Origin of the sequence: Flectobacillus major DSM 103, from assembly GCF_000427405.1 — a bacterium.
Lineage (GTDB): Bacteria > Bacteroidota > Bacteroidia > Cytophagales > Spirosomataceae > Flectobacillus > Flectobacillus major.
Window position 1 is genome coordinate 3,845,155 of sequence record NZ_KE386491.1, and the last position, 461,373, is coordinate 4,306,527.

The 461,373-nt window shown below is 37.9% G+C and carries 376 protein-coding genes, 8 tRNA genes, 2 pseudogenes and 1 riboswitch (2 of these 387 cut by a window edge); of the genes and pseudogenes, 232 read left to right on the plus strand and 154 right to left on the minus strand.

What is annotated here, in order from left to right; all coding sequences use genetic code 11:
- The 4 genes from FLEMA_RS0138215 to FLEMA_RS0138240 all read right to left on the minus strand — a co-directional run.
- Positions 1-54, minus strand: partial view of a superoxide dismutase gene (locus FLEMA_RS0138215; protein WP_026997913.1) — the beginning only. It extends 558 nt beyond the left edge of the window; the window shows 54 of its 612 coding nt (coding positions 1-54); its start codon is at positions 52-54; the stop codon falls past the left edge of the window.
- Between the two features lie 213 nt (positions 55-267).
- Positions 268-723 carry a nucleoside deaminase gene (locus FLEMA_RS0138225; RefSeq protein ID WP_026996634.1) on the minus strand — a complete coding sequence of 152 codons (456 nt, stop codon included), beginning with the start codon at positions 721-723 and terminating at the stop codon, positions 268-270.
- Positions 723-1,832 (minus strand): chorismate synthase, encoded by a 1,110-nt coding sequence (gene aroC, locus FLEMA_RS71695; RefSeq protein WP_044172592.1) that lies wholly within the window; start codon positions 1,830-1,832, stop codon positions 723-725. The genes FLEMA_RS0138225 and aroC overlap by 1 nt, the downstream gene beginning before the upstream one ends.
- Before the next feature lie 68 nt (positions 1,833-1,900).
- Positions 1,901-3,358 (minus strand): BatD family protein, encoded by a 1,458-nt coding sequence (locus tag FLEMA_RS0138240; RefSeq protein ID WP_026996635.1) that lies wholly within the window; start codon positions 3,356-3,358, stop codon positions 1,901-1,903.
- A gap of 243 nt (positions 3,359-3,601) precedes the next feature.
- On the opposite strand from FLEMA_RS0138240, the gene FLEMA_RS0138245 reads away from it, so the two are divergent.
- Together FLEMA_RS0138245 and FLEMA_RS0138255 are read left to right on the plus strand one after the other, a co-directional pair.
- Positions 3,602-3,820 (plus strand): hypothetical protein, encoded by a 219-nt coding sequence (locus tag FLEMA_RS0138245; protein ID WP_026996636.1) that lies wholly within the window; start codon positions 3,602-3,604, stop codon positions 3,818-3,820.
- 400 nt (positions 3,821-4,220) lie between these two features.
- A complete protein-coding gene (locus FLEMA_RS0138255; RefSeq protein WP_026997914.1) occupies positions 4,221-4,742 on the plus strand; it encodes an HNH endonuclease in 522 nt (173 codons plus the stop codon).
- Between the two features lie 114 nt (positions 4,743-4,856).
- On the opposite strand, the gene FLEMA_RS0138265 is transcribed toward FLEMA_RS0138255, so the two are convergent.
- The 5 genes from FLEMA_RS0138265 to rpmH all read right to left on the minus strand — a co-directional run bounded on the left by FLEMA_RS0138265 (position 4,857) and on the right by rpmH (position 8,612).
- A complete protein-coding gene (locus FLEMA_RS0138265; protein ID WP_026996637.1) occupies positions 4,857-5,369 on the minus strand; it encodes a DUF2480 family protein in 513 nt (170 codons plus the stop codon).
- 3 nt (positions 5,370-5,372) lie between these two features.
- Positions 5,373-6,056: a tRNA (adenosine(37)-N6)-threonylcarbamoyltransferase complex dimerization subunit type 1 TsaB gene (gene tsaB, locus FLEMA_RS0138270; protein WP_026996638.1), complete on the minus strand. Its 684-nt coding sequence runs from the start codon at positions 6,054-6,056 to the stop codon at positions 5,373-5,375.
- A 152-nt stretch (positions 6,057-6,208) separates the two neighbouring features.
- Positions 6,209-7,876 (minus strand): S41 family peptidase, encoded by a 1,668-nt coding sequence (locus tag FLEMA_RS0138275; protein ID WP_026996639.1) that lies wholly within the window; start codon positions 7,874-7,876, stop codon positions 6,209-6,211.
- 108 nt (positions 7,877-7,984) lie between these two features.
- Positions 7,985-8,368: a ribonuclease P protein component gene (gene rnpA / locus FLEMA_RS71700; protein WP_044172595.1), complete on the minus strand. Its 384-nt coding sequence runs from the start codon at positions 8,366-8,368 to the stop codon at positions 7,985-7,987.
- Between the two features lie 88 nt (positions 8,369-8,456).
- Positions 8,457-8,612 (minus strand): 50S ribosomal protein L34, encoded by a 156-nt coding sequence (rpmH, locus tag FLEMA_RS76620; RefSeq protein WP_026997915.1) that lies wholly within the window; start codon positions 8,610-8,612, stop codon positions 8,457-8,459.
- A gap of 272 nt (positions 8,613-8,884) precedes the next feature.
- Here rpmH and FLEMA_RS71705 point away from each other — a divergent pair, with 272 nt between their 5' ends.
- From FLEMA_RS71705 to FLEMA_RS71730, 6 genes are all read left to right on the plus strand, one after another.
- Positions 8,885-10,336: a M61 family metallopeptidase gene (locus tag FLEMA_RS71705; RefSeq protein ID WP_044172598.1), complete on the plus strand. Its 1,452-nt coding sequence runs from the start codon at positions 8,885-8,887 to the stop codon at positions 10,334-10,336.
- An 85-nt stretch (positions 10,337-10,421) separates the two neighbouring features.
- A complete protein-coding gene (locus FLEMA_RS71710) occupies positions 10,422-11,603 on the plus strand; it encodes a M20 metallopeptidase family protein (protein WP_044172600.1) in 1,182 nt (393 codons plus the stop codon).
- Positions 11,604-11,869: 266 nt separating this feature from the next.
- Positions 11,870-12,274: a hypothetical protein gene (locus FLEMA_RS71715; protein WP_044172603.1), complete on the plus strand. Its 405-nt coding sequence runs from the start codon at positions 11,870-11,872 to the stop codon at positions 12,272-12,274.
- A 5-nt stretch (positions 12,275-12,279) separates the two neighbouring features.
- Entirely contained in the window at positions 12,280-13,029 is a 750-nt protein-coding gene (locus FLEMA_RS71720) for a class I SAM-dependent methyltransferase (RefSeq protein ID WP_044172606.1), read from the plus strand.
- 28 nt (positions 13,030-13,057) lie between these two features.
- Positions 13,058-16,660, plus strand: coding sequence for a M4 family metallopeptidase (locus FLEMA_RS71725; protein WP_052354175.1), 3,603 nt, complete (start codon positions 13,058-13,060; stop codon positions 16,658-16,660).
- A gap of 155 nt (positions 16,661-16,815) precedes the next feature.
- Positions 16,816-20,016 carry a S41 family peptidase gene (locus FLEMA_RS71730; protein ID WP_044172609.1) on the plus strand — a complete coding sequence of 1,067 codons (3,201 nt, stop codon included), beginning with the start codon at positions 16,816-16,818 and terminating at the stop codon, positions 20,014-20,016.
- Between the two features lie 313 nt (positions 20,017-20,329).
- Here FLEMA_RS71730 and FLEMA_RS0138615 read toward each other — a convergent pair whose 3' ends face one another.
- Positions 20,330-21,661 (minus strand): amidohydrolase, encoded by a 1,332-nt coding sequence (locus FLEMA_RS0138615; RefSeq protein ID WP_026996648.1) that lies wholly within the window; start codon positions 21,659-21,661, stop codon positions 20,330-20,332.
- A 240-nt stretch (positions 21,662-21,901) separates the two neighbouring features.
- On the opposite strand from FLEMA_RS0138615, the gene FLEMA_RS71735 reads away from it, so the two are divergent.
- Positions 21,902-22,891: an FAD:protein FMN transferase gene (locus FLEMA_RS71735; RefSeq protein WP_044172612.1), complete on the plus strand. Its 990-nt coding sequence runs from the start codon at positions 21,902-21,904 to the stop codon at positions 22,889-22,891.
- Between the two features lie 301 nt (positions 22,892-23,192).
- Here FLEMA_RS71735 and FLEMA_RS0138655 read toward each other — a convergent pair whose 3' ends face one another.
- Entirely contained in the window at positions 23,193-23,981 is a 789-nt protein-coding gene (locus tag FLEMA_RS0138655; protein WP_026997916.1) for a TspO-related membrane protein, read from the minus strand.
- Between the two features lie 736 nt (positions 23,982-24,717).
- Here FLEMA_RS0138655 and FLEMA_RS71740 point away from each other — a divergent pair.
- The 3 genes from FLEMA_RS71740 to FLEMA_RS71750 all read left to right on the plus strand — a co-directional run bounded on the left by FLEMA_RS71740 (position 24,718) and on the right by FLEMA_RS71750 (position 29,256).
- Positions 24,718-26,208: a Gfo/Idh/MocA family protein gene (locus FLEMA_RS71740; protein WP_044172615.1), complete on the plus strand. Its 1,491-nt coding sequence runs from the start codon at positions 24,718-24,720 to the stop codon at positions 26,206-26,208.
- Between the two features lie 322 nt (positions 26,209-26,530).
- On the plus strand, positions 26,531-27,067 hold the full coding sequence (locus FLEMA_RS71745) for a hypothetical protein (protein ID WP_144080135.1): 537 nt from the start codon (positions 26,531-26,533) through the stop codon (positions 27,065-27,067).
- A 407-nt stretch (positions 27,068-27,474) separates the two neighbouring features.
- A complete protein-coding gene (locus FLEMA_RS71750) occupies positions 27,475-29,256 on the plus strand; it encodes a MutS-related protein (RefSeq protein ID WP_044172621.1) in 1,782 nt (593 codons plus the stop codon).
- Between the two features lie 264 nt (positions 29,257-29,520).
- Here the strand turns inward: FLEMA_RS71750 and FLEMA_RS0138800 are convergent, their stop codons facing one another.
- The 5 genes from FLEMA_RS0138800 to FLEMA_RS0138850 form a co-directional block, all read right to left on the minus strand.
- On the minus strand, positions 29,521-30,186 hold the full coding sequence (locus tag FLEMA_RS0138800; protein WP_026996654.1) for a hypothetical protein: 666 nt from the start codon (positions 30,184-30,186) through the stop codon (positions 29,521-29,523).
- Between the two features lie 410 nt (positions 30,187-30,596).
- Complete coding sequence (locus FLEMA_RS0138815) at positions 30,597-32,099, minus strand: SusD/RagB family nutrient-binding outer membrane lipoprotein (protein ID WP_026996655.1); 1,503 nt, start codon at positions 32,097-32,099, stop codon at positions 30,597-30,599.
- Between the two features lie 11 nt (positions 32,100-32,110).
- The gene (locus FLEMA_RS0138820; RefSeq protein ID WP_026997917.1) at positions 32,111-35,152 is read right to left on the minus strand and encodes a SusC/RagA family TonB-linked outer membrane protein; all 3,042 of its coding nucleotides are present in this window, start codon (positions 35,150-35,152) and stop codon (positions 32,111-32,113) included.
- Positions 35,153-35,582: 430 nt separating this feature from the next.
- Positions 35,583-37,046: a cellulose synthase family protein gene (locus FLEMA_RS0138845; protein WP_026996656.1), complete on the minus strand. Its 1,464-nt coding sequence runs from the start codon at positions 37,044-37,046 to the stop codon at positions 35,583-35,585.
- Positions 37,047-37,057: 11 nt separating this feature from the next.
- The gene (locus FLEMA_RS0138850; protein WP_026996657.1) at positions 37,058-37,759 is read right to left on the minus strand and encodes a glycosyltransferase family 2 protein; all 702 of its coding nucleotides are present in this window, start codon (positions 37,757-37,759) and stop codon (positions 37,058-37,060) included.
- Positions 37,760-37,881: 122 nt separating this feature from the next.
- Here FLEMA_RS0138850 and FLEMA_RS71755 point away from each other — a divergent pair, with 122 nt between their 5' ends.
- Both FLEMA_RS71755 and FLEMA_RS71760 read left to right on the plus strand, forming a co-directional pair.
- Entirely contained in the window at positions 37,882-38,679 is a 798-nt protein-coding gene (locus FLEMA_RS71755) for a Rossmann-like and DUF2520 domain-containing protein (protein ID WP_044172625.1), read from the plus strand.
- Positions 38,676-39,188 carry a KdsC family phosphatase gene (locus FLEMA_RS71760; RefSeq protein ID WP_044172628.1) on the plus strand — a complete coding sequence of 171 codons (513 nt, stop codon included), beginning with the start codon at positions 38,676-38,678 and terminating at the stop codon, positions 39,186-39,188. The genes FLEMA_RS71755 and FLEMA_RS71760 overlap by 4 nt, the downstream gene beginning before the upstream one ends.
- A 71-nt stretch (positions 39,189-39,259) precedes the next feature.
- Here the strand turns inward: FLEMA_RS71760 and FLEMA_RS0138895 are convergent, their stop codons facing one another.
- The 3 genes from FLEMA_RS0138895 to FLEMA_RS71765 all read right to left on the minus strand — a co-directional run bounded on the left by FLEMA_RS0138895 (position 39,260) and on the right by FLEMA_RS71765 (position 41,543).
- Positions 39,260-40,015, minus strand: coding sequence for a pirin family protein (locus FLEMA_RS0138895; RefSeq protein WP_229359484.1), 756 nt, complete (start codon positions 40,013-40,015; stop codon positions 39,260-39,262).
- 7 nt (positions 40,016-40,022) lie between these two features.
- Positions 40,023-40,550: a YceI family protein gene (locus tag FLEMA_RS0138900; RefSeq protein WP_026996659.1), complete on the minus strand. Its 528-nt coding sequence runs from the start codon at positions 40,548-40,550 to the stop codon at positions 40,023-40,025.
- Positions 40,551-40,658: 108 nt separating this feature from the next.
- Positions 40,659-41,543, minus strand: coding sequence for a helix-turn-helix domain-containing protein (locus tag FLEMA_RS71765; RefSeq protein WP_044172631.1), 885 nt, complete (start codon positions 41,541-41,543; stop codon positions 40,659-40,661).
- A gap of 146 nt (positions 41,544-41,689) precedes the next feature.
- Between FLEMA_RS71765 and FLEMA_RS71770 the strand changes: the two genes are divergently transcribed.
- From FLEMA_RS71770 to serS, 10 genes are all read left to right on the plus strand, one after another.
- Complete coding sequence (locus FLEMA_RS71770) at positions 41,690-42,991, plus strand: voltage-gated chloride channel family protein (RefSeq protein ID WP_044172634.1); 1,302 nt, start codon at positions 41,690-41,692, stop codon at positions 42,989-42,991.
- A 151-nt stretch (positions 42,992-43,142) separates the two neighbouring features.
- A complete protein-coding gene (locus FLEMA_RS71775; protein ID WP_159102712.1) occupies positions 43,143-44,372 on the plus strand; it encodes a M14 family zinc carboxypeptidase in 1,230 nt (409 codons plus the stop codon).
- A gap of 98 nt (positions 44,373-44,470) precedes the next feature.
- Positions 44,471-45,103, plus strand: coding sequence for a NeuD/PglB/VioB family sugar acetyltransferase (locus FLEMA_RS71780; RefSeq protein ID WP_044172641.1), 633 nt, complete (start codon positions 44,471-44,473; stop codon positions 45,101-45,103).
- Between the two features lie 344 nt (positions 45,104-45,447).
- On the plus strand, positions 45,448-47,184 hold the full coding sequence (locus tag FLEMA_RS71785) for a tetratricopeptide repeat protein (protein WP_052354176.1): 1,737 nt from the start codon (positions 45,448-45,450) through the stop codon (positions 47,182-47,184).
- A gap of 84 nt (positions 47,185-47,268) precedes the next feature.
- Positions 47,269-48,138, plus strand: coding sequence for a lipoprotein insertase outer membrane protein LolB1 (lolB1, locus tag FLEMA_RS71790; RefSeq protein WP_052354177.1), 870 nt, complete (start codon positions 47,269-47,271; stop codon positions 48,136-48,138).
- Positions 48,139-48,172: 34 nt separating this feature from the next.
- Positions 48,173-49,471, plus strand: a complete 1,299-nt coding sequence (locus FLEMA_RS71795; RefSeq protein ID WP_044172645.1) for a murein hydrolase activator EnvC family protein — start codon at positions 48,173-48,175, stop codon at positions 49,469-49,471.
- A 357-nt stretch (positions 49,472-49,828) separates the two neighbouring features.
- Positions 49,829-50,518, plus strand: a complete 690-nt coding sequence (locus tag FLEMA_RS71800) for a tetratricopeptide repeat protein (protein ID WP_044172648.1) — start codon at positions 49,829-49,831, stop codon at positions 50,516-50,518.
- 119 nt (positions 50,519-50,637) lie between these two features.
- On the plus strand, positions 50,638-51,117 hold the full coding sequence (gene ribH / locus FLEMA_RS71805; RefSeq protein ID WP_044172651.1) for a 6,7-dimethyl-8-ribityllumazine synthase: 480 nt from the start codon (positions 50,638-50,640) through the stop codon (positions 51,115-51,117).
- A 78-nt stretch (positions 51,118-51,195) separates the two neighbouring features.
- Entirely contained in the window at positions 51,196-52,554 is a 1,359-nt protein-coding gene (locus FLEMA_RS71810; RefSeq protein ID WP_044172653.1) for an aspartate kinase, read from the plus strand.
- Positions 52,555-52,788: 234 nt separating this feature from the next.
- Positions 52,789-54,060: a serine--tRNA ligase gene (serS, locus tag FLEMA_RS71815; RefSeq protein WP_044172656.1), complete on the plus strand. Its 1,272-nt coding sequence runs from the start codon at positions 52,789-52,791 to the stop codon at positions 54,058-54,060.
- 66 nt (positions 54,061-54,126) lie between these two features.
- Here serS and hpt read toward each other — a convergent pair whose 3' ends face one another.
- A complete protein-coding gene (gene hpt / locus FLEMA_RS0139225) occupies positions 54,127-54,660 on the minus strand; it encodes a hypoxanthine phosphoribosyltransferase (protein WP_026997918.1) in 534 nt (177 codons plus the stop codon).
- Between the two features lie 285 nt (positions 54,661-54,945).
- Between hpt and FLEMA_RS71820 the strand changes: the two genes are divergently transcribed.
- Both FLEMA_RS71820 and FLEMA_RS71825 read left to right on the plus strand, forming a co-directional pair.
- On the plus strand, positions 54,946-56,190 hold the full coding sequence (locus FLEMA_RS71820) for a tetratricopeptide repeat protein (RefSeq protein ID WP_052354179.1): 1,245 nt from the start codon (positions 54,946-54,948) through the stop codon (positions 56,188-56,190).
- Between the two features lie 384 nt (positions 56,191-56,574).
- Complete coding sequence (locus FLEMA_RS71825) at positions 56,575-59,523, plus strand: DEAD/DEAH box helicase (protein WP_044172659.1); 2,949 nt, start codon at positions 56,575-56,577, stop codon at positions 59,521-59,523.
- A gap of 1 nt (position 59,524) precedes the next feature.
- Here the strand turns inward: FLEMA_RS71825 and FLEMA_RS0139355 are convergent, their stop codons facing one another.
- The 3 genes from FLEMA_RS0139355 to FLEMA_RS0139365 are packed head-to-tail and all read right to left on the minus strand — an operon-like array spanning position 59,525 to position 62,387.
- Positions 59,525-60,517 (minus strand): vWA domain-containing protein, encoded by a 993-nt coding sequence (locus FLEMA_RS0139355; RefSeq protein ID WP_026996676.1) that lies wholly within the window; start codon positions 60,515-60,517, stop codon positions 59,525-59,527.
- A gap of 32 nt (positions 60,518-60,549) precedes the next feature.
- Positions 60,550-61,521 carry a hypothetical protein gene (locus FLEMA_RS0139360; RefSeq protein WP_052354180.1) on the minus strand — a complete coding sequence of 324 codons (972 nt, stop codon included), beginning with the start codon at positions 61,519-61,521 and terminating at the stop codon, positions 60,550-60,552.
- Complete coding sequence (locus FLEMA_RS0139365) at positions 61,518-62,387, minus strand: DUF58 domain-containing protein (RefSeq protein ID WP_026997919.1); 870 nt, start codon at positions 62,385-62,387, stop codon at positions 61,518-61,520. Before FLEMA_RS0139365 ends, FLEMA_RS0139360 begins: the two co-directional genes overlap by 4 nt.
- A 206-nt stretch (positions 62,388-62,593) precedes the next feature.
- Here FLEMA_RS0139365 and FLEMA_RS71830 point away from each other — a divergent pair, with 206 nt between their 5' ends.
- The 4 genes from FLEMA_RS71830 to FLEMA_RS71845 all read left to right on the plus strand — a co-directional run bounded on the left by FLEMA_RS71830 (position 62,594) and on the right by FLEMA_RS71845 (position 65,036).
- The gene (locus tag FLEMA_RS71830) at positions 62,594-62,983 is read left to right on the plus strand and encodes a DUF4296 domain-containing protein (RefSeq protein WP_044172663.1); all 390 of its coding nucleotides are present in this window, start codon (positions 62,594-62,596) and stop codon (positions 62,981-62,983) included.
- A gap of 18 nt (positions 62,984-63,001) precedes the next feature.
- On the plus strand, positions 63,002-63,562 hold the full coding sequence (locus FLEMA_RS71835) for a DNA-3-methyladenine glycosylase I (RefSeq protein ID WP_044172666.1): 561 nt from the start codon (positions 63,002-63,004) through the stop codon (positions 63,560-63,562).
- A gap of 138 nt (positions 63,563-63,700) precedes the next feature.
- On the plus strand, positions 63,701-64,474 hold the full coding sequence (locus FLEMA_RS71840; RefSeq protein WP_044172669.1) for a polyprenol monophosphomannose synthase: 774 nt from the start codon (positions 63,701-63,703) through the stop codon (positions 64,472-64,474).
- Between the two features lie 13 nt (positions 64,475-64,487).
- Positions 64,488-65,036, plus strand: coding sequence for a CopD family protein (locus FLEMA_RS71845; RefSeq protein ID WP_044172673.1), 549 nt, complete (start codon positions 64,488-64,490; stop codon positions 65,034-65,036).
- Positions 65,037-65,090: 54 nt separating this feature from the next.
- On the opposite strand, the gene FLEMA_RS0139440 is transcribed toward FLEMA_RS71845, so the two are convergent.
- From FLEMA_RS0139440 to pbpC, 11 genes are all read right to left on the minus strand, one after another.
- On the minus strand, positions 65,091-68,447 hold the full coding sequence (locus tag FLEMA_RS0139440) for a VCBS repeat-containing protein (RefSeq protein ID WP_044172677.1): 3,357 nt from the start codon (positions 68,445-68,447) through the stop codon (positions 65,091-65,093).
- Positions 68,448-68,653: 206 nt separating this feature from the next.
- A complete protein-coding gene (locus tag FLEMA_RS71850; protein WP_081681355.1) occupies positions 68,654-70,288 on the minus strand; it encodes a RagB/SusD family nutrient uptake outer membrane protein in 1,635 nt (544 codons plus the stop codon).
- 11 nt (positions 70,289-70,299) lie between these two features.
- The gene (locus tag FLEMA_RS71855; RefSeq protein ID WP_052354183.1) at positions 70,300-73,656 is read right to left on the minus strand and encodes a TonB-dependent receptor; all 3,357 of its coding nucleotides are present in this window, start codon (positions 73,654-73,656) and stop codon (positions 70,300-70,302) included.
- A gap of 152 nt (positions 73,657-73,808) precedes the next feature.
- Positions 73,809-74,933, minus strand: coding sequence for a FecR family protein (locus FLEMA_RS0139455; RefSeq protein ID WP_026996683.1), 1,125 nt, complete (start codon positions 74,931-74,933; stop codon positions 73,809-73,811).
- A 143-nt stretch (positions 74,934-75,076) separates the two neighbouring features.
- Positions 75,077-75,670, minus strand: a complete 594-nt coding sequence (locus FLEMA_RS71860) for an RNA polymerase sigma factor (protein WP_044172680.1) — start codon at positions 75,668-75,670, stop codon at positions 75,077-75,079.
- Positions 75,671-75,806: 136 nt separating this feature from the next.
- Positions 75,807-76,253 carry a DoxX family protein gene (locus FLEMA_RS0139485; RefSeq protein ID WP_026996685.1) on the minus strand — a complete coding sequence of 149 codons (447 nt, stop codon included), beginning with the start codon at positions 76,251-76,253 and terminating at the stop codon, positions 75,807-75,809.
- A 177-nt stretch (positions 76,254-76,430) separates the two neighbouring features.
- On the minus strand, positions 76,431-76,811 hold the full coding sequence (gene rplL, locus FLEMA_RS0139495; RefSeq protein WP_026997920.1) for a 50S ribosomal protein L7/L12: 381 nt from the start codon (positions 76,809-76,811) through the stop codon (positions 76,431-76,433).
- Positions 76,812-76,923: 112 nt separating this feature from the next.
- Positions 76,924-77,457: a 50S ribosomal protein L10 gene (gene rplJ / locus FLEMA_RS0139500; protein WP_026996686.1), complete on the minus strand. Its 534-nt coding sequence runs from the start codon at positions 77,455-77,457 to the stop codon at positions 76,924-76,926.
- A 2-nt stretch (positions 77,458-77,459) separates the two neighbouring features.
- Positions 77,460-78,158, minus strand: a complete 699-nt coding sequence (rplA, locus tag FLEMA_RS0139505; protein WP_026996687.1) for a 50S ribosomal protein L1 — start codon at positions 78,156-78,158, stop codon at positions 77,460-77,462.
- A 20-nt stretch (positions 78,159-78,178) separates the two neighbouring features.
- Complete coding sequence (rplK, locus tag FLEMA_RS0139510) at positions 78,179-78,616, minus strand: 50S ribosomal protein L11 (protein ID WP_026996688.1); 438 nt, start codon at positions 78,614-78,616, stop codon at positions 78,179-78,181.
- Positions 78,617-79,001: 385 nt separating this feature from the next.
- Positions 79,002-81,335 (minus strand): penicillin-binding protein 1C, encoded by a 2,334-nt coding sequence (gene pbpC / locus FLEMA_RS0139520; RefSeq protein WP_044172683.1) that lies wholly within the window; start codon positions 81,333-81,335, stop codon positions 79,002-79,004.
- A gap of 163 nt (positions 81,336-81,498) precedes the next feature.
- On the opposite strand from pbpC, the gene FLEMA_RS71865 reads away from it, so the two are divergent.
- The 6 genes from FLEMA_RS71865 (at position 81,499) to FLEMA_RS71890 (ending at position 92,436) form a co-directional block, all read left to right on the plus strand.
- On the plus strand, positions 81,499-82,899 hold the full coding sequence (locus FLEMA_RS71865) for an MBL fold metallo-hydrolase RNA specificity domain-containing protein (RefSeq protein WP_044172687.1): 1,401 nt from the start codon (positions 81,499-81,501) through the stop codon (positions 82,897-82,899).
- A 366-nt stretch (positions 82,900-83,265) separates the two neighbouring features.
- Positions 83,266-83,898, plus strand: coding sequence for a sigma-70 family RNA polymerase sigma factor (locus tag FLEMA_RS71870; RefSeq protein ID WP_044172690.1), 633 nt, complete (start codon positions 83,266-83,268; stop codon positions 83,896-83,898).
- 81 nt (positions 83,899-83,979) lie between these two features.
- Positions 83,980-84,996, plus strand: coding sequence for a FecR family protein (locus tag FLEMA_RS71875; RefSeq protein WP_044172694.1), 1,017 nt, complete (start codon positions 83,980-83,982; stop codon positions 84,994-84,996).
- A 193-nt stretch (positions 84,997-85,189) separates the two neighbouring features.
- Positions 85,190-88,606, plus strand: coding sequence for a SusC/RagA family TonB-linked outer membrane protein (locus tag FLEMA_RS71880; RefSeq protein WP_229359486.1), 3,417 nt, complete (start codon positions 85,190-85,192; stop codon positions 88,604-88,606).
- Entirely contained in the window at positions 88,606-90,201 is a 1,596-nt protein-coding gene (locus FLEMA_RS71885) for a RagB/SusD family nutrient uptake outer membrane protein (protein WP_044172697.1), read from the plus strand. Before FLEMA_RS71880 ends, FLEMA_RS71885 begins: the two co-directional genes overlap by 1 nt.
- 393 nt (positions 90,202-90,594) lie before the next feature.
- Positions 90,595-92,436, plus strand: coding sequence for an alkaline phosphatase (locus FLEMA_RS71890; RefSeq protein WP_044175003.1), 1,842 nt, complete (start codon positions 90,595-90,597; stop codon positions 92,434-92,436).
- A 132-nt stretch (positions 92,437-92,568) separates the two neighbouring features.
- Here the strand turns inward: FLEMA_RS71890 and FLEMA_RS0139835 are convergent, their stop codons facing one another.
- From FLEMA_RS0139835 to FLEMA_RS77135, 8 genes are all read right to left on the minus strand, one after another.
- A complete protein-coding gene (locus FLEMA_RS0139835) occupies positions 92,569-93,690 on the minus strand; it encodes a trans-sulfuration enzyme family protein (RefSeq protein ID WP_026996702.1) in 1,122 nt (373 codons plus the stop codon).
- 308 nt (positions 93,691-93,998) lie between these two features.
- Positions 93,999-96,188: a PepSY domain-containing protein gene (locus tag FLEMA_RS0139845; protein WP_026997921.1), complete on the minus strand. Its 2,190-nt coding sequence runs from the start codon at positions 96,186-96,188 to the stop codon at positions 93,999-94,001.
- A gap of 14 nt (positions 96,189-96,202) precedes the next feature.
- Entirely contained in the window at positions 96,203-96,688 is a 486-nt protein-coding gene (locus FLEMA_RS0139850) for a DUF2271 domain-containing protein (RefSeq protein ID WP_026997922.1), read from the minus strand.
- A 182-nt stretch (positions 96,689-96,870) separates the two neighbouring features.
- Positions 96,871-98,358, minus strand: a complete 1,488-nt coding sequence (locus tag FLEMA_RS0139860) for an ankyrin repeat domain-containing protein (RefSeq protein WP_026997923.1) — start codon at positions 98,356-98,358, stop codon at positions 96,871-96,873.
- 1,143 nt (positions 98,359-99,501) lie between these two features.
- Positions 99,502-102,615 carry an Eco57I restriction-modification methylase domain-containing protein gene (locus tag FLEMA_RS71895; RefSeq protein WP_052354186.1) on the minus strand — a complete coding sequence of 1,038 codons (3,114 nt, stop codon included), beginning with the start codon at positions 102,613-102,615 and terminating at the stop codon, positions 99,502-99,504.
- Between the two features lie 94 nt (positions 102,616-102,709).
- Positions 102,710-104,365, minus strand: a complete 1,656-nt coding sequence (locus FLEMA_RS0139900) for an ATP-binding protein (protein ID WP_218918539.1) — start codon at positions 104,363-104,365, stop codon at positions 102,710-102,712.
- Entirely contained in the window at positions 104,362-106,980 is a 2,619-nt protein-coding gene (locus tag FLEMA_RS71900) for a helicase-related protein (RefSeq protein ID WP_218918540.1), read from the minus strand. Before FLEMA_RS71900 ends, FLEMA_RS0139900 begins: the two co-directional genes overlap by 4 nt.
- 84 nt (positions 106,981-107,064) lie before the next feature.
- Complete coding sequence (locus tag FLEMA_RS77135; RefSeq protein ID WP_218918541.1) at positions 107,065-107,703, minus strand: phospholipase D-like domain-containing protein; 639 nt, start codon at positions 107,701-107,703, stop codon at positions 107,065-107,067.
- A 367-nt stretch (positions 107,704-108,070) separates the two neighbouring features.
- On the opposite strand from FLEMA_RS77135, the gene FLEMA_RS71905 reads away from it, so the two are divergent.
- Together FLEMA_RS71905 and FLEMA_RS71910 are read left to right on the plus strand one after the other, a co-directional pair.
- Positions 108,071-108,634: a hypothetical protein gene (locus FLEMA_RS71905; protein WP_044172700.1), complete on the plus strand. Its 564-nt coding sequence runs from the start codon at positions 108,071-108,073 to the stop codon at positions 108,632-108,634.
- Entirely contained in the window at positions 108,624-109,022 is a 399-nt protein-coding gene (locus tag FLEMA_RS71910; RefSeq protein WP_144080136.1) for a hypothetical protein, read from the plus strand. The genes FLEMA_RS71905 and FLEMA_RS71910 overlap by 11 nt, the downstream gene beginning before the upstream one ends.
- Before the next feature lie 46 nt (positions 109,023-109,068).
- Here the strand turns inward: FLEMA_RS71910 and FLEMA_RS71915 are convergent, their stop codons facing one another.
- Complete coding sequence (locus tag FLEMA_RS71915; protein WP_159102713.1) at positions 109,069-109,905, minus strand: helix-turn-helix domain-containing protein; 837 nt, start codon at positions 109,903-109,905, stop codon at positions 109,069-109,071.
- Positions 109,906-110,044: 139 nt separating this feature from the next.
- On the opposite strand from FLEMA_RS71915, the gene FLEMA_RS0139965 reads away from it, so the two are divergent.
- The 6 genes from FLEMA_RS0139965 (at position 110,045) to FLEMA_RS76830 (ending at position 113,806) form a co-directional block, all read left to right on the plus strand.
- Positions 110,045-110,272: a hypothetical protein gene (locus FLEMA_RS0139965; protein WP_026996706.1), complete on the plus strand. Its 228-nt coding sequence runs from the start codon at positions 110,045-110,047 to the stop codon at positions 110,270-110,272.
- 4 nt (positions 110,273-110,276) lie between these two features.
- A complete protein-coding gene (locus tag FLEMA_RS71920) occupies positions 110,277-110,870 on the plus strand; it encodes a hypothetical protein (RefSeq protein ID WP_044172709.1) in 594 nt (197 codons plus the stop codon).
- A gap of 65 nt (positions 110,871-110,935) precedes the next feature.
- Positions 110,936-111,526, plus strand: a complete 591-nt coding sequence (locus tag FLEMA_RS71925; protein WP_262486537.1) for a site-specific integrase — start codon at positions 110,936-110,938, stop codon at positions 111,524-111,526.
- A gap of 271 nt (positions 111,527-111,797) precedes the next feature.
- Complete coding sequence (locus FLEMA_RS71930) at positions 111,798-112,190, plus strand: hypothetical protein (RefSeq protein WP_044172714.1); 393 nt, start codon at positions 111,798-111,800, stop codon at positions 112,188-112,190.
- Positions 112,191-112,196: 6 nt separating this feature from the next.
- A complete protein-coding gene (locus FLEMA_RS71935) occupies positions 112,197-113,465 on the plus strand; it encodes a VapE domain-containing protein (protein ID WP_052354187.1) in 1,269 nt (422 codons plus the stop codon).
- Between the two features lie 146 nt (positions 113,466-113,611).
- A complete protein-coding gene (locus tag FLEMA_RS76830; RefSeq protein ID WP_144080137.1) occupies positions 113,612-113,806 on the plus strand; it encodes a hypothetical protein in 195 nt (64 codons plus the stop codon).
- Between the two features lie 172 nt (positions 113,807-113,978).
- Here FLEMA_RS76830 and FLEMA_RS0140040 read toward each other — a convergent pair.
- The 3 genes from FLEMA_RS0140040 to FLEMA_RS0140060 all read right to left on the minus strand — a co-directional run bounded on the left by FLEMA_RS0140040 (position 113,979) and on the right by FLEMA_RS0140060 (position 116,018).
- A tRNA-Asn gene (locus FLEMA_RS0140040) sits at positions 113,979-114,052 on the minus strand.
- Positions 114,053-114,218: 166 nt separating this feature from the next.
- Positions 114,219-114,854, minus strand: a complete 636-nt coding sequence (gene rsmG, locus FLEMA_RS0140050; protein WP_026996708.1) for a 16S rRNA (guanine(527)-N(7))-methyltransferase RsmG — start codon at positions 114,852-114,854, stop codon at positions 114,219-114,221.
- A 39-nt stretch (positions 114,855-114,893) separates the two neighbouring features.
- Positions 114,894-116,018, minus strand: coding sequence for a glycosyltransferase (locus tag FLEMA_RS0140060; protein WP_026997924.1), 1,125 nt, complete (start codon positions 116,016-116,018; stop codon positions 114,894-114,896).
- Between the two features lie 153 nt (positions 116,019-116,171).
- Between FLEMA_RS0140060 and tgt the strand changes: the two genes are divergently transcribed.
- The 14 genes from tgt to FLEMA_RS72010 all read left to right on the plus strand — a co-directional run bounded on the left by tgt (position 116,172) and on the right by FLEMA_RS72010 (position 134,732).
- Positions 116,172-117,305, plus strand: a complete 1,134-nt coding sequence (tgt, locus tag FLEMA_RS71945) for a tRNA guanosine(34) transglycosylase Tgt (protein ID WP_044172720.1) — start codon at positions 116,172-116,174, stop codon at positions 117,303-117,305.
- A gap of 129 nt (positions 117,306-117,434) precedes the next feature.
- Positions 117,435-119,849: an SLBB domain-containing protein gene (locus FLEMA_RS71950; RefSeq protein WP_081681358.1), complete on the plus strand. Its 2,415-nt coding sequence runs from the start codon at positions 117,435-117,437 to the stop codon at positions 119,847-119,849.
- Positions 119,850-119,865: 16 nt separating this feature from the next.
- A complete protein-coding gene (locus FLEMA_RS71955; RefSeq protein ID WP_044172724.1) occupies positions 119,866-120,942 on the plus strand; it encodes a Wzz/FepE/Etk N-terminal domain-containing protein in 1,077 nt (358 codons plus the stop codon).
- Between the two features lie 132 nt (positions 120,943-121,074).
- Complete coding sequence (locus FLEMA_RS71960; RefSeq protein ID WP_159102715.1) at positions 121,075-122,028, plus strand: glycosyltransferase family 2 protein; 954 nt, start codon at positions 121,075-121,077, stop codon at positions 122,026-122,028.
- Positions 122,029-122,030: 2 nt separating this feature from the next.
- Positions 122,031-123,056, plus strand: a complete 1,026-nt coding sequence (locus FLEMA_RS71965; protein WP_044172742.1) for an NAD-dependent epimerase/dehydratase family protein — start codon at positions 122,031-122,033, stop codon at positions 123,054-123,056.
- An 11-nt stretch (positions 123,057-123,067) separates the two neighbouring features.
- Positions 123,068-124,372 carry an oligosaccharide flippase family protein gene (locus tag FLEMA_RS71970; protein ID WP_044172743.1) on the plus strand — a complete coding sequence of 435 codons (1,305 nt, stop codon included), beginning with the start codon at positions 123,068-123,070 and terminating at the stop codon, positions 124,370-124,372.
- A 31-nt stretch (positions 124,373-124,403) separates the two neighbouring features.
- Positions 124,404-125,699: a hypothetical protein gene (locus FLEMA_RS71975; RefSeq protein ID WP_044172745.1), complete on the plus strand. Its 1,296-nt coding sequence runs from the start codon at positions 124,404-124,406 to the stop codon at positions 125,697-125,699.
- A gap of 4 nt (positions 125,700-125,703) precedes the next feature.
- Entirely contained in the window at positions 125,704-127,569 is a 1,866-nt protein-coding gene (gene asnB / locus FLEMA_RS71980; RefSeq protein WP_044172746.1) for an asparagine synthase (glutamine-hydrolyzing), read from the plus strand.
- The gene (locus tag FLEMA_RS71985; protein WP_044172748.1) at positions 127,521-128,642 is read left to right on the plus strand and encodes a glycosyltransferase; all 1,122 of its coding nucleotides are present in this window, start codon (positions 127,521-127,523) and stop codon (positions 128,640-128,642) included. The genes asnB (FLEMA_RS71980) and FLEMA_RS71985 overlap by 49 nt, the downstream gene beginning before the upstream one ends.
- Before the next feature lie 11 nt (positions 128,643-128,653).
- Positions 128,654-129,754, plus strand: a complete 1,101-nt coding sequence (locus FLEMA_RS71990; protein ID WP_044172751.1) for a glycosyltransferase — start codon at positions 128,654-128,656, stop codon at positions 129,752-129,754.
- 18 nt (positions 129,755-129,772) lie between these two features.
- On the plus strand, positions 129,773-131,644 hold the full coding sequence (gene asnB / locus FLEMA_RS71995; RefSeq protein WP_044172753.1) for an asparagine synthase (glutamine-hydrolyzing): 1,872 nt from the start codon (positions 129,773-129,775) through the stop codon (positions 131,642-131,644).
- 1 nt (position 131,645) lies between these two features.
- A complete protein-coding gene (locus tag FLEMA_RS72000) occupies positions 131,646-132,782 on the plus strand; it encodes a glycosyltransferase family 4 protein (protein ID WP_044172756.1) in 1,137 nt (378 codons plus the stop codon).
- 183 nt (positions 132,783-132,965) lie between these two features.
- Positions 132,966-134,066 carry a non-hydrolyzing UDP-N-acetylglucosamine 2-epimerase gene (wecB, locus tag FLEMA_RS72005; protein ID WP_310587229.1) on the plus strand — a complete coding sequence of 367 codons (1,101 nt, stop codon included), beginning with the start codon at positions 132,966-132,968 and terminating at the stop codon, positions 134,064-134,066.
- A 114-nt stretch (positions 134,067-134,180) separates the two neighbouring features.
- Positions 134,181-134,732, plus strand: a complete 552-nt coding sequence (locus tag FLEMA_RS72010) for a YceI family protein (RefSeq protein WP_044175014.1) — start codon at positions 134,181-134,183, stop codon at positions 134,730-134,732.
- A gap of 199 nt (positions 134,733-134,931) precedes the next feature.
- Here the strand turns inward: FLEMA_RS72010 and FLEMA_RS0140535 are convergent, their stop codons facing one another.
- The 7 genes from FLEMA_RS0140535 to FLEMA_RS0140580 all read right to left on the minus strand — a co-directional run bounded on the left by FLEMA_RS0140535 (position 134,932) and on the right by FLEMA_RS0140580 (position 140,911).
- Positions 134,932-135,297 (minus strand): DUF2200 domain-containing protein, encoded by a 366-nt coding sequence (locus FLEMA_RS0140535; RefSeq protein ID WP_026996724.1) that lies wholly within the window; start codon positions 135,295-135,297, stop codon positions 134,932-134,934.
- A 6-nt stretch (positions 135,298-135,303) separates the two neighbouring features.
- Positions 135,304-135,636, minus strand: coding sequence for an iron chaperone (locus FLEMA_RS0140540; RefSeq protein WP_026996725.1), 333 nt, complete (start codon positions 135,634-135,636; stop codon positions 135,304-135,306).
- A 788-nt stretch (positions 135,637-136,424) separates the two neighbouring features.
- Positions 136,425-136,913 (minus strand): free L-methionine (R)-S-oxide reductase MsrC, encoded by a 489-nt coding sequence (gene msrC / locus FLEMA_RS0140560; protein ID WP_026996726.1) that lies wholly within the window; start codon positions 136,911-136,913, stop codon positions 136,425-136,427.
- Between the two features lie 62 nt (positions 136,914-136,975).
- Entirely contained in the window at positions 136,976-137,470 is a 495-nt protein-coding gene (locus tag FLEMA_RS0140565; protein ID WP_026996727.1) for a hypothetical protein, read from the minus strand.
- A gap of 114 nt (positions 137,471-137,584) precedes the next feature.
- Positions 137,585-138,379: a (Fe-S)-binding protein gene (locus tag FLEMA_RS0140570; RefSeq protein WP_026996728.1), complete on the minus strand. Its 795-nt coding sequence runs from the start codon at positions 138,377-138,379 to the stop codon at positions 137,585-137,587.
- Between the two features lie 78 nt (positions 138,380-138,457).
- Positions 138,458-139,465 carry an alpha/beta hydrolase gene (locus tag FLEMA_RS0140575; RefSeq protein ID WP_026996729.1) on the minus strand — a complete coding sequence of 336 codons (1,008 nt, stop codon included), beginning with the start codon at positions 139,463-139,465 and terminating at the stop codon, positions 138,458-138,460.
- Between the two features lie 114 nt (positions 139,466-139,579).
- On the minus strand, positions 139,580-140,911 hold the full coding sequence (locus FLEMA_RS0140580; RefSeq protein WP_026997925.1) for a 4Fe-4S dicluster domain-containing protein: 1,332 nt from the start codon (positions 140,909-140,911) through the stop codon (positions 139,580-139,582).
- A 377-nt stretch (positions 140,912-141,288) separates the two neighbouring features.
- Here FLEMA_RS0140580 and FLEMA_RS0140600 point away from each other — a divergent pair.
- Positions 141,289-141,361: transfer RNA gene (locus FLEMA_RS0140600), tRNA-Phe, on the plus strand.
- A 411-nt stretch (positions 141,362-141,772) separates the two neighbouring features.
- On the opposite strand, the gene FLEMA_RS76240 is transcribed toward FLEMA_RS0140600, so the two are convergent.
- From FLEMA_RS76240 to FLEMA_RS72030, 4 genes are all read right to left on the minus strand, one after another.
- Positions 141,773-142,291: a helix-turn-helix domain-containing protein gene (locus FLEMA_RS76240; RefSeq protein WP_052354188.1), complete on the minus strand. Its 519-nt coding sequence runs from the start codon at positions 142,289-142,291 to the stop codon at positions 141,773-141,775.
- On the minus strand, positions 142,288-142,530 hold the full coding sequence (locus FLEMA_RS0140625; protein WP_026996731.1) for a DUF4160 domain-containing protein: 243 nt from the start codon (positions 142,528-142,530) through the stop codon (positions 142,288-142,290). Before FLEMA_RS0140625 ends, FLEMA_RS76240 begins: the two co-directional genes overlap by 4 nt.
- 40 nt (positions 142,531-142,570) lie before the next feature.
- Positions 142,571-142,927, minus strand: a complete 357-nt coding sequence (locus FLEMA_RS0140630) for a site-specific integrase (protein WP_026996732.1) — start codon at positions 142,925-142,927, stop codon at positions 142,571-142,573.
- A 796-nt stretch (positions 142,928-143,723) separates the two neighbouring features.
- Complete coding sequence (locus tag FLEMA_RS72030) at positions 143,724-144,134, minus strand: RrF2 family transcriptional regulator (RefSeq protein WP_044172762.1); 411 nt, start codon at positions 144,132-144,134, stop codon at positions 143,724-143,726.
- A gap of 425 nt (positions 144,135-144,559) precedes the next feature.
- On the opposite strand from FLEMA_RS72030, the gene FLEMA_RS72035 reads away from it, so the two are divergent.
- The 6 genes from FLEMA_RS72035 to FLEMA_RS76245 all read left to right on the plus strand — a co-directional run bounded on the left by FLEMA_RS72035 (position 144,560) and on the right by FLEMA_RS76245 (position 151,693).
- Complete coding sequence (locus FLEMA_RS72035) at positions 144,560-145,282, plus strand: SIMPL domain-containing protein (protein WP_044172765.1); 723 nt, start codon at positions 144,560-144,562, stop codon at positions 145,280-145,282.
- A gap of 82 nt (positions 145,283-145,364) precedes the next feature.
- On the plus strand, positions 145,365-146,615 hold the full coding sequence (locus tag FLEMA_RS72040; RefSeq protein WP_044172767.1) for a metal-dependent hydrolase family protein: 1,251 nt from the start codon (positions 145,365-145,367) through the stop codon (positions 146,613-146,615).
- Between the two features lie 419 nt (positions 146,616-147,034).
- Complete coding sequence (locus FLEMA_RS72045; RefSeq protein WP_044172769.1) at positions 147,035-148,507, plus strand: DUF4301 family protein; 1,473 nt, start codon at positions 147,035-147,037, stop codon at positions 148,505-148,507.
- A 312-nt stretch (positions 148,508-148,819) separates the two neighbouring features.
- Positions 148,820-149,653 (plus strand): hydroxymethylglutaryl-CoA lyase, encoded by an 834-nt coding sequence (locus tag FLEMA_RS72050; protein WP_044172771.1) that lies wholly within the window; start codon positions 148,820-148,822, stop codon positions 149,651-149,653.
- Positions 149,654-149,756: 103 nt separating this feature from the next.
- Positions 149,757-150,953, plus strand: a complete 1,197-nt coding sequence (locus tag FLEMA_RS72055) for an acyl-CoA dehydrogenase family protein (RefSeq protein ID WP_044172773.1) — start codon at positions 149,757-149,759, stop codon at positions 150,951-150,953.
- A 128-nt stretch (positions 150,954-151,081) separates the two neighbouring features.
- The gene (locus FLEMA_RS76245) at positions 151,082-151,693 is read left to right on the plus strand and encodes a porin family protein (protein WP_052354189.1); all 612 of its coding nucleotides are present in this window, start codon (positions 151,082-151,084) and stop codon (positions 151,691-151,693) included.
- A 143-nt stretch (positions 151,694-151,836) separates the two neighbouring features.
- On the opposite strand, the gene FLEMA_RS0140860 is transcribed toward FLEMA_RS76245, so the two are convergent.
- From FLEMA_RS0140860 to FLEMA_RS0140930, 7 genes are all read right to left on the minus strand, one after another.
- A complete protein-coding gene (locus FLEMA_RS0140860) occupies positions 151,837-154,254 on the minus strand; it encodes a TonB-dependent receptor (RefSeq protein WP_081681360.1) in 2,418 nt (805 codons plus the stop codon).
- A gap of 111 nt (positions 154,255-154,365) precedes the next feature.
- A riboswitch (TPP riboswitch) is annotated at positions 154,366-154,462 on the minus strand.
- 84 nt (positions 154,463-154,546) lie between these two features.
- Complete coding sequence (locus tag FLEMA_RS0140875; protein WP_026996741.1) at positions 154,547-155,527, minus strand: AAA family ATPase; 981 nt, start codon at positions 155,525-155,527, stop codon at positions 154,547-154,549.
- 27 nt (positions 155,528-155,554) lie between these two features.
- Entirely contained in the window at positions 155,555-156,796 is a 1,242-nt protein-coding gene (locus tag FLEMA_RS72065; protein WP_044172779.1) for a DUF4350 domain-containing protein, read from the minus strand.
- A gap of 86 nt (positions 156,797-156,882) precedes the next feature.
- The gene (locus FLEMA_RS0140900) at positions 156,883-157,437 is read right to left on the minus strand and encodes a hypothetical protein (protein ID WP_026996744.1); all 555 of its coding nucleotides are present in this window, start codon (positions 157,435-157,437) and stop codon (positions 156,883-156,885) included.
- A gap of 7 nt (positions 157,438-157,444) precedes the next feature.
- Positions 157,445-158,236, minus strand: coding sequence for a DUF4129 domain-containing protein (locus tag FLEMA_RS76250; protein ID WP_052354190.1), 792 nt, complete (start codon positions 158,234-158,236; stop codon positions 157,445-157,447).
- Entirely contained in the window at positions 158,220-159,203 is a 984-nt protein-coding gene (locus FLEMA_RS72075; protein WP_044172782.1) for a hypothetical protein, read from the minus strand. Before FLEMA_RS72075 ends, FLEMA_RS76250 begins: the two co-directional genes overlap by 17 nt.
- A gap of 50 nt (positions 159,204-159,253) precedes the next feature.
- Positions 159,254-160,204 (minus strand): stage II sporulation protein M, encoded by a 951-nt coding sequence (locus FLEMA_RS0140930; protein WP_026996746.1) that lies wholly within the window; start codon positions 160,202-160,204, stop codon positions 159,254-159,256.
- 80 nt (positions 160,205-160,284) lie between these two features.
- Here FLEMA_RS0140930 and FLEMA_RS72080 point away from each other — a divergent pair, with 80 nt between their 5' ends.
- Positions 160,285-161,025, plus strand: a complete 741-nt coding sequence (locus FLEMA_RS72080; protein WP_044172784.1) for an RDD family protein — start codon at positions 160,285-160,287, stop codon at positions 161,023-161,025.
- Between the two features lie 3 nt (positions 161,026-161,028).
- Here FLEMA_RS72080 and FLEMA_RS0140955 read toward each other — a convergent pair whose 3' ends face one another.
- Positions 161,029-161,886 (minus strand): AraC family transcriptional regulator, encoded by an 858-nt coding sequence (locus FLEMA_RS0140955; protein WP_026996748.1) that lies wholly within the window; start codon positions 161,884-161,886, stop codon positions 161,029-161,031.
- Between the two features lie 211 nt (positions 161,887-162,097).
- On the opposite strand from FLEMA_RS0140955, the gene FLEMA_RS72085 reads away from it, so the two are divergent.
- Entirely contained in the window at positions 162,098-162,913 is an 816-nt protein-coding gene (locus tag FLEMA_RS72085; protein WP_044172787.1) for a phytanoyl-CoA dioxygenase family protein, read from the plus strand.
- On the opposite strand, the gene FLEMA_RS0140985 is transcribed toward FLEMA_RS72085, so the two are convergent.
- Positions 162,910-163,104 (minus strand): hypothetical protein, encoded by a 195-nt coding sequence (locus tag FLEMA_RS0140985; RefSeq protein WP_026996749.1) that lies wholly within the window; start codon positions 163,102-163,104, stop codon positions 162,910-162,912. The genes FLEMA_RS72085 and FLEMA_RS0140985 overlap by 4 nt on opposite strands.
- Positions 163,105-163,221: 117 nt before the next feature.
- Positions 163,222-166,317 carry a TonB-dependent receptor domain-containing protein gene (locus tag FLEMA_RS0140990; protein WP_026997927.1) on the minus strand — a complete coding sequence of 1,032 codons (3,096 nt, stop codon included), beginning with the start codon at positions 166,315-166,317 and terminating at the stop codon, positions 163,222-163,224.
- Positions 166,318-166,557: 240 nt separating this feature from the next.
- Between FLEMA_RS0140990 and FLEMA_RS72090 the strand changes: the two genes are divergently transcribed.
- From FLEMA_RS72090 to FLEMA_RS72100, 3 genes are all read left to right on the plus strand, one after another.
- Positions 166,558-167,589: a DUF3089 domain-containing protein gene (locus tag FLEMA_RS72090; RefSeq protein ID WP_052354191.1), complete on the plus strand. Its 1,032-nt coding sequence runs from the start codon at positions 166,558-166,560 to the stop codon at positions 167,587-167,589.
- A gap of 4 nt (positions 167,590-167,593) precedes the next feature.
- Entirely contained in the window at positions 167,594-168,661 is a 1,068-nt protein-coding gene (locus tag FLEMA_RS72095) for a mannose-1-phosphate guanylyltransferase (protein WP_044172789.1), read from the plus strand.
- A gap of 247 nt (positions 168,662-168,908) precedes the next feature.
- A complete protein-coding gene (locus FLEMA_RS72100; protein ID WP_044172791.1) occupies positions 168,909-169,199 on the plus strand; it encodes a hypothetical protein in 291 nt (96 codons plus the stop codon).
- Between the two features lie 187 nt (positions 169,200-169,386).
- Here the strand turns inward: FLEMA_RS72100 and FLEMA_RS72105 are convergent, their stop codons facing one another.
- Positions 169,387-169,587, minus strand: coding sequence for a helix-turn-helix transcriptional regulator (locus FLEMA_RS72105; RefSeq protein ID WP_052354192.1), 201 nt, complete (start codon positions 169,585-169,587; stop codon positions 169,387-169,389).
- A gap of 179 nt (positions 169,588-169,766) precedes the next feature.
- Between FLEMA_RS72105 and FLEMA_RS72110 the strand changes: the two genes are divergently transcribed.
- From FLEMA_RS72110 to FLEMA_RS72130, 5 genes and pseudogenes are all read left to right on the plus strand, one after another.
- The gene (locus tag FLEMA_RS72110) at positions 169,767-170,111 is read left to right on the plus strand and encodes a cysteine peptidase family C39 domain-containing protein (RefSeq protein ID WP_044172793.1); all 345 of its coding nucleotides are present in this window, start codon (positions 169,767-169,769) and stop codon (positions 170,109-170,111) included.
- 83 nt (positions 170,112-170,194) lie between these two features.
- Positions 170,195-170,902: a hypothetical protein gene (locus FLEMA_RS72115; RefSeq protein ID WP_044172795.1), complete on the plus strand. Its 708-nt coding sequence runs from the start codon at positions 170,195-170,197 to the stop codon at positions 170,900-170,902.
- Positions 170,871-171,650, plus strand: coding sequence for a TlpA family protein disulfide reductase (locus FLEMA_RS72120; RefSeq protein WP_044172796.1), 780 nt, complete (start codon positions 170,871-170,873; stop codon positions 171,648-171,650). The genes FLEMA_RS72115 and FLEMA_RS72120 overlap by 32 nt, the downstream gene beginning before the upstream one ends.
- A 31-nt stretch (positions 171,651-171,681) precedes the next feature.
- Positions 171,682-173,880, plus strand: a pseudogene (locus FLEMA_RS72125) (peptidase domain-containing ABC transporter).
- A 44-nt stretch (positions 173,881-173,924) separates the two neighbouring features.
- The gene (locus FLEMA_RS72130) at positions 173,925-175,283 is read left to right on the plus strand and encodes an HlyD family secretion protein (protein WP_044172798.1); all 1,359 of its coding nucleotides are present in this window, start codon (positions 173,925-173,927) and stop codon (positions 175,281-175,283) included.
- A gap of 92 nt (positions 175,284-175,375) precedes the next feature.
- Here the strand turns inward: FLEMA_RS72130 and FLEMA_RS0141190 are convergent, their stop codons facing one another.
- From FLEMA_RS0141190 to FLEMA_RS0141215, 4 genes are all read right to left on the minus strand, one after another.
- The gene (locus FLEMA_RS0141190) at positions 175,376-176,254 is read right to left on the minus strand and encodes a MerR family transcriptional regulator (protein ID WP_026996759.1); all 879 of its coding nucleotides are present in this window, start codon (positions 176,252-176,254) and stop codon (positions 175,376-175,378) included.
- Positions 176,255-176,482: 228 nt separating this feature from the next.
- Positions 176,483-177,175 carry a carotenoid biosynthesis protein gene (locus FLEMA_RS0141200; RefSeq protein WP_044172801.1) on the minus strand — a complete coding sequence of 231 codons (693 nt, stop codon included), beginning with the start codon at positions 177,173-177,175 and terminating at the stop codon, positions 176,483-176,485.
- Positions 177,176-177,308: 133 nt separating this feature from the next.
- Positions 177,309-179,456: a 3-hydroxyacyl-CoA dehydrogenase NAD-binding domain-containing protein gene (locus FLEMA_RS0141210; protein WP_026996762.1), complete on the minus strand. Its 2,148-nt coding sequence runs from the start codon at positions 179,454-179,456 to the stop codon at positions 177,309-177,311.
- An 87-nt stretch (positions 179,457-179,543) separates the two neighbouring features.
- The gene (locus FLEMA_RS0141215) at positions 179,544-180,749 is read right to left on the minus strand and encodes an acetyl-CoA C-acetyltransferase (protein WP_026996763.1); all 1,206 of its coding nucleotides are present in this window, start codon (positions 180,747-180,749) and stop codon (positions 179,544-179,546) included.
- 395 nt (positions 180,750-181,144) lie between these two features.
- Between FLEMA_RS0141215 and FLEMA_RS72135 the strand changes: the two genes are divergently transcribed.
- Entirely contained in the window at positions 181,145-181,522 is a 378-nt protein-coding gene (locus FLEMA_RS72135; protein WP_044172804.1) for a hypothetical protein, read from the plus strand.
- A 358-nt stretch (positions 181,523-181,880) separates the two neighbouring features.
- On the opposite strand, the gene FLEMA_RS0141250 is transcribed toward FLEMA_RS72135, so the two are convergent.
- Positions 181,881-182,606, minus strand: a complete 726-nt coding sequence (locus tag FLEMA_RS0141250; protein ID WP_026997928.1) for a pyridoxine 5'-phosphate synthase — start codon at positions 182,604-182,606, stop codon at positions 181,881-181,883.
- Positions 182,607-182,807: 201 nt separating this feature from the next.
- On the opposite strand from FLEMA_RS0141250, the gene FLEMA_RS72140 reads away from it, so the two are divergent.
- The 4 genes from FLEMA_RS72140 (at position 182,808) to FLEMA_RS72155 (ending at position 186,167) form a co-directional block, all read left to right on the plus strand.
- Positions 182,808-183,257: a GatB/YqeY domain-containing protein gene (locus FLEMA_RS72140; RefSeq protein WP_044172807.1), complete on the plus strand. Its 450-nt coding sequence runs from the start codon at positions 182,808-182,810 to the stop codon at positions 183,255-183,257.
- Positions 183,258-183,306: 49 nt separating this feature from the next.
- Positions 183,307-183,828: a CvpA family protein gene (locus tag FLEMA_RS72145; RefSeq protein WP_044172809.1), complete on the plus strand. Its 522-nt coding sequence runs from the start codon at positions 183,307-183,309 to the stop codon at positions 183,826-183,828.
- A 153-nt stretch (positions 183,829-183,981) separates the two neighbouring features.
- Positions 183,982-185,076, plus strand: a complete 1,095-nt coding sequence (gene rlmN, locus FLEMA_RS72150) for a dual-specificity RNA methyltransferase RlmN (protein ID WP_044172811.1) — start codon at positions 183,982-183,984, stop codon at positions 185,074-185,076.
- A 23-nt stretch (positions 185,077-185,099) separates the two neighbouring features.
- On the plus strand, positions 185,100-186,167 hold the full coding sequence (locus tag FLEMA_RS72155) for a fatty acid desaturase family protein (RefSeq protein WP_044172813.1): 1,068 nt from the start codon (positions 185,100-185,102) through the stop codon (positions 186,165-186,167).
- A gap of 126 nt (positions 186,168-186,293) precedes the next feature.
- On the opposite strand, the gene FLEMA_RS0141350 is transcribed toward FLEMA_RS72155, so the two are convergent.
- Positions 186,294-187,193: a glycerophosphodiester phosphodiesterase family protein gene (locus tag FLEMA_RS0141350; RefSeq protein WP_229359488.1), complete on the minus strand. Its 900-nt coding sequence runs from the start codon at positions 187,191-187,193 to the stop codon at positions 186,294-186,296.
- A 444-nt stretch (positions 187,194-187,637) separates the two neighbouring features.
- Between FLEMA_RS0141350 and FLEMA_RS72160 the strand changes: the two genes are divergently transcribed.
- Positions 187,638-188,147 (plus strand): HPP family protein, encoded by a 510-nt coding sequence (locus FLEMA_RS72160; protein ID WP_044172816.1) that lies wholly within the window; start codon positions 187,638-187,640, stop codon positions 188,145-188,147.
- Positions 188,148-188,541: 394 nt separating this feature from the next.
- Here the strand turns inward: FLEMA_RS72160 and FLEMA_RS72165 are convergent, their stop codons facing one another.
- The 6 genes from FLEMA_RS72165 to FLEMA_RS72175 all read right to left on the minus strand — a co-directional run bounded on the left by FLEMA_RS72165 (position 188,542) and on the right by FLEMA_RS72175 (position 194,866).
- Positions 188,542-189,627 (minus strand): CobW family GTP-binding protein, encoded by a 1,086-nt coding sequence (locus FLEMA_RS72165; protein WP_044172821.1) that lies wholly within the window; start codon positions 189,625-189,627, stop codon positions 188,542-188,544.
- Positions 189,628-189,654: 27 nt separating this feature from the next.
- Positions 189,655-189,909, minus strand: coding sequence for a membrane protein insertion efficiency factor YidD (gene yidD, locus FLEMA_RS0141395; protein WP_044172824.1), 255 nt, complete (start codon positions 189,907-189,909; stop codon positions 189,655-189,657).
- 2 nt (positions 189,910-189,911) lie between these two features.
- Positions 189,912-190,940 (minus strand): CobW family GTP-binding protein, encoded by a 1,029-nt coding sequence (locus FLEMA_RS72170; RefSeq protein ID WP_044172826.1) that lies wholly within the window; start codon positions 190,938-190,940, stop codon positions 189,912-189,914.
- A 169-nt stretch (positions 190,941-191,109) separates the two neighbouring features.
- On the minus strand, positions 191,110-191,988 hold the full coding sequence (locus tag FLEMA_RS0141435) for a 3-keto-disaccharide hydrolase (RefSeq protein ID WP_026996773.1): 879 nt from the start codon (positions 191,986-191,988) through the stop codon (positions 191,110-191,112).
- Positions 191,989-192,231: 243 nt separating this feature from the next.
- Positions 192,232-193,704 (minus strand): aldehyde dehydrogenase (NADP(+)), encoded by a 1,473-nt coding sequence (locus tag FLEMA_RS0141445; protein ID WP_026997930.1) that lies wholly within the window; start codon positions 193,702-193,704, stop codon positions 192,232-192,234.
- 160 nt (positions 193,705-193,864) lie between these two features.
- Complete coding sequence (locus FLEMA_RS72175) at positions 193,865-194,866, minus strand: toxin-antitoxin system YwqK family antitoxin (protein ID WP_052354194.1); 1,002 nt, start codon at positions 194,864-194,866, stop codon at positions 193,865-193,867.
- Positions 194,867-195,057: 191 nt separating this feature from the next.
- Here FLEMA_RS72175 and fcl point away from each other — a divergent pair, with 191 nt between their 5' ends.
- Together fcl and FLEMA_RS0141495 are read left to right on the plus strand one after the other, a co-directional pair.
- Positions 195,058-195,999, plus strand: a complete 942-nt coding sequence (gene fcl / locus FLEMA_RS72180; protein WP_044172829.1) for a GDP-L-fucose synthase — start codon at positions 195,058-195,060, stop codon at positions 195,997-195,999.
- Positions 196,000-196,058: 59 nt separating this feature from the next.
- A complete protein-coding gene (locus FLEMA_RS0141495) occupies positions 196,059-196,787 on the plus strand; it encodes an SAM-dependent methyltransferase (RefSeq protein ID WP_026996775.1) in 729 nt (242 codons plus the stop codon).
- Positions 196,788-196,793: 6 nt separating this feature from the next.
- Here FLEMA_RS0141495 and FLEMA_RS0141500 read toward each other — a convergent pair whose 3' ends face one another.
- Positions 196,794-197,147 carry a YraN family protein gene (locus FLEMA_RS0141500; protein WP_026997931.1) on the minus strand — a complete coding sequence of 118 codons (354 nt, stop codon included), beginning with the start codon at positions 197,145-197,147 and terminating at the stop codon, positions 196,794-196,796.
- Positions 197,148-197,299: 152 nt separating this feature from the next.
- Here FLEMA_RS0141500 and lipB point away from each other — a divergent pair, with 152 nt between their 5' ends.
- From lipB to FLEMA_RS72195, 4 genes are all read left to right on the plus strand, one after another.
- Positions 197,300-198,010, plus strand: coding sequence for a lipoyl(octanoyl) transferase LipB (lipB, locus tag FLEMA_RS72185; RefSeq protein WP_044172832.1), 711 nt, complete (start codon positions 197,300-197,302; stop codon positions 198,008-198,010).
- An 11-nt stretch (positions 198,011-198,021) separates the two neighbouring features.
- Positions 198,022-198,429, plus strand: a complete 408-nt coding sequence (locus FLEMA_RS0141535; RefSeq protein WP_026996777.1) for a hypothetical protein — start codon at positions 198,022-198,024, stop codon at positions 198,427-198,429.
- 124 nt (positions 198,430-198,553) lie between these two features.
- Positions 198,554-199,285 (plus strand): 3'-5' exonuclease, encoded by a 732-nt coding sequence (locus FLEMA_RS72190; protein WP_044172838.1) that lies wholly within the window; start codon positions 198,554-198,556, stop codon positions 199,283-199,285.
- A 116-nt stretch (positions 199,286-199,401) separates the two neighbouring features.
- Entirely contained in the window at positions 199,402-200,580 is a 1,179-nt protein-coding gene (locus FLEMA_RS72195) for an EF-hand domain-containing protein (RefSeq protein ID WP_044172840.1), read from the plus strand.
- A 98-nt stretch (positions 200,581-200,678) separates the two neighbouring features.
- On the opposite strand, the gene FLEMA_RS0141590 is transcribed toward FLEMA_RS72195, so the two are convergent.
- Positions 200,679-201,131 carry a sterol desaturase family protein gene (locus FLEMA_RS0141590; protein ID WP_026996780.1) on the minus strand — a complete coding sequence of 151 codons (453 nt, stop codon included), beginning with the start codon at positions 201,129-201,131 and terminating at the stop codon, positions 200,679-200,681.
- A 286-nt stretch (positions 201,132-201,417) separates the two neighbouring features.
- Here FLEMA_RS0141590 and FLEMA_RS72200 point away from each other — a divergent pair, with 286 nt between their 5' ends.
- The 4 genes from FLEMA_RS72200 to FLEMA_RS72215 all read left to right on the plus strand — a co-directional run bounded on the left by FLEMA_RS72200 (position 201,418) and on the right by FLEMA_RS72215 (position 210,542).
- Positions 201,418-204,051, plus strand: a complete 2,634-nt coding sequence (locus tag FLEMA_RS72200) for a valine--tRNA ligase (protein WP_044172841.1) — start codon at positions 201,418-201,420, stop codon at positions 204,049-204,051.
- A gap of 405 nt (positions 204,052-204,456) precedes the next feature.
- On the plus strand, positions 204,457-204,846 hold the full coding sequence (locus FLEMA_RS76255) for a hypothetical protein (protein ID WP_144080138.1): 390 nt from the start codon (positions 204,457-204,459) through the stop codon (positions 204,844-204,846).
- A 202-nt stretch (positions 204,847-205,048) separates the two neighbouring features.
- Complete coding sequence (locus FLEMA_RS72210) at positions 205,049-209,392, plus strand: CusA/CzcA family heavy metal efflux RND transporter (RefSeq protein WP_044172846.1); 4,344 nt, start codon at positions 205,049-205,051, stop codon at positions 209,390-209,392.
- Positions 209,385-210,542 carry an efflux RND transporter periplasmic adaptor subunit gene (locus tag FLEMA_RS72215; RefSeq protein WP_052354196.1) on the plus strand — a complete coding sequence of 386 codons (1,158 nt, stop codon included), beginning with the start codon at positions 209,385-209,387 and terminating at the stop codon, positions 210,540-210,542. The genes FLEMA_RS72210 and FLEMA_RS72215 overlap by 8 nt, the downstream gene beginning before the upstream one ends.
- A 51-nt stretch (positions 210,543-210,593) precedes the next feature.
- Here FLEMA_RS72215 and FLEMA_RS0141835 read toward each other — a convergent pair whose 3' ends face one another.
- The 3 genes from FLEMA_RS0141835 to FLEMA_RS0141845 all read right to left on the minus strand — a co-directional run bounded on the left by FLEMA_RS0141835 (position 210,594) and on the right by FLEMA_RS0141845 (position 212,992).
- Positions 210,594-211,169, minus strand: a complete 576-nt coding sequence (locus FLEMA_RS0141835; protein ID WP_044172848.1) for a cytochrome c oxidase subunit 3 — start codon at positions 211,167-211,169, stop codon at positions 210,594-210,596.
- 51 nt (positions 211,170-211,220) lie between these two features.
- Complete coding sequence (gene ispE / locus FLEMA_RS0141840; protein WP_026996791.1) at positions 211,221-212,030, minus strand: 4-(cytidine 5'-diphospho)-2-C-methyl-D-erythritol kinase; 810 nt, start codon at positions 212,028-212,030, stop codon at positions 211,221-211,223.
- 107 nt (positions 212,031-212,137) lie between these two features.
- Complete coding sequence (locus tag FLEMA_RS0141845) at positions 212,138-212,992, minus strand: glycerophosphodiester phosphodiesterase family protein (RefSeq protein WP_026996792.1); 855 nt, start codon at positions 212,990-212,992, stop codon at positions 212,138-212,140.
- Between the two features lie 380 nt (positions 212,993-213,372).
- Here FLEMA_RS0141845 and FLEMA_RS72220 point away from each other — a divergent pair, with 380 nt between their 5' ends.
- From FLEMA_RS72220 to FLEMA_RS72260, 9 genes are all read left to right on the plus strand, one after another.
- On the plus strand, positions 213,373-215,814 hold the full coding sequence (locus tag FLEMA_RS72220; RefSeq protein ID WP_044172851.1) for a penicillin acylase family protein: 2,442 nt from the start codon (positions 213,373-213,375) through the stop codon (positions 215,812-215,814).
- A 28-nt stretch (positions 215,815-215,842) separates the two neighbouring features.
- On the plus strand, positions 215,843-216,223 hold the full coding sequence (locus tag FLEMA_RS72225) for a hypothetical protein (RefSeq protein ID WP_052354197.1): 381 nt from the start codon (positions 215,843-215,845) through the stop codon (positions 216,221-216,223).
- 269 nt (positions 216,224-216,492) lie between these two features.
- The gene (locus tag FLEMA_RS72230) at positions 216,493-217,098 is read left to right on the plus strand and encodes an OmpH/Skp family outer membrane protein (RefSeq protein ID WP_044172854.1); all 606 of its coding nucleotides are present in this window, start codon (positions 216,493-216,495) and stop codon (positions 217,096-217,098) included.
- Between the two features lie 169 nt (positions 217,099-217,267).
- On the plus strand, positions 217,268-217,723 hold the full coding sequence (gene smpB / locus FLEMA_RS72235; protein ID WP_044172857.1) for an SsrA-binding protein SmpB: 456 nt from the start codon (positions 217,268-217,270) through the stop codon (positions 217,721-217,723).
- A gap of 696 nt (positions 217,724-218,419) precedes the next feature.
- Positions 218,420-222,280 carry a DNA-directed RNA polymerase subunit beta gene (gene rpoB / locus FLEMA_RS72240; RefSeq protein ID WP_044172860.1) on the plus strand — a complete coding sequence of 1,287 codons (3,861 nt, stop codon included), beginning with the start codon at positions 218,420-218,422 and terminating at the stop codon, positions 222,278-222,280.
- A gap of 111 nt (positions 222,281-222,391) precedes the next feature.
- A complete protein-coding gene (rpoC, locus tag FLEMA_RS72245; RefSeq protein WP_044172863.1) occupies positions 222,392-226,720 on the plus strand; it encodes a DNA-directed RNA polymerase subunit beta' in 4,329 nt (1,442 codons plus the stop codon).
- A 427-nt stretch (positions 226,721-227,147) separates the two neighbouring features.
- Positions 227,148-227,468, plus strand: a complete 321-nt coding sequence (locus FLEMA_RS72250; protein ID WP_044175042.1) for a DUF3467 domain-containing protein — start codon at positions 227,148-227,150, stop codon at positions 227,466-227,468.
- Positions 227,469-227,736: 268 nt separating this feature from the next.
- Entirely contained in the window at positions 227,737-229,188 is a 1,452-nt protein-coding gene (locus FLEMA_RS72255; protein ID WP_044172865.1) for a tagaturonate reductase, read from the plus strand.
- Between the two features lie 146 nt (positions 229,189-229,334).
- Positions 229,335-230,342, plus strand: coding sequence for a sugar kinase (locus tag FLEMA_RS72260; RefSeq protein ID WP_044172869.1), 1,008 nt, complete (start codon positions 229,335-229,337; stop codon positions 230,340-230,342).
- Positions 230,343-230,344: 2 nt separating this feature from the next.
- Here FLEMA_RS72260 and FLEMA_RS0142250 read toward each other — a convergent pair whose 3' ends face one another.
- Positions 230,345-231,793 (minus strand): aminotransferase-like domain-containing protein, encoded by a 1,449-nt coding sequence (locus FLEMA_RS0142250; RefSeq protein ID WP_026997932.1) that lies wholly within the window; start codon positions 231,791-231,793, stop codon positions 230,345-230,347.
- Between the two features lie 97 nt (positions 231,794-231,890).
- On the opposite strand from FLEMA_RS0142250, the gene FLEMA_RS72265 reads away from it, so the two are divergent.
- From FLEMA_RS72265 to FLEMA_RS72360, 23 genes are all read left to right on the plus strand, one after another.
- The gene (locus FLEMA_RS72265; RefSeq protein ID WP_044172873.1) at positions 231,891-232,547 is read left to right on the plus strand and encodes a pyridoxamine 5'-phosphate oxidase family protein; all 657 of its coding nucleotides are present in this window, start codon (positions 231,891-231,893) and stop codon (positions 232,545-232,547) included.
- 123 nt (positions 232,548-232,670) lie between these two features.
- Positions 232,671-232,961 carry a DUF1272 domain-containing protein gene (locus FLEMA_RS72270; RefSeq protein WP_044172876.1) on the plus strand — a complete coding sequence of 97 codons (291 nt, stop codon included), beginning with the start codon at positions 232,671-232,673 and terminating at the stop codon, positions 232,959-232,961.
- 265 nt (positions 232,962-233,226) lie between these two features.
- Positions 233,227-234,414 (plus strand): mannonate dehydratase, encoded by a 1,188-nt coding sequence (gene uxuA, locus FLEMA_RS72275; RefSeq protein WP_044172879.1) that lies wholly within the window; start codon positions 233,227-233,229, stop codon positions 234,412-234,414.
- 174 nt (positions 234,415-234,588) lie between these two features.
- Entirely contained in the window at positions 234,589-235,533 is a 945-nt protein-coding gene (locus FLEMA_RS72280; RefSeq protein WP_044172882.1) for a purple acid phosphatase family protein, read from the plus strand.
- A 240-nt stretch (positions 235,534-235,773) separates the two neighbouring features.
- Entirely contained in the window at positions 235,774-236,187 is a 414-nt protein-coding gene (gene rpsL / locus FLEMA_RS0142365) for a 30S ribosomal protein S12 (RefSeq protein WP_026997933.1), read from the plus strand.
- Between the two features lie 152 nt (positions 236,188-236,339).
- Positions 236,340-236,807, plus strand: coding sequence for a 30S ribosomal protein S7 (gene rpsG / locus FLEMA_RS0142370; protein WP_026997934.1), 468 nt, complete (start codon positions 236,340-236,342; stop codon positions 236,805-236,807).
- 248 nt (positions 236,808-237,055) lie between these two features.
- Positions 237,056-237,126, plus strand: a tRNA-Cys gene (locus FLEMA_RS0142385).
- 725 nt (positions 237,127-237,851) lie between these two features.
- Positions 237,852-239,057 carry a cytochrome c3 family protein gene (locus FLEMA_RS72285; RefSeq protein WP_229359490.1) on the plus strand — a complete coding sequence of 402 codons (1,206 nt, stop codon included), beginning with the start codon at positions 237,852-237,854 and terminating at the stop codon, positions 239,055-239,057.
- A gap of 102 nt (positions 239,058-239,159) precedes the next feature.
- Complete coding sequence (locus tag FLEMA_RS72290) at positions 239,160-242,225, plus strand: TAT-variant-translocated molybdopterin oxidoreductase (RefSeq protein ID WP_044172888.1); 3,066 nt, start codon at positions 239,160-239,162, stop codon at positions 242,223-242,225.
- Between the two features lie 73 nt (positions 242,226-242,298).
- Positions 242,299-243,705: an NrfD/PsrC family molybdoenzyme membrane anchor subunit gene (nrfD, locus tag FLEMA_RS72295; RefSeq protein ID WP_044172890.1), complete on the plus strand. Its 1,407-nt coding sequence runs from the start codon at positions 242,299-242,301 to the stop codon at positions 243,703-243,705.
- Positions 243,706-243,797: 92 nt separating this feature from the next.
- On the plus strand, positions 243,798-244,322 hold the full coding sequence (locus tag FLEMA_RS72300; RefSeq protein ID WP_044172893.1) for a DUF3341 domain-containing protein: 525 nt from the start codon (positions 243,798-243,800) through the stop codon (positions 244,320-244,322).
- A 61-nt stretch (positions 244,323-244,383) separates the two neighbouring features.
- Positions 244,384-245,001: a c-type cytochrome gene (locus FLEMA_RS72305; RefSeq protein ID WP_044172895.1), complete on the plus strand. Its 618-nt coding sequence runs from the start codon at positions 244,384-244,386 to the stop codon at positions 244,999-245,001.
- Positions 245,002-245,108: 107 nt separating this feature from the next.
- Positions 245,109-246,443, plus strand: coding sequence for a hypothetical protein (locus tag FLEMA_RS72310; protein WP_044172898.1), 1,335 nt, complete (start codon positions 245,109-245,111; stop codon positions 246,441-246,443).
- Between the two features lie 122 nt (positions 246,444-246,565).
- Entirely contained in the window at positions 246,566-247,681 is a 1,116-nt protein-coding gene (locus FLEMA_RS72315; RefSeq protein ID WP_044172901.1) for a cytochrome c oxidase subunit II, read from the plus strand.
- A gap of 60 nt (positions 247,682-247,741) precedes the next feature.
- Entirely contained in the window at positions 247,742-249,631 is a 1,890-nt protein-coding gene (locus FLEMA_RS72320; protein WP_044172906.1) for a cytochrome c oxidase subunit I, read from the plus strand.
- A gap of 142 nt (positions 249,632-249,773) precedes the next feature.
- Entirely contained in the window at positions 249,774-250,736 is a 963-nt protein-coding gene (locus FLEMA_RS72325) for a COX15/CtaA family protein (RefSeq protein WP_044172909.1), read from the plus strand.
- Positions 250,737-250,754: 18 nt separating this feature from the next.
- Positions 250,755-251,642 carry a heme o synthase gene (gene cyoE / locus FLEMA_RS72330; protein ID WP_044172912.1) on the plus strand — a complete coding sequence of 296 codons (888 nt, stop codon included), beginning with the start codon at positions 250,755-250,757 and terminating at the stop codon, positions 251,640-251,642.
- Between the two features lie 45 nt (positions 251,643-251,687).
- Entirely contained in the window at positions 251,688-252,284 is a 597-nt protein-coding gene (locus tag FLEMA_RS72335; protein ID WP_044172916.1) for a cytochrome c oxidase subunit 3, read from the plus strand.
- Positions 252,285-252,340: 56 nt separating this feature from the next.
- On the plus strand, positions 252,341-253,096 hold the full coding sequence (locus FLEMA_RS72340; RefSeq protein WP_044172919.1) for a cytochrome c oxidase subunit 3: 756 nt from the start codon (positions 252,341-252,343) through the stop codon (positions 253,094-253,096).
- Between the two features lie 74 nt (positions 253,097-253,170).
- On the plus strand, positions 253,171-253,491 hold the full coding sequence (locus FLEMA_RS72345; RefSeq protein WP_044175044.1) for a cytochrome C oxidase subunit IV family protein: 321 nt from the start codon (positions 253,171-253,173) through the stop codon (positions 253,489-253,491).
- A 66-nt stretch (positions 253,492-253,557) separates the two neighbouring features.
- The gene (locus FLEMA_RS72350) at positions 253,558-254,283 is read left to right on the plus strand and encodes an SCO family protein (RefSeq protein WP_044172922.1); all 726 of its coding nucleotides are present in this window, start codon (positions 253,558-253,560) and stop codon (positions 254,281-254,283) included.
- Positions 254,284-254,337: 54 nt separating this feature from the next.
- A complete protein-coding gene (locus FLEMA_RS72355) occupies positions 254,338-254,877 on the plus strand; it encodes a DUF420 domain-containing protein (RefSeq protein WP_044172925.1) in 540 nt (179 codons plus the stop codon).
- Positions 254,878-254,903: 26 nt separating this feature from the next.
- Entirely contained in the window at positions 254,904-255,173 is a 270-nt protein-coding gene (locus FLEMA_RS72360; protein ID WP_044172928.1) for a CAMCR motif-containing small membrane protein, read from the plus strand.
- Positions 255,174-255,215: 42 nt separating this feature from the next.
- Here FLEMA_RS72360 and murI read toward each other — a convergent pair whose 3' ends face one another.
- Positions 255,216-256,022, minus strand: coding sequence for a glutamate racemase (murI, locus tag FLEMA_RS0142870; protein WP_044172931.1), 807 nt, complete (start codon positions 256,020-256,022; stop codon positions 255,216-255,218).
- A 144-nt stretch (positions 256,023-256,166) separates the two neighbouring features.
- Here murI and FLEMA_RS72365 point away from each other — a divergent pair, with 144 nt between their 5' ends.
- The 11 genes from FLEMA_RS72365 to FLEMA_RS72385 all read left to right on the plus strand — a co-directional run bounded on the left by FLEMA_RS72365 (position 256,167) and on the right by FLEMA_RS72385 (position 263,314).
- Positions 256,167-256,742 (plus strand): RNA polymerase sigma factor, encoded by a 576-nt coding sequence (locus FLEMA_RS72365; protein ID WP_081681361.1) that lies wholly within the window; start codon positions 256,167-256,169, stop codon positions 256,740-256,742.
- Positions 256,743-256,750: 8 nt separating this feature from the next.
- Positions 256,751-257,575 carry a hypothetical protein gene (locus FLEMA_RS72370; protein ID WP_044172935.1) on the plus strand — a complete coding sequence of 275 codons (825 nt, stop codon included), beginning with the start codon at positions 256,751-256,753 and terminating at the stop codon, positions 257,573-257,575.
- Between the two features lie 93 nt (positions 257,576-257,668).
- Positions 257,669-258,871, plus strand: coding sequence for an outer membrane beta-barrel protein (locus tag FLEMA_RS72375; protein WP_052354198.1), 1,203 nt, complete (start codon positions 257,669-257,671; stop codon positions 258,869-258,871).
- 230 nt (positions 258,872-259,101) lie between these two features.
- A tRNA-Tyr gene (locus FLEMA_RS0142930) sits at positions 259,102-259,184 on the plus strand.
- 70 nt (positions 259,185-259,254) lie between these two features.
- Positions 259,255-259,327: transfer RNA gene (locus FLEMA_RS0142935), tRNA-Gly, on the plus strand.
- Positions 259,328-259,477: 150 nt separating this feature from the next.
- A tRNA-Thr gene (locus tag FLEMA_RS0142940) sits at positions 259,478-259,552 on the plus strand.
- A gap of 126 nt (positions 259,553-259,678) precedes the next feature.
- Positions 259,679-260,866: an elongation factor Tu gene (gene tuf, locus FLEMA_RS0142945; RefSeq protein ID WP_026996821.1), complete on the plus strand. Its 1,188-nt coding sequence runs from the start codon at positions 259,679-259,681 to the stop codon at positions 260,864-260,866.
- A 476-nt stretch (positions 260,867-261,342) separates the two neighbouring features.
- Positions 261,343-261,413: transfer RNA gene (locus FLEMA_RS0142960), tRNA-Trp, on the plus strand.
- A gap of 174 nt (positions 261,414-261,587) precedes the next feature.
- Positions 261,588-261,779 (plus strand): preprotein translocase subunit SecE, encoded by a 192-nt coding sequence (secE, locus tag FLEMA_RS76630; RefSeq protein WP_026996822.1) that lies wholly within the window; start codon positions 261,588-261,590, stop codon positions 261,777-261,779.
- Positions 261,780-261,874: 95 nt separating this feature from the next.
- Positions 261,875-262,426 carry a transcription termination/antitermination protein NusG gene (nusG, locus tag FLEMA_RS72380; protein WP_044172938.1) on the plus strand — a complete coding sequence of 184 codons (552 nt, stop codon included), beginning with the start codon at positions 261,875-261,877 and terminating at the stop codon, positions 262,424-262,426.
- Positions 262,427-262,483: 57 nt separating this feature from the next.
- Positions 262,484-263,314, plus strand: coding sequence for a mechanosensitive ion channel family protein (locus FLEMA_RS72385; protein ID WP_044172941.1), 831 nt, complete (start codon positions 262,484-262,486; stop codon positions 263,312-263,314).
- 40 nt (positions 263,315-263,354) lie between these two features.
- On the opposite strand, the gene FLEMA_RS0143010 is transcribed toward FLEMA_RS72385, so the two are convergent.
- On the minus strand, positions 263,355-268,880 hold the full coding sequence (locus FLEMA_RS0143010; protein WP_081681362.1) for an alpha-2-macroglobulin family protein: 5,526 nt from the start codon (positions 268,878-268,880) through the stop codon (positions 263,355-263,357).
- A 376-nt stretch (positions 268,881-269,256) separates the two neighbouring features.
- Between FLEMA_RS0143010 and FLEMA_RS72390 the strand changes: the two genes are divergently transcribed.
- Positions 269,257-270,519 (plus strand): metallophosphoesterase, encoded by a 1,263-nt coding sequence (locus FLEMA_RS72390; RefSeq protein ID WP_044172944.1) that lies wholly within the window; start codon positions 269,257-269,259, stop codon positions 270,517-270,519.
- A 218-nt stretch (positions 270,520-270,737) separates the two neighbouring features.
- Here the strand turns inward: FLEMA_RS72390 and FLEMA_RS0143060 are convergent, their stop codons facing one another.
- The 3 genes from FLEMA_RS0143060 to FLEMA_RS0143080 all read right to left on the minus strand — a co-directional run bounded on the left by FLEMA_RS0143060 (position 270,738) and on the right by FLEMA_RS0143080 (position 274,545).
- Entirely contained in the window at positions 270,738-271,946 is a 1,209-nt protein-coding gene (locus FLEMA_RS0143060; RefSeq protein WP_144080139.1) for a porin, read from the minus strand.
- A gap of 218 nt (positions 271,947-272,164) precedes the next feature.
- Positions 272,165-273,001 carry a DUF2490 domain-containing protein gene (locus FLEMA_RS0143075; RefSeq protein WP_026996827.1) on the minus strand — a complete coding sequence of 279 codons (837 nt, stop codon included), beginning with the start codon at positions 272,999-273,001 and terminating at the stop codon, positions 272,165-272,167.
- A 92-nt stretch (positions 273,002-273,093) separates the two neighbouring features.
- Entirely contained in the window at positions 273,094-274,545 is a 1,452-nt protein-coding gene (locus FLEMA_RS0143080; RefSeq protein WP_026997936.1) for an inorganic phosphate transporter, read from the minus strand.
- Positions 274,546-274,863: 318 nt separating this feature from the next.
- Between FLEMA_RS0143080 and FLEMA_RS72395 the strand changes: the two genes are divergently transcribed.
- From FLEMA_RS72395 to FLEMA_RS72430, 8 genes are all read left to right on the plus strand, one after another.
- Positions 274,864-277,284: a TonB-dependent receptor gene (locus tag FLEMA_RS72395; protein ID WP_081681363.1), complete on the plus strand. Its 2,421-nt coding sequence runs from the start codon at positions 274,864-274,866 to the stop codon at positions 277,282-277,284.
- Between the two features lie 43 nt (positions 277,285-277,327).
- Positions 277,328-278,263, plus strand: a complete 936-nt coding sequence (locus FLEMA_RS72400) for a DUF4249 domain-containing protein (RefSeq protein WP_159102716.1) — start codon at positions 277,328-277,330, stop codon at positions 278,261-278,263.
- 113 nt (positions 278,264-278,376) lie between these two features.
- Positions 278,377-279,339: a porphobilinogen synthase gene (gene hemB / locus FLEMA_RS72405; protein WP_044172952.1), complete on the plus strand. Its 963-nt coding sequence runs from the start codon at positions 278,377-278,379 to the stop codon at positions 279,337-279,339.
- Between the two features lie 131 nt (positions 279,340-279,470).
- Entirely contained in the window at positions 279,471-280,337 is an 867-nt protein-coding gene (locus tag FLEMA_RS76260) for an OmpA family protein (protein WP_052354199.1), read from the plus strand.
- A 19-nt stretch (positions 280,338-280,356) separates the two neighbouring features.
- Positions 280,357-280,875 (plus strand): helix-hairpin-helix domain-containing protein, encoded by a 519-nt coding sequence (locus tag FLEMA_RS76265; protein WP_052354200.1) that lies wholly within the window; start codon positions 280,357-280,359, stop codon positions 280,873-280,875.
- Positions 280,876-280,950: 75 nt separating this feature from the next.
- A complete protein-coding gene (locus tag FLEMA_RS77140; protein WP_044172955.1) occupies positions 280,951-281,160 on the plus strand; it encodes a hypothetical protein in 210 nt (69 codons plus the stop codon).
- 432 nt (positions 281,161-281,592) lie between these two features.
- Positions 281,593-282,759, plus strand: coding sequence for an AIR synthase related protein (locus tag FLEMA_RS72425; protein WP_044175056.1), 1,167 nt, complete (start codon positions 281,593-281,595; stop codon positions 282,757-282,759).
- Between the two features lie 67 nt (positions 282,760-282,826).
- Entirely contained in the window at positions 282,827-283,516 is a 690-nt protein-coding gene (locus tag FLEMA_RS72430; RefSeq protein WP_044172958.1) for a YjjG family noncanonical pyrimidine nucleotidase, read from the plus strand.
- On the opposite strand, the gene FLEMA_RS0143310 is transcribed toward FLEMA_RS72430, so the two are convergent.
- Positions 283,517-284,134 carry a hypothetical protein gene (locus FLEMA_RS0143310; RefSeq protein ID WP_044172961.1) on the minus strand — a complete coding sequence of 206 codons (618 nt, stop codon included), beginning with the start codon at positions 284,132-284,134 and terminating at the stop codon, positions 283,517-283,519.
- An 81-nt stretch (positions 284,135-284,215) separates the two neighbouring features.
- Complete coding sequence (locus FLEMA_RS0143315; protein ID WP_026996831.1) at positions 284,216-284,518, minus strand: (2Fe-2S) ferredoxin domain-containing protein; 303 nt, start codon at positions 284,516-284,518, stop codon at positions 284,216-284,218.
- Positions 284,519-284,854: 336 nt separating this feature from the next.
- Between FLEMA_RS0143315 and FLEMA_RS72435 the strand changes: the two genes are divergently transcribed.
- A complete protein-coding gene (locus FLEMA_RS72435; protein ID WP_229359494.1) occupies positions 284,855-285,751 on the plus strand; it encodes a fructosamine kinase family protein in 897 nt (298 codons plus the stop codon).
- 163 nt (positions 285,752-285,914) lie between these two features.
- On the opposite strand, the gene FLEMA_RS0143360 is transcribed toward FLEMA_RS72435, so the two are convergent.
- The gene (locus tag FLEMA_RS0143360; RefSeq protein WP_026996833.1) at positions 285,915-287,138 is read right to left on the minus strand and encodes a 4-hydroxy-3-methylbut-2-enyl diphosphate reductase; all 1,224 of its coding nucleotides are present in this window, start codon (positions 287,136-287,138) and stop codon (positions 285,915-285,917) included.
- Positions 287,139-288,230: 1,092 nt separating this feature from the next.
- Between FLEMA_RS0143360 and FLEMA_RS72440 the strand changes: the two genes are divergently transcribed.
- From FLEMA_RS72440 to rpsJ, 4 genes are all read left to right on the plus strand, one after another.
- On the plus strand, positions 288,231-288,788 hold the full coding sequence (locus tag FLEMA_RS72440; RefSeq protein WP_044172965.1) for a hypothetical protein: 558 nt from the start codon (positions 288,231-288,233) through the stop codon (positions 288,786-288,788).
- 357 nt (positions 288,789-289,145) lie between these two features.
- Positions 289,146-291,239, plus strand: a complete 2,094-nt coding sequence (gene fusA, locus FLEMA_RS72445; RefSeq protein WP_044172967.1) for an elongation factor G — start codon at positions 289,146-289,148, stop codon at positions 291,237-291,239.
- 82 nt (positions 291,240-291,321) lie between these two features.
- The gene (locus FLEMA_RS72450) at positions 291,322-292,017 is read left to right on the plus strand and encodes a pseudouridine synthase (protein ID WP_218918542.1); all 696 of its coding nucleotides are present in this window, start codon (positions 291,322-291,324) and stop codon (positions 292,015-292,017) included.
- A gap of 110 nt (positions 292,018-292,127) precedes the next feature.
- Positions 292,128-292,433: a 30S ribosomal protein S10 gene (gene rpsJ, locus FLEMA_RS72455; protein WP_044172971.1), complete on the plus strand. Its 306-nt coding sequence runs from the start codon at positions 292,128-292,130 to the stop codon at positions 292,431-292,433.
- An 87-nt stretch (positions 292,434-292,520) separates the two neighbouring features.
- On the opposite strand, the gene FLEMA_RS0143485 is transcribed toward rpsJ, so the two are convergent.
- Together FLEMA_RS0143485 and FLEMA_RS0143495 are read right to left on the minus strand one after the other, a co-directional pair.
- The gene (locus FLEMA_RS0143485) at positions 292,521-294,260 is read right to left on the minus strand and encodes a M3 family oligoendopeptidase (RefSeq protein ID WP_026996841.1); all 1,740 of its coding nucleotides are present in this window, start codon (positions 294,258-294,260) and stop codon (positions 292,521-292,523) included.
- A 245-nt stretch (positions 294,261-294,505) separates the two neighbouring features.
- Positions 294,506-296,005: an NADH-quinone oxidoreductase subunit N gene (locus FLEMA_RS0143495; protein ID WP_044172973.1), complete on the minus strand. Its 1,500-nt coding sequence runs from the start codon at positions 296,003-296,005 to the stop codon at positions 294,506-294,508.
- Between the two features lie 82 nt (positions 296,006-296,087).
- On the opposite strand from FLEMA_RS0143495, the gene FLEMA_RS76270 reads away from it, so the two are divergent.
- Positions 296,088-297,113: a sensor histidine kinase gene (locus tag FLEMA_RS76270; protein ID WP_052354201.1), complete on the plus strand. Its 1,026-nt coding sequence runs from the start codon at positions 296,088-296,090 to the stop codon at positions 297,111-297,113.
- Here FLEMA_RS76270 and FLEMA_RS0143525 read toward each other — a convergent pair.
- Positions 297,110-298,768: a complex I subunit 4 family protein gene (locus FLEMA_RS0143525; protein ID WP_081681433.1), complete on the minus strand. Its 1,659-nt coding sequence runs from the start codon at positions 298,766-298,768 to the stop codon at positions 297,110-297,112. The two genes, FLEMA_RS76270 and FLEMA_RS0143525, sit on opposite strands and share 4 nt — an antisense overlap.
- Before the next feature lie 60 nt (positions 298,769-298,828).
- Entirely contained in the window at positions 298,829-300,727 is a 1,899-nt protein-coding gene (gene nuoL / locus FLEMA_RS0143530) for an NADH-quinone oxidoreductase subunit L (RefSeq protein WP_026996844.1), read from the minus strand.
- 331 nt (positions 300,728-301,058) lie between these two features.
- Here nuoL and FLEMA_RS72465 point away from each other — a divergent pair, with 331 nt between their 5' ends.
- The 3 genes from FLEMA_RS72465 to FLEMA_RS72475 all read left to right on the plus strand — a co-directional run bounded on the left by FLEMA_RS72465 (position 301,059) and on the right by FLEMA_RS72475 (position 304,528).
- Positions 301,059-301,631, plus strand: a complete 573-nt coding sequence (locus FLEMA_RS72465) for an acyl-CoA thioesterase (protein ID WP_044172976.1) — start codon at positions 301,059-301,061, stop codon at positions 301,629-301,631.
- Positions 301,632-301,691: 60 nt separating this feature from the next.
- Positions 301,692-302,234, plus strand: coding sequence for a DUF2911 domain-containing protein (locus tag FLEMA_RS72470; protein WP_044172977.1), 543 nt, complete (start codon positions 301,692-301,694; stop codon positions 302,232-302,234).
- Positions 302,235-302,434: 200 nt separating this feature from the next.
- A complete protein-coding gene (locus tag FLEMA_RS72475; RefSeq protein WP_044172979.1) occupies positions 302,435-304,528 on the plus strand; it encodes a protein-disulfide reductase DsbD family protein in 2,094 nt (697 codons plus the stop codon).
- 303 nt (positions 304,529-304,831) lie between these two features.
- Here FLEMA_RS72475 and FLEMA_RS0143640 read toward each other — a convergent pair whose 3' ends face one another.
- Positions 304,832-305,059: a DUF2905 domain-containing protein gene (locus tag FLEMA_RS0143640; protein WP_026996849.1), complete on the minus strand. Its 228-nt coding sequence runs from the start codon at positions 305,057-305,059 to the stop codon at positions 304,832-304,834.
- A gap of 258 nt (positions 305,060-305,317) precedes the next feature.
- On the opposite strand from FLEMA_RS0143640, the gene FLEMA_RS72480 reads away from it, so the two are divergent.
- On the plus strand, positions 305,318-305,923 hold the full coding sequence (locus FLEMA_RS72480) for a DUF1016 N-terminal domain-containing protein (protein WP_044172982.1): 606 nt from the start codon (positions 305,318-305,320) through the stop codon (positions 305,921-305,923).
- Here the strand turns inward: FLEMA_RS72480 and FLEMA_RS0143670 are convergent.
- Complete coding sequence (locus FLEMA_RS0143670; RefSeq protein WP_044172984.1) at positions 305,920-306,405, minus strand: YdcF family protein; 486 nt, start codon at positions 306,403-306,405, stop codon at positions 305,920-305,922. The genes FLEMA_RS72480 and FLEMA_RS0143670 overlap by 4 nt on opposite strands.
- Positions 306,406-306,722: 317 nt before the next feature.
- On the opposite strand from FLEMA_RS0143670, the gene FLEMA_RS72485 reads away from it, so the two are divergent.
- The gene (locus FLEMA_RS72485; RefSeq protein WP_044172986.1) at positions 306,723-307,787 is read left to right on the plus strand and encodes a ferredoxin--NADP reductase; all 1,065 of its coding nucleotides are present in this window, start codon (positions 306,723-306,725) and stop codon (positions 307,785-307,787) included.
- 786 nt (positions 307,788-308,573) lie between these two features.
- Positions 308,574-310,466, plus strand: a complete 1,893-nt coding sequence (locus tag FLEMA_RS72490) for an amidophosphoribosyltransferase (RefSeq protein ID WP_044172988.1) — start codon at positions 308,574-308,576, stop codon at positions 310,464-310,466.
- A gap of 50 nt (positions 310,467-310,516) precedes the next feature.
- Here the strand turns inward: FLEMA_RS72490 and prmC are convergent, their stop codons facing one another.
- Entirely contained in the window at positions 310,517-311,365 is an 849-nt protein-coding gene (gene prmC / locus FLEMA_RS0143785; RefSeq protein WP_026997939.1) for a peptide chain release factor N(5)-glutamine methyltransferase, read from the minus strand.
- Positions 311,366-311,394: 29 nt separating this feature from the next.
- Here prmC and ribD point away from each other — a divergent pair, with 29 nt between their 5' ends.
- Positions 311,395-312,456: a bifunctional diaminohydroxyphosphoribosylaminopyrimidine deaminase/5-amino-6-(5-phosphoribosylamino)uracil reductase RibD gene (gene ribD, locus FLEMA_RS72495; protein WP_044172991.1), complete on the plus strand. Its 1,062-nt coding sequence runs from the start codon at positions 311,395-311,397 to the stop codon at positions 312,454-312,456.
- Positions 312,457-312,616: 160 nt separating this feature from the next.
- Here ribD and FLEMA_RS0143830 read toward each other — a convergent pair whose 3' ends face one another.
- The 3 genes from FLEMA_RS0143830 to FLEMA_RS0143840 form a co-directional block, all read right to left on the minus strand.
- Complete coding sequence (locus tag FLEMA_RS0143830) at positions 312,617-313,375, minus strand: shikimate dehydrogenase family protein (RefSeq protein ID WP_026996855.1); 759 nt, start codon at positions 313,373-313,375, stop codon at positions 312,617-312,619.
- Positions 313,376-313,501: 126 nt separating this feature from the next.
- Positions 313,502-314,149 carry a VTT domain-containing protein gene (locus FLEMA_RS0143835; RefSeq protein ID WP_026996856.1) on the minus strand — a complete coding sequence of 216 codons (648 nt, stop codon included), beginning with the start codon at positions 314,147-314,149 and terminating at the stop codon, positions 313,502-313,504.
- A 58-nt stretch (positions 314,150-314,207) separates the two neighbouring features.
- Positions 314,208-314,969: a phosphosulfolactate synthase gene (locus tag FLEMA_RS0143840; RefSeq protein ID WP_026997940.1), complete on the minus strand. Its 762-nt coding sequence runs from the start codon at positions 314,967-314,969 to the stop codon at positions 314,208-314,210.
- Positions 314,970-315,450: 481 nt separating this feature from the next.
- Between FLEMA_RS0143840 and FLEMA_RS72500 the strand changes: the two genes are divergently transcribed.
- From FLEMA_RS72500 to FLEMA_RS72540, 9 genes are all read left to right on the plus strand, one after another.
- A complete protein-coding gene (locus FLEMA_RS72500; RefSeq protein ID WP_044172993.1) occupies positions 315,451-315,873 on the plus strand; it encodes a DUF2147 domain-containing protein in 423 nt (140 codons plus the stop codon).
- A gap of 202 nt (positions 315,874-316,075) precedes the next feature.
- Complete coding sequence (locus tag FLEMA_RS72505) at positions 316,076-316,714, plus strand: TetR/AcrR family transcriptional regulator (RefSeq protein WP_044172995.1); 639 nt, start codon at positions 316,076-316,078, stop codon at positions 316,712-316,714.
- Entirely contained in the window at positions 316,707-317,147 is a 441-nt protein-coding gene (locus FLEMA_RS72510) for a PaaI family thioesterase (protein WP_044172999.1), read from the plus strand. The genes FLEMA_RS72505 and FLEMA_RS72510 overlap by 8 nt, the downstream gene beginning before the upstream one ends.
- Before the next feature lie 274 nt (positions 317,148-317,421).
- Positions 317,422-318,777: a TolC family protein gene (locus tag FLEMA_RS72515; RefSeq protein ID WP_044173000.1), complete on the plus strand. Its 1,356-nt coding sequence runs from the start codon at positions 317,422-317,424 to the stop codon at positions 318,775-318,777.
- Between the two features lie 59 nt (positions 318,778-318,836).
- Positions 318,837-319,886 (plus strand): efflux RND transporter periplasmic adaptor subunit, encoded by a 1,050-nt coding sequence (locus FLEMA_RS72520; protein WP_044173002.1) that lies wholly within the window; start codon positions 318,837-318,839, stop codon positions 319,884-319,886.
- A 74-nt stretch (positions 319,887-319,960) separates the two neighbouring features.
- A complete protein-coding gene (locus FLEMA_RS72525) occupies positions 319,961-323,014 on the plus strand; it encodes an efflux RND transporter permease subunit (protein WP_044173004.1) in 3,054 nt (1,017 codons plus the stop codon).
- Between the two features lie 198 nt (positions 323,015-323,212).
- Entirely contained in the window at positions 323,213-323,461 is a 249-nt protein-coding gene (locus FLEMA_RS72530) for an acyl carrier protein (protein WP_044173006.1), read from the plus strand.
- Between the two features lie 137 nt (positions 323,462-323,598).
- Complete coding sequence (locus FLEMA_RS72535) at positions 323,599-323,982, plus strand: RidA family protein (RefSeq protein WP_044173009.1); 384 nt, start codon at positions 323,599-323,601, stop codon at positions 323,980-323,982.
- A gap of 257 nt (positions 323,983-324,239) precedes the next feature.
- Positions 324,240-324,548 (plus strand): hypothetical protein, encoded by a 309-nt coding sequence (locus FLEMA_RS72540; protein ID WP_044173010.1) that lies wholly within the window; start codon positions 324,240-324,242, stop codon positions 324,546-324,548.
- 7 nt (positions 324,549-324,555) lie between these two features.
- Here the strand turns inward: FLEMA_RS72540 and FLEMA_RS0144065 are convergent, their stop codons facing one another.
- From FLEMA_RS0144065 to moaA, 3 genes are read right to left on the minus strand one after another with little or no spacing between them, the layout of a single operon-like run.
- A complete protein-coding gene (locus tag FLEMA_RS0144065) occupies positions 324,556-324,999 on the minus strand; it encodes a GNAT family N-acetyltransferase (RefSeq protein ID WP_026996869.1) in 444 nt (147 codons plus the stop codon).
- Entirely contained in the window at positions 324,986-326,029 is a 1,044-nt protein-coding gene (locus FLEMA_RS0144070) for a bifunctional heptose 7-phosphate kinase/heptose 1-phosphate adenyltransferase (RefSeq protein WP_374755628.1), read from the minus strand. Before FLEMA_RS0144070 ends, FLEMA_RS0144065 begins: the two co-directional genes overlap by 14 nt.
- A 47-nt stretch (positions 326,030-326,076) precedes the next feature.
- A complete protein-coding gene (gene moaA, locus FLEMA_RS0144080) occupies positions 326,077-327,105 on the minus strand; it encodes a GTP 3',8-cyclase MoaA (protein WP_229359497.1) in 1,029 nt (342 codons plus the stop codon).
- 170 nt (positions 327,106-327,275) lie between these two features.
- On the opposite strand from moaA, the gene FLEMA_RS72545 reads away from it, so the two are divergent.
- Positions 327,276-327,518, plus strand: a complete 243-nt coding sequence (locus tag FLEMA_RS72545; protein WP_044173013.1) for a MoaD/ThiS family protein — start codon at positions 327,276-327,278, stop codon at positions 327,516-327,518.
- 45 nt (positions 327,519-327,563) lie between these two features.
- Here FLEMA_RS72545 and FLEMA_RS72550 read toward each other — a convergent pair whose 3' ends face one another.
- The 3 genes from FLEMA_RS72550 to FLEMA_RS0144150 all read right to left on the minus strand — a co-directional run bounded on the left by FLEMA_RS72550 (position 327,564) and on the right by FLEMA_RS0144150 (position 331,483).
- On the minus strand, positions 327,564-328,331 hold the full coding sequence (locus FLEMA_RS72550; RefSeq protein ID WP_044173015.1) for an NUDIX hydrolase: 768 nt from the start codon (positions 328,329-328,331) through the stop codon (positions 327,564-327,566).
- 495 nt (positions 328,332-328,826) lie between these two features.
- The gene (locus FLEMA_RS0144130; RefSeq protein WP_026996871.1) at positions 328,827-329,810 is read right to left on the minus strand and encodes a ribonucleoside-diphosphate reductase small subunit; all 984 of its coding nucleotides are present in this window, start codon (positions 329,808-329,810) and stop codon (positions 328,827-328,829) included.
- A 431-nt stretch (positions 329,811-330,241) separates the two neighbouring features.
- Positions 330,242-331,483 carry an MFS transporter gene (locus FLEMA_RS0144150; protein ID WP_026997942.1) on the minus strand — a complete coding sequence of 414 codons (1,242 nt, stop codon included), beginning with the start codon at positions 331,481-331,483 and terminating at the stop codon, positions 330,242-330,244.
- A gap of 359 nt (positions 331,484-331,842) precedes the next feature.
- On the opposite strand from FLEMA_RS0144150, the gene FLEMA_RS72555 reads away from it, so the two are divergent.
- From FLEMA_RS72555 to FLEMA_RS72575, 5 genes are all read left to right on the plus strand, one after another.
- The gene (locus FLEMA_RS72555; protein WP_144080141.1) at positions 331,843-332,445 is read left to right on the plus strand and encodes an RNA polymerase sigma factor; all 603 of its coding nucleotides are present in this window, start codon (positions 331,843-331,845) and stop codon (positions 332,443-332,445) included.
- Positions 332,446-332,642: 197 nt separating this feature from the next.
- A complete protein-coding gene (locus FLEMA_RS72560) occupies positions 332,643-333,779 on the plus strand; it encodes a FecR family protein (RefSeq protein ID WP_052354205.1) in 1,137 nt (378 codons plus the stop codon).
- A 188-nt stretch (positions 333,780-333,967) separates the two neighbouring features.
- On the plus strand, positions 333,968-337,387 hold the full coding sequence (locus FLEMA_RS72565) for a TonB-dependent receptor (protein ID WP_229359499.1): 3,420 nt from the start codon (positions 333,968-333,970) through the stop codon (positions 337,385-337,387).
- Positions 337,388-337,526: 139 nt separating this feature from the next.
- Complete coding sequence (locus FLEMA_RS72570) at positions 337,527-339,047, plus strand: RagB/SusD family nutrient uptake outer membrane protein (RefSeq protein WP_159102717.1); 1,521 nt, start codon at positions 337,527-337,529, stop codon at positions 339,045-339,047.
- Between the two features lie 101 nt (positions 339,048-339,148).
- Entirely contained in the window at positions 339,149-342,421 is a 3,273-nt protein-coding gene (locus tag FLEMA_RS72575; RefSeq protein WP_052354207.1) for a VCBS repeat-containing protein, read from the plus strand.
- 3 nt (positions 342,422-342,424) lie between these two features.
- On the opposite strand, the gene FLEMA_RS76980 is transcribed toward FLEMA_RS72575, so the two are convergent.
- On the minus strand, positions 342,425-342,586 hold the full coding sequence (locus FLEMA_RS76980; RefSeq protein ID WP_159102718.1) for a hypothetical protein: 162 nt from the start codon (positions 342,584-342,586) through the stop codon (positions 342,425-342,427).
- A gap of 140 nt (positions 342,587-342,726) precedes the next feature.
- Between FLEMA_RS76980 and FLEMA_RS72580 the strand changes: the two genes are divergently transcribed.
- The 5 genes from FLEMA_RS72580 (at position 342,727) to FLEMA_RS72600 (ending at position 349,826) form a co-directional block, all read left to right on the plus strand.
- Positions 342,727-343,989 carry an efflux RND transporter periplasmic adaptor subunit gene (locus tag FLEMA_RS72580; RefSeq protein ID WP_044173017.1) on the plus strand — a complete coding sequence of 421 codons (1,263 nt, stop codon included), beginning with the start codon at positions 342,727-342,729 and terminating at the stop codon, positions 343,987-343,989.
- A gap of 134 nt (positions 343,990-344,123) precedes the next feature.
- Positions 344,124-344,801 carry an ABC transporter ATP-binding protein gene (locus FLEMA_RS72585; protein WP_044173019.1) on the plus strand — a complete coding sequence of 226 codons (678 nt, stop codon included), beginning with the start codon at positions 344,124-344,126 and terminating at the stop codon, positions 344,799-344,801.
- Positions 344,802-344,863: 62 nt separating this feature from the next.
- Positions 344,864-347,272 carry an ABC transporter permease gene (locus FLEMA_RS72590; RefSeq protein ID WP_044173022.1) on the plus strand — a complete coding sequence of 803 codons (2,409 nt, stop codon included), beginning with the start codon at positions 344,864-344,866 and terminating at the stop codon, positions 347,270-347,272.
- A 178-nt stretch (positions 347,273-347,450) separates the two neighbouring features.
- Positions 347,451-348,113 carry an ABC transporter ATP-binding protein gene (locus FLEMA_RS72595; protein WP_044173025.1) on the plus strand — a complete coding sequence of 221 codons (663 nt, stop codon included), beginning with the start codon at positions 347,451-347,453 and terminating at the stop codon, positions 348,111-348,113.
- Between the two features lie 216 nt (positions 348,114-348,329).
- Positions 348,330-349,826, plus strand: coding sequence for a S41 family peptidase (locus FLEMA_RS72600; protein ID WP_044173027.1), 1,497 nt, complete (start codon positions 348,330-348,332; stop codon positions 349,824-349,826).
- A gap of 137 nt (positions 349,827-349,963) precedes the next feature.
- Here FLEMA_RS72600 and FLEMA_RS0144635 read toward each other — a convergent pair whose 3' ends face one another.
- Positions 349,964-351,304 carry an aspartyl protease family protein gene (locus FLEMA_RS0144635; protein WP_026996886.1) on the minus strand — a complete coding sequence of 447 codons (1,341 nt, stop codon included), beginning with the start codon at positions 351,302-351,304 and terminating at the stop codon, positions 349,964-349,966.
- A gap of 353 nt (positions 351,305-351,657) precedes the next feature.
- Here FLEMA_RS0144635 and FLEMA_RS72605 point away from each other — a divergent pair, with 353 nt between their 5' ends.
- From FLEMA_RS72605 to rpsA, 5 genes are all read left to right on the plus strand, one after another.
- Positions 351,658-352,083, plus strand: coding sequence for a hypothetical protein (locus FLEMA_RS72605; RefSeq protein WP_144080142.1), 426 nt, complete (start codon positions 351,658-351,660; stop codon positions 352,081-352,083).
- Positions 352,084-352,362: 279 nt separating this feature from the next.
- Positions 352,363-353,124, plus strand: a complete 762-nt coding sequence (tpiA, locus tag FLEMA_RS72610; protein ID WP_044173031.1) for a triose-phosphate isomerase — start codon at positions 352,363-352,365, stop codon at positions 353,122-353,124.
- Positions 353,125-353,371: 247 nt separating this feature from the next.
- The gene (locus tag FLEMA_RS72615) at positions 353,372-353,848 is read left to right on the plus strand and encodes a cytidine deaminase (RefSeq protein WP_044173033.1); all 477 of its coding nucleotides are present in this window, start codon (positions 353,372-353,374) and stop codon (positions 353,846-353,848) included.
- A 38-nt stretch (positions 353,849-353,886) separates the two neighbouring features.
- The gene (locus tag FLEMA_RS72620) at positions 353,887-354,570 is read left to right on the plus strand and encodes a TVP38/TMEM64 family protein (RefSeq protein WP_144080143.1); all 684 of its coding nucleotides are present in this window, start codon (positions 353,887-353,889) and stop codon (positions 354,568-354,570) included.
- A gap of 132 nt (positions 354,571-354,702) precedes the next feature.
- Positions 354,703-356,517 carry a 30S ribosomal protein S1 gene (gene rpsA, locus FLEMA_RS72625; RefSeq protein ID WP_044173035.1) on the plus strand — a complete coding sequence of 605 codons (1,815 nt, stop codon included), beginning with the start codon at positions 354,703-354,705 and terminating at the stop codon, positions 356,515-356,517.
- Between the two features lie 68 nt (positions 356,518-356,585).
- Here the strand turns inward: rpsA and FLEMA_RS0144775 are convergent, their stop codons facing one another.
- The 3 genes from FLEMA_RS0144775 to FLEMA_RS0144795 form a co-directional block, all read right to left on the minus strand.
- Positions 356,586-357,086 carry a DUF456 domain-containing protein gene (locus tag FLEMA_RS0144775; protein WP_044173037.1) on the minus strand — a complete coding sequence of 167 codons (501 nt, stop codon included), beginning with the start codon at positions 357,084-357,086 and terminating at the stop codon, positions 356,586-356,588.
- Positions 357,087-357,411: 325 nt separating this feature from the next.
- Entirely contained in the window at positions 357,412-358,098 is a 687-nt protein-coding gene (locus tag FLEMA_RS0144785) for a response regulator transcription factor (protein WP_026996893.1), read from the minus strand.
- Between the two features lie 54 nt (positions 358,099-358,152).
- The gene (locus FLEMA_RS0144795; RefSeq protein ID WP_026997943.1) at positions 358,153-359,913 is read right to left on the minus strand and encodes a sensor histidine kinase; all 1,761 of its coding nucleotides are present in this window, start codon (positions 359,911-359,913) and stop codon (positions 358,153-358,155) included.
- 387 nt (positions 359,914-360,300) lie between these two features.
- Here FLEMA_RS0144795 and FLEMA_RS72630 point away from each other — a divergent pair, with 387 nt between their 5' ends.
- Both FLEMA_RS72630 and FLEMA_RS72635 read left to right on the plus strand, forming a co-directional pair.
- Entirely contained in the window at positions 360,301-361,140 is an 840-nt protein-coding gene (locus FLEMA_RS72630; protein WP_044173039.1) for a T9SS type A sorting domain-containing protein, read from the plus strand.
- Positions 361,141-361,197: 57 nt separating this feature from the next.
- Positions 361,198-362,139, plus strand: a complete 942-nt coding sequence (locus FLEMA_RS72635) for an alpha/beta fold hydrolase (RefSeq protein ID WP_159102719.1) — start codon at positions 361,198-361,200, stop codon at positions 362,137-362,139.
- On the opposite strand, the gene FLEMA_RS0144860 is transcribed toward FLEMA_RS72635, so the two are convergent.
- The 5 genes from FLEMA_RS0144860 to FLEMA_RS0144885 form a co-directional block, all read right to left on the minus strand.
- A complete protein-coding gene (locus tag FLEMA_RS0144860; protein WP_026996897.1) occupies positions 362,133-362,627 on the minus strand; it encodes a rhodanese-like domain-containing protein in 495 nt (164 codons plus the stop codon). The genes FLEMA_RS72635 and FLEMA_RS0144860 overlap by 7 nt on opposite strands.
- 251 nt (positions 362,628-362,878) lie before the next feature.
- A complete protein-coding gene (locus FLEMA_RS0144870; protein WP_026996898.1) occupies positions 362,879-363,274 on the minus strand; it encodes a DUF983 domain-containing protein in 396 nt (131 codons plus the stop codon).
- Positions 363,275-363,395: 121 nt separating this feature from the next.
- A complete protein-coding gene (locus FLEMA_RS72640; RefSeq protein ID WP_310587232.1) occupies positions 363,396-363,617 on the minus strand; it encodes a thioredoxin family protein in 222 nt (73 codons plus the stop codon).
- Between the two features lie 148 nt (positions 363,618-363,765).
- The gene (locus FLEMA_RS0144880; protein ID WP_026996899.1) at positions 363,766-364,362 is read right to left on the minus strand and encodes a methyltransferase domain-containing protein; all 597 of its coding nucleotides are present in this window, start codon (positions 364,360-364,362) and stop codon (positions 363,766-363,768) included.
- Between the two features lie 89 nt (positions 364,363-364,451).
- Entirely contained in the window at positions 364,452-364,760 is a 309-nt protein-coding gene (locus FLEMA_RS0144885; protein WP_026996900.1) for an ArsR/SmtB family transcription factor, read from the minus strand.
- A 154-nt stretch (positions 364,761-364,914) separates the two neighbouring features.
- Between FLEMA_RS0144885 and FLEMA_RS72645 the strand changes: the two genes are divergently transcribed.
- A complete protein-coding gene (locus FLEMA_RS72645; protein ID WP_044173043.1) occupies positions 364,915-366,291 on the plus strand; it encodes an L-serine ammonia-lyase in 1,377 nt (458 codons plus the stop codon).
- Positions 366,292-366,326: 35 nt separating this feature from the next.
- On the opposite strand, the gene FLEMA_RS0144925 is transcribed toward FLEMA_RS72645, so the two are convergent.
- Positions 366,327-367,490: a PAS domain-containing sensor histidine kinase gene (locus tag FLEMA_RS0144925; RefSeq protein WP_026996902.1), complete on the minus strand. Its 1,164-nt coding sequence runs from the start codon at positions 367,488-367,490 to the stop codon at positions 366,327-366,329.
- 538 nt (positions 367,491-368,028) lie between these two features.
- Here FLEMA_RS0144925 and FLEMA_RS76275 point away from each other — a divergent pair.
- From FLEMA_RS76275 to FLEMA_RS72660, 3 genes are all read left to right on the plus strand, one after another.
- Positions 368,029-368,838, plus strand: a complete 810-nt coding sequence (locus FLEMA_RS76275) for a sensor histidine kinase (RefSeq protein WP_052354209.1) — start codon at positions 368,029-368,031, stop codon at positions 368,836-368,838.
- Positions 368,839-368,858: 20 nt separating this feature from the next.
- The gene (locus FLEMA_RS72655; RefSeq protein ID WP_044173046.1) at positions 368,859-369,923 is read left to right on the plus strand and encodes a response regulator; all 1,065 of its coding nucleotides are present in this window, start codon (positions 368,859-368,861) and stop codon (positions 369,921-369,923) included.
- A gap of 497 nt (positions 369,924-370,420) precedes the next feature.
- Positions 370,421-371,314, plus strand: coding sequence for a DUF4349 domain-containing protein (locus FLEMA_RS72660; RefSeq protein ID WP_044173048.1), 894 nt, complete (start codon positions 370,421-370,423; stop codon positions 371,312-371,314).
- Here FLEMA_RS72660 and FLEMA_RS0145035 read toward each other — a convergent pair.
- Both FLEMA_RS0145035 and FLEMA_RS0145045 read right to left on the minus strand, forming a co-directional pair.
- Positions 371,311-371,868, minus strand: coding sequence for a Riean_0653 family protein (locus FLEMA_RS0145035; RefSeq protein WP_044173051.1), 558 nt, complete (start codon positions 371,866-371,868; stop codon positions 371,311-371,313). The two genes, FLEMA_RS72660 and FLEMA_RS0145035, sit on opposite strands and share 4 nt — an antisense overlap.
- A gap of 212 nt (positions 371,869-372,080) precedes the next feature.
- Positions 372,081-376,766 carry a hypothetical protein gene (locus FLEMA_RS0145045; RefSeq protein WP_026996906.1) on the minus strand — a complete coding sequence of 1,562 codons (4,686 nt, stop codon included), beginning with the start codon at positions 376,764-376,766 and terminating at the stop codon, positions 372,081-372,083.
- Between the two features lie 306 nt (positions 376,767-377,072).
- Between FLEMA_RS0145045 and FLEMA_RS72665 the strand changes: the two genes are divergently transcribed.
- On the plus strand, positions 377,073-378,308 hold the full coding sequence (locus tag FLEMA_RS72665; protein WP_044173053.1) for an alkaline phosphatase family protein: 1,236 nt from the start codon (positions 377,073-377,075) through the stop codon (positions 378,306-378,308).
- 305 nt (positions 378,309-378,613) lie between these two features.
- On the opposite strand, the gene prmA is transcribed toward FLEMA_RS72665, so the two are convergent.
- Positions 378,614-379,450: a 50S ribosomal protein L11 methyltransferase gene (gene prmA / locus FLEMA_RS0145095; protein ID WP_026996908.1), complete on the minus strand. Its 837-nt coding sequence runs from the start codon at positions 379,448-379,450 to the stop codon at positions 378,614-378,616.
- 296 nt (positions 379,451-379,746) lie between these two features.
- Positions 379,747-380,307, minus strand: coding sequence for an RNA polymerase sigma factor (locus FLEMA_RS0145105; RefSeq protein ID WP_026996909.1), 561 nt, complete (start codon positions 380,305-380,307; stop codon positions 379,747-379,749).
- A gap of 167 nt (positions 380,308-380,474) precedes the next feature.
- Between FLEMA_RS0145105 and FLEMA_RS72670 the strand changes: the two genes are divergently transcribed.
- Positions 380,475-381,350, plus strand: a complete 876-nt coding sequence (locus FLEMA_RS72670; protein WP_044173055.1) for an AraC family transcriptional regulator — start codon at positions 380,475-380,477, stop codon at positions 381,348-381,350.
- Positions 381,351-381,360: 10 nt separating this feature from the next.
- On the opposite strand, the gene FLEMA_RS0145135 is transcribed toward FLEMA_RS72670, so the two are convergent.
- From FLEMA_RS0145135 to FLEMA_RS72675, 3 genes are read right to left on the minus strand one after another with little or no spacing between them, the layout of a single operon-like run.
- Entirely contained in the window at positions 381,361-382,899 is a 1,539-nt protein-coding gene (locus FLEMA_RS0145135; RefSeq protein ID WP_026996911.1) for a YifB family Mg chelatase-like AAA ATPase, read from the minus strand.
- Between the two features lie 46 nt (positions 382,900-382,945).
- Positions 382,946-383,854, minus strand: a complete 909-nt coding sequence (locus FLEMA_RS0145145) for a S66 peptidase family protein (protein WP_026997944.1) — start codon at positions 383,852-383,854, stop codon at positions 382,946-382,948.
- Positions 383,855-383,906: 52 nt separating this feature from the next.
- Positions 383,907-384,929, minus strand: a complete 1,023-nt coding sequence (locus FLEMA_RS72675) for an ion channel (RefSeq protein ID WP_044173057.1) — start codon at positions 384,927-384,929, stop codon at positions 383,907-383,909.
- A gap of 187 nt (positions 384,930-385,116) precedes the next feature.
- On the opposite strand from FLEMA_RS72675, the gene FLEMA_RS72680 reads away from it, so the two are divergent.
- The 7 genes from FLEMA_RS72680 (at position 385,117) to FLEMA_RS72710 (ending at position 394,042) form a co-directional block, all read left to right on the plus strand.
- Positions 385,117-386,073: a sugar phosphate isomerase/epimerase family protein gene (locus FLEMA_RS72680; protein WP_044173059.1), complete on the plus strand. Its 957-nt coding sequence runs from the start codon at positions 385,117-385,119 to the stop codon at positions 386,071-386,073.
- Between the two features lie 71 nt (positions 386,074-386,144).
- Positions 386,145-386,684 (plus strand): thioredoxin family protein, encoded by a 540-nt coding sequence (locus FLEMA_RS72685; RefSeq protein WP_044173061.1) that lies wholly within the window; start codon positions 386,145-386,147, stop codon positions 386,682-386,684.
- Positions 386,685-386,943: 259 nt separating this feature from the next.
- Positions 386,944-388,437 carry a M20/M25/M40 family metallo-hydrolase gene (locus FLEMA_RS72690; RefSeq protein ID WP_044173062.1) on the plus strand — a complete coding sequence of 498 codons (1,494 nt, stop codon included), beginning with the start codon at positions 386,944-386,946 and terminating at the stop codon, positions 388,435-388,437.
- Between the two features lie 165 nt (positions 388,438-388,602).
- Entirely contained in the window at positions 388,603-389,973 is a 1,371-nt protein-coding gene (gene ftsZ, locus FLEMA_RS72695; protein ID WP_044173064.1) for a cell division protein FtsZ, read from the plus strand.
- Between the two features lie 366 nt (positions 389,974-390,339).
- Entirely contained in the window at positions 390,340-392,478 is a 2,139-nt protein-coding gene (gene recQ / locus FLEMA_RS72700) for a DNA helicase RecQ (RefSeq protein WP_044173066.1), read from the plus strand.
- A 22-nt stretch (positions 392,479-392,500) separates the two neighbouring features.
- Complete coding sequence (locus FLEMA_RS72705) at positions 392,501-392,944, plus strand: GreA/GreB family elongation factor (protein WP_229359503.1); 444 nt, start codon at positions 392,501-392,503, stop codon at positions 392,942-392,944.
- A 150-nt stretch (positions 392,945-393,094) separates the two neighbouring features.
- Positions 393,095-394,042 (plus strand): sugar phosphate isomerase/epimerase family protein, encoded by a 948-nt coding sequence (locus tag FLEMA_RS72710; RefSeq protein ID WP_044173070.1) that lies wholly within the window; start codon positions 393,095-393,097, stop codon positions 394,040-394,042.
- 43 nt (positions 394,043-394,085) lie between these two features.
- Here the strand turns inward: FLEMA_RS72710 and FLEMA_RS0145410 are convergent, their stop codons facing one another.
- Positions 394,086-394,412: a DciA family protein gene (locus FLEMA_RS0145410; RefSeq protein WP_026996921.1), complete on the minus strand. Its 327-nt coding sequence runs from the start codon at positions 394,410-394,412 to the stop codon at positions 394,086-394,088.
- A gap of 88 nt (positions 394,413-394,500) precedes the next feature.
- Between FLEMA_RS0145410 and FLEMA_RS72715 the strand changes: the two genes are divergently transcribed.
- The 13 genes and pseudogenes from FLEMA_RS72715 to FLEMA_RS0145640 all read left to right on the plus strand — a co-directional run bounded on the left by FLEMA_RS72715 (position 394,501) and on the right by FLEMA_RS0145640 (position 404,639).
- Complete coding sequence (locus tag FLEMA_RS72715; RefSeq protein WP_044173072.1) at positions 394,501-394,902, plus strand: hypothetical protein; 402 nt, start codon at positions 394,501-394,503, stop codon at positions 394,900-394,902.
- 304 nt (positions 394,903-395,206) lie between these two features.
- Positions 395,207-396,049: a MotA/TolQ/ExbB proton channel family protein gene (locus tag FLEMA_RS72720; RefSeq protein ID WP_044173074.1), complete on the plus strand. Its 843-nt coding sequence runs from the start codon at positions 395,207-395,209 to the stop codon at positions 396,047-396,049.
- Between the two features lie 106 nt (positions 396,050-396,155).
- The gene (locus FLEMA_RS72725) at positions 396,156-396,764 is read left to right on the plus strand and encodes an ExbD/TolR family protein (protein WP_044173076.1); all 609 of its coding nucleotides are present in this window, start codon (positions 396,156-396,158) and stop codon (positions 396,762-396,764) included.
- Between the two features lie 120 nt (positions 396,765-396,884).
- Entirely contained in the window at positions 396,885-397,397 is a 513-nt protein-coding gene (locus tag FLEMA_RS72730; RefSeq protein WP_044173078.1) for an ExbD/TolR family protein, read from the plus strand.
- A gap of 117 nt (positions 397,398-397,514) precedes the next feature.
- Positions 397,515-397,673: pseudogene (locus tag FLEMA_RS77425) on the plus strand (energy transducer TonB); the annotation flags it as partial.
- A 9-nt stretch (positions 397,674-397,682) separates the two neighbouring features.
- Positions 397,683-398,345 carry an energy transducer TonB gene (locus FLEMA_RS72735; protein WP_510186135.1) on the plus strand — a complete coding sequence of 221 codons (663 nt, stop codon included), beginning with the start codon at positions 397,683-397,685 and terminating at the stop codon, positions 398,343-398,345.
- An 88-nt stretch (positions 398,346-398,433) separates the two neighbouring features.
- A complete protein-coding gene (locus tag FLEMA_RS72740; RefSeq protein WP_044173082.1) occupies positions 398,434-398,721 on the plus strand; it encodes a hypothetical protein in 288 nt (95 codons plus the stop codon).
- Between the two features lie 108 nt (positions 398,722-398,829).
- Positions 398,830-399,792, plus strand: a complete 963-nt coding sequence (locus tag FLEMA_RS72745; protein WP_052354211.1) for a PstS family phosphate ABC transporter substrate-binding protein — start codon at positions 398,830-398,832, stop codon at positions 399,790-399,792.
- A gap of 276 nt (positions 399,793-400,068) precedes the next feature.
- Positions 400,069-401,793 carry a tetratricopeptide repeat protein gene (locus FLEMA_RS72750; protein WP_044173084.1) on the plus strand — a complete coding sequence of 575 codons (1,725 nt, stop codon included), beginning with the start codon at positions 400,069-400,071 and terminating at the stop codon, positions 401,791-401,793.
- A gap of 186 nt (positions 401,794-401,979) precedes the next feature.
- Positions 401,980-402,756, plus strand: a complete 777-nt coding sequence (locus tag FLEMA_RS72755; protein ID WP_044173085.1) for an SDR family NAD(P)-dependent oxidoreductase — start codon at positions 401,980-401,982, stop codon at positions 402,754-402,756.
- A 27-nt stretch (positions 402,757-402,783) separates the two neighbouring features.
- Positions 402,784-403,674, plus strand: coding sequence for a PPK2 family polyphosphate kinase (locus FLEMA_RS72760; protein WP_044173087.1), 891 nt, complete (start codon positions 402,784-402,786; stop codon positions 403,672-403,674).
- A 151-nt stretch (positions 403,675-403,825) separates the two neighbouring features.
- Positions 403,826-404,545 carry an RluA family pseudouridine synthase gene (locus tag FLEMA_RS72765; RefSeq protein ID WP_044173089.1) on the plus strand — a complete coding sequence of 240 codons (720 nt, stop codon included), beginning with the start codon at positions 403,826-403,828 and terminating at the stop codon, positions 404,543-404,545.
- A gap of 22 nt (positions 404,546-404,567) precedes the next feature.
- Positions 404,568-404,639 (plus strand) — tRNA-Arg (locus FLEMA_RS0145640).
- A gap of 503 nt (positions 404,640-405,142) precedes the next feature.
- Here FLEMA_RS0145640 and FLEMA_RS0145655 read toward each other — a convergent pair.
- Positions 405,143-405,385, minus strand: coding sequence for a hypothetical protein (locus FLEMA_RS0145655; protein WP_026996932.1), 243 nt, complete (start codon positions 405,383-405,385; stop codon positions 405,143-405,145).
- A 197-nt stretch (positions 405,386-405,582) separates the two neighbouring features.
- Here FLEMA_RS0145655 and FLEMA_RS72770 point away from each other — a divergent pair, with 197 nt between their 5' ends.
- Positions 405,583-405,762, plus strand: a complete 180-nt coding sequence (locus FLEMA_RS72770) for a hypothetical protein (protein WP_044173091.1) — start codon at positions 405,583-405,585, stop codon at positions 405,760-405,762.
- A gap of 78 nt (positions 405,763-405,840) precedes the next feature.
- Here the strand turns inward: FLEMA_RS72770 and FLEMA_RS0145665 are convergent, their stop codons facing one another.
- The 6 genes from FLEMA_RS0145665 to FLEMA_RS72780 all read right to left on the minus strand — a co-directional run bounded on the left by FLEMA_RS0145665 (position 405,841) and on the right by FLEMA_RS72780 (position 410,668).
- Entirely contained in the window at positions 405,841-406,083 is a 243-nt protein-coding gene (locus FLEMA_RS0145665; protein WP_026996933.1) for a hypothetical protein, read from the minus strand.
- Positions 406,084-406,112: 29 nt separating this feature from the next.
- The gene (locus tag FLEMA_RS0145670; RefSeq protein ID WP_026996934.1) at positions 406,113-407,582 is read right to left on the minus strand and encodes a hypothetical protein; all 1,470 of its coding nucleotides are present in this window, start codon (positions 407,580-407,582) and stop codon (positions 406,113-406,115) included.
- Between the two features lie 41 nt (positions 407,583-407,623).
- Positions 407,624-408,073: a hypothetical protein gene (locus tag FLEMA_RS0145675; RefSeq protein WP_044173093.1), complete on the minus strand. Its 450-nt coding sequence runs from the start codon at positions 408,071-408,073 to the stop codon at positions 407,624-407,626.
- Entirely contained in the window at positions 408,066-408,374 is a 309-nt protein-coding gene (locus FLEMA_RS72775; protein ID WP_052354212.1) for a helix-turn-helix domain-containing protein, read from the minus strand. Before FLEMA_RS72775 ends, FLEMA_RS0145675 begins: the two co-directional genes overlap by 8 nt.
- A gap of 104 nt (positions 408,375-408,478) precedes the next feature.
- Complete coding sequence (locus FLEMA_RS0145690) at positions 408,479-409,360, minus strand: hypothetical protein (RefSeq protein ID WP_044173095.1); 882 nt, start codon at positions 409,358-409,360, stop codon at positions 408,479-408,481.
- A gap of 36 nt (positions 409,361-409,396) precedes the next feature.
- Positions 409,397-410,668 carry a site-specific integrase gene (locus FLEMA_RS72780; RefSeq protein WP_052354213.1) on the minus strand — a complete coding sequence of 424 codons (1,272 nt, stop codon included), beginning with the start codon at positions 410,666-410,668 and terminating at the stop codon, positions 409,397-409,399.
- A gap of 565 nt (positions 410,669-411,233) precedes the next feature.
- Between FLEMA_RS72780 and FLEMA_RS77145 the strand changes: the two genes are divergently transcribed.
- On the plus strand, positions 411,234-413,579 hold the full coding sequence (locus FLEMA_RS77145; RefSeq protein WP_218918543.1) for a ChbG/HpnK family deacetylase: 2,346 nt from the start codon (positions 411,234-411,236) through the stop codon (positions 413,577-413,579).
- 110 nt (positions 413,580-413,689) lie between these two features.
- On the plus strand, positions 413,690-414,454 hold the full coding sequence (gene map / locus FLEMA_RS72790; RefSeq protein WP_044173097.1) for a type I methionyl aminopeptidase: 765 nt from the start codon (positions 413,690-413,692) through the stop codon (positions 414,452-414,454).
- A 37-nt stretch (positions 414,455-414,491) separates the two neighbouring features.
- Here the strand turns inward: map and FLEMA_RS0145795 are convergent, their stop codons facing one another.
- A complete protein-coding gene (locus FLEMA_RS0145795) occupies positions 414,492-415,001 on the minus strand; it encodes a phosphoribosyltransferase family protein (RefSeq protein ID WP_044173099.1) in 510 nt (169 codons plus the stop codon).
- Positions 415,002-415,212: 211 nt separating this feature from the next.
- On the opposite strand from FLEMA_RS0145795, the gene FLEMA_RS72795 reads away from it, so the two are divergent.
- Entirely contained in the window at positions 415,213-415,617 is a 405-nt protein-coding gene (locus FLEMA_RS72795) for a DUF4783 domain-containing protein (protein WP_052354215.1), read from the plus strand.
- A 147-nt stretch (positions 415,618-415,764) separates the two neighbouring features.
- On the plus strand, positions 415,765-416,322 hold the full coding sequence (locus FLEMA_RS72800) for a YcxB family protein (protein WP_229359505.1): 558 nt from the start codon (positions 415,765-415,767) through the stop codon (positions 416,320-416,322).
- Between the two features lie 59 nt (positions 416,323-416,381).
- Here the strand turns inward: FLEMA_RS72800 and FLEMA_RS0145835 are convergent, their stop codons facing one another.
- Positions 416,382-418,076 carry a S41 family peptidase gene (locus FLEMA_RS0145835; RefSeq protein WP_026997946.1) on the minus strand — a complete coding sequence of 565 codons (1,695 nt, stop codon included), beginning with the start codon at positions 418,074-418,076 and terminating at the stop codon, positions 416,382-416,384.
- A gap of 123 nt (positions 418,077-418,199) precedes the next feature.
- Between FLEMA_RS0145835 and ruvX the strand changes: the two genes are divergently transcribed.
- Positions 418,200-418,628, plus strand: coding sequence for a Holliday junction resolvase RuvX (ruvX, locus tag FLEMA_RS72805; protein ID WP_044173101.1), 429 nt, complete (start codon positions 418,200-418,202; stop codon positions 418,626-418,628).
- Between the two features lie 90 nt (positions 418,629-418,718).
- On the opposite strand, the gene FLEMA_RS0145855 is transcribed toward ruvX, so the two are convergent.
- Both FLEMA_RS0145855 and FLEMA_RS72810 read right to left on the minus strand, forming a co-directional pair.
- Entirely contained in the window at positions 418,719-419,534 is an 816-nt protein-coding gene (locus tag FLEMA_RS0145855; protein WP_026997947.1) for a phytanoyl-CoA dioxygenase family protein, read from the minus strand.
- 386 nt (positions 419,535-419,920) lie between these two features.
- Positions 419,921-420,694, minus strand: a complete 774-nt coding sequence (locus FLEMA_RS72810) for a phosphatase PAP2-related protein (RefSeq protein ID WP_052354216.1) — start codon at positions 420,692-420,694, stop codon at positions 419,921-419,923.
- Between the two features lie 106 nt (positions 420,695-420,800).
- Here FLEMA_RS72810 and msrA point away from each other — a divergent pair, with 106 nt between their 5' ends.
- The gene (gene msrA / locus FLEMA_RS72815; RefSeq protein ID WP_044173103.1) at positions 420,801-421,481 is read left to right on the plus strand and encodes a peptide-methionine (S)-S-oxide reductase MsrA; all 681 of its coding nucleotides are present in this window, start codon (positions 420,801-420,803) and stop codon (positions 421,479-421,481) included.
- Between the two features lie 73 nt (positions 421,482-421,554).
- Here msrA and FLEMA_RS0145890 read toward each other — a convergent pair whose 3' ends face one another.
- The gene (locus tag FLEMA_RS0145890) at positions 421,555-424,416 is read right to left on the minus strand and encodes a putative LPS assembly protein LptD (protein WP_144080144.1); all 2,862 of its coding nucleotides are present in this window, start codon (positions 424,414-424,416) and stop codon (positions 421,555-421,557) included.
- A 131-nt stretch (positions 424,417-424,547) separates the two neighbouring features.
- Here FLEMA_RS0145890 and FLEMA_RS72820 point away from each other — a divergent pair, with 131 nt between their 5' ends.
- Together FLEMA_RS72820 and FLEMA_RS72825 are read left to right on the plus strand one after the other, a co-directional pair.
- On the plus strand, positions 424,548-425,363 hold the full coding sequence (locus FLEMA_RS72820) for an N-acetylmuramoyl-L-alanine amidase family protein (protein WP_044173105.1): 816 nt from the start codon (positions 424,548-424,550) through the stop codon (positions 425,361-425,363).
- 75 nt (positions 425,364-425,438) lie between these two features.
- A complete protein-coding gene (locus FLEMA_RS72825) occupies positions 425,439-426,389 on the plus strand; it encodes an MlaD family protein (protein WP_044173107.1) in 951 nt (316 codons plus the stop codon).
- Positions 426,390-426,446: 57 nt separating this feature from the next.
- On the opposite strand, the gene FLEMA_RS0145930 is transcribed toward FLEMA_RS72825, so the two are convergent.
- Entirely contained in the window at positions 426,447-426,914 is a 468-nt protein-coding gene (locus tag FLEMA_RS0145930; protein ID WP_026997948.1) for an Lrp/AsnC family transcriptional regulator, read from the minus strand.
- 160 nt (positions 426,915-427,074) lie between these two features.
- Here FLEMA_RS0145930 and FLEMA_RS72830 point away from each other — a divergent pair, with 160 nt between their 5' ends.
- The gene (locus FLEMA_RS72830) at positions 427,075-427,404 is read left to right on the plus strand and encodes a hypothetical protein (RefSeq protein WP_044173109.1); all 330 of its coding nucleotides are present in this window, start codon (positions 427,075-427,077) and stop codon (positions 427,402-427,404) included.
- Between the two features lie 48 nt (positions 427,405-427,452).
- Here FLEMA_RS72830 and FLEMA_RS72835 read toward each other — a convergent pair whose 3' ends face one another.
- Positions 427,453-428,361 (minus strand): LysR family transcriptional regulator, encoded by a 909-nt coding sequence (locus tag FLEMA_RS72835; protein WP_044173110.1) that lies wholly within the window; start codon positions 428,359-428,361, stop codon positions 427,453-427,455.
- Positions 428,362-428,482: 121 nt separating this feature from the next.
- Between FLEMA_RS72835 and FLEMA_RS72840 the strand changes: the two genes are divergently transcribed.
- The 3 genes from FLEMA_RS72840 (at position 428,483) to FLEMA_RS72850 (ending at position 432,901) form a co-directional block, all read left to right on the plus strand.
- Positions 428,483-428,986, plus strand: coding sequence for a GNAT family N-acetyltransferase (locus FLEMA_RS72840; protein ID WP_044173112.1), 504 nt, complete (start codon positions 428,483-428,485; stop codon positions 428,984-428,986).
- A gap of 231 nt (positions 428,987-429,217) precedes the next feature.
- Positions 429,218-431,617 carry a 3-hydroxyacyl-CoA dehydrogenase/enoyl-CoA hydratase family protein gene (locus FLEMA_RS72845; RefSeq protein ID WP_044173114.1) on the plus strand — a complete coding sequence of 800 codons (2,400 nt, stop codon included), beginning with the start codon at positions 429,218-429,220 and terminating at the stop codon, positions 431,615-431,617.
- A 105-nt stretch (positions 431,618-431,722) separates the two neighbouring features.
- Positions 431,723-432,901, plus strand: coding sequence for an acetyl-CoA C-acyltransferase (locus tag FLEMA_RS72850; RefSeq protein WP_044173116.1), 1,179 nt, complete (start codon positions 431,723-431,725; stop codon positions 432,899-432,901).
- Between the two features lie 55 nt (positions 432,902-432,956).
- Here FLEMA_RS72850 and FLEMA_RS0146080 read toward each other — a convergent pair whose 3' ends face one another.
- Together FLEMA_RS0146080 and FLEMA_RS72855 are read right to left on the minus strand one after the other, a co-directional pair.
- Entirely contained in the window at positions 432,957-433,958 is a 1,002-nt protein-coding gene (locus FLEMA_RS0146080) for an NADP-dependent oxidoreductase (protein ID WP_026997949.1), read from the minus strand.
- Positions 433,959-433,970: 12 nt separating this feature from the next.
- Positions 433,971-434,252 carry a C1orf53 family protein gene (locus tag FLEMA_RS72855; protein ID WP_044173118.1) on the minus strand — a complete coding sequence of 94 codons (282 nt, stop codon included), beginning with the start codon at positions 434,250-434,252 and terminating at the stop codon, positions 433,971-433,973.
- Positions 434,253-434,509: 257 nt separating this feature from the next.
- Between FLEMA_RS72855 and rocD the strand changes: the two genes are divergently transcribed.
- From rocD to FLEMA_RS72870, 3 genes are all read left to right on the plus strand, one after another.
- The gene (rocD, locus tag FLEMA_RS72860; protein WP_044173120.1) at positions 434,510-435,766 is read left to right on the plus strand and encodes an ornithine--oxo-acid transaminase; all 1,257 of its coding nucleotides are present in this window, start codon (positions 434,510-434,512) and stop codon (positions 435,764-435,766) included.
- A gap of 207 nt (positions 435,767-435,973) precedes the next feature.
- Complete coding sequence (locus tag FLEMA_RS72865) at positions 435,974-437,434, plus strand: TolC family protein (RefSeq protein ID WP_081681367.1); 1,461 nt, start codon at positions 435,974-435,976, stop codon at positions 437,432-437,434.
- Between the two features lie 97 nt (positions 437,435-437,531).
- Positions 437,532-438,920: an efflux RND transporter periplasmic adaptor subunit gene (locus FLEMA_RS72870; RefSeq protein WP_044175100.1), complete on the plus strand. Its 1,389-nt coding sequence runs from the start codon at positions 437,532-437,534 to the stop codon at positions 438,918-438,920.
- 360 nt (positions 438,921-439,280) lie between these two features.
- Here the strand turns inward: FLEMA_RS72870 and FLEMA_RS72875 are convergent, their stop codons facing one another.
- On the minus strand, positions 439,281-440,420 hold the full coding sequence (locus FLEMA_RS72875) for a 2-isopropylmalate synthase (RefSeq protein ID WP_044175101.1): 1,140 nt from the start codon (positions 440,418-440,420) through the stop codon (positions 439,281-439,283).
- Positions 440,421-440,928: 508 nt separating this feature from the next.
- On the opposite strand from FLEMA_RS72875, the gene FLEMA_RS72880 reads away from it, so the two are divergent.
- Positions 440,929-442,716: an ABC transporter ATP-binding protein gene (locus tag FLEMA_RS72880; protein WP_044173122.1), complete on the plus strand. Its 1,788-nt coding sequence runs from the start codon at positions 440,929-440,931 to the stop codon at positions 442,714-442,716.
- Positions 442,717-442,746: 30 nt separating this feature from the next.
- On the opposite strand, the gene FLEMA_RS0146290 is transcribed toward FLEMA_RS72880, so the two are convergent.
- The 3 genes from FLEMA_RS0146290 to FLEMA_RS0146305 form a co-directional block, all read right to left on the minus strand.
- The gene (locus tag FLEMA_RS0146290; protein WP_026996959.1) at positions 442,747-443,601 is read right to left on the minus strand and encodes an AraC family transcriptional regulator; all 855 of its coding nucleotides are present in this window, start codon (positions 443,599-443,601) and stop codon (positions 442,747-442,749) included.
- A 55-nt stretch (positions 443,602-443,656) separates the two neighbouring features.
- Entirely contained in the window at positions 443,657-444,919 is a 1,263-nt protein-coding gene (gene ilvA, locus FLEMA_RS0146295) for a threonine ammonia-lyase (RefSeq protein ID WP_026996960.1), read from the minus strand.
- A gap of 132 nt (positions 444,920-445,051) precedes the next feature.
- Positions 445,052-445,942, minus strand: a complete 891-nt coding sequence (locus FLEMA_RS0146305) for a helix-turn-helix domain-containing protein (protein WP_026997950.1) — start codon at positions 445,940-445,942, stop codon at positions 445,052-445,054.
- A gap of 219 nt (positions 445,943-446,161) precedes the next feature.
- Here FLEMA_RS0146305 and ilvC point away from each other — a divergent pair, with 219 nt between their 5' ends.
- Positions 446,162-447,646 (plus strand): ketol-acid reductoisomerase, encoded by a 1,485-nt coding sequence (gene ilvC, locus FLEMA_RS72885; RefSeq protein ID WP_044173124.1) that lies wholly within the window; start codon positions 446,162-446,164, stop codon positions 447,644-447,646.
- Between the two features lie 71 nt (positions 447,647-447,717).
- Here ilvC and ilvN read toward each other — a convergent pair whose 3' ends face one another.
- The 4 genes from ilvN to FLEMA_RS0146390 form a co-directional block, all read right to left on the minus strand.
- A complete protein-coding gene (gene ilvN, locus FLEMA_RS72890) occupies positions 447,718-448,248 on the minus strand; it encodes an acetolactate synthase small subunit (protein WP_044173126.1) in 531 nt (176 codons plus the stop codon).
- Between the two features lie 330 nt (positions 448,249-448,578).
- On the minus strand, positions 448,579-450,324 hold the full coding sequence (gene ilvB / locus FLEMA_RS0146370) for a biosynthetic-type acetolactate synthase large subunit (protein ID WP_026997951.1): 1,746 nt from the start codon (positions 450,322-450,324) through the stop codon (positions 448,579-448,581).
- A 148-nt stretch (positions 450,325-450,472) separates the two neighbouring features.
- Positions 450,473-452,149 carry a dihydroxy-acid dehydratase gene (gene ilvD, locus FLEMA_RS0146380; RefSeq protein WP_026996963.1) on the minus strand — a complete coding sequence of 559 codons (1,677 nt, stop codon included), beginning with the start codon at positions 452,147-452,149 and terminating at the stop codon, positions 450,473-450,475.
- Positions 452,150-452,688: 539 nt separating this feature from the next.
- Positions 452,689-454,197 carry a serine hydrolase gene (locus FLEMA_RS0146390; protein ID WP_081681368.1) on the minus strand — a complete coding sequence of 503 codons (1,509 nt, stop codon included), beginning with the start codon at positions 454,195-454,197 and terminating at the stop codon, positions 452,689-452,691.
- Between the two features lie 511 nt (positions 454,198-454,708).
- Between FLEMA_RS0146390 and FLEMA_RS72895 the strand changes: the two genes are divergently transcribed.
- From FLEMA_RS72895 to FLEMA_RS72915, 5 genes are all read left to right on the plus strand, one after another.
- Positions 454,709-455,239 (plus strand): gluconate 2-dehydrogenase subunit 3 family protein, encoded by a 531-nt coding sequence (locus FLEMA_RS72895; protein WP_044173130.1) that lies wholly within the window; start codon positions 454,709-454,711, stop codon positions 455,237-455,239.
- Positions 455,240-455,299: 60 nt separating this feature from the next.
- On the plus strand, positions 455,300-457,015 hold the full coding sequence (locus tag FLEMA_RS72900) for a GMC oxidoreductase (RefSeq protein WP_044173132.1): 1,716 nt from the start codon (positions 455,300-455,302) through the stop codon (positions 457,013-457,015).
- A gap of 722 nt (positions 457,016-457,737) precedes the next feature.
- Positions 457,738-458,343, plus strand: coding sequence for a gluconate 2-dehydrogenase subunit 3 family protein (locus tag FLEMA_RS72905; RefSeq protein WP_044173134.1), 606 nt, complete (start codon positions 457,738-457,740; stop codon positions 458,341-458,343).
- Between the two features lie 104 nt (positions 458,344-458,447).
- Entirely contained in the window at positions 458,448-460,163 is a 1,716-nt protein-coding gene (locus FLEMA_RS72910; protein ID WP_044173136.1) for an FAD-dependent oxidoreductase, read from the plus strand.
- 131 nt (positions 460,164-460,294) lie between these two features.
- Complete coding sequence (locus FLEMA_RS72915; protein WP_044173138.1) at positions 460,295-460,651, plus strand: cupin domain-containing protein; 357 nt, start codon at positions 460,295-460,297, stop codon at positions 460,649-460,651.
- Positions 460,652-460,697: 46 nt separating this feature from the next.
- On the opposite strand, the gene FLEMA_RS0146560 is transcribed toward FLEMA_RS72915, so the two are convergent.
- Positions 460,698-461,373: the 3' portion of a hydroxypyruvate isomerase family protein gene (locus tag FLEMA_RS0146560; protein ID WP_026997952.1), read on the minus strand. The gene runs 224 nt beyond the window's last position; 676 of the gene's 900 nt are visible here — the last part of the coding sequence; the start codon falls outside the window, past its right edge; the stop codon is at positions 460,698-460,700.

The window sequence follows — 461,373 nt, forward strand, 5'->3', positions numbered from 1 at the left end:
ATGAGGTTCCAACGCATTATTTGCGTATGGTAGAGGGTCTAATACGAATGCCATTTTTTGAGTTAATTAAGTTAATTGAGTTTAATATGATTTTGACCTTCTGTTACAAACAAATAACATAAGGTTCGCAATTGAAAATTTTTAAAAAGGTTAAAATATACTCATCGAAAGCTATTTTTTACCTTAATTTCAAAATAGTGTTGAATACTACACATTTAAAAAAACGAACAAAATCGTGGATAAGTTCCTATAAAGCCTATTTAGTAACTAGTTACGTAGCTTTTTAAAAAACTGCTTCAACATAACTTCACAGGGTTCTTGTAAAACGCCTGTAATAATTTTGGTTTTAGGATGGTAAATACTGGGATGTATTTTAGAACACCCTCGTTTGTCGTCTAATGCCCCAATCACTACTTTACCAATTTGCGACCAAAATAAAGCACCACCACACATCACACAGGGTTCGAGGGTAACATAAAGGGTACATTCTTTTAGGTATTTGGCTCCCAAAAAATTAGCTGCTGCTGTAAGTGCCAGCATTTCGGCATGAGCTGTTACATCTTGCAGTAGCTCGGTTTGATTATAGGCTTTTGCAATAATTTGTTCTTGACAAACCACAATAGCCCCTACGGGTATTTCGCCTTTTTCCAATGCTATTTCAGCTTGTTGTAAAGCCAATTGCATAAAATATTCATCGGAAAATGTTGAGCGACCTTTACGCATTAAAATTCAAGTTTTTCTTCTTGTTCAAAAGCCAAGCCTTGGGAGGCTCTGTTTCTCAAGTAAAAATCTACCAAAACCAAGGCTGCCATTGCTTCTACAATAGGCACAGCACGAGGCACAACACAAGGGTCGTGGCGGCCTTTACCCGACACAATAACGGTATCGCCATTGGCATCTATACTTTCTTGGTCTTGCATAATAGTAGCTACAGGCTTGAATGCTGTTCGGAAGTAAATATCAGCTCCATTAGCAATTCCTCCCTGAATACCACCTGAATGGTTAGTTTTGGTTTTTATGTGGCCGTTTTCAATATAAAACTCATCGTTGTGTTCCGAGCCAAACATTTCTACACCCGCAAAACCACTGCCATATTCAAAACCTTTTACAGCATTGATGCTCAACATGGCTTTTCCTAATTCGGCATGGAGTTTGTCAAATACAGGCTCGCCCAATCCTACAGGAGTACCAGTAATAACACAGTCAACAACCCCACCAATGGAATCACCTTTTTTGCGAGTTTCGTCGATATAATCAAACATCTGCTGAGCCAATACTGGTTCAGGACAACGTACTGCATTTTCCTCGGCAAGTGCCAAATTGAGGTGTTGATAAGGTTGCTCTAATTTGATTTTACCTACCTGCGATACATACGCTTTTATATCTACACCAATATTTTTCAGAATCAATTTGGCTAAAGCACCAGCTGCAACACGTGCCACCGTTTCACGGGCAGAGCTACGCCCACCGCCACGATAATCACGTACACCATATTTGGCTTGGTAAGTATAATCAGCATGAGAGGGTCTAAACTGCTGAGCAATATGCGAGTAATCCTTTGAACGCTGGTCGCCGTTCCATACTAACATAGCAATAGGTGTACCTGTAGTTTTACCTTCAAATACGCCCGACATTACCTGAAACTCGTCGGCTTCTCGTCGTTGTGTAGTAATTCTTGACTGACCAGGCTTTCTGCGGTCCAACTCACTTTGAATAAATTCAGCATCAAAAGGAATTCCTGCTGGGCAGCCATCTACTACAACCCCAACTGCCAACCCGTGGGACTCACCAAACGTACTGATTTTGAATAATTTGCCGTATGTACTGCTCATTTTTTGGATGATTGGGTATCATTTTGTCTATACAATAGGCAAGAATATACCCCTGTTTACGCATTATATTATAATCTTTTTTTCTTATTCGGTAAAAAAATATAGACCATTCCTATCAGCATAATAATGATAAAAATGTTAGCCTCATTTTTTAGTAATTTAATAATATTACTGGCTTCTTCATTGGTATTGAGCTGATCGAGGCCATCGTAAATAGAGGCACTTTCGCCTGTTGGAGTATCTACGGTATTGATAGTTTTACCACTCGAATGAATCTCTACTTTGGGTCGAAGGGTATCGTATCGGCCTTTTTGAGGATTAAAATAAATCCAACTAAAGTACTTTGACATTGCAAAGTTACCAGCCTGTTTGGGAATTATATGAAAAGTAAATGATTTTGTACCAATTATTTTGTTGCCTTGAGGCGAAATAGTTGAATTAATATCGGGCTGAAAGAAGTCGAATGTACTGTCATTTTTTACTGTAGGCAACTTTACTTCTGAAATATTGCCATCGCCCGAAATCTGGATTTGGTAGTCGATTGACTTTCCTGTTGCGATATTGGTGGTATTAACGGTTTCTTTTAGGGTAAATACACCTACCGATATTTGTTGTTTGAGTGGGTGTGGCGGTAAGTCTTTAGGTTTTATCACAAAAGGCTTGGTACTAAACGACACGTATGATTGCTTTTTGCCCTCTTCTTTGCTATTGGCATCTTTGAGAAGGCGTAAGTTTACCGATGGGATTACGATTTCTTTGTTGTTGAGTGGATAAAAAGTAGCTTGATAAAACTTGTACTGCATATAATTTTTGCCATTAATCTTAATAGATTCTCCTTGGGTTTCGGTCAGGCCAAAGCTTTCTTCCCAGCAGCTTTCAGGTTTGATTTTTTTGATAATAGCAGGAATTTGAGTAGTATTTTGGTCAAACTGAATATCGGCAGTATTACTTTCTGCTACATAAAATGCCAAAGTCAGTGTAAAACCTTCCCCCACAAAAGGATTAAGCTTGTTGGTATTGAGCGAAAGGAAAGCATTCTCTTTTACATTGACCAAATCTTTTTGATTGCCTTCTATAAAATCAGTAAAATCTTCGCTGGTAGTTTCGGTTTCTTCGGCCAAAGGGTTATCGAGAGGTTTGGTTACAATCACCAAACAACCTTCACTTTTAACCTCAGTATTATTGACGAGCAGCTTGAAGGGTTTTATTTTTAGTGTGCCTTCTTTTTTGGGCAAATAATTTTGTGAAATACTGTAAGTAACAATAGGCTGCCCAGCCACCAACGACCTAGCTATGGCTTTGGTAAACCCACGCTTACTAAAATCTGGAAATTCGGGGAATCTACACTCGGGAATAGGCTGTTCGGGCGTTGTTTTGATTACCACAGTCACTACAAAAGGCATATCGCTCGTAATATTTTTTTCGCCAAGCGTAACTACAGGCGTGTTGTCTTGGGCTATCCCGATATAGCTAATTAAAAAACAAAATAATATTGAAATAGTAATATAATTTTTCGTAAATTTCACCGTTTTTCGTCAAAGGGTACTATTTCCCTAGTTTATGAAACCATTATTTAATTGAAAATTCAACAGTGCTATTACCATGTATAGCCACTTGTTTTTGATAATGAAGAAAGAACTAGTCTAAAATATATGGCAATTTTTTAGCAAGATACAACCTTTTTATGTCAGGATATTTAGTTTAACCCAAATTACACTTTTACAATTCAACTTTTTCATTAAACCAAATTTTCAAATCTCTAAAAAACTATGACAACGTTAGATTACGTCAAAATGATTCTTGATAAAGTTAGTTTTGATGCCAAGTTATTTGAAAAAGAGCTTAGAAAAGCTATCAAAAACATCGCTATTGAAGAAGTAAAATCTCTTAAAGATTGGTGTTTTGAACAGTATGGGAAAACTTATGAGCGATTAATAACACGATGTTTTAACCGATTCCGAAAGAAAACCCAATTGATTACAGCCTAAATTTTTGTTACAAAATCCCTTACCTTGTTTTATAGCGTACATTTTCACCAAGATATTCTTACAATACTTGGTGAAAATGTATTTTTGTCTTCTTCTTCGGCTACATTAGTCATTAGCTCACCAAAATCCTGAATACTTCTGTAAAATACTCATTAACAAAAAGTTATGTGAAAACTATTTTTACAGTTCAGTCGTTGTATTATTAGGATTTATCATTAATTTGCAAATACGTAAAAAGCACCTTTAACACAATCTAATCACAACCATTGGCCTATAATCACGGCTAATTTTATAATCTAGTACAATGAATCAATTACATATATCAGGTCGTTTAGTAAGGTAACTTGGCAAAAACCTCCGACTGATGACCGATTATTTCACCAACAAAATTTTTATAATTATGGGTCGGAAAGTCTTAGTATTGAATCAAGATTATAGTGCATTGGCAGTTTGTTCTATTCCAAAAGCATTTTTACTCGTATATCTCAAAAAGGCAGACCTTGTTGCCGAATCCGAAACTGAGCAGCTTCGTACTGTGTCTCAGTCGTTCCCTATGCCATCTGTTATTCGTCTCCATAGGTATGTTTATATGCCATTTAAGGGCGTAATTCTTTCTCGCCAGAATATCTTTAGACGCGACCACGGTGAATGCCAATATTGTGGTTCTAAAGAAGACCTAACCCTCGACCACGTACAGCCTAAGTCACGAGGAGGACGTACTTCGTGGGACAATCTTATCACAGCCTGTAAGCGTTGTAATTCAAAGAAAGGAGACCTAACACCTGAAGAAGCAGGTATGATACTAAGAAGCAAACCTTACAAACCCTCTTTTGTGATGTTTTTACGGGATTTTGGTGGTGCTATGGAAGCCAGTTGGATACCCTTTTTGGGCAAAAAAGAAAAAAGAGCTTGGGCAGATTAAGTATCTAATCTATTAGAACTTATTGCTTGAGATAGATTACTAGGGTTCAAACAAAAAAATCGTCATACTAAACAACCTCTTGTTTAGTATGACGATTTTGACATATAACACGTTTTATTTTTTCTTATACAAAGGTACAGTACTACAAGGTTCACCAAACATCAATGACTTGACATAGGGCTGTAACAAACGAGTAATTTCGACATAGGCTACTGTAGGTACAGGAACTTTTGAGCAGCCTTTAATCACTACACGTGCATCTAAATAATCATGAGGATTGATCTTGGCAATGGCATCGTAATATAGTTTTTCTTCGAGCTGTTGCAGGTTACCAAATACCACCAAATTAGCCACAGGTTGTAATTTTAGGGTCAAAAGCATATAAGCCCAAGTGGGTACAATAGCATCTTCCGAGCAGACAATCGCTACATTTTTGCCTGCATATACCGACCAGTCATGACTTTTAAGGAACTCGCGAAAGTCTTTTTCCTTCAAAATCATTCCCATAAAGAGGTTATCTTTAATATCATAAACCACCCTTTCTCCCTGATGGTAGTAATCTTCTAAATTGAGAGTTACAAGCCCACTATTGGCTACTTTATTGATAATTATATCCTCGGTTTCCATATTCTATTTGCTTTTGGGTGTTGTTCCAACAAAATCTTTGAGGTAGAAAGGCTCAAAACTTACAACATTTTCAAAAGCTTGCCGTTGATACGCCTGATATGCCAATATTCCTACCGTTTTGGCCGATGGGTAAATCTCAACCGTAGGAAAAATAGCATGCTCATGCGTTATTTTGGCTTTGCATTTTTGAGCACCATCACCAAAAAATACAACATTCTGAGTAGCTAAAAGTTCCTCAAATGATGTTTCATCAATTATTTTGGCTTCTGTAGTGGTAACTTGCAGCAAACTATTGTCCCAAAGCCCACAATAAACTTCCATGCGTCGAGCATCAATCATTGGGCAAAGCAGGTAGTTTGCTGGATAAAAATCCTTCATCTGACTTGCCATAGCTTCGAGGGTATTGACCGAAATAAGCGGTTTATCTAATGAAAAAGACAAGCCCTTGGCTGTAGATACACCAATCCGAAGCCCAGTATAAGAGCCTGGCCCTTTGGCTACAGCAATGGCGTCTAACTGTTGGAGCGAAAAACCTGCATATTTTACCACATTTTCAACCAATGTCGTGAGCATTCCCGAGTGCGATTTTTCGGTAAATAACTCATTCAAGGCTAAAAGTTTACCATCTTGATGCAATGCCACTGAACATACCTTGGTGGATGTATCGATACTAACAATTAAAGACATAAAATAATAATTTAAGAATAGCAACAACAACTCAGTGCCTCATTACTAGCTTACTTACAACAAATAAATAATTAAATAAAAAAAGCAAAAGATAAAGCAAGAGCCAATGCTATAACTTTATCTTTTGCTTTAGGATATAGCCCAGTACAAAATTACTTGCTTCCTTTCAAAATAGCATTGTAACGGTTCATATCTGTAAACAATTTTAGAGCTGCCTGAATCTCAGGGTCTTTGGCAAATGACTGTTCACGAGTTCCTTTTTGCAGATAATAATGCACTACAATTTCTTGTTCCAAAGCCATTTTGATTTCATCCTTAAACTTCAACATATCGGCCTCTTTATTGTGTGAAAGTTTGGCACGAAGGGATTTCAATTGGTCAGATACGGCATCGTAATAACGTTCTTTTTTGGCCGATGCTTCAAGTACATTCAGGTCTTTTTCAGCTTGTGTTGTATAGTCAAAAGACTGATTAACAGCCCATTTTATAAAATCTTGATATTCGGCATCGCTCAAAGCAAACTCTTTGGCAGGCTTGATACTTGGGTGTTCGTGGTGGTATTTAATAGCATAATCAAACAAAATCAAACGATTAGATAAAGCCTGAGTAACCATTGCTGGAGTTGGTTTTTCAACTTCTATATCGGGCAGAATTCCCCCTCCGTCAAATACTGTTCGTCCGCTACGAACCGTTTTGAAAGCCGTAATCAAAGAATCTGGCACTTTGCCGACACTTCCATCAGGATTGCGGTGTCCGTAGTCAATAGCCTGAATACAGCGTCCACTTGGAATATAGTATTTGGCCGTTGTTACTTTTAGTTTGGTATTGAACGACAAGTCACGCGTGATTTGTACAAGTCCTTTGCCATAGCTACGTTGGCCAACCAGTACACCACGATCGTAATCCTGAATAACACCTGCTACAATTTCGGCAGCCGAAGCACTTCTCGAATTGGTAAGTACAGTAATCGGAATATCAATATCGACAGCAGGTTTTAGCCCTGTATAGGTTTTGTTCCATTCTTCAACTTTTCCTTTCGTCGACACTATTTCGGCATCTTTTGGCAAGAAAATATTACAAATATCCACTGCCATATTTAGCAACCCCCCAGGATTGTCACGCAAATCAATCACCAGTTTTTTCATACCATTCGCTTTCAAATCGGTAAAAGCTTGGCGTACTTCCTTAGAAGCCGTGCTATTAAAATCTTTGAGGTCGATATAGCCTACTTCGTCGTTAATCATACCAAAGTAAGTTACATTTTTCATTTTTACGACATCCCTGGCTATGCTAATCTCTTCGAGTTTATTGCTACCATATCGTTTTACTGTAAGCTTTACAATAGTACCTGTTTGTCCTTTAATAAGCTTGCCAGGGTCTATTCCTTTTTTATTATTAAGTTCAATTCCATCTACTTTAACGATTTCGTCGCCTATACGCAAGCCCGATTTTTCGGCAGGTGTACCTTCGTCAATTCCCATAACAGTAATACGCCCCGAGCGGTTACCTGTAACAATTCCAATGCCATTGTATTTGCCAGTGGTCATGGTCATGTAATCCTCGATATCGTCTTCGGCATAGTACACGGTATAGGGGTCAAATGACTTTAACATGGCATCAATCGACGTTTTAATGGTTCGATTGGGGTTGATTTCATCGACATAATAGCGGTTGAGTTCTTTGAAAAGCGTAGCGTAAATGTCTAAATTTTTGGCAATTTCAAAAAACCTTTCACCGGGGTCAGTAAAAGAAGCGAGCGATAACCCCGTTATTACCACAGTGGTAGCCAATAGGGTTCTGTAAGGTCTTTTCAATTTCATAGGATGATATAATTCAGCTTTTCAAAACAAGAATATAACGAAGTAGTTGTGATTATGTTATGTCGAAATAGTAGCCATCGAATAAGCTTTATTTTACACAAAATTTCTTTAATTCATTTTGTATAAAATACCTTTCATAGCCTTTTCAATTTTGGCATAATCCTCTATTTTCTTAGCAATATACACAAAAGCAATGTATGCAGGTAATGGCTGAGTATTTTTTTGGAGCAATAGCTGTTTGTTGAGGCGATAAGCCTCACGAGTACGGCGTTTTATGAGGTTGCGGTCAACGGCGTGTTTGAAGTATCGTTTAGAAACCGAAATCAGAATTTGGGGTAATTCGGTACTAGGTGTATCTGTATTTTTTTCAAGGAAAGAAACACGAAAAGGGTAGAGAAAAACCGATTTGGTTTGTTCACTACCCTTGTCAAAGAGGGATTCAATAATTTTCTTGCTAGAAAGTCGCTCAGATTTCTTGAAAGTTTTTTTCATTCAAAGTTTCTTTAATTACTTGTTTCTGGAATCGAGTTGAGTAATTGTTAACACGAGACATGAAACACGAAACGCAGAAACTCACAAATTACTTACCTCTCTTCTCGTCTGAAACTGTCAATTTGTGTCTTCCTCTTGCACGGCGAGCAGCCAATACACGGCGACCATTTGCAGTTGACATTCTATCACGGAATCCGTGCTTGTTTTTTCTTTTTCTTACCGATGGTTGAAATGTTCTTTTCATTGCTATTGAAAATTGAAATGTCTTTTACAATATAAACTGACTGATTTTCAGAGATATTTTGAAAAATTATCAAAGTTGGTCTGAAGTATCAGTGAAAATTTTCAAAATATAAAAATCTTTTGTCCCAAAAATAGGAGTGCAAAGGTACTTATTTTTTTTAAAATTGCAAACTACTTTACCAAAAGATTCTAATTGCTTGCACCTTGATTATGAGTAACTTTGGATTCTTTACGAATAATAGTACCTTGCATCTTTAGCATTCCCGATAAAAAATGAGATACAAAATTTATGCAGAAAATCCTCAGAGCCATTTCCTAACGATAGAAATGGAGGTTGAAAATATTACATCTGACCGTATAAAAATTCAGTTACCTGCTTGGCGGCCTGGGCGTTATGAGCTTCAGAATTTTGCCAAAAATATTCAAACTTTTGAGATTACAGACGAACTCAACAGAAAGGTAGACTTCCATAAGGTATCTAAAGACCGCTGGAAAGTGTACACCAAAGGTGCTAGCAAACTAACGGTAAAATTAAGGTATTATGCCTTTATTCAGCATCCAAGTGGTGTTTTTGCCAATGCTGGAAGTTCATATATCGACGAAAATACTTTATATGTAAATTTTGTCAATTGCTTGCCATACGTAAATGGCCGAATGCACGAACCTTGCTCGGTTGAGTTGAATTTGCCCGATACTTATAAAGTAGCTTGTGGCTTACAATATAAAAATAACACTTTATGGGCCGATGATTACTATCATTTGGTTGATTCTCCTGTGTTGGCAAGTCCTTATTTACAAAGCCAACAATTTGCCATTAGGGATGTTGATTTTTATGTTTGGTTCTTAGGAAATTACCAGCCCAACTGGGAAAAAATAGTATTAGATTTTACCAAATTTTCTCAAAAACAAATTGATGTTATGGGCGATTTTCCTGAAAAGGAATACCATTTCATCAATTGGATTCTACCTGTGTCTTTTTATCATGGAGTAGAACATCGTAGCTCTACAATGGTTGTTTTGGGGCCTGATACTGAGGGCGATGGCCTATATTCCGACCTTTTGGGCGTAAGCTCGCACGAGCTATATCATGCTTGGAATATCTGTAAAATCAGACCTGTAGAAATGTTGCCATACGACTTGACCCGAGAAAACTATTTTCAGACAGGCTTTGTAGCCGAAGGGGTAACAACCTATCTTGGCGATGTTTTTCTCAAACAATCGGGTGTTTTTTCGTTAGAAGAGTACCTCAAAGAGTTTGAAACAACCCTCAAACGTCATTTTGAGCAGGATGGCAAATCGTCGATGTCGTTGGTAGAAGCTTCTTTTGATTTATGGTTAGATGGTTACGTTGCCTCAATTCCACATCGACGGGTATCCATTTATAATAAAGGGGCAGTAGTCGCTTTTTTATTAGATGGTTACATTCGTCAGGCAACCCAACACCAAAAGTCGATTCACGATGTGATGCGTTTGATGTGGGAGCGTTTTGGTAAAACAGCTATTGGCTATTCTTTGGCCGATTATCGGACGATAGCCGAAGAGGTAGCGGGTGGTTCGTTATCAACATATTTTGAAGAATGTATTTTGGGTAATACGCCTCTCGAAACACAGGTACAAGCCCTTTTAAGTTGGTATGGGATAGAGGTTACTTTTGACGAAGCGTTGAAGGTACAATTGCAGTTGCTCGATGCTCAAAATGAGAATTTGAAAGAATGGTTGGGCTAAAGCCCTGTTGTCGTGTAACTTTGCAATAACATTGGCTTAGTCATTAGCTTATCTTACGATTCTTATATCATTAGAATATTATCAAATGAAAGATAAAATCAAACAATTAGCCGCCCAACATGCGGGAGAATTTGTGGCAAATCGTCGTTATTTGCATACCAATCCTGAGCTTTCTTTTCATGAATTTAATACGCAAAAATATGTTGCTCAAAAGCTCAAAGAAATTGGTATTACACCTGTAGAGATTGCCAATACTGGATTGGTAGCAACGATTGAAGGCCGTAATCCTGAAAAAAAAGTGGTAGCTCTTAGGGCCGATATGGATGCCCTTCCTATTGTAGAAGCCAACGATGTACCTTACAAATCTCTGAACCCTGGTGTGATGCACGCTTGTGGACATGATGTTCACACGTCGTCGTTATTAGGAACTGCCAAAATTTTGCAAAATCTTAAAGAAGAGTTTGAGGGTACGGTAAAATTGGTATTTCAGCCTGCCGAAGAAAAAGCCCCAGGTGGAGCAAGCATTATGATTGAACAGGGTGTTTTGCAAAACCCTACTCCTCATAAAATGCTTGGGCAACACGTGGCTCCTAATATTCCTGTCGGCAAAATTGGTTTTAGAGAAGGTATGTATATGGCCTCGGCCGATGAGCTATACTTGACCGTAAAAGGAAAAGGTGGACATGGTGCAATGCCCGAAAGCTGTATCGACCCTGTGTTGATAGCCTCGCATATTATTGTATCAATGCAACAAATCATTTCTCGTAACCGCAACCCTCGTTATCCTTCTGTGCTTACTTTTGGCAAAGTAATAGCCAATGGAGCTACCAATGTTATCCCTAACGAGGTATACATAGAGGGTACATTCCGTGCTATGGACGAAGAATGGCGTGCTGAAGGCTTACAACGGATTCGTAAAATTGCCGAACTAACAGCCGAGGCAATGGGCGGTACTTGCGAAGTGTTTATTCAGAAAGGATATCCTTTCTTGAAAAATGAACCCGAACTTACTCGTCGTATGAAAGGTGCTGCGGTTGATTTTATGGGTCAAGAAAATGTAATAGACCTAGATATTTGGCTTGCTGCCGAAGACTTTGCTTTTTATACCCACCATGTAGATGCCTGCTTTTATCGTTTAGGTACTCGCAACGAAGAGCGTGGTATTATTTCGGGGGTACATACTCCAACCTTTGATATTGATGAAAATGCCCTCGAAATTGGTGCAGGCCTGATGAGCTGGTTAACCGTAAGCGAATTAGCCCTATAAGGCTGTTACCATTTTTTATTTTCCCGTAATAACTATTGACACCGCTATGTCGAGTACAGTATATAATAGGTATATGCTTTGCTCGACATTTTGGTGTTGTAGGTATTGAAGTTTTGCCAAAACAAACCATTAAGTAAATAGGCGAGCAAAGTTATTTAAGCTCAAAATTTAGTACCCATACTTAATTTTGTACCTAATTAGTTGGGGTAGTAGAGTACATCCAAATAGGCTCTATTACTTATTTAATTCATTATTTTAATGAGACTATGATGAAAAAATTACTTTTTATGACATCGCTATTAGGCGTTTTATCTTGTAAGTCTATTCCCAATGACCAACTTATTACGGTTGGTTCTGGAGGAGGATTTACGGGTATTTGGCATCAATATTCGCTAAAACCGTCGGGCGAAATTGTTCACAAATCTAGTAAAACAGATTCTACCGAACATATAACTCAGTTGTCAAAGACAAAAGCGAAGCAATTTTTTGCTGAAATAACTACTCTACGCTTAGATAGCCTGGCACTCAACGAAACAGGCAATATGAATTATTTTATCGAGTTTTCGGAAGGTAAAAAAGGAACTCGTAAAGTACAGTGGTCGAATTCACAAATGGCACCTGATTCGCTCAAAAAATTTTATCGTAAGTTTATGGACACGCTACCCAAATAACAACCATGCAACCCAAAGACAATTTCTCAAAACAGGCTCATTTATATGCCAAATTTCGTCCAAGGTATCCACAAGCCCTTTATGATTTTATACTGGCCCAACTCAAGGGTCGCCAAAAGGCATGGGATTGTGCTACTGGCAACGGGCAGGTAGCCAGCCATTTAGCCCAATATTTTGATCAGGTAGTAGCTACCGATATAAGTCAAAAACAACTAGAAAATGCTACCCTAGCACCTAATATTGAATACCTGATTTCGCCAGCCGAACATACTCCTTTTGAGCAAAACACCTTTGATTTAGTAACCGTTGGGCAGGCTATTCATTGGTTTGAGTTTACGCAGTTTTATCAAGAAGTTCAGCGGGTTTGTAAACCCAATGCCCTTTTGGCGGTTTGGGGATATGGTACATTACTGATTGATAATAAAGAGCTTAACGATAAATTTCAGCATTTTTACCAAGAACAAATTGGCGACTATTGGGACGGCGAAAGGCGGTATATCGACGAAGAATACCAAACAATTCCATTCACCTTTGAAGAAATCAAAACTCCTAGCTTTTCGATGAATTACCACTGGGATTTTGACCAGCTAGAAGGCTATTTGAATACGTGGTCGAGTGTCCAAAAATACATAAATCAACACCAAACCAATCCAGTTACTCAATTTATTGAAGCTTGTAATGATATTTCTACAAAAAATGCTCAATTTGAGGTTTTCTTTCCCGTTTTCTTGAAAATAGGCCGAGTAGCTAAATAGCTTTCTTCCATAAAAATTCTGTATTCACATGAAAAAATTTTTACTTCTCATCTTTGTGCTTTTGAGCAGCTATGGACTAATAGCTCAGAAAAACTTTAAAAATAGGACAAAAACAGGCTTAGGAAATAGCCTTAATTTACCGACAGTCGATAATTCTACCAATAAAGAACCCTCTCGTACACGATACACTTTTGACTATACTAATAATGTGTTGCGAGAAAACCTAATTGCCAAACGAGAAGGTATCACGATTTACCGCGACGAAAATGGCATGCCTGCTTTTATTGTAGGCAAGCCCAAATCGCAAAGTACTATTGTCCGTAGTGGGCGTTCTACAATGGAATCTATGGCTTATAATTATATGGAAGCCATGAAAACATACTTACGTTTTGAAAATGTAGAGGAAGAGTTTGATGTAAGAAATATTGAATCTGACGAGCTAAAACAAACGCATATCAAAATGCAACAAATGCACAAGGGTATTCCTGTGTATGGTGCTGAAGTAGTGTTACATGCCGACAGAAATTCTATTGGGGTATTGAATGGGCATTTGTTTCCAACACCAACGTTACAAGACACAAATCCTTCCATATCGGCACAACAAATTGGCAGTTTGGCAATGCAAGATGTACAAAAAAGCACCAAAGTACGTACTTTGACTTTTGCAGAAAAAGCCTTGCTAAAATATCAACAGCCCAAGGCTCAACTATTTGTTTTTCATAAAAACGATGCCTTAGATGGCGAACGATTAGCTTATGAGGTATTGGTACGCCCTAATTTTGTAGAAAGATGGATTTATATGATTGATGCTAATACAGGTGAAATTCTGGAAAAAAATAATTATACCTGTACTATTGATGGCCCTAACAAAGCCAATGCTACCGACCTAAACGGTAAAACTCGCTCAATTAATACCTATTTGTCGGGCAATACATATTATATGATAGACGCTACCAAAGGAATGTTTAAGGGTGGGGCAATTAATCTGGACGATCCTCAAGGTGTAATCTGGACACTTAATGCAGGTGGCTCAACGGTCGATAACATTACCGTTCGTCAGGTAGCGTCGTCAAACAATACTTGGTCAAATACCGAAGCCGTTTCGGCACATTATAATGCTAGTCTATCGTACGATTATTACAAAAAAACCTTTAATAGAGAGTCGCTAAATGGCAAAGCAGGAAGTATTATTTCGTTGATAAACCTAACCGACGAGGATGGTAGCGGTATGGATAATGCTTTTTGGAACGGAGAGTTTATGGGCTACGGTCGAGGCAAAACCTATTTCAAACCATTGGCTGGAGGCTTGGATGTAGCAGGACACGAAATGACACATGGTGTAGTAGAAAATACCGCCAACTTGGTGTACAAAGGACAATCAGGTGCAATCAATGAATCGATGGCTGATATTTTTGGAGCAATGATTGACCGTGACGACTGGACGATGGGCGAGGATGTTGTAAAAGGCTCAAAACCTTTACGTGATTTATCAAACCCCAATCAGGGAGGAAGTAGCTTGCGTGACGATGGTTTTCAACCAGCTACTATGAGCCAATATTATACAGGTTCGGAAGATAACTATGGCGTACATATCAACTCTGGTATTCCCAATTATGCTTATTATCGTTTTGCTACAGCCATTAATTCAAAAGAAAAAGCCGAAGCCGTTTATTACAGAACACTTTCTAAATATTTAACAAGTAGTTCTAAATTTATTGATTTACGCCGTGCTGTTATTCAGTCTGCTACCGACCTATATGGTACCAATAGTGCCGAAGTAACAGCCGCCCGAAATGCCTTTGATGCCGTAGGTATTACTGATGCTAATGCTCCAACACCTAACCCTCCTAGTACTAACCCTAGCACGCCAGTACCAACGCCATCTAAAGACGTTCCAAGCAAGGTTGGTACAGCCTTTATTTTGAGCTACGACCCCGTAGACAAGCAGTTGTATTTGTTAGATACATTGAAGGATACCAAAAACTATGTGTTGATTGCCAAAAATATTGAGCTAAAAAACAAACCAAGTGTAACCGACGATGGGAAATATGCTTATTTTGTGAAACAAGACAATGGTATTTATCGCATAGATTTATCAACGATAAAAGCCTTTTCTCCAAACGACCAAAGTGGGGCTATCAAACAAGAATTGATTTCGGCAACAGGCTGGGATAACGTAGCGGTGTCGAAAGATGGAAAACGCCTTGCCGCTATTTCAACCAAGGTCGATACCAGTATTTATGTCTTTAACCTAGCCGCTACGGGTACTATTACTGGCAAAAAGTTTAGATTATACAACCCAACGTATTCTTCAGGAGTAAAAACAGGACAAACACTATATGCCGATGCCCTAGAATGGGACTACGATGGCGAAAACTTAGTATATGATTCTTTCAACGAACTCAAAAGTGCTACTAATACTAAAATAGAGTTTTGGGATGTAGGCTTTATTAATGTATGGAATAACCAAACCAATACTTTTGGTAGTGGTACTGTCAACAAGCTCATAACTGGCTTAGAGAAAGGCGAAAATATTGGAAACCCAACATTTTCTAAAAACTCTACCAATATGCTGGCTTTTGATTACTTTTATAATAGTTCGGTTGATGAACTATATGCCATTATTGGGGTCAATCTAAGTCGTCCATCCGACTGGGAAATTACAGTGATTAACAATACTGTAGGGTATCCAGAATACTCAAGAACCGACGATTATGTTATTTTTAATGCCATAGACGAAGCCACAGGTACTAACAATACCGATATAATCAAGCTCGACAAAACCGATAAACGCAAAGGAATTGATGCTACCCAAACCTCACTTATTGGCGAGTCGGAATATGCTGTATGGTACACCAATCAGGCACGTACTTTGCCTCAGAAAAAAACACAGGCTCTTAGTATTACCAAAATTCCAGATAAACTGGTCTCTGACCCTTCATTTACTATATCGGCTACTAGCAATGCGGGGCTAAGTGTTATTACCTCTATATTGAGTGGGCCTGCAACAATTGCCAGCAATCGTATTACTCTAAAAGGTACAGCAGGACGAGTACGCTATGGTGCATACCAAGATGGCAATACCCAATATTATGCGGTTTCGGCACTTGATTCATTTTGTGTCAATCCTCTGAAACCTACAATATCGGTAGTAAAAAAGACTGATGCCGATGGTGATTACTGGGAATATACGTCCAGTGCCACAACAGGTAATATTTGGTACAGAAATGGCGTGATTGTCGATGCCTTACGTGGTCAACGAAGTATTCAAGTTACGTCGGGTTCTACATTTGCCGTACAAGTAGTTACAACGGACGGTTGCAAAAGTGAGTTGTCAAACCCTCGTCAGGATGCTATTTTGGAAAAAATCCTTGGCAACGAGCCTATTACAGAAGGCAAAGCCTTGGTAACGCCTAATCCGATGGCAGAGGAGATAAAAGTAACCGTAGCCAATAGCAACAAAATTGAAGCTATCAATATAATTACATTGTCGGGTACATATTTGCTTGAAATACAAGGAAATAAACAATACGAGCAAACTGTTAATGTGGGGGTGCTTCCTAAAGGTAATTATATCGTAGAGGTAAAAACCAAAGATGGCTTAGTGCATAAAAAAGCCTCAAAGTTATAATAAGCCATAATTGAGCATACACAAAGTGCTTGATTAGGTTATTGTCTAAAAAAAGGTATTTGTAGGAATCTCTACAGATACCTTTTTTTGTTTTTTAAACTATCCCGATTAGCTTTACCAGATTTTCATCTTCACGTCAATAAACCTAAATTTTTATGCGAAAAATAAATATGCTGTGGGCTGCTTTTTTAAGCCTATGTACTATCTCTTTACACGCTCAATCTCAAGAAGTCTATTTTACTTCTTTTCCAACACTTAGTCCCGATGCACAAACGCTAGTATATTGTTTTGAAGGTGACCTCTGGAAAGCCGATTTATCAACCAATACTTCTACTCGGCTTACGGCCATGCGAGGAATAGAAACTCGCCCCAAAATTTCGCCTGATGGCAAATGGGTCGCTTTTTCGAGTACACAATACGGCAACCCCGATGTATACATTATGCCTCTGGCTGGAGGTGCTATTCGACAATTAACATTTCATGATAGCTTTGACTACGTAGAATCGTGGTCGTGGAACTCACAAACGGTTTATTTTGCTTCTGGAGCTCAGAACGACGGAACAGCCTACACCATTGGTATTAATGGCGGAACTCCCAAAAGAACTTTCCAACACTTTTTTAACCGTATCCACAATGTTGTTGAACACCCCAACACAGGCGAATTGTTTTTTAATAATACTTGGGAAAGCGATAACCAAGCCTATCGAAAAGGATATAAAGGAGCTTTTAATCCAGACATTCAGTCATATAACCTCAAAACTCAAACTTACAAACGCTACACCGATTATTTGGGGAAAGACCTTTGGCCTACTATCGACCGCTCTGGGAAATTATATTTCTCGTCGGACGAAGGTAATGGCAATTATAACTTATACACTTTAGATAACGGCAAAAAGGTAGCATTGACCCAATTCGGCGAGGCTATCAAACGCCCACAAGTAAGTGCCAATGGCCAAAAGGTGGTTTTTGAAAAAGACTATCAATTATTCTTGTACGATGTAGCGTCAAAAACTAGCCAAAAGCTGACCCTAAATGCTATTCGTAATTATGTTTTGCCTAAAGATCAAGACTATAAAGTAGCAGGAAATATCAATGCTTTTGATGTAGCAGGCGATGGTAAAAAAATCGCATTTTCTTCGCGTGGAGCTTTATTTGTGTCAGATATAGAAGGGAAATATATAGCCCAGTTGCCTACCGATAGCAAAGGACGAGCCATAGAAGTAAAATGGCTTTCAGATAACAAAACGTTGCTATTTAGCCAAACTAACGAAAATGGGTATTTAAACCTATTTACAGTAGCCGCCGATGGCAAGACAACTCCCAAACAAATTACAACCGACCAGCAAAATAACCGCAATATTTCATTCAACAAAGACAAATCACAGGCGGTTTATTTGAGTGGAAAAAATGAAGTGAGGCTACTCGACCTCAAATCGCTGGTATCTACAACCGTTGTCAAAGAAGAGCTTTGGGCTTTGTATAATCCTATGCCGTATTTTTCGCCCAATAGCGAATATATCATGTTTACAGCCTATCGTAATTTTGAACAAGATATTTTTCTATTTCATTTGGCCGATAAAAAACTCATCAATCTAACCAATACTGGTATTACCGAAACTAACCCCTATTGGTCGCCCGATGGCAAATATATTTACTTTGAGTCGGACAGAACTAAGCCTAATTATCCTTTTGGCTCAAACAATAGCCGTATTTATCGTGTGCCTTTAGTAAAAATAGACGCTCCGTACAAGTCCGATAAGTTTAGTGATTTGTTTAAGCCCGAAGAGAAAAAAGAGGAAAAGAAAGACGATAAAAAAGTAGTGGCAAAAACAGATAATAAGAAAAAAGAGGAGGCGAAACCTGTTGTACCTCCAGTTAAAAAAATAGAACCTATCGTGATTGACTTTGAAGGTTTGATGCAACGATTTGAGCAAATTAGTCCTAATATAGGTGCGGCCGAACAGCCTCTTGTGTATCAAAAAGACGATAAAACATATATTCTGTTTTTGTCGAATCACGAAAGTGGAAAAAGCAAGCTATGGAAAACTACTATAGAGCCTTTTGCCAAAAATAAAACCGATAAAATAGAAGGAATTGACGTAAATAATATCGACATAGTGGTAGCCGACAACAAATATTATGGCTTGGTAGATGGCAATATTTACAAACTCAATCTTGATGGCAATAAGCTTGATAAAATAGATATCAATTTTACCTTCAGAAAAAATTTAGCGAGCGAATTCAAACAAATGTTTTATGAAGCATGGGCTGGTGTTGAAGAAAACTTTTATAACGAAACCTTTAATGGGGTAGATTGGGTAAAAATGCGTCAAAAATATCAGCAGTTTCTACCACAAGTAAATACCCGTGCCGATTTACGCATTTTATTGACCGATATGCTCGGCGAGCTAAATGCCTCTCATACTGGCTTTTCGACCAATGGCGATGAAGACGATGCTTATTTCAAAACCGTTACATTGAATACTGGTATTATGTTTGACAACGACAACCCTTATCAAGTGAAATATGTGGTTAAAAACTCGGTAGCAGACAAAGCAGGAAAGGATATTCAGCCAGGCGACAAGCTGATTAAAGTTAACGACGATACTATTTCTACAAGTCAAAACCGTGATTTCTATTTCCAAAAACCATCTTTAGACGATGAAATAGCCTTGACCTTCGATAGAAATGGTAAGGTTTTTACTACCAAAATTCACCCACAAGGTTCGTGGGCTTTTGTACGAAATTTATACAACGAATGGATAGACCAAAACCAACAATATGTAGATACCAAAGCCAATAAACGCATTGCATACGTACACATGAGCGATATGGGGCGTGAAGAACTAGAAAAATTCTTGATAGATATGACTTCGGAAGCCTATAATCGAGAAGGCTTGATTTTTGATATTCGTAATAACCGAGGGGGCAATGTACATGACTTAGTATTAAATTTTTTAGCTCAAAAGCCATACCTAAAGTGGAAATATCGTGAAGGCCAATATACCATACAACCCAATTTTAGTCCAGCAGCAAAGCCTATTGTATTATTAATCAACGAGCAGTCGCTGAGCGATGCCGAAATGACTGCACAAGGCTTTAAAGAACTTAAATTAGGTAAGATTATCGGAACAGAAACCTACCGTTGGATTATCTTTACTTCTGGAAAAGGATTGGTAGACGGTTCTTTTTATCGTTTGCCTTCGTGGGGATGTTATACCCTAGACGGCAAAGATTTGGAAAAAGAAGGCGTAAGTCCAGATATTAATATTCAGCAAACTTTTGTGGATAAACTCAACAACAAAGACCCTCAACTGGATAAAGCAATAGAAGAGATTTTGAAGGATTTGAAGTAATAGCAGTTGATATGCTATTATTACCTAAATGGCCTTGCCTTATGGGCAGTAAATCGAAACAAGGGGCATCCCAAATTTAGGGGATGATGATTATTTTTAAGTATGATTTTCACCAGCTTTAGCCGCAATACTTTGCGGCTAAAGCTGTGTCATTTAACATACCAAAGGCGTTCGGAAAACTAATTCCGAACGCCTTTGGTATGAATAGCCCCTAATTTTCTATCATTTGAGCAATTGATCAGCCTCATCAAAATTCACTTGATGACCGTATAAAGCTCAACAAACACAAAGAGATGCTCTCTTTTAATATTACCTAAAATACAATTTTTCCTTCATGGCATAACGAAGTAACTGGCGAAACTCTGGCTACAGCTTCGGCAGAACAAGTAGCATCTAAAAACACGACATTGGCTTTATCGCCTATTTTGGGCCATTGTTGATTGCCTTTGTCGTCGAGAGGCAGGATGTCGCCTGTAGCAATTTTAAGACTTCTTGACAATAAAAATTCCGTATTATAGGCATATAATTGAGCCATCAGATTGGCTTTCTGCAAAACACTACCCGTACCATAAGTATTCCAGTGGTCTATAATACTATCGTTGCCTGTAACTACCTTTACATTGTATTTGTACAAAGTAGGAATTGGCATGATTAACGAACCTATAGGAATCGTCGAAGCAATGCCCATCTGTGCTGCACCCAGCTTTTCTGCTATTTCTTCTTGTTTTGGTTTCTCTAATTTTCCCAACACAAAACAATGGCTTACAAAAGTTTTTCCTTTCAGTACAGGGTTTTCATTAACCTTTTCGATTAAATATTCCACCGTTTTCAAACCCGATTCTCCAGCTTCATGCAAGTGAATATCAATCCCTTTGTTGTTGTCTAAAGCAAGTTGTACCGTAAAATCAATCGTTTTTTCGATAGCCCCATCAATCGTGAAGGGGTCAACACCACCAATAAAATCAATATCCATTTGTGCCGCATCTTTCAAGTACGGAACCGAATCGGTATAAAATACGCCATGTTGTGGAAAAGCAACTAACTCGGCACCAAAGCTATTTTTCTTGTTTTCAAGTGCCTTTTGTAAGTTTTTGAGCGATTGTACTTTTGAAGTAGGCTCAATATTGACATGACTCCGAGCAAAACCTGTTCCTTTTGATTGTAGCAATTCTATAAGCTTTTCGGCTTTATAAGTAGAGGTTTTTAAAAGCTCAGGCAGGATTTTTTGTTCTAAAGCAATCATTCCTTTTACGCCATTGGTTCTTTTGCGAGTAGCCTGCCATTTTTCTCCATAAAAAGTTTTATCTAAATGGATGTGCATATCCCGAAACGAAGGAAGCATCAGATACCCTTTGGCATCAATCGCTTTGGCATTGGGTTGGTTAGGAGCAATATTCGTGATTTTGCCATTGTCAATTTCAATCAAAAATAAGGCTGTTTTGGTAGCAATTACTTCGCCTTCTTCGTATTCAAAACCTGTTTCCAAACGAACATTTTTAAAACTCAGTTTCTCTTTTAACAATGATATATCATTTTCTTCTTGAAAATTTTGTGAAGATAAACCTTGTGAAACCACTAAACCTGCCATAGCAAAGGTAGAGTTTTTGAGGAAGTCTTTACGAGAGATATTATCCTGAATATTCATAGAATCGTCTGTTGTTTGAGTTTGTACAAAAGTACCAATCAAACAACAACAATTGTAATGATTAATAGGCAAAAGCAATTAGAGTTATGGTATTTTACAAAATTCTAAATCTCAAAAAGTGCAGATATGTACTTTTATTGAATATTGATGAGTAAATTTGACCATTAATTTAAAATCAGTCTAAATAACTAAGTCTTTATATTAGTATTATTCAACATAAGGCTTATTTTCTTCTTAGTAATGAAAAAAATATTCTTCTTTTTAGTCCTTATTATTAGCTTCAATACTTCCGCTCAGGTACTTCGTAAAAGAGCGGTCAAACTAATGGGCAGTCGCTTTGATATTAGTATTGTTGCCAACGACGCATTATCGGCCGAGAATAATATTGATAGTGTAATTGCCGAAATCACCAGAATCGAAAACCTAATTTCCGACTGGAAAAGTGATACACAAGTATCCGAAGTAAATAGAAATGCAGGCATAAAACCCGTAAAAGTTGATGCAGAAGTATTTGCCTTAACGGAACGAGCGATTCATTTCTCAAAAATTACTGGCGGAGCTTTTGATATTAGTTTTGCAGCAATGGACAGAATCTGGAAATTCGACGGTTCAATGAAAGAAATGCCAAGCCCCGAAGCTATCAAAAAATCGGTAGAAAAAGTGGGTTATGAAAACATTGAATTGAACAAAGAAAACGCTACGATTTTCTTGAAACGCAAAGGTATGAAAATTGGCTTTGGAGCATTGGGCGAAGGCTATGCCGCCGACAGATGCCGAGATATGATGTTGGCTAAAGGTATCAAAGCGGGTATCGTAAACGGTTCGGGCGATATGAGTACTTGGGGGAAACGCCCAGATGGAAAAGCGTGGTCGGTGGGTATTACCAATCCGATGAAAAAAGATACCATTTTTGCCATTATTCCATTGGTAAAAAGTGCCGTTGTGACTTCGGGAAGTTATGAGAAATTTGTGGTTTTCAATGGCAAGCGATATGCACATATTATTAACCCCGTAACGGGCTATCCTGCCACAGGACTTTGTAGCGTAACCGTATTAGGCCCAAGTGCCGAAACCGCCAATGGATTTAGTACTTCTATTATGGTTTTAGGCAAAAAAGCAGGCCTAAAACTTCTCAAAAAGTATCCAGACTATCAAGCCATCCTGATTACCGACAACGGCACAATTTTCTCGACACCCAATATTGATGTTTCAAAGTATCATGTGAAGTAGTGAGTAGTATTTGGTAGAAAAGTATAAAATTAGAAAAATGCTTAAAGAGGTTGCTAAAAACTTAACAACCCAATATCGCTTTTGACCCCTTTTTGATTATAAGAAAGAAAAAAGCAACGAACATTTTATAGCGTTTAATCTGTAGTTCAATAATATGGAAAGAGGCCTAGCACTAAGTATAACAATTTATGCTTCGGAAGAGTACAGCATCGAAGATACCCTTCTTCCTTCCTGCCATTTGCAGTAAAAAATAGCCCATGTCAGCATGATTGCTAACATGGGCTAAAAAACCTCAAATCACTCAATAACTCAACCACTTATTTAAACGAAAACCTATGGTAATAACCAACAGGATAATACATGCCGTTGTAACTGGAATGATAGCGATTGAGATAGGGTCGGCAATAGCTTCTCGTTTGATACTTATTCCTATTAAAGCCCAAATTACAGCAGCACCATAAAAAATATTATTACGGTTTCTTATAACAAAAAGGGCAATTAACGTTCCGATTACAATCATTGTGGTTGTCCAGTTGAATGCTGAAATGCCCCACCCTTGCCAGTTGATACTTACTAAAAAAGCGGTGATGTTGGCAATAGTTGCAATAGAAATCCATCCTAAATACACGCTAAAAGGTGCATGAACAAGCCATTTCTCTTGTTTGTTGTATTTTGATTTCCCAACGCCTATCCAAATACTCATGCGTAATAGTGTTACCAACAAACAAAGCATCACAAAAACTGACAAACCCATTAGTCGCCAATGCCAAGCAAAAAGCCATGCTATATTGAGGAAACTGCTTATGGCAAAATAATTCCCTACTCTTAAAACCCAAGGAAATACTTTTTCGCTTGCCGACGTGCTAAAAAGTGCCACCACTTGCATAGAGACAAAAACCAATAGCCAAGAATAAATTATACCCCAAATAGCAAATGTAACGCCTGCAGGTACAAATAAGTTGGGGTACATATCCGACAACTGGCCAGGTGTATGCCCGTTCAAAGGCAAGGAATTGGCTAGCGTATTCATTACCAAGACAGCTATAAAGGCAACTAAATTAATGATAATAAGCAACTTTGGATTTTTCATATTATATTTATTAATGGAGTTTTTCTTATAATTGTGACGTCGACAAAACGGTAAGTATGCTAAGATAAACCTACAATAAATACGGCACCTCGTATGTCCATAAAAAATTATATTAGTTGTATCGTAGCGACACAAGCAATTGTAAAGATGAATAACAAAATACATACCGCCATCTTGCTAATAATAAAATGGGGAAGTTGTACAAGTATTATTAGTGTAATAATAGCACTAATATATTTTACCTTGGAAATAACCATCCCCAATCCATACGAGTTTGTTGTTGGTATACTGGGGCTGGCGATATTCCTTATACCCCTTATTACTTCTTACCTACCTATTGATTATTAGAGTAATAGGGAAATATGACCTTGGTAGTAGAAACAGATTTAAAGACATTTTGTTGTTATTTCTCATCAATATCCTTTTTGTAATGGGCTATATGTATTGGGGTCTATTGATAGAAGGAGAAAAGTAAGTGTTTTTCAAAATATCTCTTTCAATATGACCTCTGAAGTTAATCAAGCATTTTTAGTAATAAAATGTTCAAATTAGGTTGCCTATTTTTTCTCCTATATGGTTTGTCCAGTAATTTTTCACTCCCTAATAAATTCATATTCTATCCATTACACAAAAGGATAATCCTTGGTTATGGTATTAGTATTTTTGTATATGCTCTGTTTTATTTTATATTTACAAGAATAAATGCAATAAGCAAAAACCTAATTTTTCTATAATAATGACTGACCAAAATTCATCTCAAGAAGGCGAAAAACAAGCCCTCGACTCTTCTGGTTCTTCGAGAAGAGATTTTATCAAAAAAGCATCGTTAGCACTAGGCAGTTTTTACATTGTACCTCGCCATGTACTTGGTAAAGGCTTTGTAGCACCTTCCGACAAGCTAAATGTAGCAGCAGTAGGTTGTGGAGGCAAAGGATGGGTAGATATTTTGGGGGCGTGGGACAACGGCCGCAATAATATTGTATCGCTTTGTGATGTTGATGACCGTCAGGCCGCACAGGCTATCAAGAAATTTCCTGCTGCATCGCATTACCGTGATTTTAGGAAATTGCTTGAAGCTGAAAAAAATAATATTGATGCCGTAACGGTATCTACCCCCGACCATACACACTATGTGATAGCCATGGCTGCCATGCAAATGGGCAAACACGTTTATGTACAAAAGCCCCTAGCACATAATATTGCCGAGGTTCGTAAAATGACCGAAGCAGCTCGCCAAAACAAAGTTGTAACCCAAATGGGTAACCAAGGCTCGTCGGGCGATGGGGTACGACGTATGATGGAATGGTACAAGGCTGGACTAATTGGCGAAGTAAATCGTGTACATGTTTGGACAAACCGCCCTGTATGGCCACAAGGTATTGCCAAACCAAAAGGCAAATTTGATGTTCCTAGTGAATTGGACTGGGACTTGTGGCTCGGCCCTGCGGCTTATGAAGACTATAACCCTGCGTATCACCCATTTAATTGGCGAGGCTGGGTAAATTATGGTACAGGGGCTTTGGGCGATATGGCCTGCCACATGATGGACCCTCCTTATCGGGTATTAGGCTTGGGGTATCCTTCTGAGGTAGAATGTAGTATGAGTGAAGGCTGGGTTGGCTCATTTCAGCCAGGATATTTCCCTGAAAGTTTTCCTGCGTCGTCGATGATTCATTTGAAATTTCCAAGAAAAGGTAAAGAGGCTGTTAAAATGACTTGGTACGATGGCGGCCTAATGCCAGAACATCCCGAAGAAATCCCCGCCGATGTTAAGCTTGGCGACTGGAGTGGCGGTGTATTGTTGATGGGTACAAAAGGGGTAATGATGTGTGGTGTGTATGGTTCAAATCCAACGCTTTGGCCTGAAGCTAAACTTAAAGAAAAAGGTGATAAACTTCCTATTTCTATTCCTCGTGTAGTAGGTGCCGATAACGAAGGGCATTACCAACAATGGCTACAAGCATGCCGTGATGGTTATGGCAAACATCAACCGCTGAGTTCATCATTTGATTATGCTGGCCCTATGTCCGAAACTGTTTTGATGGGTAACTTGGCTATTAGAAGCTACTTCTATAGAACTCCTAAAAAAGATAAACAGTGGTTACAAGATTTTGATTATCCAGGTCGTAAGAAACTCTTGTGGGATGGTGCAAACATGAGAATTACCAATTTTGACGAAGCCAACCAGTTTGTGAAAAGAGAATACAGAAGTGGCTGGAGTATGTAATACTGCGTAATTAAAGACAGGTAATCTGTGCTTTATAATAGAGTTGCTTGATTAATGGAGATAAAAACTATTTGTTTTCTACTAGAAAAAAGAAAAACTAAAAACTTTTTTCAAAAATAAAATGTCAATTAATCAACAGGTTGTTACAAAGAGGTACAGACTCTAAAGCCTCTTTGTAACAACTATCCCTATTCTAATTATAGATTTGGGGATAGAGTTTCATTCGTATTTTTTCAACTTATCGATGGGCTATTGTCTTCTTAATTTTATCGAACTACAATTTTAGTCCCTGTGTCGTGTATCTACAATATTTTATAAAAGCATGAAAAAGAGCATTATATACTATGTGTTATCTTTGATGTTGGTAAGTTTCGCAGCTCAAACACAGTCATTAGGAAATTTCAAAGTAGATTTATTATTGGGGCTGAGCCGAACCTCTAATTCGTTTGGGGCATTGGCCTCTATCGAGTCGAAATATCTTTTTACCCAACAGCTAGCTTTAGGCATGAAGCTGGAGGCCGCCGATGCCTACCCTGCCAAATTGATAGAAGGGCAACGTGTGCAGACAGGCCCTATCAATGGCGTAAATTCGATTATGCTTACATCTGAGTATTTTCTAAAAAAAACAGGTGTAAAGCCGTTTTTAGGAATAGGCTATGGTATTTATGACGCTATATTTACGGCAAAACCAGGGCGATTTCAAGACCGATACAGTATGATGGGTACTGCTCCTAGACTTGGGATTGAAACCAACCATTTACGTATTGTTCTTGAACACAATATGTTAGAAACATCGCCTAAGCAAAACAACTATACTTCTATTAAAGCAGGTTTTACTTTTGGCGGAGCTAGAAAGTAAAATCATAAGAATATGGTATTTCTGAAACCAGCAATACCATCATTAAACCGTAAAGGAATACCAACTTTCATAGGAAAAAGAGTCTGATATTTCACCCATCATTCAAAACGTTTACAACTTACGTTTTCTATTTAATTATTTTTGTATTTATCAGTTCTGTATGCTCTTGTCCAACAATACAAACTTTATGAGGTTGCGTATCGTTTAGGGTTTACTTTTATGAACTATATTTTCAAAATATTGCCAATAACTTCATTGTATTATTCCTCTATTTACAAGAAAAATCATCTTATCATTTATCGATACCAATAAGTACCCACTATCTTTGGGGCTTTGTTAGGATAGTTTTTTCCTTTTTGGCTCGTTATTTCTGTAATTGAGACAGCCACACAACAACACATCATAGTATGACACAGATTTTTCAAAAACGAAAAGAGGCTTTTGAACAACAAGCTGATATTTTTCAAAAAAAATATAACCAATGGGCTGTAGCAAGGGCATTCTTTTTTATAATATATGGTTTGCTTTGCTTTTATGTTTTCCAAAATAGTAACGAGTGGATTTTCTTGGGAGTACTCGTTGTAGGTATCGTTGTATTTCTTTGGATGGTAACCAAACACCTAAACATTAAGTCGCAAAGAGATAAATTCAGGCTACTGGCGACGCTCAACAATGATGAAATTTTGCGTTTACAGAAAATATTTACTCGCCCCGAAACAGGCGAAGCATTTCTAAATAGTAATCATTTTTATGCTACAGACCTAGATATTTTTGGCAAGCATTCGATTTTTCAATTACTCAACCGAACGCATACTTTTGCAGGCTCTAAACTACTGGCTTCTTGGCTACAGTTTCCAGCGCCATATACTACAATTATGGGTCGGCAAGAGGCCTCGGCAGAATTAAAAGAACTTATCGATTGGCGACAAGATTTTGAGGCTTCGGCAATGATGATAGAAGAGGTAGAAAAGCCCACCGATAAGCTTTTGGAATGGGCTGAGGCTTCTCCTAGCAAAACCCTCGACAAACCCCTTTTCCGCTACGCTCGCTTTCTGCCTTATCTGAGTATTCCTTTTGCTATTGCTTGTTTAATCGGTGTTGTTCCTATCCAATTTTTGTTGTTGGTTTTTTTGATTCATGGTTGGATTTTAAAACAAATTTTTGACGAGCTAACCATTTACTTAGAACATACCAATCGGGTAACTGGGGCTTTAAAAGCCTATGCTGTTTTATGTAATAGTATAGCTCAACAGCTGTTTTGTTCGCCAAGTTTACAAGCTTTACAAAATCAAGTTTCAGAAGCAAGCACCTCGATTCAGCATCTGGTAAAACTCTTAGAAAGGGTAGCTAATCGAAATAATCCTATTTTTATGATATTGGTTGGCACGGTTTCGCTTTGGGATTTGCGGTATTTTTATCGCTTAGAACAGTGGCGTATACAATACCAACAACAACTTCCTTTGTGGCTCGATACTGTCAGTGAGTTTGAAGCCCTCAATAGCCTAGCAGGACATACATTTGCCAATCCAACGGCTGTTTTCCCAACAATTCACCAAGAAGATTTTTGCCTAAAGGCTATTCAATTGGGACATCCAATGATTCGTTCTGAAAAAAGAGTTTGTAATTCTATTATCCTTGAGGGAATTGGTAAAACGATCATTATTACGGGGTCTAATATGTCGGGAAAAAGTACTTTTCAGCGAACGGTAGGAGTCAATATGGTTTTGGCATTGATGGGAGCGGTGGTATGTGCCGAGGCTTTTGAATGCTCGATGGTACAGGTTTTTACCAGTATGCGAACGCAAGATTCGTTAGAGGAAGATACCTCTTCGTTTTATGCCGAACTCAAGCGACTTAAACAATTGATCGATTGGGTGAATCAGCCCAACCAATCATTGCCTACGCTCTATTTCTTAGATGAGATTTTGAAGGGTACTAATTCAAAAGACCGCCACGATGGAGCAAAAGCCTTGATGGTTCAATTACACAAAACCCCATCGTCGGGTTTTATTTCAACACACGATGTAGAGTTGGGTGATGATTTTACAGAACAGGGTTTTGTAAGTAATTATAGTTTTTCGTCGGAAGTAATTAATGGTAAGCTAATATTTGATTATACGCTACGTGAAGGTGTGTGTAAAAGCTTTAATGCTAGCCAATTGATGAAACAAATTGGAATAGATATGTAGAAATATGAGTCATCCAAATTTTGGATAACCACCTCTTTGTGTTTGTTGAGATTCATAAGGTAGTTAAGTGAGCTTTGAAGAGGCTTATCAATTGCTCAAATGATAGAAAATTAGGAGCTATTCTTGCAAAAGGCGTTCGAAAGCTAATTTCAAACGCCTTTTACATGTTAAATGATACATCTTTAGCCGCAAAGTATTGCGTCTTTACTGGTGAAAATCACCATTCACTAAATTTGGGATGACTCTTGTTAATTTGAAACTTTATTACTCTTTTTTCACTTTTAAATCTCTAAAATATCCTTCTGTTCCTACATCTACGAAAAGTCCTAATGCTCCAGCAGTGTTATTGCCCAATGATTCGTTGACGATTAAAGAGGGGTGTTCGTTATCGTTTAGAAATAATTTGGATTGTTTGCCTTTAACTACGATTTTGATTTTTATCCATTCGTTCAAACCCATGTCGGCGTAAGATTCATATCTTTCGGGCTTTTCTTTTCTAAGAATATCAAACTTAAAATCAGGAAAAGAAAAATACTGAATCGAATGGTTACGGCGTACTTGGTCGTCGGCTCGGCCGTTGGTCGGACGAATGTAAATACAATCAAATTTTGAATTATCGGCATTGATATGATACGCCAAACCGATAAAGCCGCGGTCGGAAGGAGCAGCCGTTTTCAACAATCTACTTAATACTTTCACTTCAATTATTCCCTCTTGAAAATCAATATTTTTGATACGTACAAATGTCGCTTCATCTACTTTCTTCATGGTCGAATCTTTCACAACTTTTAGTACTTTCATTCCATTGAGTTTTTCAAAAGACATTGATACTTGATTGGCTATCAGATTATTAGGCTCTAAGCTGACTGTTTGAGCCAATAGGTTTTGATATAAAAAAAGGGTAAAGAGTAATATCTGCAAATTTTTCATCTTTTAGATTAACAATGGTTTTTTCGTTATGAAAGCTATTATTTCTTCAAGAAAAGCTCAATACTTGCCCAAGTTGCGGGAAAGTTTTCTAAAAAACAACCGTATCCAGTATTAGGAATAATAGCAATCAGATGCTTAGGAATATATCTTGCTGCGGTATGACTCTTTCTACGGGATTGCCTTCGTCGTGGTTGCCATTACTATTACAGTTCATCTCGGCTCGCCAATACGCAAATTGCTTCATACTTGGGTATTACGCCCGAATTTTTGAGTAAGATTCGGAAAGATTTGAGTAATAGCAAAAAGCCCTCTCTCCAAAAGAGAAAGGGCTGAGGTTTGTAGCGAATATGATTTGACACTATTTTGACTGTTTACAGATGATTCATAAACAACAAATGAATCAAGTAGTGTTAATTAACATCCCACCACACACGAGCCGAAATCATATCGTCACTACCTTGTTTAGAGGCTTCCGTGTTGTTGGTTTGGCGTTCTGTTTCAGGATACATAAAACGCAAAGGGCGGTCATTCGGAGATGCTGCATCCAAAGAGTTAGGAATGGCCGGAACGCCCAATCTTCTGAAATCATTCCATGCTTCAATACTGCTTATGCTGTTTATAGCAAGCCATTTTTGTTCAATAATTCTTGTAATAGTTTCATTGAAGGCTACATTTGACTGTGCTAGATAAGCTGATAATTGAGTCGTAGAAACACCAAAATAAACAAACGATTCTGAAATGGCTTGCTCATATAATGATTTGGCCGATTGGCTCAACCAGCCTCTTTGGGCAGCTTCTGCTTGTAGAAATAAGCTTTCAAAAGAACCCAATAATACAGAAGCCTGTGTGGCACTTTTGAAAAGTCCCGCTGCACGGCTTGTGTTTTCCTGCGGGCCTTTGAAAGCAGAGGTAGCATTTCTATTATACTTACTTTCGGCATTAGGATTACCAAATAATACCCCGTTGTATTGCCCATTTACGGCTACGTATAATTGCTCAATTCTTGGGTCGTTACGTAATTGGTATTGCTGAAGGACAAAGCTCGTCGGGCGAATGTCGATATAATTGGCTGTTGCTACACCTTGCACATTGCGATAATAGTTTTCCCAAAAAGGATTCATTTTGCCAGATGTTAATAAATAACCTGGCTGCACCATTGCCGATTCGCTAGCATCCAAAAAACCGCTACCTTCTTGTGTTATTTTCTGTATTTCTGCCGTAATATATGCGTTATTTCCTGCTTCGCTTTGGCGTAATAATGCACGTAATTTGATGGTATTGCCAAATTTTAGCCATAAAACTTTATTGCCTTTAAAAATAATATCATCAGCATTGGGCTGACTTCCTGCTGTTGCCGATTTAATATCGGTCATCCCTTCCGAGATTAAGGCAATAGATTTTTCATAAACACTCTTACCCGACTCATATCTGGGTGTTGGAAATTTTGTACCTTGAAGCCCTTCGTCGAATGGAATATTATTGTAAAAATCTACCAATCTTAAAAAATGCCAAGCTTGCATTATTTTGGCAATACCTGCATAAAAAGGCGATTTTTCGGAAGTTGCTTGTTCTCTGATAAGTTGATAATAAAGAATATTGGTATAGGCAGTTTCCCAAACAGGAATACCGTCTCTTTGGTGACGAATCGCAGGGCCGTTATAGTTTTTCATATCAGGGAAAAGGTTTACACCTTCGCTGGTTGTACCCCAGTAGCCACCCCAAAATGCACCAATCTGATTGATTTGAATACTTTCCTGATTCACAGAACTTACCAATGCTGCAGGTAATTTAGCACTTAAACTTAAATTTTCTGAAACAGGAGAATTTGGATTATCATTTACGTCCAGAAAATCACTGCATCCTGCTAATGAAATGGAGATAAATAGTAAAAATAATTTAACTATATTTTTCATTTTCTTTTTAATTAGAAGCCAATATTAAATGTGAAACCATACGTTCTGTAAGGTGGTACTTGTCTGAAACTGATGTAGCCATCCGTAGTGTTGTATAAGTATTCAGGGTCACCGTAATTATTGTCTTTGTGTCTGATAATAAACAAGTTGTTTGCTACAAATCCAATTGACGCTTCTTTGAAGTAGCGTTTACTTCCCAATAATTTAGCAGGAATATTGTAGCTAATATTCAACTCTCTGAGTTTGAAATAATCAGATTTTGCAGCGGTATTGCTTTGTACTTCCCCTTGTTTTGTCCAAAAAGCCTTATCTCCTTTTGAGTACACGCTGGTGTTTTCGGTATAAGTACCATCAGCATTTTGAATAACTGAGTTCGGGTAAATAAAAGGTTGTCTGTCAAACTCAGCCGTTCTTGGGTCAGTTCCTGCGGTGTACATACGTGGTACAATCTCAGAATATAACCAGCCGCCCATTCGCCAGTCGAACTGAGCATTCAAGCTAAAGTTTTTGAATTTGAGCATCGAGTTAATACCCATTTGGTAAGGTGGAACCATTGTGCCAAGGTGTACGGGGTCTGAGGCAATCAAAGGCTCTCCTGTTGACGTATTGATAACTACTCGTCCTTGTGGGTCACGCTGATAATCACTTACCTGAAGACTTGGATAGGCTTGTCCGATATTGGCATACGATTGGCGGAAAATATTAAATGAGGTTAATCCTTCATATAATTCTTTTACCTGATTGTTGATGTGGGCAAAAGTAAATCCTGTATTCCAACGTAAATTTTTGCTACGAATAATATCTCCACTTATTGTTAATTCGATAATGTTATTGGTTAAGCGACCCGCATTTACAAGGGCGCTGCTATAACCTGTAGCCCTAGAAGTAGTGGCATTAAAAATTTGTCCTCTCGAATCAGAATAAACATAACTTCCTTCTACATTAAGGCGATTATTGAAAAATGCCAACTGAGCCCCCACTTCTATAGACTTTACAAATTCGGGTTGGATATTAGGGTTCGGGTAACGTGAACTTGGCGTAAAGCCTACAAGGTTTCCAAAAGGAAAACCATTAATTTGGCTGTAAGCATTATTAAGCGAATAAGGGTCTAAAGTAACGTTTCCTGTTCTGTTATAGGAAGCAAAGAACTTTCCATAACTTAATGTAGATTGCTCTTTCAATGCAGGAATAGCATCTGTGAACACAAATGAAGTACTAACACCAGGATAAAAATATGACCTATTTTCTTTACTCAAAACCGAAACCCATTCGTTTCTGCCAGTAAGCGTAAGGAATAAGTAATTTTTATAACCCGTTGTCAATTCCCCATAAGCGGCCATTGAACGGTATTTCGTAATTCCAACGCTTCCTGTTAGTTCGCCGATACGGCTTCCTGGGTTAAATAAATCTGGTAAAGTTAAATTGCTTGAACCTATCGACGTACTTTTGGTTTCGTCGGCACGTAGGTTTTGACCAATAATCATTCTTGTCGAAAAATCACCAATATCTTTTTGAAAAGAAAGAATCAAATCATTGTTGATTCTGCTAAAGTTTTCGTTTCCATCCGTTACCGAGCCATTGATATTTCTTCGGCCAGATGCTTCAAATTTGGCAACGGTACTTCTGGTTTCAGCACTACGAGTGTATAAACCTACTCTTTCAATAATAGATAACCAAGGCATAATAGGGTATTCAAATTCTAATTTCCCATTAAATGTCTTTTGTTTTACACTATTTCTATAAGCCTCTATTTGATGATAAGGGTTTTTCTGAAGGTCGGTAAAGAAGTAAAGCGGATTGGCCATGCTGTTGGTTTCTTGCCAGTTTACCAAAGTCTTATAATCAATATTGGCAGGCAATTGATAAGCCGTAATCCAAGGGCCATCAGGAGTAGTTTCACTAGAAAAATCAGAATAACTTACATTATAGGAGGTTTTGAGCTTGCCAAAACTACGAGTTCCATTGAATCTCCCATTGGTTCTTCGGCTTACATCTTTTGGGATAATTCCTTTTATGTCAACATTTTGTAATGAAAAGAAATAAGTGGATTTATCGTCACCACCCGAAAACGACACATCATTTTGCATATTTACACCCGTCTGGAACAAATCAAGGCGGTTGTCTTTTGAAGGAGCTGCATAAGTGATTTCTGGAGTCGTTCCGTCGGGAAGTGCTGTACCAATCGGCTTTAAAGTACCATCAAAGCTTGGCCCCCAAGATTCATATTGAGTTGGGCTATAAACGCCATTGACACCCTGTCCGAATTTGGTTTGAGCTGGCGGTAGCATAAAAACTTGCGAAAACGTAGTAGTATGCCCAAAGGTAACTCTTCCTTTATCTTTCGTACCATTTTTAGTGGTAATCATAATGGCACCATTTACCCCTTCAGAACCATACAAAGCCGCAGCATTTGCACCTTTCAATACGGTGATACTTTCAATATCGTTGGGGTTGAGTCGGCCGATTTCTGGTACAGGTATGCCATCTACTACATAAATAGGAGCATTTTTGCTACGATTCAAGGAGCGACTCCCACGCATAATAATTTGTAGTTGAGGGTCAACCTTACTGTCGTAAGTGTTTATACGTAAACCTGCCACTTTGCTATTTAACCCGCTTAGAGGGTTCACTGTTTTACCTTGATTGAGGTATTCATTGCTAATAACCTGAGCTCCACCCCCAAACTCTCGGGATGCACGTTTGATACCCAATGCTCCTGTTACTACAACTTCGTCTAGCTGATTGGTTTCTGTAAGTAGTTCAATTATAATACCTTGTGAAAAATGTTTGCTTTCAACGCTTACTTCTTGCCTTTGAAACCCAACAAACGAAACAACGAGAACCTCGCCAACTTTCGCATCAATCTTAAAGCTACCATCTTTTTGAGAGCTAACGCCTTTATCCTTTCCTTTGATTTTAACGTTTGCACCTGCTAATGCTTCTCCTGTTTCTGTTATTACAATGCTCCCTCTCAGTGTTCTTTCTTGTGCAAGGGTAGAATGAATTGATAAGAGCAACAGTAACAAGCTAAATAAGTATACTTGTACTTTCATTTGTATGTGTTTTTAAATGGTATGTGGTACTGATTTTATTTAGACTAATTTTAAATAATGACAAATATAATAATGCTCAACGAAACTTTCCAAGGGTTATAAAGATTAATTCCTCCAATATCGCCAATAGACTGTGGGCAATTAGGCAACAACTCATGCCTACCATAAACTACTCAATTACCATTATTCGTAATGAAATAGTACAAATAAAAGTCAAGATTTTTGTTTGTAATCCTCTGTAAATCAATGCTCAATGATTTTTGTATTTTTAACAGAGTCGTAATCTTCTCGGGCGGTACAGTAGCAAATAATTAAGAGCAAATATGTTATTTTGAGTTACCAAAATTTTTATCTAACAATTGGTACTTTTTCAATCTGTATTTTCAATCGTTTGAAAGATTTTGGACAGTAGGAAAGGTATTTTAGGATACTAATATACTTTTCCTACTGTCCAATGCCATATCGAATAACCACTTACAGCACCAAAACCCCATGTTAGCATAGAATGGAATAATAGCATGAGGGTATCACCTAATTGTATATCGTGGTAACAAGCCCTTGCAAAAAATAAAGTGAGGCTAATTTCTATCCATGTGAGTATATTGAGACTGGTTGAGCTATAGGTTTTTTTTGTCCAACTTTCAGTTCGATTCTTAATACCAAGTTTAGGTGTTCTGACAAATGGTGTTTTTTTACCCCAATAACCCTCCAATACAGCCAAAGAATTATGTAGAGAAAGTCCCATCATAAAAGATAAAAACAGTGGAAATTTGATAAAAAAATCCATTTTAACCCCCTGTTTTTGATAAGAAACCCAATAAAATAGGGCTAAAATAAACAGGCAAATATGAAAAATATTAGCTAAAACAAATAGAGTTGAATATGTGCCACTACGAGCAATATCCTGAATGATTCCGCTAAGCAAGGATAGTGCTAATAATGCAATAAAAGTGGCTGAATTCATCAAATGAAAAGAGGCATGTAACTTTGTTTTCCATGAAATACGATTATTTTGCCATACTTTTTTTAGGTGTTTTTTACAACATTCGGCCGCTCCTTTGGTCCATCGGCGTTGTTGTGCTTTTAGGGCATTCATCTCTACGGGTAGTTCTGCAGGCGATGATAAATTTGCTAAATAAACAAACTGCCATCCTTGTAGCTGGGCTCTATAGCTCAAATCAAGGTCTTCGGTAAGGGTATCGGCCGACCACCCACCAGCCTGAATAATGGTTTCTTTTCTCCAAATACCACCTGTACCATTAAAGTTGATAAAATGGTATCCTTTATTTCTGGCAGTTTGTTCGATATTAAAATGGGCATCTAACCCAAAAGCCTGAAGTTCGGTAATAAGTGAATAGTCACGGTTGAGGTGTGTCCATCGGCTTTGTACAAGTCCTACAAGGGGATTTTGGAAATAAGGGATAGTTTCTTGTAAAAAGTGTTTTTCAGGTAAAAAATCAGCATCAAAAATAGCAACAAACTCTCCCTGAGCTTGTTGTAGCCCCCAAGCCAAAGCCCCAGCTTTAAAACCAACCCTAGTGGGTCGTTGGAGGTGTTTGATATTAAAGCCCAATTGTTGTTGTTGTAAAACAGTTGCTTGTGCTATTGCTAGTGTTTCATCGGTCGAATCGTCAAGTACTTGTATTTCGAGGAGGTGTTGAGGGTATTCAATGGCACAAACAGTATTAATAAGTCTTTCTACTACATATTTTTCATTAAAAATAGGCAGTTGTATAGTTACTTTGGGCAAAGATGACAGGCTGATGATAGCACTAATAGGCACACTTGTTTGTGACTTTCGCCTATAAATCATGACCAAGTCGAGTTGTAATAGGCTATAAATAAAGATAAAAATCAATGGGATAATATAAGCAACAATAACGATTTTTTCCATGAGATAACGTTTTACAGGTATTTGAATATCCAAGATAGAATTTTGTATCCTGCTAAAATAGTACCTTTTAGCGTACCCGATACCTTAGAATACCCAATTCGAGGTTTATAACTTACAGGTACTTCACAAGTTTGTAATTGTTGTTTTGCTGCTTTGAGTTGCATTTCTACAGTCCATCCATAGGTTTTGTCTTGCATATTCATGGCTAGTAGTTTTTTGTATTTAATGGCTCTAAAAGGCCCCAAATCGGTATATTTTACACCATATAACAAAGCAATAAGCCGAGTTGCCAGCCAGTTTCCAAAGATTTGCTGTGGTGTAATCGAGCCTTTTAGTTTTTTGCCCAAAGTTCTCGACCCAATCACAAGGTCTTTGTTGTTCTGAATAATGGGTGCAATCACCAAAGGTAATTCTTCGGGATAATCAGAGTAGTCGGCATCGAGGAAAACAATAATATCGGGCTGAATATTTTGCTCTTGAACGTAGTTAATACCTTTAAGGCAAGCAAAACCATAACCTTGTTGGGTTTCGGTAAGAACAGTTGCCCCAGCCTTTTGTGCAACCTCTGCTGTTTGGTCGCTCGAATTATTATTTACTACGATAATTTGTGAAACGATATTTTTGGGAATAGCCTCAATCACTTTTGCTACAGCTTGTTCTTCGTTGTAGGCTGGAATAATTACGGTTATTTTGTGGGTCTTAACTAAAGTCATGGCTTCGATATGTGGTTTGATTCTCCAAATCTAAGACCTTTCTAAGATATTTAGGGCATTATTTTTACTTAATAGCCTTATCTTTGTTGAATACAGTCAACCATTTTATTTCAGATTAACAGGTGAAAATATCATTCATTGGAGCTGGGAATGTCGCATGGCATTTGTCGCAGGCTTTTGAGAGTGCCAACTACAGTATCAACGAGGTGTATAGCCGTAACCCTGCCAATGCCCGTGCATTGACTCAGCAGCTTTATAATGCTCAAACACACAGAGGTTTAGATTTTTCTTCTTCAGTTTCTCAAATATTCTTCCTTTGTGTAACAGATGACGCAATGGAGGAAGTTATTCGGAATTTATCACTACCTGTAGGGGCTATATTGGTACATACGTCGGGTAGCAAAACATTGCGTGATTTACAGGAGTTAGTAGAGGTTTATTTGGATGAATCTATTAAGATTGGAGTGTTCTATCCACTGCAAACTTTTACAAAAATGTTCCACGTGGATTTTAAAGAAATTCCTATTTGTCTGGAATCCAATGACTTAGATGTGGAAAGCTTGTTGATAACTCTTGCTCAAGACATTTCAGATATTACTTATGCCGTAAATTCAGATGAAAGAAAGGTATTACACCTAGCTGCGGTGTTTGCTTGTAACTTCACGAATCACCTTTGGGGAATTGCTCAGGAATTGATGAAAACCAATGATTTGGAGTTTAAATTACTAGAGCCGCTTATCAAAGAAACCCTAAGAAAAGCATTGGATGCCAAAGATATTTTTGAGGTACAAACTGGCCCTGCTCGTAGAAATGACAAAGAGGTTGTACAGCGACAAATGGCCTATCTGAAAGATATGCCCGCCTACCAAAAAATCTATGACAGCATCACCAAGAACATAATAGAAACAAATGCACTATGATAAATCAAGAAAAACTCAATCAAATAACAACCTTTGTGTTTGATATTGATGGCGTAATGACAGACGGCTCGGTACATGTACTCGAAACGGGCGAGCATTATCGTACATTTTATATTCGTGATGGTTATGCCCTAGAAAGAGCCGTAAAAGCAGGTTATAGAATTTGTGTTATTACTGGCGGTAAGCATGATGGTGTAAAAAAACGCTTAGAAAACCTTAAAATTCACGATGTATTTATGGGTTCGGGAGGAAAAAGTAAACTCGAAATCTATGAAGGTTGGTTGGCTAATTCGGGCGTGAAGGAAGAAGAAATCTTGTATATGGGCGACGATATTCCCGACTATCAGGTCATGGAGCGTCCACATCTTTTTGCCACTTGTCCAGCCGATGCCTGCGATGAAATTTTGGCTATTTCACAATATGTATCACCATTCAACGGAGGCCGTGGAGCTGTTAGAGACATCATTGAGCAAGTAATGCGTGCCAAAAATGAATGGTTGGTATTTTAATTACCATATTTTTACGACATAAAAAATCCTGTATTGGATACCCAACACAGGATTTTTTGAATACAATACTATTAAAGCATAGGAACTTCCATCAATAGTAGCTCGACACCATCGGTAGTTTTGAAGTCTACTTGGTCGATATTTTCAAGGCCAAGGCCATCTCTTGTTGCTAATTTTTCGCCAGTGGTTTCTACCTCTCCCTTTACCACAAAAACATATAAACCATTGCCTGGACGTTTAATTTGATAAGAAAACTCTTGTCCTGGATCAAAATTTCCCATACTAAAATAGGCGTATTGATGTATCCAAAGAGCATCGTCAGATTGGTCGTCGGATGGACTCACTAACAATTGAAAACGATTTTGACGGCCTGCTAAGTCAAACGATTTTTGGTCGTAACGAGGTTTTACATTTTCCGCATTCGGAAATAACCAAATTTGGAACAAAGTGAGAGCTTGGTCTCGTAAGTGATTAAACTCTGAGTGGTATACACCCGTTCCAGCACTCATTACTTGTACCTCGCCAACAGTGATAACACCTTCGTTACCAAAGTTGTCTCGGTGAGCAACCACGCCCGAAGTAGGAATCGTAATGATTTCCATATTGTCGTGTGGGTGCATTCCAAAGCCTTTTCCTCCAGCAATATAATCATCATTCAGTACTCGCAAAGCTCCAAAATGAACCCTTGAAGGGTCATAATAACCAGCGAAAGAGAATGTTAAATTAGTTTTCAACCAGCCGTGGTCGGCTTTTCCTCTTGTGTTGGCAAGATGGAGTGTTTTCTTAACAGTATTCATGGGGTACTCCTTTCTTTGATGATTTCTCATCGTATTATTATGCTTGTTTTACTAATTGGATATTACCAACAAGTTTTACTTCTTCGCTTACTAAAGCACTACCAGCTTCGGTGATGGCATTCCAAGACAAACCGAAATCTTTACGATTGATTTTACCTTTTACTTCAAAACCAGCTTTTACATTTCCCCAAGGGTCAGTAGCAGTTCCTTCATAATCGACATCGAATGTTACTGGCAAAGTTACTCCTTTGATAGTAAGGTCGCCAGTTAATTTAAAATCGCTACCATCTTTAGTGAATGATGTTGACGTAAATGATAAAGTAGGGAAAGCCTCGGCATCGAAGAAATCACCGCTTTTCAAGTGGCCATCACGTTGTTCGCTGTTGGTGTTGATAGAAGCAACATTAGCTTCAAATGTGATTTTTGCATCAGCAAAACCTTCACCTGCTTCAACTGTTCCTGAAAATTCTTGGAAATGACCAGTTACTGTTGTAATAACCAAGTGCTTTACTTTAAACTGTACTTCTGAGTGTGCTGGGTCGATTGCCCATGTTGTAGTTGACATAATATTGTTGTTTTTTGTTATAACTAATTTGATGATACAAATATATGTATATACATTTAATGTAGTGATATATAAATTACGGAATAACTTGTCGATTTTACGGATTTGCTAAAAAACTTGTTTAAAAGAGGGTTGAAACAACTGTTTTTTATAATCAGAGAAGGTTATTCCTGCGTTATTTTTAAAGTATTTTGAAAAATGAGCCTCATCGTCAAAGCCCATCTCGTAGGCAATTTCTTTGGCCGACAACATACCAAAATTGGCTTTTCGTTTAATTTCAAGAATAACCCGTTGTTTGATATGCTCGGAGGCTGGCATTCCAGTTATTTTTTTTACCGTATCGTTCAGATGGCTTGGTGTAACACCAAGACTTTCGGCATAATCGGCCACTTTGCTTTTTTCTTGAAAACGCTCTTCTACTAAATCTTGAAAGCGACGAACCATACAAATAGCTTTTGACGATTCTACGGTATTGGTCATTTGTGAAGAAAAAAGTCTAGAGCAACTAATCAAAAACATTTTTAATAAAGAACGCAGCATTTCATCTTGAAAATTGGCATTAGCCCCAATTTCGTCCTGCATTTTTTTGATGAGTTCTTCTAAACCTTGGGTGGCGGTAATATCTAATTGAAAGGACTTAAACTGAAGAATATTGTGAAACAGCCCAGAGTTAATCAACAATTCTCGATTATTTTCGAAAGTAGAAAAAAAGTCACTACCAAAAGAAATCACATAACCCTGAGGAGGCTGTACCAAATGAAAAATATGGGCTTGCCCTGGCGACAAAAACCAAAATGAATTAGGCTCTAGGGGGTATTCGTTAAAATCAACAATATGGGTGCCTTCTCCTTCTTTTACCCAGATAATCACGTAATAATCGTGTTTGTGCATCTCTTGGATAGTATTTTGGCGGTTAACATCTATCCATTGCATCGTATTAACCTCAATGTGCATTTTAGAGGAACTAACCTCGTCGAGTCGAAGCGTTTTCATATCATTGAATCTATTACAGTATAGGACAACAAGCAATACACCTGTTATTGTCAAATATACAAAATGAATAGGCTAACAGGAAATTATATTAATCAATGCCTAAAATTAAAAGGATTGTCTATTAATATTCTAAAACGTAATTTTGTATGATGAATTTACAAATATTAGCGCTAAAATTTACCCTGAAATGGATGATAGTATGTACAATAGTAGGTGCTATTGTGGGTTCGGCATCGGCTTTTTTTTTGGTATGGCTCGACTGGGCAACTCACTATCGTGAGCAGCATACTTGGATAATAGCCTTTTTACCAATAGCTGGCTGGGTTGTAGGAAGCCTGTATTATTATTGGGGGGCAGATATTGCAAAAGGAAACAACCAACTCATTGAGGAGTTACAGCAGCCTCAGTCGGTAATTTCGCTCAAGATGATGCCTTTCATTTTGCTGACAACTGTTATTACCCATTTGTTTGGAGGCTCGGCCGGGCGAGAAGGTACAGCAGTACAAATGGGCGGAGCATTAGCCGACCAAGTGAATAAATGGAATAGATGGCTTGATAATGTTTTTTTCTTAAAAAAACTATCTCTCAAGAATTTAGCACTAGACAATGCCGAGCAAAAACTCAATCGCAAGATTATTTTGTTGGCGGGTATTAGTGCAGGTTTTGCATCGGTCTTTGGCACGCCTTTGGCTGGAACTGTCTTTGCCTTAGAAGTAGCAATTATTGGGAAAATGCGTTACGAAGCCATATTGCCAAGTTTGCTAAGTGCCGTTGTGGCCGATTATGTCTGTCAGGATATTTGGCATGTTGGTCATACACATTACTTTATAGCAGAAATACCTAAACTATTGCCCCAAACCATCATTTGGTCGATATTGGCAGGGTTATGTTTTGGTCTGATGGGCTTATTTTTTGCTCAAATTACACATTTTTGGAGTAATATTTTCAAGAACAAAATAGCATATCCTCCCCTACGCCCAGTAATTGCGGGTAGTATTATTGCTATTTTAGTATGGTTATTAGGCTCGCAAAGGTATATTGGCTTAGGGGTGCCTGTCATTGTAGAGTCGTTTACTCAACCATTGCCAGTATATGATTTTTTGGCAAAAACTTTTTTTACCTCCTTAACACTCGGTGCTGGCTTTAAGGGGGGCGAAGTCACTCCACTATTTTATATTGGTGCTACACTAGGCAACACCCTTGCCCATATTATTCCTTTACCTGTAAGCCTACTGGCTGGAATGGGTTTTGTGGGAGTATTCTCTGGTGCATCCAATACACCACTGGCCTGTACCCTCATGGGGATCGAGCTATTTGGTATAGAAGCGGGCGTTTATATAGCCATTGCTTGTATTGTGGCCTATGTATTTTCGGGAACAATGGGTATCTATGCTTCACAGGTAGTTGGTGTACCCAAAGTTGCACGGCATGACACCGATTATTTATAACGCTACCAAGCCAACAATTCTGGTAATGTTTTAACAATAGCTAAATCATATCATTCGGTTAATGAGATAAACACAGCCCGAAATAGTAACTTTGGACTGTTTTTATCTCAGGAGCTTTATGGATACAAAAATTATCTTTATTTTACTTATAATGACAACATTGTCTCAGCTTTCAGCACAGAACTTTAACAAACAATTATATGATACTTACGATACTTATCGTGAGAAAAGCATTACAAAACGACGATTTGGTTATACAACGCTAGTAAGTCTTCTTCAGAAAATCAAAGAGAATCCACAGTTTGAGGTCAACGTTGTAGAAAAATCTACTGAAGGCCGTGATATTTATTTGGCAAAAATAGGCCACGGCTCTACCAAAGTGATGTTGTGGTCACAAATGCACGGCGACGAAGCCACCGCCACGATGGCATTGATGGATATTTTTAATTTCTTCCAAAGCAAAGATTCGCAGTTTGACAATATGCGAAAAGAACTTTTGAGCCAGTGCACTTTCTATTTTGTTCCAATGCTCAACCCCGATGGTGCAGAGGCTTGGACACGCTACACCGCTTTGGGAATCGACATGAACCGTGATGCAATAGCCCTACAAACCCCCGAAGGAAGGCTATTGAAAAAATTAATCATGGAGTTAAAACCTACATTTGGTTTTAATTTGCACGACCAAGGTCGTCGTTATTCGGCAGGAGCAACAGGCAACCTTGCAACGATTTCTTTTTTGGCAACAGCCTACAACGAAGCCCAAGAAGTAAATGATGTACGAAAAAAAGCAATGCAACTAATTGTACAACTGAATCGAGGCTTACAAAACTATATTCCCAACTCGGTAGGTAAATGGCCAGCCGATTTTGAGCCAAGAGCTTTTGGCGACAATATCCAAAAATGGGGAACGTCGTTGGTATTAATCGAATCGGGAGGCTATAAAAACGACCCCGAAAAACAGTATATTCGTCAACTCAATTATGTGACTATTTTAGCTGCATTTGAATCAATAGCACATAAATCCTACAAAAATGAATCAATAGCCGAGTATGATCTGTTGCCTGTAAATAGCAAAACTATATTCGATCTAATTGTAAGAAATGTTGTTTTGAAAAAAGGAAATACCTCCTACAAGGTAGATTTAGCCATAAATAGAAACGAAAAACCCGTACAAGGACGAGATTACTTTACCAATTCGAGCGAAATAGAAGAAATCGGCGATATGTCTGTTTTCTTTGGAACAGACGAAATCGATGCCACAGGTTTAGAACTTGTTGCAGAAAAGGGTATCAGTTTGGGAATGAAAGCCGACTTCACTTTGTTGAAAAATGGAGTTACTTTGTACACCATCAAAAATGGCGTAATAATTGGTAAAGAATAAATATATTAAGTTTGTAGAAAAGAATACTATCCATCTTTCTAACTAATTGTCATAAAAGGAAATGGCAATTCCCATTTCTCATAAATAGAATAAATTACATGGAGAATCCCGTGATTATTATTGGAGCCAATGGCTTGGGTGCTGTAGCACTAGATATTTTTAAAAGAAATAACGTAGTGGTTTATGCTTTTTTAGATGATGATGCCAAATTACACAATACCGAAATCGATGATGTGGTTGTGATGGGCTCGCCCGATGATGAAGGTTATACCAAACTAATCGGTAAAAAGTGTGAGGCATTTGTAGCAATAGACGAAGCAAAAGTGCGTAAAAATATCGTAGAAATGTTGCACGATGTACGTAAAGTTCAGCCTGTCAATGCCATTCATGACCAAGCCGTTATTTCGTCGAATAGTGCTATTGGGCATGGCAATTTGGTTTCGGCAGGTGTTATTATCAACCCCAGAGCCAACGTCGGCAACCATAATATTATACATAGCAAAGTATTAATAGATTACGATGCCAAAATTAGCGACTACGTACAAATTGGTGCAGGAAGCGTAATCGGTGCAGGTGCCGAAATCGAAGATAATGCTTTTATTGGTACTGGTGTAACCATTGTTGGAGGTGTCAAAATAGGCAAAAGTGCCAGAATCGGAGCAGGTTCTGTAGTGATTGAAAATGTCAAAGCCCGTGAAACTGTATTTGGCAACCCAGCCAAGAAAGTATAAGTTGTTATAAAAAACAAAAATGATATAACGTTCAGTGTAAGAAATATAACATTTCAAGGTACTGAACGTTATTTTCCTATCATCTGTACCGTTCAGAAATAGAAACGTTCTACTGCACAAGAGGCTAATCAAACCGCTATTAAATTGATAATATGCTTGTGATAAAGCTTATTATCCTGTATTTTCATATTTTATCAAATTTGGGGGTTCGATACTTTTGGGTGAAATACTTAGATTTCAGAGACTTGAAAAGAATTTTAGTAACTTTGCCCCAATAAACCTGTAGTGCATCACCCATATAATGCCATTTAATGATAAATCACCGTATGTACTACTCAATAAATATGAGACTTAGCTTAAAAAATATGATGCTTCTGGGGGCTATTTGGTTAATAGCGTTGTATCAAGGTGTAGCCCAAAAAAAAGATTCTAACGCCAAAAGTAAGAATGAAGTTACGCCTGCACAGTTACTTGAAGCGGAGTCGCTATTTACAGAAGGAATGAAGTTCTATATGATGGAGGATTATGCCAAAGCCATAACTCCTCTTGAAAAGGCTCTAGCAATTACGCCTAAAAACAGCGGTGTTCTTTACGAAATAGGTAATGTATATCAAAAACTCAGAGAAGAAGAAAAAGCCATTGCGTATTTGCAAAAAGCCCTCGAACAAGATGCCAATAATGCCACCTACAATGAGGTTCTAGCCGATTTGTACGTAAAAACAAAAAAATTACAAGAGGCCGAAAAAATCTACCAAAAACTGGTGAGTTTGTATCCCAACAAAGCCGAATATTATATTCAGCAGGCAGCAGTATACATTTTTGATAATAGAATCGACGACGCTCTTAAAGCTTTTGATAGAGCCGAAAAAGTATTGGGGCTAAACGATGAAATTTCGCACCAAAAACAAGCCCTTCTACTAAAGTTAGGTAAAGTAGACGATGCCATCAAGGAGGGTGAAAAATTGATAGCCTCCGACCCCGACGATATGGATTATACTATCGACCAAGCCGAACTACTAATGTCGAACAAACGCAATGAGCAAGCTATACCATACCTAGAAAAAATACTAAAAATCAATCCTAGCAATGCACAAGCACATGTAATGTTAGCCCAATTGTACCAAGAAAAGGGCGATATAGATAAATGTAACAAAGAATTAGAACTAGCCTTTGCCGACCCAAGCCTAGATGTCAATACCAAAGCTCGTATTTTGATGAGCTATGTGTCGATGATGAAAGATGACAAATCGAAAGAAACAGCTTTTAATTTGGTAAAAACACTGGTAGCAGCTAATCCAAGCGACCCCAAGTCGCACGCAATATATGGAGATTTGTTGTTTCAAAAAGGCGATGTGCCTGCCGCTCGCAACGAATATGTCAAAGCCGCTCGTTTGGACCGCTCTGTCAATGAGGTTTGGGGAAGAATTATCCAACTCGATTTTGACCTGAACCAAATAGATAGTGCCATTGTACACTCTGAAGAAGCCATAGAGGTATTTCCAAACCAATCACTTTTTTGGTATTTGAACGGCTCCGCTTATTACCGAAAAAGAAACCATGAAAAAGCCATAGAGGCATTGGAGGAGGCTCGCCGACTAGCTCCAGAGGGGTATGAGCTAACACAACATATTTATGCTCAGTTGGGCGATACCTACAATAGTTTGGGTAAACACGATAAGTCGGACGAAGCTTATGAAGCAGCCTTGAAAGAAGACCCTAACAACGACCACGTACTTAATAATTATAGCTATTTCCTGACCCTTCGCAAAGTCAAACTCGAACGTGCGGCTCAAATGGCAGGCCAGTTAGTACAAAAACACCCCAATAATGGCACATATTTAGATACCTATGCGTGGGTTTTGTACGAAATGAAAGATTATAATAAAGCCAAAATCTATTTGGAAAAGGCTGTAGAAAATAATATCAACAAAAGTGGTACTATTATCGAACACTATGGCGATGTTTTATTCCAATTAGGCGAAAAACAAAAAGCCGTAGAACAATGGAAAAAAGCCAAAACTACAGGCGGAACAAGCACCCTTATCGATAAAAAAATTACAGAACAAAAACTCATAGATTAAATATTGCTGGTATATACGTCCTTATACCATACAATACTCAAACAGACAAAAGCTAATTGCTTTCATCATTCTTTAAAATATAAAATGAACCAACTAACAAAATTGAGCTTAGTTATTTTACTTTTTGTGTCTGCCTGTAAAAAACAAGCTATCTATAAATCTCCCGACCTCAATACGGCTAAAGTAGATACCATATTAGTAAACAGCAATGTCGTAACTGAAAAAGCAGATTCGTTAAAAACGCCAGAGGGTACAATCACCCCCAAAACAGACGACTTAGAGTCAGATAGAGTGAATATCGATGAGGTAGATTTCAAATACCTAAAAGGCAAAGCAAAAGTGGGGATTAAAAGCACAGAAGTAAATCAAACTGTAAATGTTGATATTCGAGTAAAGAAAGATAGTTTGATTTGGCTCAATGTATCAGTTCCTGGTTTGCCAGTATCCATTGCCACAGCAGTATTTACGAAAGATTCTGTTAAGCTTTACAACAAATACGAAGGTAATTACAACGAATATCCTTACGAACTATTCTCTGAAAAATTCAAGTTTAATCTTAACTTTGATATTCTACAAGCCCTGATCGTTGGAAATAGACCCTTTAAAAAGAATAAATCAAGGGTTATTCGCGAAAATGAATACTTTTTGTTGAAACAGCATGAAGGAAAAGTGCAGATTGATAATTATATTGGGCAAGATAAAAAACTCAAAAAGCTTTTGATGACCCAAGAAGTTACGAATACCAAACTTTCGATGGACTTCAATGATTTTACTACCCTAAATAATTACGTTTTTCCCCTATCCAATTTGGTAACGGTCGAATATAAATCTGAAAAAGACCAAAAGGTTTACCAAACAGTTATTAATATAAAACATACAAAAGTAGAATTACTAGACGAGCCTTTGCAATTTCCATTCAAGGTGCCTGAAAAACTTTTGCAGAAAAAGAACTAACACATTATATACTCATAAAGCCATTATAGCATTCGTGCAACATACAAACGTGTCTCAAGCAGCCCTGAGGATTTTTTCAGGACTGCTTGTTGCTTTGTTAGTACTGGGTCTAAATACTTCGTTTGCCCAGAAAAAAAGAATTAACAGAGCAAAACTAGAAGCTGAAAAAAAAGAAAACATTCAGAAAATTAATGAATTGAACCAAATCATTGAAAAAACTGAACAGAAAAAAGAAGCAAGTGTTGGCAAGCTCAATGCCTTGGGTGAACGTATCACTAAACAATCTAAGCAAATTAATCTCCTTTCCGAAAACCAAGAATTGTTGGATATGGAAGTAAGCGAGCTCAACAAAGTTACAGGCGAGTTATCTGGTAACCTCGAACAGCTCAAAGAAGAATATGCCAAGATGATTTATTCATCGGCCAAGGTTAGCAACAAATACAACCAACTAAGTTTTTTGTTTTCTTCCAACAACTTCAATCAGCTTGTTCGGCGTTACAAATACCTCAAGCAATATTCAGAAGCGCGTGCCAAACAAGCAGTGTTAATCGAAAAAGTACGTGCCGACCTCATGTCGGAACAAGTAAAGATTCTTCAGAAAAAACAAGAACAAGCCAATATCCTAAAAGAGAAAATCACCGAAACCCAAAATTTAGAATTACTAAAAGGAAAGCAATCGAATGTTGTTGCACAGCTTAATATCAAGGAAAAACAATTACGACAGCAACTCGAAGACAATAAAAAGGCTGTAGAACGACTCGAAAATATGATTGCCAAAATCGTAGAAAGAGAAATTAGAAAGTCTCGTCAAAGAGAACAACAACGTTTACAACGAGAAAATAAAATAGCCACCACTCCCAAAAATGATAAGCAACCCAAAGCCTCTGTCATAGAAATGAGTCCAGAGGAACAAAAAGTAGCAACATCCTTTTCGGCCTTACGTGGGCGTATGCCTTGGCCTGTAAAAAGCGGGTTTATTTCCGACCGTTTTGGCGTACACAGTCATCCTATCTTGAGAGGCGTAAAACTCAACAACAACGGTGTCGATATCCAAACCAACGCAGGCAATACCGTTTCGGTAGTGTACGATGGAATAGTACAAACCGTTGTTAATATCCAAGGAGTAAATACCATGGTAGCAGTACAACATGGCGACTACTTTACGGTATATAGCAAGCTCTCTAATGTAGTAGTAAGAGAAGGGCAACAAATTTTGGCAGGACAAAAAATTGGAGTTGTTGCTACCGATGGCGATGGCACATCCGAAATCAATTTTCAGGTTTGGCGAAATGAGGTAAAACAAAACCCCGAAAGTTGGTTGAAAATTAAATAAGCCCCTTATACAAACAGTATTCATAAGGTTCTAGTAACGAAAAACTTATCTTTTGAAGGGTGTTTTTATTCATGAAAAAAGGAGAATCCATCTGAAAATACACTTCTTTTCAAATAACCCTCCAAAAGATTAAAGAAAAACCTTTAAAATTCCAAGAGAATTCCTAATTTTGCAGTCCAATTTTAGTGAAGCAACATTTACTAAAATTAAAAAACAAAAGTGTTTACAAATGCCCTACCCTTCTTGTAGTTCAGCAAAATGTAACATTTGTCAACAAGTATTCAATAAAAGTTATTTGCTACATATTTATGTGATAAAATGAGCAAATAACCATTAACGCATAACGACAAAACCAAAATGGCAAAAAAAGAAGAAAAAACTAGTCTTGAATTTTTGGAAAGCCCAGAGGGATTGAAGCAAGAATTAGGACATGACATCGAGAAAGTGCAGCATGTTGTAGAAAAAAACAAAGGATTAGCCACTGGTGTTGCTGGAGCGATAATATTGGTTGTTCTTGGTTATTTCGGGTACAAATACTATACTACTTCTCAAGACGAAGCTTCTCAAGGTAAATTGGCTAAAGCATTTTACAAATTTGAGGCCGATTCAAATAAAGTTGCGGCACAAGAGTTTTTAAAAGTAGCTAATGAAGGTGGTGGAGATGCTGCCAATATTGCCACTTTTGGAGCTGGCGTTGCCGAATTGAAAGAAGGTAAGTTTGATGCAGCAATCGAGCACTTAAAGGCATTCAGTAGCTCTGACTTATTGGTACAAGCTCGTGCTTATTCTTTGATTGGCGATGCCTATGCCGAGAAAAAGGCCTATGCAGATGCTATCGACTATTACAAAAAAGCAGCAGACTATAAAGCTAATAAGTTTTTTACCCCTTCATACCTTATGAAGTTGGCGGCAGCTTATGAAGCTAATAAGCAAAACGAAGAAGCTTTGAACATTTATACTGAGATTGTAGAAAAATACGCTGAATCCTCTGAATATATCAACGCTAAGAAATACAAGGCGTTGTTGGAAGGTTCTGTCTCTAAATAAGTCAAAATCAAAATATTGATAAAAAGGGATAAGAGCTAAGTTCTTGTCCCTTTTTTGTTGTTTATTAGGCAACACACTCGTACCAAAAGATTCAAATCAAATCTATAGCCAATACCAATATGTCTTCAGCACATAAAAATCTCAGTATTTTTTCCACAGAAGGTATTCCCGATGTGAGTCAAAAAGGTTTTGCAATTGTCGTTGCAGAATGGAATGAAGAAGTGACCAACGCCCTATACCAAGGAGCTTACAACACACTTCTGGCCAATGGAGCACAAGCCGAAAATATTGTCAGAGTAAACGTGCCAGGAAGTTATGAGTTGAGTTTTGGAGCACAAAAAATGGCACAGAAAACCCAAATTGATGCCGTAATTTGTATCGGTTGTGTCATTCAGGGCGAAACCAAACACAACGATTACATTAACCATGCTGTAGCTCAGGGATTAACCAACGTAAGCCTCAAATACGACAAGCCTGTTATTTTTGGTGTATTAACTCCCAATACCGAACAGCAGGCACTCGACCGTGCGGGCGGTATTCATGGCAACAAAGGCGACGAAGCTGCCATTACAGCCATCAAAATGCTAGGAATACAATAAAAATACCTTTATAGCCACAAGCTAAAAGCTCAAAAACAATCGTTGATATTTGGTAAATTAGTTTAAATAGAATTAAAAATGCAAGTCTGGAAATTTGGTGGGACTTCAGTTGGAAAGCCCGAAAGAATGCACTCAATCAGAAATCTGATTACTGAGGATAGCAATCGCAAAATCGTAGTATTATCTGCCCTTTCGGGTACAACCAATGGCTTATTGTCGATTGCCGAATCGTTGAAGGCAAATAACGATGATGAGGCTACTCAAAAAATAAATGATTTGTACGCACACTACGAAGCATTTATTAAAGAGCTTTATAGTACGCCAGAAGGCTACGAAAAAGGAAAAGCAATTATCGATAAAGAGTTTTCTTTTATACGCTCATTGGTAAGTATCAAGCCTTTCACTTTAAAACAAGAGAAAGAAATTGTGGCAGAAGGTGAATTACTTTCAACACAAATGTTTGAAACATATTTGCAAGAAGAAGGCGTAAAATCAGCGTTATTACCAGCATTAGACTTTATGTTGATCGATGCCGATAATGAGCCTGTATTGAACTATACAGAAGAAAAACTCGGAGCTATTCTTTCGCAATTAGAAGACAAACAAATATTTATTACTCAGGGCTTCATTTGTCGCAATCCTCGTGGCGAAGTAGACAACCTCAAGCGTGGCGGTTCAGATTATACTGCATCGTTGATTGGGGGAGCTATTCGTGCCGAAGAAGTTCAAATCTGGACAGATATCGACGGTATGCACAACAACGACCCTCGTATTGTTAAGAAGACTTTCCCTATTCGTGAATTGACATTTGAAGAGGCTGCCGAGCTAGCTTACTTTGGGGCAAAAATTCTTCACCCAAGTACTATTACGCCAGCCAAAATGAGGGGTGTACCTGTTCGCTTGAAAAATACCATGGAACCTGCCGCTTTTGGTACACTCATTGCCGACAAAACTACCGATCGTGAAATAAAGGCTATTGCTGCAAAAGATAATTTAACAGCAATCTATATCCACTCAACCCGTATGCTCAATGCTTATGGATTCTTGAGAAAAGTGTTTGATGTATTTGAAAAATACAAAACACCTGTAGATATGATAACTACATCTGAAGTATCGGTTTCGGTAACAATCGACAACGACGAACATTTGGAGGACATTATGGCCGAATTACGCCAATTTGCCGACCTAGAGGAATGCGATAAAGACCAGACAATTGTTTGTATCGTAGGAAACTTCTCGGCCGACAAAGAAGGAATTGCACTAAAAGTACTAGATGCCATGAAAAGTATTCCTATCAGAATGATTTCTTATGGTGCCTCCGAGCATAATATCTCGTTGTTGATTCATGGCAAACACAAAGCTGCTGCTTTGAACGCTTTGAACGAACGTTGTTTTTTATATGAAGACACCATGAAGGAGATTTTCTCAGCTCCATAAATGATAAAAAACAATTAATACCAATAGCCGTGTCGTCAAAAGCTTACGCACGGCTATTTTTTTTATCTTTGTAAATAGAAATCAAAAAACATGAATCTTGTTGAGCAACAGATAAATGATATTTGAAAGGTTGATATATTAAAACTCTGTGTAACTAGAGAATCTTGTTTTATACAAAAAAATAATACGATATAGAGCGACTTACGATAACGCTCAAATAGCTAAATAGAATTCATGCTACAAATACAACAAATTAAAGAAAACAAGGAAGCCACAATTGCGGGCTTGTTGAAAAAGCATTTTAAAAATGCTGAAGAAGCTGTAGAAAAACTTATTGTTTTGGACGACAAGCGTCGTGAAACCCAAAATGAATTGGATTCTACCTTGGCTCAGTCAAATGCCCTTGCCAAAGAAATTGGAGGGTTGATGAAAGCAGGTAAAAAAGAAGAGGCTGAAGCTGCTAAAACCGAAACTTCTAGCCTTAAAGCTCGTTCTAAAGAACTTGATGAAGCCCTAAAGGCTATCGAAACTGAACTGTACGAAGTGCTAGTAACTTTGCCAAATTTACCACATGCAAGTGTTCCTGAAGGAAAAGTAGCTGAAGATAACGAAGTAGTACTCCAAAATGGTACTGTACCCGTTTTGGATGAAAATGCCTTGCCTCACTGGGACTTGATCAAAAAATACGATATTATTGATTTTGAATTAGGTAACAAAATTACGGGGGCAGGTTTTCCAGTTTATAAGGGTAAAGGTGCAAGAATTCAACGTGCCTTAATCAATTTCTTTTTAGACGAAGCTATTGCAGCGGGCTATGTTGAGGTACAGCCTCCTATCTTGATAAACAAAGATTCTGGTTTTGGTACAGGTCAGCTGCCCGACAAAGACGGCCAAATGTACCATGCTACCGAAGATGACCTCTATTTGATTCCTACAGCCGAAGTACCTATTACCAATATGTACCGTGATGTGATTTTGCAGGAAACAGATTTGCCTATCAAAAATGCAGGTTATACACCATGTTTCCGTCGTGAAGCGGGCTCTTGGGGGGCTCATGTTCGTGGCCTGAATCGTTTGCACCAATTTGATAAGATTGAAATTGTGCGTATCGAAAAACCCGAAAATTCGTATGCTGCCCTCGAAGAAATGTCTTTGCACGTTCAAGGACTTTTACAAAAACTTGAATTGCCTTATCGTGTTTTGCGTTTGTGTGGCGGCGATATGAGTTTTACTTCTGCCCTTACGTACGATATGGAAGTATTTTCAACGGCTCAAAAGCGTTGGTTAGAAGTAAGTTCAGTGTCAAACTTTGAAACTTACCAAGCCAACCGCTTGAAGTTACGAATGAAAACCGAAGGAAAATCTCAGCTATTACATACCCTCAATGGTTCTGCTTTGGCTTTGCCACGTATTTTGGCTGCTATTCTCGAAAATAACCAAACACCTGAAGGTATTCGTATTCCAAAGGTATTAGTACCATACTGTGGTTTTGACCTAATTGCTTAGAAAAAAAGCCCAAACTACCAAGGCCTAGTTGTATTTGCTAGGCTTTGGTAATAGTACTTACAGGTATTATTTTTCATGTAAAACATACAGGTCTGGAAGGTTTCGCCCTAAGCCATCATAGTCTAAGCCGTACCCCAAAACAAATTTATTTTCAAGCTCAAACCCAATATATCGAATATCAATAGGGGTTTTAAGAGCCTCTGGTTTTTGAAACAAAGACGCAATCTCCAACGACTTTGGGTTTTTTGCCAAAAGTTGTTTTTTAATTTCAGCCATAGTAAGGCCAGTATCGACAATATCTTCTAATACAATTACATCACGCCCAGTAATATCTTCTTTTAAGCCCAAAACTTCGGTTATTTTACCTGAAGAAGTAGTAGAGTGATACGAAGAAACCCTTAAAAAAGTAATTTCACATTCTATCGAAACCGATTTCATGAGCTCGGCAGCAAACAAAAATGAACCATTCAAGATTGCTAAAAAAATAGGACATTTGCCTGAATAATCTTTACTAATGCTCAGCGCCAATTCTTTAATGCGATTTTCAATGATAGCTTGCTCAATAAAAATCTCGAATTGTTTGTCGTGAAGTTGGATGATTGGGTTCATCAGAATGTGAGTCGTTATGAAAATTATAAAAAATAAAAGGTGAAATTACGGTCAAATAGCCACAAATCAAGGTGTTTTGTATTTTTTTTAATTAGTTTTTAATATTTCAAATTGTTTTAACGTTAGTAATATAGTACTACATAATTGTACTAAAGTTTGCCAAACAATCACGTTTATTAGCTAAAAGAGTGATAATTTTGAGGAAGAATATTGGCCAGTTATGTCTTTCTACACAGCTATTGCAAAGAAAAATCAACAAAACTATATTCTTTAAACATGAACCATTTCAATCAAAGAAGCCAAGTGAAAACGATAAAGAGTTTTGTTCCCCTAATCATTTGTTTTTTGGTGGCGTTACATAGCCATGCACAATGGTGGAAAGATACCGAAAAAGCCGAACAAGAACGTTCTAAAGGAATGCTATTGTTGACAAGTGAGGTACAAATAGAAGCCACACAGGCTATCAACCACATGTATAATTTCAAATTTCAGGAAGCTGAAAGGGAATTTACCTACCTAAAAGTTAAATATCCTAATCACCCTCTTCCCGATTTTTTATTGGGCTTGATGGAATGGTGGAAAATTGTGCCTAATACCGATAACGTATTGTACGACGAAAAATGCCTTGGTTTTATGGACGAGAGTATCAGAAAAGCTGAGGTAATTTGGGACGATACCGAAAACCCCGAAGCGGCTTTCTTTATGGCGGCGGCTTATGCTTTTAAGGGACGTTTACATTCTGAAAGGAAGCACTGGACAAAAGCTACTTTTGCCGCCAAAAATGCTTTGAAATACCTCGACAAATCAAGAAGTTTTTCTGATTTTAGCCCTGAATTGATGTTTGGCGATGGGCTTTACAATTATTATTTCCATTACGTCAAAGAAAATTACCCATTGCTTCGCCCTGTTTTGTGGCTTTTTCCTAAAGGCGACAAGCCCAAAGGTATTAGCCAGCTCGAAAAGGTAAGTTATAATGCTTTTTATACCCGAACTGAAGCTCGGTATTTTCTTTTGCAAATATATGGTATGGAAAATATGAACGATAAGGCTTACGAGTTGTCGAAATATACCCATGAAACCTATCCTGACAACCCATTTTTTCAAAGATTTCATGCTCGTTCGGCCTTTGTGGCAGGGCGTGTACGCGAGGCCGAAACCGAAGCAAAAAGTATTTTGCAAAAAATAGAAGAGCATTATCCAGGTTATGAAGGCGTAAGCGGGCGTTATGCAAGCTATATTTTGGCCTATTATGCCTACAATTATAATCATGATTTGGCTCAGGCAAAGACATATTATCAAAAAACCATCGATTTTGCACAACTAACCAATTCTACCAAATCAGGCTATTACTGGTCATCAATGTTGGCTTTGGGTAAAATAGCATCAACAGAAGAGGATTTTGATAAGGCTGTCGAGTATTATAAACAAGTACTGGAAGATTCCGACAAGAAAACCACACAACATACCGAAGCCAAAAAACTTTTGGCCGAAGCCAAAAAGGCAAGGCGCAAAAAACACTAATTGTATAATAATACCATCGCTAAAAAGCTTGTGGGTATCTGGTAGTAGCCAAAATCACTACCAAATACCCACAAGTTTTTGTTATAAAATCGTCGTACTATTGAGCCGATTAGTTCAAGTACCAATTTACCAGAATGTCTTATTTTGTGGATAAATAGCTAAATAATAGCTTTAATTGTCGATTTTATAAATAAATACATTCTTCGATACTATTGTATTTCTCTTATTTTAATTATATTTACTATTCAGACAAATTATGAATTATGCCATTTTTGGGCTAAATGATTGCTTTCGACAATTTCAAAACTAACCATCCATTAAACATCTTATTGTTGAACATTGGTCTTTGAGCTAGCTCATTGACGCTAAAAAAACTTGTTTTTTATGAAAGTTTCTACAACACAGCCCTTCCAAATTATTTATTCAATACTCAGCCATGAGTATCTCGGGTATTTATTTGAGGCTTTTGTAGTACAATTAGATACCAAAGGAAGACTAACCTTGCTGAATCAGAATATTTCTACAAAAAATATCAAAGAGTTTTGTGAAGGATTACACGAATATCAGCCTGATGAAAATGATTTTAAATTGGTAAAACTGATTGATTCAATACAACAAGAAGCCATTTTTAAAAAATTTGGTGGAGCAAAAAAAAGGACTATCGTTGATTTTTACCTTAAAACATACGACCCCCAAAAAGGTGATAAGGCACTTCAAGAGTTAATTTCTGATTATATAGAACGTATCAAGACCGAAATGATGCCTTTGTTGCTCAATAAACAATTGTTTATTATGGGCAATGACGGAAATCCTATTTGGCAAAAAATTACCGTTTTGCCCGAAAAGGCTACCGTATTATTTCACTTTATGCGAAATAGCGATAATACGCATTATTTTCCTACTATAAAATACGAAGATACCAAGATTGACTTTCAGTACAAAAATGCGTTTATCGTTTGTGAAGAACCTGCATGGATGATTCTGGAAAACAAACTCTATCACTTTGACAAGGATGTCGACGGAAAAAAGTTGCGGCCTTTTCTCAACAAGCGGTTTATTGTGATTCCCAAAACAATCGAAGAAGACTACTATCGCAAGTTTGTAACACCAGTTATTACGATGTTCGATGTACATGCCAAAGGCTTTGAGATTCGTTCGGAAGTTTTTAAATGCGTGCCATTGTTGAGTATTGCAGAACAAAAAGCCAAGCAACTAGCCATACTCGACTCGGTAGGCGAAGAAATAGACGATTCCGAGTCGCAGGTTACGATTAACTTATCGTTTCAGTACGGCAAATATGCTTTTCGGTTCGATAGCTTTTCGGCGGCATCCAATGTAAGTATGGAAAAAAAAGGGGATGATTATGTTTTCCATAAAGTAAAAAGAGATTTGCCTCTCGAAAAAGAAAAAGTTAACCTATTGAATACACTAGACCTTAATATCAAAAATGGACGTGTTATTTTACCAAAAACACGAGCTTTTTCATGGTTACAGGCCAATTATGGACTATTGGTAGATGCTGGCTTTATGATTTCTCAGCAAGTAGAAGCCGATGGAAAACGCTATTTCTTAGGGTATTCCAAAATAGAAGTGACTATTACTGAAGGCAATGATTGGTTCGATATTCATACGCTTGTGAAATTTGGTGATTTTGAAATACCATTCTTGAAATTACGCAACCTAATTTTACAGAAAAAGAGAGAATTCCTTTTGCCCAATGGCGAAATAGCCGTTATTCCCGAAGTATGGTTTTCGCAATATTCCGAACTATTTGCTTTTATCGAACAGAGCCAAATTAGCGAAGGTTTTATTCTGAAAAAACATCATTTGTCGCTCGTACAAGACATGGAGCGTGAGTCTTTGGCTACTACAGTAATGAGCCGAAAGTTAGAAAAACTTCGTGATTTTGAGGAAATTCAGGAGTACACTATTCCAAAGGGCTTTGCAGGTAATCTACGACCCTATCAAAAAGCAGGTTATGACTGGATGCGTTTCTTGAATGATTATAATTTTGGAGGGTGTTTGGCCGACGATATGGGTTTGGGCAAAACCGTACAAACCTTGGCCTTGTTACAATCTCAAAAAGAAATAGGTATTCCTGAGCCATCGTTGCTCATTATGCCAACGTCGTTGATTTATAACTGGGAGATGGAAGCCAAGAAATTTGCTCCAGAACTAAATATTTTGACCTATACTGGTACGTATCGCGATAAAAATCTTGAGCTTTTTAATAATTATGATGTTATTTTAACCTCGTATGGTATTATTAGGATAGATATTGACCTATTAAAATCATATCGTTTTCACTATGCCATTTTGGACGAATCGCAGGCCATCAAAAACCCTACTTCGTATATAACCAAAGCGGTTATGCAACTCAATACCCGTCATAGACTGGTGTTGACGGGTACGCCCCTCGAAAACAGTACGATGGATTTATGGTCGCAAATGACCTTCATTAATCCTGGGTTGTTAGGTACACAGCATTTTTTCAAAAATGAGTTTCAAGTACCCATTGAAAAGAAAAGCGATGAGCAAAAAGTACAACGACTATATTCTATTATCAAGCCTTTTATGTTGAGAAGGCATAAGTCGCAAGTGGCTACTGAGCTTCCTCCTAAAATAGAAAGTGTGCATTATGCCCAAATGACCGAGCAGCAGGAAAAAGAATACGAAGAGGCAAAGTCATACTATCGTAATTTGATTTTAGAACATATCGATTCTGAAGGTATAGCTAAGTCTCAGATGGTTGTATTGCAAGGCTTAACCAAACTCAGACAAATAGCCAATCACCCCAAAATGACTGATACCGATTATGATGGCGACTCTGGCAAGCTCGACGATGTTGTACAAAAACTAGAGACTGTTTTGGAAGAAGGCCATAAAGTGTTGATTTTTAGTCAATTTGTAAAACACCTTGATTTGTTTAGAGAAAGGCTCGACAAAGAAAAACGTAATTATGCTTATTTGGATGGTAGTACTTACGACCGACAAGCACAGGTAGAGCGTTTTCAACAAAACGAAGATGTAAAAATATTTTTGATTTCGTTAAAAGCAGGTGGGCTTGGCCTCAACCTTACCGCCGCCGACTATGTGTTTATTTTGGACCCTTGGTGGAATCCTGCCATTGAGGCACAAGCCATTGACAGAGCTCATAGAATAGGCCAAGAAAAAACCGTTTTTACCTACAAGTTTATTACCAAACATACCGTAGAAGAAAAAATACTGGCCTTGCAACAAAACAAACAAAAACTAGCCTCTGACCTAATAACAACTGAGGAAAACTTTGTAAAATCTTTGAGTAAAGAAGATGTAATAGCGTTATTAGAATAGGCTAATCTTCAAGAATATTGCCCATAAACGTATTTTTTGAAGCAAACGAAAGTAACAAAAATACAATAGCCCAACGGAGATAATTATGGTAGAAATCCTGCACATTTTTATAACGATTTCGCTTGATTTCTACTTTCTCCAAACGGTTAATCTCCTTAAAAATCTGCTCTAACGAACGGGCATCCATAGCCCTAAAAAACTTCCCATTACTGGTTTTAGCAATTTCTCGAAGGGTACTTTCATCTACCTTTTCGGCAGGGTCTTTGTCGCTTCCTACAGCAATTGTATATACCTTAATACCAAAAGCCTTGGCAAGTTGTGCCGAAGTAAGTGGGTCGAGGTTGCCAGCAGTATTATCGCCATCTGAAAGTAAGATCGCCACTTTACTTTTCGAGTCTATTTCACGCATTCTATTAATACACATTCCTAGGGCATTGCCGATTGCTGTTCCCGAAGTTTTAATCAAAGAAGGTGAAATTTCGTCGATATAATCTTTGAGCATATCGTAGTCTGTTGTAAGTGGACAAAGCGAAAAGGGTTCGCCCGAAAAAATCACCATTCCAATGCGGTCTTGAAAACGCCCTTCTATAAATTTTTTGGCAACCCTTTTAGCAACCGACAGCCTGCTTGGCGGAATATCCTTGTTTTCCATCGAGGCCGAAATATCCATTGCCAACATAATATCAATTCCTTCCGATACCTCTTCAGCTTCGGAAATAGCCCTTTGTGGCCGAGCCAACGACACCAAAATAAGAATAATACTGATTGTCAATAAAATACCAGGAATAAAACGAAGTGAACTCACCCAGCTCGACCGTATTTGACTTGCAGGGAAAGCTACATTGAGCTTTTGTACCGAATTGCCCCTAAGCCAGTTCCGAATCATATAAAGAAATGGTACAGCAGGAATACAATATAAATAAAAAGGCTGTTCCCATTCAAAAGACGAGAGGGTTTGAATACTAAACCAATATCGTGAAAACCAATCTTGCATGCGATTTTAGTGACTGTGGATGAAATAATAACTTAAACAGGGCTCTCAATCAGGATTTGTCGGTGTTCTCGATACAGCCCTTCTGCGAGTTCTTGAAGTATTGATAGCGACGATACCGTTTTTTTAGAGAAATTGCCTCCATAAATCGTAGCATCTATTTCACGTAGTGCATCGGGCAAACGAGTATCTTTAATATTATCCAAAATCTCTTTGGTAGTAAAGGTGGTAAAAGGCTTATTTTCTAAGCGTTCGATATACTTTTTCCATAATACCACTGCTTTTTCTACATTTTCTAGGCGGCGGGTGGTGTCGTCTGTACTTTTACTGAGGCGTTGAAAAATTCGTTGAAATTCGTCATAACGTCGTCTAAATTGAAATAGCTTAATTTGACGCTTAATAGGCTTTCCAAAAAGCCAAAAAATAATACTTCCCAAAATACCAAATCCTACCAAAATCATAAAAACCAATGGGTAATTGGCCTGTTGATTGAGGTGAATCGGCTGAATATCGGCTTTTAGAGGCAAATCGGCTAGAGGCGTTTTTCCATCAATCATTTTTTTTAGATAAATAGAATCCTGCTCGGTATAAATTGTAGTACAGTCGTTTTTGGCTCTGATATAAATCGGTAAGCTTAATTTTTGTACAGCATCGACTTCAAAAGAAATCAAGGTATAAACAACACTATCCAAACTAACGTCGTCTTTGGTAGAAGTCGTAAAAAACTCTCGGTTGAGGAGTTCAAATGGTTTGAAATTATAAGTAGAATCGGGAAAAAAAATATCCTCAGTAGGTTTATGTCGGTAACTAAGGGCATATTTAACAGGCAAACCAATTTCGATACTATCTTGCAAAAAAGCCCCTTTCCCCTTATTTTGAGCAGTAATATTGTTGCTCGTTATCAATAATAATACCAGTCCCCAACCCAAAGAATATAGTACTTTTGACACACTACCGTTGGGGTAAAATTTTAGGAATCGGGCATTAACAAAATTTGCAAAAATCATCGTTTTCTTACCTTAAATAATTTAACCAATTTAGGAACATAATCTTCGGAAGCATCAATAGACAAATAATTGGCTTTATTTTGCTTGCAAAGCTGTTCTAACTGTTGCGAATTATGTTCAAAAAGGTTTTTCATTCTATTCCTAAACCAGTTTGACGAAGCATTAACCCAAATTGTTTTTTTACTTTCGGTATCATATACAGGTATAATTCCCAACCTTGGCAAATTAGTTTCTCGTTGGTCGTATAGGTGAATCACCACCAAATCGTGTTTTCGAGCCAAGGCTTTTAGGTTTTCTTCATATCCCGAATCAATAAAATCAGAAACAAGAATAATGAGGCTTCGTCGTTTGAGTACCTCCAAGCCAAAAAGAATCATCTTTTTAAGGTTTGTTCCTACCGACTCTGGTCTGAGCTTAAAAAGCTCTAAAATAGTTCGGTAACCATGCTTCATGGTATTGGCAGGCTTAATATATTTCTCTTTTTGGTCAGAAAAACACAACAAGCCAACATGACTGGCCTCTTTGATAGCCGAAAGTGTCAAAACACCACAAATTTCTTTGGTGGTATCTAGTTTAGAACGGTCAGAACGGCCTACATCTTGCGAAGCACTTACATCGACCATAAAAAAAACAGTTTGTTCTTTTTCTTCCTTAAAGATTTTTACAAACGTGCCATGTCCTTTGGCCGTGGTGTTCCAGTCGATAAGGCGAACGTCGTCGCCATATTGGTACAAACGTAAATCACTGAATTCAAGGCCAGAACCCTTAAATACAGAATTGAAGTTGCCACGCATCTGAGAAGTTACAGCTTTTCGGATACGGATTTCAAATTTATGTAATTTGGATAAAAACTCTTGAGGATTCATTATTACCAGAGCGAGTGGAGTAGTAGCAACTACTCTTTGGACAGACTATATAGCTAAACACATTTGGTATCAAAAATACCCCTATAACCTATTTAGGGCTTTTGGGATAAGGCCAAAGCCCGATACAATGTGTTAATTATTCTTAATTCTGTATTCTTAATGAATAATTCCTTTAAAACTACCTAAAATCCCCGTAATTTTGAAATGTGAGAACAAGAATTCTTCTATTGATAGCCCTGCTGTCTGCCTGTAATTCGGCAGATAAGCCTCAAGATTTAATTCCAGAAGATAAAATGATTAAGCTTTTGGAAGAAGTACATTTGGCTGAGAACCAAGTTAATAACCTGCACATGGGCAGTGCCGACTCTTCGCTGGTGGTTTATAAAAGTCTGGAAAAACAGATTTTCAAACGCTATGAAATAGACACAGGTAGCTATCGAGCTAGCTTTAAATATTATGTGGCTCGGCCAGATAAGTTTAAAGAAATGTACGAGCAAGTGGTAAAAAACCTAGAGACTCGAATGAACCAAGAGGAAAAGAAAAAATCCAAGCCAGTTGCTAAAGAACCCGCTCGCATAAAACGAGATAGTATTTAGGTACATAAAAAGAAAAACATGGAGTCGCAAAAAATAAGATGTGGGTGGGTCAATAATGACACCCTATACCAAGATTATCATGACCAAGAGTGGGGCGTTCCGTTGCATGACGACCAAAAACTATTCGAGTTTTTAATCCTCGAAGGCTTTCAGGCAGGACTTAGCTGGTACACCGTTTTGAAAAAAAGAGACCATTTTAGAAAGGTTTTTGATGATTTTGACGTTAATAAGGTAGCTCAATATGATACCGAAAAAATCTTGGCTCTGATGCAAGATACAGGTATTATTAGAAACCGCTTGAAAATTGAAGGAACTGTTATTAATGCTCAACAATTTTTGAAAATTCAAGAAACCTTTGGCAGTTTTGATGCGTATATATGGCAGTTTGTAGAAGGTAAACCGCTAAAAAACCATTGGGAAAGCCTTGCTCAAATACCAGCTAGTACATCTATTTCGGATGCCATGAGCAAAGACCTCAAAAAACGAGGCTTTAAGTTTATTGGAACTACTATTTGTTATGCTTTTATGCAAGCTACAGGCATGGTAAACGACCATGTTGTGAGTTGCTACTGTCATTGATAAGGCAGGGCATATTTTGTCATCTTCATTCCTTTTAGACTTATACAAAATGTTTTTATCACTCAATACTTTATAGCTTTCAAAAAAGTTTCAAGCCCATTCCTATTAAATAAGCCATCAATTAAAGATATTTAATCAATGAACAATCGTATTGTAATTATTCCTACATATAATGAAATTGAAAATATAGAAGCCATTATTCATAAAGTAATGAGTCTTGAGCCTGCTTTTGACCTTTTGATTGTTGACGATGGCTCGCCAGATGGCACTGCACTGAAAGTAAAAGAATTACAAGGAGAGTATGGTCGTCGCTTACATTTACAAGAACGAAGCGGCAAACTAGGGTTGGGAACAGCCTATATTCATGGGTTTCGCTACGCTCTTAAGTTAGGGTTTGAGTACATTTTTGAGATGGATGCCGACTTTTCGCATAATCCCGACGACCTAATCAAGCTATACAATGCTTGTGCAGAAGGCGGTGCAGATTTAGCGATTGGCTCACGTTATATCAAGGGTGTAAATGTTGTAAATTGGCCAATGGGGCGTGTTTTGATGTCTTATTTTGCAGGTTATTATGTACGTTTTATCACAGGAATGTCGATAATGGATGTTACCGCAGGTTTTAAATGCTATCGTGATACTGTGTTAAAAACTATTGACCTCGACAAAATTCGCTTTGTAGGTTATGCTTTTCAAGTTGAAATGAAGTTTACAACATGGAAATATGGGTTTCAAATAGAAGAAGTTCCTATTATCTTTACCGATAGAACCAAAGGAGAGTCCAAAATGTCGGCTAATATATTTAAAGAAGCTGTATTAGGAGTGATTCAAATGAAGTTTACGAGCTTGTTTAAGAAATATAAGAAAGTTGATGCCAATTCCTCAAAAAAAAAGGTTCTTGAAGTCAACTAAATAAATCCTAGAAATGGACTATAACCATATCAAAGCCATTCATATTATTTTTGTGGTTAGCTGGTTTGCTGGCTTGTTTTATTTGCCAAGGCTGTTTGTGTATCATACCGAAGCCAACGATAAGCCCGATTTAGAAAGAAAAATTATTCAAGAGCAGTTTCAAAAAATGGAAAAAATCTTGTTTAATGCAATTATGATTCCAGCGATGTGGCTAACATTGTTAACGGGTGCTACAATGGTATATTGGTCTTGGTGGGATACCTTTTCGGTACACGGGTGGTTGCACCTTAAATTGGGGTTTGTGGCGGTATTGCTGTTATATCACTTGGTATGTAGGCAAATTATCAAGGAATTGCGAGTAAACAAATTTAGATTTACTGGATTTCAGTTACGCTTGTATAATGAAATAGCTACTATTTTGTTATTTGCTATAGTGTTTTTGGTAGTCCTAAAAAATACGGTAGATTGGCTTTGGGGAATAGCGGGATTAATGATTTTTGCGGTACTAATTATGTCGGCGGTAAAAATAGTAAAGTCTATTCGTGAAAAGAAAAAAGCATAACGATACAATCATCAAAAAAGGGTAAAATCTACTGTAGATTTTACCCTTTTTGCTTTATTTCAAAACCCCAACTTTACCAGCATTTCGTGCAAAAATCATCATTCTTGATTGATTACCTGTTTTTACGACAATCAGATCCCGAACATCGCCATTGAGCATAAAGCCGGAAGTTTGATAAGGAATAGGTCTAAACAACCCTTTGCCATTACCCAAAAGAACGGCTCCCATTGAGGCATCGTTGCGGCCTAACTGTACACGCCAAGGATAAAAATTACCTCCAAGGAGTATATCTTTTTTGCCATCCTTATCAAAATCTTCAATTACGATACTTGATACCAGCGATATTTGTGCTGCTAATGGCAAGGCTTTGGCTACAAATTGTCCATTACCTGTATTTTCAAAATAGGTAGAGTTTAATGTGTTTATTTTGAGGGTTTTAGCATCTTTGAGTTGTTCTGGTGAAAGAAGTTCGTTTAATGTAGCCTCAGCGTAATCTTTATATTTCAAAAACTTTTTCCTAACAGAAGGAAATTGATTGGCCAGTTCGTCGAGAGAAGCTAGCGGATAACTTTTTCCCTGAATATAATAGCAAATTAAGGGTTCGATAGTGCCATTCTGGTCAAAATCGCCATAACAAAGACTAATCGGCTCTTTTTCGGAAGCTCGGAACTGCGTATTTTGTCCCAAATTTCCTGCAATGATGTCCAAGTCGCCATCGTTGTCCATATCTTCGACAACTACTTTTGCCCAAAAACCATTGGTATTATTCATGCCATATTTTGTGGTAGCATTCATCAACTGCCCTCGGTGGTTTTCGTAAATAGTAATAGGCATAAATTCGCCTGCAATAACCAAATCTAGCCAACCGTCGTGGTTGAGGTCTACCCAAGCTGCAGTATTTACAATACCTGGTCGGCGTAAGGTAGTTTCTTTTTGCTCAGAGGCATATTGGAACGTTACTTTTCCATTTTTACTCTCATTTCTCAATAAATAACAAAAATCGGCTTCAGGAAAGCTGTTGGGCATCGAGCGTCCTCCAATAAAAATATCAATATCGCCATCTTTGTCATAGTCGGCAGTGGCAATACAGCTACCATTGCTAGTTAGGTCGGGCAGAGCATCATTGTTTTTTGTAAATACCCCTTGTCCATTATTAATAAATAGGTGGTCTTGATATACTTTGTCGTGAGCCGCAAATTCAGTGCCTCCTCGTACAACAAATAGGTCTAAATCGCCATCGTTATCGGCATCGAAAAATGCTACGCCCATATCTTTACTAAGAGTTTGACTAGTCCAAGGCTGTGAGGTTGCCTTTTGAAATTGTCCATTGCCTTTCTGGATATACAACTCGCCTGCCTGTACCTGATTTCCTCCCACAAAAATATCTTCTAGGCCATCGCCATTGACATCGCCTTTTGCTAAAAAAGGCCCTATTTTAGATACCTGATAGGGCAAAAGAGATTGATGCTTAAAGTCGACATAAGGTACTTCTTGATGGATATAAGGTATGTTAGACAGCAAACTGAAGTCAGACAATAAAGGCCGTGTTGGCAGAGCCGGAACTGCTAGGAGGTGTTTGGCCGTATTACTATGAACCGTTAATAAAGTGTCAGCTTTGAGGTTGTATAGTTCGGTTGTTTGGCCATTTACCCAGCGAATTTGCAACGATTTTACAATAGAATCTTGGCCCAAACCAAAATGTAAAGAAGGTTCTACACTACTCTGAAAACCATGAGAAGGGTAAAGTTCCTGCATTTGGGATGAATGAGCTGTTTTCAAAATAACTTTTGCTCCCAATGCAAAATGGTTCAGACCAGTGTCTCTTAGGTTTATCGTCAAATAGTGATTTTTGGCTATTTGCCTGCTTTTATTTTCAAATAGCATAGCAGGAGCATTGCTATTATTCACAATTAGGTCTAAATCGCCATCGTTATCTAAATCAGCGTATGCGGCACCAGTACTAATGGAGGGTTCGGAAAGCCCCCATTTTTCGGTAATATTCTGAAAAGCAAGGCCATTGCTAGTATTTTTATTCAAAAAACAATAGTTGCTTACTTTGGTACTGGACATTTCCTGAATCAGTTTCCAAGTGTTTAGTTTTTGCCCTAAAGCACGAGCTTTGTCAGATTCTTCCTGATAAGTGTATTTCAGAAAATCCATATTGGTGAAATCACGGAGGTAGCCATTGGTAATATAAAGGTCTTTATAGCCATCGTTATCCAAATCGCAAGCCAGCGGACTCCAGCTCCAGTCGGTGTTGGAGATACCCGCCAACTGCCCAATTTCACTAAACTGAGGAATACCTTCGGTATTATTGCCAACATTCAGTTGTAACATATTACGCATATTTTGGTGATGAAAGCCACTATCAACCAATAATTGGTAATTGTCGTATTCGTCGGGGCCTTTCAGCAATTTCTGTCTGCGATTGTCTTCAGGAAGCATATCTAACGAAACAATATCGGCTTGTTGATCATTGTTAAAATCAACAATATCTGACCCCATCGAAAACTTAGAGATATGTCCGATACTTTTTTTGAGTATTTCGGCAAAATGTCCATTTTTGAGATTTAGGTATAAAAAATCTTGCTCGTTATAATCGTTTGTTACGTAAAGGTCTGGCCAATCGTCGTTATTGATGTCGCCAATAGCCACACTCAACCCAAAGTTCAAACCACTGCCATTGATACCCGCTTCGTCGCTAATATCGTTAAAATATCCATTGTCGTTTCGGTAGAGCCTATTGCCAAACTGAGGGTGTCGTGTTTTGCGGAGCCGTTCGGTATTGAAAAAAGCATTATAAAACATTTCGGCATGATTGACCATAAACATATCGAGGTCGCCATCTTTGTCCATATCGAAAAAAGCTACCTGAGTTGTAAAAGTGCCTACGGCATCGAGCCCATATTGGGCAGCACTTTCTACAAAAACTGGGACACCATTTTTGTTGCCAGTATTGATATATAATTCATTGCTGCGTTCTTCTTTTGTTCCAGAGCCAGAATAACAAACATAAATATCCAGTTTGCCATCGGCATTGATATCTACCATACTTACGCCCGTTTTCCATTTTTTTCGGCCAGCTACACCAGCTACATCAGTAATATCTTCAAACTGAAAAGCTACCTTGTCGGATTTACCCTTATTGAGATACAGCTTATTGAAAACCATATTACCCGAAAAATAAATATCGGGCAAACCATCATTGTTGACGTCGCCCACTGCCACACCGCCACCATTGTATAGATATTGGTATTCTAGAATATTTAATTGTTCATTTTCTTGAATATCATTGACAAATGTTATTCCAGAGTCGGTGGGTTTGACCAAATGAAAAAGGGTTTCATCCGATGAAGGCTTGCAAGCATAGCAAAGAAAAAGTACTGTAAAAAGGGTTAATCGCTGTATCATTATAGAAAGCCTTGATATGGTAAAGAGGCTATTAAGTATTTCTTAATAACCTCTTTACTAGATTCAACTATACAAAAACTATTTTATTGGGCACAAAGTGATTTTAGACAACTGATTTAAAGTAAATTAGTAATTAGGTATTTGATTATCAAGCATTTAGTTACTTAAAATATTTCGGTTGTCTTTTTGAGCCTATATCATTCCAATTACCATCCTGCGATTTGTTTTGCGGCAGGGTTTTTATCAATTTCAGCTTGAGGAATAGGCAAAACGTATAACTTAGCAGGGAAACCTCTTGTTTCAAAAGCATAACGTGTATAGGTAATTGTATTGCCCGACTTAGTCATTTTCATCCCATATAAAGGGCCGTTGAGTAAAGATTCTGCTATTTTCCATCTACGGATATCGAAGAAACGGTGTTCTTCAAAGGCCAATTCTATTCTACGTTCATTTCTGATTTTTGCACGCATTTGGTCTTTAGAAAGCCCTGTTACTAAATCAGGTATTCCAGCTCTTTTTCTGATAGCATTAATGGCACTGTACACCGTTGCATCTGGGCCAGAGGCTTCGTTTTTGGCTTCGGCATAGTTTAATAAAACTTCGGCATACCGAAGGAAAATCCAATCTTGGTCACTACTTTTTGTATAAAGTACGTATTGTTCTTCATGAAATTTACGAAGTATATAACCTGTTTTGGTGTCTTCGGCTCTACCTGTTACATCGGCACCGCCAGCAAATAGCTCTATAACACGTCCACGGAAAGTAGAACCATTGTGTACAACTGTTGCTTCAAAACGAGGGTCGAGGTTGGCATAAGGCTCGGTAGCTTTGTACAAAGGAGACTCAGCCTGTGGCTTTCCATCAATCATATCATAAGAATCAACAAAGTTTTGAGTAGGAACATTACCTCCCCATCCTGCATCGCTACCACCTCTGATAGAAGGGGGCGAATTGACAACATCGAATCCATTATTTAAGCCAAAATGAACTTTGTCTGGGGCTTGGAATTTTTTGGCAAAAACGATTTCGTTATTGTTTTTGGTTAAAAACAATGTTCTATAATCATTGAATAACGTATAATCAGTATTAATAACCTTATTGGCAGCATCGGCTGCTGCCTGCCAACGTCCAGCATATAGCAAGACACGGCTTTTTAGAGCATTTGCTGCTCCTGAAGTTGCTCGTCCAGCTTCAATGGCCCCTTTTTTAGGAAGTAGCGAAGCCGCTTTGTCGAGGTCGGCGATAATAAAATTGACTACTTCATCATAGCTTGCACGAGGTAGCTGAAAATTATCGTTGAGCGTCAGACTTTTGCTAATAAGCGGTACACCTGTAGGCTCGCTACCCGTTGAGGGCATTCCGTAGAGCCTCAGAAGTTCATGATAAATAAATCCTCGAAGAAAGTAGGTTTCACCCAATAAACGATTTCTAAGAGCCTCATCTTTTAGGCTATTAAGGTTTTCAAGAGCAATATTAGTTTTTCTTACTAAACTATAGTAATCGCCCCATGTTTCGCCCCAAGGTACATTAGAAGGCAAAAAATTACCCGTTTGTAGCTCATTTGAGTGAGTCCAAGGCATACCAACGTCGCCATCGTCTGAGGCTCCATCAAGCAAATAAAGTCCTTTGGCCCATCCTTGATAGTTACGGTCGAAACCCGAAGGCATTTGGCCATAAATAGCATTAACAAATTGAACAGCTCCTTGAGGGTCGGTCCATACGGTTTGGCCTGTAAGAGAATCTTTAGGCAGTTGGTCGAGAATATCAGTACAGCTCAAAAACGTTGTTGTACACATAAGTGCACATCCAAATCGCATTAGTTTATATATAATTTTGTTCATTTTAGTGATTGTTAAAATTTAAAGTTTACACCAGCATTCCAAATTCTAAATTGGGGATAGTCCCATCCTCTACCACTGGCATTTTCAGGGTCATAATTTTGGATTTTTGACCATGTCGCTACGTTATTAGCATTTACATAAATACGCATTCCCTTAATAAAACCCCCTAATTTTAGGGCATCTACAGGGAGGTTATAGGCTAATTCTATATTTTTGAGACGCAAATAAGACGCATCTCTCATCCAAAAAGAAGAACCAGCATGATTAAGGTTGGTTGGGTCAATCAAAACACGAGGCTCGCTAGCATTAGGGTTTGATGGAGTCCAGCGGTCTAAGTTTGCTTTCAATGCACCTGAGCCTACAAAGAACGGCCAAGCCCCTTCTCCTTCATAGTATTGGTTGACATTGGTAGCCCCCTGAAACAAGAAAGTGAAATCAAAGTTTTTGTAGTGTAAGCTTCCGTTAAAACCAAAGATAATTTCCGGCGTATTTGATTTTCCGATAGCCACTCTATCAAGATCATTGATTATACCATCTTTGTTAATATCTTCATAGCGAATATCGCCAGGGCCAGTATTGCCGAGTTGCTTAGGGGCAGCGTCTACTTCCTGCTGAGACTGGAATAATCCGATTGCTCTGTAGCCATATTGTGTATTGAGCGATAAGCCTGTTCTTCTGATATTTGGGTTGACAGAAGCCGCTTCATCAATAAAGACAATTTCATTTTTGGCATACGTCAAATTGGCACTCATCGAATATCGTAAATCTCTTGTAAGCCTATTGGTATGGCCAAGTGTAACTTCTACTCCTTTGTTGTTTACTTTGGCTAAGTTTTCGACAGGTAAGCCAATACCAAGAAGGCTTGGTACAGAAAGGTTTCTTGAAGCAAGAATATCACTTCTTTTGTCGAAAAAGTAATCTACAACGGCTGTAAGTTTTCCTTTCAAGAAAGTAGCATCGATGCCTACATTAAGTTTTTTGACCGTTTCCCAAGTTACATCGGGGTTCGATAACCTACCTTCAACAATAGCTGGTTGTATATTGGCATTACCAAAAACTGCCGAACCACTTACATAATATGATTGCAAATACAAGAAACGTTGGTCGCCTAGTCTGTCATTTCCAAGAATACCATAAGAGGCACGTAGTTTTAAGAAATCAACTAAAGAAGAGTTTTTTAAAAAAGGTTCTTGTGAAACTACATAGCCCGCTGAAAAAGAAGGAAAAAACCCCCACCTTTTGCCTTCTGCAAATTGCTCTGAACCGTCGGCTCTAAAACTTGTTTCTAGCACGTATTTGTCATCATAAGCCCAGTTAATTCTACCAACAATACCTTGTCGGCCACTACTACCCGAATAGCCACTATTGTTGCGGTTGGCGGCAGCACCAAAGTTAATTTCGTCGATGGCTAGGGTATAGCCTTCACGAGAAGCATTCAAATAATTCCAAGCCTGTTTGGTTTGAGTATATAATAGTAAACCCGTAAAATTGCTTTTACCAATGGTTGTTTTATAGTTTAGGTGCGACTCCAAAGTAACAGCCTGTTCATCTAAATGATTTTGTACTAACGATGTAGGGCCTTTGTCAGCTTCTACAAAAGAGCCATCAGACACCCTGTTATAAAAAGGGATTTTGGTATAAGTCCAGTTTTTATTATCAGTAAATGTTTTATCATAAGAAGCAATAGCTTTGATAGAAAGTCCTTTAAGAAATGGCAATTGTTGTTCTAATTCCATACGCCCACGAAATGCTTGGATATTTCTTTTTCTATAGCCATTTTCGGGTAGTGTCAAATACGATGGGCCATTAGAATATTCGCCATTCGACCACTTGATAGGTGTTCTATTAGGTGGAATACCCGACATCCATCTAAAAACTTCTTCCGAGGCCACGTTGTTAGTTTTTTCATCTCTGCCCGACAAATCAAACGAAAGCTTGGTTGTACTAGTAACGTTGGCATCTATATTTGACCTAAAGTTGTATCGATTAAAGTCATTAGAAGGAATAATACCATCTTGTTTTAAATATCCCGCCGAAGTAGCATATCGTACCTTATCTGAGCCACCAGTAGCCGAAATAGAATAGTTACGAACCATGGCTGATTTTTTAAGAACCGAAAACCAGTCAGAATCAGGGTGTGTGTCTGGGCTTGAGTGAGTGCGGTATTTTTCTAGGTCGTTTTGCGAATACATAGGTTGTTTGCCATCGTTGGCCAAGGCTTCGTTGTAAAGCATAGCGTATTCGTAAGAATTCAAAAACTCAGGATTGCGTGTTCGCTCTTGTACACCAACATTAGCTGTAAAATCAATTTGCATTTTGCCCTCTGCTCCTCTTTTGGTAGTAACAAGAATAACCCCGTTACCAGCACGAATACCAAATACGGCCGCACTAGCTGCATCTTTTAAAATAGAAAAAGATTGGATTTCGCTAGAATTGAGCTGTGCAAAATCGCTTGACGAACGCACAATCCCATCAATTACATAGATTGGCGATGAATCACCAATTGTACCAATACCCCTAATCAAAATATTGGATGCGTCTTTGCCTGGCTCGCCCGAACGCTGTGTAGCGATAATACCCGCTGCCTGCCCAACCAAAGAGTTGCTTAGGTTGGGAGAAGGATTACTAGCAATGGCTTTTTGACTTACATCCGATACCGCCCCAGCTATCGTACTTTTCTTTTGAGTACCATAACCTACTACTACTACTTCATCGAGGTTACCAATATCGGCTTTTAATACAACATTCAGTGATGTTTGCTTACCAACAGCCACTTCTGCTTTGAGGTATCCTACAGAGGTAAAAACCAGTACGACATCTTCATTAGGAATACTGATTCTGAATTTTCCATTGGGGTCGGTTGTTGTTCCACGAGTCGTTCCTTTAATCTGGATACTTACACCAACGAGCCCCTCGCCTTTATCGTCGGTTACTGTACCTGTGATGGCCTGCTCGATAATTTCTTCTTTGGGATAAATACTGACTTTGGTTTCGGTAGAGGACCGATTTTTCCTTTTCAAAAGAATCTGTTGTCCCGAAACTTCATAATTGATACTTAGTGGCGACAAAAGGTCGGTAAGAACTTCTGCTAAAGGTCTGTCTTCAGCATCAATAGATACCCTTCTTTTCGAGTCGATCAACTCTGGACTATACATAAAATTGATACCTACAATTTTTTCAATTTTTTGCAAGACATCTTCTACCTCATCTTTTTTCAGATGCAGTGTCACCTTCTTGTTCAGCAAATCTTGTGCTTTAGTGTCGTGTGCCAATGAGAAACTCATACACAAAACAGATAAAGCAATTTGCAATAAACTGATTTTCATGATTTTTCGTAAAATTTGATACGATGGCAATTTTTTTTTCATACTTTTGGGTAATTTGTTAATTGGAACGAATTGGCAAAGGAATCCCCTCATCCATTTCTGGATGTTTGTGTCGAAGCAAAGTGGAGGGGACATTGGGGTGAATGATGCGTCAACATCATTCACCTTTTTTATTGTTTATGTATGTTTAAAAGTTAGTTACAGGGTTTTCCCGAAATAATAATTTGGCCATCTGTTATTTCATAGCTGGCATCTATAATCGTACAAATCCATTTAATTTTTTCATTCAAAGGTTCTGTACCCAATTTAGCGGTGATAGTACATTTGCTCATGACTTGCTCGTCGAATACAATATCTATTCCGTATTCTTTTTCCAGCTTTGTAAATACCTCGCTGACTGGCGTTGCATCAAATACAAGCGACTGAGCTTCATTTTTAAGTGCCAAAGCTGTAGGCGGAGCTTGTATTTCAGTTTTTGACAAGGTATTGTCATTGCGTTGATAAATTATTTGCTGATTAGCTGTTAGTACAACACCTGAAAGTTCTTTGTCATCGAGCTGCTGAATCGAGCCAAGCGTATTTTGTGTTATTACGGCTACTCTTCCTGTTTTTACCATCACCTTGACTTCTTCCAAATCATCGAAAGCTTTAATGGTAAAACTTGTTCCTAGTACCTTGGTGACAATATCTTTGGTAAATACCAAGAAAGGCTTTTGTGTATTTTTGGTTACTTCAAAAAAAGCTTCACCCAACAAAAAAACCTCTCGCTTTTGAGCATTGAATGAATCATAGTATTTTAGGCGGCTTCCTTTATGCAATACAATAGTACTGCCATCGGGCAGTACAACCAGTTTGTTGAGTTGTGTATTATTGTTAATCTCGGTAAAATGCTCTTTGTTATGCGATTGGGTTAAATGCTCTTCAAAGCTTATTTCTTGAGCTGTGGAGGTTTTTTTTTCGTTGAAAAACCACCATATTCCCAATACAAGCAATACAGATGCTGCTATTGCCCAATATTTATATACAGCTATAACCGCTGCTTGCTCGTCTTTTATGGGCAAGTTTTCCTCACGTTCACGTTCTTTGGCTATCGACAAAGCTCTAGTAACCTGATTGTCGATGTATTCGTTATTTAGCTCGATGGGTTTACCTTCCAAATTCAGTAGCAAAGAACGTAGTTGTTGTAACACTTCGGGCTTAACGAAGTTGGCTTCTGACCATTTATCCCAGAAAACCTCATTTTGATGACGATTTTCATAAACCCATTTTCTAAAAGAAGGGTCATTGAGTAATTCTTCAAAAGTTGTTTTTGTGTTCATAAAGCCTTTTAGGTTGTTGCATTTGATGTCTCCCCTTGCAGTTTCTATTGCTAACATCCCCAAACCTATGTTTGGATACTCGCTAAAAGACAATTTTTTTTAAATAAATTTATAAAAAAACAAAAAGAAGACAGAAAAGCTCTTTAGCTGCATATCCAGCATAGAAAAGGAATGATTATTTCCCAGTTTTCACGGAGTTTGATTAGGGCTCTTTGGATGATATTACTTACCGATTGCGGTTTGATTTGAAGCAGTAGAGCGATTTCCTCAACCCGAAGGTCTTGATAAAATCGTAGATAGAGGATTTCTCGTTGCCTTTCGGGCAACTGTTGTAGCGAGCAAGACACCTTCTGATGAATACTATTGAAAGCCTCATTTTCTATCAGCGAGGTTTCTGACGAATCTTCAAAGAGCGTATCATTGAAATTTTCTTCAAGCGGAATAGCCTTGAACGTTTGGAGTGTTTTGAATAGTTGATTTCTAAAAGCTTTGAGCAGATAAAACTTTACTGATTCAACTTCATTTAGCGAGCTACGACGAAGCCAGAGTTTGATGAGTAAATCCTGAATGGCATCTTCTATAATCTGGTTATTAGAAGTGAATTTACCGCCATAATGAACCAACGTTTTGTAGAACTGTTTAGAGAGCTGAGTAAAAGCCACTTCATCGCCTGCTCTAAAGTTGTTCCAGAGCATTTGTTCATTTAGTGATTGTGAGCTTTTAAGAGAGTTGGTCATATTTCAACTAAAAATTTACACGAAATAACCAACAATATCTAAAAATAACAATACTTTGATAGATTCTAGCTGTTTTGTCCCCTAATTATTACATAAAAATACCCGAATAGGGTAATTCGGGTATTTGACAGAAGTATTATTTCTTGCCTTTGGGCGTGTGGGTGCGAGCGTATTCGTCAAAAGAAAATTTACCTGAACCAGCAATCGCAAATATGATAAGTAAAATGAGAACAATCAACGAAAGCCAAAGCTCAGAATTGAGATAAGAGAAGCCATTGCGTAAGTTGGTAAAGAATACAGCAACAAATAGAATAGGAATTTGAAAAACTGAAGCCGTACGAGTCATACAGCCAATGGCAATCATTAAGCCACCAACCAAATGGGCAAAGGCTACATAGTGTACCGCCACAAAAGTCCAAGCATTGAAGTGTAGGCCTTCGACAAGATTTCCTAAATAGGTAGTGTCACCAATAAAACTAACTCCTTTGAGAAAGAGTAGAACCCCAAGCGAAATCCGTACGATGTCGAGCCATGCAGGGTGATGGGAGTCGCCCCAATGTTCTATTTGTTCGATAGTTGTCATAGCAGTAAAAGGTTTGATTTAGAGAAAGTTAGCGAAAAAAATATAGAAAGTCAAGACAATATGATACTTTTTCAGCAGGAGTAATAGAAGGTACAAAACAATGAGGAATAGCATAAAAACAAAGCGAGCCATAACCGTAGTTATGACTCGCTTTAAAGGACTGTATATTGGTGTTAATTACTTAACTTCAACTTCAGCACCAGCTTCTTCTAAAGATTTTTTCAAACCTTCAGCTTCTTCTTTAGAAACGCCTTCTTTGATAGCTTTTGGAGCTCCGTCAACTACTTCTTTAGCTTCTTTCAAGCCAAGACCAGTTAAGTCTTTCACCAATTTAACTACTGCCAATTTGTTAGCACCAGCAGCTTTCAAGATTACGTCGAAAGATGTTTTTTCAGCAGGAGCTTCAGCAGCATCACCAGCACCACCACCAGCTACAACTACTGCAGCAGCAGCAGCAGGTTCGATACCATACTCATCTTTCAAGATAGCTGCTAATTCGTTAACTTCTTTAACTGTTAAATTTACTAATTGTTCAGCGAATGCTTTTAAATCTGCCATTTTATTAAGAGATTTTAATTGTTTACGATTTTGATTATTATACTATATGCGTTTATTGTACTTGGAAGCCTTTATAAATTTGAGCTTACCTAAGCAAGCATCAAATTGGTTATTAACCTTCTCTTTCCGATAAAGTTTTCAAGATACCTGCCAATTTGCCGCCGCTGCTTTGAAGAGCAGAAACAACGTTTTTCGCAGGAGATTGCAACAATCCAATGATGTCGCCAATCATTTCTTGTCTTGACTTCACGTTTTCAAGAGCTGCCAATTGATCTTCTCCGATAAACAAGCCACCTTCAATAGAAGCACCTTTGAAACGGATTTTATCTTTACCAGCTTCCTTCTTGAAATCTTTGATCAATTTTGCAGGAGTCTTAGGATTTTCAGGAGAGAAAATCACACCAGACATTCCTTTTAAAACTGTATCATTGAAAGGAGTATAGTCAGTTCCTGTAGTTTCAAGAGCCTTAGCAATCAAAGTATTTTTTACGATACGATACTCTAAGCCACGTTGAAAACAAAGTCTTCTGAATGCGTTTACTTCTGCAACGGTCAACCCAGCGGTATCAGTGATGTAGAAGTATGGAGTAGCAGCGAACTTTTCGCTCAACTCTCCAATAATTACTGCTTTTTCTTCTTTAGTCATGATTACAAACCGTTAACTGTTGCTTTATCAATTTGAACACCTGGAGACATCGTAGAAGACAAGTTGATTGACTTCACGTATGTTCCTTTAGCTGAAGATGGCTTCAATTTTACCAATGTATTGATAAGTTCTTGAGCGTTTTCAGCCAATTTAGCAGGGTCGAAAGACACCTTACCAATTGAAGTATGGATGATACCAGTTTTGTCAACTTTGAAGTCGATTTTACCAGCTTTCACTTCTTTAACAGCTTGTCCAACCTCCAAAGTAACTGTTCCTGATTTAGGGTTTGGCATCAAACCACGAGGGCCTAAAACACGACCTAAACGACCGATTTTAGCCATTACAGTTGGCATAGTGATGATTACATCAATATCAGTCCAACCTTTCTCGATTTTTTGGATATATTCGTCCAACCCAACGAAGTCAGCACCAGCAGCTTTTGCTTCTTCCTCTTTGTCAGGAGTGCAAAGTACCAATACACGAACATCTTTACCTGTACCGTGTGGCAAGGCAACAACGCCACGTACCATTTGGTCAGCTTTACGTGGGTCAACACCCAAACGAACGTCGATATCCACAGAGGAATCAAACTTCGTATATGAAATCTCTTTCAATATCTCTGCCGCTTTCGTAAGTGAGTACGCTTGCGTTGAGTCATATTTCGAAAGAGCTTCTTTTTGTTTCTTTGTTAACTTAGCCATTATTCTTTTCAATTTGAAAATTAGAAAGGTTTTTCTCCTGTTACTGTAAGACCCATAGAACGAGCTGTACCAGCTACCATGCTCATTGCTGCTTCTACTGTGAAACAGTTTAAGTCTGGCATCTTAGTTTCAGCAATCGTACGAACTTGGTCCCAAGTTACAGAACCAACTTTTTTCAAGTTTGGCTGAGCTGAACCAATTTTTACCTTAGCAGCTTCCAACAACAAGATTGGAGCAGGAGGAGTTTTTACTACGAAATCAAATGATTTATCTTTGTAGTAAGTAATTAATACAGGTAGAATTACACCTGGTTTATCTTGTGTTCTGGCATTGAATTGCTTACAGAACTCCATGATATTCAAACCCTTAGAACCCAAGGCAGGACCGATTGGTGGTGAAGGGTTTGCGGCACCACCCTTGCACTGCAACTTAACGTAGCCAGCTATTTCTTTTGCCATTTCTTTGTAAAATCTTTAAGTGTTGGATTTGTGATTCCTAGCTGACAGAAATACCTGTACGGCTAGGTTTCATAGCTTGACTTCTCTCTGCCAGTGGGGGTGGAAGCGTTCCCTACCTGATTGAAGCCGGGTGTTTCGATAAGAAAATTTGTAACTGAACTTTCTGATTTACAGTCTTTTGCCTAATTATTTAATTGGGCATTTGTTCGCTGCCTACCGAAACGGACTGCAAAATTACGGCTTTCTTATTAATTTACAAATAGTTAGCAAAAAAAAATGGATATTTTGCCGATTATTTCACAACATTCTTCCTAAATATGCTATATCCTTTCATGAAATGCCTCTATCGGGGCTATCTGGGGCTTTGGAATAGGGCTTGTTGGGCTTATTCTTTTTTTACCTTGATCCAAATGTTAGTATTTCGGCCTTTGTCGTCGGTACATGAAATTTTAACTTTTCCCGATTCGGGCCTAAAAAAGATGGCTTCGGTGGCAGGGGCTTTTTGTAGTAGCTTGTCGTTGATATACCAGTATACCGCTTTGATGTCGTTGCCTGCCTGACAGCTCAGCATAAGCTTGGGGGGGTCATTGGCTGCCAAAATATATTCTGCTCCGTCGGTTGGGTACGATATTATGGGTGCATTGCTATTAAATACATTGGTGCATTTGGGGTTATGTGGTGGTATACGGGCATATTGAATATGTTTGCTTTCGTACCAAGTAATAAGTTCGGGGGCGTAATTGGGGTATCGCTTTTGAATAGCTCCGCTGTCGGGCAGGCAAACACTACAATAGCTGATGGTGGCTGTTGGGTTTACCCAAGTCGCTTTGGTATGTGTACAAGTTTGGGTATGTGAAATAGCCTGTATATAGTAGTCGGTGATTTGGTGTTCGCAATATTCGCTGGGCAATGCACCACTTTCAGCACATACTTTTCGGAGAGCCAACTGATTACTTGGCAAAAACCAGCGCGTGTGAGAGTTGTAGTCGATGGTATTGAAAATATCGAATAGTAAAGGGGTAGCAATATTGGCTCCTGAAAGCTCAGGAACACCCTCGCCCGAAAAATTACCTACCCAAATACCTATTGTATAATGGGCATTGTAACCAATACTCCAGGCATCTTTCTTGCCAAATGATGTACCTGTTTTCCAAGCAATTTTGGGCATTCGGTAAGTATATTCATAATTATTGGGCAAGTCGGGGCGAGTTACTTGGCTTAGGATTTGGTTGATTAAAAAAGTAGACTCTTCCGATAAAATAGGTACAGCAGGCATTTTTTCGGAGCTTTGGATCAGATTAGCTTTGACAAAATCGCCTTTATTGGCAAAGGCCGAAAACAAATTGCTCAATTCTTCGAGGCTAACACCACAGCCTCCTAGTGCTAGCGATAGGCCAAGTGTTGAGGCTGATTTTTTGATGGTTAAAAAATCGGCTTTTTTGAGTTTGTCAACCATAAGCGGGGTCGAAATTTCTTTGAGCATTTTTACTGCTGGAATATTCAAAGAATTAGCCAAGGCAAACTCTACGGTAACTTTTCCATGAAACTGTTTGTCAAAGTTTTCGGGTTCAAAACCACTAAAATTACTTGGTACGTCATTAATCGTTGATTTTGGGGTAATAATTCCTTCATCGAAGGCAATACCGTATAACAGGGGCTTGAGGGTACTTCCTGGCGAACGCACCGCCCGTACACCATCAACCTGCCCGCCGTCGATAGGGCTATCAAAATCTGCCGAACCTATATATGATTCTATTTGATGGGTTTGATTATTGATAACCACTACTGCGGCATTATGGATATTCATGGCATAAAGCCGTGTTACATAATTGTGTACGATTTTTTCGATAGTAAGTTGGCTGTTGCGTCGAATACTGGTATGAATAATCGGGAGTTGGGCGTATTCTTTTCTAAGCCTAATAGCCAGATGTGGAGCTAACTTTGGAGCTTCGTGCCGCTTTACATTCAGTGGTTCTGTAAGGGCATCATCTATATCTTGTTGGGCAAACAATTGGGCTTGGGCAAAGCGTTGCAACCAACGATTTCTTTCTTGTAGAATATAAGCGTTGTTTATGCCTAGCCGTAAACTTGACGGGCGGTTGGGAATAATAGTAAGTGCTGTTACCTCGGCCAAACTTAGTACATCGGGCGATTTTTGAAAATATAATACCGAAGCCGATTTGAGTCCTTCGATATTTGACCCATAAGGAATTAGGCTTAAATACAGTTGCAAAATTTCATCTTTACTATAATGCCATTCTAGCTGAAACGCTCGTAATATTTCTATAACTTTATTGAAATAGGTTCGTTTGCGAGGATACAAAAGGCGTACAACCTGCATCGTAATAGTACTTGCCCCAGACGTACGGCGACCTTTGAGGATATTTCTGGTGGCAGCCCTAGCAATAGCCAAGGGGTTTACGCCAAAATGATACCTAAACCAGCGGTCTTCTTTAAAAATAATAGCTTTGGCTAAAGTAGGCGTTATTTCGTTAAGCTCTGTTTGCATGCGCCATTTGTCTTGACGGTTCAAAAAGGCATGTAATATTTTATTGTCTGAATCGGTAATAATGGTAGAATATTGCGGATTAACCCGTAAGGGAAACCCCCAGTCTAGTACCAAAAGTAGTATGAGTGTTCCTATTAGCCCTCGAACCAATTTTTTACGAAGTACCTTCACAAATAGGTTTTGGATATGATTAAATGAAAAAAGAGGCATCTGTGACTAGTATCGTTAAATAGCTGTCTGAATATTTGATTATCTATTATGCAAAATAAGCAATAATTCAGGCAAATCCGTTTTCTTTGATACTGGTATATGCCATGATTGTCTCTGAGCTATTTGTTCATCAATTAACCTTTCAAACAATCTTAATAAAATTATGAAAATACAGTTTCATGGAGCAGCCCAACGGGTTACTGGCTCAAAGCATCTTGTTATTACTGAAAAGGGTACCAAAATACTATTAGACTGTGGCCTTTTTCAGGGACTCAATACCCAAGAACTTAATCAGAAATTTGGTTTTGACCCTGCCGAAGTAGACTATGTTGTACTTTCGCATGCTCATATCGACCATACAGGATTATTGCCTCGTTTGGTGGCAAAGGGCTTTTCTGGGCCTATTTTTTGTACTGCCGCTACCAAGGATTTAGCTGTTTTGCTACTGGGTGATTCGGCCAGAATACAAGAAAATGATTTGGCCAGAATCAATAAAAGAAGGGCTAACCGTGGCGAAACATTACTCGAAAACTTATATACACAAGAGGATGTAGCCCAGACCATCAGCCAAATGCAAGCCGTGAATTTTAGAGAAACATTTGCTATTGCCGAAGATGTAACTTGCTACTTTACCGATACTGGGCATATTTTGGGTTCGGCGGCCGTTTCGTTGACTATTCAGGAAAAAGCGGGCCCTATTCGATTATTTTTTTCTGGCGATATTGGTCGCCCACACGATAAAATCTTGAAAAGTCCCGAGCCTTTTCCTCAGGCTGATTATATCATTTGTGAGTCTACCTATGGAGCAAGGCTACACGAACCCGAAGCCGATGTAAAATCACATTTGCTGGCAATTGTACAAAAAGTATGTGTACAACAAAAGGGGAAGTTGATTATTCCAGCGTTTTCTATCGATCGTACCCAAGAGCTGGTATATGCCCTCGACCAACTCGAACATGAAGGCAAACTTCCTAAAATCAAAGTATATGTAGATTCGCCTTTGTCGGTCAATGCCACGATGGTGATGAAAAAACACCCCGAATGTTTTAACCCCGATGTTTTATCATATTTACAACAAGGCGATGGCGATGCCTTTGGATTTCCTAATTTGACATACATTAGCGCTACCGAAGACTCCAAGAAGCTCAACGATAGTGCCGAACCCTGTGTTATTATCTCGGCATCGGGTATGGCCGAAGCAGGCCGTATCAAACACCATATTGCTAATCATATTCATGATGTGCGTTGCTGTATTTTATTGGTCGGCTATACCTCGCCCGATAGCCTTGGCGGACAGCTAAAGGCAGGAGCAAAAAAGGTGCATATTTTTGGTGAAAACTTCGACGTAAGAGCCGAAGTAATGGTAATGGATTCGTTTTCAGCTCATGCCGACTACCGTGAAATGATTGAATATTTGGCTTGTCAAGATAAAGAACAAGTAAAAACGATTTTTTTGGTACATGGCGAGCTAGATACCCAAACCCAATTCAAGGCTAAATTGATAGCCGAAGGTTATCATGATATTCAAATGCCCGATATGCACCAAGAAGTTATAGTATCGTAGCGTATTTTACCCTTCTGTTTTTATAAAAATGGAAGGGTTTTTTTGTACTACAAAAAAGATTTTCCTTTCAAGGCTAAGTTATCAGGACTCTTTGCTATTTTTAATAAACTTTAACTAAATACTGTATCTGTTTTCTGCCTAGTGTATTCAATTATGTTCAAATAAAACTACAAATAATACAAAAAATAAAGTCCAACCATTTGTTTTTCAAAGAAAAGGCTGTCTATATTTACCATAAAAATAGGAGCAATATTAACAAATAATTATGCTTATAGCCTTTGCATGAGAGCAATAGCTTTTTTTTGTTTATTTGTGTTTTATTAATAGAATGTTTAGCTAGTATATGAATTAAGCAGTAAAAATATAATGTATCCAAGGAAAGAAAGATTTAAAGGTTATGATGATGAATCGTTATTGGAGCTTATGCAGTCCAGCAACGACCACCTAGCTTTTGAAGAAATTTACCTTCGATATTTTGTAGCAGTTTACAACAAAGCATACGAAAAACTTCGAGATAGGTTTTTGGCTCAGGAAGTTACACAAACGGTATTTGTTAGTATTTGGCAAAGCCGCCATTCGATTATTTTGCAGACCAACTTACAGAATTACCTATTTGGTATGGTCAAATACCAAGTAATTACACAGATAAGAAAAAAGCTCATTCAAGAAAAATATTTTATTGTTAACGAGTCGCCAGCACAAGAAGCGGCCTTTACAAACCACCTAACAAGCTCGTTTGCTGTCAACCTTACCGAAGAAACGATTGCTTATGAATCGCTCAAAAATGATTATCAAAAAGCATTATCTTTTTTGCCCGATAAATGTCGAGAGGTATTTTTGTTGAGCCGAGTAGGCACCAACAACAAAGAAATAGCCAGCCGTTTAAATATTTCTGAAAAAACCGTAGAACAACACATCACCAAAGCTATTCGCTTGCTTCGGGTTCACCTAAAAGATTACGCTGTAGTGTGTATTTTAGGCTTTTTTATAAAATTTTGATTTTTTTTCTCCCCAAAGTAAGGGTATATCTATCCCACAAGCGACAAACAGATAGAGGGGCAATACAGCCCTCTGTAAATCATGTCGCAAAAAATCACTTCCGAAGTACTGAATAGGTATCTCAATGGGACTTGTTCGCCAGAAGAAAAAGTATTGGTCGAAGATTTCTATGACTCCCTGAAAGGCGAGTCAGACTTTTTGGCTACGCTATCCTCCGACGAGCAACTTTCTCTGCAAAGCGAAGTATGGAATCAAATCAATACTCAAACACACAGTCGTCGTATACCCCGCCGTTTATTATATTTTACTACAGCCAACTGGATAAAAATAGCAGCATCTATTACTGTGTTGATAGGACTAATAGGGTATTTCTGGCATTCGCCAAGTAGCCACACTAATCTAGCAGCCAAACCTGCTATTAATCTTTGGAAAACTTTTGAAAATACCCAAAATAAGGTAGTCAAGCATACCTTTTCCGATGGAAGTTCGGTATGGCTACATCCACACGCTCGTGTAGAATATCCGACAAAGTTTGCGGGTAAGCAAAGACGTATTGTGTTTAGTGGAGAAGGTTTTTTTGATATTACCAAAGACCCCCAACACCCCTTTATTATTAAAACCCAAAAAGTACAAATTGCGGTGCTTGGCACAAGTTTTAATGTAAAAACGTCATCGCTGAAATCTTTAGTAGAAGTAGACGTAGTAACAGGAAAAGTAGCTGTAAATGTAGATAAAACCAGTACTCATCAGCCACAGGCAGCTGTAGTCCTAACTCCTGGGCAAAAGGTTGTTTATTCAGAACAAACCCCAGTATTGGCCATAAAAGTTGTCAAAACAGAAGATACAAAATTACCTATCTATCAGCCTATTAGTATTTCGTTTGATAATACCACAATCAGCGAAATAATTAATGTTTTAGAAAAGAAGTTTGATGTTCGGTTCAAAATGGCCAACCCTCAAATTGGGAATTGCAGAATTACCGCCGATTTTGACAACGAGCATTTACCCCTTATTCTAAGCTTGCTTTGTGAAACAAGTAATTTGACCTATTCCATAGAAAACAAACAGGTAATCCTTGCAGGTGAGGGTTGCAATTAATCGCTCTTTACAATCAAAACCTTTATTTATGACACCACCACACTGTCAACCACCCTAAAGGCAAAAAAACAGAGGTGTACCACCACCTCTGCTTCTAACAAAACGCCTTTGGCACACCAGATGTACCACCATCAAAATGTGCTACTGTTTCGGCTTTTTTTTTACTAAACTGTCCATTTAGCAAAACAAATGTATGCAAAAAATTACAAGTTTATTGTACCGTAACCGACTAAAAATCGTGCGTATTGGTCTTTTCCAAATCATCTCGGCGTTTTTAATGGTCACTATGACCTACGCCCATCCTATCAATGCCCAAGAGGTCTTGAACAAGGAACTTACCTTACAAATAGACAATGCAAGCCTGAAAGATGTTCTGCGACAGATTCATCAAACAACTCAGGTGAAGTTTGTGTATAGCGACAGCCATCTCAATTTACAAGAAAAAGTAAGTTTGAGAGCCAATAAAGAAAAGTTACACGTGATTTTGAATCGTTTGTTATCTCCTCTCAAGATAGAATACCGAACGGTTAATGAAAAAATCTTGCTGTCGCTTGCCAAAAAAATAGAAGTAGAAAGCCCACCTCAACCTCCAAAGAAAGTAACAACCAATATGTTGGGCGTAGATGTAAAGGGAAAAGTAACCGACGAAAAAGGTGATCCTATTCCAGCCGTAAACGTATTGGTAAAGGGTACATCAATAGGTACATCTACCAATGCAAGTGGTAATTATACCTTGAGCAACCTTCCATCTAACGACGACAATCTGGTATTGGTATTTAGTTTTGTAGGATACGAAACACAGGAAATAGCCTTGAATAATCGCTCTATTATCAATGTGCAGCTCAAAACAGATTCTAAAATACTGAATGAAGTTGTAGTGGTAGGATACGGTACAGCCAAAAAGCAAGATTTGTCGGCGGCTGTTTCGACCGTACCCGATATGGCTCAAATCAAAAACCGCCCTGTATTGAATGTAGAAGGTATGATACAGGGTAAAGTGGCAGGCGTAACTACAGTAAGTAATGGTGGACACCCCGACAAAGCACCAAGTATTACGATTCGTGGAACGGGGTCGAGAGGTACAGAGAGTGTGTTATATGTAGTGGATGGTGTGCCGAATGCTCCTTACAACCCCGCCGATGTAGAAACCATTACGGTGTTGAAAGATGCAGCGTCGGCTTCTATTTATGGGGCCTTTTCGGGAGCGGCTGGGGTTATTTTAATTACAACCCGACAAGCTACTCAAGGTAAGCCTAGTGTAGAATATAGCAGCTTTATGGGAGCTAAAAATGCTTGGAAAACGCCCCAATCGTTGAATGCAACAGACGAGGCCAGAGTTGCCAATTTGGCATATACCAACGCAGGCCTTAAACCTCTTGATGGCTGGGATGCCACCAAAAACCCATACGCACAAGTTACTCGTACCGATTGGGTTGACAATATTTTCAGAACGGGGATTATTCAGCGTCATAATATTTCGGTCAATGCGGGTTCTGACAAACTATCTACCCTTTTTCAAGCTCGTTATGAAAAAGACGAAGGAACTTTACTCAATACCTACAACCAAAATATTTCTTTGCGTTTTAATACCGTATACAAGTTTTCGGACAAAGTAAAGTTTCGTCAAGAACTATTCTGGAACAACAACGATGCTCGTGGTACATCTACCGAAAGTGGCTATACAGGAACAATCCTTTCGGCCATATATATGCCTCGTTCGGCCACACCTTATTATGAAGACGGTACATTTGGCGGTGTTGGGCCAAGAACATCGGCTTATTTAGGGATTCATGGCGACGTAGTAAACCCCGTAGCTACTTTATTGAGAAATCAGCCCTACAACAAAAGCAATGATTTACAGTCGGTTTCTGAATTTAGTATTGCCAATGTGATTCCAGGCCTGAGTTTTATATCTCGTTTTTCATATCGTCAAAAAAGCTCGTTGTACAAAAACTTTGAGCCAAAACGTACCGAACCTGGAAAACCCAACGACCAAAATACCCTTTCGTATTCTACCGCTCGTGATTACCACTGGATTTGGGAAAATACGGCCAATTATAACCTCAATGTCGACAAGCATAGTATTGGAGCAATGGTATCTATGACTGCCCAAGAAAATGCTAGCCGAGGATTTAGTGCTGCCGCCAAAGGGCTTCAAAACGAACAAGATTGGGCTCAGTTCTTTATTAATGCAACCATTTTTGACCAAACTCGCCCTACCGACTACGACTGGAAAGACCGTAACCTTTCGTATGTAGGTCGTCTTTCATATAGCTGGGCCGACCGTTATTTTCTTACCTCAAGCTATCGTTACGATATAGCAGGTCGTCTTGCTACTGCTGCCCGAGGAAAAGGCTTTTCGGGCGTTACGGCTGCATGGAAATTAACCTCTGAGCCATTTTTTCATGTAAAAAATATTGATTTGTTGAAAATAAGAGCCAGTTGGGGGCGTATTGGCAATATAGGCTCGGTAGCAATGTATTATGGTTATCCTAAGCTTTCATCCGACAATACCTATCAAATTGGTAATGGAGCACCTACCTACAATGCTTTTTATGTGAAAAGCCTTAATAATCCTAATCTATCTTGGGAAACCTCAGAGCAAATAGATATTGGTTTAGATTTAGCCATTCTAAAACAAAAACTCAATATTACGGTAGACTATTTCGATAAGCTTACCTTCGACTTAATCAAGCAACAAGATACGGGCTGGCCTAATACCAACGGCTTAGAAGCTCCATATATTAATCAGGGTAAAATCAGAAATACAGGGTTTGAGTTTTCGGCTAGCTGGCGTGACCAAATAGGTAAACTCACCTACGAAATCAATGGAAACATTGCTACCCTGAAAAACCGAGTAGAATATATTGACGACAACCCTGCCTCGTTTTGGCAACATACCGATGCTTGGAGAGGAACACTAACGCCTTTCCGTTCTACTGTAGGGCAGCCGTATTATTCTTATTGGCTAATTCAAACAGCGGGTATATTCCAAACCGATCAAGAGGCCGAAGCATATACATATAATGGCACAAGAATACAGCCTTATGCCAAAGCAGGAGACCTCAAGTTTGTAGATGCCAATGGCGATGGTAAAATCAATGATGCCGACCGTGTGTATATGGGCAATGCTTTCCCTAAACTCACTTATGGATTTACGACTAATTTATATTGGAAAAATTTCGATATGAGTATTTTCTTTCAAGGTGTACAGGGCGTAAAATTGTTCCATGCTTTCAAAGAATCAACCCTGAATGCGTCTGAACAAGGCTATAACCGTTGGGATAAAATCTTAGATGCTTGGTCGCCAACCAATACAGGGTCATCGATTCCTCGTATTTCGGCCGCCGACCCCAACAAAAACTTCCAAACGCCATCTGATTGGTATTTGGAAAGTGGCGACTACTTACGCCTCAAAAACCTTATGATTGGATATACTTTTCCAAAGTTTGTGGGCAATACAGCCCTTCGAGTTTATTTCAGTGGCGATAACCTGCTAACCTTTACCAAATACTCAGGAATGGACCCCGAAATTGGTGGATTTGGCCTCGATGGCGGTCAGTTTCCTGTGTCAAGAATTTATTCATTTGGTCTTAAACTCAAATTTTAATGAAAGCGACTACAAAAATATTCATATCTCTATTAATTATTGGCCTGATGAGTTCTTGCGAAAAAGAATGGGTCGATACCAAGCCTAACGGCGAACCAACAACAGCTTATTTCTGGAAAAGTGCCGACGATGTCAATAAGGCTGTGGCTTCTATGTACATTGCTTTCAAAAATGAATCTACTTGGGGGCGTGATTTGTTTTGGATGCAAAATGCAAGCGATGACTTGATTGTGGGTCGCTCAAAAGCCGATGGCGAAAACATCAAAAACTTTATTCCTTCTGGACGTGAAGGATACATGACAGGTGGTTGGAATACCCTTTATTCAATGCTCAACAAAGCCAATCAGGTAATTGCAGGCGTACCCAAAGCCACCAATATTACCGAAGACCTAAGAAACAGAGCATTAGGAGAAGCCTATTTTGTTAGGGGCTTTTCACATTTCTGGCTTGCTTATTTGTGGGGCCACAAAGACCAAGGTGTTCCTTATGATGGCCCAGAAAACCCTGAGTTTGGTAAACGTGTACCTCCTCAGTTGGCTTCTGTAACCGATAATTATGCCCAAATTGTGAGCGACCTTCAAAAAGCCGCCGACCTTTTACCTTTCTTTGAAACATATACTTCGACCGACCAAGGGCGAGCTCACAAAGCTGCCGCTTGGGCTTATATGGTAAAGGCGTATGCGTATTGGGCTCAGTATGACAACTCCAAATGGCAACTGATTCCAGCTTTATGCGATAAAATCAAGAATGAAGGCAAAAGAGCCCTGATTACAGGAAAAGAAACTGCCGCCGAGAATTATAAAGCAGTATTCAAAATTCAGAATAACTGGTCGTCTGAATATATATGGTCGGTAACTTCAGGGGTACAAGGTGGTTCAGAATTTATGGGGGTTATTCTCGAAAATAAAGGCTGGGGTATTTACAATGGTTGGGGGTATTTTCAGCCAACCGAAGAACTTTATGAAGAATACGAAGCCAACGACCCAAGACGTGAGGCCACTATCTTGAAGTTTGGTGATAAATTTACCTTCTTTGGCCAAGAACGTCAGTATTATTCAACCAATAGCCTTTCGGGTTTCCAAATCAACAAATACATGGAGCCTTATAGCTATGGCTCAAATGGTAACGCAGGGTCAAATACCCAAATCAATCCCAACGGCGATTACCCAACAACTAACCTCAATCTTTCATTAATCAGATATGCCGAAATATTGTTGTTTAAGGCAGAAGCCCTGATTCAGCAAGGAAAGAATGCGGAGGCTGCACAACCGCTCAACGAAGTAAGAGCTAGGGTAGGTTTGGCACCAGTCAATGCACCTACTTTGGCAGATTTGAAACATGAAAGACGTGTAGAATTGGCTTGCGAATGGACTGATCGCTTGGCTGACTTAAAACGTTGGGGGGATGTTACCAAAATCAATGCTCCTTTACATGGCCGTATTCATGCCGATAAGACTAACCCCAATTCAAGCTTTACAATTCAGCAAGTTTGGCCTGCTCGTAATTTTAGCACTGCCAAACACATGGCATGGCCGATTAGTCCCGACGAAATTTCAAAAAGTAATGGTGCTTATAAACAAACGCCAGGCTGGTAGTAATGAGGCTACATTACTAATTCATAATTCTGAGATAATAAGGTGGTAATAAACAACCTACTTTTCTTGAATACTTTTGTCTATTGATTTTAGCATAAATACTCGTGCTATTGTTGATAGGCAAAGCAAAAGTGAATAAAACCCTACCATTATATCAGTAAATTATGAGGTATTTGCTCTTTGCTTTTGTGTCTACAACAACGGTAGAATGTAGCCCCAAAACGTAATAAAATTTCATTATACTTCCCGATAATGCCTTCATAAGTAGAAGTGCTAAATGATAATACTGATTTTGAAAATAAATAATTGACTATCGGTTGGTTGTTCAATTTGCAGTTTCAGATTTATGTTACACGAACTTATATTATTATCGGGAAGTTTTATTTTGCTTATATGAAAAAAAACATTCTCTTACTAATGCTACTGATGGGTATGGTAGATGGATACGCCCAAACCAAGGTGTATACCATGAAAAACGCCCATGCCCACAACGATTATCTTCACAATTTGCCCTTCTATGAGGCATACGGTTTACAATACGGTATGATAGAAGCCGATGTTTTCCCTCAAGGAAATGACCTAATGGTAGCTCATGAAAAAGCCGAAATAGAGCCTCAGCGTACATTCAAAAAGCTCTATTTAGAGCCTCTTATTCAGCAAATACAACTGCGGAAAGGCAAGGCCTATGCCAACGGCCAGCAGCTCCAATTGTTGATTGATATTAAAGAAGGAGGAATAGAAGCCCTCAAAATTCTTACAGAGCAAATCAAGCCCTATTACTCGTATTTTGATACCCAAAGTAATCCTAATGCAGTACAAATTATCATTTCTGGAGATATGCCTTCTCCAACAACGTATGCCCAATTTGATAAAGCTTTCTTTTTTGATGGTCGCCCCAAACAAGTATATTCGCAAGAAGCTTTTGAGCGAGTACCGCTTATTAGTACAAGTATGAGCGACTTTACTCGTTGGAATGGAAAAGGACTTATTACAGCTCCGCAATACCGTAAGGTGAAGAGTTTTGTAGATTCTGTACATGCTACTGGCAAACTCGTTCGCCTTTGGGGTGTACCCAATTCTATTACTGCTTATAAAACTTTGATAAAACTAGGCGTAGATTATATCGGTACAGATAATTTGCCCGAATTGGCAGGTTTCTTAAAAAACCTAGTAAGCTACTCGGCAGCACCGATTCAACAACATATTCCGTATTTACCTACCTATCAGTCTGATGGTATAGCCAAGCGTTCTAAAAATGTAATTCTATTGATAGGCGATGGTATGGGGCTTGCCCAAATTTATAGTGGAATGACAGCCAATGGAGGTAAATTGAACTGGGCAAACTTTAAAAATGTAGGTTTCTCCAAAACCAATTCGGCTGATAGCTTTTGTACCGACTCGGCCGCAGGAGCTACTGCATTATCGACTGGCGAAAAAACTAATAACCGCTATATTGGCATGGATACCCTCCAAAAGCCCCTTCAAAATATTAGTGAAATATTGGCTACACAAAAGAAAAAAATAGGGCTGGTAGTATCTGAAGAAATAACAGGTGCAACACCCGCCTCTTTTTATGCTCACGAGCCAGAGCGTGATTGGTATTCGTTGATAGCCGAACATTTGCCAACAAGCCCCGTCGACCTCACCATCGGAGCAGGAATCGAGTCGTTTAAGCCAGAAGTAATGAAAGCCCTTCATCAAAAGGGTAAAGTGTTGTCGAGCCTAGACGAACTTAAAAAAGCCAGTGCCAAAGACCGCAATTTTGTATTTGTATCTAAAGACGAAGTCCGCCCAAAACATGAAGGACGAGGCTCATATCTTTCTGATGCTTTTGATGCTGCTGTCGACAAGCTTCAGCAGTCACCCAATGGTTTTTTCTTGATGTTAGAAGGCTCTAAAATTGACTGGGGAGGACACGCCAATAACCTGAATTATGTAGTAAATGAAATGCTAGATTTTGATGAAGTAATAGGAAAAGCCCTAGCTTTTGCCGATAAAAATGGCGAAACAACCATCGTGATTACTGCTGACCACGAAACAGGTGGTTTGTCGCTATTGGATGGTAATTTCCACACTGGTGCTGTTGATGGTAATTTTTCTACCAATGACCACTCAGGGATTTTAGTACCTGTAATGGCTTATGGCCCCAATGCTTCTCAATTTAGAGGTGTTTATGAAAACAATACGATTTTTAAAAAATTATTAGCATGCTTTGGTTTGGCCAAAAGCAAGTAAAAATTTAAGGTACAGAGAGGGATATTACTCGTAAAGTCTTGAGCTATTCAATGACAAGATGATTGGCGAAAACCCCTCTGTATCTATTACGTTGAAACAATCAACGATACTATCAAAATAGAGATAGCAACCTTAGCTTTCCAAGGCTTGTTCCCAATCGGCTATCAAATCTTCAATATTTTCTAAGCCAACCGAAACCCTCAATAAATTATCGGGTGTTAGGCTAGTTGGCCCCTCAATCGACTTTCGATGTTCTATGAGGCTTTCAACTCCCCCCAAGCTGGTCGCTGTAGTAAACAATGCTAATTTACCTGTGATATTCATGGCATTTTGTGCATCACCTTTGATTTGTACCGATAACATTGCTCCTGTATCTGACATTTGTTTTTGAGCAATGGCATATTGTGGATGACTTGGCAAACCAGGGTAATGTACAGCCTCTATCTGTGGATGTTGATTCAAATAATCGGCAAGGGCTTTGGCATTGGCTGTTTGAGCTTTTACTCGAAGAGCCAATGTTTTGATACCACGAGCTACCAACCAGCACTCAAATGGCGATGGTACAGCCCCTGTAAGTTTTTGAATATTTCTAAGTTTGCTAGCAAGATACACATCCTCTTTTACTACCAATGCACCTCCTAGTACATCGCCGTGTCCGCCAAAATATTTGGTTGTAGAGTGCATAACTATATCTGCCCCTAAATCTAGCGGTCGTTGAATAATAGGCGTTGCCCATGTATTGTCTACAGCACATAATGCCCCAACACCATGAGCCAATTCGCTAATAGCCTGTATATCTGATATTTTCAATTGAGGATTAGAGGGCGACTCTATCCATATTAGCCTGGTATTGGGGCGAATGGCTTGTTTGATAGCTGTCAAGTCGGTCATATCTACCTTCGTGAGGCTCAGTCCCCAGCCCCCAAATACCTCTTCAATCAATACATTAGTAGCAAAATACGCATCGTCGGGAGTAATAATATGGTCGCCACTTTTAAATGCTTGAAATAAAGCTGTTGTTGCAGCCATACCCGACGCAAAGGCAAAACCTACTTGTCCATTTTCGAGTAAGGCTATACTCTTTTCCAACAACTGACGATTTGGGTTGTCATTTCGTGAGTAAATATAGCCATGAGCATAAGAGCCGTCGGTTTCTCTTTCGTAAGTTGTAGAAAGGTAAATCGGTGAGGCTACCGCACCAGCATTGCTGTCGGTCATTTGGGTACTTTTAATGGCAAGGGTTTCTATTTTCATGATGTTTTTAGTTTGTGCTGCAATTTAAGGAAATAGGCTCAAATCTGTGATAAGTTCCTTATGTGTGAATTGTAATATTCCGTTGCATAAGGCTGAATAGTATTGTTTTTGAAAACAAGGCTAAAACCGATAGAGCGTAAAATATACGCTTTTCCCTTTTTTGTGAATAGCTACTAAAATAGCATAGTTTTCAAGCCAATAAAGTAGTAAACACAAAAGGATATAGCCTTGTTAGGCTGTTTTACTTTCAAGCTGTTTAAACAGCTCCATTATATATAATTACTCTGTCACAACGCATACACTTACCATCAATAACAGTCCATCAAAATCTGTCCATGCGATTGGAAGTAGCTTACACTTTTCCCTATTTTTTCCTGACAAATAATATCCAGTACTTCAACTACATCTTTTTGCATGGCTAGCGAGCCACAAATCATAATTACGCCTTTGTTTTGTAATACTTCGGCAAATTGTTGGGCATCTCGTTTTACTAAATCGCCTACATATTGTTTCGTTCCTTCTCTGGATAAAGCAATATGCAGTTGTTGTAATTGCTGATTTTCTTGAAATGCTTTGAGTGATGCTTGGTAAATTTCTAAAGAAGTATGAGTACGGAAACCGCAATAAAGCTGTAAAGGAATCTGCTTTTTATTTTGACTAATCATGCCCAGAAAAGGAGCAATGCCCGTTCCGTTACAAATCATCATCACAGAACTTGCTTTTTTAGGAAAATGGAAAGCTTTATTTCTGACGATTTTAGCTGAAATCGTTTCTTCCACATTCAAATTATACAAGTAATTTGAGCCTAAACCATTTTGGTGAAGTTTAACACTCAACTGAATTTCTTTGTCAATCAATCCAATCGAATACAATCTTTCTCGGTGGTCGTTGGCTGGATAAATCGCCAATAAATCTCCAGAAGTAACTTTTACTTTTTCTTGCGGAACAAGGCGAAGCATAAAAGTATCTTCCGAAAAAGTATTTTTTGTATGGTGAAGCACTTTTAAAGTACTCTGTTCTTCTGCTTTAGGACTTTCAATTTTTAAAGAAATAGGCAAATTCGTTTGCTGTGTCCAAGCTTCAGCCCATAAACCAAATTCACTTGGCGATTTATCGGCAACGGTATGAATGCCCACCAAAGGTTTTGCCCAATTTTGCTGATTCAATAATTGGTTTACTTCAAAAGCAAACTGACAAAAATCTGGGTAAGCGTGCGAACCAAAACCTAACACTGAAAAACGAATAGGATTCTGTTGTGGATATTTTGCCAGTAATGAAGCAAATTTTTGGGCATTGGTCGGAGCGTCGCCTAAACCATAAGTGGCTGTCATTACCAATAAATGTTCGGCTTTTGGAAATACTCGGTACTGATTCATTTCGGCTAAAAATGATTTTTCACCGCTTTGAATCAACTGCTCATGCACCGACGAAGCAAACTGTAAAGTACTTCCGTTTTCAGAACCTACCAAAATGATAAATTTACTTTCTTCGGCACTGTACTTGTTTTTGATACCTTTTGCTTTTCGTTTAAAAGTAATCGCAAAGCCCGAATAGATAAAAAACAAAATGTTGCAAGAAGCAATTGCCAAGATAATTGCCCACAGAAAACCTGTTCTGCCCGTATGCAAATCAAGACTAAGATTGGTCAATAACTGAGCCGTAGGATACTTTTTTTCAGCCAAAATTTCACCTGTAATTTGGTTGACCGCAAGCTCTCTGTCTTTTAATTTGAAAGTATAATAATCTTCTACGTCTTCCGAAAAAGGAAACTCAATACTTTCTACTTCCGACAGTTTGGTGTTTTTAAAAATAGCAAAATCTTCGGGCTTTTGTGCTGGCGAAGATTTGATGGCATCAAAGTCTATGTCTAAAGATACTTTTTCACTTTTGATAAGCTCAAATCTTACCAAAGAAAGATACGTTCCCGTCAGAGCGATTATTAATATCGGAATCAGCGACAAGCGTCCCAACACTACGTGATAGTATTGAGCAAAATTTTCTTTGACGATTTTGGTAAAAAAGCGTTTTACGCCTCTTTGTCTTTGAATGATAAGTATCGTTCCCGAAATACTAATTAGGAGTAATAAAAAAGCTGTTAAGCCAATCAAAAAACGACCCGTTTCATGGATGAAAAGAGAGCGGTGTAAATCGGTTGTCCACTGGAAAAACTCATTTTTTGGCGAAGGAATACCCAGTACTTTGCCATCGAGCGGATTTACATAAACTGCTTTATTGTTGCCGTCGATGTTACTGCCTTTGATGATGACCGATTGATGAGCATCCACACTTAACTCGCTAATATCAGGATATTTCTTTCTTAATTGTGGAAGCGTCTGTGATAAAGTAATACTTTTAAAATCACCAACTTGATGTGTATTTACAGTACCGACGATAGGTTCAAAAGCAAGAATTACACCCGTTATTGAAGCCAGAGCAAGGAATAAAAAAGAAGATACAGCCAGTATTAAGTGGCTGTATCTCCAGATTGAAATTGTCATAGATTGATACCTGATTAGTTAGCACTAAAACGCACGTAGCGGATATACCCTGTACCTTCGCTTTTAGCCGAAAGCCCTTCCGTAGTCAACGGAATTTCAAGGTCTTTTACATAATATGGTTTGTCTTCAACGGCACTTTCAAAGCGTAATTTATAGTTTGCATTCAGTTTTGAAGTTTCAATTTCAAGTTCTACCACACTTCTATCGCCACCCGCTGCCGAAGCACCCGTAATCGCACTGATGTTACTTGGTTTTTTCAAGTAAGCTTTATGCCATTCTTTTAGGGTTTTGTACCATTTTTTATCAGAACCCAACACGTACAAAGTTTTGTCGTAGCCACCTTTTGCATCTACGATAGATACCACGATGTATGCTCCTTCGCCCATGTAATTGGTCATCTGAATCATACATTTGTACTTAGTAGTTTGTGCTGAGGAAGTAAAGGATTGAACAAGGCTTAATAGCACAACAAAAAAGCCAATTTTACAGAAATTACGCATGTGTTATTGAGTGAATTAGTGAGTTGTGATTGAGTGAATTGTGAGTTAGTGAATTGTGAATAAATCATTTATCATATTAATCAATGCAATTTAGACACAGGCTTTATTTACCTTAAAAATTCGGTAATTAATATTTTAAATACTAATTCACAATTCACTAACTCACTCAATACCTCACTAACTTATTTTAAAAAGTTGATAGATATTTTATTTTTAGCTAAAGTTTCGTTTTCGTTTGCTAAGTCAAAAGCTGTTTCTTTGAAGTTTGTTTCAGCTTCTTTTTTCGCTCCGATTGATAAAAGGTATTTCAAGATATTATCATCTTTTGCAATCATAGCCGCTTTGTGCAATGCCGTAAGCCCTTCAGTGTTTTTAGCATTTATATCTATACCAAGAGCCTCGATACGTTTTAGCAATGATAAATCATTTTTAGCAATCGCCAAATGGAAAAGAGTATTCCCATTTTTTTGAGCAGCTTTTATATCAAAACCTTTATCTTGAAGTACTTTTAATTTAGTATCAAAATCTTCAGCCTTAGGGCCAGGGCCTTGTCCATTGCTATATGATTGAACCAAGTATGCAGCAAGATTATCGCCACTTTTATCTACAACATTGATAGCAGCCCCTTTGTTAATCAAATAACGAACAACTTCGGGCGAATTGCTACGAACGGCCATTGCCAAAGCAGTTACACCTTTAAGATTAGCCTGATTGATATTTTTTACTAGAGGAAGCAATAATGCTAAGGCTGTAGTATCACGATTGGTTGCTGCAGCATTTATCAATACCGTATTACCTTCGTTGTCGGCCTTGTTCACATCAACGCCTTTTGACAAGAAATAAGCGATAATATCATTTTGCTTGGGTTTACGAACAATAAAGTGAAGAGCATTTTCTCCGCTTTTACTGATGGCCGTTGGTTTGAGTTTTAAGCTTTCAAGATATTGAAATACGTCTAAAGTATTAGCTCCTCGGCGACTACCCTGAGCGGCAGCAATAAAAGCTTCGTCTGTAGCACTTACCCCTTTCTCCAACAAAGCTTTTAGTAAGCTGATATTGCCACTTCGTGCAGCATAAGCAAAAGCGTTATTGCCTTCTTTATCGGTACTTTTCAAATCAAGTCCTTTCGATACAAAATAGTTGGTCAACACGAGGTCTTTGTCATTAGCCACCGCCAATAGCAAGGCATTAGCACCATCTTGGTTCAGGTCTTTTTTCAAATTTGCCCCACTACGCAAACAAATATCATATACCTGTGTGTTGGTCTGACCACCTTGTGCTGCAAAATTCAATGGCGTAGAGCCGTGGCTATCTTCTACATTGGCTTTTGCACCCTTAGCCACCAAATACTCCATAATTTCGACATTCCCTCTGTTAGCAGCCCAGTGCAAATATGTACGGCTATCATGCGTTATTTTATCGGTCGTATTACCTGGTTGAGATAGCAAATATTTGATAGTCTCATTAGGAGCTTGTGCATTAATGGCCATCACTACAGCATCAAAAGCCATAGGGTTCAGCTGCGAAGGGCTATTACCTTTTTCTACTTCGGCTTTTACGACTTCAACACTAGGTTGATTTCTCCAAAAAGATTGTTCTAAAAGGGTATTCTTTTGAGCTTTTGCCGTAAAACTACACAAGGCAACTGCTACAACGATGAGTTTTTTCATAATGAAATTTTCTTTGAATTTCTATTTACTATACATTCAATAAGGTTATACTATAGCAAAAATAAAATATGTAAGCTCGGAATACCTAATAATATCAATAGAATACACCATTTTTTAATAGATTTATTAGATGGGATGCAAGTTAAGGCTTATTTAGAATCAATAAAAATAAGAAACCTTTTTTTCTCCAAAAAGATACAATAATGCCATCAATGGCTAATAAAACCTATGGAAAAAAACGTTTTAGGTGTGTGGTTTTGATAAGAAAGGCGATCATTGTTTGACAAATCTATTGTGTGTTTATGCTTGATGAAAACGATAATAGATAGGAGTAAAATACGATATAAGTCATTCCGAATTTTAGGCAAAGACTTTCAAAAGAAAAACCACTTTTTTATGGATTTCGACAAATACAGAAAAAAAAGGTTTAATTCATAAAGTAGTTTTTTGTGTTTTGATAGAAAATATGTACTTAGGCGTTTTATTTTGCTACCATTTTTGTCACCTATTTCTCTGTCTAGTAATTGGGCCAGACAAGTAGTATGGTTTTATGATTGCTGCATATACTTTGCTTCTAACTTCGCTAATTCGATGGCAAAATTTGGTAGAGTATCAGATATAACTAGCCATTAATGAATGATATAAGTATTTTTTACATGATCTAAAATGTATTTTGGTGATATTATTTTCTTAGATATGTATTGAATACCCGTTATGAATTAGACCTTTATGCCTGTCTTGGATACTATTCAGCCATATAAGGCAATATGCGGGGGAATTGGTGAGAGGGTTGTTGATTTATAGCTCTATATAACATCATTATTATATAAAACAGTTGTTTATGTGCTTTATAGTATCCATATTGGCACACAAAACAGACTTAACTGGAAGTATTTTTGTTACAACACTAGAATATTGAGCAAAAAAAAGCCCTATTCTTCGTGGCAGAGATATTAAACGTTATGGGTATGAATTTGCTGATTTATGGTTGATTAATACTCATAATGGCATTAAGGAAAAAGGTATTCCCAGCGTTAAAATAGACGATTATCCTGCTATTAAACAACATTTAGATTCTTACTATGTAGAGTTAGCAAAAAGGACTGACCAAGGAGATACACTATACAATTTAAGAAACTGTGCTTATATGGAGTTAAAAAACGCCATAAGAAAAAATAAATGTTCACCAGTTAATATAAAACATTTATTATTTACTAAAACAGCATTTTGGTCATAATAGAAATTTAAAAATTTTGTTATTTCAGGATATACAATTTTCGGCTTATAAAAATCCTCCCAATAACTTATACTATCCTGTGTTTCAAACCACTTATTATTAGTTTTTTTTCGAGCATTCAAGTCTCCTGTTTGTTTCAAACGGTCATAACCGAAACTCATAAGATGCTCTTTTACAGCAGGGTAATTTTCAATATCAATTTTTAGACTTGGGAAAGTATTAATCAACCATAAATCAGCAAATTCATACCCATAACGTTTAATATCTCTGCCACGAAGAATAGGGCGTATAATTTCAGCAGATTTGGGGTCGGCAGCAATGAGTTCGTCTTTTTTTTCACCACTAATAATAAACGCTTCATTAAATCCTGTTTTAATACCGTAATTAATTTGAATATCCCAGTTTTTCAGAGGAGTGCCAATACGTTCAATTTTTTCTTTAATACGGAGTTCAATTGGATTTAGTACGACCCAGCTCTCAGAATTTGTAAAGTTAGTAAGTACCTTATTTTTATTAAGATAATCTGTGATAGAGAAAATACTTTCTTTAATGACACATGTCTGTGTTAGTCCTATATTCATGCTCTTAGTAAAAAGCAAAATATTAGTGTCAACGGTAGCATTTTCAAAAATCTTCTGCCCTGCAAAGTCAATTAATATGAGAGGGTTAGTTTTTATAGCAAAAAAATTTCTTAAAGATTCACCGTAACCTGCTCTCATCCATTTATTAGATGTTATATAGCACAATAAACCATTATTTTTTAGAGATTTATACCCTTGTTCATAAAAAAGAGAATAAATGTCACCTGTTCTCTCGAATGATTCAAAGTCCTCTTTTTCAAATAGTTTAGCTAAGTATCCACCATCATTTTGTAGCTGTATGTACGGTGGATTGCCAATTACAATATCAAAGCCTCCTTGCTCAAAAACATCTTTAAAAAATAGATGCCAAAGAAAGTAGGGTCGTTCATTTGTTTCTTGAATGTGGTCGAGCAATAGCAACACATTTTCTAAGCGTAGCTCCTCTTTATGAAGTACTCCAAGAGCCTTTCGTTTTGTATTTAATACTTTTTCTTTTTTTTCTCGTTTGGCTTTTGGGTCATTCTCATGGATATTTACCAGACTAATTTCATTTTCTAATTCTACAATTTTTGTTTGTGTCTCTGCCAATTTTAAATCTACATTGTAATGCAAGTGTTCATGTACAATCGTATTTATTTGGCTTTTTATTTGAGCTTTATATTGGCTATTAGCATCAAAATAAGCATCTATTAATTCATCGAGGTCTTGTTTGCGTTCATCCAAAAACTCCATTCGAGTTTGGTTGGCAATTACATTGCCAAAAATATCAAGCTGTTGTCCACCTTCAATAAGTGTAATTACTTTTTGGGTTTGTTGCAAATTAGCGAGCGGAATACCTTCAAAACTCTCTAAAAGGCTATTCCCTTGCATTATTTTATAATCAAGGTTTGGTAATGGACTTGGTATTTCTTCATCTACAACTAAAGCCAACCAAAACCTCAACCGAGCAATATCCACAGCTCCACGCTCCAAATCCACTCCGTAAATAGAATGTTGAATTATATGACGCTTTGTTTCAGCAGGGTCAAGAGTTAAGTCTAAGGTCATTTTTGCCTTAAAAATTTCTTGAAGCATTCCCATCGGAAAAGCTCCAGAACCGATAGCGGGGTCGCATATTTTTACATTATCCAGTAGTTCTTCTATTTTACGAGCATTCTGTACAATAAATCCCTTTGTTTTCCCACGTTCATTAAATCGGATAAAATTAGATAAGTCTTCACTTAACTCATCTCCTAAATGAGTACGCAAGTATTGAATCAAACTTTCTTGACACATATACTGCACAATAGCCTTAGGTGTATAGAAAGTACCTTTATCTTTATTTTCTTCCAGCAAATTTTCAAAAATATGCCCTAACATTTCGGGGTCAATACCTATATTAGCATCATCAGGGTCATTTTCGTCAATTGTAAAATTATACTGGTCGAAAAAGCCAAATAATCCTTCAAAAAACTCTTCTGGAAAATTAAAATGATTCGTTTCAGGTAAATCATTATCAAACAATCCTCCATTCAAGTAAGGAATTTTTGTATTTGTTAGCTCAAAAATATGGTTATTACGCTCATGATTTAGGGTCTCAAAGAATAATTTCACCAAACCATGTGAGTAAAAATGTGATTTGTTTGTAAAGCTTTGAAAAAAGTTTTTGATAAAATTAGGGTCTCCATTTTGCCAGTTTTGCTCTAAAATCGGCACGCCCATCCAACCTTTTTTTTGTAAAAAATATAAAAAGACAATACGTCCGAGTAGTTTTTTAGCAAAATCTCGGATAGGTTTTTCTGCTTTTTCTTGAATACTTTGTTCTTTATCAATTAGTAAACTTCGATAATCTGCATGAGCATTAAGATATTTCCAAAATCTCTCATACTGCTCTTTATAGCCTTTAAAGAAATCTTTATTAAGTTTATCTACTGAAAAGGCTTCAATAATTGCTTGTAACCCTCCCACATCAACTTTTTCTTTGAGTTCTGCAAGTCGTCTTGTAGCAGTGGTACAGGATTCATTTTTTCCTAAAATAAAAGTATATCGTTTAGGTGCTGTTTGATTATTTACAAAGTCTCCATCTTCGTTAAACCCAGTTTGTTTAGCCATAAAAGAGAGCCTATAATCAACTTTATTACTTGCATAAAATACAACTAAAGCACCATTAATAATACCGTTATCAATATACTTATTAGCTATGTCACGCAACCCTTTTCGATTTTTGATGATATTGATACTTTCAGCAACTTCTACTTCAAATAATGCAATACTTTTCCCATCCGAAAGAATGATACTTCCGAATTGAAAGCCCTTTACTACTTTATCTTGTTCTTGAAAAAGCTCTTGAGGAAATTCAAAATATTGAATAATTTGAGGGAATAAATAATTTAATAAATCCTTGAAGTTATCCAGAGAATATTTCTTTTGTAATAAAGTTTTCAGTTCGTTATAGGTCATATTCTTTTATGGTTTTTTATGTTATAAAAAAGAATAAAAAATTTATAAGTGCCTCTTAATTAACAATTTAAGATAAAAGCTTTTCATTCAACTTTTATTTCCTTTTTTTTTTTGCCACAAAATATTTGCGATAGGTCTTTCCTCCAATATATTCTACTTCTCCTTCATCGACTAATTTATAAATAGCCTTTTGAATATCTTTGCGGTCAATTTCACCAAAGCGTTTATGAATTTCATCAATACTACTTTCCGGGCGAAGTCTTAACTCTTCAATAATTAAGGCTTTAAGCCTATGCTGTTCTATTACTTTGAGGCTTGCTTTTACATTAAGTTTTGCATTAGCTATCAGATGTGGATTTATTAGGTATTCTGTGCCTTTCTTTAAGCCTCTACTTATAATCAATCCTTGTTCAAGTAGTCTGTTTACGTAGGTTCTAAGCCTTTCTTCTTCTGGCAGTTGTAGTTCTCTATATAGTTGAGTCGTTAATATTTTCTGGCTACGAGAAATAATACCTAATGCTATAAACTCACGTTGAGAAAGTTGATAATGATTTGATACATATTCCAATAGAGCAACAGTATCTTCATCCAAGATTTTTGATTCTTGGATAACATTTACACTATCATATTCTGCCTCAATAGTTGGAAAGGGTTTAGCATTACGACTACTTATTTCATACATCAAATCATAACCCGAACCTTCTCCTTCCATAAGATTGAGGTCGTGAAAAATTTTGATTAAATGGGGATTTCGTCTGGCTGTTTTATGTAAAATATTATCTTTAGTAATACCCATCAGCAACCCACCCGGGTTTTTTATTTCTAATCTATCAGTAAAAACTTTAATAAAAATATCTCCTGAAATAGTGTAACTTTTATGTGCAAAAGCATTAATAAGAAGCTCCCTTATTACTTTTTCATGATAGAATCGAATAGGTTTTCTTTGAAAAAGACCGTCATTAAATTCGTGAAAATATGTAAGTTCAATAGCCTCTTTTTCAATTGCTTGTAATAATTCTTTGGGATTAAGGGCATAATCGTGCCAGTCAATTTTTCTTACCTTCTCCTCCAAATCGTTATAAACAATGTACTGAACAGTAAGAGGATAGGCTAAACGACTACGTTGTTGGGCTATCCCCAACCATAAAATACCTAAGTTGGTTAATTGCCCATTTTGAGAAAGATTATAATGTTCGATAATTTCATTATCACTTAATTCTTTCACACTCTCTTTGACTCTTGATGACAATCTAATGTCTTGAGCAAATTGAGCAATATGCTTGATAGGTATATCACCTATTGAGACATTACGTAGCTGAAGCTCCCATTGAAACGCATCTTTTTCCGTGGCTATTCTAACTATATCTTCACTTCGTGCAGCATGGCACTGGTCTCCTACACGCAGGAATATTTTACCATCACTGGTAGTAGCAATTGCTTTGGAGGAAGGTAAAACAGTAATTTCAAAGTACTGTCCTCCTTCGGGATGTTCTATAATATCGCTTGCCATCAAACCTACATTAAATGTTAGACTTCTTAGTCTATTCAATGTTTTATTAATCTCATCTATACTAACTTTCTGGTCAGGTAAGGGCGTTTTATTCTTGTCTTCAATCCCAATAATGAGTTTTCCTCCCTGAGCATTGGCAAAACACACTACTGAGACAGCCAAGTCTTTAAAACCGCTATCTCCTTGCTGGATTTTCCGAATGCTTTTATAGTCTATATTTTTACCTTCTTCTTGCATCATAAAACACTAAAACTTTCTGAGATAATAATTTCAGGCACTTGTCCATTAATTGTAGTATTGCCATTATCAGTATCTTGCATAACCTTACTTTCTTGAGTTAATGGATAAGATGCTAATATTTCAATCATTTTTTCCAAAATAATAACAGGTTTTAACTTTGCTGTCGTTATATACTTTTTTAGTTTATTAATATCTCTTTGAAGCCCCTGAAAACGCCCTTTAGTAATGGCACTTTTCGCCAAAGAAATTAAGCCTTTTTCATGTTCACTAATAAAAGGTAAAGACATAAATCCATCTAAAAAATCAAGTGCTTTTTTCTCATTAGGGCCTGCTGTAATATTTACTTTTTTATCTTTTGCCTTTTCTTCATTTATTTTTTGAGCAAAAGACTCAACTGCAATTCCTACTTGCTGATGATGAAAATCATGTAATTTTAGAGCTTTTTCGGTCATTTCACATTTAAACACTTTAGCAGTCTCAAGAAAAGTAAGTTCTTCATAGCTGTTGTCGGGTTTGACAAAATAAAAAGCATCACGTTTTTGTGTACGAATAAAAGTAATGGTGCAATCTTTTCGAGTTTTATCTTTCCTACCGACTCTTGCACGTAAAGGCATATTTTTAATACGTTTAAACTCTTCCAAATTTTCTTCCCTGAACTTTCGTAAGAACATCAAGAATGCCAACGACTCATCTCTTTCATCATCAGGGTCTTTGTCAAAAAGCCCGAAGGTTTCTGTTTCTTCGTCTGGGCTATAAATTTGACTATCCTCTCCTAATGCTGCATGAAAAGCTTGAAGTTTCATTATAGCTTTTTTCTGCAAATCAATATCTCTATCAACTTTGGCAGTAGGGAAGAAATTGAAAATGTGTACATCACCAGCAGTTGAACCAATCCTATTGACCCGTCCTATACGTTGCATCAACCGAGTCGAATTCCAAGGGGTATCATAATTTACGATAATATTAGCACGATGTAAATTTACGCCTTCAGCAAGTACCTCTGTTGAAATAATAATATCAACATCATGTTTTTTATTGGTAAAGTTCGCATCAAAATTAGCCCTAATAATTGGCATTTTATCATTCCGAGAAGCACTATCAACACTCAAAATTCTATACTGGGTACGATTTTTGAGCATTTCTTCAAGATACTTTGTAGTCTCTTTACTTTCCGAGAAAATAACTAATTTTTGTTCTGGGTTTGTTTTTGTATCAAATAATCTATCTTGAATATATTCTATAAAAACCTCCAATTTGGGGTCATCTTCTACTGCCTGCCACTGTCTATTTAACTCTTTCAAAATTCGTGTGTCGTGTTGTAAACTTGCCAAAAAATCTTGCTCAAAATCATCTGGTTCACAAATTTCTATACTTGGGTCTTCAATTTGCTTTTCTAAGATTATTTCTAATAACTCATCTTCTTTATCTGAATTAATATAATCATTAATAGGTAAGTTCGGAGCTATAAAAATTCTCCCATTCTCAAACATCTTAACCATCGCTTCATTAGCTCTTAAAAAGCGTTCAATAGACTTCTTGAAAGCATGAAAACTGCTATCAATACGTTTGACTAATAAAGTTTTCATTATCATTGCTAACTGAGTAGCAATCATATCAGCTTTTCGATATTTAGCTTTTTTATGAGGTTTAAGAAAAGCAATAGCACGATAACGAGCATAGGTCAAACCATCAGGAGAACTAATTGTGATGACTTTAGGGCTGTTCACATTCGATATTTCCTCATTAACATCATTATCTTCTATTTCAAAACGAAGACCACTTAGACACATAATTGTATAGTCATAAAGTTCTTCAAGTTGATAATCAAGTTGATAAAAAATCTTTTCTGGTTTTTGGATATTAGGAAACTTTATTCCTTGTTCATCTAAGTCTTTATTATATTGGTCGTGAATAGCTAAATCGGTTCGGGTACGCCTTACCATTAAAGGCATGACAATTTTTTCTCGTATTTCACTGTATATGCTTTTAACTTCTTCTTTGAGTTTTTTAATGTCATTTTCTCCTTTTAACTTTCGATAAGCATCTATTTTCTTACGAAAAAAATGTTGCAAATTGCTTATTTCAAGTGTAGAATCCTTACTATCTTGAAATAAATATACTAAATTAGCTATATCTTCTGGACGGTTATTTAGAGGAGTTGCCGAAACGAGTATAACTTTTTTATTAGCAGGGCTACCATCTGCATTCAGTTGTCGAGTGGGTGATTTACAAATTTTTTGTAATTGACCATACATTTCTGCTGAATCAGACCTAAACTTATGTGCTTCATCTACAATAACAAGGTCATACTTTTCAGGGTTAGTAATTTTATGCAAACTACCATTGGTTATGATGTCATAGTTGATGAATTGAAATTTTTCAAGGGTTTCATCCCAATTATCTTTTAGTGCAGGAGGAACAATGATAAGTGTGCGAGAAACATAACTTGGAAAGCCGTTGAAATAAAAAAACTTTTTAGCTATTAAAGTAGATACAATTGTTTTGCCTAACCCAACCACATCAGCTAAAAAAAATCCTCCATGACGCATCATTTTGTTATAACCATCATTTACAGCATCAACTTGATAAGATAGGCGTTTAAATCCTTTTGGCAAATCGGCAACAGAGTTAGGGTCAAACTCAACAGTCTTTCCATAGTATTCAATTAAAAACTTGATATATACTTCAAAGGGTGTAAATTAATCATTGAGATAAGTCTCCTTTTTAATTTTATCAACAAACTCTTCTGTAATGGGGATACTCTCATCCCAGAGAGTATTAAAAGTTTGAGTAGCAAAGTCAATATCAGAGTCTTCTCTAAGCTCAACATTAAACTCAAAATTTCGCTCTAACCCTGCTTCCGTAAGATTACTTGACCCTGTAATTACAGCTCCGTAACCATGATTATGTTTAGTTTCTTCTCTGAAAATGTAAATTTTTGCATGAATATTCTGTTTAGGATGTACTTTTATTTGAACTTTTTGGGCACGTAAATCTTCAATTAATTGTAACATTCCATCTTCAATTTCTTTTTTATAGGCTGCTTTTTGTATATTCTCCTTTAAATTTTTTACAAAATCTTCTTGAGACTTTTGAATATCGACCTGAAATAGAACACCTTGATTTTGAGCTTGTACAATAAGTTGGTCAACGTTAATCCCAACCAGAATTCTTATCTCTTGAGCTTTTTCAATAAATGGGCGGATACGAAAATATCCAGTTGCTCTAAAATAGCCAACAAGTGCATCGAAGAAATATATATTGCGAAAATTGAAAATACCCTCAATTTTTGTGATAAGAGTATTTTGCTCACTATTTGTAAAAAATTTTGAAGACATAAATTCTGAATGTCATTTAAGAGGGAACAGGTTAATGTAATCAATCTTAACAATCAACACATAGTAGAATCTATAACATTATACTATCTAAGTAAAGGCTGTTTTAATGAAGGATTTCTCCAAGTTACAAATTTTCGTACTTTCCAACAAATGAATATATATATCCAAATAATGACTTAAATAATTAGAATGAATTGGTATAATATAATATTTGCTCAGAAGATTTATATTACTCTCAAAACTCCACATTTTTCCCTCAATCTAATCCCGTAATACAGAACTTGCTTTTGTATTACAGGAACGTATTACCGTAATACAAAGATTATAAACTATTGATTTTCAAGCGTATTACATTGTATTACAAATTATGAGTGAACTTTCACAAGTTATTAACTTCCGTACTACGTTCAATATGAAGAGACGGATTCTGGAGAATGCTGAGAAGAAAGGCATGAACCAATCGGAGTATATTTTATTTGCTATTGAAAGCTACCTCAATAGCAGTACTTTAAGCAATGTACCCAACGAAGGCAAAGACCAAAGTAGTGAACTATCTGCATTGAAAGAAGAGTTAGCAAAAGCCAATCTTCACATACAAGAGTTACAGACACACATGGCTAAAGAGAAAAAGAGTGTTTGGCAAGAAGCAACTGACTTTGCAAATAAAGTTGCAGAGGAACGTATTAAGCAGGCTCAAATACAAGCTGTAAGGCAATTTCAAGAAACGGTTAAGTACAAGATTGAAGACTCTAACACTCAATTACAACTCCTTCAAGAAAGGCTATATGCCTATGAAACACCATTATTGAAAACCGTATTTCAATTGGTTTCCAAAAACCCTCAAGTTAAAGATTATCCTGATGTGGTTTACTTTTTAGTACATTGTTATTATAACCAAGTTAATTATACTCGCCATGCTATTGGACAATAACTTCAAATATTCATACGACCCTTTTGGTATTGTAGATTTCAGCATTTCCAATGTCGCACAAATAGTCAGTCCTTCATCAAAACCATCAAAGTCAAAATGGTTCTGGTGGCTACTAATTGTCCTTATTATAATAGTTTTAGTATTCTGTGGAAGAGCTATTTATCGTTATTTTGTAAAAAGGAAAGAGCAAAGAAAAGCTAACACTGATAAAGTTTCTTATACTCCAAAAGTAGTTGCAAAAATTATCCCAACACCCACTGAACTAAAAATTATTGCTCAGTTTGATTTAGGTAATGAGGCTAACTGGGATATGAAATTACTTGAATCAAAAAAAGCTGAAGGTAAAGCTATTTTTATTGGACAGAAAGGCTGGCTTGTATATGCTTAAAAGAATAAAGCCTTGTAAAACAATGAAGTGCTTTACAAGGCTTTAATTAGGACTTTATTACTTTACTAAGTCCCAAAGTTACAACACTACCAAATGCCCCAATTGTCTGAAATGGATTACGCACCATTGAAGCAATAGTAGCTCCTATATCTGAAAACATTTCTAAATAATTATCTATTTGTTTTGGGTCTTGTGGTGGGTGTTTAGCTCTCCAACTTTCCCACTCTGCTTGTTCTTTCTCCGTTGCTAATCCTAAGTCTAAAATTAGTTTAATCCAAGGGTCTTTATAATACTCTTCAAGAAGTTTTTCAAAATTATCCTGAGTTACTAAAGCAACATCATTTGTCCTACTAACATAATAAAAGTACCGTTCTGTTTTATGATAATCTCCATCATCTTCAGCACTTAACTTTTCATGGTTTTCTTCAAATGTTCTACGATTCATTAACCGAATATAACTACGTTCCTCTGCAATTTCATACATTCTCTCAAGCATTTTTTCAGTAATTTTCTCCTGAATATTTCTTGTTTTCTCTTGAGCTTGTTCCTGCTTGATAGCATTTAATTCGTCTTTAATTCTATTAGCTTCATCAATGCTACTCAATCTTGATTCTAATTCATCTATTCTTTTTCGATACTCCTCATTTTGCTTTAATAATGCCTCCTTGTCATCTTTTTCGGCTACACTTTCACCTTCTAAACCCAAAAGGACATTGGGTGAAACTTCAAGAGCTTTCGCTATTCCTTCAATTTGTTCAAGGGTTAATTTTTTACCTCTTTTCTCTAATCGAGAATAATTTGGTTGGTCAATATTCATCCGTGAGGCAACTTCTGATTGCTTCAACCCTTTGGCTTCTCTTGTGGCAATAATTGATTTTGACATATCCATATTCAAAATTAAGCATAATATGTAAATTTTTATTTACAAAATATTGCATATATAAAAAAAACAATATAATATATTTGTATGCAATATTTAATATTAATATATCATATTAAACATATAAATTGCAAATTTAAACATGACAACAACTCTAAAGTGCAAATTTGCTCTAATTATTGATGGCTCACCTAATCCTGCCATTGTTTTCAAACCTTCAAAGGAATTCTACGAAGCTACTGGTATCAAAAGAAAGAGATTTGGTCAAATTTATCGTGGAGAAAAATCACCCATGATGGCTGAAATGGAAGTAGTATGTAAGTATTTGAATATTCCTCTCTCAAGTATCTTCAAAGCTGATTCAATCTAAATCTATGAAAAACAAGCACGCTTCTTCCGCCATATTAAAAGCACCAAGAATCTCTTTTCAAGAAATTGGACAAACTATCTATGTTCGGATTCTCTTTCAAGGAAAAGAAACTAAATTTTCGACAAACATTATCAATGTAAAAGGAGAAAAGTTAGATACTAAAACAGGAATGATAAAAGGCGATTCAGAGGCTACTAAGCTATTGATTGCTTATAGAGACCGCATGACAAGTTTCTATGAAAAAGCATTAGAAAGCAACAAGCGAATTGACCTTCAATCCATTAAAATAGCTACACTTGGAAGTTCTGCTACTGCTAAAATTCCAAATTTATTTGAGGCTATTGATAAGTGGTTTGAATATAAATACCATAATGGAAGTGGCTTGAACCGTTGGACGATAGAGAAAAACGGTTACATCGTTGACAATATCAAATCATTCTTAAAGAAGGAATACAAAGACTACTTGATTCCATTGGATGAGGTAGAACTTATCATCGCCGATAAATTAATTAATTATCTGAAAAATGAAAGAGGCAATCAATACGACCACGCTGTACGTCATGCTAAAGCATTGAAAAGTGTTTTGCTTTTGCTTTAGATTGTGGATGGATTCAAAATAACAAATTTGCAAATCAAACTTACAAGAGAGGAGCTAAAAACAAAATACACTACCTAACCGAAAAAGAAATAAAACAGATTGTTGATTTGAAACTTTATAACCCAACACTTCAATTAGTACGAGATTTATATATTTTTTCTTGCCACACAGGCTTATCGTATGCCGATATTATGAACTTAAAGGCATCTGATATTAATTCTTACGAAAATGGTTTATGCTACATATCAAAGGCTCGTATTAAAGGACATGAGAATAATACGATGAATAAAAAGGTGTACTATGCACCGATTCTACCTGAAGCGGAAGCTATCTTAAAAAAATATGAGGAAATATCTCGGATTTCACCTTCTGGTCTATATTTTCCAAGAGTAACAAATCAGCAAATTAATAGAACTATCAAAGATATTGCCTCATTAGCGAATATTGAAAATCCAGATAAAGTAACATTTCATAGTTCGAGGCGAACTTGTGCAAGTTTAATGTACAATCATGGTGTTCCCATTTCAATTATAGCCAAAGTTCTTGGTCATTCATCAGAAGTAGTTACACTCACTTACTATGCAGAAATGGACATAGATGCCGTAATGAAAGAAATGAAAATATTCCAGAAAAAACGCTTAGAAGGGCAAATATAAACTATTAGACACTGCTACATACGTCCAATATGTAGCAGTGTGTCTTCCTGACTTTACCCATTAACAACAGAGCAGAGTCAAATATCTTAATTAAGCTTTAAACAAATTATTTGTAATCATATTACATGGTATAATTATGGAACTAATGTACATAAATAGAAAGGATATTTCCTATTATCAGTCAAGATTTAGTCGTAAAAGTCACCCTTCATAACCTTCTTCTTTTCTCTCATATTTTGCTTTTTCTTCCCTTTAAAATCAATTTATAGATATGAATACAATTGCTCAACAAGAGAGCCTAACCGATGATTTTTTTTCAAAACATGGCAAATTAATGTGTATTGAACTGCTTGAACTTGACCAATTGAAAATAAATGAATGGATATTAAGCCAAATTAACTATCGAAACTCATTGGAGAAAATACAATATGAAGAGATTTTCGACCCTAAAAGACAGAAGCATCTTGAAATGCTGAATCAACAAATAGAAATGTGGCTAACGTATTGCCAGAGCGTTCAACATACTATCAAAATTCTTGAAGTTGATGTATTGAACAAAATGAAATTTGACATAGACCACTGGGAAGAATACAGAAGGCTAATTACTTACTGTTCTTATCTTGAATCTATCATTCGAACCATCAACAAATCTAAATCAATTTAAGCATTTATGACTGCTAAGCATGAGACACTATCACTGGCTGATTTAATAAGTATGAACAGTAAAGGTGAAAGTACAGACCCGAATAAAAAGGATAATAAAAATACTTCTCTGAGAAACAATCAAACCATATTAGTTAGAAAATACTTGACCGAGAACTATGATTATAGATATAATACAATCACTGACTCTCCAGAATGGAAAATAAAACAAGACAATACGTTTACTCGATTAAATGATTACAAACTAAATAGCATAGCTTTTGAACTTGAATCTAATGGTTCATTTATGCCTGTCGATAAAATTTTTCGCCTACTCAAATCCGACTTTGTTCCTCTTGTTAATCCTATTGAAAACTACTTTGATTCTTTAAAAGGCGGTAACACATCTAATCAAATGATTGCTAAGCTTGCAAAAACAGTTAAAGTTGAGAATCAAGACTTGTTTGAAAAACATTTAACTAAGTGGTTAGTAGGCACAGTTGCAAATAGTTTAACAAAAGAAGGATGTCAAAACCATACTTGTCTGGTACTAACTGGTCAACAAGGAGTATTTAAAACAACATGGCTAAATAACCTATGTCCTCCTTCTCTTAAAGAATACATCTATACCGGAAAAATAAATGTAGAAAGCAACGATACACAGGGAATGCTGGCGGAGTTTTTCATCATCAATATTGACGACCAACTAAGAAACTTAAATCGAAAAGATGAAAATGCACTTAAAACACTTATTACGCTTGACTCAGTAAAAATCCGTAAGCCCTATGACAGACTCATTACTAAACGTCCAAGATTAGCTTCTTTTTGCGGAAGCATAAATGGAAACGATTTTCTAACTGACCCTTCTGGCTCTCGACGCTTTTTACCTTTTGAAGCTCTTGGTATCAATATTGAAGAAGCAAAAAAAATAGAAATAGATTTAGTTTGGGCAGAAGCTTACCATCTATTCAAAACAGATTATCAGTACTGGTTTAGTCAAGGCGATATGGCAGAATTGCAAAATAACAATGAAAGCTTTAGTGTAAATGAAACAGGATATGAGCTTCTTATTGAGCTTTACAAACCTACCAGCAAAAATGACAAGGAGGCTGAGTTTCTACAAAGCTCTGTTATTCAAAGTTCACTTGAAAAGCATTATGGCAAAATGCTAAATAGTAGAAAACTCGGAAATGCCTTAAAAAAAGGAGGATTTGAAAGGATGAGTAAAAAAGAGAATGGAGTATCGAGATATGTTTACATTGTAAAAAGCATACAAAACGAAGTGGTAGTAAGCTAAATGTGAGAAATGGTAGTAAGAGTAATGTATCATTACTACTAAACCTCTCAAAATTAAAGCACTGTAAAACAGAGTATTAATAAAATAATTTATCAAAAATACATTGGTAGTAAGGTAGTAAGATAAAAAGCTACAAAGAACACAAAATGAAAAGACTGCGAATTCACTCAGAGGAAATAATGACAATTATGGGCTGGTCGAGAAAACATACATATAGAGTTATGAGAACCATTAAAGACTGTTATCCTAATTCTAAAAAGTATGTAATGCTAAAAGATTTCGCTGACCATATTGGTACATCCGAAGACTACGTACAAGAAGCAATTTCAGAACACAATTAAGAAGGTCCATAAAGTCTTCTTTTTTTATGCCAAAAATATAGTATTGATTGGGAAGAATAAGATTCTTACTAATTCTGGAAAAGACGTTTGGAAAAGAAACCTATTTTTTGGAAAAGACTTTAACAAAAAAGCCTTCATACGTTGCGTATGAAGGCTTTTTTGTGATTAATTGCTCCCTCTCCTGGGCTCGAACCAGGGACCCCATGATTAACAGTCATGTGCTCTAACCGACTGAGCTAAGAAGGAATCTGTTTCACAATTCTGTGTTTCTTTGTTCCTGAATTGTGATGCAAAATTACACGGTAATCTGTTACGACGCAAGTGTTTTCTGCAAAAAAAACTAAAAAAAATATTCTCATTGGCATTAAACTTTGATTTTCAGTTTTTTACAATGAAAACTTTTTTCATTTTTTTATACCATTGGTATATGAACTACCTTTTTTGTCTCAAAAAACTCTTCGTTGAAGTAGTTGAATAGCTCATACGTCTTACTTTTTTTACCTAATTCTTTCAACTCCTCATCTAGGTCACCTCCTTTTAGGTACAAAATACCATTTTTTAGTTTATTATAACAGTTGATATTTACTTTGCCTTTTACCCATCCATAAAAAGGTGTAATACGTGTAACGGCTCTGCTTACAATGAAGTCGTATTCGCCATCTACTTGTTCGGCTCTGATTTGTTCGGCTTTTACATTTTCTAAACCTAAGGCTGCTGATACTTCTTGAACAACCTTGATTTTTTTGCCAATGCTATCAATTAAATGAAACTGACAATACGGAAATAATATAGCCAATGGAATACCCGGAAAGCCACCCCCTGTACCAACATCTAGTATTTCGCTAAAATCCTTGAAATTGACCACCTTCGCTATTCCTAAAGAATGTAAGATATGTTTTTCATAGATATTGTCGATGTCTTGGCGTGAAATAACATTAATTTGCTCGTTCCAGTGGCGATATAACTCGCCTAATTGAGCAAATTGCTGTTTTTGTTTGTCGGTAAGTTGGGGAAAATATTTTTCTATCAAACTTGAATCGTTAGTCATGATGCTTAATTATTGGTTGTTTTTAATATGTCAAATTACTTATTTCCAACGCATTTTTCTACGCTTTGGTACAATATTGTTGAGCCCCATCCATAAGTAATAGCCTGTTATCAGAAAATCCCAACAAGGGATACTTATTGTTGAAATCGTACGGTCTAATAGTTTGTTGGCACTGGCCAATACTACCCAGTGGACAATCAGTCGTAACAAGAATAACCCTATTATCCAGTATTTTAATAAGTCAAAAAATACAAAAGGAATTAAAGCTATGAGCGACAGCCAGAAAAGAATTTGGGAACTAGCCAAAAGCCCTAGTGCTATTTTATTTTCTTTTTTATAGTATTTACTCACAGAGATATGCCTTGTTTTTTGGCGATACCAGTCTTGCCATGTCTCTTTCGGTATAGAATACATAAATGTTTCGGGCTCAAGACATACCGCTGTATTATGTACATTGGCAACTTCGTTCATAAACAAATCATCGTCGCCCCCAAGGATATTGGTATGTTTGGCAAACCCTCGATTATTAAAAAATAACGATTTGCGATACATCAAATTACGCCCCACGCCCATATATGGCATTCCATAAAGAGCAAATGAGAAATACTGTAGAGCTGTCAAAAAGGTTTCGTATCGAATCAGTTTATTCAGAAAACCTTTGCTGGAAAAATAAGGCGAAAAACCCAGTACAATATCTTTTTGAGCATTTAGTAGCTGTGCCATTCCCTGAATCCAAAGAGCTGATTGAGGGCGGCAGTCGGCATCGGTCAGTAGTATTACCTCATATTTGGCCGATTTTATACCCAATGTCAAAGCATATTTTTTAGGCGAAAGGTGTTCGGGGGGGTGTTCGATTCTCAAAAAACGGACTTTTTCAAAACAATGGCTTTCAGTTAAAAGGTAATCGTAAGTGCCATCGTGCGAGCGGTCATCCACAATAATTACTTCAAAGGTTGGGTAATTTTGTGAGTTGAGCAAAGGGATGAGTTCTTGCAAATTCGATAACTCATTCCAGCTACACACAATAATTGATACAGCAGGAAGTTTTGCAGGTGGCTCTTCTTCGAGGTTCGGATATTTATTGATTTTCGCTAAAACAAAAATGATATAAAATAACTGAATACCTAGAGCCAATAAAAAGATGATAAGTAAAAATGGTATCAAAGCGAAACAAACTGTTTGTGTTTTTGAAAACGCAAAGATAGTGATTCCTAAGTAGTGAGTGCTGATAAGTGTCTAGTTTTTGGTAACTTTGCAGGCTTTTCGACAAAGAAAACATTTAGATTAAGAAAAACGCTAATTTCCCAAGATAGTATTATGACATTTGACATACATAACACCGACCCCAATAGTAAAGCTAGGGCGGGTGTCATTCAAACAGACCACGGACAGATACAAACACCAATTTTTATGCCTGTAGGCACAGCAGGGTCGGTAAAGGCGGTGCATCAGCGAGAACTCAAAGATGATATTAAAGCCCAAATTATTTTGGGGAATACCTATCACTTGTATTTGCGTCCGGGATTAGACATTTTGGAAAAGGCTGGTGGCTTGCATAAGTTTAATGGCTGGGACAAACCCATCCTCACCGACTCTGGAGGCTATCAGGTATATTCTTTGGCGGGTACTGGTCGCAAAATCAAAGAAGAAGGCGTAACTTTTAAGTCACATATTGATGGCTCAAAGCATATTTTTACCCCAGAAAAAGTAATGGATATTCAGCGAACCATCGGTGCCGATATTATTATGGCATTTGATGAATGTACGCCCTACCCCTGCGAATATGGCTATGCTCGCGAGTCGATGGAAATGACGCACCGTTGGCTAAAACGCTGCTGTGAACATTTTGATGCTACCGAGCCTAAATATGGCTATCAGCAAACTTTATTCCCAATTGTACAAGGCAGTGTTTATAAAGATTTGAGGGTGAAGTCGGCCGAAGTTATTGCTAGCTTCGAGCGTGAAGGCAATGCCATTGGTGGGCTTTCGGTAGGCGAACCCGCCGAAATGATGTATGAAATGACCGATATGGTAACCGATATTTTGCCAAAAGACAAGCCTCGGTATTTGATGGGAGTAGGCACACCTGCCAATATTTTGGAAGGAATAGGTTTAGGAATAGATATGTTCGACTGTGTAATGCCTACTCGCAATGCCCGCAACGGAATGTTATTTACTACAGAAGGAATCATCAATATCAAAAATGAAAAATGGAAAGATGATTACTCTCCTATAGACCCAGGCTTGGATAGCTACAACAGTAATTTTTATACCAAAGCTTATCTTCGTCACTTGGTAAAAGCCGAAGAAATATTGGGTGCTATGATTGCCAGTGTACATAATCTTACCTTTTATTTGTGGTTGGTTGGACAAGCTCGTGAGCATATCATTGCTGGTACTTTCCGGGCATGGAAAGACCAAATGGTTGTTAAATTAATGCAACGTCTTTAACCGTTAGATAACTAGAATACTATACCTGATATGAAGGTATAGTATTTCTTTGTATTTTTGTAACTCACCTGTCAATACTAACCTTATCAGTCATTTATCTAACCAAAGTGGCATTGAAGCGACACTAAAATGAATTTACCATTCCTAAACACTCTGAGACTTCAAAAACGCTCGGCAACCCATAACCCTTCTCAAGTACTTTTTTTTGTACTATTTAGCTTATTAATTTCATGGTCTTCTTTTGGACAAAAACAGAAGGTAGAAGATTTGACCGATGAACAGGTAAAAGCTTTTATTCAAAAAGCTCAATCTAGCGGTATGTCTGAAAGCCAGATAGAAAAAGCCGCTATATTACAGGGTTTTACCCCCGCCGATGTAGCTAAAATGCGTGAAAGAATCGAAAAAATAAAGCAAGAAGAGGGTAAAAAAACAAATCAGTCTGAAATTTTGGAGGAAAAACCTATTGCTGGTCGAGCCCAAAAAGGTACTAAACTCTCGAAAGTGACATTTACCGATTCTACCGATACCAACAAAAAGGATAGTGTTCTCGTAAAAAAAACAAAGGTGTTTGGAGCATCACTTTTTAGTAAAGAAAGCCTCACCTTTGAGCCCGACCTACGTATTCCTACGCCACGAAATTATCAACTTGGCCCCGATGACGAACTGAATGTCGATATTTTTGGCAATGCTTTAGACAATTATAAGCTAAAAATTAGCCCTGAAGGTACAGTAAGAATCCTGAATTTGAGTCCTATTTATGTCAATGGCCTTACTATTGAAGCCGCATCCGAGCGTATAGTAGCACGTTTACGTCAATTATACCAAGGTATTAATGTAGCAGGAAGTGGTGTGTCGGCTCAAATAACCCTTGGGAATGTGCGTAGTATCAAGGTTACTATAACGGGCGAAGTAGCTCGTGCGGGTTCTTATACGGTATCATCTTTGGCAACACTTTTCAATGCCTTGTATATGGCTGGTGGCCCTTCCGAAAACGGCTCTTATCGTAATATCCGCTTGATTCGTGATAACAAAGTAGTGAGAATCCTCGATTTATATGATTTCTTGCTTCGTGCCGACCAAAAAGATAATGTTCGTTTACAAGACCAAGACGTAATCAGAATTGCCGATTATGATACCCGAGTAGAATTGTCGGGCGAAGTAAAACGACCTTTTATTTTTGAAGTAGAAAAAGGCGAAACCCTCAAGGATATTCTCCGTTTTGCAGGAGGATTTACCGACAAAGCATATACTTATGCTATCCAACTCAAAAGAAATACGGCCAAAGAATTAAAACTTATCAATGTTGCTCAGGAAGAAGTGGCCACTTTTATTCCTAAAAGCGGTGATAAATATACGATTGGAACAATTCTTGAGCGTTACGAAAATCGAGTGAAAATATCGGGTTCTGTATTTCGTCCAGGCGAATACGCTTTAGAAAAAGGTGTTTCAACCGTAAAAGAATTGATTAAAATTGCCGAAGGACTTAAACCTGACGCTTTTAAAAATAGAGCAACCCTCAAAAGACAAAAAGATAATGATGAGTTTGAACTTGTGGGTATCGACCTCAACCAATTGATGACTGGGGTAATAGATGACATTCCGCTCAAACGAGAAGACCACCTAACGATATTTTCGGTGCTTGGCTTGAAAGAAAAACGCATTGTACGTATCGATGGCGAAGTAAATAATGCTGGAAACTTTGACTATATCGAGGGAATGACCGTAGCCGATTTGATTTTATTGGCAAAAGGATTTACCGAAGGGGCAAGTTATGCTAAGTTAGAGTTGTCGAGAAGGGTAAAAGACGATACCCTTGATTTAGCCTCAGGCCAAAATGTTCGTATTATTGTTTTTGATATAGATAAAGAGTTGAAACTTGCAGCCAATGCAGCCAATTATGTACTACAGCCTTTCGATAAGCTTAATATACGCAAATCGCCAAGATATGAGGAACAAAAAACGGTATTTGTAGAAGGCGAAGTGGCGTATCCGGGTACTTATACTATCAAAGACAAAACACAACGCATTACCGATATTATTCGTTTGGCTGGTGGATTAAAAAATGGGGCTTTTCCAAAAGGAGCAACATTTCAACGAGATACCGCTATTGTGGCTATCGACTTAGATATTATTTTGAAACAACCTGAAAAATCAGAAAATTTATTACTAATAGATGGCGATAAATTGATGATTCCTCGCCGCCTCGAAACGGTGAAATTGTCGGGTGAATTACTCAATCCTGTTTCAGTGGCCTATCGTGAGGGGTTGGGTGTACGTGATTATTTGGCACAGGCTGGGGGGCTTACCGAAAATGCCGTTAAAGGTAGAATTTTTGTAAAATACGCCAACGGTTTATCTGACAGAACACGTAAGTTTTTTGTTTTTAAAAGTTATCCAAGTGTAGAACCCGGTGCAGAGATTATAGTGCCGTCTTCGCCCAAAGAAAGTGGTTCTAAACTTTCTACAGGCGAGCGTATTGCCATTCTAGGAGCGATTAGTTCCTTGGCCTATATTATCGTGAATATCATCAATACCGTGAAATAAGAAAATTCTCAGACAATTGGAAGCACAGAATTTACAAGGGCGAAAGCCCCAAGAAAAAGAATTGACAATAGACTTGTCTGAAATAGTGCAATCCATTATTAAAGGTAAATGGATTATACTTATCACGAGCTTTGTTTTTGCAGTGGTGGGGGCTGTATATGCCCTTAGCCTACCAAATTTATATACCTCCGAAGTGAAAATTTTGCCAGAATTAGATTCAAAAGATATAGGAGGTCTTAGTAAATTCAAATCGTTGGCTGGCTTGGCAGGTGTTGATTTAAGTAGCTTGAGTTCAACCGAGGCTATTCGCCCTGATTTGTATCCTAATATTTTGCAAAGTACACCATTTTTGATGGATGCCCTCCAATTGAAGGTTTTTGTGGCAAAAGAACAAAAAACGCTAGTTCTTTCAGAATACCTCGAAAAATTGCGAAAAGAAACTATTAGCTACAAACTTTTTGGGGAATCCGATAGCGATTTATTTAAAATTAATCCCAAAGAAGCTCCCAATGAAACCTTGTTGCTCAACAAACAACAATTGCTATCATTGGCAGATTTAAAAGAAAAAATCACTGCATCATTAGATAAAAAATCGGGGGTAATTAGTATGAGTGCCAAAATGCCCGACCCTATTGTAGCAGCGTCGTTAGTGAAGTTTTCGCAAGACTATCTGACCAAATATGTTATTGGGTATCGTACCGAAAAAACCAAAAACGATGTGGTTTTTTTACAAGCCCGGGTACAAGAAGCCAAGAAAAGATACGATAGTGCGTTGTTTAATTATTCTAATTATCAGGACAGAAATAGAGCGGTGTTTTTGAACGTAACCCGTGATGAAGGCAAAAAACTCCAGTATGAAGTAGACCTGTCGTACAATCTGTACTCTGAGCTAACCAAGCAACTAGAAGAATCTAAGGTGAAGATTCATAGAGAAACGCCTGTTTTTAAGATTTTAGAACCAGCTCAGATTCCCTTGAAGAAAAGCGAACCCAAACGTTCGGTATTAGTAATGGCATTTGTGATATTAGGAGGTATTATTAGTGTAATGTATATCTTCTTTAAAAGTCTTAATTTGTCAAAATTGTTTAATTGATATACCCAAAGATTCGAGATATATTAACTTGGGTAAGTGTACAAAATAGTGAGCATATTGAATAAAATACTCATTTGTAATGAATCCATAGCTAGTTGCTAAATACAGTTCTCTCCTCAACAAATTATGCCTGTGAGCTATCCGGTAGTTACAGTAATTTGCACCTGTTTCAACCACGAATTATTTGTAGAAAAAGCACTACAATCTATCATAAACCAGCATTATCCACAACTCGAAATATTTGTTGTGGATGATGCTAGTACCGATAACAGTCCTCAAATTATCCAATCTTTTTGTCAGAAACATCCTCAGATACAGGCTATATTACATCATAAGAACCAAGGAATATGCAGGTCGTTCAATGAGGCTTTTTACCAATCGCATGGCGAGTATATCATAGACTTTTCGGCCGATGACATATTATTACCTCAACGAATCAGCTTACAAGTAGAATACTTGATGAAAACTCGCCCACAAGTTGGGGTTATTTATAGTAATGTAATGTATATAAATAATAAAGGAGGGTTCATAAAATATCATTTTCCGCTAAAAAAGAAAGTAAGTCCTCCTAGTGGTGACATTTATTGTGATTTGCTAAAAAAGTCATTTTTTGCAGCTCCATCTATGATGATAAAAAGAGGCGTATTAGAGCAGTTAGGAGGTTATGATGAAAGTCTTGCATACGAAGATTTTGACTTTTGGGTTCGCTCAGCTCGTGATTGGGAATATCAATATCAAGACCAAGTGCTTACTATAGTGCGTATTGTCAACAATTCGGCTTCATCACGTTTTAATCAAATCAATAATCCTCTCTTATATTCTGCCTACTTGGTTTGCAGAAAAGCGTTAAGCCTTAATCGTACTGATACCGAAAACCGAGCCCTGCAGGTGCGTATAGGAAAGTATTTGTTGCGGGCTTTTTTTACTCATCAATTTCATCTTGCATTACTTTTTAATAAATTATTAATAAAAAAAGAAAAAATATTGTTTTTTCCTATAGTTTTGTTAACTTATATGCAGCTAAGAGTACACAAGTTGTTTTTACATGTTCTAAAAATCTATAATCATTTTAATAACTACCCTTAACCATGAGTTTAACAACGTTCTATTGCGACCTTATCCGTCAAAATACTTTTTTGGTTACTGGCGGAGCTGGTTTTATTGGCTCTCATCTTGTAGAGTTTTTACTATCACATCAGGCTCATCGAGTGGTGGTGTTAGACAACCTCTCTACGGGTTCACTTCAGAATATCCAATCTTTTTTAGAATACCCCAATTTTACTTTTATAAAGGGCGATATTTGTGATTTAGCCACATGTCAGCAAGCCTTTGATGGCGTTGATTATGTACTTCATCAAGCAGCCCTAAACTCTGTACCAAGGTCATTGAAAGATCCTCATGCAACCCATACCGTAAATGTGACAGGATTTATGAATTTGATGACAGCAATGATAAATGCTCCTACACAAGTAAAAAAGATGGTATACGCTTCATCATCATCTGTGTATGGAAATAGCCGAAACAATATCAAGCAAGAACAAGATAAAGGGGAGGTACTTTCGCCTTATGCCGCTTCAAAATTGATTAATGAGATTTATGCCGACTTATTTTCCAGAACACATCAGCTTGATATTTTAGGGTTACGCTATTTTAATGTATTTGGGCCACGACAAAACACAGAGGGGCTTTATCCTCCTGTAATTCCTCATTTTATTCAGTCTATTCTCAATAATCAGCCTGCGATTATTCATGGTACAGGCGAGCAAACTCGTGATTTTACCTATATCGACAATGTGATTCAGGCCAATATAAAAGCCCTTTTTACCAAAACCCAAAGCAATACATTAAAGACCATTAATATTGCTTGCAACCAAAGCGTTTCGGTGAATACACTCTGGAAGAATATTAATTATTTCTGTCAGAAGAATATTCAACCTGTTTATGCCCAAACACGCACAGGCGATATTGAAAACAGTAAAGCTGATATAAGCGAAGCCAAGAATATCCTTAATTATATGCCTGAGGTACTTTTTGAGGAAGGATTAAAACGAACTATTGTATGGTATCAGGATAGAGACTTGGCTAGATATACACAATTACCCATAAATGCCTAGCTTTTGGTAAAATGACCAAGCTTAGGGCTTTCATTCAGGGCTTGTTACAAGCTCGTTTATCTACGTATTTTATATGGCAGGTATTACAGTTATTGGTTTCACTGCTAAGTAATATTGTTTTAGTTCGTTTATTAGGTGCTACCAAGCTAGGAGAGTTAAGCTACGTAATGGCTTATACAGCCATTTTTGGTGTGATTGCTGGGATTTGGCTCAAAGATATTGTGATAAAAGAGCTTGTATTGTATCCAGAAAATACCCTACAAATACTGGGTTCGGCATGGGTTATTTCGGTAGGCTGCTCTATTATGGCTTATGGTATTTGTTTGGGATGTTATGTTGTTTTTGGGCATTTTAATACAGAACAATGGCATTACATCGGTATTTATGGTTGTATGTTTTTTTATACGCCTTTGCACGTAGTATATTTTTATTTTGATGCCCGAAAAATACCTCAAAAAATAGCCCAAATCAATACACTGACTACTGTATTTATCAATACCATTAAACTGCTAGCTGCTTATTATTCTTCTACAGATTTGTACAGCTTTTTGGTATTGAATGGACTGGCTAGTGCTTCATTACCTATTGCTTACTTTTTTCTTGCACATCAGCAGGGAATTAGTATGATTCGGTGGAGGTTTTCGGTGAGTATTGCCAAAAGTTTGATAAGACAATCGTTACCAGTTTTTTGTGCTAAAATATTGGGAATATTGTACCTGAAGGTTGACCAGCTCATATTGGCACAATACACATCTTTTAGCGATTTAGGTAAATATAATGCTGCCGTCAAGCTAATCGAGGTTTGGTATTTTGTGCCGATGCTATTGTTTACGAGCTATTATCCAAGCATTATCGAAGCCAAGAAAAAGAATGCCGTAGCCTTCGACACAAGTATGATTTTGTTGTTTAAAATATGCTTTTGGTGCTTTTATAGTGTAGCCTTGATTATAGCTATTTTAAGTCCCTTTATTGGGGAAATACTTTATGGCTCTACCTTTGGCGACATCGGTTATTTGCTATTGGGGTTATCGGTTTGTTTGTTATTTGTTTGTCTGGATACTGCCCGAAATGCTTTTATTTATTTGCATAATCTTAGTTATTATATGATTCTGATTAATGGGATAAGTACTTTACTCAATATAGGACTCAATTTTCTTTTTGTACCCCAATGGGGGGTATCTGGAGCGGTGCTAGCCTCTGTATTTTCTTATACATTTTCGGGATTATTGAGCAATAGCTGTTTTCGATCTATGCGGCCTATTATGGTACTGATTAGGCAGGCGTGGCGGCAATCATTATTATTCACCCGTTTTTAAAAGAATAGTTGTCTACCAACAAACAATACTTATGCTTTATGATATTGCCAGATACCTCTTTTATCTATTGAGCTTATGGGGGCTTGTTTATTATACTTTTCAATTGCGGTTCATCGACTTTTTTACACTTTCTTTTTTTAGTGCGGTGATTTACTTTATTCCTGGGTATTCGGGTTTGGTGATTAACCCTTATGATACCGACGAAACAGTACCTCTTTACGAAAAGTGCTATTGGGTGTACGATGTAGTTTTGTTAGGAAATTTGCTTTCTGTAGTGCTGTATGACTATTTTTTTCAAGATAAAGCTATTGTATTTTACATTCCCAGAAACGAGCATATTGCTTTTTGGAGTTGTGCTATTGCCTTGATAGGTTTTGGAATGTCGCTTTGGAGGTTTCCTGAACTATATTTTGATAGAGAAAATATTAGTAAAGGGCAGTTACAAGAAATCTTGAGCCATCAGGCCGACCGCTGGAATATCATGTGGTCGATGGGGGCTATGTTTTTGGCCTTAGTTGCTTTTGAAGGTAGGTACAAAATCTATTTGGGCTGTGCCATTGTATTGTTATTATCGGATATGCTTTTGGGGGGCAATCGTTCGTCCTCGGTTTTTACCTTAATTGCAGGATTGTGTATAACCATGGCTCGCAAAAAATATGTACTTGCTCGTTATTTCAGAACCACCACACATCTCTTAAAAGGCTTTATCCTTCTGTTTTTCTTTATGAGCTTTTTTGTGTTGAAACTACTATTACCCCTGATTCAGGCCAATAGACTTGATTTATTTTCTGAAATATACCCTTCTTGGACAGATGTACTTTTTCATGCCTTTGTGGTAGGTGAGCCTGCGGGTATTCAAGCCAACTTGGCCGAAACGCTACGTTTGGGTATCGAAACAGATTTTTATCACCCTGTCGATATTGTGTCTCAGCTAATAGTAGGAGGCGACTGGCTGGGAATGTCAACATCAAGCCATTATTTAACTCAAAAAGATATTTTTCCCGATTTAGAATATGGTATTGCTTATAATATTTGGGGCGATGTTTGGGCTAGCGGCGGGTGGATTATGCTGGTGTTTTTTGTGATTTTTTATCATATCATGATTGTATTGGGTTGTTTGGTTTTCAAAAAAACACAAGGATTTGCTATGATTTGTACAGCCATTTTTTTTACTATTTGGGCTTTTTATATTCATCGCAACAACTTGTTTTTTCAGATTTATTTACAAAAAAGAGTTGTATTATTTGCTCTGGTAGTGCTGGTGCTGTCGTGGTTTAGTGCTGGTGTAGTTGGTCAGGTTAATTCAAAAATATCCAAACCTTTATAGCTGTATGTGTGGATTTGCAGGGTTTATAGACTATTCACTTAGCTCAGACCAACTGATGTTGCATCGGATGAATGCTCGCTTAAAGCATCGAGGGCCAGATACTTCGGACGAATATTTTAGTCAAAATCACTATTACCAAATAGGTTTGGGGCATCATAGATTAGCTATTTTGGATATTTCTCAGCAGGGAAAACAACCTTATTGTTTTCAAGATTGGCTTTTGGTTTTTAATGGCGAAATCTACAATTTTCGGGCAATACGCCATGAACTCTCTACATTGGGGTATAAATTCGAGTCGGACACAGATACAGAGGTGTTGATAAAAGCTTTTGATTGTTGGGGTACAAGAGCCTTGCCTCAATTACGAGGAATGTTTGCTTTTGTATTGTACAACCAACGTACACATACCCTATATATGGCTCGTGACCGAGCCGGAACAAAGCCTTTGTACATATATCAGCAAGGTAAGGTATTGCTTTTTGCCTCAGAACTAAAGGCTTTTCATGAGTATCCTACTTTTCAGAAAAAGATTAATGTGTCGGCTCTTGCTTGTTTTTTTCAGTATGGCTATATACTTGCTCCTGATACTATTTTTGAAAATACGTTTAAAATAAATGCTGGAGAGATACGCACTTTTGACCTATTTACAAAAACGCAGCAGGTATCTGAATACTGGAATCCCGAGCAGTTTGCTATTGTATCGCCAGATAATTTGGGTGAAGAAGAGTTACTTACACAAATCGAAAGTACACTACAAACGGCCTGCCAATACAGAATGGTATCGGATGTCCCTGTGGGTATTTTTTTGAGTGGAGGTTACGATAGTTCGCTTGTAGGCCAGTTGCTAGCCCCCAAACATACCGATATACAAGCTTTTAGCATAGGATTTGAGGAAAAGTTGTTTGATGAATCTGTTTATGCCTCCAAAATCGCACAGCATATTGGTATTCGGCATAGGGTATGTGTTTGTACCGAAAAAGAAGCTCAAGCCATTTTGCCGACCTTACCTTATATCTATGATGAACCCTTTGGTGATAGCTCGGCAATTCCCTGTATTTTACTAAGTCGTTTTGCTGGTGCATCTATCAAAGTTGCCTTGTCGGCAGACGGAGGCGATGAGGTTTTTGGAGGATATAATAAATATTTATACTCACAAAAGATTCATCAGGTTTGTGCTTATTTCCCACAAAAAATACGACAAATAGTAGCCCAATGGCTATTGCTCTTTCCTTACTCGTCTCACAAAATAGATAAGCTTCTGGCTATACTTCAGTCAGATAATAGGCATACCTCTATCATGAAGCTTATTAGCCAAAATCAAACAGAGCGACAAGTACGCCAATGGGTTCAGGGGCATTTTTTCTTGAGTCAGAATATTTTTGAAACTCATCCCCAAAATGCTATTGATGGTTTTAACAATATGCTTTTACTAGATTATAAAAGCTATTTAACCGACAATATTATGGTGAAGGTAGATAGGGCTACCATGAGCGTTGGCCTTGAAGCCCGTGAACCACTGCTCGACCACCAGTTAGTTGAACTTTTAACAAAAATTCCTAGCAATATCAAAGTACAACACCACACAAGTAAATACTTACTAAAAAAAATAACGCATCAATATTTGCCCATTGAGCTAATGAATCGCCCCAAAAAAGGGTTTAGTATTCCTCTGAGCCAATGGCTACGAGGAAGTTTTAAAGCTATGGTAGAAGATTATATCAACCAAGATACCCTAAACAAGCACCAGTTGTTAAATACTACTCAAATACTACGTCATAAACAGGCTTTTATGAAAGGGCAAATAACTAATCCTAACAACTTATGGAATACGCTACAATTTCAACTTTGGTACGAAATGTGGATGAAATGAAGGCTCGTCTCAAAATAATGTTTGTATTACCAAGCCTTGCTAGCGGAGGCACAGAAAGGGTTGTCCTAAACCTTGTTAATCATTTACCTACTCAGATATTTGATATTACGCTGGTAGTAATGACCAATCAAAACGCTGCATATTCGGTGTATAATACAGGTGTGAAGGTTGTTTTTTTGCATAAATCAAAAATTAGGTATGTGGTGTTCAGGTTGTTTCGGGTAATATATCGGACAAAACCACAAATCATTTTTTCAAGCCTTGATTTCAACAAAATACTATCACTATTCCGACCATTTTTGCCAGCTGATACCTATGTCGTAGCACGGGAGTCTAGTATTGGACAGTACACCCAATCCTTTTTGAATAAATGGCTCATGCGACTATTTTATCCTCGATTAGACCTCCTTGTTGCACAGTCGGTGTATATGGAGCAACATTTAATTCAATATTTTGGTATAAACCCCAACAAAATACAAGTTATCCACAATCCCGTGGATACCAATATGATTCGGCAATCTCAACAAGTTCCTATACCAATAACCTTGCCCAATGTTCCTATTTTTATTACAGTAGGTCGGCTTCATCCAGTGAAGGGGCATTTACGCCTTTTGAAAGCTTTAGCTTTGTTAGAAATCCCCTTTTTATATCTCATTATTGGAGAAGGTACAGAAAGGCAGAGGATAGAGCAAACAGTAAAAAAATACCAACTAAACGAAAAAGTAAAGCTACTGGGGCATTGTACCAACCCTTTTCAGTATTTGGCTCGTGCTACTCTTTTTTTGCAAGGGTCGTTTACGGAGGGTTATCCCAATGCCCTGCTCGAAGCCAACGCCTGTGGTATACCAGCGGTAGCTTTTGATGTGCCAGGTGGTACTAGTGAAATCATCTTGAAAAGGCTCAATGGTTTTTTAGTACCCAACAACGATATAAAAGGTTTTGGTGATACCATTGAAGAAGCCTTGCGTACTCGATTTAATAAAGAGGCTATTCAAAAATTAACTTCCGAACGCTTTGCCTTAACGCAGATTATTAAACTTTACCAAGAAATGCTACTTGAAATAGCCCGTTAAACACCTTTTTGATGAAAATAAAAATCACCTACATTATCACAAGCTTAGGCTTGGGAGGTGCAGAAACAATGCTTTATAAACTGGTAAAATACAGCCTAAAAGAACAGTATGATATTAGTGTAATATCGCTGATTGATGAAAGCCAATTAGCAACGAAGTTCCGAGAAATCGGCGTAGAGGTTTATATTTTGCCTTTTTCTCGTACTACTATGAGTCCATTAGCTTTATGGTACTTAATCAAGCAATTACGAATTCTGCGGCCACAGATTATACATACGTGGCTGTATCATGCCCATATTTTAGGCGGTTTGGCTTCCTTGTGTTTGTGGCCACGTTCTCGTGTGATTTGGAATCTAAGAAATACCCTAAGTGGTGTTCAAACCCAAAAGCTTTGGTTTGTGGTATATCTGTGCAAATATCTCTCTTCCATATTGCCACATCATATTATTTCCTGTTCTGAAAAAGGGGCTTTAGAGCATCGAGCAATAGGCTTTAGACAACCCATAAAAGTAATACCCAATGGCTTTGAGAAAACTACCATTACTCATGACAGTAATCTTGTATTACCCAGAAATAAAATTATTATAGGTTTGATTGCCCGTTTTTCACCTGAAAAAGATCATCAAACCTTTATTCAAGCTGCCCAAATATTTATAGAGTTTTACCCCGAAGCACTGTTTGTTTTGTGTGGCAAAGCGTGCGATTCATCCAATACTACCTTGATTCAGTGGTTATCTGAGGCCAATCTGCTGTCCACTTTTATATTATTAGGCGAGCAACCCCATGTTAATTCAATTCTTTGTCAGCTCAGTATATGTACACTTTCTTCATATTCAGAAGGTTTCCCTAATATACTTGGCGAGGCAATGGCATCTGAGGTACTCTGTGTAAGTACCAATGCAGGCGATGCTGCATTATTGTTGGGGAATAATGAATTGATTGTTCCCTGTAAAAATCCTACAGCTTTAGCTTATACATGGAAAAAGGTGTTGGGATATAAAGGAATAGAACAAAAAAGGATAAAAAAAGCTTTGCGTTTTCGAGTCGAGCATTTTTTTTCTATGGAAAAAGTTGCTCAACAGTATGATCAGCTACATCAATCTATTATATAAAATCAAAATACAATATCTATGTGTGGTATCAATGGAGTTGTTTCGTTACAACCTATTCTCGAACCCCGCCGTATTATTCAGCAAATGAATCGCCTTGTACACCATCGTGGCCCTGACGATAATGGTACTTGGGTGGCATCGTCTCAAAACCTTGCTATGGGAATGCAACGCCTTGCTATTGTTGATATAAACACTGGGTATCAACCCATGCTCATAGATAATCTGGCGTTGGTGTTCAATGGAGAAATATACAACTATCAATATCTCAAGAAATTTTTACAAAGCAAAGGGTTGTCATTTGTTACAGAATCAGATACTGAAGTTATTATTCAGGGGTTCAAATACTGGGGAATAGCCGTTTGCCAACATCTTGAAGGAATGTTTGCTTTTTCTTTGTACGACCAAAATACTAAGCAACTCTATTTGGCCAGAGACATAAATGGCGAAAAACCTTTGTATTATACAATTGGTAAACAATGCTGTATATGGGCTAGTGAACTAAAATCGCTGAAATATGCCTATCAAGAATTATTGGGCGAGCTACCTCCTATAAATCCCGAAGCTCTTTATTTGTATTTTAGTCTTACTTTTATTCCTGCTCCTTTTAGTATATACCAAAGCATAGCAAAGCTCGAACCTGCCCATTATTTACAGCTAGACACCACCCTCATGCAGTATAAAAAGGTAGCCTATTGGGCATTTTCGTCTGCTGTTGCTCATGATTTAACCTATAGCCAAGCCCAAAAGCAAATACAAACATTAGTAACCGAAAGCATAACACAGCAATTACAAGCCGATGTACCACTAGGAGTATATTTGAGTGGAGGCGTAGATTCCAGTATCGTAGCGAGTATTGCACAGGCAAACCGCCCTCATAAAGCATCTATCAAAACCTTTTCGGTGGGTTTTGAGAATCCACATTTTGATGAGTCGAAAAGAGCTCAACAAGTAGCCAATTATTTAGGAACACAGCACCATTGTTTTGTATTGACGTATCGGCAGTTGGCCGAGGAAATCGAAGAGGTTATTCTGCATTTTGACGAACCTTTTGCCGATTCATCGGCTTTGCCGAGCTATTTTTTAGCTAAAAATACCCGCCAATATGTAAAAGTGGCCTTAACAGGCGATGGAGCCGACGAAGTATTTGGGGGGTATAACCGTTATGCTATGCCTTACTATGGAGCGAAGTATCGGCAAATTATATCTTCAGAAAAATATCATCGTAGACTAAAATCCTTTTTGAGCCAACTCCCTTTTCGTGGAAAACTCCATAGATTTCTTGAAGCTGTTGGAGGCTCTTCCCAAGAAGATATTCTACAGGTGGGTACATTAGGTTTTTCGCCTTTAGTTCTGTCAAGTATTTTAAAATCTAACTGGCATATTCCTTCCTTGTTTTTGTCCCAACAGCTATCTGAATATTCGCCGTATTCGGTTTTACAACAGGCTCGTTATTGGGACAAAAGTATTGCCTTGGAAGGCGATATGCTTACCAAAGTAGACAGAACTAGCATGATGGCTTCGCTCGAATGCCGATCGCCTTTTTTGGCTAAATCCCTCTGGGAATTTACCCATCAGCTACCCGATGACTATTTGATTTATCAGGGAAAACATAAGCGGATCTTGAAAGAAACCTTTGCTGATAGGCTTCCTTCAGGTTTTTTTAATTTGCCCAAACACGGCTTTGAAGTTCCTGTTGGTCAATGGCTTAGCCATGAGCTTCAGCCCGAGTTGTTACGATTGACCTCGATGGACTTTTTGCTTAATCAGGCTATTTTCGATGCCTTACCATTACAAAATGCTATTAGGTCAATGCTTCATTATCCAGGTTATTATTCATTCAAGTTATGGAGTCTTTTTTGTTTTCAAAAATGGTACGAAAAAAATTACTGATATGAGCAATCTTACATCTCCACATCTTTTTTTAGTTGTCAATGTCGACTGGTTTTTCTTGTCGCATCGCCTTGCCATTGCCTTAGCAACTTTGCATCAGGGGTATCGAGTTACAATTGTGACCCGAGATACAGGCCATCGTTCAACAATCGAATCGTATGGATTTACGATGATTGATTTACCAATGAAACGCTCGGGCAAAAACCTCTGGGAAGAGCTAAAAGTAATATATTTTTTATGGAAAACTTACCAACAAAATCATCCAGACTTGATTCATCATGTTGGTATAAAACTGATTCTTTGGGGTTCTATTGCCAATTTTTGGGCAAAGAAAGCTCCCGTTATTAATGCCGTATCGGGCTTAGGGTCGTCGTTATCGTCAAAAAAATGGAGTTTTGAAAAAATATTACTACGCCTTCTGCAGACATTACTTAGGGCCTCCAATCATCATTTTGTATTCCAAAATAATAATGATGCTACTTTCTTTCAAAAAAATATTCGCCTTGCAATATCTCAGTTTACTATCATAAAAGGTGTTGGGGTAGATACTACCTATTATCAAGAAACCCCCGAACTATTTACACCTTTACAAGTAGTACTTATTGCAAGAATGATACGAGATAAGGGTATCGATGAGTTTATTCGAGCTGCACTTTTACTACAACCCAAATGGCAATACCAAGCTTGTTTTAGCCTTATCGGAGGCCTCGATCCCGATAGTCCTAGTGCTTATTTGGAAGAGGAGCTTCAGCAAAACCTTATTCCTGATTACCTGAATTGGTTAGGTTTTCAGGCAGATGTCAGAGAACACCTAGAGCAAGCCAATATAGTGGTACTGCCATCGTATCATGAAGGCTTGCCCAAAGTACTCTTAGAAGCTTCGGCAGTAGGAAGGGCTATTGTTGCCAGTGATTGTGCTGGTTGTACTGCCCTTATTCAGCATGGTATAAATGGTATTTTAGTGCCTATCGGTGATGCTTCTCAACTAGCCCAACAAATCCATAATTTGTTAGAAAATACAGAGCTAAGGCTTGCATTAGGAAAAGCAGCCCGACTGAAAGTAGAACAAGAATTTTCTCAAGAAATTATTTGTCAACAATTCCTGATGCTTTATCAGGCTATGCTATTGGGTAAATAATGCTTTTTAACCAACTTTGTAGTCTAGGAGTGAATTTTTATCCACAATAAAATGTGGATAACTTTGTGGATAACTCTGTTTAGAGCCATTTTGTGTGTATAACTTCCTTAAATAGATACCTGTTTTTGTATTTTTTTACGCTTTTTTTGAGAAAATCACTAAAAATCACTAGAGAGATATACTATGTTGAAAATTCTTAATATTGTAGGGGCTAGACCCAATTTTATGAAGGTAGCACCATTGCATCGGGCCTTCGAGCAACATCCTGAGATTGAATCCAAGATTGTACATACAGGTCAGCATTTTGATGCTAAAATGAGTGATGTGTTTTTTGAACAGCTCCAAATGCCAAAACCTCATTATTTTTTGGGAGTGGGAGGTGGCTCACATACCGAGGTTACCGCCCGTACAATGATAGAGTTTGAAAAAGTGATTTTAGCCGAGCAACCAGACCTTGTCTTGGTGGTTGGCGATGTCAATGCAACACTAGCCTGTACTTTGGTAGCTATCAAGCTTCATATTCCTGTAGCACACGTGGAGGCGGGCTTGCGTAGTGGCGATAGAAAAATGCCAGAAGAACTTAACCGTATTTTGACTGACAGCGTATCTGATTTTTTATTTATTACAGAACAGTCGGGGATCGATAACCTTCGACATGAAGGAGTACCCGCAGAGAAAGTATTTTTTGTAGGAAATGTCATGATTGATTCGTTGGTACACTACCTCGAAAAAGCCAAACAAACACCTGTATTGACAGAGTTAGGCTTGGCAAAAGATGAGTTTGTAGTAATGACTATGCACCGCCCTGCCAACGTAGATACTGCCGAAGGGCTTGGAGCTATTTTGACAATTATTGAAAATACTGTCCCTCATAAAAAAGTAGTATTCCCGATTCACCCACGTACGGCCAACAATCTTAAAAATGTAGGCCTGTGGGAAAAAATACAAGCCATAGAAGGGTTGGTTTTGACAGAGCCACAAGGGTACTTAGAATTTTTGCAGTTGATGCAAAATGCTAGCGTGATTGTTACAGATTCGGGGGGAATTCAGGAAGAAACTACATTCTTAAAAGTGCCTTGCCTAACTTTTAGGGACTCGACAGAACGCCCAGTAACAGTAGAATTGGGGACTAATCAATTATTGGCTGACCTTAACCCACAGACAGTACACCAAAAACTTATGGAAATTCTTTCGGGCAAAGCCAAACAAGGTATTGTCCCGCCACTGTGGGACGGTAAAACTTCGGAAAGAATAGCTCAAATTTTAGTAGATAAATTAGCATAACAATGCCATATCGCAAAAAGCCATTCTGTACTAAGCTTCTGAATGGCTTTTGCTTCAACAAACTATAATGAGGATTTGGCCGTAGGTTTGATACATCATATAAATATCAAGGCCATGAAAATCTTTCTGTCAGTAGTAATCGGATGTTTATTGTTCTCCGCACAGTCATTTGCACAGTTGTATGCTACACAAAGTGGCGAAACTAGCTTTTTCTCAGAAACTCCCATCGAAAATATTACAGCAACGAGCAAAACCGTTGGTGCTATTATCAATACCCAAACAGGCGAAATAGCTGTTAGTATGAAAATAACTTCTTTCGATTTCCCGAATAAGCTTATGCAAGAGCATTTTAATGAAAATTATCTGGAATCGACAAAGTTTCCAACCGCAACTTTCAAGGGAAAAATACAGGAGACGATAGATTATCGTAAAAACGGTACGTACAATGTTACGACAAAGGGCATTTTAACCGTTCATGGGGTAGCTCAAAATAGGGAGTTTAAAGGAAAAATCGTGATTGATGCCCTAAAAGTAACACTCACCAGCGAATTTGATGTGAAACTGGTAGACCATAACATTGAGATTCCCAAACTGGTATTTGCTAAAATAGCAGAGGTAATCAAAGTGAGGTCTTCCTACAACCTAGTACCATATAACAAGAAATAATGAGTTGTCAAGCAAGACCAATATCCAAAGTAGCAAAGTGCCTATTTGTATATTGGTTTTGCTTGATTTTAGCTTGAGAGGTTTTATGGACTAATCTTTTAACATGATTCAGAATGAAAGGATTTTATGGGCTTTTTGAACAAATTTCCTCAAAAGTTTTTTCCTGCTAGCTGGCGAAGAGACTTTTGTCGATAGTCTTTTATGCTATTCTCAAAATCTTTTCCATCTTTTTTCCTTTCGCTAATTCGTCTACCAATTTGTCGAGACACCGAACTTGTCGGGTTATTGGGTTTTCAATTTCTTCTATCCTATAGCCACAAATTACCCCTGTAATTAAGTTAGCGTTTGGATTTATGTTAGCCATCTCAAAAAATGTTTGAAAGGTTACTTTTTCGTCAACAAGTTCTTTGATTTTTCTCTCGTCAAAACCCGTCAACCACTCTATAACCTGCTGTAATTCTTCCTGAGTTCTACCTTTTTTTTCAACCTTTCTAAGATAATGAGGAAGAACAGATGCAAAGGTTATTTTTGATATTCGTTTGTTATGTTCAGGGGTTATCTCCATTTTTAGTTAAAGTTGTGACTTCAGTTTGATAATACTTTTTATCAGTTCTATAGGCAAGGGTTTGTCGAGCATAAAATGCAGGCTGTCTTTGGTTTTTTTAGCCCTATATAAAGCCACCTCATTTTCAATTTCTGGTAAGCCATAAACGGGATAAAAGCCAATATGCTTTTTGTATGCTGTAAAATACAAATGATGTTTTCCTACTTTGAAAGCGGGCATATTATAACGAATACTTTCTTCGGTGTTGGGCAACACCTCAAAAAACACTTGTCGCAGAACATTTAATTTATCCTGAGTATCAGGTTCAAATTGCGATATATATTTTTCTACTTCTGTCATTGTAGGGAGTTTTGGGCTATCATAATTTTCAGGATGAATATTCTATTAACCAACATGGGTAATGAGCAATACACGCTTTTTTATATATTTTCAATTCTAATCTTGCTTTTTGAAACCCATTTTTTAGAATGTAAGCAAATAAGTCTCCAAATTCTTGTGTAAAATGTAGCTATTATTGGTAATATTATTGGGTTTACCCTACCAATTTTGATATTGGCATAAAGTATTTAAGCTCTAATCTCCTACCAATCTATTGCCAAAACAGCGTTTATGGTGGTTTTATCCTATCATGAAAGCCCCTCCGATACAACTTCAGTTGTATTACCTATGTCATTTGTTGTATGGTAATATATTAAAAATATTGCCTATTGAAAGCATTTTTATCTAAGCAGATATTTTTGTTGCGATGCACGATTTGTCTTCATTGTTTGACTATTTAACTCTCTCAGAAGCAGAAGTTATCTATCTACTTTTCTAGAGAAGCTTTTCAACCCCTAAAGTATTAATTTAAACCCTAAGAATTGCCGCTAACAATAGTTTTTTCTGAGAGTTTATAGGTGGTATTGTATGCAATCAACCAAAGATATTTTGTTTGATTAGTAGGAATAACCTTCTAAACGAAAATTTCTCATGGGTGGGTATCTTGTCAAAATTACGAGAATAGAAGAGTGTTGTTGGTAATGAACTTATTGAAAGGATGTTATAAAAGAAACTGCCTAACAACTTGATGAAAACCGTTAGGCAGTAGAAGGAATATTAGTGAGTGTCGAGATATATCCCTTAGCCTCTTAATGAAGTGTATTTTGTAGGATACCAATGATTTTTTCTAAACCTTGAGCATCTATGTCTGAAAAATCGTTGAGCTGGTCTGAATCTACATCGAGTACCATAGATACTTGTCCATTTTTATCAAAAACAGGAAGTACAATTTCTGATTTTGATGCTGATGAGCAAGCAATATGCCCTGGAAATGCCTCTACATCGGGTACAATGATAGTTTGCTGAGTAGTGTAGCAATGTCCGCAAACTCCTTTATTGAAATTAATTCGTGTACAGGCAATAGGCCCTTGAAAAGGCCCTAATACCAATTGATTTTCTTTTTTTAAATAAAACCCAACCCAAAAAAAGCCAAAGGCTTCACGCAGTACAGCCGAAATATTAGCCAAATTGGCTATCAAATCAGTTTCATGCGTAATCAATGCTTCGATTTGAGGTGTGATAGCCTCATAAATAGCTTGACGGCTAGTAGTGGTTGGTATATATAAATTTTCGGCCATGATGAAGTGATGATTAGGCTATTAAACTTAGCCCCGTTCAGATATTGATAAAAGGTTGTTGATTAAGCCGTAGCGGTTTTAAAATACCTATCCATCCACGAATCGCCAGCTTTAACTTGCCATTTTGCCTGAAAATCATCAATATTGGCTACTAGGTTATTAAAAATAATAGTATCGGGTGTGATTATACCTTCTGCTACTAAGGGCTTGATTTTGAGCATTTCAACAGTCTGTATGGAGTTGTTGTGCCAATATGCTATTGAGCGGTCAAAAAAATTGATAGCTAGGTTTTGTCCCAAATCTTTAAGCCAACGAGTAGATGCGTCGATTGAGCATCCAGAGGCGGCATTTTGTTTCTCATCTACAGCCACTATAACAAAACGCTGGTGCAATACCTGAAACGAACCTGCCAACGGAGCACCGTGTGCAGCCCAATCGGCCACTTGATTTGACAAATATTGCTCTATAGCCAAAATTTCTGAGCTTGTTAAACTTCTGTCGGCCTGATATACCCATATACGGGCATAAGAAGGCATATTATCAAACGATATAAGCATGGTAAACGGAAATTAAAGATGATACGTAATCATGTAAAATTAGCTATTATTTATAGGACAGCCCTATTTAGTTATCGACGTAGTTTTATCGAAGCTAATGTTACTTTTTTAAAACTACATACTTGCATCAATCAGTTCCGCCAAATCATAAACTTTTACTGAATCTTCTTTTTCTTTGTTTTTTACCCCATCCGACATCATAACCATACAAAAAGGACAAGCCACTGCAATCGTCGACGCTCCTGTTTCAAGGGCATCTTCAATACGTTCTACATTAATATCTTTCTGCCCTTTTTCAGGTTCTTTAAACATCTGAGCTCCACCAGCACCACAGCATAAGCCTTTGGTACGGCAACGTTTCATTTCAACCAAGTCGGCATCGAGGGCCTCTAAAACAGCTCTTGGTGCTTCATAAACGTTGTTGGCACGGCCCAAATAGCAAGAGTCATGATAGGTGATTTTTTTACCTTTAAACTCGCCTCCCTCAGTCATTTTGACACGACCGTCATTAATAAGTTGTTGTAAAAACTCGGAATGATGAATTACTTCATAATTGCCACCAAGAGCAGGGTATTCATTTTTGAGTGTATTAAAACAATGCGGGCAAGCTGTTACAATTTTTTTGATACCATAGCCATCCAATACCTGAATATTCATGGTAGCCTGCATTTGGAAAAGAAACTCGTTGCCTGCTCTTCTGGCAGGGTCGCCTGTACAAGATTCTTCTGTGCCTAAAACCGCAAAATTAATACCCACACGATTAAGTATTTTGCAAAAAGCAATGGTTACTTTTTTATAGCGGTCGTCAAAAGAACCTGCACAACCTACCCAAAAAAGAATCTCGGGCATTTGGCCATTCATGGCTAATTCGGCCATAGTGGGCACTTTAAATTCTATTTCTTGTGACATATTCCTTAGCGTTTATTGAGGCTCTTTACAACAAGCCTATGTAATCAATTAAGAAGATTGTTTTTGATAAAACAATAATTATTTGGTATTATGAGTCAATACAACTTGGTCTAAAAAGGCTTCGGTTGCTTTTTGTACGTTAGCATAATCATTTGAAAGTACGTAAGAACCAATCACATGATGTCCAGCATTAGGAAAGGCCTGTTGGCGTTTTAGGGTATTAGGTACACCCAATTCTTCGTACATTTTTAGCATAGCAGGCACCGATACAACTTTGTCTTGTTCTTCTTCATTTTTGTAATAATACCCCAAAAAAGTAGGGCATTTTACCTGCTCGAAGGTACTCGGAATCATAACATTCGTCAAAAAATTTTGTAAAGCAATTAACCCATCAACATGATAGTGCATCGACCAATATTGAGCATGCAAAGGGTTGTTGGGTTGTAAGTCACGTATTTCTGACCCCATTACCATTGTGGCAATTTTTTTGCCCCAATGATTGTCTAGCAAAGTGGCATTATCATCATAAATTTTGATGCAGGGCGAGTATAGGGCTATTGCTTTGATTTCGGGGTGGTGAGATGCTAAATACAGTGTCAAAGCTCCTCCAAAAGAAGTACCAATAATAATAACCTCATTGCCTAGCTTCTTGGTAATTGCCAAGGCTTTTTCTACCGAAACAATAATTTCGTCGGTACTAAGGTTTTGCATAGTAGCATCGCCAAGGTCTATGCCATGCCCAGCCAAACGAGCCAAATATAAGTTTGCACCATATTTTTTGGCAATATTGGTATGAACAGGGTCGCCTTCTTCTTGGCTTGCCGAAAAACCATGAATATATAAAAATGCCAATGGCGTTTTCTTTTTCTGAATAGAATCGGCCCAAACAATTCTTGCTTCATTGTCTGGACGAATACCCTTTTCGGCTTTTTCTTCGGCCTTGACTTGGGCATCGAGTTCAGTCAAAGAGTTGGGCAAAGCAAAAGAATAATTTTGGAATTGTGGGGCTTTGGGCTTAGGGCCTAAATAATACAGCACTATGCCTAATACAATAATGGTGGCTATCACTTTCAAACTATTTTTCATGATATATCAACGTTTATGAAGCTATAAACTAACAAACAGCAAGTTACAAATGTGTTTGAATGAATGATAATTGAATGTGTTAATTTGTTAAAAACAAGATTAAATCCATTGGTATTATCCGTTTAGTTTATCAGCCCAATTAAATCGGTCGGCGGGCGAGAACTTCCAAGGGGCTTGGTTGTTCTCTAAGTTAGAAAACATAGCGTTCCATGAGGCAGGTGCATCAGACTCTTCCATAATTTGGTAGCGACGCAACTGCAAAATAATGTCTAAAGGCGAAATATTGATAGGACATTCTTGCACACAAGCGTTGCAAGTGGTACAAGCCCGTAATTCTTCTGCCGAGATATAATCGCCATAAAGCGATTTTCCATCATCAACAAACATTCCTTTGTTGAGTTCCATATTGCGGCCAACCTCTTCAAGGCGGTCGCGGGTATCCATCATAATTTTACGAGGCGACAGAACCTTTCCTGTTAAATTGGCTGGACACTGAGAGGTACAACGGCCGCATTCGGTGCAAGAGTAAGCGTCCATTAAGTTTTTCCAAGTTAAATCTTGTATATCCTTTGCACCAAAGCGAGCTATTTCTGTAGGCGTGTCGCTCGATGGTTGAGCCAAACCTAGCATAATCTGTACTTCCTGTGTTACCGCTGGCATATTGGCTATTTCTCCCTTCGATTTGAGGTTAGAGAAATAAGTATTAGGGAAAGCCAAAAAGATATGTAAATGTTTAGAATACGTTACATAAATCGCAAAGCCCAAAATACCCAAAATATGTAACCACCAAGCAATTCTTTCGTAAACTACCAATGCAGTCGTATTCCAACCCTCAAATAAAGGCTTTAGAAGGCCACTAAAGAAGAAATTACCTACAAAATGATAATGTCCTTCACCACGACTCTGTAAAACGCTGTCAGCGGCATTCATTGTTAATAAGAAAGCCATGAGGACAATCTCTGAAAGAAGAATCGTATTTCCATCAATTACAGGAAAGCCATTGAGTTCGCGGTGACGAGTAGCTTGTAGGCGGTCTACTTTAGTAATATTACGACGAACCAAGAAAATCATACACACAAGCAGTACACCCACAGCCATTGTTTCAAAGAAATTAATAAGTACAGCGTATGTTTCGCCCAAAAAAGGAGCAAAAAGGCGGTGTGTCCCCAAAATACCATCAAGCACAATTTCTAGCACCTCGACATTGATAAGCAAAAAACCTGCATATATCACAAAGTGAAGTAGGCCAATAATAGGCCTGTCAAACATTTTCTTCTGGCCAAAAGCAATTTTCAGCATCATTGCACGCCTTTCTTCTGGTTGGTCATAGCGATTTTCATCTCTACCCAGCAAAATCGTGTTTCTGATAATGCTAATGCGTTTTGTAATAAAATACCCTGCTGTTGCCAAAGCTAGCAGAAATAGAATTTGTTGTAAGAAATACATAGGATATATGTTTGGGTTATACACTTGGCCAAAGAGGGCTTATTGGGAAGGGTATCGGACAAAAAATGCTCTAATACTGCCAATATAAGGTTCTCAAAGACCAAAATTTACCTTTTTCTTGAATAAACTGTATATTGCAAAGATGGCTAATTCTAAAATAGTATGCAAGCATACTATTTATATTTTTTTCATTTTTTTTCAAAAAAATATTTTGATGTAAATTGCTGATTTTCAAATAAAAAGCCCCTTGGTTTGAAAATTTTACACTTTTTTTTATTTTTTTTTGTGAAAACATTTTGGTTTTTAAAATCTATCCTCTAATTTTGCAGTCCCGAAACACACGAACAAAACACGAAAATGTAACGGGAAATCAGAACGGTGAAGTAGCTCAGTTGGTAGAGCATCGGACTGAAAATCCGTGTGTCGGCGGTTCGAGTCCGCCCTTTACCACAATGGCACAAGAAAAACCCTTAACAATCAATTTGTTAAGGGTTTTGTCTTTTCACGGGGGACACCTTGAAAGGTTTTAAGTTGATTTTTGAATAAAATAAAAAAGGGAGTCGCAAAACGCTACCCCACCAAAACAAAAAACGCTCCCTAAATATGAAGAAAGTTTCAACGTAACACCTAACAAACTAAAATAGTATTTTGACAATCATTTCTAAATGTATTCTTCCTCAAAATCAATTCCCAACTTAATAACAGTTAAATCTGTTTTATAGATGCCTTGCATTTTGTTATGTAATTCAATAGCTTTCAATACGTCCATAACATCGGGTTCTGTATCAATTATCAACGATTCCCCATTTGATACAATCACTCATTCATAAATCAATCATGTAGAAAATGGGCGGAGGTTATTTATACAATCTCCATACGCAACTGTTTACCCAATCCTAATTCAACAATCTTGTGGAGGGTTTCTACTTGAATATCAGATTTACCGTTTTCTATTCTTGAAATATAATTACGGGTTGTTCCTGCATTAATCGCTACGTCTGTTTGTGTCAATCCTGCCTTTTCCCTTACCTGTTTTAGCATTGTTCCTATTGGCAAGGGTTCAATACTGCGTACAAAAATACTTTCTTGATAAAGGGTGTCGGGGTCTAAATCAGTAGGGGCGGTTTGTGTTTTCCCTTTCCAAGTAAATGTTGTAGGGTAATTTTTCCATTCCAAAGTACGGGGCGGTTCGTTGGTGACGGTTACACCTTTAAACACCTCCCACGCTGTCAGACCTAACAAATGGGTGTCTTCTGATTCTTTCCAATTCTCAAAAAACTTGGTAAAATCATTGATGCGTATTTCTCCATTATTCCAAAGGGCTGTAATTTTAAACGGCTCAACGTTCAATATTTTTGATATTCTAACTAACTGGTTCATATTCTTTTGATTTTAGGATTCAAATTATAAAATTCTTCCAAAAGGTCGTCTTGGTTCTCTTTCACGAATAGTAACACTTTGCGGAGGTGCGTTTTAGGTAAGTTTCCAACCATTTCAGACACTTTTTTAATATCAATCAACGATTCGTATTCCCCAATACTTGCGTGAATGTGTGGCGGTACGTGGTCATTTCTGTAAACGTTTATCTTAATACCGTCTAAAAATTCATATACTGGCATGGTTGTCAATTTTTATTCAAATATAACAAGTGTTGCCTAATTAGATACCTTTTGGGTTGGCAATTTTCAAAATATTATTAAACGGATGCTCCTTTTGTTTGTTCCAAATCTCACGTATTTTCTGGGCGTGTTCTCGTTTGGTAACTTTGATATACTTCATAAATGCCTTTTCGGTGCGGTGTCCTGTCATTTCCATAATGGTAATGGTTGGTACGCCTAACAAATACTGATTCGTTGCAAAACTCCTGCGGGCGATGTGCGTCGTAATAAGTTCGTATTTGGGTAATTGTTGAGTTATGCGTTTTCCTCCTGTGGTGTAGATAATCGTTTCTAAGGCATCAAAACCAACTAAACGCCCTATTTCTTTGAGATAACGGTTTAGGGGTTGATTAGTCAAAGACGGGGCAAATTATTGGCATATTTACCGTGATAATGGGTTATTGATTCGGGGGACACTTTTTGCGTATTTTATAGGATTTTATCGGTTTTTGTCGGATTTTTTTGTAAGTACTTGATAATCAGTGTATTTTAATGTTTTTAAAAAGTATAGGATTATGTTGTTCGAGTCCGCCCTTTACCACAATAGCACAAGAAAAACCCTTAACAATCAATTTGTTAAGGGTTTTGTCTTTTTAGGCTTATCAAAGATTTAATTCTTGAATGCTCCTAGTTTCATGGCTATCAATCATATTGGTATTTGTATTGAAATATAGGCTAATACAAGTTATCTTTTTGGGTGATGTTAAAAAGTACTTATAATATTCTTTATTTGTCTCTAAAATATCAATGATTCAATAACTTCCAATCTCAATGCTACAATTTTATGCAGGATTTTTTTCTATTCCTGAAATATCGTATAGGGTTGTTCTTGTATTAATAGCTACGTAATCCTGCCTTTTCTCTTGTACTGGTATTATATCCAAGAATAAATAGCTATTATTGATTATTTTCCATTCTTCAAACAGTTTTTCCCAATCGTGTATTTCGAGAATATTAAAGGGGGGTATCAGGTGGATAATTTTAACTGGTTGTATTAAGAGTATCGAGCATTCTATGAGCAAGAACCGATACCAATGCTGTTGAAAATGCTCTAGCCTCTAAAAAGAAATAGATAGAGGTAATTGCCCCAAAACAAAAATCGGTGCTATGGCAAATTTGTATTGCTATAGCACCGATTGCTTAAAACTCTATAATTATTTGATTAAGTCGCTAAGAGTTGTTTCTTCCAAAACCGCTAGGTTAGCATCTCTCCACTTTTCCATTACATTTCTCAATGAACAAGCTTCTTCGCTCACACAGTCGTCGCATTTACCATAAAAATGTAAAGAAACGCATAGTGTTGGTGAAATAGGGCCATCGATAATACGTATGATTTTAGCAAAACTTACTTGTTCTGGAGGCATACGAAGGTAATACCCTCCCCCTTTTCCTTTCTGACTTTGCAAAATACCGTGGTTACGAAGCTCTAATAAAATAGCTTCTAAGAATTTTTTTGGAATGTGTTCTGACTCTGCAATATTAGCAATTAACAACGGCCCTTTCTCATATTCACGAGCAAGAACTTTCAAAGCTTTCAAAGCGTATTTGGCTTTTTTGGAAATCATATTCTGTTTAGTTTCTTGATGCTTGATTCTTATAAAAAGGATTCTTGGCAGGTATTATTAACCTAGTTTCCAGAAACAAGAATCCAGTATCCAGAGTAGTTCTATTTGCTTTATAGACAAAACTACATAAAATTTGTGGGAATTGATAATTTTTCTAAAATTTGAATTTTCTCAAAATATCCCTTCTTTTCTTGTAAAATAAAAGATATTTCTGGAAATATTTATAAATAATACGCTCGTTATTATGGATATTAACCAATGTACCAGATAAATGTTGCATTTTAGTGTAATTTTTGGGTATCAAAACTTTAGGGTATACCTAGGTAATATACTATTGTTAATCTTTTGTTAACAACATACTTTAAAGAATGCTTCCTCGTTTTCAGCCATATTAATCATCTTTCAACATTTTACACGAACTCATTATGAAAAAGATACTCTTTTTGTTTGCTACTATATTAAGTACGCTTCACTTTACCCAAGCCCAAAATAATATGAATCAGCCTCCTATTAAAAAAATAGAAGTAACAGGAACAGCCGAGGAGGAAGTTTTACCTGATAAAATTTATGTGTCGATTACCCTGAAAGAATATTTCAAAGAAAAGGATAATAAAAATAGGGTAGATATTTTGGTACTAGAACAGCAATTGCAAAAAGCAGTAGCCGATGCAGGTGTACCAAAGGAAAGCCTTGTTGTAGGAGGTATCAATGGCTATCGTGAATGGTGGGGACGCAAAAAGCCGACTAATTTCTTGGAAAATAAAACCTACACCCTTTTGTTGCCAAACTTGTCTAAAATAGACGCTATTCTTAATCGTGTTGATGAAAAGGGTATTCTCTCGACTAATATTGAGCGTTTTGAATATTCAAAAATTGATGCTTTGAAAAAAGAAGTAAAAATTAAGGCTTTACAAGCTGCCAAAGAAAAAGCTAGTTACTTATTAGCGGGTATTGGCGAGCAACTAGGCGAAGCATTAGAAATCTATGAAATAGACAATGGCTATTACCCTCAGCCTGTATATGCTGCTGCAATGATGAAACGTGAAGCTGTAGCAATGGACAACAACGCCCCAATGGTAGAAAGCACAGTGGATGTACAAAAAATCAAAGTTCGCTTTGAAATGAAAGCGGTATTCAAAATAAAGTAATAGCTTTAGCTTTTGGCGAATAAGAAATAGCACGATTCAAAAAATCGTGCTATTTTCGTTTTTATTCAACAACTAAAAAAAGATGAAAACATTATTACTTTTTATTTTATTGGGGCTTTCGCTAATGGCAAAAGCTCAGGATACCTTTATATTAATCAAACCCTCAAGGGTATTTGATGGCGAAAACCTTCATGAAAATTGGCAGGTACTTGTCAAAAACCAAAAAATTGAGGCTGTTGGGGCTAATTTGAGCTATCCTTCCAATACCCAAATTATTGAGCAACCCAGTGCTACTTTGTTGCCTGGGCTTATAGAGGGGCATTCTCATTTGTTATTACATCCTTACAACGAGGTAACTTGGGATGACCAAGTACTAAAAGAGTCACGAGCTGAACGAATTTTGCGAGCGGGAGTTCATGCCAAAAATACCTTACTGGCAGGTTTTACGACAATTCGAGATTTGGGTACAGAAGGAGCCGACTACGATGATATTGGGCTAAAACAGGCCATCGAAAAAGGGGTAATTCTGGGGCCAAGAATGCTGGTAGCAGGGCGTGCCTTGGTGGCTACAGGGAGTTATGGCCCCAAAGGGTTTCAGTCGGACATCACTGTTGTACAAGGTGCACAAGAAGCCGATGGTATTGATAACTTAACCAAAGCCGTTCGGACACAAATCGGAAAAGGAGCCGATGTTGTAAAAGTATATGCCGATTATCGTTGGGGCTTGTTGAAAGATGCTCAACCTACTTTTTTAGAGTCGGAACTAAAACTAGTTGTTGATATTGCCAAAAGTTCGGGTCGTGATGTAGTGGCACACGCATCTACAGCCGAAGGCATGAGAAGGGCTATTTTGGCAGGAGTCAAAACCATTGAGCATGGCGATAATGCTACGCCCGAAATATTCCAGCTCATGAAAGAACATAATGTGTGCTACTGCCCAACCTTAGCCGCAGGCGATGCCGTCTCTCAATACCGAGGATGGAAAAAAGGAAAAGAACCAGAGCCAGAACGTATTGTAATCAAAAGAAAAACCTTTCGACAAGCCCTTGATGCTGGCGTGAAAATCTGTATGGGGGGCGATGTCGGGGTATTTCCTCATGGCGATAACGCCCGTGAAATGGAACTTTTGGTAGAATACGGCATGAGTCCTTTGGCTGTATTACGGTCGAGTACGTCGATCAATGCCGATATGTTTCAGTTAAAAGAGTTGGGTCGAATCAAAGCAGGTTTTTGGGCCGACTTAGTACTGGTAGAAGGTAACCCCGTAAACCAAATCAATCATATTCGTCACGTAAAAATGGTGATGAAGGCAGGACAGGTTATTACGAAATAACTTGCCAAATATGGTACAGAATAAATATTTTTATGAACACCAATAATTTTTTTAGGGTCTAATTGCTTTGCTTCCCAAAACAGTATTATATTTAAAGATAATTAATGGCCTATCTGGAATAAGTATTGTTTAGTAGAACCGCTTTTGGCTATTCAATTCATATCTCCATATTACTATTCTGAAATATACTTCGCTTCTTGAAAAATATGCTCATAAATCATAGGTAAAATTTTCTTTTTCCATTAGAAAGATTAAATATTCTGCGATTTATTATAGATTTACTCAAAATTGTCCTTATACTAATTCTTGTGATGATTTTATAGAAGAAAATGATAAATTTGTTCTGATATACCAATTATAGTAACATACAAACAATAGATTTTATAATATTAAAATAATACTCTTACCCCAAAGCGACTATGTTTTCAGAAAAAGACCTTTTACAAATTCAATCCAAAAACATTGAAATAGCTACAGTAGAACAACAAATTCAAGATTTTAAAGATGGATTTCCTTTCATGCAGCTCGAAAAAGCAGCAACTGTAGAGGATGGTGTAATTCGCTTATCAGAAGAAGATGTGACTAAATTTGCTGATTTATATGCCGAAAAATCCAAAGATTTAGATTTGCTCAAGTTTGTACCTGCTTCGGGTGCAGCTACCAGAATGTTTAAATCATTATTTACCTTTTTGACCGACGATAAATCCGACAAGTCGGTAGAGCAATTTTTTGAGCGTTTACCCGAATTTGCTTTTTACAAAGATTTAATAGAGCTAGTACCTGAAAATGCCGACAGAAAAACCATCGTAAGCTATTTTCTTACCGAAATAGGCTTGAATTATGGTTATTTACCCAAAGGCTTATTGAAGTTTCACTCTTATCCAGAGGGCTGTCGCACGCCACTCGAAGAACACATTATAGAGGCTGCCAATTATGGGGCATCGCACGGGAAAGCCCAATTACATTTTACCGTTTCGCCCGAGCATAATGCAGGTTTTAAGGGCTTGACAAAAAGTATCCTACCTTTTTATCAAAGAGAACTCAATACAACTTTTGATATAAGTTTTTCTGAACAAAAAGCTTCGACCGATACCATTGCCGTAAATATGGATAACTCGCCTTTCCGTGAAAAAGATGGCTCGTTGTTGTTTCGTCCTGCTGGTCATGGTGCTTTGTTAGAGAATCTCAACGACATGGTAGCCGATGTGGTATTTATCAAAAATATCGACAACGTTGTTCCTGATCGTATAAAGGCTACTACTTACGACTACAAAAAGGCATTAGCAGGAATTTTGTTGAACTTTCAGGAGCGTATTTTTGCTTACGAACAACAATTGTCGGCGGGTGCATCTTCTGAATTATTGGATGAATTAGCCACTTTTTTTGAGAAAGAGTTGTGCGTGTTGCCTCCAAGTGGTTTTGATACTTTGGGTAGCGACGAAAAAATAGCATATTTCCAAAGAAAACTAAACCGCCCGATACGTGTGTGTGGTGTTGTAAAAAATACAGGAGAGCCTGGAGGAGGGCCATTCTGGTGTAAAAATACCGATGGAACTACCTCATTGCAGATTGTAGAATCGGCTCAGGTAGATATGGACAACGAAGCTCAGAAAGCTACTTTCAATAATTCGACGCACTTCAATCCTGTTGACTTGATTTGTGGATTGAAAGATAGCCAAGGGCAAAAATTTGACCTTATTTCTTTCCGTGATCCTAAAACAGGTTTTGTAACGATTAAGTCAAGAGATGGTAAAGACCTGAAGGCTCAGGAGCTTCCGGGGCTTTGGAATGGTGCTATGGCCGACTGGAATACAGTTTTTGTAGAAGTACCTTTAATTACATTTAATCCTGTAAAAACTGTAAATGATTTGTTGAGAGAAGAACATCAATAAGCCATTTAATAATACAACAAATAGCCATGTCTTTTAAAAGGCATGGCTATTTGTATTTTGTTACAATACGCTATATCATATTAGCGTTATAGAATTGTCTGAAGACAATTTCACTCTCAAAATAAGAATATATTTTCTATCACTAACTTCTTTATGGACAGGAGTAATAGATAATAGGAAAAACACTTTTCTGAATACCTAACCAGTAGTTGGAGTTCAAAAAATCTCAATCATGCTTTTATGGTTGGGATTTTTTGTTTTTTAGGTGAAAATACCAAACTTTAGGACTTATTCATCAACCAATCTCAAACTATGAAAATAATAGAATGTCCCAGAGATGCCATGCAAGGGTGGCCACATTTTGTACCAACAGTCCTAAAGGTAGAATATATTAATACGCTTTTGCAAGTGGGCTTTGACACGCTCGACTTTGGGAGCTTTGTGTCTCCAAGGGCTATTCCACAAATGGCCGATACTGCACAAGTATATGAACAACTCAGGCTTTCGGCTACCAAGCTTTTGGCTATTGTGGCCAATCTAAAAGGAGCAGAGATAGCTGTTACATTCCAGCATATCCAGTACATAGGATTTCCTTTTTCTATTTCTGAAACTTTTCAGTTACGCAATACCAATAGTACAATTGCCGAGGCATTCCAAACGGTAGCAAATATTCAAGATTTATGTTTGAAGCATGGAAAAACGCTAGTAATATATTTCTCGATGGGTTTTGGAAATCCTTATGGTGATCTATACAACACAGCTATTGTGACAGAATGGGCTGCCCAAATGCACCAACTGGGTATAAAAATCATAGCCTTGTCCGACACCGTAGGTGTGGCTCATCCAGAAGTTGTTACTGATTTGTTTTCACAACTTATTCCCGAGTTTCCGAGCATAGAATTTGGGGCACATTTTCATGCCACGGCATTTGATTGGGAAGACAAAATTGAAGCAGCGTATCGGTCGGGATGCCGTCGGTTTGATGGGGCTTTGGGTGGTTTTGGCGGTTGTCCTATGGCCAACGACGATTTGGTTGGTAATATTAATACGATACCACTTTTACAAAAATTCAAAAGCGAACTTCCTCATATCAATACACAAGCCTGGCAAAAGGCTCAAGATATTAGCCAGCGGGTTTTTGTGTAAAGTACCACCGTAGATTTTCTGCTAGAAAAGGCTTACTAATAAAAATCATTGAGTAAGCCCAGAATATTATTTACCTTTCAGCACTTATCACAACAACAAAACCATGGAATTATATACATCCAACAAAGCCGATAATTTTGAATCGCCCGATTTTTATCAAATCGACGATTTATTGACTCCCGAGCATCTTCTTATTCGACAATCGGTAAGGGATTTTATCAAACGAGAAGTATCACCAATTATAGAAGATGCCGCTCAAAAAGCCTATTTTCCTGCCTATTTGGTACAAAAGTTTGGTGAAATGGGTTTGTTTGGCCCCACTATCCCCGAAAAATATGGAGCAGGCGGACTTGATTATATAGCCTATGGCCTTATGATGCAAGAAATAGAAAGAGGCGACTCAGGCCTGAGGTCGATGGCTTCGGTACAAGGTTCGTTGGTGATGTATCCTATTTTTGAATATGGCTCTGAAGAACAACGACTTCGGTATTTGCCCCAATTGGCATCGGGCAAATGGTTGGGTTGTTTTGGATTGACCGAGCCAGATTTTGGTTCAAATCCATCTGGAATGAAGACGCACTTTGAGGATAAAGGCGACCACTATTTACTCAACGGTTCAAAAATGTGGATTTCAAATGCCCCATTGGCCGATATAGCGGTAGTTTGGGCAAAAAATGAACAAGGCCGTATCAAAGGACTTATTGTAGAAAGAGGCATGGAAGGCTTTTCGACACCCGAAATACACCATAAATGGTCGCTTCGGGCAAGCTGTACAGGCGAGTTGGTATTTGATAATGTAAAAGTACCCAAAGAAAATTTATTACCTCATGCCGATGGCCTCAAAGCTCCATTGGGATGTTTGGATTCGGCTCGTTATGGTATTGCTTGGGGGGCGTTAGGGGCTGCAATGGACTGCTATGACTCGGCCAAAAGATATGCCCTTGAACGGGTTCAATTTGAAAAACCAATCGCATCTTTTCAATTAGTACAGAAAAAGCTGGCCGAAATGCTAACTGAAATTACCAAAGCACAATTAATTTGTTGGCGTTTGGGTATGCTCAAAAACACAGGCAAAGCCACAACATCGCAAATATCTTTGGCCAAAAGAAACAATGTAGAAATAGCCTTGAAAATTGCCCGTGAAGCTCGCCAAATACATGGTGGTATGGGTATTACGGGCGAATATCCGATTATGCGACACCTCATGAACCTAGAGTCGGTAGTAACTTATGAAGGAACTCACGATATTCATTTATTGATATTAGGGGCAGAAATTACCGGTATTTCGGCATTCAAATAACAAACCGCTTACTCAATCATTGGGAGGATATTCAATAAAAGGCTCGTAATTTTGTTTTCTAGTTAGAATCTTACTTTTGTATTCAGCATAGAAAATTGTTTTATGTTTCACTTTAAATTTTATCTGCCATGTTAAAAAAACTCGCAATCCTTGCTTTATTCGTATGCACAAGTCAACTTGTAAAAGCTCAAAATGTTTCGTTTGGCCCAACTATTGGTGTTAATTCAGCCAAGATTAGCGAAACCGGTGCCACTTCAAAAACAGGTTTGTCGGCAGGGGTATTTTTTAATTATAGCTCTGTTAAATCTTTTGGTCTTGGGGCTCAAATTTTGTATAGCCAGTTAGGTAGTGATTTTACACCTGGTAGCGGCGTTGAGCAAGTGAATTTGAATTATATTCAAGTTCCTGTATTGGCAACTTATTATTTTGGTTCGAGCCAAACAACAGGTTCGTGGAGACCAAAATTGTTTGCTGGCCCTTACGTTGGATTCTTGTTGAATGCAACTAATAGAAATGGTGGCGATGCCAACCCTTCTGATTTATATTACAAGTCATCTGACTTTGGCTTGGCCTTTGGTGGTGGTGTAAATTATTATATCAGCAAAAAGACCTGGTTGAATCTTGATATTAAATATGGCTTGGGTATTACAGATATTAAAAAATCTACAACGGCTTCGGCTTCTAACCGTGCATTTAGTGTAAATCTTGGTGTAAGTTTTCCTTTAGGAACTATCAAATAAAAAAACTCGCAAAGGAAAATCCTCTACGAGTTTTTCAAAGCGTTTTATTTTACAGCGGTTACTTCTTGAAGTGACCGCTGTATTTTTTACTGGTGATTCTACCCTTGTATGAGAGCAATCTTGAAAGCCTATTGAGCTACTGCTTAGAATTTCAGGCTAATTCCTGCCAATACATTGAATCCTGCTTGTGGATAATAGAAGTTTTCTGTAATAGTAGCTCCTTCCGCAATATAGCTATAAGTATATCCATTGGATTCATATAAGGTATTAAATACATTATTGGCCAATAAGCTCAAGCCAATTTCACGAAATAACTTACCTTTTATCGTATACAGAATTCGGATGTCGTTGGTGAAATAGGCATCTAATTTACGATTCTCGTTGCTGGTATTATCCAAATACTGCTTACTTACATATTTAGAAAGAAGCCCCAATTCTAGCCCCTGAATAGGCGTGTAGAGAATCTGAGAGCCTGCAATCAAATTAGGAGAAAAAGCAATGTTCGTTTTGGCGAATTTATGTTCTACATCTACACCTGTATCGTAATTAGGAACTGTTTCTACGAAATTGTTGATTTTGTTGCTCGACAATGTAGTATTTGCATTGATTTTTAGAGATTTATCTACTTGAACTCCCGCTTGTAGTTCTAAGCCCAATCGGTAACTTTGAGGTACATTGATACGAATAGGCGAGCCTACGTCGTTTAGTTTACCTGTAAGAACCAATTGATTTTTGTAGTCCATCCAATAGCCATTGGCCGAAAATGCAACTTTACCTTTTTGGGTTTTAAAGCCTGCTTCTAAGTCACGAAGGGTTTCAGCTTGAGGTACTCTTCCAGGGTTATCCACAAAATCAGAACGGTTTGGTTCTTTGTTGCCAACACTATATGATAAATAGGCCGATGTATTGCCCGAAACCTGATAAGTCAAGCCCATTTTAGGGTTAAAAAACTGATAGTTTTTGCTTTGGGTAATATTAATTAGGTTGTCGTCAATACCATTAATGTCATACCCGATGGTTCTATACTGTAAGTCGGCAAAGGCGTTTAGTTGGTCGCTTACTTGGTAAAATACTTTTCCATAAACATTAAAGTCGGTTTTTAGCGAAGTCCCGTTATAATAACGGTCGCCAAGTTTTGATGTAGAAGCATACTGAGCCCAAATAATTTCTCCAAAATTATTACCATCATATTGATTCCAAGCCCCACCAATATTGGCCGAAAGGCGTTTGTTGCCTTGATAATCAAAAGAAAATGTAGTACCATAAAAATGGTTTTCTAGCCATTTTTGGCGTACCAAATTGGTTTTGGTGATGGTATCTCTACCAATAATAACATTGGGCAAACCGTATTTCGAGAACTTATCTTTTTCCTTGAACTGCTCATAATACCCACGTCCATACGTGTAATGTAGGTTAAAATTGAATGTCCAATTGCTAGAAAGCGAATGCGATGTTAATAACTGATAGTGGTCTTGTTGATAATTGTCGGTTTGGTTATCGTAAGTATAAGAGTTATATGTTCGATTTGTGCTTAATAAGCTAGCGGGTACACCCTCCCAAGCTTGGTAAGTTTTTTCTTTTCCCGAAAATATATTGAGGCGAACAAACGATTTTTTGCCAAAATAAGCCCCCGACAAATAGAAAGATTTTAGGTTGGACGAAGCACGGTCGATATAGCCATCGGAAGTAAGTTTTGATAAACGAGCATCTAACGTAAACTTGTTGTTGAGTAGCCCCGAACCAACCAATATTGTATTTTTCAAAGTATTGAACGACCCATACGACGAATTAACTTCGGCATAAGCATCTTTTCTAAACTCGTTGGTCGACATATTGACAGTAGCACCAAAAGCCCCAGCTCCGTTGGTCGATGTACCTACACCCCTCTGAATCTGAATCGAGTTGACCGAGCTAGCAAAGTCGGGCATATTGACCCAATACACCCCTTGCGATTCTGCATCGTTCAATGGAATACCATTGATAGTAACATTGATACGAGTAGCGTCTGTACCACGAATACGAATACCTGTGTAGCCAACACCTGCACCTGCATCGGAAGTAGTAACCAAGGAAGGCGTAAAGTTGAGCAACTGAGGTATATCTTGTCCAAGGTTTTGTTTTTGTAAATCTTCTTTATTTACATCGCTGTAGGCAACCCCCGACTTTGCGTTGGCTCTGGTAGCATTTACAACAACCTCATCGGCCATAAAAGTACTTTTTTGAAGCAATACTTCTATTTTAGTATTTTCTTGTAAATCAATAGTTTGCTTAAATTTTTCAAAGCCTATAAAGCTTACTTTTATTTGGTACGAACCCTTCTTGAGGTTTTTGATGACAAAATTTCCTTGAGCATCAGAAATAGTACCTCGCATGGTATTTTCGAGAATAACAGTAGCACCAGCAAGGTTTTTTTTGCCATCCCAATCGGCTATTTTGCCCGAAATACTTACTTGTGCCGAAGCCGAAAGTAGGGTTATAAAAAAGAAGAAAATAGTAATAATTCCATGCAAAGGCCCGAAAGAAGCTTTTGGCAAAAGAATTTTAGTCGTTAAATTTTTCATTATTTTGGAAAACATAACGACAGGTAAAGGAGCCAAATCCTGTCAGATTTAACAATAATAAAACCCGTAAAAATTTGATTAATTTAGTAATATCATAGGTTGAAGTTCAACGTTTGATATTATCAAAATCCCTTCGTCGGCATTATCCGCATCAGGTTCAATGGGTATAATCTCAGCCCGTTGTTATAAGGCACCCCTTTTTGTGATTGTGTCACAAAGTTATGATGAAAATAGTATAGTTGTATTTTTCTGAGGCAGAAAGTTTAGATATAACCAGTTTTCTCAGACAAGATTATCTTGGTACTTCTATTTTTTGGACGATTTGTTTGATAATCTCTTCAGTTGTACCACCTTCCATTTCTTTTTCTGGGGTAAGTACAATCCGATGGCGTAATACCGAAGGCACCAATTCTTGAATATCTTCAGGTGTTACAAAATCACGACCTTTAATAGCCGCAAAAGCCTTTGAGGCATTTAGTAAGGCTACCGATGCTCGTGGCGATGCCCCCAAATATAAGAATTTGGAATGTCGGGTTTCATGAATAATCTTGGCGATATACTCTAAGGTTTTTTCTTCTACAATTACCAGACGTACTTTTTCTCGTAATTCTCGTAATTCTTCTGCTGTTAATATTGGATTGATGAGGTTGGCGGGGCTTTGGATAAAAGCCGTTGCACGAGTATGATGCCCCTGAAGAATGGCTATTTCCTCCGACAAATTGGGGTATCCAATCACTACCTTAAACATAAATCTGTCTAACTGAGCTTCTGGTAGGCGGTATGTTCCTTCTTGTTCAATAGGGTTTTGGGTAGCCATTACCAAAAAAGGAAATGCCATAGTGTATTGATTGCCAGCCGTGGTAATTTGTCGTTCTTCCATTACCTCAAACAATGCCGCTTGTGTTTTGGCAGGCGATCGGTTGATTTCATCAATCAAGATAATATTAGAAAAAATAGGGCCTTGTCTAAACTCAAAATCACTGATTTTGGGATTGAACACCGCTGTACCAATCACATCCGACGGCATCATGTCGGGGGTAAATTGAATACGACTAAAATTAACCGAAATAGTTTTGGCCAATAGCTTGGCTGTAAGGGTTTTGGCAACGCCAGGTACACCTTCCAGCAATACATGACCATCGGCAAAAATAGCCGTCAGTAATAAGTCGATAGTGTGCTGTTGGCCAACCACTATTTTGCTGATTTCGGCACGGATATTGGCTACTGCATTATGTAATTGACTAAGGTCTATTCTGGATTCAAGGTTCATGATGATAGTTGTGGGTGGTATGAGGCCAATTTAATAGTTTGTGTCGTGGTAAAAAGTTTCAATTAAGAAATTAAGATGTACAAGTTGTTTTTCTGAAATAGGTGGTTGCTGACGCTGTATCGTTGTGATATAATCTATCAATTCATCTACAGCCTGACGAGTTACCCCCGACTTATTACTAAGGTCATTTTTAAAGTCGTCGTCGATAATATGGGTTGTTAGGTAGAATTTATTACGCACAAAAGCCCAAAAATGAGCTATTTTTTTGTGAGCAATACTAGTATGGTCTTTATTGTTAAAATACAAAAGGCCAACCGTTTCGATAAAAGCCAAAGAGGTATCTTTGGGCGTTTCGATAATAGGAATAACTCGCTGTCGGCGTTTGGCTTCAAAAATCATAAATAACAGAATTCCTAAAATACTCAAATAATAAGCCCATCGCAAAGCTGGCTGACTAACAATATACCTAAATGGTGAGGTATCGTAGCTATCATCGCCAAGATTTTTTTGTGACTTAGCAATTGTCCTAAAACCTTTTCCAAAAGAAGGCATCTGAATATATTCATCCCAAAAAATAGTTTGTTGGGGCAAATACGATAAAGCCTTAAAAGCATATTCACTACTAGAGTTTTGGATAACATAATAATTACTAAAAGCCTTCGGAACAGTACTCAGGTAGAAAAACCCCCGACCAAACGCCATTTTGATAAAATTGGCATATCCCCAATTATTATAGCCTAGTGTTTGCCATTGTGTTGTTTTGGAAGAAGCAAAATAAGCATCTACCGATGCTCTTTGAAAAGGATAATTCGAGGAACTTTTGAGCAAAGGATTGGTAAAATTGATGCTTACAGAATCTTTGAGCTTCCACGAGTCGGCATAGTCAACTTCTACATGAAGGGTATCGCCAAGGCTACCAAAATCTTCGGCTGCAACAAAAGCCGTATTGCCCTGCCCCACATAGCCCAACAGTTTGGCAAGATTAACAGAATCAAGAGAAAAGGTTCTATAAATATTGATATAAGTACTTTTTGAGGGCAGCGAGTATCCTGTATTCCTTTTGGCAAATACGGGGAATTTAGTATCCGTAATCGTTTGATGAGGAAAAACGTCAGGTAATAAGCCATACAGAACTTGTGTTCCATAAGGAATATCGTCTTGGTTAGAATAAGAGGTAGTCCAGTCGGTGGGTTTTGGCCGATAAATTTCAACAAGAATAAACCCAAGTAGGGTACAAACCAATAATAAGATGTATTTGCGGTATTGTGTCATTGTGGATTTTCGGCTTAGGGTTCATAGCCTTCGGCAAAGTATTAATCTACAGAAAACTACCTTGCCGAAAGCCAATCGCCGCCATATTACTCTTCCTCTGCATCGTCGGTTACGGTAGTAATGCTCTTAACTTTAGCATTTTCGAGGTAAATTTCTAAGAAAGAATCAGATGTTCCAAATTGTACACTTATGGTAACCCAAGCAGGATTAAACTCGTCAATATCTCTATTTTTATACGATTTAGGGAACATTTTTTTTATTTTACTGATATTATCGCCCACCTTCAAAGCCGACAAATTATCTATTTGAAATGTAGGTGATTTTAGTTCAAAACCACTAACAACGTCATCCATAACATAAAAAGAGTCTCGACCATAAATATAAACTTCAAAGTGGTCGCTACTTTGAGCATCGGGCGTTTCTTCTTTTCGTACAGAATCGGGCGAGCCCAATTTATCCAACAAAAGGCCGTAGTTTCCTCCCAGCTTTACCCCCGAAATAACCGTAGCATCGTAGTTGATGGTATCGTATTCTACCTCCTCAGTAATGGTATGTTGTTGGGTTGGCACTAAGCTGATAAAAGAACTCAACGTTAGGGTGGTCAAAAAGGCCACTAAGAGAAATAAACTAATTTTTTTCATGTTGTTGTCACGATTTCTGAGAGATATTCTCGGTACGTGTTATACTGCGATTGAAATGAATGAATTGTTTTTGCAACTCATTAAAAGACTCTTGATTGATTGAAAAGTCACCATACCAAGCATATTCAAACTGGGTAGTGATATATTCAAATTCTTTTTGTAAAATTGGCGAATTTAGTTCATAAACGTAACTTCTATTGGTTTTATTGATTCGCCAATCAATCATTTGTTGGTTGGCAAGGGCCTTTAGTGTTTGCAAATAATGTAATCGTACCGCCAAACGGTAATTTTGACCCAATAATGCCTCTTGAATCCTGTCTTCAAAATTGATAGCATGAATATTTTCGCCTTGTGTTTCGTAAGGAATTTCAATTGCATTAATCTTTCGGCCAAAAATACCCGAAAACTCAATACCAATTAATTTTAATACTACAAAAACTATTACCGCCGCCACAAAGATATAGGCGATAATTTTGAGGGCTATCCCTGTTTTTGTTTGGCCAAAAAGACCTGAAAGCCATTTTATCAAAATACCCAATAGGCGGTTGCTCCAAGTATCGTTTAGCTGTTGTTCTATGCCATACTGATACTTTTTTTGCAAACGTAAATGAGCCAACTTGCTCGATGGCGGGAGCTTTATTGCTACCTGTTGGCTTGTGTCGGGATTAGGTATTTGGCCCAAAGTAGCCTCAATATTGGCATATAGTGTTATGAATAAAAGCAAACCTAGGATTCGAGCTAATCGAAAACCTAAGATATAGCCTAAATTCTTTAAAAAACGACTAATAAGTTTCTTCATCGTTAGTATGGTCTTCTTTTTGACCAATATTTTCGATTTTTTTGAATAGGCTATTTCCTTCTTTCTTTTCTACCAAATTGAAATACTGTAGGCCTATAGCAACATAAGACAACGCAGAAACTAACGACGACCCAATGGTGGATAAGGTTGTAGTAATAACCAACGAGGCATCGCCAGTAACGCCAGAGCCGATTTTGAAAATTTTCAAAAACATAATAATGCCTGCAGGAAGCGTAAATACCAATGACAAAAAGTAATTGATAATACCCATTACCATAATGATGCCAAAGGTTGACCACCATTTGTTGGTAATAAGATACTTTGCTCTGCCCAAAGCATAACTCACATCGCTGTACTCAAATACAATAATAGCTGGACACAAAGAAAACATTACTGCAAAGTAAATTAGGGGCAAAAACAAAAATACAGATAAAAAGGCCGCTATTCCGGCATTCAAAGCTGCCGATAAGGCGGCTATTGCTAGCCCAATAATTAATAAAATACCCATCATAATGGCTACAATTGCCAAAAAACAACGCAATACTACTCTGAAATGGTCTTTTACTTTTTCGAGTACCTGATTGAACGAAACACGCTCGGTTGACTCTCTGTACACCTGCATAAATGAATACACAACCACAACCAACAATACATTGGCAATAATCGTAGCAATAAACATTATATAATATGTTGGGGTCATGAGCTGGGCACTACTTTGCCCAAGAGCCTTCAAAAAATCATTGATGTTGGTTGCAGTATCCGACGAGGCACTTGCACTACCAGCAGCCCCAAGCACATTTACTTGATGTAAGCCCGCAAATATCCCTGCAATCAAGGCTACAGGGCCAGTAATTAGTACAATAGATTGGACAAATATTTTGAAATTAATCTTGACAAATGTGAAGGTATCATTGATTTTGTCGCCAAAATCACGTTCTCTTTCTAAAGGTAAAGTAGTCTTTTTCATTATATTAGATTATAAAGGAATAAGGGTAAATGAATAAATAGGGTATGGTATTAATAGGTACTTGTTTTTTGATGTAATTGTATTGGGAACACCACAAAGTACCAAACAATAAAGGTGAACGAAGGAATAATAATAGCTAAACTGGCTAGAGTGGATAGGTGCATTCGGGTTATAAAACTTTCCAAAAAACCTGCCATAATAAATAATGGCACTAATGCTACCACAATTTTCAGTCCTTGTTTGGCTCCAGCTTTAAACGATTCGAGCCGAGAATAGGTTTTGGGAAAAACAATGCTATTCCCCATCACTAAACCTGCACAACCTGCAATCACAATAGACGAAATCTCTAAAGTACCATGTAGCCATATTGTTAGCAAAGAAACCTTCAAAAATCCTTGTTGATAACAAAAATACTGAAATACCCCCAACATTACGCCATTGGTAATGAGTAAATATCCCGTACCTATCGATACCAGAATACCTGCCACAAATGTCATAAAGGCTACTTTGATATTATTACTTGTAATCATCAAAAACATAAAAAAAGGGTCTTGGCTACCATATATGGCCAGTGGGTCGCCTTTTTCAATATTTTCGAGGGTCATGTCTATATAAGAATCGCCTAGAATCAGGCGGGCAAAGGTTTCGTCATGTGCCACCGATACCGCCCCAATAATGGCCGAAACAACTAAAATGACAAATGATACCAGCATTTCTTTTTGAGAATCATAAAAAAGGGTAGGTACTTCTTCTTTCCAAAAAAGAATAAAATGGCTGATTTTTTCCTTTTTATTGGCATAAATTTTCCCAAAGAATCGCCCCGTCAGTCCATTCAAATAGGAGGTAGTTGCCGAGTTTGGGTAAAATGTTTGAGCATACGAAAGGTCGTCGGTTAGCTCAATAAAAGTTTCAGCAAGTTTATCCGAATCGGTGTTTTTTATATCATGTTCAAAACCCTGCCATTTATCAAGATTTTGTTTTTTAAATAATGCCTCTCGCATCGTGTAATTTTCGGTTAGGAAGTTTAATTTTAAGCAATATATCAAAAATAATAACGTATTCTTCCAACCACAAACTTATAATGAGTAAGATAAAAATTCAGACAGCTCAAAACGTAGAAGTGTCGTTTACACCTGCTAGTATTGGAGATAGAATAATCGCTCACTTAATTGATTTAGTAGTATTTATGGGTTGGGGGCTAGCGTTTTTGCTGGTCGCCATTACTTTTGAAGGAAATATTTTTAATAATAATATAGGAGCTATTCTCTTTTTTGTGTTGGGTGTATTGCCTGTATTTTTCTACGACCTTATTTGTGAAGTTTATATGAATGGGCAAAGTATTGGCAAAAGGGTAAGACATATCCGTGTTATCAAGCTCGACGGTACTCCGCCGTCGTTGGGGGCGTATCTGCTTCGATGGCTCTTTCGATTGGTTGATACCAAATTTCCGTTTTTGGGGCCATTGGTCGCTTTGATTACTATTGCAGCCAATGGCAAAGGTCAACGACTGGGCGATATAGCTGCAGGAACAACAGTTATAAAAGTCAAAGAAAGTGTGTCGTTAGAAGCTCTTCGCCAAGAAAAAATGGATGAAGCCTACGAAGTGATGATTCCCGAAGCAAGCTTATTGTCGGATAGCGACATCGAAGTAGTGCGTGATGTACTGAGAAAAGTAGACGAAAGCTATAACGAACAACTATTGGTACAAACGGCACTAAAGTTAAAAGCCGTCATGCAAATACAGTCGGAACTCGACGATAGGGCATTTTTAGAACAAGTACTTAGCGACCATACATTTTTGATGGCCTATGGCGATGAATAACCATTAGAGTTTCTGGAAAAGCTTGCGGTAGCCCAAGGGGCTTTGCCCTGTTATGCTTTTGAACTGTTTGTTGAAATGCGAAACATTACCAAAACCACTTTCAAAGCAAACTTCGGCTACTTGTTTGTCGGTTTGAGTAAGTAGGTTACAGGCATGTTTGATTCTAAATTCGGTAACTAAATCCAGAAAAGTTTTTTTGGTTACTTTCTTGAAGTATCTACAAAAAGCGGTTTCGGTCATATTTGCCAAAAAAGCAGCCATTTCTAAATGTACTTCTTGTGTATAGTTTTCGATAATATAAGCATATACTTTATTGATACGTTCAAGGTCGATACTGGCAAGCTGGTGTTTTTCGGCCTGAGCATCAATAACACTATAGTCCGACGAAATAGCAATGGTGTTAAGAATATCTATTAGTCCGAGTATTTTTTGTACAGGTGGTACATTCAACAAAAAATAGATTTCTTTCGCAATTCTATCTCTGGTTTTTCCAGAAATCACCACACCACATTCTGCACTTTTTAGTAGCCGCTGAATTGCCGACATTTCGGGGGTTTGGAAAAAGCTATCACCTAAGAAATTTTCTTTAAACTGAACCACAACCGACTGAGCAGTACCTTCCAAGCCAATACCATCGTTTTTCCAACAGTGGGGCAAGTTAGGCCCCAATAGTACCAAATCACCCTCCTTAAAATTAGCAATATTTGTTCCTACAAACCTTTTTCCTTGGCTTTTCTGAATAAGTGTTAGCTCAAATTCGGGGTGAAAATGATAGGGGGCATCAAAGTATGGTAGACTAAATTGTCGAAATAGTAATGAGCTATTCAGTGTATTGTCCAGTTGCTCAAGAGAGGCTTTCATTTCGTAAGAATTATTCTTGAAGTAGTATTTTTAATAGCATTATGGTAAAAATGCACAATTATTGGTAAAAAATGACAAAATCATCCTGAAAAAATTCTACGTACTTTGTTGTCATAAAAGGCACTGAGTGGCGGTTAAGTTGGCAATTACAGCCCTATAACCTGCTACCCCAAGCAAGTATTTACCATTTTTATCCTTTAAAATAATCTCTATGACTACTTTAACATTGCCAGACTTGTCGACAGCTTACCAAGTAAGTACCGAACAACAAAAAGAATACCAGAAAAATGGGCATATTCTTTTGCGAAGTATTGTTTTGCCCAACGAAATGTCCGCTTACCGAGATGTAATAGTAGCCGCCGCCGACCAATACAATACCGAATATCGTAAGATAGAAGAGCGAGATACCTACGGGAAGGCTTTTTTACAGATTATGAATTTATGGGAAGTAGATGAAAACGTTCGGAAATTTACTTTGGCCAAGCGTTTTGCTCATATTGCGGCACAATTGATGGGAGTAGAAAAAGTTAGAATTTACCATGACCAAGCTTTGTTCAAAGAGCCAGGAGGAGGACATACACCTTGGCATCAAGACCAGTACTATTGGCCTGTCGATACCAACAACACCATTACCATGTGGATGCCCTTAGTAGACATATCTGAAGAAATGGGTATGCTTACCTTTGCTTCGGGTTCACAGGAACTGGGCTTTATGGGCAATCTGCAAATATCCGATGAGTCGGACGATGTACTGGGGAATATGGTAAAAGAAAAGCAATACCCCATTGCACGAGCCAGCTACATGAAGGCAGGCGATGCTACTTTTCATGCAGGGTGGACCTTGCATAATGCCCCAGGGAATAGCTCGGCTACTATGCGCGAGGTAATGACTATCATTTATATAGCCGATGGTACTTACATCACCCCCCCACAAAATCGCCATCAAGAAGCCGACAGGCTTCGTTGGTTTCAGGGGCTAGAGGTGGGAAGCTTGGCGGCATCGGCCATTAATCCTTTAATAGATTAATGTTTTGGACAGCCGCAGTCTTTTTTCTTGAACAAACCCCAAAGAAAACCTTTTTTACGCCTTCTTTTATAAGGTTTATTGCTATTAGTTGCCAAAATCGTAGTATTGGAATAGTTGCTCGCAAAAGAATTTGCTTCTGTTTCTACTTGAAAACAAGTAAAGGCAACCGATAAAAGGATGATTTTTTTCATAATGCTAACAATACAAATGGGATTACTAAATTAACGAAAAAACAAATAAGCTAGTATAAAAAAAGGGTACGAGACCAAATGTCATCGTACCCTTTTGAGTCAAAAAGAGGTTTATACCTATTTATTAAGTAATTCGTCGAAAGTAATACCGATATAAAAAGTAGAGCCTACATACGAGCTACCATAAGCTTGGAAGTACGGGTTGCCAAAGATATTGGTTCCACCAACTTTGATAATCGATTTGATTGGAGATACCTTATAGCTAAACTGAGCATCCAAGTTGTTGATAGCAGGTACAATAGTGTTTGTAAAAAAGGCTACACCTGTAGTAGTTGGTGTAGGAAAGCTAGATTCCCAAGTAAACGATGTTTGGTGACGGAAAGCTACATTATATCCCCATTTGCTACCACTTGTTATACGCTTACCAACATTGAACTTGATACTGTATTCAGGTGTATTAAAGCCTGCATAAGCTACCTCAGTAGATGGCGTAAAGTCATTCAATTTGTTGTTAGAAATATTTCCACCAACCGAATACCCTTTGTCGAATGAATAATTAAGCCCTACGGCCCACCCCGAAATAGTGATGTCTTCGTCAGAATTGGCAGGTCTTGAATACCCAGCACGAGTAGCACCACTACCCAATCCCGACTCGATAGGTAAGCCTGGTGCTAAAGCCGCAGTAGGTACAACAATCGTAGCACCACCAATAAAGTTTTTGTAAACACTATAATAGTAAGAAGCATCTACAAAAAGGCGTTTAGCAATAAGTCCTTTATAACCAAGTTCATACGACTGGATTTTTTCAGTTACCAATGGCTTAGATTTGTACTTTGGCAAAGCTGCCAAAGCATAAGCTGGTATTACTTGTGTGGTAACCTCAGTAACTTTTTGAGTAACGGTTGTTCTAACCGTATTTTGAATAAGTGTTTGTACAGGAGCTGATGCCATTTGTTGTTGTACACCAGCCTGAATAGCCGCAGGAGCATTAGCTGCTGGTAGTTGGCCTGCAGCCACTGCTGCGTTTACCTGTGCAGTTACTGCAGCTGTAACTTGAGCTGTAACGCCAGCCACTACAGCTTGTTGAATAACAGGTAATTGTGCTGTAACAGCCGCTGTTGCATAAGTTACGGCATTGGCTTTGACAGCATCGGTAATGTATTTTGAATTAGCTCCGTTTTTAGCCAAATCTACAGAAAAATCTGTGAGTACATCACGAGTTACCCCTGTTGCAAGTTTGTAACGAGCATCAAACTCTGGTAATCCGCCAATTAATGTTCCTGCTGGTGTAGCTAGGTCGATATATTGGTTTTGAGTAGTTGGAATTCTAAAGCCTGTTTGGTACGACAAACGGATATTGTGGTCTTGATTAGGCGAAAGTACTGCCGAGAAACGAGGAGTATATTGGCCTTCAAAATTTTGGTTTTTATCATATCTCAACGAGCCTGTTAGCTTTAAGTGGTCGTTTAGGAGGTTTTTAGAAGCCTGTACAAAAGCACCATACTCATTAATTGCGATACTACCAGTTCTACCATCTTTTAGGTCAGAGAATAGCGTACCAGCCGAGCGAAGTTGGTATGAACGGAAGTTAGCTCCCACAGATAAGTCTACAAATTTGATTTCATTTTTAAAGTTATATAAACCTTCTATGTGGTACATATTACTTTTATCGGCAAAAGCACCACCACCATTTGTAATAGTAGCATTTCTGTATTTCTCTAAAAGGGTATTAAATGCTGCACTACCAGGAGCTGGCATATTTCTGTCGGCATATTGGCGAGCAGCCAAATGAGCATTGTCTTCAGAGGCTCCAGCCTGACGTGCTGTTGTATATGCACCTGCATATTCGGTAAACCAAGCGGTATTTGATTTAATTTCGTTGAGCATACCCACAGCAGCCAATCCAGCCGTATATGAACTTCCCGAACGCTCTTGAGTTGTATAGCCACGAAGGGTAAAATTATCGCCTCTTAATTCCAACTTTGCTTGTGTAATGTTAAAGTCACGAAGAGAATAGCGGCCTGTTCCTGTATAAAGGGTTGTACCTTCACCGTAGTTGAGTTGAGCAATAGCTTCTACCTTTTCAGACAAGCGATAGTGAATAGCCCCATTAAACTTTAAGCTTTTGGTATTATTGTCTACCAAATCTTTTTCCAAATAACCTGTACGGCTTACATTAACATCGGGCAATGCTGCATTCAGTGATTTAAGGTTTGCCTGAATCTCGTCGCCATAAACGTTCATACCATCATAATCGGTTCTTGTACCTAATCCACGAGAAGGGTCTGCGTTGCCGCCTACATTCAGGTTGGTATAGTTGGTAGATTCCCAGTCTTTGGCTCTGATATAGGCAAAGTTTACTTTGAATGCTATTTTATTGTTAAACGCCTTAGCAAAACGAACCGATAAGTCGGTAAAAGGCGTAGTTACGTTGCTACGATTATTGGCCGACATTACGCCACCCTTAACATTGGCACTAAGTCCTTGAAATAAAAACGGGCTTTTGCTATTCATCAATACTAAACCATTGATAGCATTAGGGCCATACAAAGCAGAGGCTGCCCCTGGCAAAATTTCAACATTTTCAACATCCAACTCTGGCATACCAATAATATTATCAACGGCAAAGTTGAGTCCTGGAGCCGAGTTGTCCATTCCATCAATCATCTGTACAATACGAGGGTTACCTGTCGAGCCAAATCCACGCATATTAATAGATTTGAACAAAAGCCCTTGTGTAGCCATATCAACCCCTTTTAAGTTGGCCAAGCCATCATAAAAATTGTTAGAAGGAGTTTGTTGGATAGCCTTCAAATCCATTTTTTCGATTGACACAGGCGATTTCATTACGCTTTCTTCAACCCTAGAAGCAGCCACTACCACCTCTTGCCCCATAATATTTTGTTCCTCAAGCTTAATGTCTAAATCTGAGCGACTTTCGGTTATTTTAACCTCCTGTGTGATATAACCTACGCTTGAAACAACAATGGTAAAAGGAGTAGGAGTATTGGTAGTCAACGAGAAATTCCCTTTTAGGTCTGTAATTGTACCTATCACCTTGCCTTTTACAGCAATACTCACACCTATGAGGTTCTCTTTGGTAACCGAATCAGAAACTTTCCCCGAAATTTTAGTTTGTGCGAAGCTGACTACCGATAGCAGCATAAATAAGGCTATTGATGATAACCTTACAGCAGTAAATAATTTGTTCATACGTTTTTAGTGAATTAAGATTAAGTTAACCAACTGAAGGTTGCAAGAAATGCAATATGCTTAAATTAGTGATCTCCTAAACTAAACTGCGATAGTTTTACGTATATGATATAATTAGAGGATACACATTATCTTAACATTCAGTGATTTGGTTTCGTAAATCTAATTAATGTTTAGAGATTTTATTGAATACTAAATGGTTTTTTTCCAAATTTTTCCAAAAATCATCCTATATAACAAGTGAAGATATATTATAGCTTACTAATCGCCTTATTTTTGAGTGGCTGTACCAAAACTCCCTATCGATTGACGAGTCATTTTTCCAATGACCTTGTACCACCAACCCCCAATTATGCTGAAGAAAAAAATTGGGCAGCCTTGCCCCATAAAAGTGACCCAGCCGATTTGGTACCGTATAAATCTTCATTTGTGGATTTACAAAAGGAGGCCAAAGTGGATGTTTTCTTTATTCATCCAACCATTTTTACCAGCAAACCCCAAAATCAGTATCAATGGAATGCCGATATTTTGGATAGCACCATGAATCAGGCTATCGACCAATCTACGATTTTGAACCAAGCATCGGTATTCAATGGTTCTTGTAGTATATATGCTCCGAGGTATCGACAGGCTCATTATCATGCTTTTATTACGCAAGATTTGAGCGATAAAGAAAGGTCACTTGCAATAGCTTATGCCGATGTAAAAGCCGCTTTTGAGTATTATTTAAAGCATTATAACAATGGCAGGCCTATTGTAATTGCATCGCATAGCCAAGGAACAGTTCATGCTAAAAAATTATTGAAGGAGTTTTTTGATAGAAAAGAACTTAAACAAAAACTTGTGGCGGCTTATTTGGTTGGAATTGCTACTCAGCCCGATACCTTTTACGAAATTCCTGCCTGCAAAAGCGGTGATGAAACAGGATGTTTTGTATCTTGGAACACTTATGCTCGTGGCTATTACCCATCTTGGTACAATGAAGGGCTAAATACTGCTATTAGCACCAACCCCTTGACATGGAGGCTCGATGAAGATTTTGCTTCTAAAGAATTCAGCAAGGGGGGGGTGGGGTTAAAGTTTACTTTTTTCCCTCAGGCGGTAGATGCCCAAAATCATGCGGGACTTTTGTGGATTAATAAGCCTTATGTAAAAGGGCGAGCTTTGATTCATACAAAAATATGGCATAGAGCCGACTATAATTTGTTTTATGGCAATATTAGAGATAATATCGCACAACGAGTAAAATGGTATTTGAAGACAAGAAAATAACTATATGAATAACAATTATGTCATTATCATGGCAGGAGGTATCGGAACAAGGTTTTGGCCTTTTAGTCGCACCTCTAATCCAAAACAATTCCATGATGTATTAGGAACAGGCAAAACCCTTTTACAACAAACCGCAGAACGTTTTGAAGATATTTGCCCCAAAGAAAATATATACGTTGTTACTAGTAGCGACTATATAGATTTAGTACAACAGCAGTTACCATACCTAGCCACTGGACAAATCTTGGCAGAGCCTTGCCGTCGTAATACGGCTCCTTGTGTAGCTTTGGCTTCGTATAAAATTGCACAGCAAAATCCTGATGCCAATATCGTTGTGGCTCCTGCCGACCATATTATTTTGAAGGAAAAAGAATTTGAAAAGAAAATCAAAATTGCTTTAGCTGCAGCCTCTAAGGCCGACATATTGGTAACGTTGGGTATTTCGCCAAGTCGTCCCGACACAGGATATGGGTATATCCAGTATGTGCGAGAAGAAGGCGAGGTGAAAAAAGTGAAAAGCTTTCGAGAAAAGCCTCAGTTGGCATTGGCTCAAGAGTTTTTGGCAAGTGGCGAATACGTTTGGAATGCAGGCATATTTATCTGGTCTTCAAAAGCTATTATCAAGGCTTTTGAAGAGTATGCTCCTGCTATACATCAGATTTTTGAGCAAGGAAATGCCGTATATTTTACCGATAAAGAAAATGAGTTTATCGACCAAGCTTATCAAACTTGCCAAAGTATTTCTATCGACTATGCTATTATGGAAAAAGCCCAGAATGTACATGTTGTATTGGGCGATATTGGCTGGTCGGACTTAGGTACGTGGAAATCACTTTACGAAATTTCGGACAAAGACCAACACCAAAACGTAGTAGATGGTAAAGTGTTATTGTACAACGTAAAAGACTCGATTATCAAAACACCCCACAATCGTTTGGTAGTAGTACAAGGCTTGGAAGGCTATATTGTGGCCGAATACGACAACGTTTTGATGATTTGCCAGAAAGACCAAGAACAAAAAGTAAAAGATTTTGTAGCTGAAGCAGGCAAACAAGGGGGCGATTTTGTGTAGTTTCAATAGTATATCATAGAAAGCATAGAAATACAGTACCCTTAAAGCTGTATCTCTATGCTAATAATAGCTTTTTCTTGAAAATAGTAGCTGTTCCCCCAAACACTGTTTGCGAGAAAAATAAACGTATAATGAACATAGGTTAGAAAATATCCATCAAATATATTGGTAGAATTCCAATGGCTATTTGGCTAACGATTTTACTTGCCAGTTATAAAAGTTATTAATACTAGACATCAAAACACAGGTGAAATTGATTGAGCAAATAAATGATAAAGAATTAGCAATATTAAAAAGCAGAACAGATATTAGTTTTTTACCCATTAGGCAAATATTATTAATAAATAATGAAATTAAACTAATTAACTCATTAGAATACCCTCAAAAAGGTTTACTTCGTTCTGACGGATATTTTGTTTTGGGTGTGGCCTATTATGTACTTATCAGTAAAGACATAGACAACCTTAAATTTTTGGGTAATACAGAGCAAACAGAGTCAATAAAAAAAGTATTAAAATTAGCCTTTGAAAAAAGATAACCAACAAAGGGAACTTCTAAAATACAAGATAAAACAGGGATGTTGCTTTGTTACTGGTATCATGAGATAGTATTATTGATGAGCCTTGTTGAAAGCTCTTTAATTATCAATATTAAATCTAAAAATGGCTATTTAATACCTATTAAAAATAGCCATATTCACCCATGTGCTGTATAGAAGTTTAGTATTAAACCTGCACCAAAAAGTCTAAATTCACACCAAAAACCTGAGCTAATCTTTGAGCTTTTAATAGATTAGGAATACTTTTATCGCTTTCCCAAGCGGATATTTTACTTTGTGAAGGAATGTTGATTAAATCAGCTAAAGCTGCTTGCGAAAGGCAATTTTTCAGGCGTAGATTCCTGATGTTTTTTCCTAGGGTTGACATAGATGATAATTGTAAAAATATAACTGAGTGAAGAATTATTAATTTAAGTTAAATATATCAGAGATAAGTAAATTTTACAAGTGGAACTTATGATTTTTTTAAAATATTTGAAAATTATCTGAGTTCAGATTGGAGAGTAGGAAGATGTTTGGCAAATTTATTCATCAAAAATAAAGGATATGATAGCTCTGAACCAACTTTTCAATACGACGAATCAACGACCAGTTGAAGTGATTAAATTATTAATAAAGCATTTACAAGTAGCAGTTACTAATACATCTGTTAGAGAGGCATTACAAATACATCCTGATTATCCCAGTTTATTAAGTCTTAGTGACACGCTTGATACTTGGCATATTCAAAATGCTGCATTGAAGCTTCAACCAGAACAGTTTAAAGAGTTAGAAGTACCTTTTGTTGCTCAACTTTATCAAGTATTATATTACTATTTTGTATTTGTAGGCATTTGGCAAAAAGGATTTACGAGCTGGAACGAATATGGGTTTATTTCAGCGAAACTGTAACTCCTCGTATCGATTTTCAATATAGCTTCTACTTAAAAAAATAATTGATGTTTGATTACTAATAATCATAATACTATGAACCAATGCTCTTTTTTCTTAAGTTTTTATTAGTTTGTACTTTGCTTAAAGGATATAGTAAACCCTTGGGTAACGTAAAAGTTATCTCAAAAGATTCAACCGTTTTAGCTATCCATGCTTCTTATGAAAACCCTATAAAATTTTATTACAATGACATATATTTAGAGCGTCCAATACTACATGAAATATCTTCAGATACTTCTTTTATTTTATACACAGATTATCCTGTACTTATAGTGGTAACAGATAGTACTCCGAACAGGGTAACATCCTACCGCAAATTTCATGGTAGGTTTACCGTCAATAATTTCTTGGTTTATCCCAGTGAGAGGATTAAGGTCTGGAAAGGTACTGATGGAATAACTCGTATGATGTCGGATAATGATATTAGGACAAATGAACTCAATTTTTTTGTCGATATGGAGAAAGAGTTAGGGTTATTTGAAGGATTTGGCTCGGATCTTATTCCCATAAAATTCTCAGCACTTGAGGAATTAGATTTTGTAAATAGCCGATTCAATAAACGCATGGATTTTCTTAATAAGTATCAGAAAAGAAATGCATTAAGTGCTAAATTTATCAACCAAGTACAAAAGGCATTTCAAACAAAAAGGCTAGAAAGACTAATATCACCCTACTACTCATTTTATTCAGGAGTTTTCAAAAAAAGGGATAATCTGATTGATAATACACTGGAAGAATGGATTAAATGAAGAAGAATATTTCTATCATCCTGAATATCGTGGTACTATTCAACAATATTTACATTATTGGGCACTAAACAATCATAAACAAACAGATATTTCAACATTAATAATTCTTGCAAACCAATTGCTAAAAGGGAATGTAAAAGAGATTGCATTGTATGATTTGATACGTTATGCTGCTATAACAGGACAAGATAAAGTAGCAATAGTGACAGCTTTTACAGATTATTTAAAATATGCTTCCGATGGCTTCTTAAAAGAGTACGTAATAAAAAGTTTTCAACCACAAATACTTGCAAAACGATTAGGTGTTGGAAACGATATTATGTATAGTGAACTGGTTTCTGACAGAGATGTTAAATATCATAGCTGGGTTGAGCTATTGAGTACAGATGAAAATAAGTTTATTTATTTAGATTTTTGGGCAAGCTGGTGTGCTCCTTGTAGAACAGAAATGCCTAACTCCAAGAAACTACTAGAAGAATATTCTTCTAAAGGAGTTAAGTTTATTTATATTTCAATAGATGATAATGTAAGTTCATGGAAAAAAGCTATTGCCGAATTAGGGCTCAGTAATTCAACTAACTATCTTTTGCCAGAGGGTAAAATGTCGCCTTTTTCTGAGAAATTCAAGATTAACACAATTCCTCGTTACATGCTAGTAGGCAAAGACGGACAAATAATCAATGATAATGCCCCTCGCCCCTCTGACCCTAAAATTCGACAACTATTGGATGAAGTGTTAAGAAAGTGAGTTTATAAAACCTCTAAATTGTCTACTACCCATGCCCCAATTCCCCTTCTACCAACAACTCGACCAAATGGATTGCGGGCCTACTTGTTTACGTATGATAGCGAAACATTATGGGCTTAGTCTTAATATACAAAATATACAAAGACTTCGAGATGCTTCGGGGTTTAGTCGAGAGGGCGTTTCATTATTGGGTATTGCCGAGGCGGCTGAAAGCGTGGGGTTTAGAACTATCGCCGTAAAAGTTACAATTGATAAATTAGTCAATGATGCTCCGATCTCTTGTATTATTCACTGGCAACAAAATCACTTTGTGGTTTTGGTAGAATTGCAAAAAAACGTTGTTTTGTTGGCTGATCCAGCCAAAGGTTTACGCAAAATGCCTAAAGAAGATTTTTGCGAGCATTGGGCTACTACGCAAGAAGATGGTCAACCAGTAGGAGTGGCGTTATTGTTAGAACCAACCCCTGCTTTTTATGAGCAAGAGGACGATAAAAAACAGGGTTTAGATTTTTCGTATCTTCTTAAATACCTTTGGTCATATAAAAAATTATTGGTACAGTTAGCCATTGGCTTATTAGTGGGGAGTGGTTTACAATTGGTTTTCCCCTTCCTTACGCAGTCAATCGTAGATGTTGGTATTCAGACACGTAATCTAAACTTTATCTATGTCATGCTGGCGGCACAATTGATGCTTTTTGCTAGTAGAACTGTCGTAGAGTTTATCCGTTCATGGATATTACTGCATATCAGTATCCGTATCAATCTCTCAATTCTTTCCGATTTTCTGATAAAACTAATGAAGTTGCCCATGTCATTTTTTGATACAAAAATGTTTGGCGACATCATGCAACGCATTGGCGACCATAGCCGTATCGAGCAGTTTATGACGGGGCAAACGCTCAATACACTTTTCTCTATGGTCAACCTGCTGATATTTGGCTTTGTGTTGGCTTTATATAGTATGCCTATCTTTTCGATTTTTATGATTGGGTCTGTTCTGTATGCCTGTTGGGTTGTACTTTTTTTGAAAGAAAGAAGAAAATTAGATTTCAAAATGTTTGATGTGGCTGCCAAAAATCAAGGCTCATTGGTGCAATTGATTCAGGGAATGCAAGAAATAAAATTAGCCAATGCCGAACACCTCAAACGCTGGGAATGGGAGCGTATTCAAACCAGAATGTTTCAATTTCAAACAAAAGGATTGGCTTTAAATCAGTACCAACAAGCAGGAACGTTTTTCTTGAATGAGGGAAAAAATATCTTAATCACTTTTTTCTCAGCCAAAGCTGTGGTTGATGGTCAACTAACTTTAGGGACAATGTTGGCAATTCAATACATTATCGGGCAATTAAATGCCCCGATTGAGTCGTTAATCCAATTTGTACAAGCAGCCCAAAGTGCTAAAATTAGCTTAGAACGATTGAATGAGATCCATAAGCTGGAGGATGAAGAAAAAAACGAATCACTTACGTATACACAATTAGGTAATAAAGGAGCAAGTATTTCGCTGAAGAATATCAGTTTTACTTATCCTGGAGCAGGCAATGAAGCTGTTTTGAAAAATATTCACTTAAATATTCCACAAGGTAAAGTAACGGCCATTGTAGGTATGAGTGGAAGTGGTAAAGCGACATTGCTGAAACTATTACTGAAGTTTTATGACGTAAAAGGAGAAGTAAAAATAGGAAATGCTCCTTTTGATAGTTTTAAGGCAAGCAATTGGCGAAGAAAATGTGGCGTGGTAATGCAAGATGGATTTATTTTTTCAGATACTGTTGCTCGTAATATTGCTTTGGGCGACGAACAACCCAACCTTGAAAAGCTATACCACGCCTGTGATGTGGCTAATATTTTAACATTTATTGAAAGCTTACCTTTGGGATTTAACACCAAGATAGGCTAGGAAGGAAACGGAATAAGCCAAGGACAAAAACAGCGTTTGCTTATTGCTAGAGCTGTTTACAAAGACCCCGAATATCTATTTTTTGATGAGGCTACCAATGCCCTTGATGCCAATAATGAAAAGAAAATTTTAGAAAACCTTGATGAGTTCTTTAGTGGCAGAACCGTTGTTGTGGTTGCACATAGACTTAGTACAGTCAAAAATGCAGACCAAATTGTGGTATTGCATAATGGCAAAATAACAGAAACTGGAACACATGAAAGTTTAACTTTTCAACGAGGTGAATACTTCAACTTAGTAAAAAATCAATTAGAGCTAGGCAATTAAACAATGCCGTTGTGGATTTAGTAACGAAGCCTGTAATAATAAATATGGAAATTAATATTAATGACATAAATCCTCCCCAAATCTACTTGAATGGTTATGAACCTAAAAAAGTGGATATACCAAAACCAAAGTTGGAACTTCGTTCGGAAGAGGTAAGTGATGTTTTAAGCAAGCGTCCAATGCTGATTATTAGGCATGGATTAACAATTATTGCGTTAATGGGTATCGTTGGTATTTTGGCTTCGTGGTATATTAAGTATCCTGAAATTATTAAAGGCAATGTAATAATTACGACAGAAGTACCGCCAATAAAGGTAATACCTAAGGCTTCGGGTCGTTTACAGAAGCTATTAGTACATCCCAATCAAGCAGTACATCAAGGTGATTTTGTTGCTGAAATAGAGAATACTACTCGGTTAGAAAATTTACCCGTTTTACAAACACTCTCACAACAATTAAAACGCTATTTACAAAATACGTCTTTGAAGGTAGTTTTCCCTTCCAATGCACTCACCTTTGGTGATTTACAAATGGAGTATAATAACCTACTAAAAAACTACCAAGAATCGGAGAGGTTATTGGATGACGTTATTTATGGGCAACGAAAAAATATATTGATACAGCAAATCGCTGATTATAAAAAATTAGTAGCAATTAATCAGCAACAGGTGGAAATCAATAAAGAAGAATTTAGAAATATCGAAATGAAGTATCTTGCAGATAAAAAGCTCTATCAAGAGAAGGTTTATGGGAAATTAGAATTTTTGGGCTTTGAAAATACATTCTTACAAAAGAAAAAAGAAAATGAGAATTACGCCAAAATATTGATAGAGAATAGCTTGACACTTTCGGAAAGACAAAAACAATTAGTAGAGTTGGACTTTGAATACCTCCAAAAAACCAGAACCTATCAGGATAATCTACAACAGTCTGTCCAGAATATAGAGAACCTTTTGGCAAATTGGCAACAGCATTATATAATTTCTGCACCTTCGGATGGCACTTTAAATTTTTTGAAAAACCTTACCGAAAATCAAATGATTCGGGCAGGTGATACCCTATTTGCGGTAGTTCCTCAAAAACAGACAATTATTGCATTAGCTAATGTGACAGCTCAAAATTTTGGGAAAGTAAAAGTAGGTCAGAAAGCCATTGTAAAGCTAGTTAATTACCCTTTTGAAGAATACGGAAGTCTATCTGGCAGTATCCAAAATATAGAATATACTCCCATGGGAAATCAGTATCGAATACAAATTAAATTACCAATAGGACTGAATACTAATTACCATAAAACATTACCATTCAGAGCCGATATGCAGGGTTCTGTAGAGATTATTACTGAAGATTTGAGACTATTGGAAAGGTTTTTTTATAATATAAGAAAAATCCTGAACCAATATTAGGGCTTGAAGATCACTGGTGAACCACCAAGTGTTTAGCCTGCTTATCCAAACACTTAGTAGTCGAAAATCAAAGTATGATTGTCACACAAATATTATTCTGCTGCAAAATCAATCAAGCCTCTGATTTGGGTTAATATTTCTACATTATCAGGACAATCGATGTCTTGACCAATTACCTGATAACCCGTAATTAAAATCTTACTTTCTGGAAAAGTATGAGCTAGCTTATATACATACTTCTGGATTTCGTCTTGTGCTGGTACACTCGTTACAACCGTCATGAGGTAGTCGGGTTTGTGGACATTATAAGCAAATACCAGTTCGTTGAAAGGTAAACTTTGTCCTAAATACACCACTTTGTTTTGGCGGGCACGAATAATATAGTTGGCAAAAAGTAAGCTTGTTTCATGTAGTTCTCCTTCTGGTAAAAATAATAAATACTTTTTAGAGCCAGGGCGAAGTGAAGGCAATTGGCCATCAATTGCCACGATAAGCTTTTGACGAATAAGATTAGAAATAAAATGCTCTTGAGCTGGCCCTATAGACCCCGTTATCCATAAAGTACCAATACGACTCAAGAATGGATAGATAATATTAATCATCATATTCTCAAAGCCAAATTGGAGGGTGTTTGTGCTAATGATTTTCTCAAAACGCTCTTCGTCCAAATCAAGCATAGCAATTGTAAGGGCATGAATTTGGTCGGGATAATTGATTTGTTTATCCGAAATCAACATCACCTCTTTGGCCATTTCATCCAAAGACATTTTGGCTATTTCCGAAATCTTATAGCCGTGGTCTTTGAGTAAGGCTATATTCAACACAAGTTTTAGGTTCTCATCATCATAAGAACGAATATTTGTATCGGTTCGGTTGGGTTTGAGAATATCATACCGTTGCTCCCAGATTCTGAGAGTATGTGCTTTAATACCCGATAATTGTTCGAGATCTTTGATTGAATAATTGCTCATTTTTGGTATTGGTGGTCTAATTGCTTCAGCATTCTTAACATAACCGTCCTAGCTTTTCTGAGGAACGACCAAATACAAAACATTTTACGCTGGAATAATGTATCAAAAGCTTCCGATGAAGCGTATCAAGTAGCTTCAAAAGGTTGTATGCTTTCTTGTTAATGAAATTGTATGGTTTTAAACCTTTGTTTAATAAAAAGGTTTTGTAATTAAACAAAATTAGTGTAATTATTTAAAATAAAATGCGGTTGTGTGTGCAACAAAAAAAATGATTTGTAGAAATAATAGTAAAAAAGCCAATTTGTTCTCCTTTTTGAAGGAGCTTGTTGCAAAATAATACCCCAAGCAGGTAGCTACCACAAACCAAGCATTGAAATTGGCTTGTGGTATAGTATTGTATTGCCATTGCCAAAAATCTAATTGAATAGCAATTGGTTCAATTAGGTAGTCCAACGATGTCATAATAACGCCTATACCAAGAGCCTGTACTGCTTTTTGGGCCAGAGGGTGTATTTTATATCGGTTGGTAATCTGATGCATAACTATACCCGAACAATAAACCAACAGCAACCAGTTAGCTCCTATCACAATGGGTACTTCTGCCACCTTAGTCCCCAGCGTTTGGCCATACCAATAACTCCCAAAAATAAGACCCGTATGAACCCCCACTACTTCTATACCATAGCCCACACCAAAACAAATTATACAAAAAGAAATAAAGGAACGGTTGAAGCCTTGGTGAAAAAACAACAACAAAATAACAGAAACCCAAAGGTTGAATGCAGATAATTCCTGAAAATAGGGTTTGGTAGCAGGTATTTGTAAGCCTATAAAGCCTACAATGTACATTAGTGGCAGAATCGTAAAAACGATTCTTTGGTAGCGTATTGTTAGGTTGTATTGAATAATATGTAAGTTCATAACAAATAAACTCCGAGTAGAGCAAAAGGTTTGTAGGGTTCAAATAGTTTGTATGACAAAGTTGCAAAGATATGGTGAAGCAATCAATGAACTGCCATGATAAGCCTATTCCCTACTCGGAGTACCAGCACACTTAACCCTTTTGGGCTTTTTCTCGTAGCTGATTCGTAGGCCTAAACCTTTCGCCATAAGTATCAGCAAGGCGGTCGCATTCCAATACGAAGGTTTGAATCCCTTCGGTTTCGACAAACGAAAATGTTCCTCCTAAATAGGCTGGAAATCCCCATGCAAGAATAGACCCTAAATCGGCATCGAGTGGCGTTTTGACTACTCCTTCCTCAAAGCACTTTATGGTTTCTAATACCTGACGATACAACAGCCTTTTTCTTATATCGCTAGCTGAAGGTTGTTGAGCTTGTAGGGGAAACAGGGTTTTGAGTCCTTCCCAAAGGTATTTTTTTTGGCCAGTGCTGGGGTCGGGGTATTCATAAAAACCTGCTTTAGCTTTTTTACCTAGCCTACCCATTTCTGTAAACTGTTTGCTTATCTGATAACTTGAGTCGGTTTCGGGTAATGCTCCTGCTTTTACGGCTTCGCCCGAAATACGATAAATTAAATCCAAAGCCACTTCGTCGGACACTGCCAGTGGGCCAACGGGCATTCCCATCAATTTAGCTACATTCTCAATCACAGTAGGGTTTACGCCATCTTTTAGTAATTCTATCCCTTCAGAAGTATATGATGTAAATACCCTCGACGTATAAAACCCTCTTGAATCGTTGACTACAATGGGAGTTTTACGAATTTTCTTGACATAATCCATCGCCAAAGCAATAGTACTTTCGTTGGTTTCTTTGCCTACAATGATTTCTACCAATTGCATTTTATCAACAGGCGAAAAGAAATGAATACCAATAAATCTTTGTGGATTTTGTGAAGCCTGAGCCAGTTTGGTAATGGGCAAAGTAGAAGTGTTAGAGGCAAAAACGCCTGTAGCATGTAAGTACTTTTCAGCTTCTTGGGTAACACTGGCTTTGAGTTCCGTATTTTCAAAAACAGCTTCAATAATCAAATCAGTATCGGCCAAATCGTCGTAGTGGTCGGTAGGTTTGATACACGACAAAATTTGTTCGGCTTTTTGGGGTGTCATTTTGCCTCGTTCAATGGCTTTGTCAAGGAGTTTTTCGGAATAAGATTTACCTTTTTCGGCATTTGCCAGACTGGTATCTTTTAATATTACTTTAATCCCCGCCATCGCCGATACATACGCAATACCTGCACCCATCATACCTGCACCTAAAATACCTAGTTTTTTTACTTCTGTGCTAGGAGTATTTTTAGGGCGACCAGCTCCCTTATTTACTTCGTTTAGCCCAAAAAACATGGTTTTAATAAGATTTTTGGCAACAGACGAGTTGGCTACTTTAACAAAATGTCTAGCTTCAATCACAATAGCACGGTCGATATTGACCAATAAGCCTTCGTAGACACAAGACATAATGGCGATTGGTGCAGGGTAATTGCCATGTGTTTTATTGAGGGTCATGGCAGTACCGCCCATCATAAGTTGTACTCCTTTGGGCGAAAGGATATTCCCTCCTGGTACTTTGTAATTTTCTTGAGCCTTGATTTTGCCTGTTTTTCTATCAACTTCATCCCAAGGCTGAATTCCGTGTGGATTGGCTTCTATCCAAGCAATGGCTTTCTGTATCATTTCATCGTATGAAGTAGCCAAATCGTTGACCAAGCCCAACTGCAAGGCTTCTTTAGGCGATACTTTTTTGCCTTCTAGCAATAAAGGAGCAGCCTTTTCTATTCCAATCATACGAGGTAATCGTTGCGTGCCACCGCCTCCAGGCAGTAAGCCGAGCGTTACCTCGGGTAGACCAATAACCGATTTAGGCGTATCAAGAGCAACCCGATAATGGCAGGCCAAACAAACCTCAAAGCCACCTCCCAATGCTGTACCATTGATAGCCGCTACGATAGGCTTACCGTTGGTTTCCATTTTTCTGAAAATATGGTTCAATTCCAAAGAAAGCTTGAGGAGTTCTTCGGGTGCCTTACCATTGTTTTCAAGAATCATTTTCAAATCGGCACCAGCAATAAATTCGGGTCGTTCTGAAGTAATAATAATACCTTTTATGTCCGTGTTGCCATACACATCACCAAGTGCTTGGGCCAATGCGGCAATAGATTCACTGTTGAGCACATTCATAGGCTGGTTGGCAACGTTAATGCCTAGAATGGCTATGTTTTTTTGAATATGAGTAGTTATCATGATTAATAATTTGTTAGGAAGAAGTAAGTAATAGTGCTAAGTAGTTAATTGTTAAGATCAAACTCATCTTGCACGCTTACATCTGATTTAGACTCTTTCTATAACTGTGGCAATACCCATACCGCCACCAATACACAAACTTGCCAGTCCTGTGCCTTTTCCTGTTCGTTCTAGTTCATCTAACAGAGTCATCAAAATAATTGCTCCTGTTGCTCCAAGCGGGTGTCCAAGGGCAATAGCTCCACCATTGACATTTACTTTGCTAGGGTCTACACCCAAAATATCCATAAAAAGCATAGGAATAGCTGCAAAGGCCTCGTTTACCTCAAATAGGTCAATATCTTGAATAGTCATTTTGTTGCGTTTTAGCACTTTTTGAGTAGCAGGAATAGGCCCAGTAAGCATTATTGTTGGCTCAGAGCCACATACACCAAAGGCCGTTATCTTGGCTCGTGGTTTTATACCAAGCTTATCGCCCATAGCTTTGTTGCCAATCAAAATACCTGCCGAACCATCTACAATTTGTGACGAATTGCCAGCGTGATGGACATGGTTAATCTCGTTGAGTTCGGGGTATTTCATAAGAGCCATGTTGTCTAATCCCATTTTTCCTATTGTCTCAAACGACGGTTTGAGCTTAGCCAAACTTTCTACATTGGTTTCGGGTCTCATACCTTCATCAAATGCTAGGACATCTACGCCTATTTCGTCTTTTACGGTAAACAACGACTTGGCAAAACGTTTTTCGGCATGAGCAATAGCTGCTTTGCGTTGCGACTCAGCGGCGTAAGTGTCTACGGCTGTTCGGGTATAGCCATATTTTGTAGCAATCAAATCGGCCGAAATACCTTGGGGTACAAACTGGTGTTGAGCTATAAGCTGTGGATTCATCATCATAGCACCGCCATCGGCACCCATTGCCACGCGCGACATCGATTCGATGCCACCAGCAATAATAAGTTCTTGTTGCCCCGACATAATATAGGCTGCGGCCATATTAACAGCCTCTAAACCCGATGAGCAAAAACGGTTGATTTGTACACCTGCTACACTTTGAGGATACCCCGCCGCCAATACCGCTGTGCGAGCAATATCAGCTCCTTGTTCGCCAATAGGAGTTACACAGCCCAAAATAACATCGTCCACCCAAGTAGGGTCTAGCTGATTGCGGTTACGGAGTTGCTCCAATACTTGTTGAGCTAACTGTACGGGTTGTATATCGTGTAACGCTCCATCCGATTTGCCTCGGCCTCTTGGAGTACGACAGGCATCGTAGATATAGGCTTGGTTCATAGTAGTAAGATTTTGCTTCCTTTTGCTGAAAAATGATTGGTTGTTGAGCTAGCTAACAGTAATGAGGCCTAAAAAAATACAGGAATATATAACCTATTACTGTTTAATTAGGTAGCTCAATAGTTGAAGAAATAGTTTTAACTACTAAAGTAAAAAATAATATTATGCAAGCATACTATTTTGTTGTAATTTTTTCGATATTTAATAAGGTTTTGTCAAGAATGTTTTATCTTTATTCTTCATGATGCTTCGTATATTCAGGTTTGATAACTAGCAATAGCGATGCCTTACTCTAAGTGGTATTATTTATGTATTAACTTTCTGTAAATGAATTGTTTTGCTTTAAATTTTTCATAATCTTTTCACAAAAATCATCTAATAAATCTTTTACTCTTATGCTGAATATATTAGTATTTACGGCTTTATCATTTGGTACTTCGCCTACTACTGGCGAAAACACACCATTCTTTGCTTCGCAAGGCATTGCTCATTCTATTGCCCTTGCGGATTCAGTCGAATATCGGGATTACTACGGAAACTATAAGATGAAGGATAACGAGTATATTCCAAAAGTGAAGGTTTATTTTAAAAATGGCGATTTAGTAGCCTTGGCTGGAGATTATCCCGAAACTAAATTGAGTAAAAAACAAGAGGATGAATTTGAGGAACTAAACTACGGAGCTAAAGTTATTTTTGTAAGAAAAGACGGTCAAATTGTAGGAATTAAAGTAATTGTGCAAGGGCAAGAATTGGTGGGAGACAAAGAAATCTAAAAAAAACTTCTGACAAATCTAAAATTACCGATTAAAGCCGCCACTTTAAATTTTCAATAATTTTTAGTTTGTCAGAAGTAATTATCTTAATTATATAAGATAATACCTAATACTAAGCCGCCACAAAGCATTAGATATTTTAATTGTGATTAGCTATTTAGCTTATTACAAAGATATATGTTGATACATATATTGACAAAAGCAAAGCACTTGTTTTCTGTACTATTTTTATAACACATACAATAAGCATGTTTGATGAAGAATATCTACTTTTAGTGACATTTACGTATATTAACTAAAAAAGTAAATATTGGTTGGTTTTTGGTAAAATACAGTATAATTCTTTGTAGAATAGCCATTAATCAATAGCTTTTGTTTCTTTAAGGTAGAATTGTATAGTATTTTCTAAACCATAATACAAAGCATCACAAACAAGAGCATGCCCTATCGACACCTCCAATAAGTTAGGGATATTTTGTTGAAAATATCTTAAATTTTCCAAGCTCAAATCATGTCCAGCATTCAAGCCTAAGCCGAGTTGGTTGGCCAAGGTTGCTGCTTTGACAAAATCTTTGATAGCGGTAGCTCTATCTTTGGCATAATGCTCGGCATAAGGCTCGGTATAGAGTTCTATGCGGTCTGTACCTGTAGTTTTTGCTCCTTCCACCATGCGTTCGTCGGGGTCTACAAAAATAGAGGTTCTGATACCCGCTTCTTTGAACAACGCTACCAAATCTTGCAAACGGCTTTGGTGGGTAATAGTATCCCAGCCAGCATTAGAGGTAATAGCCCCAAGAGCATCCGGTACAAGCGTGACTTGGGTAGGCTTATTGGCCAAAACGAGTTCGATAAACTTGGCTTCGGTAGGGTTACCCTCAATATTAAATTCAGTAGTAACTACTGTTTTTAAATCATAAACATCTTGGTAGCGAATATGACGCTCGTCGGGACGAGGATGCACCGTAATTCCTTCAGCTCCAAAACGCTCGCAGTCCAAGGCTACTTGTACTACATTGGGGTTATTGCCACCTCTTGAGTTACGAAGTGTGGCAATTTTGTTTATATTAACACTGAGTTTTGTCATCTTTTTGAATAATCCGCTCTTTTGAGGGGCTTAAACCCTCATCAGAATAACAGAATGATTGAATAGTTTCGTAATTTTGTCAAATCTTTTTATAATTTTCCGTGAAGTTAAAGTAATCATATTTGTAAGGAAATGTTTTTTTAAGGAAAATTGTTGAAAAGATTTAACCATTTATACAATCTTCATTTATTCAAAGAAAAAATGTCACTTAAAACAAATATTGAAAGTGGTATCAAAGATGCCATGCGTGCCAAAGACCAAGACCGTTTGAGAGCACTCCGTGCGATAAAATCACTTATTTTACTAGAAGAAACATCTGGTAGTAATAGTGGTGAAGTATCGGCCGATGCTGAAATGAAAATATTAATGAAAGCGGCCAAACAACGTAAAGATTCAATGGAAGTATTCTTGGCTCAAGGTCGTAGCGACTTGGCTGAAAAAGAACAAGCTGAATTAACCGTAATCGAAGAGTTTTTGCCAAAACAATTGACCGAAGATGAGCTAAAGGCAAAATTGGCTGAAATTATCGCAAGAGTAGGTGCTTCTGCACCCTCTGACTTGGGCAAAGTAATGGGAGTAGCGTCTAAAGAACTAGCAGGCTTGGCCGAAGGAAAGGCTATCTCTGCTACAGTAAAGGCTCTTCTTGGCTAATATTTTTGAAGAGAATAAGGGCTAAACCCTTATTCTCTTTTTTATACAAATGAAACTAATTGATATTCTTATTCTTCTTCCTATTCTCTGGGGTGGCTTTATTGGCTATCAGCGGGGTATCATCATTGAAGCTATCTCTATTGCAGCCTTTATTATCTCTGTTATTATTGGTTTTAAAACACTCGGACTAGCCACTACATGGGTTTCGCCCTATGTCGACAGCCGAATAACTGGGCGGATTTTGCCATATATAGGCTTTGGTGCAGTGTTTTTCCCGATTGTTTATATGATTAATAAGTTGGGATGGTTGTTAAGAAAATCAATTAGGTATACTGTTTTAGGGAGTTTTGATTCGTTGGCTGGGGCGTTGGTGGGTGGCCTCACGTGGTCGTTTGGTATAAGTGTAATACTATGGCTGGCAACAGCCATTGGTATCAAAATACCACCTAAAGGAGAAAAAGAAGCATATTATTTGTTGCCCTTAGTAAAACCCTTTGCCCCCAAGGTGGTTGATAAAGCCATAGAGATTGTACCTCGGCAATTGAGTAAAATGACTCAGGGTAATAAGTAAAAATAAAGAACTTATTTGTTGATTTTCAATAGTTTATATTTTTGAATAAATTTGCAAATAAGTAATAAGATTTTAACCCTTGGTAAAGGTTCTATTACTGAAAAGAACCTATGGCTTAAAGTAGGTTCGTAAAAAATGAAAAATTGAAATACAATGGAAATTGCAGTAGCAAATAAAAAAGATATTCGTAAACTCACATTGAACCAAATCAAAGAGTTTTTGGTAGAAAATGGAGAACAAGGCTTTAGAGCCAAACAAGTGTATGAGTGGCTTTGGAAAAAATCGGCACAGGATTTTGACGAAATGACGAATCTTTCTAAAAAAACAAGAGAGTTTTTGGCCGAAAATTTTGAAATCAGAGCCGTAAAAGTAGCTGAAAAGCAAGTGAGTTCTGACAAAACTATCAAATCGTCGTTTGCCTTATTTGACCAAAATTTGGTTGAAGGTGTATTGATTCCTGCCGACGACCGAATGACGGCCTGTGTGTCTTCTCAAGTGGGCTGTTCGTTGACTTGTAAATTTTGTGCAACAGGTTATATGGACAGAAAACGCAACCTCGACCCCGCCGAAATTTATGACCAAGTGGTCAGAATACGTGACCAAGCCGAATCGCATTATCAAACCCCACTTACCAATATTGTATATATGGGTATGGGCGAGCCATTATTGAATTATGCCAGTGTATTGCAGTCGGTCGAAATGATTACTTCGCCCGAAGGCTTGGGTATGTCGCCCAAGCGTATTACTGTTTCGACAGCGGGTATTGCCAAAATGATTAAAAAATTGGGCGATGATGAAGTGAAGTTCAATTTGGCTTTGTCGTTGCATGCCGCCAACGATACCAAGCGTAACCAAATTATGCCTATCAATGAAAGCAACACCTTGGAAGCATTGAAAGAAGCGTTGCAGTATTTTTACAAAAAAACAGGAAATAGAATTACTTTAGAATATATTGTTTTTTATAAATTCAACGACAGTTTGGAAGATGCCAAAGAATTATGGCAATTTGCAAAACAATTTCCTTGTAAAGTGAATATTATAGAATACAATCCAATTGCCGAAGCCAATTACACCAATACCGACCCACAAACTTTAGAGAAATTTGCTAAATTTTTAGAAGACAAAGGGATGGTAGTAAATGTTCGTCGTTCAAGAGGAAAAGATATTGATGCAGCCTGTGGCCAATTGGCAGGTAAGAAAAAAGCCGAGGCGGCATCGTCTGAAACAGAATTTATAACCAAATCCTAAAATTTATCAGCAGAGAAGTTCTCATGGAAAAAGTGAGTTTTAACAACAAAAACAGTGTGTTTTTTAATGCACTAAGAAAAAGAGTTAACGAGTATTTTCAAGCAAATGATATTCGTCCAACAGGTAACTACAAATTGTACCTCAAAACGGCTATACTATTAGCGGCAGCCTTTCTTTTGTATGTCGTATTAGTGTTTTTTACACCTGTAGGCTGGCTTTCGATAGGGCTTTCGGCTCTTTTAGGATTTAATTTGGCTGCTATTGGCTTCAATGTAATGCACGATGGGGCTCATGGTAGTTTTTCGCAGAAAAAATGGGTTAACGAATTGATGGGCTATTCGCTCAATATTATGGGGGGAAGTGTGTATTTGTGGAAATTCAAGCATAATTTTAATCATCACTCTTTTACTAATATTGATGGAATGGACGATGATATTGATATTAAGCCTTGGATGCGTGTTAGCGAAACTCAGGAAAAACATTGGTTTCACCGTTTTCAGCATATTTATTGGATTTTCCTTTATGGCTGGACATACTTATTATGGATTTTTTGGCAGGATTTCCAAAAATATTTTACAGGTAAGGTAGGCGATACCAAATTCCGTAAAATGGATTTGAAAGAACATGCTATTTTTTGGGCAACAAAACTGGGCTATGTTGGGGTATTTATTGTATTGCCAATCTACCAAGTAGGTTTACTTGATGCTTTGATTGGGTATTTTATTATTGCTTTTGTGTGTGGCTTTGTGAGTGCGGTAGTATTTCAATTGGCTCATGTGGTAGAGCAAGCTCAGTTTCCTATGCCCGACGAGCAAACGGCTAAAATTGATACTGAATGGGCTATTCATCAAATCAGAACAACAGCCAATTTTGCAACCAAATCTAAGATTGTTTCGTGGTTTACTGGGGGGCTTAATTTTCAGGTAGAACACCATTTGTTCCCTAAAATTAGTCACGTACATTATCCAAAAATCAACGAATTAGTACGTGAAACTTGTCAACAATTTGGTATTACGTATTTAGAATATCCAACCGTTTTGAGTGCATTGCGTTCGCATATTGTGCATCTAAAACATATTGGTACTGTATAGTAATAGTACGTTGAGTATGTGATTAAGTAAGAGTACAGATGAGTGCAAAGTTTTGATTTTTAAAATTGATTATCAAAACAATATGCCCCAAGATTTGTACTCTTACTTCGTTTATAAGCTCATTTTTTAGGGCTTCATTTTTAGTACTCTGTCGGGGTAGTCGGTAATTAGGCCATCTGTCCCTAGGGCTTTCATCTTTTCCATATCTGCTATTTCATTCACTGTCCAAGGCATTACCTTTACACCTTTTTCATGACAAAACTGTACTCTTTCGGGTGTTAATACCGAAAAATGAGGACTGTAATATACAGGCAAAAAACCTAACGCTTTGAAGGTGTCTTCAGGCGATAAATTGCCAGTTAGTGCCGAAATAGTTATTTTTTTGTACTTTCCTGCCTCTGTTTGCTTTTGCCAGTATTTCAATATATTAAAGTCAAAACTCTGTAAAATTACCCTGTCGGGAGGTAATAGCTTGATAATATCTTTATAAACCAAATCTGCAAATTCTTCTACAGTTTTGGGCTGATAAATACCATATTCCTGCACACCTGATTTAATTTCAACATTGTATTTTACCGCTGGAAGGCCTTTCTCTTGTAGATAAGCTTCACACGCTTTTATCATATCTTTTAAAAGAGGTTTGTGTGTAGCTATTTTTTGTTGTTCTGGAAATAAAGCATTTCCTCTAATCCCCGAATCATACCGTTTAATTGCTTTGTATTTCATTTGGTACAGATTGAGGCTTTTTTCCTCTTCTTTTGTAACAGGCGTACCGTCGGGTTTGGTTACATAAAGCGACAACATATAAGGCTCGTGCGAAACCACCACTTTGTTGTCTTTGGTAATACAAACATCTAATTCAAGCGTATTTACACCTAAATCGATGGCTTTTTTGAAGGCCTCTATGGTATTTTCGGGCATTAGGCCACGTGCTCCACGGTGTCCTTCTATTTCAAAAAGCTGGGCATAACCTGTAACGAGATTCATTCCCCAGAAAATGAGGGAGAGGAGGGCTGTTTTTTTCATAAGACTGTTTGTCAATGTAAATGGGTTGAAATGTTGATACGAGATACTATTTTACAAAAAAAGTATGGCTTTTGGGTAGTTTGTCTACAAAAGTAGAACGCAAATGAGCAGACAAAATAGATATTACTTTATGATATTGTTAAGAATCTATAAGCCTAGCGAAGTGAAATGTTTGTATAAATAAGCTCGGGCATTTTGTTGTAACAAAATCTAATCATCTGTTTTTCATTCAAAAAGCGATATTATTCTGGAAATACTGAGCGGTTATCTATAGAAAAATTTTGAAGTAAAGGTATAGAGGCAAACGTACAATGGCCAAAGAAAGGCTTTTTATGGATTTATTGGATATTGATGAAACCATTACGGCTACTTTTGCTCTTAATAAAATAAGGGGATGTCTTGTTGAAAAGAGTAAATCCTGCTGAAACAATTTGAAACAAAATCATGAAACATTACTTCTCGAAATTTAAAGCCCAAGAGCGAAGCCCCGCTCGACCGAAATGGACACATGCCTTTAGCTCGGCATTAGGTGGATTAATAGGTATTTCGGCTATTGCACTGTTGACCGAAATGACCAAAACACCTTTATTAATGGCTCCATTTGGGGCTACCTGTGTGCTTGCCTTTGGCGTTTCCGATAGTCCATTGGCTCAGCCACGCAACATTATTGGAGGACACGTCATTTCGGCAACCATTGGACTTATCTGTTTGAATCTTTTTGGTGATAGCTGGTACTCGATGGCTATTGGAGTGGGCTTGTCGTTGGCAGCAATGCAGTTGACCAAAACGGTACATCCACCCGCAGGAGCTAACCCCTTGGTGATAGTGCTAAGCCATGCCAAATGGAGTTTTATTTTTACACCAGTATTGTTGGGCGCCGTGATTTTGGTAGTGGTAGCATTATTTTTTAACAATGCTCACAAAACAAGAAAATACCCTCGGTATTGGCGTTGAGTTATATAAAAAACATGAGTCATCCCAAATATTAGGTAATATTAAAAAGAGACCACCTCTTTGTGTTTGTTGTGATTGAAAAGGTATTGAAGAGGCTTATCAATTGCTCAAATGATAGAAATTTAGGGGCTATTCATAAAAAAGGCGGTCGGAAATTGTTTTTCGACCGCCTTTTATGTTAAATATAAGCACGACACATCTTGAGCCACCAAGCAGTGCGTCGTTACGGGTAAAATCATATTCAAATGACTTAGGTTTGATATTAATTTACGAGGACTCATTTTTAGATACAAAATACTATGTCTCAATTGCTACAAGGTAGACATAAAGGATAATCACTCAATCTCAATACACTAAATTAGGAATAACTCATGTTTGTGTTTTTATAACCTTATTATTTCTTAATGGTAAGTGGAATGGCAAAACTGGGTAAATCTATTGATGTTTCGTCCAATTTGCGGCAATCCATAATTTGCTTTTCAAGTATTTGCCAAATCGCTGGTTTTAAGGCTATTATTTCTATTCGGCTATCTCTTCTATATGCTATTGAGCATTCATTCAGGGGTTCTTCGCCTGTTTTATTCACAAAAATCCAATGTTTTTCACTAATCCTGAAAACCCCCTTGATTCTTTCAAAGCCTTTGAGCGAATCAAGTACCGCTAAGAGTTGATTTTTTTGAAAAATTTCATCTGGCGAAAATACCCAGCCACATCCATAGGTATTGAGGGAGTGTCCTTCACGACGCAGCGGTTGCCCAACCAAAGGAATTGATAAATCTTGTTCGTTATGATTGTTGGGGGTATGTTTCATTTGTGCATGGGCATCGGTATGTAGTGCTTTGCGGTGTGGATAAGGCTCGATGTCTAGCCATGATAAATCAATATCCCCTTTTTCGACAGCAGCAATCACAATTTTGGGAGGGAATAATGCTTTGGCCCAATTAACAAATTTTTCGGTGAGAACTTTGCCCGCCAAATCAATTTTATTGGCTATCAAAACATCGGCCAAGGTGATTTGGTCTTGATAAACGTCGTCGTCAAAATACTTGTCTTGTACCAGTTGTTGTGGGTTTATCAGACATAGCGTAGCTCGGAGGTCGATAACCTTACTCAAAAACTCGCTTTGTAAAACATCAATAATGGCTTCTGGATGAGCAATTCCAGTGGGTTCTATCAGTATTCTATGCGGTTTTACTTGTCGAATACTTTGGGTTAAGGTAGTTTGTAATGGCAAATTAGCTGTACAACAAATACACCCTCCTGCCACGTATTTAATAGCCAAATTTTGCTGTTCAGTAGAACTCCCCTCAAAGGCTATATGGTCGATAGACACTTCCCCAAATTCGTTAACAATCACTAGCCAGCGTTCATGAGCAGGCTTATGTTGTAAAATAGTTAAAATAGTGGTGGTTTTTCCAACACCCAAAAAACCAGTAATAATATTGGTAGGAATTTTTTGAAGCACTTTTTTTTGTTCCATAAGTTTCTTGACGGTTTTAGCTTGAACTCAATGTTCTGGTTTTTCACAGTTACATCGGCGAGGTACAGGGTCGTAGCCACTTCCGCCCCAAGGGTGGCACGAAGCTATGCGTTTAAAACCTAAGCTTGCACCTTTCCAAAAGCCCCATTCTCGAATGGCCTCAATCATATATTGCGAGCATGTAGGGGTGTATCGACAAGCATTAGGAAAATACGGAGATAGTACCGCTTGGTATAAGCGAACAAAAGCAATCAATAAGCCTGAAAAAAGTTTTCCTATCATGATTATGGTTGAATACACGCCAATAGCTGAGTTTCGATTGCCTTCCAATCGAGTGGTTCTGATGCAATTAGCTCAATTCGGCTATCTCGTCGGTAGGCAATATAATGGCTGGTTGGCATACCCTCTACACAATTGTACAAATACCAGTCTGCCCCTGTTCTAAAAATACCTTTTGCCCTGTGAATATGATTTTCGAGGTACAATTTTACAATAAGCATATTGAGCTTATTCAAATCAAAAAGCTCTTTATTAGAAAATATCCATCCACAACTATAACTCCCCAAACCTTTACTTGGTTTCATGATGGGTTTACCAACTTTGGGAATTTGTTTGAATAGAACCGATTGTGTTGTAGCAATATGAGTGGCTTCGCCCAAATGTTCGTTTGGATAACTGGCTATTCGGTTTTCGTCGATACCTAAATCGAGCCATTCTAGTTTTAGGTGGGCTTGATTAATGCGGTCAACAATTAATTTTGCAGGATATAGGTCGTCGGCATATTCCCAGAAAAATTCCATTGCGTCCTCGCTACATAAGTCTGTTTTATTGGCAACCAATACATCGGCTAGAGATATTTGGTCGATATACGTACCGTCGGTTTGGTAGCGTTCTTTGGCCAACTGTGCAGGATTGATAATACAAATAGTGGAATTGACAAAAACATCGTTTGAGAAAGCTCGACTTTTGAGTAAATCAAGAATACTTGCAGGATGCCCCATCCCTGTAGGTTCAATCAGAATACGGTCGGGACGAAGCTTGGCTAACATTAATTGTAGCGTAAAATGCATAGACTGTGCCGCCGAGCAACAGATGCACCCACCTTCTACTTCCATGACTTGTAGCTGACTGTCGTTGCCAGCCGAAAGGGTAAGGTGGTCGATAGACACCTCCCCAAATTCGTTGACTAATACAGCCCATTTTTCATTTTCGGGCTTTATTTTGAGAAGATTAACAATTGCAGTGGTTTTGCCAACACCCAAATATCCAGTAATTAGGTTAACGGGAATTCTATTTTTTATTTCTGATGACATTACTTTCTATTTATACTTTGTACAAATTTAAGCAATGTTCATGAGTCTTGATGGCGAAAATAATATAGACGATAAGAAGAAGGGGACATGACACACCCAAAAGCTGGAATCCCAAGTATATTCCTAAGGTTATAGAAAAGATACTTGGGATATATCAGGATAAATAGCATTAGGCCTTAGACCGTTTGCGTTTTTTGGTATAAATACATTCGCTAGGAGCTGATTTGATATAATATGACTTGAAATTCAGGGCTTTAGGGTCGGTACAGCCAATGAGGCTCAATACCTCAACCTTCCGAAATTCAACAGGATGACTTTCGCTTTGTAATGAAATATACCCTTGGGTCAACATTTTGCCATCTTCTTTGTAAAAAGGATTGTAGCCATCAACATTGCCACCGCCAATTTGAGGTTTTTGGTATTCCATTACCATTTCGCCATTAACGTAGTGTCTGATAAGCGAGTCACCCAAAACCATGACTTCAGCACGTACCCACTGGTCGCCATTATAGGTTTTTGATTTTGAGTTGAGGCAGTGAGGGGTAAAAAGTTTACCATTGATTTCTACATTAGTACCTGGTGTACACAAATTGCAAGTAGTACGCTCGCCTTTACCTGTTCCGCCAAGAAGCTGTACTTCTATCGAAATCGGGAAATCTTGGTCTTTGCCCATAGAAGCTGCGGGCTGACAATGCAGCATAATTCCACTATTGCGAAAAGCCCATCCTGGCCCTTCAGGAGCTTGTTCGCCAACAAAGCGATATTCGGTAGCGATGATATAATTAGAGAATTTTTCTTTGTAAAAAATATGCCCAAAGCGTTCATTGAATTTGTCGTAACCATCGTAAGCTACAACCAATTTGCCATCTTTTACTCGAAAAGTATTAGCAAAATTATCGTTTAAGTCGTAATTCCTGATTTTAATATCCCAGCCATCAAGGTTTTTTCCATTAAAAAGCTGTTTCCATTCTTTAGTATCCGCTTTGATTTGGGCTTGAGTACACCAAGCTACCCAACACAAAAGAACTGTTAAAAAGTGTTTTTTCATAATCATGAAAAGGGTTAAATAATTAAAGGTAAGTTTTGCAAAAAGGTAAAACCCGAATTCCGTACAAATTAGGTATTATTGAGAGTACAAAGGGCTTTCTTTCAAGTTATGATAAGGTTTTCAAAGCCACTTTGTACCTATTAAATAAGAGAAGAGTACAACCGTATTTTATACTTCAATAGTGGCATGACAACCTATTGGTGAGTTATAAAAAATTATACTCTTATTGAAATACCCAGCTCTTTATTTTTTCCACTCATTATCTTGGATTCGCCATATCTGAAGCGGATTATCAGTTTTCAGAGCATCGGGCAACAAACTTTCGGGAAAGTTTTGGAAACTGGCAGGACGTACAAATCGCTTGATAGCATCAGGGCCAACAGCTCCAAAACGGGAGTCGGTACTGGCAGGAAAAGGTCCGCCATGTTGCATAGCATACCCAACCTCGACCCCTGTGGGTACGCCATTGAATATCAAACGTCCACAAATATTGTGTAGGGATTCTACCAGTGGCTTATTGGCCAACAGTTCTTGCTCGGTAGCCATCAAAGTAGCCGTTAGCTGTCCTTCCAAATGTTCAATTACAGCCAGTAGCTCGGCTGTATTTTGGCATTTTACTACCAACGAGAAAGGCCCAAAAACCTCTTGATGTAAAGTTGGGTTATCCAAAAACACCGAGGCATCAACCGAAGCTACTGTAGGCACAGCCTGAATAATCCCCGATTTTTCTACCTTCGATTCAGCCTCTAATGTTACACCTTCCTGAGCTGTTACAACGGTTCTTTTACCTTCATAGTTTTGATAAATCCCTGCATGCAGCATAGGAGCAGGAGCTACGCCTTCAATAGCTGTTGCCAAATCGTGGATAAAAGTCGTCAGAGCAGGGCTATCAATAGCCAGTAATAAACCAGGATTGGTACAAAACTGCCCCATACCCAAGGTAATAGAACCAGCATATAAGGTGGCTATAGCCGAAGCATCTTGTTCGAGTTTTTCGGGCATCAAAACTACAGGATTGATGCTACCCATTTCGGCAAATACAGGAATCGGTTCAGGTCTTTGATTGGCTAAATCAAAAAGGGCTTTACCACCCGCAAAAGACCCCGTAAAGCCTACAGCTTTGGTAGCTGGGTGTAATACCAATGCTTTTCCTACTTCAAAACTATGGCCAGCAATATGGGCAAATACCCCCTGAGGCATATTACATTTTTCGGCGGCCTTGGTAATGGCATGAGCCACTAATTCTGAAGTTTTGGCATGGGCTGGATGCCCTTTTACTACTACAGGACAGCCAGCAGCCAAAGCCGAGGCAGTATCGCCACCAGCCGTAGAATACGCAAAAGGGAAATTGCTTGCCCCAAATACAACCACTGTACCAATGGGTACAAGCATTTTACGTACATCGGGCTTGGGCAAAGGTTGTCGGCTAGGATTGGGCGAATCCAAACGGGCTTCTACCCATGAGCCTTCCTCAAGCAGGTTGGCAAAAGTATGTAGTTGAAAAATAGTGCGTCCACGCTCGCCAAGTAGCCTTGCCGTAGGAATATTGGTTTCCAAATGAGCTGTTTCGATGAGTTGGTCGCCTAAGGCTTCAATTTCTTCGGCAATACTTCGTAGAAAAAGGGCTTTTTCTCGACCCGACACATTTCTATATTGCTTAAATGCCTCTGCCGATTGAAGCATAAGGGTGTTTACTTCTTGTTGAATATCTGTCATGATAGGATGAATAAAAAATCTAGTCTAAAATAGATAGTAACTTAATATGAATAAAGCCGATTTATTCTATTGGTAAAAAGTCGTTTGTAAATATAATATACTCCTATAGCAATAGTATCCTGAAAAATAAAGCCTGAGATAAACTACCTCAGGCTCTTGTCTAATTATCGTCGTCGTCGTCGCTTTTCTTTTTTACTTGTTTAGGAGCTTCGTAAATAAGCTTTCCTTTATCATCACGTTCTTGTAGTACAACAGGTGCTGTTTTGTCAAATTTATCTTTGGGGTACATCGTTTCTCTTTTGAGGCGACCCATTGCTCCAAACTGGTGGTATTCTCGCCAGCGGCCTATTTTTACGCTATCGTCCATTTTGCCTTCCTCTTTAAGCTGACCACCTTCATAAAAAGCACGATATTCGCCTGTAACTTTGCCATGTTGTACAGGAATCACCTCTTTGATTTTCTTTTGCTCTTTGTCGTAGTACGAAATATGCGAATCAGCCAAAAAGCCACTCTTGTATTTTGTTTTGGTTAGCAAAACGTATTCTTGGTTGTAGGTTTCCCAGCGGCCATCTTTTACCCCAACATCAAAAAATCCCTCTTCTACGAGTTCATCATTAACATATTTTTTGTAGGGGCCATGACAAACCTCACCATAGTTTTTGTCTTTGCGAGGCACATTCGTAATTCTGCGGAGTTTGGGGTCGTACCACCAGATTTCCTTGGCATAAATACTCGGCTCAGCTTCATCAGGATTACGTAATACATTAATTTCTTCAATTGTTAGGCGTACACCAGTACCATATTCGCCGATACGCCTCTCAAACTTAACAGCATTGTATTCGTCGCGTGGGGCTTTTTTTACTTTTTTACTCTTCTTAGATTTATGCAGTTTCAAACCCAAATCGGCAGTTAGATCGGACGAAAACCTTTCTGCTTCATCTTTATTTTTTTTCAAATCCTCTTTAACATCCTTGATAGTTTGTTTGGCATTTTTGATATTATCTAGCACATCGGTTTGAATGAGCCCCCCCAGCAAACCTTTTTTTCGGGTAGTAGTATCGGTTTGGGGTTTACTCTTGGTTTTGAACTCGTCTTGTTGAGCAATAACCCAATGGCTCGCAAAGAAAAGAACAACAGCAAATAGAAAGGATAAACTTCTCATGGGTAGTACGTAGTCAAAGGCTAATGTATTACTTTTGCAAACGAAAAAAGTAAGTTTTTATTTTTTAAGACAAAAGAAGGAAGATATTGCTCGAAAGACAAATTTAACTCTGATGATTTATGAGTTAAAGTCTATATTTCGATAGAATATGGTTATTTCTATCATAAATTTTACCCGAAACAGCACTTAAAGTGGAAAAAGACGCAAAAATTTACATAGCGGGACACAGAGGAATGGTTGGCTCTGCTATTCTTAGAAAACTGCAAAAAGAAGGATATTCTAATTTTGTACTTCGGACCTCGAAGGAACTCGACCTCCGCAATCAACAAGCCGTTTTAGATTTTTTTGAAACAGAAAAACCCGATTACGTGTTTTTGGCTGCGGCCAAAGTCGGTGGTATTGTGGCTAATAATACCTATCGTGCCGATTTTTTGTTTGAAAATCTCAGTATTCAAAATAATGTTATTCATAGTGCCTATTTGTTTGGGGTAAAGAAATTGATGTTTTTGGGTTCGTCGTGTATTTATCCAAAATTAGCCCCTCAGCCTCTTAAAGAAGAATACCTTTTGAGTGGGTATTTGGAGCATACCAACGAGCCTTATGCTATTGCCAAAATTGCAGGTATCAAAATGTGTGAAGAATACCGCAATCAGTATGGTTGTAATTTTATTTCGGTAATGCCCACCAACTTGTATGGCCCCAACGATAACTACGACCTCCAAAAATCACATGTTTTACCAGCTATGATTCGCAAGTTTCATGAAGCCAAAGTCAATGGGGTAGCTCAGGTAAATTTGTGGGGAACAGGCTCGCCTATGCGTGAATTCCTCCATGCCGATGACCTTGCGTCAGCGTGTTTGTTTTTGATGGAAAACTACAACGAACTGGAGTTTGTGAATATTGGTACTGGCTCGGATGTTACGATAAAAGAGTTAGCCAATATTGTAAAAAATGTAGTAGGTTTTGAGGGCGATATTGTATGGGATACCACCAAGCCCGACGGTACACCTCGTAAATTAATGGATGTATCAAGGTTGAATGAGTTTGGCTGGAAACATACCATCGACATCGAGCAAGGAATAGCCTTGGCGTACCAAGATTTTTTGGTAAACCACGATGCCCTTAGGCTTTAATAGTAGTGTTGACTATTATTAAAACATTACAGACAACGACTTAATTTATTCATAAAAAAATGACAAAAGAATGGTTCAGCTCATGGTTTGATTCGCCATATTATCATATTCTCTATAAAGAACGAGATGATAAAGAAGCACAAGTTTTTATCGACCAGCTATCCTCATTTCTTCATTTTCAGCCCGAACATCATATTATGGATTTGGCCTGTGGGAAAGGTCGTCATGCTATATATCTTAATCAAAAAGGATATACAGTTACAGGTGTCGACCTTTCTTCTCAGAGCATAGAATATGCCAAGCAATTTGAAAATAATCAACTTCATTTTTTTGTTCACGATATGCGTGAGGTATTTGAAGAAAGATATTTTGATTTTATCCTGAATATGTTTACAAGCTTTGGTTATTTAGAAAACGACCTCGAAAACATCAAGGCATTTCAGGCTGCCGCCCGCAACCTTCGCAAAGGGGGTATTTTTGTCATGGATTTTTTCAATACAGCCTTGGTTGTCAATCAGCTTGTTCCTTACCAAATAAAACGTGTCGACGATATTACTTTTGAAATCAGAAAGTCGGTCGACAAGGGGGCAATTATCAAAGATATAGAGTTTTGTGAAGATGGCCATGAGTACCATTTTCAGGAAAAAGTACAGGCCATTTCTCTTGACGAGTTTAAGCAGTATTTTAAAGCCGCAGGGCTTACCCTCAAGCATATCTTTGGCGATTACCATTTGGGCGATTTTCAGATAGAACATTCGCCCCGAATGATATTTGTGTTGGAAAAGTAAATACCTCTAATAAAAGGCATCCTCAAAATGTGAAATTTGGTATCCTTGTTTAGTAAAAATAATAGACACAATATCGAAGCGGATTTGTTGATGCCAGTCTATCTGATAGATATATGCCTCAGCCGCACGTTTGATTAGCGAAACCTTGAGCTTACTGACAGCGGTTTCGGGCATACCAAATTTGATATTGCTACGCGCTTTTACTTCTACAAATACCAAAAAGATTCCCTTCTTTACAATAAGGTCTATTTCGGCATGGCCATAGCGATGATTGCGTGCTATAATTTCGTAGCCTTTTTCAGTAAGGTATAAAGCAGCCAAATCTTCAGCTTGCTTGCCAGTTTCTAGGTGTTCTGCCATTGAATTATATCGTTTGATTCGTTGTTAATAAGTAATAGTACAAAATGATAAATGCCAAAATGGTATTGTATTTGATTGATTATTAATATTTTAATCACTAGTAGGCTAAGTTGCCGACTCGCTCATTTGCTTAGTTGTATAATATTGGTAATATGACACAAAATAAAAAAGTGCTTTTTCAAAAGCTTGGTTTGATAGACTATCAGACTGCATGGGACTATCAGGAAAAACTGCATGCTGAAATTGTAGATATCAAAATCAAAAACCGTAAATTAGCTCCTGACGAACAGCAAATTACCCCCAACTACCTACTTTTTTGTCAGCACCCGCATGTGTATACACTAGGGAAAAGTGGTAAACCCGAACATCTTTTATTAGACGAAGAAGGTCTCGAAAAATATCAGGCTCAGTACTATAAAATTAATAGAGGAGGTGATATCACCTATCACGGACAAGGGCAGTTGGTGGGGTATCCTATCATAGATCTAGATAATTTTTTTACCGATATTCACAAATATATGCGGTATTTGGAAGAAGCTGTTATCAGAACTTGTGCCGATTATGGTATAGCGGCTGGCCGAATCGACGGGCTTACGGGTGTTTGGATTGACTATATCGAACAGCAAAATCCCCGTAAAATTTGTGCTATGGGCGTAAAAGCAAGCCGCTGGGTTACTATGCACGGATTTGCCTTGAATGTGAATACCGATTTGAGTTATTTTGGGTATATAGTACCTTGTGGTATCGATGACAAAGCCGTAACGTCTATCTCGCAAGAATTGGGAAGAAGCATCGACCTCGACGAAGTAGAAAGCTATATGGCTAAGCACCTAAGCGATATTTTTGAATTTGAGTTACAGTAATTTTATTTTCAATGAAAAAAGATATTTTATTCCCTACTGTAGATGGCATAAAGGTTGCCATTGCCCGAAGATTTGATGAAGAAGATAATGTACTTTGGGACGTATATTTGATTAATCGCTTGAAAACAGCCATTGATACCGTATTTGTAACATCAAGTGGCTACGGCACTGATTTGGAAGGAAACAAGATTAAAACAGCTTCGCTGAGGTATTTTTTTAAAGAAATTGGTTCGGAACAAATCGTGAAAATAGAACCGATTTCACCCGATGTTTTTCATATTAATAATGAATATTGGGTAAGCTATTATATTGGTAATCAGATATTCGATAAGAAGTTTATATTTGTTCCTGAAAGTATACGTGTCGAAAACCTTATCCAGATTGCACAACTCGACCTAGAGGGGATTCTTCATGAATAATAGTAAGTGTATATTTTTCCAATTAGCAACCTAAATGGGCCTGCTAATTGGAAAAATAAGTCAGTTTAAATAGCTTCAATCTCTCATTTGCTCAATATTTTGTACATCTATTTCTTTGTATGCTATGATAGACTTATCTAAAATTGCGAAAAATCTTCTTTTCATCGACATCGAAACGATTTCGGCTACCAGTAGTTTTGATCAGCTTTCGGAACGAATGCAGGGTTTTTGGTCGAAAAAAGCAAGCTATATGCACAATCCCGACGGGCTAGACGATGCCAGCTTGTATTTTGAGCGTGCAGGTATTTATGCCGAATTTGGAAAAATCGTTGTGATAGGATTGGGCTTTTTTCACTGGAACGACGAGCAAGCACTTTGTCTAAAAGCCAAGTCGTTGGTAGGTACTGACGAAAAAGAACTTCTTTTGGCCTTTAAGCAGCTTATCGAACGCAAGTACAAACCCAACGAATTGATGTTATGTGCCCATAATGGCAAAGAGTTTGATTACCCTTATTTGTGCCGTAGAATGCTAATTAATGGCATAGATATACCCAAAGCCTTGCAGCTATCAGGCAAAAAACCTTGGGAAATTCTTCATTTAGACACGCTAGAAATGTGGAAGTTTGGCGATAAAAAACATTATACATCGCTGGATTTATTGGCAGAAATCTTTGGTATTCCAAGCAGCAAACAAACTCTTAGTGGCGATCAAGTGAATCAAACATTTTATAGCGAAGGCGATATAGATAAAATAGCAAGGTATTGCCGAGAAGATATAGTGGTATTGGCACAGCTTTTTCTCAAATATAACAACCTTGCCTCGGTAGCAGAAAATAATATCGAACGAATTGAATAACCTAATCAATGAGTAATAATACTCTTTTAATCTATGAGCGTAGTATCGAATAGGCTTGGGGGCTATAGTTCATGTAAAATTAATTACCTTTGAAAGACAAATGCTATCGAAAACCCATGAATAAAAAGTCTTTATTAGTTATTACTTTTTTGTTACTATCGCTATTTACCGCCGATGCTCAGCTATATAACCAACAAAAAGCCGATAAGCTTTTACAAGCTTATCGTGAAGAGCTTGCCTTATTTCGCAAAGAACATCCCAAGAAACGAAACCTCCCAGACGTTAAATTCTTCTTTTTTGGAATGGGAAATAGACCCAAAATGGTTTATAAAAATGGGAAAATAATCAACCTTAGTACTGGAAAATCTATTCGTCGCTGGAAAGTAAAAACTGCCACGATTGTTCCTTCCGAATACCTCGTACATCTTGAACTAGAAGATGGCCGTGCCGTTGATATTCAAGAGGATTCTACAGGGGTGTATGCTTACGAAAATAACCTTCAAATTATTCTGGCTGAAAGCCCTGTTAAATTACCAAGCTTTGGAGGAAATCGTTTTGCAGGTATTTTGAGGGTTTTGCATCATGAAATATTGATTAATATCAACGACGGTAAGCCATTGCCCAACTTTATGGTATATGCCAAACCGTGGTACAAGAGTGCCGCTGTGATTACGATGGCATTGGTACAAACACAAAACGTGCCTCTTATTAGCGATTGGATTTTACACTTGAATAGCCCTTTTGACCGTAATAATAATGGTTATGCCGAAGCCGACAATCTGGGACAAGCCTTATATATGTTGTCGATTGTAAGCGATAAGAAACATCCATTAGTCAATAAAATTTTGGATGAAGCCGATAATTTTGACAAAGGAGGGTATATCGAAGGGCGTACAGATTTACAGCCTCATGCCGTTTTTCAGACCAAATGGCTAAAGTTTGGTTTAAAGGCCTTACAATTGCCCGACAAATATAAAATCCCTACGGCTTATGATAGCTACTCAAGTTTGTTTTGGTTTGATTTCAAACAAGAATATGTAAAAGGCGAGCAGTTCGACGACAACGTGGCTCTAACATCGCCACACTATAGTTGGGCAGAAGATCATTTTTTTAAGCAAGCCAAAGGCCCAATTTCGTTAAAAGACTATCCATTGACTTGGGAGGCCGAGGCTACCGAAGTCAATTATAGCAAATTAGGGCTAATAGACCAAACCTTGGTGGATGTACGTATTTCGCCTACCAATGCTTGGCAAGCAGCCGAAATACTTTTGTTGTTGCTGCAAGAAAAGAAATAAAAAAAACACTCATGCTATAGCTTATAGCATGAGTGAAACACCAATTACAGATAGCTACTAACATTCCAAAATACCATTAATCGCCATTCGGTTTTCTCTTACAACTTCCCTTCAATATCGTATTTTTTGGGGGCATACAAAAAGCCAAAGGCCTCCGCCCCTTTTTTATGATGTATCTTGTGATGAATATAATGAGCCCTCATAATTCGTTTCATATATTTGCTTTTGGCAACAAACTTGATTTTGATACGACGATGCACAATAATATCATGAAAGATAAAGTAGAAAATCCCATAAAGTGCTACACCCAAGCCTATCCAAAATAAAAACCAAAGCTCAGGAACGAGGTCGCCAATAATGATGGTTGTGGTAGAAACTATACCAAAAACAACCGAAAATAAATCGTTTTTTTCCAAGACATTATTGTGATGAACATGGTGCGAGCGGTGCCAGCCCCACATAATACCGTGCATGATATATTTATGTGTAAACCATGCAAAACCCTCCATAAATACGAATGTACCCAAAAATAATCCTATTTTAATCAACATAATGCAGGTCTGTTTAGTATGCTTGTTAAGCCCTTTTGTAGGATAAATATGCTATTATTTCAACCCTAAATTTACGAGAATTGTTTTGGAGCTTGTCGTTTATAGTTTCATTTTTAGCAAATACGACTATCTGAAGCATAACTTTTTGGTAGGATAATTTTCTGAAAATTACTTTCAGCACCCGCCATTCCTCCAAATTCCGTATCTTTGCAAACTAATTTTATGATTATTAAGATAATATGGAATAGAGCCGTTGAGCTCTCCTTCGATTCATCATTCATACAACATGATTTCAAAAACGTACACTCCACAAGAAATTGAAGCCAAATGGTATCAGTATTGGCTCGAAAACAAGTTTTTTGCGTCAAAGCCTAACCCTGATAAAGAACCATACAGTATTGTGATTCCCCCACCAAACGTCACAGGCGTTTTACACATGGGGCACATGCTCAATAATACCATCCAAGATGTCTTGATTCGTAAAGCTCGTATGGAAGGCAAAGAAGCTTGTTGGGTGCCAGGTACAGACCATGCGTCGATTGCTACAGAAGCCAAAGTGGTGGCCATGTTGAAAGAAAGAGGTATCGAGAAAAAAGATATTTCTCGTGAGGAGTTTCTTGAATATGCCCACGAGTGGAAAGATAAATACGGCGGAATTATTCTTGAACAATTAAAAAAATTAGGTGCTTCATGCGATTGGGATAGAACTCGCTTTACTATGGAGCCCTCGTTGTACGATGCCGTTATCGAAACATTTGTACGCCTTTACAACAAAGGCCAGATTTATCGTGGCGTAAGAATGGTAAACTGGGATCCGCTCGGAAAAACAGCCCTTTCAGACGAAGAGGTAATTGAAAAAGATGTTCAGGCCAAGTTGTATCACATCAAATACCCTATTGTGGGTACTGATGGTGAGTTTTTGACAATTGCTACAACTCGCCCCGAAACCATTATGGCCGATGCTGCTATTTGTGTTAATCCAAACGATGAACGCTATTTGGCTTATCATGGCAAATCGGTATTGATTCCGTTGTTGGGTCGTGAAATTCCTGTTATTACCGATGAATACGTAACCATGGATTTTGGTACAGGATGCTTGAAAGTAACACCTGCCCACGATTTGAATGACTACGAATTAGGATTAAAGCATAAGTTGCCCGTAATTGATATTCTCAACGACGATGGTTTTTTGAATGAAAAAGCCGTTTTATATGTCAATCAAGACCGTTTTGCTGCTCGTCGCAATATCGTAAAAGATTTGGAAGAAGCAGGATTATTGGTAAAAATGGAAGAATATAAATCTATCGTAAAAACGTCTGAGCGTACAGGTGCGGTAATCGAGCCAAAACTATCGTTGCAGTGGTTTTTGAAAATGGACGAAATATCAAAGCCTGCCCTCGAAAACGTCATGAATGACAACATCAAATTGTATCCTTCCAAATTCAAGAATACCTATCGTTCTTGGATGGAGAATGTACACGACTGGTGTATTAGTCGTCAGCTTTGGTGGGGACAACAAATCCCAGCGTTTTATTTGCAAGATGGCACAGTGATTGTTGCCAAAACCAAACGTGAGGCATTACGCAAAGCACAGCACGAAATGCAGTTATTTGCTTTGACCGAAGAAGATTTGACCCAAGACCCCGACGTACTAGACACTTGGTTCTCGTCTTGGTTATGGCCAATTTCGGTATTTGATGGTATCGAAAATCCTGAAAATGAAGATATTAAGTATTATTACCCTACCAACGACTTGGTAACGGGCCCCGATATTTTGTTTTTCTGGGTAGCTCGTATGATTATTGCAGGTTATGAATGGCGTGGCGAATTACCTTTCAGAAATGTGTATTTGACAGGTATTGTTCGTGACAAACAAGGTCGTAAAATGTCAAAATCGCTAGGCAATTCGCCCGACCCACTCGACCTTATCGAGAAATACGGAGCCGATGGCGTTCGTTCGGGTTTGTTGTTCTCTGCTCCTGCCGGAAACGACCTATTGTTTGATGATAAATTATGCGAACAAGGCCGTAATTTCTGTAACAAGGTATGGAATGCGTACCGTTTGGTAGAAGGCTTGGAGGTATCTAACCAAGCACAACCTAGCTCGAACGACCTGGCTGTAAAATGGTTTAACTCAAAAATTAGCCAGACAGTTACTGAAGTACAAGACCACTTCAGTAAATTCCGTATTTCTGATGCTCTTTTGGCGATTTATAACCTTGTTTGGGATGATTTCTGTTCGCAGTACCTCGAAATTATCAAACCAGCTTTTGGTTCACCAATCGACAGCGTAACGTATCAATCAACTATTGAGATTTTTGAAAAACTCATGGCATTGATGCACCCATATATGCCTTTTATTACAGAAGAAATCTGGCAAGCGGTAAAAGAACGCAAAGCTGGTGAAACCATCTGTAATACTTCGTATCCAGTAGCAGAAGCTATAAATATACAGGTATTGGCCGATTTTGATATTTTATTTGGTATTGTTTCAAAAATTCGTGAGACCCGTAATACCAAACAAATTTCGCCAAAAACAGAGTTGCCATTAGCAATTAAGACCGACGAACCAGCTCGTTATCAGCCATTAGAAGCTATTATTGTTAAATTGGCGAACACGTCCAAAATTGACTATGTTACTACTAATGTTGAAAATGCTATTTCGTTTGTATTGAAAGCCGATGAATTTTTTATCGACCTAGCTGAAGAGCTAGACGTAGAAGCCGAGCTTGAAAATGCTCAGAAAGAATTGGCTTATAATCTAGGTTTTAAAAAATCAGTAGAAGGCAAACTCTCGAACGAGCGTTTTGTTGCCAATGCCAAACCTGATGTAGTAGAAAAAGAACGCCAAAAGCTAGCCGATGCCGAGTCGAAGATTAAGGCACTAGAAGAAACTATTGCTCGTTTGAAAGCCATGTAATAGTTATTATGATATGTTTGACCTCCATCAATACCCTAGGTGATTGGTGGAGGTTTTTTGTTGCTCCTTAGAATTATTATAAATAGTAAATGATTTTTCTATCAAAATAGAAGCAAATAAATCATGCTTTTTAATAAAATTGTTTGATCTGACTTATCCACACCAGAAAAGTTACCCACACTAAATAAAGGCATAATGTGGATAACTTTATTTAAAAGAGGGCTAAAATAGGCTTTTAAGCAGTCTTTTATACCTACAATACCTTATAACAATCTTCTATTTTTTCTTCTAGTTTGTATTTATAGAAAAGTTTTTAAACTTTTTAGCTATTTTTTAATCCAAACACCAACTAAAAAAAATACAAGTCTCTGTATTTTAAATTCCTAAAATTTATACCTTTGGTATATGAAACCATTCACTTCCATAGTACTAAGTATTACCATTCTATTGGGGAGTCTTTTTCCAAGGGTGGATACTTTGCAATTGGCCAAAATGGGTGAGTTGGTGAAACATTATCAGTGGCATTGCAAAACTGATAAATGCAATATGAGCTTTATAAGTTTTTTAGCAATGCACTATTCGGCAGCTTCAAAACATACCAAAACTGCCAAACATTCACACTCCCATTTGCCAAGTCTGGACTCGCAAGCTACCCATGCTTTTTTGCCGTCGTTCCAGTACATTACTATTATTTTTAGGCCAATTATCAAGGCTTTTCCTGAGCCTAATTTTGTTTGGCAAAACTTCTACAACTTCTTGTTGGCTAAATCCTTCTTAAACCCTCCACGGTATTAATTTATCAAGAACAGTGTATTGGTGTGCTTTGAGAGGACTTCTCTGAGCCATAACTAATATGTTGTTGCTACTATCACAATCTACTTTGTATGCTATTTTCAATGGCCACGTTGGTCTGTTAAAATATGCTCTTTCTTGATGCTGATGGCAATAGGCCAGCAGCTAGTTTACACATTTCCTTTATTTTAGAAAAAGACTTAAAATGATAGATTCATTAATTCGATTCAGCATCAACAACAAGCTGATTATCGGGCTATTTGTGCTTGCATTGGTAACTTGGGGCGGTTTTTCTGTAACCCAACTCACCGTCGATGCCTTACCCGATATTACCTCCAATCAGGTACAAGTAATTACCCGATCGCCTGCCTTGCCAGCTACAGAAGTAGAAAAGTTTATTACAATACCCCTCGAAATTTCTTTGAGAACAGTACCTAATACCAAAGAAATTCGCTCTTTTTCAAGAATGGGGTTGTCGATTATTACTGTGGTTTTTGACGATGACGTACCCATTGAAAAAGCCCGTCAACAAGTTACCGAAAAGCTCAGAGAGGCAGAACCCAATTTGGTAGCTGGTGCAGGACGACCAGAACTAGCTCCTATTACTACTGGACTAGGCGAGTTTTATCAATATACATTGGCTGTAGACCCCAAATTCAAACAACATTATTCACTTGCAGAGCTACGAACCATTCAAGATTGGATTGTGAAGAGGCAATTGCTGGGGATTAAGGGGGTTGTAGAGGTGAGTTCTTTTGGAGGTAATTTAAAACAATATGAAGTAGCCATTAATCCTGAGCGATTAAGTGCCAGTAATATTAGCCTCAATCAGGTTTTTATGGCTCTTCAAGACAACAATGCCAACACAGGTGGTAGTTATATCGAAAAAGGTACTGATGCCTATTTTATTCGTTCGGAAGGGATGGTCGCCAACCTCGACGACATTGGTAATATCGTAATTACCAATCGAGGAGGTTTGCCAATTTTGATTAAGGATGTAGCCACTGTACAGTTTGGTCATGCTATTCGCTATGGAGCTATGACTCGTAATGGCGAAGGCGAAGCCGTTGGGGCAGTAGTATTGCTGCTCAAAGGAGCTTCGGCTCAGGTAGTTGTCAAAGATGTAAAAGCTCGTATCAAAGAAATCCAAAAATCCTTGCCAGAAGGTATTACTATTGAGCCTTTTATTGATAGAAGCAAACTGATAGATAAGTCGATAGGTACAGTACAAAAAAACCTTATTGAAGGTGGTCTGATTGTGATTTTTGTACTGGTTTTGTTATTGGGTAATCTTCGGGCGGGTATTGTTGTAGCCTCTGTTATTCCTTTATGCTTGTTGTTTTCATTTAGTATGATGCACTTGTTTGGGGTATCGGCCAACCTGATGTCGTTGGGGGCAATCGACTTCGGTCTGATTGTCGATGGAGCTGTAATCATTGTAGAAGCCATTATACACCACTTGCACGATAGAGCCAAAAAGATGGGCGTTGGACAATTGGTGCTTACACAACAAGAAATGAACGACGAGGTATATCATTCGGCTGTAACGATTCGGCAATCGGCTGCTTTTGGCGAAATCATCATTTTGATTGTATATTTTCCTATTTTGGCACTGACGGGTATTGAAGGTAAAATGTTCCGTCCAATGGCCGAAACAGTGGGTTTTGCTATTATCGGAGCTTTGATCTTATCGCTGACTTATGTGCCAATGATGGCTTCGCTTTTGTTGAGCAAAAAAGTAAAAGTAGAAGAAACTATTTCCGACAAAATCATCAATTTCTTATATCAATTTTATGCTCCTATTATTCGCTGGGTGTTGTACCACAGGCTTGTAACGGTAGGCTCAGCAGTAGGGTTGTTTGTGGTAAGTTTGTTTGTATTTAATCGCCTTGGGGGCGAGTTTATTCCAGAACTTAATGAAGGTGATTTTGCTGTAGAAACACTTTTGCATAGCAATGCATCGCTTTCGCAGAGTGTAAAAATGAATACCTTAGCTCAGCAGATTATTTTACGAGATTTTCCAGACGAAGTAAAACAAGTGGTATCACGTATTGGGGCATCCGAAATACCTACCGACCCTATGGGTATCAATTCGTGCGACTTGATTATTGAACTAAATGATATTAAGACTTGGAAAAAAGCCAAAACAATGGAAGAATTATCAGAAAAAATGGATAAAGCTCTTTCTGAATTGCCAGGGGTGAATTTTGAGTTTACACAGCCTATCCAAATGCGTTTCAACGAACTAATTGCAGGCGTAAAATCTGATGTAGCCATCAAAATTTTTGGGGAAGATTTGGACATCCTTTATCAAAAAGCCCAAGAATGTGCCAAGCATATTGCCAAAGTAGAGGGTGTTGGCGATTTGAAAGTTCAACAAATAGAAGGTGTACCACAAATGGTAGTGGCTTATGACAGAGAAAAAATAGCCCAATTCGGACTCAAAATCAGCGACCTGAATGCTATTGTCAAAACAGCATTTGCAGGCGAAGAAGCAGGCGTAGTATACGAAGGCGAGCGACGTTTTGGCTTGGTAGTGCGGTTGGATTCTACGCATCGACAAGACATTCAGAACATTAGCGATTTATATGTGGATTTGCCCAATGGCGGTAAAATCCAGTTGTCTCAAGTGGCCAAAATTAGCTATCAAGATGCACCAACCGAAATTGCTCGTGACAACGCTCGTCGCAGAATTACCATTGGAATCAATGTTCGAAACCGAGATGTAGAAAGCTTGGTACTAGAAATTCAGCAAATATTAGATAAAAAAGTGCAGTTGCCAACAGGCTACAACTTTGAGTACGGAGGGGCTTTTGAAAACCTCAATGCTGCCAAAAGCCGTTTGTCGATAGCTGTGCCAGTAGCTTTATTCCTCATTTTTGCTTTGCTATTTTTTACTTTCAATTCCTTTACCGAAGCCCTCATTATTTTTGCGGCTATTCCGCTTTCGGCTATTGGGGGTATCTTGGCTTTATGGTTTCGAGATATGCCATTCTCTGTTTCGGCGGGTATTGGGTTTATTGCTTTGTTTGGGGTAGCTGTACTCAATGGTATTGTACTAATTGCCTATTTTAATATTCTCGAAAAACAAGGAGTTGTCGACATGAAAGAACGTATTTTGGAAGGAACAAAAACCCGTTTTCGTCCTGTGGTTATGACGGCCTCGGTGGCCTCGTTGGGCTTTTTGCCCATGGCTCTTTCTACCTCGCCAGGTGCCGAAGTTCAACGCCCGTTGGCTACGGTGGTAATTGGAGGGCTTATTTCGGCTACCTTGTTGACATTGGTGGTATTGCCTGTAATCTACAGTATTTTTGGGCGTAAGCAAAATCCTTCCAAACCATCGGCTCATACTGTAGGCGTAAGTATTTTGACAGTATTGTTGTTGGGGTGTGCGTTTGCGGGTCGGGCACAGCAAACACCAGCTTTATCGCTAGAACACTGTGTTGAAAAAGCTATTCAGTATAACCAAAGTATTCAGTTAGGAAAATTGGATATTGCAGGAACACAGGCATTGGAAAAAACAGCAAAAGATTTGCCCAAAACCAGTTTTGACACTCAGTTTGGCCGAACCCAAACCTACTTCAATAACGACGTTACCTTTTCTTTTGGTCAGTCATTTGCTTTTCCTACAGTTTACAAGGCTCAAGAAAACCTCTTGAAAAGCCATACCCTTACAGCCGAAAAACGCTTGAATTTGACCAAAAATCAGGTTATTAGCGAAGTCAAAACGGTTTATTATCAAATATTAGCCAATGCCCAAATCTTAAAAGTACTTCAGCAACAAGATAGTTTATATCAAAGTGCTTTTAAAGCTGCATCGTTGCGTTATAAAACGGGCGAAACCAATTTGTTGGAAAAGGTATCTACAGAAACACGTTTGAGAGAAATCCAGAATAAGATACAAAGTGTAATGGCCGACGAAAAAAGTTTGTATCAAACCTTATCTTTGCTTATCAATATATCAGAAGGTTTTCAGATAGATACGCAAATCAGTTTCAAAAAACCATTACTGATTTCTGAAATCCAAGCTAGCAAAAATCCACTATTAGATATTCTTCGACAACAAATAGAGGTAAGCCAGTTACAAACAAAACTTGAAAAAGAACGTCTCAAACCCGATCTAAGGGTAGGGCTTACCAATCAGAGTATCGAGCGTAACTTTAATCAGAATTATGTTCAGGCGGGTTTGAGTTTTCCGCTTTTTGCCAAAGCTCAAAAAGCCAAAATCAATGCTGCGGGTATCAACGAGCAAATTGCCAAATCAAACTTGCAATATGCCGAAAACCAGCTTACACGCCAATTGCAATCGTTGGGTATTCAGCTCGACAAACTTCAGAAATCGGTATCCTATTACGAAAATTCAGCTATTCCACAGGCTAATTTAATTATTACAACCGCCACCAAAAGCTATCAAGCTGGCGAAATAGAATACGTAGAGTTTGTCCAAAATATTACTCAGGCATGGCTTATCAAAGAAATGTACCTGAGCGAAGTCCACAACCTTAATCAAGTTATTATCAATATCGAAACAATTATCGGCCATGAATAAGAAAACACTTTGTATATATATCCTTTCTGCTTTGTTCAGTACTGTTGTATTGAGTTGTTCAAAAAACAAAACCGACAACCAACAGGCAGATTCTACCCAAGAAAAAACAAATGATCTGGTACATTTGAGTGCCGAACAGGCCAAAAATGTACAACTCAATCTTGGCGATTTTGATGCTATTACCATTGGCGAAGAAATCACCGCCAATGGCAAAGTGGAAGTCCCTCCACAACAGATGATTTCTTTGAGTGTTCCTATTTCGGGGTTTGTCAAAAGTATTACTCTACTTCCAGGTACGCCCGTGCGAAAAGGGCAAACTTTGGCGGTAATTCAGAGCATGGAATACATACAATTACAACAAGAATACCTACAAGCCATTAGTAGACAAAAGTTCCAAGAACAAGATTTAAGCAGACAAGAAACCCTGAATCAAGAGAATGTTGGGTCTAAGAAAAAATTGCAACAAATAGATGCCGACTTTCAAACAAGTAAGGCACTTATCAATGGTCTGGAAGTAAAATTGAAACTGATAGGATGTAATATAGCCAAACTTCGGAAAGGCGAAATAACACCGTCTATCAATCTGGTATCTCCAATCAATGGATATACCAAAATGGTGTATGTCAATATTGGCAAAAATATAGCCCCAACCGACATTATCGTAGATTTGGTAAGCCGAGAACACTTGCACCTAGAGCTCAATGTGTTTGAGAAAGATGCCAATAAGGTTAAATTAGGGCAAACCTTAGTATTAGAAAATCCTAAATTGGCCGATAAAAAAATGACAGGTAAAGTTATTTTGGTAGGACAAACCATAGAAGGGCAAGCCAAAGCTATTTTGGTTCATGGGCATTTGGATGATGAAGTGTTAGAACAAAAGTTGGTGGTTGGACAATACGTAAATACCAAAATTTTGACAGGCAATAAAACCGTAAAAACTCTACCCGAAAATGCCGTTGTGAGAAGAGGTGAAGGTGGTTTTATTTTTGTCAAAATAAAAGAAAATGTTTACCAACAAATTCCTGTACAACTAGGTATTTCGGAAAAAGGCAATGTTGAAATCAAGACAGAAAGAGATATTACAGGCAAGCCAATCGTAAAAAGTAATGCGTCGATTTTGCAGGCTATATTGGCTAGCGGAGACGAATAGACCATTTTCTGTAAAAATAGGAGCATTGTCTCCTATTTTTACAGGGAAAAATTAACCATTTTGCCACCACAAATAAGCAAATAGAATGACCCAAAGTACATCTACAAAGTGCCAATAAAATACAATAAGGTTGATTTTGAGCTGATTGGGAGGATTGACCGAATATACAAACGATTCAACATACGAAAGGCGTTTGAGAGACTCGACGAAGATTTTTATCAAAAAAATCAAACCCACAACAATATGCACAATATGAAGCCCCGAAAGCATCAAGATAAAACCTCGTGATGTTTTTACGGTTGCATTGGCATTTAGCTCAAAAAGCTCTTTCCAGCCCAACAATTGCATGATAATAAAGCCAATACCCAAGCCAAGTGTTATGCCCATATAAAAACGGTAACTCTTAAATTTGTGCTGAACAAAACTCCAATTGGCCAAATATAAGGTCAAACTACTAATCATCATGAGCAAAGTACTTACCCAAAAAATTTGAGGCAATATAAGTTTCCCAAAACCTGCATTGGGACGGGCCAAAATGGTATAAAAAACCAACAGACCAAAAAACAAAAGGCCACTACCAAACATAGCCAGTTGTAGCATAAATTTAAAAGGCTCTCTTCGTTGCATAATTTGAGGGGTAATTTGGCGATTTAGCAACTCCTAGCTTGGGTTGATATACTAAAGAAGCTCACCTTGCCAAATCATATATTTATTAAATGCTTGTTTCAAATCAATGGTATTATCAAAAATACCAAATACCGTCGAACCAGACCCAGTCATACTTGCATAACTTGCTCCGTACTGATATAGCTCATGTTTGATATTGGCAATAACAGGATATTTAAGTAATAGGTTTTTCTCAAAATCATTTTTTACAAGGTCTTTCCACATGGCAATTGGCTGTTTGAGTATTTCTTTCAAATCTACCTCTGCAGCATGAGGTAAAATCCCCGTATATGCTTCGGCTGTTGAAATATGAATGTTAGGGTTTACCAAAATAATATATTTGCCCTTTAAGTGAATACCTATTTCATCAAATTCGTCGCCCTTGCCAAAGCAGTATTTAGGTTGGTTTTCCACAAAAAAAGCACAGTCACTCCCTAATTGACGGGCATACTGCTGCATTTGCTCTGTGGTTAATTTGAGCGAAAACAGCTTGTTTAGCGTAGTAATAGTAAAAGCCCCATCTGCCGAACCACCACCTAAGCCCGCCCCAATAGGTACAACCTTGTGTAAGTGAATCCACACAGGAGGAATATCAAAGTCTTTTTTGAGCAAATAATAAGCTTTCAAACAAAGGTTGTTTTGCGAATCGCCAGGAATAGGAATCCCCGAATTATGGAATGACAGCTCTTGGGCTGGTAATATTTCTAATGCGTCGCACCACCCAACAGGATAAAAGCAAGATTCAAGATTATGAAAACCGTCGGTTCTTTTCTCGGTAATATGTAATCCTATATTAATTTTTGCGTTGGGAAATGTTAGCATTTTATCAGTATATGAGCGACAAATAAGTATTTCGCCCGCTTTTATCAATGAAAATCTATTGTTTTTGACCTTACAAATATAAGCAATGAAGCCATCCGCCATACAGGCTATCTAATATTTAGCAAAACTGCTCTGTCAGGATAATCCGTAATCAATCCATCTGCCCCCAAATTCTTTACTTTTAACATATCGCTAGGCTCATTGACTGTCCAAGGTACAACCCTAATGCCTTTTTGGTGGCATATTGCTACACGGCCTTTGGTCAGGGCTTTAAAATACGGACTAAAAATATCTGGTACAAATCCTAGTTTGGCCAATGAAGGGCGTACCCCCTCATAAGTTACCAAAGCCGAAAGGATTACTTTAGGGTAAACTCCCGATTCGATTTGTTGTTTACAAAACCGTAAAATATTAAAATCAAAACTCTGAACAATAATCCTATTAGATGCAATAGACTGTAATTCTGCAAAAACTAAATTACAAAATGTAGCTATATTTTTGGGCTGAGAAATACCATATTCCTTCTCCTCCGATTTAATTTCTATATTGTATTTTACCAAGGGCAGATTATTGGCTTGAATATACTGCTCACAGGCCAGCAACATTTCTTTGAGCAAAGGCTTGTAAGTGGGTAATGGATATTGTTCTGGAAAGAGTCGGTTTCCACGTAATCCTGAATCAAACTGCCTAATTTCATTATAATTCATCCGAAATAAATTCAGGCTTTTTTCCTCACTTTTTCTCACAGCCTCTCCAGTGGGTTTTGTACAAAACAATGAATTCATAAAAGGCTCATGCGATACCACTACCTCGCTATCTTGGCTAATACAGACATCCAGTTCTAGGGTATCGACACCATATTCTAGGGCTTTCAGAAAAGCAGGAATCGTATTTTCGGGCATCAAACCCCTACAGCCCCTGTGGCCTTCTAAATCAAAGGATTGTTTGTGAAGAAAAATCATATAAAACGCTGGAAATAAATGGTTAAAGATGGATGAATGTTTGTATTTGTGCTAAAAAAGTTACTATTTAATTAATAGTCTGAACGAGGTACTTGTACCAGCTACTCTCTAATAATGGAATAATTGATTATCAATTATTTGTATAGCCAGCCAGTCAAGTTGATAAATACGAAATATGTCTTTGATAAATGAGTTTATGAAAAGCCAAAATTAAACTGAAAATTACTTCCAATGTTTATAACCCATACAATAAAAACATAATTTGTACAAGAGCGTAAACAAGAGTAGCCTAAAGATTTGCCCTTGCTAATCAAATTACTATATTTATAAAAAATATCAATACAGTTATATTGTCACCAAGCTAAACAGTTATCCACACAATGAAATTTTTCAAAGCGTTACTTTCATTAAGTATCACGATTGGACTATGTTATGCCCTGAGCCGAGGTTGGGGGGTAGTTCCGCCTATAGGGTCGTTTTTGAGTCCTTTTACAGGTTTTTGGGTAAATGCCGAACCTGCCAATAGTAGTCAGTCAGAGGAGGTTCTTTCCATTACTGGGCTTCAAGACGAAGTTACGGTACGATATGATGAAGTGGGCGTACCTCATATTTTTGCCCAAAACGACCATGATTTATACCTTGCCCAAGGTTATGTGACAGCCCAAGATAGACTTTGGCAGATGGAGTTTCAAACACACTTTGCCGCAGGCCGCCTTACTGAAATTGTAGGAGAACGAGCCCTAGAGCAAGACCGCTATCAGCGTAGAATGGGAGCAGTATATGGTGCCGAAAAATCATTGGAAGGTATGCTAGAAGACCCACAGGGAAAAGTGTCATTAGAAGCTTACTCAGAGGGTATAAATGCTTATATTGCCCAGCTCAAACCAAAAGATTATCCTTTTGAATACAAACTATTAGGATATGCTCCTGAGCCGTGGACTCCACTAAAAAGTGCTCTTTTCCTTAAAAATATGTCGTTTGTATTAGCTTCAAGTACCGACGACCTCCGTATGACAAACGTTTTGCGAAAATACGGAAAAGCCGTTGCCGAAGATCTATTTCCTAATTATCCTTTTGTCGAAAGCCCTATAATTCCAGAGGGAACACCCCTCGATTTTAAGCCTATTCCTTTACCAAAAGCTCCAGCCGACTTTGTAGGTATTGGTAGTAGCAACGTATCGACAGAACGAGATAAAGCCATTGGCTCTAACAACTGGGCTGTGGGCGGTAGCAAGTCTATTACAGGCTTACCTATTTTGTCAAACGACCCACACCTAACCCTTAGCCTGCCGTCTATCTGGTATCAGGTACAGTTATCAGCCCCTGGAGTAAACGTTTACGGCTCTACAATGCCCGGAACACCCAATGTAATTATTGGTTTCAATAACGATGTAGCTTGGGGCGTAACCAACGTAGGTGCAGACGTAGTCGACTGGTATCAGGTCAAGTTTAAAGATGCCAAAAAGGAAGAATATTGGCATGACAACCAATGGAAAAAAATCCAGAAAAGAATAGAAACCTACTACATTAAGGGAGGCAAAAGTATTTCGGATACTGTTTTGTACACACATCATGGCCCTGTGGTATATTTGGATAGCGAAAAACCACTCCGTAATAATATTCCTACAGGTCATGCCCTTCGCTGGATTGCCCACGAAAAATCTCAGGAGTTAACTACTTTTTACCAGCTCAACCGTGCCAAAAACTATGACGATTACGTAAAAGCACTCAGCCATTATTCGGCACCTGCTCAGAATTTTGTTTTTGCTAGTAATCAAAATGATATTGCTTTGTGGGTGAATGGTAAATTTCCACTCAAAGCAAAAGAGCAAGGTAAATATATCTTAGACGGTACAGATAAAAATGCCGATTGGCAAGGGTATGTTCCTGCTGCTCACAATCCACACGTCAAAAATCCTACACGAGGATTTGTAAGCTCAGCCAACCAGTCGTCTACCAACCCTAGTTATCCTTATTATATCAATTGGGAGTTTGCTCCAGCCGAACGAGGTCGTCGTATCAATCAGCGATTAGCTAGTATGTCAAAAGCCAATGTAGATAGTTTAAGGCTTTTACAGAATGACAATTATAACCTAAAAGCTCATGATTGGCTACCAACAATGCTAAGTTTTGTAACCCAGCCAAGTCAAAAGCAAATGGCTTCACTCAGGGTATTACAGCTTTGGAACAAATACAACAATCCCGATGAAATAGGCCCAAGTATTTTTGCTGTTTGGTCTCAGTTGCTTTATAATGCTATTTGGGAAGATGATTTCAATTTTGACCAAAATATCCCAATGAAATATCCTAGCCAAGACAAAACCTTGCAGTTAATTCAAAAACACCCCGATGCGGCATGGTTTGACGATACCCGTACTCCCCAAAAAGAAACTATTCAAGAATTGGCCAATATAACCCTTTCGGCAGCGATTGATAGCCTTACTAAATGGAATAAAGGTCCTCTTGGCGAAAGCTGGACATTAGCCAACTATAAATCTACTGACATCAAACACCTGATTCCAGGCATGGATGCCCTTAGCAAAATGGATGTAAAAATTGGTGGAGGAAGTGGTATTGTAAATGCCACCACCGAGCGAACAGGCCCGTCGTGGCGTATGGTGGTGCAGTTGGGTAAAGACAAAAATGTAAAAGGATATGGCATATTACCTGGAGGTCAGTCGGGAAACCCAGGTAGTCCACATTACGACGACATGGTAGAGACTTGGAGAAAAGGCGAACTCAACCCTTTGTTATTTCTTCAAGATAAAAACGAAAAATCGACAAGAATTAAACAAACGCTTGTTTTTAAGAAATCAAACTAATACAGTTTTCTCGTAAAAAATATAAAAAATGGCACAAACAGTTCAATCTAAAACAAACAGCTTTTTAGGAATATACACAGCCCTATTATTGGTTGTATTGGTAGTGGTTCAGTGGTTTTTTCCTTGGTGGACTTTGGCACTGGTCAGTGCAGTAATAGCTTTTTTTCTGGCCAAGTCGGGCGGAGATGCCTTTGGAAAGGGTTTTTGGGTAAACGCTTTGATTTGGTTGGTATTTGCCCTCAAAAGCCATTTTGCTACCGAGGGTATTTTGAGCCAAAAAGTAGCCCAGATTTTGCCACTTGGCGGAAGCGTCGCAGCATTAACACTGTTGAGTGTATTGATTGTTGGGCTAGTGGGCGGTATGGCATCATTGAGTGGTTTTCAAATAAAACAACTATTGAAAAGCTAAACTAGTAGATAATAGCCAGAAAATTATGGGGTATCTACAACAGCCTCTTAAAGATTTTAAATGGCTGTCTAGCTACAAAATAAAATAGCTTTCCGAAGGTATTCTGGTGGAATTGAAATCTAGTATTTGCATAATACCCCAAATATTAGCTATCTTGTCAAATATTATCGTTTTTTTGATTCGTTCTTCTTTTATACAAAAAATACTATCTTTGCGGACATTTTTTGATATAGAACAATCATGTTTATCAATACTTTAACAATTTAAAAATGAAAAAATTATCCCTAATTTTGTGTGGAGGTTTGGCAATCGCAACAAGCTTAATTTCTTGTAATAAAAGTGAAGATAAAGCAGGAGCTACCACAGCAGTAAGTACAACAGGTGCAACTATTGAAGGAAAAAAAGTTGTTTTTGTCAATACAGATTCTTTATTAACCAATTACCAGTTTTATAAAGACGCTCAAAAAGAGTTTGAAAATAAAGGATACCGCTTGCAAGTTGACTTAGGGCAACGTGAGCGTTCTTTACAAACAGAAGGTGCTGCTATTCAGCAAAGAGCTCAAGCCATGACACAAGCAGAATTACAAGCTGCCGACATGATGCTAAGAAAAAAAGCAGGCGAATTGCAACAATACAGCCAACAAAAACAAGCTCAATTGGCTCAGGAGCAAGCTAAAAAACAAGAAGAATTATATTCAAATATTCGTGAATATATCAAAAAACATAATGCCGAAAATAAATACGAATTCGTATTAGGATATAGCTCAAATGGCGGTGGTATTTTGTACGCTGACAACGCAGTGGACGTAACCAAGCAAATTATCGAGGGTCTCAACAAAGAATATGCTGAGAAAAAAGGTGCTGCTAAAAAATAATAATTAGCGTACTTTATCTTTTCGTGAAGATAACTCTTTTGCTGAAAAAAAGCCATGCAGGTACTCTGTATGGCTTTTTTTGACAGTTGCCTATAACCTCCGCACCATAAATGTATTATTGAAATTAAATAACTTGCATTAGCCCAAAGCTAATAGCAGACAGCTAATTATGGCAAAAGAAAAAATTGAAAAACAAATCAACATTCGTAATAAACGTGCCTCGTTCGAGTACTTTTTCCTCGAAACTTACACCGCAGGTATTATGTTGATGGGTACTGAAATTAAATCGATCAGACAAGGTAAGGTGAATTTGACCGATGCCTATTGCTTATTTTTGGACGGCGAGCTTTATATCCGTCAAATGAATATCTCGAAATACAGCGAAGGAACGCACTACAACCACGATCCACTTCGAGACCGCAAGCTTTTGTTGACTAAAAGAGAGTTGAAGAAGCTAGTCGAAAAACTCAAAGACCAAGGGCTAACGATGGTTCCTACCAAAATGTATATTTCGGATAGAGGTTTTGCCAAAATAGAAATAGCTTTGGCAAAAGGTAAAAAACTCTATGATAAACGAGATTCTATCAAAGAAAAAGACGTAAAACGCAGTATGGAGCGAGAATAAGGCTAGACCTCAATCGTACAAACATGAGCCATCCCAAATTTTTAGAACAAACAAGGCGGTCGAAAAACTAATTTCGACCGCCTTGTTGATTAATAGCACGATGGTCTACCGCGTGAATTCCAATAAATACAAACAAGAGGTCTTATAAATTATTCCAAAATTCGGGATGACTCATATTTGCTTTTTGAGAAGGCCAATGAATTGGCTAGCTAAAGAGAAAAATACTTGTTGAGGAAATCAAGAACAATCTTTAGTACCCCGATACCTAGCAGTGTTTCAGGGATTTTTTTAGTAGATAAATGAGCCTAATCCACAATAATCTAGCGAATAGAAAGCCAGAAAATTACCACTTGCTCAAAAAAAGATAATAAACAATAAAAAGTCGATATTTTTTTAGATAACTCCTTGAAATACAAATAAAAAAACAGTATCTTTGCAGGCTATCAAAGATTTTAGGGGGATTGCACCCATATTTGATAAGTACTTGGTTCCGAAACACTTTCTTTTTTCGTAGGAAGAATAGCAAAGGGAATCAGTGTTACTCACATCTACGAGGCTTCATATTTGACGATACTCGTCAATTAAATCAGTTTTTTATGAGAGGCTTTAAAAACTAACATAACAAACTGATAACGATTAACTGATAACAGGAAACTTTTACAGTAAACTTCAAAAACAGTAACAGCCTTGGCACACATGACAAACACTGGCAGACTATCGTTCGCCAAAGTTAAGAATTTGCTTGAATACCCAGACTTTTTGGATATTCAGGTGAAGTCATTTCAGGAGTTCTTCCAATTAGAAACTCCTGCCGAAAACCGAAATGGCGAAGGGCTTTTTAAAGTATTTGCAGAGAACTTCCCTATTGCGGATTCTCGCGAAAACTTTGTCCTCGAATTTATCGACTATTCGGTTGACCCACCAAAATACTCAGTAGATGAGTGTATTGACCGTGGTCTTACTTACTCAGTACCTCTAAAAGCAAAGCTTCGTTTGATTTGTAATGACGACGATAACGAAGACTTCGAGACAATCGAACAGGAGGTGTTTTTAGGAAATATCCCATATATGACCGAGCGTGGTTCGTTTGTGATTAATGGTGCAGAACGTGTTATTGTTTCTCAATTACACCGCTCGCCAGGGGTATTCTTCTCACAAAGTCGCCATACCAACGGTACTAAGTTGTACTCAGCTCGTATTATTCCATTCAAAGGTTCTTGGATTGAATTTGCTACTGACGTAAACAACGTGATGTACGCATATATCGACCGTAAGAAGAAGTTTCCTGTAACTACCCTTTTGCGCGCAATTGGCTTTGGTTCAGACAAAGAAATCCTTGATTTGTTTGGTCTTTCAGAAGAAGTGAAAGCCGACAAAAAGACCTTAGATAAAGCTGTTGGCCGTCGTTTGGCTGCAAGGGTTTTAAGAACTTGGCAAGAGGATTTCGTAGATGAAGATACAGGTGAAGTTGTTTCTATCGACCGTAACGAGGTATTGATGGAACGTGACTCTGTTATTTCGGCAAGCGATATAGATACAATCCTAGATGCAGGTCTTGATACTATCATTCTTCACAAAGAAGATATGAACGTAAACGATTATAACATTATTTATAATACGTTACAAAAAGACTCTTCAAACTCTGAAAAAGAAGCTGTTGAGCAAATCTACCGTCAGTTGCGTAACACTGAAGCACCAGATGAGCAAACAGCCCGCGATATTATCCAAAACTTATTCTTCTCTGACAAGCGTTATGATTTAGGAGAAGTAGGCCGTTACCGTATCAACAAGAAATTGGGTCATGATATCCCAATGGAAACGAAAGTATTAACGAAAGACGATATTATCTCAATCGTGAAATACTTAATCGGTTTGATTAACTCAAAAGCTGTAGTTGATGATATTGACCACTTATCAAACCGTCGTGTTCGTACAGTAGGAGAGCAATTATATGCTCAGTTTGGTGTAGGTTTGGCTCGTATGGCTCGTACCATCAAAGAACGTATGAACGTTCGTGATAACGAAGACTTCAAGCCAGTTGATTTGATTAACGCTCGTACCCTTTCGTCGGTAATCAACTCATTCTTTGGTACTAACCAGCTTTCGCAATTCATGGACCAAACCAACCCATTGGCCGAGATTACGCACAAACGTCGTCTTTCTGCCCTTGGACCAGGCGGTCTATCTCGTGAACGTGCAGGTTTTGAGGTTCGTGACGTTCACTATACGCACTACGGTCGTTTGTGTACTATCGAAACGCCAGAAGGACCAAACATCGGTTTGATTTCATCACTTTGTGTGCATGCCAAAATCAATTCGATGGGCTTTATCGAAACACCTTACCGTGTTGTAGAAGGTGGCCATGTAAGGGTTTCTGAAATTCGTTACTTGACCGCTGAAGAAGAAGATGGCAAAAACATTGTACAGGCCAATGCTTCTTATAGCGAAGATGGCGTTTTTGAAGCTTCTCGTGTAAAAGCACGTTTTGAAGGTGACTTCCCAAGAGTAGACCCTGCCGAAGCTCAGTTCATGGATATTGCACCTAACCAAATTGTATCGGTAGCTGCATCGTTGATTCCTTTCTTGGAGCATGATGATGCCAACCGTGCATTGATGGGTTCAAACATGCAACGTCAGGCCGTACCATTGTTACGCCCTGAAAACCCAATTGTAGGTACTGGCCTTGAAGCTCGGGTAGCTCTTGACTCTCGTACTTTGATTGTTGCTGAAGCCGACGGTGTAATTGATTATGTAGATAGTATCAAGATTGTTGTGAAATACGACATGAATCCTAACGAATACTTAGTAAGTTTTGAAGGAGATACCAAAGAATACAAATTGATTAAATTCCGTAGAACCAACCAAGATACAACTATCAACTTGAAACCGATTGTTCGCAAAGGACAACGTGTCTTGAAAGGACAAGCTCTTTGCGAAGGTTATGCTACTCAGCAAGGTGAATTAGCTCTTGGACGTAACATGAAAGTGGCCTTCATGCCATGGCAAGGTTACAACTTTGAGGATGCGATTGTAATCTCTGAAAAAGTGGTTCGTGACGATATCTTTACTTCTATTCACATTGAAGAATTTGAATTGGAAGTACGTGATACAAAACGTGGAGAAGAAGAATTAACGGCTGAAATTCCAAACGTTTCTGAAGAAACAGTGAAGAATTTGGACGAAAATGGTGTGGTTCGTGTAGGTTCTGAGGTAAAAGAAGGCGATATTCTTATCGGTAAAATTACACCAAAAGGTGAATCTGACCCAACTCCAGAAGAAAAACTTCTTCGTGCAATCTTTGGTGACAAAGCTGGTGATGTGAAAGATGCTTCTAAGAAAGCTCCTCCGTCATTGAAAGGTGTGGTTATTGATACTAAGTTGTTTAGCCGTCCTAAAAAGGATAAAGATGAGCGTGAAAAAGCGAAGAAAGAATTGGCTATTTTGTCAAAACAATTGACCAAAGACCTTACTTCGATTCGTGCTGTCATGATTGGCAAAATGATTGAGCTTTTGGATGGCAAAATCACCAATGGTATCAAACACAAATTTGGTTCTGTGATTATCGAAAAAGGTACTAAGTTGACAGCTCGTAACATCGAAGATGCTTTGTTCCCAGCTAAAAACTTGTATCGTGACGATAGCTCTTATAGTGTTCCTGAAGAAGCTAACTTGTTGGCTGACCTAATCTTGGAAGATACTACTGAAGAGGAAGATACCAATAAATTATTGTTGCAATTAGTTAAAAACTACAATGTTCGTCGCAACGAAATCGTAGGCCGTTTCAAACGTGAAAGATTCGTATTGGAAGTAGGCGACGAATTGCCAGCAGGTATTGTAAAATTAGCTAAAGTATATATCGCCAAAAAACGTAAGTTGAAAGTGGGTGATAAAATGGCGGGTCGTCACGGTAACAAAGGGGTTGTAGCTCGTATTGTACGTGATGAAGACATGCCATTCTTAGAAGATGGAACTCCAGTAGAAATCGTGTTGAACCCACTAGGGGTACCTTCACGTATGAACATCGGTCAGATTTATGAAACCGTATTGGCTTGGGCAGGTGAAAAACTCAACAAGAAATACGCTACTCCAATCTTTGACGGTGCTACCGAAGCTGAAGTTGCTCACGAACTTGAATTAGCTGGCCTTCCATCATGGGGACGTACTTACTTATACAATGGTTTGACAGGCGAACGCTTTGACCAACCAGTAACAGTAGGTATTATCTATATGTTGAAATTGGGTCACTTAGTTGATGACAAAATGCACGCACGTTCAATCGGGCCGTACTCACTTATTACACAACAGCCATTGGGTGGTAAAGCTCAATTTGGTGGTCAGCGTTTTGGTGAAATGGAGGTTTGGGCACTCGAAGCATTTGGTGCAGCTAATATCCTTCAAGAGATTCTTACAGTTAAATCCGATGACGTTGTGGGTCGTGCTAAGGCATACGAAGCAATCGTAAAAGGTGAAAACATGCCAAAACCAGGTATTCCTGAATCATTCAATGTATTGATTCACGAATTAAGAGGCTTGGCCTTAGAGATTACTTTGGAGTAATTTGAAAATAAAATTGTTTGAAGGTTTGGAGATATAAGTATGTCCAAACTTTCAAATTGATATATTTTCAAATCAAAATTAAGAACCATTTTCATTCAAACATACACGAAAATGTCATTCAAAAAGAATAGAAAATTAAATAGTGACTTCCAAAAAGTAACTATCTCGTTGGCCTCACCAGAGTCTATCCTTGAAGGCTCGCACGGTGAAGTTACCCAACCCGAAACTATCAACTATAGAACTTACAAGCCAGAAATGGGTGGTTTGTTCTGTGAGCGTATCTTCGGGCCAACGAAAGACTGGGAATGTCACTGCGGTAAATACAAGCGTATTCGCTATAAAGGTATCATTTGCGACCGTTGTGGCGTAGAAGTTACTGAGAAAAAAGTACGTCGTGAGCGTATGGGACACATCGAGTTGGTGGTTCCGGTAGCTCACATTTGGTACTTCCGTAGTTTGCCTAACAAAATCGGTTATTTGTTGGGGCTTTCTACCAAAAAATTAGACCAAGTTATTTACTACGAAAGATATGTTGTAGTACAAGCTGGTGTGAAAGAAGAAGATGGTGTAAACAAAATGGACTTCTTAACTGAAGACGAATATTTGGACATTATCGACAAGCTTCCACGCGAAAACCAATTATTACCAGACGAAGACCCTCAGAAATTCATCGCTAAGATGGGGGCTGAGGCACTCGAAATGTTGTTGAAACGTACAGCGTTAGATGACCTTTCTTACAGCCTTCGTCACTCGGCAGCTAACGATACTTCTCAACAACGTAAAGCTGAAGCTTTAAAACGCTTGAAAGTAGTTGAAGCTTTCCGTGAAGCAGGTACTCGTATCGAGAACAAACCAGAATGGATGGTAATTAAAATGGTCCCTGTAATTCCACCAGAATTACGTCCATTAGTACCTCTTGATGGTGGTCGCTTTGCTACGTCCGATTTGAACGACCTTTATCGTCGTGTGATTATTCGTAACAACCGTTTGAAGCGTTTGATCGAAATCAAAGCTCCTGAAGTAATCTTACGTAACGAAAAACGTATGCTTCAAGAGGCTGTTGACTCATTGTTTGACAACTCTCGTAAAGTAAACGCAGTTCGTTCTGAAGGTAACCGTGCTTTGAAATCTCTTTCAGATATGTTGAAAGGTAAGCAAGGTCGTTTCCGCCAAAACTTGTTGGGTAAACGTGTTGACTACTCTGGTCGTTCGGTAATTGTTGTAGGTCCTGAATTGAAGATGCACGAGTGTGGTTTGCCAAAAGATATGGCAGCCGAGCTATTCAAGCCATTCGTTATTAGAAAGTTGATTGAGCGTGGTATTGTAAAAACCGTAAAATCAGCGAAAAAGATTGTAGATAGAAAAGACCCTGTAGTTTGGGATATTTTGGAAAACGTAATGAAAGGACACCCTGTTCTTCTCAACCGTGCTCCAACACTTCACCGTTTAGGTATTCAGGCATTCCAACCTAAGTTGATTGAAGGAAAAGCTATCCAATTGCACCCACTTACTTGTACAGCCTTCAACGCCGACTTTGACGGTGACCAGATGGCGGTACACGTACCGCTAGGTCAAGAGGCTATCTTGGAAGCATCTCTTTTGATGTTGGCATCTCATAATATCTTGAACCCTGCCAACGGTGCTCCTATTACTGTACCTTCACAAGACATGGTTCTTGGGTTGTACTACGTAACTAAAGGACGTAGACATACTCCAGAATACCCTATCGTAGGAGAAGGTATGAAATTCTATGGCTTTGAAGAGGTAGTAATCGGTATGAACGAAGGGCGTGTGTCTAAGCATGCTAATATCTCTGTAAAAGCAAAAGTACGTCAGGAAGATGGTTCTCTAAAAGAACAAATGGTAGATACCGTTGCAGGACGTGTATTGTTTAACCTTTGTGTTCCTGAAGAAGTAGGTTATATCAATGAATTGTTGACAAAGAAAAAATTGCAACAAATCATTTCTCAAGTATTTAAAATCTCTGGGGTAGCTCGTACGGCTAAATTCTTGGATGATATTAAAGAATTGGGTTATCAAATGGCCTTTAAAGGCGGTCTTTCAATGGGTATCGGTGACATCATCGTACCAGAAGAAAAAGCTGACCTTATCACAAAAGCTACTGAAGATGTAGCAGCTGTTACCGACAACTACTTGATGGGTCTAATCACCGACAACGAACGTTATAACGCTGTTATTGATATTTGGACGAAAGTGAACTCGAAAATCACAGATACGTTGATGAAGCAAATGGAAAATGACCAGCAAGGCTTCAACGCTATCTTCATGATGATGCACTCAGGTGCTCGTGGTTCTCGTGAACAGATTCGTCAGTTGGGTGGTATGCGTGGTTTGATGGCAAAACCTCAGAAAAACCTTCAAGGTTCGGTAGGTGAAATCATCGAAAACCCAATCCTCTCTAACTTTAAAGAAGGCCTAGACGTACTTGAGTACTTTATCTCTACTCACGGTGCTCGTAAAGGTCTTGCCGATACAGCCTTGAAAACAGCCGATGCGGGTTACCTAACTCGTCGTCTGCATGACGTTGCTCAGGATGTAATCGTCAATGAAGATGACTGTGGTACATTGCGTGGTATTCAAATCGCTGCTTTAAAAGACAACGAAGAAATCATCGAACCACTTTCTGAGCGTATCTTGGGCCGTGTGTCTATCCATGATGTTCATGATCCAGTTACAGGTCAGTTGTTAATCACTGCAGGCGAAGAAATCAGCGAAGAGGCTGCTCTAAGCGTAGATGATACCGCAATTGATTCAATCGAAATCCGTTCGGTATTGACTTGCGAAACACGTAATGGTGTTTGTGCTAAATGTTATGGCCGTAACCTTTCAACAGGTAGAATGGTAGGTATCGGTGAAGCTGTAGGGGTAATTGCTTCTCAGTCAATCGGTGAGCCAGGTACACAGCTTACTCTTCGTACATTCCACGTTGGGGGTACTGCTCAAAACGTAACATTAGATGCTACAATCAAAGCCAAATTCGACGGTATTATCCGTTTTGAAGAAATGCGTACTGTAGCTTCTATCGATACTGAAGGAAATCCAGTAGAAATCGTAATGGGACGTTCGGGCGAGGTTCAAATCGTTAACCCAACCACCAACCAAGTTTACATTGCCAACAACGTACCTTATGGTGCGTATTTGCGTGTGAAAGATGGACAAACCATTACTAAAGGTGAAGAAATTTGTGCTTGGGACCCATACAACGCCGTTATCCTTTCTGAAGTAGATGGTATTGCCCAATTCGATGCAATTGAAGAAAATATCACTTACAAAGAAGAGGCCGATGAGCAAACAGGTTTAAGAGAGAAGGTTATTATCGAATCGAAAGATAAGACTAAAAACCCTTCAATCATTATTGCTGTGAAAAATGGTGAAGATGTAGCATACAACGTTCCTGTGGCGGCTCGCCTGTCTATCGAAAATGGTGCAAAAATCAAGCCTGGTCAAATCTTAGCAAAAATTCCTCGTGCTGCTGGTAAAACTCGTGACATCACGGGTGGTCTTCCACGTGTAACAGAATTATTTGAGGCTCGTAACCCATCAAACCCTGCGGTTGTTTCTGAAATCGATGGTGTAATTACACTAGGAGGTATCAAACGTGGTAACCGTGAGATTTATGTGAAAGCTAAAGATGGTGCTGAACGTAAATACTTAGTTCCACTTTCAAAACATATCCTTGTTCAGAACAACGACTTTGTTCGTGCAGGTATGCCGCTTTCAGATGGTGCTATTACACCTTCAGATATTTTGGCAATCAAAGGGCCAACAGCTGTACAAGAATACTTAGTAAATGAAATCCAAGACGTTTACCGTCTGCAAGGTGTGAAGATTAACGATAAACACATCGAGTGTATCGTTCGTCAAATGATGCAGAAAGTAGAAATTGTTGATTCTGGAGATACGATGTTCTTGAACAACCAAAACGTTGACCGTTTTGCAGTACGTGAGGCAAACGACGACATCCTTGACAAGAAAGTGGTAATGGATGCTGGTGACTCAGATAAAATGAAAGAGGGTATGATTGTAACAGCTCGTGCTTTACGTGACGAAAACTCTTCATTGAAACGCCGTGACTTAAAACTTGTAACGGTTCGTGATGCACAACCTGCTGTATCTCAACCAAACCTACAAGGTATCACTCAAGCGTCTTTGGGTACAGAATCGTTTATTTCGGCGGCATCTTTCCAAGAAACTACCAAAGTATTGTCAGAAGCATCTATCCGTGCAAAAGCAGATGGTTTGGAAGGTTTGAAAGAAAATGTAATTGTAGGTCACTTAATTCCTGCAGGTACGGGTGTTCGCAAGTACCAAGATTATGTTATTACTTCAAAAGAAGAATTACAGCAAATCGAAACAGCAAAAGAGCAACAAGCACAACAAAAAGTTGGGGGCTATCGCAAAGCTCGTTGGATTGTGTAGTTTTAATGTTAGTTATATCAAAGCCCTCAGACCAGCGTCTGAGGGCTTTTTTATTGCTCCTGTTTTTTTATCAGATTCTCAAGGCTTATATTAGATTATCTTTTGAATGTAAGGTTTTGATTAATAATTTATTATATCCATTTTAAGGCTTCAGCTAAAACGAAGAATATGAGCGAAAATAACTACCCAAATGAAGTACAATCGAATGTTTTCCAACAGTTGTGTATAGCCCTATAAAAGTATTTACTAGAAAAAAGTAAACCTGAAAAACAAATACCCAAAGGAGTAGACCATTGAAATTTTATTAGAACGATAGTTTTTTAAGGAAATATTAACTTTATTGAAAGGAATTTAGCTAATTCATTTGCTTGATAGGCTGATGTTTTTGCTTAAATTTGAAAAACAATCATTTTTTAGATATACTATTATGGCAGAGCAACAAGAAGAGAACCAAATTAATGTAGAATTGACAGAAGAAATGGCAGAAGGCGAATACGTAAACCTTGCTATGATTGCTCACTCGCAAAGTGAATTTGTCATTGACTTCATCAAAATGATGCCTGGACTACCCAAAGCAAGAGTAAAATCAAGAGTTATATTGACACCCGACCATGCCTACCGACTTTTGAATGCTTTGAAAGAAAATATTGCCAAATATGAGGATGCTTATGGCACTATTTCCGATGAACAAAGCCCTATCGGGTTTCAATTTCCAACCAATTATAATGGCCCAATCGGTGAAGCTTAGTGAGGTATATGTTGAAATAAATGATGCTATTTCAATAATATATTCCTAACTTTCATCAAATACAGCATTTCACTGGAATACTATATTTTCGGTGAAATGCTGTTATGAGTACCTTTTATTCCGCTATAAAAGAGTATTATTCGAGCTACCATTCTTATGTTTTAGACTCATCAACTATATAACTTTAAATTATATCCCTAAAATAGAGTAGAATCATACTGATTTTTTACTTTCTGTATCAAGTATTTACATTTTATTTCGTTGTGTGATGAATCTTAAACTAACAAAATCGTTGTTATCAACAACTGCTAATCAACTAAAAAATCAAGTCCAATTACCTGATGAAAAGTTATTTAGTCTTCCCGAAAAGGTACTACAGTTCGGAACGGGTGTACTTTTGAGAGGGCTATGTGATTATTTTATTGATAAAGCCAACAAACAGGGTATTTTCAATGGCAGGATTGTGGTTGTGAAATCTACGGATAAAGGTGGTGCAGATGAATTTAATGAGCAAGATGGCCTTTTTACACATTGTATTAAAGGACTTGAAAATGGAAAACTTGTAGAAGAAACCATTATCAACTGTTCTATTTCTCGTACATTATCGGCTCGTTCGCAATGGCAAGATATTTTAGCATGTGCTCATAATCCTGAAATGCAGGTAGTTATTTCAAATACAACCGAGGTGGGTATTGCTTTGCTCGAAACAGATAAAGTAACGTCTTCGCCGCCACAATCTTTTCCTGTAAAACTTTTAGCTTTCTTGTATGAAAGATGGAAGGTATTTGGTGGAACTGCCCAAAGTGGAATGGTTATTATTCCAACAGAGCTAATAGTAGGGAATGGCGACAAGCTGCAAGGAATTGTACTTGAACAAGCTCACCGCAATAACCTTGAACCTGAGTTTATCGAATGGATTGAAAATCACAATCGCTTCTGTAATTCGTTGGTAGATAGGATTGTGCCGGGTAAACCCGAAAATTCTACTGAAATTCTACAAAAGTTAGGCTATGACGACGACTTGTTGGTAATGTCGGAAGTATACCGCTTATGGGCTATTCAGGGCGATGAGTATGTAAAAAAAGTACTAAGTTTTGCCCAGGTCGATGAAGGGGTAATAATAGATAAAGACATAGAGATTTATCGTGAGCTAAAACTTCGCTTACTCAACGGAACACACACTTTAACGTCGGGTATGGCTTATTTATTGGGCTTTAAGTATGTAAAAGATGTAATGTCAAATGGTTACTTGAGTCGAATAATCACAAACCTTATGCTAGGCGAATTAGCTTTGGCTATTCCTTATAAAGTAGATTCTAAAGTAGCCGACCGTTTTGGTAGAATGGTTTTAGACCGATTCCGTAATCCATATATTAATCATAAGTTGTTAGATATTACGGTGCAGTATACTACTAAAATGCGAATGCGAAATATTCCTATTTTGTTAGAATATTACCGCCAGTTTGGTCGAGCTCCTGAGCTATTTGCAATGGGGTTTGCGGCATATCTTCAATTTATGCACGCTATCAAAGAGGTAAATGGCGTGTATTATGGCGAGTGCAATGGCGAACATTATGCTATTACTTGTAATTACGCTCCTTATTTTTATGAAGCTTGGAATGACTTTGATTTGCATAAAGTATTGTCGAATACAAGTCTATGGGGCGAAGATTTGACCAAACTCAAGGGGTTTGAGGAGTCTGTAGCAAAATACTTATAACAGTAAAGCCAAGAATCACGTATCAGTTATTGAGCGTGATTTTTTTGACTATAGTAGATTTCACTAAAAGAGGTTTGTAATAGTGTATATGCTTGTTATCTTTAAGATAAATACTTTTACCACTACTCATTTATACCTTTTAGTACATGAAAAAAGTAATTACTTTCGGGGAGGTCATGATGCGACTAACAACCCCTAGTTTTGCTCGTTTTGCACAAGCTACGTCCTTAAATATTAATTTTGGGGGTGGAGAGGCCAATGTGGCCTCCTCGTTGGCTTTATTGGGTATTCCAAGTAGCCATGTAACACAGTTTCCTGACAATGATTTAGGTCGTGCAGCAGCTGCTACTTACCTAAAATTTGGCGTGGGAACAGAATATATGTTGTTTGGAGGAGAAAGACTTGGTATATATTATGTTGAGCAGGGGGCGGCTATGCGTGCTTCTAAAGTAGTTTATGACCGATTTAATTCTGCCTTTGCCAACCTTGTGCCAAGTGATTTTGATTGGCACAATATTCTCAAAGATGCTCAGTGGTTTCATTTTACAGGAATAACCCCTGCTATTTCGGCTTCGGCTGCTCAGGCATGTTTGGAGGCCGTCAAAGTAGCTCATAGCTTAGGCATACCAGTTTCGGCCGATGTGGGTTATCGCAAGAACCTATGGCAGTGGGGAAAAAAGCCCCATGAGGTAATGCCCGAATTAATTGCTTATTGCGACATTATCGTTTGTAGCAAAGGCGATGCCTCAGATATGTTTGGTATTGAACCCAATGATGAAAAAGGAAGCTTTAAGTCTATTTGTCAGCAATTACAAACTCGCTTTCCCAAAATAAAGAAAATCCTTAATACCAAAAGAGGCCAACTGTCGGCCTCGCATAACACCTTGTCTGGGCAGTGCTGGAATGGCACTGAAATGTTAAAGACTTCAACCATTGATATTCCTAATATTGTGGATAGAATAGGCGGCGGCGACGCATTTTTAGCAGGGTTTATTTATGGTGAACTAATCTATCAGGATACCCAAAAAGCATTGGAATTTGGAGTAGCTGCTTCTGCCTTGAAACATACCATTGAAGGTGATTTTAATTTGGTTACAGTATCTGAAATAGAAATGGTAATGAAAGGCGACGTAAGTGGTAAACTCAAAAGGTAAGGTCAAATGATTTCACCTAAAAGATGTATTGCTTCGTCTAGTTCTTTTAAATTCATAGAGGCAAAACCTAGCCTACAGGCATTGACAGGCCGATAAACAATACCATTAGGAAAATATAAGCCTTTTTGTAGGGCTTTTTCGGCTACTTTAGGCAAAGAAATGTTGTCAGCAAATTTTGCCCAAATGGCCATACCACCATCTGGTACTTTAAACTGAATGTTGTTTCCCAAAACATCTTTTAGGGTTTTACAAGCAAAGTCTCGTCGTTGATGATACTCTTTCAGTGCTTTGGCCGAATGTCTTTTTAGTGTTCCATCTTCAAGCATATCAGCCAAGCAACATTCTAAAATGGTATCCCCTTGGCGGTCGATAATACGCCGTATCTTTCCTAATTCATTAATGATTTTTTCAGAAGCTATCACATAGCCAACCCGAAATGTCGGGGCGATTTTTTTGGTAAATGAACCAATATAAATAACCCATCCGCTAGAGTCGGCACTTGCCAAAGGTAAAATGGGTTTGTTAGAATAGTGATAATCGTAGTCATAATCATCTTCTATAATAAAGAATCCATACTTTTCGGCCAAATTTAGTAGCTGAATACGTCTTTCGGGCTTTAATGTTACTGTAGTGGGGTGATAATGGTGCGAGGTAACATATACAGCCTTGATAGTTTGTGTTGTACATATTTCCTCCAGCACATCTATAACCATGCCATCTTCATCTACAGGTATCGTCAACAATTCTGCTCCAAAATGCTCAAATGTAATATTGGTTGCTAAATAGCTCATTTGTCCTACCACTACTTTGTCGCCCAGACGTATCAATGCCGATGCTACCAAATAAATACCCATCTGGCTTCCTCGTGTGCTAATTAGTTGATTAGGATTAATAGACAATCCCCTTGTTTGATTTAGCAAAAAAGATAGTGTTTCTCTAAAACGAATATGCCCTAATATGTTACTATACTGTAAAATAGATGGTTCGCCGTAACGAATATAATGAGCATACAAACGAGCAAGGGCATCACGAGGGGCTAATCTTACATCTGGTAGGCCATCGTTGAAAGCCAATCGTTGCTCAATATTAATGGGTATTTGGATAGGGTAATTTTGGAGGAAATCATGAGGAGCAACCACCTCGTTATTGGTGTTTATTTTAGCAGTTTTTAGGGCTTTGGGTTGAATATTGGGAAGCGTATTGCTAACATAAGTCCCTTTTTGGGGCACAACTTCAATCCAGCCCTGTGCATATAGCTCGTCGAAGGCCGCTACAACGGTTTGTCTATTTACTTCTAAAAGTAGTGCCAATTGCCTTGTACCTGTTAGTAAACTTCCTTTTTTGATAACCCCAGCCTGTATTTGCTGAATAATACCATTGGCTATTTGTACATACAAAGGCAGCGAATGTTTTTTGTTAATAGGAATCAAAGATTTGTAAGGAATTTCCATCTGGACTACCTGATAAATAAAAAGTGGACTAATAAATACATCCAGTAAATTTAGAATTTTGTGTCAATAGTTTTAGAAATTAACTCAGCTAAATTTTATGACAATACGCTCCATTACTAGCAGAACCAAACCGAGCCGTTTGGCCAAAAGAGGCAACTATGACGAAACACAGATTTATCAAATTTTGGATGAAGGGTTGTTTTGTCACATTGCATATACAGAAGAAGGTCAACCTATGATGATACCAACAGGGTATGGCCGAATCGGGAACAAATTGTATATTCATGGCTCGGTAGGAAGCCATTTTATGCGTTGTCTAGCCGATGGACGAACCGTTTGTTTGGCAGTTTCACTTTTAGATGGTTTGGTATTGGCTCGTTCAGCATTTCATCATTCGGTCAATTATCGCTCTGTTATTCTTTTTGCAGCAGGAACAGTGGTGACAGACGAGCAAGAACGTTGGGATGCCTTAGAGGCTTTTACAGACCATATTTTGCCTGGTAGATGGGCAGCAGTACGCCAGCCTACAGCATCCGAAATGCAAAAAACCATGGTAATTTCTTTTCCGATTGAAGAGGCTTCGGCCAAAATGAGGTCTGGTGACCCAAGCGATGACGAAGAAGACTATGATTTAACTGTGTGGGCAGGTGTTTTGCCACTAGAAGTTTTACCACTACCAGCTATTACCGACCCCAAAATGCGATTTGATACGGCCATTCCTGATAATGTCCAGCATTATTCCAGAAAAAAATAGCGTATAATGTATTAGAGAAGCTGTTTAAGCTTTTCTAATACAGCTTCTATTTTAATATCTACGGGCTAGCAATATCCTCATAGGTTTACATGGATTACTATTTACAAAACAAATACATCAACTATGTTAGAAATCAGACCAATATGCGAAAATTGTGGAAAAGCATTGCCAAATGAAAGCGAAGAAGCCATGATTTGTACTTTTGAATGCACTTTTTGTAAAGATTGTGTTGAAAATATACTTGAAAATGTATGTCCTAATTGTGGTGGTGGATTTGAGAAAAGACCAACAAGACCCCAAGAAAAGCTAAACAAATACCCAAGTAAAAAAGAACCTTACTTCAAACCTATCAATGTAGAAGCATTTGCAATACTTAAAAAAGCAAAAAAAGATATAAAGCCCTATGAACGATAATGAGCCTGTTTGATTGAAAGGCTTTGCTATAGAATGAATAAACTCAAGAAGATATTCTGCCTTTGAGAAAAATATAACAGCTTTCAAATAGTATAGCACTACAGGCAAAATAAAGAATAGATAATGAAACTCGTTTTTTCTAGGGTAAATTTTAAGACCAAACGCCTTTAGTAGTATAAACAAGGTAAATACCACGGCAAGTTGCTAAATTGATGTATTTATCGCATAATATTGTTCATTCGTTATTTCAAATTAAGATATTAGTATGCCTTTAGAACAAACATTCCGCTGGTTTGGCCCCAAAGACCCTGTGCCATTATCACATATTCGTCAAGCAGGAGCTACAGGTATTGTTACAGCTTTACACCATATTCCTAATGGTGTTATTTGGACAGAAGAAGAGATTCTTGTACGCAAAGCTGAAATAGAAAAAGCAGGCCTTGCATTTTCGGTCGTCGAAAGTGTGCCAGTACACGAAGATATAAAGAAGCGTTCGGGGCATTATCTACAATATATCGAAAACTATAAGCAAAGTTTACGAAACCTTGGAAAAGCAGGTATTGATACGGTTTGTTATAATTTTATGCCAGTTTTGGACTGGACCCGCACCGACCTAGACTATGCCCTGCCCGATGGCTCAACGGCCTTGCGTTTTGATGCTACAGAATTTGCTGCATTTGAAGTTTTTATTTTGAAAAGAAAAAATGCCGAACAGAGCTATACCGAAAGCCAGTTACAAAAGGCTCAATCATGGTTTGTTAATGCCAATGAGGCCGCCAAAAACAAACTGATTCGTAATATCATCGCAGGTTTGCCTGGTAGCGAAGAAAGCTTTACCGTTGAAGAATTTGCAACAGTATTGGAAGGCTATAAAGAAGTAGGCGAAAAAGAATTACGGGCTAATTTATACGAATTTATTCAAGCTATTACACCAGTGGCCGAAGAAGCAGGCATTAATTTGGCGATTCATCCCGACGACCCTCCTTATCCAATTTTGGGTTTACCCCGTGTAGTAAGTACCGAATCAGATGCTCAACAGTTATTGGCCGCCTATAATAGTAACAATAACGGCCTTTGTTATTGTACTGGAAGTTACGGTGTACGTCCCGACAACGATTTGGTAGGTATGGTTCAGCGTCTGGGCGATAGAATCAACTTTGTGCATTTAAGAGCTACTAAGCGCGATGCCGAAGGTAATTTCCACGAAGCCGACCACCTCGATGGCGATGTCGATATGTATGGCGTTATGAAAGCGTTGTTATTGGAACAGAAAAGCCGACAAGCTAGTGGCAGAAAAGACTATCGATTACCATTCAGACCAGACCATGGCCACCGAATGTTGGATGATTTGAATCCAGAAAAACGAACTAATCCAGGCTATACAGCCATTGGCCGCCTAAGAGGGCTTGCCGAGTTAAGGGGTTTAGAGTTGGGTATTGAAAGATGCCTATAAGTATAGAAAAAGCTTATGCCTACAAGCATAGGCTTTTTTGTTGAGGTGCAATACCGCCCCCAGTTGTATTACTATATCAATAATGAATCATTAAATGATTGCTCAAAAGCAAGAAATTTTTGAGATAAGCTGTTATTTTAGTGGTATTTCAAATTAAACTACAATTCAATTTTCATGAAAAAACTCTTATATGTCATTGCTGTTTGGGTTTTACAAGCCCAATTTATAACTGCACAAACCGTACAAAAGCATGCGAATACCCTTAATTTCTTAGTTTTAGGCGATTGGGGACGAGTGGGAGAAGACCATCAAAAACCAGTAGCCGAACAAATGGGTAAAGTTGCCAAACAAATAGGTAGCGAATTTATCATTTCTACAGGCGATAATTTCTATCCACGTGGCGTTGCCAGCGAGTTTGATCCACTCTGGAAATATTCTTTTGAAGATATCTACACGGCATTTTCATTGCAGTGGGACTGGTATCCCGTGCTAGGCAATCATGATTATGGTGGTAATCCAGATGCACAAGTAGCCTATTCAAAAATAAGTCGTCGTTGGAAAATGCCCGCACGCTACTATGCCAAAACGTTTTCAATCAATGGCGATACAACGCAGCAAGTATTAATCGCATTTATAGACACCAACCCATTGATTCCAGACTTTTATAAAAACAAGGATTATGGACCCAATGTAGTGAGCCAAGATAGTACAGCCCAGAAACGGTGGTTGGAAAATGTTTTATCAAATAACTCTCCTAATATCAAATGGAAATTAGTCGTAGGGCATCATCCACTCTTTACGGCAACTGAAAAACGCCGAGAAGGATACGATACCCGTGCCGTTCGAGCATCCTTGAAAGGAATATTAGATAAATACAGAGTAGATGCCTATATCTGTGGACACGACCACGACCTCCAACACCTTTTGCCAGAAGGAAAAACCCACTATTTTGTGTCGGGGTCGGCATCAGAAAGTACAGCCATAGGAACACTCCCAATAAGCAAGCTAGCAAGCAATGAGTATGGCTTTATGCTCTTTTCGGCTACAGGAAAAAAACTCTTTGTACAGGTTATCAACCACGAAGGGAAGGTAATTTATAATACAGAATTGAACAAATAATAGCGCCTAATTATTGGCATAAATACTTCCCTATAAATGAAAGAAATTGATAAAGCTTTCATTTATAGGGAATTGTTGTTGATAATAATAAAATAATTGGTTCAAACCTTTTGTTTATCAGAGACTTTCCGTAATTTTGCACCCCTGATTTAAGCGACCATATAAGAGTATCCTCACCGATATTGTGTATAGAATCGCTGAAAATCAGCAAAGTGTATCTCTCAATAACAACAAGACAAAATGCCAACTATACAACAGTTAGTACGTAAAGGCAGAGAGCAAATGACTTGGAAGTCTAAATCTCCAGCCTTAGATTCTTGTCCACAACGTCGTGGCGTTTGTACAAGGGTGTATACTACGACGCCAAAGAAACCAAACTCTGCGATGCGTAAAGTAGCCCGTGTACGTTTGACAAATGGTAAAGAAGTAAACGCATACATTCCAGGTGAAGGTCACAACTTACAAGAGCACTCAATCGTATTGATTCGTGGTGGTCGTGTAAAAGACTTACCAGGGGTTCGTTACCACATTATCCGTGGTGCATTGGATACTGCAGGTGTAAACGGTCGTCGTCAGCGTCGTTCTAAATACGGTGCTAAACGTCCTAAGCCAGGTCAAGTACAAGCAGCTCCAACAAAAGGTAAAAAGAAGTAATTTGAAAAACTGAAAGTTTGTCAAGTTGAAAATAGTTACTTCAAGTAAAATATTTTCGGAAAGGCAAAATATCTAATTTCAAATTAACAACAGTCCAGTATGCTTTGTTAAGAGCAGAAGATTGGGCTCAAATTAAAAACTTAACAATTCCAATGAGAAAGGCAAAACCAAAGAAAAGATACGTGTTACCTGATCCTAAATTTAGAGATGTAATGGTAACTAAGTTTGTTAACAACTTAATGTACGACGGTAAAAAATCAACGGCATTCAATATTTTTTACGGTGCATTAGAGAAAGTTGAAGATAGAACGAAAGAAAACGGTTTGGAAGCATTCAAGAAAGCATTAAATAACGTAATGCCAACTGTAGAGGTAAAAAGCCGTCGTGTAGGTGGTGCTACCTTCCAAGTTCCAACCGAAGTTCGTGCTGACCGTAAATTGTCAGTAGGTATGAAGTGGTTAATTCTTTATGCTCGCAAACGTGGTGAAAAAACTATGGTTGACCGTTTAGCAGCTGAAATTATTGCAGCAGCTAAAGGTGAAGGTGCAGCAGTTAAGAAAAAAGACGATACACACCGTATGGCAGAAGCGAACAAAGCGTTCTCTCACTTCCGTTTCTAATTCAAATAAAGTTAACAACATACAGAGATACACTAAAAAGGCAACTTCTTTCAAGAAGTTGCCTTTTTTAATTGTACCGTTTTTATATCAATAAAAATGCACATTTACCCTTAATATTTCTATTATAAGTGTTTTTATTATAAAATAATAGTATTGATAATCAACGAATTGAGGAATATTTTAGGTTTTTACAGGTAAAAATTTGGTAAATAAAAGCATATTGCCTAATTTTGCAGTCCAAACAAAAAGGTCTTGTGGCCGAGTGGCTAGGCAGAGCTCTGCAAAAGCTTGTACAGCGGTTCGAATCCGCTCGAGACCTCATAGTTTTAAAAACCTCTAATTAATTTAGAGGTTTTTTTTTGCTCTTTTCTTACCACATACAACGCATCAATTTATTCATTGAGGGAGCTACTGAATAGTAGAATTCTACCCATTTTTATCATATTATTATACTAGTTTTTCATAAAGCCACTTTTATCACTTTTCCAAGATTAGACTGAGTTTTAATACTTTTTTATCTAAATAGATAATTAGCCATAAAATCTATCAATTAAGTATGATAGGTAGATGTATTTTTTTAAAATAAAAAAATGATAAAAATCACTCATCGACTAGTAAATAGGACAGTTTTAAGGATGGTAGATTGGAAAAAATAAAGTAACTTCGGACGTTCTATTGGTATATTTTAAAGGGTGAAAATTGTAGCTGATTGAATAAATTATGTAGGAAAATGAAGTCATTGATTTTGTGTAAATTATCTAAGGAAATAAAGGAGCGTATATTCAACAAACTTCCAAATAACTTAGAATTATTCTAAATAGTTCAAAACTATACTAATTTTGCTGAAAATCAATATTAAATAAATTGGTTCATAATTATTCCGATTGTACTTTTGTGACCCGAAATAGTAGGTTTCTTTAATTTTTTAGTCAGGTTTTTGAGCAAATGAATACATAAAATATTCGGAACTCTCAGATACTTAGGCGAATAGTTTTAGCTTAGTACTTAATTATTAAAATTAGTTTATAGATTCTTATGATAACCATGAAACGCTTGAAAATTGTTGCTTTAACAATGCTACTGGGAATGTTTGCCTCGGTTGTTAGTGTAAATGCTCAGGATGTAGCAGAAGGCGAGCAAATTTTCAAAAACAACTGTGCGGCTTGTCACAACACAAGTGCAGAACCTTTAGTGGGGCCTGGCCTACAAGGCGTAAGTCAGAGAAGACCATTGGACTGGATTGTAAAGTGGGTTCATAACCCTCAGGCTGTTATTGCCAGTGGCGATAAATATGCCAACGACCTTTACAATAAATTTGGGAAAGCTCAAATGACAGCTTATCCGAGCTATTCAGAGGCACAAATCAAAAGTGTTCTAGCGTATATCGATGCTCAGAATGCAGCTCCTGCAGCTCCGGCGGCTGGTGCGGCTCCTGTAGCTGGTGCAGCTCCTGCAGCTTCATCAAATGGTGGTATGCTTGAGTATATTTTGATTGCGTTGTTGGGTGTTATGGTTTTAGTTTTGGTAGCGTTGTTGTCGATTGTAACAACTCTTTCAAAATTAGCATCTGTTTCTCCTGATTCTGAAGAAGGTCAAAGCATTCCTTTATTGCAAAGAATTGCTGAGAATGGTAAGAAATTGGCTTCAAACAGTGCATTCAAAACAGGTGCAGCTCTATTAATCACTTTGTTGATTGGAAAAGCTACTATTGATGCAGCTTATGGAGTTGGTATTCACCAGGGGTATGCTCCAGAACAGCCAATCAAATTCTCTCACAAACTTCACGCTGGTGATTACCAAATCAACTGTTCATATTGCCACACAGGTGTTTATAAAGGTAAAGGAGCAAACGTTCCTTCAGCCAATATCTGTATGAACTGTCACAACGTAATCAAACGTGAGTCTCCAGAAATCCAAAAAATCTATCGTGCTATCGAGAAAGATGAGCCTATCCAGTGGGTACGTGTTCACAATCTTCCTGATTTGGCTTACTTCAACCACTCTCAACACACAAATGTTGGTGGTTTGGAATGCCAAAACTGTCACGGTGAAATTGAGAAAATGGAAGTTGTCCAACAACGCTCAACACTTACAATGGGTTGGTGTATTGACTGTCATAGAAAAACAGACGTGAATACAAAAGGCAACGCATACTATGATAAGCTTGTTGAAATTCATAATAAAGACAGCAAAGAACCTTTGAAGGTACAGAACATCGGAGGTTTGGAGTGTTCAAAATGTCACTACTAAGAAGTTGAGATGTCAGAAGCGAAGGTTATTCATACTTCTTGCTTCTGACATGTTACTTCGTTTTAATATTCAATAGTTTCTGTTTATACTATTATAATATATATGGAAAATACTACAAAAAGGTATTGGAGAGGGATTGAGGAGTTAACAAACGATGCTGAGTTCGTTAAATATGCAGACCGTGAATTCGGTGATGCTCCATCAGCAGACGAAAAAGGAGGTGCTATTTTCGATGGTACAGGGTCTCATCGTCGTGATTTCTTAAAAGTATTAGGATTCGGAATGTCGGCCGTTGCTTTGGCCGCTTGTGAAGCTCCTGTTAAGAAAACGATTCCGTACCTGAACAAACCAGAAGAAGTAGAACCAACAATTGCCAACTGGTACGCGTCTACTTATGTTGATGGTGGCGACTATGCTTCTGTCTTGGTAAAAACTCGCGAGGGTCGTCCTATCAAAATTGAAGCTAACCCTTCGTCTTCATTAACAAAAGGACTTTCAGCAAAAGCTCATGCTTCTGTATTAAGTCTTTACGATAATGAAAAACTAAAAGGGCCTCAGATTGCAGGTAAAGCTGCTGACTGGGCTTCTGTTGATAAAGAAATTATCGCAGGCCTTTCAAAAGTAGCTGCTACAGGAGGTCAAATCAGAATTGTAGCTAATACAATTTTGTCACCAACTACTAAGAAAGTTATTGGCGACTTTATTGCTAAATATCCTACAGCTAAATTAGTAACTTACGATGCAAACTCTGCTTCTGGCTTGGTTCAGGCCAACGGAGGTATTTTGCCAAGTTTTGACTTTAGTAAAGCTAAAACAATCGTATCTGTTGGTGCTGATTTCTTAGGAACATGGCTTTCATCAGAAGATTTTTCTGCTCAATGGGCAAAAACTCGTCGTGTAAGTTCTGCTAAAGGAGGAAATAAAGAAATGTCACGTCATTATCAGTTCGAGACAATCATGTCTTTGACTGGTGCTAACGCTGATTACCGCTCAACTTACAAGCCTTCTCAAGAAGGTTTAGTGGTAGCTTCTTTATACAATGCTGTAGCTGCTAAAGTTGGAGCTGCTGCATTGAGCGTTCCGACTGTTAAAATTACTAATTTAGATAAAGCTGCTGCTGACTTAGTTGCGTCAAAAGGTGCTTCTATTGTAGTTTCTGGTTCTAACGATGCTTCAGTTCAATCTATCGTAGCAGCCATCAATGGTTTGGTTGGGGCTTATGGTTCAACTATCGACTTAGGAACTCCAGCTAACTATCGTCAGGGTTCTGATTCAGAAATTAACCAATTCATTTCTGAAGCTAAATCTGGAGCTGTTGCTGCGGTGATTTTCTATAATGCAAACCCAGTTTATAACCACCCACGTGGTGCTGAATTAGCTGAAGCTCTTCCAAAGATTGGTCTTTCAATTTCTACTAACGAAAGAGCTGATGAAACAGGGTCATTAGTAAAATACAATACACCAGATTCACACTACCTAGAATCATGGAATGACGCTGAGCCTAAAAAAGGTTATTTCTCATTAACTCAGCCAACAATCTCAACTATTTTCAAGACTCGTCAGGCACAATCTAGCTTCCTAACATGGGCTGGCTTGAATGCTGATTATGCTTCATATTTAGAGGCTAACTGGACTAGCAATATTTTAAAGGCTGGAAAAGTACAATGGTCGAAAGTATTGCATGATGGTGTTCTTGAATTAGGTTCTGCTGTTAGTGCTGCTGCTCCAGCAGTAAATTTAGCTGAAGCTTCTGCGGCAGTTGCCAAAAACTACAAAGCTTCTTCTGATAAATTAGAATTAGCGATTTACGAAAAAGTAGGTATGGGAACTGGTTCTCAGGCAAACAACCCATGGTTACAGGAATTGCCAGAACCAATCTCTAAGGCATGTTGGACTAACTACTTGGCTGTTTCTCAAAAAACTGCGGCAGACTTGAAATTAGAACAAGATCAAGAAGCTGAATTAACAGTAGGAGGAAAAACTATCAAATTGCCTGTGTTAGTACAACCTGGCCAAGCAAACGACACAGTTGCCGTTGCTATTGGTTATGGGCGTACAAAGGCTGGTAAATCGGCAGACGGAGTAGGTGCAAATGCTTATCCATTCATTACATCTGTAAATGGAACATTGGCATTCTTTAATACTGCTGAAGCTTCTATCAAAGCTACAGGAGAAGAAGTTAAGATTGCTCAGACTCAAACACACAATACTGTGATGGCTCGTGAAGCTGTTGTTCAAGAAACAGTATTGGCAGAATACAAAAAGAATGTAGAAGCAGGTCGTTTCAAACCAGAAGTGTTAACAGCTGAAGGAAAGAAAACTGCTACAGATATTTCATTGTGGAATGGCCACAAGTATAACAACCATGCTTGGGGTATGGTAATCGACTTGAATACTTGTACAGGTTGTAGTGCTTGTGTGGTTTCATGTTCGGCAGAAAACAATGTTCCAGTGGTAGGTCGCCAAGAGGTTATCAACCGTCGTGAAATGCACTGGATTCGTATCGACCGCTATTATTCATCAGATGCTGATGTGGAAGATATGAAAGGATTGGAAGTTGCTTCTGAAAACCCAGAAGTTGTATTCCAACCAATGTTGTGTCAACACTGTAACAATGCCCCTTGTGAAACAGTTTGTCCTGTTTTAGCAACAACTCACTCTACAGAAGGTTTGAACCAAATGACTTACAACCGTTGTATTGGTACACGTTATTGTGCAAATAACTGTCCATACAAAGTACGTCGCTTTAACTGGTTCCGTTATTTCCAAACTGACGATTTCGATTTCCACTTGAACAACGATTTGGGTCGTATGGTATTGAACCCAGATGTTACAGTACGTTCACGTGGTGTAATGGAAAAATGTTCAATGTGTGTTCAACGTATCCAAGCAGGTAAATTGGAAGCTAAGAAAGAGAAGAGAAGACCAAAAGACGGAGAAATCCAAGTAGCTTGTGCTCAATCTTGCTCTACAGGTGCTATTACATTCGGTGATATGAATGATCCAGAATCAGAAATTTCACAATTGTTGGCCGCAGAACATACAGGACGTGCATTCGGTGTAATCGAAGAAATTAATGTTAAGCCAAATATCTCTTATTTAGTAAAAGTACGTAACAAAGAAAGAGAAGCTAAAAAGGCTGAAGAAGGAGTAAAAGAACATGCATAAGCAAAATTATGGAGGGTGTAAGCCCTCCATAAATTGCTAAAACAACGAATTTAAAACTATTAAATCTTAAAATATGTCGCACGTAGTATCACCAATAAGAGAAACCCTCGTTGGAGGCGGTAAATCTTATCACGATGTAACAACAGACATCTGCAAGCAAGTAGAGGGCGAACCAACGAAAGAGTGGAAAATTGCCTTCGGCGTGTCTTGTGTGATTTTCGCCTATGGTGCCTATTGTTTAGGCTATACATGGTGGCAAGGAATCGGGGTTTGGGGCTTGAACAAAACTGTAGGTTGGGCTTGGGATATCACCAACTTTGTATGGTGGGTAGGTATCGGTCATGCTGGTACACTTATTTCAGCCGTATTATTATTATTCCGTCAAAAGTGGAGAACGTCTATCAACCGTGCTGCTGAGGCGATGACAATTTTTGCCGTACTCTGTGCTGCATCGTTTATCTTGGCTCACATGGGCCGTCCTTGGTTGGCTCACTGGGCTTTACCATTGCCAAATGCCTTTGGTTCTCTTTGGGTTAACTTCAACTCACCATTGGTATGGGACGTATTTGCGATTTCAACTTACCTTTCGGTATCATTAGTATTCTGGTATTTGGGTTTAGTTCCAGATTTAGCTACAATCCGTGACCGTGCACAATCAAAAGCTTCTAAATTTTGGTATGGTTTGTTCTCATTAGGTTGGAACGGTTCTGCTAAAACATGGGCACGTTACGAATATGTTTCATTGATTTTGGCTGGTATTTCTACGCCACTAGTACTTTCAGTACACACAATCGTATCAATGGACTTTGCAACGTCGGTTATTCCTGGGTGGCATACAACAATCTTCCCTCCATACTTTGTGGCAGGTGCGATTTTCTCGGGTTTTGCTATGGTACAAACCTTGTTGTTGGTTACTCGTGTAGTATTTAAGTTAGAAGATTATATTACAATGGAACACATCGAGATGATGAATATTATCATTACGGTAACAGGTTCAATTGTAGGTATTGCTTATTTGACAGAGTTCTTTATTGCTTGGTATTCTGGTGTTGAGTATGAAAGTTACTGTTTTATCAACCGTGCTACTGGACCTTACTGGTGGGCATACTGGATGATGATGACTTGTAACGTAATCTCTCCACAGTTGTTCTGGTTCAAGAATATCCGTACAAACATTTTGGTATCATTTGTACTTTCTGTAGTAGTAAACGTTGGTATGTGGTTTGAGCGTTTCGTAATTATCGTTTCTTCATTGCACCGTGACTACATCCCATCTTCTTGGGCGATGTTCTCTCCAACAATGTATGATATTGGTGATTATATCTTCTCATTTGGTTTATTCTTCACATTGTTCTTCTTATTTGCTAAATTCTTGCCTGTAATCAACATGGCAGAAGTTAAATCAGTAATGAAAGGCGTTTCTTCAAACTACCCTTACAAGAAGAAATCAGGTGGAGATAAAGAAAAAGTTGCTCATTAATATAAAGTCAAGAGAAATTGAGATGAAAGGTTACTTTCATCTCAATTGATTCACTTTTGACCAAAATACATTACGACATAACGACTATAACAATGAATACAACAGAAAAATACTTGGTAGGAGTTTACGACGATGAGGACGAGGTATTGCACGCAGTTTCTGAAGTAAAAGGAAGCGGTGTGAAAATCGAAGAAGTTTACACTCCATTTCCAATCCACGGGCTAGATGTTGCTCTTGGGCATCCTCGTACAAGAATTCCAATAGCGGCGTTTTTGTTCGGTTTAACAGGTTTGACTTGTGCTCAGTTTTTGATTAACTATACAATGGTTTTTGACTGGCCAATGATTATCGGTGGTAAGGATTTCTTTGCATTGCCAGACTGGATTCCAGTTACATTTGAAGGTACTGTATTATTTACAGCCTTTGGTATGGTATTTACTTTCTTGGTTTCAAATAGCTTATGGCCAGGTAAAGCACCAAAAACTTTTGACTTGAGAAGTACCGATGATAAATTTATTATGGCTATCAACTTGGCTAGTAATAAAAAATCAGAAGCTGAAATTGAGTCGATTTTGAAAGCATCTGGTGCTATCGAAGTGAACGTAAAGCAATTCTAAACATTAGTTGAACAGGGTGTTTCCTACTACTAATGTCCAACGACTAATTACAATCAAAAATATGTTAACTAAGAAATACATAGGTCTGTTTTTATCGGGAGTTGTTGCTTTATCGGCAACTTCATGTAAAGATAGCCATAATGACACAGGGACAGAATTTGCTCCTAATATGTACCACTCAGTGGCATACGAGCCAATGTCTCAGACAGACGGGGAATTGAATACAATTAACCCTTATGGTATGAATATGCGTACTCCTGTCAAGGGTACTGTGCCTCGTGAAAAATTTGCTATATCAGATGGTGATTCTGTGAATAGTAAATTACTTAAAATGGATTTAATTGCTCGTAATATAGATAAAGACGATATGGCTTCTTCAGAGGCTTTGTTGTCAAACCCTTATGCGGCAACTCCTGAAAATATTGAGGCTGGTAAAACCCAATATGAAAGATATTGTCAACATTGCCACGGTGAAACGGGTAAAGGCGACGGTCTAGTAGCAAAAATGTACAAAGGGGTTCCAGTTTATTCTTCGGATGCTTTGAAAGGTGTAAACGATGGCCATATTTTCCATACCATTACACATGGTAAAGGACGTATGTGGGCTCATGCTTCACAAATTTCAACAGCCGACCGTTGGAAAATTGTACTTTATGTACATGAATTGCAAAAACAGTAGTCTTTTATCGTATTTTGATAGCTGGTCACTGTTAATCAATAAAGCACTTGTATTTAATCGATAAGTGCATTCTTTCATACTATTAAACTTACAAACTTATAAGTATAATGGCGGGACATTCACATTTTTCCCCAGCAAACGTCGAAGAATATTTTGAATTCACTTCGGAAGCTCGCAAAAAGTTGATTACAGCAATGATCATCGGTGCGGTGCTTTTGGGTATTGGCGTTTTCTTCTTAGGAAGTGGTGAGCATGAAGCTGCTCATGCAGCGGCAGGACACGCTGCCGAACATGGTGGTGAACACCTATCAGGAGGTGCTGCTTCTCACCATGAGACCTCTTGGAATCCTCTTAATCGTCTTTGGGTAAACCTTTGGATGAACGGAGTTTTCTTTACTGGTATTTCTATTATTGGTATGTTCTTCGTAGCTGTGCAATACCTTGCTAAAGCTGGATGGTCATCGGCAGTAAAAAGAATTCCAGAAGCATTTCCAAAATTCTTGTATTTTACTTTCCCTGTATTATTACTCCTTTTCATCTTTAAAGGAGATGTGATTTTTCACTGGATGCACCATGGTATTATGGACCCAGCTAGTGAGCATTATGACAAAATTATTGCAGGTAAAAAAGGATATTTGAACTTCACCTTCTTCTTAATCCGTCTTGTAGGAATTTTTGTTGTATGGATTGTTCTTTGGAACATGATGCGTAAAAAATCTATTGAAGAGGATTTGAATGGAGGTACTCAGAATTTCTACGACATGGTACGCATTGGTACTGGTTTTGTAGTGGCTATGGGGGTTTCTTCATCATTGTCTGCTTGGGACTGGGTGATGTCAATCGACACACACTGGTTCTCTACAATGTTTGGATGGTATATGTTTGCTAGCTGGCACGTAACTGGTTTGGCTACAATTACTTTGACGGTAGTGTTGTTGAAAGAAAAGGGTTATATGAAGTATGTAAATGAATCTCATTTACATGACTTAGGTAAATTTATGTTTGCCTTCTCTATTTTCTGGACGTATGTGTGGTTTGCTCAATTCTTATTGATTTACTATGCAAACTTACCTGAAGAAACAATCTATTTCTTAGAGCGTTGGGAGGGTCACAACAAAATCTACAAAACTGTTGAGATTTTGAACGTGTTCATGAACTTCTTCTTCCCATTCTTAATCATGATGACTCGTGATGCGAAACGTACACCGATTTTCTTGAAAATCTGTTGCTTCTTCGTAATCGTAGGACATTACTTTGATTTTTATCAAATGATTATGCCTGGTACAGTAGGACCTCACGGTGGCTTTGGACTAGTTGAATTTGGTTCTGTTCTTTTATTTGCTTCAGCATTTATTTATGTTGTTTCAAACGAATTAACGAAAGCTTCTTTGGTAGCAAAGAATCACCCATTCTTGCCAGAGGCACTTCACCACGATATTTAATTGAGCGTCGGATGCCTTTGGGCATCCGATTATTTTCTCAAAAAATACCAATTCAGTAAAACAATTTTGCTGAACATCATATTTAAAGATATAGATTAAAACCCCAAAATTAACTTTCAAACATGACATATCTAATAGGTCTTTTGTCAGTGATATTCTTAGTTCTGGCAATCATGATTGTCAGCAAGAGTATTGCTCTTTCAAAAGGTATTAAAGGGTCCGATGACTCTGATGTCCCTGTCGATGGAGCGAACAATGGTAATGCCGTTGGTTTTATTATTTTCTTAGTAGTAGGTTCTATTGCTGCTGCTTGGTCTTTTCTTCACTCAAGACCAGACTTTTTACCAGTAGCAGGTTCAGAACATGGTTTGAGAACTGACGAAATGTTCTGGATTTCTATGGGCGTTGTAACTTTCGCCTTCTTTGTAACCAATGCATTGTTGTTCATTTTTGCTTTCTTGTATCGTCACAAAAAAGGCAATGTTGCTACTTTCTATCCAGTAAACCACAAGTTAGAAATTATTTGGACTATCATTCCTGCTATTGTAATGGCAGTATTGGTATTCACAGGTTGGAGAATCTGGCGTGATATTACTTCACAAGCTCCTGAAAATGCCGTTGTAATTGAAGTAACTGGCCACCAGTTTGGTTGGTATGTTCGTTATTCTGGTAACGACGACAACAAATTGGGTAACCAAAACTACAAATTGATTGATGATACTAACCAGATTGGTATCGACTTTACAGATGAAAATTCATTTGATGATTTTACTGCGAATGAGTTGCACTTACCAAAAGGAGTACCTGTGTTGTTGAAAATCAAAGCTCAAGATGTACTTCACTCTGTTTATTTGCCTTATCAAAGAGTTAAGATGGACGCCGTTCCGGGTATGCCAACTAAATTCTGGTTTGTAGCAAATAAATCTACAGATGAAATGCGTGCTGAGTTAGGTAAATCTGATTTCAACTACAAATTGAACTGTACTGAGATTTGTGGCCGTGGTCACTTTGGTATGGCTATTACGGTATTTGTTGACGAACCAGAAGATTATAAAGCATGGGCTGCTCAACAAAAACCATTCTTAGCTCAAAACCCTGATTATTTGGCTAAAGTACCTGAAAAATTGAAGGCAAAGGCTCAGAAATATATTCCTGCTGAAGCTCCTGCTGTTGAATCAGATAGTACACAAGCCGATGCTGGTGTAGCTGCAGGTACAGCTTCTTTAAGAAGAAGATAATTAAGGTTTTTTTTGTTTAAAGTTTAAGAACTTATACTCTTAGAATAATCATTGTAATCTATGGCAACTGCGACACTACACGCAAACGAAGCTCACGCACATGGTCACGACCACGAGCACGAGCATCACGAGCCTGGTTTTATCAGAAAATATGTGTTTTCTGAAGACCACAAAACTATTGCTAAACAGTATTTGATTACTGGTATCATCTGGGCTTTCTTTGGTGGTGCTTTATCAATTATTTTCCGTTTGCAACTGGGTTTTCCTGACATGAACTTAGACTGGCTAAAGCCAGTATTGGGTGAATGGATTGTTGAAGGTAAATTAGAAAAAGAGTTTTACTTGGCTTTAGTAACAATGCACGGTACTATCATGGTATTCTTTGTATTGACGGCTGGTTTGTCGGGTACTTTCTCTAACTTCTTGATTCCGCTACAGATTGGTGCAAGAGACATGGCTTCAGGTTTCTTGAATATGCTATCATTCTGGTTTTTCTTCTTGTCTTCAGTTATTATGTTCTCGTCTTTGTTTATTGAGACAGGGCCTGCTTCTGGTGGTTGGGTTATTTATCCTCCATTAAGTGCATTACCACAAGCTATGCCTGGTTCTGGCTTAGGTATGACGATGTGGTTGACAAGTATGACATTCTTTATTGTATCACAATTGTTGGGTGGTGTAAACTACATCTGTACTGTAATCAACTTGCGTACTAGAGGTATGTCGTTTACTAAATTACCATTAACAATTTGGGCGTTTTTCTTGACTGCAGTATTGGGTTTATTATCATTCCCTGTTTTATTGTCAGCGGCCTTATTGTTGATTTTTGACCGTAGTTTCGGTACATCTTTCTACTTGTCTGAAATTTATATCGGTGGAGAAGCTCTTCCAAACGTTGGTGGTTCGGCAATTTTGTACCAACACTTGTTCTGGTTCTTGGGTCACCCTGAGGTATATATTGTATTGTTGCCTGCTTTGGGTATCACGTCTGAGGTTATTGCAACGAATGCACGTAAGCCGATCTTTGGTTATCGTGCAATGATTGGCTCAATGATGGGCATTACCTTATTGGCATTTATTGTGTGGGCTCACCACATGTTTGTAACAGGTATGAATCCATTCTTAGGTTCTGTGTTTATGTTCTTGACTTTGATTATTGCAGTTCCATCTGCGGTTAAAGCATTTAACTATATCACAACACTTTGGAGAGGTAATATCATCTTTACACCAGGTATGTTGTTCTCAATTGGCCTTGTATCATTGTTTATCTCTGGTGGTGTAACTGGTATTATTTTGGGTAACTCTGCCTTAGATATCAACTTGCACGATACATACTTTGTTGTTGCTCACTTCCACTTGGTAATGGGTGCTGCATCATTCTTTGGGTTGTTGGCTGGGGTTTATCACTGGTTCCCTAAATTGTTTGGCAGAATGATGAATAAGACTTTGGGTTATATTCACTTCTGGTTAACATTTGTTGGGGTATATTGTGTATTCTTCCCAATGCACTATATTGGTATTGCTGGTTTCCCTCGTCGTTATTATTCATTTACGGCATTGGCGAATAATGCTCAAGACTCATTTGCAGATATGAATGCTTTCATTTCAATTGCTGCAATCTTGACTTTCTCGGCACAAGCAATATTTGCTTTCAACTTCTTCTATTCAATTTTCAAAGGTAAGAAAGCTACAGAAAACCCTTGGAACTCTAATACATTGGAGTGGACTACTCCAGTAAATGTTGGACACGGCAACTGGCCTGGTGAGATTCCAGCGGTATATCGTTGGCCATACGATTATAGCAAGCCTGGTGCTGCTACAGATTTCATTCCTCAAAATGTTCCATTCTCGGCAACGCCAGAATCGAACTTAGAAGAAGAGAATGAAGAAATTGCAAAAGAAAAAGAAATCGAAGGATTGTTGGCGGCACAAAATGATGTTTACAATCACTAAGATTTGATTATTACTTCTTGAGAATGTTGTTAGTCTTTAAGAAGGCTAACACGTTCTCAAGTTTTATTTTAGGGTATTACGACATTATATTTTTCCAAGATTCGTCTCTTTGAGATTCAATCTAAAATACAATTTTAAAGTTATGCTATTCCGAAAATTGGGTCTTGTTACCATTGTTACTGTATATCTACTTGTTTTGGCTGGAGGTATCGTAAGGAGTACAGGCTCGGGAATGGGATGTCCAGATTGGCCAAAATGTTTTGGCATGTGGGTTCCGCCTACAGAGGTAAGTCAATTACCTGCAAATTATCAGCAGATATACGCTGAAAAACTTCATGGTGAAGTGGAGTTTAATGCTGTAAAAACATGGATTGAATATGCGAATAGGTTGTTAGGTGCTTTTACAGGGATTGTTGTTTTTGGAGTGTTCGTTGCATCTTTTACATTTCGTAAAAGAGATAAAGCATTAATCTATTTGTCGTTATTGGCGGTAGTTTTAATCGGAGCAAATGCGGCACTTGGTAAATTTGTGGTAGATTCTTTTTTAAAACCCGGAGTTGTAACAGCTCACATGTTGTTGGCTATCTTAGTAATATTTGTATTGCTGTATTCAATTGCAAGAGCTTGGTCGGAGGTAATTTCGGTAGAAAAAATCACAAATATCAGTTTATTGAATAAGATATTAGTGCTTACTCTTATTTTGTCTACTTTACAAGTACTAATAGGAACACAAGTAAGAGAAGCTATAGATAAAGTTGTGGCTAATCCATTATTTGGATATAACCGAGCCACATGGATAGAGCAGCTTGGTATTTCGTTTTATATTCACCGTTCATTTTCATTGGTACTTTTGGGCTTGCATGTATACCTAATTGGACAGCTCAAAAAGAACATAGAAAGCGAAGGTATTATTTATCGTTTTTTCAAAGCATTGGTGTTGTTGGTGATTATTGAAATCATATCTGGGGCCGTGATGGCTTATTTTGGTGTGCCAGCGTTTGTACAACCTGTACATTTAACACTGGCAATTGTAGCATTAGGAATTCAGTTTGTATTATTGCTATTGCTGAATTCAGAAAAAGTATTCAAAAAGGAAAAGGCGTGATGATACGCCAAGTAACAAATGGTTACAACAAACGAAAACATCTCAATAGGTATTGCTGGCAAAGTTAAAGCATATTATGAGTTATTGAAATTTAGGCTATCGGCTCTAGTAGCATTTTCAGGAGCATTTGGGTACTCGTTGGCTGTAGATAGAATAGATTGGGTCAAACTAACATTGATTAGTCTTGCTGGCTTTTTTATTACTGGTGCTGCCAATATTGTTAACCAAATTATCGAAAAAGACCTAGATAAGTTGATGAAAAGGACTCAAGTTCGTCCTTTACCAACAGGCCGATTGACGGTAAAAGAAGCTGCTGTTTTTTGTGTAGTGTTGCTAATTTTATCAAGTTATATACTGTTCTTTGAATTCAATTACCGTGCAGGCTTTATAGGCGTTGTCTCTTTTTTTCTGTATGGATTTGTGTATACTCCTCTAAAAAGAGTTGGTCCAATCTCTGTATTTGTTGGGGCTTTTCCTGGGGCATTCCCTCCAATGATTGGTTGGATTGCTGCTACCAACCATTTTGGTTTAGAACCAGGTATCCTTTTTGCTATTCAGTTTTTCTGGCAATTTCCACATTTTTGGGCAATTGCTTGGGTAGCCGACGAAGACTACCAGCGAGCAGGGTTTAAGATGTTGCCCAACAATGGTCATAAAGACCTACGAACGGCCATTACTATTATGATATACACTATCTTTTTAGTACCATGTGGCTTTGTGCCGTATATGCTAAATATGACAGGTATCAACTCTGCAATGATAGCGGTATTATGCGGTGTTTTGTTTTTATCTCAAACCTTTTATTTAATGATGAGGCCAACAGATAAGTCAGCCTTGATGATGATGTTTGGTTCGTTTATTTATTTACCGATTGTCCAAATTGCATTTTTGATGGATAAGGTATAGTTTCATTTTGTAATGATTTAGAGCAATAAAGACAAATTTATAACCATGACACAAGAACATTTGAAAGACATAGATTTAAGTGAACAACCAGCCAAAACCTTATCAATGAACCCTAAAAAGTTTATGTTATGGTTAGCGATTGCATCTATAACGATGATGTTTGCAGGCTGGACTTCGGGGTATTTAGTAAGAAAAGCAGAAGGCAATTGGCACGAATTTGAATTACCCAATATATTTTTGTACTCGACTGGAATACTGGTGATTAGTAGTTTCTTTATGCATTTAGCTGTGAGTGCCGCAAAAAAAGATAACTACAATACACTCAAAATAGCAATTTCTATTACTTTTGCATTCGGAATAGCCTTTTTGATGATGCAATGGTTTGGTTTTGCCGACCTTGTCAATAATCAATTACATTTCTCGGGAAGCGATGTTGCTTCATCTTGGATTTATGTATTTGTAGGTATTCACGGGTTACACATTATCTCAGGCCTGATTGTATTGTTATTTTCTCTAGTGTCGTCATTTAGACTAAGTATCAATTCAAAAAACTTAACTAGAATTCAGCTATGTGCTACATATTGGCACTTTTTGGATGGCCTTTGGTTATATCTCTTCTTTTTCTTGTATTTCAATCGTTAAGTTTAACGATCATCAATAATTTTAGTAATTAATATTTAACCAAAAAAGTAAAAAAGATGTCTTCAATTCACGCAGCACCTGCTGTTCCTGAGAAACTGACATGGGCGGGTGGTTCAGAACCTTTGAAAGCTAGCTATGGAAAAATCATGATGTGGTTCTTCTTGCTTTCGGATACTTTCACATTCTCAGCTTTGTTAGTAGCTTATGGAATGATTCGTTTTAGTCAACCTGCATGGGCTGGTGCTCACGAACAGTTCTACTTTGCCACTACTCACTGGCCAATTCCTGATAAAGTATTTGCAGCTTTGCCATTTATGCACGGCGTTGAAGCTCCACTTATTTTTGTTGGTATTATGACCTTTATTTTGATTTTTAGTTCAGTAACAATGGTATTAGCTGTTGAAGCAGGCCACAGAGGTGACCGTGCTGCAGTGGAGAAATGGTTGTTATGGACTATCATCGGTGGTTTTACTTTCTTGGGTTCTCAAGCTTGGGAATGGAGTCACTTTATCCATGGCCCTGAATTATCGTTGGCAGCTAAAGACGCATTAGGCAACCCAATCGATGGTGCTAATTTAACACGTAACCCGTATGGCCCTCCAGCGTTTGCAGATTTATTCTTCTTTATCACTGGTTTCCACGGTACACACGTATTCTCTGGCGTTATCCTAAATATCTTGGTGTTCTTTAACACAGCAACAGGTTTGTATGAGCGTCGTGGACATTACGAAATGGTTGAGAAAGTAGGTCTTTACTGGCACTTTGTTGACTTGGTTTGGGTATTTGTATTTACCTTCTTCTATTTGGTATAATCTATCGAAAATATTTGTCATGGATAATATTATCCATGACATTTCATATTCATAAACGATATAAATTTATTATCATGGCATCACACGGACATTCTCACGGTACTGAGGAAAAAGTAATTCCACCAGCACAAACAGGCCCAATCTGGAAAACATTCTGGATTTTGTTGATTCTAACAGCAATTGAATTTGCTATTGCATTTACTTTGCCAGCAAACGGCTTGCGTGTAGCAATTTATGCTGGTATGACTATTGTTAAGGCATTCTATATTGTAGGAGAATTTATGCACTTGAAGCATGAAGTGAAAACACTTATGTGGATGATCTTACTTCCTGTTGTGTTTGTAGCGTGGTTATTAACTGCGTTAATCTACGAAGGTGGTCACTTATATTATTAATAATTGATTCTCAAAATTGTTGTTGTTGGTATATTCCACAATATAAGCAATTAAAGCATTAAGTATATGCAAAAATTTATCAAAGCTGGAATTCTAATCACTGCATTAGCTGTTCCAGCTTTAATTTTTTTATTCCTGAAGGGTTTTGGTGAAAACCACTACCAGCTTCCCAAAATGGTTCCAGTGATTGATTCAACAACTGGCGAGGTGAAAATGAAAAAAAATCCCGCTCCAAGATGGAATGAACCCGAAATGGATACCGTTTTTCATACTATCCCAAACTGGACTTTGGTCAACGAAAAAGGAACACCTTTTGCTAGCACGAGCCTTAAGGGTAGTATCTATGTTGCTGATTTCTTTTTTACAAGATGTACTTCTATATGCCCGAAAATGTCAACGCAATTGAGTCGTGTCCAAGATGTATTTGCCAAAGACAATGAGGTTAAATTGCTATCATTCTCTGTCGACCCAAGCCACGATACGCCTGAGGTACTGAAACAATATGCTAAAGAATATGGTGCAATCGATGGCAAATGGCATTTCTTGACAGGTACTCGCCAGCAAATTTATCCATTGGCTATCAAAGGCTATTATATTCCAGTAGCTGATGCCTCTGAATACGATAAAGCAATAAAAACTCCCGACGAAACATTTATTCATTCCGAAAAACTTATTTTGGTGGATAAAGAAGGATATATCAGAGGTTTTTATGATGGAACTGATAAAAAAGATGTAGATAGATTGATTCTTGAAATTAGAGTTTTACAGAAGATTTACGAAACAGAAAAATAAGAAAAATGGTTATTATAAAGTAATATCGATTGATTTATATAATCCACTAAAAATATGTCATCATTCTCAATTCAAAAAGATAAAAAGAACGAAAAACTCGTCAATATTTTGTCTATTGCTATTCCTTTGGCAGTAGCACTGTTGATTGGTATTCGCCAAAAAATAGATTTGGGTTCATGGACAAGAGTATTGCCTCATGTTATCGGAATTTTGAATACAACAACTTCTATTACGCTAATTGCGGGTTTTTTGTATGTCAAGAAAAAAGATATAGAAAATCACCGTAAAATGATGATGCTCTCTTTTATTCAAGGGGGGCTGTTTTTGATTCTATATATTTTGTATCATATCTCAAATCCGTCTACACCCTATGGTGGCGATGGTATTTTAAGACCCATTTATTATTTCTTTTTATTGTCACATATTCTTTTGTCTATAGGGGTTGTTTGGTTTGTATTAAGGGCTGTTTATTATGCCTTGAGTAATCAAATTGTAGAACACAAGAAAATTGTAAAATGGACTTTTCCGCTTTGGTTGTATGTGTCAGTTACAGGGGTTATTGTGTATCTGATGATTGCTCCATATTATCAATAAAATAGCTGAGATTCAATAAATATATCATGAAAAAATTAGGAATCACCCTTTTGTTATCTGTAGTTTCGGTGGCTACTAGCTTTGCACAATGTGCAATGTGCCGTTCGGTGGTAGAAAGTACTATTTCTGATGGACGAAGTCAAATTGCATCTAACCTCAATACTGGTATTTTGTATTTACTTTCAGCTCCTTATATATTGGCAATGGTTGTGGGTTTTTTATGGTGGCAAAATTCTAAAAAAGGATTATCTCCCCAAGACATTATGCGTCAAAAACTTAAACAAGCCTTTAAGTAATAGGAATAAAAAATCCCGTTGTGCCAAACACAACGGGATTTTTTATTCCCAAAGTGGATAATGCTCTAGCCTTATTTGTTCTCCAAAAAATATTTTTGTTGATGTTTCAAACGACTGGGTATAATCTGATACATAAAAATGCCTGATATAAGCATTCATTTCGTGAAGTAAATGATTTTCTGAAAGGTATTTGTACAAAAATTTGGCCACAATTTCGGAAGTATCAAGTACCGAAACCTTCCCTTTGTAATAATTATCTATTTGTTCTTTGATAAGAGGATAATGTGTACAACCCAAAATGAGTGCTTCGATGCCATCGAGCGTAGAGTTTTGAAGGTATTCGGTAATAATACTTTCAGAAATAGTGTGGTTGAAAAAACCTTCTTCAATCATCGGTGCAAGCAAAGGTGTTGCCAACGACTTGAGAACAATGTTTTTCCCTAGCAAATCAGTTTTCTTACGGTAAATATTAGAATTAACAGTTTGTTTTGTACCTATTAGTCCAATCGTTTTATCGGCATAATTGTCAGAAATATATTCAATAATAGGGTCGATTACATTAATAACCTTGGCCTTGCTACCAACATATTCTTTTACCAGCTCGAAAGCTGCCGCCGAAGCCGAGTTACAGGCAATTAAAATAACTTTACACTTTTGTTGTAACAATACATTGCATATTTTTATAGAATAAGCCTGAATTGCCGCCGCCGACTTATCGCCATAAGGAAGGTGGGCGGTGTCCCCAAAATAAATAATATTTTCGTTGGGAAGTAACTTTGTTACAGCATAAGCAACAGTCAGTCCACCAATACCACTATCAAATATGCCAATCGGAGCGGAAGAATTCATAAAAATTAGATTAAAAAGGACGAATAATACACCTACAATATCACAGAAAAATAAAAACTGCGTAAAGTTGAAAATTCGGTAGAACTCATGCAACCTTTTATGTAGCTTTTTCATCTACGATACATCAACTAAACCAAGACAGTTATCGTGAAAATTTTACAACTTAGCGGTTTATCAATCTTCCAAACTGAAGAAGCTCTGGTAAAAGCCTGTCAAAAAGGCGATCCCAAAGCTCAGCGAAGAATTTACGAAAAGTATTCATCAAAAATGTTTGGTGTATGTTTTAGGTATGTACACGATGACTTTGAGGCTGAGGAAATAATGATTGAGGGTTTTATCAAGGTGTTTGACAAGATAAGCACCTTTAAATTAGAGGGAAGTTTTGAAGGATGGGTACGACGAATTATGGTCAACGAGGCTTTGATGTACTTAAGAAGTAATAAAAAAGCTAAATTAGAAACTAGTTATGATACTATTTTGTACGAACCCGAACCCGAACAGTTTAATAATGCTTTAGAGGTTGAAGATTTACTAAAACTCATTGAAACACTTCCTGTAGGTTATAGAACGGTATTTAATTTATATGCTATTGAGGGATATTCACACGCCGAAATAGCACAGATGTTGGGAATCACCGAAAGTACCTCAAAATCACAATTGTCCAGAGCAAGAGTTATCTTGCAAAACGCAGTCACTAGCCAAAAAACGACAGTAAACTAAAAACGCTCATGGAAAAGTCTCATATAGATAAATATTTTGGCGAACGCTTACAAAACTATGAGCGTAAACCTCGTCCTGAAGCATGGGATAAACTGAATGCCAGACTTCAAAATTCTGACACCAAAATAGTGCCACTTTGGTGGAAATATACCCGTGCAGCTTCGGTGGTATTTTTGCTAGGAGCAGGTACATATTTTGTGTACAATAGCCTTGAAAGTCATTCACAAGCAGATGCTATTTCGGGTGTTATAACAAAACAAAATACAACTACCGCCCCAACTGTCAATCCAGCTATAGATATTCCTAAGCAAAAAGCCTATAAAGAGGTAGTTACTCCAGTACCAGCAAATGTGTTGACAGCTCAGGCTGAAATACCAACGAGGAAAATTCAGAAAAAAACCTCAGAAAATAAACAATTGCTTCATACAAATCCATTGGTGAAACAGGCCGTTGAAGAACATATTGATATAGCCCAGATTACACCAGATAGGGCTTTGACAAATACCAATAATACGATTGTGTTGGTGATAGAGCAACCCAATATAGAAAAGAAAAAGCTCGAAACCGAAACAATAGTGCTGAGCATGGTTGATACCAAACCCGAAATATCATCTATTGTGAACGAAGATGTAGAAAGTGAAAATACCAAAAAAGCTAGTAGAGTCAGTAGAATTTGGCAGCAATTGAAAAGAGCTAAAAATGGAGAAGGTGTCAACTGGAATGAAATTGGACTAAAGCCCCAAAAGGTGCTTGCACGAGCCGATGCTAAGCTAGAAAATACCAAGGATTCCATTTTAGAAACTGTCAATAATAGTCGTTATTCAGAAAAATAAATATTCAAGAATAGATGCAACCAACAATCGCAATCAAGCATCTAGGATACATAAACATTAAAAATCTAAACTGAGGTATAACCTTATAAAGTCATGGAAACGATAACCACAAAACAAGTAGCAAAAGGGTTTATAAAATCATTTATTGTTGTAGGCATCACCTTCTTGTCAGGTATTTTTAATCAAGGCTTGGCCAAAGGATATGAGGGTGATTCAACTATCATTAAAATAGACAAACGTAATCAAACGGTTATTGATGGTAAAAATACCAATACCAGCCTCAAAGAAGATTTACAAGCCTTATTTCAAAAAAGCGGATTAGTGTTGGACGATGAAACATGGAAAGGTATTCGCCGAGTAGTCAATAGTGATATTACCAAAGATACGGTATTAGTAATTACCCAAAACAACAAAAGTATCAATGTAGCTATCAAAGCACAGCACTCCGAAAATGTTAATGTTTCTGTAAATACAAATACTACCTATAATTCGTCAAGAAACAATGATAAGAAAGACGTAAAAGTAGGATTTTCGGGTGTACATGTCAAAGATGGCAATGAAGAAGTCCACGTAAGTTTTAATGGAGTGGTGGTAAAAGATGGCACAGAAGAAACAAAAGTAGTATGGAGAGATACCACTCGTGTTAATCGCAGAACACAAGGGTACGGCTCACGAACAGGTTTTAATATTTATTTAGGTTTGAATGCCTTTTCCAATACAGGTTCGATTGGTGGGCAATATAATAGTAAAGATTTTGAATTGAGTCCATTTGGTTCAAGATATTTTGGATTTGGTTGGACAAGAAGTACCTATATTAGTAAAGGACAATCAGCAGCTTTAAAATTAAGCTATGGCTTAGAGTTTTCGTGGTACAACTTTATGTTTGAAAACAATCGCTATATTGTTAAAGGAGCTAATAATATTGAGTTCAAAGATTATGTAGATAACAATGGCCAGCCAGTAGACTTGTCGCGCAATAAATTGACCGTAGCTTATATCAACCTACCTATTATGCCTTATGTAGCATTTAAAAGAGGAAGTGCTGTAAGTTATATTGGAGCAGGAGGGTATGTTGGTTATCGATTGGACAGTTACACCAAAACCAAAGAAGACAAAAGTGGCGACAAGGCTTGGAATCACAGCAGTTTTTACATCAATAATGTTCGTTATGGCTTAGCATTTGAACTAGGTTTAAAAGATTTTCCAGATTTATTCTTTAATTATGACCTTACAGATTTATTCCAAACGGGCAGAGGGCCTAAGGTTGGAGGCTTAAATTTTGGAGTACGGTTCTAAAACACACAAAAAAGTTTAATTTTTTTTCAGAGTCTAATGGGTTTGTAATTATGTACATTAGGCTCTGATTTTCAGTATTATATGTAGTATATAATGCGATAATTAAGGAAATATTGAAAAAAAACATTAAATTTTTTTTCAAATACCCTTTGACAATATCAAAAATCTATATACTTTTGCACACTCTTTCACGAGAACGATATGTGAAAGTAAACAAAATCAAGAAAAAAGGGGATATACCAGAGCGGCCAAATGGGGCAGACTGTAAATCTGCTGGCGTATGCCTACGGTGGTTCGAATCCATCTGTCCCCACAAGTAAAACATTAATTGCACAAATAGGCACGTCTATTTTGCAATTTTTGTTCGTACCAATTATAGTAAAGCGGGAGTAGCTCATTTGGTAGAGCGATAGCCTTCCAAGCTATAGGTGGCGGGTTCGAGCCCCGTCTCCCGCTCAAGAATAAGATGGTTGATTGTTAATAGTTAATAGTTAATAGTTTAGCGAATTAGCGATTAACGATTAACCATTTCTGTTTGTAACGTATTATAGTTTTAAGAACTTCAGTTCGACTCTAAAGATTCAAAATTAAAGTCTCTTAAAATCTGCCTTTGTAGCTCAGTGGTAGAGCACTTCCTTGGTAAGGAAGAGGTCGGCAGTTCAATCCTGCTCAAAGGCTCCACTCAAAACAACAATTAGCATAGACCTTTAAGAATCCTCCAAGAAACTTTTATCTATTGGTAGTTGGACGTTGAAAAGTATCAATTTTTTCATTCTTTTTATAAAACTAATTAAGAACTAAATAATCATGGCAAAAGAGAATTTTGACCGTAGTAAACCTCACGTAAATATCGGTACAATCGGTCACGTTGACCACGGTAAAACTACTTTGACTGCTGCCATCACTAAGGTGTTGTCAGAAAAAGGTCTTGCTGAAAAGAAAGATTTCTCTTCAATTGACTCAGCTCCAGAAGAAAAAGAACGTGGTATTACTATTAACACTGCGCACGTAGAATATTCAACAGCAAACCGTCACTATGCTCACGTTGACTGTCCAGGTCACGCTGACTACGTTAAAAACATGGTAACTGGTGCTGCTCAAATGGACGGTGCTATCATCGTAGTTGCTGCAACAGATGGTCCAATGCCTCAAACTCGCGAGCACATCTTGTTGTCTCGTCAGGTTGGTGTACCTCAATTGGTTGTATTCATGAACAAAGTGGATATGGTTGATGACCCAGAATTGTTAGAACTAGTTGAAATGGAAATTCGTGAATTGTTATCTTTCTACGAATTCGATGGCGACAACATTCCAGTTATCCAAGGTTCTGCTTTGGGTGGTTTGAATGGCGAACCAAAATGGGTTGCTACTATCGAAGCGTTGATGGATGCAGTTGATAACTGGATTCCACTTCCAAAACGTGATGTTGATAAGCCTTTCTTGATGCCAGTTGAAGACGTATTCTCGATTACAGGTCGTGGTACTGTAGCTACTGGTCGTATCGAAACTGGTGTTATTAACTCAGGTGATCCAGTTGATATCTTGGGTATGGGTGCTGAAGGATTGAAATCAACAGTAACAGGTGTTGAGATGTTCCGTAAAATCCTTGACCGTGGTGAAGCTGGTGACAACGTAGGTTTGTTGTTGCGTGGTATCGACAAAGAATCTATCCGTCGTGGTATGGTTATTTGTAAGCCAGGTTCAGTTAAGCCTCACTCTAAATTCAAAGCTGAGGTTTATATCTTGTCAAAAGAAGAAGGTGGTCGTCACACTCCATTCTTCAACAAATATCGTCCACAATTCTATTTCCGTACAACTGACGTAACAGGAGAAATCATGTTGCCAGCTGGTGTTGAAATGTGTATGCCTGGCGATAACTTGACAATCGACGTTACATTATTGAACAAAGTAGCTATGGACAAAGGTCTTCGTTTCGCTATCCGTGAAGGTGGACGTACTGTAGGTGCTGGTCAGGTAACTGAAATCTTAGACTAATCTCTTTGATTTGAGCATATATTAGGAAGGCATTGTCGAAAGGCAATGCCTTCTTTTTTGGAAAATATTCGATATAATACTTCAACTACTCTGTACAATTGTTTTATCTAGTTTAAGTATTAGCTGACAAATGAAATCGTTTTCTGAATAGTAAAAAAACAAGACTTTAAAAGCCTATTTGTATAAATAACAAAAGCAATATACTTTTTAGAATACCGTTCCTTCAAGCATAAAACATGTTTCAATAGCTCGGTTATCAAAATAGTATTTTGGTTACGAGATGATATTTGGTGCAAGCATCAAATATTTTTTGTTATTATTCTATAAATAAAGCTCAAGTATAACTCTTTATATTTTAGTGATTTACCCATAAATAAAGAAAATAAAATTATATTTGATAGATTTTTTCTGATAATTAAGAAGCAGATTCTTGCAATATTAAAACCAAAAAACTATCTTTGCATTCCCTTAGATATACGGGCATAGTATAAGGGTAGTACAGAGGTCTCCAAAACCTTCGGTCTGGGTTCGAATCCTGGTGCCCGTGCAAAGTAAGTTCCGAGTTTTTGGTTTTAAGTTTCAAGTTAATTTTTTAAATTAGCTAGAAATTTGAAAGCTAAAATTCGGAACTTTAAAGTTTATAAAGGATAGCATTTAGCAACTATGACTAGGCAATGAGCAAGTACAATAAAACTCAAAGCCCAAAACATTCACAAAGACCATGAATAAATTAACACAATTGATTAAAGATTCTTGGACAGAGGTTACAGAAAATGTAACGTGGCCTAAATTCAGTGAATTGCAAGCGAGCTCTACGCTAGTGTTGGTCGCTTCTTTGATTTTTGCTCTTGTGGTGGGCATGATTGACTTCCTATTTAAGTCTGGTTTAGAGTTGTTCTATCAGTCATTCTAATTGAGCATTGAGGATTTTAGAAAGAATATTGTTTGCCAAAAACGTATTCGTGTTATTGTCTGAAGTTCTTAATCTCAGCGAAATCAAAAATAAAGATGGCAGAAACTAATTGGTACGTTCTGAGAGCTGTTTCAGGACAGGAAAAGAAGATAAAAAGTTATCTTGAAAACGAAGTATTAAGACAAGGTCTTCAAGAATTTGTTCCTCAAGTTATATTACCTACCGAAAAGATTTACGAAATACGTAATGGCAAGAAGATTGTTCGTGAAAAAACACTATTTCCAGGTTATGTATTCGTAGAAGCTGATATTAAGTATGGTGAGGTTTCTCACATTATCACTTCTATGCCAGGTGTAATTGGTTTCTTGAGCTGGAACGATGGTAAAACGTCTAAAACGCCTATTCCTTTGCGTGCTAGCGAAATCAAAAGAATCTTAGGTAAAATTGATGAGGTTGCCCCTATCGAAGAAGTAGCTGCTATTTCATTTACAAAAGGTGAAACAATCAAGGTTATTGATGGCCCTTTCTCTACATTTGAAGGTACTGTAGAAGAAATTTTTGACGATAAGAAAAAACTTAACGTTATGGTTAAAATCTTCGGACGTAATACTCCTGTTGAATTAAACTACTCTCAGGTAGAGAAATAATAATATTACAATTGTTGTATGCGTTCTTGTTGAAACAGGGACGCATTTTTTTTGCCTATGAAATTCATTTATCTTGCTAGCAGCTACCTAGAATCCTTTCCTGAAAAAGGATTACCTATTGTTATTCAGTACGGTATTAGGGTATTAATGTGTGTACTTTTGTTTTTATTGGGTCGATTGCTCATCAAAAAAGTGATAGTGCTTTTGACATCAAAAATGAAACTTGAAAGTATCGATCCTGATGTACAGCCTTTCTTGGCATCGTTGGTCCGTGCGGCACTTAATATTATGTTGGTGCTAAGTTGTGCTGGTGTGTTAGGAATTCAAACCTCATCTTTTATTGCCGCTTTGGGTGCAGCTGGGTTGGCAGTAGGTTTGGCTTTACAAGGAAGCTTATCAAACTTTGCAGGTGGAGTACTTATTTTAGTATTTAAACCTTTCAGAGTAGGCGAGCTTATTACAGTACATGGTTATACAGGTTATGTAGAATCTATTCAGATATTCAATACTGTTATTAGTACAACAAGCCACCGAACCATTATTTTGCCTAACGGAAATTTATCGACATCGCCTGTTATGAATATTTCAAGGAAAGGCGTTATTCGTGTAGATATGCAGTTTCAAACCAGTCTCAATGCCGATATTGATAAAACGAAGGCTTCTATCAAAACGGTTATCGATAATTGTCCTTTTTTGACTAGCGAACGTAAATATGACATTTTGGTAGGAAAATTAACCGATAGTGCTATCGTATTTGATGTAAAGGTTTGGATAAGCTCGGCCGATATTGATAAAACCCAGTATTTTATGAATGAACATATCAAAAAACAATTCGATAAAGATAGCATTCCGTTTCCTGACCCTGTTCTTACAGTAAAGACGCTTTAGTAAAAAGCCTTCCCTATATTGAATGGGAAGGCTTTTTGTTTTATTCTACAGTTACAATACCTGCTCCGTGATAACTCCTTAGCTCGCCATTATACATGGCATCGGCACTCACTGGGCCACGGGTAAATTTGCCTTTTGAAACAGCTCTTACCAAATAATAGAAGCTTTGCTGTTGGGCATTGATACTTGTAAAGAAATTGATTCTATCGTCACGAATATCAAAATGCTCGGGATTAGTTTGGTCTTTTATCCATATTAAATCTCTGTCGGCGGTTAATCGTGGGTTTTCGATTTCTAAACCAGCAGGTAACATATCTGTAATGACAATATTTTCGGCAGGTACTTTGCTCGAAAGTGTGATTTTTACAATAATAAGCTCGTTTTGCTTGAACCTTGCCTGAGCAATTGGCTGCCCGCTACGAGTATAATACGAACGCCGAACTTGCAAATAATTATCTGATTCAGCTACCTGACCATTTGTTTTTAGCCCCTCACTCGATAGAAAATAATATAGAATACCACTTCCCTTTGTTGAGACACTGCTTTGGTTGGCAATGTGGTTTATGAGCAAATCTTTTCCTGTAAACGATGCTGTTTGTGTACCGCTTTTGATTGTAGCTACAAGTTGTGTGTTATTGGCTTTTTTGGCTAGCTTGCCCAAGGCCAAAAAGCTGAAAGCTTCTTCTTGGGTTGACAGCCACGGTTGTGCTTTCAAACTTTGTGATAATAACCTTGCTAATACCGGAATCTGTAAGTTTTGAGGGTCGGTATCTATTAATGTATTAAGTACTAAAGCCAAATTACGAATAGGAGAGCTGAAACTACCTCCTGTTTGGCGTTCTGTTGTTTCTAGTGAATACGTTTTAGGAAGCAAGATATTTTGGCTTTTAGGGTCGCCAATCAGTGCAAATGCCGAAGCCAATAAGTATTTTTCATCTAACGATAGAAGGCTTTCATTGGCTTTGTAATAATTCATGACGGCTCTGTTGGGTTTGCCAGCCAATGCCAACACATAAATACCATAAATATTTTCTCGATTGGCAATCGTTCTTGTCGAGAACGAATTATCGGCTTGATAAATATATTCCGATTGCGTTTCTTTTTTGTTTGAGCGATTATTGAGGTATTCTAAAAGTCGGCCTAGCGTATTGTTATTGATTTCAAAATCTGCTTTTTGTGCTTCAAGTAAAAAGTGACAAGCAAAGGCCGTACCCCACCAACTTTCTTTGTCCGAGCCTGCCCAGTAAGCTAAAGCCCCATTAGGAAGTTGCATAGATTCAATTTTATGAATAGCCTCAATCACATTATTACTTGGATTAAGTTCATTTTCGCCTGATTTAAGATAAGGGTTTTTGCCTTTTTGAATCAGAGTAGTGAGCTCTCTAAAATAGAGCTGCGGGAATGCCTTGGAGGTTGTTTGCTCGATACAGCCATGAGGGTAGCCTAACAGATGTTCAAATTTATCAAAAAACTGCACCATTGGCGATTTGCTGACAGTTAGGGTAGATTTTATACTTGATGCAATAAAATCGTGTGTTCCTGCCCAAATATTCACAGTTTGATTGGCTGAAATGCTTCCTGAGGTTGTAGTTTTTATTAGCGAACTCGACGGCCTAATGGTAAGGTCGATACTTTCCGAGAATTTTTCTTTTAGACCATTTACTGTTACTACTACTTTACCTGTGCCAATTATGGGGCTGGCTTTAATAGAAAAATACAAACGGCCTTCTTTTTCGGCAGGAATTACCAGTTGTTGCTGACGAACACTACCAATAGTTAAACCTCCAGATGTACTAACTGTAGCACTAATCGAGGCATTTTGTTGGGTTGTATTGGTAATATTTACAGGCATTTGGATTTCATCGTTGGGGCTAGCAAAGCGTGGTAACGCTGTGCTAATTACTAATGGATCGGCAACTTTCATGTTTTTGGTGGCCGACCCAAAGGCATTGTCCTTATAAGCCACAGCCATAATACGGAGGTCGCCCGAAAACTGCGGAATACTGACATTGACCTCGGCCTCACCATTGCTATTACTGGTAATTTTACCAGACCATACAGCTACTAAATTTACTCGACCGTTGGTAAGAGGGTTTACTCTTTTTTCTAAATCATAACCATCGCCACCGATACTTGAAGAGCCTCTGATAGATAGTTCAGGAAATAAGTAGGGATATAAGTCAAAACTATTGACCTCTAAAGCCTGTTTTTGATAAAAAAAGCCATGTGGGTCGGGTGTTTTGAAATTTTTCAGTTGTAAAATCCCTTCGTCTACAATTGCTACAGTTAGTTCGGCATTAGCTTGGGTTTTGATACGGATTTTTTGAGTTGTTTTTGACCGTGATTTTTCGACTGCTACAATTTCAACTGGCATTTTGGTATCTTCATCTTCGACCATCACAGCAGCATAGCCATGAGCCACTGTTAGAGGAAGATTGGAGTCGTCCATTGGGCGAATAAGGGTTGCCGATACAAATACATTGGGAAGGTGTTCTTTCCCAACTTTAAAGCTTAATTCTGCCGATTTTTTATCAGTTTGTAAATAATGGTATTCTAGTACTTTATTTCGTTCTATGGTTACTAGCAATTTTCCTGCAAAAGGGGTTTTAAACAAAACTTTGGCTTTATCGCCAGTTTGGTATTTATCCTTGTCAAACTCCATGGTTACTTGGCCTTCTGTATTTACTTCAAACGATGAGTTTTCGGTATTGCCCCAGCTATAGGCATAAAAAGCCTGAGCTGTCCAAGATTTTGCTCCTTCTCGATGTACCCGTATTTCGTATTCACCCGAAATAGGAGGGGCATAAGCAATAGTAGCCTGACCTTTACTAAAATCAACAGTACGATTATAAACCACCTTGGTTTGTTTCTTGGAAGAATATTTAAGCGACTTGTCAGGGTTGCGTTCAATAACGGTTTGGTAATCAAACCGCACAATTTCTATTTTACCTTTGGCAGTAACAGGCTGGCCATCTTTGTTGAGTGCAACCAACGGAATTTGGACAGGGGTATTTGTACCAATATAGCTGTCGGCCATACCAATCCCATAAAATACCGATTGGGTAAAAATATCAAGGCGTTTGAGGCGATTGACAGGGCGACCAGTTTCATCAAAAACAGTTACATACGTTTTGCCTTCCAAAACGCCCATATCGGACAGAGTGGCAGGTACTTGAAAACTTTCGGAAGCCAGCCCGCTTTCGTTGGTAACACCTTGGCGAGTAATAGCTTCAAAATTGGTATTGTCTTGAATATCGAAGATAAATTGGGAATAGGCTTTGGGTAAAAATGCTTTTCGTGCCAGCTTAAACTCCATTTCATAGTTTCGGTTAGATGCAGGTGGCCCAAATAAATTTTGAGCAAAAGCATTTACCTGAATACTTTCTCCATTTTTAAAAAATTCTTTAGAGGTCTTGATGTCTACTTTGATGCGGTCGGGCATAAATTCCTCAATAGCAATATTGCGAGAGGTCAGGAGTACATCGTTGCCATTCAATACTTCGGCTATATATGTACCCGTAACACTAGAGCGGTCGGTAGGAATAGATACATCAACAGCACCTTGCTGATTGGTTTCTAAGCGAAAAGTGCGGTATTCTTTGCCATTGGGTAGCATCAGCCGAACTTTAACAGGAATCGAACCTACTGATTTCCATTGTTGGTTGCGGATAATTGTATTCAGATGAATCGTTTCGCCAGGGCGATAAATATCTCGGTCGCCATAAATGAAAGCTTCAAATCCTGATATATTGTCTCGTTTACCCTCAACCTCAAATCGGGAAGTTTCTACTGCTGTATCGTCAAGGAACAAGTAGTTGAAGTCTTCTTCGGTATGAGCCGTAATCATGGCTATTTTGAAGCCAGATTTTTTGAAATCTTTAAAAGAAACAACACCTTTAGAATCAGTTTTGAGTTTCTGAACCGTTTGATTATTGCTAGATACCAATGTAACTTCAACATTGGCAATGGGTTCGGTAGTTTTGATAGAGTTGGCAAAAACAAATAGCTCGTTGTCTGATTGTTTGGTAATAAGGCCAATATCCGAAATACTCACCAGTTTGGTGGCATTGCGGAAATATTCATCCGTCGAATTGATACTTACCAAGTAAATCCCCCGAATATTATTTTGGTCGGGCAAAGAAAGGTTCAAGGCTCGTATGCCTTTGGCTTTAGGTAGATTGGTTGTTTCGACGGTTTTATTAACAATTATATCTGAGTATAATCCTGACTCGTCTTCGTAATACACATAGTTTTTTCCTGAATTATTGGCCGATTCATTATCATAATCATAGTCTTCATATCTGTTTTGACGAAGGAAATTAAGGATATTATTTTCGTATATTTTAGCTACTTTGACATTTACCCTTGGAATATTGACAATGTTGATAGCAACATTTTTATTCCCTTTTGAGGTTAAATAAACAGCCTTTTTATTCAGAAAAGCTACCGATGCGGGCATCTCACCAAAATAAATATCTTTGGTATATACATCTTCTAGGTTTGCACCCAAAACACCCTTTGTTTTTTCATTGATGCTAAGAATATAATTATCGGTTTCATTGAAATCGCCCGAAATAATAAATCCATTTTCGATAAGCTCCGTTTTGGTGCTGATTATGGTATTTTGTTGGGGTTTCTTCTCGGCGATAGCCTTTTCGATGGGATTGCCCAACGAGTCATATTCTATAGCAGTATCTTCTTCCCGAGTAGCTTCTGCAAGGCCATTGATACTAATCTGGTAAGCATCTTTGAGGTTTTCGGCAACAATAGCCTGATTAAACACAACCTTAATAAATCCTTGATTATTGTTGAAGCCATGTTCTACTGCCAGTACTTCTAAATTCTTTGGGTCGGGAAGTACCACTTTATTAGTAATGTCGTCGGGTGTTGTAAACTTAGAAGCAGGTAACGAAAGCCCTTTTTCTAATTTTATTGCCAAAGTTTGGTTGTCGGCAGGAGCAAGGTCTTTTAGGCGAACCACCACACTCGAAGTAGCTACCGATTGGTTAATTAGGGCGGTTAAAGATTTGTCATCGTTTGTCTGAATAGATAACATTTTAGCTACTTCCTGTGGGTTGACAGGATAGTTGAAATTGAGCTTGAGCATGGCAATACCCTGTCCATTTTCACGAGATTTTGCCCAAAAAGACTCTATTTGGTCTAGCTTGAGATAGGGCGTATGAAAACTAATTTCGTCGGTATCTAACTCGTACGATTCTTTGGCCTTGTTAAGTACCAATTTAGATACCTCGGCCTTGTATTCGGTGGCAGGCTCAAAACCAACGGCTGGCGAAAAAATAAGTTCGTTGGGGGCTGTCCATTTGTATTTGCCTTCTATTTTGGGCGAAAACTCAATATATTCAGTCGAAAACCAAGTATTTAGTTCCGAAGCTGGTACAAGGTCTTTGTTGAAAGTAAATACCAAATTTTGTGTTTGCTCAATTTCATCCTCAAAATTGTGACTAGCAACTTTGACATCGCCAAACTGAGAACAAGAAAAGCACAAACAGCACAGAATAGGAACAATCAATAATAGCGGTTTGCTAATGGAAAAGAAGATTTTCATTGGTTAAAAACGATTGTTTCAATCGAGAAAAGTTAAAGGTTTACTAAGGCTTACAATCAATGATTGTAGTATAATCAATACTTGAAAGTCAGGGTTAAAGTTCTTTTGGGGAATTAACGTAAGAAGTTCCAAAATCTTTAATTGATAATCAACAAAAACGCAGAAAATATAGTAAATGGTTGGGTTGAAAAATAGCCACAAAAGTAGTTTTTGATATTATGAGGATATTGGAATCAGTGAAATCGGCAGAAACCTTGGAGTTTTGTATAAAGAATCAACCATTCATCACAAAAAAAAGCAAATCGAAACCTATGTATAGGATCTGATGTTTTCAGAACAGAGCTAAATCAAAACGCATTATTTTAGAAAATATCACATGAATAAACTACTTATTATTCCTATCGTAACGGCCATTTTTTTATTAATCGATTGGTACGTTTGGCAGGCCGTTAGGGTTTCGTTTCAGAATACCTCACAAAACGTTCAGAATGGAGCAAAATATATTTTTTGGGGAGTCAGTGCTATTACCATCGTAGGTATGTGGCTTTACAACTTTACCAATCCCGACTGGTTGGGTAAGAGCCTCAGAACATGGATTATGGTAGGCGTATTTATGAATTATTTCTCCAAAATCTTTGTCATATTGTTTTTATTGATTGACGACTTGGGGCGTTTGGTTCGTTGGGTTATAGCAAAGGTACAAGGTGTTTTGGCATCGCCAGTAGCTAGTAATATAGAGGCAACACCTATTTCTCGCTCAGAGTTTTTGATGAAAACGGCCGTAGTAGCTGGTACTATTCCAGCAGTAGCAATGACTTGGGGGATTTTGTCTGGTGCACACGATTATCGTGTTCGAAAAGTGAAATTAGCCTTGAAAAACTTGCCGAAAGAGTTTGAGGGCTTAACGATTGCCCAAATTTCGGATATACACTCTGGAAGTTTTTTCAACAAAGTAGCTGTAAAGGGAGGTATCGAAATGTTGCTTAATCAAAAACCTGATATGGTGTTTTTTACGGGCGATTTAGTCAATAACAAAGCCTCGGAAGTACAAGAATATATTGATATTTTTAGTAAAATAAAAGCTCCTCTGGGTGTGTTTTCTACGCTTGGCAATCATGATTATGGCGACTATGTACAGTGGGCAAGCCCTGCGGCAAAGGCCCAAAATCTAAAAGACCTCAATAGGGCACATAAAGTATTAGGATGGGATGTCCTAAACGATGAAAACCGCTTTATAGAGCAAAATGGTGAAAAACTTGCTATTATTGGCGTACAAAATATTAGTGGACAGGCTCGTTTCCATACCTATGGCGATTTGTCGAAGGCAGTACAGGGAACAGATGAAGCTGCGGTAAAATTACTGTTGTCTCATGACCCAACGCATTGGGATAGTGAGGTTAATAAAAAGTTTAAAGATATCGACGTAATGTTTTCGGGGCACACCCATGGTACTCAGTTTGGTATTACAGTAGGTGATGTAACGTGGTCGCCAGCACAATATGCTTATAAGCAATGGGCTGGGTTGTATGAAGAAGGCAATCAAAAGCTTTATGTAAACAGAGGTTATGGTTATATTGGTTATCCTGGGCGTGTAGGAATGCCACCCGAAATAACACTTTTTGAACTAAAAAGAGCATAAAGCTACCAGCATGAGTCATCCCGCATTTGGAGATAATTTGCAATAGAGACCTCTTGTGTGTATTTATTGGAAAAACACACACAACTGTTAGGCATTTATTGACTATTAATCAAACAAGGCGGTCGAAAAACTAATTTCGACCGCCTTGTTTTTTCTAAAAATTTGGGATGATTTATGTTTTCATGTTAGATTTCAAAATCACTGATGTTGGTTTTGTACTAGAAGTTGAATTGAGCCTGTAAACGTAACAAATTTCCCTTCTGTTGATTATCGGGTAGGTTGGCATCTTCAAAAGTTCTATCCGAAATGGTATAAACAGCCGTAAGTTCAAAATAGCTTTTTAGTTGCCATTCTGCACCAATTTCAAGGTCTTTGACCAAATAACTACGAGCATCAATCTCATGCTTTTTTCCGCCTTGATAGTATTGGTATCTTACAAAAGGTGTAATGTAGTTCTCGTCTATCTTTTTTCTCCACATCAGTTGGGCATATCCGCCTTGTAGTTTTTTATGTTCGGTAGTCATTGTATTCGGATTAAATTCTGGCCCTTCACCTATATTATATTCTGCCTGAAAACCTATTGGCTGAGGATACACCACAAGTGTACCTGCAATACGGCGGTCGTTGAATGAAACGTTCTTCGCATTGTTTTTGGCATGTTTTTCTATAACATATTGTCCAGAATAGGCTTGAAGGCTAGTTTCTATAATTTGTCCACTTTTTAATTTAAAAGGGTAAGTAATTCTTGAAACAATATGGGGTTGATTATTCATTTCGGCTCTATTAGAATTTTGTCCATTATAAACCCCAAAGGCAAATACACCATAGTCGCCACTACCCTTTAGTCCCGATGATACCAAGTATGAAAAACGTTCTCTAATCTTGGTGGGAGCCCAGTAGAAAAATACACCAAGGTCACGTTCGTTTGCCACAGGGCTGTTGGTTGGGTCGGCACGGTCGAGCGACAAGCGGTTTTGCGAAGATTGCATATTTTCAAAGCCATAAGGAACTTTACTTTGTCCAAAGCGTAGGCGATACTCTTTGTGGGTATCCAAGGCTAAGTCAAAGTAAGCATCTCGAATTTGAAGGGCATGCTGGAATGTACCACTAACATTGGAGGCAAAGTCGGGCTGAACGTAAATATATAGACGGTCGGATATATCGCCAGATAAAATTAAACGACCACGACGTATAAAAAAGCCACCGTTTTCGCCCCAAGACCTGTCACATTGTTCGCATTTTAGCTTTTCGTTGGTTTCCAACAAGCGATTATAACGAATTTGGGCGTACCCTCTGAGCGATATTTTTTCATACCACTTCTTGTTTGGAGCTTCCTTTTTGATGTCGGATGCTACAAATTGGGCAATAGTTTCTACATTGATGATACAACATATCATCAAGATACCAAGTCCTTTAAACGTTTTCATAAGATGGGCTACCGTATTGCTTTTAACCAACGATAAATCATGAAATTAGTGTCGTCAAGCTAAAATTTGGGCAAAAACAAGACAGAACACGAAAATGTATCTTCGATAAGTAAAAGCAATACAGGCATATTATTATTATGTATGTGATTTAGTATTTAGTAAGTAAAATGAGTGATTGGGTATTATCAAGATTACTTACTACTCTTAATGGTATTAGATTACTTTTTGCTTGAAAATAATTGTTCAAAATTGTTGACAGCTAAATTTAACTGTAAGATATTATTGATTTCAACATTGTCTTTGTTGGCGTTGTTGAAACGATAAATAGTTTGTTGCATATAACCAGCCTCTACCGACAAAAATTTGTTGAATTTATATCCTAGACCAATTAAGACACGGTTTTGGTCGAGTAAATTGAGATTTGCAACATTTTTGCCTGCATTGATAAATAACTCATTATAGGCTTGAGCATATAATGTTTTGTCGTCCATTTTGGCATGGTTGATAGGAAGAGTCATTTTTAATTGGTATCTAAAACGCTCACGGAAAGTAGCATTAGTAAAATCGCCACCATACAAAAAGCTTTTATCATCAACGCTTTCATTTTGACCGAGCCATCTGAATTCATAGCGGAAGCGGTTGTCGATTTTTAAACGGCCAATATTTTGAGTCAAGATTACTTGTGGTGAAATACGGTATTCGGCAAAAAAAGCGGAAGGAGCACCATCTTTAAAGCGGTTTGTGCCTATCCAGCCAAAAGGCATTAACGAGAAGCGAACGTTAGGATTCATTTGGAAGTGAACCCAAGGTCTAAAAACGTGCTGATTGAGATTATGATATGGGTTTCCTGTGGTGGTAGCCTCGTTGTAGTCTCCTTGCATATCTTGGCGACGTTGTTGGTTTTCGAGTTGCCACGAAAATTTTCCAGCAATTTTTCCAGAGATATTTAAGTCTGTCCATCCGTTAGCAATATGATAATACTGCCTTGGGTTTTGAGCAAAAGACAAAGCAGTAGCTAATAACGGCAAGATTGCCGTTAGGAAAGTCTTTTTCATGATTTTGATTTTCTATATTGGTTGGTATATGTTGAAGTACTAAAAAAATAGTCTCATGGCTTCAACAACCATGAGACTACCGTGCGTTTATCTTATCCGATAATCCAACGCAAGAAAATAAATAACGTGGCCGACAGGATAATAGTAACAGGAAGTGTTAATACCCAAGCCATAACGATATTTTTGACAGTACCGCCTTGCAAGTTTTTGATACCTTTAGATGCCACCATAGACCCAGCAATACCCGACGATAAAACGTGCGTTGTAGAAACAGGCCATTTGTAAGCAGTAGCCAAACCAATGGTAATAGAAGCTACCAACTCGGCCGAAGCACCCTGAGCATAAGAAAGGTGTTGCTTTCCGATTTTTTCACCAATCGTTACCACAATTCTTTTCCAACCAATCATTGTTCCTAAGCCCAACGATAAAGCAATCATCCACATTACCCAAGTAGGAGCAAAGTCTGTTAAGGAAGAAAGCCCTTTGTTGGAGTTGCCAAATGTAAAGAATGGAGGTTTTTCGCCAGCAGTAGCCAACTTCAATACCTTTTTGTCATCGGCACTCAAAGCAACAGCATCGCTTTCCGATAATTTTTTGGTATGTTTTGAAATAGCCAAAACATCTTTACGAATTTCTAGTTTTTTTTCTGTTGAAAGATGGTCAATCAACGTTTTGTCGAGCAATATTTTGTTTAAGCCATTCGTTGCTTTAACAACTTTATTATAACTCTCTTTTTCGGTAGACGAAAGTTTGTTAGTATCTATTTTAGCTATAATCGATTGTACTTTTACTACTTCGCCCTGTAATTTGAATGGGTCAACGTCTGTATTCAAGGCAAAATAGTTAGGTAAAAAAGCAATCAAAATAAGCATTACCAAACCAATCCCTTTTTGTCCATCATTACGACCGTGGAAAAAGCTTACCAAAGTACAAGTAGTAAATAACATTGCACGAATCCACATTGGTGGAGGTGTATCTTTTTTAGGTTCTTTGAAAATTTCTTTGTTGGCAACAGATTTTTTCAAGATATACATAAAAACAATAGCTACTGCAAAACCAAAAAGTGGCGATAGCAAAAGAGCTTGCCCTATCTCGGTAGCTTTGTCCCAGTTTACGGTCGACAAACCCGCTTTATTTTCAGGTAATAGGGCATATCCTACACCAATACCAATGATTGAACCAATCAAAGTGTGCGATGATGACGCAGGAATACCAAAGTACCACGTACCTAAGTTCCAGATAATAGAAGCCCCTAACATGGCTAGTGCCATCGACATGGAGTGATAAACATTGGGGTCGATGAGGAGCTCGGTGGGTAACAAACCAATGATTGACATAGTTACACCTACACCACCTGTAAGTAAACCCACAAAATTCATGAAGCCCGACCAAACAACGGCTTGTGTTGGTTTTAAGGAATTGGTATAAATAACGGTAGCAACAGCATTTGCTGTGTCGTGAAAACCATTGACAAATTCAAATGCACAAGCTAAGAATAAGCAAAGGAAGAGAAGAATGAACAAGGACGTGTCTAATCCGAACATAGTTTTGTAAATTAATTTGAGATATAAGACTTGGGCTAAAAAGGAAATGATAGATAATTAGTGATTTGGGTACTAAGCCTTTTGTTTTCTTATATCGCGTATCTTTTTATAAGATTTTTCATATTGGTAATTACTGTACAAAAGTAAAAATACTTATTTACGTCAATGTTAAGGAATTGTTAAATTTGGTAACATTAGGATAATTGCTTGATTTTAAGTTTTATAATATAATTTTTTGTGGGTTCTCTATTATTTTACAAATATATTGCTGTCTTGAATCTAAAATAGCTTATTCTTTATGCTAATGCCTTTCCCACTATGACCCAACTGTACATGCTTTTGTGCTGCTTTACTTTAAGTGGTTACTTCGCCAATATTACGCTTGCTCAAGCACCTACTAGGTATACAATTAGTGGATATATCAAAGAAAAAGGAAGTGGCGAGCTACTGCAAGGGGTAAGTGTGTATATTAAGGGGGCCAAAATAGGTACTCAAAGTAATAACTACGGCTTTTATTCTCTGAGTGTTAGTCATGCTGAAAAGCTGTCGATAGTATTTAGCTTTGTGGGTTATCAGCCCCAATCTATAGAACTTACCTTACAACCCAAAAATGAACTAAATATTGATTTACAGCCTGTTAGTCAAGACCTCGACGAAGTAAGGGTCGTTGCCAATGCTCCTGAGCAACAGAAAGTTTCTGAACAGGTTCAAATGTCGCAAATTTCGTTACCCATCCAACAAATAAGAGATATTCCTGCTTTTTTGGGTGAAAAGGATGTGCTAAAAGTACTACAACTCATGCCCGGTGTACAAAAAGGAGCTGAGGGCAGTGCGGGTATTTATGTGCGTGGCGGTGGCCCCGACCAAAACTTGCTTATTCTCGACGATGCCCCAGTTTATAACGCCTATCACTTATTCGGCTTCTTTTCGGTGTTCAATGGCGATGCTCTCAAAAGTGTAGAACTGACCAAAGGTGGTTTTCCTGCTCGTTTTGGAGGACGGCTTTCGTCGGTTATTGAAATGCAAATGAAAGAAGGTAACAAAGAGCAATACCATGTTGAAGGTGGCATTGGTATTATTGGAGCTAGGCTTGTAGCTGAAGGGCCTATTTCCAAAAACCAGAAATCATCGTTTTTAGTATCGGCAAGGCGTACCTACTTAGATATTCTGACTCAGCCTTTTATCCCAAAAGAATCTAAAGGTAGCCGATACTATTTTTATGATTTTAATGCGAAGCTAAACTATGATTTTGGTCAAAAAAACCGACTCTTTTTAAGCGGATATTTTGGACAAGACCGCCTATTTGCCAGAGATTTTCAGGAAAAATCAAGCCTAGAAGCAGCTATAGAATGGGGCAATACCACCGCTACAGTACGTTGGAATCATTTGTACAACGAACGCCTGTTTAGCAATCTATCGCTGATTTATAGTAATTACAACTTTCAGACAGCCAATCAACAGTCCAATATCAGTATTGCAGGGTTTAATAATTTTAGTTTATACTATTCGTCGGGTATTCGTGATATAGGTATCAAGGTAGATTTTGATTTTATCCCCAGCCCAACACATACTATCAAATGGGGAGGACTACTGACTCAACATAGGTTTACCCCTTCGGCTATCGAGCTTCAAGACGATGTGGCCTCTCGCTACAAAGATGCCGTCGAAAACATAGACGCTACCGAAACAGGTATCTATTTTGAAGATACCTATCGCCCTATTCAAAACCTCCGAATCAATTTAGGGCTAAGGCATTCTAGCTTTAGTACTCCTAAACAAACCTATCAGAACTTTGAACCTCGGATAGCCTTGGCGTGGACACTACCCAAGGACTGGGCTATTAAGTCGTCGTATGCTGTTATGAATCAATATATTCATTTGGTATCTAATTCAGGAGCAAGCTTGCCTACAGACCTGTGGGTACCTTCTACCGACTTGATTCATCCTCAAAACTCAAAACAAATAGCCTTAGGAATGGCCAAAGATTTTACCGAAAAGCAGTTTGCCATAACGCTCGAAGGATTTTACAAAACCATGCAGAATATCGTTGCCCTTAAAGAAGGAAGTTCCTTTATTTTAAATGGCACCTTAGACCGTTTTACTCGTTCAAAAGCACAAGAGCGACCTTGGGAAGAAAATATTACTGCTGGCAAAGGACATTCGTATGGAGCTGAGTTTTTATTACAAAAAAAATCAGGAAAATTTTCGGGTTGGGTTGGGTATACGCTTTCATGGATAATTCATCAGTTTGACGAATTGAATTTTGGTAAAGAATTTTATCCTAAATACGACCGTCGTCATGACCTTTCATTGGTAGGAATTTACCATATTAACCCCAAAGTAACATTGTCGGCTACTTGGGTGTATGGTACGGGTAATGTATTTACGATTCCAGTATCAACATATCAAACCTACAGCCATATTCCAGGACTCAGCGACGTTGGGATAAGCCAATACTACAATAGCTCCAGAGAAATTCCCGATTATGTAGAACGCAACAATTTTAGGGCTATTCCTTATCATCGTTTTGATATAGGAGTGCAGTTTCATAAAAAGATGAAAAAAGGACATTTACGAACATGGGAGTTTGGTTTTTATAATTTGTATAACCGAAAAAATGCCTATTTCTATACCTTCAAAAGTGTGTACGACCCTGTTACCCAAACAACAGAAAAGTCGTTGGCACAATATGCTTTGTTTGGTATTATTCCTTCGGCCACGTATAGTTTTAAATTTTAGGAAAATAGAAAAGAAAAATACCTACCAATCAATGAGTTTGATTATGAGAAAATATTGGTTAATTATCATATTGGGCATAACGGGCTGGTCGTGCGAAAAGCTCGTTAACGACATTGTATTGCCCTTCGAGGAAAGGCTGGTTTTACAAAGTTTTATTTCGCCACAAGATACTCTTATCGAAATATCGTTAACCTATAATACTCCTGTAATTGGCGTAATTCAGGAAGGAGAAGACCGCTATCCTGTTATTCCAAATGCTAAAGTGACTCTATCAAATAACGCTAAGACCGTACAGGCTAGTTACCGAGAGCTACAGTATATAGAAAATATAGAACTAACCCATAACGATAGTGTAGTAAGTACCTACAATAAGAAATATCGCTATGTGGTAAGTGCTAAGGATATACCTATTAGGGCAGGACAAAGCTACACTATTGAGGCTACCGTTGGAAGCAAAACCGTGCGTGCTAGTTGTACTGTTCCTACCAAAAGGGTAGCGTCAAATACAGTATCTACTTTTTTTAGTACAGACTACGACCGCAATAATGTAGAATACCCTGCCGTGAATATTCGATTCCCTGACTTTTCTAACGAAGCCAATTATTATGCTATAGGTGTATTTTACTACGAAAGCCAGCGGGTGATAGACCCAACAGGAAAGGCATTTAATCTAAGACAATTGGTGAATACTCGCCAAGAATACATGAGCGACTATGGCCTAGAAAATGGTATTATGACCTCTCAGGCATTTCTTTTGTCGGTATCCAATACCCCCGAAGTAGTTAGGCGTTATGTCGATATATATGTAGCTGTAACCGACGAACCGTACTATTTATTCAATACGTCGGTAGATAAAGTACGACGCAGCGGCCGAAACCCTTTTAGCGAACCCGTTTTGACCTATACCAATGTAGAAAATGGATTAGGTGTATTTGCAGCCTATAACCAAATCAAACTGAGCAGCCCTGTGTATAAATAGTTGCAAAATTGTCGGTTTCGCCTTTTGAGTTTTATTACCTTTGTGGCACCAACAACTGAAATACAGGGTTTCTAATTTAAAGTCCATACCGCTAAAGGTTGGCACAAGTAAAGATGTTAAGAAGACCAAGAAGAAATCGTCAATCGCCTGCTATCAGGGCAATGGTTGAAGAAACTACATTGTCAGTAAATGATTTTATTTATCCAATGTTTGTAATGGAGGGGCAAAACCTTGTCAGCGAGGTAAAGTCAATGCCTGGGATTTTTCGCTATTCATTAGATAAGCTATTAGAAGAATTATCGGTAGTACAGGATTTAGGTATTCGTTCGATTGCCTTGTTTCCACAATTGCCAGAAGCATTAAAAGATAAATACGCCTCAGAAAGCCACCGTGAAGGAAGCTTGTATTTGGAGGCTATCAATGAAATCAAAAATGCCTTCCCTAGTATCTGTGTGATGTCGGACGTTGCAATGGACCCTTACAGTTCAGATGGCCACGATGGGATTGTGGAAAATGGACAAATTCTCAACGACGAATCCTTGGAAGTATTGGGTAAAATGGCTTTGGCTCAGGCAGAAGCAGGTGCCGATATTGTAGGCCCTTCAGACATGATGGATGGCCGTGTGGGGTATATCCGTGATATTCTAGACAACGAAGGCTATACCGACGTGTCTATTATGGCTTATTCGGCCAAATATGCTTCAGCATTTTATGGGCCATTTAGAGATGCCCTAGATTCAGCTCCGAAGTTTGGTGACAAAAAAACATATCAAATGAATCCTGCTAACGTGCGAGAAGCTTTGATAGAAGCAGAACTAGACTATCTGGAAGGTGCAGATTTTTTGATGGTAAAACCAGCTTTGGCTTATTTAGATGTTATCAAAACACTCAACGATAACTTCAATATTCCTATTGCGGCTTATAACGTATCGGGCGAATATGCTATGGTAAAAGCGGCCGCTCAAAACGGTTGGTTAGATGGTACAAAAACCATGATTGAAAGCTTAACTTCTATTAAAAGAGCAGGTGCAAAAATCATATTGACTTATTTTGCCAAAGAATTTGCTCAACTATAATATTCCTTGAATTGGCAGTTGCAAAGATATATTCTTCTTTGCAACTGTGCTTCTGTGTTTTTCATTTTCAGTGACTTAAGTGGTTGAGTATAGTCTTATAAACATAACGATAAAATTACGCTTATAAGACCATGCTAAAAAAAACTACCCCTTGGGCCATAGCCCTAGCCCTGTGGATTGCAGGCTCTACCTACTGGCACGTTTGCAAAATTAAAGAGCTTTGTGATGCCCCTATTATAGAAAGTGTTGTTACTCCCAACATACAAGCTCAGTTGCCAACTTTACAATTAAAAGATGGTACTTCTTTCGACCTGACAGCACAAGGTAATATCAAATTCCCAAGGTCAGGGAATACTCCCGATTTCAGTGAAGTCTTGCCCGAAATGGCTCAACTTCAATCATATCTTCAGAAAAATACAGGTATATCCACACTCTTAGTTGGTTACTATAGCAGTAGCGAAGGCAATACGACAAATTTTCCTAATTTGGGGATAGCACGTGCCGAAGCTATCAAAAACTATTTGGTTACTAATGGCGCTAATAGCAAAACTATTTCTACTGAAGGGCAACTACTAGACGATCTAGTATTCAAGTTGGATACGCTTATTGGAGGTGTTAGTTTTGCTTTCCAAGCCTCAGCCCCAGCATTAACAACAAGTAATATGCCTTCTTTGACACTCTACTTTGATTATGGAAAAACTACCTACCACACAGCCGACTCAAGCGATATTAAACTAAGTAAAGTTGTTGATTTTTTGAAGACATCAACCGACAAAAAGGTGTCATTATTAGGCTTTACGGATGATTCAGGTACAGAATCTTTCAATTTAAAATTAGGAGCTTACCGAGCAAATGTTGTAAAGAAATACTTACAAAAACAAGGTATTGATGCTAGTCGCATTACTGTTATTTCAAAAGGTGAGGCCGAACCACAAAGCCCGAACGACACAGAAGAAGGTCGTAAAGCTAACCGTCGTGTTGTAATCAGTATTCAATAACCCTAAACTCATAACAAAGATGTTTGAACTTAATCCATTATTACAAGAAAATGCTTGGTGGCAGCACCTTATTATGTTGCTTGGTGCAGGTTTTTTAGGTTATATTATTGGATACCGTAATTCCGATAAGTCCATTAGTCTTGATGCTCAAATTCAGCAGCTTGACGAAGAGTTGAAGTTGTGTGAAAAACAAAGAAAAACAAAAGTCAACACAGACGCTACCTTACCACTAAATGCTACCGAAAAAGCATTTGCTCGTGCTTTGCTCGTGCCTCTTGGAGATGAAAAAGACGATTTGAAGTTGATAGAAGGAATAGGCCCTAAAATAGAACAATTGCTTAACCAAAACGATATTTATACTTTTGGGCAACTCAGTAAAGTTCCAGTAGAAACTATCCGTGAGTTATTACATTTGGCGGGGCCACGTTTTCAGATGCACGACCCAAGTACATGGCCACGCCAAGCCCAAATGGCTGCCAATGGCAACTGGCAAGAACTCAAAGATTGGCAGGATATTCTTAATAAAGGAAAAGAATAAAATACACAAGTTGTAAAGCTACACAAATTGGCGAATTAATATTTTGCCTATAGGATCAACTAAAAAAATACCGTTATGATATATCTAGTCTTAAACCCCTTATCAAAAGGGGTAGCTATTACAGAAATAATTATTTTGCTACTTCTTGTAGCTATTATTGGTTTTGTGATTGGACATTGGGTTATTCAACAAAAAAACACTCAGCTCCAAATACTCATCAAAGACAAACAAAGTCAATTGAAGGCCTGTCGAGGGCAAAAAAACTCACAGAATACACCAACATGAGTAATCCCAAATTTAGTGAATGAGTAATTATTTTTGAATATGTTTTTTACCAGTAGAGACGCAATGCTTTGCGGCTGAAGATGTGCAATGCTGACATTCAACATAAAAAAGCAGTCGAAAAACAATTTTCGACTGCTTTTTTATAAATACCCCTTAAATTTCTATCATTTAAGCAATTGATAAGCCTCTTCAATGTTCACTTAACAACCCTATGAATCACAATAAACCCCAATAGGTGGTCTCTTTTTACATTACCTAATATTGGGGATGACTCATGTTTTTGTTGCCAAAATACAAGCTTAAATTTTACTTCTCCTTTTTCCCAATGGTATTTTTAGAGAATCTATCCTAAGAAATTAGTATTTTTGCCAAATATTTGATGTTTGAGTAAAATTGGCTACTCAAACAGTTTTGTTTTTAACTCATACTACTGTGAATCAAGAACGCTACGCACAAAGAGGGGTTTCGGCCTCGAAAGAAGACGTACACAAAGCAATTGAAAAGCTAGATAAAGGGCTTTTTCCAAAAGCATTCTGTAAAATTTCGCCCGATATGCTGGGTGGTGACGATGCTTATTGTAATATCATGCACGCCGATGGAGCTGGTACAAAATCATCTTTGGCCTACCTGTATTGGAAAGAAACAGGCGATATTTCGGTATGGCGTGGTATTGCTCAAGATGCTGTGGTGATGAATACCGATGATTTGATTTGTGTGGGTGCTACCGACAATATGCTCCTTTCGAGTACCATTGGGCGTAATAAAAACTTGATTCCAGGCGAAGTTATTGCCGAAATTATCAACGGTACTGAAGAAGTATTACAAATGCTTCGAGATAATGGTATTGGTATTTGGAGTACAGGTGGTGAAACCGCCGATGTTGGCGATTTGGTAAGAACAATCATTGTTGACTCAACAGTGGTAGCTCGGATGAAACGTTCGGATGTTATTTCAAACCATACTATCCAAGCAGGAGATGTTATTGTTGGATTGGAGTCGTTTGGACAAGCTACCTACGAAAATAGCTATAACGGTGGTATGGGTAGTAATGGCCTCACTTCTGCCCGTCATGATGTGTTAGGGCATTATTTGGCTAATAAATATACCGAAAGTTTTGACCCTGCCGTTCCTGAATCGTTGGTATATAGTGGCTCTAAAAACCTGACCGATACCGTAGCAGATACGCCGCTCAATGTGGGCCAGTTGATTCTGTCGCCAACTCGAACTTATGCTCCAGTAGTGAAAGCCTTGTTGAAAGAGTTACGTGCCGTAATTCATGGAATGGTACACTGCTCAGGTGGTGCTCAGACAAAGGTGCTGCATTTTGTCGAGAATGTGCATATCATCAAAGATAATATGTTTGAACTGCCTCCCTTGTTTAAATTGATTCAAGAAGAAAGCGGAACAGATTTCAAGGAAATGTACAAAGTATTTAATATGGGACACCGTTTAGAGGTATATCTCAAGCCTGAATACGCTCAAACAGTGATTGATATTTCTAAATCGTTTGGTATCAATGCCCAAATCATTGGCCGTGTTGAAGCTTTAGCAAATAAACAAGTAACCATTCAGTCGCCTTTTGGGGAGTTTGTTTACTAAAATAGCATTTGTTATTGGCTTTGGGTAATATCACTCAAAGCCAATAACAAATGCTAAACCCTTACTTATGTATAAGCACATCTTTTTCGACCTAGACCACACCCTTTGGGATCATCATGTAAATTCCAAAATTGCTTTAGAGGAGGTTTATCAATTATTTCAATTGAAAGACTTAGGGATAGCTACGCCCGAAAAGTTTTATCATAAGTTTAACGAAGTGAATCATAAGCTTTGGTTGGATTATGAACGAAGTAAGATTTCGCAAGCAGAGTTACGTCATGCTCGTTTCAGGATAATTTTTTCTGCTTTGGGAGTTGACAACCATGAAAAGTGTGATGCAATATCGGATACTTACTTGGAAATTTCGCCTCGAAAGCCGTATTTGTTACCTTATACCCAAGAAATTCTGACTTACCTAAAACCTAAATACCCCCTTCATATTATTACCAATGGATTCGATGAAATTCAGGATGTAAAAATGAATAGTGGAGGTATAAAACATTATTTTGGACATATTGTTACCTCTCAAAATTCAGGATTTAAAAAACCTGACCCCGAGATATTTCATTATGCCCTCGATTTGGTGAAAGCCAAGCCCAAAGAGTGTTTGATGATTGGAGATACTTTCTATACCGATGTTCTGGGGGCAATGAGCGTAGGAATAGATGCTGTATTTTTTAATCCCAACGACCAACGGCATCCCGAAAAACCAACCTTCCAAATCCGTCATTTAAAAGAATTAAAAGCGATATTATAGCTAAAACAAGTTGAGTTGTGTAGTGTCTGTTTGTGTTACAAAGATTTTCTTATCTCTGATTTTTTTACGATTCTGTCTCAAAAACTCCATAAAGCTATCTATTTCTTGATACAGAGGGCTAAAGTTATAGTTGGCAAGGCTATAAGTTTCTTGATACACCTCTGTAAAATCAGTAATAATATAGTCTAGGGTTTTGATACCATAGTTTTGCAAACCTAATAAATATAGGTTTTGGTGGTTGTTCAAAAACTTATTGGGTTCGTAATAGCGTGTACTTTTGAGGTCAATAGCCCGACTACCCCCCACAATATCTACATAGCCATAAATAATACATTCTTTATAGCGTGTTTCGGCATACACTTGAGTTTTGTACTTGGGAGGAAGAAAGGCCCTTGTTTTTTCCACTACATACTCGCTAAAAGCCTCTTCGTTTTCGCCAGTAGTGATGGCTTTTTCAAAATTAATGCCTCTTTGTTGGGCTTCGGTAGTAGGCTTGGGAACACGATTGATGCGGTCTAGCATTTCGCCCAAATCAACCAAAAGGTTGCCCTGCGAATCTTTCGTTTCGTTCAGATACAAAGAAAAAGTATTGAGCAGGGTTGGATAAACTCTAAACATAGCCAAATGGAATTTAGATGTTAAAGCGTAAATTTGTAGAAATATAACGATGAATCATCACAATGACTCATCGTTATCGAACTAAGCTATTACCAATCTTTCAACAACCTTGTCGTTTACTAAGTGGCTTTCAACAATTTCTTCAACATCGGAGGGTTGAACATTGCCATAAAATACGCCTTCAGGATATACAACCAACCCTGGGCCAAAAGCACAGACATCTAAACAACCTGTTTTTTGAGCTCGAATTTCAGTTTGTAAACCTTTTGCTTTCAGAGACTCTTTGAAGGCATTAACCAAGGTCATGCCTCTGTCTTCTCCACAACATTTCTTGGGTGCATCTTTCTGATTAGTACAGATAAATACGTGTTTTTTGTATTTCATAAATTGCTTGGAAATGAATGTTTATTGATTCAAATAAAAAGTAGCGAGATAATTGTGTTAATTTTTGGTACAAAAAACCTTATGTTGGCAAAAGTGATAATAATCTTTCCTAAACAATAACATAAATCAAAACGTTTTATATGAATTTGATTATTAATGTGTTGATTGTCAGTTGATTATTTTATCGGCTATTGCCCAATAAAGTTATTCAGTTACTTATATGCAAGTTAAGGCTTTTATGTATTCCAACAAAACCTTTAAATTTGGCTATAGATTACATTTTTGATCGATACTATGATATAGTTTGACCGTTATGATACGGATTTTCAAACAAAAATGAACGATACAATGACATTTCAGACACAAGAACAATACCAGTTTATAGAAACGATTCTTTTTGAAAACTTAGGATACAACCCCGAAGTACTTGACTTCCAATTTTTTTATGGAGGAAATTTTAACTTGGCTGTAAAAGTAAAAGTAAAGGAAGGCGATTTCTTTATTAAATGGAATCATGGCGACCACGATGGAATGTTTGAATCGGAGGCTAAAAGCTTGAAAGTATTGGGCGACACCCATGTTATGTCTATTCCGAAGGTAGTGAATTATGGCAAAATTGTAGATAAGCATTACTTAATGATGGAGTTTTTGACTGCCGCTTTCAAACAAAATAATTATTGGTCTGATTTTGGGCAGAAATTAGCCCAATTGCATTTGCATACTGCTCCACAATTTGGCCTAGACTATAATAATTACATAGGGGCATTGCCACAAAGTAACGAATGGATGGACAATGGCGTAAGTTTTTGGATCGAAAAACGCCTAAAAGTACAAGCAGGCTTAGCCTTGTACGAACGCCGTATTACCCAGCAATTATACGACCGTATTTTGGCTTTTTGCGAACAACTGCCTACTCTCATCCCCAACGAAAAGCCTGCTTTGATTCATGGCGATTTGTGGTCGGGTAATGTTATGACCGACTCAAGTGGGCTTGTTGCCCTCGTAGACCCAGCCTGTTATTATGGCTTGCGAGAAGCCGAATTAGCCTTTACCACAATGTTTGGAGGTTTTGATACCAATTTTTATGAAGCGTATCATGAAATATATCCTATCGAAAATGGCTTTGGCGATAGAATTCCAATTTATAATTTATACCCTTTAATGGTACATGTCAATCTTTTTGGAGGGGGCTATTTAGATGCCGTAGAAAAGATTCTGAAAAAATTTGAATAGTATAAGAATATCTAACAAAAACATGAGTCATCCCGAAGTTTGGAACTAGGATTATACTCCCAACTGTGTATCAAAAAAGGCGGTCAAAAAACAATTTTCGACCGCCTTTTTTGACATTATTTTTAGACACAAGCTATTACGTCTCTATTAATGCTTTTTGTATTTATAAACTAGCAATAACATCTTCTACTTTTCGAGCATCTGGAAAGAACGATAAAAGCCGTAGTAAAATAGCCTCAACAACTGCATCAGGACAAGATGCCCCGCAAGTAAGCATAATGGTAGATACTTCTTTTTGAGGCAAGAAATCTTCCGTAACTTTTTCTACCTTTTGATGTAAGTCAAAATGACTAATTAAATTATTGGCCAGAATTTTTTCGGCCGACGAAATAAAATAAGTTGGTAGTTTTTGTTCGCAGAGTTCTACCAAATGCGATGTATTCGACGAATTATATCCTCCAGCAACAATAGCCAAATCAGCTTCTTTTTCAAGTAGACCATAAGTTGCACTTTGGTTGTCGTTGGTTGCATAGCAAAGGGTGTCACGGGTATCTGCAAAATACGCTGTTATGTCAGTTCCTTCTACATGGTATTTGGCTTTCATGATTTGCTTCAGGTAGTCGGCAATAGCCTGTGTATCAGATGCTAGCATGGTTGTTTGGTTGACTACGCCAATACGAGTCAAATCCTTTTCAATATCGAAACCCTCCGAGTATTGTCCCTGAAATTCAGTATAAAAATCTTTGGCAGGTTTTTCACCAGTAATATATTTAGCCAACTCAATCGTCTGCTTCATATCTTTTACCACAATAGTAGGGGCATTTTGTTTAGCATGCGAAAACGTAGCTCTGGTTTCTTCATGAGCAGGCTTACCATGTACCACAATGGTGTAATCCTTTTGTCCAATAGCCGAAGCTCTATTCCAAACTTTTTCTACAAAAGGACAAGTCGTATCGTATTGGTAAGCATTAATTCCAATATGAGAAAGACGTTGTTGAATTTCGAGAGTTGTACCAAAAGCAGGTACAATGACAACATCGTCGGCAGTGAGGGTATGCCAAGGAATAAGCTGTGTTCCTGAAGTATCCATAATAAATTTTACCCCACGACTCAGCAAATCTGCATTCACGTCGGGATTATGAATCATTTCTGATAACAAAAAAATACGCTTATTCGGATTATTTTCAATGGTTTTATAAGCAATTTCCACGGCGTTTTCTACACCATAACAAAACCCAAAATGCCTTGAAATAAGAAATCGCACTGAACCAAAGTCTAATACCGTAGGGGTAAAATCTTTTTTTAATTTATCCCTAAAGCGACGTATTTCTTTGATTCCTCCAATGATACTGCTCTGATAGAGTTCTGGTATTTGAAAAGATTTCATTTTCTTCATTTTTTTTCGTGCATCCGTACCAGCTAATTCTGTACCTGATACCGTAGCACGTTGTGCTTCCATTGCGGGAGAATTGGTAAATAACTCCATTTCTTTAAACAAGTTTTTGGCCTAACAGTTTTGAAAAAATGCGTTTAAAAGATAAAAATTCGATAAAACTGAATTAGCTCCTCCTAAACAACGTTTTTTTAGGCCGTTTTTGGTTGCATTATTACTACAAAATATTCATCAGTCCGAAGGACTAACAATAAAAGTTCATCAAAGATAATAGTTGGAATAAGTATATTTTCATTATCGAGGATTTCTTGTTCATTCTTTCTTGCTACAAATAGATCCAACTTATTAAAATCCAAAATAAGCAAATCTCTTTTCAAGTATTTTTAATAATTATTTGCTCTGGAAAAGTAGTTCTACTTTAAAATATACGAACACGTAATAAATTACCACTTTTGGTGTTTTTTTTGAAATGCTGAAAGAAGGAGCAAAATAATAACCCTGAATGTCAGGTTATTGGTAGGATTTTGATGTAGTGAAAATATTTTGTTGTGTTATGAAATAGAGACTCCTTCTGTAAATCCTCTATACAGGTCATTATTTACGAAAATGAGGCAATATTTTTTTATAAAAAATGTACTAAATACTCAATCAAAACAACACTGAAAAAAAAAGAAAGGCCTATAAGAAGCAATTACAGACAAGTAAAAAAAGGCTTATTTATTTATAAATAGAATACAGTAGTTTGTAATGAGTTGTTTATGAGGGGCTTATTTGTTGTATGAAAAAAAACATCAAAAACATAGCAACCTTTTGGGGAGGTATAGCGTCTATAAAACAATATTGTAGCCGAATCAAAAAAAAAGCGAGTATAATTTAAAAACATACCGTTTAATAACTTTAATTCAAATACAATCGACAAATTATTGATTTACTAGGATAACTATAATACTTTTGCTTTTGCTTAGATTAGAAAAGTACAACTTAAATGTTGATTTTTGAGGAAAACAATCTCAACATAAAGGAGGAATTTATAAAGTAAAAGCAATTAATAGCCTAATGTTAAAGTACATTTAAATTATTAAGTGCATGAAAATTAAAAGAAGAAGACTCCTCAGTAGTCCCACGTTTCTATTAGGAACAATCTTAGCTTTGGTTGGGAGTATCATCTCATTTAGTCATGGGTTGGCCGAGTTCAATCAGCGTAAAGAAGGGTATTTCCAAGGGACAATAAGCTTTGGCGACAGTACAACACACAAAATGCGTACAGCCGAAGTAGAGGTGAAAAAGGCATCAGAAAGAGGGAGTCAGAATATCACAATCATTGTAACCGACGATAAAACGGCTGAGTCTGTGTATGTAAAGTTATACAATGTTAATGATAAAGGAACATTTTTTATTCCGGGCAATAATGCACAGAAAAATGTTGGGAATTTGGTAAAAGACATCAATCGTTATAGAGATATTAATAATTTTTATCAGACTATCTTGCCCAATGAGGAAGGGTTACAGAATGGGGTAGGTCGTGTAAATATTACCAAACTTACCGATGATGAAGTAGAAGGTGAATTGATAATCGTAGCCAACAATGCAGCAGGCGAACAAGCTCAGTTATCATCGGCTCGATTTAAAGCAAATATTCGATAAGGAAAGATTAAGAAATGTAATCATTCTTGTCTATAAAAATATATTTAGTGGTTAGGTGATACCAAAACGCTCGTGGCAGTTGCAACGAGCGTTTTTTGTTGAATATAACCAGATATTGAATCATAGAATAGCATCTTAGGATAGTACAAAAAGAGCGAGAAGGTTTTTGAAAGCTTAAATAACGAAAACTTATCACCTAGAATTTTTGTATTTCATTAAGATTCAGTAATTTTGCACCCTGATTTTAAGATGGTTAGTCGTGGGAAATCAATTAAATATTGATAGTTAGAAGATTACGACAAGGTATAACCAGTTTAATGAAGCAAGAAATAAAACTAAATAATCAACATTTAAACAATGGCACGGGATTTAAAATTCACAAGAAACATTGGTATCGCTGCCCACATTGATGCCGGTAAAACTACAACCACAGAGCGTATTCTTTACTATGCAGGTGTAAGCCACAAAATTGGTGAAGTACACGATGGTGCTGCTACAATGGACTGGATGGAGCAGGAGCAAGAACGTGGTATCACTATTACTTCGGCAGCTACTACTGTAAACTGGAACTATAGAGGTGACAATTATCATATTAACATTATTGACACACCAGGTCACGTTGACTTTACCGTAGAGGTAAACCGTTCTTTGCGTGTATTGGATGGTCTAGTATTCTTGTTTAGTGCTGTAGATGGTGTTGAGCCTCAATCAGAAACTAACTGGCGTTTGGCCAACAACTATAACGTAGCACGTTTAGGGTTTGTAAACAAAATGGACCGTTCGGGTGCCGATTTCTTGAATGTATGTAAGCAAGTAAAAGAAATGTTAGGTTCTTATGCTGTGCCTTTACAATTACCAATCGGTGCTGAAGATAAATTTGAAGGTGTAGTTGACTTAGTGAACTTCCGTGGTATCAAATGGAATGAGCACGATAAAGGAATGACTTTTGAAGTTGTACCTATTCCTGAAGATATGCTTGACGAAGCAACAGAATACCGCGAGAAATTGTTGGAAGCTGTAGCTGAATTTGATGAGTCTTTGATGGAGAAATATTTTGAAGACCCTGAGTCTATCTCTGAAGACGAAATCTTGGCTGCTCTTCGTGCTGCTACTATCTCAATGAAAATTGTTCCTATGTTGTGTGGTTCATCTTTCAAAAACAAAGGTGTTCAAACAATGTTGGATTATGTAATGGCTATCTTGCCTTCTCCATTGGACAAAGAATCTATTAAAGGTACTGATCCAAGAACAGAACAAGAAATCGAACGTAAACCAAGTGTTGACGAGCCGTTTGCTGCATTGGCATTCAAAATTGCTACTGACCCTTACGTAGGTCGTTTGTGTTTTGTTCGTGCTTATTCTGGTGTACTTGAAGCGGGTTCTTATATCTTGAACAACCGCTCAGGCAACAAAGAACGTATTTCACGTATCTTCCAAATGCACGCTAACAAGCAAAATTCTATCGAGCGTTTAGAGGCTGGTGATATTGCTGCGGTTGTAGGTTTTAAAGATATCAAAACTGGAGATACCCTTTCTGCTGAAAAATCTCCAATCGTTCTTGAATCAATGGTATTCCCTGACCCAGTTATCGGTTATGCTATCGAGCCTAAGAAATCTGCTGACCAAGACAACTTCTCGAAAGCTATTGGTAAATTGATCGAAGAAGATCCTACTTTGCAAGTTGAATCTAACGAAGAAACAGGTCAGACTATCATCAAAGGTATGGGTGAACTTCACCTTGAAATCATCATCGACCGTATGCGTCGTGAATTCAAAGTAGAAGTAAACCAAGGTGCTCCTCAGGTAGCTTACAAAGAATCGTTAACTAAAACTACCGAACACCGTGAAGTTTACAAAAAACAATCAGGTGGTAAAGGTAAGTTTGCCGATATCGTATTCGAAATGGGACCAAGAGAAGATGGTAAAGAAGGTTTGGAATTCGTTAACGGTATCGTTGGTGGTGTAATTCCAAAAGAATTTATCCCTGCTATCCAAAAAGGTTTTGAAGGTGCTATGAAAAATGGTGCTTTAGCTGGTTACCCAATGGATTCAATGCGTGTTCGTTTGTTCCACGGTTCATTCCACGATGTCGATTCAGATGCATTGTCATTCGAATTGGCAGCTCGTATGGGTTACAAAGAAGCAGCAAAAGCAGCAGGTGCTAAATTGATGGAGCCTATCATGGCTGTTGAAGTTGTTACTCCAGACGAATATACTGGTCCTATCACAGGTGACATGAACCGTCGTCGTGGTATGATGAAAGGTATGGACTCAAAACAAGGTGCTGTAATCTTGAAAGCAGATATTCCATTGTCTGAATTGTTCGGTTATGTAACTGACCTTCGTACAATGTCTTCTGGTCGTGCTACAGCTAACTTGACTTTCTCTCACTATGAATTCGTTCCGCAAAACATTGCTGACGAAGTAGTGAAAAAAGCTAAAGGTTTGTAATAACACGCTAGCTTGCTAGTTGTATATAAGCTACCGCCTCCTCGACTTGTCGTGGGGGCGGTTTTATTTATCCCCTATGCCAATGACACTCCCCATTCTTTATCAAGACGAATATCTTGTAGCTATCAACAAACCTCATAATTTGTTGGTACACCGCTCGCCTATTGCGGCCGAAGAAACTGTATTTGCCTTACAGCTACTTCGAGACCAACTGGGTGTATGGGTAAGTCCATGTCACCGAATTGACCGTAAAACGGGTGGCGTACTATTATTTGCCTTGAATAAAGAGGTTGATAAACTGGTCAAACAGCAGTTTGAACAACATACCACACACAAAAAATACTGGGCTTTGGTACGAGGATATTTGCCAGAAGAAGGCTTCATTGATAGGCCACTGGCCAAAGAAAATGGCGATATGCAGGATGCTCTTACTCGATTTAAGTGTTTACAGCAAATAGAGCTACCCATAGAAGTAAGTCGTTATCCAACGTCTCGGTATTCATTGGCCGAGATTTATCCTGAAACTGGCCGTATGCACCAAATTCGTAGGCATTTTGCCCAATTACGCCATTATTTGATTGGTGACAAAACTCATGGTGAGTGTAAACACAATAAGATGTTTGAACAACATTTTGGACTGAACACAATGCTGTTACATGCCGCCTCATTATCGTTGGTACATCCTATTACACAACAGCCACTTACTATAGATGCACCTCTGAATGAAGAGTTTGTCAGAATTTTAGCAGTAATAGGCATGAATCCAATTGAACCATAAAAAAAACATTGTGCAATGTTGTACAATAACTTGAAAGTCAGTAATTTTGTAGTCCCCAATCCGAAGCTTATGGTACTTTCGGGTTGGTTTTCATTAAACGTACCAACACAATGAATCAAAAAATCAGAATCAAATTGAAGTCATTTGACCACACATTAGTGGACAAATCGGCTGAAAAAATCGTGAAGGCTGTTAAGGCTACAGGTGCTGTTGTTTCAGGTCCTATTCCTTTGCCTACTAAAATTGAGAAATTCACAGTTCTGCGTTCTCCACACGTTAACAAAAAAGCTCGTGAACAATTCCAATTGTGTACTTATAAGCGTCTAATCGACATCTATTCATCTTCTCCAAAAACAGTTGATGCTTTGATGAAATTAGAATTGCCTTCAGGTGTTGATGTTGAAATCAAAGTGTAGTTTACCTTGATTAGAAGACAATAAAAAATCCCATCCAGACCTAGTCTCGATGGGATTTTTGTTAAATACCATACAACAGCCTTGGCTTTAGGCTTTTAGGGCTTTTAGCTCATTTTGTAAGAAATTCATTAATGACGCAATATGTTCTTTTGAGAAATCGAAAGGAATATTGGCCGCTTCATAAATAGCTCCCATGGGTTTGGTATAGCCTAATTTTAGGGCATTCAAATACCCCTGCAACCCTTTTTGTGGATTCTCTTTGTAGTTTTTCCATACGCCAATCGCTCCTAATTGAGCAATACCATATTCAATATAATAGAATGGTAACTCAAAAATATGCAATTGACGTTGCCACAATGTAGCCTTATAAGCTTCTATACCACCCCATGAAGTTACCGAATCGGTAAATTGTTCATAAATATTAATCCAAGCTTCTGTGCGTTCGGCTACAGTGTGGGTAGGATTTTCATAAATCCAATGTTGAAACTTGTCGACAGTAGCTACCCAAGGCAAAGTACTTAGAATGTCTTCTAAATGCTGAATTTTGGCTCGACGGAGGTCTTCTTCATTATTAAAGTAAACGTGCCAGTAATCCATCGTGATAAGCTCCATTGACATAGAAGCCAGCTCGGCCACTTCCGAAGGAAAGCTACGGAATGTATTTAGGCTCAAATCTTTTGTAACAATCGAATGTACAGCATGACCGCCTTCATGCAAAATTGTAATGACATCGCGCATCAGCGACGAGGCATTCATGAAAATAAACGGAAAGCCTGTTTCTTCTAAAGGATAATTGTATCCACCTGGAGCTTTTCCAACCCTTGATTCAAGGTCTAAACGTCCCATTTGTTTCATCAATGTTAGGCATTCGCCCAAGAACGGGTCGAGTAGGTTGAAACACTCAATTGTTTTGTTCAGCAAATCTTCACCTCCGTTGAAAGGATGTAGGGCAGGCCGCCCTTGAATATCCACGCCTTTGTCCCAAGGACGAAGGTCTGTTAGTTGTAAGGCATTTTTTCGTTCGCTTGCCAACTGATTCAAAATAGGCACAATTGTTTCGGCTACAGCCTGATGAAACTGAAAGCAGTCGTTAGGAGTATAATCAAAGCGCTTGAGGGCTGCAAAAGAATAATCTCGGTAGTTGTCAAAACCTGCATTAATAGCCACCTGATGACGTAAATCACGCAGTTTGTTGAAAAGCTCATCAAGCTTATCGTGGTCTTGAAAACGGCGTTCTTGTACTTTTCGATAGGCCATTTCACGCACTTCACGATTGGCATTTTCCAGATAAACACCTGCCTGCTGAAGCGTTTTGGTAACACCATCAATTTCAACGGTCATTACACCAACAGTACCTTGGTACTCGCTCGAAAGGTTTTGGATTTCGGTAAATAATGGAATATTCTCGCTTCTAAAAATTTCAGTAGATTTTTGCATTCCACGCAGTGTTACATAAAAAGCCTCAGCTTCTGTACCACTTTCGGAAAGTTCTTTTAGATAAGGGCTATCTAAGGTTTTTTTGTTCAATAAATCGTCGTAGCTCGCTAATTCTGGTTGGATTTCAGTAACAAATTGGTCAAAATGAGCTTTTACATTCTTGTCGGTAGTATCGCAAGTCATTTTGATATATCGCCAAGCAAAGTTTTCAGAAAGATAGCTTTCTAATTCAGAGCGGTCGGCAAATAATTTACGGAGGTCATCGGCACTGGCGATGTTTCGGCTAATAAGGTTTTCGTAGAAAGGCTTGACGCTTTCCCAAGTAGTGAGTTCAAAATCTTCACCTAAGAACTGACGAGTTGGACGTGCTGTTGAAATAGTTTCTGTCATGACAAAATTGCTTTTGAGCTTTAAGGCAAAAAGCAATAGGCTTTAGCTAGCACAAAATTAGCCTTATGAATACCAAAGACACCAAGTGACAATGCTTTTAGTGTAAGAATATAGCATGCTTTATTATGTGCCTGTAATCTAAAGCTATTCATTTACTCAAGTGCTTAAAGCCTGTTGCATTTTTCGTATTGAGTTAATATTTCAAATGTAATAGAAGTTCTGCTGAAAGCCTACATCAAACTATTTTATAAGTAATTGATAAGGTGCATAAGCCAGTCGGCTTTAAAAAATAGGATCAATAAAGGAGCCGTAAAAACAATCGCTAATAAATATTGCTCTAGTGAAATAGTAATATTCTGTTGCGTTTGGGAGGTTTTGAAAAATAGATAAAATGGAATTTTGAGATAGAAGAAAAGCGAGACCGCCGTATTGAGCAAACCAAACAAGAATAAGCCTAAAAGGATACTCTGATGGCTTTCTGCCTGCTGGTATGCCTCCCAAATAGCAGAAAAAATGTTAAACTTTGCAAAAAAACCAGCTGTTGGTGGTAATCCTGCCAAAGAAATCATTATAATTACCATCAAAATACCCAAGAAGGGTTTCTGACGGCCTAACCCTTTCAAATACTGAAGGTCGATATCATTAGAAATATTCAAATTCAAAGCGATAATATCGAGTAAAAAAAATGCAGCATAATTAGCAAATAAATAGGTAACCAAATAAAAAACAACACTCTTTAAGCCCATTTCACTAAGTCCAACAAGCCCAATTAGCATAAATCCTGCATGAGCAATTGTTGAATAAGCCAAAAGCCTTTTTGCCTGATTTTGCCACAATGCCGAAAAATTACCAAAGGTAATAGTTGCCAATGCTATTACTGCCGTAACAAGTCGCAAATCGTTGGGTACAGCCAAATAAAATCGCATTGCTACTAATATAGCCGCCACTTTAGGAGCAATTGAGAAAAAAGCCACCACAGGAGTCGAAGCCGCTTGATAGGTGTCGGGTGTCCAGATATGAAAAGGGGTAGCCGAAAGTTTAAATAAAAAGCCACTAATTGTCATTACTACCGCCACAGTAGCTGCCAATTCGTCAATTTGAGTAATTCCTCTGCTAAAGTCGGGCGAGGTAATATTTAATGTCCCAGTCATACCATACAACAATGACATTCCGTATAGCATAATGGCCGACGACGTCGCCCCAAAAATAAGATACTTGATACCTCCTTCGGCACCGGCTTTATCTTTGTTGAATGCCGTAAGGATATAAGACAATAACGAAACCATTTCTATCGACAAATATATCATTAGCAAATTGACCGACATCGTCATTAGCTGTAACGCAATAACCAACGCAATAACTATGGCATAAAATTCTCCTGCATATTTTCGTTTGTTGACCTCGATATGTGCAAACATAAAAATACCTGCAATACTAATAAGGGATTTAAAGAAAATGGCCTTAGCATCCAAAAATAACATTTTATCAAACAAAAATGTATCGTTGTTGTGATAATACTGATTTGAAATTTGATAAATATTGATAATCAATGCTCCTATACAAAGTATATTGAATATACTAAACTGGGGCGATGTTGAAGGGGCAATTTTTCTTTTATGGGCAAAAACAAGGTCGGCTATTATTAAAAACAAGAAAATACCAGCCAAAAAAACCTCTGGCGAAAGTACTCCAAGACTATTGATAATTTGGAGGAGTTGTTGGTTTAAGTCTAAATTTTCTGTCATTTCATTTCTGCACGTAAATCGCAGATTCTTCTTTTGGTTGATTTTTTTATGTAAATTTACTCGACAGAGCTAATTAATAACAATGAAGAGAAATAAGTTCTATTGGATTATTCAAGTAATATGCTGGTCGTTTGTGGCTTTTACCTCAGTTAAGTATAGTGAATTAGGAAATGAAACGCTAACCTTTCAAGCCACCTATTTTGGTGTCTATGTTTTGCTAGGCTTGGTTGTTAGTCATCTTTACAACTATATTCACGAGAGCTACGACCCCGACCAAACTACCTCTCAACAATTTGTGGTATTTCCCTTGTTAGGAAGTTTTACCATTGGTACAATATTCGCTATTACAGACTATATTTTCTTTAATCGTAACCGCTTGTTGATTGGAGAAATCAGCCTTTTCGATTTGATTTATTCCATTTTTGATAATATTTGGCTAGTAATACCTTGGTTTCTGTTTTATCATTTGTACCGTTTTGTGAATGTCTACGAAGACAGACGACAACGTGTTTTGACAGCCGAAAAAATGCTCAAAGTTGTGGAACTAGAAAATCTTAAAAAGCAACTCAATCCTCATTTTTTGTTCAATGCTCTCAATAGTATCAAGGCTCTTACCATTAGCGATAGCCGCCAAGCTCGTGATGCTATTATGCAGTTGTCAGACTTGTTACGCTTGTCGCTCAACCTTGGTGAACAACATAAAGCCATGCTTAGCGAAGAACTTAAACTAGCAAGCGACTATTTATCATTAGAAAAAGTTCGTTTTGATAACAGGCTTCAATACGAATTTCATGTTCAAGAAAATATTAGCGATATCCTGATTATCTCTATGTCGTTAAATACTCTTATTGAAAATGCAGTTAAGCATGGTATTGCCAAAACCAAAACGGGAGGCAAAATAATTGTTTCTATTTTTACCGTTGGTAATGAAATTACCATAAAAGTTTGTAATACAGGGCAGTACAACCCTCAGCCCAAAAGTAATGCCAGCGGTATAGGGCTAGATAACCTTCGTAAAAGGCTTGATTTACATTATGGTTCTAAGGCTTCGCTCAATATCATCAACGAAAACGACATGGTTGCCGCTATTATTCATATGCCGTTCTAAGGGAACAGTTTGAGTAATTCATTTACCGAAATATGAGAAATATCAAACATTAGGTGTGGAAAAATACCAAATACCAGTGCTAGTAGTCCTAAGGGTACTAGCATTATTTTTTCCCTCAAAGTCAAATCCACTAAGGTTGATTCATCATACCTTGACCAATATTTCCCAAAAAATATCCGCTGCAATGTCCACAAGAAATAGGCAGCACCAAGTACCAACCCAAATACCGCAATAGCAGTAAGCCAATTCGGAAAAAGGGTACTATTAAAACCCCCTATCAAAGTAAAAAACTCGCCAATAAATCCTGAGAATGCAGGCAAACCCAGTGATGCAAAGAAAGCTACAGCCGTTAGGGCGGTATAAATAGGCATCTTGGCCGCAAGGCCTTGGTAGCTATCTATACGGCGGTCATGTGTACGGCTATACAAAACACCCACCAATAAAAATAACATAGCCGACAAAATACCGTGTGAATACATTTGGTAGATTGCTCCATTGATACCTTCGCTGGTAAGCGATGCTATACCCAACAGCACAAATCCCATGTGTGAAACAGACGAATAAGCAATCATTTTTTTGAGGTCGTTCATAGCCAAAGCATTGTACGCTCCATATACAATCGACACCACACCAAAGGCCGCAATAATAAAAGCAAAATCCATAGCTGCTTCAGGGAAGATAGGATAGGCGATTCGGAGGAAACCATATCCGCCAATTTTCAAGAGAATCCCTGCCAAAACTACCGAAACAGGTGTTGGTGCTTCTACGTGTGCGTCGGGTAGCCAAGTGTGTACGGGTACTGCGGGTAATTTGATACCAAAACCCACCATCAGCAAAATAAATCCTAAGGCTCTGATACTTAATCCACCTAGTTTGATATTAGAAAAAATATGAAACCACGATTCGGGCAAGTAGTTGCTTGTATCAGGCAAGAAACGCAAGTCGAAAGTATGTACAAGCTGTTCGGAAGGAATTTTACCCTCGGCCAACAAAGCCTGAATTTCTGAAATAACCGATGGGGTTATTTGGGCATAATCGCCGATAAGTCCAGTTTGCAAGGCTGTTTCTACGGGGTCGATAGCCGATAAATAAAGCCCAATCATCACCACCAAGATAAATAACGACCCCACCAATGTATAAATAAAGAATTTGATAGAAGCGTACTCCTTGCGTGGCCCTCCCCAAATACCTATTAAAAAATACATAGGTAAGAGCATAAACTCAAAGAAAAGATAAAACAAGAATAAATCTAAGGCCATAAAGCAGCCTACAATCGATGCCGTTAATAAAAGATACAACGAAAAATAGCCTTTTTCCTTTTGCTTGATTTCAAAAGAAGAAATAGCTCCAATCAACATCACCAAGCCCGTAAGTAGCACCATTGGCATACTTATACCGTCGATACCCAACAAATAATCAATAGAGCCAATACCCAATGCACCCAATGGCAGGGTTATCCAATCTATTTGCTCAACAAATTGGTATTCTGCCGTTTGTTGGTCAAACAAAAAGTACAAACGCATACACAGCAAAAACTCAATCGCTGTAACGGCCAATGTAATCCATTTGTAGTATGCTCTGTAATTTTCTGGTAAAATGGCAATGACCAAAGAAAATACTAATGGTAAAAATATGAGTACTGAAAGTATAGACATATCGTAGTGAAATTTCATCTACATGAACAACCCACTAGGAGTTTGTTCGTGCTTGATTGCTTAGTAAATAATAAACACAATTAGACTAATTAGCCCCATCAGTGCAGCTACAACATAAAGTTGTACTTTGCCCCCTTGAACAGAGCGTGTTATTTTTCCGATAATTCCTGTTAATGAAGCCAATGCGTTTGGGACACCGTCTATCCAACGGCTATCAAACCACATTACTATTTTTGCCATAATTACCTGTACATTAGCTAGGCTATTAACAGTTTGGTCAATAACCTGCTTGTCAAAATACTGTAGCCCTTGGGCCAAAAGCAAAGTTGGTTGTACCCAAACTAGATCATAAAGTTTGTCGAAAGTAGGTACTTTATTGTCAAAAATGATATTTCTTGAAATATAACCAAGCCCAATACCCAATACTACACAGGCTATCGAGGCATAACCAATCCAATGATTTTCTGCCAATATAAAATCAGGATTGATAACATGCCAAAACCAGCTATGTCCTGCATGGAAGGGGTTGGTCGAGAAAATCATACCAAAAGATAGAATGGCTAGCAATGCCAAAGGGAATTTAATTTTGATACTTCCTTCATGAATATAATTAGCTTGTATTGCTTCATTGCGAAGTTCGCCCATAAATACCAACCAAACCTGCCGTGACATATAGAACGCCGTCATGACAATCCCAATAAAAGTGAAACCTCCAATCCAGTTGAAATAAGGATTTAGTTCAGCCATTTGGTATAAGTTGGCCAAGATAGCATCTTTCGACAAAAAGCCTGAGAACAAAGGAAGACCCGCTAATGCCGCCGCAAAAATGACAAAAACGATAAAAGTAAATGGAAGTTTTTTGCGTAAGCCACCCATCAAACGCATATCTTGGGCATCGAAGTGCTGATTATGCCCAGCGTGGTGCAAAGCATGAATCACCGAGCCTGCCGCCAAAAACAAACCCGCTTTGAAAAAGGCATGAGTCAATAAATGAAATAAAGATGTTGCCGTTCCTAATCCAATCAGCATAAGGCCAAGCTGTGAAATAGTCGAGTAAGCTAAAGTTTTTTTGATGTCTGTTTGGAAAATGGCATAAATAGACCCCAACAACATTGTAATACAGCCAATGGTAGCAATTACAATATAGGCAGTATCGGTAAAAACAGGTTGGATTCTTGCCAAAAGGAATATACCAGCGGCCACCATTGTAGCAGCATGAATCAGTGCCGAAACGGGCGTTGGGCCTTCCATTGCATCGGGTAGCCAAGTGTGCAGTGGAAATTGGGCTGATTTGCCCATACAGCCACAAAAAAGTAAAATACCCGTCAGGGTAGCCCATTCGGGTGTAATCTGGCTCGGATGATTACCTAAACTTAAAAAGCTAAAGTTACCCCAGAAATAATACACCAAGAAGATTCCTAAAAGAAAGCCCAAATCGCCAACACGATTTACCAAAAAGGCTTTTTTAGCGGCTTTTACGGCACTATCTTTGGTGTACCAAAAACCAATTAATAAATAAGAGCTCAAGCCCACCAACTCCCAAAAAGCATACATACACAGCAGGTTGTCGGTAAGAATAATACCCAACATCGAAAATACAAATAACTGAATAAAGCCAAAATAGCGATATTGTGCGGTATCTTCGTGCATATAGTCAATAGAAAATAGCTGTACCAAAATAGCAATGAAATTGACTAATAGCAACATCATTATGGCATTGGCATCGAGTAGAAAACCAAATGAAATGGACGAATTACCTAAATTAAACCAACTAAAGGTAAAATGAGATGGAATATCAATTTGCTGAGTAAGCCAAATTGTTAACAGCAAATTCAATCCTGACAGCCCAGTAGCAATCCATCCTGAAAGGGCATTATTTCGCTTTCCTAACAGTATTGATATACCAAATCCTGCAAGCGGAGTCAATAATATGAACCAAATAATAATGGCAGGAGTCATTCTTCTAAATATTCAAATGTAAGTGGTACAATTCAATGTATTCAGGGTTTTGTACCTAAATTCTTGGAAAATTTCTATTTTTATACAAATATACGGGTCAAAATTTAATTAAGCCTAATAGTTTTTATATAAAATCTACTAAGTTTGTGGACTTTTCGTATTGTGGTTACTATTTTATCGTGAGCAGGCGTATCAATTACATCACCTGTTTGGTCTAAATATGGTATAAATAGGGTTTCTAAAAAAGCTAAAAGCCTTCATAACAATAGGAGTAGCATCTTTTAAGCCTCACTTGTTCATTTGTTAGTATTAAATTAACCATTAAAATTTTATGGAAAATACCAAATCTGTTAATTATTCAAAAACAACAATTACAGAATTAATGATTCCTTCTTATGCCAATTTTGGTGGAAAAATTCACGGAGGAATATTGCTTTCGCTGATGGATAAAGTGGCCTATGCTTGTGCCGCCCGACATGCGGGTACTTATGTTGTAACGGTATCGGTAGACAACGTAGAGTTTCGGCAGCCTGTAGAAGTAGGCGATTTGGTTTCGTTACATGCTTCTGTAAATTACGTAGGGCGTTCGTCTTTGATTATTGGAATACGTGTTATTGCCGAAAACATTAGAACCAAAGAAATGAAGCACACCAACACTTCATATTTTACCATGGTTGCCAAAGATGACGACGGCCGACCAACCGAAGTGCCAGGCTTGGTACTAGAATGCGATGACGATATACGTAGGTTTTTGGAGGCAATCAAACGCAAGGAAATCAAAAATGCTTACAAAGGGTTGCTCGACGATGCCAAAACCAGTATGAATATCGACCAGAACCTCCACTTGCTCGAAAATGAAAGATGTATTATCAAAAGAGAAAGAGATATGGAGAGTTTGTGGTAATTTTGTAGCTAGCGTATTGTTCACTAGATTTACAGATATAACATGATAAAACCTTTTTCCATGATTAAGATACTCCGGATTGTCTTGGTACTATTAGCACTGTTAGCGATAGGTTTTGTAGGTATGCGATTTTACACCAAGTCATTTAGCCCTTCGTCAACAGCCGAATTTGAACAAGGTGATTTAGATATAATGGTAGAATATTGTCAGCCTGCCAAAAAAGGACGATTGATATTTGGCCCTCAAACCTCAAAAGCTCTAGTGCCTTATGGCAAATGGTGGCGTACAGGAGCCAACGAAGCTACTGTAATTACTTTTACACGGAATGTCACAATTGCTGGTCGTCCTCTCAAGGCAGGAACTTATACACTTTTTACGATTCCCGAACAAAACGACTGGACGATCATTATCAATAGCGAGGTAGGGCAATGGGGGTTGTCGTACGACGAGACCAAAGATGTGCTAAGAGTACCCGCCGTTTCTGTCAAAAAATCGGATAGTGTCGAAAAATTTGTGATAGATTTTAATGAACAAACCAACGGTGCAGATATGATTCTGCGTTGGGACAATGTTGAGGTGACTGTGCCCATCAGAACACGATAAAAGTGCTTTGGCATACCAAGCAACGGTTTGAGCTAAATAAGAGTCATAAAAATATCATAGTCTGCTAGTCTGTCGGCAAGCAGACTTTTTTTATAAACCGAATATATTATTTTTGCATACATCTAACCGTAAAGAAACTATCCCTTGAGTACTTACGTTTAAGGTTTACAAACGAAAAAACTTTTCTTATAACCCACAAAATGAAGAAGTTATTATTAAGTATTTTGTTGTTATTTACTTTATCAACAATTAATTATGCTCAGAAGGTAAATCCTGCCAAATGGACATGGGCTTTGTCAAAACCCAATCCTGCTGTCGGAGAAACTGTCGATATTATCTTTACGGTAAATATTCAAAAAGATTGGTATTTATATTCGTCAGATTTTGACCCAGATTTGGGGCCTATCGTTACTACTATTAAGCTAAAGCCCGACGAGTCTTATGAGGCTATTGGTAGCCTAAAAGCTATTAATCCTTCCAAAAAATTTGACAAAGAAATCTGGAACGGAGAATATACGTATTTTAAAGGTAAAGCCGAGTTCCGTCAGTCTGTCAAAATTCTGAAAGACAAAGTAAATATCGAGGGTAGCTATGACAGCCAATCGTGTTCAGACGTTACGGGGCAATGTGTACCTGTAAAAGGCCCTTTTTTGTTAGAAGCACTGGCTGGTTCAGGGCAAAAAAAAAATGAAGAAGAAGTAGCCAAAAAAGTTAATACAGATTCCTTAAAAGCTCTGGAGGTAGCCAAAGAGGAAGTAAAACTAGATACTATTGCTACCGAAACGGTATCGGTTACAGATACAACCACGCTTGGCAATGTATCTATTGATAGTACAGAAGAAGAGAAAACTGAAGATACTTCACTTTGGGGATTCTTTTTATTGGCTCTTGGCGGAGGCTTTGTAGCCCTGCTTACACCTTGTGTGTATCCATTAATTCCAATGACTGTATCGTATTTTACCAAGCAAAAAGGTGGTTTACAAAAAGCCTTATTGTACGGCTTTTTTATCATAGCTATTTATGTACTTTTTGGTACTATCATTGCGTATGCTTTTGGGCAGGCTGCTCCTAATTTTATCAGTACTCACTGGTTACCCAATCTCTTGTTTTTTGTAGTGTTTGTGGTATTTGGGGTGTCATTCTTGGGCTGGTTTGAAATCGTATTACCATCATCTTTTGTCAATAAAATCGACGCTCAGTCAGACAGAGGAGGTTTAGGGGGTATTTTCTTTATGGCTTTTACCCTAGTATTAGTATCGTTTTCGTGTACTGGTCCAGTGGCGGGTACTATTCTAAGCTTGGGTTCGCAAGGGCAAATCATTCGCCCAATTATCGGAATGTTTGGTTTTGGCTTAGCATTTGCTGTTCCATTTACCTTATTTGCTATTTTTCCTAATTGGTTACAAAATTTACCAAAATCGGGTGGTTGGATGAACTCAGTGAAGGTTGTTTTGGGCTTTTTAGAACTTGCATTAGCATTGAAGTTTTTGAGTACAGCCGACCAAACCTACCACTGGCATATTCTCGACCGTGAGGTATATTTGGCAGCATGGATTGTTATATTTAGCTTAATTGGTTTATATTTATTAGGCAAAATCCAGTTGCCACACGACAGCAAGGTCGATAAAGTAACCGTACCGAGAGCATTAATGGCTATTGCTGTTTTATCATTTGTAGTGTATATGATTCCGGGAATGTTTGGTGCTCCACTCAAAGCCTTGTCGGGCTGGTTGCCTCCAATGGAAACCCAAGATTTTGTGATTGGGGTAAAATCTGAATCGTCGGCAAGTGCAAATACTGGCGACCCCAACTTTCCGAAAAAAGTTAAATATGATGAGTTTTTGAAGTTGCCATTAGACTTACAAGGTTTTTTTGATTATAAAGAGGCATTGGCTTATGCCCAAAAAGTCAATAAACCTTTGTTTATTGATTTTACAGGACATGGTTGTGTGAATTGTCGTAAAATGGAAGCTTCAGTTTGGTCAAATCCTGCCGTGAAAAGTCGCCTAGAAAATGATTATGTAGTAGTAGCTTTGTATGTCGATGACAAAACAGAGTTGCCAAAGTCTGAATGGTATAAGTCGAAAGACGATGGTTTAGAAAAAACTAGTATTGGCGACCAAAATTTAGATTTTGAAATAACTCGTTTCAATGGCAATGCTCAGCCTTATTATTGCTTGGTAAACCCCAACGACGATGCCAAACCAATGGTAAAACCACGTGCTTATAATGAAGATATAGAGGCTTTTGTGAAGTTTTTGGACGAAGGAAAAGCTAAATTCAACAAAAAATAAATCAAGGATATTTTCTACGGAAAATATGACTTATCTCAAATTTAGTGATATGAGTGATTATTTTTGAATATGATTTTCGCCAGTAGAGATGCAATGCTTTGCGGCTAAAGGTGTGTCATTATACAAAAGGCGTTCGGAATTAGTTTTTCGAACGCCTTTTGCATGAATATCCCCTAATTTTCTATCATTTGAGCAATTGGCCAGCCTCTTTAAGGTGTACTTGACAACCTTATGAATCAACACCAATAGGTGGTCTCTTTTAATATTACCTAAAATTCGGGATGACTCATATTTTACTTTTTCCTAAGAGTTGAGTTTGTTAAAAAGCCATACAACAAGATTGATAAAACCCGTAATAAGCAAGCACGTAGTAATAGGAATGTACAAATTGAAATGTTCTTTTTCAATCCGAATATCGCCAGGAAGTCGGCCAAGCCATTGTAATTTGTTGTGGAAAAAATAGATAACTACACCTCCCAAAATCAAGAAAGCTCCAATACTGATGAGTAATTTGCCAAGATGTTCGTTCATTTAAAACTCAATAATAAATTTATCTATAAAAAACCAAAGTTATAACATAAGCTAACTATTGATAAAATTACTATAAAAGGTGACATTTAGAACTAAATTCAGTCAAAATGCTATGTAAAAAGTAGTATTCTATAAAGTGATAGAAAAAAAACTCGAAAAGCTTTTGTTGCACTAAGCTGTTTTTTTCGATGTTTGTAAGTTTTCAGGCACAGAAATTGTACTACTTTATTGTAACAAACTACAACATAGCCTGAAATTATGGATAACAATGAAATCTATGAATTACTACTCAACAATACCGTTTATGAAATCCTAAATGCAGATTATATATTTACTCAAGTTTTTGAACAAAAAAAGCAAGCGTTGACACTTCGCAATTGGGTAATAGGATACTTCGTAGATATGTACGAGCAAACATTACAAAGGAAATATCTTTTTAATGATAGAAAAAATATACTATTGGCTACCCAACTCCATGCCGAAGGATTGATATATTTGAATGTAGAAAAACTGTCAATCTACAAACAGTTTTTTTTGCGTTATCCACAATTTGTCCAATTATTGCCTGTTAATTGTCCAATAGAGGCTATTCAATGGCAAGAAAACCATATTTCACCATTGGCACATATTTTACTCAACAAATTGTCGTTTGAGCATTTAGTGGTTTTATCCACTATCAAAACGCCAATAAAGAGGGCATTTTATGAAATCGAAATTATCAAAAACAACTGGACTGTCGATGAACTGCAGTGGGCTATCAGTCATTTTATTTTTGAACAGACAGGCTTAGAAATCGACGATAAAGAAGCACTATTGCAAAGTTATATCCACAAAATCCATTATGATGAAGCTGATTTTAGCTAAAGCATCATTCGTAATCTATTGACAGCCTGCTGTTCTTGCCGAATAAGTCGCTCTAGCTCATCTTCAAACAGGCTTGATTTAGCGGCTAAAAAGACTGTACTAGGGTATCCACAAAACTTTAGGAAAGACAACCTTACTCTTTCAAGGTGGTAGTCGGAACTAATAACCACAGCTACCTCGGGATTATGCCTTTCCAAAACTCGTTTACATAACTGAGCATCTTCAATGGTATTTTCGCTCAAAATAAACTCTAGGAACTGCTCGTGAGGAATACCATTTTCAAGTAAAAAATTTTGTAGATATTGGGCATGTGGGTAATCGCTTGTATTGAAATGATTGCCAAAGCCACCTGTACAAAGAATTTTGAAATCAGGATTATATTTTAAAAAATTCAGAGCCGTTAACAGCCTATCAAAGGCAATATGCGTTAATTCGCCATCATGTGTATTGTTTGCTCCGCAGATAATCAAGATTCCGTTCATAAGATAAAAATTATAGATTGAGAGACCCGAACATTTCTCAAAGATAATTCAAATTTATGGAATGACTCAAGGATTCAAAAAGGGTATTTTGTTTTACACAAACCCACAAGACCAATCCCCACAAATTATCTTCTCCCCAAAGCTTTTCTTTATTACCTTTGCACTGCCTTTTGGCCATGTGCCAAAAACAAGATATTTAGCAGAAACCTAAACTTGTCGGCTTTAGATTTGTTATCAATAGATTCATTGAAATATATTGGAGATACTAGCATGCCTACCACTTCTCCAATTTTATGTAACATCAAACATCCATATTAATGAGTGCAAAATACTTTCATTTGACCGTAAAGGAGATTATCGACGAAACTCCCGATACCAAAACCTTTTCATTCTGGCATCCTATCCATCAGGCAATTAGCTATAAAGCAGGGCAGTTTTTGACACTCATTCCAGAAATAGAGGGAAAAAAAGTTCGTCGTAGTTATTCGATGTCGAGTTCTCCCAACAAAGATGCTTCTCTGGCCGTAACAATTAAGCGAGTACCTGGGGGGCTGGTTTCTAATTATTTATGCGACAACCTCAAAGTGGGCGATGCTATCGAAACGATGGAGCCTATGGGGCATTTTGTTATAGAACCAAACCCTACCAAAGAACGTGTTATCGTATTATTTGGTGGTGGCTCAGGCATAACACCTTTGATGTCTATTGCTAAGTCGGTATTGCCTGTCGAAACCAAAACAAAGGTGTATTTGGTGTATGGTTCAAGAAATGAAGAAAATATTATTTTCAAAAAACAACTAGACGAACTCGAAGCTCAATATAGTAATCGATTCAAAGTTTTACATGTACTTAGTCAACCATCTTATACTTGGATAGGGTATAAAACCCGTATCAATCAGGCATCGGCGGTTACTTTTTTGAAGCAGGATTTTGCTATTGATATTGCCAAAGCTGAGTATTATTTGTGTGGGCCAGAAGGTATGATGCAACACGTGGAGGCAGCTATCAAAATTTTTGGAGTAACCGACAACCAAATACATAAAGAGCATTTCTTTTCGGCACATGACGAAAAAGCAATGGAAGATGAAGACGAAGCAGGTAGCCTAAAAGAACAAACTATTACGATTCAGTACGAAGGCAATGATTATACCGTAGTAGTAAAACCTCACGAAACCATTTTGGATGCTGCCCTTCGTGACGATATCGACTTGCCATATTCTTGTCAGGCGGGTATGTGTACGGCTTGTATGGGCAAATGTATTGCAGGTAAAGTGAGTATGGACGAAGAAGATGGCCTTACCGATAATGAAATCAAACAAGGCTATATTTTGACTTGTGTGGCTCATCCAACTAGCTCGGGCGTAGTAATTGAAATAGATTAGAATTAGTTACCAACAAAAGTTATCCACAGTATTATAGAAATGTGGATAACTTTTGTTGGTAACCTTTGTGAATGAAATAATTAGCGGGCTAAATACTTGTTAGTCAGTAGATAAATAAAAGTTGAGCCTAGTTTGTATCATATTCTATAGAAAAAATAAAAAATGGTTTCAAAAATTTACTAGTACAAATCACCAATAGTGCATATTTCTGAAACCTATTTTATCAAAGAGAAGTCAAACAAAGCGGTTTAAGATGCTTATCTAATTTTAGGGAAAGCATGCCGTCAAAATATTCTAAGTTTGACAACGTTTATTGCAAACAAAAGACTAGGTTATTAGTTGCTTGCTCGAAGTTCGTTGCTCATGAGGGAACTTTTCTATAGAGAAGTTTGTCTGGCAGTTATAACCGATGTTAGTCATTTGCTAAAAAATGTTAGTAGTTCTCAAATTTTGCAAGTAGCTTTGAGCCAAAATAGAGCTAATAGGTATAATAAGCAAGTAGCAAACAATTAGGTTATATAAGATTATAAAGATAAAGTTTTCACTAACCATTAATGTATACAATCATTAGTTCTATTTAAAAAATATCACTAGAAAGTTCTTGGTATTGTCGAGATTTTCTACCTAATTTTGTTTACTGAAAATTAACCCATCGTTAACCCTCTATTAATCCAGATTTTATTGCGAAATTTTATAAAACCACTTGAATTATTATAAAATGGTTTAAGGAGTACTATTTTTTTTGAATAAGGCTCAACAAACGCAAAATAACTACAAAGTAAGGTCATGTCTGACGCAATCAAACACGAGTGTGGTATAGCACTCATCCGTCTCCGAAAAGACTATCAGTACTATATTAATAAGTACGGCACACCCTTGTACGGTATTAATAAGCTTTACCTAATGATGGAAAAGCAAGTAAACCGAGGGCAAGATGGTGCAGGAGTAGCCAACATCAAAATTGATGTTCCCGCTGGGCATAGGTATATTAGCCGATACCGCTCCGTCGAACAAAATGCTGTAGCTGATATCTTTGGGAAAATTTACAAAAAGTTTCGTAAGGGTCTTAAAGACCACAAAGACAAAGGAAGAGATGCCAAATGGATTCAAGAGAATGTGGCGTTTTCTGGCGAAGTTTTCTTAGGGCATTTGCGTTATGGAACGCACGGCCAGAATGAAATAGAAAACTGCCACCCAATGTTAAGGCAAAACAACTGGAGAAGCCGAAATTTGGTTGTTGCTGGGAACTTTAACATGACCAACGTAGAGGAGCTATTTGATAAGCTCGTTTCGCTTGGACAACACCCCAAAGAAAAGGTAGACACTGTTACGGTAATGGAAAAAATAGGTCACTTTCTTGATGAAGAAAACCAACGCCAATTTGATTTCCATAAACACAGCTACGAAAATCCTGAATTGTCGGATGTAATAGAAGACAATATCGATTTACAAAGAGTTCTTCAACGTTCTTGTAGAGATTTTGACGGTGGATATGCCATGTGTGGTGTTACCGGACACGGTTCGGCCTTTGTGGCTCGTGACCCTTCGGGTATTCGCCCAGCTTATTGGTACGCCGACGACGAAGTGGTAGTGGTTGCTTCTGAAAAACAAGCTATCAAAACATCGTTCAACTGTAATTATGAGGACATACAGGAGGTTCAGCCAGGTCATGCACTGATTATCAACAAGCGTGGTGATTATGCTGAAAAGAAATTTATAGAACCGCTAGAAAAGAAATCATGTAGTTTTGAAAGAATTTATTTCTCTCGTGCTTCAGACCCCGATATTTATGCCGAACGTAAGCAATTAGGCCGTTTGGTAATCCCACAAGTACTCGAAGAGGTTAATTACGACCTAAAAAATACCGTATTTTCGTATATTCCAAATACTGCCGAAACAGCATTCTTAGGAATGATTGAAGGCTTGGAAGACTATTTGGCCAAAGAACGCAAGAAAGCTATTATGGAAGGCGGTCTTGCCGAAAAAGCTTTGGAAGAGTTATTGACTTTCCGCCCAAGGGTTGAAAAGTTGATTTCTAAAGACGTTAAGTTGCGTACCTTTATTACCAACGATGCCGACCGTAACGACATGGTGTCGCATGTTTATGATACAACGTATGAAGTAATCAAAAAAGGCGTAGACAATGTTGTATTGATCGATGACTCGATTGTGCGTGGTACAACCTTAGAGCGTTCTATTTTGAAGCTTTTAGATAAACTAGGCCCTAAAAAGATTGTGATTGTATCGTCTGCTCCACAAATTCGCTACCCAGACTGCTATGGTATCGATATGTCACGTATGAAAGACTTTGTGGCTTTCCGTGCAGCTTATGAGCTATTGCACGAGCGTGGTATGGACGATGTATTAGAGGATACCCTCGGACGTTGTTTGAGTGCCTTAGAGTTGGGACAATCGGCTTCACAAAACTTTGTAAAAGCTATTTATGAGCCATTTACACAAGAAGAAATCGCTGCTAAAATTGCTGATATAGTAAAACCTAAAGACCTAACCGCTGATTTGGCTATTGTGTATCAAACGGTATCTAGCTTGAACAAAGCTTGTCCAAATAATTTAGGTGATTGGTATTTCACTGGAAACTATCCAACTCCTGGAGGAAACAAGGTGGTTAATAAAGCCTTCGTAAACTTCATGAAAGGTGTTGAAATTAGAGCATATTAGTCTTGAACTGAACAAGTATATATAAAGGAAGCCCCATAACGGGGCTTCCTTTATTTTTGTAGAATACCCTTTACAAACCTATCCCGTCCTAACATATCTTGAATAATCTCTACGTCTTGAAAACCAGCTTTTACAAATACCTCAGCTGTTTCTTTGCCAAAATATTGGTTGATTTCGACCATACACAATCCATTTTCTACTAAATTAAGGCTTGCAAACTGAGCAATAGCCTTGTAAAAAAGTAAAGGATTATCATTTTCAACAAAAAGGGCTAAGTGAGGTTCATAGTCTAATACATTAGCTTCCATTTCTGATTTTTCATGATTGGTAACATAAGGTGGATTACTAACAATAATATCAAACTTTTGAGACAATGTTTGTTCTTGTGTCGCTAATATATCTTGATACTGAAACTGCACTTTGGCCTGATGCGTAATATTATTATTCTGGGCTATAGTTAGTGCTTCTTCCGAAATATCGTAAGCCACTACCGCTGCACCTTGTATTTCGCAGGCTAGCGAAATGGCAATACAGCCTGTGCCTGTACCGATGTCTAAGATACGGACAGGAGCTTTTGCTTTTTGTATAATATACTGAACCAATTCTTCGGTTTCGGGGCGAGGAATCAAGGTTGCAGAGCTTACCTGAAAGCTACGGCCATAAAAATCTCCATATCCTATAATATATTGAATAGGTTCAAATGCCTTGATACGAGCCACAGCAGGGGCAAGCGGTTCTCGAATTTCGACGGACTTATCCATCAGAATATCGGTTTTGCTAAGTTTTCCCCAATATTCCAAAAGCAAATACGCCATGCTTTTTGCTTCGTTTTCTGGGTAAACTGCCGTAATTTCGGCTACTAAATCAGAGAAAAGTTTTCGAGAAGATTGATAAATCATATCATTAAGTTAAAGCACAAAGTTACACAATGCCGCAATCAAATAATAATTCGCTTTCTGAAACAGCTATTTTGTCTTTTATGAACAGGGCTTTGCAATTGGCACAGCTAGGAGCTGGAGCAGTATCGCCCAATCCAATGGTGGGCTGTGTAATTGTACATCAAGGTACGATTGTGGGCGAGGGCTGGCATCAGCGGTATGGTGATTGGCACGCCGAAGTAAATGCTGTCAACGATGTTGCCGATAAAAGTATTCTGTCCGAATCGGAGGTATTTGTTACTTTAGAACCTTGTTCTCATTTTGGTAAAACCCCACCTTGTGCCGATTTATTGGTAAAGCACCGTGTCAAAAAAGTATATATCTGCAACGACGACCCTAATCCGTTGGTAGCGGGTAAGGGTATTCAAAAACTGCGGAATGCAGGTATTGAGGTGGTATCGGGTATTTTAGCCGAAAAAGGACGAGAGTTGAATAAACGTTTTTTTACATTTTTTGAAAAAAAACGCCCTTATATAATCCTTAAATGGGCTCAATCGTCCGACCGCAAAATAGCATTACCCCAGTATCAGGCCATACAAATATCGAATGCCTTATCTAGGCGTTGGACTCACAAACTACGCTCGGAAGAAGATGCCATTATGGTAGGCACTCGAACCGCACAGTTTGACAACCCATCGCTTGATAATCGTTTTTGGACAGGAAAAAGTCCCATACGCATTCTTATCGACAAAGATTTACGTATTGCAGATAATGCCAAAATTTATTCAGAAGGGCAAAAAACGATCTGTTATAACCTTCAAAAAGAAGCAATAGAAGGAGATATACTATTTTGTAAAATACCTCCGCAAACAGACTTACTAAGCTTTTTGATAGACGACTTGTACCAAAAGAAAGTTCAATCACTAATTGTGGAAGGAGGGGCTTATTTGTTAAACTCGCTGATAAAAACGAGCTTATGGGACGAAGCCTTGGTCTGGGAAAGCTCAATGGTTCTTGGCGATGGTATTGCTGCTCCTATTTTAGAAAAGCCTGTATTTGCCCAACAACAAGTGGGCGATAATATCTTGAAAAACTATCGAGCCAACCCATAAGTTGAGGTTAAAGTTATACGAATAAAAGTAGAACTGTTAGATTTATTTCACTTGTACTTTACTTCATATTTCAATTCTGGAATATGAAGTAAAGTACAACTTATCTTCACAAACCTTGCTGCGTTGTAGTAGTAGTGCTTGTAAAGATAAATTGAAATCATTAAGCCTCATTCCAAATTTCCCATGCTTTTTCTGCTTGTCCATGAAGCATCTCTAAGCCAAAATGTACGGCTTTTGCACCAGCCTCAAGTCCTTTTTTGAGGAATAAGGTTTCGAGAGGGTTATACACAATATCGTAAAGCAAGTGTTGCGAGCCAAGCAGTTCGTAAGGAATAGGCGGGCAAGCATCTACCTTAGGGTACATTCCTAGGGGTGTAGTATTTACCACCAAAAGGTGCTTTTGCATTACCTCGGCTGTAAGCTCTTCGTAAGTAATGGTATCTTCTTCTTTTCTTCGAGAAACCAATTGTACCTCCAAGCCTAAATCTTCGAGAGCCACAACAATAGCTTTGGCTGCCCCGCCTTTGCCCAATACCAATGCTTTTTTAGGAGCTATTTCTGTAAAGGCATCCCATTTTTCGAGGGTCCATCTAAAGCCCCAATAGTCGGTATTAAAACCCTTGATTTTTCCATTCGGGAGAAACTTGATGGTATTGACAGCCCCGATTTTGCGAGCAGCCTCATCTATTTCGTCCAAAAACGGAATAATACTTTGTTTATGAGGAATCGTAACGTTGAGCCCACGAAGGTGAGCGGTATGGCTTTTGAGTAAAGCTGGAAAATCAGCAACATTTTCTAGCTCAAACTTCTCGTAGGCGTGTGTATTGGACAGGCCAAGTTGAGCAAATTTTTCAGTAAAATACCCTTTAGAAAACGAATGTCCTAAAGGAAAACCAATAAGGCCAAATAGATTATTCATGTGCTGCTAAAAACGTTGGGCTATATTTTCAAGACTGTTGTTCAAAAAAGGCTATAAACTTTATACAAAGCCCAATTGACTTATGAATAAAGCTTATAGCCTAAAAATAGAATAAATGAGCAAGTATTACTTGGCCAATTTGGCTTTTACAAAGCCAATAATCATTGGCAAAACAGATACTGCAACAATACCTAATACTACTTTCTCAAAATTATGTTTTACCCATTCGTTGTTGCCTAAAAAGTACCCCAAAAGCGTAATAGAGGTTACCCACAAAATAGCCCCAATAATACAAAAAGTAATATATTTGGGATATTTCATGCTACCAGCACCAGCCACAAAAGGAGCAACCGTACGAACAATCGGTACAAAACGAGCCATAATTACAGTTTGGCCACCATTTTTTTCATAGAAAGCCTCTGTTTGTGCAATATGTTCACGTTTTAGAAAAAGGATTTTATCTTTAGATTTCACAAAGTCACTAAAGTATTTTCCGATGAAGTAATTGACATTATCGCCAATCAATGCAGCACCAATCAACAACGGAATAACAAATGTAATATCAATTTTACCACCTGTTGCAGGAGCAGCCAATACGCCAATAGCAAATAACAAAGAGTCGCCAGGCAAAAGAGGCATTACCACGAGGCCGGTTTCGGCAAAAACAATCAAAAACAACAAACCATACGTAAGCGTACCATTGTCATTGATAAATTGTGTTAAAGCTGTCAAAGGGTCTTTTAACAGTTGAAGAACAAACTGAATGATTTCCATTGTCTTAGAGAATGAGTTTTGAGGTTAGAATAAGCCAAGCAAGGCTATTTATTCAAGTTTATTTATCAAGAAAGTGAGAAAATGTATCGCCTCTTAGCCCCAAACGAATAGTTTCTAATGAAATAACTTCGTGCGGAGCAATATTACCAACGTTTACATTGGCACCTACCAACTTCACAAACCATACTTGTTGCGATTTTTGAGGAGCTTCCCAAATAATTTTTTCTTCTGGAATCTCAGTCAAAATTTCTTCTACAAGCCCCTGACGAACCTCGCCCGATGCACGAAACAAACCAACATTACCCCCTTCACGAGCCTCGCCAATAACTTTCCAAGCACCTGCTTCTAATTCGGCCTTCATCAATTTAATCCATTTGTAAGGAGGGATGATTTTGGCTTCATCTTTTGAGCCTACTTCCGAAAGTACAGTTACTTGTTTTGATAACGTTTGAATATATTCACATTTTTGGTCTTGTTCCATTTCCAAAGAACCGTCAGATACCTCGGCGTATTCCATACCAAACTGGTCGAGTACACGACGGTATTCGTCAAACTGACCACGGACAATAAATGCCTCGAACAAAGTACCACCAAAATAAACAGGAATGCCTGCCGACTTGTACAAAGCCAATTTTTCTTTTAGATTGGGAGTAACAAAAGAAGTCGCCCATCCCAACTTCACGATGTCGGTATAATTGGAGCCAAGTTCCAAAAAATCTTCAACTTGTCTAAGACTAAGCCCTTTGTCCATTACCATTGTCAAACCTTTTTGACGTGGCTTTTCAGTTCTTTCAGGAATCTGGTTAAGTGGGTAATTCATATTTTTTGAAATTTCTGGGATTAAATATTGGTTTTCAGAACAACTGCATTGCAATTTTTGCACCTATCCTAATTATCACTAATTGAGTCACTTCAAAGAGGTCTATTTTGGTGCAATTTTACAAAATTAGAAATATCTTAGTTATAGCACAAACTACTAATTTAATAGATTGTCTTTAAATAATAATCTATTTTATTTAACTTGCTGTAAATCAGTGTTTTGATTTTTTTCAAAAAATGATTTTTCATAGATTTTTCAAAAAAGATATGTAAAAATTTCATTTACTGAACACTGTTTAGTAAATTCACATCGTTGTTAAAATAATCTTCGATATATCATGTAGCCTAATAATATCAGATAGAGAAGGAATCTAAAAAAGTTTTGAGTAATATTACTTATCTATTTTGGGAGTCTATATTGATTATCAAAGGATTGAAAACAACCTTCAAAAAGCAAATCTCACAAACCAATATCAATTATTATGAAAAAAATCGCTTTTATTTTATCAGCCTTACTATTAGTAGCCACTTGGGCAACAGCCCAGCAAACCAACAAAGACGCTATTTTGGGCGAATGGCTTTCAGAGAATAAAGACGGAAAAGTATTGATTTATAAACAAGGTGAACAATACTTCGGCAAGGTATCTTGGGGAAAAGACGGTACTAAAAAAGATGTACATAACCCCGACGAAGCGTTGCGTTCACAAAATATCATAGGCTCGGTTATTCTAAAAAACTTTACTTTCAAAGGAAAAGCCTGGGAAGATGGCAGTGTTTACGACCCCCAAAATGGAAAAACCTATTCGTGTATTATAAAGCTAAAAAATACTAACGAATTAGAAATTCGGGGATATGTAGGTATTTCGTTGTTAGGCCGCACTACGGTTTGGTCAAGAGTGAAATAAAGTACATAAGTGAATTATTGAGCATAATGAATAGGGGCTTCTATTGGATTTGTAAATGGGTAATATCTGGGCTAACAGTGTAGTATATTGATGCAAAGAAAATTAGTTATTTTTACGGGTGTAGACTGAAACATAAACCCAAGTCAAAGGTTGTCAGCAAAAGTCAATAAACGAACTCACTAATTTACCAACGAATAGATAAATGGGTATTATAGAAAGAAAAGAGCGGGAAAAGATGGAGCTTCGCCAGCGAATATTAGAAGCTGCCAAGGAGATTTTTATCGAAGAAGGTTTTGAAAAAGCATCTATCAGAGCGATTGCCGACAAAATCGAGTACAGTCCCGCTACAATATATTTACACTTCAAAGACAAGGATGAATTGTTTTTTGCTGTACACGAGCTAGGATTTGACAAGTTATTTGAGGTTACGAAGCACCTAGAAGCTATTCCTGATAGCTTTGAGCAGCTTTATCAACGAGGAAAAATCTATTTGCAATTTGCAATAGAAAACCCCGAACTGTACGATTTGATGTTTATTAAAGATGCCCCAATGGAGGCTATCAAGAAAAAAAATGGCGATGACCAGTGGGATTGTGGCATGCAAAACTTTGTCCATCTTCAAAAAAACATCATGCTTTGTATGGAACAAGGCTACATTCAAGTAGCCGATGTAAATGTAACAGCTATGTCGATTTGGGCGTATGTGCATGGCTTGGCATCGTTGTATATCAGAGGGCGTTTTCAAACGTTTGCACTCATGAATCCAAGTGCAGATTTACCTCATTTAATGGAGGTCTCGCTCGAACAAGTACTAACACTTTTAAAGAAAACAAATGAGTAATACAGCATTGGCTTTTTTTCAACAAAATATTGGAAAACGTATTGCCGACAATAGTCCATCGCCTGTAGCAAGGTTTTTAGATGGCACACTGATTGCAGCCGAAGAGGGTTCTATAACCGTAGAGTATATAGTGAAAGAAAATATGGTAAATCCTGCCCATATTTTGCATGGAGGTATTGCCGCTACGATGCTCGACGATATTATAGGTATGACTGTATTTACCATGGGAAATAATGTTTTTTATAGTACAGTAAACCTTTCGGTAGATTATCTTTTTAGTGCAAAAATAGGCGAGAAGGTACTCGTAAAATCGAGGGTAGTGCGGATGGGTAAAAAAATAGCTCATGCCGAAGGAGAAATAAGAAATGAAAATGGTGTTTTGATAGCAAAATGTACAACCAATTTGGTGGTTACAAGCAATACTATTAAATAGTTTTAGTTACTTTGTCTTTGAATCTTTGAAGCAATAGTAACTAATTGATTTTAAGGATTTACAAAGTGAATTAAGCAGTGAAGATTTAACAGCTTTTTTGGGCTGAAAAAATCTAAAAATCCCCTAGTGTTAAGACCTGCGAGAGCGATGAACTCTTGCAGGTCCAACCAAGTTTGTTGGCATTAATTTTTGGCATAGCCAAAGTTGATGCTTTTTATTTAACCTTATGCTAAACAGTGTTCATAAACTTACAAATGTATTTTAAATATACTATATGAAATATCTACTTACTCTTTTTGGTATGATGCTCGGATATAGGGGTATAGCCCAGTCCGATTTGCTCAACAAGTATGTACAAGAAGGCTTAGCAAATAGCCAAATTGTAAAACAACAGAACTTTCAACTGCAAAAGGCCATTTTTGCCCTTAGTGAAGCCAAAACGCTATTCAAGCCCTCTGTCAATTTTAATACTACGCTTTCTTCGGCTTTGGGTGGGCGTACTATCGACATCCCTGTGGGCGATTTGGTCAATCCTGTTTATTCTACCCTAAATCAGCTTACTGGTAGTAATGCTTTTCCTCAAATACAAAATGTTAGTGAGCAATTGATTCCTAAGGATTTTTATGATATGCGTGTTAAAACAACCATGCCTTTAATCAACGCCGAAATCAAGTATAACCAAGGTATCAAAAAAGAACTGATTGCTATGCAACAAACCGAGGTGGTAGTCTATAAACGAGAATTGGTAAAGGATATTAAAATAGCCTATTTTAATTACTTAAAAGCCTCTGAAGCTCTAAAGGTATATGATAATGCCTTGAAAATTTTGAAAGAAAGTGAACGTGTCAATCAAAGCCTTATTCAAAATGGTATGGCTAATCCAACGGTATTGGTCAGAACCAAAAATGAAATCGCTGGTATCATGGCCGAAATAGAAGCTGCCAAAGGAACACAGAAAAATGCCGCTGCATATTTCAACTTTTTGCTAAATAAAGATTTTGCTGAAACCATTACAATTGACTCGGTTTTTGAAACAAGTATGATTCCTCTCAAAATTGAAGCCAGCCACCGTGAAGAACTAGACAAACTACAAGCAAACCTCAACCTGAACCGACAACTATTAGGACTCAGCCAGTCGTACAATAAGCCCAAAATTGGAGCTTCTCTGGATGTAGGTTCGCAGGGGCGTTTTGCCCAAATTGCAAGTGCCGATAAAAATTTTTTGTCGCCAAATGCTTTTTTCTTAGTTGGTGTTTCTATCGACCTCCCTGTGTATTCTTCTGGGAGAAATCAACTGAAAGTTAAGCAGGCCGAAATGGATTTAGCCGCAGCCGATACACAGTTACAGTATGTCAAAAATCAATTAGACCTGCAGGTTGTGCTTGCCCAAAATGCCCTAAATGCCGCCCATGAAATTGTAGCTTCAAAAGCCACTCAGGTAGCTACTGCCGAAAGATACTACAAAGATATGTTGCGTCGCTACAAAGAAGGAAATCTCAATTTTATAGAACTACTCGATGCCCAAACCCAGCTCAATAAAGCACAGCTACAGCAGGCCATTGCTCATTATGATGTATGGCTCAAGTGGACAGAGTTAGAAAGAGCTACGGCGGCTTATCAATTAAAATAATTTTTTGTAATCAGGATAAAAGCCCATCGGGGTATCCACAAATCTAAACAATACACAAGATGAAGACAATATACAAGCTCTCATTATATGCCCTTGTTGCTTTATTGATGGTAACGAGTTGCGGCAAGAAAAAAGCCCATAACAAAACCACACTCGACGATACCGTAATACCTGTAAAATTGGTAGATGTAGCCCTAGCCAATGCTACAGAGCCTATCAAAGCTTCGGGCTTGATAAGTTCGTTGCACGAAGCCCGGTTGTCGTTTAAAACAGGAGGTATTATTGAAAAAATATGGGTAAGAGAAGGCCAAACGATTCGTAAAGGACAGCTTTTGGCAAGCCTTAATCTTACCGAAATTAACGCTCAGGTACAGCAAGCTCAAGAAAATGTTATCAAAATAGAGCGTGATTTAAGAAGAGTAAGCAACCTTTACCGAGACTCGGTAGCTACTTTAGAGCAAGTTCAAAATCTTACAACGTCGTTGAGTGTAGCCAAACAAGGGTTACAGATAGCACAATATAACCAAGGGTATTCTAAAATTTATGCTTCTACCAATGGGGTGGTAGTGAAAAAAATGATGAACGAAGGTGAATATGCCAATGTTGGTGTTCCTATCTTTTTTGTCAATGCAGCCAGTGCCAACGACTGGGTGGTGAAGGTTGGTATTGCCGACAAAGACTGGACTCGCCTAAAACTAGGCGACCACGCCAGTATTCAGCTCGACGCTTTTCCAGATACCCAATTTCAGGCTATCGTTACGACTTTGTCACAAGGAGCAGACCAAGCTTCGGGTTTGTACCAAGCCGAGCTAAAACTGAATACCCAGGGCAAGAAAATAGCGACAGGGTTATTTGCCAAAGCATTGATTAATCCTTCTATCAAACAACAATTACCCTCTGTGCCTGTCGATGCAATTATTGAAGGCAATGGCGATGAGGCTTTTGTGTACACTATCGAAAATGGTAAAGCCAAGCGAATCGCTTTGGTAATAGCCTATATCAACAACCAAAGGGCTTTTGTACAAAGTGGGCTAACGGGCATTACACAGGTAATTACCGATGGTTCGGCGTATTTGGTAGAAGGAGCAAAAGTAAAAGTGGTTCAATAAAACCTTTGCCCTTACGCATTTTTTCTTTTTGACAATCCCTTAAACCCTTGGTTTGAGCTTTACCATATTCCTTTATGAGAATCTCAGAATTTTCCGTAAAAAACTATCAATTTACCCTTGTGGTATTTTTGGCAGTACTTTCAATAGGGCTTTATGCTTTATTTAATATGCCTAGGGGCGAAGACCCCGAGTTTGAATCGCCTCAATTTGGGGTTACGATTATTTATCCAGGAGCAACCCCCAAAGATATGGAGGAGCTGGTTGTAGATCCCTTTGAAAAACGCATTAATGAATTAGATAATATCGACAGAATCAGAACGGTTATTTTGGATGGAGCTGCCGTATTTCAGATAGAATACGATTTTTCGCAAGACCCCGAAGAAAAATACCAAGAGGTAGTCCGTGAAGTAAATGCAATACGCAAAGATTTACCAACCGAAATACTTGATATTAGGGTACAAAAATTCCGCCCAACCGATGTCAATATTTATCAATTTGCTTTGGTTAGCGAAAATCTGCCCTATTCCAAATTAAAAGAGCAAGCCGACGAATTAGAAAAAAAACTTGAGAAGGTAAAAGCTCTCACCAATATCAAGTCGTGGGGGTTTCCTGCTCGAAAAGTAGCCGTTGAATTGAATTTGGCCAAAATGGCTCAAGACCAAATCCCTGTAAATCGGGTTTTAGGGGCAATTCAGTCTGAAAATGTAAATATCCCTGGAGGTAGTATCAATGTCACAACCAAAAAATTTAATATAAAAACGTCTGGAGCGTACCAAGACCTTAACGAAATCAAGAATACAATTGTCTATACTAATGGAAGCAAAATAGTATATCTAAAAGACATTGCTCAAGTAAAATTTGCATACGAAGACGAAACACACCTTACCCGCTTGAACGGCCACCGTTGCGTATTTGTAACGGCTTGTCAAAAACAAGGTCAAAATATTATTGCGATTCGTAAAACGGTCGACCCAATAGCCGCATCATTTAAAGAGCAGCTGCCACCAAGTATCGACATGGTAACAGTATTTGACCAAGCAGATTCGGTCGATAAACGCCTTAGTCGTTTTGCAAAAGATTTTGGTATTGCCATTTTGTTGGTATTAATTACCCTTTTGCCCCTTGGTACACGTGCCAGTATTGTTGTAATGATTTCGATACCGCTTTCATTGGCTATTGGGCTTACGTTGTTGTATGTGTTTGGGTATACCATTAATCAGCTTTCAATAGTAGGAATGATTGTGGCACTAGGAATTTTGGTTGATGACTCCATTGTAGTTGTTGAGAATATAGAGCGATTTATGCGATTAGGAATACCACGGAAGCAGGCGGCTATAGATGCCACCAAACAAATAGGATTAGCCGTATTGGGCTGTACTATATTACTTTGTTTTGCTTTTTTGCCGATAGCTAATTTGCCAGAGGCCGCAGGCGAGTTTATCCGAAGTTTGCCAATGGCTGTGATATTTACTGTTTTAGCATCTATGATTGTTTCGTTGACCATTGTACCCTTTTTATCGTCGGTATTGTTGTCCGATTCGCACAATCCAGAAGGAAATATGATATTGAGAGGTATGAAAAGAATCATTTCAGCCACCTATGGTCGATTGATGGACTGGTGTCTAAAACACCCTCGTACAACGCTTACAGGAGCTTTAGGTGTTTTTGTGGGTGTAATGGTATTGGCCAAGTTTTTTCTAGGTTTTTCACTTTTTCCTACTTCCGAAAAGCCCATGTTTTTGGTCAATGTCGAAACGCCCGTTGGAAGTAATATGGCTGCCACTTCGCAAGCTGTAAAGTTTGTAGAAGAGAAGCTCAAGAAAGTCCCTGAAATTAAAAATATCGCCTCAAACGTTGGTCGTTTTAACCCTCGGATTTACTATAATGTTATCGAAAAAGGGCAATCCGAAAATACAGGGCAGCTATTTGTGATGTTGCAAGATATGGAAACATCAGAAAAGAAAGCTCTAATCGACCAATTAAGAACCCAGTTGGTTAATTACCCTAATGCAAAAATAGAAGTAAAAGATTTTGAGCAAGGGCCTCCTTTAGAAGCACCCATTGCTTATCGTATTTTTGGCGAAAACTTGGATACCCTCCGAAGTGTAGCTTTCAAAGTAGAAAAATTGTTGGCTAAGCATCCTGGAGCAATTTATGTCAATAATCCACTAAAAGTACAACCCACCGACCTAAAGGTAGTTGTCAACAAAGAAAAGGCAGGTTTACTAGGCGTGAATTCTTCTGAGATAGACCGAATCGTTAGGCTCGGCATTGCTGGCCTCAATATGGGAACCTATCGTGAAGATGGCGAAAAAGATGGCTATAATATCAATGTTTCTATTCCTAGAACAGGAACACAACAAGATTTTGAGGTATTTAATCGTTTGTATGTCAATAATGCTACAGGTACAGCCGTACCATTGAAGCAATTGGTTGATATTCAGTTTGAAACATCTCAAAATCAAATATTGCACTATGACAAAGAACGTTATATTACGATTTCAACTTTTCTGAAGTCAGGATATAATACAGCCAAAGTAAATCAGGAGATAATCAAAGAACTCAATTCATTTAAGTTTCCTAAAGGGTTTTCGTACCGTGTAGCAGGCGAAGCAGAAAATGCAGAAAAATCTTTTGGAGGCATAGGGGTAATAGTTCTGATAACTGTCTTTGGTATGATTGCTGTTCTTATTCTTGAATTTAGGAATTTTAAATCAACATTAATTGTACTGTCGGTTATTCCATTGGGTATTGTTGGGGCTATCTTAATGCTATTACTTTGGGGCGAAACCCTATCGTTTACGGCTGTTATTGGCTTTATTGCACTTATAGGAATAGAAGTGAAAAACTCCTTATTACTGGTTGATTTTACCAATCAACTTCGAGAAGAAGGGCACGGCTTAGAAGAAGCAATTCGAGAAGCGGGCGAGGTTCGTTTTGTACCTATCGTACTAACATCCCTAACAGCCATTGGTGGTTTGATACCGCTTGTTGTTGAATATTCTGAGCTTTATTCGCCATTGGCTCTTGTATTGATTGGCGGTATTATTAGCTCAACATTATTGGCTCGATTGGTTACTCCTGTAATGTATAAGCTTTTGCCACCAAGTATTAGTCAAAAGGCGTAAAATCTACTTCAGACATACTGTTATTGCTAGATTAAGGATTCTTTAAATAATTCAAGAATAGTCAGCGTGCATAACTTTTATATAAAATATATGATTTTTCTCAATTGTATGAAAAAAATCTTAATTCAAGGCACTTTTATTCAATAATTGTCGTTAAACTAGAATAACAATCGTCAAAATTTATAAATTAAAAAACCTATGAGATTCAGCACAGAAAAATTGACAAAATTTTTATCACGGAATTTTTATATTAGTCCGAGATTGATTGCTCCTCAAAAACGCTTTTATGCCGATTTGGGCATGAACTCATTAGAGTTTTTAGAGGTAGTAGCTTATTTAGAAAATACGTATGGTATTACATTGCCAGACAGTGAGATAGATAAAGTGCAAACGGTAGAAGAATTGGCCGCTTTAATGGAGGCCAATTTGGTAGCAGTACACGCGTAAAAGTATCGATTTTTGGTTACTAAAAGGTTCGAACACTATAGTTTGAGCCTTTTTTTATGCCCAAACTTTACAAGATTGCCCCAACGTTTTGCCCATTTATTTTATCTTTGTGACGTAACCAAAAAACAATCATTTGTATGTCTAGACAAAATATTTTGACAGGCTCTACTTGGGAAGATAAAATGGGCTATTGTCGTGCAGTAAGAATCGGAAATATCGTTGAGGTATCAGGAACAGTGGCTATCGTTGATGGCGAAAAAGTAAAAGCTGATGATGCCTACGCCCAAACCCTCAATATATTGGAGCGTATCGCCAAAGTACTAGAAGAGGCAGGTGTATCTACAAAAGATGTTGTAAGAACACGAATTTTTACTACCGATATTACCAAGTTTGATGATATTGCCAAAGCTCACGGAGCTTATTTTGGCGAAATCAAACCAACTACTGGTATTTACGAGATTTCAAAATTAGTATCGCCTGATTACTTGGTAGAAATTGAATTTACAGCCATTGCTCAATAAATATCAAATAATATTGAACAAAAAAAGCCCCGTTTTTTGGACGGGGCTTTTTGTTTTTTATGAGATATAATAACTAAACGACAAAGGATATAGAAAAGTTTCAGAGTTGAAAAATAGTTAAATAGTTTTTCAATTAAATCATATTTTTTTCTATTTTGTTGAAAAAAAGAAATTTTGCCGGCTTTTGAATACTAAAAATGCTTGTAAACTTATTTTAGACAAGCTGTTATCATCTTAAAAAAGGGCTTTCTGGCGTTATGAAACAACAAACTATTTATGAGATTGCCGTCATATCGATTGGGTCTCTCAACACTGTTCGTGAGAAAGAACCTGTCCTCAATTACTTTTCTAATTTGAGTAAATGCCTCGACCAAGTGGCGGGTGCTTTGGCGGTACATGGCTGGAGTAGCAAAATTAATTATACAGCGGTGTATCGTGCCTTGAAAGCTAAAGGGAGATTTGTGGCAGAATTTAGTGTGGCAGGCAATAAAATTTTCAAAATTGTGATTACACCAAGGCTTATCAATCCTGCCATTAGTACTTTAGGAATAGAAGACAAGCCTTGATGGATACTTATAAATAGGGGTTATCTTTCTTGATTTGCATAAAATTTTGGGGTTTGTCGAGCGGACCAAAACCAAACTGCGTGTACAAACCATGTGCATCGTAAGTAGCCAATACCCAGCGACGTAAATTTTGTAAATCAGGATGTGCCAATACACATTCCATTAGCCATTTAGACAGTCCGTTGCCTCGATATTCTTCTAAAATGAATACATCGGCCAAATAGGCAAAGGTAGATAAGTCGCTTGTAACACGGCAGAAGCCTATTTGTTTGTCTTCCAAATAAACCCCAAAGGCAATAGAATTTTCGACAGAACGCTGAACTATTTCCATCGGAATACCTTGTGCCCAATATGAGCGATTGGCCAAATAATCCTGAACGATATCTAACTGTAATTTGGATTTATCGGTCGAAATACTAAAAGTATCTTTTTGATAATTAACTATTTGCATAATTTTGGAGAGCTTCGGTTTTCAATAATGTTTTGTCGATAGGTACAACCCCTACCGATTCACAAACTAATCCACCACCAAGGTTAGATAGACCTGCCACAAGCTCGGGCGATAGCCCAAGGGCAACACAGCAAGCTGCAATAGAAATAACGGTATCGCCAGCACCCGAAACATCGGCAATCTGACGAATATGAGCAGGGATATGTTTTTCTTGATTTTGAAAATTGATAAATACACCTTGTTCTGACAGTGTAACAAAGGCACCATCTACTTGTAGTGTATTTTTGAGCTGAGCTACAGCATTGGCTAATTCAGCAGGATTCTTTACATCAAACTGAATATTAAGTCCTTCTTTTAGTTCTTTCAAATTAGGTTTGAAAAGTGTAGCATGCTGATAATTCAGAAAATTACGTTTTTTGGGGTCTACTACCGTTGGGATTTGATGGGTATTGGCAAATGCAATAACCTCGGCAATAAGCTCTTTTGATAACACACCCTTGTCGTAATCTTCAAAAATAATGACATTGGCATCACTTGCCAGTTGTTTGATTTTCTCAAGCAATAGGGTACGTTCTTCCAGAGTAATCAGTTGGTCGGTTTCGGTGTCTACTCGCACAACTTGCTGAGAACCAGCAATAATTCGTTCTTTTACAGTAGTAATACGAGTATTTGATTGCAAAATTCCTGCGGTAGAAAGGTTTTTTTCGGCAAGAAGCTTCAACAGCGAATCGCCGTAAGAATCTTTACCAATAACCGAGCAAATAATCGCTTGAGCTCCTAAAGCCTGTACGTTCATCACTACATTGCCTGCACCACCCAATCGCATTTCACGATTTTTTACATTTACTACAGGTACAGGAGCTTCGGGTGAAATACGCTCTACTTTTCCCCAAGTGTAGGAATCAATCATTAAATCCCCGATAATGAGGACTTTTAGGCTATTGAAATTATCAAAAATCTGGTTAATTGTCATTGCTAATATAGAATTGCCCATCCAATAACGCATTGGTGTTGTAAGATGATACAACATGGGATTTTTTGAATTGCAAAAATAATGGATTTAGTAGATTAGTCCTATTATCCGCCAATGGTAGTCATAGATTCGGTAACAAGCGATGTCCTTCTTTTTTCAGCCTCAAAGCCATCTTTCGCTCTATGCTGAAAGGTTTTGACAAATACTGTTTTGAGTTCGCCATCCGAAATACCCGAGCGTATCAGGTCTCTGATACTCAGTACACCCTCATCATAGAGGCAGGTTTTGAGTTCGCCCTGAGCTGTCATTCTGATACGGTTGCAAGTGCCACAGAAGGTACGAGAAAAAGCTGCTATTACACCTATATTCCCTTTAAAATCAGGTATTTGGTAATTGTATGACGTAGAATAAGGAGCATCCTTTATTTTGGTTAATGCAGGATAAGCCACTTTGATAGTATCTAGGATTTTATGAAGATTCCAACGTAAAATAGGGTAGTGTGCCCCTTCGCCATTGAAAGGCATTTCTTCAATAAAACGTACCGAAACAGGATAATGCTGAGTTAGAGCCACCAAAGGAAGAATATCGTCGGTATTTTTTCCATCCATTACCACGGCATTTATTTTTACATCAAAGCCAGCATCGAGCAAGTCAAATAAGGTTTGATATACCTTTTCAAATTCGTTTCTGCGGGTAATTTCAAAAAAACGCTTAGCGTCGAGGGTATCCAGACTCAGGTTAACTGATTTTATACCAATTTCTTTCATTTGTCGAAGATACTGGCCCGTTAGTACGCCATTGGTCGTAATATTTAGCTCGTCGATACCATCAATTGCCGCCAATTGATACATAAAATCTATCAAATTGTGGCGTACAAAAGGCTCACCGCCAGTAATACGTACTTTATGAACCCCTAATTCTGCCAAAACTCCTACAATTCTGAGCATTTCTTCGTAGGTAAGTAATTTACTTTTATGAAGATATTGAATGCCTTCTTCGGGCATACAATAAAAGCATCGTAAGTTGCATCGGTCTGTGACAGCCAATCGCAAATAGGTAATAGGCCGACCATGATTGTCGTACAAGACAGGTCGGGCATTGGGCTGGAGCGATATAGGGTTATTTGTTGTCACACGTAAAAAAAGATTAAATAGCCAATAAGGCTATATTTAGAACTGTCAAATAATTTGCTTTTAATTAAGCAATCAAAAAGCTTGTAAATTTGTTCACTGAAGTAAGTAGAAATCATTAGACTTGCTTAAACAAATATAAGACATAACCATACAACGAAAAAACTATCCGTATGAAATATACAATTGCTCTTTTTGGAATTACCAAAGAAATTGTGGGTAAGAGTAGTACAATTATAGAAACTGCCGAACCCGCCGATGTGCAAACGCTGTTGGAAGTATTAAAAAATCAGTACCCAAAACTAGCAGCCATAAGGTCATTGTTGGTGGCTGTCAATAGCGAATATGCCAACGGCCAACAGGTGGTAGAAGAACACGACGAAATTGCACTGATACCGCCTGTAAGTGGAGGATAAATGCCCCAAAGGCACAAAGTTGGTAGGGCTTTGTGCCTTTTAGATTTATTCCCAATAGTCAGGTTTATGTGCAGGAATGGCCTTGGATTGGTCAAAACGGTACAAATAAGGAGCCTTGTGAGCTCCGCCACCCCATTTTTTCTCTAATCGTTCTAAAATACCCAAACTTAACATTTTGCGTTGGAAGTTGGCTCGCAAAAGTTTTTTATTCAGAATTGTTTCATACAAACTTTGTAGCTCGCCCATGGTAAAGGTTTCGGGCATTAGGTTAAATACAGCCAGTTTGTGGTCCAGCAATAGCCTTAATGACTCCAGAGCCTTTTGTATAATATGAAGGTGATCAAAGGCAATATTGGCTGGGAGTTCATAAATATCAAACCACCCACTTTCTTCTTGGGCAATACTAGAAGTTGGATTAATTTGTGTAAAATCAACCAAAGCATAATACCCCACAGAAATAAACCGCTTAAATAAAAAATGTGTTGGGGGCAAATCAACCCCATTTTTTTTCATAACAGTTCTATGTATTTCGGGGTCAACTCGCTTGGGGTCACCAAAAACATAAAATTGCTCTAAATAAGTATTGCTAATACCTGTTCGGTGATTTAATATTCTTGTAGCCGCTTCATCCAAACTCTCTTCATTCAATACAAACCCCCCCGACAAAGAATAGATATCGGTATTCCCAAATTTTACTAATAAGACTTTTAGCTGATTTTCATGAAAACCAAAAATTACACAGTCGATAGAAACGGCTGGTAGTATATCTTTTTCTTGGTCGATGAGGTCTTTGTATTCTTTATTATGTCCCATAAATATAAATTTTATTCAAATTTTAGAAAGAATTGTAATATTAAAATAAAACAATTAATATTGTATCTGATTGATACAATGATTTTTTCTTAATGTCTAAACGATTCAAAGGTGAAATTTTATGCACAAAGGGTAGGAATTCAAGTTTTTACTCGTAGAAAAGTGATAGAATTTATAAAAAATAAAACAAAATGCCGTGTCTGTCTACCCTATTTATTTGAGAAATTTGGTTTTTGAATAAAATTTTATCTAAAACATAAAGTACAGAAGCTCAAAATAGGCAAAATATCCGGCCCTTGACTCGTTAATCAAGAGATTTTTTACGATAATCAATAACCCAATCTATCCAAATCAATTAATACCTCCCCGTTAAACAATCGACGGTTTTTAGCGGGGTTTTCACAATCGCAAAACTGAGTACAGCTTTAATACTAAAACAAAAAAGGCTCAAAACACTACTGTTTTGAGCCTTTTGATATATAGCAAAGCTAGAATCTAAAAATCTTCATCCAAAGAAAACGACATTGTTTCTTTTTCAGACATAACGCCTGATTTTTGGTATTCAGCCACACGTTTTTCAAAGAAGTTAGTTTTACCTTGTAACGAAATCATTTCCATGAAATCGAATGGATTGGTCGCATTATAATGTTTTTTACAACCCAAAGATACCAATAAGCGGTCGGCAACAAATTCGATATATTGACACATCAAGGCTGCATTCATACCAATCAACGATACTGGCAAAGCATCAGTCACAAATTCTTTTTCGATAGCCACAGCATCCAAAATGATTTCATATACTCTTGATTGAGGCAGTTGGTTTTTGATGTGGTCGGTATAAAGCAAACACGCAAAGTCACAGTGTAAACCTTCGTCTCTTGAAATCAATTCGTTTGAGAAAGATAAACCTGGCATCAAACCACGTTTTTTCAACCAAAAAATAGAGCAGAAACTACCCGAAAAGAAGATGCCTTCTACGGCTGCAAAAGCAATTAATCGTTCAACAAAGCTGTCGCTACTAATCCAGCGTAAAGCCCATTCAGCTTTTTTCTGTACACACTCAATGGTGTCGATAGCTCTTAGCATTTTGTCCTTTTCTACAGGATTTTTGATGTAAGTATCAATCAACAATGAATATGTTTCAGAGTGGATATTTTCCATCATAATCTGGAAACCATAGAAACATTTTGCTTCAGCATATTGTACTTCCGAAAGAAAGTTTACCGCCAAGTTTTCGTTGACAATACCATCTGAAGCTGCAAAGAATGCTAAAACGTGCGAGATAAAATGTTTTTCATCGTTATTAAGGCGATTTTCCCAATCGTTGGTATCCTGAGACAAATCTATCTCTTCGGCAGTCCAGAACGATGCTTCAGCTTTTTTATAAAATTGCCAAATATCATTATGTTTAATCGGAAATAGCACAAACCGATTAGGGTCTTCAATAAGTAAGGGTTCTAATAGAGCTGTCTGTGACATGGTATTATTAAGTAAGTTTTCTAGTTATCTGAAAAACAATGAGTTAATGTAAAAAATAAACAATTAACGAAGGCAAATATATAGTTGGAAAATGCTTTGCTCTGTTGTAAAATTATGAAGATTTAGTGTAAGTTTCTCTTTGTTTTTGAAAATAAAGCCAAACAATTTTATAACCTTCAGATTATGAATGATAAGCAACTAATTCGTGACATTCTTGCTTCATCAAGCCTTTATAAGCATATCGACTTATGATTTTGAGTTGCTCATTAATGACAAATTGTAATGAAAAATTGTTTCATACTTTGGCCTAATATTTTCAAAGATAGTCATTGCAACTTGAATATAGCAGGTCTTTTTCAGATACTTTTGGGTATTCCAAAGTGTGTCCAATATTAGAAAATAATAGTTACATTTTACCCGACAAATACCTCCTATTGTGAGTTGCTAACAGTATAATTTGCATCTATTTTGAGCCAAAGAATCGAGCCGATTACCAATAATAAACCTATGATCATTACAGGGAAAAAATACCCCCAAGTAGTAGCCAAATAGCCAAACGAAACGGTATTGATATAAGCCCCAATTAACCCAGCCGAGTTCATAGCACCCGAAATCGTACCGCTGTTTTTGCCGCCAATATCCATAGCAACAGCCCATGCCACAGGAGCTGTTACGTCCATTGTTGCCAAGCCAACCGATAATAAAATTACAGCCAAAGTATTATTGGTAATAAGGGCGGCACTAATCAACGAAATTCCTGATAGCCCCAAGCCTATCATTGGAATAAGGCGACGACCCCATTTTTTACCATATTTTTTTACAGCCCAGTCGCTCAGAACACCACCCAAAAAACACCCAACAGCCCCCAAAATAAAAGGAGCTGACGACATAAACTTCAAGTCTTCTTCCGAAATGCCACGACCTTTTTGCAGATATTTTGGCATCCAGCTTTGGAAAAAATAAGCACCCGACGCATAACAATAATACATGGTTAAAAGAAACCAAAGGTTTTTATGATTAAGCATCTGCCAAACAGATTGTTTGGGGGTGTGGTCTTCGAGTTGTCGGTTTTCTAGAATATATTGTAGTTCTTCTTTTGAAATATCATTGGCTTGTGAAGGTTCTTCTTTGTACCAGAAATACCAAAAAATCACCCAAATCAAACCCACAGCACCCAACACATAAAACGAAGTTTGCCAGCCAAAATTTTGCTGAATAGGAATTACCAACAAAGGCGTAAGACCTGCCCCTATGCGAGACGACGCCCAGATAAGAGCCTGAGCTTGCCCTCTTTCAAAAGCAGGAAACCACTTGCTTAGGGCAATCGAAATATTGGGATATGCCCCAGCTTCGCCAATACCAAACAAAAATCTAACAGCAAGCAACATGACAAAACCTGTTGAAAAACCTGTTAATACCGTAAAAACAGACCACCAAAGTACTACCCTAATCAATAGCTTTTTGGCACCCAACCTGTCGCCCAGCAAGCCTGTAGGCACTTCAAATATACCATAAGCAAGGGTAAATGTGCCTAAAATCCAGCCCCATTGTACTGCACTAAGGCCAAGGTCGTTTGAGATCCTTTCCCCTGCTGTTGAAATAGCAATACGGTCGAGAAAAGTAATGGTTGAGAGAATCGATAATACTAATAATACTTGGTGACGTTTTTTCATAAGTACTTGATACAGATCGGTTAAGGGTATACAAGTTCTAAAAAAAAGCGATACAGCACGAAAGTATCTCTATATTAATTGTCAGGAAAATACAAATGTGCTATAGTTAAGAATGTGTGCAAACATTTGCCTAAATAATTTTAGGGGTTTTCTTGAAAAATGTTTGCCTATACAAATTGTACTTTCTTGCTAAAAATAGACCAATAGAGGTATTCTGATGTTATTTTCTGAAGAATTATGAAATCATACTTTTGTCCTGACACAGCAAAATGATTAGGTATCAATATAGAAAATGTTAACTAATTGCTAAAAAATAGTGTTATTTGTAGTGATTAGAGTATGAAATCTCTCCGTTTTCTATGAATAATATAAAAAAAATATCAAAAGAGCCGAATGACGATTGGCTGTGGCAACGCTTCTTGGCAGGCGACAAACAGGCATTTGGGGAATTGATGAACCTTCATGTACGCACATTATTTCATTATGGTTCTAAATTTTCTAAAGACAAAGAGTTTATCAAAGACTGTATTCAAGACCTCTTTTTGATTTTATGGGAAAGACGCAACAATCTGAGTAAAGATATTGCCGTCAAACCTTACCTTATGGCATCGTTGCGTCGTCATATTCACCGAAATGCTAGTCAAGTAAAAGTAATGGATTTTCCTAGAGAAGAAGGTGTGGATACCTTCGATGTGGAGTTTTCGGTAGAGGATAGATTTATAGCCAATGAAATGTCGCTAAGTCAAGCCCAACGGATTTCAGAATCACTTAATTTGTTGCCCAAGCGGCAAAAAGAGGTAGTTTATCTTAAATATTTTCAAGGGTTAGACAGAGAACAGATTTCGGATATAATGGAAATAGCCCCCCAAACGGCTTCTAATTTATTACAAATGGCTATTCGGCAGCTCAAAACATACTGGAAGGTAGAAATAACCTTATTGCTAATGATGATTTGTGGATAAAAACTTAGGTGTTTTATACAATATATAAGGTCGGTGGAATAGTATTCTACCGACATTTTTATGAAATATCAATTCAGATATTAACTATTAAAAATACATCTTTAATTTTTTTTAGAAATTTTTTAATTTTTTATGGTATCTGTGCTTATGTTTTGTCTATCGTATTATATAAGCACTATTTCTTTTGTGTATCAACAATGAACAAATACTTGACATATAGTCTGGATGATTTTATTTGGGACGATTTTTTTCGTTTGTGGGCACTTGCTCCTACACGAGAAATAAGTGCATGTTGGGAATGGTGGCTAAATGAATATCCTGAAAAACAAGATATTGTTAATGCTGCTTTACAGGCCATTCAGCAACTCAAGGTAAGGGAAGAAGATATTAGTTCGCAGGAAATTTCCTTATTGATTCAGAAAACGCTTCATCAGATAGAAGAAAAAAAGGAAGATAGCGATTCAATAGAGCTTGAAGATTATTCTTCAAGTATTTGGCAAAATACTACTTTTTGGTGGAATTTGGCAGCATCAGTAACTATTTTGGTAGGCTTTGGCTGGTGGGTTTGGAGCAATAATTTTCAGCAGAATCGTAATGTAGTGACTTATGAGAAAATGGTATCGAATACCGCACAGAAACTTATCGAAACCAGTAATGAAACCAATAAGCCATTGCCTGTAGAGCTGAGCGATGGGAGCTTGGTGATTCTTCAAAAAGGTAGTCGTATAAGTTATATGTCGCATTTTGAAGGCCAAAATCGAGAAGTATTTTTGTCGGGCGAGGCATTTTTTGAAGTAAGCAAAGACCCCTCAAAACCTTTTTTGGTATATGCCAATGGCCTTGTTACAAAAGTATTAGGCACAAGTTTTAATATTAAAGCTTATGACGACGACCAAGAAGTAACCGTAGAAGTAAATACAGGCAAGGTGTCGGTATTTGCCCAGTCGGATCCACAAATTAAAGAAAAAGCGAGTAATCGAGAATTAGAAGGTGTAGTGCTAACCCCGAATCAGAAAATTATTTATGAACGCAATGAGGTTCGGATGGTAAAAGCTTTGGTAGAAAGACCTACCATTATTGTAGCCAATAATGAAAAACTTAAATTTGAATTTGAAGATGCACCTGTCAAGCAAGTTTTTGAAGCCTTAGAAAAAGCCTATAGTGTAGATATTGTTTTTGATGAAGATTTGATGGCCAATTGCCCGCTTACCGCATCATTGACCGACTTACACTTATTTGAAAAGCTAGATATTATTTGTAAAGCCGTAGAAGCTCATTACGAAATTTTGGATGGCCAAATAGTGATTTATAGCAAAGGATGTAAAACTAACTAAACTTTTTAACTCATTACAAACGCTTCGATGATAACATAAAAGCCTTATTAAAGTCAAAAGTCGGCAATGTTCCAGCATTACCGACTCTCTAAAAATCCCATCATGGTTCCAGCCAAGTATCAATCACATAAGTGATTGAGAGGGATTGTTTTGTCAATTTGTTTCATTTATCAAAACATTTCAAATGTATGAAAAAAAAGTTACAAATCCATAAGTTACTACTTACGGCTATGCGTATTTCAATTCTTCAGGTTTTCCTAGCCGTATGGTTTGTAGGAACAACCTTTGCTAGCGACAGCAGAGCACAGTCAATTTTGAACCAAAAAATTACTCTTTCGGCCCAAGAGCAAGAGGTGAGGAGTTTGTTGAGCCAAATAGAGAAACAAGCCTCTGTAAAGTTTGTGTTTAGTTCTAAACTTATTCAATCCAATAGAAAACTGAAGGTTGACATGCAAAACGAGTCGCTTTCAAAGGTATTGGACAACTTGCTCCGCTCGCTTCGTTTGACCTACGAGGTGTCGGGTAATATTATTATCCTGAATAGAATGGACGGCACAGAAGCCCGTACTACTATTTCAGATGCTAATCAATCTTTGGCAAACCCAAACGCAGAAATGGTAGAGCAAACCGTTTCGGGAAAAGTAACCGATGAAAGTGGTGATGCTTTGCCAGGAGTAAACGTTTTGATAAAAGGCTCGCAAAGAGGGGTTACTACCGATGGTAAAGGTCAGTACAAAATCACTGTAGATGACAACGATGTATTGGTATTTAGCTTTGTAGGTTATACCAAGCAAGAAATACCTGTCAACAAAAAGGCTGTTATCAATGTGACTTTGGCTGTTGATACCAAAGCTTTGGAAGAAGTAGTAGTAATTGGTTATGGTACTGTAAAGAAAAGTGACTTAACAGGTTCGGTAGCTTCTATTGGTAGCAAAGAAATTAAGTCAATGCCAGTAACGTCGGTAGATCAAGCTTTGCAGGCTCGTGCTACAGGTATCAACGTTGTACAAGCTTCGGGGGCTCCGGGTGGTAGCTCTACGGTGCGTATTCGTGGGTCAAACTCTATCAACAGTGGTTCAGAACCTTTGTATGTAATTGATGGATTCCCTGTGTACCCAAGCAATAGTACGTTTTCGGCAGGTGGCGACCGCCAACCTTCCAACATCATGGCAACAATCAACCCAGGCGATATTGAGTCGGTAGAAATTTTGAAAGATGCTTCGGCTACTTCTATTTATGGTTCGCGTGGAGCAAACGGCGTAGTATTGATTACAACACGACGTGGTAAATCAGGAGCAACCAAAATTGATTATGAAGGCTCTCAGTCGTTCCAAAATATTGCTAAAAAAGTAGATGTACTCAATGCTACAGACTATGCTCGTTATCAAAACCTCCGTGCTCAGTCTCGTAACCAATCTATTCCATATCCAAATCCAGAACAATTTGGACAAGGTATCAACTGGTTGGACGAAATCTCACGCCAAGGTGCTATTATGAGCCACCAATTAACATTTTCGGGTGGTAGCGACAAAACACAATATGCTTTGATGACAGGTTATTTCAAAAATAATGGTATTATTAAAAATACAGATTTTGAAAGAATCAACGTTCGTTTAAACCTTGACTCAAAATTCTTGAATGATAAACTCCGTTCGGGTAGCAGCTTTTTCTTCTCTCGTACAACTACCAACGCTATTCCTACCGACCGTGGAGGACCAGGTGGTGCTATTATCACAGCACTTGGCCAGTCGCCATTGAAAGGTATTTATAATGCCGATGGTACTTATGCTTTAGATTCTTATGACGGTCGTTTTGTGGTAAACCCTTTGGCTGAAGTAGTTGAAATTATCGACAACGACAAAACAAACCGTTTCTTAGGAACTACCTATTTGCAGTATGAACTCATGAAAGGCTTGAGTATTAAATCAAGCTTTGGTGTAGACTTGATTAATACCAACCGTTTTACGTTTTATTCTCGCCAAACAAGATTGGGTCGTCAAAACGATGTTGACCGCACCGATGCCAACCGTACTGTAGCCAATTTCTTGAATGAAAACACGGTTTCATATAATACCAAAATTGGTACAGACCATTCTTTCGATGCTATTGCAGGTTATACTTACCAAACTGATGACAACCGCTATTTTGGTATCAACTCAAGAGGTTTCTTGATTGACGATCCTAACGTTGCCAACCTTCAGAATGGTTTAACACCTCAGATTCCATCATCTTCAAGAGGACAGTGGACACTTCAATCGTTTTTGGCTCGTGCCAACTACAACTACTTGGGTCGTTATTTGTTGACTTTGACTTTCCGTCGTGACGGTTCTTCAAAATTTGGTATCAACAACAAATGGGCGAACTTCCCATCGGTAGCACTAGGCTGGAGACTGAAAGACGAACCTTTCATGAAAGATGTAACCGCTATCAGCGAAGCTAAAGTACGTGGTAGTTTTGGTATTACGGGTAACTCCGAAATTCCAGTGTATCGCTCTTTGGCTGGTTTTGATGTTACCAACTATATTATCAATGGTGCATTGGTTTCGGGTTTATCTGAAAACCGTGTATCTAACCCAGATTTGAAATGGGAGACTACCAAACAATTCAATGTTGGTTTGGATTTAGGTTTATTAAACAACCGCTTGAATATTACAACTGATTATTTCTTCAACACTACACAAGATTTGTTGTTGAATGTAGCATTACCAACTAGTACAGGTTTCCGTTCTTCGTTCCAAAACTCAGGTTCGTTACAAAACTCAGGGTTTGAGTTTGCAGCCAACTGGGTAGCTATTGACAACAAAGACCTTAAATTAAGTTTGAATGGTAATATCTCGTTCTTAGACAACAAAATTACCTCGATTGGTTCGTCAGCTCCATTTTATGCCGACAGCCCAAGTGGTCACTTAGGGGTATTTGGTAGCCGTGTAGAAGTAGGTTATCCTATTGGTACTTGGTTTGGTTACAAATATGCTGGATTATGGCAAAACGAAGCCGAAATCAACTCTAGCCCAAGCCGCCCAGGCGACAAGCCGGGTTATCCAAAATACGTAGATATCAATGGCGATGGTAAGATTGATTTAGGTGATGTAACGTTCTTAGGAACACCTAATCCTGATTTTATTTGGGGTTTCAATGCTAGCTTAACTTACAAGAAAGTAGATGTATCCTTGTTCTTCCGTGGCTCGCAGGGTAACAAAGTGCGTAACTTACAACAAGCCGAAATGGCCGATGGTGTAGGTAACTACAACCAAGTTGCTAATATCTTAACCGATTCGTGGTCACCAAGCAATACCAGTGCTACTCGTCCAGTAATTGATGCAACACGTGAATTTGCCAACTATTTCCGTCGTTCAGACTTCTTTATCGAAGACGGTTCGTTTGTTCGTTTGCAAAACGTTTCAGTAGGCTATCGCTTGCCAACTACCAAGTTTTTGCGTAGTGCACGTGTATATGTAAGTGGACAAAATGTATTGTTGTTTACAAAATACAAAGGATTTGACCCAGAAGTAAATAACGGAGGACAAAGCAACTTGAACCGTGGCGATGACTACGATGCTTATCCACGTCCTCGTACTATTACAATGGGTGTGCAATTAGGTTTCTAAATTGCTGAAGAATGGATTGCAGTTGTAGAACTGCAATCTATGAACAAAATGCCAAAACTTTTGCATCAAGCTACTGAGTACATTTTGCTTGATGATTAACATTTTAGATTCATTTTTGAAGTTAAACCTTCTTTATTATATGAAAAATTCATTCAAACGTCCTTTTCTCTACCTTGCGTTGGCAGGAGGTCTTAGCATGGTGACAGTAGGTTGTAAAGATTTGACCGAAACACCCGATTTTGTTAGTCCCGATAATTTCTATAAAACCGCTAACGATGCTGTTGCAGCCATCAATGGTGCATATTTGCCCATCAACGACGAGTGGTACAGTAACCCTTACAACCGTTCGGTATTTGATTGTGCTTTGGGTATTCAGTTTGGTTATGAAAAAGGTCCTTTATATTACCAACAAGGGGGCTATGTAGCATCCGATGAATATATTGATTCATATTGGGCTCAAAATTACCGTGGTATCAACCGTACCAATATTGTATTAGACAAGCTTCCAGGTGTAACAATGGATGCCGAATTGAAGAAAAGAATTAGTGGCGAAGCTCATTATTTGCGTGCTTTTTATTATTACTGCTTGGTGGTTTATTTTGAAAACCTCCCTGTTGTTGACAAGCCTACTCGCAAATTAGGGGAATATGTTTCAAACGAAAATGGCAAAAAGAAAGCTCTTGATTTAATTATTGCCGACTTGAAAGCTGCCGAAACAGAACTTCCTACAACTGTTGCAACTAGCGATGGCGGTCGTCCTAGCAAATGGGCTGCAAAAACATTGTTGTCAAAAGCCTATTTAGAAACAGCCGAATGGCAGCTAGCAGCCGACAAGGCCAAAGAGGTAATTGATCAGAGCGGTTTGACATTGTTTGAAAACTTTGGCGATAACTGGGCTGTTGCAAAGAAAAACCAAGGAGAAAGATTATTTGAAATGCAGGCTAATTTTGATGTAAACCCTAATATTTACCAAAATTTGCACGCTCACTTTACCCCAACCGATTGGGATGGCTCTGACCCTAATAGCAATGTACCTGGCGATGGCGTAACTGCAGCGGGCTGGGCCGATGCTTGGATTGTAGGTGCAGGTAATTTCCATGATTTGTTCACCACAGGCGACAAACGTATTCCTGTAACTTTTATGGAAAAATATCGCTCAAAAAATGCTAATGGCGAATTTGTAACTTATAGTAAAAGTGCCAAATCTCCATTTGTAGCACCGGGTAGCTCAGACAGAACTTTCAACAATGTGATTTATCAAAAATGGATTGAATATAACATTGGAGGATGGCAAAAAACCAAGAAGAATATTACTCTTCTTCGTTTGGCCGATGCTTATTTGGCTCATGCCGAAGCTTGTGCAAAAGGTGCTAATGGCGATGCCTATTTTAGCTTGAACAAAATCAGAGCACGTGCTGGTGTAGCTCCATTATCGGGCTTGTCGAAAGATGCTCTTGTTAGTGCTGTTTTAGATGAAACCTTGCGTGAATTTGCTGGCGAAGGTTGGGCTTTTCCAACTTTGCGTAGATATGGCAAAACAGCCGAGTTTATCAAAAAATATACAGGCCGCACAGTCGACGATGCCAAATATCGTTTGTTGCCAATTCCTGCTGTAGAGTTGAACGCCAATCCTTTGGTAAAACAAAATACTGGTTGGTAAAATTTGTTGATTATAATTGGTGAATAAACCCCGTAAGACAAATACTTCTTGCGGGGTTTTGTATTCAAATCGATGCACTTGGGCATTTTAACTATTATATTATGCTTAGTATAGCCCGTAAAGCGGTAAAATATGTAGGTCTTGTAAGTATTGGCTTATTAGTATCTTGTGGTTCAGATTCGGAAATGTCTTTTGTGAAAATTGCTCCCAATGACTCAGGTATTCTTTTTACCAATACCGTTGTCGAAAATGATTCTGTCAATATGATTGATTATTCGTATTTGTATAATGGGGGAGGTGTTGCGGCTGCCGATTTGAATAACGATGGCTTACCAGAGTTGTTTTTTACTGCTAATCAAACTACCTCTCGACTTTATATCAACCGAGGAGGAATGAAGTTTGATGATATTACCGAACAAGCAGGCGTACAAACAGACGGCTGGTGTACGGGTGTCACCTTTGCCGATATTAATGTCGACGGTTTGTTAGATATATATATATGCCGTTCAGGAAATACTTCGGCGGGTTTTAGAAAAAACTTACTGTACATTAATCAAGGTATTGATAATATAGGCATTCCACATTTTATAGAAAAAGCCCAAGAAGTAGGTTTGGCCGATGAGGGTTTTTCTACCCAAGCCGCTTTTTTTGACTATGATAAAGATGGCGACTTGGATGTATATGTGATGAATGCTACCAATTATGACCGAAATCCTAATAGAATCAAGCCTATCCAAAAAGATGGAAATAGCATAGCCAACGACCATTTGTATAGAAATGATTCTAAAGATGGTAAAATGATATTTGTCGAAAATGCTAAAAATGCCCATATCCTCGACGATGCCTGGGGGCTTGGATTGAGTATTAGCGATGTCAATAACGATGGTTGGGAGGATATTTTTGTTAGCAACGATTTCCTTGCCAATGATTTATTGTATATCAACAACCATGATGGCACTTTTACAGAGCAATCTCCAAAAGCTTTTGGACATACCAGTCAGTTTTCGATGGGAAATGATATTGCCGATATTAATAACGATGGCTGGAAAGACATTATGACCGCCGATATGCTACCCTTTGAAGATAATAAACGAAAACGCATGGCTGGAACATGGACTTTCGAGACTTTTCAAATGGCTACCGAAAATGGCTATACCCCTCAATATATGCGAAATACCCTTCAGCTCAACAATGGGGTAGATAAAAACGGAGCATTGTATTTTAGCGAAATCGGGCAGTTGGCTGGAGTATATGCCACCGATTGGAGTTGGTCGCCAATGCTTGCCGATTTAGACAACGACGGTTGGCGTGATTTATTCATTTCTAATGGTTATCGCCACGATATTACCGATTTGGATTTTATTTCTTATAATGCCGAAGCTCAGTTTTCGGATGCCAAAATCAAAGATTTAGCCAAAAAACAACCAGATTATAAAACCCTGAATAGAGTTTTTAGAAATAACCAAGACCTTACTTTTCAGGATAAAACCCTTGACTGGGGTATCGACGAACCTACTTTCTCGAATGGTGCTATTACTGTCGACTTAGACAATGATGGCGACTTGGATATTGTTACCAACAATATCGACGAGCCTGCTGGTATTTATTTGAACAAAGCCCCAAAAGAGACATCCAGAAATTTCTTGAAAATTCAACTTAAAGGAAATGGCCAAAATACTTTTGAATTAGGAGCCGAAATCGAGCTTTTTATAAATGGACAAAAACAGGTATATCATCATAGTGTAACGCGTGGGTATCAGTCTTCAACCGATTATGTAATACATTTTGGTTTGGGGGCTTCGGCTATGGTAGATTCCTTGAAAATAAGGTGGTCGGATGGAAGTGTGCTGACAAAAACTAAAATAACAGCCAATCAGACTTTGCTCGTTAAAAAAGAGCAAGCTTTTGATTTACAACTAAATCCTGCTTGGCTAAAGACTACCCCAAATGAAGAATTAGTTATTGGTGATACGGAAATATCATACAACGATTATTCTCGTGAACCTTTTTTACCTCATCAATACGCCAATCAAACACCCAAAATGACCCACGGAGATATAAATGCCGATGGCCTGGAGGATGTTTACGTTTGTGGAGGAATAGGGGCAAATGGCACTTTGCTTATTCAGCAGAAAGATGGAAACTTTATTGCCCAAAAAATCAGGTCGGTAGCCAACAATAAGGAGGAGGCCGATGCCCTACTGTTTGATGCTGATGGTGACCACGATTTAGACTTATATTTGGCTATGGGAAGTACTGAAAACCCTGCTGGGTCAAAAGAATACCAAGACGAACTTTGGCTCAACGATGGAAAAGGCCATTTTGTGTTAGCTGAAAATAGGCTACCCGTCGAAACCGAAAGTGCCTCTTGTGTACGAGCAGCCGACTTTGATGCCGATGGCGATTTGGATTTGTTTGTGGGTACAAGACGACAAGTCGGCGATTATCCTGTAGCAGGCAAAAGTATGCTGTTGAGAAATGATAAGGGTATTTTTCATAATATTACCCCACCTTTTTTACAGCAAATAGGTCTTGTTACCGATGCTCAGTGGCAAGATACCAACCATGATTCCTATCCAGAACTTTTTATTGTGGGCGAGTTTATGCCTATTATGATTTGTGAAAATACCAAAGGAATATTGAGCCCTAAAGTTATGGACAAAACATTTTCTGATAAAAAAGGCTTTTGGAATTGTATCAAACTAGCCGACATCGACCAAGATGGCAATTGGGATATAATAGTAGGTAATATTGGACTCAATAACCGCTACCATATAGATACCCAAAATCCTGTAAAAGTATATTGGGGCGATTTTGATAACAATGGGCGAAAAGAGCCTTTAACCACTTATTTTATCAATGGTAAAGAAAGATTAGCCCATTCTCGTGACGAATTGACTCGCCAACTCAACGGGTTTAGAAAGCAATTTCCCAACTATGCCAGCTATGCCCAAGTAGATTGTCATGCTATTGTCGACAAGGCCGAAACTCTTGTTTCGGAAGTCAACTTTGCAGCATCTTGTTGGCTCAAAAATCAGGGCGATGGAACGTACCAATGGATTCCTTTACCCAAAATAGCACAGATAGCTCCAGTAAAAGATATGCTTCTGACAGATACCAATGCCGACGGCTGGCTCGATATACTATTAGTTGGGAATGAATATGGTACCGAAACCTCGCTTGGCCAAAATGATGCCTCTGTAGGTATTACCCTGCTTGGAAGCAAGCAAGGATTTAGGGCTTTGTTGCCAACACAAAATCCTATTAAAATACAAGGTGATGCCCGTGGAATTGTTTCTGTCAAAAACCCTAATAAGAAAAATACTATTTTGGTGAGTAAACACAAAGGACTTGTACAGATAATTCGTGAGTAAGAGTCAGAAAAGAAAATAGTAGTAAGTAGCTTCTATATCAAAAAGTGTAGCGGCGGTTTTACCCGACCAGAAGACATAAGCTTCTGTTGTGGTAAAATCGCCGTTTTTTATGCCATAAACACAGTGTATCTGTATTAGTTCAAAAGCGAACAAAAAGTGTATCATATCCGAACACCTGATTTTTATCTATAAATATATATATTATTGATTTTGAGTTATTTATGTTTTTGGCACAATCTTGTTTAAGTAAAATAACATAGAACTTATGACAGCAAAATCAGCATAACAATTTAAGAAACAACATCATGGATAGAGTTATAGAAAAGAAGAAGTGGCCGATAAAGAAAATCCTTCCAATAGCAGGAGGCGTTGCATTGGTTGGCTTAATCGTGGCAAGTTACTTAAACACAACAGGCAATAGCAAATTGAATGTTGAAGCAGACAAAATCATGGTTACAGAAGTAACTAAGGGCAACTTCCAAGAATTTATCCCTATCAATGGTGTGGTAATGCCAATTCAAACGATTTACCTCGATGCCATCGAAGGTGGACGTGTAGAAGAACTATTTGTTGAAGACGGCTCGATGGTAACAAAAGGACAGCCCATCATGAAATTAGCCAATTCAGATTTAGAGTTGAGTTTGGCTAATCAAGAAACCTCTGTATTTCAATTACAAACCCAAATGCAATACACACGCAATTTGGATGCACAGGCTACTATCCAATACCAAAATAGTCAGGCCGATATTGATAATGCTTTGGCCGAAGCCGAGCGAGTTTACAAGCTGAATGAAAGACTTTTCCGTGAGAAAGTAATTGCCGAACAAGACTACAAATCGTCGGTGAATACCTATAATTATCAGTTGAGAAGAAGAAAACTGGTAAGCCAAACCCTTCGCCAAGACTCGGTTACGTCGATGCAGCAGGTGAATCAAATGAAAGAAACTATTACTCGTAACCAAGCAACATTGGCCTTGATGCGTAAAAAAGCCAGTGACTTGGTGGTGAAAGCTCCTGTGGCAGGACAACTAACCTCAAGAAATGCAGAAGTAGGTGAGTTAAAATCGAGAGGTCAGCGATTGGGACAAATAGACGTACTGAGTGGATTTAAAGTAAGAGCCGATATCGACGAACATTATATTTCTCGTGTATTTATTGGCCTAATGGGCGAGTTTACGATTGGCGATAAAACCTACAAACTCAAAATCAAAAAGGTGTATTCGCAGGTAACAAATGGCCGTTTTCAGGTTGATATGGAGTTTGTGGGCGAAGTGCCTAATAATATCAGACGTGGACAAACTTTACAGATACGTCTTTCATTGGGCGACGAAACCCAAGCCGTATTATTAGCAAAAGGTGGATTTTATCAGCAAACAGGAGGTAACTGGATATTTAAAGTAGGTGAAAATGGACAAAAAGCCTACAAAGTAGATATTCAATTGGGTCGCCAAAATCCTGAATATTATGAGGTATTGAGTGGGCTAAAACCAGGCGATAAAGTAGTAACGTCTTCTTACGAAAACTATGGCGATATGCAGGAGTTGGTCATTAAAAAGGAAAAGAAATAGCATTTTACTAGAGCTCATTTTTAAATCATCAGATTATGGCAACGATTCTATTTTGGCTATTGATTCATTCAATCATTACGCTAGTATATAGCATATTCTAACAATACATTTAAAGACCTTTAACAACTAAAATCATGCTAAAAATTACCAACCTAGAGAAAATCTATCGTACAGAGGACATCGAGACTATCGCTCTGAACAAATTAAATATTGATGTAAAAGAAGGCGAATTTGTGGCTATTATGGGGCCATCGGGTTGTGGCAAGTCTACTTTGCTAAATATTATTGGCCTGCTCGACGATGCCGATACAGGTAGCTTCTTGTTCAATGGCGAAGAAGTAATAAAATACAACGAACGCAAACGTGCCGATTTAAGAAAACGCAATATTGGCTTTGTCTTCCAAAGCTTTAACCTTATCGACGAATTGACTGTTTACGAAAACGTAGAACTTCCTTTGTTGTATTTAGGAATTGATGCTACCGAACGCAAACGCCGAGTAGAAGAAGTATTAGAAAAAGTACAGATTATGCACCGTCGCAACCACTTCCCCCAACAGCTTTCGGGTGGTCAGCAGCAGCGTACAGCGGTAGCTCGTGCGGTAGTTAACAACCCCAAATTGATTTTAGCCGATGAACCAACAGGTAATTTGGACTCTAAAAACGGTAATGAGGTAATGGAGTTATTAATTAACCTAAACGAAGCAGGCACAACGGTAGTAATGGTAACGCACTCAGAACACGATGCTCGTTACGCACACCGTATTATTCGGATGTTGGATGGCCAAGTAGTGGTAGAAAACGTATTGTCGTAATTCTGAGTTGTTAAAGTAGCTTATCTATAGATCATTATTTTTTGTCAAAAACTACAATAATTATGTTCAAGAATTTTTTTAATACAGCCCTCCGTACATTGCTCAAGCATCGTAGTTATACGGTTATCAATGTGCTGGGCTTAACCCTTGGCATTACAGGAGCTATTTTGATTTTTTTGTTAACAAAGTTTCATTTGAGTTTTGACACATATCATGCTAAAGCCGACCGCATTTATCGGATAGTAACCGAATTTCATTTCGATGGCGTAAGCCATTCGCCAGGAGTACCCCGGCCATCGGCAGGGGCTTTACGCAACGACTTTCCACAACTTGAGCAAGTAACCATGGTGCAAGGAGGTAACGATGCAACGGTTTTGGTGCCAAATCCTGCCAATCCTTCTACTCCTAAAAAGTTTAAGGAAGAAGAAGGAGCACTATGCTATATTGAACCTAACTATTTTAAAGTTTTTGATTATCAATTGCTCAAAGGCGAATATTCTACAGGGCTAAAACAGCCCAACAATGTAGTTATTACACAGGATATTGCCGAAAAATACTTTGGTACAGCCGACCCTATCGGTAAAACCTTTCGGATAGATGCCAAAGTAGACCTAAAAGTAATTGGACTTATTGCTAATATTCCTAACAATACCGATCAACGCTATAAAATTTTTGCCTCTTGGGATACCCAAAAATTTAAAACATCTTTTGCCGAAGATATGAAGCACTGGGGGAGTGTTTCGTCAAATACACATTGTTTTTTGGTTTTGCCACCCAACTATGCTGTCGAACAGCTACAAAAACAGTTATTGCCTTACCGTAAAAAATATCATGGCAATGATTACCAAACATACAACTATATATTACAAGCCCTAAAAGAAAGGCATTTTGATAGTCGCTTTGATGGCAATATCTCTTTTGAAATACTAATAGGGCTTTCGCTAGTGGGTTTGTTTTTGATTATTACGGCTTGTATCAATTTTGTTAATTTGGCTACAGCACAAGCTCTGAAGCGTTCTAAAGAAATTGGCGTTCGTAAAGTATTAGGTAGTACAAAATCTCAATTGTTTTGGCAATTTATTGTTGAAACAGCCTGTATTACTACTATTTCAGTTATTTGTGCTATTATTTGTGCCAAGCTCGCTTTTGCTCCTGTCAATGACTGGTTCGATGACCTTTCGGGGTATCAAATGTCATTTTCAGCCCTTTTCGATGCACAAACGATACTTATTATCATCTGTTTGACCATTGTTATCATTATATTCTCTGGGTTTTATCCAGCAATTGTTTTGGCGGGCTTCAACCCCATAGTAGCCATAAAAGGAAAAGTGAGTACTCAGAATGTAGGCGGTATTTCAGTACGAAAAGGATTAGTAGTAGCTCAATTCATGATATCGCAAGTACTCATTATTTTTATGATTGTAATAGGCTCGCAAATGAGCTATTTTAAACAAGCCGATTTGGGCTTTCATCATGAAGCCATTGTAACAATACCTTTGCCAACAAACGAAAAAAACAAAACTGAAACCCTCAAAAACGAAGTGGCTCGTATAGCCGACGTTAATCAGTTAAGTTTACAGTTTACAGCACCGTCATCTAACTCAAACAATACTACTAATTTTAGGTTTGATACTCGTCAAATAGATGAAAAATTTCAGGTAAATACCAAAGTAGGCGATGTCAATTATGCCAAGCTATACGACTTGAAATTTGTAGCAGGCAAAAATTTTGCTCCAAGCGACACCATGCGTGAGGTAATTGTGAACGAAACCTTAGTGAAAAAATTAGGTGTGAAAAAACCTGAGGCAGTGATAGGAAAACGCTTACAAATTTGGGGTAATTGGATGCTAATAGTGGGTGTGCTGAAAGATTTTCATGTAACCTCATTAAAAGACCAAATAGATCCTATTGCTATATTTTCGAGGGCCGATAATTATACTTCAATGGCCGTAAAAATCAACCTGAGCCATACCAATACAACCATGCAGGCTATTGAAAAGTATTGGAACACAGCCTACCCCGACTATGTGTTTGAGTATGAATTCTTAGATAAAAGACTTTCTGAGTTTTATAACTTAGAAGAAGCCATTTTAACACTTATTCGAGTATTCTCTGCTATTGCCATTATTATTGGTTGTCTTGGATTGTATGGGCTAGTGTCGTTTATGGTAACTCAAAAAACCAAGGAAATAGGGGTACGCAAAGTATTGGGTGCAAGCCTTAGCCATATTTTGTGGCTTTTTGGAAAAGAATTTGCCAAACTCATAGGTATAGCTTTCTTAATAGCCGCACCACTAGGTGGATGGATTATGCACAATTGGCTACAAGATTTTACCTATCGTATATCTTTATCAGTCGATGTATTTGTGTATGCTATTGCTATTACAGCAGGTATTGCATGTATTACTGTGGGGTATCAGTCTATTAGGGCTGCTTTGGCCAACCCAGTGAAAGCGTTAAAATCTGAATAAACCTTTTAATCTAGGTGGAAAAATGATTTTAAAATAGCTTATCAAACACAAGGCTATATCATACTTACGGGCCTTTTGCTTGGCTGAGCGTTGGCCTTACTGTTTGGGCTATTAGTCGCTAAAAGCAGCCTTGGCCAACTCAATCAAATCATTAAGAACCGAGTAAAACCAAAACACTATGATTCAGTTAAAAAATATTTTTCGTTGGTATAATTCAGGTGCCAATCGTGCATTTGTTTTACGAGACATCAACCTGAATATCGAGCAAGGCGAGTTTATATCTATTATGGGGCCATCAGGTTCGGGGAAATCAACACTTTTACATATACTCGGTATGATGGACGAACCCAACGAAGGAACTTATGAGTTTTTGGGTGAATCAGTATTACAGCTTAAAGAAAAGCAAAGGGCTGCTTTGTACAAAAAGCATATAGGATTTGTATTTCAGGCATATCATTTAATAGACGAACTGACCGTTTATGAAAATATCGAAACGCCTTTGTTATACCAAGGAATTGGCTCGTCAGAACGAAAATCAATGGTGGCTGATATTTTAGATAGATTCAATATTGTTGGGAAAAAAGATTTATTTCCTAATCAATTATCGGGTGGTCAGCAGCAATTGGTGGGTATTGCACGTGCAGTTATAACCAAACCCAACCTGATTTTGGCCGATGAGCCTACAGGAAACCTCAACTCCAAACAAGGCGAAGAGATAATGGAACTCTTCAAAATCTTGAATCAAGAAGAAGGGGTAACTATTGTACAAGTAACGCATTCTGAGAAAAACGCCGCTTATGCCAATCGCACTATCGAGCTATTGGACGGACGAATTGTATAGCATAGCCAATACTTTTTATGAGGACAAACAAGTAAAAACTGCCTAAAAATTGTTTTTTGAATCAAAACTTACCGCTCAATAGAATACCACGCTAGTGAAGGGGGGATTTCAAAACCTTTTTGGTTCATTTAAGGAAGTTTATGAGTATTTTTGCTTGCTGTAAAGGAATACACGTGTTTTCTTTACTTATTCTTAATTTTTTGTCCCAGAAAAAGCATGAGGTTGTTAAGTATAATACTGTCATTTACGCTACTCTGTTGGTCGCAGTATGTAAAAGGACAAGAGGCTACGTTTTATTCAGAACGAAAATATTCAAAAGTAGAGTTAAGAGCTGATTTTAGGTTTTTGAGAAGGATATTAGAGGAGGCTCATCCAGGGCTAGGCAAATACACTTCAAAAGAAGCCATGGATGGGGCTTTTGAAGATACTTATAAAAAAATAGGAGATGAAATGACCGAAAAGGAGTTTGGGCTATTGTTGAAACCCCTCATTATCAAGATTCGATGCGGGCATACTGACCTCCTATTTTCGCCAGAAATGCGAAAATTTACCCGCATTCAGAATCGAGCATGGACTATTCCTTTTTCATTTTTTATTCAAGGCGATAGGCTATTTATAGCTAAAAATGAATCTAACGATGCCTCTATCGAGCTAGGTACAGAAGTACTAGCTATAGAAGAAAATACAGCAGGAAAGATATTGCGAACATTACGCAAATACCTTCCAGCAGATGGCTACGGCGAAGCCTTTAAAGATGCCACCTTAGAAGCGGGTTTCTTTGAAGATTACTATATTGATATTTTTGGAGGAAAAGAACAATACCACTTTACCCTCAAAAATCAACAAGAAACACGCATTGTTTATCCTGAATTAAAAGCAAAAAGCATTCCTAATCGTTTGCCAAGGCTATCGAAAGAAGACGAGCTGGCAAGGCGATTGAATCGTTTAAGAAGCCTAACGTTTCCGACCGAAGTTAGCTCAACGGCAATACTCAAAATATCGAGCTTTTCTTACGACGATTATGAATCTTTCTTGATGACCCATGAACGCTTTTTTCGAGAAATTGAGCAAAACAATATCACTAATTTAATCATTGATTTAAGGCAAAATTCGGGAGGAAATCATGAAATAGCCTTGGATTTGATGAAGTATCTGGCCGACAGTACTTTTGTTCTTACGGCTCATGCCGAAGCACCAGTATTAATTCCATCGTTTATTGTAAATAATGACGTGGAGCAACAAGATGCCAACCGAGCTTTTTCAGAAAGAATTGTAAAGAAATGTGGCGAAGGTACGTATTGCTTGAATATTCCATCTGTAGGAAAACATAAGCCCTACGAGCAATATCGTTTTAAGGGTAATGTGTATGTACTTATAGGCGAGCAGACTTTTTCGGCAGCCTCAAGCTTTGTTGCAAGTCTAAAAGCACAACGAAAAATTACCTTGGTAGGACGCGAAACTGGAGGAGGTGAAGAGGGGTGCAATGGTGGTGTTATCTCGACAGTGGTACTGCCTTATTCAAAGCTAAGGCTACAATTTCCTCATTTTAGAATTACAACTGCCCTCAAGTCGCTTAATATTGGGCAAGGAGTAAGCCCCGATGTAGATGTACAATATACCATTTTGGAAAGGCTCAATAAAGTTGACCTCGAACTTACTCGAACTTTTGATTTAATCAAAAAAACAGAATTGAGTAGGCTAGGTACAAAATAGAAGCAACATTTCAGCATAGCTGAGTAAAGATAAATTTAGTTTTGGTTTAAGTGAGTTATAGTCGCATCGTGATATTCACGATGCGACTTTTATGTTTGATTACGTAGCTAATTTATTGGTACACAATTAGGGTCAACTTATATGACTCGTCTGAGAGTCAGGGTTGTTACAATTAATTCAGGCCCTCTTTTTATTACAAAATTGATAGGTTTTCCTTCCCCTTTCTGGAATAGTTTATAGATTTCGGTAATAGTAATATCTTGCGATGATTTGTTGTTGATAAACAGTACACGGTCGCCTTCTTTAAGCCCAGCCATTTCTGCTGGCGAATTTTGTTCAACTTTTTCAATATGAAATTCATGGTAGTCTTTACCTTTGGCCATCAGTTCAAGCCCAGTCATATTGTGTTCAAAAGGCTCTTTGAGGCGTTTGTTTGAGGTTTTTAACACAATATATGAATCACGATAATTAAAAGTAATTTTAAATCGCCTCAAAAACTCACAGCCAATATTACCGTTGCGATTCATTGCCGACAAGCCAGCCCTTACCTTGTACGACGAACTGTCGGGAAAAGATGCTACTAGATTTTGGAGTGTATATTTCCCAATTCGGAGCTGTTTTACACGGCCAAGCTTGCCATTGATAATCCCACTAAGCCCACGTCCTAATTGAGCATTTACAAGTTTTTTGGGTAATACAATGCCATTGCTTTGGTTGGCATCCAACGATATAGCATGGCCAGCCCCAGTATCTAAAATAACCTTCAATGGTAATGTTTTTGAGCTATCAACAAGCTCCATCATGTTGAGATAAGGCTTATTGTCTTCAATAGTTATAGGAAAACGCTCGCCTTTAGAAGGTTTATATTTATACGTTTCGGGGTTTTGAATAATAATCTGATGAGCTGCAAAGTCGATAGTAACAACAAACCGATTAAATAAGTCATAGCCAATAATTCCGTGAATAGGTCGGCCTACAAATTCGCTCAGCTTGAGCATATCCGAACTCAGGGTAACAATATTTTGGCGATAGCCCGTAACCTCACCCAATAGAATGGTGTTGTTAAGAATAATACTGGCTTCGAGGTCGCCGCCTATGCCAGCACCTGCAAGTTTTACTTTGCGAACTCCCTTTAATTGCTGTTTTTGTAGACAAGCAGGATCTGTGACAATAATCGAACTTACACCTGTGTCTAGGATAAAATGTAGCGTGTCAGAATTGTTGATTTTTAGTGGAATAATAATCAGATTGGCTTGAAGCTCGAAGGGGATTTTAGACACCTTTCTTTTCTTAGAAAGCTGAAAACCAAACTTTTCCTCTTGATTTGTATCATTGTTTGAGCCTGAAATATTGTTGTTGTGTGACCAATGCGAATGACTATTCGTCAATACTGGGTAGTTTGGAAAAGCAAATAGCTGGCTGTTATATGCCAATAAAATGACCAGCCAAAGAAATCTTGTGATTTTTAAAGTTTTCATATCCTTGTCTGTTTAGCATATACCTAATTTACAGGATATTATCAGAAAATGCAAATATTTTTCCTGTAAAAAAACAATTTTAAATTTGAAAAATTATAGCACACTTGGTTTTATACAAATCACTAATGTAAAATAAAAATTGAAACTACACATAACACAATCTAGTTGAAGTATTTGTTAAAAGTTGAAAGTAGATAAAAGCAACTATATATATTGATGATATTACTTTTTGCTTGTTAACTTTGTGTTTTGCCAGAATATACTTGTATTCAGTGAAATAACGCTCCGCCAAGGTGCATTAAGGAGATTAGATAAAGTAGTTGTGTTAGTTTCCCATAAAAAACCATAATATCATGCCCAAAGTAGTTAAATTATGCTTAATGTGCTCAATCGTTAGCACAACATTGCTTTCTTGTGTAAGTAATCAAAAATACAAGGATTTATTGCAAGACAAAGACCGACTGGATGTTAATGTTGAGCGAGCACACAAAGAAATTCGAGAGTTGAAAGAAACCAAAATTGTGCTTGAAGACCAGATAAAGTATAAAAATACGGAAATCACGAAGCTAGAAGCACAGGTAAATTCGATTAAAAAACAAGCCGATGCAATGGACAAACGTTTTTCTGAGCTAGATGAGCAAATGAAAAAAATGAGTACCGAATTAGACCATAAAAGGTCGGAGAGTGCTCAGCTAGTGGCTAGCTATGAAAGAAAAATTACAGAATTACAACAATGGGCCAATAAGCTTAAAACTAAAAAGAAAGCTAGAAAAAAGTAAAATAGGAACGAAGGTACTTGAAGGGTTTTTGATCAGACCGCCTCTTTGGTGCTATTTATACGGTAGTTTTCTTTATAGAAAGGGGTTCTTATAAGCCCTAATTCAAAACCTCATGAAATAATTGAGGTTTTTTTATTTTGTATCCTTCAAGAAGATAATTTTAGTACATAAATTTGTAACTCAAATAAATATCAACCAAAAAACAGTTGTCTAAAGAATTTGATGATACTTCATACCGATGAATATCATACTTATCTCTCCCCGACTATCTTTAAAATAATGAGAAAAAAAATCGTTGCTGGTAACTGGAAAATGAATAAAACAATGGAAGAAGCGTTGATTTTAGCTTCTGAAGTTGCAAACATGGTAAAAGACGAAGTGTCGACAGATGTAACTGTCGTGATAGCTTCGCCTTCTTTGTATTTGAGTACTTTACAAAAATATGCTGAACCAATCGCCAATTTGAGTATTGCCGCTCAAAACTGCCACCAAAAAGCTTCTGGTGCATTCACAGGCGAAATTTCAGCTCCAATGTTGAAGTCTATTGGGGTGGAGTATGTAATCTTAGGCCACAGCGAACGTCGTCAATACTTTGCCGAAACAAACGAGCAATTGGCAGAAAAAGTAAATATCGCTTTAGAAAACGGTTTGACTCCAATTTTCTGTTGTGGAGAATCTCTAGAACAACGTGAAGCAGGTGGTTTCTTAGAATTTGTAGCTTCTCAGTTAACCGATAGCTTGTTCCATTTGTCGGCTGAAGATTTTGCTAAGGTAGTAATCGCTTACGAACCAATCTGGGCTATTGGTACAGGCGTTACGGCATCGTCTGCTCAAGCTCAAGAAATGCATGCTTATTTGCGTGGACACCTTGCTACGAAATATGGTCAAGAAATCGCTGACAATGCTTCTATTTTATACGGTGGAAGCTGCAACGAGAAAAACGCTCCAGAATTATTTGCTTGTGCCGATATCGACGGTGGGTTGATTGGCGGTGCTTCATTGAAATCTCGTGAATTTACCAATATCGCAAAGTCATACTAAGTCTATGAATGTGTTTGAATGAGCAGTCTTTCTATCAAATACATTTGTTCTTATAATTATCAAAAAGCTCTGGACATATTTGGGTCTGGAGCTTTTTGATTTTGGGGCTTTCAGATAGCTAAACATATCTTCTATTGCTTTGTTAATGTGATACTTACATACTATCGTGATAAATTTTCATGGATGAAGAACTTTTCTGGAAAACAGTGCGTTATATCTTTCCCTATTTCTAAAACATACTAAAACTATGCAAAGAGTAAACGTCACCATTTCGCTTGAATCGTACGATTCAGAAACAGAATTAAGCACCAAAGAACAGTTGCTTTTGATAGAGGCCAGAAAGGCTACTTATAAATCGTATGCCCCTTATTCACAGTTTCATGTGGGGGCAGCCGTACTCTTAGACGACGACACCATTATTACTGCCAATAACCAAGAAAATGCAGCATTTCCTTCGGGTTCTTGTGCCGAACAATCGGCTATATTTTGGGTAGGTGCTAACCACCCCGACAAGCAAATCAAAGCCATTGCTGTGATAGCTCGCCCGGGAAAAGGAGACGATTTTAGAGGAGTTCCACCGTGTGGGGCTTGCCGTCAAGCAATGCTCGAATACGAGGTTCGCCAAAAGCACCCTATTCGCTTATTGATGTTAGGAGCTAATAATCAGGTATTAGTAACCGACTCAATAGGCGATTTGTTGCCCTTGAAATTTGAAGAGTTTTAATAATCAAGAGCCTCAGGTTCGTGACCAATCGCAATATCATGCTGGAGTTTTTAAAAAAAAATACTTTTTCAATCGTCTACGCCTTTTTTTTGGGGCTAATGCCCTTGCTAGTAAGTTCATCTATCACTTACTGGGTGGTTTTTCATGAAGCCCAAATACAGGCTTTTTCTTGGCAAAACTGGGCAGTTATATACCTAATGGCTTGTTTTACAATGTCATTTGCTATGACACCGACAACCTTTGTTGCCTTGCTTAGTGGTTATTTTCTAGGCTGGAGTGCCATTATTCCTGTTTGTCTGAGCTATTGGGTAGCTTCTATTATTGGATTTAAAGTGGCCGAAAAAATTGACGGAGGGCGATTTTTACAAATATTGACTGAAAAGCCAGAAGTAAAAAAAGTAATGAATAATCTTCAAAAGCAAGAATTTAAGATAATACTCTTAGCAAGGTTATCGCCAGTATTGCCTTTTGCCGTTAGTAACCTTATCTTTTCGTTTTCAAGAGCCGACCTTCGCAATTTTATGACAGCAGGTTTTATCGGAATGCTTCCTCGAACACTGCTTTCTCTTTGGCTTGGTACACAAGCCAAAGAAGTCAAAATGCTCTTAGAGCACCCAAGCGAAGGCAGTTTTACACAATTATTGATTATAGGTTTGATTGTAGTATCGGTTTATGGGTTGTTTATCTTGGTAAAAAGAGCCATTGATAGTTCAAAGCAGTAAAAAATATTCTTGTCTCATTTTCAGAATATTAGGATTTTTTTGTACCTTTGCACCCCCAATAAACTGGGAAATTTCACTAAAATTCAATGTGTTTGCCCGCCACATTGATGTAAAGAGGGCTTTTAAGCAAACATGGCTAATCAATTAGCAGATTTCGACTGGGACTTAGTCGGCACAAAAGGTATCGGTGGTGGTTATTCTGCCGAAGAAAGAGCAAGATTAGAAGCTCTTATTGAAGGTACATTAAACCTCGTTACTGAAAAAGAAGTAGTAAAAGGTACAGTTGTAGGTATTACAGACCGTGAAGTGATTTTGAACATCGGTTTCAAATCAGACGGTATGGTTCCAACTTCAGAATTCAGAGATATGCCTGAGTTGAAAGTTGGAGACGTAGTAGATGTTTACGTTGAGAATCAAGAAGACAAAGCAGGTCAATTGATCCTTTCTCGTAAATTAGCGAAAGTAATGACAGCTTGGAAAAACATCGAAGATGCTCTTGAGCAAGATACCGTTATCGATGGTTTTGTTAAGCGCCGTACTAAAGGTGGTCTTATTGTTGATATTTTTGGAGTTGAGGCGTTCTTGCCAGGTTCTCAAATCGACGTTAAGCCAATCCGCGATTTCGATATCTTTGTAGGTAAGAAAATGGAAGTGAAGGTTGTGAAAATCAACCACGCTAACGATAACGTAGTTGTATCTCACAAGGTACTTATCGAAAAAGACCTTGAAGAACAACGTCAATTAATCTTGAATAACCTAGAAAAAGGACAAGTCCTTGAAGGTGTTATCAAGAACATGACTAACTTCGGTGTGTTCATCGACTTGGGTGGTGTTGACGGTTTACTTCACATCACAGATATTTCTTGGGGCCGTATCAATCACCCACAAGAGTTGCTTAAATTGGATCAGAAAATCCAAGTGGTTGTTTTGGACTTCGACGAGAACAAAAAACGTATCTCTTTGGGTATGAAACAATTGCAAGCACACCCTTGGGATGCTTTGGCAGCAACCGTAGAAATCGGTTCTAAAGTAAAAGGTAAAGTAGTTAACGTAGCTGACTACGGTGCTTTCTTGGAAGTATTGCCAGGTGTTGAAGGTTTGATTCACGTATCTGAAATGTCTTGGTCACAACACTTGCGTAACCCTCAAGATTTCTTGAAAGTGGGTGACGAAATCGAAGCTGTTGTATTGACTCTTGACCGTTCTGAGCGTAAAATGTCATTGGGTATCAAACAATTGACTGAAGACCCTTGGACTAAACAAGATTTGTTGAGCAAATATGCTGTAGGTACTAAGCACACTGGTACTGTACGTAACTTGACTAACTTCGGCTTGTTCCTTGAATTAGAAGAAGGTATTGATGGTTTAGTACACGTTTCAGACTTGTCTTGGACTAAGAAAATCAAACACCCATCTGAATTCATCAAAGTTGGTGAAAAATTAGATGTTGTTGTTTTGGAATTAGATGCTGACAATCGTCGTTTGGCTTTAGGTCACAAACAATTGGAAGAAAACCCTTGGGATACTTTCGAATCAATCTTCACTGTAGGTTCTATTCATAAATCAACTATCGTTGGTAAAAATGATAAAGGGGCTACTTTGGAATTGCCTTACGGTATCGAAGGAACTACTCAATTGAAACAATTGGTGAAAGAAGATGGCTCTGTAGGTGAAGTTGGTGAACAACTTGATTTCAAAGTTATTGAATTCAACAAAGACGACCGTAAGATTACTCTTTCTCACACAAGAGTATACAACGATGCTAAAGAAGAGGCTGTTCAAGAAGAGAAAAAGAAAACTGCTAAAGACGTAGAAAAAGTTGTTAGTACTGTTGAGAAATCAACTCTTGGCGACTTAGATGCTTTATCAGCTTTGAAAGCTCAAATGGAAGACTCGGCTCGTGAAGAAGCGAAGAAAAAATTAGAGAAAAAAGGTAAAGCTGAATAAGCCTAGCTTTGGAATCTAATCCATATAAAAAATCCTGCTGACTTTGGTCGGCAGGATTTTTTTATGGATTAGCCCAGTACTATTACAAGGTATTCGCCTAATGCTACACCGCCTAAAATAAGCATAGCCAAACAAAGTAGTACTTTCCCAACAATCCCTGTGGCTAGGCCAATAAATGAGCCTATAGCAGCTTTAACAGCTCTGTCAAAGCTTGTGCCACCTATCAACTCGCCTATCAATGCACCTACAAATGCTCCAATAAACATACCAATGGCTGGAATAAAAAACAAGCCTACCAATAAACCAATAGTAGAACCCCAAGCACCGAATTTTGTGCCACCAAACTTCTTTGTTCCCCAAATAGGAGCATAATAGTCTAAGATACTCATGGCTATGGTAAGTATCGTAAAAACAATAAGGGTGCGTTTATCAAAATTAGCATATTTGGAATAGTGTAAACAAAAAAGCCCAGCCAAGCTAAGTGGTGGCCCCGGAATAGGCAATACTGCCCCTGCAAGTCCTGTAAGCAATAAGACTATCGAAAGAATCGCTAAAATAATATCGGTCATAAAGGAATGTATTTGGTACAATAAAATAGTAAATAGAGTATGCTATTATTGCTTAATTTACTCATAAATATGCGTTGTTACCAAATTAAGTTATCGAAGGTGCAAAAAGGCAATGAAGGGATTGAAGGGGAAGTATTGGCATAATCCAAAATTTTACAGAGTATCACAGAGGGTTTGTTCTGGTATTTTCCTTTGTGATACTCTGTATTCTATAACTAATGAACCTTTCCAGAAAAGTAGATATATGATTGCTATAGCAAATATGAGTAGCTAAGTGTTAAATATAAAAACTGAATCATCAAAATATAAACTTATTCAAAACCCTTTAGCCCATCAATTTAAAGCCTTCTCCATGAAGGTTAATGATTTGAATACTAGGCTCTTCTTTGAAGAATTTTCGTAGCTTGGTAATATAAACATCCATACTTCGGGCATTGAAATAGGTGTCGTCGCCCCAAACCATTTTTAAGGCAAAGCTTCTGCTCACAGGTTTTCCCATATTTTCGCATAGCAATTTCAGTAATTCACTTTCTTTCGAGGTGAGCTTTTGAGGACCTGTTTCATGCGTAAGCAATTGTTTTTCGGCATCAAACTGGTATCCACCAATACTAAATACTGTGGTTTTAATATCGTGAGTATTAGTGATTTTTTGGCTTCTTCTCAAAATCGCTTGGATTCGGGCAAGAAGCTCTTCCATCGAAAAAGGTTTGGTCATATAATCATCTGCTCCCACCTTAAAGCCCTGTAGCGTATCTTCTTTCATAGCCTTGGCCGTAAGAAATATAATAGGCGTATCTTTATCCGACATTCTGACCTCTTTTGCCAATGTAAAACCATCTTTTTTAGGCATCATTACATCAAAAATACAAAGGTCGTAATCCATCAATACAAACTTAGAAAGGGCATCGTCGCCATCCTTAGCTAGTATGGTTTCATAACCTTTAATGGTTAGGTATTCTTGTAAAAGTTGCCCTAAATTTGGGTCATCTTCGGCTAATAAAATCTTGGTCATATTCTGTGCGTAAATCTTGAATTTGTGTAGGAATAAAAATCAGGAGAGCCTTTATTAATGGGTGGAGCGAGCTGCTGAACTTGGCAAAATAATCTCAAACTGGCTTCCTTCGCCTAGTTTACTTTGTACTTTTATTTTGCCATGATGCTCATCCACCATTTTTTTTACATAACTCAATCCCAATCCAAAGCCCTTCACATCATGTAAATTACCTGTCGGTACACGGTAAAACTTCTCAAAAATATTCTTGATAGATTCTTTTCCCATGCCTATACCTTTGTCACTCACCTTTATAGAAATACCCCCTTCTACCTCGGCGGTAGCAATCGAAATAATGGGTTTTTCTAAGGAATACTTATTGGCGTTATCTAATAGATTAAAAATAATATTGGTTAAATGTACTTCGTCTGCTTCGATTTCGCTATTATGTGCCTGCAAATCTAGCGTTATTTCGCCATCTCGTAGTTCAATCTGTGGGCTAATATTCTCCAAAACGTGTTCTATTACCTGATGTACATTTACCAAGCCCAACTTGAGTTTTAGTTCGCCTCGTTCCATTTGGGCAGTTTGAAGCACCTTTTCTACCTGCGAGCCAAGCCGTTTGTTTTCATCCTTAATAATATTCAAATAGCGATTAAACATGGTTTTGCTAGCTGCCACATCTTTGTCTTGAAGCATTTGAGTTGCCAAAGATATAGTAGAAATAGGTGTTTTAAACTCATGGGTCATATTATTGATAAAATCGTTTTTGATGTCGGCCAAATGCTTTTGTTTGACAATCGTATTGACAGCAATATAAAAGCAACCCAATACTACCAATATCAAAAGTAACGAACTGGTGTACATTACCCACATATTACGCATAATGTAGCGGTCTTGGTTGGGAAAATACACCCTCAAATAGCTTTCTGAATTGGAGAAATCATTCGGGAAAAGATTGACCAAATAGGTATCTTTATCGCTTTTCAAGCCATTAGCTTTGTATTTTAGCGAAGACGCATAGTGCAGCAAACTTGGCTGTTCTTTGGTACTAATACCATACTCAAAGGGAATATTGATACCCTTATTTTTGATTTCGTATCTGAGCAATGAATCTAAAACAAAGTAATTGATACGTTCGTAGATATTTCTTTTCTTGAACAAAAAGTCATTAAATACCTCTTTGGCCATTTGCCCTTGGTCGTTTACATCGTGCTTTTCTTGAGCGATTGAGGTATCGTCGTTGGTGTGATGTTCTTTTTGTTTTTTCTTTTGATCGGCCAATTTTTTGGCTTTTATGGCCGAATCCTGTTTGTACTGAGCCTGTTCTCGTTGACGAAGGGCTTCTGCAAAAATGGCATCCAATTGTTTATTTTCATTGAGTCTTTTCTGAATCTCTTCCAAATCCATATTTACCGAAAACTCCTCATATTCTCTGATTTCGCCATTGGGTAATATTTCGGTACTTTTCGATACCAAAATATCGGAAGGAAGCGTAATTGTAGCCACCCCTTCTAGGCTAAGTGGTACATTGCTAGTAGGCGTAGGTGTTTTGCTAGCAAGGCCTTTGGCACTTTCTTTGGCATTGACAGGCTTGGCAATGGCAGCCAATTGTTTTTGTTTTTCTTGGGCATCCATTTTTTGCTTGGCCAAAAAGAAAAACTCTTCTTGTCCCAAACGTCGTACCACACGTTGCATGGCATCACGGACATCGCTACCAAACTGCTCGTTTTTGGCACGCAAAGTAAATCCCAGCCAGTAAAACTGAAATATGATAAGCCCCAACGAGCCAAATGCCATCAAGGCTATTATATATTGTATTTTTCTTTTGGTCATTTGCTAAACTGTCCTCACGCTATTAAATGGCGTATTGGCTGAACATTTTCAAAATTATTGCAAAATTATGGGCATAAATTTATGACTTGGTGCATCATTTTGTAGGAAAATGGTATCCTTATACAAAAGTTCATGAGCATACCCAATAAGAGGTTGGTAGATAAGACCTCTGCAAAATTAATCTAATTCCTATATGAGTAATGGCTTTTAACATCTTTTAACACTCTTTAAGGCTTTGATATTGAATAGGTTCATTAAGTTTGTTTTATTTGATAAAATAACGAATGCCCGAAACTTGTTATTGATATTAGAACCGTAGAAAACACAACTGTAACCATATTTTTGAAGTTAATAAATTATTTTTCATTCTATTAAATCACAAAGACTATGAACAATAATTGGAAACAATTAGGCACTGCATTGTTGATGATGCTTAGTATTTCGACTATCGCACAGAAAAAAAGTATTTCTCAAAGTATTGAGGATAAAGAAGGCAAGTTGAAAATTCATGTGGAGTCGTCGGATGGCGATAAAAAAGAGGTTTTTGATCGTACTTACGAAACAGCAGGATTGAGCCGTGCCGAGAAAGACCAGTTGGTTAGTAGAATTACGGATTCGTTATTGGCTAATTCGCATAATGGTGAAAGAGCCAAGTTAAGAATTAAAGTAGATACAGATAGAGACACTAATGTCTTTATCGAACGTCAAGATAGAGACTCTTCTGATATTTGGGCTAAAAGAGCACCCAGAACAAACCAGCAAAAACGCAGAGTAGAGATATATCGAGATGGCAAGCGTATTGATAAAGGTGATGAGGATACGGCATTCAGCTTTGATTTTAGGTCTTTAGGAAAAGATTTTGACAAAAGTTTCAAAGACTTCGACCGTAATCTTCGACCCCAAATTGAGCATTTTAACAATGGTACACGTTCGTTTGCATTTATTGATGGTTCAAGCAACGAGGTGTCTACTATTAAAGGGCTTCGGGTATATCCCAATAAGCCATTCGATAATAGATTGAACCTCAAGTTTGTAGCTCCAGATAAAGGAGATGTGAGTATTACTATTACCGATGTAAAAGGGAAAGAGGTAGGTTCTCAGAAAATCAAAGATTTTGAAGGAGAATTTATGGGACAAGTAGAGCTCAAAAAGAATACGAAAGGCACACTTTTTGTAACAGTAACTCAAAAAGAAGATGGCACTGTAAAAAGAGTCGTTGTTGAATAGTCAGAATATTACTCAAAGAATGGCATGTTCGGCAACGGGCATGCCATTTTGGTGCTTATGAATAGAAAAAGAATAGGATGGATGCTTACTATTTGTTGTTTGTGGGGGCATTCTTTTTATGCACAACGGTTAAAATGGCATTATAATAATCTGAGCGATACGCTGTCTAATTATTATGCCGTAATGCAGCCTCAGAGTACGCCCAAAGCTTGGATGCTACTCCTTGCGGGTTTTGGCGAAACCCCACAGTCGGTACTCAAAGAAACAGATATTCCACGAGTAGCAGCCCAAAATGGTATACTGGTGATTATTCCAGCGTTGTCGGCAGGTTGGCAAACTTTTTATATTGACGAAAAGTCACAATATGATATAGATAGCTTAGTAAAACAAGCCATTCAGCAATATGATTTATCGAAGATACCTTTTCTAGTTGGGGGATTTTCATTGGGCGGTTCAGGTGCTATAAAATGGGCAGAAAGGGCCTTGAAGGGGCAGTGTACTCCTTTGCCCAAAGCTGTTTTTGGGATTGACCCACCTCTTGATTTTGAACGTTTTTATGAATCAATAGAACATACCATTTGGTTAAGTCAATCGGCTATCGCCAACGAAGAAGCCAAATATTTAGCTGAGCGAATCAGAACAGTTTTTGACGGTACACCACAGCAAAATCCTCAAAGGTATCAGGAGTTATCTTGTTTTTCGTATAAAAACAGGGATTTGGCTCGTATTGGTATTTTTAAAAATATTCCTATTCAATTATTATCCGAGCCAGCTATTGAATGGCAAATGAAAGAACGCAACCGTGATTTGTACGACCTCAATAGTATAGATTGTGTAGCTATGATTAATACCTTAAAGATTATTGGTAATACCAAAGCCGAGCTGGTGTTGTCGGTAGATAAAGGATGGCGGCGGCAGCAAAAGGTGAAAAACCCGCATTCGTGGTCTATTGCCGAGCCACACAAAATAGTACGTTGGTTATTGACCCAAATTCAGTAAACTTTTTCGCCTTTTTCTAGCCATACACCCCAAATTGGCGAATAAGCATGTACTTTCTGGGTAACTTTGCCTGTGGCATCATACACAGGATTGCCCTGATTGACCCATTCAAAAATACTACCATATAGATTTTGCACATGGGTATAACCCTCTGCTATAAGTTTTTCGCCGATTTGTTCGCTTCTTGCTCCAATAGAGCAATACACTACAATCGGGGTATTTTTGGCAATAGATTTTACTTTTTTCAAGCTAAAATCGTCGTACCCAATCCGTACTGCATTTTGTAAATGACTTACTTGATATTCGTTGGCTGGTCGGCAGTCGAGCAATAGGGCATTGGGTTGCTTTTTGAGTTCTTCGCAAGTAATAAAAGGAACAGACCCTTTCAAAATAGTATTCAAAGTAGCTTTAAATGCTTTGCTTTGAGCTTGGCCAAAAAAACTAAGACTACAAAAAAGAAGGCTTATCAATATTTTTTTTGAATCCATTGTGGTTTTGAAATGGTTAAGATATTAAAATACAGTAGTTTATAGAAAAGATGGCATTGCTACAAATGCTGATTATTGGACATTTCTCTAGCTCTATTACATAACGAGTTTCTATTGAGACAAAAGTGGTGAGTGCTTGATAATCCATCATTTAATATTAAAATATACAATTATTTTCAGCAACCTCACTATTGTCCAATAATCAGACTTAATAATGGAACGATATATTGGTATTTCGCTTGGTTAGTTTTTTATTTCTGAGAAGAAGCTTTTTTTTCTTTTTTGTATTCAACCCCTGAAAAGAAGTGGATAAATAGTACCCTAGCAATTCTAAAATTAAACGGTACAAACAATACCGAAATCAGTACAATTGGTATGATATATCCTAGCGGCTCGGGGTCGCCAAAGTAGTTGTATATAATGAAACCGCCCACCAACATAATGCCTACCGTAAAAGCATAACTAATATACATAGCTCCATAAAAGAAACCGGGTTCACGTTCGTAACGTAAACCACATTCGGGACAATGAACGTGCATTCTGTCAAACTTAAAAAGATTCCACCAAGGGTGTGTAAATAAGTTTCCTTTGCGGCATTGTGGACATTTGGCTTTGACCATCGCTTCAATCTTATTTGGCTCTTTCATTTTTTAATTCTATAATTATGGTGGAAAAAATAGATTTGACAATAGCTACTATGAGAACTGATTAATAACCTGTTCTAATTGGTGTAAAGGTACAACGCCCGATTGCCGCCAAACAGGTTGACTATTTTTGTACAAAATCAGCAACACCACTAATACGAAGCTCCTGAGCCAATGCTTGAGCCTTATCAACATCAATTTTGATGATTTTGACATTATCGCCTATTCTTTTTTTGAGGTCTGTCAAAATAGGAGACATTGTTTTGCAAGGGCCACACCAAGTAGCATAAAAATCTACTAACACAGGTGTTTCTGAATCGATAATATTTTCAAATGAACTTGCCATTGTTATGATATTTTTGAGTGTGCTATTGTTATGAATTAAAAATGGATAATTTATGTTGGGTTTGCTAGTCTTATTGCATATTTGACAAATAAGCAGAAGCATAAAGTCAAGATATTACGGCTAAACATACTTACCTTGCCAAAGAGTATTATGAAAGTATGTGTTTTTTTTCAAAGTGAATAAATAACTCATTACCTTGCCGTGGCCTAACAGAATTATAGCATTGTTCCATTGTACGAATAATAAAATACGGAGCAAATAATTGTTGATACGCTACAATATTGCCGCCAAATGGTGGGCCTACTTTCTCAAATTCGTTAGCAAATAATAGTCCAACCAGTTTGCCATTAGGAGCCAACAAATCATTCATTTTCTGTACGTATTGTTCTCTGAGTGATGGGTCAATAGCACAAAAGAAGGTCTGTTCCAAAATTAAATCATATTCTGCTTGATGGCCAAAAAAGTCCTCACAAAGAATACGAATATGCGGAAAATTAATCAACTTTTTCTGCAAGTTTTCGACCGCCAAAGGGGCAATATCCAATACCGTAACATGATTAAATCCTAATGTTGCCAATAATACCGCTTCGTGTCCATTGCCACAGCCAGGAAGTAATATCCTTGTATTTTTATCCTTAATTTGCCCAATATAGCTAGCAATCGGAGGCGATGCCGTTCCCAAATCCCAGCCTATTTGCCCTTGGGCGTAGCGTTCGTTCCAGTAGTTACTATTTAAGTCGTCCATAAATCAGTATATGAATATATGATGTCCTATTCATTTATGATATTCAAAAAAATGCTATGTCAAAATCCATAGCATATATTCGTTTATTGCTAAAAGTTACAATTACAGTGTTCTATACAATCAATGAGCTTGGTTACATCTCGTTCTTTTAAGGAGTAAAAAACATTGAGTCCGTCTTTCTCCGAACGCAAGATTCCTTTCAGTTTCATATTGATGAGGTGATGCGACAACAACGATTGTTCGCACTGGAGTATCTCACAAATTTCGTTTACTGAGAGCCTTTCTTGTAGAGATAATAAATCAACGATTGCTAATCGGGTAGGATGTGCCACAGTCTTTAAGATAAAGGCTGCTTTTTCCAATTTTTCTTTATTGATTTTGTAGGCTACCGTTGTCATAATAATATATGTTAAATATTTATACAAATATATGAATACCCATTCATATAACAAAATCCCATTACAACTATTCACAGCGGTTTGATTCTAAAGCACCAAGTGTATTTTTCATGAATATTCTATAACTTCGCAAACATTCTTCTTCAACAAAGCTATGATAAAAAATTGCATTACAACCTCCATTTTTGACCTTTTCAAAATTGGACCAGGGCCATCAAGCTCGCATACTATTGGCCCAATGAAAGCTTCATTAGATTTTTTGGCCGAAATGAACGCTTTGAAGCCTGAGTTACTTACCGAACCTTTGGCTATTCGTATTCATTTGTATGGCTCGCTGAGTGCTACTGGTAAAGGGCATGGTACCGACCGTGCTGTAATAGCGGGGCTTTTGGGTTGGACACCCGAAACCTGCGACCCTGTACAGTTTTCGTTGATTCTTAAAGAGATAACTAACGAATACACCGTGAAAGTTCAGGGGCACACCATAAAGGTTGATACCAATAGTATTATTTTTGAAAAAGGTAAATACGATTCGCCTTATGCCAATACGATGGTGTTGAAGTTGCTAATACAAGACAAAGTACTTTTACAACACGAATATTATTCGGTAGGAGGAGGGTTTATTTACCGAAAAGGACAAAAAATAAGTACTACTTCAGATAAAACGCCTAAATATGCCTACAGTAGCATGAAAGAGTTGAAGGCTCATTTACAGCAAGAACAAATAACTTTGGGTGAGCTAATGCTAGCCAACGAGGTAGCATTGACAGGCTGTGGCAAGAAAGAAATAGAACGAAAAATAGACACTATTTTAGACTTTATGCACAAAGCCGTAAGGCGTGGCCTAAAAGATAAAAGAATACTACCCGGTACTATCAAATTACACAGAAAAGCACCTTTGTTATATCAAAAAGCGAAGAAACTGGCCTTAACAAGCGATAGCTTTCTTATCTTCCTGAATGCCTATTGTTTGGCGGCATCTGAAGAAAATGCAGCTGGGCATATCGTTGTTACAGCCCCAACGTCGGGAGCATCGGGGGTTATTCCGGGTATTACATATTTGTTAAAAACGCATTTTCATTATTCGGCTGCCCAAATGCGTGAAGGAATGCTAGCTGCTGCAGCGGTAGGGTTTTTGGTAAAGCATAATGCCAGTATTTCGGGTGCCGAAATGGGGTGTATGGGCGAAATAGGTTCGGCTTCGGCAATGGCCGCCGCTATGCTAGCGTATTGTACTACCCAAAATATAAATGTCATGGAATCGGCTGCCGAAATAGCCATTGAGCATCATCTTGGTATGACCTGCGACCCTATCGGCGGGTATGTCCAGATTCCGTGTATCGAACGAAATGCAATGGGGGCTGTTAAGGCATATAATGCCTTTTTGTTGGCTACTGCTGGCGATAGCTCTTTACAAAAAATATCGTTAGACAGCGTGATAAAAGTAATGAAGGCAACAGGAAAAGATATGTCAAAAAAATATAAGGAAACCTCCGAAGCAGGTTTGGCACTCAGTGCTACCGAATGCTAAATGGTGCTTATATCGGTCTGGTAACGGTATAGCTTTTATAAGGGCAGATGCACGATAAAAGCCGTACCAATACCCACTTTGCTTTCACAAGAAATAGTGCCTCCTAGCTGTTCGGTAAGTTCTTTTACTATCGATAAGCCCAATCCTGTCGATGATTCGTTAGATGTAGGTTTGGCACTTAGCTTCTGGAATCTTCTAAATAATAAGGTTTTTTCTTCTTCCAAAATACCCTGCCCTTGGTCGGTTACTTGTAAGGTAAGCTGCTCTGAATTTTGGCTTAGGCTTACCCAAATAGAAGTATTATTGTACGAAAATTTTATAGCATTGGATACCAGATTTTCAATAATTTCGGTTAAATAATCGGGGTCGGTATTAGCGATTAGGCTGTCAGAATCACTTTCAAAATGTATTTTTATTTGCTTACGGGTGGCTATTTCCTCAAATCTACTTAGCGAAGTGGTAAGTAACTCTACAATATTATGTTGTTCAAAGTCAGGGTTTACGGTATCTCTTTCAATACGATTAATACTTAGCATATTTTTAATCAAAGAGGCCATGCGGTCGGTGGTATTCACCAGTTCGTCAATCCAGCGGCGTTGGCTATCGCTAAGGTTTTGAGCCGTTTTTCTAAACTTTCCAGCAATCAGCTTAATATTGGTTAGCGGATTTTGTAAATCATGCGAGGCAATACCAATAAAACGGTTTTTTTCCTGATTGATATGAAAAAGTTGTTCGTTGAGGCGATTAAGTTCTTGATTTTGAGCTAATAATACTTTTTCCAGATTTTTTCTTTCCGAAATATCAATAATCATGGAATGCGTTGTGATAAAATTACCCTCTTCGTCGTATATAGCATTGGCGTTGAGCAAAATAGGAATAACTCTGCCATCTTTGGTAAGCAACTCAAACTCTAAATTGCGAGCAGTACCCTCTTTTTTAAATTTTTCATAAATCTTGGCTGATTCGTCTTTTAGTTCAGTAGGCATTAGGTCGATAAACCGTACTTTGCCCACCAACTCTTCGCGAGTATAACCTAATAGCCTAAGCTCGGTATCGTTGACCTTGAGGTAGTAGCCATCGACATCCAATGAATGATAACCATTGGGTGCATTGTTATAGAAGTCTTCAATAAAAGCAATGTAGTCAGAGGACTGTTCGCCGGAGAGCTTGGCTCCGAAAAACCCAATTAACTCTTTCAAAATAATATTATGGGATTGAATTGGATTAATATTCAGCCAAATTTAACACAAAAAAGCAGTCCCGAACATCAGAACTGCTTTCTTTTTTAACCTCTAAACCTACAAGTATGAAGTAAATCTACCACTTGATGTCACAAAGTTCTTTAATTTTATATGGAAAAAAGGTGACGATATTCAATAGAAAGTTATGATAGTGGTCAGGCAATAAATTCAAGTATAATCTCAAATTTGTAAAAATGTAATAGTATTGTAGGCAAAACAAGCCTATTTTTGATGGAAATGCGATATTACCAGTAAAATAGGCGTAATTTAAAACCGCACAACTATCAACCCTATTACTCAATACTCTAAGCCCCTCGTCAATATATTTCTTTTCCAACAATAATAAGCTGAACAATACCTAATAGGGTAGCTCGGCCATAAGTGATTCATCAGCAAGAGTGATAATTTGATACAGATTTGGCAGTTATAAGGTATTTATGACAGCTAACAAGTACATAATAAATAGATAATTATTAAGCGAATATTTTTTAAACTCATGCTCAATCAATCGCTCAACGAAGCAATACTAAGTGCCATACTCACACATTTAGGGGTGTTTGTGAGTGTGTATAATTATGAAACTGCCGAGGTTGTGCTTATCAACAAAAGTGGTTTGGATACCTTTAAAGTAAAAGATGAAAAAGATTTTAGCGAAAAGTATGGGGTAGAAGTCAGAAAAACGCCTAATACGCCCGCTCAAGATTTGATTGTTAGGAAGGCTCTTGAAGAAACGGGTGTGTGGTCGGAAGAGGTAGAGTGCCGTGTACATGACGGGACGTTCTTTTGGGGGCTTATCAATATCAATACTTTTTCGTACAATAACCAAACTTATTTGATAACACGAATACTCAATTTAGAAAAGCTTTTACAGTTTGAAAAAGAAAATGGTGTTACTGGTCGTAACTATTTCAAAAACCAAATCGACCAAGTAATATCTTATCGGACATCGGTATTGCTCGATACGCTGTCAAAGCTAGAACAATCAAAATATGAATTATCGGAGGCACTTCACCGAGAACACCGACTCAACGAACTGAAGTCGCAGTTTATCACCTTTGCCTCCCACGAGTTTCGTACACCTTTGGGTATTATATCGTCGTCGGCTAATTTACTCAGCAAGTATAATAAAATAGGTAATGTGGCTAAGCAAGAAGAGCATATCCAAACTATATTGGAAAATGTAAAAACCTTAACCCAGCTACTGGAAGAATCGCTAAGTATAGGGGCTTTGGGCGATGATGTAATAGAAAGACCCTTGAATTTTTACCTTTCTAAGGTTATGCAAGAAATGAAAAATACACTTTGATAAACCTATAAATAATAAAGATGCAAAAGATACTACTGATAGAAGACGATGACCAGCTTCGCCGCAATACGGCCGAGATACTCGAATTGTCGAACTATGAAGTATATACTGCCGAAAATGGAAAAGTAGGTGTAGAAAAAGCCCTTCTTCAGCAGCCAGATTTGGTGATTTGTGATGTTATGATGCCTGTGTTGGATGGCTATGGCGTATTGAAGGTTTTTGGAAAAAACCCTGAACTAAAGGATATTCCTATTATTTTGTTGACAGCCAAGTCGGAACGTGGCGATTTTAGAAAAGGCATGGAACTGGGGGCTGATGATTACCTGACCAAACCTTTTGATGAAATAGAATTGCTGTCGGCTATCGAAACTCGTTTACGGAGAAATGAAAGTTTTAAGGCTCACCCTTCCGATACCTTTTCGGTGGTAGCAACCAATCCGTTTTTCAGAGATAATGCCTTAAATACAGGTTTATTGTCGCTCCTCGATGAAAAGAAAATGCACGTTTTCAAGAAAAAGGGGGTGGTGTATGCCGAAGGTGATGATGCTACAAGATTGTACTATATCAAGTCGGGAAAAGTAAAGGCTTTTCGTCAAAATAGTGAAGGCAAAGAATTGGTTACGGGTCTATATCATGCAGGAGGCTTTTTTGGACATAATGCCTTGCTCCATCAGTTACTTTATCAAGAAACGGTAGTTGCCTTAGAAGAAACCCAAGTTTTATATATTTCAAAGGATGAGTTTTTGAGAATACTGGCCACTAATGCCGAAGTGGCTACTAGTTTTATCAAATTTTTGTCGAAACAATTGCTCGAAAAAGAACAACAATTACTCGGACTAGCCTATAATTCTTTGCGAAAGCGAGTGGCTGAAGCATTAATTTTATATGCTGAACATATCAATGAAGGTAGCGATGAAGATATTGTCGTACAGATTTCAAGAGAAGATTTGGCAACGGTAGCAGGCACAGCTACCGAATCATTGATTAGAACGCTTTCCGATTTTAAACAAGAAGGATTGATTGATATTATGTCGGGTAAAGTGGTAATACTAGACCTCAAGAAAATTAAACATCTCAAATACTAAGTATTACTTGCTGATGTTTGAGGTTTGGATATGTTTTTGACCAGTAGAGACACAATGCTTTGCGGCTAAAGATGTGTCATTCTGAAATTTAATATGCAAAAGGCGTTCGAAAACTAATTTCGAACGCCTTTTGCATGAATAGCCCCTAATTTTTTATCATTTGAGCAAATGATAAGCCTCATCAAAGCTCACTTGACAACCTTGTGAATCCTAACCAACACAAATAGGGGGCCTTTTTGAATATTACCTAAAATTGGAGATAACTCATATTTTGTCTATTGAATATCAGTGTTTTGTATTTGAGATAAGTGATTTTTTGTAATAGTTTATTAGGCTAACTAGGAGTGTGGCATCAAGAGCGATGAGGTTGAATAAAAACTTATTAATAAAAAATAAAGATTAAATTTATTTTTTATTAATAAGTTTTTAATTATTTAAAATATCATACATCACCTAGCGTTATCTGAAAAATCAATCTTATCAAACCGTTATTACTTATGAAAAAGCTCAAATCTTTATGGCTGTATTTGGTAGGGGTATGTTTGCTGTGTCTGAATGCCTGCTCGGAAAGCAAATCTGAGGCAAGTTTCAGTGCCGAAACGAGTTCAGCCGATTCGGCGAATATAGCAGCGAATGACGACGTATTGTTACCCAATGAACGGAAGTTTGTGAGAACCGCAGACCTTCGCTTCAAGGTTAAAGATGTACAAAATGCAAGTAGTCAGGTTCGGCAATTGGCCGAGTCAATAGGGGGCTTTACGACACACTCTACCTTATCGTCGCAGGTAATAGATAGCCATGAAATAGCTTTAAGCGAAGACTCTGTTTTAAGAAATCAATCTTTTGAAAGAAATAGCGATATTATCGTCAGAATACCTACACCGTATTTTGATATTTTTTTAGAAAAACTTCGCCCATTGATGTTGTACCTTGACTCGCAACAGCTAAGTGCCAACGACGTTAGCTTGATGTTAGTAGCTAGCGATTTGCGGAAAAAGCGTTTTTCACAATTTGAAAAAAAATATACAAAGCAAGTACAAGCCAAAGCCAAGGGTTTGGCCGAAACCGCCACTGCCGAGGAAAACCTATATGCTATTCAGTCGGAGGCCGATAACAAGCAGGTAGAAACCTTGCAACTAAAAGACCAGCTGGCTTATAGTACGGTAAACTTACATATTTATCAGGCTATACAACTGCACCACGAACTACTACCTAATATAGATAATCAGCATATTTTTCGACCTAATGTTTTTGTGGCATTGTGGGGAAGTATCAAACAAGGGTGGTATTTGTTTGAGGATTTGGTTTTGTTGGTAGCAAAGCTCTGGGTATTGTTTTTATTGGGAGGAATCGGCTATTGGTTATTGAAGAGAAAGCCCATTCAGCACTAATCTTTGATGTCGAAACGACCATCTGAAAGAGTAATAGTTTCGAGCGGGTGGTCTTTTTTCTGAAAAGTAACGCTAAATGTACCCGAAAATATTTTGCGGGTAGTATCAAAATGCGTCAAGTTTACTTGGTTATCGCAAGTATTACAAATCACATATTGAGAACAGTTGCCATTGATACACCTTTGGTAAAGGCTAGCAAAAGGAGAAAATTCTAAAGCATTTTTGGGATAGTAAGTCATAAACTTGTATTCTCCGATACCATTTACACCGTTAATCATAAGGCTAATAGATTCTAAGGTTTCTTGGTTGGTTACGGCAATACGTAGAGTTTGTTGTTGGAGCTTGCCCCACACTACAGGAGCAGGTTTGAAGTTAGGGTTGACACGGTACTTCTGGAAGGGTGTCCACAAATTGCCATTAATTTTCACCCCAAAAGTTTGACGGCCTTCTTGAGTTGGCTCTGGCAAAGCTTTTGGTTCTACATAATCATTTATTTCACAGCTTAGCAGTGTGAACGATACCAGTATGGAAATGAGAAAGTAGATTTTTTTCATAGTATCGAATATACACATTTTTTAGAAAATACTGTATAATTCAAAGTTTATTTTATCATTAATTTAAGATTATTATGATACATCACTACTCTTATAGACATATAATAAAATAGTGTTGTTTTTGGGGTAAATAACTGCTAGAAAAGCAATGATGCCGTATGCTTGCTAAAACATACGGCATAATGATTTATCTGGATGTTGAGGCAACAATACTAAAAACCTTCTTTAGCCTCTTCTTTTTTCTTTTCGTCTTTTTTCTCGTCTTTTTTGGTTATTTTCTTACCTCTTTCCGACTTAGTTCTGTAGTTGTCTTGGAAGTATTCTGTAAATCCAATTTTTTCTTCTGCACCCACACCCAGAAAAATATAGGCATTTTTACCACTACCTTTTTTTACACCTTTGGCTTTTGCGGCTACGGCATTGTTAAATTCATCATCCGACGAGATAACGCCCATTTCGTTTTTGATATACCCCATAAAATACCAAACATCGGGGCTAGGTTCTAAATAAAGGTAAAACTCATCGCCTTCAACCGTTTTACGGATTTCTAAATATCCTTCTATTTGGGCGTTGATGTCGGTGCTTCCAATACTTGCAATACCTAGCTTGCCAATTGAATAAAATGCCGAACGAATATCTGAATACCTCAAATTAGCCTTTGAGATTACCAAAGACGTATTCAGTTTTGATGAAATACTGTGCAAAGGTACGTGTTCATTTTTTAGGCGACGTTCAAACGGTTCGATGGTTTTGTTGCCTAGCAAATTGGCCAATTTGGACATAAGCCTCTCTTTATCTTCGGGTTCATCGGCACTATCATTGTCTCTCGAATCAAGGTTTACTTTAACGATTTTGTCAGCCATAGCTTTTAGCACTTCCGAAGGCATAGGGAAATTGATAACCAACATCTGGTCAAATTTGTGCTTGCCACTGTCGATTCTCATTTCACCAAAACCCGTTGCTTGGATATAATTGTTGGGCTGAAAGAAAGAGAAATTACCTTCCAAGTTGAGGGTTTTCTTGGTATCATCGTAAATATAGCGAGTAGCTTCATACGACTTTTCGGTTTCGTCAGGCCCTACCTCAAAGCGGCTACTTTTAGGAATATCTCTGAGCTTGCCGTGTACCACAAAAATGTCTTCGTCTTTGGGGTCGGGCTTGTCGGTCAAGAAACTGGTATAAAGCCCAGCCGATGCCGTTCTGAAATGCAAACCCGCAAACAAAGTTGTATTGAGGTCGCCTTTGAGGTTGGGCTGAATGTCAATATTGACGTTGTCGGTACTATTGCCTTTGTAGGCTACCCAGCTGATTACATCGCTTCGGCTTTTGCTTTCGGGTTTTACAAAACCATCCATTTTGAGGTTTTTCTCGGCGGCAGTCATTGTGATGTTGCCTCGATACAAGATTTTAGAAGAAATATGGAATTTGTCATTTTCTCCAATGGTAGCTTTGGCAGTAGTGGTCAATCCCTTCAATTTTTTACCTTTTCTATCTTCTAGGGAAGTTTCTTTGAATTCAAAATCACCCATTTTAATATTGATAGTATCACTTATCAAATTAGGGAAACGATAGAAGGCATCACCTTCAAATTTGCTTCGAGATACAATACGGATATTGCCATTCACCAAATTATGATAGCTATTGAGTGTATCGATTTGTAATTTGGCATTTTGGAAGCTTCGCATTTCAGCATCACGACGAATAGAAACTAGCCCTTTATCGGGAATAATTTTGGCATCGGCCGATTTAATAAATGGTACACCACTAATATTCAAAGCTTGTCTTTCGATTTCGTAAAGAGCCTCAGAGCCATTGAATGTTAGTCCTTCCTGTGATGGCTCGATAGACGTAAAAGTGGAGCTTTTAATATCGCCTTTCATCGTAATAGTTTTCTGGTTGATGTCCCATTCTGCACTAGTTATAGAGGTACGATAAGCCGTGTAAGGGAAATACAAACTCGTAGAGTCTTCCAATCGTAGATTTGCAGGTGTTTTGATACTTACTTTACCCGTAGCCAAGTTGAAGTTGACATTCATGTGTTTACCCAATAAGGCAGGTTTGGCCGATTTGAGGTTGTTCCCTACCATAAGGTTGGACGGTTCGGCACTGAAGGCTTCTTTGCCAAACTTAAAGTTATCTGATTGAGTTTCGGAGTCTTGGCGAAGTACCTTCCCAAACCCAAATATACCCGATTGGCGTACCAATAATTTTCCTTCGAGTTTCGAGCTACCTGCATAGAAGTCAAAAGAATTTCCTTTGGTTTCGATAAGCATACTATCTACTTTAGGTTGCCATTTGAGTGAGTAGTTTTTAATATCTACTTTGGTAAAATATGCCTGCCCAACATTACCTTCATTGATCCGACCCGTTGTTCCCGATGCAATCACCGAATCTTGGGTAAATAAGGCTTCTTTGGCCTGAATCTGAGCGGTCAAGTGGTTGATTTCGCCTTCGGTATGCAGGCCACGTTTATCCATTACCAACGGCCCTGCAAACTTCATAAAGGTTTTGGTATTATAAAGGCTGTATTTCCCTTCGGTTACCTTGTGGCTAAAGCCAAGTGTATTGTCGGGCATAGAAATAAGCGTTTCTTTGAAAGGAGGGAAAATACCGTCGGAATAGAACGTTCCAACAAAGTCAATGTCTTTAATATTTAAACTGTCAAAATCAATACTTGGCACTTTGAAGTATATTTTTTTGCTATAAGCCATGTTTTCTCGATAAGCTTGGTCAAAATAGGCTGTTACACCTGTAGGAATTACCAAGCGAGGATATTCAACAAGGCGTTGTCGTCCCGATTTATTATTGGATTTATTGATATAAATTGTACCCGATTCGTATTTGAGGTCGCCACCGATTTCGGTTCGTCCTCTTTTGGCAAGTTCTTTTTGAGGGATAAAAGTGATAGAGTCAATCTTGTTGAGCTTAACACTGAATTCGCCATAATTAAAAGATAAATCTTTGCCTCTAAAGCGGAAATTACCAGTTTTTAGCTCGCCACTTATACCAAAGTTTCGGTCTTTGTTTACCTTGATCAGGTTGTCGTAAGGAGCCATATATACATTCAACGAATCAGAAAGGTAGAATTGTTTTACACCTCTGATAATCAGCTGGTTGTCGGTAAGGCTGAGGGTGGCGTTGGAGGTGGTATCTTTGCTGCTGGTGGCATAATACGACGGAATCAGGAAGTTGTCGTAGTCTTTTTTGGTAGTGTATACCGACAAGTAGTGGTCGCCTTTGCGTGAAAGTTTGATTTTTTCTACATCGGGGTCATATTCAAAATAACCCTTTTGCATCATTGCCAAAAAGACAGGCCTTAAATTATTAACATCTTTTTGGTAAGCTTTGGCCAGTTCCGTAAGCGTTACATTATTTACATTATTCTTTTTGGTATAATTATAAACAACCAAAAGAGGGTTGAAATTAAAATTTTCGGAAATCTTATTAAAACGCTCAGGGTTATAATAGTCAAAAGATTCAAATAAGGCAGGTACTACATTTTTGGCTACCAAAATATAGAAATCAACCTTATGGTCTTTCAAACTCCAACGCATAGCATCGGCCGATATTTCGAGCTTATGATAGCTATCGGCATAAGCAGCCTCTTTGAAGCCACCATTGTCAACCTTGCTCAAACGCAATACTTGTTGTTTTCGGTCGTAAATGAGTTTGCCAGAAGGGTGATAGATAGAGTCATTTCCAGCAAAATATCCTACAAAAGTAGCAGCAGGTGCAGTAATCAGCGAGTCGCCGATCTCAAATTTACGAGATGAAATCTTAAAGGCTATTTTTCCATCTTTTTTTACAGCAATGGTAGCATATTTCTCGTTGATCGAGGTACTTGAAATATTATTACCAGCCAAAGCAAAGCCCCCACGATAATCAAAGTCGAGGCTGTTTTTTAAGATAACATCATTTTGGAAAGACATAAATCTTGGAAAACCCGCAGGAGCATTTTTTGCTCGTTTTTTACTCTGAAATTCAAAAATACCTTTTATTGGAGTTGTTATTTTTTGAGGGTAGGTTAAGGTAGCTGACTCAGCTCGGAGCTTCGGACTGCGAATATCCATGCTGTAATTGTTCAAAACAGCAAAAACGTCGGCTTGACCGAGGCTTTCCCACGAAAATTTACCTCCTGTTCCTATCAATACGCCATCTTTAATACCCAACGACGCACTTGTACCCTGAAGCGTTACCGAATCGTTGGCTGTGGCAATGGAAAGATTAATGTTTTTGAAAACAATAGCAGGCCCAGGATTGAGGAATAGAGGTGCTTCTTCATTGGTAGGTGCTGTGGTAGTACCACCAGCCACAGGAGGACTGTCGTCCCAGTCATCTATTTTGGCAGGTGTAGCGGTATTTGTTGTCGAATTGGCAGGGGCTAGTTCTACCTTTTGTTCGTTAAATTGAAACGAAATACTACCATCGAAGGCATAAAGGCGATTGTAGTTGGTAAAATAAATAGCTTTGTTGCCAAACAGTAGCTTACTGATGTCGATATAACGTAAAGTTGTTTTGGTATCGGTACTTTCTGCAGACTTCCGTAGTGTTTCTAAAAAAGCATCGAGGGTAGTTGATGCAATAAGGCTTGTAGTAACCCCTTGATTAATAGCCTCAAAAATATTGGCAAAATGAGGAGGTTTATAGCCCTTTTTGAACAAAAAATTGCTTACACTTGCTATTTTGGCTTTTTGGGTACTGGTAAGCTTATCGCTTGTCCAGAGTTTTTCAAAAGCCTGAGCAATACTGGCTGCCTGAGGATTGCCCGAAACGGTGAGTATATTTTGGGCATCAGCTAAAAATTCTTCAGGTTTGTCAGATAACCGCAATCCTTGGCTGTACGATAGCGAAGAAATGAGCGTTCCGAGCATTATCAAAAAGTAAATTTTGAGTTTCATTGATTTTGTTTTAAATAAGTTGTGTAATCTGAGGTAAAAACCTGTTTCAACGTTTCAAATTCACCCATCGGTAAACAATAGGTTATTCGTAAAAATAACGACTTTTTTGCAAAGGTATTGCCAAAACAAAAAGGGTATTAGATAAAACTGTGTCGAATTAGTAAGATAAAGTAAAAACAGCAGGAATTGTTTGATTTGCATAAACAGTATTGATTTTACCTCTAAATTTGAGGCAAAATCAAGAATGATGGTATTTATCTTTGATTTTAAGAAGCAACATTTCTCCATATTTTAATATTACACTTCATGAAAAAAATCCTGAGTCTTTTAGTTTTGAGTTGTTGGTGTTTGGCCTCATTGGCTCAAAACAACACCAAACCCTATGTTGTAATGGTATCATTTGATGGCTTTCGCTATGATTATATCAATAAATACCCCGTAAAGCACATCAAAAAATTTATCAAAAAAGGAGCTGCCGCAGAGGTAATGTATCCTTCATACCCTAGTAAAACGTTTCCTAATCACTATACCTTAGTAACAGGCTTATATCCAGACCATCATGGTTTGATAGACAATACTTTTTACGACCAAGGGCGTGATACTTTTTATTCTATTCGCCAGCGAGACAAAGTAGAAGACTCCTACTATTATGGGGGCTTGCCTATTTGGCAGCTGGTACAGCAAAATGGCATGAAAGCCGCCTCGTATTTTTGGGTAGGTTCAGAGGCCAAAATTGCGGGCGAGTATCCAAGTTACTATCATCGTTTCGACGACAAAGTACCTCATCCAACACGTGTTCAAGCAGTATTTGACTGGTTGAATTTGCCCGAAGCCGAACGTCCTCATTTAATGACCATTTATTTTTCGATGGTAGATACCCAAGGTCATGAGTATGGCCCTAACTCGCCAGAAACTAGGGCTGCAGTAATGGAAGCCGACAGCTTGGTAGGAATGTTGATGAATGGTTTGAAAAAAATCAAATTGCCAGTCAATGTAATTCTTACAGCCGACCACGGTATGTACGAAATGCAAAATAGACCCGAAACGTTTATTATTGCTGATAATTTTTTAGAAGGCTTACATAAAGAAGATTTCTTGTTTGTTAATAATAGTACGCACGGAAATATCTTTTTGAAAAATAAAGCAAAAGAAGACGAAATCTATAACGCTATTGTAGCCAAACAAAATCATTTTAAAATCTACAAGAAAGCCGATATTCCCGAAAGTTTGCATTTTAATACCAATGCTCGTATTGGAGATATGTTGTTGGTTGTAGAGCCTGGTTATGGTTTTTATAACAAAGAATCTTTAGCCAAAAAACCTGAAAAACGTAAAGTGTGGGGTGTACACGGATTTGACCCTAATGTAACGCCCGAAATGGGAGCTATTTTTTATGCTAATGGCCCTAATATTAAGAAAGGCGTAAAAATTGCACCGTTCCAAAATATTCATGTGTATCCGTTTGTTGCACAGCTTTTGGGTATTAGCACTCCTCCAATCGACGGAGACCCTAAAGTTTTAGAAGGAATAATTAAGAAATAAGAGCTGAAATAATGGGGTTTTCCCTAAAAGAATCTTTATTAGCAGATTAGATTGTCCGCTAATAAAGATTCTTTTATTTTCTACCTATTGATTTTCATAATACTAAAAAACGCTGATATTCGCTCGAATTCAAATGTCAATAAAACCATTGATTCTTAGGTGTTAACCAAATATTGGGGTAACTGGCTTGGAGATACAAAGCATTGAGTCTCTACCAACTTATATCGAAAAAGGGATAAAGTTTAATTGATAGACTTTATCCCTTTTTTGTTAGAAATCGACTAATTATAGATAATCAATAGCAATTACTCTCTTTCAAAAACAACCGATGCCCAGTTATTTTTGGTATCAAAAAAGGTCTTTTTCAAACCTGCTTCGTTAGCTACTTGCTCAATATCTGCGATGTCATGCTCATAAAAACCACTCACGACCAAATAGGCTTTTGGCAACATAAAAGTCACATATTTCGGAATATCACGCATTAGAATATTGCGATTGATATTTGCCAAGACGATGTCATACAGATCTGCTGGTTCGTCGTCGATAGTTCCTTGTCTTACCACGACACCTTCGCAATGGTTCAACTCCACGTTCTCGCGAGAATTTTCGGCAGCCCATTCTTCAATATCAAAAGCCGACACATAGCTAGCACCTAATTTGGCTGCCATAATTGCCAAAATACCCGTTCCACAACCAACATCAAGTACTTTTTTACCCTGATGCTCCTCAGCCAATTGTGAGCCTTGAATACCCAAAACCATCGAAGTGGTTTCGTGGTGTCCAGTACCAAACGACATTTTAGGATTAATCACAATATCAAAACGGTGTTGGTTGTCGGGTTCGTGGAAACTCGCACGTACACGTACCAAACCATTTACGCTGATTGGCTCATAACTTTTTTCCCATTCCTCATTCCAGTTCTTCTTTTCTAAAGTCGTATAGCTATAACTAATAGGAGTCATGGCCAAATAGCGTTCCATGATTTCGTCGATAGTTTCTTCCGAAAACAAATCCTCGGTAATATAAGCGTTGAGGCCATAAGCTTCTTCTGTGAATGTTTCAAAGCCAATTTCGCCCAATTCGGCCATAAAAATATCTGCAAATTCAGGATTTACAGTCAACTTTAGTTCAATATAGTTCATGCGATATGCGTATTTTTCTCGATTATACGCTACAAAGGTAGCCTAATTTACTGAGAAATACAGGATAATAAATGGCTTTGGGAGGTAGCTTACAGGCTTTTGGGTAATGAATTAGATAGTATTTTCTGGCAAAATGGGGTATTGAAATGCTTTAATATATCAAAAATACCCAAGGGTTTTAAGGCAAATTTGTAGCGGCAATCCAAAGAGATACCGCTACAATATACGATTGATTTAAGGAACAGGCCTAGTTAAATCCTTCTAAATTAATGTTGTATTTATAAAAAAGTAGTTGATTAACCTTTGTAAAAACGAGCTCTCAGAGCCTCGACTCCACGGTGAATGTTGTTGTTGACCGACTGGTAATTGATCCCCATTTTATCGGCAATTTCTTGGTTTCCCATTTTATCGAAATAACGCATTTTGAGGGTTTCCAAAACCCTTGGCGACAAATCTTGTACAGCACGCTCAAGTCGTTGGAAAGTAGCTTCTCGTTCGTCGGTTTCGTGTTGAAAGTAAAAGGCATTTCGCTCAAACTGATGGGCTAATTCGGGCGAGCTATCGAACGAATAGCTATTGCGAGAATCGGTAACACGACGTACCAATTCGTGTCGTAAAGATGTTTTGAGGTATGGCTCAATATTATCGGTATCCGACAAATTACCTCTTCTATTCCATAAATTCAAGAACAAATCATGTACAGCATCCATGACCAATTCGGAATCTACCGAAATTTTATTACCATAGCGAATTAGGGCTTTGTGGTATGTTAAATAAACCAACTGAAAAGCATTTACATCTCCCGACTTAAATTGCTGCCACAATGCTAGATTCTCACAGGCTGTTAATTTTTTCATAGAATTCGCTAAAGTTGTTAATTGAATTATAGGAAGATATTATGGTAAAATTTCTTTACAAAGAGAGCGAAAAAAAATGAATGAAACTTTTCTTTAATTAGTAGGTTTTGATACTATATTGGCATAATCTCTATATTTTTGTAGATAACCATAGTAATTTACTCACAATGAAGCCCTTATTTCGCAAAGTTCAGGTTATGCCTGAGCAGTCATTTAGCATACGACAAGACATCGTGGCGTATTTTTACAGCCATTGGCATTATCACCCCGAATTGGAAATTGTACATATCCATGCAGGTACAGGAATGTTGCTAGTAGGCGATGGCGTGAGCAATTACCGTGAAGACGACCTGATTTTTATTGGCTCGAATGCCCCGCATTTTTTTAGAAGCGACCCTCATTATTTTGAACAAAGTATGGACTTGCAATCGAGGTCAACGGTGATTCACTTTGATGCTAACTTTTGGGGAGAAGGCTTTTTGAAAATGCCCGAAGCAGTTGTTTTGAATGACTTATTTATTCGAGCCAGAAAAGGCTTGTTAATTCGGGGCGAAGCTAGAGACGAAATAGGAGTACTGATGGCGAGTATGCTAGATGCCACCAGTATAGATAGAGTAATACTGTTGTTGAAAGTACTTCGCCGAATGGCCAATGCCAGCGATGTACAAGAATTGTCTAAAACCGACGATAGTGCGACGCTCGATGAGCAAAACACCAAACGCATAGACCAGATTTATTCTTTTTCGCTCAATAATTTTACAAGAGAAATAACATTGGAGGAAGTGGCAGAGGTGGCCAATATAAGTGTTAATTCATTTTGTAGATATTTTAAAACCCATACCCGCAAAACCTATTTTCAGTTTTTGTTAGAATTACGGATTGGTCATGCCTGCAAACTATTGGCAGAAGAAAAACTGAGTATTTCGCAGGTAGCTTACGAAAGTGGTTTTAATAATTTATCGCATTTCAATCGTTCGTTCAAAGCCATTATGCAACTCAAACCCCAACAATATCAAAAATTATATCGGCAAGTTGGGGTTTGATAAATCTATATTACCCTGCCCAATTTTCTCGGTCGAGGCTTCTGTACTGAATGGCTTCGGCCAGATGTTCGGTGCGTATTTCGGGTGTACCCGCCAAATCGGCAATGGTACGAGAAACCCTCAAGATACGGTCGTAGGCTCTTGCTGAAAGTTGTAGTCTTTCCATGGCTTTTTTGAGCAGTAAAATACCAACGGGTTCGAGTTGGCAAATTTCCTTGACCATCTGCGAGGGCATCATGGCGTTGGAATGTATTTCTGGATAAGCTTTAAATCGTTCGGTTTGAATACCCCGAGCTTTAATCACTCGTTCACGGATTTCGGCACTAGACTCCGATTTTCTGTTGGATGATAATTGTTCAAAATTAACAGGTGTAACCTCTACGTGTAGGTCGATTCGGTCGAGCAATGGCCCCGAAATTTTGTTCAAATATTTTTGAACCGTACCGGGTGCACAAGAACAATCTTTGTCGGGATGGTTATAATAGCCACAAGGGCAAGGGTTCATGCTAGCAATCAGCATAAAATTAGAAGGAAATTCTACCGCCCATCTTGCCCGTGATATACTCACTTTTCGTTCTTCTAAAGGCTGTCGCATGACTTCCAAAGCTGTTTTTTTGAATTCGGGCAATTCGTCCAAAAATAACACACCATTATGAGCCAACGAAATTTCGCCAGGCTGCGGATTGCTACCACCACCCACAAGGGCAGCATCCGAAATAGTATGATGTGGCGAACGATAAGGACGAGTTGAAATCAAACCCGTTTTTGAACCTAACTTACCTGCTACCGAATGTATTTTTGTGGTTTCCAATGCCTCGTGCAATGTCAGCGGTGGCAAAATTGAAGGAAGCCTTTTGGCCAACATGGTTTTTCCAGCCCCTGGAGGGCCAATCATAATAGCATTATGCCCACCTGCGGCGGCAATTTCTAAGGCTCTTTTGATATTTTCTTGTCCTTGAACATGCGAAAAGTCGGCATCATAATCGTTTTGTGAGTTAAAGAAAATATCTCTGGTGTCGGTTACAGTTGGAGCAATCGCCAATGTACCTTTGAGAAAATTAATCGCCTCTTGGATATTTTTGACCCCAATAACATCCAAATTATTGACAATAGAAGCCTCTGCTGTATTTTCTACAGGCAAAATAAAACCTTTAAAATTTTTCCTACGAGCTTCAATTGCAATAGGCAAAACCCCTTTAATTGGGCGTAAAGCCCCATCCAAAGCCAGTTCGCCCATAATAACATATTCTTCGAGGGGAGCAAGGTTTGCTTGTCCAGAAGCATGGATAATCCCCAATGCAATGGGCAAATCATAAGCAGAGCCTTCTTTTCGGATATCGGCAGGAGCTAGGTTGACAACCACTTTGGTACGTGGAAAAAAATAACCAGCTTGTTTGATGGCCGATTCTACCCGATGAGCCGATTCTTTTACAGCTCCATCGGGCAAGCCTACAATGAATAAATTTTGTCCTTGTCCTTCACTGACTTCGACAGTTATAATAGTGGCATCTACGCCCTGGACGGCACTTCCGTAGGTTTTAGCAAGCATATTTATATGATGTAGTAAATGTTAAATCTTCTTCTGTCAACATACCCTAAGCTATAGTTTCGGTAAGGGTTGTGTGTTGTTCCAAGACCGTCAGGCAAACCTCACGCCCTAGTGGTAATGCCCAATTTTGGGCTTCGTGCCCCACAGGAAAACCGAAACATACAGGATACTGATAATCGGCAACGGCCTCATTGATGATTTGATGAGCGTTTTTGCCATAAAGGGTTTCACTGTCGAGTAAATCCGAAAAATGCCCCACTATTAATCCTGCCAATTTGGCCAATATCCCTGTTCTTTTGAGCTGAACCATCATTCTGTCGATAGCATAGTGGTGTTCGCCAACGTCTTCTATAAATAATATTTTTCCACTAAAATCTGCTTCTGATGCCGTACCTATAATATGTACTAATATGGCCAAATTGCCGCCCACAAGTTGCCCCAGAGCTTTTCCTTTATGATTAATAGGTAGGCTATCAATTTGATAATTAATAGCTTGTCCAAACAATACATTATAAAGCGATGCTAAGCTAATAGCCCCATTTTCTTGTAGAAAAACCTTCGGCATTACCCCATGGATACTCTCGATATAAAAGTTATTGATATGGCACAAAACCCCCGTAATATCAGAAAACCCTATTACCCATTTAGGATTTTGGCGAAAATAAGTGAAGTCAATCAGGTCGATAATTCGGGTACTCCCATATCCACCACGAGCCGAAAATATGGCTTTGATAGTGGGATTATCTAACATTTCCTGAAAATCTTTAGCACGAACAGCATCAGGAGCTGCATATTGAAAATAATTTCCCTCAAGCGATGTTCCTAAAACAACGTTTAACCCCCATTCATTTTCCAGCAAGGCAATAGCGGGTTTTAAATCTTCAAAATCAACTTTCCAAGCAAGGGCCACTATACCAACGGTATCGCCTTTTTGTAAAAATGGAGGTTTTTGCATTTTTTTTTAATTAAAATCGAAACTTGTTTAATCCTGATGGTAAAATTACAAATCACTTTGGTTTTTCTGTGCTGTTTTCTTCTTCTACCTCAGGGAATAATGGACTTGCCAATGGCACATCGAAGGTTTGCGAAAGTTTTCGTAAATCGAGGTGTACCATTCCTGTATCGCTGATGTCGCTAAACATTGACTTAAATTTAGCTCCATAAACAATTTCACGAGCATGATACGAGTTGCGAGAATGTACCGTTTGATTAAAAGTATCTTCTGTACCTTTAATCAACACCAGTAGTTCGGCTTGCTTTTCCAAGAGTTGCTCTTGGGTAAGCCCAAAAATTGGGCTATCGTCGGTAATAGGGTGTACAATTGTCCAGCTTCCTGGAAAAAAATTAACCCGACTTCTTTCGAGGTGTAGCCTTGTATAAGTACGATTTTTTTTGCCAGTTTCGTCGGTTTCAAGTACCGACAAATTAACTTCTACCGACAAATCAATAATTTGATTGGCTCGCTCATTGACAATTCTAAACATCAAGCCTGTCATGTCCAAATACGGAGCAATAACCGCTTGTTCGGAGTACAAAATAAAAGCAATGGGTCTCGAAAACCTACCATACAACAGCCCCGTAGCAATAGCAAACCCCATTAGCCCCAAAAGCGATTCGACAGAAGCCACTGTACTCATGAGTAGCCCCGTAGGAGCAATACGGCCATACCCTACAGTAGTTAGGGTTTGAGCCGAAAAAAAGAAAGCATCCATAAACCGCATGGTAGGCGTACTGATGTCGGCCCCATGCAGAAACTCCATGCCAATCAAATTATAAGTAGTAGCAAAAAGGAGATTGACAACAATGAAGTAAATCACCACAACCATAAAAAAACGATACCACGAACAAGTAATAAGACGATGATAAATATTGATTTGACTCCAAAAAGAGCCTCCAATACGTTTTACATTGAAGCTTCCATCTTTATTAATCAATCTAGTATTTGTGTTGATTTGTTTGCCAAATCCCAACTCCTGGCGATTTTCTTCAGCCTGAAGGTATTTGTCGTTTCGGTAATGCTTAAAAGCCATAGGTTGTTTTTATCGGAGAAATATGTTTTTTAATAGATTACTAGACCTAACAAATAAAACTAGTAGAATCGTTTCACGACAATCCATAAGAATACCCTACAATACCTTTTTTTTCTTCATGTAATTTCAATAACTTTCCCTGTTCCAACAAGAAAATTACCAATAAACAATTTAACAATCAATATCCATGAATTCACGTCGTGACTTTTTAAAAACATTTGCCGCTACAAGTGGTATGTTAGCTATTTCGCCAGAAATATTAATGGCCAATGATTCATCTAAAAAAATGTTCTTTGAAATTTCTTTAGCCGAATGGTCGTTACACAAAGCTATTTTTGGTGGCCAGATGACTAATTTAGATTTTCCAGTGAAAGCAAAAAAAGACTTTGGCATTGGGATTGTAGAATATGTAAACACTTGTTTTAAGTCGGCTACCAAAGATTTTAAAGAGAATGGCAAGGATTCGGCTTATTTGAAAGAACTTTTGATGCGCTGTAACGACAACGGTGTAAAAAATCACCTGATTATGTGCGATGCCGAAGGCGAAATGGGCGACCCCGATGAAAAGAAAAGACTTCAAACAGTAGATAATCATAAAAAATGGGTAGAAGCTGCTAAGTTTTTGGGTTGCAAAACCATTCGTGTAAATGCTGGCGGAAAAGGTACAGCCGAGGAGGTAGCCAAAAATGCAGCCGACGGTTTGGCCAAGTTGAGTGAGTTTGCCGCTACCATGAATATCAATGTTATTGTAGAAAATCACGGAGGGTATTCGTCAAATGGCCAGTGGCTTGCTGGTGTAATGAAAGCCGTTAATATGAAAAACTGCGGTACTTTACCCGATTTTGGTAACTTCTGTATCAAGCGTGACCCTGCCAATTGGAAAGTTTGTACAGAAGAATACGACCGCTACGAAGGTGTAAAAGAATTGATGCCTTTTGCCAAAGGTGTAAGTGCCAAAACCAACGTATTTGATGCCCAAGGCAACGAACGCAATATTGATTACGTAAAGTTGATGAAAATCGTGAAATCGACAGGATTTAAAGGCTATGTCGGAATCGAATTTGAGGGCGACGAACTAAGCGAAGACGAAGGAATTAAGGCGACATTAAAATTACTGCAAAAAGTTGGAGGAATGTTGAGCTAAGGCTTTAACTTTGTGGAAACTGAATCAATCAGTTCAACTAGCAAAGAAAATCAAATCAACTTCCTAAGGTTATGAAAAAAATATTATTGGGAGTATTATGTGTATTGTTCTTTTCAAAAACAAATGCACAAACAGCAGCGGTATCATCTGGTAAAATCAACTGGATGACCCTTGAGCAAGCATACGCCGCTGTACAAAAAGAGCCAAGAAAAATTGTAATTGATGTGTACACAGGCTGGTGTGGCTGGTGTAAAGTAATGGACCAAAAAACTTTTACAGACGCTAAAGTAGCCGAATATGTGAATCAAAAGTTTTATGCTGTTAAGCTCGATGCAGAACAGAAAGACGATATCGTAATAGGAACACAAAAGTATATTTGGCAAAATGGCTATAATCAAGCAGGTGTAGCATTGCTACAAGGCAAAATGAGTTTTCCAACGATGGTGTATCTGGACGAAAAATTCAATATGATTCAGCCAGTGCCGGGGTATCAAGAAGCCAAACAGTTTCATCAAATTATTACCTATTTTGGTGATGACCATTATAAAAAAGGAGAATGGGAGAAATACCAAAAGGAGGTATATCCAAAACAATATGGTGGAACAAAGTAGTTTTTTTGACTATTGTGTAAACAGACAAAGAGCTTCAACCTATTTTGAAGCTCTTTGTCTGTTTTTAGTGAAAAGCAACGTTTACTAAATTCTCATAAATAAAGCAGACTTCAAATGACTTTTTTTGTAAATTTCCGTAGAAATACAGCGACTTACCAATTTGAAATAAACCTAGGGATATAATTCTCTCTAAAAATTTAATCAAGTAGCAAATTATATTGAGTATCCAACCTTAACATTTATTGTGAAAAACCAGAACATGAGAAAAAGCCTATACGGATTGATTGCCATAGTATTATTAATTACCGCCACTGCTTATAACCCTATCAAAGATGATGCTGATGAGCTAGAGGAGATTTTTCGTCAGATTAATAAAGAGGTAATAACCAATGGAAAAGCATACGAAACGCTTGGGTATGCTTGTAAAACAATTGGACACCGCCTAACGGGTAGTTCCAATGGTAAAAAAGCAGAAGAGTATGTACATAACCTGCTTAAATCTTACGGATTTAAAGATGTAAAGTATCAACCTTTTCAGGTAGAGGCTTGGTCAAGAGACACCGTAAGTTTGTCTATTGCTCCTCGCAAAAGCGACAATTTTCGTGATGTAGAAGTAGTTTCTTTAGCCATGACTCCTGTCGAAGCAAAAGTAACTTCCGAAATTGTGGATGTTGGCAATGGCCTAGAGGTCGACTTTCAGGCCGTAAAAGATAAGCTTCCAGGCAAAATAGCCTTGGTGAATATTGGCTTACTTGCTCCAATCAAAGGGCCCCGTAACTTGCACCGTTCTGAAAAAACCGCATTGGCTACTCAGTATGGGGCAGCGGGCGTTATTTTTGTGAATACCGTAAAAGGAAATGTTTTGTTGACAGGTACAGCTTCGGTAACAGGAGGGTTAATAGAAATTCCTGCGGTATGTGTCTCGTTAGAGAGTGGAATGGAAATAAGAGCATGGCTAAGTCAAGAACCCAACCTTGTAGCTATGATCGATATGAAAAACTTTAGTCGCATGATTAAAGCTCGTAATGTTATTGCTACTATCAAAGGCGATAGCAAGCGTTTTAAGGATGAAAAAATTGTAATTGGTGGCCATTTAGATTCGTGGGATTTAGCTCAGGGAGCATTGGATAACGGTATTGGCTCATTTTCTATCCTAGATGTAGCTCGTGCATTTCAGGCCCTAGGTATCAAACCTAAACGTACTATTGAATTTGTGATGTTTATGGGCGAAGAAGAAGGCCTGTTAGGCTCAAAGGCTATGATTGAGAAAGCCAACAAAAGCAATACCCTCGATAAAATCGCCTTCATGTTTAACCTTGATATGGCTAACAATGCCAATGGCTTCAACACATCTGGTCGTGGAGAAATGGTAGACTTGTTTACTAAAATAGGAGCGGTGATTCAAAAGGTAGACCCAGCTTACAAAAACACAGTTATTAATCAAGCGGGCCTACACTCCGACCACCAAAGCTTTATGCTAGAAGGTATTCCGACGGCTTCGCCTATTGGTAGTATTGCTCCTGATGCCGTAGGGTGTTATCATGCCAACTGTGATAGCTTTGATTTAATCAAGAAAGATGAAATGCTAAATACTGTGCGTTATACCGCTATGATGCTGTATGCCATAGCCAATACCGAGGCAATTCCTGCAAAAAAACTAGACTATTATGCAACTCGTGACTTTTTTATTAAGCAAAACTTGAGAAAAGAATTAGAGCTAGGACGTGAGTGGAAATGGGGAACAGTTGAATAATAGATTTTTTTTATTAAATTTATCTCAAACAATGCCACTGATAAGGTTACGAAGAACTTAATTTTATTCGTAAATTTGAAAATTAATGAAGTAGAATCCCATAAAGTCCTACAATTAGCATAACTCCTTACTTAAAACAGTATAATCCTTAACCTTTATAAAAGTATGGCATTTTTTGATCATAATATCGAACTCAAGGATGATAAGCCTTCAAACATTATCAAAGTCATAGGTGTAGGCGGTGGCGGTAGTAATGCCGTTCGCCATATGTATGACATGAAAATTCAGGATGTTGATTTTATCGTTTGTAACACCGACTTACAAGCCTTGAACGACAATTCTGTTCCTACCAAATTACAATTAGGAGCAATATTGACAGAAGGTTTGGGTGCGGGAACAGAGCCAGAACAGGGTAAATTAGCTGCCGAAGAAAGTGCTGCCCAAATTACGGCCTTGCTAGAAGGAAATACCAAAATGGTATTTATTACAGCAGGTATGGGAGGGGGTACTGGAACGGGGGCTGCTCCTGTAATAGCAAAAATTGCAAAGAGTTTAGATATTTTAACGGTTGCCATTGTTACAGCCCCTTATTCTTGGGAAGGAACAGAAAAAATTGATGCCGCTATGCGGGGTATCGAGGAGCTACAGCGTACTTGCGACACAGTGTTGGTAGTCTTGAACGATAAATTGCTAGAAATCTATGAAGATTTGAATATACTCGAAGCTTTTGAACATGCCGACGATGTATTGGCCAATGCCGCAAAATCGGTTGCAGAAGTAATCACAAAGTCTGGTAAAATCAATGCAGACTTTAAAGATGTGAAAAAAGTACTCAGCAATGCAGGACAAGCTGTCATGAGTACTGCTTCATCTAAAGGACAAAATAGAGCGGCAGAAGTAATTAAAAGTGCCTTGGATTCGCCTTTGCTCAACAACAAAGATATTAAAGGTGCCAAACGTATTCTTGTTACTGTGGCTACAAGTAAAGCCAAAGTAATGGGGGTAAAAGAGCAACAAATTATCACTGATTATATCATGAAAGAAATTGGTGATGCCCCTGCTGGTTTTAAATTGGGCTTTATTATCGACGATGATTTGGGCGAAGAAATGCGAGTGACGGTTATTGCAGCAGGATTTGACCTACCCGAAGATGCACCACTCCCGATTAATTTGAATAATATCAAAGAAGAGGAAAAGAAAACGGTGGTAAAAGCAAAAACTGAAAAAAAGGAAGGTGAAAAAGTAATAACTCCAACACATGTTGTATCAAAACAACCTGTAGTTGTGTACGAAGAAGAAGAGGAGGAAGAAGAACTTGTTGTAGAGGATAAACCTGAAGCAAAACCTATTATGCAATTCAATTTCAAACATGAGGACGATTCGCTGCGTATTCGCAAAATGATAGATGCTTTTTGCCAAAAAACGCCAGCTGAGGCAGATTTAGAAACACCTGCTTACTTGAGATACAAAGTCCAATTGTTGGATATTAGCCAAGTACCAGAAGTTGAGCTGTTTGACCAACCTTTGTACGGATAAATACCGTTGTAGTGAAAATACATACCCTTGTTTAATGTATTTCCATTTTGTTTATCTGCCAAAATCAGTTTGGGTTTTAACTTCAACAGTTATATGATGAAGCTATTAAAATATGGCATTGCAACGGCAAACCGTTCGTAATTCAACCTTCTTATTACAGGTGGTAAAATTCGCTTCTTAGAGTCGAATTTTACCACTTTTTCATTTTCTAATACGCTTATAATTTACTTTGTCAAAAGTGCTAAAATCAAGTGTATCTAAAAAAGCATTTGAAAAATCTGTAATTTTACCAAAGAAAAGACGCTATTCTGCACTTTCGGAGCTACTTTTTGGTAATCATTCACCTTCTAACGTTTGCTGCAAACAATGCCACTAACAAAAGAACAGGTACTTAAACAGTATTTTGGATATGATAAATTTAGACCTTTACAGGCCGATATTATAGATTGGGTGCTGTATGGGCAAGATTGCATGGTGCTAATGCCCACAGGTGGGGGCAAATCGCTATGTTTCCAGATTCCGGCATTGATGATGCAGGGACTCACCATTGTGATTTCGCCTTTAATTGCCCTCATGCACGACCAAGTACAGGCTTTACAAGCCAATGGTGTACCTGCCGCATATATCAACTCGTCACTTGGTAGTTCTGAAAAATCGGCTATCGAACGACAATGCCGTTCGGGCGAGCTGAAGCTCCTGTATATTTCGCCCGAAAAATTATTTGCTAATGGCTATTTAGAATGGATTAAGTCGCTCAATATTAGTATGATAGCCGTAGATGAGTCGCACTGTGTATCGGTGTGGGGGCATGACTTTCGGCCTGAGTACACACAACTTCATGTCTTGAAAACTGCTTTTCCAAGAGTACCTGTTATAGCACTAACAGCTACCGCCGACCGTGTTACTAGAAAAGACATTCTGATGCAGTTGGGTATTCCTGATGCCCGTATTTTTATAAGTTCTTTCGATAGGCCCAACCTCTCTTTGGCTGTTCAGCCAGGCAGAAATAGGCTGAAAACTATACAGAAATTCATTGCTGAACGTCCTCGAAAAGCTGGTATAATCTATTGCCTAAGCCGAAAAAATACCGAACAAGTCTCTGATGCCTTATTGAAAGTAGGTATATCGTCAAGGCATTATCATGCAGGTATGAGTACCGACGAAAGAGCTCAAGTACAAGACCAGTTTTTACGAGACAATATTCAGGTGATATGTGCTACAATAGCCTTCGGTATGGGTATCGACAAATCCAATGTGAGGTGGGTAATCCATTATTCGTTGCCATCCAATATCGAAAGCTTCTATCAAGAAATTGGTAGGGCTGGTCGTGATGGCGTTCGTTCAGATACGTTGCTTTTTTATTCTTATAATGACCTTTTGGTAAGAAAAGACATGATTGCCCAGTCTGAATTACCCTTAGAAATGAAAGAGGTGCAAGGGGCAAAATTAGAAAGACTCAAGCAATACGCCGAAGCAGAAATATGCCGTCGTCGTATTCTTCTGAGTTATTTTAATGAAGAAGTAACCCACGATTGTGGAAATTGTGACGTTTGTAAAAACCCTCCTATTCGTTTTGATGCTACCGTTTTGGCACAAAAAGCCCTTTCTGCAATAGCCCGAACCAACGAGAATGTAGCTATGGGTATGCTAATTGATATTTTGAGAGGCTCAAATAACCGCAGAATTATCGAACACAAATACCACGAAATCAAAACCTTTGGAGCAGGAAAAGACCTGAAATTTGAGGAATGGGCCGATTATCTTCAACAAATGCTCAACTCGGGTATTATGGATATTGCTTATGACGAGCAACACGTTTTCAAACTAAATAATGCTTCTTGGGCTGTTCTGAAAGAAGGCCGACAAGTACAGTTAGTTAGGTTTAGACCCTTTGAAGAAAAACAGGCCGAACGAGAAGCGAGTATTACGAAAGATAAAACCAAAAAAGAAATTATTCGGGACGAACTATTTGAACGTCTTCGAGCTTTACGAAAACGTATTGCCGATGAAAGAGATATTCCTCCTTTTGTGGTATTTTCAGATGCAACCCTTTCGGATATGGCTCAGAAAAAACCACTAAATCAAACTGAAATGCTCAATGTTTCGGGGGTCGGAGAACAAAAATACACCCAATATGGAGAAACTTTCTTGACCGAAATTCGGGCTTTTATCAAAACAATTCCCAAAAGTTCGGTAGCCGCAGGAATTAACACCGCACAATATTCGTATCAGCTTTACCAAGAAGGAAAATCATTAGAACAAATTGCTCAACAGCGAGAACTCAATCCTGTTACTATCATATCGCATCTGATAAAACTTGAGGAAGAAGGCGTCGCTATCGACTGGTGGAAATTTATTAGTAAAAAAGAGTACTCCGATATTGTGGCCGTAGCCAATAGCTTGGGTATAAAAAAAGGGGAAGCTGTAAAACCTATTTTTGAGGCAATGAATGGAAAATACGATTATTACAAAATAAGAATAGCCTTGTCGATAAAATACCAATAATATACCAATAGCTCAAGAAATAGTGAAAGAACAAGTATTAGAAAAAATAAAGGCCCAAATAGAGGAGCGAATGAATACTTCTTGGGAAGCTATGCAGGCAGCACAGGCTTCGGCCAATGAAGAAAGCAAAAGCTCGGCTGGTGACAAATATGAAACTGCCCGTGCTATGGGGCAGCTCGACCGCGATATGCACGCTCGACAATACGAACAAGCCCGACAAGAACGTGTGATTATTGAACGCATAGATGCCAATTTGATACTCAAACAAGGCTCGTTGGGAGCATTGATAACTACCTCGATGGGTATTTTTTTCTTGGCTGTTAGCGTAGGGCAAATCAAGATTGAGAATCAAATAGTGATGGTGGTATCGCCACAGTCGCCTATTGGTAGTATTCTTATGGGAAAGAAGGTTGGAGATACGTTTGAGTTTCGAGGAAAAAACTGTGTAATAGAACAACTCCAATAAACAAATACCGTTGCACAATTACTAAAAACTCCCTACAAATACCGATAGCTTAAAAAGCCAATGTCAATATCTTGGCAAAATAAAATATCAATCATTTACTCAATAAAAGCCATATTGGTTGATTCAAAACTATTTAACTACAGAAAAAACATGCAAAATTCAAGAAGAGACTTTTTGAAAAATATATCCCTCAGTGCATTGGCTATGGGTATTGGTTCGGGTGATTTATTGGCAATAAACGAAGTTGAACATTCTTCAAAACTGTTTTTTGAAATATCACTTGCCGAGTGGTCGTTGCACAAAGCTATTTTTGGAGGAAAACTAAGTAATCTTGATTTTCCAAAATATGCAAAAACAGAATTTGGTTTAGAGATAGTGGAATATGTCAATCAGTTTTTTCCAGATAAAGCCAAAGATAAAAAGTATCTGAAAGAACTACTGACAAGGTCGCAAGATGCAGGTGTGCGAAATCACTTGATTATGATCGACAACGAAGGCGAGCTAGGAGAGGTCGATGCCAAAAAACGATTGAAAAATGTAGAAAATCATTATAAATGGGTTGAAGCTGCTCAGCTATTAGGATGTAAAACCATTCGGGTAAATTCAAGGGGCGAAGGCTCGCCCGAAGAAGTGGCCAAGCGTTGTGTAGAAAGTTTAAGAAAATTGAGCGAGTTTGGTCAGCAACACAATATCAATATTATTGTCGAAAATCATGGAGGATATTCAGCTAATGGAGCATGGTTATCTAGTATCATGAAAAATGTTGGACTCAAAAATTGCGGTACATTACCTGACTTTGGTAATTTTTGTTTGAAATGGAGTGGCGAAGAGTGGCATAGCCAATGTAAAGAACAATACGACCCCTACAAAGGAACAGCCGAAATGATGCCTTATGCCAAAGGCGTAAGTGCCAAAACGTTCAATTTTGATGCAAAGGGAAACGAAATAGATATTGATTATGTAAAAATGATGAAAATAATCAAAACATCAGGTTTCAAAGGTATTATTGGTATTGAGTATGAAGGTGACAAAATAGGAGAAATAGAGGGTATCAAGAAAACCATTGCATTATTGAAAAAAGCGACAGCACAAGTTTAGTATAGAACAGTAGGTGATTATCCATTGGTATAATCACCTATTGTTATAAAAATACCACCTCACTAATAAGCTCAGCACCGATTTCCTGATTAATAAGGGTGATAATTTTATGTTTGGCCATAAGTAATTCATTTCTAAGAGGAGCCGAATCTAAGGCAATAAACAATTTTCCCTCCTTTACATAGATTTGGGTTGTACGCACCGCAATAGGCGAACCCATGATTTTCTCCCAATGAGCCGCAATATAAGTCTCATCAAACTTAGTACGAAGCCTATAAAATTCCAACATCTCATCAATAGCCTCTTTCAAAGAAGAAGACGTTGTTTTTCTTTTCGCATTTTCACGACTATATTGATAATATTGTGCCATTTTCGTTGATTGTTTAAAAACCAAAGGTACATTATAAGCACATAATTTTGGTGATATAATGGCAAGATATAATAAAAAAATACCCATCATGAAATTATTAATGCTTTACATTCAGATAACACCAAGCCTCGAAACAGTCCGTTTTCAGAATCCACTATTGGGTTATTTATCCAATAATATTACAGATTTTACGGTATACGATGTCGATAATCATTCAGAAGGATTGGTCATAGAATACGCCAAACGCTTAATCCGAGAAGCCGAAAATATCATTGTTTTACTAGATGCCCAAGCCAGTGGACAGCTCAAAGGAGTTACTAATTTACTGACACAATTAGCTGATAAATCAGAAAATACGAGTGTTGTATACCAAGGAGAGCATGAGGGTTTGAAAAAAATGATAAGTATTTTTACTCATATATACAATATTGGAAATACTTACGATTTAGACGAAATAGCAAGAATCCTTGATAAGATTTACCCGAAATAAGATATTGCTTAAAAAATTATACATTTTCTTGTAAAAATCAAATTCTTTGAAAAGTACATTGAAAAAGACCTATTAAGGTATAAAATATTAACATAATACAATGTTGTATGATTAATGAATAATTTGTTAAAAAAAACTTGATGTACAAGTTGTAAAAATTGAGAGAATTTTATGTTAGTTTTGTCATTACTAGAAAACATACAACAATCGAAATAATCTTTTGTATCTAAAGAGTTTTCTATAGATTTATTTTAAAAAATCACCTAAAAATTGTTTTTTAACTTAAACCCAAATTACCAAACTAATGAGTACACAACAAGCAAAACCAGCTGCTCCAAAGCCAGCAGCACCAGCAAACAAAAAGTCAGGCGGTATTCCAGCAGGAGTTATTCTCCTAATCCTTTTTGGCGTTGCATTATGTCTTTACAAATTTGTAATGGGAGATCCATCACACTTTGAAAACAACAACCCAGAAGGGCACCCAATCCCAGGCGATTACTTCGGTATCGTTTACAAAGGAGGCGTTATCGTACCAGTATTGATGACATGTTTCCTTACTGCATTAACATTCTCAATTGAGCGTATTCTTACAATCAGCAAGGCAAAAGGAACAGGTGACATCAACGCATTCGTTCGTAAAATCCAAGCTCTTCTTGACAAAGATGATGTTGAGGCTGCATTGAAAGAGTGTGACAAACAAAAAGGTTCAGTAGGTAATGTTACATTAGCTGCTGTTAAAAAGTACAAGCAATTGTCTACAGATGCTTCTTTAGACAAAGAACAAAAATTAGCTGCTCTTAGCAAAGAGGTTGAAGAAGCTACTTCATTGGAATTGCCAATGTTGGAGAAAAACCTTACAATCATTGCAACATTAGCGTCAGTATCAACCCTTATCGGTCTATTAGGAACGGTAATCGGTATGATTAAAGCGTTCTCGGCTCTTGGTAACTCAGGAGGTTCAACAGATTCAACAGCTCTTGCAAACGGTATCTCTGAAGCCCTTGTAAACACTGCATTGGGTATCGGTTCTTCGGCTATTTGTATCATTGCTTATAACTTCTTCACTTCGAAAATTGACGAATTGACATATAGCATCGATGAAATTGGCTTGAGCGTTAACCAAAATTATGCTGCTCACCATAATTAATAGTTTGAAAATTGGGCAATTTGAAAATCTGAAGAGTTAATCTTCGTGTTACCCTAATTATTATTTTCAAATTTTAGTTTTCTCAAATTTTCAAATTTTAATCATTATGCCAAAGGTAAAAGCAAAAAGACAGAGTGTGTCTTTGGATATGACAGCGATGTGTGATGTGGCATTCTTGTTACTCACCTTCTTCATGTTGACGGCAAAATTCCGTCCAGAAGAGGCTGTTACCATTACACCTCCTACGTCGATCTCTGAAAAAGCCCTAAGCACTGAAAAAGGAGTAATCACCATTTCAGTAGCTACTGATGGTAAAATTTTCATGGGAACTGACGACAAGGAAGCACAACAGTTGATGTTGGAAAGAATGGCAAATCGTCTTGGTATTCCAGTTTCGGCTACAATGCAGAAAAACTTTATGGCTTCTGAAATTGTAGGCTATCCGGCTGGTGCAATGAAACAAGTGTTGGAAGAAAAACCATCTAACTGGAAAGCAAAAGGATACTACACAGGTATTCCATGCGACTCAGTGAACAACGAGCTATTTCTGTGGGTAACTTATGCTAAATTGGCTAACCCAGGTTTGACAGTAGCGATTAAAGGTGATGGCAATTCGAACTACAAAGTGTTCAACCAAGTCGTGGGTACTTTACAGCAACAAAACATCAACGTTTTCCAGTTGGTAACTGGTCCTGAAAACAAACCCAGAAATTAATTAAGTTGTACTCAGTAGTTTATTAACCCTGCCCTGCATTGTGGGGTAGGGTACTCATAAACTTCGCAAGGCAATTAAATTGATATCAGCTTTAACAACTATTAAACTACTCAAAAGACTATGGCAGAAATAGACCAGTCCGGTGGGGGTAAAGGTGGTAAAAAGCGTAGTAAGAAAGCGTCAACCAAAATTGACATGACACCAATGGTGGACTTAGGCTTCTTACTAATCACCTTCTTTATGCTAACAACTACGTTGGCAAAGCCCGTGACAATGCAGCTAAGCATGCCTGATAAAACTGAGACAAAAGATACGTCTCCTGTAAAATTGTCTGAAACCTTAACAGTATGCCCTGACGAAAATAAGGTGTATTACTACCAAGGTATTCCAGGTGCGTCTGACGCAGTTTTACAAGTTACTGATTACTCAGATAAAGGCATCAGACAAATATTATTTGATTTTAAGAAAAGAATTGGTAATAACTTCACTATCGTTATTAAAGCAACCAAAGGTGCTAAATACAAAAATATGGTGGATATGCTAGATGAATGTGCTATTACAGACAACAAGCGTTATGCCCTTCTTGAAATCGACCCTGCTACTGAAGAGATGATTAAAAAGTCTGGTAAGTAGAAGTAAAGAAATTAAAATAAAACTAACAGATTAGTTGTATAACTAAAAAAATAGTTTTATCTTAGTTCTGTAATTCTGAAAACAAGGAATTTCAACAGAGTTAACTTAACGAGAAATATGTCAAACGTAATTAGCCCAAATGCAACGCTTGATGACATAATTTTCAAGGATAAGAACAAAGAATACGGTGCTTATTTTTTGAGAAAAAATTATCAAACTGTCGTCAAGAGGTCAGTAATGATAGGCTCAGCTCTCTTCGCTAGTGCGCTTGCTCTCCCTTTTATCGTGAGCAGTTTGACGCCAAAACAAGATGAGAAGCGAGAGGTGCTTGCTGAGGTGATGAAGGTGGATACTCCACCTAAAAATGAGGTGAAACCACCACCACCACCACCACCGCCGCCACCACCACCACAAGATATTCCTAAGGTAACAACTACTAAGTTCTTACCACCAGAAATCAAACGTGATGAGGAAGTGCAAAAACCTGAACCTCCACCAGAAGAGGTAAGAGGTAACACTGCTAGTGAAACTGTAAAAGGTACAACAGACGACATCGCTCCTCCTGTTGACCCTGATGCAAGACCTGCAAAAGAAGAAGCTCCTGTTGAACCACCAAAGCCTGTTGAAGAGGAAATCTTTACAGCGGTTGAACAAAATGCTGAATTCCCAGGTGGTATCGGTGCCTTTGCAAAATTCTTGCAGAAAAACCTTAAATACCCTGCGGCTGCTCAACGTGCCAACGTACAAGGTAAAGTTTACGTTCAGTTCGTTGTAAATACAGATGGTTCTATCCAGAACGTTGATGTATTGAAGTCTGTAGGTTTTGGTTGCGACGAAGAAGCTGTTCGTGTAATCAAAATGGTTCCGAAATGGAATCCTGGTAAGCAGTCAGGACGTGCTGTTCGTTCTAGATTTACAGTACCTATCAACTTCGTATTGTCGGAGTAGTTTGGTATGTAATCATATCTTACAATTTTGAAACCTGTCAGGAAACTGGCAGGTTTCATTTTTCAGAGGGAGTCAAACAAAAATTCTTATGCCCAGAAGAGAATCTCAGAAATTATTCCAACAATCGGTCATTATTATTAGTGCATTGATGTCTTTGGCCTATGTTGGCATTGGAATATTCTTAGTTATTTTTCCGAAATCAGCTTTTGCTCAGGTATTTTTCCCTTCCGATTGGTGGTCTTATGCTTGGGGAGCGGTTTTAATTATTTATGGTATTTATAGAGGGTGGAGAGCGTATGAAAAGTATAAAGAGGATTCGTCCGACGATGAGGACGACACCACACAGTATCGTTATTATGATGGGAAAAAAGGCTAGGGCTTATTGCTTAGGCAGATAAGTATTGGTAAAAACATTATTACGCTGAAAGTATATCGAAGCATTTTACCGCTTCGTTAATGATATAAATCTCAAAAAATTAAAGCCATGAAAAAGTATGCTAAGCTATTATCGATTTTGGGAGTAGTAAGCACAATCGTATCGTCGTGTGGTGGTATTGGAAACCCTCGAAATGAAAGTGTTCAAGATGATACTCCTGCTAAAGGTGAAATAACGGTTGCGGTAGACGAGTCTTTTCAGCCTATTTTAGATGCCGAAAAGTCGGCTTTTGAACAAAGCTATAAATATACTAAAATTAATCTGGTATATAAGCCCGAAACACAGGCTATCAATATGATGCTCAATGATAAAGCACGGCTTGCTGTTGTAGCTCGTGACCTTACCAAAGAGGAAATGAAGGTGTTTGAAGATGCTCGAATTACCTATCGTAGTTATAAGTTTGCGGGTGATGCCCTAGCATTGATTACTAACAAGGCTAATAAAGATACCTTGATTAGTGTAAACGAATTAGAAGCTTTGATGAAAGGTAAAAAGAAAAAATGGGCTGAAATTGGTAAAAATGGAAGCAACGACGAAGTCGTGTTGGTTTTTGATAATGCCAATTCGAGTAACCTGACCTTTTTGATGCAAAAGTTTGGTATTAGTACCAAAGATAAAGTGCCTTTCTTTGCTATGAAGTCTAACAAAGAAGTACTAGAGTATGTAAAAACACATAAAAATGCTTTAGGAATTATTGGTACAAACTGGATTAGCGATGGCGACGACCCAGCTTCTTTAGGTTTTATTCGAGGAATCAACGTTATGTCTGTGACTGAAAAACCTAACCCAACAGTCGATGATTACATTCAGCCATTTGGCTATAATTTAGCACTGAAAAAATACCCATTAACACGTATTATCAAGTGTATTTTGAAAGAATCGCACATGGGATTGGGTACAGGGTTTATCAACTATATGTGTATGGATCAAGGGCAGCTTATTGTACTAAAAGGAGGCTTACTTCCATTGACACGCCCTATTCAGATTCGTACCGTAAAAATAGGAGGATAAAATCCTTAGTAATGAGCCACATAACTGGCTATAGCTTCAGATAGCATTTTATTTCAACAAAATAATTTAAGGTGCTTTTAATAAATGTTAAATTGTCATTATAAAGAATATAATTTTGTCTTTTTATTACAATTTTTAAATTAATTTTGTGTTGAAACTATAAATTAAAAGATTTATTCAGTTATAGTTTTGCTTTATTTTGGAATAAGAAACATAAATACTAAATCAAATAAAATTATTTTATTAATCTTAAATCCCAACTAACTAATTACGCAAATGAAAGTAAAGATGAAATCTCTGTTGGTGGCTGTTAGTTTGTTGTTTGCAGGCACTGCAAACGCCCAAACTGTTCAGCAAGGTTTGTCGCAGTTGGATGGAGACCAGCCAAGTAAAGCGAAGGCGACTTTTGAGAGCTTGGTAGCGGCTGCTCCGACGGCAGAGAACCAATATTATTTAGGTTATTATAACCTTCGTTCAGGCCACTTAGATGCTGCTAAAGCAGCGTTTGAAAAAGGTCTTTCAATCGATGCGAAAAACCCTTTGAATGCAGTGGGATTGGCTTCTATTAAAGTTGCAGAGAAAAATGTAGGTGCAGCCAAAGTAGAATTTGATAAAATCATTGCTGATACTAAAGCTAAAAATGCCGATGTCTTATATCGTATTGCCGAAGCGTATGTAATGTTCTATGATGTGAACAATGGCGAAGATGCTAACAAAGGAAATAACGACCCAGGTGAAGCTATTCGTTTGATTGATATGATTCCGGAGAAAACAAAAGTAAAACAGTTAACTCCTGAAATGTATACAGTAAAAGGGGATGCCTTCTTGATTAAAAACGATGGTGGCCCTGCTGTATCGGCTTACGAACAAGCAAACTTTATTGCAAAAAGTGCCAAGATTTTTACTAAAATTGGTGTAGTTTATCTTCGTGGTAAAAACTACCAATATGCTGTAAACTCGTACCAAAGTGCTGTTGAAACCGACTCAAACTACGCTCCGATTTACAAACGTTTTGGTGAGTATTATAACATCTTTAACCGTTATAAAGAAGCTTCTAAATACTTTAGAAAGTATGTAAGCAAGGCTGAAGCAACCCCAACTATCCTGTTGAGTACAGCTAAGCTTCTGTTCTTGGCTAAAGACTACACTGGTTCGATGGAATTTACTAGTCAGGCTGAAGCAGGTGGTGCTAAAGACAATGATATTTACAGAATGAAGGGTTATTCGTTTATTGAATTGAACAAATGCCAAGAAGGGTTGAACAACCTTGAGCAAATGGTAAAAGCTGGCGTAAAACCTTACTTCCTTGATAATGTTTATTTTGCAAAAGGATATCAGTGTTTGAACAACGATTCGTTGGCAGCTTATTACTATGAACAAGCAGCTCCTATCGATACTAACAACAACCACTATACAACTATCTACGGTATCCGTTACAAGCAAAAGAAATATGACTCTGCAGCTGATGTTGCCTTGAAAGCGATTGAATGGAAAACTAAGAAAAAAGCTCAAATCACAAGTGGCGACTGGAACAATGCTGCTCTTGCATATTATTTCTTGACAGCTTATACGCCAAAAGAAGATTCGTTGAAAAGATATGACTTGGGTATGAAAGGTGATTCGGCATTTGCGAATGCTATCCAAATCAACTCAAAATGGCCAACATTCCACTTATATCGTGCTAGAATCAATAACTATGCCGATTATACTGGAACTAAGTGGGCTGGCGTGCCTCATTACGAAAGCTTCTTGGCCGCTGTAGATGCAGCCAAAGCTGATGCCGCTTCTACTTACAAAGAAAGAAAAGAGGATACTTACGAGGCTCTAAGATATTTGGCAGGCTATCATATTACAGTTTCTAAAGACTTGACAAAAGCTGAAGAATATGTAACTAAAGCTCTTGCTATTAAGCCTGAAGACCCAGACGGACTAAAAGCAATGTTGACAGGTACACCTGCTGCTGGCGCTTCTGCTACAGCAAAACCTGCTCCTAAAAAATAATTTTAGGCAAAAAGATAACTCAAAGCCCTGCCATTTGGTGGGGCTTTGTTAATTTTGGGCGTTTTAATTACTAGAACAACAGTGATCTATCATAACCAATAAGTGTTTGATATTGGTCTTTGAGGCAATACTCCAAGACTTACAACTATTTTAATCAACTACTGAACATTCTTAATTTTATAAAATATGTCGTACGCATTAGTTACAGGTGCTAGCAAAGGTATTGGAAAAGAAATAGCAGCCGAATTGGCCAGTCGCAAATATGACTTAATCTTGGTAGCGCGTTCTGCTGAACAATTGGCAAAAGTTGCCAACGAACTTAGTACAAAATACAAGGTAAAAGTCGACTTCTTGGCCATTGATTTGGCCACTATTGGTGTTGCACAAGCTGTTTTAGACTGGGTTCAGCAAAAGCAATATGAAGTATCGGTGCTGGTCAATAACGCAGGATATGGCTTGGTGGGCCCACTTGGCGAATACTCTATCGAAAAAAATAGAGACATGATGCAGCTCAATATGCTTACTCTTACTGAAATGTGCCAAATATTTTTGCCTATGCTCAAGCGTCAACCCAAAGCATATATCCTTAATATAGCAAGTTCTACGGCTTATCAGGCACTGCCTCACATGGCTATTTATGCCGCTACAAAAGTATTTGTGCTGAACTTTACCAGAGCCCTCAAACACGAGCTTAACGATACCTCTGTATCTGTAACAGTGGTTAGCCCTGGCTCAACAGCTACAGATTTTAACGAACGTGCCGAGGTTGGAGAGAAAGCACTAAAAGCTGCTGAAAAAGTGATGATGACTCCACAGGAGGTAGCCAAAATTGCGGTCAAAGAAATGTTTGCAGGCTCAACCGAAGTGGTTACTGGCTTAGTCAATAAATTAGGAGCATTTATGGCTTGGCTCGTTCCTAAAGCTATTACCGAAAAAGTAGCCAAAGGCATTTACGAAAAATAGCATATCTCTTTAATAAAAAGTACCAATATGAAAGATAAATTGGACGCACTTGAGTTTGACGGACAGTCAAAATTTGAAACAAAAAATACACCGACCAAGATAGATGATTGGTACACTTCCGAGGAAGAATACCAGCTTATGCTTGGGCAAATTCGAGCCAAAATAGATAAGCTTCAAAGCCAAATGTATGCCCATGACAAATATGGAATGGTTTTGATTTTTCAAGCCTTAGACGCTGCAGGCAAAGATGGCACTATTAAAGCCGTTTTATCGGGTATCAACCCCGCTGGTGTGGTAGTACATAGTTTTAAACGCCCGTCCGACGAAGAGCTAGGCCATGATTTTATGTGGCGAAATATGCAGAAAATGGCATCACGTGGACAAATCGCCGTTCATAATCGCTCATATTATGAAGAAGTATTGGTAGTAAAAGTACACCCCGAAATACTGACGGATACCCAAAAAATCCCCGCTGAATTTACCAACGACTTGTCAAAAGTGTGGGATAATCGTTATGATGATATACGCCATTATGAAGAATACTTACATCGAAATGGGATATTAGTTGTTAAGTTTTTCCTGAATGTTTCAAAAAAAGAACAGAGTAAACGACTTATTGAGCGAATACAAGACCCAGAAAAAAATTGGAAATTTGAGGAGCAAGATGTGAGAGAAAGAGCTTTTTGGAAAGATTATCAAAAGGCTTACGAAGAACTTATCAATAAAACAGCCACCAAATCGGCACCATGGTATGTTGTGCCTGCCGACGACAAAAAAAATATGCGTCTGATTGTGGCATCGATTGTTCTTGAAAAACTTAAAGGGCTGAAAATGGAATATCCCGAAAGTACGCCCGAAAGACGTACCTTCTTACAATCATTGGTTTCGATAATAGAAGAACAAGATAAAAAGAATTAAATAAAAGAGCCTTTCTGACCCCACTGAAAGGCTTTTTTAGGTAAATACAAAAAGAAATAAGGAAGATTCCCGAAAAATTGGGAACTTTGCACTTTCAACAACCCGTTTTGAAGACAATCTTTCAAGATTGAAATTCAGCCGTAACAATAATATGCGAATAAAATTTAAAGACATAATTCTTTTTGAAAACGAAGACTTTATTGTAATCAACAAACCTCCTTATATAGCATCGCTCGACGAACGTCAGGCCGATAACTCATTGAGTATTTTGCGTATGGCCAAAGAATATTCGTCTGATGCACAGCTAGCTCACCGTCTTGACAAAGAGACATCGGGTATTTTGGCAATTGCCAAAAATCCAGCCGCTTACAGACACCTTTCCATGCAATTTGAACACCGTCAGGTAGCCAAACGCTATCATGCTGTAGCCAATGGTATCCATGATTTTGACATGGTATCGGTATATTTGCCTATTGCCCAAAAACGTGATGGTACACAGGTTGTTATTGACCGCCAAAAAGGAAAAGAAGCCGAGACAATTTTTAATACTATCAAGGTGTTTCGTAAACATACTTTGGTCGAGTGTATGCCCATAACAGGAAGAATGCACCAAATTAGGATTCACTTAACCTGTTTGAAAGCCCCAATTGTAAGCGACCCAACTTATAATGGCGATACCATCTATTTATCGGATTTAAAAAGAGGTTTTAATCTCAAGAAAGATACCGATGAATTACCATTGATGAGAAGAGTAGCATTACACGCACATTCATTAACTTTTAGCTTAATGAACGACGAGCGAGTGACTATTGAAGCACCATATCCTAAAGATTTTGAGGTTTTGATGAAGCAGTTAGAGAAGTTTTCTTAATTTTGCAGTCCAAAGACACAATGGCTTCGTAGTTCAATGGATAGAATGTAGGTTTCCGGTACCTAAGATGAAGGTTCGATTCCTTCCGAGGCTACAACTAAAACACGTAAAATATTGATTGTCAATATTATACGTGTTTTTTGCTTTACAATTGTTACGCAATATGTTACGCACCAGAACAATTTGAGCCATTTTTAATAAAAAGCACTTTGGTACAAATCTTTTCAATATTGGCTCTCCTCCTCCACTAAGACCCTCCCAATCAAAATAAAAATCTACTTAAACGCCATTTAAACACGATTTAAAGAATTATTTTAAAAAACCTTGTCTAAATCACTCTAAATAGAATCCAAGTACGTAGAATAAAAACAAATACTCTACTTAATCTATAATAAAAGAAGTATTAAAAACATACCAAATGGTAGTATCACAATTTCAAGCTTATTCACCTCCACAACCAGAAATAAGCCTAAAACGTATTTTAAAGGTGTTTTAAACCACAAAGTACACTGTTTACTTATTCTCCTCCACTAAGCACCCCCTAACGAAAAAAGCCGTACAATATGCACGGCTTTAGACAATTGACATCTTTTAACATTAAGCAACTGCTAACAACTTTTCTATTTGCTTTCCTTGCTCGTAACTAATATTAAGCTCACTCAATGCAGATTTAAGCTCTACAAACCAAAAAGTCTCATAAGCATGTACGGGAAAATCCTCATTACTCATAATCAACATTAACAACCCTGACAAAGACCTATTAATCATTTGCCAATCTTGAAAGGGACTTTCTACACTTTTAACCGTAATAACGATTGAATCTTTTGTGAATGTTACCATAGTGTTAATTTGTTTTGCATGATTCTTTAATTTAAAAATTAACTACGCACAAACATACAAACAAAACACATACAAAACACAAATAATATGTAAATTATTTGTGTAATATTAAAATATTGTATGTGTTATATGTGTAAAATAGTATCAATGTGACCCAAAGTATATACATTTGCGTTTGTATTAATAATCATAAACAAATGGAAGAAAAAAAGAATAAAACCGCTACTAAAAGAGTAGGCGTAATTATACCAGTTCCACTAATGGAGCGTGTAGAAAAAAGAACAGATTTTTTATTTACCGATTTTTCAAACTACGTAAGGCAACTAATTTTAAAGGATTTAGAAACATTTGAGCAAAGCCAAACCAAACAGCCATAAAAAAGCCCTACAAATACCTCTTTCGGTGCTTGTAGGGCTTTTTCTTTCTGGATTGCAATAAACTTATCAATTCAGCTTTTATTTTTCTTGAAATGCTCTTTTCTCCCAATAAGCTTTATTAGGCTTCACTTTCAATTTTCTATAGTATGGATGCTTTACGTCTCTCATGAACTTTGAATAACTCATAAAGTGACCGTAACTTTTTAGCACCACCCTGATAAAATATGTATCTGGCTTATCGTAATTTTTAACTTTCCATGAATCGTATAAACCCATAATAAAATCTAACATTTTCTGATAATTGCGTCTATTGTATGACATTGTAATTTTATGTTTTAAAATGAGTAAAATTATTTTATATTCCCAGCGGTCAACTCTTCCAGCACTTCAATAGCTTCTTTCCCCGTCAGTAGTTCCCCGTGGTGTTCATGGTTTACGTCTTGGTATAGTGCTTGTTCGGGTGCGTCTGGCAATATTTCAACGCTAACAATAGTATTCAACAATCCACGATGCACGGCAATTTCTGAACTATGCAGAATATCCGAAAATGTTGGTTGCGTCGGGTCATCTAAATTTTTGTAAGTGACCCGCAAGAATTGATTATTTACTTTGGCTCTCATTATTTGGGCTTTTAAAGTTCGTCTTTTGTTACTGTCTTTGTTTCTGCATTGCTTTGCTAAGGAATTGTATTTTACCGAGCAGAACACACTACCTTTTCTATTTTGATTAATAGGCTTTCCACAACTAAAACAACATCTTTCAATATCCTGAAAACCGTCTTTTTTTAGGCTTTTTTCTCTCTTACTCTCTTTATTCTCTAAAAAGTCTTTTGGTGACGTTTGCACCCTATATTCAAGTGGTGTAAAAGTCACCTTTTTGTTTTTTTCAAAGTGCTTCTTTCCCTCAATAATTGGCTTTAAATATTCTGTTTTTTCTGGCTCTCTCAAAAGCGTTTCCCATTCAGATTTAAGCCTATTTTTAAAATCATCCTGATAATCAAAAGCGTTGCACTTTTCCAATATTCTAGCCAAAGAAAATTTAGCCTTATACCGTTGTTGTTTCCCGAATTGTTGCCACACATAGGGCTTTCCCATTGCATGGAAGTTTGTAATCTGCCTTTCAGTTAATACACTTGTATCAGTATCAGGAGGCACAAATACAGTATCGTCTAAAGCATCCATGAGCAAATCAAGCAAAGGACTTACTTTGTCTTTATCTGTAAGGTCTGATAGCGTCCTAATACCGTATTCCTCTAACTCTCTCATTTTTGATACATGATATTCAAGACGCACCATATTACTATCTAATCCACACACAAAACCCTTATCATACACTTTAACCTCATACCCATCCCTGACGCACACAACACCGTTACGCCTGTTCTTATTGATTGCTTCATAAGGAGTATTACGATGCACCACAACCGATTGAATAAGCTTTTGAGGAGGATAGGGCAATTTGATATTAACACCGAACTCCAAAGAGTGTAAAACTGCTTTCGTGGAATCAATCCCAAAAATCATAAACAGTTCATCAATTACCCTGACGCAATCATTAAAAGTAAACCTATCATGGTTGTGCTTACCTTCGTTCCTATACTTATGAATTGAGCCACTCAATAGCATTGTATAACCTCCTGATTTAGTGGAGGGCAAAAGCTTGAATGTCAAGCCCTGATACTCTGCAATACGTTTCTTTACCAATACTTCGCCTGTTCCTTCTATTACTTCCAAAGGAAAGCCCGAACCCTGTAAAATAGGGTTTGAAAGCCATACTTTAGGCAATAGATTTCTAACTTCGATATTTATAAAATCGAACATAAATAAAGGGAATACGAAAAAAGTAAGCGGATTAATTTTTATTACTCAATTGGGGCGTGGTGTAGCTCTTTTGGCTTTTCTATGATTTCTATCAAATAAATAACATACTCTAAAGCATTTTCCAAGCTTTCTTGTATTTTGTCCAAAGCATCAATTTTATGCCCACTACACAAAATCTCACAATCAATAAAAAGTACTTGTGTCAATCTTATACATTCACCAATGTATCTAAGAATGCACCAATATTTGTTTGAAAATACATAAGGGAGTTTTGCAAACTTCATATCATGAAAACGCCCCTCAATAACGCTTAAATCTTTTCTAAAAGTCACATTCAAAGCCTTTTTACAACTAAATCGTAAAACTGTAATTTCGTCGATTATTGTCGTGAAAAGGTCTTTTTGTTGACATAGATAGTTAAGATACTTCTCTTTAGATGAATCATCTAAATCGGGGGACATTTCAAGCTTATTTACTTTCTTCTTAGCCATTATTAACCTCCTTTCTTGCCTTGATTTCTTTAAGAGAACCCATTACCTCAGATTTAAGAAAACGCACTTTGTTCCCTATACGCTTAGGTTTTAATATTTCTTTATTACACCAAGCATGGACGGTTACTTTACTAACCTGCAAAAGCTTTGCTACCTGTTCGATAGTCAAAAATGTTTCTTCCTCAGTGGGTTGTTGTGGAGGATTAAAGGACTTAAAACGGCTATCAATCAAACATCCTATTTGATTGATTAATGTTTCAGCGTCTATCTGCTGAACCTGTAAAACTGAAATGTTTTGCATAAAAAAAGCATCAAGCCGTATGTTTTGCCTGATGCTTCAAAGTTGACTAAATTAACTCTTTATAACATTATGGGGTATAACCCAATCATGTAACCCAATATTTCTTAATTAATTGATTTTAGATACTCTTTAACTGTTTTTTCATGAATATAAGGATTCATAGCTTTACCCTCACTCTTTTGAGAACTAATCAAGTTTGAAATATACTTTCTTGTATTATCTGAACCAATCCCCATTATCCTATTAACTAAAGCTCCTCTACTTCTATCAGAAGGCAAGCCTTTAACAAAATCTAAATCAAAAAATCCTAGATTCCTTAAAAGCATAACAGTACTACCAATTGAATTATTTTTATCATCATTCTCTAAAATAGTATCAATCTCTTTTTTTTCATCTTCTAAATAAGAACCATCTGTATGATTTTCTAAGTATTTAACAAAATCGTAAAGCCCTAAATCAATACCAATATTAACACTTAAAGTATCATTTTTCTCATTATCAATTACGGGTATTAAGTCCCCATATTTATATAATTCAGCCCTACCATTTTCTTCTATTTTCTGGTATGCTTCTTTTATACATTCTTCTATCAATAACTTTTTATCTTTCTTTGAAAATTCTAATCTTCTTAAAAATCTCTTTTTATCATACTCAAAACCTGTTTGCCTCAAATACTTTATAAATTGAATATCTGATAATGTAGGAACAAAGCAAAACCTCAAATCACTATTTCCACATAATTCTTCTAACTTATACTTTAGCTCTTCTATTTGTACTTTTAGTTCATTAATCTTAGCCTCAAACTTTAGCTCTCTTTCATGCCAAATCTTATTCTCACCATGTCTAATTTTCAAGCTATGAACATCATAAGAAAGTAATATAAACCTGTTCTTGCGTGCGTCAATTACATCTATAAGCTCTTTTAGCTTTCCAACCTCAAAAAGCATATTGGCGTATTTATCTAAATCTATATATTCTGATTCCATAGTATTGAAATTAAAAAGTCTTTAATTTTTCTAATTTTACTTTTGATAACCCCTAAAAATTTCAGCTTGTTTTCTCTTTGATGTTTTGATGTAAAGCAAGAATGACTTTTCCGTTTTATGGTCTGTAATAGCCATTATAGCGTTTACGGGCGTTCCTCTTTCATAGGCATTAGACGCAAACGACCTTCTAGCCGTATGGCTTGAAACCATCTTCCAACGCTCAACGGATTCTTTCACATCTTTACCACCTTTGACATAAGAAAGAAATTCTAACGAATGAAGGGACTGGCAAAGCTTTGCAACCTCTTTGATATAGTCATTAAACTTTTGATTGCTTATTGCTTTCGGTAACTCATTATTATACTTGTAGAGGATTGTTTTAACGGTTTGATTGATTGGTACAATCACTTTCCTTTTTGTCTTGTATTGAATGATTTCGATAAATTCTCCGTCGTAGTCTTTTCTGATATTTTCGGGTTTAATGCTAGTAAAATCTGAGAATCTTAAACCAGTATTAGCACCAATAATAAAAAGGTCTCTCACTCTTTCCAGCTTTGGAGTCTCTGATAAATCAAGGTTGCACATTTCCAGTAACTCACTTTCATTTAGTGCTATACTTGTAGATTCTTCATTACTTTTCAAAACTACTTTAAAGGCTTTTTTCTGATAGTCAAGATTTGTATTTATACCCTCCTCTGTAGCTTCACGAAGAAAAGTTTTAAGCGTTCTAACGTGCTTTGCTATCGTATCGGTTTTATAGTCCTTTACATTCACCATGTACAAACTATACTCTTTATAAAACTCTAAATCAATGGTATCAAAATCGACGGGCTTACTATAAACTACAGAAAAATCAATCAATAAAGTTTGAGTTGTTCTAAATCGCTTAATTGTACCTTGATTATATCTTTTTACATTATCTACTAGCCTTTTCCCGTTTTCTGCTTCTAAAATAAACTTTTCAATGTAATTAAAAAGCGTTTCCGACACCTCCGCTGGCTTTGGGTTTAAATAATCTTCTATTTCCTCTTTCAAAGACTGCTTTGTTAGTGGTTCACGCATTAATTTATATTTCTCAATTGTAGAATTAATAAATACTTTCAAGTCGTGGAGGAATACGTTTATTTCATCTTTATTGATAACAGTCGTAACATTTTTAACCTTGGTTTTCTCAAAATCCCAATGTTTTGGCAAAACCTTCACCCCCGTTGACATTATCAATTGGTCTTTGCCAAATCTACAACCAACATAAATTAATTGTGGCGTTTTTGCGGAGGTTGTTCTTAATCTGTAAAATGCGTTAGCCATTTGCTAAAAGTATATTTGAAGTACTTAGCAAATATAGCACTTACTTTATTATGTTACGCATTTTGTAACGCATTTATCTTTGTCAATACAGTATTTAAGTTAATTACACTTAACTAGACTGCTAAGTAAATACTATTTAACTTATTAAATATCAGTGTATTATATTTATTTATAAGTAATTTTGGAAATGTATAAATTAACGAGGTGGTAGCCCTTCCGAGGCTACAAATTTTGGATAATATCCCCAGACAAATTAGATTGTCTGGGGATTTGTTTTTAGGGGCATAGGATACACTGGCGAAGCTACCGTAAAAACTATTCTTCATTGGGCTGAGGTTTATGTATTCTAGCAATGATAATAGAGAAGATATTCAAATAGAGATTACATTAACTAAAACTTTTTGTTAAAAACAAAATATAGTGCCACCGAACAAATAAATGGTTTTCAAGAACTACTGATACCATTTTCTCCTTACCGAATATTCCAATAACTAAAGATTTTGTTTAATAATATCTTATTTTTGTCATAAATATAATGAGCATCAAACCTTATAAATCTTTGACAATGAGAAAGGTATTTATTCTCCTATTCACAAGTATTCAATTATTTGCCCAAAAGCCTGTTTCGCTCCCTCGAAGTACACCCGAAACGGAAGGGGTTTCTTCGCAAGGGGTTATTGATTTTTTGGAGGCTGCCTCCAAAAGCAAACATGAGTTTCATAGCTTTATGCTATTACGACATGGTAAGGTCGTAGCCGAGTCGTGGTGGAAGCCCTATGGGAGTGATTTGAAGCATACGATGTATTCGGTAAGTAAGAGTTTTACAGCTACAGCTATTGGTTTTGCTGTAACCGAAAAAAAACTAAGTGTCAATGATAAGGTTATTACTTTTTTTCCTGACGAAACCCCTAAGGTCGTTAGTCCATATTTGGCCGAACTTCGTATCAAAGATTTACTTAGTATGAGTGTTGGCCATAAAACAGACCCTACGTTTGAAATAGCAAGTAAAAATGAAAATTGGGTGAAGGCTTTTTTGAATACACCGATTGTAAATCAGCCAGGGAGTAAGTTTTTGTACAATTCGGCTGCTACTTATATGTTGTCGGCTATTGTACAAAAAGTAACGGGTCAAAGGGTGATAGAATACCTTCAGCCAAGGTTATTTCAACCTTTGGGCATAACGGGTATCGACTGGGAAACCGACCCTAAAGGTATTAATGTTGGAGGTTGGGGGCTACGCCTAAAAACCGAAGATATGGCTAAGTTTGGACAGTTGTTTCTTCAAAAAGGGGTTTGGAAAGGCAAACAAATTTTGCCAGCAGCATGGGTAGCTGAAGCTACCTCTATGAAAATTATGCAAGACCCCGATGCCTCGCAAGAGAAAAAAGATGCCAGTGATTGGCTACAAGGTTATTGTTACCAGATGTGGCGTTGTCGTAATAATGGTTTTAGGGCAGACGGTGCCAATGGGCAGTTTATCGTAGTATTGCCCGAGCAAGACGCTGTCGTGGTTATTACGGCCGAAGCTCCTGATATGCAAGATGAGCTAAATTTGGTATGGAAATATATTTTACCTGCTCTGAAACCGCAAAAGCAGCCTAACAACCCTCAAGGAATAGCACAATTGAAGGCTTTGGAGGCATCGCTAGCCCTCGCAATTCCACATAAGAATTCGTCGTCGAGCTTAGAATCTACTATCTCAGGCAAAACTTTTGGGATTACTTCTACCAAAGGACTAGAAAGTGCCAAATTTACTTTTCAAGATAATAAATGTATGTTGAGTCTAAAAACCGATTCGGTAGCACATCAGCTTTCTTTTGGTTTAGATAAATGGGAGCTGGCTGAAACTACCAAATTTGGGCCTTATTTGGTAGCAGGGGCAAAAGCTAACCGCAAAGGGTTACCTATTTTTAAGGTGGCTGGTAGCTATACTTGGCAAGACAACAATACGTTACAATTAACGCTTCGGTATATCGAAAGCCCGCATACCGAGACCATTGTGTGCCATTTTGAGGGTGAACATATAACATTAGATTTCCAAAATGTTTTTAATAAAGACCAAAAAAGAACCCTAATCAAAGGTACTTTGGTAGCCAATAGAGCAAATCCCCCTCTTTTGATTATCCGAGGCGATGATATGGGCTATTCGCATTCGGGCAACGAGGCTTTAATAAAATCATATACTGAAGGCATCGAAACGTCGATTGAAGTGATTGTGCCTTCGCCGTGGTTTCCTGAAGCAGTAAAGCTATTAGAACAGCACAAGGGTGTAGATGTTGGGCTACATTTTGCTATTACTAGCGAATGGGATAATATTAAATGGCGACCTTTAACCGACTGCCCAAGTTTAAAAAATGCTGATGGATATTTTTATCCAATGCTTTTCCATAACGATAATTATCCTAAACAAGCTATTCTGGATAATGATTGGAAAGTAGAGGATATTGAAAAAGAACTGAGAGCCCAAATTGTAACAGCATTGAAGTATATTCCTAGACTAAGTCATATTTCGGGACACATGGGAAGTACTGCCTTTACCAAAGAAGTGAAAGAAATGGCTCAAAAAGTAGCAAAAGAGTATAATCTGGTATTGGTAGATGCTGGTTCAATGCAAAATTTTAATGTGTCTTATACGGGTTTTGATTTTAATAATAAAACAACTGAAGAGAGAATACAGGCTTTTATAACGATGCTCGACAAGCTAGAGGATGGCAAAAGCTATGTATACTTAGAGCATCCTGGCCTCGATAACGACGAACTTAGGGCAATATCTCATATTGGTTATGAAGATGTAGCTCAAGGTCGACAAGATGTTACTACAATTTTTACCAGTGAAAAAGTTAAGGCAGCTATTCTTCAAAAAGGTATCAGGCTGGTGAGCTATAAAGATGTAATAACAACAACGAAATAATACTGTATCATAACCCACTCATTTTAAACATTTAGAGCAAAAGTGTGTCCTAAATGAGGGCTATTCTTAAATCATAGCTTTTAGAATTTATAACGCTTAACTATATTGATATGTCTATTGCAACGCAAGCGGAATTATTAGGAATGAAATCGGTAAGTGAGGCTGTTGGGCTTACACTTAAAAAGATGCGCGAGTATGCCAAAGTTGGCATGAGTACCAAGCAATTGGACGATTATGGCGGACAAATTTTGAGAGAATTAGGAGCGAATTCTGCCCCAAAACTAACGTATGGTTTTCCTGGATGGACTTGTATTAGTGTCAACAATGAGGTAGCACATGGTATTCCTTCGGCAACAAGAATTTTGCAGGAAGGCGATTTGATTAATATTGATGTTTCGGCAGAATTAAATGGTTTTTGGTCAGACAATGGGGGATCGTTTGTAATAGGTACAGACCTCAACCATCATAATGCTTTGATAGAGGTATCGAAAAAAATATTACACAAAGCTATTTATCAAATAAAAGACGGCGTAAAAATTGCCGATATTGGAAAGCTCATCGAAACCGAAGCTAGAAAGTCGGGTTATAGCGTAATCAGAAATTTGGCTGGGCATGGTGTTGGTCGAAGTTTGCACGAAGAACCTACCGAAATCCTGAATTGCTATGACAAATATAACCGAAAGCGTTTTAAGAAAAATTCGGTAGTAGCTATCGAAACGTTTATAGCTACTAAATCAAATCATGCCGATACCCTAAAAGACGGCTGGACTTTAGTTGGAAACAAAGGAGGTTTTGTAGCACAACACGAGCATACAATTGTTATTACAGAAGGAAAACCCATTATACTCACAAGTGTGAATGGAATTTGGAATTAAAAAAAGGGCAAAGATACTGACTATCTTTGCCCTTTTTTTAGCTTAAATATACCCCCATTTTATCGGGGTTGTCTAAGATTACCTCAACGTGTTCATTAATGGTAGTGGATAAGGCATAGCCAATATAATCGGCCAAGATAGGAAAGCGACGGTAATCTCTATCCACAATTACAGCTACCTGAATTCTTTTTACATGGATACGCAAAAATGGCGATAAGCTATAAGCAAAAGTACGCCCAGTATTCAGCACATCGTCTACCACTACAATAGTTTTTTCTGCCAGAAAAGATTCGTCACAGTCAAACTTTACGGGGGTATTATGAGGCACATCTTTGTCCATATCAATTAAAACGGCATTGGCATTGATAGGCGAAATTTCACGCAATACCTCTGCCAACATGGTGGCAAATGTATATCCTTGTCCTTTGATGCCAGCAATCACAATTTCGGTTTCCTCAAAATTGTTTTCAAAAATTTCAAACGCAATGCGACGAATTTTTTGTAGCACTTGAGTTTGGCTTAGTATTTGATTATCGGTCATTTCCATACTGCGAAGATATTAAAACTTTTTTTTTGAACCGCCACAAAGAATATTTTCTCGTTTTAATTTTTTTTGAAGCGGTAATAATAGTGATAATACGATGATTTTTTAACCAAAATGGTAAAATCTCTTTGAAAAAAATCATAGTTGATAGGGCTGGCACAATTTGTGTTGCAGAATATCCGTATAACTGTATCAAGTTATTTTAACACACATCATGAAATTACTACTTTCAGTACTCCTTACATTAATATTATGGGCTCAAAAGGTTGAATACGACCCTCAGAGCTTACTGGTTGGCAAGTTACTTACATCGCTCAAACAGGGACATGCTAGCGAGCTAGCATCGATGTTTAATGAGAATGTAGATTTACTGATAGATACCGAACAAATTGACTTTAGCGAGATTTCCCAAACGCATGCCGAATTAATTTTGAAGTCATTTTTTAAAAGATGGCCCCCTCAAGATTTTCAGTTGGTACATCAAGGAGCTAATTCACTTTCTCAGTATTATACAGGGGTTTATAAAACCAATAGAGGTAACTATTCGGTATATATTTTACTAAAACGCAATCAGGACAAGTTTTTGGTAGAAAGTATCCAGTTTAGAAAAGAAAAATAACCTTTTATTGAGGGTTAAAAATTATTTTCCAATAAAATATCAACGGCGTAGCAAGTGAAAGAACTTAGCTACGCTTATTTTTTGTACATTTGCACTCTGTTTGCGAAGAAAATCAGAATACAATTATAACGCATAAAGAAAAACGACATGGCAAAAGGATATGCACAAGGTCAGCAGAAGCGAATGGTGCAAATGCCAGTAAATCCACTGGCTATTAAAACTAAAAAATACGCTCTTGATAAAAACAAATTTATCACCCTAAATATGAGCCAAGTGGTAAAAAACCAGTGGTATTGGGGATTTGTTCCACTAGGGCTTATTGCTTTGAATGTGGTGCTGAATTTAACAGGAGTATATCATAACTACTGGATTTACATTTTAACGTTAGTAGGTGCAATTGGTTATGTGGCATTCTGGGCAATTCAGTTTACGGGTGTTACACAATTAGAGCAATACAAACAGCTATTTGAGCGCTATCGTTATGAAATTGATAGCCGCCAAATTTTGATGAAACTCAACGACCAAGAGGGAGGCGTAATCAAATGGGATATGGTAAAAACAGCTAGAAAAGATAAAGATGCTTATATTTTGGACTTAGGTCAATATCAGTTTATTTACTTGCCATTTAATATTTTTACAAGTGACAACGATAAAAAATTGATGGAGAAAATCTTAAGAGATAAAGGTTATATCGCTGCATCATAGGCTGTAAAAAATTAACAACAGAGAGGTCGCAAAATCTAGGTTTTGCGACCTCTCTATTGTTAATGCTTAGTCGATTGTGAAATCGTTTCAACAAGTTCGCCACGGGCTAGCTTTTCGGCTTTGTCAAACTGACGAATAGCTTTCTGAAAGGTTTCATCTATCAAACTCATTACTTGATAGTATTCGTTGTTGAGGCCGCTATTGGCTACCTTCTTCGACCAAATATTACGAGCAATATAGGCTTTGATTTGGAGTTTGATATATTGAGCCGAGCGTTGAAACTCTTTTTCATTATAAGTCACTTTGGTTTGTTTGGCCAATGCTTTTACGGCTTGCATCATCTCGTCGGTTACTACAAATTGTTTGTTGAAATCTTTGAATGACATTTTGGATAGTATCTCCTGTTGCTCGGTTGAGTAGTTCAACGCATATTCTCTAATGATATTTTTGCCCCAAAGTTCCGACAAATACTTCGTGAAATAAGTAGTATCTCTGGCAACAAACACATCTGGCGTAATACCGCCACCACCATAAACAACCCTACCCCCGATGGTTCTATATTTCAGTTTTTCATTGAACTTGATACTATCTTGTACAAACAACTCGCCACTCTTGATTCTCATATCGTAATCTTTTTCATAGTCTTCTTCATGACCCATCAAATAGGGCTTTTGAATACTACGACCACTTGGAGTATAATAACGAGATATAGTTAGGCGTAATTCAGAGCCATCCGATAAGCTTACAGGCATCTGTACAAGACCTTTGCCAAAAGAACGTCGGCCAATAATCAAAGCACGGTCGTTGTCTTGCAAAGCACCTGCTACAATTTCAGAAGCTGAAGCACTATTTTCATCAATCAGTACCATTACAGCTCCTTTTTCAAAGAGGCCATCGAATTTGGTTACTGTTTGCGAATCGTATTGAGTCCCTTTTCCATCGGTATAAACAATCATTTTGTCGCCACCTAGGAGTTCATCCACAATTTTCTCAGCTCGGTCTTTATATCCACCAGGATTACCTCGTAAATCAAGCATCAAGCGTTTTGCACCTTGATTTTTAAGACTAATCAGCGTATTTCTGAATTCTTGATAAGTAGATTCCGTAAAACGGTCGATTTTGATAAAGCCCGTTTGGTGGTCAACCATATAGCCAGCACTTACCGAATAGGTTGGAATACGGTCGCGGGTAATAGTGAAAGTACGCAGGTTTTTTTCACCATGACGCAAAATTTCCACTTTTACCTCCGAGCCTCTTTTACCACGAAGTTTATTGAAAATAATCGTAGAATTGACCTTTGGCCCCACCAACGACGTACCATCGGCTGCAATAAGGCGGTCGCCACTTTTGATACCCGCTATATCTGAAGGGCCGCTAGGTGTAGCATTTACTACATATACCGTATCGTTGAAAAGGTTATATTCAATACCAATGCCATCAAAGCCCGACTCTAGTTGTGTGCGAGCTACGGTAGCTTCGTCAGTAGCAAAATAAGCGGTATGAGGGTCGAGTTTTTCAAGCATTTTTTTGATAGAATAGTCTACCAAAGTGTCGGTATTGACAGAATCTACGTAGCTGGTTTCTACCAAAGAAAGGATTTCTCGAAATTTATTGACCCCTTTTGAAATATTACTCATTTTGGCCTGCCCACCAAAAAAATTTGCACCAATCAACATTCCTCCAGCCAAGGAAAGTGCAATGATAATAGGGAGTTTGATTATTAATGGATTATTGATTGGTTGCTTATCCTTCATATTAACTTTATTTTATATAGACACCATATTCAAATCTATATAAAGTTACAAAAAACTGCCACCCAGCCAACCATTTTAACGTAACTTTGTTAAAACTAACGCAGAGAGAGCATTTAACAGAATATGGCAAGAATATTGGCAATAGATTATGGTACCAAAAGGGTTGGCTTGGCCGTAACAGACCCCCTAAAAATCATTGCATCGGCTTTGGACACGGTACATGCCAAAGATGTATTGGTATATCTAAAAAACTATACTGCAAAAGAGGAGGTGGAGGCTTTTGTGGTGGGTATGCCTGTACAGCTAGATGGTACAGATACCAACAATACATCGCATGTAAAAGGATTTGTAAAGCAGCTCAAAAAAATGTTTCCCGATACACCTGTACACCTACACGATGAAAGGTTTACATCGGCGATGGCCTTGCAGGCAATGCTTATGAGTGGAGTATCCAAAAAAGATAGAAGTCAAAAAGGGAATGTAGATAAGGTTTCGGCAACGATTATTTTACAATCATACATGGAAAGTGTGGCTTTGACAGGCAATCAATAAAAAGATTTTTATAAAAATAGGTCGTAATTTTTAGCTATTGATGCCAAAACTACGACCTGATTTATTTATTAAGGCCAAGCCTTTGAATACTTATTTCTGAACCACTTTGGCAAAACGGTGATAGAATGGCGTTTTGCTGTTGGCACTTTTTGGCATATATTTGCCCGTAATAATAGGTACATACATAACACGACGGCGAGACTTTTCACCTACATTTGGCGAAACCTCGACACGGTGCCACAAACGGCCATCATGTACAGTTAAGTCGCCAGCGTTGATTTCAAAACCTACTTCACGTGGGTCGGCAGTGTGGTCGATAAATTGTTTTTTACCAAACAACAACTTCAATACGCTTTGGTTTTGTGTACCAGGCAATACTCTTAAACCGCCATTTTGGAAAGGACAATCGTCTAAGTGAATACCAACGTTTAGCATTGGAAGAATTTTTTGTCCCAAAAACAAATCTCTTGGGCTATCTGTATGCCATCCCATTTGTGTAAACTTGCTATTAGGAGCGTTTACATAATGATTAAACACAAGGCCATCTTTTTCGTTTTCGCTGATACGACCGTCGTAAGGAGCTAGTAGCTCAACCAATAATTGTAAGCGAGGGTCTTTCAAAAATTCGCCCAACAATGTACTGTACTTGTTGGTAAAGCACATACGCTGAATCATTTTTTCGCCGTGTTCGTTTTTACCGAACTTTAACGGGATACCATTAATCTTCTCAACGCCTTCTTCCAACCATTGCTTTTCTATCTTTTGCAATTCGTCGATAAACAATTGAACGGAGTCTTGATTAATGAAGTTTTTGAACTGAATTACTCCATAATTACGGAAATATTCCTTTTGTTCTTCGGTCAACTTCTCACCGAGTGTGAAGGTCTTATACTCAAACTTTACCATCTTCTAAAATTGTACAAAATAAAGTTTAACGTTTGATTCTCATGGTTAGCGTATGTCGTTGGGCAGAACTACAAACGCAATTTCTTAATTTGTGATTTTCACAAAAATTAATTTGTTAAAACACTGCAAATTAAATGAATGTAATTAAATCTTAAACGTTTTGTAAGTTTTTTATTATAAACACTAAAAAAAATTATATTGATTTAGAGAAATGTCTTATTATGAGTTAACTAAATCTAGGAATAACTCAATATACAGAGCAAATATAAAATATATAATGCAATAAAGATATGCTCTATTGTATGTAAGGCAATAATATCGGATTATTGGACTTTAGTAATTTTTTAAACGCCAAATCTATATAAGAAGTTCGTTCGTATCTTGTATCAATGGGCAAATGTTGCCGCATAAGTACATATAGAAAGCAATAGAGCCAAAAATCCAAGCAAAATAAGTACCGTAAAAGGCCATTTTAGTTGTACCAGAATTTTGGCGAGTTGGTACGCTGAGACTGTAAAGGCGAATGCAGCAAGTACATCAGCAGTATAATGTACGTGCTGTAAAAGTAACAAAAATGCCAGTAAGATACAGGTAATACCACCCAAAATTTTATCTCTTTTATCTTGAAGAAAAATCCATACCATTACTAAGGTGGCTGTATGCCCAGAAAAAAACAGGTCTTTGGTTATTGGCTGATTACTAACATATACCACTGCTTGGGTAAGGGGGTCGGTTAGGTTAATAAGGCCAACGGGGGCATCTAGGGGTACAAGGGCAATGGTGGTCATCCTAAAGATGGTTTCTATTACAAAGGTTGTAAAAAGTAATAGGAACAAAGGAGCGTCTTTGATGGTTTTTATTATCATATAGATAAGCATACCGTACAAAAGCGTAAATATAGGAATAGAGGCATCTACAGGAGGTAGTACATTCAATACAATATCGTTCAAAACTACCCCTGGCCGTTTTTGAATATTGTTGAGGTAGCTTGCTAACTGAGACGACCCTATGATAAAGATACTTACAACTAAAAGAAATTTAATACGAAAATCATTCGATTGCCATTCTCTTTTCCAACTATTTTTTAGGGTTTGAGAATAATTTTCTTGAACTTTTTGCGGTTTTGTTTCCGAAGGTCTTGTTAATAAATTGTTATACATAAATTACTAGAAGATTATCGAGTCTATCATTTTGAAATGTCTTGTACACGACACACGAATACGAAAAAGATTACAAACTTACATCAAGTTTTAAATGTTATCAATTATGAAAAGAAAAATTAGTTTGTTTATTCTTGGAATATTTACAATGATTGTGAATGTTTCATGTGCTCAAAAGGCTGAAAATCAGAAAAATAATAAGATGCAAGACAAAGAAAAAGACAATCAAAGTAAAGCTACTAATGCACATACCGAAGTGGTAACTTTGGGGGCAGGCTGCTTTTGGTGCGTAGAAGCAGTATTCCAGCGTTTGGAAGGAGTAGTGAAGGTGGAGTCGGGGTATTCGGGTGGAAGCGTCAAAAACCCAACTTATCGTGAGGTGTGTAATGGAACAACTGGCCATGCCGAAGTTTGTCAAGTAACGTATGACCCTACCAAAATTTCTTTTGAAGAATTACTAGAAGTGTTCTGGAAAACCCACGACCCAACAACCCTAAACCGTCAGGGGGCAGATGTCGGTACGCAATACCGTTCGGCGGTATTTTATCACAACGACGAACAAAAGCGTTTGGCTCAAGAATGGAAAGCAAAATTGAATGCCGAACACGTATTTCCCAATCCTATTGTTACCGAAATATCAGCTTTTACTAACTTTTATCCTGCCGAAGATTATCACCAAGATTATTTTAATCAGAATGGATACGAGCCTTATTGCCAAGTGGTGATTAAACCTAAACTGGATAAGTTTACCAAGGCTTTTAAGGATAAACTAAAAAAGAATAAATAGCCAGCATAGGTAATCACAATACATGTCATAAAAAAGGCTTGCCGTTCTCAGCAAGCCTTTTTTATGACATGTATTAGAAACCTCCACGGTCATAAAATGAGCGGCGACGAGATAACTTGAGTTCTTGAAGTAAAGATGATTTTACTCTTAGGTCGAACGAATAGCTACTGGCTCGACCGTACAATGGGCTGGCGGCAGGTGTCCAGTTAAACTGCATTTCCCAACAGTGCAAATCGCGGTGAATACTTATATTGGTCAAAGACACGCCTTTGTTGATAAAATCATAACCCGACTGTAGTTTGAAATCCCATTTTTCGGTCAATTTGACACTTCCCGAAAATGTTACAGCACTTACCATAGTAGCAGGAGCTAAGCCTCTTTTGCTGTAGTTGTATTGGTAACTAAACTGGAAGTCCCAAGGTACACTCCAATCTACATAAGAATCGATATTGTTGTTGATTTGTCTGAGTTGCCCTTCGGTAGCATTATTACTGGTTTTGGGCTTATTACCGCCTGGCTTAAAGCTTTTACTAACCGATAGGTTAAATGCCGATAAATTGGCCAAGCCATCGCCTGTACTAAACAGGTATTTATCTTCTTGTTTGCCAACCAAACCATAACTTGCATTTGGGGTATATAAATACGGGTCGAGTGTACCACCAATGTTAATATCGAACTTCTTGACCCTCGACGTAGCTCCAAAACTTACAGGAGCTAGTTTGTAAGCCGTAGCAAAGAAGTTGTAGTTGGTAGAAAGCGAAAGGTTATCGATAATAGTAATTTTCTCAGATTCTTTCTGAGCCGTATCCGATTTTGATTTTACCTTGGCCTCAATAGTATTATTCAAACTAAAACTAATCCCCCCAGCTTTGCTACCAATGTTAGTAGAAGTAGGGTTAAAGCTAGAAACACGAATTTTGTCTCCAGTATTGTTGATTTGGACGTCTTGATAGAAACCGTAGCTAGGGTCTGTAAAATCAGGGGTATAACTAACGCTAATAGCAGGAGTCATAATATGTCGGATACCCTGTAAACGTCCTTTTTTGAACCTTAAAGTACCATACAAACGAGTGTTCATACTCATGGTAAAGGCATACTGATAATCGTAGAATAGGCCATTGAGCGTATCAATTCTTACAGCACCGAGTTTTCTTAGCGAATCGGAAGTAGCATAGATATTATCTTTCTCAAAAACATAATTAAATTTCTGACGATATGCATTTCCAGAAAGACTAAACCCTGGTGTTAAATTGATGTACTTTCCTAACTTAATGTTGGGCAACGAAATAGGAATCGAATACTGCATTTTCATTGGAGCATTCTTAATCAAATCGGGCAAAGTAGATAAGTTGAAAGGAACAACCCCATCTCTGGCCAAATTAGTAGTTTGGCTCAATGTAGCCACCAATGGCTTGTTAATATCAGTGTCGAGGGTATCTCTTTGTCTGTAAACGTTGTAAGGCAAACTATTGTACGAGCGGTTATCTAAGGCCACCTTGTTGGTAATACCTACCGAGCCATTGAAATCAAAACCAAAGCGAAATTGGTCGATAAATCGCTCTGTAACGGCCTTTTTCTTCTTAAATGGCTGAATTTGGTTTAGTCCAAAGTTATAGTTAATAGTGGCATTTACTTCCTTGGTAGTAGTGTTTTGCGATACATTCAAGCTTGTTCCTGTCCGAATCGACTGTCCAAAGTTTTTGGAATACTGTACCGACGAGTTAATGGCGTTTGAAATATAGTTAGAGGTATTGAAGCTATTGTATTGGTTATAGCTATTGCTGGCAATATTGACCGATGCCGAGAAACTAGATGTACCTCTGCTTTGGGGCGAGTGCGACCACTGCAACGAGAAGTCGTTTCGGGTTTGTGGAGCTACTTCGTCGCCACTAATACCTTTTCTAAACTGAAGATTGAAGTTGCCACTATAACGATAGCGTTTTACGTATTGCGAGTTGGCACCCAAGCCCCAGCTGCCTTTGGTATATATTTCGCCAGTAAGACGTAACCCAATATTGGGGCTTAATGCAAAATAATACCCACCATCACGTAAATAAAATCCCCTACCAAGGGGCTCATCGCCATAGGTAGGCATAATAATCCCCGATGTACCCGATTCTTGAGGAGGTTTGTATGGGAAAAACCCAAATGGTAAACCAATCGGCAAAGGAATATTGTTGAGCTCGATATGAAATGGCCCCGACACAATTTCTTTCTTGCCAACAATCTTGATACGAGAGGCACTAATATGAAAGTGTGGCTCGGCCAAATTACAAGTCGTATAAATGGCATTACGGATATAAAGGTTATCTTCATCATCCTTCTTTACCTTTTTTCCTTGTACATATCCTTCGCCCTGTTGGGTTACAATTCCTTGAATTAACGCCTTTTTTGATTTGAAGTTATATTTGATTTCTTCGGCGTTATATTCGTCGCTTCCTTGTTTGAAAACAGGCTTGCCCTTAGCTTTTTTGGTAGCCGAATCAAGTGTTCCTTTGGCAAATACTTCGTTTTTGTCCCAGTTGAGCCGAATAAAGTCGGCCTGTAGCGAAATATTACCGTAAGTAACCTTGGCCTCACCATATAGATACACAATTTGCTTTTCGGTATCCATTACAGTAGAGTCCTGTGCCGTGTATTGTACGGTAGTTTCGAGTTGGTCTTGCTTTTTGAGCGAATCAGGAACAGTTTTTGCAAGCTTATTATTGGCCGAGTCTAATACGTTTTTTTGCAAAGAGTCTGTAGGAAGTGGTTTGGTCTTTTGTCCCTTTTTAATAAGATTTGTAATAGGGTTGCCTTTCACTAAGCGTTGAGCTTGTGATAAATGTGTATTAAAAAGCCCCCAACCGAGGCATATTAATAGACTGAATATGTTTAGGATTTTTTTCAGAAGACTTAAAAAATTATATTTGCCTGTTATAAAGGAATTATCCATTGTATTGGATTAGTTCTAGTGGCGATAAAAAATCAGAAGCTCCATTGGGCAACAGTTTTTGTAAAGCCATGAGGTTTAAAATACAAAATTACTTTATTCAACGTTCTTGATAACGAACCGTCCCGAAAATAATGTTAAAGTTTGTTAAAGGTTGCCTAATTATAGTGTGTTTTGGCTGGCTAAGTGGGTTTACTTTTCCGCAAATAGAGCCTGAAATAGATACGTTATCGTCAAAAATGATGGATAATAGTATCAGAACGGTAGTCCTCGATGCTGGCCATGGTGGCAAAGACCCTGGTTGTACGGGTGTTTCGGGCCATAAAGAAAAAAACGTTGTGTTGAAAATAGTACTCGAATTGGGCAAAAAAATCAAAGAAGAGTACCCCAACGTCCGAGTCTATTATACACGACAAACGGATGTTTTTGTCAATTTACATGAGCGGTCGGCTATTGCCAATCGTAACAAAGCCAACTTGTTTATCTCTGTGCATTGCAATTCGCACCCTTCTAGCAAGTTTAAAGGAACGGAAACTTATACAATGGGGTTACATAAGTCTAATGATAATTTAGATGTAGCCAAGCGTGAAAACTCCGTTATCTTGCAAGAACGTGATTATAAGAAAACGTACAAAGGTTTTGACCCCAATTCGCCACTGGCTCATATCATGATGGCCAATTACCAAAGTGCCTTTATGATGAATAGCCTCAAGCTGGCTCAAAAAATAGAACGACAATTTAAGCGACATAGCGACAGAAATAGCTATGGGGTAAAACAAGCAGGATTTTTGGTGCTTTGGGAAACCGCCATGCCAAGCGTTTTGGTTGAAGCAGGATTTATGTCGAATAAGTCAGAAGAAGCTTATTTGGCTACAGCAAGTGGACAAAAAGAGGTGGCTGCCTCTATCTTTAAGGCATTTCAATCGTACAAAGAAGAAATAGAAAACTAAACTTAATGAGGTGAAGGGAAGGCTATGGAGTTCTGGGTAAGAATGATCAGCTATTACTTTTACTTTTTCAATCAAATGAATATATCCAAAGAAGCAAAGGTGGGGATTTTGGCCCTAGTTTCATTTTCAGCACTCTATTTAGGTTTTAATTTTTTGAAGGGTTCTGCATTTTTCTCTTCCGAAAACACATATACCGTTATTTATACCGACGTACAGGGCTTAGTACCATCAAGCCAAGTAGCGTTGAGTGGTATGAAGGTTGGGCAAGTAAAAGATGTGGTATTGCTCAACGATGCTGGCCATAAAGTAAAGGTAGTATTGAGTATTCGTAAAGATTTGTCTATTCCTGCAGGAACAAAAGCTGTATTGGCTTCAGACGGTCTTTTGGGGGGCAAATTAATTCGTTTAGACATGGGGCAAGGTGCTGCATTGGCCGATGGCGGTATACTTGCTGGAGCATCAGAAACGGGTATTACTGATATTTTGAAAGAAAAAGCTTTGCCAACGTTGACACACGCTGATTCGCTTATGAGAACCCTCCGTACTGTGGCTGAAGGATTTAAGGGAACCTCGGCGGCATTGAATGCTCTTCTCAAAAATTCAAATACGACAGTAACTACTCTGGGAACATCTCTGAATAGCACTTTGGCCGACAATAAGGCTAACCTGAATGGTATTACGGCCAATTTGAAGGTACTTTCGGGCAATTTGGTTGAAACCGAAAAGCAGTTCAAACCGCTTTTGGGCAAATTCAATAAAATGGCCGACTCACTGAATGCCCTAAAAGTTAATCAGGCGTTGGCTACTACTCAAAAATCACTCGATGAACTACAGAAAGTTTTGGCGGGTATTCAGGCAGGAAATGGTACTATCGGCAAAATGCTGAAAGATGATTCGTTATATACCAACCTCAATAGAACGATGGTCGACCTCGACAAACTATTAGTTGATTTTAGATTAGCACCTAAAAGATATGTACACCTTTCGGTATTTGGCAAAAAAGCCACGCCTCCAGTTGTAAAATAAATACCAAGCAACCTAGTGAGTGAATTAAATTGTGGTTTCACTCACTAGGCTTATTACTTAAATATTAATTGGCACAGGTGTTTGACTTTTGATTTCGTTGACTACAAATCGGCTTTGAGCATTGCCAATATTGGCTAAGGTAGCCAGTTTGTGCAAAATAAAATGGCGATATTCGTCCATATCTTTTACCAATACCTTTAGTAAGAAATCTGCACCACCCGAAATACAATAGCATTCAACTACTTCAGGCAAAAGCAAGACATCTCGCTCAAATTGAGCCAAAAACTCAGCAGCATGCTCTTTTAAGGTAACATCTACCAGTACCACCAAGCTTTTTCCAAGCTTCGATTTGTTCAGAATAGCAGTATATTTCTCGATAATCCCATCGTTTTCTAGTCGCTTGATTCGCTCATGTACGGGCGTTGTGGTCAAATTAAGCTTTGCCGCAATTTCTTTGTTGGTCATGAGGGCATCTTCTTGTAAAAGTTGGAGTATTCGCAAATCGGTATTGTCTAAAGCGGCCATAGAAAAAAAATCTTTTTGAAACGAAAAACTACTGGTTTAATAGCTTGTTTTTCTTTATAATATAAATATATGGAATTGTATTCTAATTTATTTTAAAAAATTGGAATTATAATCTTTATTCTGGAGATTTGTTGTACTATTTTACATAATTATAGAAAATATGGAAACATACTTGCTTACCATCGGCTTTCAGGATAACGATTTCACAGTACATTTACTGATGAACACCCTTCAAAAATATTTTGAAGAGATACAATTTGTTGAATTGACCAATAAACAAGAAGTCTCTCGTTTTCGTCAATTAAAACTGGTACTTACCACCGACTGGCCAGCTTTAGTAAAAGCAAGTCAACAACTAGAAACCCATGCAGCTGTAAGCAATATTCAGATTATGGATTTAACTTCTGGCGATACGCCAACGCTTTGTGGATATTTTGCTAAACAGCGTATCAGAACTCAGTTTTATAGAGGAGAGGCCAATGCGGCCTAATCAATATAGATTTGGGGGGCGTATCATAATTGGAGCTACCTCCCAAATTTATGTTTGTGGATACTGAATAGAAGCCCTAAAATCTACCGATTGGGCTGTATTTAAAAAATTATGCAAAATTGGATTGGTATCGTCTTTTCTCCAAACAAGCGAAAGTTGTGTTCTGTCGGGCAACATTTCCAAATCAATAAATCTTACATTAATAGCCGAGCCATATCGGTACGACGAAGGCAACAGACTTACCCCAAGATTATTTTCTACCAACTTCAAAATGGTTGTACCAAAATTCGACTCATGGATAATATTGGGTAAAAAACCTTCTCTTTCACACATCTTCAACAAAATATCGTGGTAAACAGAACCTGCATAGCGAGGAGGCAAAATAAAAGGTTCATCTTTTACCTGATGTAGTCCCTTGAAATTCTCTTTGGTTAGCACATGATTGGGAGGTACTACCAACGAAAAATACTCTTCAAAAACTAATCTCGAATTCAGATATTTGTCAGGAATTGGTTCTCTAACAAAACCCACATCTACCTGATAATTGTGTAACGATTCAAAAAGCTTAGTTTCGAGTACTTCCGACAAAGCCGTGCGTATCTTGGGGAAATATAATTTTAGTGCCGACAACAATGTTGGCAAAACCGAGTATACCGCCGAGCCAGGATGGGCAATTCGTAGCTCGCCTTCTTCGCCTTTATGAACCTGCTGGGTGCGTTGCTTAATGTAATCTAATTGCGAAAGTATCCTTATGGCCTCTTTTTGAAGGTATGCACCTGCCGAGGTTAGTTTTACATTGCGTTTGTCTCTTTCAAAAAGCAAAACGTCTAACTCTTCTTCTAGCTGTTGTATGTGTCGGCTTAGGGCTGGCTGAGCAATAAAGAGCTTTTCGGCAGCCCTTGAAAAGTGCAATTCTGAGGCTACTCCTAAAAAACATTCTAACTGACGAATATCCATAATAATGCTGAAATGTTATAAATCTATATAAATTAAGTATTTTTTATTATAAGTTCAAAGCCCTTTATTTGTATATGACTACCCAACGCCAAGGTTTAGTTATCAACGTTTGTGACTGCTTATGAAAATACAAATAGCCGACCAAAGTCATCTTGACGAACTACTCAAAGTTGCATATCAGACTTTTGTGGATACCTATGGGCACCTAAACACTCCTGATAATTTACAGCAGTATGTTGCCGAAAACTTTACCAAAGAAGCACTATGGCACGAAATGCAAGAAGAAGGAGCTTATTTCTTGGTGGGTATTCTTGATGGTATAATAGTTGCCTATGCCAAGTTGCGTACCAATGAAGTGGAGTTTCCCAACCGTAATGCCTTAGAAATACAGCGAATTTATTTACAAAAAACATTGCATGGCCTTAGGCTAGGTAGCAAAATGATGCAAGCCTGTATTGACTTAGCAAAGCAAAAAGGATATGCCGAAATATGCTTGGGTGTTTGGGAAGAAAACCCCAAGGCAATTCAGTTTTATAAGAAATGGGGATTTGAAATTTTTGATTCTCACCCATTTGTGATAGGAGAAGAAGTCCAGAATGACTATCTGATGCGGAAAGTATTATAACAGTATTATGCACTATTGCAAGCATTTACACGGTTACGTTATGCTTGAGGACGTGTACCCAAAAGATGAAAAACAAAATAATAGAAAAGGTTAATAACTAAAAAATCCTGCTAATAGCGGGATTTTTTGTTTGTAAGAAAGTTTCAAATAAAAAATAATAGTATGCTTGCATAACAATTTTATTTTTGTTTAACTTTACTTATCGAATCAAAATACTTTAAACATATCACAATGAACCGTTCAATTAAGAAAGTAGCTATCCTAGGCTCAGGAATTATGGGTAGTCGAATTGCCTGTCATTTTGCCAATATTGGTTGCGAGGTACTATTGCTCGATATTGTTCCACGAGAACCCAACGACGCTGAAAAAGCAAAAGGGCTTAGTCTGGAATCGCCTGCGGTACGCAATAGAATTGTCAACGAAGCATTCCAGAATACCCTAAAAGCCAATCCTGCGGCTTTGTATTCGGCTGCATTTGCCAATCGAATCAAGTTGGGCAATTTTGATGATAATTTGGCCGAAATCAAGCATTACGATTGGATAACCGAAGTAGTGGTTGAGAATCTGGCCATCAAAAAGAGCCTTTTCGAGAAAGTAGATGCTCTTCGCAAGCCCGGTACTTTGATTACCTCTAATACTTCAGGGATTCCTATTCATCTAATGGCCGAGGGGCGTTCTGAAGATTTTCAGAAACATTTTTGCGGAACCCACTTTTTTAACCCACCTCGTTACCTAAAATTACTCGAAATTATCCCAACACCTCAAACAGATACTTCGGTAGTAGATTTTTTGATGCACTACGGCGACCGTTTTCTTGGCAAAACCACCGTGTTGTGCAAAGACACGCCAGCTTTTATTGCCAATCGTGTTGGAGTATATAGCATGATGAAAACCATGCAGGTTGTAGCCGAAATGGGGCTAACCGTAGAGGAAGTTGATAAATTAACATCGGCGGTAGTGGGTCGACCAAAATCAGGAACATTCCGCTTATCGGATGTTGTAGGGCTTGATACCACCATCAACGTAGCCAACAATTTGTATGCTGCTCTTGCCAATGACGAGTCTAAAGACACTTTTATTTTGCCTGAAATGCTCAAAAAGCTACAAGAAAACAAATGGCTTGGTGATAAAACGGGACAAGGTTTTTATAAGAAAATAAAAGGAGCAGCAGGTAAGTCAGAAATATTGGCCTTGAACCTTCAAACATTTGAGTATGAACCCTCACAAAAGGTAAAATTTGCTGTTTTTGAACAAACTAAAAACTTGGCTTTGAAAGACAGATTTGCTGTATTATTGGCTGACAAGTCGAAGGCGGGCGAGTTTTATAGAAAAACTATTTTAGATGGTTTTAGATATGTAACCTATCGTATTCCTGAAATCTCGGACGAACTATACCGTATTGATGCTGCTATTTGTGCAGGTTTTGGCTGGGAAATAGGTCTTTTTGAAACTTGGGATGCAATAGGTATTGAAAAAGGTATTGCTTTGATGAAGGCCGAGGGCATGGAGCCAGCCGAGTGGGTTCATCAAATGTTAGCCAAAGGTATTACCTCTTTTTATAAGAAAGAAGGCGGTCGTCGTCTTTATTATGATATTCCTACGCAGTCGTATAAGGGTATTCCAGGAACAGAATCGTTTATCATTCTCGAAAATTTATCAGATAATGTAGTTTGGAAAAACGCTGAAAGTTCTGTTTATGATTTGGGGGATGGTATTTTGGGCTTAGAATTCCGTTCAAAAATGAATACGTTTGGGGCTGGTGTTATTGAAGGTGTTCATAAAGCTATCAACCTAGCCGAAAAAGATTACAGAGGCTTAGTAATTGGGAACGATAGCAATGAGGCTTTTTCGGCAGGTGCCAATCTAGCCATGTTGTTTATGTATGCTGTCGAACAGGAATTTGATGAAGTAAACATGATGATTGCTCAGTTTCAGCAAACGATGATGCGAGTACGTTATTCGTCGATTCCTGTAGTAGTAGCACCGCATACTTTAGCTTTGGGGGGCGGTTGTGAGATTACGCTCCATGCCGACCGAGTTGTTGCAGCTGCCGAAACCTATATGGGTTTGGTAGAAGTAGGTGTAGGTTTGATTCCTGCTGGCGGTGGTACAAAGGAGATGGCTCTTCGTTGTTCAGACCAATACAAAACGGGTGACCCCGAACTCAATATCCTTCAGTCGGCATTTATGAATATTGCTACTGCAAAAGTAAGTACTTCGGCACAAGAAGCCTTTGATATGAATTACTTCCGTCGTGGAGATGAAATTGTCGTGAATCGCAATAGACTTATTGCCGATGCCAAACAGGCAGCTATAGAATTGGCCGATGCAGGATATACACAACCCAAACAACGAAACGATATAAAAGTACAAGGCAAAGCAGGGATTGCTCTTTTCAAAGCAGGTATTACCTCAATGCTGATGGGTAGATATATTTCAGAACATGATGCCAAAATTGCCGATAAATTGGCTTATGTAATATGCGGTGGCGATTTGAGTTATCCACAAAATGTTACAGAACAATATTTATTGGATTTAGAACGAGAAGCGTTCTTGTCGCTTTCTGGCGAACGCAAAACCTTAGAACGTATTCAAAGCCTACTTAGTGGAGGTAAACCTTTGAGAAACTAATTGAATATGAAAAGTTGATAATGCCAATTTGGAAACATAACGCTTGTTGGTTTGATTTTTCAGCCATTACGATTTTCTAATGAATATTACTAAATAGAAACAACCATGAATGCATATATTGTTGCGGGCTATCGTACCGCTGTTGGTAAAGCTCCCAAAGGTACACTTCGCTTTACTCGCCCAGACGAATTGGGTGCAGAAGTAATCAAACATCTGTTGAAAGATGTGCCACAACTAGACCCCGTAAGAGTCGACGATGTGATTGTCGGTAATGCCGTGCCAGAGGCCGAGCAGGGTATGCAAATAGGGCGTTATGTGGCTTTATTGTCGTTGCCCAAAGAGGTTTCAGGCTTTACTATCAACCGTTATTGTGGATCAGGAGTAGAAGCTATAGCTTTGGCATCTGCCAAAATTGCGGCAGGTATGGCCGATTGTATTATTGCAGGCGGAGTAGAGTCGATGTCGCTAGTACCTGTAATGGGCTACAAAACAGCTCTCAATTTTGAAATAGCTCAAAAAACGCCTGATTATTATATCGGTATGGGGCTAACGGCCGAGCAGGTGGCTAATCAATATAAAATCAGTCGTGAAGACCAAGACGCTTTTGCTTACGAATCACACAAAAAAGCAATAGCGGCTCAGCAGGCAGGTTTGTTCAACGACCAGATAGTACCTATTACAATTAAAGAAACGTATTTTGATACTAACACTGGGAAAAAGAAAACACGAGAAACCATTTTTAATAAAGATGAAGGCCCTCGTGCCGACACCAATATTGAAGCATTGGCAAGGCTAAAGCCTGTATTTGCAGCGGGTGGCTCGGTTACGGCAGGCAATTCATCTCAAACGTCCGATGGTGCTGCATTTGTAATGGTAATGTCGGAAAGAATGGTCAAAGAACTCAACCTCGAACCAATTGCTCGGATGGTGTCTTATGCTACTGCAGGTTGTGAACCTCGTATTATGGGTATCGGTCCTGTTTTTGCTATTCCAAAGGCTTTAGAACAAGCAGGTTTGAGTTTGAAAGATATTGACCAAATTGAGTTGAATGAGGCTTTTGCTGCACAATCTTTGGCCGTCATCAGAACGCTCGATATTGACCCAAGCAAGCTAAATCCAAATGGTGGAGCTATTGCTTTAGGACACGCTTTAGGCTCGACAGGAGCAAGGCTTTCGGTACAGCTTTTTAGTGAAATGCGTCGTCGTAACCAAAAATATGGTATGGTAACGGCTTGTGTAGGTGGAGGGCAAGGTGTGGCTGGTATTTATGAGTTACTAAAATAAACAACACAATGAGCCATCCAGCTACGCAGTATTTGCGAAATAGGATGGCTCAATTTTATAGGCTCATGACGAGCTTTTTACCGTGGGTCTGATTATTTTCTAGCATGGTATGAGCTAGCTGTACACTTGCTAAACTCAACTGGCCTACATTATGAATAGCAGGAATGAGTTCATTTTTTGAGGCTATTAGCTCCATAAGTTGTGCCAATTTTGTACCATAATAAAGAAGGTCTGTTCGTTTGCCAGATAAAGTGTAGGCATAATTAGAAATATGAAGAATAATCGCTCCTTTATCAAATAATTCTTCTCTCGCATGGGCTGTTGATAAAGCCGTAATATCAACGTAAGTACCATTTGTTTTTAGTATATTACTACATAGTTCCGAGATTTTGCCACCAACTAAATCAATACAAATATCGAATGTTTGATGTTTATTTTCAATGTGTTGGATAAAGTCGGGGTTTTTATAATCAATAATATTATCGGGCTGAAGTCCTAATGCCAATAAACTATCAATACTTTCCTGATTTCCTGCAATCGTAATAATATCATTGATACCCTGAGCAAGTAATAATTTGATGACCCATGTACCAACGCCACCAGCTCCACCACTGATAAAAATAGATTGATGAATAGAAGGATTCAATCGTTCAACGCATTGTAAAGCAGTAAGGCCCACCATCGGTACGGATGTAGCTTCTTCAAAGCTTATTGTAGCGGGTTTTATAGCAATAAGTTCTTTAGGTACACTAATGTATTCGGTATAAGTGCCATTTGAGCCTAAGCTTCCTACGTATGCAACAACATCGTCACCGACCGAAAATTCTGTTACATTTTCCCCAATTTCTGTAATTGTGCCAGCTAGTTCTCTGCCCAAAATAGGCGATTTCAATAATTTACTTTCAGTAGAACCTTGTCGCATTTGGTAATCAATCGGATTGAAGGAGGTAGCTTTTATACGAATAAGTACATTGTTGTTGCTATTAGTAGGCATGGCAACCTCTTCTAGTTGGAAGTTTTCGATACTGCCAAAAGCTTTTAGTGTTATTGCTTTCATGATAGGTTGGGATTAAAATGCTTTGGGCTTTTTGAACCCATAAGGGCAGTGTTTGCATCCATTTTTACAACAATATCCTCTTTTGAGATGATATTCTTTGGTAAAAACCATAAAACCCTGTTCGTTATAATAATAGTCGCTGGGTTCTAAGCCTCTATTAGCGTTATTTTGTTCTGTAGTTTTCAATGGAATAATAATGGTTTTATGCTTGAAATGCGTATAATTTGAACAGCATACTTGTCGAAAATGTTTAAAATATCGTATTTTTGTAACAAATGCCAACAATTTTCCCATATCGTTCAAGCCGCTTTGCTAACGGGCTGTCTGTATGTCGTCTTTTTACGACAAGCACATTGTATGGACATTTCTGCAAAATTCACAGAATTTTAGTTTCTACCACACTTCTTATCTATGTTATTTGGCTTTTTTCTGCCGAATAATGGTTTATACTGATTTTATAGGTTGTTTAAGATTTTGTTTTCAACACAAAATCAAAGGTCTATTGTAATTGATTCAGTAATCTGTGCTACGCACACAAAACCATCATTCCCATGACATCCATCGAAAAAAATATAACCGAACTTACCCCAACAGATTTTGCTATTACCCTAGAAGACCACTACGGTGCTCATAATTACCACCCCATGCCTGTAGTACTAGAGCGAGGCCAGGGGGTCTTTGTTTGGGATGTTGAAAATCGTCCATATTTTGATTTCCTTTCTGCCTATAGTGCTGTAAATCAGGGGCATTGTCACCCAAGAATTGTTCAGGCCATGGTAGAACAAGCCCAAAAGTTAACCTTAACATCAAGAGCATTCTATAATAATCAATTAGGTATTTGCGAAAAATTCCTTTGCGAATATTTTGGTTATGATAAGGTGTTGATGATGAACTCAGGAGCAGAAGGTGGCGAAACAGCCTTGAAACTTACTCGCAAGTGGGCGTATAAATTAAAAGGTATTCCCCAAAATCAAGCCAAAACAGTTTATGCCGCTGGGAACTTTTGGGGTAGAACACTCGCTGCTATTTCATCGTCTACCGACCCATCAAGTTATAACGATTATGGGCCATTGTTACCTGGGTATATTATTGTCCCTTACAACGACCTAGAGGCCTTGGCCGAAGTCCTAAAAGACCCTAACGTAGCAGGCTTTATGGTAGAGCCTATTCAGGGCGAAGCGGGCGTTGTAGTACCCGATGAAGGTTATTTGAAAAAAGCGTACGAATTATGCCGTGCCAATAATGTATTGTTTATTGCCGATGAGGTGCAGACGGGTATTGCTCGTACAGGCAAACGCTTGGCTTGCGATCACGAAGGTTTTCAGCCCGATATTCTGATATTGGGCAAAGCTCTTTCTGGTGGAACATACCCCGTTTCGGCGGTATTATGCCGCGATGAAATTATGCTGACCATTAAGCCCGGCGAACATGGCTCTACTTATGGAGGCAACCCTCTGGCATGTGCCGTAACAATGGCGGCGTTGTCGGTAGTACGTGATGAAAATTTGGCCGAAAATGCGACCGTAATGGGCGAACTTTTCAGAGAACGTATGCGTAAAATTATAGCCCAACGCCCCGACTTAGTTACTTTGGTTAGAGGTAAAGGATTGTTAAATGCTATCGAAATCAACGACGATGAAGAAAGCGAAACCGCTTGGAACTTATGTCTGGCATTCAAAGAAAAAGGACTATTGGCCAAGCCTACCCATGGCAACAAAATTCGCTTTGCTCCGCCATTGGTAATTACCGAGAGCCAAATGAATGAGGCTTGCTCAATTATCGAGAATGTTATCTTAAATTGGCAATAAAGTCATCATCATGATATGCCGTTGTCAACGGCATATCATGTGCTATAAAAATACTTGGTGCTAAAAACACCACTAATCCCTATTGACCAACCACTTATCCAAAAGTTCTTCATGCCTTGATTTTTCATTCGTAACATTGATTATTCAAAAAAACTCTTGTTGGCCTGTTTTAACAGAGAATGATTTATAGCAAACGAATTATCAATTATGAAATCAAGCATTTACAAACTATTAATGGGAAGTATGGTTGTTTTGAGCCTTCAAGCTAATGCTCAAAACGCTGTGGAGGCTCCTAATACTAAGGCTCCTAAAATCTCTCTTCAACAAGCTGTTGATATTGCTCTTAGAAATAATATCTCTGTTAAACAATCGGAAATTCAGCTACAAAACGCCTTGTTGAATCACCAACAATCCAAAAATAATCTTTTGCCTACAGCAAGTGGTACAGTGAGTGAGTTCTTCAACTTTGGTCGAAGCCTTGACCCATTTACCAACACTTACGTAGCCCGAAATATCAACTACAATAGCTTGAATGTCAATGCAGGCGTTACGTTGTTTAATGGCTATTTGCTAAAAAATACCATTGCACAAAACGACCTGTTGGTAAAAGCTAACCAGTTGGATATGCAGGCCATGAAAGAAAATATTTCGATGCAGGTAGTATTAGCCTATTTGAATATTCTCAATGCAGAAGACCAACTGGCAATCGGACAAAGCCAAACTGCTATTACACGCCTTCAAATCGAAAGAACTGATAAGTTAGTACGAGCAGGGTCGCTGGCTCAGTCAAACTTGCTAGACCTAAAGGCCCAACTTGCCAACGAAGAAACAACCGTTGTAAATAGCCAAAGCACTTTGGATTTGGCCAAGCTGACACTTTTACAGTTGTTGAACGATAAAGATATTTCAAATATCAACTTGGATAGAATATCTGTACCAACTCCAACCACCACATTATACGAAGCTCCTATTGATAAAATCTACGAAATTGCAGAAGATAGCCAGCCAGTTGTAAAAGCTTCAGATTTTCGTGTAAAAAGTGCCGATAGAGGTATTGCTATTGCTAAAGCAGGCTATTTGCCTACTATATCGTTTTCTGGAACGTTTGGGGCTAACCAATCAAATGCTCAAAAAGAATATCGTGTAGATGGTACAAACGAACAAAACCTAGGAACAGTAAGCTTCAATGGTCAGGATATTCCTTTGATTGTAAAAACACCTCGCACCGTTGAAATGGGTACAGTAGGTTATTTCAAACAGCTCGAAAATACCCTCAACTATGGTTTTGGTGTAAATGCCAATATTCCAATATTTAGCCGTTTTGCCAATAAAACACGTGTTAGTCAGGCAAAATTACAAAAAACGAATGCTGAACTAGAAGCCCAAAAAACAAGGTTGACGCTTCGTCAAAATATCGAACAGGCATATACCAATATGAATAATGCCGCCAAACGTTACGAAGCCCTAACGGTTCAGGTTACGGCTTTGGAGGAGTCTTTCCGTGCTGCCGAAAGCAAATTCAATGCAGGAGCTATCGACTTTGTGAGTTACAACCTCCAAAAAACCAACTTAGACAAAGCAAAAGCCAATCAGATTCAAGCCAAATACGACTTTATTTTTAGAACCAAGATATTAGATTATTACCAAAACAAGCCGCTCACTTTTTAACCAAACAAAACAGTGTGTAAATGACCGAAAAACGCACTAGTACTTCAATGGTACTAGGTATGTTTCTACGTGTTTGCCCATTATTAAAACATTTAATATAATGAAAAAATCTAACAAAATCTGGGTAATACTAGCTGTACTCGTTGTCGTTGTAGTGGGTGGGCTAATATTAGCAAAAAAACAAGGCTGGATAGGAAAAGAGCCTGCTACTGAAGTAGAATTAGCCAAAGCTAAAAAAGTTGATATCGTCGAACGTGTATCGGCTTCTGGAAAAGTACAGCCAGAAATAGAAGTGAAGTTATCACCTGATGTTTCGGGCGAAATCGTAGGGCTGTATATTAGCGAAGGTGACTCTGTTGTAGCTGGACAGTTGTTATTGAAAATTCGTCCAGATAACTACGAATCGCTATTGGCTCGTGCCGAGGCTCAGGTAAACTCTGCCAAAGCATCGCTCGAACAGTCAAAAGCAATGCAATCTCAATCGGAAGCTCGTTTGCTAAAAGCAAAAGTAGATTACGACCGTAACAGAAAGCTACACGACGACAAAGTTATTTCTGATGCAGATTTTGACCAATTCAACTCACAATATGCAGTAGCCAAACAAGATTTGGAATCAGCAAAAGCTAGTGTACAAGCTGCGGCATTTAATGTAAGAAGCTCGGAGGCAGCCTTGAAAGAGGCTCGTACCAACTTAACCAAAACAACCATTTATGCTCCTCAAAGCGGTACAATCTCTAAACTTAATGTAGAACTAGGTGAAAGAGTAGTAGGTACATCTCAAATGGCTGGTACTGAGATGCTTCGTATTGCCAATTTAAACAAAATGGAAGTTCGTGTCAATGTGAACGAAAATGATATTACCCGTGTTAGCCTTAATGATACCGTTATTATAGATGTCGATTCATATAGTGCTTCTGGTCGTAAATTTAAAGGATTAGTATACGAAATTGCAAGCTCAGCTAACGGACTTTCTTCTTCTACTGCTACATCTGTTTCTACCGATGCCGTTACTGAATTTGAAGTGAAAATTAGGGTTTTAAGAAGCTCGTATGCCGACTTAATTAAAGGCAAGCGTTCATACCCTTTAAAGCCTGGTATGACAGCATCTGTTGAAATTGTTACCGACCGTAAAAATGGCGTGTTATCTGTACCTTTAGCCTCTGTAACTACCCGTGATCCTAAAGCTGCTGAAGGAAAAGAAAATGAGAAAAAAGACGAGGAGTCGAGCAATAATAGCGAAGAACCAAAGGTTATTAAGAAAGACAAAGTAAAAGAGGTGGTATTTGTTTTAACAAAAGACAATCACGCTAAGTTAAGAGAAGTAATTACTGGTATTTCAGATTTTGAAAATATCGAAATATTGAGTGGTTTAACAGATGGAGAACAAATTATTTCGGGGCCGTACTTAACCGTTTCTAAAAAATTAAAAGACGGAGAACTTGTTCAGAAAAAAGACCCGAATAAAGATAAAAAAGATAAAAAATAGCTAAAAGGTAATAACCTTGTTGCCTTAAAGCCAAGATAATAAAATAGATAAATTTAGTTTGGTTTAGGGTTTATGGAAAAGCCACTTCGGAATGTATGAAGTGGCTTTTTTGTGTCTGCAAATTATGAGTGAATCTATGAGTTTTTGTGAATCTTGAATAGAGAAAATGAAACATTTCAGACTTGGGGCATAAAATGCTTTTTAGATATATTTCAAAAATGCTTAATATTGGATAGAATGGTATAAAAATACACAGAGTTATACTAGGTATTTTATAGTGTAACTCTATGTCAATAATTATTCAGTAATTAGGGGAAGATACAAGTTGAAGTACTGAGTTCTGGGGAGACAAGTAATAGTTTACCCTACTAATTCTTTCAAATCCTCGTCGTTTAATTGTTTACGCTCATCGGCCATCAATAAGAAACGTGTATATAACTTGTCCAATTCAGGTTTTTCAAAATCAAAACCTAATAATTGTAAACGATGACGCAATGCCGCACGCCCCGAACGTGATGTTAATACAATAGCTGATGAAGGTACGCCTACATCTTCAGGATTCATGATTTCGTAGTTTTGAGCATGCTTCAAGAAACCGTCTTGGTGAATACCCGACGAATGAGCAAAAGCATTTGCCCCTACAATAGCCTTGTTAGCTTGTACGTTCATCCCCATCAAATTAGATACCAATTGTGAGGTTGGAAACAAATACTGAGGGTTGATATTAGAAGTATAGCCTAAGTCTTTGTGTACATTCAAAATCATGGCTACTTCCTCTAATGAAGTATTTCCGGCTCTTTCACCGATACCATTGATAGTAACCTCTACCTGACGTGCCCCCGCCTGAATACCTGCAATGGTATTGGCAGTAGCAAGGCCAAGGTCGTTGTGGTTGTGCATCGAAATAATGGCTTTGTCAATATTCGGAACGTTTTCAAATAGGTAATTGATACGCTCAAACATTTGCTGAGGCAACAAATAACCCGTAGTGTCGGGCAAGTTGACAACAGTTGCACCTGCATTGATAACAGCTTCGGTTAATTGAGCCAAAAATTGTAAATCTGCACGGCCAGCATCTTCTGCAAAAAACTCTACATCTTCAACAAAGCTTTTGGCATATTTTACCGCCCAAACACCTTGCTCGATGATTTTTTCACGAGTTGAATTAAACTTGTATTTGATATGAACATCCGACGAGCCAATGCCTGTATGAATACGTGGTTTTTTAGCATGTTTTAGAGCCGCTGCGGCTGCATCAATATCCTCTTTTTTAGCACGAGTCAAACCGCAAACGGTAGCATTCTTAACGAGTTTGGCAATTTCTTCAACTGAACGAAAATCGCCTGGTGACGAAATAGGGAAACCTGCTTCGATAATATCTACGCCAAGTAACTCTAACTGTTCGGCAACTTGCAATTTTTCTTCTGTGTTCAATTGACAGCCAGGTACTTGCTCGCCATCACGCAAGGTTGTGTCGAATATTTGAATTTTGTGACTCATGATTTTTTTAGGGAAATTGATGATTTACGTTGTTTCTTTGGTTACAAAATCAGTTGCAATGGGTAAAAAAAAACCTTTTCTCAGATGCTAAGTGAGAAAAGGCTTTTGGAATTACGCAAAATATCCTTTATCTCACACAAGTGCGAGGAGTTGAATAATCAATAAAGTGTTTTTTGTGTATTTATTTTTCATAATTCAAATGTATAAAAAAATATTTATTATCCAAAAGTATGAATAGGTTTTGGATAATAAAAAAAGCCTTTGAAAGTGGATTTTTAAAGAAAAATAGTCTAATTGTATGCGGTTTTTATTAGGTGTTTTAGAATAAAATTCTGCATAAGCTTAGATTAAAAGACTAGAAATAAGCTGATATTAAGATTTTTTTTCGATTTAGAAAAAAGGGAATCTATCGTAACTTTGCTTTGAAGTTTGTAAAGTTCCAAGCCAATGATTGCTACAAAGTAAAAGGTTGGTCAATGCTACAAAAGAACATCTTCTCTATCATCCAATGAATAAGAATCCCTATATTTCTCTGTTAAAAACGGCATGGCAATATGCCCAGCAAGAAAAAAAACGATTTATATTGGTGTATGCCATGTTTATTGTTGCCAATATCATTTTCTCTCTTAATCCTTTGTGGTACGGTTGGTTTATCGACAAGATACAACTCAAAGGTGTAGATGTACTAAAAGACGCATGGCTATATGGCTTGGGTTTTTTGGGCTTACGCTTATTTGAGTGGTCGTTTCATGGTATTGCTAGGGTTATGGAGCGAGAATTGGCTTTTAACCTAAGCCGTAATTTTTTGCATGAACTCTATCATCAAACCTTGCATTTGCCCGTAAAATGGCATCAGGATAACCACAGCGGTGCTACTATCAATCGTATCAGAAAAGCATACGAAGCTCTGAAAACGTTTTTTCAAGATGGCTTTATGTATCTTCATGCTTTTTCTAAATTTTTCTTCTCGTTTATTGCTATGCTCTATTTTTCTCCATTGTTTGGAGCTGTAGGCATTCTCTTAGGTATTCTCACGATATGGATTATCACAAAGTTTGATAAGCCCTTTATCAAAGCCTTAGACGAAACCAACGAGCGAGAGCATATTGTGTCGTCAACTTTATTTGATAGCCTTTCAAATATTATTACGGTAATTACTTTACGCCTAGAAAAGCGTATGGAAAATAGCCTGTCCGATAAAATAGCTTTTGTATTTAAGCCTTTCAGAAAACAAGTAGTATTAAACGAATGGAAGTGGTTTGTGGCTGATATGCTGGTAGGCTTGATTTATGTGGTTATTACGATAGGCTATGTTTATCAGCATTGGGAGGTAGGAAAAGTCTTTTTGGTGGGCGGATTAGTAACGCTATTGGGCTATGTTAATAACTTCACGAGTGTTTTTCATGATGTAGCTTGGCTGTATACTCAAATTATTCAACACAATACCGATGTTCAAACAGCGAGGAGTATTGCAGAGGCGTATCGTCAGCAACATCGCCCCGAGGCCGTTGATATTTTGCCTGAACATTGGCAAAAATTGGAGATTAAACACTTAAATTTTTCTCATCGCGAGGTATATCAGGCCAATAGCCAGTCGCAGGCATTGCATAATCTTCAGTTGAATATCGAAAAAGGTAAACGTATTGCTTTTATTGGAGAAAGTGGGTCGGGCAAAAGTACTTTGCTGGCTTTGTTACGGGGGCTTTATGAAGCCGAAAAAGGGACAAGCATTGTACTGGATGGCAAGCCCCTCGACGACTTGGGCGTACTTTCTGAAACAGTAACATTGTTTCCTCAAGAGCCCGAAATTTTTGAGAATACCATCGAATATAATATTACTTTGGGTTTGCCATTTGAGCAATCCGAAATTATGGAGGTATGCGAGGTAGCACACTTCACCGACGTGGTAGCTCAGTTGCCCAACGGCCTGCAATCTAATATTCAGGAAAAAGGTGTAAACTTATCGGGAGGACAAAAACAGCGATTGGCTTTGGCAAGAGGTATTTTGGCTGCACGAACGTCTAAAATTGTATTGCTTGACGAACCGACAAGTAGTGTTGACCCCAAAACCGAAATGCAGATTTATCAGAAACTTTTCCGAGAATTTGAGGGCAAAGCTGTATTGTCTACTTTGCATAGGCTACATTTATTGGCTCAATTTGATTATGTCTATATCTTGCAAAAAGGCATTATTGTAGATGAAGGTACGTTTGAAAAGCTACTACAAGAGAGTGCTATTTTTCAAGAATTATGGAAACATCAAAAAGAAAGCCAGCGAGTAGCCTATACCGATTGATTTGGGACAAATAAGTAATACCCAGTATGCTTAAATCTTGTAGTTGGTAGGTGTTACGCCGTACTTTTCTTTAAAAGCCTTAATAAAGTGCGAAACACTTTCATAACCTATTTCCATGCTGATTTCTGATACATTCATTGGCGAATTTTCGAGCAAGAGCCGAGCGTGTTCAAGGCGTTTGTTTTTGAGCCAAAGAGCAGGGGAGGTGTGAAATTGTTTTTGAAAGTCTCGTTTAAAAGCCGATAAGCTACGCCCCGATAGTCGCGAAAGTTCGTCCATCGAAAGAGGTTTTAGGTAATAGCTGTCCATCAAAAACTCCAAATCTGCTTTTTCACCTTTGTAAATAGCATAAATAATAGATTTGAGTTCGCCGGTGGGGTCTATTTCCAATAAATGCAAAAGAAGCTCCTGAAGTTTGAGATTGAGGAAGTGATTGAGATAACGTGTTTTTAGGTGAAAATAAGGAAAAATAGAGTCGATAAATTTTTCGAGGCTTTCGTTAATTCCAAAAACCAAAAGCCCTTTACTATTATCGGGCTCGTTGAGATGTTCTTCCTGAAATAAGGTTAAATGGCTAGCAACAAACTCTTTGAGTAGTTTTTCATTAAAGAAAAACACCAAACTACGATACTGCTTGTTGATAGCCTCTTGCATCATATAGTAGCCTCGCCTGATAAAAACAACATTGCCTTTTTTTACCCGAATTTCTTGTTCGGGAGTCACAAATTTTTTTTCACCTTCCAGCACAAAAATGAGGGCATGTTCTTCAAAAAAGACTTCATTTTTGAGTGGTGGGTCTTGATTTCGATAAGCAACAAAAGTCATATCCTTGATTTTCAAGGATTGAAACTCTCCAGCATGAATAAAAGACGGAACTCGGATCATGTTTGTAGGAAAGGCCGCCTCATTATTGGGCTTTTGAGGCGGCTCTTAATTGAAATTACACCAAAAAGGTAAATAAGTCAGGTTTTTCGTTGAGTAACTGAAACTGAATTTTGTGGTCTTCCATGCGTGTAATAAGCGATTCGTAGTCTTCTTTGCGTTTCAGCTCGATACCAAGCAATACTGGCCCCGACTCACGGTTGGTTTTTTTCTGATACTCAAAGTGCGTAATATCGTCGTCTTCTCCTAAAACATTATTCAGGAAATTTCTCAAAGCACCAGCCCTTTGAGGAAAACGAATAATAAAATAGTGTTTTAGCCCTTCATACAACAACGAACGCTCTTTGATTTCTTCGGTACGGGTAATATCGTTATTGCCACCCGATACCAAGCATACTACATTTTTTCCTTTGATTTTTTCTTTCATAAAGTCCAATGCTGCAATGGTTAATGCACCAGCAGGCTCGGCTACAATAGCCGATTCGTTATAAAGTTCGAGAATGGTTGTACAAACTTTTCCTTCTGGAATAAGAATAATATCATCGAGTGTTTCTTTACAAATTTCAAAAGTTTTGTCGCCAACACGCTTTACTGCCGCACCATCCACAAACTTGTCGATGGTGTCGAGTTCTACAACATGGCCAGCCCGAATACTTTCTTTCATCGACGGAGCTCCCTCTGGCTCGATACCAATAATTTTGGTATGTGGCGAAAGTTGTTTGAATACCGTAGAAGTACCCGCTGCTACACCGCCACCACCAATAGCGAGTAAGATATAATCAATTTTTATATCGGCATCTTTAAAAATTTCAAGGCCAACAGTACCCTGCCCAGCAATCACATCCATATCGTCGAAAGGGTGTACATACGTAGCATTCTGTTCTTCGCAGTATTTTTTGGCAGCATTAGAGGCATCGTCGTAGGTGTCGCCTACAAGCATGATTTCGATATGTTCACGGCCAAACATTTTAACAGATTTTATCTTTTGATTGGGGGTAGTAGTTGGCATAAATACCGTTCCTTTTACTTTCATTTTGTGGCAAGCATAGGCCATTCCCTGAGCATGGTTACCAGCACTAGCACAAACAACCCCTTTGTCGAGGGCCTCTACCGACAGCTTCGACATTTTGTTGTAAGCACCACGAATTTTGTAAGACCTTACAATTTGTAAATCTTCTCTTTTCAAAAAAATATTAGCCTCATATCTTTCCGAAAGGATAAGATTTTCCATCAAGGGGGTGTGGGTTGCTACGCCACGGAGGCATTCGGCAGCATCGTAGATACTTTCCAAAGAAGGATAAATAGAAGGTGAATTGTGCATATTCGTGGAAAACGCTTTATAGAGTTATTTTGAGAATGAAGATTGAAGTCGAATGATTTCTGCCAGCAAAGGTAAAAGAATTATCCTATTCCTGACAGGCATTTGATGGCATAAATTGCTTGTCAAGGCGGTTTATAAATGTTCGTTGGTTTGATGCCTGTACGACAATGGTGACAAATGTGTTAGTTTTTTGAAATACTTGGAAAAATACGATTGGTCAGCAAAGTTGAGCTGATAGGCTATCTCTGAAATACCCAAGTCGGTATGTTTTAACAAACGTTTTATTTCCATAATCATACGGTCGTTGATAAGGTCGGTAGAGGTACGCCCAGTTACATTCTTGACCGTTTCGCTTAGGTGATTGGGCGTTACAGCTAGCAAATGAGCATATTCTTTTACCGAAAGATTTTCTTTACATTTCTCTTCAATCAGTTGTTTGAAGCGTTTTACCATGATTTTACCCTTATCGGTTCTTTCATCCTGAGCACTAAGAGGATACATTCTTTTACACTGAATAAGTATCAGGTCTAGCAATGCCCTGATAGCCTCGTCTCGGTCGGGCAAATATTGGTTATGTTCGGCAATAGCCTGCTGAAACAGATTGGTTATTGACAGAATCTCGGCGGTGCTTTCCAGATAGATAGGCGGTGTTTCTTGGCTAAGGTTATAAAAAAAAGGAAGTTCAAATAACTTATGAGGGTCGGTTTTATTGAAATGATAAAAAGCCGATGTAAACAACAAGATAAACCCCTTAACGTCTTGCGAAAGGTTGAGCTCATGAATTTGTCCAGGCGAAAGGAAAAAAATAGTATAGGGCTGAATAGTATAATGCTGAAAATCAATGGTATGAATACCTTCGCCATGAGTTAGGAATAAGATTTCGTAAAAATCATCATGACGGTGCGGGTATGTCACCTTGAAATTACGGTTAATGTCAAATAATTCAACCTGATATTGGATAGCGTGGTCTGCTTTGGTATTGAATTTGTCTATACTATAAACAGGGATTTGCTGTTGTTTCATATTGTAAAATTAGACAAGATTGTTTTTTTATAAAAGTTTTAAAATCATGTACTTAAAAAAACACGCAAAATAGTACTAACTATTCTAGCCATAAAAAGTACCTAAATAAACAGTGAAATAACCAAGTTTTTTTTGAATAAATTGATGAACTTTGTAATTATATTGTGGAAAACCACTTTCGTTAGATAGGCGAAATAAATCTTAAAAAATAAAAATACAATGGCGAATTATTTTAACACGCTTCCTCTTAGAGAGAAATTGAATCAATTAGGTGTTTGCGAATTTATGAATAGTGCTGAATTTGCAGATGGCGTACAAGCATTAGTAGGTAAGAAAATCGTAATAGTAGGTTGCGGAGCACAAGGTTTGAACCAAGGTTTGAACTTGAGAGATTCAGGTTTGGATGTTTCTTATGCTTTGCGTCAGGAAGCAATAGATGGTAAAAGACAATCGTGGAAAAGTGCTACTGAAAACAACTTTACTGTAGGTACTTACGAGCAATTGATTCCATCGGCTGATTTAGTAATTAACCTTACGCCAGACAAACAACATACTTCGGTAGTAAACGCTGTAATGCCTTTGATGAAACAAGGTGCTACACTTTCATATTCGCACGGTTTCAATATCGTTGAAGAAGGAATGCAAATCCGTAAAGATATTACTGTAATCATGGTAGCTCCAAAATGCCCAGGTTCAGAGGTGCGTGCCGAATACGTGCGTGGCTTTGGTGTACCTACTTTGATTGCTGTTCACCCAGAAAACGACCCAGAAGGAAAAGGATGGGCTTATGCAAAAGCATATTGTGCTGGTACAGGTGGACACCGTGCAGGGGTATTGAAATCTTCTTTTGTAGCTGAGGTTAAGTCTGACTTGATGGGCGAACAAACTATTCTTTGTGGTTTGTTACAAACAGGTTCTATCCTTTGTTTCGACAAAATGGTTGAAAAAGGTATTGAAGCTGGTTATGCCTCAAAATTAATCCAATACGGTTGGGAAGTAATTACTGAAGCCTTGAAGCAAGGTGGTATTACTGCTATGTTCGACAGACTCTCAAACCCTGCTAAAATCAAGGCGTATGAAATTTCTGAAGAATTAAAAACTATCATGCGACCATTGTTCCAAAAACACCAAGATGATATCATGAGTGGTGAGTTCTCTTCTACCATGATGGCTGACTGGGCAAACAATGACATCAACTTGTTGACTTGGAGAGCCGCAACAGGCGAAACAGCTTTTGAAAAAACACCAGCAGGTGATGTAAAAATTGCTGAACAAGAGTTTTTTGATAATGGTTTGTTAATGGTAGCTATGGTGCGTGCTGGTGTTGAATTGGCATTTGAAACCATGGTTGAGGCTGGTATCAAAGCTGAGTCGGCTTATTATGAGTCTTTACACGAAACGCCACTTATTGCTAATACAATTGCTCGTAGAAAATTATATGAAATGAACTCTGTAATTTCTGATACAGCAGAATACGGATGTTATTTGTTTGACCACGCTTGTAAGCCGTTATTGGCTGATTTTATGAGTACTGTAGAAACAGATATTATCGGTACAAACTTCAATGCTGGTAAAGATAACGGAGTAGATAACAGAGCATTGATTACTGTAAATAAAGCGTTGCGTTCGCATCAAATCGAACAAGTAGGAGATGTATTGCGTCAGGCAATGACTGCAATGAAAGCCATTTCTACAGTAGCGTAATTCAATATCAGTAAAAAAAATCCCGAAGAGTAATCTTCGGGATTTTTTTTGGCAAAAAAGAAAAATGTAAACTAAACTGTTTGCCAATCACCTTCAGGAAGGTATTCTACCAATCCTTTTTCTGTTTTTCCTACAGCAACACGTCCAGATTTGAGGTATTCAAGGATTTCCCAGTTTTTGATATATTGATAAAACTCTGCAATCTCTACTTCTGTACCATTTTTTTCAATCACTACGTAGTCTAAGCCCCAGTGTACTACTTTGGCATTCCAGTCGATATTAATTTCTTTAATATTGAGTGGTGTACCGCCAAGAGGTGTAGCGATTTTGAAAAGAGCGATTTCATTAAAAACAATTTCGTGGTCGAGATAACCAAAAACGGCCAAAACATCTACCACCTTTCTGATTTGACGAACTAATTTTTCTACAGCCTCACGCGAATCGTGACGAATAACAATCGTGAATCGAGATACACCTTGACGTTCGGTTTCACATACAGTAAGCGATTCGATATTGAGTCGCCTACGAGTGAAAATAATGGTTATACGGTTCAACAAACCGATTGTATTGGAGGTAAATATGGATAATGTGTATGTTGTCATTGTCTTGAAAGAGTATTAGAAAAAGGTAAGATGGAGTATTTATACAAAATAAGTTTGATTTTTTTGATTTGTAATTAATTGATAATTAATTATTTAGTTTCAAATCTTAGAGCTTGTAATACTAGGCTCTTATGTAAGTAATGGAGTACGATTAGATTAGTTTTTGAGCTAAGTTATTGATAAACAAAAAATAAACTCATCACTCATACTTATTTTTACCTTTTCTTCAACTTAAATTATGGGGAAATGCTAAGTTTTAGTGCAAGATAAAGCCGTATATATGAACAGAGGGCCTTATCTTGCTAATGACTTAAAAGGTTTCCAGAGAAATTACTCCAAAATCACATTGGTTACACAAGCACCTGCAGGTACCATAGGAAACACATTTTCTTCTTTTTCGCAGATAATTTCCAATAAATAAGGCTTATCAGAATTAAGAAGCGTATCAAGTGATTCTGAAAGCTGAGAGCGGTCAGAAACAGTATGTCCAGCAATACCAAAGCCTTTGGCAATTGTAATAAAATCAGGGTTTTGTAATTCTACAAACGAATAGCGTTTTTCAAAAAACAATTGTTGCCATTGGCGTACCATTCCCAAGAAATTATTATTCAAGATAATGATTTTAACAGGTAAGCCACTCTGAGCAATTGTCCCTAACTCTTGCAAAGTCATTTGGAAGCCACCATCACCAATAATAGCAATAACTTCACGATTAGGTGCCCCCACTTTGGCTCCAAAGGCAGCAGGAAGAGCAAAGCCCATTGTACCCGCACCCCCCGAAGTAATACTAGAGAAGGGTTTTTTGAAGCGATAATAACGATTGGCTATCATTTGGTGTTGTCCAACATCGGTAACTGTTACAGCTTCGCCTTTTGTTTTATTAGAAAGCATTACCACGGCTTCGCCCATTTTGATTTGGTCGCCTTCGTGGAAAATATCTTTTTTTGTGATTTTTTCGTATTCTACAGCATCGTATTTGGCAAATTCAGCACGCCATTCTTCGTGTGAATTGTTTTTTACCAATGGCAACAAAGCCTTGAGTGCCTCTTTGGCATCGCCAACAACAGGGGCATCGGCAATCACGTTTTTATTGATTTCGGCAGGGTCAATTTCAATATGAACAACCTTAGCTTGTTTGGCATAGGTTGTTAAATCGCCCGTAATACGGTCGTCAAAACGCATACCAATGGCAATTAACACATCACATTCGTTGGTCAAAACGTTAGCTCCGTAGTTGCCGTGCATACCCGGCCAGCCTACATACAAAGGGTGGTCGGCATCTACAGCCGACATACCCAAAAGGGTAGTAGCTACAGGAATACCTGTTTTTTCGATAAATTGATTTAACTCATCCTGAGCGTTGGCCAATAATACACCATGACCAGCCAAGATATAAGGTTTTTTGGCAGCATTGATTAGCTTGGCTGCCGCTTCTACATGCTCTTGTTTAGGAACAACACGAGGGCGATAGCTAATAATATCAATTTCTTTGCTATAATTAAACGGCTTAGTCATTTTATCGGTTTGAGCCGTTCTGGTAACCTCAATCAAAACAGGGCCAGGACGACCCGACTCTGCAATATAAAATGCTTTTGCTAAAATTTCTGGAATTTCGTTGGCATCTACAATTTGGTAATTCCATTTAGTAACAGGCATCGACATACCGATTATATCACATTCCTGGAAAGCATCAGTACCTAATAAGTTGCCTTTTACTTGCCCAACGATACAAACCATTGGTGTCGAATCCAACATAGCATCGGCAATAGGAGTCATTAGGTTGGTAGCTCCAGGGCCAGATGTTACCATAGCAACGCCCGCACGGTTGGTCATACGAGCATACCCCTGAGCAGCATGACCAGCACCTTGTTCGTGACGTACCAGAATGTGCTTGAGGCTGTCTTGATAATCATAAAGAGCATCATACGTAGGCATGATGGCTCCGCCAGGATAGCCGAAGATTGTATCAACACCTTGCTCGACTAAAGATTGCATTATGGCCTGAGCACCCGAAAGAAACTGTTGTGTTTCTTTGGCAATTGGCTCTGCGGTCATGGTTTGTGTCTGTGCTGCCATGCGATTTTTGAATTTTGAAAGTTTTTGAAAACGGATATATGTATCGTTTTCTCAATAATTACTGCTGTTATTATTACTCTTGTGGTTTTGCTATTAGTTGAAAGTACCCACCTCAATAATGATAGATAGAGGTGGATACCCCGCTATTTTATAAATCCGTCACACAGCCTTCGCTTGCCGACGATACGTTTTTGACATATTTGCGTAACACCCCTTGCTTAAATGGAGACTCGATAGGTTTCCATTCTTTACGACGTTCGGCCAACTCTTCGTCAGAAACGTGTACATGAAGGATATTATTAACGGCATCAATAGTGATAAGGTCGCCATCTTTTACCAAACCGATATTGCCACCTACCTGAGCTTCTGGGGTTACGTGGCCTACCACAAAACCGTGAGTACCACCCGAGAAGCGGCCATCGGTAATCATGGCTACTTTGTTGCCCAAGCCAGCACCCATTACAGCCGAGGTTGGTTTTAGCATTTCGGGCATTCCAGGGCCGCCCTTAGGGCCTTCATTTCTAATCACAATAACATGACCTTCTTTAATTTCGCCCTTTTGTAAATATTCGATAACTTCTTCTTCGCGTTCACAAACCTTGGCAATACCCTCAAATTTCTCTCCTTCTTTTCCTGTAATTTTGGCTACAGCCCCACCTGTTGCTAAGTTGCCATATAATACCTGCAAGTGTCCAGTAGGTTTGATAGGAGTTGATAAAGGTAAAATGATTTTTTGAGCATCAAAGTCCAATTCAGGAACATCGGCCAAGTTTTCGGCTACAGTTTTTCCTGTGATTGTCAAACAGTCGCCATGTAAGTAACCTTCCTTCAACAAATATTTCATCAAAGCAGGTACACCGCCAATGGCTAGCATATCTTCCATGTAGTATTTACCAGAAGGCTTAAGGTCGGCAATAAGAGGCGTACGGTCTGAAATCGCTTGGATATCCTTTAAGGTAAAATCTACCTCAGCAGCACGAGCAATCGCCAAATAGTGCAATACGGCGTTGGTAGAGCCACCCATAGCCATTACGATTGTCATGGCGTTTTCAAAAGCCTTGCGAGTCATAATGTCACGAGGGCAGATATTTTTCTCTAACAAGTTTTTCATGGCAGCACCAATGGCCAAACACTCAGCTTTTTTGCCTTCGTGCGTAGCTGGATACGATGCCGAGTTGGGTAAGGTAAGGCCCATAGCTTCCATCGAAGAAGCCATTGTATTGGCAGTGTACATACCACCGCAAGCACCAGCACCAGGGATAGCGTTTTTGATAACACCTTCATAATCTTCGTCAGATATATTTCCTGCGAATTTTTTACCCAATGCTTCAAAAGCCGAAACAATATCTAACTTTTGTCCTTTGTATTCTCCTGTACGAATTGTACCACCATAAACCAACATAGCAGGTCGGTTAAGACGAGCAATCGCCATCATGGCTCCAGGCATATTTTTATCGCAACCAACTACTGCAATAACGCCATCGTACCATTGTGCTCCAACAACGTTTTCGATAGAGTCGGCAATTAAATCACGAGACGGCAATGAATAAGACATCCCGTTGTTGCCATTTGTCATACCGTCCGAAACACCGATTGTATGGAAAATCAACCCAACCATTCCGTTCTCTTGAATCCCTTTTTTAACGTGTACCGACAGACCATTGAGGTGCATATTACAGGTGTTTCCTTCGTAGCCTGTGCTGGCAATACCAATTTGGGCTTTTTGCATGTCTTCAGTTGTAAGGCCAATACCATACAACATGGCTTTTGCAGCAGGGTTGGTAATTTCTTGAGTAAGGGTTTTTGAGAATTTGTTCAGTTCCATAACTTAAAAGATGCTTTATTTGACGTAACTAATGATTCGCTTTGATGATTGAATTGGGAGTAATTTAGTTTTTGTACTTTTTGTTTATTTTTTGTCTTATTTTAAGTTGTATATTTCTGTATAACAAAAGACCTTTCTCGATACAATGAGAAAGGTCTTTTAGAAAAATCTATAATAGAAACCCGTCTCATACTATACAGCTGAGTAGAATGACAACGAGGACAATATTTACCAATTTAGAAATATTCATACTTTATTTAGCGAATTTTCGCTGATGTTTTATTCAGTACTTTACAAATATACAGATGTTAATTTTTTAATTGCAAGAAATTTCCAAATAAAATTTTAGTAATAAATACTTATGCCAATTATAATTTTGGGAAAATTAGGGTGTTTTTAGTGGAATAATCCTGTTTTTTTACTTTTTTTAGTAGATAATTCTGTTTATAAATAAGGAATTAAAATATTATTTTTTATGAAAAAATACCATATTTATGTTTTAGCGAAAATTCGCTACTGTTTTTCGGTAAGAAATTACCTTACTTTTTATTGAAAATAATCTCACCTGCATTAGGAATGGATGCCTTTATCTGATAGATTTCACCTTTGAGGTTACTCTCAAATTCGAGTGGTACATTCTCCCACAATTCATTGCCCATAAAGTAATCGTAATGAAAATGCGTTAGCTCAAACGACCTATTATGATAGGTAGCCCGAAGCCCTCGGTCGGTTTTATAAATTTGTAATATTCCGTAAGCGGGGTGTTCAAAAATACCTGTATAAAAATCGATATGATGCGACATCGCTGCTCCTATTTTTCTATTGGCGGCCATAGCTTTGGTCTTTTTTTCTTCTTCAAATCGGGCATCTTCTCGGTCTTTCTTATAACGCTGATTCCAATCTATGCTATTGAGTTCAAGGAGTTGGTCTGCAATATAATTAGTTACCGTATTCACAAAGAAATAGTCGGCATCGCTGGTATTCGTGGTAATAAAAATCCCAAGCCCATTGTTAGGAAATACGGTCATCTGCGAGCGGTAGCCCTCAATCGACCCATTGTGCTGCGAACGCTGAGCTCCACGGTAAACATTGAGGTTCCAGCCCATGCCATAAGTAGCAAAACCCAGTTCGGGATATTTGGCTTCGGCAGGCCATACTACTTGAATAGGCGTGTGGTTTTCTTTGAGGTTCTTTTCCGAAATAATAGGTTGGTCATTAAACTTACCTTTTTGTAACTGTAATAACAGCCAATTAGTCATATCAATTGTATTGGATTTTATAGCTCCTGCTGGGCCAATGGCATCGACATTACTGGCAAAGCCTACCTCTACCCAATTGCCCTTATCTTCTTTGTAAGACAGAGCGTAGTCGGTGCTTTTAAATAGTTCGGGATAAGTCAAAACAGTACTGTTCATATTGAGCGGAGTTAAAATACGCTCTTTTACAAAGGCTTCCCAGCTTTTTCCAGCAACCTTTTCTACCAAAATACCTGCTACCATATACATAAGATTATTGTACTGATATTGGTCATAGGGCTGCTTGGACAGCTGTAAATACTTCAGTCGCTCATAAATTGCCTGACGGTTGAGATTACTAAAAAGCCAAACAAAATCGTGGCGAGGCAAACCTGTACGGTGCGACAGTAAATCGCGAACAGTGATAAGATGTTCGGCTTCGATATTACTTAGCTGAAAGTCGGGCAAATAGTTTTTTACGGGTTTGTTCCATTCTATTTTGCCTTCGTCGACCAAAATGGCTAGGGCTGCTGCTGTAAACGACTTGCTACACGAAGCAATCGGAAATAGTGTTTGGGCGGTAACAGCCTGTTTTGTTTGTTGGTTTTTAAGGCCAAAACCTCCATTAAAATAGCTTTTACCATCTTTGACAATACTTATGGCACAGCCAGGTACTTTCCATTCGGTCATCATCTGATACACAAAATTCTGGATATTAGCTGTGGGATCTTCGGCCTGTTTGCCCTTTTTTTGGGCTAGAATAGGCATACTCAGTAATAATAATAGAGCGATATAAGGTTTAAAATGTTTCATGTGAATTGAATAAATGCGTGAAATAACCCAACCTGTTTGTAAGTAGATATGCAATATACGAAGGCATTGGTATTGATAGGTAAAAAGTGATTCTAAGATTTGGTGTTGGTGGTTGCTATATAATCTTCAACGACTTAGGGCTGTTTTGACGATACTTTGTTTTCGGTTCCGACATCTCTATTCATTGTATTTATATCTTCATTAAAATTACAACAACGAGTGTATTTGGGCTAAGAATTTTGGTAGTATGTCGTATTTTTAGTGAATTTGATAGTAAAAACCTCAAAAAGAGCTCTTTCTCTTTGTAGAAGAGTACATTAAAGTATAAAAATACCTGTATATTTATGACCTTAATATATTAAACTTTTCAAATATAATATTGTCTTTTTATTGGATATTTCAAAGGCTATTATTCAATAAATATAGCCTACCCAACAATCAGAACAGTTCATGGTATGGTCATAAAAGTGACCAAAGTATTATTTCACAATAACAAAAAAATAGCAAAATTATGAATCGTAGAGATGCACTCCAACGTGTTGCCATTTTGATGGGTGGAGTTATTTCCGCTCCAGTAATGGCCGGTGTAATGGGCGAAAAAATCAATACTGGTGCTAGTGTAAAAGTTACTGTACAACAAGAGGCATTCTTGGCAGAAGTAGCAGACATCATTATTCCGACTACTGATACCCCCGGAGCAAAGGCGGCTGGTGTCGAAAAATTTGTGGTGCGAGTAATGAGCGATTGTTATAAGAAAGAAGACCAAGATAAATTTTATGCAGGATTGGCCAAGCTCGACAGCGATAGCAATGCCAAATTTGGGAAAAGCTTTGTTAGCTTGGATACCAAACAAAAAAACGAAATGGTAAAGCTAGCTACTACCGAAAACAAAGAGTTTTTCTTGAGAATGAAAGAACTTACGGTAACTGGCTATTTTACTTCCGAAATAGGAGCAACCAAAGCCTTGGCTTATTTGCCTGTTCCTGGCAAATTTGAGGGTTGTGTGCCATTGAAGCCTGGACAAAAAGCTTGGGCCTTATAAAACCCCTGCCTGTTAGGTTATAGTTATGTTTTATTCCCACTTACTATTCAACTGAAAAAAATGTCATATCTTAATATAGATGCCATCAAAGGTAATACCTACGATGCAATCGTTGTTGGCTCCGGAATTACAGGAGGATGGGCTGCCAAAGAACTTACCGAGAAAGGTTTGAGGGTTTTGATGCTTGAAAAAGGCAAAAACCTTGAGCACGTTACAGGCTATGAAAATGCCATGAAAGACCCTTGGGAGTCTAAATACAATGGCCGCCTTACGATTGAACAAAAAGAAACTCACCCTAAATTAGCTCGTGATTATCCGTACAACGAAATGACCGAAAAATATTGGTTCAATGATTCAGATTCGATGTACAAAGAGGAAAAACGTTTTGACTGGTATCGACCTAATATCGTAGGAGGGAAGTCTATTATGTGGGGTCGTCAATCATATCGCTGGAGTGATTTGGATTTTGAGGCCAACCTCAAAGATGGTCATGGTTCAGATTGGCCGATTCGCTACAAAGATATTGCTCCTTGGTATTCGTATGTAGAAAAATTTGTAGGGATTTCGGGCGAAAAACTAGGTTTACCTCAGTTGCCCGATAGCGATTTTTTGCCTCCAATGGATATGTATTGTGTTGAAAAAGAGGTAAGAAAACGTTTGGAAAAAAACTTTCCGGGGCGTACAATGACCATTGGACGTGTTGCCAATTTATCAAAAGCAGCACAAGCACAGCTTGGCGTTGGGCGTACGGGCTGCCAATATCGCAACAAATGCTCGCTGGGCTGCCCTTACGGAGCTTATTTTAGTACACAGTCGTCTACATTACCTGCCTGTATGAAAACTGGTAGACTAACCCTTCGTCCAGACTCAATTGTAAGCGAGGTACTGTATGATGAAAATAAAAAGAAAGCAACAGGTGTAAGAGTTGTAGATGCCGTAACCATGCAAACTACCGAATATTATGCCAAGGTAGTATTTTTGTGTGCTTCAACAATTGCTTCAACGGCTTTATTGCTAAACTCAACCTCCAACCGTTTCCCGAATGGTTTTGGTAATGATTCAGAACAATTAGGCCATAATCTCATGGATCATCACTTCCGTATTGGTGCGTCGGGTGTATGGGAAGGCGACGAAGACAAATACTATTTTGGCCGTCGTGCCAATGGTATTTATATACCTCGTTACCGAAACTTTGGCAACGATAAACGTGATTATTTGCGTGGATTTGGCTACCAAGGTGGCGGAGGCCGAGGCGGATGGCAACGCAATGTAGCAGAGTTGAGTTTTGGCGAAGAGTTCAAAGAAAAAGCAACAACTCCAGGGCCTTGGACAATCGGTTTCAGTGGTTTTGGCGAAACACTCCCTTATTACGAAAACAGAATGTTTTTGGACAAAACAGCCAAAGATAAATGGGGGCTTCCTATCGTGGTATTTGATGCTGAACTCAAAGAAAATGAGAAGAAAATGAGGGTAGATATGATGAACGATGCCAAAGAAATGTTGGAAGCTTCGGGCGTGAAAAACGTAACAACTTATGACAGAGGCTCATACTTGGGTATGGCTATTCATGAGCTTGGTACTGCCCGTATGGGACGCGACCCTAAAACATCTGTATTGAATGCCTTCAATCAAGTACATGCTTGTAAAAACGTATTTGTAACAGATGGCTCATGTATGGCTTCGGCTTCGTGTGTAAATCCATCGTTGACTTACATGGCACTCACAGCTCGTGCTGCCGACCATGCCGTAAAAGAATTGAAGAAGCAAAGCCTGTAATAAAGCACTACAATAGGCTATAGAATACCCCAAAATGGTAATTCGTTTTGCCTACTCAAGTGCTACTTATTTAGCCATAAGCATGAGTCCTTCCAAATTTAGTGAATGCCGATGAGTGATTATTGTTGAATATGGTTTTCACCAGTAGGGATATAATGCTTTGTGGCTAAAGATATGTCATTCTGACATTTGATATGAAAAAGGCGTTCGAAATTAGTTTTTCGAACGCCTTTTTCATGAATAGCCCCTAAATTTTTATCATTCGAGCAAATGATAAGCCCCATCAAAGTTTACTTGACAACCCTATGAAGCCCAACAAACACCAATAGGAGGTCTCTTTCTAATATTACCTAAAATTCAGGATGACACATGTTTTCTTTTTGTAGAATAAAACAATTAAGCAATACAAATGATTTTTCCAAATAAACAATTGCAGAAAACAAAATGTACAGAAGAATAAATAGATTGTTCAAAATTAAAAGAAGGATTTACATGGCAAGTCCTTGCAAAATATTGATGATAATTGGTTAACTTTATCATCCAGAAAAATAAAACTTTTCAAATAAAGTTTTGTCTTTGACGTTGAATACAAAATAATATATCTTTATTTTGTCGAAATGATACAATACATATCTTTGTACAAAATAGGGTATATTTCTCCTTTAGGGTTTATTGAGAAAACAAAAACTAATTTATTAATACTATAACAATCCCGATCTAAAATGAACAGAAGAGACGCACTCTCAAAAGTTGCCTTATTGATAGGAGGGACGCTAACAGCACCGACCCTTTTGGCAATGAGCAGAGTAGGTGAAGCTAAAAACACTTCTCTAGCAGTTGAATCGTTTAGCCTAAACGAGGCTCAGCGTAAAATTGTAGCTGAAGTAGCGGAACATATTATCCCAAAAACTACGACCCCTGGTGCCAAAGATGCTGGTGTTCCTGCGTTTATTGAAATGATGTTGAATGATTGCTATCACCAACCTGAACACAATAGTTTTTTGGTAGGAGTTGCAGATTTGGAGAAAAAGAATTTCTTATCTCAAAGCAAAAACGAGCAAGTTGCTACGTTGAAGCAGGTAGAAATTGATACCAAAGAGTTAATGAAATCGTATAATGTGAAACAAGTAAAAGTTGGAGATAACGTTGATAAAGAAAGTATGGATGCCAAACAAGGCGTTCCTTTCTGGCGTTTAATGAAAGAGCTTACCTTGTTGGGGTACTATACTTCTGAAGAAGGAATAAAAGCTTCATTCATTTATGAACCAATTCCTGGCAAATTTGAGCCAATCAAAATTAAGCCAGGTCAAAAATCATACGTTCACTAATCCAATGGTTTGTGGTATGATAAGCTTAAAAATTTATCTGAATTGATGATAATTTAAGCCTCTTTCCTGAATCAAATCATGAAATTTAACTCAAAGAAATAACAATGAATCTTAATATAGATGCAATAAAAAGCCAGACCTTCGATGCTATCGTAGTTGGTTCTGGTATTTCGGGTGGATGGGCTGCAAAAGAACTAACCGAGAAAGGCTTGAAAGTAGCAGTTTTGGAGCGTGGCCGTGAAATCAAACACGTAGAAGGATACGAAACCGCAATGAAAGAACCTTGGGAGTTTGCTCACCGTGGTCGCCCAACCAATATGGCTGCTGAAGAGTATTGGGCTGGTATGCGTACTGGTTATACTGCCAACGAAGAGCACCGCTATTTGTTTGAAAATGACAAACAAAACCCTTATATCGAGAAAAAAGGAGGCTTTGATTGGCTTCGTGCTTATCATACAGGAGGAAAATCTTTGTTGTGGGGTCGTCAATCATACCGCTGGAATAAAGAGGATTTTGAAGCTAACTTAAAGGAAGGCGTTGGTGTTGACTGGCCAATTCGTTATGAAGATTTGGCTCCTTGGTACACTTATGTAGAGAAATTTGCGGGTATTTCGGGTCAAAGAGAAGGCCTAGATGTATTGCCAGACAGTCATTTCTTGCCAGCTATGGCTATGACTGCCCCTGAAGTACATTTCAAAAACGAAGTAAATAAAAAACTAGGTCGTCCTGTTACAGTAGGTCGTGTGGCTCACTTAACTAAACCAGGCCCTCAGCATACTGCGGTAGGTCGTGGTTCGTGTCAATACCGTAACAAATGTATGCGTGGATGTCCTTACGGTGGGTATTTCAGTTCTTTGTCGGCTACACTACCAGCAGCAGCTCGTACAAAGCGTTTGACAATGATTCACAATGCTATTGTTTCTGAAATTATATTCGACGACAAAACACAAAAAGCAAAAGGAGTAAGAGTAATAGACCAAAATACATTGGCTGTTACTGAATACTATGCTAAAATTATCTTTGTGAATGCTGGTGCTATTGGTTCAACATCCATTTTGATGAACTCAAAGTCTAGCCGTTTTCCTACAGGTTTGGGTAATGATAGCGACCAATTAGGCCGTAACATCATGGATCACCATTTGGGTGTAGGTGCTAGTGCAACCGTAGAAGGCTTCAACGATGATTATTTCTTCGGTAGCCGTCCAAATGGTTTGTATATTCCTCGTTTCCGTAACTGGGGCAAAGACAAGCGTGATTATTTGCGTGGATTTGGGTATCAAGGTGGTGCTAGCCGTGCAGGTTGGGGGCGTGGTGTTGGTATGGATGGATTCGGAGCTACCTTCAAAGAAGATTTGACACATCCTGGTACATGGAGTGTAGGTTTTGGTGGTTTTGGCGAAATTCTTCCAAATCCTGAAAACCGCTTCGTTTTGGGTGAACAAAAAGATAAATGGGGTTTACCAATTTTGGAATTCTCGGCAGAATTTAGCCAAAATGAATTGAAAATGCGTGAAGATATGATGCACGATGCTGCTGAAATGTTGGAAGCTGCAGGTTTCAAAAATATCAGCCAATACAATAGCAACTCAACTCATATTGGCTTAGGTATCCACGAAATGGGTACTGCTCGTATGGGACGTGACCCTAAAACCTCGGTATTGAATAAACACAATCAGGTTCATGGTGTTAAAAACGTATTTGTTACCGATGGTGCAGCTATGGCTTCGGCTTCTTGCGTAAACCCTTCGTTGACTTATATGGCTTTGACAGCTCGTGCTGCTGATTTTGCTGTAAATGAGTTGAAGAAAAAGAACTTGTAATACCAGCAGTGTTATCAAACATAGAATCCCCTTTCTGTTGACGAAAGGGGATTTTGTTTTTAGGGTTACTTCTAGCAAAATAACAAGTGTTTTTGGAATATCAATCGTAACATTTTTAACTAAATACCAATATGAATTATCATCATCAAACTGCACCTTTTGTTGTACCCACTACCGACGGAAAGCTCATAGAAGAACATTTTGGTCGTGTAGCTACTGGCCACGAGGGGATTAGTATTGCTCACATGATAGCTCCGGCTAATTGGAGTGAGCCTCACCAAAATCCAGATTTTGATGAGTGGACGTTGGTAAGTCGAGGACGAAAGCTTATTGAAGTAGACGGACAAGTAATAGAAGTATCGGCAGGACAAAGTATTTTGGTAAAAAAAGGGAGTCGTGTACGTTATAGTAATCCTTTTGCCGAAGAGTGCGAATATTGGAGTGTTTGTTTACCTGCTTTTTCTGTAGATACTGTCAATAGGGAGTAAAAAAAATGAGCAATCTATTGTAAATAGATTGCTCAAAATCAATTTGTTATATATCGCAAATCAAGATACCTTCACGCAAAGACGAAATTTTGTCGGTTCTAGTAGGAATAAATTCCTGACCTACAAAGCCCTTATAACCAGTATCTACAATAGCCTTCATAATAGCAGGATAATTTAGTTCCTGAGTATCGTTAATTTCGTTTCTGCCCGGAACCCCCCCAGTATGATAATGAGAAATATATTGGTGGTACTTTTTGATAGTCGCAATTACATCACCTTCCATAATTTGCATGTGGTAAATATCATACAATAGTTTGAATTTCTCAGAACCTACCATTTCGCAAAGCTCAACACCCCACTCTGTATGGTCGCATTGATAATCTTTATGATTTACTTTCGAGTTGAGTAGTTCCATGGAAAGCGTAACATCGTATTTCTCAGCAGTTTTGATAATACGCTGAATAGCTTTTTTAGAATTCAACAAACCTTGGGTTTCGCTGATACCATTACGATTTCCTGAAAAACAAATGATATTTTTGATACCAGCTTTAGCAGCCTCAGGAATCAAATAGTCATTGTAGTAATTCACCAAAATATCATGGTTTTTGGGCTCATTAAAAAAGCTAGTTAGGCCAGTTCCTTCAGGCCATTGTCCCCAGCCCATACCAGCCGTAAGGTCGTATTTTTTCATAATACGCCATTCTTCTGGCCCTGTAAGTTCG

Bases quoted from the DNA above. Each gene is read 5' to 3' on its own strand.
- FLEMA_RS0138225 (WP_026996634.1), bottom strand. From the start codon at position 723: ATGCGTAAAGGTCGCTCAACATTTTCCGATGAATATTTTATGCAATTG.
- aroC (WP_044172592.1), bottom strand. From the start codon at position 1,832: ATGAGCAGTACATACGGCAAATTATTCAAAATCAGTACGTTTGGTGAG.
- FLEMA_RS0138245 (WP_026996636.1), top strand. From the start codon at position 3,602: ATGACAACGTTAGATTACGTCAAAATGATTCTTGATAAAGTTAGTTTT.
- FLEMA_RS0138255 (WP_026997914.1), top strand. From the start codon at position 4,221: ATGGGTCGGAAAGTCTTAGTATTGAATCAAGATTATAGTGCATTGGCA.
- FLEMA_RS0138265 (WP_026996637.1), bottom strand. From the start codon at position 5,369: ATGGAAACCGAGGATATAATTATCAATAAAGTAGCCAATAGTGGGCTT.
- tsaB (WP_026996638.1), bottom strand. From the start codon at position 6,056: ATGTCTTTAATTGTTAGTATCGATACATCCACCAAGGTATGTTCAGTG.
- FLEMA_RS0138275 (WP_026996639.1), bottom strand. From the start codon at position 7,876: ATGAAATTGAAAAGACCTTACAGAACCCTATTGGCTACCACTGTGGTA.
- rnpA (WP_044172595.1), bottom strand. From the start codon at position 8,368: ATGAAAAAAACTTTCAAGAAATCTGAGCGACTTTCTAGCAAGAAAATT.
- rpmH (WP_026997915.1), bottom strand. From the start codon at position 8,612: ATGAAAAGAACATTTCAACCATCGGTAAGAAAAAGAAAAAACAAGCAC.
- FLEMA_RS71705 (WP_044172598.1), top strand. From the start codon at position 8,885: ATGAGATACAAAATTTATGCAGAAAATCCTCAGAGCCATTTCCTAACG.
- FLEMA_RS71710 (WP_044172600.1), top strand. From the start codon at position 10,422: ATGAAAGATAAAATCAAACAATTAGCCGCCCAACATGCGGGAGAATTT.
- FLEMA_RS71715 (WP_044172603.1), top strand. From the start codon at position 11,870: ATGATGAAAAAATTACTTTTTATGACATCGCTATTAGGCGTTTTATCT.
- FLEMA_RS71720 (WP_044172606.1), top strand. From the start codon at position 12,280: ATGCAACCCAAAGACAATTTCTCAAAACAGGCTCATTTATATGCCAAA.
- FLEMA_RS71725 (WP_052354175.1), top strand. From the start codon at position 13,058: ATGAAAAAATTTTTACTTCTCATCTTTGTGCTTTTGAGCAGCTATGGA.
- FLEMA_RS71730 (WP_044172609.1), top strand. From the start codon at position 16,816: ATGCGAAAAATAAATATGCTGTGGGCTGCTTTTTTAAGCCTATGTACT.
- FLEMA_RS0138615 (WP_026996648.1), bottom strand. From the start codon at position 21,661: ATGAATATTCAGGATAATATCTCTCGTAAAGACTTCCTCAAAAACTCT.
- FLEMA_RS71735 (WP_044172612.1), top strand. From the start codon at position 21,902: ATGAAAAAAATATTCTTCTTTTTAGTCCTTATTATTAGCTTCAATACT.
- FLEMA_RS0138655 (WP_026997916.1), bottom strand. From the start codon at position 23,981: ATGAAAAATCCAAAGTTGCTTATTATCATTAATTTAGTTGCCTTTATA.
- FLEMA_RS71740 (WP_044172615.1), top strand. From the start codon at position 24,718: ATGACTGACCAAAATTCATCTCAAGAAGGCGAAAAACAAGCCCTCGAC.
- FLEMA_RS71745 (WP_144080135.1), top strand. From the start codon at position 26,531: ATGAAAAAGAGCATTATATACTATGTGTTATCTTTGATGTTGGTAAGT.
- FLEMA_RS71750 (WP_044172621.1), top strand. From the start codon at position 27,475: ATGACACAGATTTTTCAAAAACGAAAAGAGGCTTTTGAACAACAAGCT.
- FLEMA_RS0138800 (WP_026996654.1), bottom strand. From the start codon at position 30,186: ATGAAAAATTTGCAGATATTACTCTTTACCCTTTTTTTATATCAAAAC.
- FLEMA_RS0138815 (WP_026996655.1), bottom strand. From the start codon at position 32,099: ATGAAAAATATAGTTAAATTATTTTTACTATTTATCTCCATTTCATTA.
- FLEMA_RS0138820 (WP_026997917.1), bottom strand. From the start codon at position 35,152: ATGAAAGTACAAGTATACTTATTTAGCTTGTTACTGTTGCTCTTATCA.
- FLEMA_RS0138845 (WP_026996656.1), bottom strand. From the start codon at position 37,046: ATGGAAAAAATCGTTATTGTTGCTTATATTATCCCATTGATTTTTATC.
- FLEMA_RS0138850 (WP_026996657.1), bottom strand. From the start codon at position 37,759: ATGACTTTAGTTAAGACCCACAAAATAACCGTAATTATTCCAGCCTAC.
- FLEMA_RS71760 (WP_044172628.1), top strand. From the start codon at position 38,676: ATGATAAATCAAGAAAAACTCAATCAAATAACAACCTTTGTGTTTGAT.
- FLEMA_RS0138895 (WP_229359484.1), bottom strand. From the start codon at position 40,015: ATGAGAAATCATCAAAGAAAGGAGTACCCCATGAATACTGTTAAGAAA.
- FLEMA_RS0138900 (WP_026996659.1), bottom strand. From the start codon at position 40,550: ATGTCAACTACAACATGGGCAATCGACCCAGCACACTCAGAAGTACAG.
- FLEMA_RS71765 (WP_044172631.1), bottom strand. From the start codon at position 41,543: ATGAAAACGCTTCGACTCGACGAGGTTAGTTCCTCTAAAATGCACATT.
- FLEMA_RS71770 (WP_044172634.1), top strand. From the start codon at position 41,690: ATGATGAATTTACAAATATTAGCGCTAAAATTTACCCTGAAATGGATG.
- FLEMA_RS71775 (WP_159102712.1), top strand. From the start codon at position 43,143: ATGACAACATTGTCTCAGCTTTCAGCACAGAACTTTAACAAACAATTA.
- FLEMA_RS71780 (WP_044172641.1), top strand. From the start codon at position 44,471: ATGGAGAATCCCGTGATTATTATTGGAGCCAATGGCTTGGGTGCTGTA.
- FLEMA_RS71785 (WP_052354176.1), top strand. From the start codon at position 45,448: ATGAGACTTAGCTTAAAAAATATGATGCTTCTGGGGGCTATTTGGTTA.
- lolB1 (WP_052354177.1), top strand. From the start codon at position 47,269: ATGAACCAACTAACAAAATTGAGCTTAGTTATTTTACTTTTTGTGTCT.
- FLEMA_RS71800 (WP_044172648.1), top strand. From the start codon at position 49,829: ATGGCAAAAAAAGAAGAAAAAACTAGTCTTGAATTTTTGGAAAGCCCA.
- ribH (WP_044172651.1), top strand. From the start codon at position 50,638: ATGTCTTCAGCACATAAAAATCTCAGTATTTTTTCCACAGAAGGTATT.
- FLEMA_RS71810 (WP_044172653.1), top strand. From the start codon at position 51,196: ATGCAAGTCTGGAAATTTGGTGGGACTTCAGTTGGAAAGCCCGAAAGA.
- serS (WP_044172656.1), top strand. From the start codon at position 52,789: ATGCTACAAATACAACAAATTAAAGAAAACAAGGAAGCCACAATTGCG.
- FLEMA_RS71820 (WP_052354179.1), top strand. From the start codon at position 54,946: ATGAACCATTTCAATCAAAGAAGCCAAGTGAAAACGATAAAGAGTTTT.
- FLEMA_RS71825 (WP_044172659.1), top strand. From the start codon at position 56,575: ATGAAAGTTTCTACAACACAGCCCTTCCAAATTATTTATTCAATACTC.
- FLEMA_RS0139355 (WP_026996676.1), bottom strand. From the start codon at position 60,517: ATGCAAGATTGGTTTTCACGATATTGGTTTAGTATTCAAACCCTCTCG.
- FLEMA_RS0139360 (WP_052354180.1), bottom strand. From the start codon at position 61,521: ATGATTTTTGCAAATTTTGTTAATGCCCGATTCCTAAAATTTTACCCC.
- FLEMA_RS0139365 (WP_026997919.1), bottom strand. From the start codon at position 62,387: ATGAATCCTCAAGAGTTTTTATCCAAATTACATAAATTTGAAATCCGT.
- FLEMA_RS71835 (WP_044172666.1), top strand. From the start codon at position 63,002: ATGGAGTCGCAAAAAATAAGATGTGGGTGGGTCAATAATGACACCCTA.
- FLEMA_RS71840 (WP_044172669.1), top strand. From the start codon at position 63,701: ATGAACAATCGTATTGTAATTATTCCTACATATAATGAAATTGAAAAT.
- FLEMA_RS71845 (WP_044172673.1), top strand. From the start codon at position 64,488: ATGGACTATAACCATATCAAAGCCATTCATATTATTTTTGTGGTTAGC.
- FLEMA_RS0139440 (WP_044172677.1), bottom strand. From the start codon at position 68,447: ATGATACAGCGATTAACCCTTTTTACAGTACTTTTTCTTTGCTATGCT.
- FLEMA_RS71850 (WP_081681355.1), bottom strand. From the start codon at position 70,288: ATGAACAAAATTATATATAAACTAATGCGATTTGGATGTGCACTTATG.
- FLEMA_RS71855 (WP_052354183.1), bottom strand. From the start codon at position 73,656: ATGAAAAAAAAATTGCCATCGTATCAAATTTTACGAAAAATCATGAAA.
- FLEMA_RS0139455 (WP_026996683.1), bottom strand. From the start codon at position 74,933: ATGAACACAAAAACAACTTTTGAAGAATTACTCAATGACCCTTCTTTT.
- FLEMA_RS71860 (WP_044172680.1), bottom strand. From the start codon at position 75,670: ATGACCAACTCTCTTAAAAGCTCACAATCACTAAATGAACAAATGCTC.
- FLEMA_RS0139485 (WP_026996685.1), bottom strand. From the start codon at position 76,253: ATGACAACTATCGAACAAATAGAACATTGGGGCGACTCCCATCACCCT.
- rplL (WP_026997920.1), bottom strand. From the start codon at position 76,811: ATGGCAGATTTAAAAGCATTCGCTGAACAATTAGTAAATTTAACAGTT.
- rplJ (WP_026996686.1), bottom strand. From the start codon at position 77,457: ATGACTAAAGAAGAAAAAGCAGTAATTATTGGAGAGTTGAGCGAAAAG.
- rplA (WP_026996687.1), bottom strand. From the start codon at position 78,158: ATGGCTAAGTTAACAAAGAAACAAAAAGAAGCTCTTTCGAAATATGAC.
- rplK (WP_026996688.1), bottom strand. From the start codon at position 78,616: ATGGCAAAAGAAATAGCTGGCTACGTTAAGTTGCAGTGCAAGGGTGGT.
- pbpC (WP_044172683.1), bottom strand. From the start codon at position 81,335: ATGCCTCTTTTTTCATTTAATCATATCCAAAACCTATTTGTGAAGGTA.
- FLEMA_RS71865 (WP_044172687.1), top strand. From the start codon at position 81,499: ATGAAAATACAGTTTCATGGAGCAGCCCAACGGGTTACTGGCTCAAAG.
- FLEMA_RS71870 (WP_044172690.1), top strand. From the start codon at position 83,266: ATGTATCCAAGGAAAGAAAGATTTAAAGGTTATGATGATGAATCGTTA.
- FLEMA_RS71875 (WP_044172694.1), top strand. From the start codon at position 83,980: ATGTCGCAAAAAATCACTTCCGAAGTACTGAATAGGTATCTCAATGGG.
- FLEMA_RS71880 (WP_229359486.1), top strand. From the start codon at position 85,190: ATGCAAAAAATTACAAGTTTATTGTACCGTAACCGACTAAAAATCGTG.
- FLEMA_RS71885 (WP_044172697.1), top strand. From the start codon at position 88,606: ATGAAAGCGACTACAAAAATATTCATATCTCTATTAATTATTGGCCTG.
- FLEMA_RS71890 (WP_044175003.1), top strand. From the start codon at position 90,595: ATGAAAAAAAACATTCTCTTACTAATGCTACTGATGGGTATGGTAGAT.
- FLEMA_RS0139835 (WP_026996702.1), bottom strand. From the start codon at position 93,690: ATGAAAATAGAAACCCTTGCCATTAAAAGTACCCAAATGACCGACAGC.
- FLEMA_RS0139845 (WP_026997921.1), bottom strand. From the start codon at position 96,188: ATGACAATTTCAATCTGGAGATACAGCCACTTAATACTGGCTGTATCT.
- FLEMA_RS0139850 (WP_026997922.1), bottom strand. From the start codon at position 96,688: ATGCGTAATTTCTGTAAAATTGGCTTTTTTGTTGTGCTATTAAGCCTT.
- FLEMA_RS0139860 (WP_026997923.1), bottom strand. From the start codon at position 98,358: ATGAAAAAACTCATCGTTGTAGCAGTTGCCTTGTGTAGTTTTACGGCA.
- FLEMA_RS71895 (WP_052354186.1), bottom strand. From the start codon at position 102,615: ATGACCTATAACGAACTGAAAACTTTATTACAAAAGAAATATTCTCTG.
- FLEMA_RS0139900 (WP_218918539.1), bottom strand. From the start codon at position 104,365: ATGATGCAAGAAGAAGGTAAAAATATAGACTATAAAAGCATTCGGAAA.
- FLEMA_RS77135 (WP_218918541.1), bottom strand. From the start codon at position 107,703: ATGTCTTCAAAATTTTTTACAAATAGTGAGCAAAATACTCTTATCACA.
- FLEMA_RS71905 (WP_044172700.1), top strand. From the start codon at position 108,071: ATGAGTGAACTTTCACAAGTTATTAACTTCCGTACTACGTTCAATATG.
- FLEMA_RS71915 (WP_159102713.1), bottom strand. From the start codon at position 109,905: ATGTCAAAATCAATTATTGCCACAAGAGAAGCCAAAGGGTTGAAGCAA.
- FLEMA_RS0139965 (WP_026996706.1), top strand. From the start codon at position 110,045: ATGACAACAACTCTAAAGTGCAAATTTGCTCTAATTATTGATGGCTCA.
- FLEMA_RS71920 (WP_044172709.1), top strand. From the start codon at position 110,277: ATGAAAAACAAGCACGCTTCTTCCGCCATATTAAAAGCACCAAGAATC.
- FLEMA_RS71930 (WP_044172714.1), top strand. From the start codon at position 111,798: ATGAATACAATTGCTCAACAAGAGAGCCTAACCGATGATTTTTTTTCA.
- FLEMA_RS71935 (WP_052354187.1), top strand. From the start codon at position 112,197: ATGACTGCTAAGCATGAGACACTATCACTGGCTGATTTAATAAGTATG.
- FLEMA_RS76830 (WP_144080137.1), top strand. From the start codon at position 113,612: ATGAAAAGACTGCGAATTCACTCAGAGGAAATAATGACAATTATGGGC.
- rsmG (WP_026996708.1), bottom strand. From the start codon at position 114,854: ATGACTAACGATTCAAGTTTGATAGAAAAATATTTTCCCCAACTTACC.
- tgt (WP_044172720.1), top strand. From the start codon at position 116,172: ATGACATTTGACATACATAACACCGACCCCAATAGTAAAGCTAGGGCG.
- FLEMA_RS71950 (WP_081681358.1), top strand. From the start codon at position 117,435: ATGAATTTACCATTCCTAAACACTCTGAGACTTCAAAAACGCTCGGCA.
- FLEMA_RS71965 (WP_044172742.1), top strand. From the start codon at position 122,031: ATGAGTTTAACAACGTTCTATTGCGACCTTATCCGTCAAAATACTTTT.
- FLEMA_RS71970 (WP_044172743.1), top strand. From the start codon at position 123,068: ATGACCAAGCTTAGGGCTTTCATTCAGGGCTTGTTACAAGCTCGTTTA.
- FLEMA_RS71975 (WP_044172745.1), top strand. From the start codon at position 124,404: ATGCTTTATGATATTGCCAGATACCTCTTTTATCTATTGAGCTTATGG.
- asnB (WP_044172746.1), top strand. From the start codon at position 125,704: ATGTGTGGATTTGCAGGGTTTATAGACTATTCACTTAGCTCAGACCAA.
- FLEMA_RS71985 (WP_044172748.1), top strand. From the start codon at position 127,521: ATGGAATACGCTACAATTTCAACTTTGGTACGAAATGTGGATGAAATG.
- FLEMA_RS71990 (WP_044172751.1), top strand. From the start codon at position 128,654: ATGAAAATAAAAATCACCTACATTATCACAAGCTTAGGCTTGGGAGGT.
- asnB (WP_044172753.1), top strand. From the start codon at position 129,773: ATGTGTGGTATCAATGGAGTTGTTTCGTTACAACCTATTCTCGAACCC.
- FLEMA_RS72000 (WP_044172756.1), top strand. From the start codon at position 131,646: ATGAGCAATCTTACATCTCCACATCTTTTTTTAGTTGTCAATGTCGAC.
- wecB (WP_310587229.1), top strand. From the start codon at position 132,966: ATGTTGAAAATTCTTAATATTGTAGGGGCTAGACCCAATTTTATGAAG.
- FLEMA_RS72010 (WP_044175014.1), top strand. From the start codon at position 134,181: ATGAAAATCTTTCTGTCAGTAGTAATCGGATGTTTATTGTTCTCCGCA.
- FLEMA_RS0140535 (WP_026996724.1), bottom strand. From the start codon at position 135,297: ATGGAGATAACCCCTGAACATAACAAACGAATATCAAAAATAACCTTT.
- FLEMA_RS0140540 (WP_026996725.1), bottom strand. From the start codon at position 135,636: ATGACAGAAGTAGAAAAATATATATCGCAATTTGAACCTGATACTCAG.
- msrC (WP_026996726.1), bottom strand. From the start codon at position 136,913: ATGGCCGAAAATTTATATATACCAACCACTACTAGCCGTCAAGCTATT.
- FLEMA_RS0140565 (WP_026996727.1), bottom strand. From the start codon at position 137,470: ATGCTTATATCGTTTGATAATATGCCTTCTTATGCCCGTATATGGGTA.
- FLEMA_RS0140570 (WP_026996728.1), bottom strand. From the start codon at position 138,379: ATGTCACAAGAAATAGAATTTAAAGTGCCCACTATGGCCGAATTAGCC.
- FLEMA_RS0140575 (WP_026996729.1), bottom strand. From the start codon at position 139,465: ATGAAAAATAGTTTGAAAGTGATAGCCACCATTATTGTATTAGGCATA.
- FLEMA_RS0140580 (WP_026997925.1), bottom strand. From the start codon at position 140,911: ATGTATTTCTTACAACAAATTCTATTTCTGCTAGCTTTGGCAACAGCA.
- FLEMA_RS76240 (WP_052354188.1), bottom strand. From the start codon at position 142,291: ATGAACCAGTTAGTTAGAATATCAAAAATATTGAACGTTGAGCCGTTT.
- FLEMA_RS0140625 (WP_026996731.1), bottom strand. From the start codon at position 142,530: ATGCCAGTATATGAATTTTTAGACGGTATTAAGATAAACGTTTACAGA.
- FLEMA_RS72030 (WP_044172762.1), bottom strand. From the start codon at position 144,134: ATGATTTCCAAAAAAGCCAAATACGCTTTGAAAGCTTTGAAAGTTCTT.
- FLEMA_RS72035 (WP_044172765.1), top strand. From the start codon at position 144,560: ATGAAAAAGATACTCTTTTTGTTTGCTACTATATTAAGTACGCTTCAC.
- FLEMA_RS72040 (WP_044172767.1), top strand. From the start codon at position 145,365: ATGAAAACATTATTACTTTTTATTTTATTGGGGCTTTCGCTAATGGCA.
- FLEMA_RS72045 (WP_044172769.1), top strand. From the start codon at position 147,035: ATGTTTTCAGAAAAAGACCTTTTACAAATTCAATCCAAAAACATTGAA.
- FLEMA_RS72050 (WP_044172771.1), top strand. From the start codon at position 148,820: ATGAAAATAATAGAATGTCCCAGAGATGCCATGCAAGGGTGGCCACAT.
- FLEMA_RS72055 (WP_044172773.1), top strand. From the start codon at position 149,757: ATGGAATTATATACATCCAACAAAGCCGATAATTTTGAATCGCCCGAT.
- FLEMA_RS76245 (WP_052354189.1), top strand. From the start codon at position 151,082: ATGTTAAAAAAACTCGCAATCCTTGCTTTATTCGTATGCACAAGTCAA.
- FLEMA_RS0140860 (WP_081681360.1), bottom strand. From the start codon at position 154,254: ATGAAAAATTTAACGACTAAAATTCTTTTGCCAAAAGCTTCTTTCGGG.
- FLEMA_RS72065 (WP_044172779.1), bottom strand. From the start codon at position 156,796: ATGACACAATACCGCAAATACATCTTATTATTGGTTTGTACCCTACTT.
- FLEMA_RS0140900 (WP_026996744.1), bottom strand. From the start codon at position 157,437: ATGAAAAAAATTAGTTTATTTCTCTTAGTGGCCTTTTTGACCACCCTA.
- FLEMA_RS76250 (WP_052354190.1), bottom strand. From the start codon at position 158,236: ATGAAGAAACTTATTAGTCGTTTTTTAAAGAATTTAGGCTATATCTTA.
- FLEMA_RS72075 (WP_044172782.1), bottom strand. From the start codon at position 159,203: ATGAAAAAGACTACTTTACCTTTAGAAAGAGAACGTGATTTTGGCGAC.
- FLEMA_RS0140930 (WP_026996746.1), bottom strand. From the start codon at position 160,204: ATGCGAGAGGCATTATTTAAAAAACAAAATCTTGATAAATGGCAGGGT.
- FLEMA_RS72080 (WP_044172784.1), top strand. From the start codon at position 160,285: ATGAGTAAGATAAAAATTCAGACAGCTCAAAACGTAGAAGTGTCGTTT.
- FLEMA_RS0140955 (WP_026996748.1), bottom strand. From the start codon at position 161,886: ATGAAAGCCTCTCTTGAGCAACTGGACAATACACTGAATAGCTCATTA.
- FLEMA_RS72085 (WP_044172787.1), top strand. From the start codon at position 162,098: ATGACTACTTTAACATTGCCAGACTTGTCGACAGCTTACCAAGTAAGT.
- FLEMA_RS0140985 (WP_026996749.1), bottom strand. From the start codon at position 163,104: ATGAAAAAAATCATCCTTTTATCGGTTGCCTTTACTTGTTTTCAAGTA.
- FLEMA_RS0140990 (WP_026997927.1), bottom strand. From the start codon at position 166,317: ATGAACAAATTATTTACTGCTGTAAGGTTATCATCAATAGCCTTATTT.
- FLEMA_RS72095 (WP_044172789.1), top strand. From the start codon at position 167,594: ATGAATAACAATTATGTCATTATCATGGCAGGAGGTATCGGAACAAGG.
- FLEMA_RS72105 (WP_052354192.1), bottom strand. From the start codon at position 169,587: ATGTCAACCCTAGGAAAAAACATCAGGAATCTACGCCTGAAAAATTGC.
- FLEMA_RS72110 (WP_044172793.1), top strand. From the start codon at position 169,767: ATGATAGCTCTGAACCAACTTTTCAATACGACGAATCAACGACCAGTT.
- FLEMA_RS72115 (WP_044172795.1), top strand. From the start codon at position 170,195: ATGCTCTTTTTTCTTAAGTTTTTATTAGTTTGTACTTTGCTTAAAGGA.
- FLEMA_RS72130 (WP_044172798.1), top strand. From the start codon at position 173,925: ATGGAAATTAATATTAATGACATAAATCCTCCCCAAATCTACTTGAAT.
- FLEMA_RS0141190 (WP_026996759.1), bottom strand. From the start codon at position 176,254: ATGAGCAATTATTCAATCAAAGATCTCGAACAATTATCGGGTATTAAA.
- FLEMA_RS0141200 (WP_044172801.1), bottom strand. From the start codon at position 177,175: ATGAACTTACATATTATTCAATACAACCTAACAATACGCTACCAAAGA.
- FLEMA_RS0141210 (WP_026996762.1), bottom strand. From the start codon at position 179,456: ATGATAACTACTCATATTCAAAAAAACATAGCCATTCTAGGCATTAAC.
- FLEMA_RS0141215 (WP_026996763.1), bottom strand. From the start codon at position 180,749: ATGAACCAAGCCTATATCTACGATGCCTGTCGTACTCCAAGAGGCCGA.
- FLEMA_RS72135 (WP_044172804.1), top strand. From the start codon at position 181,145: ATGCTGAATATATTAGTATTTACGGCTTTATCATTTGGTACTTCGCCT.
- FLEMA_RS0141250 (WP_026997928.1), bottom strand. From the start codon at position 182,606: ATGACAAAACTCAGTGTTAATATAAACAAAATTGCCACACTTCGTAAC.
- FLEMA_RS72140 (WP_044172807.1), top strand. From the start codon at position 182,808: ATGTCACTTAAAACAAATATTGAAAGTGGTATCAAAGATGCCATGCGT.
- FLEMA_RS72145 (WP_044172809.1), top strand. From the start codon at position 183,307: ATGAAACTAATTGATATTCTTATTCTTCTTCCTATTCTCTGGGGTGGC.
- rlmN (WP_044172811.1), top strand. From the start codon at position 183,982: ATGGAAATTGCAGTAGCAAATAAAAAAGATATTCGTAAACTCACATTG.
- FLEMA_RS72155 (WP_044172813.1), top strand. From the start codon at position 185,100: ATGGAAAAAGTGAGTTTTAACAACAAAAACAGTGTGTTTTTTAATGCA.
- FLEMA_RS0141350 (WP_229359488.1), bottom strand. From the start codon at position 187,193: ATGAAAAAAACAGCCCTCCTCTCCCTCATTTTCTGGGGAATGAATCTC.
- FLEMA_RS72160 (WP_044172816.1), top strand. From the start codon at position 187,638: ATGAAACATTACTTCTCGAAATTTAAAGCCCAAGAGCGAAGCCCCGCT.
- FLEMA_RS72165 (WP_044172821.1), bottom strand. From the start codon at position 189,627: ATGGAACAAAAAAAAGTGCTTCAAAAAATTCCTACCAATATTATTACT.
- yidD (WP_044172824.1), bottom strand. From the start codon at position 189,909: ATGATAGGAAAACTTTTTTCAGGCTTATTGATTGCTTTTGTTCGCTTA.
- FLEMA_RS72170 (WP_044172826.1), bottom strand. From the start codon at position 190,940: ATGTCATCAGAAATAAAAAATAGAATTCCCGTTAACCTAATTACTGGA.
- FLEMA_RS0141435 (WP_026996773.1), bottom strand. From the start codon at position 191,988: ATGAAAAAACACTTTTTAACAGTTCTTTTGTGTTGGGTAGCTTGGTGT.
- FLEMA_RS0141445 (WP_026997930.1), bottom strand. From the start codon at position 193,704: ATGACAGATATTCAACAAGAAGTAAACACCCTTATGCTTCAATCGGCA.
- FLEMA_RS72175 (WP_052354194.1), bottom strand. From the start codon at position 194,866: ATGAGAAGTTTATCCTTTCTATTTGCTGTTGTTCTTTTCTTTGCGAGC.
- FLEMA_RS0141495 (WP_026996775.1), top strand. From the start codon at position 196,059: ATGACAAAAGAATGGTTCAGCTCATGGTTTGATTCGCCATATTATCAT.
- FLEMA_RS0141500 (WP_026997931.1), bottom strand. From the start codon at position 197,147: ATGGCAGAACACCTAGAAACTGGCAAGCAAGCTGAAGATTTGGCTGCT.
- lipB (WP_044172832.1), top strand. From the start codon at position 197,300: ATGACACAAAATAAAAAAGTGCTTTTTCAAAAGCTTGGTTTGATAGAC.
- FLEMA_RS0141535 (WP_026996777.1), top strand. From the start codon at position 198,022: ATGAAAAAAGATATTTTATTCCCTACTGTAGATGGCATAAAGGTTGCC.
- FLEMA_RS72190 (WP_044172838.1), top strand. From the start codon at position 198,554: ATGATAGACTTATCTAAAATTGCGAAAAATCTTCTTTTCATCGACATC.
- FLEMA_RS72195 (WP_044172840.1), top strand. From the start codon at position 199,402: ATGAATAAAAAGTCTTTATTAGTTATTACTTTTTTGTTACTATCGCTA.
- FLEMA_RS0141590 (WP_026996780.1), bottom strand. From the start codon at position 201,131: ATGTTGATTAAAATAGGATTATTTTTGGGTACATTCGTATTTATGGAG.
- FLEMA_RS72200 (WP_044172841.1), top strand. From the start codon at position 201,418: ATGATTTCAAAAACGTACACTCCACAAGAAATTGAAGCCAAATGGTAT.
- FLEMA_RS76255 (WP_144080138.1), top strand. From the start codon at position 204,457: ATGAAACCATTCACTTCCATAGTACTAAGTATTACCATTCTATTGGGG.
- FLEMA_RS72210 (WP_044172846.1), top strand. From the start codon at position 205,049: ATGATAGATTCATTAATTCGATTCAGCATCAACAACAAGCTGATTATC.
- FLEMA_RS72215 (WP_052354196.1), top strand. From the start codon at position 209,385: ATGAATAAGAAAACACTTTGTATATATATCCTTTCTGCTTTGTTCAGT.
- FLEMA_RS0141835 (WP_044172848.1), bottom strand. From the start codon at position 211,169: ATGCAACGAAGAGAGCCTTTTAAATTTATGCTACAACTGGCTATGTTT.
- ispE (WP_026996791.1), bottom strand. From the start codon at position 212,030: ATGCTAACATTTCCCAACGCAAAAATTAATATAGGATTACATATTACC.
- FLEMA_RS0141845 (WP_026996792.1), bottom strand. From the start codon at position 212,992: ATGATTTTTCTTCACAAACAATCCTTTGATTTAGAAGGCCACAGGGGC.
- FLEMA_RS72220 (WP_044172851.1), top strand. From the start codon at position 213,373: ATGAAATTTTTCAAAGCGTTACTTTCATTAAGTATCACGATTGGACTA.
- FLEMA_RS72225 (WP_052354197.1), top strand. From the start codon at position 215,843: ATGGCACAAACAGTTCAATCTAAAACAAACAGCTTTTTAGGAATATAC.
- FLEMA_RS72230 (WP_044172854.1), top strand. From the start codon at position 216,493: ATGAAAAAATTATCCCTAATTTTGTGTGGAGGTTTGGCAATCGCAACA.
- smpB (WP_044172857.1), top strand. From the start codon at position 217,268: ATGGCAAAAGAAAAAATTGAAAAACAAATCAACATTCGTAATAAACGT.
- rpoB (WP_044172860.1), top strand. From the start codon at position 218,420: ATGACAAACACTGGCAGACTATCGTTCGCCAAAGTTAAGAATTTGCTT.
- rpoC (WP_044172863.1), top strand. From the start codon at position 222,392: ATGTCATTCAAAAAGAATAGAAAATTAAATAGTGACTTCCAAAAAGTA.
- FLEMA_RS72250 (WP_044175042.1), top strand. From the start codon at position 227,148: ATGGCAGAGCAACAAGAAGAGAACCAAATTAATGTAGAATTGACAGAA.
- FLEMA_RS72255 (WP_044172865.1), top strand. From the start codon at position 227,737: ATGAATCTTAAACTAACAAAATCGTTGTTATCAACAACTGCTAATCAA.
- FLEMA_RS72260 (WP_044172869.1), top strand. From the start codon at position 229,335: ATGAAAAAAGTAATTACTTTCGGGGAGGTCATGATGCGACTAACAACC.
- FLEMA_RS0142250 (WP_026997932.1), bottom strand. From the start codon at position 231,793: ATGGAAATTCCTTACAAATCTTTGATTCCTATTAACAAAAAACATTCG.
- FLEMA_RS72265 (WP_044172873.1), top strand. From the start codon at position 231,891: ATGACAATACGCTCCATTACTAGCAGAACCAAACCGAGCCGTTTGGCC.
- FLEMA_RS72270 (WP_044172876.1), top strand. From the start codon at position 232,671: ATGTTAGAAATCAGACCAATATGCGAAAATTGTGGAAAAGCATTGCCA.
- uxuA (WP_044172879.1), top strand. From the start codon at position 233,227: ATGCCTTTAGAACAAACATTCCGCTGGTTTGGCCCCAAAGACCCTGTG.
- FLEMA_RS72280 (WP_044172882.1), top strand. From the start codon at position 234,589: ATGAAAAAACTCTTATATGTCATTGCTGTTTGGGTTTTACAAGCCCAA.
- rpsL (WP_026997933.1), top strand. From the start codon at position 235,774: ATGCCAACTATACAACAGTTAGTACGTAAAGGCAGAGAGCAAATGACT.
- rpsG (WP_026997934.1), top strand. From the start codon at position 236,340: ATGAGAAAGGCAAAACCAAAGAAAAGATACGTGTTACCTGATCCTAAA.
- FLEMA_RS72285 (WP_229359490.1), top strand. From the start codon at position 237,852: ATGAAACGCTTGAAAATTGTTGCTTTAACAATGCTACTGGGAATGTTT.
- FLEMA_RS72290 (WP_044172888.1), top strand. From the start codon at position 239,160: ATGGAAAATACTACAAAAAGGTATTGGAGAGGGATTGAGGAGTTAACA.
- nrfD (WP_044172890.1), top strand. From the start codon at position 242,299: ATGTCGCACGTAGTATCACCAATAAGAGAAACCCTCGTTGGAGGCGGT.
- FLEMA_RS72300 (WP_044172893.1), top strand. From the start codon at position 243,798: ATGAATACAACAGAAAAATACTTGGTAGGAGTTTACGACGATGAGGAC.
- FLEMA_RS72305 (WP_044172895.1), top strand. From the start codon at position 244,384: ATGTTAACTAAGAAATACATAGGTCTGTTTTTATCGGGAGTTGTTGCT.
- FLEMA_RS72310 (WP_044172898.1), top strand. From the start codon at position 245,109: ATGGCGGGACATTCACATTTTTCCCCAGCAAACGTCGAAGAATATTTT.
- FLEMA_RS72315 (WP_044172901.1), top strand. From the start codon at position 246,566: ATGACATATCTAATAGGTCTTTTGTCAGTGATATTCTTAGTTCTGGCA.
- FLEMA_RS72320 (WP_044172906.1), top strand. From the start codon at position 247,742: ATGGCAACTGCGACACTACACGCAAACGAAGCTCACGCACATGGTCAC.
- FLEMA_RS72325 (WP_044172909.1), top strand. From the start codon at position 249,774: ATGCTATTCCGAAAATTGGGTCTTGTTACCATTGTTACTGTATATCTA.
- cyoE (WP_044172912.1), top strand. From the start codon at position 250,755: ATGGTTACAACAAACGAAAACATCTCAATAGGTATTGCTGGCAAAGTT.
- FLEMA_RS72335 (WP_044172916.1), top strand. From the start codon at position 251,688: ATGACACAAGAACATTTGAAAGACATAGATTTAAGTGAACAACCAGCC.
- FLEMA_RS72340 (WP_044172919.1), top strand. From the start codon at position 252,341: ATGTCTTCAATTCACGCAGCACCTGCTGTTCCTGAGAAACTGACATGG.
- FLEMA_RS72345 (WP_044175044.1), top strand. From the start codon at position 253,171: ATGGCATCACACGGACATTCTCACGGTACTGAGGAAAAAGTAATTCCA.
- FLEMA_RS72350 (WP_044172922.1), top strand. From the start codon at position 253,558: ATGCAAAAATTTATCAAAGCTGGAATTCTAATCACTGCATTAGCTGTT.
- FLEMA_RS72355 (WP_044172925.1), top strand. From the start codon at position 254,338: ATGTCATCATTCTCAATTCAAAAAGATAAAAAGAACGAAAAACTCGTC.
- FLEMA_RS72360 (WP_044172928.1), top strand. From the start codon at position 254,904: ATGAAAAAATTAGGAATCACCCTTTTGTTATCTGTAGTTTCGGTGGCT.
- murI (WP_044172931.1), bottom strand. From the start codon at position 256,022: ATGAATTCTTCCGCTCCGATTGGCATATTTGATAGTGGTATTGGTGGA.
- FLEMA_RS72370 (WP_044172935.1), top strand. From the start codon at position 256,751: ATGGAAAAGTCTCATATAGATAAATATTTTGGCGAACGCTTACAAAAC.
- FLEMA_RS72375 (WP_052354198.1), top strand. From the start codon at position 257,669: ATGGAAACGATAACCACAAAACAAGTAGCAAAAGGGTTTATAAAATCA.
- tuf (WP_026996821.1), top strand. From the start codon at position 259,679: ATGGCAAAAGAGAATTTTGACCGTAGTAAACCTCACGTAAATATCGGT.
- secE (WP_026996822.1), top strand. From the start codon at position 261,588: ATGAATAAATTAACACAATTGATTAAAGATTCTTGGACAGAGGTTACA.
- nusG (WP_044172938.1), top strand. From the start codon at position 261,875: ATGGCAGAAACTAATTGGTACGTTCTGAGAGCTGTTTCAGGACAGGAA.
- FLEMA_RS72385 (WP_044172941.1), top strand. From the start codon at position 262,484: ATGAAATTCATTTATCTTGCTAGCAGCTACCTAGAATCCTTTCCTGAA.
- FLEMA_RS0143010 (WP_081681362.1), bottom strand. From the start codon at position 268,880: ATGAAAATCTTCTTTTCCATTAGCAAACCGCTATTATTGATTGTTCCT.
- FLEMA_RS72390 (WP_044172944.1), top strand. From the start codon at position 269,257: ATGAATAAACTACTTATTATTCCTATCGTAACGGCCATTTTTTTATTA.
- FLEMA_RS0143060 (WP_144080139.1), bottom strand. From the start codon at position 271,946: ATGAAAACGTTTAAAGGACTTGGTATCTTGATGATATGTTGTATCATC.
- FLEMA_RS0143075 (WP_026996827.1), bottom strand. From the start codon at position 273,001: ATGAAAAAGACTTTCCTAACGGCAATCTTGCCGTTATTAGCTACTGCT.
- FLEMA_RS0143080 (WP_026997936.1), bottom strand. From the start codon at position 274,545: ATGTTCGGATTAGACACGTCCTTGTTCATTCTTCTCTTCCTTTGCTTA.
- FLEMA_RS72395 (WP_081681363.1), top strand. From the start codon at position 274,864: ATGACCCAACTGTACATGCTTTTGTGCTGCTTTACTTTAAGTGGTTAC.
- FLEMA_RS72400 (WP_159102716.1), top strand. From the start codon at position 277,328: ATGAGAAAATATTGGTTAATTATCATATTGGGCATAACGGGCTGGTCG.
- hemB (WP_044172952.1), top strand. From the start codon at position 278,377: ATGTTAAGAAGACCAAGAAGAAATCGTCAATCGCCTGCTATCAGGGCA.
- FLEMA_RS76260 (WP_052354199.1), top strand. From the start codon at position 279,471: ATGCTAAAAAAAACTACCCCTTGGGCCATAGCCCTAGCCCTGTGGATT.
- FLEMA_RS76265 (WP_052354200.1), top strand. From the start codon at position 280,357: ATGTTTGAACTTAATCCATTATTACAAGAAAATGCTTGGTGGCAGCAC.
- FLEMA_RS77140 (WP_044172955.1), top strand. From the start codon at position 280,951: ATGATATATCTAGTCTTAAACCCCTTATCAAAAGGGGTAGCTATTACA.
- FLEMA_RS72430 (WP_044172958.1), top strand. From the start codon at position 282,827: ATGTATAAGCACATCTTTTTCGACCTAGACCACACCCTTTGGGATCAT.
- FLEMA_RS0143310 (WP_044172961.1), bottom strand. From the start codon at position 284,134: ATGTTTAGAGTTTATCCAACCCTGCTCAATACTTTTTCTTTGTATCTG.
- FLEMA_RS0143315 (WP_026996831.1), bottom strand. From the start codon at position 284,518: ATGAAATACAAAAAACACGTATTTATCTGTACTAATCAGAAAGATGCA.
- FLEMA_RS72435 (WP_229359494.1), top strand. From the start codon at position 284,855: ATGAACGATACAATGACATTTCAGACACAAGAACAATACCAGTTTATA.
- FLEMA_RS0143360 (WP_026996833.1), bottom strand. From the start codon at position 287,138: ATGAAATCTTTTCAAATACCAGAACTCTATCAGAGCAGTATCATTGGA.
- FLEMA_RS72440 (WP_044172965.1), top strand. From the start codon at position 288,231: ATGAAAATTAAAAGAAGAAGACTCCTCAGTAGTCCCACGTTTCTATTA.
- fusA (WP_044172967.1), top strand. From the start codon at position 289,146: ATGGCACGGGATTTAAAATTCACAAGAAACATTGGTATCGCTGCCCAC.
- FLEMA_RS72450 (WP_218918542.1), top strand. From the start codon at position 291,322: ATGACACTCCCCATTCTTTATCAAGACGAATATCTTGTAGCTATCAAC.
- rpsJ (WP_044172971.1), top strand. From the start codon at position 292,128: ATGAATCAAAAAATCAGAATCAAATTGAAGTCATTTGACCACACATTA.
- FLEMA_RS0143485 (WP_026996841.1), bottom strand. From the start codon at position 294,260: ATGACAGAAACTATTTCAACAGCACGTCCAACTCGTCAGTTCTTAGGT.
- FLEMA_RS0143495 (WP_044172973.1), bottom strand. From the start codon at position 296,005: ATGACAGAAAATTTAGACTTAAACCAACAACTCCTCCAAATTATCAAT.
- FLEMA_RS76270 (WP_052354201.1), top strand. From the start codon at position 296,088: ATGAAGAGAAATAAGTTCTATTGGATTATTCAAGTAATATGCTGGTCG.
- FLEMA_RS0143525 (WP_081681433.1), bottom strand. From the start codon at position 298,768: ATGTCTATACTTTCAGTACTCATATTTTTACCATTAGTATTTTCTTTG.
- nuoL (WP_026996844.1), bottom strand. From the start codon at position 300,727: ATGACTCCTGCCATTATTATTTGGTTCATATTATTGACTCCGCTTGCA.
- FLEMA_RS72465 (WP_044172976.1), top strand. From the start codon at position 301,059: ATGGAAAATACCAAATCTGTTAATTATTCAAAAACAACAATTACAGAA.
- FLEMA_RS72470 (WP_044172977.1), top strand. From the start codon at position 301,692: ATGATTAAGATACTCCGGATTGTCTTGGTACTATTAGCACTGTTAGCG.
- FLEMA_RS72475 (WP_044172979.1), top strand. From the start codon at position 302,435: ATGAAGAAGTTATTATTAAGTATTTTGTTGTTATTTACTTTATCAACA.
- FLEMA_RS0143640 (WP_026996849.1), bottom strand. From the start codon at position 305,059: ATGAACGAACATCTTGGCAAATTACTCATCAGTATTGGAGCTTTCTTG.
- FLEMA_RS72480 (WP_044172982.1), top strand. From the start codon at position 305,318: ATGGATAACAATGAAATCTATGAATTACTACTCAACAATACCGTTTAT.
- FLEMA_RS0143670 (WP_044172984.1), bottom strand. From the start codon at position 306,405: ATGAACGGAATCTTGATTATCTGCGGAGCAAACAATACACATGATGGC.
- FLEMA_RS72485 (WP_044172986.1), top strand. From the start codon at position 306,723: ATGAGTGCAAAATACTTTCATTTGACCGTAAAGGAGATTATCGACGAA.
- FLEMA_RS72490 (WP_044172988.1), top strand. From the start codon at position 308,574: ATGTCTGACGCAATCAAACACGAGTGTGGTATAGCACTCATCCGTCTC.
- prmC (WP_026997939.1), bottom strand. From the start codon at position 311,365: ATGATTTATCAATCTTCTCGAAAACTTTTCTCTGATTTAGTAGCCGAA.
- ribD (WP_044172991.1), top strand. From the start codon at position 311,395: ATGCCGCAATCAAATAATAATTCGCTTTCTGAAACAGCTATTTTGTCT.
- FLEMA_RS0143830 (WP_026996855.1), bottom strand. From the start codon at position 313,375: ATGAATAATCTATTTGGCCTTATTGGTTTTCCTTTAGGACATTCGTTT.
- FLEMA_RS0143835 (WP_026996856.1), bottom strand. From the start codon at position 314,149: ATGGAAATCATTCAGTTTGTTCTTCAACTGTTAAAAGACCCTTTGACA.
- FLEMA_RS0143840 (WP_026997940.1), bottom strand. From the start codon at position 314,969: ATGAATTACCCACTTAACCAGATTCCTGAAAGAACTGAAAAGCCACGT.
- FLEMA_RS72500 (WP_044172993.1), top strand. From the start codon at position 315,451: ATGAAAAAAATCGCTTTTATTTTATCAGCCTTACTATTAGTAGCCACT.
- FLEMA_RS72505 (WP_044172995.1), top strand. From the start codon at position 316,076: ATGGGTATTATAGAAAGAAAAGAGCGGGAAAAGATGGAGCTTCGCCAG.
- FLEMA_RS72510 (WP_044172999.1), top strand. From the start codon at position 316,707: ATGAGTAATACAGCATTGGCTTTTTTTCAACAAAATATTGGAAAACGT.
- FLEMA_RS72515 (WP_044173000.1), top strand. From the start codon at position 317,422: ATGAAATATCTACTTACTCTTTTTGGTATGATGCTCGGATATAGGGGT.
- FLEMA_RS72520 (WP_044173002.1), top strand. From the start codon at position 318,837: ATGAAGACAATATACAAGCTCTCATTATATGCCCTTGTTGCTTTATTG.
- FLEMA_RS72525 (WP_044173004.1), top strand. From the start codon at position 319,961: ATGAGAATCTCAGAATTTTCCGTAAAAAACTATCAATTTACCCTTGTG.
- FLEMA_RS72530 (WP_044173006.1), top strand. From the start codon at position 323,213: ATGAGATTCAGCACAGAAAAATTGACAAAATTTTTATCACGGAATTTT.
- FLEMA_RS72535 (WP_044173009.1), top strand. From the start codon at position 323,599: ATGTCTAGACAAAATATTTTGACAGGCTCTACTTGGGAAGATAAAATG.
- FLEMA_RS72540 (WP_044173010.1), top strand. From the start codon at position 324,240: ATGAAACAACAAACTATTTATGAGATTGCCGTCATATCGATTGGGTCT.
- FLEMA_RS0144065 (WP_026996869.1), bottom strand. From the start codon at position 324,999: ATGCAAATAGTTAATTATCAAAAAGATACTTTTAGTATTTCGACCGAT.
- FLEMA_RS0144070 (WP_374755628.1), bottom strand. From the start codon at position 326,029: ATGTTGTATCATCTTACAACACCAATGCGTTATTGGATGGGCAATTCT.
- FLEMA_RS72545 (WP_044173013.1), top strand. From the start codon at position 327,276: ATGAAATATACAATTGCTCTTTTTGGAATTACCAAAGAAATTGTGGGT.
- FLEMA_RS72550 (WP_044173015.1), bottom strand. From the start codon at position 328,331: ATGGGACATAATAAAGAATACAAAGACCTCATCGACCAAGAAAAAGAT.
- FLEMA_RS0144130 (WP_026996871.1), bottom strand. From the start codon at position 329,810: ATGTCACAGACAGCTCTATTAGAACCCTTACTTATTGAAGACCCTAAT.
- FLEMA_RS0144150 (WP_026997942.1), bottom strand. From the start codon at position 331,483: ATGAAAAAACGTCACCAAGTATTATTAGTATTATCGATTCTCTCAACC.
- FLEMA_RS72555 (WP_144080141.1), top strand. From the start codon at position 331,843: ATGAATAATATAAAAAAAATATCAAAAGAGCCGAATGACGATTGGCTG.
- FLEMA_RS72560 (WP_052354205.1), top strand. From the start codon at position 332,643: ATGAACAAATACTTGACATATAGTCTGGATGATTTTATTTGGGACGAT.
- FLEMA_RS72565 (WP_229359499.1), top strand. From the start codon at position 333,968: ATGAAAAAAAAGTTACAAATCCATAAGTTACTACTTACGGCTATGCGT.
- FLEMA_RS72570 (WP_159102717.1), top strand. From the start codon at position 337,527: ATGAAAAATTCATTCAAACGTCCTTTTCTCTACCTTGCGTTGGCAGGA.
- FLEMA_RS72575 (WP_052354207.1), top strand. From the start codon at position 339,149: ATGCTTAGTATAGCCCGTAAAGCGGTAAAATATGTAGGTCTTGTAAGT.
- FLEMA_RS76980 (WP_159102718.1), bottom strand. From the start codon at position 342,586: ATGATACACTTTTTGTTCGCTTTTGAACTAATACAGATACACTGTGTT.
- FLEMA_RS72580 (WP_044173017.1), top strand. From the start codon at position 342,727: ATGGATAGAGTTATAGAAAAGAAGAAGTGGCCGATAAAGAAAATCCTT.
- FLEMA_RS72585 (WP_044173019.1), top strand. From the start codon at position 344,124: ATGCTAAAAATTACCAACCTAGAGAAAATCTATCGTACAGAGGACATC.
- FLEMA_RS72590 (WP_044173022.1), top strand. From the start codon at position 344,864: ATGTTCAAGAATTTTTTTAATACAGCCCTCCGTACATTGCTCAAGCAT.
- FLEMA_RS72595 (WP_044173025.1), top strand. From the start codon at position 347,451: ATGATTCAGTTAAAAAATATTTTTCGTTGGTATAATTCAGGTGCCAAT.
- FLEMA_RS72600 (WP_044173027.1), top strand. From the start codon at position 348,330: ATGAGGTTGTTAAGTATAATACTGTCATTTACGCTACTCTGTTGGTCG.
- FLEMA_RS0144635 (WP_026996886.1), bottom strand. From the start codon at position 351,304: ATGAAAACTTTAAAAATCACAAGATTTCTTTGGCTGGTCATTTTATTG.
- FLEMA_RS72605 (WP_144080142.1), top strand. From the start codon at position 351,658: ATGCCCAAAGTAGTTAAATTATGCTTAATGTGCTCAATCGTTAGCACA.
- tpiA (WP_044173031.1), top strand. From the start codon at position 352,363: ATGAGAAAAAAAATCGTTGCTGGTAACTGGAAAATGAATAAAACAATG.
- FLEMA_RS72615 (WP_044173033.1), top strand. From the start codon at position 353,372: ATGCAAAGAGTAAACGTCACCATTTCGCTTGAATCGTACGATTCAGAA.
- FLEMA_RS72620 (WP_144080143.1), top strand. From the start codon at position 353,887: ATGCTGGAGTTTTTAAAAAAAAATACTTTTTCAATCGTCTACGCCTTT.
- rpsA (WP_044173035.1), top strand. From the start codon at position 354,703: ATGGCTAATCAATTAGCAGATTTCGACTGGGACTTAGTCGGCACAAAA.
- FLEMA_RS0144775 (WP_044173037.1), bottom strand. From the start codon at position 357,086: ATGACCGATATTATTTTAGCGATTCTTTCGATAGTCTTATTGCTTACA.
- FLEMA_RS0144785 (WP_026996893.1), bottom strand. From the start codon at position 358,098: ATGACCAAGATTTTATTAGCCGAAGATGACCCAAATTTAGGGCAACTT.
- FLEMA_RS0144795 (WP_026997943.1), bottom strand. From the start codon at position 359,913: ATGACCAAAAGAAAAATACAATATATAATAGCCTTGATGGCATTTGGC.
- FLEMA_RS72630 (WP_044173039.1), top strand. From the start codon at position 360,301: ATGAACAATAATTGGAAACAATTAGGCACTGCATTGTTGATGATGCTT.
- FLEMA_RS72635 (WP_159102719.1), top strand. From the start codon at position 361,198: ATGAATAGAAAAAGAATAGGATGGATGCTTACTATTTGTTGTTTGTGG.
- FLEMA_RS0144860 (WP_026996897.1), bottom strand. From the start codon at position 362,627: ATGGATTCAAAAAAAATATTGATAAGCCTTCTTTTTTGTAGTCTTAGT.
- FLEMA_RS0144870 (WP_026996898.1), bottom strand. From the start codon at position 363,274: ATGAAAGAGCCAAATAAGATTGAAGCGATGGTCAAAGCCAAATGTCCA.
- FLEMA_RS72640 (WP_310587232.1), bottom strand. From the start codon at position 363,617: ATGGCAAGTTCATTTGAAAATATTATCGATTCAGAAACACCTGTGTTA.
- FLEMA_RS0144880 (WP_026996899.1), bottom strand. From the start codon at position 364,362: ATGGACGACTTAAATAGTAACTACTGGAACGAACGCTACGCCCAAGGG.
- FLEMA_RS0144885 (WP_026996900.1), bottom strand. From the start codon at position 364,760: ATGACAACGGTAGCCTACAAAATCAATAAAGAAAAATTGGAAAAAGCA.
- FLEMA_RS72645 (WP_044173043.1), top strand. From the start codon at position 364,915: ATGATAAAAAATTGCATTACAACCTCCATTTTTGACCTTTTCAAAATT.
- FLEMA_RS76275 (WP_052354209.1), top strand. From the start codon at position 368,029: ATGCTCAATCAATCGCTCAACGAAGCAATACTAAGTGCCATACTCACA.
- FLEMA_RS72655 (WP_044173046.1), top strand. From the start codon at position 368,859: ATGCAAAAGATACTACTGATAGAAGACGATGACCAGCTTCGCCGCAAT.
- FLEMA_RS72660 (WP_044173048.1), top strand. From the start codon at position 370,421: ATGAAAAAGCTCAAATCTTTATGGCTGTATTTGGTAGGGGTATGTTTG.
- FLEMA_RS0145035 (WP_044173051.1), bottom strand. From the start codon at position 371,868: ATGAAAAAAATCTACTTTCTCATTTCCATACTGGTATCGTTCACACTG.
- FLEMA_RS0145045 (WP_026996906.1), bottom strand. From the start codon at position 376,766: ATGAAACTCAAAATTTACTTTTTGATAATGCTCGGAACGCTCATTTCT.
- FLEMA_RS72665 (WP_044173053.1), top strand. From the start codon at position 377,073: ATGAAAAAAATCCTGAGTCTTTTAGTTTTGAGTTGTTGGTGTTTGGCC.
- prmA (WP_026996908.1), bottom strand. From the start codon at position 379,450: ATGAACTATATTGAACTAAAGTTGACTGTAAATCCTGAATTTGCAGAT.
- FLEMA_RS0145105 (WP_026996909.1), bottom strand. From the start codon at position 380,307: ATGAAAAAATTAACAGCCTGTGAGAATCTAGCATTGTGGCAGCAATTT.
- FLEMA_RS72670 (WP_044173055.1), top strand. From the start codon at position 380,475: ATGAAGCCCTTATTTCGCAAAGTTCAGGTTATGCCTGAGCAGTCATTT.
- FLEMA_RS0145135 (WP_026996911.1), bottom strand. From the start codon at position 382,899: ATGCTTGCTAAAACCTACGGAAGTGCCGTCCAGGGCGTAGATGCCACT.
- FLEMA_RS0145145 (WP_026997944.1), bottom strand. From the start codon at position 383,854: ATGCAAAAACCTCCATTTTTACAAAAAGGCGATACCGTTGGTATAGTG.
- FLEMA_RS72675 (WP_044173057.1), bottom strand. From the start codon at position 384,929: ATGGCTTTTAAGCATTACCGAAACGACAAATACCTTCAGGCTGAAGAA.
- FLEMA_RS72680 (WP_044173059.1), top strand. From the start codon at position 385,117: ATGAATTCACGTCGTGACTTTTTAAAAACATTTGCCGCTACAAGTGGT.
- FLEMA_RS72685 (WP_044173061.1), top strand. From the start codon at position 386,145: ATGAAAAAAATATTATTGGGAGTATTATGTGTATTGTTCTTTTCAAAA.
- FLEMA_RS72690 (WP_044173062.1), top strand. From the start codon at position 386,944: ATGAGAAAAAGCCTATACGGATTGATTGCCATAGTATTATTAATTACC.
- ftsZ (WP_044173064.1), top strand. From the start codon at position 388,603: ATGGCATTTTTTGATCATAATATCGAACTCAAGGATGATAAGCCTTCA.
- recQ (WP_044173066.1), top strand. From the start codon at position 390,340: ATGCCACTAACAAAAGAACAGGTACTTAAACAGTATTTTGGATATGAT.
- FLEMA_RS72710 (WP_044173070.1), top strand. From the start codon at position 393,095: ATGCAAAATTCAAGAAGAGACTTTTTGAAAAATATATCCCTCAGTGCA.
- FLEMA_RS0145410 (WP_026996921.1), bottom strand. From the start codon at position 394,412: ATGGCACAATATTATCAATATAGTCGTGAAAATGCGAAAAGAAAAACA.
- FLEMA_RS72715 (WP_044173072.1), top strand. From the start codon at position 394,501: ATGAAATTATTAATGCTTTACATTCAGATAACACCAAGCCTCGAAACA.
- FLEMA_RS72720 (WP_044173074.1), top strand. From the start codon at position 395,207: ATGAGTACACAACAAGCAAAACCAGCTGCTCCAAAGCCAGCAGCACCA.
- FLEMA_RS72725 (WP_044173076.1), top strand. From the start codon at position 396,156: ATGCCAAAGGTAAAAGCAAAAAGACAGAGTGTGTCTTTGGATATGACA.
- FLEMA_RS72730 (WP_044173078.1), top strand. From the start codon at position 396,885: ATGGCAGAAATAGACCAGTCCGGTGGGGGTAAAGGTGGTAAAAAGCGT.
- FLEMA_RS72740 (WP_044173082.1), top strand. From the start codon at position 398,434: ATGCCCAGAAGAGAATCTCAGAAATTATTCCAACAATCGGTCATTATT.
- FLEMA_RS72745 (WP_052354211.1), top strand. From the start codon at position 398,830: ATGAAAAAGTATGCTAAGCTATTATCGATTTTGGGAGTAGTAAGCACA.
- FLEMA_RS72750 (WP_044173084.1), top strand. From the start codon at position 400,069: ATGAAAGTAAAGATGAAATCTCTGTTGGTGGCTGTTAGTTTGTTGTTT.
- FLEMA_RS72755 (WP_044173085.1), top strand. From the start codon at position 401,980: ATGTCGTACGCATTAGTTACAGGTGCTAGCAAAGGTATTGGAAAAGAA.
- FLEMA_RS72760 (WP_044173087.1), top strand. From the start codon at position 402,784: ATGAAAGATAAATTGGACGCACTTGAGTTTGACGGACAGTCAAAATTT.
- FLEMA_RS72765 (WP_044173089.1), top strand. From the start codon at position 403,826: ATGCGAATAAAATTTAAAGACATAATTCTTTTTGAAAACGAAGACTTT.
- FLEMA_RS0145655 (WP_026996932.1), bottom strand. From the start codon at position 405,385: ATGGTAACATTCACAAAAGATTCAATCGTTATTACGGTTAAAAGTGTA.
- FLEMA_RS72770 (WP_044173091.1), top strand. From the start codon at position 405,583: ATGGAAGAAAAAAAGAATAAAACCGCTACTAAAAGAGTAGGCGTAATT.
- FLEMA_RS0145665 (WP_026996933.1), bottom strand. From the start codon at position 406,083: ATGTCATACAATAGACGCAATTATCAGAAAATGTTAGATTTTATTATG.
- FLEMA_RS0145670 (WP_026996934.1), bottom strand. From the start codon at position 407,582: ATGTTCGATTTTATAAATATCGAAGTTAGAAATCTATTGCCTAAAGTA.
- FLEMA_RS0145675 (WP_044173093.1), bottom strand. From the start codon at position 408,073: ATGGCTAAGAAGAAAGTAAATAAGCTTGAAATGTCCCCCGATTTAGAT.
- FLEMA_RS72775 (WP_052354212.1), bottom strand. From the start codon at position 408,374: ATGCAAAACATTTCAGTTTTACAGGTTCAGCAGATAGACGCTGAAACA.
- FLEMA_RS0145690 (WP_044173095.1), bottom strand. From the start codon at position 409,360: ATGGAATCAGAATATATAGATTTAGATAAATACGCCAATATGCTTTTT.
- FLEMA_RS72780 (WP_052354213.1), bottom strand. From the start codon at position 410,668: ATGGCTAACGCATTTTACAGATTAAGAACAACCTCCGCAAAAACGCCA.
- FLEMA_RS77145 (WP_218918543.1), top strand. From the start codon at position 411,234: ATGAGAAAGGTATTTATTCTCCTATTCACAAGTATTCAATTATTTGCC.
- map (WP_044173097.1), top strand. From the start codon at position 413,690: ATGTCTATTGCAACGCAAGCGGAATTATTAGGAATGAAATCGGTAAGT.
- FLEMA_RS0145795 (WP_044173099.1), bottom strand. From the start codon at position 415,001: ATGGAAATGACCGATAATCAAATACTAAGCCAAACTCAAGTGCTACAA.
- FLEMA_RS72795 (WP_052354215.1), top strand. From the start codon at position 415,213: ATGAAATTACTACTTTCAGTACTCCTTACATTAATATTATGGGCTCAA.
- FLEMA_RS72800 (WP_229359505.1), top strand. From the start codon at position 415,765: ATGGCAAAAGGATATGCACAAGGTCAGCAGAAGCGAATGGTGCAAATG.
- FLEMA_RS0145835 (WP_026997946.1), bottom strand. From the start codon at position 418,076: ATGAAGGATAAGCAACCAATCAATAATCCATTAATAATCAAACTCCCT.
- ruvX (WP_044173101.1), top strand. From the start codon at position 418,200: ATGGCAAGAATATTGGCAATAGATTATGGTACCAAAAGGGTTGGCTTG.
- FLEMA_RS0145855 (WP_026997947.1), bottom strand. From the start codon at position 419,534: ATGGTAAAGTTTGAGTATAAGACCTTCACACTCGGTGAGAAGTTGACC.
- FLEMA_RS72810 (WP_052354216.1), bottom strand. From the start codon at position 420,694: ATGTATAACAATTTATTAACAAGACCTTCGGAAACAAAACCGCAAAAA.
- msrA (WP_044173103.1), top strand. From the start codon at position 420,801: ATGAAAAGAAAAATTAGTTTGTTTATTCTTGGAATATTTACAATGATT.
- FLEMA_RS0145890 (WP_144080144.1), bottom strand. From the start codon at position 424,416: ATGGATAATTCCTTTATAACAGGCAAATATAATTTTTTAAGTCTTCTG.
- FLEMA_RS72820 (WP_044173105.1), top strand. From the start codon at position 424,548: ATGTTAAAGTTTGTTAAAGGTTGCCTAATTATAGTGTGTTTTGGCTGG.
- FLEMA_RS72825 (WP_044173107.1), top strand. From the start codon at position 425,439: ATGAATATATCCAAAGAAGCAAAGGTGGGGATTTTGGCCCTAGTTTCA.
- FLEMA_RS0145930 (WP_026997948.1), bottom strand. From the start codon at position 426,914: ATGGCCGCTTTAGACAATACCGATTTGCGAATACTCCAACTTTTACAA.
- FLEMA_RS72830 (WP_044173109.1), top strand. From the start codon at position 427,075: ATGGAAACATACTTGCTTACCATCGGCTTTCAGGATAACGATTTCACA.
- FLEMA_RS72835 (WP_044173110.1), bottom strand. From the start codon at position 428,361: ATGGATATTCGTCAGTTAGAATGTTTTTTAGGAGTAGCCTCAGAATTG.
- FLEMA_RS72840 (WP_044173112.1), top strand. From the start codon at position 428,483: ATGAAAATACAAATAGCCGACCAAAGTCATCTTGACGAACTACTCAAA.
- FLEMA_RS72845 (WP_044173114.1), top strand. From the start codon at position 429,218: ATGAACCGTTCAATTAAGAAAGTAGCTATCCTAGGCTCAGGAATTATG.
- FLEMA_RS72850 (WP_044173116.1), top strand. From the start codon at position 431,723: ATGAATGCATATATTGTTGCGGGCTATCGTACCGCTGTTGGTAAAGCT.
- FLEMA_RS0146080 (WP_026997949.1), bottom strand. From the start codon at position 433,958: ATGAAAGCAATAACACTAAAAGCTTTTGGCAGTATCGAAAACTTCCAA.
- FLEMA_RS72855 (WP_044173118.1), bottom strand. From the start codon at position 434,252: ATGGGAAAATTGTTGGCATTTGTTACAAAAATACGATATTTTAAACAT.
- rocD (WP_044173120.1), top strand. From the start codon at position 434,510: ATGACATCCATCGAAAAAAATATAACCGAACTTACCCCAACAGATTTT.
- FLEMA_RS72865 (WP_081681367.1), top strand. From the start codon at position 435,974: ATGAAATCAAGCATTTACAAACTATTAATGGGAAGTATGGTTGTTTTG.
- FLEMA_RS72875 (WP_044175101.1), bottom strand. From the start codon at position 440,420: ATGAGTCACAAAATTCAAATATTCGACACAACCTTGCGTGATGGCGAG.
- FLEMA_RS72880 (WP_044173122.1), top strand. From the start codon at position 440,929: ATGAATAAGAATCCCTATATTTCTCTGTTAAAAACGGCATGGCAATAT.
- FLEMA_RS0146290 (WP_026996959.1), bottom strand. From the start codon at position 443,601: ATGATCCGAGTTCCGTCTTTTATTCATGCTGGAGAGTTTCAATCCTTG.
- ilvA (WP_026996960.1), bottom strand. From the start codon at position 444,919: ATGCACAATTCACCTTCTATTTATCCTTCTTTGGAAAGTATCTACGAT.
- FLEMA_RS0146305 (WP_026997950.1), bottom strand. From the start codon at position 445,942: ATGAAACAACAGCAAATCCCTGTTTATAGTATAGACAAATTCAATACC.
- ilvC (WP_044173124.1), top strand. From the start codon at position 446,162: ATGGCGAATTATTTTAACACGCTTCCTCTTAGAGAGAAATTGAATCAA.
- ilvN (WP_044173126.1), bottom strand. From the start codon at position 448,248: ATGACAACATACACATTATCCATATTTACCTCCAATACAATCGGTTTG.
- ilvB (WP_026997951.1), bottom strand. From the start codon at position 450,324: ATGGCAGCACAGACACAAACCATGACCGCAGAGCCAATTGCCAAAGAA.
- ilvD (WP_026996963.1), bottom strand. From the start codon at position 452,149: ATGGAACTGAACAAATTCTCAAAAACCCTTACTCAAGAAATTACCAAC.
- FLEMA_RS0146390 (WP_081681368.1), bottom strand. From the start codon at position 454,197: ATGAAACATTTTAAACCTTATATCGCTCTATTATTATTACTGAGTATG.
- FLEMA_RS72895 (WP_044173130.1), top strand. From the start codon at position 454,709: ATGAATCGTAGAGATGCACTCCAACGTGTTGCCATTTTGATGGGTGGA.
- FLEMA_RS72900 (WP_044173132.1), top strand. From the start codon at position 455,300: ATGTCATATCTTAATATAGATGCCATCAAAGGTAATACCTACGATGCA.
- FLEMA_RS72905 (WP_044173134.1), top strand. From the start codon at position 457,738: ATGAACAGAAGAGACGCACTCTCAAAAGTTGCCTTATTGATAGGAGGG.
- FLEMA_RS72910 (WP_044173136.1), top strand. From the start codon at position 458,448: ATGAATCTTAATATAGATGCAATAAAAAGCCAGACCTTCGATGCTATC.
- FLEMA_RS72915 (WP_044173138.1), top strand. From the start codon at position 460,295: ATGAATTATCATCATCAAACTGCACCTTTTGTTGTACCCACTACCGAC.